Annotated in this window: 392 protein-coding genes, 3 tRNA genes, 8 pseudogenes and 1 riboswitch (2 of these 404 only partly in view); of the genes and pseudogenes, 207 read left to right on the forward strand and 196 right to left on the reverse strand. The window is 67.3% G+C overall.

From position 1 onward, the window contains the following. Nucleotides 1–645: the 5' portion of an alcohol dehydrogenase catalytic domain-containing protein gene (locus G6N34_RS24305; RefSeq protein ID WP_085152062.1), read on the reverse strand. 459 nt of this gene lie to the left of the window's left edge; the window shows 645 of its 1,104 coding nt (coding positions 1–645); the start codon lies at nucleotides 643–645; its stop codon lies beyond the left edge, outside the window. Nucleotides 646–680: 35 nt separating this feature from the next. Between G6N34_RS24305 and G6N34_RS24310 the strand changes: the two genes are divergently transcribed. Next, nucleotides 681–1,145: an acyl-CoA thioesterase gene (locus G6N34_RS24310; RefSeq protein WP_085152063.1), complete on the forward strand. Its 465-nt coding sequence runs from the start codon at nucleotides 681–683 to the stop codon at nucleotides 1,143–1,145. 14 nt (nucleotides 1,146–1,159) lie between these two features. Here G6N34_RS24310 and G6N34_RS24315 read toward each other — a convergent pair whose 3' ends face one another. After that, nucleotides 1,160–1,822 (reverse strand): TetR/AcrR family transcriptional regulator, encoded by a 663-nt coding sequence (locus G6N34_RS24315; RefSeq protein WP_163645494.1) that lies wholly within the window; start codon nucleotides 1,820–1,822, stop codon nucleotides 1,160–1,162. A gap of 143 nt (nucleotides 1,823–1,965) precedes the next feature. Between G6N34_RS24315 and G6N34_RS24320 the strand changes: the two genes are divergently transcribed. Further along, the gene (locus tag G6N34_RS24320) at nucleotides 1,966–3,498 is read left to right on the forward strand and encodes an MFS transporter (RefSeq protein WP_109788488.1); all 1,533 of its coding nucleotides are present in this window, start codon (nucleotides 1,966–1,968) and stop codon (nucleotides 3,496–3,498) included. Nucleotides 3,499–3,549: 51 nt separating this feature from the next. Here G6N34_RS24320 and G6N34_RS24325 read toward each other — a convergent pair whose 3' ends face one another. Both G6N34_RS24325 and htpG read right to left on the reverse strand, forming a co-directional pair. After that, nucleotides 3,550–5,286, reverse strand: a complete 1,737-nt coding sequence (locus tag G6N34_RS24325) for an AMP-binding protein (protein ID WP_085152066.1) — start codon at nucleotides 5,284–5,286, stop codon at nucleotides 3,550–3,552. An 85-nt stretch (nucleotides 5,287–5,371) separates the two neighbouring features. Next, nucleotides 5,372–7,309 carry a molecular chaperone HtpG gene (htpG, locus tag G6N34_RS24330; protein WP_085152067.1) on the reverse strand — a complete coding sequence of 646 codons (1,938 nt, stop codon included), beginning with the start codon at nucleotides 7,307–7,309 and terminating at the stop codon, nucleotides 5,372–5,374. Between the two features lie 825 nt (nucleotides 7,310–8,134). Between htpG and pks2 the strand changes: the two genes are divergently transcribed. Together pks2 and G6N34_RS24340 are read left to right on the forward strand one after the other, a co-directional pair. Beyond that, nucleotides 8,135–14,398: a sulfolipid-1 biosynthesis phthioceranic/hydroxyphthioceranic acid synthase gene (gene pks2 / locus G6N34_RS24335; RefSeq protein ID WP_109788489.1), complete on the forward strand. Its 6,264-nt coding sequence runs from the start codon at nucleotides 8,135–8,137 to the stop codon at nucleotides 14,396–14,398. Beyond that, nucleotides 14,398–15,177 carry a GAP family protein gene (locus G6N34_RS24340; protein WP_085152069.1) on the forward strand — a complete coding sequence of 260 codons (780 nt, stop codon included), beginning with the start codon at nucleotides 14,398–14,400 and terminating at the stop codon, nucleotides 15,175–15,177. The genes pks2 and G6N34_RS24340 overlap by 1 nt, the downstream gene beginning before the upstream one ends. On the opposite strand, the gene G6N34_RS24345 is transcribed toward G6N34_RS24340, so the two are convergent. The 3 genes from G6N34_RS24345 to G6N34_RS24355 all read right to left on the reverse strand — a co-directional run bounded on the left by G6N34_RS24345 (nucleotide 15,174) and on the right by G6N34_RS24355 (nucleotide 18,250). Continuing rightward, nucleotides 15,174–16,460 (reverse strand): glycosyltransferase, encoded by a 1,287-nt coding sequence (locus G6N34_RS24345; protein ID WP_085152222.1) that lies wholly within the window; start codon nucleotides 16,458–16,460, stop codon nucleotides 15,174–15,176. The genes G6N34_RS24340 and G6N34_RS24345 overlap by 4 nt on opposite strands. A gap of 57 nt (nucleotides 16,461–16,517) precedes the next feature. Beyond that, nucleotides 16,518–17,225 (reverse strand): class I SAM-dependent methyltransferase, encoded by a 708-nt coding sequence (locus G6N34_RS24350; RefSeq protein ID WP_085152070.1) that lies wholly within the window; start codon nucleotides 17,223–17,225, stop codon nucleotides 16,518–16,520. Nucleotides 17,226–17,437: 212 nt separating this feature from the next. Further along, nucleotides 17,438–18,250 carry a phthiotriol/phenolphthiotriol dimycocerosates methyltransferase gene (locus tag G6N34_RS24355; RefSeq protein ID WP_085152071.1) on the reverse strand — a complete coding sequence of 271 codons (813 nt, stop codon included), beginning with the start codon at nucleotides 18,248–18,250 and terminating at the stop codon, nucleotides 17,438–17,440. A 551-nt stretch (nucleotides 18,251–18,801) separates the two neighbouring features. Between G6N34_RS24355 and G6N34_RS24360 the strand changes: the two genes are divergently transcribed. Then, nucleotides 18,802–19,566 carry a phthiotriol/phenolphthiotriol dimycocerosates methyltransferase gene (locus G6N34_RS24360; protein ID WP_234812897.1) on the forward strand — a complete coding sequence of 255 codons (765 nt, stop codon included), beginning with the start codon at nucleotides 18,802–18,804 and terminating at the stop codon, nucleotides 19,564–19,566. A gap of 3 nt (nucleotides 19,567–19,569) precedes the next feature. On the opposite strand, the gene G6N34_RS24365 is transcribed toward G6N34_RS24360, so the two are convergent. The 9 genes and pseudogenes from G6N34_RS24365 to G6N34_RS24400 all read right to left on the reverse strand — a co-directional run bounded on the left by G6N34_RS24365 (nucleotide 19,570) and on the right by G6N34_RS24400 (nucleotide 51,131). Beyond that, nucleotides 19,570–20,853 (reverse strand): glycosyltransferase, encoded by a 1,284-nt coding sequence (locus tag G6N34_RS24365; RefSeq protein WP_085152073.1) that lies wholly within the window; start codon nucleotides 20,851–20,853, stop codon nucleotides 19,570–19,572. Between the two features lie 49 nt (nucleotides 20,854–20,902). After that, nucleotides 20,903–21,685: a thioesterase domain-containing protein gene (locus tag G6N34_RS28565; RefSeq protein WP_456320156.1), complete on the reverse strand. Its 783-nt coding sequence runs from the start codon at nucleotides 21,683–21,685 to the stop codon at nucleotides 20,903–20,905. Nucleotides 21,686–21,718: 33 nt separating this feature from the next. After that, a pseudogene (locus G6N34_RS24370) lies at nucleotides 21,719–29,873 on the reverse strand (amino acid adenylation domain-containing protein); the annotation flags it as partial. Then, nucleotides 29,870–43,402 (reverse strand): non-ribosomal peptide synthetase, encoded by a 13,533-nt coding sequence (locus tag G6N34_RS24375; protein WP_109788491.1) that lies wholly within the window; start codon nucleotides 43,400–43,402, stop codon nucleotides 29,870–29,872. The gene G6N34_RS24375 and the pseudogene G6N34_RS24370, both read right to left, overlap by 4 nt. A 79-nt stretch (nucleotides 43,403–43,481) precedes the next feature. Further along, nucleotides 43,482–43,712 (reverse strand): MbtH family protein, encoded by a 231-nt coding sequence (locus G6N34_RS24380; RefSeq protein WP_085152074.1) that lies wholly within the window; start codon nucleotides 43,710–43,712, stop codon nucleotides 43,482–43,484. Nucleotides 43,713–44,343: 631 nt separating this feature from the next. After that, nucleotides 44,344–44,586 carry a hemophore-related protein gene (locus tag G6N34_RS24385; RefSeq protein WP_234812898.1) on the reverse strand — a complete coding sequence of 81 codons (243 nt, stop codon included), beginning with the start codon at nucleotides 44,584–44,586 and terminating at the stop codon, nucleotides 44,344–44,346. Nucleotides 44,587–44,871: 285 nt separating this feature from the next. After that, complete coding sequence (locus G6N34_RS24390; protein ID WP_085152076.1) at nucleotides 44,872–47,817, reverse strand: MMPL/RND family transporter; 2,946 nt, start codon at nucleotides 47,815–47,817, stop codon at nucleotides 44,872–44,874. 9 nt (nucleotides 47,818–47,826) lie between these two features. Continuing rightward, nucleotides 47,827–50,715 (reverse strand): MMPL/RND family transporter, encoded by a 2,889-nt coding sequence (locus tag G6N34_RS24395; RefSeq protein WP_085152077.1) that lies wholly within the window; start codon nucleotides 50,713–50,715, stop codon nucleotides 47,827–47,829. Then, the gene (locus G6N34_RS24400) at nucleotides 50,712–51,131 is read right to left on the reverse strand and encodes an MmpS family transport accessory protein (protein ID WP_085152078.1); all 420 of its coding nucleotides are present in this window, start codon (nucleotides 51,129–51,131) and stop codon (nucleotides 50,712–50,714) included. The genes G6N34_RS24395 and G6N34_RS24400 overlap by 4 nt, the downstream gene beginning before the upstream one ends. Nucleotides 51,132–51,746: 615 nt before the next feature. Between G6N34_RS24400 and G6N34_RS24405 the strand changes: the two genes are divergently transcribed. Beyond that, a complete protein-coding gene (locus G6N34_RS24405; RefSeq protein ID WP_085152079.1) occupies nucleotides 51,747–53,618 on the forward strand; it encodes an FAD-linked oxidase C-terminal domain-containing protein in 1,872 nt (623 codons plus the stop codon). An 18-nt stretch (nucleotides 53,619–53,636) separates the two neighbouring features. Here the strand turns inward: G6N34_RS24405 and G6N34_RS24410 are convergent, their stop codons facing one another. Next, on the reverse strand, nucleotides 53,637–54,662 hold the full coding sequence (locus tag G6N34_RS24410) for an NAD(P)H-dependent amine dehydrogenase family protein (RefSeq protein ID WP_109788500.1): 1,026 nt from the start codon (nucleotides 54,660–54,662) through the stop codon (nucleotides 53,637–53,639). Nucleotides 54,663–54,877: 215 nt separating this feature from the next. Between G6N34_RS24410 and G6N34_RS24415 the strand changes: the two genes are divergently transcribed. The 6 genes from G6N34_RS24415 (at nucleotide 54,878) to G6N34_RS24440 (ending at nucleotide 60,316) form a co-directional block, all read left to right on the forward strand. Beyond that, nucleotides 54,878–55,969 (forward strand): NADH:flavin oxidoreductase, encoded by a 1,092-nt coding sequence (locus G6N34_RS24415; RefSeq protein WP_085152080.1) that lies wholly within the window; start codon nucleotides 54,878–54,880, stop codon nucleotides 55,967–55,969. A 112-nt stretch (nucleotides 55,970–56,081) separates the two neighbouring features. Further along, a complete protein-coding gene (locus G6N34_RS24420; protein ID WP_085152081.1) occupies nucleotides 56,082–56,792 on the forward strand; it encodes an SDR family oxidoreductase in 711 nt (236 codons plus the stop codon). A gap of 359 nt (nucleotides 56,793–57,151) precedes the next feature. Beyond that, nucleotides 57,152–57,943: an ABC transporter ATP-binding protein gene (locus G6N34_RS24425; protein WP_234812906.1), complete on the forward strand. Its 792-nt coding sequence runs from the start codon at nucleotides 57,152–57,154 to the stop codon at nucleotides 57,941–57,943. Nucleotides 57,944–57,990: 47 nt separating this feature from the next. Beyond that, nucleotides 57,991–58,959: an aliphatic sulfonate ABC transporter substrate-binding protein gene (locus G6N34_RS24430; RefSeq protein ID WP_407663282.1), complete on the forward strand. Its 969-nt coding sequence runs from the start codon at nucleotides 57,991–57,993 to the stop codon at nucleotides 58,957–58,959. Between the two features lie 151 nt (nucleotides 58,960–59,110). Next, nucleotides 59,111–59,779 (forward strand): ABC transporter permease, encoded by a 669-nt coding sequence (locus G6N34_RS24435; protein WP_197746711.1) that lies wholly within the window; start codon nucleotides 59,111–59,113, stop codon nucleotides 59,777–59,779. 54 nt (nucleotides 59,780–59,833) lie between these two features. After that, nucleotides 59,834–60,316, forward strand: coding sequence for an SRPBCC family protein (locus G6N34_RS24440; protein WP_085152085.1), 483 nt, complete (start codon nucleotides 59,834–59,836; stop codon nucleotides 60,314–60,316). Between the two features lie 106 nt (nucleotides 60,317–60,422). On the opposite strand, the gene G6N34_RS24445 is transcribed toward G6N34_RS24440, so the two are convergent. The 5 genes from G6N34_RS24445 to G6N34_RS24465 all read right to left on the reverse strand — a co-directional run bounded on the left by G6N34_RS24445 (nucleotide 60,423) and on the right by G6N34_RS24465 (nucleotide 64,771). After that, on the reverse strand, nucleotides 60,423–61,007 hold the full coding sequence (locus G6N34_RS24445) for a hemerythrin domain-containing protein (protein ID WP_085152086.1): 585 nt from the start codon (nucleotides 61,005–61,007) through the stop codon (nucleotides 60,423–60,425). Between the two features lie 14 nt (nucleotides 61,008–61,021). Beyond that, the gene (locus tag G6N34_RS24450; RefSeq protein ID WP_085152087.1) at nucleotides 61,022–61,915 is read right to left on the reverse strand and encodes a manganese catalase family protein; all 894 of its coding nucleotides are present in this window, start codon (nucleotides 61,913–61,915) and stop codon (nucleotides 61,022–61,024) included. Between the two features lie 96 nt (nucleotides 61,916–62,011). Continuing rightward, entirely contained in the window at nucleotides 62,012–62,617 is a 606-nt protein-coding gene (locus tag G6N34_RS24455; protein WP_085152088.1) for a hypothetical protein, read from the reverse strand. A 12-nt stretch (nucleotides 62,618–62,629) separates the two neighbouring features. Then, complete coding sequence (locus G6N34_RS24460; RefSeq protein WP_085152089.1) at nucleotides 62,630–63,778, reverse strand: zinc-dependent alcohol dehydrogenase; 1,149 nt, start codon at nucleotides 63,776–63,778, stop codon at nucleotides 62,630–62,632. Nucleotides 63,779–63,835: 57 nt separating this feature from the next. Continuing rightward, nucleotides 63,836–64,771 carry an NAD(P)/FAD-dependent oxidoreductase gene (locus G6N34_RS24465; RefSeq protein WP_085152090.1) on the reverse strand — a complete coding sequence of 312 codons (936 nt, stop codon included), beginning with the start codon at nucleotides 64,769–64,771 and terminating at the stop codon, nucleotides 63,836–63,838. 136 nt (nucleotides 64,772–64,907) lie between these two features. Here G6N34_RS24465 and G6N34_RS24470 point away from each other — a divergent pair, with 136 nt between their 5' ends. Beyond that, nucleotides 64,908–66,278: an APC family permease gene (locus G6N34_RS24470; protein ID WP_085152091.1), complete on the forward strand. Its 1,371-nt coding sequence runs from the start codon at nucleotides 64,908–64,910 to the stop codon at nucleotides 66,276–66,278. Here the strand turns inward: G6N34_RS24470 and G6N34_RS24475 are convergent. Continuing rightward, nucleotides 66,269–66,708: pseudogene (locus tag G6N34_RS24475) on the reverse strand (hypothetical protein); the annotation flags it as partial. The gene G6N34_RS24470 and the pseudogene G6N34_RS24475 sit on opposite strands and share 10 nt — an antisense overlap. A 191-nt stretch (nucleotides 66,709–66,899) precedes the next feature. Here G6N34_RS24475 and G6N34_RS24480 point away from each other — a divergent pair. From G6N34_RS24480 to G6N34_RS28170, 3 genes are read left to right on the forward strand one after another with little or no spacing between them, the layout of a single operon-like run. Further along, entirely contained in the window at nucleotides 66,900–68,483 is a 1,584-nt protein-coding gene (locus tag G6N34_RS24480; protein ID WP_085152092.1) for a S53 family peptidase, read from the forward strand. Continuing rightward, a complete protein-coding gene (locus tag G6N34_RS28165; RefSeq protein ID WP_085152093.1) occupies nucleotides 68,480–69,688 on the forward strand; it encodes a hypothetical protein in 1,209 nt (402 codons plus the stop codon). Before G6N34_RS24480 ends, G6N34_RS28165 begins: the two co-directional genes overlap by 4 nt. Next, the gene (locus G6N34_RS28170) at nucleotides 69,678–70,397 is read left to right on the forward strand and encodes a hypothetical protein (protein WP_085152094.1); all 720 of its coding nucleotides are present in this window, start codon (nucleotides 69,678–69,680) and stop codon (nucleotides 70,395–70,397) included. The genes G6N34_RS28165 and G6N34_RS28170 overlap by 11 nt, the downstream gene beginning before the upstream one ends. Before the next feature lie 56 nt (nucleotides 70,398–70,453). On the opposite strand, the gene G6N34_RS24490 is transcribed toward G6N34_RS28170, so the two are convergent. Together G6N34_RS24490 and G6N34_RS24495 are read right to left on the reverse strand one after the other, a co-directional pair. Beyond that, nucleotides 70,454–70,699 carry a hypothetical protein gene (locus tag G6N34_RS24490; RefSeq protein ID WP_133057766.1) on the reverse strand — a complete coding sequence of 82 codons (246 nt, stop codon included), beginning with the start codon at nucleotides 70,697–70,699 and terminating at the stop codon, nucleotides 70,454–70,456. A gap of 136 nt (nucleotides 70,700–70,835) precedes the next feature. Then, nucleotides 70,836–71,879: a glycoside hydrolase family 6 protein gene (locus G6N34_RS24495; RefSeq protein ID WP_085152096.1), complete on the reverse strand. Its 1,044-nt coding sequence runs from the start codon at nucleotides 71,877–71,879 to the stop codon at nucleotides 70,836–70,838. A gap of 47 nt (nucleotides 71,880–71,926) precedes the next feature. On the opposite strand from G6N34_RS24495, the gene G6N34_RS24500 reads away from it, so the two are divergent. Further along, complete coding sequence (locus G6N34_RS24500) at nucleotides 71,927–72,676, forward strand: SDR family NAD(P)-dependent oxidoreductase (protein ID WP_085152097.1); 750 nt, start codon at nucleotides 71,927–71,929, stop codon at nucleotides 72,674–72,676. Nucleotides 72,677–72,833: 157 nt separating this feature from the next. Further along, nucleotides 72,834–73,262 carry a cupin domain-containing protein gene (locus G6N34_RS24505; protein ID WP_085152098.1) on the forward strand — a complete coding sequence of 143 codons (429 nt, stop codon included), beginning with the start codon at nucleotides 72,834–72,836 and terminating at the stop codon, nucleotides 73,260–73,262. On the opposite strand, the gene abc-f is transcribed toward G6N34_RS24505, so the two are convergent. The 3 genes from abc-f to G6N34_RS24520 form a co-directional block, all read right to left on the reverse strand. Further along, nucleotides 73,263–74,927 carry a ribosomal protection-like ABC-F family protein gene (abc-f, locus tag G6N34_RS24510; protein WP_085152099.1) on the reverse strand — a complete coding sequence of 555 codons (1,665 nt, stop codon included), beginning with the start codon at nucleotides 74,925–74,927 and terminating at the stop codon, nucleotides 73,263–73,265. It lies immediately after the preceding gene. Between the two features lie 18 nt (nucleotides 74,928–74,945). Then, a complete protein-coding gene (locus G6N34_RS24515) occupies nucleotides 74,946–75,704 on the reverse strand; it encodes an SCO6745 family protein (protein WP_085152100.1) in 759 nt (252 codons plus the stop codon). Between the two features lie 72 nt (nucleotides 75,705–75,776). Then, complete coding sequence (locus tag G6N34_RS24520) at nucleotides 75,777–76,412, reverse strand: dihydrofolate reductase family protein (RefSeq protein WP_085152101.1); 636 nt, start codon at nucleotides 76,410–76,412, stop codon at nucleotides 75,777–75,779. A 163-nt stretch (nucleotides 76,413–76,575) separates the two neighbouring features. Between G6N34_RS24520 and G6N34_RS24525 the strand changes: the two genes are divergently transcribed. Both G6N34_RS24525 and G6N34_RS24530 read left to right on the forward strand, forming a co-directional pair. Continuing rightward, nucleotides 76,576–77,604: a fused (3R)-hydroxyacyl-ACP dehydratase subunits HadA/HadB gene (locus G6N34_RS24525; RefSeq protein ID WP_085152102.1), complete on the forward strand. Its 1,029-nt coding sequence runs from the start codon at nucleotides 76,576–76,578 to the stop codon at nucleotides 77,602–77,604. Nucleotides 77,605–77,661: 57 nt separating this feature from the next. Beyond that, nucleotides 77,662–78,603 carry an NAD(P)-dependent oxidoreductase gene (locus G6N34_RS24530; RefSeq protein ID WP_085152103.1) on the forward strand — a complete coding sequence of 314 codons (942 nt, stop codon included), beginning with the start codon at nucleotides 77,662–77,664 and terminating at the stop codon, nucleotides 78,601–78,603. Between the two features lie 20 nt (nucleotides 78,604–78,623). Here G6N34_RS24530 and G6N34_RS24535 read toward each other — a convergent pair whose 3' ends face one another. From G6N34_RS24535 to G6N34_RS28350, 3 genes are all read right to left on the reverse strand, one after another. Further along, complete coding sequence (locus G6N34_RS24535; protein ID WP_085152104.1) at nucleotides 78,624–79,589, reverse strand: DMT family transporter; 966 nt, start codon at nucleotides 79,587–79,589, stop codon at nucleotides 78,624–78,626. A 404-nt stretch (nucleotides 79,590–79,993) separates the two neighbouring features. Continuing rightward, nucleotides 79,994–80,959, reverse strand: coding sequence for an amidohydrolase family protein (locus tag G6N34_RS24540; protein WP_085152105.1), 966 nt, complete (start codon nucleotides 80,957–80,959; stop codon nucleotides 79,994–79,996). 129 nt (nucleotides 80,960–81,088) lie between these two features. Continuing rightward, nucleotides 81,089–81,223 carry a hypothetical protein gene (locus G6N34_RS28350; protein WP_264017123.1) on the reverse strand — a complete coding sequence of 45 codons (135 nt, stop codon included), beginning with the start codon at nucleotides 81,221–81,223 and terminating at the stop codon, nucleotides 81,089–81,091. A gap of 162 nt (nucleotides 81,224–81,385) precedes the next feature. Between G6N34_RS28350 and G6N34_RS24545 the strand changes: the two genes are divergently transcribed. Together G6N34_RS24545 and G6N34_RS24550 are read left to right on the forward strand one after the other, a co-directional pair. Then, complete coding sequence (locus G6N34_RS24545) at nucleotides 81,386–82,459, forward strand: NAD(P)H-dependent amine dehydrogenase family protein (protein ID WP_085152106.1); 1,074 nt, start codon at nucleotides 81,386–81,388, stop codon at nucleotides 82,457–82,459. A 23-nt stretch (nucleotides 82,460–82,482) separates the two neighbouring features. Next, complete coding sequence (locus G6N34_RS24550; protein WP_085152107.1) at nucleotides 82,483–83,094, forward strand: IMPACT family protein; 612 nt, start codon at nucleotides 82,483–82,485, stop codon at nucleotides 83,092–83,094. Between the two features lie 346 nt (nucleotides 83,095–83,440). Here the strand turns inward: G6N34_RS24550 and alr are convergent, their stop codons facing one another. From alr to G6N34_RS24565, 3 genes are all read right to left on the reverse strand, one after another. Further along, a complete protein-coding gene (alr, locus tag G6N34_RS24555) occupies nucleotides 83,441–84,661 on the reverse strand; it encodes an alanine racemase (protein ID WP_085152108.1) in 1,221 nt (406 codons plus the stop codon). A 66-nt stretch (nucleotides 84,662–84,727) separates the two neighbouring features. Beyond that, nucleotides 84,728–85,117 (reverse strand): RidA family protein, encoded by a 390-nt coding sequence (locus G6N34_RS24560; RefSeq protein WP_085152224.1) that lies wholly within the window; start codon nucleotides 85,115–85,117, stop codon nucleotides 84,728–84,730. A 14-nt stretch (nucleotides 85,118–85,131) separates the two neighbouring features. Further along, on the reverse strand, nucleotides 85,132–86,373 hold the full coding sequence (locus tag G6N34_RS24565; protein ID WP_085152109.1) for an NAD(P)/FAD-dependent oxidoreductase: 1,242 nt from the start codon (nucleotides 86,371–86,373) through the stop codon (nucleotides 85,132–85,134). Between the two features lie 91 nt (nucleotides 86,374–86,464). Here G6N34_RS24565 and G6N34_RS24570 point away from each other — a divergent pair, with 91 nt between their 5' ends. Beyond that, nucleotides 86,465–87,970, forward strand: coding sequence for a PucR family transcriptional regulator (locus G6N34_RS24570; RefSeq protein WP_163645500.1), 1,506 nt, complete (start codon nucleotides 86,465–86,467; stop codon nucleotides 87,968–87,970). A gap of 20 nt (nucleotides 87,971–87,990) precedes the next feature. Here G6N34_RS24570 and G6N34_RS24575 read toward each other — a convergent pair whose 3' ends face one another. Continuing rightward, nucleotides 87,991–89,178 (reverse strand): cytochrome P450, encoded by a 1,188-nt coding sequence (locus tag G6N34_RS24575; RefSeq protein WP_085152110.1) that lies wholly within the window; start codon nucleotides 89,176–89,178, stop codon nucleotides 87,991–87,993. A 253-nt stretch (nucleotides 89,179–89,431) separates the two neighbouring features. Here G6N34_RS24575 and G6N34_RS24580 point away from each other — a divergent pair, with 253 nt between their 5' ends. Then, complete coding sequence (locus G6N34_RS24580) at nucleotides 89,432–89,794, forward strand: nuclear transport factor 2 family protein (RefSeq protein WP_085152111.1); 363 nt, start codon at nucleotides 89,432–89,434, stop codon at nucleotides 89,792–89,794. Nucleotides 89,795–89,889: 95 nt separating this feature from the next. Here the strand turns inward: G6N34_RS24580 and G6N34_RS24585 are convergent, their stop codons facing one another. Both G6N34_RS24585 and G6N34_RS24590 read right to left on the reverse strand, forming a co-directional pair. Next, nucleotides 89,890–90,996, reverse strand: a complete 1,107-nt coding sequence (locus tag G6N34_RS24585; RefSeq protein ID WP_085152112.1) for an acyl-CoA dehydrogenase family protein — start codon at nucleotides 90,994–90,996, stop codon at nucleotides 89,890–89,892. 8 nt (nucleotides 90,997–91,004) lie between these two features. Next, complete coding sequence (locus G6N34_RS24590; protein ID WP_085152113.1) at nucleotides 91,005–92,165, reverse strand: acyl-CoA dehydrogenase family protein; 1,161 nt, start codon at nucleotides 92,163–92,165, stop codon at nucleotides 91,005–91,007. A gap of 164 nt (nucleotides 92,166–92,329) precedes the next feature. On the opposite strand from G6N34_RS24590, the gene wrbA reads away from it, so the two are divergent. Continuing rightward, entirely contained in the window at nucleotides 92,330–92,938 is a 609-nt protein-coding gene (gene wrbA / locus G6N34_RS24595; protein ID WP_085152114.1) for an NAD(P)H:quinone oxidoreductase, read from the forward strand. Here wrbA and G6N34_RS24600 read toward each other — a convergent pair. The 3 genes from G6N34_RS24600 to G6N34_RS24610 all read right to left on the reverse strand — a co-directional run bounded on the left by G6N34_RS24600 (nucleotide 92,935) and on the right by G6N34_RS24610 (nucleotide 96,916). Further along, nucleotides 92,935–93,423, reverse strand: a complete 489-nt coding sequence (locus G6N34_RS24600) for a hypothetical protein (RefSeq protein ID WP_163645502.1) — start codon at nucleotides 93,421–93,423, stop codon at nucleotides 92,935–92,937. The two genes, wrbA and G6N34_RS24600, sit on opposite strands and share 4 nt — an antisense overlap. A gap of 83 nt (nucleotides 93,424–93,506) precedes the next feature. After that, nucleotides 93,507–94,883: an ethanolamine permease gene (gene eat, locus G6N34_RS24605; protein WP_085152226.1), complete on the reverse strand. Its 1,377-nt coding sequence runs from the start codon at nucleotides 94,881–94,883 to the stop codon at nucleotides 93,507–93,509. A 95-nt stretch (nucleotides 94,884–94,978) separates the two neighbouring features. Continuing rightward, complete coding sequence (locus G6N34_RS24610; RefSeq protein WP_085152116.1) at nucleotides 94,979–96,916, reverse strand: primary-amine oxidase; 1,938 nt, start codon at nucleotides 96,914–96,916, stop codon at nucleotides 94,979–94,981. 280 nt (nucleotides 96,917–97,196) lie between these two features. Here G6N34_RS24610 and G6N34_RS24615 point away from each other — a divergent pair, with 280 nt between their 5' ends. Then, on the forward strand, nucleotides 97,197–98,666 hold the full coding sequence (locus G6N34_RS24615; protein ID WP_085152117.1) for an APC family permease: 1,470 nt from the start codon (nucleotides 97,197–97,199) through the stop codon (nucleotides 98,664–98,666). Then, nucleotides 98,663–99,412: an IclR family transcriptional regulator gene (locus G6N34_RS24620; protein ID WP_085152118.1), complete on the forward strand. Its 750-nt coding sequence runs from the start codon at nucleotides 98,663–98,665 to the stop codon at nucleotides 99,410–99,412. The genes G6N34_RS24615 and G6N34_RS24620 overlap by 4 nt, the downstream gene beginning before the upstream one ends. Nucleotides 99,413–99,546: 134 nt before the next feature. On the opposite strand, the gene G6N34_RS24625 is transcribed toward G6N34_RS24620, so the two are convergent. The 12 genes from G6N34_RS24625 to G6N34_RS24680 all read right to left on the reverse strand — a co-directional run bounded on the left by G6N34_RS24625 (nucleotide 99,547) and on the right by G6N34_RS24680 (nucleotide 118,141). After that, entirely contained in the window at nucleotides 99,547–100,854 is a 1,308-nt protein-coding gene (locus G6N34_RS24625; RefSeq protein WP_085152119.1) for an NtaA/DmoA family FMN-dependent monooxygenase, read from the reverse strand. Further along, entirely contained in the window at nucleotides 100,851–102,110 is a 1,260-nt protein-coding gene (locus tag G6N34_RS24630) for an acyl-CoA dehydrogenase family protein (RefSeq protein ID WP_163645504.1), read from the reverse strand. Before G6N34_RS24630 ends, G6N34_RS24625 begins: the two co-directional genes overlap by 4 nt. Nucleotides 102,111–102,193: 83 nt before the next feature. Next, on the reverse strand, nucleotides 102,194–103,096 hold the full coding sequence (locus tag G6N34_RS24635) for an amidohydrolase family protein (protein ID WP_163645506.1): 903 nt from the start codon (nucleotides 103,094–103,096) through the stop codon (nucleotides 102,194–102,196). Nucleotide 103,097: 1 nt separating this feature from the next. Beyond that, nucleotides 103,098–104,039, reverse strand: a complete 942-nt coding sequence (locus G6N34_RS24640) for a MetQ/NlpA family ABC transporter substrate-binding protein (RefSeq protein ID WP_163645508.1) — start codon at nucleotides 104,037–104,039, stop codon at nucleotides 103,098–103,100. 46 nt (nucleotides 104,040–104,085) lie between these two features. Then, on the reverse strand, nucleotides 104,086–104,787 hold the full coding sequence (locus G6N34_RS24645) for a methionine ABC transporter permease (protein ID WP_085152123.1): 702 nt from the start codon (nucleotides 104,785–104,787) through the stop codon (nucleotides 104,086–104,088). Continuing rightward, a complete protein-coding gene (locus tag G6N34_RS24650) occupies nucleotides 104,784–105,776 on the reverse strand; it encodes a methionine ABC transporter ATP-binding protein (protein WP_085152124.1) in 993 nt (330 codons plus the stop codon). Before G6N34_RS24650 ends, G6N34_RS24645 begins: the two co-directional genes overlap by 4 nt. A 435-nt stretch (nucleotides 105,777–106,211) precedes the next feature. Continuing rightward, on the reverse strand, nucleotides 106,212–106,952 hold the full coding sequence (locus tag G6N34_RS24655) for an ABC transporter permease (protein WP_276061919.1): 741 nt from the start codon (nucleotides 106,950–106,952) through the stop codon (nucleotides 106,212–106,214). A gap of 86 nt (nucleotides 106,953–107,038) precedes the next feature. Beyond that, a complete protein-coding gene (locus G6N34_RS24660; RefSeq protein ID WP_109788494.1) occupies nucleotides 107,039–107,920 on the reverse strand; it encodes an ABC transporter ATP-binding protein in 882 nt (293 codons plus the stop codon). Next, complete coding sequence (locus G6N34_RS24665; protein ID WP_085152127.1) at nucleotides 107,917–113,394, reverse strand: type I polyketide synthase; 5,478 nt, start codon at nucleotides 113,392–113,394, stop codon at nucleotides 107,917–107,919. Before G6N34_RS24665 ends, G6N34_RS24660 begins: the two co-directional genes overlap by 4 nt. Nucleotides 113,395–113,501: 107 nt before the next feature. Beyond that, a complete protein-coding gene (locus G6N34_RS24670; RefSeq protein ID WP_235680630.1) occupies nucleotides 113,502–115,265 on the reverse strand; it encodes an NAD(P)/FAD-dependent oxidoreductase in 1,764 nt (587 codons plus the stop codon). Further along, on the reverse strand, nucleotides 115,252–116,562 hold the full coding sequence (locus G6N34_RS24675; protein ID WP_085152128.1) for a cation:proton antiporter domain-containing protein: 1,311 nt from the start codon (nucleotides 116,560–116,562) through the stop codon (nucleotides 115,252–115,254). Before G6N34_RS24675 ends, G6N34_RS24670 begins: the two co-directional genes overlap by 14 nt. A 292-nt stretch (nucleotides 116,563–116,854) precedes the next feature. Further along, entirely contained in the window at nucleotides 116,855–118,141 is a 1,287-nt protein-coding gene (locus tag G6N34_RS24680; RefSeq protein WP_085152129.1) for an MFS transporter, read from the reverse strand. 209 nt (nucleotides 118,142–118,350) lie between these two features. Here G6N34_RS24680 and G6N34_RS24685 point away from each other — a divergent pair, with 209 nt between their 5' ends. Both G6N34_RS24685 and G6N34_RS24690 read left to right on the forward strand, forming a co-directional pair. Then, nucleotides 118,351–118,971 carry a TetR/AcrR family transcriptional regulator gene (locus tag G6N34_RS24685; RefSeq protein WP_163645510.1) on the forward strand — a complete coding sequence of 207 codons (621 nt, stop codon included), beginning with the start codon at nucleotides 118,351–118,353 and terminating at the stop codon, nucleotides 118,969–118,971. 119 nt (nucleotides 118,972–119,090) lie between these two features. Next, nucleotides 119,091–119,948: an alpha/beta fold hydrolase gene (locus G6N34_RS24690; RefSeq protein WP_085152131.1), complete on the forward strand. Its 858-nt coding sequence runs from the start codon at nucleotides 119,091–119,093 to the stop codon at nucleotides 119,946–119,948. 15 nt (nucleotides 119,949–119,963) lie between these two features. Here the strand turns inward: G6N34_RS24690 and G6N34_RS24695 are convergent, their stop codons facing one another. After that, entirely contained in the window at nucleotides 119,964–120,758 is a 795-nt protein-coding gene (locus G6N34_RS24695) for a mycofactocin-coupled SDR family oxidoreductase (RefSeq protein WP_085152132.1), read from the reverse strand. Further along, nucleotides 120,758–122,404, reverse strand: a complete 1,647-nt coding sequence (locus tag G6N34_RS24700) for a flavin-containing monooxygenase (RefSeq protein ID WP_085152133.1) — start codon at nucleotides 122,402–122,404, stop codon at nucleotides 120,758–120,760. The genes G6N34_RS24695 and G6N34_RS24700 overlap by 1 nt, the downstream gene beginning before the upstream one ends. Before the next feature lie 98 nt (nucleotides 122,405–122,502). On the opposite strand from G6N34_RS24700, the gene G6N34_RS24705 reads away from it, so the two are divergent. The 5 genes from G6N34_RS24705 to G6N34_RS24725 all read left to right on the forward strand — a co-directional run bounded on the left by G6N34_RS24705 (nucleotide 122,503) and on the right by G6N34_RS24725 (nucleotide 127,826). After that, nucleotides 122,503–123,555 (forward strand): ferredoxin--NADP reductase, encoded by a 1,053-nt coding sequence (locus G6N34_RS24705; protein WP_085152228.1) that lies wholly within the window; start codon nucleotides 122,503–122,505, stop codon nucleotides 123,553–123,555. A 72-nt stretch (nucleotides 123,556–123,627) separates the two neighbouring features. Continuing rightward, entirely contained in the window at nucleotides 123,628–124,809 is a 1,182-nt protein-coding gene (locus G6N34_RS24710) for an acyl-CoA dehydrogenase family protein (protein ID WP_085152134.1), read from the forward strand. A gap of 14 nt (nucleotides 124,810–124,823) precedes the next feature. After that, nucleotides 124,824–125,741, forward strand: coding sequence for a biphenyl-2,3-diol 1,2-dioxygenase (gene bphC, locus G6N34_RS24715; protein ID WP_085152135.1), 918 nt, complete (start codon nucleotides 124,824–124,826; stop codon nucleotides 125,739–125,741). A gap of 274 nt (nucleotides 125,742–126,015) precedes the next feature. Then, a complete protein-coding gene (locus G6N34_RS24720; protein ID WP_085152136.1) occupies nucleotides 126,016–126,879 on the forward strand; it encodes an IclR family transcriptional regulator in 864 nt (287 codons plus the stop codon). Then, nucleotides 126,876–127,826: a LipP1 family hormone-sensitive lipase gene (locus G6N34_RS24725; protein WP_085152137.1), complete on the forward strand. Its 951-nt coding sequence runs from the start codon at nucleotides 126,876–126,878 to the stop codon at nucleotides 127,824–127,826. Before G6N34_RS24720 ends, G6N34_RS24725 begins: the two co-directional genes overlap by 4 nt. Here the strand turns inward: G6N34_RS24725 and G6N34_RS24730 are convergent. Further along, the gene (locus G6N34_RS24730) at nucleotides 127,772–129,007 is read right to left on the reverse strand and encodes an NADH:flavin oxidoreductase (RefSeq protein WP_085152138.1); all 1,236 of its coding nucleotides are present in this window, start codon (nucleotides 129,005–129,007) and stop codon (nucleotides 127,772–127,774) included. The genes G6N34_RS24725 and G6N34_RS24730 overlap by 55 nt on opposite strands. Before the next feature lie 101 nt (nucleotides 129,008–129,108). On the opposite strand from G6N34_RS24730, the gene G6N34_RS24735 reads away from it, so the two are divergent. Both G6N34_RS24735 and G6N34_RS24740 read left to right on the forward strand, forming a co-directional pair. After that, complete coding sequence (locus G6N34_RS24735) at nucleotides 129,109–129,462, forward strand: hypothetical protein (protein ID WP_085152139.1); 354 nt, start codon at nucleotides 129,109–129,111, stop codon at nucleotides 129,460–129,462. After that, on the forward strand, nucleotides 129,462–130,085 hold the full coding sequence (locus G6N34_RS24740; protein ID WP_085152140.1) for a Dabb family protein: 624 nt from the start codon (nucleotides 129,462–129,464) through the stop codon (nucleotides 130,083–130,085). Before G6N34_RS24735 ends, G6N34_RS24740 begins: the two co-directional genes overlap by 1 nt. A 12-nt stretch (nucleotides 130,086–130,097) precedes the next feature. Here the strand turns inward: G6N34_RS24740 and G6N34_RS24745 are convergent, their stop codons facing one another. Next, the gene (locus G6N34_RS24745; RefSeq protein WP_085152141.1) at nucleotides 130,098–130,985 is read right to left on the reverse strand and encodes an SDR family NAD(P)-dependent oxidoreductase; all 888 of its coding nucleotides are present in this window, start codon (nucleotides 130,983–130,985) and stop codon (nucleotides 130,098–130,100) included. Beyond that, on the reverse strand, nucleotides 130,982–132,904 hold the full coding sequence (locus tag G6N34_RS24750; RefSeq protein WP_085152142.1) for a flavin-containing monooxygenase: 1,923 nt from the start codon (nucleotides 132,902–132,904) through the stop codon (nucleotides 130,982–130,984). Before G6N34_RS24750 ends, G6N34_RS24745 begins: the two co-directional genes overlap by 4 nt. 119 nt (nucleotides 132,905–133,023) lie before the next feature. On the opposite strand from G6N34_RS24750, the gene G6N34_RS24755 reads away from it, so the two are divergent. From G6N34_RS24755 to G6N34_RS24775, 5 genes are all read left to right on the forward strand, one after another. Further along, a complete protein-coding gene (locus G6N34_RS24755; RefSeq protein ID WP_085152143.1) occupies nucleotides 133,024–134,607 on the forward strand; it encodes an acyl-CoA synthetase in 1,584 nt (527 codons plus the stop codon). A gap of 74 nt (nucleotides 134,608–134,681) precedes the next feature. After that, nucleotides 134,682–135,167 carry a polyketide cyclase gene (locus tag G6N34_RS24760; RefSeq protein WP_085152144.1) on the forward strand — a complete coding sequence of 162 codons (486 nt, stop codon included), beginning with the start codon at nucleotides 134,682–134,684 and terminating at the stop codon, nucleotides 135,165–135,167. Continuing rightward, nucleotides 135,164–136,039 (forward strand): SDR family NAD(P)-dependent oxidoreductase, encoded by an 876-nt coding sequence (locus G6N34_RS24765; RefSeq protein ID WP_085152145.1) that lies wholly within the window; start codon nucleotides 135,164–135,166, stop codon nucleotides 136,037–136,039. Before G6N34_RS24760 ends, G6N34_RS24765 begins: the two co-directional genes overlap by 4 nt. A 9-nt stretch (nucleotides 136,040–136,048) precedes the next feature. Further along, on the forward strand, nucleotides 136,049–137,005 hold the full coding sequence (locus G6N34_RS24770; protein WP_085152146.1) for an alpha/beta hydrolase: 957 nt from the start codon (nucleotides 136,049–136,051) through the stop codon (nucleotides 137,003–137,005). A 101-nt stretch (nucleotides 137,006–137,106) separates the two neighbouring features. Further along, on the forward strand, nucleotides 137,107–138,183 hold the full coding sequence (locus tag G6N34_RS24775) for a hypothetical protein (protein WP_085152147.1): 1,077 nt from the start codon (nucleotides 137,107–137,109) through the stop codon (nucleotides 138,181–138,183). A gap of 175 nt (nucleotides 138,184–138,358) precedes the next feature. Here G6N34_RS24775 and G6N34_RS24780 read toward each other — a convergent pair whose 3' ends face one another. The 5 genes from G6N34_RS24780 to G6N34_RS24800 are packed head-to-tail and all read right to left on the reverse strand — an operon-like array spanning nucleotide 138,359 to nucleotide 142,653. Beyond that, on the reverse strand, nucleotides 138,359–139,945 hold the full coding sequence (locus G6N34_RS24780; RefSeq protein WP_085152148.1) for an FAD-binding protein: 1,587 nt from the start codon (nucleotides 139,943–139,945) through the stop codon (nucleotides 138,359–138,361). Between the two features lie 12 nt (nucleotides 139,946–139,957). After that, nucleotides 139,958–140,749: an SDR family NAD(P)-dependent oxidoreductase gene (locus tag G6N34_RS24785; RefSeq protein ID WP_085152149.1), complete on the reverse strand. Its 792-nt coding sequence runs from the start codon at nucleotides 140,747–140,749 to the stop codon at nucleotides 139,958–139,960. Beyond that, nucleotides 140,733–141,212 (reverse strand): nuclear transport factor 2 family protein, encoded by a 480-nt coding sequence (locus tag G6N34_RS24790; protein ID WP_085152150.1) that lies wholly within the window; start codon nucleotides 141,210–141,212, stop codon nucleotides 140,733–140,735. The genes G6N34_RS24785 and G6N34_RS24790 overlap by 17 nt, the downstream gene beginning before the upstream one ends. 2 nt (nucleotides 141,213–141,214) lie before the next feature. After that, nucleotides 141,215–141,496 carry a hypothetical protein gene (locus tag G6N34_RS24795; protein ID WP_179965852.1) on the reverse strand — a complete coding sequence of 94 codons (282 nt, stop codon included), beginning with the start codon at nucleotides 141,494–141,496 and terminating at the stop codon, nucleotides 141,215–141,217. Then, nucleotides 141,496–142,653: a 3-ketosteroid-9-alpha-monooxygenase, oxygenase component gene (locus G6N34_RS24800; protein ID WP_085152229.1), complete on the reverse strand. Its 1,158-nt coding sequence runs from the start codon at nucleotides 142,651–142,653 to the stop codon at nucleotides 141,496–141,498. Before G6N34_RS24800 ends, G6N34_RS24795 begins: the two co-directional genes overlap by 1 nt. A 133-nt stretch (nucleotides 142,654–142,786) precedes the next feature. On the opposite strand from G6N34_RS24800, the gene G6N34_RS24805 reads away from it, so the two are divergent. Then, nucleotides 142,787–144,466, forward strand: a complete 1,680-nt coding sequence (locus G6N34_RS24805) for a 3-ketosteroid-delta-1-dehydrogenase (protein ID WP_085152152.1) — start codon at nucleotides 142,787–142,789, stop codon at nucleotides 144,464–144,466. A gap of 78 nt (nucleotides 144,467–144,544) precedes the next feature. Further along, nucleotides 144,545–144,805, forward strand: a complete 261-nt coding sequence (locus G6N34_RS24810) for a hypothetical protein (protein WP_085152153.1) — start codon at nucleotides 144,545–144,547, stop codon at nucleotides 144,803–144,805. 7 nt (nucleotides 144,806–144,812) lie between these two features. On the opposite strand, the gene G6N34_RS24815 is transcribed toward G6N34_RS24810, so the two are convergent. After that, nucleotides 144,813–145,487 (reverse strand): PadR family transcriptional regulator, encoded by a 675-nt coding sequence (locus G6N34_RS24815; RefSeq protein ID WP_085152154.1) that lies wholly within the window; start codon nucleotides 145,485–145,487, stop codon nucleotides 144,813–144,815. Between the two features lie 166 nt (nucleotides 145,488–145,653). Here G6N34_RS24815 and G6N34_RS24820 point away from each other — a divergent pair, with 166 nt between their 5' ends. Continuing rightward, on the forward strand, nucleotides 145,654–147,198 hold the full coding sequence (locus G6N34_RS24820; RefSeq protein ID WP_207576323.1) for an FAD-binding protein: 1,545 nt from the start codon (nucleotides 145,654–145,656) through the stop codon (nucleotides 147,196–147,198). Beyond that, nucleotides 147,195–147,806 carry a PaaI family thioesterase gene (locus G6N34_RS24825; protein WP_085152156.1) on the forward strand — a complete coding sequence of 204 codons (612 nt, stop codon included), beginning with the start codon at nucleotides 147,195–147,197 and terminating at the stop codon, nucleotides 147,804–147,806. The genes G6N34_RS24820 and G6N34_RS24825 overlap by 4 nt, the downstream gene beginning before the upstream one ends. A gap of 18 nt (nucleotides 147,807–147,824) precedes the next feature. Here the strand turns inward: G6N34_RS24825 and G6N34_RS24830 are convergent, their stop codons facing one another. After that, nucleotides 147,825–148,169, reverse strand: coding sequence for a hypothetical protein (locus G6N34_RS24830; RefSeq protein ID WP_085152230.1), 345 nt, complete (start codon nucleotides 148,167–148,169; stop codon nucleotides 147,825–147,827). 195 nt (nucleotides 148,170–148,364) lie between these two features. On the opposite strand from G6N34_RS24830, the gene G6N34_RS24835 reads away from it, so the two are divergent. Next, a complete protein-coding gene (locus tag G6N34_RS24835; protein ID WP_085152231.1) occupies nucleotides 148,365–148,877 on the forward strand; it encodes an Rv2253/PknI dimerization domain-containing protein in 513 nt (170 codons plus the stop codon). Nucleotides 148,878–148,887: 10 nt separating this feature from the next. Here G6N34_RS24835 and G6N34_RS24840 read toward each other — a convergent pair whose 3' ends face one another. The 8 genes from G6N34_RS24840 to G6N34_RS24875 are packed head-to-tail and all read right to left on the reverse strand — an operon-like array spanning nucleotide 148,888 to nucleotide 158,081. Continuing rightward, a complete protein-coding gene (locus G6N34_RS24840; RefSeq protein WP_085152157.1) occupies nucleotides 148,888–150,417 on the reverse strand; it encodes an MCE family protein in 1,530 nt (509 codons plus the stop codon). Further along, a complete protein-coding gene (locus tag G6N34_RS24845) occupies nucleotides 150,417–151,619 on the reverse strand; it encodes an MCE family protein (protein ID WP_085152158.1) in 1,203 nt (400 codons plus the stop codon). The genes G6N34_RS24840 and G6N34_RS24845 overlap by 1 nt, the downstream gene beginning before the upstream one ends. Beyond that, entirely contained in the window at nucleotides 151,619–153,088 is a 1,470-nt protein-coding gene (locus G6N34_RS24850) for an MCE family protein (protein WP_407663250.1), read from the reverse strand. The genes G6N34_RS24845 and G6N34_RS24850 overlap by 1 nt, the downstream gene beginning before the upstream one ends. Then, nucleotides 153,088–154,170 carry an MCE family protein gene (locus tag G6N34_RS24855; RefSeq protein ID WP_085152160.1) on the reverse strand — a complete coding sequence of 361 codons (1,083 nt, stop codon included), beginning with the start codon at nucleotides 154,168–154,170 and terminating at the stop codon, nucleotides 153,088–153,090. The genes G6N34_RS24850 and G6N34_RS24855 overlap by 1 nt, the downstream gene beginning before the upstream one ends. After that, a complete protein-coding gene (locus tag G6N34_RS24860; protein WP_085152161.1) occupies nucleotides 154,170–155,201 on the reverse strand; it encodes an MCE family protein in 1,032 nt (343 codons plus the stop codon). Before G6N34_RS24860 ends, G6N34_RS24855 begins: the two co-directional genes overlap by 1 nt. Then, a complete protein-coding gene (locus G6N34_RS24865; protein ID WP_085152162.1) occupies nucleotides 155,198–156,358 on the reverse strand; it encodes an MCE family protein in 1,161 nt (386 codons plus the stop codon). Before G6N34_RS24865 ends, G6N34_RS24860 begins: the two co-directional genes overlap by 4 nt. A gap of 47 nt (nucleotides 156,359–156,405) precedes the next feature. Continuing rightward, nucleotides 156,406–157,254 carry an MlaE family ABC transporter permease gene (locus G6N34_RS24870; protein WP_085152163.1) on the reverse strand — a complete coding sequence of 283 codons (849 nt, stop codon included), beginning with the start codon at nucleotides 157,252–157,254 and terminating at the stop codon, nucleotides 156,406–156,408. Nucleotides 157,255–157,268: 14 nt separating this feature from the next. Beyond that, nucleotides 157,269–158,081, reverse strand: a complete 813-nt coding sequence (locus G6N34_RS24875; protein WP_085152164.1) for an MlaE family ABC transporter permease — start codon at nucleotides 158,079–158,081, stop codon at nucleotides 157,269–157,271. A 279-nt stretch (nucleotides 158,082–158,360) separates the two neighbouring features. Here G6N34_RS24875 and G6N34_RS24880 point away from each other — a divergent pair, with 279 nt between their 5' ends. Both G6N34_RS24880 and G6N34_RS24885 read left to right on the forward strand, forming a co-directional pair. After that, entirely contained in the window at nucleotides 158,361–159,134 is a 774-nt protein-coding gene (locus G6N34_RS24880) for an SDR family NAD(P)-dependent oxidoreductase (protein WP_085152232.1), read from the forward strand. Between the two features lie 54 nt (nucleotides 159,135–159,188). Further along, nucleotides 159,189–159,641 carry a hypothetical protein gene (locus tag G6N34_RS24885; protein ID WP_085152165.1) on the forward strand — a complete coding sequence of 151 codons (453 nt, stop codon included), beginning with the start codon at nucleotides 159,189–159,191 and terminating at the stop codon, nucleotides 159,639–159,641. Nucleotides 159,642–159,736: 95 nt separating this feature from the next. Here G6N34_RS24885 and G6N34_RS24890 read toward each other — a convergent pair whose 3' ends face one another. From G6N34_RS24890 to G6N34_RS24905, 4 genes are all read right to left on the reverse strand, one after another. Beyond that, the gene (locus tag G6N34_RS24890) at nucleotides 159,737–160,159 is read right to left on the reverse strand and encodes a cupin domain-containing protein (protein WP_085152166.1); all 423 of its coding nucleotides are present in this window, start codon (nucleotides 160,157–160,159) and stop codon (nucleotides 159,737–159,739) included. Nucleotides 160,160–160,172: 13 nt separating this feature from the next. Continuing rightward, the gene (locus tag G6N34_RS24895; protein ID WP_085152167.1) at nucleotides 160,173–160,787 is read right to left on the reverse strand and encodes a sigma-70 family RNA polymerase sigma factor; all 615 of its coding nucleotides are present in this window, start codon (nucleotides 160,785–160,787) and stop codon (nucleotides 160,173–160,175) included. A 140-nt stretch (nucleotides 160,788–160,927) separates the two neighbouring features. Then, a complete protein-coding gene (locus G6N34_RS24900) occupies nucleotides 160,928–163,723 on the reverse strand; it encodes an ATP-binding protein (RefSeq protein WP_085152168.1) in 2,796 nt (931 codons plus the stop codon). A 116-nt stretch (nucleotides 163,724–163,839) separates the two neighbouring features. Beyond that, nucleotides 163,840–164,598, reverse strand: coding sequence for an SDR family oxidoreductase (locus G6N34_RS24905; protein WP_085152169.1), 759 nt, complete (start codon nucleotides 164,596–164,598; stop codon nucleotides 163,840–163,842). A 160-nt stretch (nucleotides 164,599–164,758) separates the two neighbouring features. Between G6N34_RS24905 and G6N34_RS24910 the strand changes: the two genes are divergently transcribed. Both G6N34_RS24910 and G6N34_RS24915 read left to right on the forward strand, forming a co-directional pair. Continuing rightward, complete coding sequence (locus G6N34_RS24910; protein ID WP_085152170.1) at nucleotides 164,759–165,478, forward strand: SDR family NAD(P)-dependent oxidoreductase; 720 nt, start codon at nucleotides 164,759–164,761, stop codon at nucleotides 165,476–165,478. Nucleotides 165,479–165,586: 108 nt separating this feature from the next. Then, on the forward strand, nucleotides 165,587–166,501 hold the full coding sequence (locus tag G6N34_RS24915) for an MBL fold metallo-hydrolase (protein ID WP_085152171.1): 915 nt from the start codon (nucleotides 165,587–165,589) through the stop codon (nucleotides 166,499–166,501). 75 nt (nucleotides 166,502–166,576) lie between these two features. On the opposite strand, the gene G6N34_RS24920 is transcribed toward G6N34_RS24915, so the two are convergent. Further along, nucleotides 166,577–167,821: an RsbRD N-terminal domain-containing protein gene (locus tag G6N34_RS24920; protein ID WP_085152172.1), complete on the reverse strand. Its 1,245-nt coding sequence runs from the start codon at nucleotides 167,819–167,821 to the stop codon at nucleotides 166,577–166,579. A 141-nt stretch (nucleotides 167,822–167,962) separates the two neighbouring features. On the opposite strand from G6N34_RS24920, the gene G6N34_RS24925 reads away from it, so the two are divergent. Continuing rightward, nucleotides 167,963–169,978, forward strand: coding sequence for a fatty acid desaturase (locus tag G6N34_RS24925; protein ID WP_085152173.1), 2,016 nt, complete (start codon nucleotides 167,963–167,965; stop codon nucleotides 169,976–169,978). A 9-nt stretch (nucleotides 169,979–169,987) separates the two neighbouring features. Here G6N34_RS24925 and G6N34_RS24930 read toward each other — a convergent pair whose 3' ends face one another. Together G6N34_RS24930 and G6N34_RS24935 are read right to left on the reverse strand one after the other, a co-directional pair. Continuing rightward, nucleotides 169,988–170,674: a TetR/AcrR family transcriptional regulator gene (locus G6N34_RS24930; protein ID WP_163645512.1), complete on the reverse strand. Its 687-nt coding sequence runs from the start codon at nucleotides 170,672–170,674 to the stop codon at nucleotides 169,988–169,990. Nucleotides 170,675–170,811: 137 nt separating this feature from the next. Beyond that, nucleotides 170,812–170,973 carry a hypothetical protein gene (locus G6N34_RS24935; RefSeq protein WP_163645514.1) on the reverse strand — a complete coding sequence of 54 codons (162 nt, stop codon included), beginning with the start codon at nucleotides 170,971–170,973 and terminating at the stop codon, nucleotides 170,812–170,814. Between the two features lie 148 nt (nucleotides 170,974–171,121). Here G6N34_RS24935 and G6N34_RS24940 point away from each other — a divergent pair, with 148 nt between their 5' ends. Next, entirely contained in the window at nucleotides 171,122–171,550 is a 429-nt protein-coding gene (locus G6N34_RS24940) for a hypothetical protein (protein ID WP_133057767.1), read from the forward strand. Between the two features lie 422 nt (nucleotides 171,551–171,972). Here G6N34_RS24940 and G6N34_RS24945 read toward each other — a convergent pair whose 3' ends face one another. The 7 genes from G6N34_RS24945 to G6N34_RS24975 all read right to left on the reverse strand — a co-directional run bounded on the left by G6N34_RS24945 (nucleotide 171,973) and on the right by G6N34_RS24975 (nucleotide 179,062). Next, the gene (locus tag G6N34_RS24945; RefSeq protein ID WP_085152176.1) at nucleotides 171,973–172,425 is read right to left on the reverse strand and encodes an ester cyclase; all 453 of its coding nucleotides are present in this window, start codon (nucleotides 172,423–172,425) and stop codon (nucleotides 171,973–171,975) included. A 277-nt stretch (nucleotides 172,426–172,702) separates the two neighbouring features. Then, nucleotides 172,703–173,473, reverse strand: a complete 771-nt coding sequence (locus tag G6N34_RS24950; RefSeq protein WP_163645516.1) for an SDR family NAD(P)-dependent oxidoreductase — start codon at nucleotides 173,471–173,473, stop codon at nucleotides 172,703–172,705. Between the two features lie 120 nt (nucleotides 173,474–173,593). Continuing rightward, nucleotides 173,594–174,472 carry a 5'/3'-nucleotidase SurE gene (gene surE / locus G6N34_RS24955; protein ID WP_085152178.1) on the reverse strand — a complete coding sequence of 293 codons (879 nt, stop codon included), beginning with the start codon at nucleotides 174,470–174,472 and terminating at the stop codon, nucleotides 173,594–173,596. Between the two features lie 37 nt (nucleotides 174,473–174,509). Further along, nucleotides 174,510–175,883: an NADP-dependent succinic semialdehyde dehydrogenase gene (locus tag G6N34_RS24960; protein WP_085152179.1), complete on the reverse strand. Its 1,374-nt coding sequence runs from the start codon at nucleotides 175,881–175,883 to the stop codon at nucleotides 174,510–174,512. A 43-nt stretch (nucleotides 175,884–175,926) separates the two neighbouring features. After that, entirely contained in the window at nucleotides 175,927–177,033 is a 1,107-nt protein-coding gene (locus G6N34_RS24965; RefSeq protein WP_163645518.1) for a biotin/lipoyl-containing protein, read from the reverse strand. After that, entirely contained in the window at nucleotides 177,030–178,007 is a 978-nt protein-coding gene (locus tag G6N34_RS24970) for an alpha-ketoacid dehydrogenase subunit beta (protein ID WP_085152181.1), read from the reverse strand. Before G6N34_RS24970 ends, G6N34_RS24965 begins: the two co-directional genes overlap by 4 nt. Continuing rightward, the gene (locus G6N34_RS24975) at nucleotides 177,995–179,062 is read right to left on the reverse strand and encodes a thiamine pyrophosphate-dependent dehydrogenase E1 component subunit alpha (RefSeq protein WP_165763654.1); all 1,068 of its coding nucleotides are present in this window, start codon (nucleotides 179,060–179,062) and stop codon (nucleotides 177,995–177,997) included. Before G6N34_RS24975 ends, G6N34_RS24970 begins: the two co-directional genes overlap by 13 nt. A gap of 195 nt (nucleotides 179,063–179,257) precedes the next feature. Here G6N34_RS24975 and G6N34_RS24980 point away from each other — a divergent pair, with 195 nt between their 5' ends. After that, a complete protein-coding gene (locus tag G6N34_RS24980; RefSeq protein ID WP_163645520.1) occupies nucleotides 179,258–180,319 on the forward strand; it encodes a choline/ethanolamine kinase family protein in 1,062 nt (353 codons plus the stop codon). Then, the gene (locus G6N34_RS24985; protein ID WP_085152183.1) at nucleotides 180,316–183,219 is read left to right on the forward strand and encodes an FAD-binding and (Fe-S)-binding domain-containing protein; all 2,904 of its coding nucleotides are present in this window, start codon (nucleotides 180,316–180,318) and stop codon (nucleotides 183,217–183,219) included. Before G6N34_RS24980 ends, G6N34_RS24985 begins: the two co-directional genes overlap by 4 nt. Before the next feature lie 88 nt (nucleotides 183,220–183,307). On the opposite strand, the gene G6N34_RS24990 is transcribed toward G6N34_RS24985, so the two are convergent. From G6N34_RS24990 to G6N34_RS25005, 4 genes are read right to left on the reverse strand one after another with little or no spacing between them, the layout of a single operon-like run. Continuing rightward, entirely contained in the window at nucleotides 183,308–183,856 is a 549-nt protein-coding gene (locus G6N34_RS24990; RefSeq protein ID WP_163645522.1) for a VOC family protein, read from the reverse strand. A gap of 50 nt (nucleotides 183,857–183,906) precedes the next feature. Beyond that, nucleotides 183,907–185,073 (reverse strand): NAD(P)/FAD-dependent oxidoreductase, encoded by a 1,167-nt coding sequence (locus tag G6N34_RS24995; protein WP_085152185.1) that lies wholly within the window; start codon nucleotides 185,071–185,073, stop codon nucleotides 183,907–183,909. A gap of 52 nt (nucleotides 185,074–185,125) precedes the next feature. Continuing rightward, the gene (locus G6N34_RS25000) at nucleotides 185,126–186,580 is read right to left on the reverse strand and encodes an aldehyde dehydrogenase family protein (RefSeq protein WP_085152186.1); all 1,455 of its coding nucleotides are present in this window, start codon (nucleotides 186,578–186,580) and stop codon (nucleotides 185,126–185,128) included. Nucleotides 186,581–186,639: 59 nt separating this feature from the next. Further along, nucleotides 186,640–187,950 (reverse strand): aspartate aminotransferase family protein, encoded by a 1,311-nt coding sequence (locus G6N34_RS25005; protein ID WP_085152187.1) that lies wholly within the window; start codon nucleotides 187,948–187,950, stop codon nucleotides 186,640–186,642. Between the two features lie 471 nt (nucleotides 187,951–188,421). Here G6N34_RS25005 and G6N34_RS25010 point away from each other — a divergent pair, with 471 nt between their 5' ends. The 5 genes and pseudogenes from G6N34_RS25010 to whiA all read left to right on the forward strand — a co-directional run. Continuing rightward, complete coding sequence (locus G6N34_RS25010) at nucleotides 188,422–189,189, forward strand: SDR family NAD(P)-dependent oxidoreductase (RefSeq protein ID WP_085152188.1); 768 nt, start codon at nucleotides 188,422–188,424, stop codon at nucleotides 189,187–189,189. An 83-nt stretch (nucleotides 189,190–189,272) separates the two neighbouring features. Next, on the forward strand, nucleotides 189,273–190,175 hold the full coding sequence (gene pdxS / locus G6N34_RS25015) for a pyridoxal 5'-phosphate synthase lyase subunit PdxS (RefSeq protein WP_163645524.1): 903 nt from the start codon (nucleotides 189,273–189,275) through the stop codon (nucleotides 190,173–190,175). A 130-nt stretch (nucleotides 190,176–190,305) separates the two neighbouring features. After that, complete coding sequence (locus G6N34_RS25020; RefSeq protein WP_163645526.1) at nucleotides 190,306–191,064, forward strand: IclR family transcriptional regulator; 759 nt, start codon at nucleotides 190,306–190,308, stop codon at nucleotides 191,062–191,064. Between the two features lie 55 nt (nucleotides 191,065–191,119). Further along, complete coding sequence (locus G6N34_RS25025; RefSeq protein ID WP_085153637.1) at nucleotides 191,120–191,899, forward strand: IclR family transcriptional regulator; 780 nt, start codon at nucleotides 191,120–191,122, stop codon at nucleotides 191,897–191,899. 17 nt (nucleotides 191,900–191,916) lie between these two features. Further along, nucleotides 191,917–192,161: pseudogene (gene whiA, locus G6N34_RS25030) on the forward strand (DNA-binding protein WhiA); the annotation flags it as partial. A 449-nt stretch (nucleotides 192,162–192,610) separates the two neighbouring features. On the opposite strand, the gene G6N34_RS28175 reads toward whiA, so the two are convergent. After that, a complete protein-coding gene (locus tag G6N34_RS28175; protein WP_234812982.1) occupies nucleotides 192,611–193,066 on the reverse strand; it encodes a hypothetical protein in 456 nt (151 codons plus the stop codon). Between the two features lie 398 nt (nucleotides 193,067–193,464). Next, on the reverse strand, nucleotides 193,465–193,854 hold the full coding sequence (locus G6N34_RS25040) for an antitoxin Xre/MbcA/ParS toxin-binding domain-containing protein (RefSeq protein WP_085153642.1): 390 nt from the start codon (nucleotides 193,852–193,854) through the stop codon (nucleotides 193,465–193,467). Nucleotides 193,855–194,197: 343 nt separating this feature from the next. Here G6N34_RS25040 and G6N34_RS25045 point away from each other — a divergent pair. Continuing rightward, nucleotides 194,198–194,431 (forward strand): annotated as a pseudogene (locus G6N34_RS25045) (helix-turn-helix domain-containing protein); the annotation flags it as partial. Nucleotides 194,432–194,618: 187 nt separating this feature from the next. Here the strand turns inward: G6N34_RS25045 and G6N34_RS25050 are convergent. Next, nucleotides 194,619–195,098, reverse strand: coding sequence for a TetR/AcrR family transcriptional regulator (locus tag G6N34_RS25050; protein WP_163645528.1), 480 nt, complete (start codon nucleotides 195,096–195,098; stop codon nucleotides 194,619–194,621). 59 nt (nucleotides 195,099–195,157) lie between these two features. Here G6N34_RS25050 and G6N34_RS25055 point away from each other — a divergent pair, with 59 nt between their 5' ends. Beyond that, the gene (locus G6N34_RS25055; protein WP_085153646.1) at nucleotides 195,158–195,892 is read left to right on the forward strand and encodes a DsbA family protein; all 735 of its coding nucleotides are present in this window, start codon (nucleotides 195,158–195,160) and stop codon (nucleotides 195,890–195,892) included. A gap of 131 nt (nucleotides 195,893–196,023) precedes the next feature. Here the strand turns inward: G6N34_RS25055 and G6N34_RS25060 are convergent, their stop codons facing one another. Next, nucleotides 196,024–196,581 (reverse strand): TetR/AcrR family transcriptional regulator, encoded by a 558-nt coding sequence (locus tag G6N34_RS25060; RefSeq protein WP_085153647.1) that lies wholly within the window; start codon nucleotides 196,579–196,581, stop codon nucleotides 196,024–196,026. A 109-nt stretch (nucleotides 196,582–196,690) separates the two neighbouring features. On the opposite strand from G6N34_RS25060, the gene G6N34_RS25065 reads away from it, so the two are divergent. Continuing rightward, a complete protein-coding gene (locus G6N34_RS25065) occupies nucleotides 196,691–197,437 on the forward strand; it encodes an SDR family oxidoreductase (protein ID WP_085153649.1) in 747 nt (248 codons plus the stop codon). A 77-nt stretch (nucleotides 197,438–197,514) separates the two neighbouring features. Here the strand turns inward: G6N34_RS25065 and G6N34_RS25070 are convergent, their stop codons facing one another. The 4 genes from G6N34_RS25070 to G6N34_RS25085 all read right to left on the reverse strand — a co-directional run bounded on the left by G6N34_RS25070 (nucleotide 197,515) and on the right by G6N34_RS25085 (nucleotide 202,270). Beyond that, nucleotides 197,515–199,020, reverse strand: a complete 1,506-nt coding sequence (locus tag G6N34_RS25070) for a hypothetical protein (protein ID WP_085153758.1) — start codon at nucleotides 199,018–199,020, stop codon at nucleotides 197,515–197,517. A 625-nt stretch (nucleotides 199,021–199,645) separates the two neighbouring features. Beyond that, nucleotides 199,646–200,125 (reverse strand): hypothetical protein, encoded by a 480-nt coding sequence (locus G6N34_RS25075; RefSeq protein WP_085153651.1) that lies wholly within the window; start codon nucleotides 200,123–200,125, stop codon nucleotides 199,646–199,648. Between the two features lie 77 nt (nucleotides 200,126–200,202). Next, nucleotides 200,203–200,637 carry a thioredoxin gene (trxA, locus tag G6N34_RS25080; RefSeq protein ID WP_085153652.1) on the reverse strand — a complete coding sequence of 145 codons (435 nt, stop codon included), beginning with the start codon at nucleotides 200,635–200,637 and terminating at the stop codon, nucleotides 200,203–200,205. A 31-nt stretch (nucleotides 200,638–200,668) separates the two neighbouring features. Next, nucleotides 200,669–202,270, reverse strand: a complete 1,602-nt coding sequence (locus G6N34_RS25085; protein ID WP_085153654.1) for an FMN-binding glutamate synthase family protein — start codon at nucleotides 202,268–202,270, stop codon at nucleotides 200,669–200,671. Nucleotides 202,271–202,463: 193 nt separating this feature from the next. On the opposite strand from G6N34_RS25085, the gene G6N34_RS25090 reads away from it, so the two are divergent. Further along, the gene (locus G6N34_RS25090) at nucleotides 202,464–202,658 is read left to right on the forward strand and encodes a ferredoxin (protein ID WP_085153656.1); all 195 of its coding nucleotides are present in this window, start codon (nucleotides 202,464–202,466) and stop codon (nucleotides 202,656–202,658) included. A gap of 48 nt (nucleotides 202,659–202,706) precedes the next feature. Here G6N34_RS25090 and G6N34_RS25095 read toward each other — a convergent pair whose 3' ends face one another. Next, nucleotides 202,707–203,117: a heme-binding protein gene (locus G6N34_RS25095; protein WP_085153658.1), complete on the reverse strand. Its 411-nt coding sequence runs from the start codon at nucleotides 203,115–203,117 to the stop codon at nucleotides 202,707–202,709. 148 nt (nucleotides 203,118–203,265) lie between these two features. Between G6N34_RS25095 and G6N34_RS25100 the strand changes: the two genes are divergently transcribed. Together G6N34_RS25100 and G6N34_RS25105 are read left to right on the forward strand one after the other, a co-directional pair. After that, complete coding sequence (locus G6N34_RS25100) at nucleotides 203,266–206,094, forward strand: cation-translocating P-type ATPase (RefSeq protein ID WP_234812984.1); 2,829 nt, start codon at nucleotides 203,266–203,268, stop codon at nucleotides 206,092–206,094. Next, nucleotides 206,091–206,996, forward strand: coding sequence for a cation diffusion facilitator family transporter (locus tag G6N34_RS25105; protein WP_085153662.1), 906 nt, complete (start codon nucleotides 206,091–206,093; stop codon nucleotides 206,994–206,996). The genes G6N34_RS25100 and G6N34_RS25105 overlap by 4 nt, the downstream gene beginning before the upstream one ends. 18 nt (nucleotides 206,997–207,014) lie before the next feature. Here G6N34_RS25105 and G6N34_RS25110 read toward each other — a convergent pair whose 3' ends face one another. Continuing rightward, nucleotides 207,015–207,488 carry a hemerythrin domain-containing protein gene (locus G6N34_RS25110; RefSeq protein WP_085153760.1) on the reverse strand — a complete coding sequence of 158 codons (474 nt, stop codon included), beginning with the start codon at nucleotides 207,486–207,488 and terminating at the stop codon, nucleotides 207,015–207,017. A 140-nt stretch (nucleotides 207,489–207,628) separates the two neighbouring features. Here G6N34_RS25110 and G6N34_RS25115 point away from each other — a divergent pair, with 140 nt between their 5' ends. The 4 genes from G6N34_RS25115 (at nucleotide 207,629) to G6N34_RS25130 (ending at nucleotide 212,283) form a co-directional block, all read left to right on the forward strand. Further along, on the forward strand, nucleotides 207,629–209,050 hold the full coding sequence (locus G6N34_RS25115; protein WP_085153664.1) for a cytochrome P450: 1,422 nt from the start codon (nucleotides 207,629–207,631) through the stop codon (nucleotides 209,048–209,050). 10 nt (nucleotides 209,051–209,060) lie between these two features. Further along, entirely contained in the window at nucleotides 209,061–210,407 is a 1,347-nt protein-coding gene (locus G6N34_RS25120; protein ID WP_085153666.1) for an adenylate/guanylate cyclase domain-containing protein, read from the forward strand. Nucleotides 210,408–210,496: 89 nt separating this feature from the next. After that, complete coding sequence (locus tag G6N34_RS25125) at nucleotides 210,497–210,754, forward strand: hypothetical protein (protein ID WP_085153668.1); 258 nt, start codon at nucleotides 210,497–210,499, stop codon at nucleotides 210,752–210,754. Between the two features lie 29 nt (nucleotides 210,755–210,783). Further along, a complete protein-coding gene (locus G6N34_RS25130; RefSeq protein ID WP_085153670.1) occupies nucleotides 210,784–212,283 on the forward strand; it encodes a serine hydrolase domain-containing protein in 1,500 nt (499 codons plus the stop codon). A 52-nt stretch (nucleotides 212,284–212,335) separates the two neighbouring features. Here G6N34_RS25130 and G6N34_RS25135 read toward each other — a convergent pair whose 3' ends face one another. The 3 genes from G6N34_RS25135 to G6N34_RS25145 form a co-directional block, all read right to left on the reverse strand. After that, a complete protein-coding gene (locus G6N34_RS25135) occupies nucleotides 212,336–212,980 on the reverse strand; it encodes a response regulator transcription factor (protein ID WP_085153672.1) in 645 nt (214 codons plus the stop codon). Nucleotides 212,981–212,990: 10 nt separating this feature from the next. Further along, on the reverse strand, nucleotides 212,991–214,268 hold the full coding sequence (locus tag G6N34_RS25140) for a sensor histidine kinase (protein ID WP_109788579.1): 1,278 nt from the start codon (nucleotides 214,266–214,268) through the stop codon (nucleotides 212,991–212,993). Nucleotides 214,269–214,331: 63 nt separating this feature from the next. Further along, a complete protein-coding gene (locus tag G6N34_RS25145; protein WP_085153676.1) occupies nucleotides 214,332–215,072 on the reverse strand; it encodes an IclR family transcriptional regulator in 741 nt (246 codons plus the stop codon). A gap of 81 nt (nucleotides 215,073–215,153) precedes the next feature. On the opposite strand from G6N34_RS25145, the gene G6N34_RS25150 reads away from it, so the two are divergent. The 12 genes from G6N34_RS25150 (at nucleotide 215,154) to G6N34_RS25205 (ending at nucleotide 229,574) form a co-directional block, all read left to right on the forward strand. Then, nucleotides 215,154–216,110 (forward strand): TauD/TfdA dioxygenase family protein, encoded by a 957-nt coding sequence (locus G6N34_RS25150; protein ID WP_085153678.1) that lies wholly within the window; start codon nucleotides 215,154–215,156, stop codon nucleotides 216,108–216,110. A gap of 105 nt (nucleotides 216,111–216,215) precedes the next feature. Continuing rightward, nucleotides 216,216–218,249 (forward strand): toprim domain-containing protein, encoded by a 2,034-nt coding sequence (locus G6N34_RS25155; protein WP_085153680.1) that lies wholly within the window; start codon nucleotides 216,216–216,218, stop codon nucleotides 218,247–218,249. 19 nt (nucleotides 218,250–218,268) lie between these two features. Then, a complete protein-coding gene (locus G6N34_RS25160) occupies nucleotides 218,269–220,413 on the forward strand; it encodes a DNA gyrase subunit A (protein ID WP_085153682.1) in 2,145 nt (714 codons plus the stop codon). Nucleotides 220,414–220,744: 331 nt separating this feature from the next. Beyond that, nucleotides 220,745–222,049 carry an MFS transporter gene (locus G6N34_RS25165; protein WP_085153684.1) on the forward strand — a complete coding sequence of 435 codons (1,305 nt, stop codon included), beginning with the start codon at nucleotides 220,745–220,747 and terminating at the stop codon, nucleotides 222,047–222,049. Nucleotides 222,050–222,127: 78 nt separating this feature from the next. Further along, complete coding sequence (locus tag G6N34_RS25170; RefSeq protein WP_085153685.1) at nucleotides 222,128–222,649, forward strand: MSMEG_0572/Sll0783 family nitrogen starvation response protein; 522 nt, start codon at nucleotides 222,128–222,130, stop codon at nucleotides 222,647–222,649. Nucleotides 222,650–222,682: 33 nt separating this feature from the next. Beyond that, entirely contained in the window at nucleotides 222,683–223,573 is an 891-nt protein-coding gene (locus G6N34_RS25175; protein ID WP_085153687.1) for a carbon-nitrogen hydrolase family protein, read from the forward strand. Continuing rightward, nucleotides 223,566–223,862, forward strand: a complete 297-nt coding sequence (locus tag G6N34_RS25180) for an MSMEG_0570 family nitrogen starvation response protein (protein WP_085153689.1) — start codon at nucleotides 223,566–223,568, stop codon at nucleotides 223,860–223,862. Before G6N34_RS25175 ends, G6N34_RS25180 begins: the two co-directional genes overlap by 8 nt. After that, on the forward strand, nucleotides 223,859–225,136 hold the full coding sequence (locus G6N34_RS25185; protein ID WP_085153690.1) for an MSMEG_0569 family flavin-dependent oxidoreductase: 1,278 nt from the start codon (nucleotides 223,859–223,861) through the stop codon (nucleotides 225,134–225,136). Before G6N34_RS25180 ends, G6N34_RS25185 begins: the two co-directional genes overlap by 4 nt. Nucleotides 225,137–225,151: 15 nt before the next feature. Next, nucleotides 225,152–226,207 (forward strand): MSMEG_0568 family radical SAM protein, encoded by a 1,056-nt coding sequence (locus G6N34_RS25190; protein ID WP_085153692.1) that lies wholly within the window; start codon nucleotides 225,152–225,154, stop codon nucleotides 226,205–226,207. Then, on the forward strand, nucleotides 226,207–227,628 hold the full coding sequence (locus tag G6N34_RS25195; RefSeq protein ID WP_085153694.1) for an MSMEG_0567/sll0787 family protein: 1,422 nt from the start codon (nucleotides 226,207–226,209) through the stop codon (nucleotides 227,626–227,628). The genes G6N34_RS25190 and G6N34_RS25195 overlap by 1 nt, the downstream gene beginning before the upstream one ends. 6 nt (nucleotides 227,629–227,634) lie before the next feature. Continuing rightward, nucleotides 227,635–228,480 (forward strand): carbon-nitrogen hydrolase family protein, encoded by an 846-nt coding sequence (locus G6N34_RS25200; protein WP_085153696.1) that lies wholly within the window; start codon nucleotides 227,635–227,637, stop codon nucleotides 228,478–228,480. A gap of 2 nt (nucleotides 228,481–228,482) precedes the next feature. Continuing rightward, entirely contained in the window at nucleotides 228,483–229,574 is a 1,092-nt protein-coding gene (locus G6N34_RS25205) for an MSMEG_0565 family glycosyltransferase (protein WP_085153762.1), read from the forward strand. A gap of 10 nt (nucleotides 229,575–229,584) precedes the next feature. Here G6N34_RS25205 and G6N34_RS25210 read toward each other — a convergent pair whose 3' ends face one another. Beyond that, on the reverse strand, nucleotides 229,585–231,009 hold the full coding sequence (locus G6N34_RS25210) for an aldehyde dehydrogenase family protein (protein WP_085153698.1): 1,425 nt from the start codon (nucleotides 231,007–231,009) through the stop codon (nucleotides 229,585–229,587). Between the two features lie 230 nt (nucleotides 231,010–231,239). Between G6N34_RS25210 and G6N34_RS25215 the strand changes: the two genes are divergently transcribed. From G6N34_RS25215 to G6N34_RS25235, 5 genes are all read left to right on the forward strand, one after another. Continuing rightward, entirely contained in the window at nucleotides 231,240–232,361 is a 1,122-nt protein-coding gene (locus G6N34_RS25215; protein WP_085153699.1) for a phosphotransferase, read from the forward strand. A gap of 35 nt (nucleotides 232,362–232,396) precedes the next feature. Next, a complete protein-coding gene (locus G6N34_RS25220) occupies nucleotides 232,397–233,704 on the forward strand; it encodes an aspartate aminotransferase family protein (protein ID WP_197746713.1) in 1,308 nt (435 codons plus the stop codon). Nucleotides 233,705–233,711: 7 nt separating this feature from the next. Then, a complete protein-coding gene (locus G6N34_RS25225; RefSeq protein ID WP_163645530.1) occupies nucleotides 233,712–234,209 on the forward strand; it encodes a heme-binding protein in 498 nt (165 codons plus the stop codon). Nucleotides 234,210–234,477: 268 nt separating this feature from the next. Further along, nucleotides 234,478–235,284 (forward strand): DUF1906 domain-containing protein, encoded by an 807-nt coding sequence (locus G6N34_RS25230; RefSeq protein WP_085153704.1) that lies wholly within the window; start codon nucleotides 234,478–234,480, stop codon nucleotides 235,282–235,284. A gap of 229 nt (nucleotides 235,285–235,513) precedes the next feature. After that, nucleotides 235,514–236,425, forward strand: coding sequence for a serine hydrolase (locus tag G6N34_RS25235; RefSeq protein WP_085153705.1), 912 nt, complete (start codon nucleotides 235,514–235,516; stop codon nucleotides 236,423–236,425). On the opposite strand, the gene G6N34_RS25240 is transcribed toward G6N34_RS25235, so the two are convergent. Beyond that, nucleotides 236,422–237,006 carry a TetR/AcrR family transcriptional regulator gene (locus tag G6N34_RS25240; RefSeq protein ID WP_085153707.1) on the reverse strand — a complete coding sequence of 195 codons (585 nt, stop codon included), beginning with the start codon at nucleotides 237,004–237,006 and terminating at the stop codon, nucleotides 236,422–236,424. The two genes, G6N34_RS25235 and G6N34_RS25240, sit on opposite strands and share 4 nt — an antisense overlap. 160 nt (nucleotides 237,007–237,166) lie before the next feature. Here G6N34_RS25240 and G6N34_RS25245 point away from each other — a divergent pair, with 160 nt between their 5' ends. After that, nucleotides 237,167–238,021, forward strand: a complete 855-nt coding sequence (locus tag G6N34_RS25245) for an SDR family NAD(P)-dependent oxidoreductase (protein ID WP_085153708.1) — start codon at nucleotides 237,167–237,169, stop codon at nucleotides 238,019–238,021. Nucleotides 238,022–238,051: 30 nt separating this feature from the next. Here G6N34_RS25245 and G6N34_RS25250 read toward each other — a convergent pair whose 3' ends face one another. The 7 genes from G6N34_RS25250 to G6N34_RS25280 form a co-directional block, all read right to left on the reverse strand. After that, nucleotides 238,052–239,275 carry an oxygenase MpaB family protein gene (locus tag G6N34_RS25250; RefSeq protein ID WP_085153710.1) on the reverse strand — a complete coding sequence of 408 codons (1,224 nt, stop codon included), beginning with the start codon at nucleotides 239,273–239,275 and terminating at the stop codon, nucleotides 238,052–238,054. 125 nt (nucleotides 239,276–239,400) lie between these two features. Next, the gene (locus G6N34_RS25255; RefSeq protein ID WP_085153711.1) at nucleotides 239,401–240,141 is read right to left on the reverse strand and encodes an SDR family NAD(P)-dependent oxidoreductase; all 741 of its coding nucleotides are present in this window, start codon (nucleotides 240,139–240,141) and stop codon (nucleotides 239,401–239,403) included. Between the two features lie 99 nt (nucleotides 240,142–240,240). Beyond that, entirely contained in the window at nucleotides 240,241–240,666 is a 426-nt protein-coding gene (locus tag G6N34_RS25260; RefSeq protein WP_085153713.1) for a MarR family winged helix-turn-helix transcriptional regulator, read from the reverse strand. Between the two features lie 104 nt (nucleotides 240,667–240,770). Then, complete coding sequence (locus tag G6N34_RS25265; protein WP_085153714.1) at nucleotides 240,771–241,871, reverse strand: coiled-coil domain-containing protein; 1,101 nt, start codon at nucleotides 241,869–241,871, stop codon at nucleotides 240,771–240,773. A 179-nt stretch (nucleotides 241,872–242,050) separates the two neighbouring features. Continuing rightward, a complete protein-coding gene (gene thiD, locus G6N34_RS25270) occupies nucleotides 242,051–242,857 on the reverse strand; it encodes a bifunctional hydroxymethylpyrimidine kinase/phosphomethylpyrimidine kinase (protein WP_085153716.1) in 807 nt (268 codons plus the stop codon). Between the two features lie 438 nt (nucleotides 242,858–243,295). Further along, nucleotides 243,296–244,081, reverse strand: coding sequence for an alpha/beta fold hydrolase (locus G6N34_RS25275; RefSeq protein ID WP_085153717.1), 786 nt, complete (start codon nucleotides 244,079–244,081; stop codon nucleotides 243,296–243,298). Then, nucleotides 244,078–244,848 carry a creatininase family protein gene (locus tag G6N34_RS25280; protein ID WP_234812986.1) on the reverse strand — a complete coding sequence of 257 codons (771 nt, stop codon included), beginning with the start codon at nucleotides 244,846–244,848 and terminating at the stop codon, nucleotides 244,078–244,080. Before G6N34_RS25280 ends, G6N34_RS25275 begins: the two co-directional genes overlap by 4 nt. Before the next feature lie 253 nt (nucleotides 244,849–245,101). Here G6N34_RS25280 and G6N34_RS25285 point away from each other — a divergent pair, with 253 nt between their 5' ends. After that, nucleotides 245,102–246,508, forward strand: coding sequence for a glutamine synthetase family protein (locus tag G6N34_RS25285; RefSeq protein ID WP_085153721.1), 1,407 nt, complete (start codon nucleotides 245,102–245,104; stop codon nucleotides 246,506–246,508). Nucleotides 246,509–246,557: 49 nt separating this feature from the next. Beyond that, on the forward strand, nucleotides 246,558–248,378 hold the full coding sequence (locus G6N34_RS25290; protein ID WP_234812987.1) for a helix-turn-helix domain-containing protein: 1,821 nt from the start codon (nucleotides 246,558–246,560) through the stop codon (nucleotides 248,376–248,378). 5 nt (nucleotides 248,379–248,383) lie between these two features. On the opposite strand, the gene G6N34_RS25295 is transcribed toward G6N34_RS25290, so the two are convergent. Continuing rightward, nucleotides 248,384–249,208: a helix-turn-helix domain-containing protein gene (locus tag G6N34_RS25295; RefSeq protein WP_085153725.1), complete on the reverse strand. Its 825-nt coding sequence runs from the start codon at nucleotides 249,206–249,208 to the stop codon at nucleotides 248,384–248,386. A 339-nt stretch (nucleotides 249,209–249,547) separates the two neighbouring features. Here G6N34_RS25295 and G6N34_RS25300 point away from each other — a divergent pair, with 339 nt between their 5' ends. The 6 genes and pseudogenes from G6N34_RS25300 to G6N34_RS25320 all read left to right on the forward strand — a co-directional run bounded on the left by G6N34_RS25300 (nucleotide 249,548) and on the right by G6N34_RS25320 (nucleotide 254,521). Continuing rightward, on the forward strand, nucleotides 249,548–249,775 hold the full coding sequence (locus G6N34_RS25300) for an MDR/zinc-dependent alcohol dehydrogenase-like family protein (RefSeq protein ID WP_085153727.1): 228 nt from the start codon (nucleotides 249,548–249,550) through the stop codon (nucleotides 249,773–249,775). A gap of 102 nt (nucleotides 249,776–249,877) precedes the next feature. Further along, complete coding sequence (locus tag G6N34_RS25305; protein WP_085153729.1) at nucleotides 249,878–251,107, forward strand: cytochrome P450 family protein; 1,230 nt, start codon at nucleotides 249,878–249,880, stop codon at nucleotides 251,105–251,107. 97 nt (nucleotides 251,108–251,204) lie between these two features. Continuing rightward, nucleotides 251,205–252,758 (forward strand): GMC family oxidoreductase, encoded by a 1,554-nt coding sequence (locus tag G6N34_RS25310; protein ID WP_085153731.1) that lies wholly within the window; start codon nucleotides 251,205–251,207, stop codon nucleotides 252,756–252,758. A 244-nt stretch (nucleotides 252,759–253,002) separates the two neighbouring features. Next, nucleotides 253,003–253,089: pseudogene (locus G6N34_RS28570) on the forward strand (Lsr2 family protein); the annotation flags it as partial. Further along, nucleotides 253,081–253,323, forward strand: coding sequence for an Lsr2 family DNA-binding protein (locus tag G6N34_RS25315; RefSeq protein WP_420088822.1), 243 nt, complete (start codon nucleotides 253,081–253,083; stop codon nucleotides 253,321–253,323). The pseudogene G6N34_RS28570 and the gene G6N34_RS25315, both read left to right, overlap by 9 nt. A gap of 187 nt (nucleotides 253,324–253,510) precedes the next feature. Further along, entirely contained in the window at nucleotides 253,511–254,521 is a 1,011-nt protein-coding gene (locus G6N34_RS25320; RefSeq protein ID WP_085153733.1) for a zinc-dependent alcohol dehydrogenase family protein, read from the forward strand. 13 nt (nucleotides 254,522–254,534) lie between these two features. On the opposite strand, the gene G6N34_RS25325 is transcribed toward G6N34_RS25320, so the two are convergent. Together G6N34_RS25325 and G6N34_RS25330 are read right to left on the reverse strand one after the other, a co-directional pair. Then, entirely contained in the window at nucleotides 254,535–255,464 is a 930-nt protein-coding gene (locus G6N34_RS25325; RefSeq protein ID WP_308213204.1) for a GlxA family transcriptional regulator, read from the reverse strand. A gap of 19 nt (nucleotides 255,465–255,483) precedes the next feature. Next, on the reverse strand, nucleotides 255,484–256,536 hold the full coding sequence (locus G6N34_RS25330; RefSeq protein WP_163645532.1) for an extracellular catalytic domain type 1 short-chain-length polyhydroxyalkanoate depolymerase: 1,053 nt from the start codon (nucleotides 256,534–256,536) through the stop codon (nucleotides 255,484–255,486). Between the two features lie 319 nt (nucleotides 256,537–256,855). On the opposite strand from G6N34_RS25330, the gene G6N34_RS25335 reads away from it, so the two are divergent. The 4 genes from G6N34_RS25335 to G6N34_RS25350 all read left to right on the forward strand — a co-directional run bounded on the left by G6N34_RS25335 (nucleotide 256,856) and on the right by G6N34_RS25350 (nucleotide 262,774). Continuing rightward, entirely contained in the window at nucleotides 256,856–257,491 is a 636-nt protein-coding gene (locus G6N34_RS25335) for a sigma-70 family RNA polymerase sigma factor (protein ID WP_085153740.1), read from the forward strand. Between the two features lie 138 nt (nucleotides 257,492–257,629). Then, nucleotides 257,630–259,075, forward strand: coding sequence for an alpha/beta hydrolase (locus tag G6N34_RS25340; protein ID WP_234812988.1), 1,446 nt, complete (start codon nucleotides 257,630–257,632; stop codon nucleotides 259,073–259,075). A 94-nt stretch (nucleotides 259,076–259,169) separates the two neighbouring features. Further along, nucleotides 259,170–260,798 (forward strand): glutamate synthase-related protein, encoded by a 1,629-nt coding sequence (locus G6N34_RS25345; RefSeq protein WP_085153744.1) that lies wholly within the window; start codon nucleotides 259,170–259,172, stop codon nucleotides 260,796–260,798. Then, complete coding sequence (locus G6N34_RS25350; protein WP_234812989.1) at nucleotides 260,795–262,774, forward strand: thiamine pyrophosphate-dependent enzyme; 1,980 nt, start codon at nucleotides 260,795–260,797, stop codon at nucleotides 262,772–262,774. Before G6N34_RS25345 ends, G6N34_RS25350 begins: the two co-directional genes overlap by 4 nt. 16 nt (nucleotides 262,775–262,790) lie before the next feature. Here G6N34_RS25350 and G6N34_RS25355 read toward each other — a convergent pair whose 3' ends face one another. Further along, complete coding sequence (locus tag G6N34_RS25355; RefSeq protein ID WP_085153746.1) at nucleotides 262,791–263,042, reverse strand: hypothetical protein; 252 nt, start codon at nucleotides 263,040–263,042, stop codon at nucleotides 262,791–262,793. A gap of 173 nt (nucleotides 263,043–263,215) precedes the next feature. Continuing rightward, nucleotides 263,216–263,959 carry an SDR family NAD(P)-dependent oxidoreductase gene (locus tag G6N34_RS25360; protein WP_085153748.1) on the reverse strand — a complete coding sequence of 248 codons (744 nt, stop codon included), beginning with the start codon at nucleotides 263,957–263,959 and terminating at the stop codon, nucleotides 263,216–263,218. A 128-nt stretch (nucleotides 263,960–264,087) separates the two neighbouring features. Here G6N34_RS25360 and G6N34_RS25365 point away from each other — a divergent pair, with 128 nt between their 5' ends. The 4 genes from G6N34_RS25365 to G6N34_RS25380 all read left to right on the forward strand — a co-directional run bounded on the left by G6N34_RS25365 (nucleotide 264,088) and on the right by G6N34_RS25380 (nucleotide 267,510). Then, nucleotides 264,088–264,666 (forward strand): TetR/AcrR family transcriptional regulator, encoded by a 579-nt coding sequence (locus G6N34_RS25365; protein WP_085153750.1) that lies wholly within the window; start codon nucleotides 264,088–264,090, stop codon nucleotides 264,664–264,666. 96 nt (nucleotides 264,667–264,762) lie between these two features. Then, nucleotides 264,763–265,587: a helix-turn-helix domain-containing protein gene (locus G6N34_RS25370; protein WP_085153752.1), complete on the forward strand. Its 825-nt coding sequence runs from the start codon at nucleotides 264,763–264,765 to the stop codon at nucleotides 265,585–265,587. Nucleotides 265,588–265,963: 376 nt separating this feature from the next. Next, on the forward strand, nucleotides 265,964–266,839 hold the full coding sequence (locus G6N34_RS25375; protein ID WP_085153754.1) for a dioxygenase family protein: 876 nt from the start codon (nucleotides 265,964–265,966) through the stop codon (nucleotides 266,837–266,839). 23 nt (nucleotides 266,840–266,862) lie between these two features. Then, nucleotides 266,863–267,510 carry an FMN-dependent NADH-azoreductase gene (locus G6N34_RS25380; protein ID WP_085153756.1) on the forward strand — a complete coding sequence of 216 codons (648 nt, stop codon included), beginning with the start codon at nucleotides 266,863–266,865 and terminating at the stop codon, nucleotides 267,508–267,510. A 269-nt stretch (nucleotides 267,511–267,779) separates the two neighbouring features. On the opposite strand, the gene G6N34_RS25385 is transcribed toward G6N34_RS25380, so the two are convergent. The 4 genes and pseudogenes from G6N34_RS25385 to G6N34_RS25400 form a co-directional block, all read right to left on the reverse strand. After that, nucleotides 267,780–268,924 (reverse strand): IS3 family transposase gene (locus G6N34_RS25385; protein ID WP_163645385.1). Its coding sequence is split into 2 segments (ribosomal slippage): nucleotides 267,780–268,657 and nucleotides 268,657–268,924, totalling 1,146 coding nucleotides; the frame shifts between segments, so codons are not numbered across the junction. A gap of 76 nt (nucleotides 268,925–269,000) precedes the next feature. Further along, a pseudogene (locus G6N34_RS28180) lies at nucleotides 269,001–269,146 on the reverse strand (acyl-CoA dehydrogenase family protein); the annotation flags it as partial. A 158-nt stretch (nucleotides 269,147–269,304) separates the two neighbouring features. Beyond that, nucleotides 269,305–270,603 carry a dicarboxylate/amino acid:cation symporter gene (locus tag G6N34_RS25395; protein ID WP_085152235.1) on the reverse strand — a complete coding sequence of 433 codons (1,299 nt, stop codon included), beginning with the start codon at nucleotides 270,601–270,603 and terminating at the stop codon, nucleotides 269,305–269,307. A 186-nt stretch (nucleotides 270,604–270,789) separates the two neighbouring features. Beyond that, on the reverse strand, nucleotides 270,790–271,554 hold the full coding sequence (locus tag G6N34_RS25400; protein WP_085152236.1) for a hypothetical protein: 765 nt from the start codon (nucleotides 271,552–271,554) through the stop codon (nucleotides 270,790–270,792). A 452-nt stretch (nucleotides 271,555–272,006) separates the two neighbouring features. On the opposite strand from G6N34_RS25400, the gene G6N34_RS25405 reads away from it, so the two are divergent. Continuing rightward, the gene (locus tag G6N34_RS25405) at nucleotides 272,007–272,678 is read left to right on the forward strand and encodes a TetR/AcrR family transcriptional regulator (protein ID WP_085152237.1); all 672 of its coding nucleotides are present in this window, start codon (nucleotides 272,007–272,009) and stop codon (nucleotides 272,676–272,678) included. A gap of 245 nt (nucleotides 272,679–272,923) precedes the next feature. On the opposite strand, the gene G6N34_RS25410 is transcribed toward G6N34_RS25405, so the two are convergent. Further along, nucleotides 272,924–273,739 (reverse strand): NAD-dependent epimerase/dehydratase family protein, encoded by an 816-nt coding sequence (locus tag G6N34_RS25410; protein WP_085152238.1) that lies wholly within the window; start codon nucleotides 273,737–273,739, stop codon nucleotides 272,924–272,926. Nucleotides 273,740–273,741: 2 nt separating this feature from the next. Beyond that, nucleotides 273,742–274,194: a MarR family winged helix-turn-helix transcriptional regulator gene (locus G6N34_RS25415; RefSeq protein ID WP_234812908.1), complete on the reverse strand. Its 453-nt coding sequence runs from the start codon at nucleotides 274,192–274,194 to the stop codon at nucleotides 273,742–273,744. Nucleotides 274,195–274,389: 195 nt separating this feature from the next. On the opposite strand from G6N34_RS25415, the gene G6N34_RS25420 reads away from it, so the two are divergent. Continuing rightward, nucleotides 274,390–274,755, forward strand: a complete 366-nt coding sequence (locus G6N34_RS25420) for a hypothetical protein (RefSeq protein WP_085152331.1) — start codon at nucleotides 274,390–274,392, stop codon at nucleotides 274,753–274,755. 242 nt (nucleotides 274,756–274,997) lie between these two features. Here G6N34_RS25420 and G6N34_RS25425 read toward each other — a convergent pair whose 3' ends face one another. The 4 genes from G6N34_RS25425 to G6N34_RS25440 are packed head-to-tail and all read right to left on the reverse strand — an operon-like array spanning nucleotide 274,998 to nucleotide 278,729. After that, the gene (locus tag G6N34_RS25425) at nucleotides 274,998–275,792 is read right to left on the reverse strand and encodes an alpha/beta fold hydrolase (RefSeq protein ID WP_085152240.1); all 795 of its coding nucleotides are present in this window, start codon (nucleotides 275,790–275,792) and stop codon (nucleotides 274,998–275,000) included. Then, on the reverse strand, nucleotides 275,789–276,508 hold the full coding sequence (locus G6N34_RS25430) for a flavin reductase family protein (protein WP_085152241.1): 720 nt from the start codon (nucleotides 276,506–276,508) through the stop codon (nucleotides 275,789–275,791). The genes G6N34_RS25425 and G6N34_RS25430 overlap by 4 nt, the downstream gene beginning before the upstream one ends. 30 nt (nucleotides 276,509–276,538) lie before the next feature. Next, a complete protein-coding gene (locus tag G6N34_RS25435) occupies nucleotides 276,539–277,798 on the reverse strand; it encodes an MBL fold metallo-hydrolase (protein ID WP_085152242.1) in 1,260 nt (419 codons plus the stop codon). 25 nt (nucleotides 277,799–277,823) lie between these two features. Beyond that, nucleotides 277,824–278,729 (reverse strand): alpha/beta hydrolase, encoded by a 906-nt coding sequence (locus G6N34_RS25440; protein ID WP_085152243.1) that lies wholly within the window; start codon nucleotides 278,727–278,729, stop codon nucleotides 277,824–277,826. Between the two features lie 117 nt (nucleotides 278,730–278,846). Here G6N34_RS25440 and G6N34_RS25445 point away from each other — a divergent pair, with 117 nt between their 5' ends. Next, nucleotides 278,847–279,680 (forward strand): helix-turn-helix domain-containing protein, encoded by an 834-nt coding sequence (locus G6N34_RS25445; RefSeq protein ID WP_085152244.1) that lies wholly within the window; start codon nucleotides 278,847–278,849, stop codon nucleotides 279,678–279,680. Nucleotides 279,681–279,856: 176 nt separating this feature from the next. Here G6N34_RS25445 and G6N34_RS28575 read toward each other — a convergent pair. Together G6N34_RS28575 and G6N34_RS25460 are read right to left on the reverse strand one after the other, a co-directional pair. After that, nucleotides 279,857–280,700: pseudogene (locus G6N34_RS28575) on the reverse strand (IS481 family transposase); the annotation flags it as partial. 100 nt (nucleotides 280,701–280,800) lie between these two features. Continuing rightward, nucleotides 280,801–281,514, reverse strand: a complete 714-nt coding sequence (locus G6N34_RS25460) for an RraA family protein (RefSeq protein ID WP_234812910.1) — start codon at nucleotides 281,512–281,514, stop codon at nucleotides 280,801–280,803. Here G6N34_RS25460 and G6N34_RS28535 point away from each other — a divergent pair. Then, entirely contained in the window at nucleotides 281,474–281,680 is a 207-nt protein-coding gene (locus G6N34_RS28535) for an aspartate dehydrogenase domain-containing protein (protein ID WP_407663251.1), read from the forward strand. The two genes, G6N34_RS25460 and G6N34_RS28535, sit on opposite strands and share 41 nt — an antisense overlap. Here G6N34_RS28535 and dnaB read toward each other — a convergent pair. The 12 genes from dnaB to G6N34_RS25525 all read right to left on the reverse strand — a co-directional run bounded on the left by dnaB (nucleotide 281,641) and on the right by G6N34_RS25525 (nucleotide 293,635). Beyond that, nucleotides 281,641–283,020, reverse strand: coding sequence for a replicative DNA helicase (dnaB, locus tag G6N34_RS25470; RefSeq protein WP_085152246.1), 1,380 nt, complete (start codon nucleotides 283,018–283,020; stop codon nucleotides 281,641–281,643). The two genes, G6N34_RS28535 and dnaB, sit on opposite strands and share 40 nt — an antisense overlap. 510 nt (nucleotides 283,021–283,530) lie before the next feature. Continuing rightward, nucleotides 283,531–283,986: a 50S ribosomal protein L9 gene (gene rplI, locus G6N34_RS25475; RefSeq protein WP_085152247.1), complete on the reverse strand. Its 456-nt coding sequence runs from the start codon at nucleotides 283,984–283,986 to the stop codon at nucleotides 283,531–283,533. A 17-nt stretch (nucleotides 283,987–284,003) separates the two neighbouring features. Then, nucleotides 284,004–284,258 (reverse strand): 30S ribosomal protein S18, encoded by a 255-nt coding sequence (gene rpsR / locus G6N34_RS25480; protein WP_068254230.1) that lies wholly within the window; start codon nucleotides 284,256–284,258, stop codon nucleotides 284,004–284,006. Nucleotides 284,259–284,297: 39 nt separating this feature from the next. Continuing rightward, nucleotides 284,298–284,813: a single-stranded DNA-binding protein gene (locus G6N34_RS25485; protein WP_085152248.1), complete on the reverse strand. Its 516-nt coding sequence runs from the start codon at nucleotides 284,811–284,813 to the stop codon at nucleotides 284,298–284,300. An 87-nt stretch (nucleotides 284,814–284,900) separates the two neighbouring features. Beyond that, nucleotides 284,901–285,191, reverse strand: coding sequence for a 30S ribosomal protein S6 (gene rpsF / locus G6N34_RS25490; protein WP_085152333.1), 291 nt, complete (start codon nucleotides 285,189–285,191; stop codon nucleotides 284,901–284,903). 84 nt (nucleotides 285,192–285,275) lie between these two features. Next, a complete protein-coding gene (locus tag G6N34_RS25495) occupies nucleotides 285,276–286,085 on the reverse strand; it encodes an ABC transporter ATP-binding protein (RefSeq protein ID WP_085152334.1) in 810 nt (269 codons plus the stop codon). After that, nucleotides 286,082–287,098 carry a FecCD family ABC transporter permease gene (locus tag G6N34_RS25500; protein WP_407663283.1) on the reverse strand — a complete coding sequence of 339 codons (1,017 nt, stop codon included), beginning with the start codon at nucleotides 287,096–287,098 and terminating at the stop codon, nucleotides 286,082–286,084. Before G6N34_RS25500 ends, G6N34_RS25495 begins: the two co-directional genes overlap by 4 nt. 26 nt (nucleotides 287,099–287,124) lie before the next feature. Then, complete coding sequence (locus G6N34_RS25505; RefSeq protein WP_085152250.1) at nucleotides 287,125–288,102, reverse strand: ABC transporter substrate-binding protein; 978 nt, start codon at nucleotides 288,100–288,102, stop codon at nucleotides 287,125–287,127. 51 nt (nucleotides 288,103–288,153) lie between these two features. Continuing rightward, a riboswitch (cobalamin riboswitch) is annotated at nucleotides 288,154–288,272 on the reverse strand. Between the two features lie 39 nt (nucleotides 288,273–288,311). Then, complete coding sequence (locus G6N34_RS25510) at nucleotides 288,312–288,755, reverse strand: hypothetical protein (protein ID WP_234812911.1); 444 nt, start codon at nucleotides 288,753–288,755, stop codon at nucleotides 288,312–288,314. Between the two features lie 209 nt (nucleotides 288,756–288,964). Next, the gene (locus G6N34_RS25515; RefSeq protein ID WP_234812912.1) at nucleotides 288,965–290,638 is read right to left on the reverse strand and encodes a glycosyltransferase family 87 protein; all 1,674 of its coding nucleotides are present in this window, start codon (nucleotides 290,636–290,638) and stop codon (nucleotides 288,965–288,967) included. Next, nucleotides 290,635–293,157: a transglycosylase domain-containing protein gene (locus tag G6N34_RS25520; protein ID WP_407663252.1), complete on the reverse strand. Its 2,523-nt coding sequence runs from the start codon at nucleotides 293,155–293,157 to the stop codon at nucleotides 290,635–290,637. The genes G6N34_RS25515 and G6N34_RS25520 overlap by 4 nt, the downstream gene beginning before the upstream one ends. A 58-nt stretch (nucleotides 293,158–293,215) precedes the next feature. After that, nucleotides 293,216–293,635, reverse strand: a complete 420-nt coding sequence (locus G6N34_RS25525) for a DUF5318 domain-containing protein (RefSeq protein WP_085152252.1) — start codon at nucleotides 293,633–293,635, stop codon at nucleotides 293,216–293,218. Nucleotides 293,636–293,763: 128 nt separating this feature from the next. Here G6N34_RS25525 and G6N34_RS25530 point away from each other — a divergent pair, with 128 nt between their 5' ends. The 9 genes from G6N34_RS25530 to G6N34_RS25570 all read left to right on the forward strand — a co-directional run bounded on the left by G6N34_RS25530 (nucleotide 293,764) and on the right by G6N34_RS25570 (nucleotide 302,059). Further along, complete coding sequence (locus G6N34_RS25530; RefSeq protein ID WP_085152253.1) at nucleotides 293,764–294,642, forward strand: DUF1707 SHOCT-like domain-containing protein; 879 nt, start codon at nucleotides 293,764–293,766, stop codon at nucleotides 294,640–294,642. A 119-nt stretch (nucleotides 294,643–294,761) separates the two neighbouring features. After that, complete coding sequence (locus G6N34_RS25535) at nucleotides 294,762–295,307, forward strand: PadR family transcriptional regulator (RefSeq protein WP_085152254.1); 546 nt, start codon at nucleotides 294,762–294,764, stop codon at nucleotides 295,305–295,307. Nucleotides 295,308–295,359: 52 nt separating this feature from the next. Continuing rightward, nucleotides 295,360–296,463, forward strand: a complete 1,104-nt coding sequence (locus tag G6N34_RS25540) for an inositol-3-phosphate synthase (RefSeq protein WP_085152255.1) — start codon at nucleotides 295,360–295,362, stop codon at nucleotides 296,461–296,463. A gap of 81 nt (nucleotides 296,464–296,544) precedes the next feature. Next, complete coding sequence (locus tag G6N34_RS25545; protein WP_085152256.1) at nucleotides 296,545–297,432, forward strand: Rv0045c family esterase; 888 nt, start codon at nucleotides 296,545–296,547, stop codon at nucleotides 297,430–297,432. A gap of 38 nt (nucleotides 297,433–297,470) precedes the next feature. Continuing rightward, a complete protein-coding gene (locus tag G6N34_RS25550; RefSeq protein ID WP_085152257.1) occupies nucleotides 297,471–298,277 on the forward strand; it encodes an LLM class F420-dependent oxidoreductase in 807 nt (268 codons plus the stop codon). A 12-nt stretch (nucleotides 298,278–298,289) separates the two neighbouring features. Next, on the forward strand, nucleotides 298,290–298,949 hold the full coding sequence (locus tag G6N34_RS25555) for a GntR family transcriptional regulator (protein WP_085152258.1): 660 nt from the start codon (nucleotides 298,290–298,292) through the stop codon (nucleotides 298,947–298,949). 51 nt (nucleotides 298,950–299,000) lie between these two features. Next, nucleotides 299,001–300,782, forward strand: coding sequence for an ABC transporter substrate-binding protein/permease (locus G6N34_RS25560; RefSeq protein WP_085152259.1), 1,782 nt, complete (start codon nucleotides 299,001–299,003; stop codon nucleotides 300,780–300,782). Next, a complete protein-coding gene (locus G6N34_RS25565; protein WP_085152260.1) occupies nucleotides 300,782–301,516 on the forward strand; it encodes an amino acid ABC transporter ATP-binding protein in 735 nt (244 codons plus the stop codon). Before G6N34_RS25560 ends, G6N34_RS25565 begins: the two co-directional genes overlap by 1 nt. Before the next feature lie 66 nt (nucleotides 301,517–301,582). Further along, entirely contained in the window at nucleotides 301,583–302,059 is a 477-nt protein-coding gene (locus G6N34_RS25570) for a MarR family winged helix-turn-helix transcriptional regulator (protein ID WP_085152261.1), read from the forward strand. Here the strand turns inward: G6N34_RS25570 and ggh are convergent, their stop codons facing one another. Further along, the gene (gene ggh, locus G6N34_RS25575; protein ID WP_085152262.1) at nucleotides 302,060–303,400 is read right to left on the reverse strand and encodes a glucosylglycerate hydrolase; all 1,341 of its coding nucleotides are present in this window, start codon (nucleotides 303,398–303,400) and stop codon (nucleotides 302,060–302,062) included. Between the two features lie 71 nt (nucleotides 303,401–303,471). On the opposite strand from ggh, the gene G6N34_RS25580 reads away from it, so the two are divergent. Next, the gene (locus tag G6N34_RS25580) at nucleotides 303,472–304,140 is read left to right on the forward strand and encodes an SDR family oxidoreductase (protein WP_085152263.1); all 669 of its coding nucleotides are present in this window, start codon (nucleotides 303,472–303,474) and stop codon (nucleotides 304,138–304,140) included. Between the two features lie 73 nt (nucleotides 304,141–304,213). On the opposite strand, the gene leuS is transcribed toward G6N34_RS25580, so the two are convergent. Further along, nucleotides 304,214–307,072, reverse strand: a complete 2,859-nt coding sequence (leuS, locus tag G6N34_RS25585; protein ID WP_085152264.1) for a leucine--tRNA ligase — start codon at nucleotides 307,070–307,072, stop codon at nucleotides 304,214–304,216. Between the two features lie 254 nt (nucleotides 307,073–307,326). Here leuS and G6N34_RS25590 point away from each other — a divergent pair, with 254 nt between their 5' ends. Genes G6N34_RS25590 through purU form a run of 3 tightly spaced genes read left to right on the forward strand, consistent with a single transcriptional unit; the run spans nucleotide 307,327 to nucleotide 309,538 of the window. After that, nucleotides 307,327–308,238 (forward strand): LpqN/LpqT family lipoprotein, encoded by a 912-nt coding sequence (locus tag G6N34_RS25590; protein WP_085152265.1) that lies wholly within the window; start codon nucleotides 307,327–307,329, stop codon nucleotides 308,236–308,238. Between the two features lie 36 nt (nucleotides 308,239–308,274). Continuing rightward, the gene (locus G6N34_RS25595) at nucleotides 308,275–308,631 is read left to right on the forward strand and encodes a hypothetical protein (protein ID WP_085152266.1); all 357 of its coding nucleotides are present in this window, start codon (nucleotides 308,275–308,277) and stop codon (nucleotides 308,629–308,631) included. 13 nt (nucleotides 308,632–308,644) lie between these two features. Then, the gene (purU, locus tag G6N34_RS25600) at nucleotides 308,645–309,538 is read left to right on the forward strand and encodes a formyltetrahydrofolate deformylase (protein ID WP_085152267.1); all 894 of its coding nucleotides are present in this window, start codon (nucleotides 308,645–308,647) and stop codon (nucleotides 309,536–309,538) included. A gap of 4 nt (nucleotides 309,539–309,542) precedes the next feature. On the opposite strand, the gene G6N34_RS25605 is transcribed toward purU, so the two are convergent. Next, the gene (locus tag G6N34_RS25605; RefSeq protein ID WP_085152268.1) at nucleotides 309,543–310,148 is read right to left on the reverse strand and encodes a YqgE/AlgH family protein; all 606 of its coding nucleotides are present in this window, start codon (nucleotides 310,146–310,148) and stop codon (nucleotides 309,543–309,545) included. Between the two features lie 117 nt (nucleotides 310,149–310,265). Here G6N34_RS25605 and G6N34_RS25610 point away from each other — a divergent pair, with 117 nt between their 5' ends. Continuing rightward, the gene (locus tag G6N34_RS25610) at nucleotides 310,266–311,546 is read left to right on the forward strand and encodes an MFS transporter (RefSeq protein ID WP_085152269.1); all 1,281 of its coding nucleotides are present in this window, start codon (nucleotides 310,266–310,268) and stop codon (nucleotides 311,544–311,546) included. Between the two features lie 16 nt (nucleotides 311,547–311,562). After that, complete coding sequence (locus tag G6N34_RS25615) at nucleotides 311,563–312,333, forward strand: TIGR03084 family metal-binding protein (RefSeq protein ID WP_085152270.1); 771 nt, start codon at nucleotides 311,563–311,565, stop codon at nucleotides 312,331–312,333. Nucleotides 312,334–312,408: 75 nt separating this feature from the next. Here the strand turns inward: G6N34_RS25615 and G6N34_RS25620 are convergent, their stop codons facing one another. Continuing rightward, nucleotides 312,409–312,939, reverse strand: coding sequence for a pullulanase (locus G6N34_RS25620; protein WP_085152271.1), 531 nt, complete (start codon nucleotides 312,937–312,939; stop codon nucleotides 312,409–312,411). Nucleotides 312,940–312,944: 5 nt separating this feature from the next. After that, nucleotides 312,945–314,441, reverse strand: coding sequence for a CCA tRNA nucleotidyltransferase (locus tag G6N34_RS25625; RefSeq protein WP_085152272.1), 1,497 nt, complete (start codon nucleotides 314,439–314,441; stop codon nucleotides 312,945–312,947). A 112-nt stretch (nucleotides 314,442–314,553) separates the two neighbouring features. On the opposite strand from G6N34_RS25625, the gene G6N34_RS25630 reads away from it, so the two are divergent. From G6N34_RS25630 to G6N34_RS25665, 8 genes are all read left to right on the forward strand, one after another. Then, the gene (locus tag G6N34_RS25630) at nucleotides 314,554–315,333 is read left to right on the forward strand and encodes an NUDIX hydrolase (RefSeq protein ID WP_179965801.1); all 780 of its coding nucleotides are present in this window, start codon (nucleotides 314,554–314,556) and stop codon (nucleotides 315,331–315,333) included. After that, nucleotides 315,330–317,663, forward strand: coding sequence for a hypothetical protein (locus tag G6N34_RS25635; RefSeq protein ID WP_085152273.1), 2,334 nt, complete (start codon nucleotides 315,330–315,332; stop codon nucleotides 317,661–317,663). Before G6N34_RS25630 ends, G6N34_RS25635 begins: the two co-directional genes overlap by 4 nt. Continuing rightward, nucleotides 317,660–321,241, forward strand: a complete 3,582-nt coding sequence (gene murJ / locus G6N34_RS25640; RefSeq protein ID WP_085152274.1) for a murein biosynthesis integral membrane protein MurJ — start codon at nucleotides 317,660–317,662, stop codon at nucleotides 321,239–321,241. The genes G6N34_RS25635 and murJ overlap by 4 nt, the downstream gene beginning before the upstream one ends. A 69-nt stretch (nucleotides 321,242–321,310) precedes the next feature. Next, nucleotides 321,311–321,886: an RNA polymerase sigma factor SigM gene (gene sigM / locus G6N34_RS25645; RefSeq protein ID WP_085152275.1), complete on the forward strand. Its 576-nt coding sequence runs from the start codon at nucleotides 321,311–321,313 to the stop codon at nucleotides 321,884–321,886. 4 nt (nucleotides 321,887–321,890) lie between these two features. Beyond that, nucleotides 321,891–322,433, forward strand: a complete 543-nt coding sequence (locus G6N34_RS25650; protein ID WP_272937824.1) for an RsmA family anti-sigma factor — start codon at nucleotides 321,891–321,893, stop codon at nucleotides 322,431–322,433. 132 nt (nucleotides 322,434–322,565) lie between these two features. After that, nucleotides 322,566–323,537: a thioredoxin-disulfide reductase gene (trxB, locus tag G6N34_RS25655; protein ID WP_085152276.1), complete on the forward strand. Its 972-nt coding sequence runs from the start codon at nucleotides 322,566–322,568 to the stop codon at nucleotides 323,535–323,537. Continuing rightward, nucleotides 323,534–323,866, forward strand: a complete 333-nt coding sequence (gene trxA, locus G6N34_RS25660) for a thioredoxin (protein WP_085152277.1) — start codon at nucleotides 323,534–323,536, stop codon at nucleotides 323,864–323,866. The genes trxB and trxA (G6N34_RS25660) overlap by 4 nt, the downstream gene beginning before the upstream one ends. A 159-nt stretch (nucleotides 323,867–324,025) precedes the next feature. Beyond that, on the forward strand, nucleotides 324,026–325,237 hold the full coding sequence (locus G6N34_RS25665) for an N-acetylmuramoyl-L-alanine amidase (protein ID WP_085152278.1): 1,212 nt from the start codon (nucleotides 324,026–324,028) through the stop codon (nucleotides 325,235–325,237). Nucleotides 325,238–325,332: 95 nt separating this feature from the next. Here G6N34_RS25665 and G6N34_RS25670 read toward each other — a convergent pair whose 3' ends face one another. The 9 genes from G6N34_RS25670 to rpmH form a co-directional block, all read right to left on the reverse strand. Next, a complete protein-coding gene (locus G6N34_RS25670) occupies nucleotides 325,333–326,058 on the reverse strand; it encodes an acetyltransferase (RefSeq protein WP_085152279.1) in 726 nt (241 codons plus the stop codon). A gap of 207 nt (nucleotides 326,059–326,265) precedes the next feature. Further along, the gene (locus G6N34_RS25675) at nucleotides 326,266–327,252 is read right to left on the reverse strand and encodes a ParB/RepB/Spo0J family partition protein (RefSeq protein ID WP_085152280.1); all 987 of its coding nucleotides are present in this window, start codon (nucleotides 327,250–327,252) and stop codon (nucleotides 326,266–326,268) included. Next, nucleotides 327,249–328,205, reverse strand: a complete 957-nt coding sequence (locus G6N34_RS25680) for a ParA family protein (RefSeq protein WP_085152281.1) — start codon at nucleotides 328,203–328,205, stop codon at nucleotides 327,249–327,251. Before G6N34_RS25680 ends, G6N34_RS25675 begins: the two co-directional genes overlap by 4 nt. Further along, nucleotides 328,202–328,903, reverse strand: a complete 702-nt coding sequence (rsmG, locus tag G6N34_RS25685) for a 16S rRNA (guanine(527)-N(7))-methyltransferase RsmG (RefSeq protein WP_085152282.1) — start codon at nucleotides 328,901–328,903, stop codon at nucleotides 328,202–328,204. The genes G6N34_RS25680 and rsmG overlap by 4 nt, the downstream gene beginning before the upstream one ends. 53 nt (nucleotides 328,904–328,956) lie before the next feature. Further along, complete coding sequence (locus G6N34_RS25690) at nucleotides 328,957–329,502, reverse strand: Jag family protein (RefSeq protein ID WP_085152283.1); 546 nt, start codon at nucleotides 329,500–329,502, stop codon at nucleotides 328,957–328,959. 48 nt (nucleotides 329,503–329,550) lie between these two features. Beyond that, on the reverse strand, nucleotides 329,551–330,630 hold the full coding sequence (yidC, locus tag G6N34_RS25695) for a membrane protein insertase YidC (RefSeq protein ID WP_085152284.1): 1,080 nt from the start codon (nucleotides 330,628–330,630) through the stop codon (nucleotides 329,551–329,553). Next, a complete protein-coding gene (gene yidD / locus G6N34_RS25700) occupies nucleotides 330,623–330,940 on the reverse strand; it encodes a membrane protein insertion efficiency factor YidD (protein ID WP_085152285.1) in 318 nt (105 codons plus the stop codon). The genes yidC and yidD overlap by 8 nt, the downstream gene beginning before the upstream one ends. Then, nucleotides 330,937–331,293, reverse strand: coding sequence for a ribonuclease P protein component (gene rnpA / locus G6N34_RS25705; protein WP_085152286.1), 357 nt, complete (start codon nucleotides 331,291–331,293; stop codon nucleotides 330,937–330,939). The genes yidD and rnpA overlap by 4 nt, the downstream gene beginning before the upstream one ends. Nucleotides 331,294–331,312: 19 nt before the next feature. Then, a complete protein-coding gene (gene rpmH, locus G6N34_RS25710; protein WP_082949722.1) occupies nucleotides 331,313–331,456 on the reverse strand; it encodes a 50S ribosomal protein L34 in 144 nt (47 codons plus the stop codon). A 562-nt stretch (nucleotides 331,457–332,018) separates the two neighbouring features. Here rpmH and dnaA point away from each other — a divergent pair. From dnaA to G6N34_RS25775, 12 genes and pseudogenes are all read left to right on the forward strand, one after another. Then, nucleotides 332,019–333,536 (forward strand): chromosomal replication initiator protein DnaA, encoded by a 1,518-nt coding sequence (gene dnaA / locus G6N34_RS25715; protein ID WP_085152287.1) that lies wholly within the window; start codon nucleotides 332,019–332,021, stop codon nucleotides 333,534–333,536. Between the two features lie 572 nt (nucleotides 333,537–334,108). Further along, nucleotides 334,109–335,311 (forward strand): DNA polymerase III subunit beta, encoded by a 1,203-nt coding sequence (dnaN, locus tag G6N34_RS25720; RefSeq protein WP_109788506.1) that lies wholly within the window; start codon nucleotides 334,109–334,111, stop codon nucleotides 335,309–335,311. 45 nt (nucleotides 335,312–335,356) lie between these two features. Further along, nucleotides 335,357–336,250, forward strand: coding sequence for a phosphogluconate dehydrogenase (NAD(+)-dependent, decarboxylating) (gene gnd, locus G6N34_RS25725; RefSeq protein WP_085152288.1), 894 nt, complete (start codon nucleotides 335,357–335,359; stop codon nucleotides 336,248–336,250). A gap of 9 nt (nucleotides 336,251–336,259) precedes the next feature. Then, a complete protein-coding gene (recF, locus tag G6N34_RS25730; RefSeq protein WP_085152289.1) occupies nucleotides 336,260–337,405 on the forward strand; it encodes a DNA replication/repair protein RecF in 1,146 nt (381 codons plus the stop codon). Continuing rightward, nucleotides 337,402–337,983: a DUF721 family protein gene (locus tag G6N34_RS25735; protein WP_085152290.1), complete on the forward strand. Its 582-nt coding sequence runs from the start codon at nucleotides 337,402–337,404 to the stop codon at nucleotides 337,981–337,983. The genes recF and G6N34_RS25735 overlap by 4 nt, the downstream gene beginning before the upstream one ends. A gap of 200 nt (nucleotides 337,984–338,183) precedes the next feature. After that, nucleotides 338,184–340,205, forward strand: a complete 2,022-nt coding sequence (gyrB, locus tag G6N34_RS25740; protein ID WP_085152291.1) for a DNA topoisomerase (ATP-hydrolyzing) subunit B — start codon at nucleotides 338,184–338,186, stop codon at nucleotides 340,203–340,205. A 43-nt stretch (nucleotides 340,206–340,248) separates the two neighbouring features. Beyond that, nucleotides 340,249–340,601 (forward strand): annotated as a pseudogene (locus tag G6N34_RS28185) (MinD/ParA family ATP-binding protein); the annotation flags it as partial. Nucleotides 340,602–340,676: 75 nt separating this feature from the next. Next, nucleotides 340,677–340,922 (forward strand): hypothetical protein, encoded by a 246-nt coding sequence (locus G6N34_RS25755; RefSeq protein WP_085152293.1) that lies wholly within the window; start codon nucleotides 340,677–340,679, stop codon nucleotides 340,920–340,922. Nucleotides 340,923–341,043: 121 nt separating this feature from the next. Next, nucleotides 341,044–343,578: a DNA gyrase subunit A gene (gene gyrA, locus G6N34_RS25760; protein WP_085152294.1), complete on the forward strand. Its 2,535-nt coding sequence runs from the start codon at nucleotides 341,044–341,046 to the stop codon at nucleotides 343,576–343,578. 22 nt (nucleotides 343,579–343,600) lie between these two features. Then, nucleotides 343,601–344,458, forward strand: coding sequence for a DUF3566 domain-containing protein (locus tag G6N34_RS25765; RefSeq protein ID WP_085152295.1), 858 nt, complete (start codon nucleotides 343,601–343,603; stop codon nucleotides 344,456–344,458). Nucleotides 344,459–344,531: 73 nt separating this feature from the next. Beyond that, a tRNA-Ile gene (locus tag G6N34_RS25770) sits at nucleotides 344,532–344,605 on the forward strand. 135 nt (nucleotides 344,606–344,740) lie between these two features. After that, nucleotides 344,741–344,813: transfer RNA gene (locus tag G6N34_RS25775), tRNA-Ala, on the forward strand. An 8-nt stretch (nucleotides 344,814–344,821) separates the two neighbouring features. Here G6N34_RS25775 and cwsA read toward each other — a convergent pair. Further along, nucleotides 344,822–345,250 (reverse strand): cell wall synthesis protein CwsA, encoded by a 429-nt coding sequence (gene cwsA / locus G6N34_RS25780; RefSeq protein ID WP_085152296.1) that lies wholly within the window; start codon nucleotides 345,248–345,250, stop codon nucleotides 344,822–344,824. A 96-nt stretch (nucleotides 345,251–345,346) separates the two neighbouring features. Here cwsA and G6N34_RS25785 point away from each other — a divergent pair, with 96 nt between their 5' ends. Next, nucleotides 345,347–345,895 carry a peptidylprolyl isomerase gene (locus tag G6N34_RS25785; protein WP_085152340.1) on the forward strand — a complete coding sequence of 183 codons (549 nt, stop codon included), beginning with the start codon at nucleotides 345,347–345,349 and terminating at the stop codon, nucleotides 345,893–345,895. Between the two features lie 90 nt (nucleotides 345,896–345,985). Here the strand turns inward: G6N34_RS25785 and G6N34_RS25790 are convergent, their stop codons facing one another. Next, complete coding sequence (locus tag G6N34_RS25790; RefSeq protein WP_085152297.1) at nucleotides 345,986–346,411, reverse strand: PH domain-containing protein; 426 nt, start codon at nucleotides 346,409–346,411, stop codon at nucleotides 345,986–345,988. A gap of 147 nt (nucleotides 346,412–346,558) precedes the next feature. Next, nucleotides 346,559–346,822 carry a cell division protein CrgA gene (gene crgA / locus G6N34_RS25795; RefSeq protein ID WP_085152298.1) on the reverse strand — a complete coding sequence of 88 codons (264 nt, stop codon included), beginning with the start codon at nucleotides 346,820–346,822 and terminating at the stop codon, nucleotides 346,559–346,561. A gap of 109 nt (nucleotides 346,823–346,931) precedes the next feature. Between crgA and G6N34_RS25800 the strand changes: the two genes are divergently transcribed. Then, nucleotides 346,932–347,702, forward strand: coding sequence for a DUF881 domain-containing protein (locus tag G6N34_RS25800; protein WP_085152299.1), 771 nt, complete (start codon nucleotides 346,932–346,934; stop codon nucleotides 347,700–347,702). Nucleotides 347,703–347,891: 189 nt separating this feature from the next. Next, a complete protein-coding gene (locus G6N34_RS25805) occupies nucleotides 347,892–348,581 on the forward strand; it encodes an aminodeoxychorismate/anthranilate synthase component II (protein ID WP_085152341.1) in 690 nt (229 codons plus the stop codon). On the opposite strand, the gene pknB is transcribed toward G6N34_RS25805, so the two are convergent. From pknB to G6N34_RS25840, 7 genes are all read right to left on the reverse strand, one after another. Then, the gene (pknB, locus tag G6N34_RS25810) at nucleotides 348,547–350,415 is read right to left on the reverse strand and encodes a Stk1 family PASTA domain-containing Ser/Thr kinase (RefSeq protein WP_085152300.1); all 1,869 of its coding nucleotides are present in this window, start codon (nucleotides 350,413–350,415) and stop codon (nucleotides 348,547–348,549) included. The two genes, G6N34_RS25805 and pknB, sit on opposite strands and share 35 nt — an antisense overlap. Then, a complete protein-coding gene (locus G6N34_RS25815; RefSeq protein WP_085152301.1) occupies nucleotides 350,412–351,755 on the reverse strand; it encodes a protein kinase domain-containing protein in 1,344 nt (447 codons plus the stop codon). Before G6N34_RS25815 ends, pknB begins: the two co-directional genes overlap by 4 nt. A gap of 145 nt (nucleotides 351,756–351,900) precedes the next feature. Then, the gene (gene pbpA, locus G6N34_RS25820) at nucleotides 351,901–353,376 is read right to left on the reverse strand and encodes a D,D-transpeptidase PbpA (protein ID WP_085152302.1); all 1,476 of its coding nucleotides are present in this window, start codon (nucleotides 353,374–353,376) and stop codon (nucleotides 351,901–351,903) included. Beyond that, nucleotides 353,373–354,785, reverse strand: coding sequence for a peptidoglycan glycosyltransferase RodA (locus G6N34_RS25825; RefSeq protein ID WP_085152303.1), 1,413 nt, complete (start codon nucleotides 354,783–354,785; stop codon nucleotides 353,373–353,375). The genes pbpA and G6N34_RS25825 overlap by 4 nt, the downstream gene beginning before the upstream one ends. Nucleotides 354,786–354,807: 22 nt before the next feature. Then, nucleotides 354,808–356,331 (reverse strand): PP2C family protein-serine/threonine phosphatase, encoded by a 1,524-nt coding sequence (locus tag G6N34_RS25830; protein ID WP_085152304.1) that lies wholly within the window; start codon nucleotides 356,329–356,331, stop codon nucleotides 354,808–354,810. Beyond that, nucleotides 356,328–356,795, reverse strand: coding sequence for an FHA domain-containing protein FhaB/FipA (locus tag G6N34_RS25835; RefSeq protein WP_085152305.1), 468 nt, complete (start codon nucleotides 356,793–356,795; stop codon nucleotides 356,328–356,330). The genes G6N34_RS25830 and G6N34_RS25835 overlap by 4 nt, the downstream gene beginning before the upstream one ends. A 108-nt stretch (nucleotides 356,796–356,903) precedes the next feature. Further along, on the reverse strand, nucleotides 356,904–358,418 hold the full coding sequence (locus tag G6N34_RS25840) for an FHA domain-containing protein (protein ID WP_085152306.1): 1,515 nt from the start codon (nucleotides 358,416–358,418) through the stop codon (nucleotides 356,904–356,906). Between the two features lie 226 nt (nucleotides 358,419–358,644). On the opposite strand from G6N34_RS25840, the gene G6N34_RS25845 reads away from it, so the two are divergent. From G6N34_RS25845 to G6N34_RS25865, 5 genes are all read left to right on the forward strand, one after another. After that, a tRNA-Leu gene (locus tag G6N34_RS25845) sits at nucleotides 358,645–358,727 on the forward strand. A gap of 220 nt (nucleotides 358,728–358,947) precedes the next feature. Beyond that, nucleotides 358,948–359,721, forward strand: coding sequence for a thioesterase family protein (locus tag G6N34_RS25850; RefSeq protein WP_085152307.1), 774 nt, complete (start codon nucleotides 358,948–358,950; stop codon nucleotides 359,719–359,721). A 166-nt stretch (nucleotides 359,722–359,887) separates the two neighbouring features. Further along, nucleotides 359,888–361,144, forward strand: a complete 1,257-nt coding sequence (locus tag G6N34_RS25855; protein ID WP_234812913.1) for a PP2C family protein-serine/threonine phosphatase — start codon at nucleotides 359,888–359,890, stop codon at nucleotides 361,142–361,144. Then, nucleotides 361,132–362,154, forward strand: coding sequence for a cobalamin B12-binding domain-containing protein (locus G6N34_RS25860; RefSeq protein WP_109788507.1), 1,023 nt, complete (start codon nucleotides 361,132–361,134; stop codon nucleotides 362,152–362,154). Before G6N34_RS25855 ends, G6N34_RS25860 begins: the two co-directional genes overlap by 13 nt. Nucleotides 362,155–362,236: 82 nt before the next feature. Next, a complete protein-coding gene (locus tag G6N34_RS25865; RefSeq protein ID WP_163645543.1) occupies nucleotides 362,237–362,401 on the forward strand; it encodes a hypothetical protein in 165 nt (54 codons plus the stop codon). Here the strand turns inward: G6N34_RS25865 and G6N34_RS28190 are convergent. Further along, on the reverse strand, nucleotides 362,380–362,550 hold the full coding sequence (locus G6N34_RS28190) for a hypothetical protein (RefSeq protein WP_234812914.1): 171 nt from the start codon (nucleotides 362,548–362,550) through the stop codon (nucleotides 362,380–362,382). The two genes, G6N34_RS25865 and G6N34_RS28190, sit on opposite strands and share 22 nt — an antisense overlap. Nucleotides 362,551–362,962: 412 nt before the next feature. Next, on the reverse strand, nucleotides 362,963–364,804 hold the full coding sequence (locus G6N34_RS25875) for a fatty acyl-AMP ligase (RefSeq protein ID WP_085152310.1): 1,842 nt from the start codon (nucleotides 364,802–364,804) through the stop codon (nucleotides 362,963–362,965). Between the two features lie 197 nt (nucleotides 364,805–365,001). Here G6N34_RS25875 and G6N34_RS25880 point away from each other — a divergent pair, with 197 nt between their 5' ends. Next, nucleotides 365,002–366,765 carry a serine/threonine-protein kinase PknH/PknJ gene (locus G6N34_RS25880; protein WP_085152311.1) on the forward strand — a complete coding sequence of 588 codons (1,764 nt, stop codon included), beginning with the start codon at nucleotides 365,002–365,004 and terminating at the stop codon, nucleotides 366,763–366,765. Here the strand turns inward: G6N34_RS25880 and G6N34_RS25885 are convergent. Both G6N34_RS25885 and G6N34_RS25890 read right to left on the reverse strand, forming a co-directional pair. Further along, entirely contained in the window at nucleotides 366,762–367,619 is an 858-nt protein-coding gene (locus G6N34_RS25885; protein ID WP_085152312.1) for a sulfurtransferase, read from the reverse strand. The two genes, G6N34_RS25880 and G6N34_RS25885, sit on opposite strands and share 4 nt — an antisense overlap. 10 nt (nucleotides 367,620–367,629) lie before the next feature. Further along, on the reverse strand, nucleotides 367,630–368,055 hold the full coding sequence (locus tag G6N34_RS25890; protein WP_085152342.1) for an EVE domain-containing protein: 426 nt from the start codon (nucleotides 368,053–368,055) through the stop codon (nucleotides 367,630–367,632). 63 nt (nucleotides 368,056–368,118) lie between these two features. Between G6N34_RS25890 and G6N34_RS25895 the strand changes: the two genes are divergently transcribed. After that, nucleotides 368,119–369,189 (forward strand): phosphotransferase family protein, encoded by a 1,071-nt coding sequence (locus tag G6N34_RS25895; protein ID WP_234812915.1) that lies wholly within the window; start codon nucleotides 368,119–368,121, stop codon nucleotides 369,187–369,189. On the opposite strand, the gene G6N34_RS25900 is transcribed toward G6N34_RS25895, so the two are convergent. Continuing rightward, the gene (locus G6N34_RS25900) at nucleotides 369,178–369,924 is read right to left on the reverse strand and encodes a helix-turn-helix domain-containing protein (RefSeq protein ID WP_085152313.1); all 747 of its coding nucleotides are present in this window, start codon (nucleotides 369,922–369,924) and stop codon (nucleotides 369,178–369,180) included. The genes G6N34_RS25895 and G6N34_RS25900 overlap by 12 nt on opposite strands. Nucleotides 369,925–370,067: 143 nt before the next feature. On the opposite strand from G6N34_RS25900, the gene G6N34_RS25905 reads away from it, so the two are divergent. The 6 genes from G6N34_RS25905 to G6N34_RS25930 all read left to right on the forward strand — a co-directional run bounded on the left by G6N34_RS25905 (nucleotide 370,068) and on the right by G6N34_RS25930 (nucleotide 373,924). Beyond that, nucleotides 370,068–370,478, forward strand: a complete 411-nt coding sequence (locus G6N34_RS25905) for a WhiB family transcriptional regulator (RefSeq protein ID WP_085152314.1) — start codon at nucleotides 370,068–370,070, stop codon at nucleotides 370,476–370,478. 8 nt (nucleotides 370,479–370,486) lie between these two features. Further along, nucleotides 370,487–371,302, forward strand: a complete 816-nt coding sequence (locus tag G6N34_RS25910; RefSeq protein WP_085152315.1) for a C40 family peptidase — start codon at nucleotides 370,487–370,489, stop codon at nucleotides 371,300–371,302. Nucleotides 371,303–371,360: 58 nt separating this feature from the next. Beyond that, entirely contained in the window at nucleotides 371,361–371,726 is a 366-nt protein-coding gene (locus tag G6N34_RS25915) for a DUF4226 domain-containing protein (protein ID WP_085152316.1), read from the forward strand. 90 nt (nucleotides 371,727–371,816) lie between these two features. Further along, a complete protein-coding gene (locus G6N34_RS25920) occupies nucleotides 371,817–373,295 on the forward strand; it encodes a DUF4226 domain-containing protein (protein ID WP_085152317.1) in 1,479 nt (492 codons plus the stop codon). A gap of 11 nt (nucleotides 373,296–373,306) precedes the next feature. Then, nucleotides 373,307–373,618, forward strand: a complete 312-nt coding sequence (locus G6N34_RS25925; RefSeq protein WP_085152318.1) for a type VII secretion target — start codon at nucleotides 373,307–373,309, stop codon at nucleotides 373,616–373,618. 3 nt (nucleotides 373,619–373,621) lie between these two features. After that, nucleotides 373,622–373,924 (forward strand): DUF2694 family protein, encoded by a 303-nt coding sequence (locus G6N34_RS25930; RefSeq protein ID WP_085152319.1) that lies wholly within the window; start codon nucleotides 373,622–373,624, stop codon nucleotides 373,922–373,924. Nucleotides 373,925–373,929: 5 nt separating this feature from the next. Here the strand turns inward: G6N34_RS25930 and G6N34_RS27665 are convergent, their stop codons facing one another. After that, nucleotides 373,930–374,073, reverse strand: a complete 144-nt coding sequence (locus G6N34_RS27665) for a hypothetical protein (protein WP_165763656.1) — start codon at nucleotides 374,071–374,073, stop codon at nucleotides 373,930–373,932. 92 nt (nucleotides 374,074–374,165) lie between these two features. Between G6N34_RS27665 and G6N34_RS25935 the strand changes: the two genes are divergently transcribed. From G6N34_RS25935 to G6N34_RS26005, 15 genes are all read left to right on the forward strand, one after another. Continuing rightward, nucleotides 374,166–375,635, forward strand: coding sequence for a DUF5631 domain-containing protein (locus tag G6N34_RS25935; RefSeq protein WP_085152320.1), 1,470 nt, complete (start codon nucleotides 374,166–374,168; stop codon nucleotides 375,633–375,635). Nucleotides 375,636–375,720: 85 nt separating this feature from the next. Continuing rightward, nucleotides 375,721–376,041, forward strand: coding sequence for a DUF2710 family protein (locus G6N34_RS25940; RefSeq protein WP_109788508.1), 321 nt, complete (start codon nucleotides 375,721–375,723; stop codon nucleotides 376,039–376,041). 136 nt (nucleotides 376,042–376,177) lie between these two features. Further along, nucleotides 376,178–377,659: a type VII secretion protein EccB gene (gene eccB, locus G6N34_RS25945; RefSeq protein ID WP_085152322.1), complete on the forward strand. Its 1,482-nt coding sequence runs from the start codon at nucleotides 376,178–376,180 to the stop codon at nucleotides 377,657–377,659. A gap of 3 nt (nucleotides 377,660–377,662) precedes the next feature. After that, nucleotides 377,663–381,796, forward strand: a complete 4,134-nt coding sequence (gene eccCa, locus G6N34_RS25950; RefSeq protein WP_085152323.1) for a type VII secretion protein EccCa — start codon at nucleotides 377,663–377,665, stop codon at nucleotides 381,794–381,796. A 47-nt stretch (nucleotides 381,797–381,843) separates the two neighbouring features. Then, nucleotides 381,844–382,170, forward strand: a complete 327-nt coding sequence (locus tag G6N34_RS25955; protein WP_085152324.1) for a PE domain-containing protein — start codon at nucleotides 381,844–381,846, stop codon at nucleotides 382,168–382,170. Between the two features lie 24 nt (nucleotides 382,171–382,194). Further along, nucleotides 382,195–383,409: a PPE domain-containing protein gene (locus tag G6N34_RS25960; protein ID WP_085152325.1), complete on the forward strand. Its 1,215-nt coding sequence runs from the start codon at nucleotides 382,195–382,197 to the stop codon at nucleotides 383,407–383,409. A 203-nt stretch (nucleotides 383,410–383,612) separates the two neighbouring features. Next, entirely contained in the window at nucleotides 383,613–383,942 is a 330-nt protein-coding gene (locus G6N34_RS25965) for a hypothetical protein (RefSeq protein WP_085152326.1), read from the forward strand. Nucleotides 383,943–383,982: 40 nt separating this feature from the next. After that, complete coding sequence (locus G6N34_RS25970) at nucleotides 383,983–384,267, forward strand: WXG100 family type VII secretion target (RefSeq protein ID WP_085152327.1); 285 nt, start codon at nucleotides 383,983–383,985, stop codon at nucleotides 384,265–384,267. Between the two features lie 68 nt (nucleotides 384,268–384,335). Then, complete coding sequence (locus G6N34_RS25975) at nucleotides 384,336–385,172, forward strand: ESX secretion-associated protein EspG (protein ID WP_085152328.1); 837 nt, start codon at nucleotides 384,336–384,338, stop codon at nucleotides 385,170–385,172. Nucleotides 385,173–385,207: 35 nt separating this feature from the next. After that, on the forward strand, nucleotides 385,208–386,236 hold the full coding sequence (locus G6N34_RS25980; protein WP_085152329.1) for a MinD/ParA family ATP-binding protein: 1,029 nt from the start codon (nucleotides 385,208–385,210) through the stop codon (nucleotides 386,234–386,236). Continuing rightward, nucleotides 386,233–387,732: a type VII secretion integral membrane protein EccD gene (gene eccD, locus G6N34_RS25985; RefSeq protein WP_109788509.1), complete on the forward strand. Its 1,500-nt coding sequence runs from the start codon at nucleotides 386,233–386,235 to the stop codon at nucleotides 387,730–387,732. The genes G6N34_RS25980 and eccD overlap by 4 nt, the downstream gene beginning before the upstream one ends. Then, nucleotides 387,714–389,390: a type VII secretion-associated serine protease mycosin gene (gene mycP, locus G6N34_RS25990; protein WP_276061212.1), complete on the forward strand. Its 1,677-nt coding sequence runs from the start codon at nucleotides 387,714–387,716 to the stop codon at nucleotides 389,388–389,390. Before eccD ends, mycP begins: the two co-directional genes overlap by 19 nt. Continuing rightward, on the forward strand, nucleotides 389,387–390,925 hold the full coding sequence (gene eccE / locus G6N34_RS25995) for a type VII secretion protein EccE (RefSeq protein WP_085150146.1): 1,539 nt from the start codon (nucleotides 389,387–389,389) through the stop codon (nucleotides 390,923–390,925). The genes mycP and eccE overlap by 4 nt, the downstream gene beginning before the upstream one ends. A gap of 10 nt (nucleotides 390,926–390,935) precedes the next feature. Beyond that, complete coding sequence (gene eccA / locus G6N34_RS26000) at nucleotides 390,936–392,789, forward strand: type VII secretion AAA-ATPase EccA (protein ID WP_085150148.1); 1,854 nt, start codon at nucleotides 390,936–390,938, stop codon at nucleotides 392,787–392,789. Between the two features lie 28 nt (nucleotides 392,790–392,817). After that, nucleotides 392,818–393,510 (forward strand): sensor domain-containing protein, encoded by a 693-nt coding sequence (locus G6N34_RS26005; RefSeq protein WP_163645545.1) that lies wholly within the window; start codon nucleotides 392,818–392,820, stop codon nucleotides 393,508–393,510. 216 nt (nucleotides 393,511–393,726) lie between these two features. Here the strand turns inward: G6N34_RS26005 and G6N34_RS26010 are convergent, their stop codons facing one another. Both G6N34_RS26010 and G6N34_RS26015 read right to left on the reverse strand, forming a co-directional pair. Beyond that, nucleotides 393,727–395,031 (reverse strand): HNH endonuclease signature motif containing protein, encoded by a 1,305-nt coding sequence (locus tag G6N34_RS26010; protein WP_085150153.1) that lies wholly within the window; start codon nucleotides 395,029–395,031, stop codon nucleotides 393,727–393,729. 129 nt (nucleotides 395,032–395,160) lie between these two features. Further along, entirely contained in the window at nucleotides 395,161–396,294 is a 1,134-nt protein-coding gene (locus G6N34_RS26015; RefSeq protein WP_407663253.1) for a MinD/ParA family ATP-binding protein, read from the reverse strand. Nucleotides 396,295–396,691: 397 nt separating this feature from the next. On the opposite strand from G6N34_RS26015, the gene G6N34_RS26020 reads away from it, so the two are divergent. From G6N34_RS26020 to G6N34_RS27670, 4 genes are all read left to right on the forward strand, one after another. Then, nucleotides 396,692–397,057, forward strand: a complete 366-nt coding sequence (locus G6N34_RS26020; protein ID WP_085150158.1) for a WhiB family transcriptional regulator — start codon at nucleotides 396,692–396,694, stop codon at nucleotides 397,055–397,057. A 684-nt stretch (nucleotides 397,058–397,741) separates the two neighbouring features. Next, on the forward strand, nucleotides 397,742–402,352 hold the full coding sequence (gene gltB, locus G6N34_RS26025; RefSeq protein ID WP_264016568.1) for a glutamate synthase large subunit: 4,611 nt from the start codon (nucleotides 397,742–397,744) through the stop codon (nucleotides 402,350–402,352). Beyond that, the gene (locus G6N34_RS26030; protein ID WP_085150160.1) at nucleotides 402,345–403,811 is read left to right on the forward strand and encodes a glutamate synthase subunit beta; all 1,467 of its coding nucleotides are present in this window, start codon (nucleotides 402,345–402,347) and stop codon (nucleotides 403,809–403,811) included. The genes gltB and G6N34_RS26030 overlap by 8 nt, the downstream gene beginning before the upstream one ends. Nucleotides 403,812–403,958: 147 nt before the next feature. Further along, nucleotides 403,959–404,099 carry a hypothetical protein gene (locus tag G6N34_RS27670; RefSeq protein WP_109788348.1) on the forward strand — a complete coding sequence of 47 codons (141 nt, stop codon included), beginning with the start codon at nucleotides 403,959–403,961 and terminating at the stop codon, nucleotides 404,097–404,099. A gap of 74 nt (nucleotides 404,100–404,173) precedes the next feature. On the opposite strand, the gene G6N34_RS26035 is transcribed toward G6N34_RS27670, so the two are convergent. After that, nucleotides 404,174–405,025, reverse strand: coding sequence for an LLM class F420-dependent oxidoreductase (locus G6N34_RS26035; protein WP_085150169.1), 852 nt, complete (start codon nucleotides 405,023–405,025; stop codon nucleotides 404,174–404,176). 76 nt (nucleotides 405,026–405,101) lie between these two features. On the opposite strand from G6N34_RS26035, the gene G6N34_RS26040 reads away from it, so the two are divergent. Further along, nucleotides 405,102–406,109, forward strand: a complete 1,008-nt coding sequence (locus G6N34_RS26040; RefSeq protein WP_085150171.1) for a PHP domain-containing protein — start codon at nucleotides 405,102–405,104, stop codon at nucleotides 406,107–406,109. A gap of 6 nt (nucleotides 406,110–406,115) precedes the next feature. Here the strand turns inward: G6N34_RS26040 and dinB are convergent, their stop codons facing one another. Together dinB and G6N34_RS26050 are read right to left on the reverse strand one after the other, a co-directional pair. After that, entirely contained in the window at nucleotides 406,116–407,336 is a 1,221-nt protein-coding gene (gene dinB / locus G6N34_RS26045; RefSeq protein WP_085150162.1) for a DNA polymerase IV, read from the reverse strand. A gap of 172 nt (nucleotides 407,337–407,508) precedes the next feature. Beyond that, nucleotides 407,509–408,150, reverse strand: a complete 642-nt coding sequence (locus G6N34_RS26050) for a TetR/AcrR family transcriptional regulator (RefSeq protein ID WP_085154103.1) — start codon at nucleotides 408,148–408,150, stop codon at nucleotides 407,509–407,511. Nucleotides 408,151–408,228: 78 nt separating this feature from the next. Between G6N34_RS26050 and G6N34_RS26055 the strand changes: the two genes are divergently transcribed. Beyond that, nucleotides 408,229–409,704: a flavin-containing monooxygenase gene (locus tag G6N34_RS26055; protein WP_085154105.1), complete on the forward strand. Its 1,476-nt coding sequence runs from the start codon at nucleotides 408,229–408,231 to the stop codon at nucleotides 409,702–409,704. Between the two features lie 13 nt (nucleotides 409,705–409,717). Here the strand turns inward: G6N34_RS26055 and rraA are convergent, their stop codons facing one another. The 3 genes from rraA to G6N34_RS26070 all read right to left on the reverse strand — a co-directional run bounded on the left by rraA (nucleotide 409,718) and on the right by G6N34_RS26070 (nucleotide 411,580). Beyond that, nucleotides 409,718–410,197, reverse strand: a complete 480-nt coding sequence (gene rraA, locus G6N34_RS26060) for a ribonuclease E activity regulator RraA (protein WP_085154106.1) — start codon at nucleotides 410,195–410,197, stop codon at nucleotides 409,718–409,720. Between the two features lie 25 nt (nucleotides 410,198–410,222). Beyond that, nucleotides 410,223–410,828 carry a hypothetical protein gene (locus G6N34_RS26065; protein WP_085154108.1) on the reverse strand — a complete coding sequence of 202 codons (606 nt, stop codon included), beginning with the start codon at nucleotides 410,826–410,828 and terminating at the stop codon, nucleotides 410,223–410,225. 95 nt (nucleotides 410,829–410,923) lie between these two features. Next, nucleotides 410,924–411,580 (reverse strand): DUF6474 family protein, encoded by a 657-nt coding sequence (locus G6N34_RS26070; protein ID WP_085154109.1) that lies wholly within the window; start codon nucleotides 411,578–411,580, stop codon nucleotides 410,924–410,926. 141 nt (nucleotides 411,581–411,721) lie between these two features. On the opposite strand from G6N34_RS26070, the gene G6N34_RS26075 reads away from it, so the two are divergent. The 3 genes from G6N34_RS26075 to G6N34_RS26085 are packed head-to-tail and all read left to right on the forward strand — an operon-like array spanning nucleotide 411,722 to nucleotide 414,525. Continuing rightward, on the forward strand, nucleotides 411,722–412,870 hold the full coding sequence (locus tag G6N34_RS26075; RefSeq protein ID WP_163645547.1) for a hypothetical protein: 1,149 nt from the start codon (nucleotides 411,722–411,724) through the stop codon (nucleotides 412,868–412,870). A gap of 36 nt (nucleotides 412,871–412,906) precedes the next feature. Beyond that, nucleotides 412,907–413,398, forward strand: coding sequence for an ImmA/IrrE family metallo-endopeptidase (locus tag G6N34_RS26080; RefSeq protein ID WP_085154112.1), 492 nt, complete (start codon nucleotides 412,907–412,909; stop codon nucleotides 413,396–413,398). Then, nucleotides 413,395–414,525, forward strand: a complete 1,131-nt coding sequence (locus G6N34_RS26085) for a hypothetical protein (RefSeq protein WP_085154114.1) — start codon at nucleotides 413,395–413,397, stop codon at nucleotides 414,523–414,525. Before G6N34_RS26080 ends, G6N34_RS26085 begins: the two co-directional genes overlap by 4 nt. A gap of 15 nt (nucleotides 414,526–414,540) precedes the next feature. Here G6N34_RS26085 and G6N34_RS26090 read toward each other — a convergent pair whose 3' ends face one another. The 3 genes from G6N34_RS26090 to sodN all read right to left on the reverse strand — a co-directional run bounded on the left by G6N34_RS26090 (nucleotide 414,541) and on the right by sodN (nucleotide 416,660). Beyond that, nucleotides 414,541–414,936 carry a transcriptional regulator gene (locus G6N34_RS26090; RefSeq protein WP_085154115.1) on the reverse strand — a complete coding sequence of 132 codons (396 nt, stop codon included), beginning with the start codon at nucleotides 414,934–414,936 and terminating at the stop codon, nucleotides 414,541–414,543. A gap of 603 nt (nucleotides 414,937–415,539) precedes the next feature. Further along, complete coding sequence (locus G6N34_RS26095) at nucleotides 415,540–416,073, reverse strand: peptidase (RefSeq protein ID WP_085154117.1); 534 nt, start codon at nucleotides 416,071–416,073, stop codon at nucleotides 415,540–415,542. Between the two features lie 164 nt (nucleotides 416,074–416,237). Continuing rightward, the gene (gene sodN / locus G6N34_RS26100; RefSeq protein ID WP_085154118.1) at nucleotides 416,238–416,660 is read right to left on the reverse strand and encodes a superoxide dismutase, Ni; all 423 of its coding nucleotides are present in this window, start codon (nucleotides 416,658–416,660) and stop codon (nucleotides 416,238–416,240) included. Nucleotides 416,661–416,715: 55 nt separating this feature from the next. Between sodN and G6N34_RS26105 the strand changes: the two genes are divergently transcribed. Further along, the gene (locus G6N34_RS26105) at nucleotides 416,716–417,021 is read left to right on the forward strand and encodes a S24/S26 family peptidase (RefSeq protein ID WP_085154119.1); all 306 of its coding nucleotides are present in this window, start codon (nucleotides 416,716–416,718) and stop codon (nucleotides 417,019–417,021) included. Between the two features lie 23 nt (nucleotides 417,022–417,044). Here G6N34_RS26105 and G6N34_RS27675 read toward each other — a convergent pair whose 3' ends face one another. Then, nucleotides 417,045–417,194 (reverse strand): hypothetical protein, encoded by a 150-nt coding sequence (locus tag G6N34_RS27675; protein WP_165763668.1) that lies wholly within the window; start codon nucleotides 417,192–417,194, stop codon nucleotides 417,045–417,047. Between the two features lie 359 nt (nucleotides 417,195–417,553). On the opposite strand from G6N34_RS27675, the gene G6N34_RS26110 reads away from it, so the two are divergent. The 3 genes from G6N34_RS26110 (at nucleotide 417,554) to G6N34_RS26120 (ending at nucleotide 419,851) form a co-directional block, all read left to right on the forward strand. Then, on the forward strand, nucleotides 417,554–417,895 hold the full coding sequence (locus G6N34_RS26110; protein WP_085154120.1) for a rhodanese-like domain-containing protein: 342 nt from the start codon (nucleotides 417,554–417,556) through the stop codon (nucleotides 417,893–417,895). Between the two features lie 260 nt (nucleotides 417,896–418,155). Continuing rightward, nucleotides 418,156–419,022 (forward strand): DUF4328 domain-containing protein, encoded by an 867-nt coding sequence (locus G6N34_RS26115; RefSeq protein WP_234813006.1) that lies wholly within the window; start codon nucleotides 418,156–418,158, stop codon nucleotides 419,020–419,022. A 4-nt stretch (nucleotides 419,023–419,026) separates the two neighbouring features. After that, nucleotides 419,027–419,851, forward strand: a complete 825-nt coding sequence (locus G6N34_RS26120) for a glycerophosphodiester phosphodiesterase (protein ID WP_085154122.1) — start codon at nucleotides 419,027–419,029, stop codon at nucleotides 419,849–419,851. 1 nt (nucleotide 419,852) lies between these two features. On the opposite strand, the gene G6N34_RS26125 is transcribed toward G6N34_RS26120, so the two are convergent. From G6N34_RS26125 to G6N34_RS26145, 5 genes are all read right to left on the reverse strand, one after another. Then, on the reverse strand, nucleotides 419,853–420,398 hold the full coding sequence (locus G6N34_RS26125) for a ferritin (protein ID WP_085154472.1): 546 nt from the start codon (nucleotides 420,396–420,398) through the stop codon (nucleotides 419,853–419,855). A gap of 199 nt (nucleotides 420,399–420,597) precedes the next feature. Next, nucleotides 420,598–421,941, reverse strand: coding sequence for an LCP family protein (locus tag G6N34_RS26130; protein WP_165763670.1), 1,344 nt, complete (start codon nucleotides 421,939–421,941; stop codon nucleotides 420,598–420,600). Nucleotides 421,942–421,947: 6 nt separating this feature from the next. Next, nucleotides 421,948–422,769, reverse strand: a complete 822-nt coding sequence (locus G6N34_RS26135; RefSeq protein WP_085154124.1) for a CPBP family intramembrane glutamic endopeptidase — start codon at nucleotides 422,767–422,769, stop codon at nucleotides 421,948–421,950. A 22-nt stretch (nucleotides 422,770–422,791) separates the two neighbouring features. After that, nucleotides 422,792–423,562, reverse strand: coding sequence for a DUF2470 domain-containing protein (locus tag G6N34_RS26140; protein WP_085154125.1), 771 nt, complete (start codon nucleotides 423,560–423,562; stop codon nucleotides 422,792–422,794). Between the two features lie 116 nt (nucleotides 423,563–423,678). Then, nucleotides 423,679–423,969, reverse strand: coding sequence for a cupin domain-containing protein (locus G6N34_RS26145; RefSeq protein ID WP_085154127.1), 291 nt, complete (start codon nucleotides 423,967–423,969; stop codon nucleotides 423,679–423,681). Between the two features lie 109 nt (nucleotides 423,970–424,078). Here G6N34_RS26145 and pheA point away from each other — a divergent pair, with 109 nt between their 5' ends. Continuing rightward, on the forward strand, nucleotides 424,079–424,999 hold the full coding sequence (gene pheA / locus G6N34_RS26150; protein WP_085154129.1) for a prephenate dehydratase: 921 nt from the start codon (nucleotides 424,079–424,081) through the stop codon (nucleotides 424,997–424,999). Next, nucleotides 424,996–425,682 carry a histidine phosphatase family protein gene (locus G6N34_RS26155; protein WP_085154131.1) on the forward strand — a complete coding sequence of 229 codons (687 nt, stop codon included), beginning with the start codon at nucleotides 424,996–424,998 and terminating at the stop codon, nucleotides 425,680–425,682. The genes pheA and G6N34_RS26155 overlap by 4 nt, the downstream gene beginning before the upstream one ends. Nucleotides 425,683–425,898: 216 nt before the next feature. Here the strand turns inward: G6N34_RS26155 and G6N34_RS26160 are convergent, their stop codons facing one another. After that, nucleotides 425,899–426,249 (reverse strand): metallopeptidase family protein, encoded by a 351-nt coding sequence (locus G6N34_RS26160; protein WP_085154134.1) that lies wholly within the window; start codon nucleotides 426,247–426,249, stop codon nucleotides 425,899–425,901. Nucleotides 426,250–426,253: 4 nt separating this feature from the next. Next, nucleotides 426,254–427,828 (reverse strand): septum formation family protein, encoded by a 1,575-nt coding sequence (locus tag G6N34_RS26165; RefSeq protein WP_407663284.1) that lies wholly within the window; start codon nucleotides 427,826–427,828, stop codon nucleotides 426,254–426,256. A 103-nt stretch (nucleotides 427,829–427,931) separates the two neighbouring features. Between G6N34_RS26165 and serS the strand changes: the two genes are divergently transcribed. After that, nucleotides 427,932–429,188, forward strand: coding sequence for a serine--tRNA ligase (gene serS / locus G6N34_RS26170; protein ID WP_085154476.1), 1,257 nt, complete (start codon nucleotides 427,932–427,934; stop codon nucleotides 429,186–429,188). A gap of 22 nt (nucleotides 429,189–429,210) precedes the next feature. Next, nucleotides 429,211–432,525: an ATP-binding protein gene (locus G6N34_RS26175; RefSeq protein ID WP_085154138.1), complete on the forward strand. Its 3,315-nt coding sequence runs from the start codon at nucleotides 429,211–429,213 to the stop codon at nucleotides 432,523–432,525. On the opposite strand, the gene G6N34_RS26180 is transcribed toward G6N34_RS26175, so the two are convergent. Further along, nucleotides 432,515–433,213 (reverse strand): hemerythrin domain-containing protein, encoded by a 699-nt coding sequence (locus tag G6N34_RS26180; protein ID WP_234813007.1) that lies wholly within the window; start codon nucleotides 433,211–433,213, stop codon nucleotides 432,515–432,517. The genes G6N34_RS26175 and G6N34_RS26180 overlap by 11 nt on opposite strands. Before the next feature lie 124 nt (nucleotides 433,214–433,337). Here G6N34_RS26180 and G6N34_RS26185 point away from each other — a divergent pair, with 124 nt between their 5' ends. Beyond that, nucleotides 433,338–434,147 carry a DUF5718 family protein gene (locus G6N34_RS26185; protein WP_085154141.1) on the forward strand — a complete coding sequence of 270 codons (810 nt, stop codon included), beginning with the start codon at nucleotides 433,338–433,340 and terminating at the stop codon, nucleotides 434,145–434,147. Then, complete coding sequence (locus G6N34_RS26190; protein WP_085154143.1) at nucleotides 434,147–435,148, forward strand: MOSC domain-containing protein; 1,002 nt, start codon at nucleotides 434,147–434,149, stop codon at nucleotides 435,146–435,148. The genes G6N34_RS26185 and G6N34_RS26190 overlap by 1 nt, the downstream gene beginning before the upstream one ends. Here G6N34_RS26190 and G6N34_RS26195 read toward each other — a convergent pair. Genes G6N34_RS26195 through G6N34_RS28355 form a run of 3 tightly spaced genes read right to left on the reverse strand, consistent with a single transcriptional unit; the run spans nucleotide 435,145 to nucleotide 437,217 of the window. Next, on the reverse strand, nucleotides 435,145–435,480 hold the full coding sequence (locus tag G6N34_RS26195; RefSeq protein ID WP_085154144.1) for a hypothetical protein: 336 nt from the start codon (nucleotides 435,478–435,480) through the stop codon (nucleotides 435,145–435,147). The two genes, G6N34_RS26190 and G6N34_RS26195, sit on opposite strands and share 4 nt — an antisense overlap. Further along, nucleotides 435,477–437,036 carry a Rieske 2Fe-2S domain-containing protein gene (locus G6N34_RS26200; protein WP_085154146.1) on the reverse strand — a complete coding sequence of 520 codons (1,560 nt, stop codon included), beginning with the start codon at nucleotides 437,034–437,036 and terminating at the stop codon, nucleotides 435,477–435,479. The genes G6N34_RS26195 and G6N34_RS26200 overlap by 4 nt, the downstream gene beginning before the upstream one ends. 49 nt (nucleotides 437,037–437,085) lie before the next feature. Continuing rightward, nucleotides 437,086–437,217 (reverse strand): hypothetical protein, encoded by a 132-nt coding sequence (locus G6N34_RS28355; protein ID WP_264016569.1) that lies wholly within the window; start codon nucleotides 437,215–437,217, stop codon nucleotides 437,086–437,088. 227 nt (nucleotides 437,218–437,444) lie between these two features. On the opposite strand from G6N34_RS28355, the gene G6N34_RS26205 reads away from it, so the two are divergent. The 3 genes from G6N34_RS26205 to G6N34_RS26215 are packed head-to-tail and all read left to right on the forward strand — an operon-like array spanning nucleotide 437,445 to nucleotide 439,765. Further along, on the forward strand, nucleotides 437,445–438,203 hold the full coding sequence (locus tag G6N34_RS26205) for a lysophospholipid acyltransferase family protein (protein WP_085154478.1): 759 nt from the start codon (nucleotides 437,445–437,447) through the stop codon (nucleotides 438,201–438,203). 3 nt (nucleotides 438,204–438,206) lie between these two features. After that, a complete protein-coding gene (locus tag G6N34_RS26210; RefSeq protein WP_085154148.1) occupies nucleotides 438,207–438,950 on the forward strand; it encodes a lysophospholipid acyltransferase family protein in 744 nt (247 codons plus the stop codon). Further along, complete coding sequence (locus tag G6N34_RS26215; RefSeq protein WP_085154150.1) at nucleotides 438,950–439,765, forward strand: HAD family hydrolase; 816 nt, start codon at nucleotides 438,950–438,952, stop codon at nucleotides 439,763–439,765. The genes G6N34_RS26210 and G6N34_RS26215 overlap by 1 nt, the downstream gene beginning before the upstream one ends. Before the next feature lie 47 nt (nucleotides 439,766–439,812). Here the strand turns inward: G6N34_RS26215 and G6N34_RS26220 are convergent, their stop codons facing one another. After that, a complete protein-coding gene (locus G6N34_RS26220; RefSeq protein WP_085154480.1) occupies nucleotides 439,813–441,357 on the reverse strand; it encodes an N-acetylmuramoyl-L-alanine amidase in 1,545 nt (514 codons plus the stop codon). A gap of 230 nt (nucleotides 441,358–441,587) precedes the next feature. Beyond that, a complete protein-coding gene (locus G6N34_RS26225) occupies nucleotides 441,588–442,481 on the reverse strand; it encodes a hypothetical protein (protein ID WP_085154152.1) in 894 nt (297 codons plus the stop codon). Between the two features lie 261 nt (nucleotides 442,482–442,742). Here G6N34_RS26225 and glf point away from each other — a divergent pair, with 261 nt between their 5' ends. The 12 genes from glf to pks13 form a co-directional block, all read left to right on the forward strand. Then, nucleotides 442,743–443,957 carry a UDP-galactopyranose mutase gene (glf, locus tag G6N34_RS26230; RefSeq protein ID WP_085154154.1) on the forward strand — a complete coding sequence of 405 codons (1,215 nt, stop codon included), beginning with the start codon at nucleotides 442,743–442,745 and terminating at the stop codon, nucleotides 443,955–443,957. Next, entirely contained in the window at nucleotides 443,954–445,879 is a 1,926-nt protein-coding gene (locus tag G6N34_RS26235; RefSeq protein ID WP_085154156.1) for a glycosyltransferase, read from the forward strand. Before glf ends, G6N34_RS26235 begins: the two co-directional genes overlap by 4 nt. Then, nucleotides 445,872–446,432 carry a phosphatase PAP2 family protein gene (locus G6N34_RS26240; RefSeq protein WP_085154158.1) on the forward strand — a complete coding sequence of 187 codons (561 nt, stop codon included), beginning with the start codon at nucleotides 445,872–445,874 and terminating at the stop codon, nucleotides 446,430–446,432. The genes G6N34_RS26235 and G6N34_RS26240 overlap by 8 nt, the downstream gene beginning before the upstream one ends. A 20-nt stretch (nucleotides 446,433–446,452) precedes the next feature. Next, nucleotides 446,453–447,355, forward strand: coding sequence for a decaprenyl-phosphate phosphoribosyltransferase (locus G6N34_RS26245; RefSeq protein WP_407663285.1), 903 nt, complete (start codon nucleotides 446,453–446,455; stop codon nucleotides 447,353–447,355). 88 nt (nucleotides 447,356–447,443) lie between these two features. Then, complete coding sequence (zomB, locus tag G6N34_RS26250; RefSeq protein ID WP_085154482.1) at nucleotides 447,444–449,447, forward strand: terminal beta-(1->2)-arabinofuranosyltransferase; 2,004 nt, start codon at nucleotides 447,444–447,446, stop codon at nucleotides 449,445–449,447. Between the two features lie 137 nt (nucleotides 449,448–449,584). Next, nucleotides 449,585–450,559 carry an esterase family protein gene (locus G6N34_RS26255; protein ID WP_109788595.1) on the forward strand — a complete coding sequence of 325 codons (975 nt, stop codon included), beginning with the start codon at nucleotides 449,585–449,587 and terminating at the stop codon, nucleotides 450,557–450,559. Between the two features lie 150 nt (nucleotides 450,560–450,709). Beyond that, the gene (locus G6N34_RS26260) at nucleotides 450,710–451,756 is read left to right on the forward strand and encodes an esterase family protein (protein WP_085154484.1); all 1,047 of its coding nucleotides are present in this window, start codon (nucleotides 450,710–450,712) and stop codon (nucleotides 451,754–451,756) included. Between the two features lie 180 nt (nucleotides 451,757–451,936). Continuing rightward, nucleotides 451,937–452,836: an esterase family protein gene (locus G6N34_RS26265; protein WP_085154162.1), complete on the forward strand. Its 900-nt coding sequence runs from the start codon at nucleotides 451,937–451,939 to the stop codon at nucleotides 452,834–452,836. A gap of 132 nt (nucleotides 452,837–452,968) precedes the next feature. Continuing rightward, the gene (locus tag G6N34_RS26270; RefSeq protein WP_085154164.1) at nucleotides 452,969–453,415 is read left to right on the forward strand and encodes a hypothetical protein; all 447 of its coding nucleotides are present in this window, start codon (nucleotides 452,969–452,971) and stop codon (nucleotides 453,413–453,415) included. Between the two features lie 9 nt (nucleotides 453,416–453,424). After that, nucleotides 453,425–454,441, forward strand: coding sequence for a carboxylesterase Culp6 (culp6, locus tag G6N34_RS26275; RefSeq protein WP_085154165.1), 1,017 nt, complete (start codon nucleotides 453,425–453,427; stop codon nucleotides 454,439–454,441). A 273-nt stretch (nucleotides 454,442–454,714) separates the two neighbouring features. Then, nucleotides 454,715–456,607 (forward strand): long-chain-fatty-acid--AMP ligase FadD32, encoded by a 1,893-nt coding sequence (fadD32, locus tag G6N34_RS26280; RefSeq protein ID WP_085154167.1) that lies wholly within the window; start codon nucleotides 454,715–454,717, stop codon nucleotides 456,605–456,607. Nucleotides 456,608–456,777: 170 nt separating this feature from the next. Further along, a protein-coding gene (pks13, locus tag G6N34_RS26285) for a polyketide synthase Pks13 (protein WP_109788603.1) crosses the window boundary here: on the forward strand, nucleotides 456,778–461,373 show its 5' portion. The gene runs 918 nt beyond the window's last position; only the first 4,596 of its 5,514 coding nucleotides appear in the window; its start codon is at nucleotides 456,778–456,780; the stop codon falls past the right edge of the window.

Here is a 461,373-nt window from a genome sequence, read left to right on the forward strand (position 1 = left end):
GTGGGCGAGGGCCGTCATCAGCGCGGCCATCCCGACCCCGCCGAGGCCCACGACCGCGACTGTCTGCCCGGGAAGTGGCTGACCCGCGTTGAGCACCGCTCCGCCGCCGGTCAGGACGGCGCACCCCAGCAGCGACGCGACGACCGGCGGAACGTCCGCGTCGACGGGCACCACCGAGCGGCGGTCGACGACGGCGTGGCTGGCGAAGCCCGAGACTCCCAGGTGATGGAAGACAGGCGCACCGTCGCGGCTCAGTCGGATGTCGCCGTCCATCAGGGTGCCCGCTCCGTTGGCGGCGCTTCCGGGCAGGCACGGCGCGCGGCCTCCAGTCGCGCACCCAGCGCACTGTCCGCAGCGCGGCAGGAAGGTCAACACCACCCGCTGGCCCACCGTGAGGTCACAATCACGCCCGACCCGTTCGATGATCCCGGCCGCCTCGTGCCCGAGCAACATCGGCACCGGTCGGACGCGGTTGCCGTCGATCACGGAAAGATCCGAGTGGCACAGCCCGGCTGCCTCGATCCGCACCAACACCTCGTCGGGACCGGGCGGCGCGAGGTCGAGTTCGGCGATTGTCAGCGGTTCGGTGATGCCGTACGGACGTGGCAGGCCGATCTGTTCGAGTACGGCCCCACGGATCTTCATGAGGCCAGCTTGCCTCGACTGCCACACTCGACGCCATGACGAATGACGAACGGTCGCTGCGAAGCGGTGATTTCCCGGTGCACTGGCCGGTGCTGACCCGTTGGACCGACAACGACATGTTCGGTCACCTCAACAACGCGGTGTACTACGAGATGTTCGACACCGCGATCAACGCGTGGATCAACACCGTCACGGGGACCGATCCGGTGACCGCGCCGTGGCTGGGCGTCGTGGCTGAGTCCGGATGCCGGTACTACGCCGAGCTGAAGTTCCCCGATCCGCTGGCCGTGGGGTTGGGCGTCGCACGGTTGGGCCGCAGCAGCGTCACCTACCGGCTCGCGGCGTTCCAGACCCCGCACGATCAGATCGGCGTAGGCGATCATCCGGTCGCGGCCGTCGGCCACTGGGTGCATGTGTACGTCGACCGCACGACCCGTAGGCCGGTGCCGATCCCCGACGAGATCCGGTCGCTGCTCGAAAGTGCGCAGACCCCTGGATGATTCGCCGACGCCGGTCACGCCTTGCGCATGCTGACCGCGAGGTCTTCCATCTCCTCCTCGGTGGGGGCGCGCAGCGGCAGCGGTGCTGCCCCGTCCGGGCGCGGTTCCAACGCGTCGAGGACCAATTCCAGGTAGCGCCGCCACAGTTGGGGCTGACCGGGAGTGTGCATGGTGCTGACCACCATCATGAGCGCACCGATGTCCAGGGGTTCGATGTCGGCGCGGACGGCGCGCTCACGTTTCGCGCGATCCAGCAGGCTCTTCACTGCCGGTTCGATCCGGCGGCGCACCCGGACCAGACGCTCGTCGCGGAATGCGGTGCCGGCGACCAACTCCTGCAGTCCGCGATTGTCGACCTGCATCTCGAGGGCCTTCTCGAGAAACCACCGCAGGCCACTCCACCCGTCAGGCTTCTCCAGGGCCTCGTCAGAAAGGGCGACCAGCGTCTCCACCCGAGACTCGAACAACGCGATGACGAGTTCGGCCCGCTCCGGAAACCGGCGGTACACCGTCCCGACGCCGACACCGGCGCGCCGCGCGATCACGTCGTAGCCGACCTCCAACCCCTCCTCGGCGAACGCCTCGCTCGCGGCGTCCAGGACGCGCTGCCGGTTGCGGGCGGCGTCCCGCCGGAGCGCCTTTCCCTCCTGGTCAGCGGGGGATTCGGAGCGGGGCACGCCGTAAGGATACGAAACCGCGCATGTGTGTCCGTCGCTGCGCGCTGTGTCCAACGCCACGTTTTCCCCCACTCACTGAAATGGAATCCGCTTTCCGGATAGCCTACCCTGAAACGGAATTACTTTTCCGTTTGGGAGATCCCGTGACCACATTGCAGAGAACGCCACCCACCGAGACCCGCTCCCCCGAGTCCGGGCGGCATCGGAGGCCCGCGGCCAGTTCGAGCCGTATCTACGGGGGTGGCTCGCGCTGGCTGATCCTGGGCGTCATCGCGCTGGCCCAGCTGGTCGTGGTGCTGGACGCCACGATCGTGAACATCGCGCTTCCGTCGGCCCAGCAGGATCTCGGCTTCTCCGACGACGCCAGGCAGTGGCTCATCACCGCGTACGCGCTGGCCTTCGGCTCACTGCTGCTGCTGGGCGGCCGACTCGGCGACCTCGTCGGCCGCAAACCGATGTTCCTCATCGGCTTGATCGGGTTCGCGTCCGCCTCCGCCCTCGGCGGCGCGGCAGGCAGCTTCGAGGTGCTCGTCACTGCCCGCGCGCTGCAGGGTGTCTTCGGAGCGATGCTGGCACCGGCAGCACTGTCCCTTCTGACCGTCACCTTCACGGAAAAGGACGAGCGGGCGAAGGCCTTCGGCGTCTTCGGGGCCATCTCCGGAGGTGGCGGCGCGATCGGCCTGATCCTCGGCGGCGCGTTGACCGAGTACCTGTCCTGGCGGTGGTGCCTGTACGTGAATGCTCCGCTGGCGCTGGCCGCCGTCGTGGGCACGATTGTCCTGATCCCGTCGTTGGCCAAGTCCGCCACGCGGGCACGCATCGACCTGCCCGGTTCGCTGGTCATCGTCGGCGGCCTGGTCGCGCTGGTGTACGGCCTCGGCAACGCCGAATCCGAGGGCTGGACCAGTATGACCACGCTGACGTGCATCACGCTGGGCATCGCACTGATCGGCATCTTCCTGCTCATCGAGCGCGACGTCGCCAATCCTCTTCTGCCACTGCGGATCCTCGCCGACCGGACGAGGGGCGGCGCCTACGCCGCGCTGGCGGTCTGCGGGGCGGGAATGTTCGCGGTGCTGCTGTTCCTCACCTTCTACATGTCGACGATCAAGCAGTTCAGCCCGCTGCAGACCGGTTTCGCCTTCCTGCCGATGATCGCCGCCCTGGCCGTGACGGCCACCGCGCTTGCCAAGGTGACCGCGCTGGTCGGGCCGAAGCTCTCGGTGTTCACGGGCATGCTGTTCGCGGCCGGCGGCCTGATGTTGTTCACGCTGCTGGACTTCGACAGCTCCTACCTGACGCACGTGGTGCCGGGCCTGGTGATCACCGGCATCGGGTTGGGCCTCGTGATGGCCCCGGCGATGGCGGCCGCCACCTCCGGAGTGCAGGCCGACGATGCCGGGGTCGCCTCAGCGGCCGTCAGCACCTTCCAACAGATTGGCGGGTCGATCGGCACCGCGGTCCTCAGCGCTCTGGCCGCGGCAGCGGCGTCGGACTACCTGCAGGGCAGGGCGCCGAATCCCGCCAACCAGGCGATGGCCGCGATGGAGAGCTACACCACGACGTTCTTTTGGGGCGCAGCGATATTCGCCGCTGGCGCAGTGGTCTGCGGGCTCCTGTTCCCGCCCGGACCCGTGCAGGCGGATCCTGAGGCCGAACCGGTCATGGCGCACTGACGCGACCCCCAGCACCGTGCCGCGGCTGGCCGACCCGCCGCGGTGCGGTGCTCAGGCGTCGAGGCGGGCGAACCGGCGGCCTCGGTACTGCTCAACGCACGCCGAGCGGCGCACCTTGCCGCTGGTGGTGATCGGAATCGAACCAGGCGGAACGAGAACGAGATCCGCGATGGCCAGACCGTGCGAGTTGGAGATCGCCGACGTGACTTCCCGCTTCACTACGGCGAGCTTCTCAGCGGCCTCCTGCGACTCCCCCCGATCCCTGACTTCCGCGATCACCACCAGCTTCTCGGTCTGACTGTCCGGGACGGCGATCGCCACGCACCGCCCATGCGTGACCTCTTGGATGGTTGCCTCCAGGTCGTCGGGCGAATGGTTACGCCCGTACACGATCAGCAGGTCCTTGATACGTGCGACGACGAACAGCTCACCGCCGAAGACGAAACCCGAATCACCTGTGCGCAACCAGGTTCCGTCGGGAGTGTCCGGAGACGACCCGACGATCTCGGAACCGAATGTGGCTGCAGTCTCGTCCGGCTTCTGCCAGTAGCCCTGTGCGACGTTGTCACCGTGCACCCAGATCTCGCCGACCACCCCCTCAGGGCACTCGTGGCGGGTCTCAGGATCGACAATGCGGACGGTCGGCGACTGCGGCATCCCGTAGCTGACCAGCGGTGTGCCACTGCGGCCTTCGGCGCGCTCCGCCGTTCCGGCACTGAGCTTGTCGGCGTCGAACCGCACGATGACCGGCGGTTCGACAGCGGCGCGGGTCGCCACATAGACAGCAGCCTCTGCAAGGCCGTAGGACGGCCGGATCGCAGTGTCGGGCAGGTTGAACTGCGCGAAGTGCTGCGTGAAGCGCTGCAGTGCAGCCGGATTCACCCGTTCGCTGCCGGTCGCGATGGTCTGCACGTCGGACAGATCCAGCCCCGCCATGTCCTCCGCCGACGTTTTACGCACTGCCAGTTCGAACGCGAAATTCGGTGCTGCCGTGTATGTTCGGCTGTTGCTCGCGGCCAGCTGCATCCACCGTGCGGGACGCTGCAGGAAAGCCATCGGACTCGTGAGCACTGCGGGAACTCCGAGCAGAACGGGCGCACAGATTCCCAGGTATAGACCCATGTCGTGGTAGAAGGGCAGCCAGGACACAATCGTGGTGCCCGGCGGCGGAATTCGGCCGTGTACGGAGAAGAAGTCGAATGCCCACTGCTGGTAGTTCGTCATGATGTTCTTGTGCGACATGACAACCCCGGCGGGCGTACGCGTCGATCCCGACGTGTACTGCAGGTACGCGATCTCCGGGACGTCGTCCTCCGACGGACCGGGCCCGGGTTGGGCCTCCAGGTCCACCTTGTCGATCTCGACGACTGAGGGCGCGGGTCCGTCGGCGCCGGCTTTCACATAGTCGCCGATCAGACCGACGACGGACGACGTTGTGAGGACGACCGACGGGGCTGCGTCGGCCATCACCGAACTGACGCGCTCGTCACTGACACCGCCTTGGGGGACCGCGAGCGGCACTGCGACAATTCCCGCGTGCAGCGATGCGAGGAACGCGACGATGTACTCAAACCCCTGCGGCGCCAGGATCACCGCCCGGTCGCCCACCGACACGAGTCTCCCGAGTTCGTTGGCCAGGTTGCGCACGCGCCGATACAGCTGCGCCCAGGTGAGCGTCTCGACGGCGCCGTTCCAGTCCTTGTCGTAGTCGACGAACGTGTACGCGGTGTCATTGGGCTGCATACTCGCCCGCTCGCGCAGCACTGTCGGAACCGACGTCTCAGTCACGCATTTCAAAGTACCGCCGCGAACGTCATCGCAAAGCGAAATGACGTTTGCTAGCTAAACAAACGACTTTGAGGCGGACCTGACGTCACTGGACCGTGCGGGCCAACCGGTCGGCGATCAGACTGGCGAACCTGGCCGGATCCTCCGGCACATCACCCTCCGCGAGAAGGGCCGTGCCGTAAATCAATTCTGCGGTCTCGTCCAGCGCTGAGTCGTCATCTGCCCGCTGGGCGTAGGCCTGCTGTAGGCCCGTGATGAGCGGGTGCTTCGGATTGAGTTCGAGGATGCGTTTCCCGACCGGGACCACCTGCCCCGACGCCCGGTACATGCGCGCGAGCGCAGGCGTGATGCCGAAGTTGTCGGTGATCAGGCAGGCCGGCGACTCGGTCAGTCGCGTGGACAGTCGCACATCTTTGACGTGCTCGGTCAGAGTCTCCTTCAGCCAGGTCAGGAGGTCGGCGAAGTCCTTCTGCTGCTCCTCGCGCTCAGCCTCGTGCTCGGCCTTCTCCGCCTCGGTGTCGAGGTCCACTTCGCCCTTGGCGACCGATTGCAGCGGTTTCCCGTCGAACTCGGTCACCGACCCGGTCCAGACCTCGTCGACCGGGTCGGTCAGCAGCAGGACCTCGTAGCCCTTTGCCTTGAACGCCTCCAGATGCGGCGACTTGAGAAGCTGCTCGCGCGACTGCCCGGTGGCGTAGAAGATCTGCGTCTGGCCCTCCGGCATGCGTTGGACGTAGTCGGCCAGAGTGGTGAGCTCGTCCTCGCCGCGGGTGGAGGCGAACGACGCGATGCGCAGCAGGGTGTCCTGGTTGTCGACGTCCGACATCAGCCCCTCTTTGAGGGCCGCGCCGAACTGAGTCCACAGCGTGCGGTAGTCCTGAGGCCGCTCCGACTGCAGGGTCTTGATCGTCGACAGCACCTTCTTGGTCAGGCGGCGGCGGATCGCGGTGAGCTGCCGGTTCTGCTGCAGAATTTCCCGGGAGACGTTGAGCGACACGTCCTCTGCGTCGACCACACCCTTGACGAAGCGCAGATACCTGGGGATGAGTTGGTCGCAGTCATCAGTGACGAAGACCCGCTTGACGTAGAGGTGCACCCCGGTACCGGCGTCCCTGGTGAACAGATCGAACGGCGCATGCGACGGGATGAACAGCAGCGCCTGGTACTCGAAGGTCCCCTCGGCCTTCATGGAGATGACTTCGAGCGGATCGTCCCACGCGTGCGCGATGTGCTTGTAGAACTCCTTGTACTCGTCCTCGGAGACCTCATCTTTGGACTTCGCCCACAGGGCCTTCATGGAGTTCAGGGTCTGCGTCTCGACACTGACGGTCTCCTCGCCACCCTCATCGGCGGGAGGCGTGCGGCGCTCCACCTGCATCCGGATCGGCCAGGCGATGAAGTCTGAGTACTTCTTCACCAGTTCCCGGAGCTTCCACTCCGAGGTGTAGTCGTGCAGTTCGTCTTCGGCATCCTCGGGCTTCAGGTGCAACGTCACCGAGGTGCCCTGAGGGGCGTCGTCGACGGACTCCACGGTGTACGTGCCGTCGCCGGTGGACACCCACCGAGTCGCTTCGCTCTCGCCGGCCTTGCGGGTGAGGAGTTCAACCCTGTCGGCCACCATGAACGTCGAGTAGAACCCCACACCGAACTGACCGATGAGCTCGTCGGATTCCGAGGCCTGCTTGGCGTCGCGCAAACGTTGCCGCAACTCGGCGGTTCCCGATTTGGCCAGGGTGCCGATCAGGTCCACGACGTCCTCGCGGGTCATCCCGATGCCGTTGTCCCGAACGGCCAAAGTGCGGCCGTCCCTGTTCACCTCCAACTCAATGTGCAGGTCGGAGGTGTCGACATCCAGTTCCTTGTTCCTCAGCGACTCCAGCCGAAGCTTGTCGAGGGCATCGGACGCGTTCGAGATCAGCTCGCGAAGAAACGAGTCCTTGTCGGAGTACACCGAGTGGACCATGAGGTCCAGAAGTTGACGCGCCTCGGCTTGGAATTCGCGCTGTTCGACATGTGCAGTCATGTGATTCCGTTCGACGATCTCAACCGATTACAGACAGCGCGGAAATGATACCGATCCCGGATCTGTGGGTGCGCAGTCTTCCGAAGCGCACCGCATCAGATTCGCCGGTGCTCCCACACCGCACTTGCTGAGGACGGGGCTTGCGCAGGTAATGCCTTGGCCTATCCCCAAAGGGTGGCCGACCATGTTTGCCCGCACGATCTCGCGAGCACACTGCGGCCACTGACCACCGGTCGTCAGGAGCGGTCCTTTCAGCGCGCCGCATCTTGGGCTGGCATGGACATGTCGCCGCATACCGGGCCGCCGATCCCGTCACTCGTGTGCCGCTCTCCCGCCGTCGCCCTGCGAACGTCGAATCCTCAACCAGGGCACCTGATCTTGAAACCGATCCACTCAGCACTCACACCGAAAATCGCACCCTCCGTCCCTGTAGAACAGCAGGTCCTGCGGAGTTTCCTTCGACACCGACGGTGCATGGCGCGCGCGCCGCACGGCCCCGTCGACGACCGTGGCATCCGTAATCGTGAGCAAACCGTAAGAAGACCTATCCACCCCTACCTTGATTAGCCGGATCCCGGGACAACGGCCCCGGACGCAATTACCGTGGCGGAGGGGTCAGCCTGCTGACGCACACCGAGATCCGCGGACGGAAAGTCGTTCGACACCTCCGCGGATTTCAGTCGTCGTCGCGGGCGGGAGGGGATTGAACTTAGCTGGCGTTTGCGCGTCGCTGTGTTTAAAGGGGAGGACATGGTTTCTATCGAAGGCGTGCGGGATTCGCTGTCCGCACCGGATTCATCTGTTCCACCGAGCAGAACCGGCGCAATGCCCGCGGCAGCGGTTGCCGTCATCGGAATGGGCTGTCGCCTTCCCGGCGGGATCGACTCACCCGAACGACTGTGGGAGGCCCTCGTTCGAGGTGACGACCTCGTCACCGAGATTCCACCAGACCGGTGGGACGCCGATGACTTCTACGACCCCGAACCGGGTGTACCCGGTAGGTCCGTCTCGAAGTGGGGCGCGTTCCTCGATGACGTCGCCGGCTTCGACTCCGAGTTCTTCGGGATGGGTGACCGTGAAGCCACCGTGAGTGATCCGCAACACCGGCTGCTGCTCGAGACCTCATGGGAGGCGATGGAACACGCCGGCATGAATCGCGAGATGCTGGTCGACTCCAAAACCGGTGTCTTCCTGGGACTGACGCACAACGACTACCAACTGTTGGCCGCGGATGCGGGTGCGGTGGAGAAGCCCTATGGCTTCATCGCCAACAGCTTCAGCCTGGCGTCCGGACGCATCGCCTATGCGCTGGGGTTGCACGGTCCCGCGCTCACCGTCGACACCGCGTGCTCTTCGGGTCTGGCGGCCATCCACCTGGCATGCCGCAGTCTGTCCGAGCACGAAAGCGACATGGCCCTGGCCGGCGGAGTCGCGCTGGCACTGGACCCCCGGAAATGGGCAGCAGGCTCTGCGGAGGGAATGCTGTCTCCGACCGGGCGCTGCCACGCTTTCGACGCCGACGCGGACGGGTTTGTGGCCGGTGAGGGCTGCGCCGTGGTGATGCTCAAACGGTTACCGGATGCGTTGCGCGACAACGACCGGATTCTGGCGGTCATCCGCGGAACAGCGTCGAACCAGGACGGTCGGACCGTCAACATCGCGACGCCGTCCCAGACGGCACAGGTCGCGGCGTACCGCGATGCCTTGGCTTCGGCAGAGGTGGATCCGAGCAGTGTCGGCATGGTGGAGGCGCACGGCACCGGCACGCCCACCGGTGATCCGATCGAATATGCCGGCCTGGCAGAGGTTTATGGCGTTGACGGCCCCTGCGCACTGGCATCGTCGAAGACCAACTTCGGGCACTTGCAGTCGGCCTCGGGCGCGCTCGGACTCATGAAGGCCGTGCTCGCCCTGCAGCGCGGAGTCGTCCCGCAGAATCTTCACTTCAACCGTCTTCCCGACCAGATGGCACAGATCGACACCAAGCTGTTCGTCCCGCAGGAGACCATCCCCTGGCCGACGAACGGCGGCGCGGCACGACGCGCGGCGGTGTCGGCGTACGGCGTGTCGGGAACCAATGTCCACGCGATCCTGGAGCAGGCCCCTGAGACCTCGACTCCGTCGAACACGGCAACCGGAGACGCGGACCCCTCAGCGCCGCTGCTGTTTTCGCTGTCCTCGACTTCGGCCGACGAGCTGCGCCGCACGGCGCGGCGATTGGCGGATTGGCTGGACACGAAAGACGATGTGTCACTGCCGGATCTGGCCTACACTCTGGCCCGGCGGCGAGCACACCGCCCCGTGCGCACCTCGGTCATCGCGAGCACCAGCGCAGAATTGAGCGCGGCCCTGCGCGATGTGGCTGACGGTGACACGCCGTATGAGCCCACCGTTGGGCACGACGACCGCGGGCCGGTCTGGGTGTTCTCCGGCCAGGGCTCGCAGTGGGCTGCGATGGGCACTCAACTGTTGGCAACGGAACCGGTGTTCGCGGCGACCGTCGCTGCGGCCGAGTCGGTGATCGCGGAGGAGTCGGGCTTCTCGGTCACCGATGCCATCACATCATCGAGCACCGTGACGGGCCAGGACAGGGTGCAGCCGACCCTCTTCACGATGCAGGTCGCCCTGGCCGCCACCCTGCGGTCCTACGGTGTGGTGCCCGCCGCGGTGATCGGGCACTCGCTCGGTGAGGCCGCCGCGGCCGTCGCGTCCGGAGCGCTGTCGCTGGAGGACGGCGCGCGGGTGGTCTGCCGTCGCTCCCGTCTGATGAAGAAGGTCGCCGGCGCCGGCGCCACCGCATCGGTGGAACTCCCTGCGCAGCAGGTGCTCTCCGAGCTGATGGCGCGCGGCATCAGGGACGTCGTCGTGGCCGTGGTGGCCTCCCCCCAGTCCACCGTGGTCGCCGGTGCGGCGCAGACGGTTCACGATCTCGTCGCCGAATGGGAAAAGCGCGACGTGATGGCGCGCGTGGTCCCCACCGATGTCGCGTTCCACTCCCCACAGGTCGATCCGATCCTCGGCGAACTCACTGACGCACTCAAGGACATCACCCCGCTGACTCCTGACATCCCCTTCTATTCGGCGACGCTGTTCGAGCCTCGCGAACAGCCGTCTTTCGACGCGCGGTATTGGGCCGACAACTGCCGCCGCATGGTGCGGTTCGCGACCGCCGTCCAGGCTGCCCTCGAGGATGGGCACCGCGTCTTCGCCGAGCTGTCACCACACCCCCTGCTGGTGCGCGCGCTGCAGCAGACGGGTCAGCACGTCGACGTACCGCTCGCGGCACTGGCCGGTATGCGTCGCGAACAACAACTGCCGCACGGACTTCGGGATTTTGTGGCAGACACGCACGCCGCAGGCGCCTCGGTGGACTTCGCAGTGCTCTACCCGAGCGGCCGACTTGTCGACGCGCCGCTGCCCACCTGGACGCATCGCCACCACTGGCTGAGCGGCGGTGGTCAGGACTCGACGGCACACGGGGCGTGCACGGTCTCGGTTCATCCTCTGCTCGGCGAACACGTCCGTCTGCAGGAGGAACCGGAACGGCACGTGTGGCAGGGCGAAGTCGGCACTAGGGCGCAGCCATGGCTGGGAGACCATCAGGTGCGCAGTGTGGCGGTGCTTCCCGGCGCCGCGTACTGCGAGATGGCGCTGGCCGCCGCGCGGGCCACCCTTGGCGAGGCCGTCGAGGTTCGGGACATCAATTTCGAGCGTGCCCTGCTGTTGGACGAACAGACCACCGTCGGTGCCTCGGCCTCGCTGTCGGCGCGGGGCGTCGCCGAATTCACTGTGGAAACCACACAGGAGGGCGAGCAGACGCGCCAGGCGGTGGCCACTCTTCGCGCGGCGGAGGACGAAACGCCGCCCGCCTATGACATGTCGGCCCTGGTCGCCTCGCACCAGAACCGAGAAGACGGCGACGACGTGCGCAGCCGCATGGATCAGCGCGGGCTTCAGTACGGTCCGGCCTTCGCCGGCCTCGGGGCGGTGTACACCGGTGACGACACTGTGGACTCGGTGCTCGCCGAGGTCGCACTTCCGCGTCAGATCCGCTCGCAACAGGACGCCTACCAAGTGCATCCGGCCCTTCTGGACGCCTGTTTCCAATCTGTCGAATCACATCCCAAGGTCCGGGCGTTGGGCGACGGTGCGCTCGGTCTGCCGCTGGGCATCGCTCGGCTGCGCGCCTACGGACCAACTCGCAACGTGCAGTACAGCCACACCCGGGTGACCAAGGCCGACTCCTCCGGCGTCGAGGCCGACATCGACCTTCTCGATGAGCACGGAACGGTCCTGCTGACGGTGCAGGGACTGCGTCTGGGCACCGGGATCTCCGAGGAGGCCCAGCAGGACCGCGTCCTGGCCGAACGGCTCCTGACGATCGAATGGCGGCGCCGGGACCTGCCCGACGTCGAATACGCCGACGGCGGGAGTTGGCTGCTGATCAGCACCACCCCGACCGGCGATGCGGTGGCCTCGGGACTGACCAACGCACTCAAGTCCCATGGCGCGCACTGCACGACGATGTGCTGGCCGCAACAGAGCGAGGCCGCCCCCCTCGCGCAGGAACTGCAGGACCACCTGCGGTCCGGGGGCCTGAGCACAGTGGTGATCCTCACCGGACCGCAGAACGGCCACAGCGCAGACCAGTCCCCGCTGATCGGGCGCGAGTCTGTGCAGCACCTGGTGCGCATCGCCCGCGAACTGCCCGAGAGCCCTGGTGAACCTCCCCGCCTCTATGTCGTGACCCGGTCCGCGCAGACGGTGTTGCCGGATGACCGGCTGAATCTGGAACAGGCGGGGCTGCGGGGTTTGATGCGGGTGATCGCGATCGAGCATCCCCATCTGCGCGCCACCCAGATCGATCTGGATGACGCCACCGGTGGTGAGCAGCTTGCGCAGCAACTGCTCGTGAGCTCCGACGAAGATGAAACCGCATGGCGTGACGGCCAGTTCTATGTCGCGCGACTGACCCCGACCCCGTTGGGCGCCGAGGAACGTCGAACCGCCACCATCAACAACGATGATGCGGGGATGCGGCTGCACGTCCGCACTCCCGGTGACCTCGAGTCGATGGAATACCTGGCGCGCCAACGCGTTACGCCCGCCGAGGGACAGATCGAGGTCGCAGTCCACGCGTCCAGCATCAACTTTGCCGACGTCCTGGTTGCCTTCGGTCGCTACCCAGCGTTCGACGGGCGACTCCCGCAGCTGGGGATCGATTTCGCCGGGGTGGTCACCGCCGTCGGGCCCGGGGTGACTGAGCACAGAGTCGGCGACCGTGTCGGCGGCCTGACCGCCGACGGCAGTTGGGGGACGTTCATCACCTGCGAGGCCGACTTGGCGGCCACCGTGCCGGACGGGTTGGACTACGCGGAGGCCGCGGCGCTCACCATCGCCACCGCGACCGCCTGGCATGGACTCAACGACATGGCCCGGATCCAGGCCGGGGATAAGGTGCTGATCCACTCCGGAACCGGCGGGGTCGGCCAGGCGGCGATCGCGATCGCCCGCGCCGCCGGCGCAGAGATCTTCGCGACGGCAGGTAACAACAAGCGCCGACAGGTGCTGCGGGACATGGGTATTGAACATGTCTACGATTCCCGCACGCTCGACTTCGCCGATCAGATCCGCCTCGACACCGAGGGGTACGGCGTGGACATCGTGCTCAACTCGGTGCCCGGGGCCGCGCAACGTGCTGGACTCGAACTGCTCGCATTCGGTGGACGGTTCGTGGAGATCGGCAAGCGAGACATCTACGGCGACACCCGACTCGGCCTCTTCCCGTTCCGCCGCAACCTGTCGTTCTACGCGGTGGACCTGGCATTGATGTCGGTGAGCCATCCCCGTCGCATCCGCGAACTGCTGAAGACCGTCTACCAGCGCACCGCGGACGGCCTGCTGCCCATGCCGGAATGCACGCACTATCCGCTCAGCGACGCCGCGAGCGCGATCCGAGTGATGAGCGGCGCGAGGCACACCGGCAAACTCGTCCTCGACATCCCGCGCACCGGTGCAAGCGATGTGGTGGTGCCGCCCGATCAGGTTCCCGTTTTCCGTGCCGACGGCTCCTACCTCGTCACGGGCGGTCTCGGCGGACTTGGACTCTTCCTGGCCGAGAAGATGGCCGCGGCCGGATGCGGCCGGATCGTGTTGTCGTCCCGTTCACTGCCCACCCCGCAGGCAGGCGAGACGATCGATCGCATCCGGGCGACCGGCGCGGACGTCGTAGTGGAGCCTGGCGACATCGTCGAACCCGGCACTGCACAGCGCCTGGTGGAGGCCGCCACCGCCACGGGGCTGCCACTGCGGGGTGTGCTGCACGCCGCGGCCGTGATCGAGGACGCAACGCTGCCCAACATCACCGACGAGCTTGTCAGCCGCGATTGGGGTGCGAAAGTGCAGGGAGCCTGGAACCTGCACGCTGCGACGACAGATCAGCCGCTGGACTGGTTCTGCTCGTTCTCCTCGGCGGCTGCTCTGGTGGGGTCACCTGGTCAGGGTGCGTACGCCGCGGCCAACAGCTGGCTCGACGCGTTCACCCGGTGGCGTCGAGCGCAGGGGCTTCCGGCGACCGCGATCGCCTGGGGTGCCTGGGGTGAGATCGGAGCGGGTACCGCCCTGGCCGACAGCGCCGGCATGGCGATCAGCCCGGAGGAGGGCGCCTACGCATTCGACGCTCTGCTGCGTTTCGACCGGGCCTACACCGGCTATGCGCCCATCATGAACGCCCCTTGGTTGGACGCATTCGCGGCGCACAGCCCCTTCGCTGAGGCGTTCCGTTCCACGGCCCAGAGCGGCGCGGGCACAGCCAAACTGCGCGCCGAGCTGGAGGAGCTGCCGCGGGAGGAGTGGCCGATCCGGTTGCGCCGCCTGATCTCTGACCACGTGAGCCTGATCCTGCGACGCAGCGTCGATCCCGACCGTCCACTCGCCGAGTACGGCATGGACTCATTGGGTGCCCTGGAACTGCGCACCCGCATCGAGGGCGAGACGGGAATCCGCATCAGCCCGAAGGACATGACGACGACGATCCGTGACCTCGCGGGTCAGCTGTGTGACGAGCTGGCGCCGGCGGAAGCCGCCTGATGTGGGGCGCGCTCCTGATCGGAGCCCTCATGACGGCCTTCCAGCCCGTACGCCTTGCCATCGTCGCGTTGGTGATCTCTCGGCCCCGTCCGCTGTCGAACCTTTTCGCCTACTGGCTGGGCGGTCTGGCGCTGGGCATCCCGGCCATGCTGATACCGCTGTTCGTGCTGCATTCCACGCCGGCGATCGAGTCCTTCACCACGAACATGACCACCAGCGGTTCGCTGCGTCATGTGCAGGTGAGTCTCGGGGTGCTGGCGTTGGCGATCGCGGTGGTCCTGATGGCTCGCGCGTCGTCGCGCCGCAGGGAACCCGCGCCGGCCGCGGCCGGGGGATCCTCGGCGGTGCTGGTGCAGGATCCGAGTCCGCCGCCGTTGGCGGGCCTCACCGGTCCGGCCGCCGACGAGGAGCGCGGATCCCGTCGTCGCGGTCTGTGGGCCCGTGCCCGTGCCGCCTGGGAGAGCGGGTCGCTGTGGGTCGCGGCCGTGATCGGCATGGCGACCGGCGGGCCGTCCCTGGACGGCATCGTGTTGGGCACCGCGCTGATCGTCACCTCGGGGGCCTCGGTCGGGACGCAGGTCCTCGCGGCGCTCGCGTTCACCTTCGGCGCGCTCATGGTGGTCGAGGCCATTCTGCTGTGCTCGGTGTTCGCGCCGGTGAAGACCAAGTCGGTGCTAGAGATTGTGCACGACTGGGTGCAGCGGCACCGGCGCGGGATCGTGGTCGTGTCGACGCTGCTGATCGGGGTGGTGCTGTTGACGCAGGGTCTGACGGGCTAGTCGGCTGACCGGCGCCGCTGGGGGCTATCGCGCCGGGCGTACTCCTCCAGGATGTCGGCGGCGCGCCGGCAGCTGACGGCGGCATCTGACATCTGACTGCCCAGCGCGCGGGCGCGTTGCGTGCAGTCGGATTCCAGAACCCGGGTGAGGTCCTTGACCAGGGTCTTGGGTGTGGTCTTGGCGAAGCGCCGCGCGTATCCGGCGCCGAGGCGCTTGAGCTGACCACCGTAGAAGGACTGCTCGGGCAGTAACCACAGCGCGAGGGTGGGCACCCCGGCGCGCAGCCCGATCGGGATGGTTCCGGCGCCGCCGTGATGCACCACTGCCCGGCATTGCGGGAAGACCGCTGCGTAACTCACCGAGGTCACGAGTTTGACGTCGTCGGGGACGCGGAGGCCGGCCATATCGCTCCATCCCGCCACCACCAGTGCCCGCGCACCCAACTCCGCACACGCGGAGGTGATCATGTCCATCATCTCGGCGGGCGACTTGACCGGGATGCTGCCGAACCCGAACAGGATCGGCGCCGAACCGGCGGCGATCCAGCTGAGCACCTCATCGTCCACCTCGGTGGCCATCTCCATGGTGAGCGCCCCGACGAACGGGCGTTGACTCTCCCACTGCGCCCACTCGGTGGCCAGACCCGGGAAACAGATCGGGTCATAGGCCTGGATCTCCAGCGTGCCGCGCGCGATCAACCGGCCCGGCGCAGGTGTTCTCGCCGGCGCCAGGCCGAGTTCGGCGCGCTGGGCGTTCTCGATACCCTTGGTCAGCCGCCAATACAGCCAATCGTTGAGTTCGACCATCCAGCGCACCAGCGGCGCCGGCAATCCGGGAACCAACCGGCCGTTGGGCCGTTGCGGATAGAAGTGCAGGGCGACCAATGAGATGGCGTTGCGCTCTGCGACATTGGCGACGACCTCCGGAAAGCTCGGACCGGTGATCACCACGTCCGCGCTGTCGGTCACCACGAGCAGGGTGCGATTCATCTCGGTCCAGCACTCCCGGACCGGACGAAAGAGGTTTCGGTACAGCCTGATCAGGCCCGTGACGTTCCAGAACCTGTGGGTCAGTGCGTGGAAGAAGTCGCGTGCCGCCTCGACCGGAGCCCGCACGTCCAGACCGTACTCCACCGCCGGCAGTCCCCCAGATTCGACGAACCCCACCTGGTCCGGCGGCACGGCCAGCCGCACCTGATGGCCGCGGCGCACCAACTCCCGGCCGATGACGACGCAGGGCTCGACGTCACCGCGCGTTCCATACGAGGCGAATACGAACTTCACCGGCCGCTCCCGTGCCATTCGCTGCGATCCCCCCAGGCGTTCGCCTGTCGGTGTCGATCAACCCGCCTGTCGCTGTGGGGGCGGGCCCGCCACAAACTCGTCGAGGTGTGCCGCGGGTTTCAGGTTGAGCAGGTGCTCACGGTCGGCGGCCAGATCCTCGTAGCTGAGCGCATCGATCTGCTCTGCGGTGAACGACAGCATCGACTCGGGAACGCCTCGACGCACCAGACCGACACCGAAATCGCAGTCGAGCACCGCCACCTGCAGGTCCGGACGGAAGCTGCACAGGTGGACCACAGCCTTCCAGACGTCACCGCTCCAGTTGACGTTCCACCAGTGGTTCCGCCGGCGAAAGTCGGTGTAGGAGTCCGCCGGTGTGGCGATCGACGCGCGCGCCGGGTTGCAGTCATGGACGACGATCACCCCGTCGTCACGCAGGTGCCGCAGCGTGTTCTCCACGTCGCGCAGGGCCTGTTCGCTGGTGTGGAGTCCGTCGATCAGGGCGACATCGATGCCGGTTCGCTCGAGGAGTGCGCCCTGCTCGGCGAAGAAAGCGTCGCTGGTCGTCTCGAAGTAGTGCGTGACGCGCGCCTTGGCGTCTGCGAGTCGGCGCGTGCGCGGTGACATCGTGAAAGCTGGGTCCACGGCGATCTTCTCGTCCGCCGCGACACGCATGAACGCCACCCCTTGGGCGACGCCGATCTCGAGGTAGACCGCGTTCGGCCTGCTGGCGAGCGCCCGTTGGACAGCCTTGATCCGGTTCATACCTGATTCCTCCCCGCATCAGATTCCGATCCCCGTCCCCCGGAACCAAGGATAGGGCGAATCCACTGCGGGTGTGACATCGAGACATTCGACCGATGGCCTCGACGGGGGGCGAAACATCCTGCGCGCGAACCTTTCCCCGATCAAGGACCGCCTGCGACCCGCACGGTCGACGCGATCGGGCCCGTGGCGCAAACGGCGGCGGCCGGCGATCAGTCCTTCTGGAAGCAGTACACGCGATACGCGAGGTTGCCCTTGGTGAGCGTCTTCTGCCCCCACTCGGCCTGCATGCGTGCCAGTCCACGCAGGTACGCCGGCATGGTGCGGGACAGCACCGCCTCGGTCCCCGCCCGGCCCGCCTTCATACCGCGGGCGATCTGCGGTTCGATGTCTGCGCAGGAGAGCATCCGCAGCGGCGCATTCGCCAGGTCGTCCTCCCATTCGACGACGCTTCGGGTGACGCGGCAGTCGGTGTACAGGAAGTGCCCGCCAGGCCGCAGGACGCGAGCGACCTCGGTCAGGAAGGTGCTGAAGTGTGGATAGCAGTGCGAAGACTCGACATTGAGTACGGCATCAAATGATTCATCCGGGAAGGGCAGGTCCTCCGCATCGCCCTGCACAAAATCCAAACCCTCCACAAGGTGCCGCCGACGGCAGAAGTCGATGCCGGCCGGATTCAGATCCAGGCCGGCGTACGACGCCGGGCGCAGATAGCGCTTGACGTATGACGCACCGCCGCCGTGGCCACACCCGACCTCAAGCACACCCTTGCCCTCCAGATCAACCTGCGCTGCCGTGCGGTGATAGAGATTGATGCACTCGCGATTCGGTTCATCGTCGGCCTCCAAGGGCAGGCCCAGGGGCGGGTCCTCTTCGTAGCCGTAGTTCAGGAACACCACATCCTCGGGAGCGAACCGGCCTGTAACGAACGGATAGAGGTACTTGTTCGTCAGCTTGATTGCCTTCTCGCCGATTTCGTTCCTCAACGTTTTGTCGAAGGGGTTAATTCGCTCTTTGATGGCCATGGCCGCAGTATTCCAAAGTCATCGACCACACGGAGCGGTGTTCACGCCGAACTCCCAGATTCGACACGATGCCAGTGTTTCCGCGGGTGCGCAGCGCTCGTCCGACACCGGATCTGCATAACTCGAGTTACCGCACATGCGTGCTGCTGCAGCAACATTGAGCGAGGTCCGCTCACCGTGCGTCTCGCGAAACGAACCGCTGCTGCCCGGGCAGAACGGTTGTCACACCGATCTGCGAAGCGTCCGGTCAGCTAAACCGACCGCACCCGACGGCGATGGTCCCGGGAGTCGAAATCGGTTGGTTTCGAGCTTTTTTCACATTCATCCGCCCGGTGCGCCGCGCACTCCGACACAACGGTCCACAGGCGTCGGCAACGCCTTCACACCACTGCTCGATGCGCGATCTTGGGGGACATCTTCTAGGCTGACAGCGGGCTCATACCTGGCTGATGCCGAACTCTGTCGATGTGCGGCGTTGCGCAACCGCCTCGTCCGCGCCATTCCAGGCAAAGCCAATGCGTTGCCCGGTCCGCCCCTGGCATAATCGAAAGGTGCAGACAGAAGAGCAGCGTTCCATCTCGTCCGTGGTGAAATCGCTTGCACAGAAGTGGTATCCCTACGTCACCCGAACAGCGGGAGATGATCTGCTGTTCATCAATGCGGGCTACGAGGAAACTCCACCCATGTCGCTGCCGCTGGAACCCGAGGATGAGCCCGATCGGTATTTCATCCAGCTCTACCACCAGACGGCGACGCAGGTCGACCTGACCGGCAAGCGCCTCCTGGAGATCAGCTGCGGTCACGGAGGTGGCGCGTCCTATATCGTCCGGACGCTGGGGACCGCGTCGGTGACGGGTCTGGATCTCAACCCGGTCGGCATCGAGTTCTGCAGGCGCAAGCACCAACTGCCGGGACTGGACTTCATCCATGGCGACGCGGTGGATCTTCCCTTCGCGGACAACACCTTTGACGCCGTGCTCAACATTCAGGCCTCGTTTGCCTATCCGTCGCTGGCACGGTTCATGTCGGAGGTGCACCGGGTGCTTCGCCCCGGCGGACATCTGCTCTACACCGACCGGCGCAAGAGTCGGCAGGTGCCCGAGTGGGAGACCGCGCTGATCGCGGGTCCGTTGCGTCGGGTGTCCGACCGGATCATCAGCGAGGAGGTGGCCACCGGTCTGGAGCGGAACATGCCGCGGATGACGGAACTGACCCGCTATCCGGCCTTCATCGCCAGAAGGCAGTACGCCAACACGGCACGACAGCTGCGCCGCGGCGACATCTGCTACCGGATGTCGACCTACGTCCGCGACTGATCATCACGCTCCGCGCCCGAACGCCTGACAGCTGTGTCCGGCGCTGCGCTCGACGAGGTCGGCGGCATGCGCGGCACTGTCGGGTGCGCGTGTCATCCGGTGGGCGAAGGCACCCGCTCGCTGTGCGCATTCCGGTTCGAGCACGCGACTGAGATCGTCGAACAGGGTTCTGCGCGTCACCGTGGAAAGCCGTCGCGTCGCACCGAGTTTGAGCATCTCCAGCTGAGCCCCCCAGATCCGCTGGCCCAGCAGCGTCCACAGCACCACCGCCGGCACGCCTGCCCGCAGACCCGCCGTGGTGGCGCCGGTGCCGCCGTGCACCACCGCTCGGCACGCTGGGAACACCGTCGCGTGGTTGACCGCACTGACCACTTTGACATCGTCGGCCCCTCGGACATCATCGAAGCTGGTGCCACCCGCGCAGATCAGTGCGCGCTGACCCAGCTGTGCGCACACGTTCGTGATCATGCTGTAGGTGTCGACGGGTGATCCCAGCGGTACGCTGCCGAACCCGAAGTAGATCGGCGGGTCGCCGTCGGCGATCCAGGCCAGCACCTCGTCGTCGGCCTCCGCCGGCAACTCCAGGGTCAGGCCGCCGACGAATGGCCGCCGGTCACCGTGCTGACTCCACTCGTCCGACAGGCCGGGGAAGACGGGTTCGTCGTACGCCTGGATCTCCAGCCAACCACGGTCGGCAATCCGTTGCGAAACCGGGCGATTCGCCATCGGCATGCCGAGTGCGCGTCGTTGCGCGTTGTCCAGGTTCATGGTCTGCAGAAACCACGCCCAGTTGTAGGAGGTCATGGCGCCCAGCACCAGGGCGGGCGGCCGACGCCGCCCCAGGGCGAGCTGGCCGTTCGGCCGCACAGGCGTGTAATGCATTGCCACCAGCGGGATGTCGTAGTGCTCGGCGACATTGGCGGTGATCTGTTCGAAGAACAGTCCGGTGAAGATGACGTCCGCGCCCCGGCACAGCCTGCGCAGGGTGGGACCGGCCTCGGACCAGACCCTGGTGAGGTGTCGTGACGCCTCCCGCCCGGACACCACCGCTTCGGTGACGTTCCGGACCCCGCCCCGCGACGTGTGCATTCTGCGCTGTGCCTCCAGCGGTTTTCGTGAGTCGATCCCATACGGCACAGCCTCGAGTCCCACCGATTCGACCAGCGGTATCAGGTCGGGTGGAACCGCCAACTGCACGTCATGCCCGCGTGCCTGCAGTTCGCGCGCGACGGCGGCGCACGGTTCGATGTCTCCGCGACTCCCGTAGCTCGCCAGCACAGCCCTCATGTGAATCCCCCACCTCAGTCGCCTTCGCTCCCTCCGTTGGAAACGCTGGTCAGAGAACATCCCCCCGCAGCGATGATGCCAGTCGGTCGGCATAGGACCCCAGCGCATCGGGGTTCAGCATGTCGTGATGCGTGCAGTCCACCGTGTGCGCCGTGATGTCACCGCCGACGAACTGGCGCCAGATCTCGCTGTGTGGCCGGTCGAAATCACCCGTGCTGCGCCCAGCCGAGAAGATCACGACGTCTCCGCCGAAGTGTCCCGGAGTGTGTGATCGCATCAGCGTCTGATTATGGTTCACATTTCTGATCATGGCCTCCACCAGTTGTTTCGGGGGAAGCGCGACGTCGATCGCATGGCGATCGCTGATCAACTGCTGTGCAACGTCATAGCTGATGGGTCCGGCTTCGGCCGGTACCTCCACGTGGCCGGCCCGCAGCACGTGTTCGATGATGTGACTTTCGGTCATCACGTCCTGGCTCTGGATGCTGTTGGCGCCGTAGGAGGCGTCGAGCAGTACGAGCCGCTCGACCGTGCACCCACGCCGCTGCAGTTCGACGGCGACCTCATGGGCGACCACGCCGCCGAAGGACCAGCCCAGCAGTCGGTACGCGTCGCCGGGACTGACCGCCTGGATTCGGTCGGCGTAGGCCACAGCCATCTCGTGCACCGACCCGGCGGCGGCAACCCCGTCCGCCTGCACCTGGTTGAATCCGATCATCGGACAGTCGAGGCGGGCCGCCAATGCGCGGTACGGCCAGCTGAGGCCGAACCCGTCGTGGATGCAGCACACCGGGGTCCCGGTGCCGGTGCTGAGGATCTCCACCGGAAGCACCTCCTCGGTGCTCGCGGTGCTGCCCAGCTGGCGGCTCAGTCCGGCTACCGACGGTGTGTCGAACAGCGTCCGCACCGCGAGGTTGGCGCCCAACGTGGTGTTGACCGCCGAGATCAGCCGCATCGCCGAGAGCGAGTCACCGCCGAGGTCGAAGAACGAGTCGTCGACGCCCACCTTCTGCAACCCGAGCACGCGGGCATACATCGAGGCCAGGAGCTGTTCGGTCGGGGTGCTCGGCGCCCGGTAGCGGTCGACATCCAGGTAGTCCGGGGCGGGCAGGGCCCTTACGTCGAGTTTGCCGTTGATGGTCAACGGCAGTTCGTCGACGACGACCACCGCGGCCGGGACCATGTAGGGGGGCAGCTTGGCGCCCAGCAGGGATCGCGCGTCGACGGGGTCCACCTCTCCGGTGACGTAGCCGACCAGTCGTCTGTCACCCGGGTGGTCCTCGCGCGTCACCACGACGGCGTGCCGGACCCCGTCCAGGGCCGCCAGCGCCGCCTGCACCTCACCGAGTTCGATGCGGTAGCCCCGGATCTTGACCTGGTCATCGGCTCGGCCGAGGTACTGCAGCTGACCGTCCGGACCCCAGCGCACCAGGTCACCGGTGCGGTACATCCGGGCGCCGTTGGTGCCGAACGGGCAGGCCACGAACCGCGCCGCGGTCAGCCCGGGGCGACGAAGGTAGCCCTGGGCGACTCCGGTGCCGGCGACATAGAGTTCGCCGATCACGCCCACCGGCACCCGCCGCAACCACTTGTCCAGCACGAACAGCGCCGCGCCGGGCACCGGCAGGCCGATCGGGATGACCGAGACACCCGCGGTGAGCGGGGCGCTGATGGTGGCGTACACCGTGGTCTCGGTGGGCCCGTAGCCGTTGATCATCAGCCGTCCCGGTGCCCAGCGTTCCACCACCTCGGCCGGGCACGCCTCGCCTGCCACGACGGTCGCCACCGACTGCAACCCGGCCGGGGTCAACGCGGCCAGCGCCGACGGGGTCTGGTTCAGCACGGCGACGTGTTCGGTGAGCAGCAGCGTGTGCAGGTCCTGGGGGGAACGGGCCACCTCGTCGGGCGCGACCACCAGGCGCCCGCCGTGCAGCAGGGCGCCCCAGATCTCCCAGGACGAGAAGTCGAAGGCCAGTGAGTGGCACTGCGACCACACCTGCCCCGGCGTCAAGGACAGCCCGATGTCCAGCGACTCGAACAGTCTGACCACGTTGTGGTGCGTCACTGCAACGCCTTTGGGCGTGCCGGTGGTTCCGGAGGTGTAGATGATATGCGCGGTGTCGTCGGCCGCGGGCATCGGCAGGGCCGCGTCGGACTGTGCCTCGATGTCGGCGTCGTCGAGGCGCACCACCGCAACCCCGGAACCGATCAGATGCGCGGCGTAGTCGCCGGTGGTGATGGCGGCGGTGGGTGCGGCGTCGCCGAGCATGAAGCCGATGCGGGCGTCGGGATGGGCCGGGTCCATCGGCAGGTAGGCCGCACCGGTCTTGAGCACTGCCATGATCGCGATGACCGCCTCCACCGATCGCGGAACCAGCAGTGCCACACAATGTCCGGGCCCAGCCCCATGACCGACCAGCAGATGAGCCAACCTGTTCGACGCCGCATCCAACTCCGCATACGTCACCGTCTGCCCGTCACAGGTGACCGCCCCGGCCTGCGGCGTACGAGCCACCTGCGCGGCGAACAACGCCGGAATCGACGCCGGCACCGGCACCGGCGCGCTCAACACCGCCCGATTACCCCACTGATCCAGGCGGGCATGCTCACCGGCATCGACGACATCGATACCCGACACCGGCTGATCAGGATCGACGGTCATCGCCGCCAACACCGCGGCCAACCGATCCACCAACGCCTCGATCGTGGCCGCATCGAAGACATCCGTGCGGAACTCCACCGCCCCACCGATACCCGCAGGCTCCCCCGCAGCAGTCCAGCGCTCCGCCAACGAGAACGTCACATCCACCCGCGCGGTGTGCGTCTCCGCCGTCAACGCCATGGCACTGACATCACCGAGCACCGTCTCGACATCCTGCCCAGCGAAGTTCTGCCACGCCAACATCACCTGCACCAGCGGATGATGAGACAGACTCCGAGTCGGATTGAGCCGATCCACCAACACCTCAAACGGCACATCCTGATGCTCAAAGGCCGCCAGACTGCGCGCCCGCACCTGCGCCACCACCTCGCCGACGGTCGGATCCCCCTCAAGGTCGACCCGCAGCACCAACGTGTTGACGAAGAAACCCACCAGCGCATCCAACGCCGGATCACCACGCCCAGCGATCGGAAACCCCACCGCCACATCACTGCTGGCGCTGATCTTGGCCAACAACACCGCCAACGCGGCCTGCACCACCATGAACGGCGTCGCATTGCGCGCCCGAGCCAACCCGGCGATCTGCTGCTGCACCTCGACCGGCCAACTCACCTCCACACTGGCCCGCGATAATCGGCCACCGGCGGATACGGCCGATCCGTCGGCAACGCCATCTGCTCAGGCATCCCCGCCAACGCATCAAGCCAATACGCCAACTCCTGCGCGATCCGACTGTCCGGATCCTCAAGCTCACCCAACTGCGCCCGCTGCCACACCGTGTAATCGGCGTACTGCACCGGCAACGGCAACCACTCCGGCTCCCCACCCGCCGACGCGCCTCATAGGCCACCCGAAGATCAGCCAACAACGGCGGCACCGACACCCCATCAGCAGCGATGTGGTGCACCACCGCCACCAACACGAACTCCTCATCGGCAACCCGGAAAAGCCGTGCCCGCAACGGAACCTGAGAACTCAGATCAAAACTGGCACCCACCACCGCCGCCACGGCATCAGCCAGCACCTGCTCCGACCAACCACCGGCATCAACGACTCCCCACCCGAAGTCAACCGCACCACCATCGAGCACCACCTGCCGCGGAACCCCATCCACCGCCGGCAACACCGTCCGCAGAATCTCATGCCGCCCAACCACATCGGCCAACGCCGAACCCAACGCCCCCACATCCAGCGGCCCACTCAACCGCAACACCACCGGCATGTTGTACACCGCCGACGGCCCCTGCAACTGCTCCAGAAACCACAACCGATTCTGCGCAAACGACAACGGCACCACCGCAGGCCGCTCACCGGCCACCAACGGCGCAAACCCCCCACCAGAGGCACCGACCCGACCCGCCAACCCCGCCACCGTCGGCGCCTCGAACAACGCCCGCACCGACAGATCAGCATCCAACGCCGCATTGGCCGCAGCCACCACCCGCATCGCCGACAGCGAATCACCACCGAGATCGAAGAACGAATCCCCCACCCCAACCCGATCCAACCCCAACACCTCGGCATAAATGCCGGTCAACAACTCCTCCACCGCCGTCGCAGGCGCCCGATACCGCTCAAAATCCCGATACTCCGGCGCCGGCAACGCCCGCACATCCAACTTCCCATTCACCGTCAACGGCAACTCATCAACCACCACCACCGCCGCCGGCACCATGTAGGCCGGCAGCATGCTGGTCAGCTGTTCTCGCACCACGGCGGGATCGGCGGCGCCGACCAGGTAACCGACCAGGCGCCTGTCGCCGGAACGGTCCTCCCGGGCGATCACAGCGGCCTGCTCCACCCCGGCCACCGCCGCCAACGCCGCCTGCACCTCACCCAACTCGATCCGGTAACCCCGAATCTTCACCTGCTCATCGACACGCCCCAGATACTGCAGTTCCCCCTCGGCGGTCCAACGCACCACGTCGCCGGTGCGATACATCCGCGACCCCACCCCACCGAACGGACACGCCACAAACCGGGTCCCGGTCAGGCCCGGCCGGCCCACGTACCCGGTGGCCAGTGCGGCCCCCGCCACATACAGTTCACCGGCCACACCGACCGGCATCGGGCGCAACCGTCGGTCCAGGACGAAGAATCCCAGGTGGGTCAGCGGCAGGCCGATCGGGCTGGCGCTGCTGTCGGTGTCCCCGTCGTAGATCTCTCGGAACGACGCGTGCACCGTGGTCTCGGTGATGCCGTACATGTTGATCAGCCGCGGAGAGTGCGGGTGGTTGTCCGACCACGGCCGCAGTCGCTGCGGTTCGAGGGCCTCGCCGCCGAACACCACCGCCTGCAGCCGCAACTGCTCGCGAAGTTCGGGAGACAGCGCGGCGTCGGCGGTCTGCAGTGCGTAGAACGCCGACGGCGTGCGACTGAGCATGGTGACCTGTTCGGCGATCAGCAGCGCGTGCAGGTCCTGCGGGGAGCGGGCCGCGGTCTCCGAGACCACCACCACTCGGCCGCCGCGCAGCACCGCGCCGAAGATCTCCCAGACGGAGAAGTCGAAGGCCAGTGAGTGGCACTGCGACCACACCTGCCCCGCCAGATCCAGGTCGGGGTCCAGCGATTCCAGCAGCAGCGCCACATTGCGGTGCGGTATGGCCACGCCCTTGGGTGTTCCGGTGGTGCCCGAGGTGTAGATGATGTAGGCCGTGTCGTCGGGGTCCGGAAGCGGCAGCGCGGTGCTGGGCTGGGTGAGCACCGAGACGTCGTTCACCCCGATCACGCTCAGATCGGAGCCGGTCAGACCGGAGCCGACCAGCCGGGCCGCCAACTCGCCGGTGGTGATGGCGGCGGTGGGTGCGGCGTCGCCGAGCATGAAGCCGATGCGGGCGTCGGGATGGGCCGGGTCCATCGGCAGGTAGGCCGCACCGGTCTTGAGCACTGCCATGATCGCGATGACCGCCTCCACCGATCGCGGAACCAGCAGTGCCACACAATGTCCGGGCCCAGCCCCATGACCGACCAGCAGATGAGCCAACCTGTTCGACGCCGCATCCAACTCCGCATACGTCACCGTCTGCCCGTCACAGGTGACCGCCCCGGCCTGCGGCGTACGAGCCACCTGCGCGGCGAACAACGCCGGAATCGACGCCGGCACCGGCACCGGCGCGCTCAACACCGCCCGATTACCCCACTGATCCAGGCGGGCATGCTCACCGGCATCGACGACATCGATACCCGACACCGGCTGATCAGGATCGACGGTCATCGCCGCCAACACCGCGGCCAACCGATCCACCAACGCCTCGATCGTGGCCGCATCGAAGACATCCGTGCGGAACTCCACCGCCCCACCGATACCCGCAGGCTCCCCCGCAGCAGTCCAGCGCTCCGCCAACGAGAACGTCACATCCACCCGCGCGGTGTGCGTCTCCGCCGTCAACGCCATGGCACTGACATCACCGAGCACCGTCTCGACATCCTGCCCAGCGAAGTTCTGCCACGCCAACATCACCTGCACCAGCGGATGATGAGACAGACTCCGAGTCGGATTGAGCCGATCCACCAACACCTCAAACGGCACATCCTGATGCTCAAAGGCCGCCAGACTGCGCGCCCGCACCTGCGCCACCACCTCGCCGACGGTCGGATCCCCCTCAAGGTCGACCCGCAGCACCAACGTGTTGACGAAGAAACCCACCAGCGCATCCAACGCCGGATCACCACGCCCAGCGATCGGAAACCCCACCGCCACATCACTGCTGGCGCTGATCTTGGCCAACAACACCGCCAACGCGGCCTGCACCACCATGAACGGCGTCGCATTGCGCGCCCGAGCCAACCCGGCGATCTGCTGCTGCACCTCGACCGGCCAACTCACCTCCACACTGGCCCCGCGATAATCGGCCACCGGCGGATACGGCCGATCCGTCGGCAACGCCATCTGCTCAGGCATCCCCGCCAACGCATCAAGCCAATACGCCAACTCCTGCGCGATCCGACTGTCCGGATCCTCAAGCTCACCCAACTGCGCCCGCTGCCACACCGTGTAATCGGCGTACTGCACCGGCAACGGCAACCACTCCGGCTCCCCACCCCGCCGACGCGCCTCATAGGCCACCCGAAGATCAGCCAACAACGGCGGCACCGACACCCCATCAGCAGCGATGTGGTGCACCACCGCCACCAACACGAACTCCTCATCGGCAACCCGGAAAAGCCGTGCCCGCAACGGAACCTGAGAACTCAGATCAAAACTGGCACCCACCACCGCCGCCACGGCATCAGCCAGCACCTGCTCCGACCAACCACCGGCATCAACGACTCCCCACCCGAAGTCAACCGCACCACCATCGAGCACCACCTGCCGCGGAACCCCATCCACCGCCGGCAACACCGTCCGCAGAATCTCATGCCGCCCAACCACATCGGCCAACGCCGAACCCAACGCCCCCACATCCAGCGGCCCACTCAACCGCAACACCACCGGCATGTTGTACACCGCCGACGGCCCCTGCAACTGCTCCAGAAACCACAACCGATTCTGCGCAAACGACAACGGCACCACCGCAGGCCGCTCACCGGCCACCAACGGCGCAAACCCCCCACCAGAGGCACCGACCCGACCCGCCAACCCCGCCACCGTCGGCGCCTCGAACAACGCCCGCACCGACAGATCAGCATCCAACGCCGCATTGGCCGCAGCCACCACCCGCATCGCCGACAGCGAATCACCACCGAGATCGAAGAACGAATCCCCCACCCCAACCCGATCCAACCCCAACACCTCGGCATAAATGCCGGTCAACAACTCCTCCACCGCCGTCGCAGGCGCCCGATACCGCTCAAAATCCCGATACTCCGGCGCCGGCAACGCCCGCACATCCAACTTCCCATTCACCGTCAACGGCAACTCATCAACCACCACCACCGCCGCCGGCACCATGAACTGCGGGAGCCGCTCAGCCACGTCGGCGCGGGCCTGGGCCGCGTCCACCGCGCCGGTGACGTATCCGACCAGACGCTTGTCGCCGGGGCGGTCCTCCCGGGCGATCACAGCGGCCTGCTCCACCCCGGCCACCGCCGCCAACGCCGCCTGCACCTCACCCAACTCGATCCGGTAACCCCGAATCTTCACCTGCTCATCGACACGCCCCAGATACTGCAGCTGGCCGTCGTCACCCCAGCGCACGACGTCGCCGGTGCGATACATCCGCGACCCCACCCCACCGAACGGACACGCCACAAACCGGGTCCCGGTCAGGCCCGGCCGGCCGAGGTAGCCGACTCCCACGCCACGCCCGGCCACATAGAGTTCACCGACCACACCGGGGGACACCGGGCGCAGGAACCGATCCAGCACGAACAGCGCGGCGCCCGGCACCGGTGAACCGATCGGAGGTGCGCCGGCACCGGGCGTCAGCGGTGCGCTGATCGCGACGCACATCGTGGTCTCGGTGGGTCCGTAGGCGTTGATCATCACCCGGTCCGGCGCCCAGCGGTCCACCACATCGGCCGGGCACGCCTCGCCGACCACCACCAACGCCGTGGCGTCCAGGCCCTCCGGGGACAACATGCCCACGGCCGACGGCGTATGGGTCAGCACCGTGACGCCCTCGGCGACCAGCATCGCGTGGAAGTCGTCCGGCGAGCTCGTGACGGTGTCCGGGATGACCACGACCCGCCCGCCGCGCAGCAGCGCACCGAAGATCTCCCAGGCCGACACGTCGAACGACAGCGAATGGCACAGCGGCCACACACCCGGATCCGGCAGGCCCCCATCCAGATTCGCCAGCAGCTGCGTCACGTTGCCGTGCGTGATCGCCACGCCCTTGGGCTTTCCGGTGGTGCCCGAGGTGTAGATCAGGTACGCGATGTCGTCACTGCGGGCTCCGGGCAACGCGCCCTCAACCTGCGCCCCCGTCTCGGTCTCCCCGAGCTCGACGATGGACAGGTTCTGGTCCCGTACCCGCGATCGCAGCTCGGGTGTGGTCACCGCGGCCACCGGTCCGGCGTCCTGCATCACGAACCCGATGCGCACATCGGGGTGCGCCGGGTCGATCGGAAGATGCGCGGCACCGGTCTTGAGCACCGCCATGATCGCGATCACCGCTTCGACGGTCCGCTCCAGCACCACCGCGACGCATTCGCCCGGTCCGGCACCACCGGCAACCAGTCTGTGCGCCAACCGGTCCGACGCCTGGTCGAGTTGCCAGTAGGTCAACGACCCACCCGGGAAGGACACCGCCGTCGCCTCCGGTGACCGCGTGACGTGTTCGGCGAACAGGTCCAGGATCGACGGCGGCGCGCCGGTGTCTTCGAGCGCGGCCCGGTTCCCCCACTCGTCGAGTTGGTCGTGCTCCTCGTCGTCGAAGAGGTCGATGGCGAGCAGGCGCTGGGCGTCGGCGGTCATGAGTCACTCCCCTGGTCAGCCGTCATTGCCGCAAAGACCCGCTGCAGCCGCCGCATCAAGGTCGCAATGCGGGCCGGGGTGAACACGTCGGTGTCGTACTCGACCCGCATGTCGAGTTGATCGCCCGGGTGAACCTGCACGGTCAGCGGGTAGTGGTTGTACTCGCGACTCGAGGTCATCGTGACGGTCAGGCCGTCTGCACTCAACCGGCTCCCCGCTTCGATGGGGTAGTTCTGGTAGACGATCAGGGAGTCGAACAGTTCGTCATGCCCAGTGGCGCGGTGGATCTCGCGCAGCGACAGGTGCTGGTGCTCCAGCGTGTCGCTGTGTCGCCGGGTCAGCTGCCGCAGCAGATCGGCCACCGTGGTGTCTGGTGTGATGGTGGCGCGAACCGGCACGGTGTTGATCACCAGGCCGATGATGGTCTCGGCTCCGGCCACCTCCGCCGGGCGTCCCGACACGGTCACCCCGAACGCCACATCGTGCTGGCCGGTCAGCGAGGTCAACAGCAGCGCCCACGCGGCCTGCAGCACCGTGTTGACGGTGGTGTGGTGGGTGCGGGCGAGCTGTTCGAGTGCGCGGGTGAGGTCCTCGGGGACGGCGAACCGGTCCACCGCGCGCTGTCCGAGGTCGGTGCGCCCGGGTGGGCTGACCAGTGTCGCGGTGTCGAAGCCGCTGAACGCCCGGCGCCAGGCCGAGCGCGCGGCCTCGACGTCCCGGTCGGCCAGCCACGTCACGAATTCCCGGTAGGAGGCCGGGGTCGGCAACCGCTCGCCGAGGTACCCCGCGAAGATCTCGTGCATCAGGAGCGGCAGCGACCACCCGTCGATCAGGATGTGGTGGAACGTGACGACGCACAGGTGCTGCTGTTCGGCGGTGCGGACCAGCGCCACCCGGAATGCGGGATCGTCGGTGAACTCACCCACCGCGGCGCGCTCCTCGGCACACACCTGCTCGATCGGAGGCGAATTCGAAGCATCGTCCCCGACCAGATCCAGCTGGCTCCACACCGGTTCCGGATCGGCGGGGATGACCTGCACGGGTTCTGCGTACTTCCGGCAGAACCGGGCGGCGAGGTGCGGGTGCCGGTGCACCACGCCGTGCACGGCGGCGCGCAGACGATCGACGTCCAGCGGTCCGCTCACGGCGATCTCCACCTGCACCGCGTACAGCTCACCGAGGTGCCCCGTACCCCGCGTGGTGGTGGAGTGGAAGAGCAGTCCCTGCTGCAGCGGGGTGAGCGGCAGGATGTCCGCGACCCGGTGTGCGGCCTGGAGTTCGTCGATCTGCTGCTGGGCCAGGCGGGCCGGGACGATGTCGGACGGCGTCAGACCGCCGCCGCCGTTGCGCACGTGGGCACAGATCCCGGTCAGCGCCTCGAACCACAGCGTGCTCAGCTCGCTGATCTGTCGATCGTCGAAGATTGAACGCGCCCAGGTCCAGTCGGCGCGCAGCACCGGACCGGCGTCGGTGTCGGTGGTCACTGCGTTGAGTTCGATGCTGCGCGCCAACGGCATCGGAAGCTGGGCCGTGACGACCGTCGCGTCCATCCGGTCCTGGCTGATCCGCCACAGCTGCTCGGATCGCTCGGCCGCGGTCGCACCCAACCGGCCCAGGTAGTTGAACCCGACGGTCGGCTCCCGCTCGGGCAGACCCGCGTCAGGGTTCAGGTGCCGCAGCAGGCCGTAGGTGAGCCCGTCCGGATGCCCGCGCAACTGCTCCTTGGCGTTCTTGACCGTCGCACCGACCCCGGCCTCCCCGGCGACGAGTTGCGGCCAGGCCAACCGTGGCACGGTCATCGACACCGGATACTTCGTGGTGAACCAGCCGACGGTTCGGGACAGGTCGACGTCGTCGGCCACCTCCTCGGCGCGCCCGTGCCCCTCGACGTCGACCCCGATGGCGGACTCCAGGCCGAGGAACTTCGCCAACGCCAACCCGTAGGCGATGAGCAGGATGTCCTGCACGCCGGCATGGAACGCCGCGGGCACCTCGCCGAGCAGCAGTCGGGTCGAGTCGGTGTCCAGGCTGGCCGACAGCCGGCCGGCGCTGGCCGCGGTGTCCACGCCTGGCTGCGGAGCCGGTGTTGCCGCGGGGGTGTCGGACACCCGGCGCCACGCATCGGCCTTCTCGACCACCTCATCGGTGGTCGCATGGTCGGCCAACAATGCCGCCCACCTGGCGAACGATGTTCCCGCTGAGGGCAACTCGATGTGCTGCCCGCTGGTGTGCTGGACCCAGGCGATGTTCAGGTCCTCCAGCAGGATTCGCCAGGACACGCCGTCGACGCAGAGGTGATGGATCAGCAGCACCAGTTCCCGCGTGGGGTGCACCCACAACGCGCTGACCATGGCGCCCGCGGCGGGGGTCAGCCGTGATCTCGCCTCGATCAGCGCCTCGTCGGTGAGCGCGTCGACCGAGTGCAGGCAGTCGCGGGCGCGCACCGTCCCGGGTTCGGGAACCGTCAGCACCGGTCCGTCAGGGCCGGCAGCGTCGACCCGAACCCGCAGCATCGCATGCCGATCCAGCAGTGCCTGCAGCACCACCGCGGCGTCCTCCTCGGTCACCCCGTCGGGGGCCTGCACGACGACGGTCTGGTTGAACTCCTTGGTCGGATTTGACTGCGGGGCCTGATCGACCTGCGTGGTCTCGTCGAGACTGTGCAGCCACCGGATGATCGGGGTGGCCGGCACCGCGCCCACCCCGTCGTCGGCGGGGCCCTGCGCGTCGGCGACGTCGACGACTCTGGCCAGTCGCGCGACGGTCTGCTCGACGAAGACGTCGCGCGGCCGGCAGCGCAGCCCCGCTGCCCGCGCCGCGGTCACCACCTGCATCGACAGGATGCTGTCGCCGCCCAGTTCGAAGAACGAGTCGTCGACGCCGATCCGGTCGAGGCCGAGCACCTGGCAGAAGATGCCGCTGAGCACCTCCTCGACCGCGGTGGTCGGAGCCTGGTAGCCGGCCGACTCGCGGTACTCGGGTGCCGGCAGCGCGCGCTTGTCGAGTTTGCCGTTGACCGTCAACGGCAGCGCGTCGAGCACCACCACCGCGCTGGGCACCATGTAGGCCGGCAGCCGCTCGGCCAGTTTCGGCCGCACGACGGCCGGATCGACCGCACCGGTTGACGCCTCGGTGACATAGGCGACCAGGCGCCGGTCACCGGGCCGATCCTCGCGTGCGATCACCACGGCGTGCTCGACGCCGTCGACCGTACCCAGGACGGCCTCGATCTCGCCGAGTTCGATCCGGTAGCCGCGGATCTTGACCTGCTCGTCGGCGCGGCCGAGGTACTCCAACTGACCGTCGGCACCCCAGCGGACCAGGTCGCCCGTGCGGTACATCCGGTCACCCATCCCGCCGAAGGGGCACGCCACGAACCGGGATGCGGTCAGGCCGGGGCGGCGCACGTAGCCGTTGCTCACCCCGCGACCGGCCACATACAGTTCGCCGACGACACCGGCGGGCACCGGGCGCAGCCAGCCGTCCAGCACGAACAGCGCCGCCCCGGGCACCGGCACGCCGATCGGGACCACACCACACCCCGGCGTCAGCGGCGCGCTGATGGTGGCGTAGACCGTGGTCTCGGTCGGCCCGTAGCCGTTGACCATGACGCGTCCGGGCGCCCACCGGTCCACCACCTCGGCCGGGCAGGCCTCCGCCGCGATCATCAACGACGTGGTGTCCAAGCCCTCGTGGGACAGCACCCGCACCGCCGTCGGGGTCTGGCTCAACACGGTGACGCCCTCGGCGATCAGCAGGGCATGGAAGTCCTCCGGTGCCGCGGTGACCGACTCCGGGACCACCACGAGACGTCCGCCGTGCAGCAGCGCGCCCCAGATCTCCCACACTGTGTAGTCGAACGCGTAGGACGCGCACTGTGTCCAGACCTGCTCGGGCGTCAGGTCGATGCCGACGTCCATCGAGTCGAACAACCTGGTGACGTTGCCGTGGGTCACGGCGACGCCCTTGGGTGTGCCGGTGGTGCCGGAGGTGTAGATGATGTGCGCCAGGTCGTCCGGCGCCGGAGCCGGCAGCGGCGTGCTCGGCCGGTGCTGCACCGCGGGATCGTCGGCGACGACGGTGTCGAGAGCGCTGCCGCCGAACCGTTCGGCCAGGTCGGCCGTGGTCACCGCGGCGACGGGGGTCGCGTCGGCAACCATGAAGTCGATCCGGGCGGACGGCACCGCGGGGTCGATCGGCAGGTAGGCGGCACCGCTCTTGAGCACCGCCAGGATCGCCACCACGGCCTCGACGGACCGGGGGAACATCACGGCCACGCTGTGTCCCGGACCGGCGCCGCGGGACACCAGGTGGTGCGCCAGCCGGTTCGACGCCTCATCGAGTTCGCGGTAGGTGAGCGAGGCGGACTGCCCGGTCAACGCCACCGCGTCCGGTGTGCGCGCCACCTGGCCGGCGAAGCGGGCCGGGATCGAGACCGGTGTTGCCCTCTGCCCCAGCACATCCCGGTTGCCCCACCGGTCCAGCTGAGCATGCTCGTCGGGGGCGAGCAGGTCCGCCCGCAGCAGTGGGCGCTGCGGATCGCCGACCATCGCGGCCAACGCCCGCCGGTAGCGTGCGACCACCGCGTCGATGTCGGCCGTGCTGAACACCTCGGTGTCGTATTCGACGCGCAGGGCGAACTCGGATCCGGGTATCGCCTGCACACTCAACGGGTAATGATTCTGTTCCAGCGCAGTGAATTCCGTGATCTGCAGCCCGTCGGCACCCGAGAGCGCCGAGGTGTCGAGGGGGTAGTTCTCGAACACGAACAGGGTGTCGAAGAGCTGGTCGTGACCGGCGACCCGGTGGATGTCGGTCAGCGCCAGATGCTGGTGCTCGAGGGTGTCGTTGCTGAACCGCTGAAGCTGGTCCACCAGGTCGGCCGCGGTGGTGTTCGGGGTCATCCTGGCGCGCACTGGAACGGTGTTGATGAGCAGGCCCACGATCGAATCCGCACCCGCGAGGTCGGCGGGTCGGCCCGACACCGCGGTGCCGAACGCGACGTCGGCGTGCCCGGCCTGGGTGGCCAGCACCTGCGCCCAGGCGGCCTGCAGCACGGTGTTGACCGTGGTGTGCTGCGAACGCGCGAGTTCACCCACCGCGTCGGTGAGTTCGGTGGTCAGCGAATAGCGGCCGATGCCCCGTGGTCCCGGCTCCAACCGCCCGGCCGGGCCGACCAGGGTGGGGTTGTCGAAGCCGGCCAGCGCCTCGCGCCAGGCGGTCTCGGCGGCCGCGACGTCGCGGTCCAGCAGCCACGTCACGAAGCGCCGGTACGGCGTGGGGACGGGCAACCGGTGGCCGTAATAGCTGGCGAAGATCTCCTGCAGCAGAATCGGTGTCGACCACCCGTCAAGCACGATGTGATGGTTGGTCAGCACGAACCGGAACTGGTCGGGACCGGTGCGCAGCAGCGCGGCACGCAGCGGTGCCGGTCCGTGCAGATTGCACACCTGGGCACGTTCGGCCGCGCACAGCCGTTCGATCTGCTCGTCCTGCGGTTGATCACCGCGCAGTTCGGCATACCGCCAGGGCACCACCGGATCAGTCACGATCACCTGCACGGGTTCGCCGAACTCGGTGCGGAACCGGGCCGCCAGCTGCGGATGCCGGCGCACCACCGCGCGCACGGCGTCCCGAAGCCGGTCGGCGACGAGTGGTCCGGACAGCCGGATCTCCAACTGCACCGCGTAGACGTCGGAGCGCTCGGGCGCCGCGGTGGCGTGGAACAACAGGCCACGCTGCAGTGGGGTGACCGGCAGCACGTCGGCGACGCGGGGTCCCAGCGAATCGATCTGCTGCTGGGTGAGCCGGGCCGGTGCGATGTCCGACGGGGTCAGTCCGCCTCCGCCGCGCCGGATGAGCACACAGATTCCGGTCAGCGCCTCGAACCACAGCTGGTTGACCCGCTGCACCTGCTCCTCGTCGAGTACCGAACGCGCCCACGTCCAGCTGGCATGCAGCTGCGGTCCGGAGTCGCCGTACTCGAGGATGCCGGCATTGAGTTCCACACTGTGCGGCAACGGCATTCGGACTGCGGTGGCCGCAGCCGCGAGGACCTCACCCTCGGGATCGAGCCGCCACAGTTCGTCGGACATGTCCGCACCGGCACCGAGGCGGCCAAGATAGTTGAACACGATCGCGGACTCGGAACCGGCGAGGTCCACGCCGGGATTCAGGTACCGCAGCAGACCGTAGCTGAGCCCGTCGGGTTGTGCCCGCAGCTGCTCCTTGCCGGCCTTGACGACGGTGTCCAGCACCGCGTCGCCGGCCTGCACGTGCGACCAGGGCAGTGCGTCCGGATGCAGCGCAACAGGGAATTTCGCGGTGAACCAGCCGATAGTGCGAGACAGATCGGCATCAGCGCCCAACTCCTCGTCGCGGCCGTGCCCCTCCACATCGAAGCGGACGGGTTGGCCTCGGCGGCCCAGGAATTCGGTCCATGCCAACCCGAACGCTGCCACCAGGATGTCCTGCACGCCGGCGTGGAAAGCCGTCGGCACCTCGCCGAGCAGCAGCTGTGTGGTCTCGGGATCCAGGTCCGCCGACAGTCGCCCGGCGGTCGCGTAGGTGTCCCGACTCGGGTCCGGTGCGGCCAGCATCGGTGGGACCGAGCAGATCGCCCGCCAGGCCTCGGCGTGCGCCACAACGGCCGGGTCCAGGGCGCGCCCGGCCAGCACGCTGGACCAGCGGGCGAACGAGGTCCCCGTCGCGGGCACCGTGACCGGTTGTCCACTGCGATGCTGGGCACTGGCGATGTTCCAGTCCTCCAACAGGATTCGCCAGGACACTCCGTCGACCGCGAGATGATGGATGAGCAGCGCGAGCCGGCCGGTGCCGATCTCCCACAGCGCCGCGAGCATCGCCCCGGCCCCGGGGTTGAGCCGGGCCCGTGCCTCGATCAGCGTCGCGGCCGACAACTCTTCGACCGGCTGGACCAGGGTCGCCGCGTCGACGGTTCCGGGTTTCGGGACGCTCAGGACGTGGCCGGCGGCGTCGGGATCCCGCGGGTCCACTCGGTCCACCCGGGCCCGCAGCATGCCGTGCCGATCCAGCAGCGCCTGCAGGATGGTCACCACGTCGTCGTGCGTCACACCATCGGGTGCGCGCAGCACCACGGTCTGGTTGAAGTCGTCGGTCTGATCGGCACCGCCGACGCTCCACAGCCACCGCATGATCGGGGTGGCGATGACCAGTCCCACGCCGTCGTCGCGCGCCGCGGCCTCCTCAATCGCTCCCATCACCCGGGCCAGCCGGGCGGGCGTCTGTTCAACGAAGACGTCGCGCGGGCGGCAGGTCAGTCCGGCGGCCCGGGCACGGGCCACAAGCTGCATCGACAGGATGCTGTCGCCGCCGAGTTCGAAGAAGGAGTCGTCCACCCCGACCTCATCGAGCCCCAGCACCTGCGCGTAGATGTCGCACAGCACCATCTCGACCGGGTTCTCCGGGGCGCGGCGGGAGCCCGCACCGTCCGCGTAGTGCGGTGCCGGCAGCGCCTTGGTGTCGAGTTTGCCGTTGACCGTCAACGGCAGCGCCTCTAGCACCACCACCGCGGCCGGCACCATGTAGGACGGCAGGTGATCACTCAGCGCGGCCCGGGCGGCGGCGGGGTCGGCGGTTCCGGTGATGTAGCCCACCAGTCGGCGGTCCCCCGGACGGTCCTCACGCGCGATGACAGCCGCCTGCTCGACGCCGTCGAGCCCGGCCAACGCGCTCTGGATCTCACCGAGTTCGATGCGGTAGCCGCGAATCTTGACCTGGTCGTCGGCGCGGCCCAGGTATTGCAGCTGACCGTCTGCATCCCACCGGACCAGGTCACCGGTCCGATACATCCGTATCCCGGCGGCCCCGAACGGGCAGGCGACGAAGCGTGCCGCGGTCAACCCGGACCGGCCGAGGTAGCCGACCGCGAGTCCGCCGCCGGTCACATACAGTTCGCCGACCACGCCGACCGGCACGGGGGCGAGGTCGGGTCCGAGGACGAAAAAGCCCAGGTGCGCCAACGGCACTCCGATCGGGCTGCCGCTGCGTGCGGCGTCGGCCGCGACGATCGCCCGGAACGAGGCGTGCACCGTCGTCTCGGTGATGCCGTACATGTTGATGATCCGGGGCAGTCCGGTGTGCCGGTCGAGCCACGAACCGACCCGCTGCGGGTCCAGGGCCTCACCACCGAACACCACGGTCTGCAGTTTCAGCTGGTGGCCCAGTTCGGGCGACAACGCCTCGGCGGTCTGCAGCGCGTAGAACGCCGACGGCGTCTGACTCAGGATGGTGACCTGCTCGGTCACCAGCAGCGCCAGAAGATCCTCCGGCGAACGCGACACCGCCTCGGGCACGATCACCAGTCGGCCGCCGCCGAGCAGCGCGCCCCAGATCTCCCACACCGAATAGTCGAAGGCCAGGGAATGCGCGAGAGTCCAGACCTGACCGGACAACTCGAGGTCACCGCCGATCGAGTCGAGCAGTTCGATCACGTTGCGGTGCGGTATCGCCACACCCTTGGGCACGCCCGTGGTGCCGGACGTGTAGATCAGATAGGCGATGTCGTCCGGCGCCGGATCCACGAGCGCGGTGGGTGAATCGGCGGTCGACTGCTCGTCGGTGCGTGTGTCTACGTCTGTGTCGATGGCGATGACGGGGCCGGAGTGGCCGTCCAGACGGCTGCGCAGCGCCGCGGTGGTGACGACCGCGACGGGGGCGGCGTCGGCGAGGACGAAGCCGATCCTGGCGTCCGGGTGCGCCGGATCGATTGGGACATAGGCAGCACCGGTCTTGAGCACGCCCAGGATCGCCACGATCGCCTCGACGGACCGGCTGAACAGCAGCGCCACCCGCTGCCCCGGCGCGGCGCCGTGGGCGGCCAACTGCCGCGCCAGCCGGTCCGACGCCTCGTCCAACTCCCGGTAGGTCAGCGATCGACTCTGCTGACTCAAGGCCACCGCGTCCGGGCGGCGCAGGACCTGAGCGGCGAACGTCGAGGGGATGGACTCCGTCACCTCCGCGCGGTCGGCCGCCACCGCCCGGTCGCCCCACATCGCCGACCGAGCGTCGTCGAGCAGGTCCACCGAGGAGATGCGCCGGGCCGGATCCTCGGTGATGGCCAGCAGAATCCGCTGGAGTTGGGCGAGCAGCCGCTCGATACTGCTGGGCTCGAACACGTCGGTGCGGAACTCGACGGTCCCGCCGATGCCCGCCGGTTCGCCGTGCTCATCCCAGCGTTCACCGAGCGCGAACGCCAGATCCATCCGTGCGGTCCGGGTGGGAACCGGTATCCGCCGCACCCCGACATCGCCGAACGCCAGCGCGGCCGCCGGGTCCAGGACACCTTCGGCGGCGAAGTTCTGCCACGCCAGCAGCACCTGCACCAGCGGAGGATGCGTCATCGACCGGGTCGGGTTGAGCTGGTTCACCAGCACCTCGAAGGGCACGTCCTGGTGGTCGAAGGCGGCCAGGCTGCGCCGTCGCACCTGCTCCAGCAGTCGGGTGACGGTGGGATCCCCGGCGGTGTCGACCCGCAGGACCAGGGTGTTGACGAAGAACCCGACCAACTGCTCGAGGGCCGGATCGCGCCGCCCGGCGATGGAGAAGCCCACCGCCAGATCGGTGCTGCCGCTGATCTTCGACAGCAGCACCGCGAGCGCGGCCTCGACGACCATGAACGTGGTGATGCCGTGCTCCTGCGCCGTGGCACGGACTCGCCGTTGCAGCTCGGGCGGCCATTCCACGGTCAGCGTGGCGCCCCGGAGGTCGGCCGCCGGCGGATACGGCCGGTCGGTGGGCAGTTCCAGCCAGTCCGGCAGACCGGCGAGGGTGTCGCGCCAGTAGGCCACCTGTCTGCCGAGCCGACTGCCGGTGTCGGCGAGGTCGCCCAACTGCGCACGCTGCCACAGCGTGTAGTCGATGTACTGGACCGGCAGCGGCGCCCAGTCCGGGGCGCACCCCTGGTGGCGGGCCTGATACGCGGCGGCCAGATCCGCGACCAGCGGCCCGATCGACCACCCGTCGGCGGCGATGTGGTGCATCACGCCGACGAGCACATGCTGGTCGGCGTCCCGGCGCAGCAGCGTCACGCTCAGCGGAACCTCATGGGCCAGGTCGAAGGAGTGTCCGGCGGCTTCACCAATGGCCTGCTCGACCTGCTCCGGTGTCCACCCGGACGCCTCGACGACCTGCCATCCGAACTCGGCCTCCTCGGCGGGCAGGACGATCTGCTGCGGCACGCCGTCGGCGGCCCGGTAGAGCGTGCGCAGGCTCTCGTGGCGCGTGACGACGTCGGCCAGCGCGGCCCGCATCGCCTCGACCTCGAGCGGTCCGGACAGGTCCAGCGCCAGCGCCATGTTGTACACCGCCGACGGCCCCTGCAGCTGGTCCAGGATCCAGAGCCGATTCTGCGCGAACGACAGCGGGACCGACTCGGGTCGTTCGGCCGGCAGCAACGGATCCATGACGTCGCCGACCTCGCCCACCCGCGCCGCCAACGTGGCCACCGAGGGGTTCTCGAACAGCGTCCGCACCCCGATTCTGGTGCCCAGCGCGGCGTTGACCGCGGCCACCAGGCGCATCGCCGACAGCGAGTCGCCACCCCGATCGAAGAACGAGTCGGCGATGCCGAACCGTTCGACCCCCAGCACGGCCGCGAAGACCCCGGTCAGGATCTCCTCGACGGCGTCGCGCGGAGCCTGATAGCCGGCGGTGTCCTGGTACTCCGGCGCCGGCAGGGCCCGCCTGTCGAGTTTGCCGTTGACCGTCACCGGCACAACGTCGAGCAGCACGACGGCCGACGGCACCATGTAGGCGGGCAGGCTCTCGGCCAACGCCGAGCGCAGCTTCGCGGGTTCCGCGGTGCCGGTGACGTACCCGACGAGGCGACGGTCACCGGGCTGATCCTCGCGGACGACCACGGCGGCCTGCTCGACGCCGTCCAGTCCGGCCAGGGCGGCCTGAATCTCCCCGAGTTCGACGCGGTAGCCGCGGATCTTGATCTGCTCGTCGGCGCGGCCGAGGTACTGCAGTTGCCCGTCGGCGCCCCAGCGGGTGAGATCGCCGGTCCGATACATCCGGGTGCCCGGCGGCCCGTAGGGGCAGGCCAGGAACCGCGCACCGGTCAGGCCCGGCCGCCCGGCGTAGCCGACGCCGACACCCTGCCCGGCGACGTACAGTTCGCCGGTCACCCCCGGAGGGACGGGGCGCAGCCAGCTGTCGAGGACGAACAGCGCCGAGCCGTCCAGCGGCCTGCCCACCGACGCCGTGGCCGCGCCCGCCGGCAGCGGTCCGGTGGTCGACACCAGCATGGTGGTCTCGGTGGGCCCGTAGTCGTTGATGATCGTCCGCTGGGGGGCCCAGCGATCCACCAGGTCAGCGGGGCAGGCCTCGCCGGCCACCCTCAGCGTGACACCCTCGAGGCCGTCGGGGTTCAGCATCCCGGCCGCCGACGGCGTCATGCTCAGCACCGTGACGTTCTGCTCGATCAGCAGGGCGCGCAGATCCTCCGGTGACCGCGCGACCGATTCGGGCACCACGACCAGGGCGGCGCCGCGCAGCAGCGCCGCGTAGACCTCCCAGCCCGACATGTCGAAGCTGTAGGAATGCCAGTGTGACCACACTTCGGCCGGTCCTGCCGCAGGGTCGGCCGCGGGCAGGGAGGCGATCAGCTGGGTCACGTTGCGGTGGGTGATCGCCACCCCTTTGGGGACGCCGGTGGTGCCGGAGGTGTAGATGACGTACGCCACGTCCTCGGCGGCGGGCCCGGGTCCGGCGGCACCGGATCGACGGGCGCGGGCACCGGCTTCGACGTCGATCACCGTGACGTCACGGCCCATCACCCGGCTCGCCAGCCCGGTGGTGGTCAGCACGGCGATCGGCGTCGCGTCGTCGAGCATGAAATCGATCCGGGCATCGGGATGCGCCGGATCGATCGGGACATATGCCGCGCCGGTTTTCAGCACCGCAAGGATCGACACGACGGCGTCGACGGAGCGGTGCAACAGCAGTCCCACGCGTTGGCCGGGCCCGGCTCCACACTCAAACAGCCGGTGTGCCAAGCGATCCGCGGACTCGTCCAGTTCCCGGTAGGTCAATGACCGGCGCGCAGATCGGATCGCCTCCGCCTCGGGCGATCTGGCCACCTGTGCGGCGAACATCTCGGGGATGCTCAGCCCCGGGGCGGCGGGCCGAAGCAGCGTCGCGGCGTTGGCGAACTGATCCAGCTGCGCGTGGGTCGCCGGTTCGAGCAGGTCGATGGTCGACAGCGCCCGCTCCGGATCGGCGGTCATCGCCGACAGCACCGCGACCAGACGGTGCGCGAGTTCGGCGGCGTCCCACTCGGTGAACGGTTGCCCCGCGCCCGCGGTGCTGAGGCACAGGTCGCCGTCGGCGCTGGAGAAGATCAGCCCGAAACTGCCCACCGGTCCCGCGTTCGTGTACGAGGCCGTCGCTGTCAGTCCGCCGAACGACAGCGTGGTGGTGGACGGCAGGAAGTTGACCCCCACCCGCGCCGCCGAGCGCCCGGCCGTGTGGGTGCTGGCCTGTCGTTCCAGCGCGTGCACCGGGTAACGCTGGTGTTGGACGGCTTCCCGGATCCGGGTGTCGACGTGCCGGCAGAACTGTGTCACCGACGTCGCCGGGGCGAGTCTCAGCGTCAGCGGCACCACGCCGGCGAACATGCCGGGCAGCGTTTTGGAGGCGGGGTGCACTCGCCGGCTCACCGGGAAGTCCAGCACCACCTCGGGGCCGTCGGCGAACCGCCCCCGCAGCAGCAGGCTGCAGGCCGCGGTCAGCACCGAGGACCGCGGGATGCCGAGACGGTGGGAGAAGTCCTCCACCGCGGCGATGACCTCGGCGTCCAGCGGCAGCGGTGCGCTGGGCGGAGCCGGATCCGGGTTGCCGGCGACCGCCGGCGGGAGTCGATCGGTGTCCAGGTCGGGCGGCAGATTCTGGGTCCAGTAGGCCTCGTCGTCGCGGTGATCGTCCGAGCCCTCATACGCGGTCTCCAGGTCGACCAGGTCCTGCAGCGAACCGAACAGCGGCGGTGGCACGGGAGCGCCGGACACCACAGCCGTGTACACCGACGAGATGCGCTGCCCCGCCAGTCCCAGCGCGAACCCGTCGATGACGATGTGGTGGCAGCAGGCGAACAGGTGGAACTCGTCGGCACGGGTCTGCATCAGCGCGAACTTGAACAGCGGACCGGACAGTGGCAGGGGTGTGCGCTGAATCAAGGCCACGACGCGGTCCAGGTCGGCGCCGGCGTCGTCGGAGCCGGTCAGATCGTGGAACTCGAGCGCCACCGCCGGGTCCTCCAGCACGCGCTGCACGACCTGGCCGTCGATGTGCTCGAAGGACGCCCGGCCCGGTTCGATGTCACGGACCACGCGCCGGATGGCCCACTCCAGGGCATAGGTGTCCACCGCGCCGTCGATCTTCACCAGCAGCCCCAGCTGCCAGTCCGTCGCGGCGGTGTCCCCCGTCTCCTGCGACAGCCAGATGTCGAGCTGTCCCCGCGTCAGTGGCAGCGCGCGACTGTCCGACTCCATGCGAGTCCCCCCAAGGCTCCCCCGACCCTCGTGGACGAAAATGTCGTCCCGCTGCGTTCACAGCGGGACGGCGAACGAGCTAGGCGTCGGCGCCGCTGCCGGATGCCAGCCTTTCCCTCAGACTCTTCGGCCTGATGTCAGGCCAGTTCTGCTCGATGTACTCCAGACACGCAGCCCGGTCGGCTTCGCCGAACACCACCCGCCACCCGGCGGGGACGTCGGCGAACGTCGGCCAGAGGCTGTGCTGCTCCTCATCGTTGATGAGAACGAGGAAGGTGCCGCTGTCGTCGTCGAACGGATTGATGCTCAACCGGTTCTCCAGGTGATGTCGATACCAAAATGTGACTTTGTTCGAACCTTACCCAAGTTGGCGGGCTAAGCCAGAACTTTCTGCAGAAACTGGCGAACTGCTGACGCGGCCCAGGGTGCCGCGTGGCTAAGCGACCCGGCACCGGAGGACGATGGCCTCCACCCCCTGGCCGCACTGCGCACGGCCGCCATACAGCCAGTTCTTGGGTTGTGACACAGGGTCACTGACATCCCGGAGGCCGGGACACCAAACTCGGGCAACGTCAGATGTGACATGTCTGTGAACTTACTTGGCAATCCTTGGACGTCGATCGACAGCAAATTACCTGACCGAATCAGATTACTGCCGCAACGATTCGCGGCCACATCGGGAGCCGATCGGAACATTTCAGATTTCTGACTGAATACGTTGTGCCGCAATTGGTTTCGGGTACTTCATCGGCATGCACCGCGGATTCCGCAGGTCCACCGCCCACGCCCAGCGCCGCCTAATGCCCCCCTTAGGACTTACAGCGAAGTGGTACAAACACCGATCATTGTTGCCGCCGAGGAGATTTCGCCCGTTCAGAACACGATCGCACACACCGGTGCGCGGCCCGTCAGCGAACCGGCGGGCCACACCAGGCTGGTCGTCAGAAGGAGTTACAGGTGCTGAACGCCTGCTGAATGATCGGCAGGTACGGCTGGTTTGCCGGCGCACTCCTGATTGCCTCGGCCGTCGTCTGGCGCTCCGCGGGCGGCGCGGCGAGGAACTGCCGCAGGCCATCCTGCTGCTGCGGCGAGGCGTTGAACATCGAGGCGGCCATCGGATTCTGCGCTGACAGAGCCGAAATCACCTGGTCGTAATTGCATGTGGTGTTGACGATCGGGTCCAACTGCGGGTCCGCTGAGGCCACCCCACAGAACGAGACCGCCAGCCCCCCGACTACAGCGGTACACAGCAACAGCTTTTTCATGCTTCCCCTCCAGATTGCCGACAGATAGGTTCCGCTCAGCCGACTCGGTCGAGATTACCCGTTGTGGGCGGGAGTACACCTGAAACGCAAGTCTCGCCCCCGTGGCCCTTCGAGACTCAATTGTGTTATCTGCCCCACCCTCCGCGCCGTTACACCACCACCGGTCGTCGATCCTTCGACGGGAAGGCGGTTTTCGCGACCGAATCAGCCCGGCTGTCGCGGAATCTCCTCAGTCGGCGGATCGTCCTCGGTACGCGACGGTCGATCCGTTCCCAACAGCGCACGCACCAGCGGGCGCGGGCCGTACGGACGCAGCATGCTGCTCGCCGGGCGTGGACGCACACGTTGTGGCCACCAGAACCATCGGCCCAGCAGGGCCGCAATGGCCGGCGTCATGAATGACCTGACAATCATCGCGTCGAAGAGCAGGCCCAAGCCGATGGTCGTGCCGATCTGGCCGATGATCCGAAGATCGCTCACCGCCATCGAGGCCATAGTGGCTGCGAAGACGAGCGCCGCGGTGGTGACGACTTTGCCGGTACCGCCCATCGCCCGAATGATGCCCGTGTTGAGACCGGCGCCGATCTCCTCCTTCATCCGGGACACCAACAGCAGGTTGTAGTCGGAACCCACCGCCAGCAGGATGATCACCGACATGGCCAGCACCATCCAGTGCAGGTGAATGCCGAGGATGTACTGCCACAGCAGCACCGCCAGCCCAAAGGACGCCCCCAACGACAGCACAACCGTTCCGACGATAACCAGCGCTGCAATGAAGCTGCGCGTGATGATCAGCATGATGATGAACACCAGGCAGATGGCGGCGATCCCCGCGATCAACAGATCGTTGGCAGAACCGTCGTGCCAGTCCTTTGCCGTGGTTGCCGCCCCAGCCAGGAAGATCCCCGCATTCGACAGCGGTGTCCCCTTGACCGCCTCCTCGGCCGCGGTTCTGATCTTGTCGACCCTGGCGATTCCCTCGGGTGTCGCCGGGTCACCCTTGTGGGAGATGATGAATCGAGCCGCCTTTCCGTCCGGAGACAGGAAAGACGCCATCGCCCGCTTGAACTCGGTGTTCTCGAACACTTCCGGCGGCAGGTAGAAGGAGTCGTCGTTCTTCGCCTCGTCGTAGGCCTGCCCCATCGCGCTGATGTTCGTCGTCTCGTCCGACTGATCGGCCAGGCCCGACATCGTGCTGTACATCGTGAGCTGCATAGTCCGCATGGTCCGCATGATGTCGATCATCGGAGGGAAGACCTCAAGCAGCTGGGGAAGGATCACCTTGAGCTGGTCCATGTTCTCCACGAGCACGGCCAGCTTGTCGGTGATCGCCTGGGTGCCGTCCATAGTGTCGAACAACGATCTGAAAGCCCAGCAGATGGGGATGTTGTAGCAGTGCGGCTCCCAGTAGAAGTAATTCCGAATCGGCCGGAAGAAGTCGTCGAACACGGTGAGACTGTCCCGCAGCCCCTCGACGATGTCCTGAACGGAGTGCGTGGTGTCGATCAAGTCGTCCGTGATGGAGTTGAGCAGCTTGGTCAACCTGTACTGATCTTCCATCACCCTGATCATGGCGGCCATGTCGTCGGCCTGTTTCAACATGTCCTTATTGCGTTCGTTCTGCAGCTTCTGCACCTGGACCTGGGTGGCGCCCTGGATGCTGATGAGGAACGGGATGGACGTGTTGGCGATCGGCGTGCCTTCGGGCCGAGTGATCCCCTGGACTCGTGAAACCCCGGGAACTTTGAAGATGGCCTTCGCGATCTTGTTGAGGGTCAGGAAGTCCGTCGGATTTCGCATGTCATGGTCCGTCTCAACCATGAGGACGTCCGGCGACAGCCGGGACTGCGAGAAATGACGCTCGGCGGCTTCGAATCCCTGATTCGCGGGGATGCTCGAAGGGATGTAGGCGCGGTCGTTATAGCTGGTCTGATAGCCCGGCAGCGCCAGGAGGCCGATCAATGCCGCTGTGAGCGCTGTGGCCAGGATCGGTGCCGGCCAACGGACGACGGCGGTGCCTATCCCCCGCCAACGGCCAGACCTCAAGGCGCGCTTCGGGTCGAGCAGGCCGAAGCGACCCGCGATCACGATCCCCGCGGGAACCAGGGTCACCGCAGCCGCGACAGCAGTGAGCATGCCGATGGCGCAGGGAATGCCCATCGTGTTGAAGTAGGGCAGATCTGTGACGCTCAGACAAAGAATCGCCCCCGCGATGGTCAGACCGGAGGCCAGCACGACAGGAGCGGTGCTCCGATATGTGGTGTAGTAGGCCGACTCTCGATCCTCGCCCGCCTGCCGTGCCTCCTGATAGCGGCCGAAGAAGAAGATTCCATAGTCGGTTCCGGCGGCGATCGCGAGGAACACCAACATATTGACTGCAAAGGTGGACAGGACGAGGACGTCGTTGGCCCCGAGGAATGCCACCACGCCTCGTGCGGCAGCCACTTCGAAACCGACCATGAGCAGCAGCAGGACCACCGTGACGATCGATCGGTAGACGATCAGGAGCATCGTGAAGATGATCACGACCGTCACGATTGTGATCTTCAGGACCGAATCGTTGCCGCTGTGCTGCATGTCGGACGCGAGCGGCGCCGCCCCCGAAACGTAGACGTGCACATCCTGCGGCGGCGACGATCGGTCGACGATGTCACGGACGGCTTTGACTGACTCGTCGCCCAAGGGCGTGCCCTGATTGCCAGCAAGGTTCAACTGCACATAGGCGGCCTTACCGTCGGGACTCTGCACGCTTGACGACGTGAGCCGATCGCCCCACAGATCCTGGACGTGCTCGACGTGCTTGGTGTCGGCGCGCAGCTCGTCGACCAGCTCGTCATAGTAGGCCCGCGCGGCCTCGCCGAGCGGGATGTCGCCCTCCAGCACGATCATCGCCGAACTGTCCGAGTCGGACTCGCCGAAGGCCTTGCCCATCCTGAGCATGCCCACCGCCGACGGCGAATCCGCGGGCATCAGGGACACCGAATTCTGTTCGGCCACCCGCTCAAGTGCCGGGATCGCTGACCGCCAGTCACCACCGACAGCGGCGAGGGTGGTGAACAGGATGATGGCAAGCCACGCCAGGACGATCAGTGGCGCCAAAGCTCGTATCGTCCGCGCGATGCGGGGCGGACTGGAACGTTGCGTGTCCATACCCGCCGGTCAATCCCTGAGCAGCAGCGAACGCACCAGCGGACGAGGCCCTACCGGGCGAAGCATGGAACTGGCTGGACGGGGGCGAACTCGCAGAGGCCACCAGAACCAGCGACCGAGCAGGGCCGCGATGGACGGCGTCATGAACGCTCGCACCACAAGGGTGTCGAACAGAAGGCCGAGCGCGATGGTCGTCCCCACCTGGCCGATGGTGAGCAGGTCGCTCACGATCATGGACGCCATAGTGGCCGCGAAGACCAGACCCGCTGCAGTGACAACCTTTCCGCTGCCGGCCATCGCGCGGATCAGACCCGTGTTGAGGCCCGCCGAGAGCTCCTCCTTCATCCGCGAAACCAGCAACAGGTTGTAATCCGAGCCGACCGCGAGCAGGACGATGACGGACATCGCCAGAACCACCCAGTGAATCTGCAACCCGAGGAGGTGCTGCCAGACGAGTACTGAGAGTCCGAATGACGCACCCAACGACAGGGCCACCGTCCCCACGATGACCAGGCCTGCAATCAGACTTCGCGTCACGATGACCATGATCAGGAAGATGAGGCACAGCGCCGCGACAGCCGCGATCAGGAGGTCGATCCTTGAGCCGTCGACCAGATCCTTGACTCCAGCGGCGGTGCCGGCGAGGTAGATCTTCGAACTCTCCAGCGGGGTTCCCTTCAGCGACTCCTCGGCCGCGGTCCGGATGGGTTCGACCCGCGCGATGCCCTCAGGCGATGCCGGATCGCCCTTTTGGGCGATCAGCAGTCGTGCGGCTTTGCCGTCCGGGGACATGAAGATGTCCGCGACCCGCTTGAAGTCCTTGTTCTCGAAGATGTCCGGCGGCAGATAGAAGGAATCGTCGTTGTTTGCGGCGTCGAACGCCTTGCCCATCGCTGTCGCGTCCTGGTTCGACTCCTCCATCTGGGAGAAGATGCCCGACATCGTGCTGTGCATCGTCAGCATCATCGTGCGGGTGCTCTGCATGTTCGCGATCATCGGCGGGAACTGCGTGACGATCTGCGGCATGAGCAGATCGAGTTGGTCGAGGTCGGCAACCAGGTCCTGCATTTTGAGCGTGACTTTGTCGACGCCGTCAAGGGCATCGAAGATGCCGCGGATAGACCAGCACAGCGGGATGTTGTAGCAGTGCGGTTCCCAGTAGAGGTAGTTGCGAATCGGCCGGAAGAAGTCATCGAAGTCAGCGATGTGGTCGCGCAGTTCCTCCGTGACGTCCTGAAGTTCGTGCGTCGTCTCGACCATGCTGTGGGTCGTGGCCACCATCTGCTGCATCAACCCGTACATCCGCTGCATCAGGGCGATCATGGTGGACATTTCGTCAGCCTGAGTGACCAGATCCTCCATCCGCTGTTGCTGGAACGGCATGACCAGCTTCTGGCTGGCGCTGCTCATGCTCAACAGGAAGGGTATGGACGCGTGTTTGAGCTGCGTCCCCTCGGGACGGGTGATGGACTGCACGTTCGACACACCGGGGACCGCGAAAACCGCCTTGGCGAGTCTGTTCAGCACCAGCAGATCCGCTGAGTTCCGCATATCGTGATCGGACTCGATCATCAGGAGATCCGGTGACATCAACCGTGATTCGGGGAAGTGCCTCGCCGCAGCTTGATACCCCTTGCTGGACGGGATGTCGGGAGGCAGATATTTCTGATCCGTGTAGCTGGGGGTGTAACCCGGCAGCGTCAGGAGCCCGATCAGTGAGATCGCAATGGTGGCAACGAGAATCGGCGCCGGCCACCGTACGATCGCCGTGCCGATTCGCCGCCACCGACGGGTGACGACTGGCCGTTTCGGATCAAAGATGCGACGGCGAGAGGTCGCTGCAATGCACGCAGGTACCAACGTCAGTGCAACGGCGACCGCCACCATGATGCCGATCGCACCGGGGATACCCAGAGGCTGGAAGAAGGGCAACCGCGTGAAGCTCAGGCACGCGATCGCGCCGGCGATGGTCGCACCGGAGGCGAGAACCACTTTCGCGACGCTTCGATAGGTGGTGTAGAAAGCCTCTTCTCGGGATTCTCCGGCCTGGCGCGCCTCCTGATATCTCCCAGTGAAGAAGATCGCATAGTCGGTCCCCGCCGCGATCCCGACAGACACCAACAGGTTCACGACATAAGTCGTCAACCCGACGTATCCCTGCATCGCGAGAAATGCGACGACACCGCGGGCCACCTGCAGCTCGATGAAGACGGTGAACAACAGGATCAGGACGACAAGGATTGAGCGGTACAGCAGGAGCAGCATCACGAAGATGACGCTGACGGTCACGAGGGTGATGAGGATGACCGTCCGGTTTCCGCTTTCGCCCATGTCGGACACGATCGCGGCGGGACCGGTGAGGTAGGTCTGTACTCCAGGCGGCGGAGGTGTCCCTTCGAGGATGTCCTTAACCGCCGTCACCGACTGGAGCGACTGCGCCTGGCCGATTTCACCGGCAAGGTCCACTTGGACGAAAACGGCTTTGCCGTCGGCACTCTCGGCCGCACCTTCGGTGAGCGGATCGCCCCAGAAGTCGTGCACATGCTGGACGGCCTCAGGCCTCTCCCGCAGTTGGCGAATCAGATCGTTGTAGTACCGGTGCGCATCTGCCCCAAGTTGCTCCTGGCCCTCCAGGACCAGGATCGCCACTCCGCCGCCGGCAGTCTCGTTGAAGGCCTCTCCCATTCGATACGCCGCTCTGACCGAGGGCGCGTCTGCTGGACTCAGCGAGACCGATCGCTCACGTTCGACGACTTCCAGCGGTGGCACCGAAACCACCAACAGCACTGTGACGCCAACCCAACCGATGATGATCAGCGGTGCGAAGCGGCGGATGAAGGAGGCGATTCGGGGGCGTCGGGCGGGAGTCCGCTGCTCCTCGATCGTCGAGGTGCTCATGCCGCCTTCAGCAGGCAGGAGGTGAAGGCATTGACGTTGTTGGAGGTCTTCTCGGCCTTGACCTCACCGTCCACCGTGATACGACAGCCGATGCTGTTGCTGTCTCCCTGGGCCATGAGGCTGCCCATTGCCGTCGCATCACCGATGTCGAACTGCAGCGTCCACGGCAGGGGAACGTCGGTGATGTACCGAGGTTCTGTTTCCTCGTCGAAATAGCTGATGTTCGCCACGGTGCCCGGCGGCCCGAACACCTCGTAGACCAGCTGCTTGGGATCGTAGGGCTTTGTCTCCGCAACTTTGGTGTCCGCATATGAGGGCCGCTTCTCGGACCCGAAGATTCCGTGCAGGCGCGAAACGGTGTAACCGCCGGCGGCCACCACAACCAGCACCAGCAGCGGAATCCACAGCCGCTTCAAGAGCCCAAGAATCGTCGTCCTCCCCTACCTCCGCGCCAAAGCCCCTGGCAGTCGCTCGCGCGACACAGTTGCAGAGATCCCGCCCCGTCGGCCCCTCTTCAACTGATCGATGAAGGGTAACCCATGCTCGTGAGCCACATATGATCTTGTGCCAGACGCGATATGCGATCGGAGCTGACGCTTCATTTACGGACCTGCGTGCAACTTTTCTGCGCAACCTCGCAAAGAAGCTTGACTGTTTAGCAATCACACCGTTACGGCATTCGCCAGCAAATCCGCTTTTGGCGCGCTGTGACGCCTATCACCTGCAATTGAATTGCCCTCGCTATGACCGGAGCGAAATTGACGGGTGAAGATATAAGGTGCGCCGCTCGTCGCATGCCTGCCGCTCCAGCTACGCACCATCAACTGTGGAACTGGCCTCCTCGGCACCGGAACGGCATCGGGCGAGCATCCGGGGCGGGCCATTCCGAACTGCCCGCCCGCCGCCTGCCGGTTGCAGCTGGCCCCCATCCGATCTCCCCGCCAGCACGCCCGCCGGTTGGGGGGCAACGAGGCAGACACCGCCTTCGGAATCCAGGAACGTACTGGCCACAACCCGAAGGAGGCATCGACATGGCCACAGAAACCGCCCCGGCGCACACCGGACTGGACCGTTCGATCATCGACAGGTTCTCCGCGGCCGTCGCAGGCCACGCAGACGTCATCACCGACAATCACGTGCTCACCGACCGCGGCCACGACTTCTGGGGCGTCGGCGGAGTCGCTGAACTGCTGCTTCACCCGCACAGCCGGGCCGAGGTCGCCGCGATCATGCGGATCGCCGCCGAGTATCGGATCCCGGTCGTCCCGCGCGGGGGCGCCTCGAACTGCTCGGGTGGAATGATGCCGGCGAGCGGACGTGTCCTGCTGGATCTGTCGAACCTCAACCAGATCATCGACATCGACGTCGACGGACGGTGCGCACGCGTCGAACCCGGCGTGGTCAACTCCGACCTCCAGGATCGCCTCGCACCTCACGGCCTGTGCTTCTCCCCCGACCCAGTGTCGGCGCACCTGGCGACCGTGGGCGGCAACCTCATCGAAAATGCAGGCGGCCCACACGCTTTGAAGTACGGCGTGACCTACAACCACATTCTGGCCGCCGAAGTCGTCCTGCCGGACGGGGCCACGGTCACACTGCGCGTCGACGACGACGGTCCCGACCTCCTCGGCGTGATCATCGGATCCGAGGGCACGCTGGGCATAGTCACCGAGGTGACGGTCGCGCTACGCCCGATCGCCGAGGTCACCCACAGCCTGATGGGCGCCTTCGCGACCGCTCGGGAGGCGGCCGACACCATCGCCGCGATCATCGCGACCGGCGTCGTGCCCGCCGCGGTGGAATGGCTCGACCGCGACGGGATCGCCGGCCTGCAGCAGTTCTACGACACCGGATACCCCACGGACGCCGACTCCATTGTGCTCATCGACGTCGACGGCAGCGCTGTCGAAGTCTCCCATGACCAGCCGATCGTCGAGAGGGTGCTGCGCGAACGCGCCACCGAGGTCCGGATCGCCGAGACCGAGAAGGACCGCGCCGCACTCTGGTACGGCCGACTCCACGCCCCCGACTCCGTCGTGCAGAGCGGCAAGGGCTTCTTCATCGGCGACGTCACCGTTCCCCGCGACCGGATCCCGGAGATGCAGGCAGCCATCCAGGCCACGGCCGCCCGCCATTCCGACGGCCTGCTGTTCATCGCGGTCTGCGGGCACGCCGGCGACGGCGATCTGCACCCCACCACCTTCTACGACAAGAGCAACCCATCGGCGGCCAGCGCACTCGAGGCCGCGAACAACGAGATCATCGCGGCGGCACTGCGATTGGGCGGAACCATCACTGGAGAACACGGGGTGGGCACCGAGAAGATCCCCTTCATGACCCAACGCTTCACCCCGGTGGAGATCTCGGCCCAGCGCTCGATCAAATCGGCGTTCGACCCCGACGGTCTGCTGAATCCGGGCGTGATGCTGCCCGAGCAGTCCGCCGACGAACCCCCGACCACCGAATTCGGCGACACGGTGCGGGCCGCGGTCTACGGCGATTGGCGCCCGGACCCCGACGCGCCGTTGACGGTCGGCGAGAACACCGACATCACCGTCAACCTCGGCAATCTGAGCCTGGTCGTCGGCGCGGATGCGACCCTCGACCAGATCCGAAGCCACCTCGACGAGCAGGGCGTCACCTGCATCGCGGTGCCGGATTCGGGGGGCGCTCGACGCATCGGCGACCTCGTCGCCACCGCGACCGGCACCGAACGCATCGAGGTTCGTCACGCGCTGCTCGGAGCCGAGGTCACGGTCATCGACGGACAGGTGCCCGCGCGCTTCGGTGCCGAGACCATGAAGGACGTCGCCGGTTACGACACCAAGCGGCTCTACATCGGCGCCCACGGCACGTTCGGGGCACTGAGCCGGCTGATCTTCAAGATCGGCGTGAAGCGTTAGGCCCGTTGGCCACCTCGGTCAGGCGAGGTACTCATGCAGCGGCCGGGCCCGGTACCGAAGGCGAGGAAGCTTGTCGACGGTGACCAGCCCGGCCGGCGCATTGATCACATCCGGGATGCGGTTCACCAGTTGCGTGCAGGTGGTCAGCTGCGTCGGCACCGTCCCGTTGGACAGGACGACGTCAGGTTCGCCGGCGATCGCCCACTCGTTGATGTCGCCGTCGCCCTCGCTGTAGACACGGCCGGACATCTCGAAGACGAATCGCGGCCCCTCGGCGGTGCAGATCTCGTCGACGTCGGTCATCCCGATGACGTGACCGGCGGGGACCTCGGTCTGCAGGGCCTGCGAGAAGGTGGCGGACGAAGCGATGTCGGGACGGGTGGTTGTCTTGATCGAAGTCGGGGTCAGGCCGGTGTCGGCGACCAAGGCGTCCAGCACATTCCGGCCGAACGTCGGCGGACGCTGGGCGTTCTCCAGCCATTCCTGGAACTCGGCCTCGGTGGCGCCCACCTGCTGGTCGCGCGCCAACTCCGGACCGAAGTCGTCCACGTTCCAGCTCGCCCGCCCCGATACCGAGTCGATGCGATGCGCGGTCCCCATGAGAAGCCCAATCATGTTGACCCAGTAGGTGTCCTGGTAACCGGTGCCCGTCAGGGTCGCACCGGATCGCTTCGCCGCGAGGTCAAGCTCCTCGGCCAGTTCCGGGGAGGTCTCCCACGGGTACAGCATCTCCTCGGAGAGCGTCACCACGTTGACGCCTTCAGCGGCGCAGATCCGAAGCTGATCGATCGCGTCCTCGAGGTAGCTGTTGATGGCGACCACCGCCACATCCGGCGAGGTGCGGCGAAAGACTTCGGCGGCGTCGTCGCTGACCACCACGCCGAGCTCGCGACCCAGGCCCGCGACCTCCCCGAGGTCGCGGCCCACCTTGGCCTCGCTGCGGGCCACGGCGCCGACGATCTCGACGCCTTTCTCGAGCATCATCCGGGTCGCGATCGAGTTCATCGCTCCCACTCCGTAGACGACAGCTCTGATCTGGCCCATGGACTCACCCTTCGGTCGGTGCTCGTGAACTCCGTGCGGAGCTGTGATCATCACGTCGATCACCGCTGTTCGCATGTCGAAACGTCGATGTGGCGCCATCGTAGGGACACCGAACACGGCCAGAGAATCGCCGCGGCGGCGAACGGCGGGCTCTGGCCTGTACTGGCGGGACACGACAGGGAATCGCTGCGGGTGCTTGTGCGTTGGAGTCGGTCATGGGAGTCCAGGATCTGTTTCAACCGTTCACCGTCGGTTCGCTGACCGTGCCGAACCGTTTCGCCATGGCACCGATGACTCGCCAGGCGTCACCGGACGGTGTGCCCGGCCCGGACGTCGCGGAGTACTACCGTCGTCGCGCCGCAGGCGGAGTCGGCCTGATCATCACCGAAGGTGTCCGGCTGCCCGACCCCGCGGCCGGTCACCCGTACTCGATTCCCACACTGGCCGGCGACGAGGTGCTTGACGGCTGGCGGCGCGTGGTCGACGCCGTCCACCGTGAGGGCGCGACGATCGCCGCGCAGCTGTGGCATCAGGGTGCGCAGCGCGACGACTCCGACGGGGTGGTGCCGGTCAGCCCCTCGGGTGTCGACGGGTTGGGCAATCCCAAGGGGCGGGCACTGCGGACCGAGGAACTGCCCGGTGTGGCCGACCTGTTCGCCCAGAGTGCCCGCACTGCACGGGAAGTCGGGTTCGACGCGGTCGAGATCCACGGTGCACACGGCTATCTCCTGGACGAATTCCTCTGGACGCGAACGAATCTGCGCACCGATGAGTACGGCGGTTCGCTGGCGGAGCGCACCCGGTTCCCGGCCGAGGTGGTCGCCGCGGTCCGAGCAGCAGTCGGGTCGGATTACCCGATCATCTTCCGCTTTTCGCAGTGGAAGGGCACCGACTACACGGCCTCCATCGCCGACGATCCCACCACACTGCAGGAACTGCTCGCCCCCTTGGCGGCGGCCGGCGTGGACATCTTCCATCCGTCGACGCGCAGGCACTACGTTCCTGCCTTCCCAGACCACGACGAATCGAGCCTGGCGGGATGGACCAAGAAGGTCACCGGAGTACCGGTGATCGCGGTGGGCTCCGTCGGATTGGAGACGCAGTTCCGCAGCGAAAAGCGCGGGCAGGTCATCCAACCCGCCCCGATCGACCAGCTCGTCGCGCAGTTCGACTCCGACGAATTCGACATCGTCGCCATCGGACGCGCACTGCTCGCCGACCCGGCATGGGTGAACCGACTCCGTGACGGAGAGCTTGGACGGTTCGGTGGTTACGACCCCGAGACCGCGTTGGCCTCACTCGCCTGAGACCTCAAGGCGCGCGCCGGCGCCGAAAGTTGTTCTGTTGCAAATTCGGTCGAAGAGCAGGCAATAGATCAGCTGTGGGCGGCACGCGTCACCCCTTCGACAGGAGGACGACATGACACCACGACGAGCGCTCATCACCGGAGCGTCGAAGGGCATCGGGCGAGCAGTCGCAGACCGACTGGCCGCGGCGGGCGTCGTCCCGATCGGATTGGCGCGCACCACCCCAGCGGACTTTCCCGGTGAGTTCTACGAGGTCCACTTCGGCGATCGAGGCGCCACCGCGCAGGCCCTCGAACGGGTCCTGGCCAACGGCCACATCGACGCTGTGGTCAACAACTTCGGGTTCGCGCGATTCGGCCGCGTCGGCGCAATCGAACTCGACGATCTGCTCGACACCTACGACCTGAACGTGCGCACCGCAGTCCAAGTCGTGCAGGCCGCCCTCCCCGGGATGGTGGCGGCGGGGTGGGGACGCATCGTCAACGTCACGAGCCTGACCACACTCGGCACGCCCGAACGCACGCCCTATGCCGCGGCCAAGGCCGCGCTGGAGGCGTGCACCCGCATCTGGGCCAACGAACTGGCCTCGACGGGCGTCACGGTCAACGCGGTGGCACCCGGCCCCACCGAAACCGAGATGTACCGCGAACGCAGCCCCGTCGGATCCGATCGGGAAACCCGGTTCCTGGAGAACATTCCGATGGGCCGCGTCGGCAGGCCGCAGGAGATCGCCCATGCGATCTGCGCTCTGCTCGACGAGGACGCCGGCTACATCACGGGGCAGATCGTCCGGGCCGACGGCGGGGGAAGCATCGCCGGTTAATTCCGGAGCGGGCCGGGTATGAGAGCTCCATGACACCTCGCGATGAGAATGTAACGAACGGCCCGGCCCCCGAAGACGAGGTCCTGGCTCCCGCGACTCCTGGCGCAGAGGCCCTGCCTCTGCCCGACGACGCGGTCGAAAAACCGTCGGACGAATAGCCCCACCCACCCGCTGGGGCGCGACGTTCCGCAATAGTTCGAACCACCGTGAGATAAACCCGTGACGGCCCACGCCCACTCGGAGACCATGGCGGACCAGTAACGAGTCCCCTGGCAACCCCTTCTGGCTGGAGTCCCCGTATGTCCGCGAGCGCCCCGGCCGCGTCGGATCGCGTCGCCGAGCAGGCCTTCGCGGTGTCGATGACGGGGCTGGGCCGCGCCTTCAACGCCGGCGGCGAGTCCCGGACGGTTCTGCACGATCTGCACCTCGACATCGAACCGCGCGAGATTCTCGCGATCCTCGGCACCAGTGGCTGCGGCAAGTCGACCCTGCTGCGCATCGTCGGCGGCCTCGACACCCCCACCTCAGGAACGGTCCGCATCGACGGCACTCCGGTGAGGTCGTATGACCCCCGCTGCGCGGTGGGTTTCCAGGAACCGCGCCTGCTGCCGTGGCGTTCGATCGCCCAGAACGTGGCGCTTGGCCTGCCACGGAACACGGCCACCGCGGTGGGCCGCGACACCGTCGCCAACCTCCTCGACCTCGTCGGCCTGACCGAGTTCGCCGGGCACCGCCCCCGCGAGGTGTCGGGCGGCATGGCGCAGCGCGCCTCGTTGGCGCGTGCGCTGGCCCGCAACCCGGGCGTGCTGCTGCTCGACGAACCGTTCGGAGCGCTCGACGCACTGACCCGCCTGAAGATGCAGGACCTGCTGCTTGACGTGCACGCCGCCGCACCCGCAACGGTGCTGTTGGTGACCCATGACGTCGACGAGGCCCTGCAGTTGGCGGACCGCGTGATCCTGCTCGGCCGCGAGGACGGCAGCACAGGGGCTTCGATCCGCCAGACCGTCGTCGTCCCCGGCGACCGCCCCCGCGACCGCGGGTCCGCCGAACTGGCCGAACTCCGCGGCCAACTGCTCGACGGCCTGGGCGTCGATCGCCACGTACAGACCGGTCACACCTTCCGCACCGACCAGGAGAGCAGGGTATGAAAGCCACACTCAGGACGTCACTCGTTGCGATGTTCGCTTCGGCCGCAATGATTCTCAGCGGCTGCGTCTCGGGCGAGAACAAGGCCCCGGAGGCCGCAGGCGACGGCAGTGCCGCGCTCGAGGGTCAGGTGCTCAACATCGACTTCGCCACCTACAACCCGCTGAGCCTGATCATCAAGGATCAGGGTTGGCTCGAAGACCAGGGTGTCAAGGTCAACTGGGTGCAGTCGGCCGGATCGAACAAGGCCAACGAAGCGCTGCGCGCCGGGGCCATCGACGTGGGTTCCACCGCGGGATCCGCGGCGCTGCTGGCACGCTCCAACGGATCCCCCATTCAGGTCATCGGGATCTACTCGCAGCCGGAGTGGGCCGCGCTCGTCGCGCCTGCGGGCAGTGACATCACGAGTGTCGAGCAGCTGCGGGGCAAGAATGTGGCCGCGACCAAGGGCACCGACCCGTACTTCTTCCTGCTGCAGTCGCTGGAGGCCAACGGCCTGAGCGCAGAAGACATCACGGTGCAGAACCTGCAGCATGCCGACGGTTGGGCCGCGCTTCAGAACGGGTCGGTCGACGCGTGGGCCGGGTTGGACCCCATCATGGCGGGCGCGGAGCAGACCGGCGCGACGCTGTTCTACCGCGATCTCGACCTCAACAGCTTCGGGTTCCTCAACGCCCGCGAGGACTTCCTCGCGAAGAAGCCGGAACTGGCGCAACTCGTCATCGATGCGTATGCGTCCGCCGCCGACTGGGCCGCCGAGAATCCGGACCAGACCGCTCAGATTCTCGCCGACACCGCGGGTCTCGACGCAGCCGTCGCCAAGAAGGTCATCCTGGAGCGCTCCAACCTCGACGTCGACCAGGTGCCGGGCGCGACGCAGATCGCGGTGCTGGAGAAGATCGGGCCGATCTTCGTCGACCTCGGCGATGTGCCCAACCAGCAGCAGGTCGACGATGCCTTGGCCTCGATCGTCAACGACGAGTTCGCCAAGCAGGCCGACGCGAACCGCTTCGGATGAGGACGTGACCGAAAGCACTGCCACCGCCGACGACTCGCGCGCCATTTCGGGCGCAGCCGCCGTCGCACAGAGCCGGCGATTCCGCGTTCTGGGTGGCGCCCTGCTGCCGATCCTGATTCTCGCGGTGTGGCACTGGGTTTCGACGAGCGGCATGGTGTCCGTCTCGGTGCTGCCGTCGCCCACCATGGTGTGGTCGGCCGCCGTCGACCTCACCCAGCGCGGACTCTACGGGCACTACATCGCCATCTCGACGCAGCGCGTGCTGACGGGCTTCGCGATCGGCGCGGCGATCGGCCTGACGCTCGGTGCGATCGTCGGCCTGTCGAAGCTCGCGAACATCCTCCTCGCGCCGACCCTTGGCGGCGTGCGGGCCGTCCCGTCGCTGGCCTGGGTTCCGCTGCTGATCCTGTGGTTCGGGATCGGCGAGGAGTCCAAGGTCATCCTGATCGCGATCGGCGCGTTCTTCCCCGTCTACACGATTGTCGGCGCGGCCCTGCGACACGTCGACGACCATCTGCTGGAGGCCGGTCGCGCGTTCGGCCTGCACGGCCTGCGCCTGTTCGCAGGCGTCCAGCTTCCCGCGGTGGTGCCGTCCACGGTCTCGGCCCTGCGGTTGGCGCTGGCCCAGTCCTGGTTGTTCCTGGTGGCGGCCGAACTGATCGCGAGTTCGATGGGGCTGGGCTTCCTGCTGCTCGACTCGGGTCAGAACGGCCGCATCGACCGGATCTTCCTGGCCATCATCTCGCTGGCACTGCTGGGCAAGCTGACCGATTCGATCCTCGGCCTCTTCGAGAAGTGGGCGATCGCCAAGTGGGCATGATCCACTTCGTCTGACCGGTGCTTACTCCCGGTATCACCGGGGTATGCCGCTCCCATGAGTGAGCAGCCAGAAGAAGCCGAGAGTTCGCTGACCGTCAAGCGGGACACCACGGCGTCCCGGGACCGCGTGTGGGCCGTGATCGCCGACGGGTGGACATATTCGCAGTGGGTGGTGGGCAACAGTCGCATACGCGCCGTGGACCCGAACTGGCCGGAGGTGGGCAGCACGATCCGGCACTCGATCGGGGTGTGGCCTGCCCTTCTCAACGACATCACCGTGGTCGAGGTCTGCCGGCCCAAGGAGCAGTTGGTGCTGTTGGCGAAAGGTCGCCCGTTCGGCAAGGCGCGGATCACGCTCAACCTTTTCGACAATCCCGACGGCGGATGTCGCATCGAGATGGCCGAGGTGCCCGTCGGAGCCCCGATGGGGTGGGTGCCCCAGCGTATGGCGCTGGCCGCGGCATTCCCACGCAACCGGGAGTGCACGTGGCGCCTGGCCTCACTGGCCGAGCGACGCACCCCCGAAGAGATCGACTGACGCCGCGACGGTCAGGGGACTGGTCGACGTCACATCGGTGACGACGACTGTGCGGTGACGCAGGGACTTCGGTCGAATCGCCTGCGACACCCACAGTCGCGGTGCCTCAGTGGATCTGCGGATCCGGCGGGTTGTCCTTGGCCCTGCCGGTGACGGCGTCACGGACGTGGTCCATCGCGGCCGTGGCCATCCCCATGGTCTTGAGAACGGTCGAGTTGGGCGGGGTGTCCGGGTGAGGTCGCGTCGGCGCGACCTTCTTGGCCGCCTCCAACTTCTCACCCAGCATGGCCAACTCCTCTTGGGGTACCGCTTCCTGAAGAAGCGGCCAGACCACGTCCTGCTCGAAGGAGATGTGGTCGCGACCCAACTGGACGAACTGCTGCAGAGCCTCGTGGTAATCGGGGTCTCCGGGCTTCCCGTCCTCAAGCCGTTGCAGCAGGCGCTTGCCCTCCTGCTCCTGCTCAACGGCCGTGTCTGCCAACGAATCCCCCTCATCGAGGTGATCACGCACCATCGGCCAGAAGAACTGCTCCTCGATCGCCTCGTGCTGAGATTCGGCGATCACCAGGTTGGTCACCATCGTGTCGAGACCGCTGCTGGCCGCACCGTCTCCGGTCGGCGCTCCATCGAGCACTTCGAGCATGCCCAGCACGCTCTTATGGTCCTGACGGAGAAAGGTCAAGGCATCCATGACTGCAGCTCCTTTCAGGACGTGGCGACGTGTTGCTCGTGCGTGAAGGGTTTCTCCGCGGCCACGTCGGGCCCGCCGTCGGGGTTGGCCTCCGCACCCTTGTTCTTGCGCAGGGATGTGCCGAGCCACTCCTGCTCGGGCTTCTCGACGTAGTCCCATTCGATGCCCTCAGGCCACGGACCCTGGCCTTCGTTCCACGGGCCTCGCACCGATCCATCGCCGTTGCTCATGTTGAACGCGACGTTCTGGAATCGCGGATCGCCCGCGAGCTGGCCGGGTGGGAAATTCACCGGCATTTCGTTCAGTGCGGCCGTGAACTGCTGGTAGTGCGCGATCTCGCGGGTCATCAGGAAGGTGAGAGTGTCCTGAACCCCCGGATCGTCGGTGAACTGCTTGAGGTACTCGTAGACCACCTTGGCCCTCGACTCGGCGGCCAGGTTGTTCCGCAGATCGACCGTCGGGTCGCCGTTGGCGTCGATGAAGGCTCCGGTCCAGTTGTTGCCTGCCGAGTCCTTGACGTCGGGCCCGCCGCCGCTGAGAACCAGGAACATCGGGTTGACCGCGACCTGGTGGATTGCCTGGTCCCGACCGTCGCGGCTGGCGACCGCGGGCATCCAGTCGCAGCGTTGGTGGGCCAGCTTGAGGTCGTCGTTGAGCCCGTCGAGAAGCATCGTGATCGTGGAACCGACCATTTCCAGGTGGCTGAGTTCTTCGGTCGCGATGTCCATGAACAGGTCGTACATCTTGGGGTTCTTCTCCCGAAGAACGAATGCCTGGGTGAAGTACTGCAGGGCAGCGGTCAATTCCCCGTTGGCACCGCCGAACTGCTCCATGAGCAGCGATGCGAACCTCGGATCGGGTGCATTGACCCGTACCTCGAACTGAAGATCTTTGTTGTGTGTGAACACGACGCCTCCCGGCAGAATGGTGAAAGGGAATGCGATCCAATGGGCTGCAGACCGCGGCTCTCCACCGGTTACCCGGGGTGGGCGTTCACAAACTGATCAGCGCCGCGAGATCCGGTGGCCGGCCCGCCCCCGGGTCTTCGGCAAACGATTCGCCAAGGACCGCGTCGCCTTGGCCAGCACAACTGCGGTCAAAACCCATGGCCCGCCAACGATCAACGGATCCATCCAGGTGTGCGACTTATCCACCCGAGTGGTCCCGACCCGGGACTTCCATCCGTGATGGGTGAACTCGCTTCGGATACCGGTCTGAGTGAAAGGATTATCGGGACGCGTGGTGAGGAACGACTCGAGGTGCCCCTCGACGGCGTTGATGCGATCGGCGCCGAGCAGCAGCAGCCAGTGCGCCGCGCGTCCCTCACTGAAGCCGTAGGCATACCTGCGAATCACTCCCGACAGTCCACGCGGGGGCGTCGATGTCCCGAACACCGGCGTCAACATCGCATGTTCGATGGACCGCTCCCGCGGCCACTTCTCCGGCTGACGTTCGGGCAACTCCCAGTGCGCGCCGGTGCCCGCGGGATCGGGCCGCAGGCGGGGCACCGCCGGGCGGTCGGCGGGATCGAGATCGACCCCCCAGCCCGGAATACGGGCTCGAAGCTCCGCACTGTCCGGAACCGGGGGATGGTCTGCCGTGTACACCATGGCATGCTCCTGTCAGCTGGCCTGCGGAAGAACGATGGGCTTGATGCAGTCGTCGAGCTTGGCTGAGAAGATGTGATATCCGTCGGCGATGTGCTCAAGCGGAATTCGATGGGTGACAATGTCATTCGGCTTCAGATAGCCGTTCTGGATGTGAGAGAACAGGCGTGGCCACTGACGCTTCACAGGACACTGGTTCATGCGCAGCGTCAGGCCCTTGTTCATCGCATCGCCGAACTTGACGGCGCTGAACATCGGACCGTAGGCCCCCATCACCGACACCGTGCCACCCTTGCGGACGGAGTCGATGGCCCAGTTCAGCGCGACCGGAGAGCCGCCCTGCAACTTGAACTTCGCCGCCGTGACGTGTTGGAGGAAGTTGCCGTCGGCCTCGGCCCCGACGCAGTCGATCACCGAGTCTGCACCGAGATGTCCAGTGGCCCTTTTCATCTCAACCACGATGTCGTCGTACTCAGCGAAATTCCGCGTCTCGGCGTGTGCGAACGTGCGCGCCTTGTCCAGACGGTTCTCCAGGTGGTCGATCACGATGACACGGCCCGCACCCATCAGCCAGGCCGACTTTGCGGCGTACAGACCCACCGGACCGGCACCGAAGACCGCGACGGTGTCGCCTTCGACGATGTCGGCGAGTTGCGCGCCGAAATATCCGGTCGCCAGCGCGTCGGTACACAGCAGTGCGTCCTCGTCGTCCATCCAGTCCGGGATGATCGCGGGTCCGACGTCGGCGAACGGCACCCGGACGAACTCGGCCTGACCGCCGTCGTATCCGCCGCAGGTGTGCGAGTAACCGTAGATGCCGCCGACTGCCGTGGCGTTCGGGTTGACGTTGTGGCAGTTCGAGTACAGCCCGCGGGCGCAGAAGTAGCACGATCCGCAGTACACGTTGAACGGGACCATCACCCGGTCACCGGCGTTGAGGTTCTGCACCGAGGGTCCCACCGCCTCAACCACGCCGATGAACTCGTGGCCGAAGGTCATGCCGACCCGGGTGTCGGGCATCATCCCGTGATACAAGTGCAGGTCAGACCCGCAGATCGCCGCCATGGTCACCCGCACGATCGCGTCGTTGGGATGTTCGATCGCCGGCATGTCCTTCTCTTCGACCCGCACCTTGTACGGGCCGCGATAGACCATTGCGCGCATACGCCCTCCTCCATCGGGGTCTCTCGCCGCGCTTACCCCGTCTGACGCCGTCGAAACTCACGTCGGCGGATACGGCAGTCCGAAGTCGTCCGCCAGCAGGCTCTGCACGACGATCATCGCGGCGTTGGACCCGGTGGCGATCGCACCGGCCAAGTGGGGTTGTTCGGCGCAGACGTCCCCCGCCGCGAACACGACGGGCGTGTCCGTGCGGAACAGTTGGTCCACGTTGACCGCGTCCGGTGCCAGCGCACTGGAAGTGCAACGGACCCCGAGCTTTTCGGCCAGGCCCGACCGCTGGCGCAGCGGCGCTTCGACCAGCAGTCCGTCCCGGCGCAGGCGCGTGCCGTCGGCGAAGGCGACATGGGTGAGGTCACGGTCGGCGCCGATCAGTTCAGTGACCCGACGCTCGTCGACGGCGACACCCGCGGCCTCGAGCAGGCGGGCCTGCTCGGCATCGAGGCTGCTGGGACCGTCGGACAACACGACCACATCATCAGACCACCCGCGCAGCATCAGCGCAGCGTGCACCGCCTCCTCCCCCACCGCCATCACGGCAAGCCGCTGATCGCGCATCTCCCAGCCATGACAGAACGGGCACTGGAACACCGACTTTCCCCAGAACTGCGCAAGCCCGGGCAGGTCCGGAGGGCAGTACTGCATCCCCGTTGTGAGCAGAACCCGTCGTGCCCGGATCCGCTGCCCATCCTCGAGGTCCAGTTCCACGCCGTCGTCACTCAGCGTCCCGCCCGTCACCTCCCCCTCGCGGTACTCGACGCTGGGATAGACCGCCAACTCGCGGCGCCCCTGCGTGTAGAGGTCGGCCGGCGGTCGGCGGTCGAAACCGAGCAGCCCACCCATGACTGCCGACGCGCTGTTGCTCTGGGCGCCCGCGTCGACCACCAGCGTCTGTCGGCGCGCCCGCCCCAGCACCAGCGCCGCGCTGAGCCCCGCCGCACCGCCACCAACAACGACGCATTCCCATTCCTGACGCATCCGCAGCAGATGCCCATCGGACGAAAATCAAAACCTCGTCGGTGTTGTGACTGCTTATCCCGCGCTCGATCCGGGTATGTCCATCCGACGCCGCACCCTCGGCGACGTAGTGGTGCCCGGAGCACAGGAGACGTGAATGACGTCATCGGAGGCGACTGCCGCCGCACCGGAGGATGCTGCCCCCGACGGCAAGCTCAAACGCAAGATCACCGGCCCTCTTCTGTTCCTGTTCATCCTGGGCGACGTGCTCGGGGCCGGCATCTACGCGCTGATGGGCGTCCTGGCTGGGAAGGTCGGCGGCGCTTTGTGGGCGCCTCTGGTGGTGGCGCTCGCGCTGGCGCTCCTCACTGCCGGTTCCTACGCCGAACTGGTCACCAAATACCCCAAGGCCGGGGGTGCCGCGGTCTTCGCCGAACGCGCGTTCAAGCGTCCCATCGTGTCGTTCCTGGTGGGCTTCTCCATGCTCGCGGCGGGGGTCACGAGCGCCGCGGGGTTGGCGATCGCGTTCGCGGGCGACTACCTCACCACGTTCATCGACGTCCCCGCCATCCCCGCCGCCGTGGTCTTCCTCGCTCTCGTCGCAGCACTCAACGCACGCGGCATCAGCGAGTCGGTCAAGAGCAATGTGGTGATGACCGTCATCGAACTGACGGGTCTGCTCATCGTGATCATCGCGGGAGCGGTGATGATCGGGGGCGGGCGCGGCGACGTCGGCCGCGTCAGCCAGTTCCCCGACGGATCCACCCCGGCGCTGGCCATCCTCGCCGGGGCGATCATCGCCTACTACTCCTTCGTCGGATTCGAGACGTCGGCGAACGTCGCCGAGGAGATCCGCAACCCGAGCAGGGTCTACCCCACGGCTCTCTTCGGAGCCCTCGTCACGGCCGGGATCGTGTACCTGCTGGTCGGATTGGCCAGTGCCGCCGTTCTCGCCCCGGAGGACCTGGCCGCATCGTCGGGACCGCTGCTCGACGTGGTGTCCGCGTCGGGACTGGGGGTACCGAACTGGCTGTTCAGTGCCATCGCGCTCGTCGCCGTCGCCAACGGTGCGCTGCTGACCATGATCATGTCGAGCCGCCTCGCGTTCGGAATGGCCGAACATGGGCTTCTCCCAGGTGTTCTCGCGCGGGTGCTGCCGCAGCGGCGCACACCGTGGGTGGCGATCGTGTCCACCACCGCGGTGGCGATGCTGCTGACATTGGTCGGCGATCTGTCCACGCTCGCCGAAACCGTGGTCCTGCTCCTGCTGTTGGTGTTCCTCTCCACCAATGTGGCGGTGCTGGTGCTGCGCCGAGACACCGTCGAGCACAGCCACTTCCGGGTCTGGACGGCGATACCCGTGCTCGGCGTCGCCTCGTGCATCCTGCTGCTCACTCAGCAGACCGCCACGGTGTGGCTGTTCGCGGGCATCCTGTTGGTCGTGGGAGTCGTGCTGTACTTCATCGCACGCGCGGCCACCCGGCGTTCAGCCGCCGAGGCCGAACCCACCCCCCAGGGTCAGCTGTAGCAGGGACCACCGCCCGGTGGACTGCAGGACGCAGGCCCCAGCACGATCCAGCTGAGCTCCATCCACGGCGGGGACAGCCCGGTCATCGTGGGTTCGAGCAGAAACCCGGGGGCCCGCGTTGGCAGTAGGTGCGACCCTCTGGCGTGGCCGCGCACGTGGTTCGCTTGTGCGTGATCGAACTGCGGCGCGGCAGCACACGTTGCGCCTGGTTGGCGGGGAATCGGACCGCTATCGACCAGTCGTAGTGGACAGCCCTGTCGCCGTCCACCCAGCCGATGTGCGTGGTTCCTGCGGGCGCACCGGGGATGACACCGGCGCAGCCGAAACTTCCCAGACCCCAGATGGCGCAGTTCTGGCCGGTGGGGGCGATGAACCAGACGCCGCCTGGCAGGGCATAGGCGCCGGCATCCACGCGCTCGTAGTAGCGGATAGCGTCAATCGAGATGCGAGGGGCCGCTGAGACCCGACCGCGGCGCCGCCTGTTCACCCCGGTGGCGGGGCCGACCCGAAACCCGAGGTTGCACGGTGCCCTCGGCAACGTTCTGGAAAAGTGGTGTTGTGATCAACCGAGCGCGGGGGCGGGCGGCGCGGGGCCGATGGGGACTCCCGACCGCCTGGCTGATGGTGTTGGTGGTCTTCACGGCGCTGACGCCGGTCTCCGACCTGCACGTCTCTCCTCACTCAGGACAGCCCGCCGTCACTGGTCCGATGCAACTGCTGCTCGCCGCCTCCACCGACCTCGGCCCCGCGCGCGCGGATCAGATTCAGCTGACCGCCTCGCTCCACGGCCCGCACCCACCGGTCGCGCTGCGCACCTGGGCCCGCGAGCGCGATCTGTCCGTGCGCTGGAGACCGGATGACGATTGGGCGATTCTGGAGGGTGCTCCCTCGGCCGTGTCCCGCGCGCTCGGACTCGAGGTGCACGACTACCGCGGGCGTCGCGGCCAACAGTTCTACGCCTCACCGCAACAGCCCCAGGTCCCGGAGACACTGCGGCACGAAGTCGACGAGTTGGGCCGAATCCTGAGCTACACGCCGCACCACACGTCGGTCCCGGGATCACCGGGCATCTTTCCCCTGGATGTCCCCGACCGGGCGCTGACGCCGGCGGCCGTGCTCACCGCGTACAACGCGGACAGCCTCGCGCGCGACGGCTTCACCGGCAAAGGCACCACGATCGTCATCTTCGCCTTTGACGGCTTCGACCAGGCCGACCTCGACACTTTCTCGTCGATGTTCGACCTGCCGACCTTCACCCCCGAGATTGTCGGCGGACAGCCCGGACCTCCTGCTGCCGAGCTGACGATGGACCTCCAAGTCACGCACGCGATCGCTCCTGACGCACGCAAGGTCGTGGTCAACGCGCGCCCGACAGTCGAGGGACCGGGCGGTTACGAGCGGATCGGTCAGATGCTCGAGGACACCGATCGGCGTTATCCCGGTGCGGTGTGGAGTTTTTCGATTGGCTGGGGTTGCGACCGGTTGATCACCGCAGCCGACCTGGCTCCAGTCCAGTCGGCGCTGCGCCGCGCCCAGTCCCACGGCACGGTCGCCTTCAACGCCAGCGGCGATCTCGCGGGCCTGGAGTGCAGGGGCGGCTCCGACTGGGACTCACCGCCCGGCGAGACCGCCATTGGACTGGATTCGGTGGCCTCGCTGCCCCAGATGACCAGCGTCGGAGGCACCACGTTGTCGACCGATGCCGATGCGAAGTGGATCGCCGAACAGGCGTGGTTCGACGCACCCCTGTCGCAGGGCACCGGCGGCGGGGTGTCCGCGCTGTTCGACACACCCCCATGGCAGCAGCAGGTGGCGACCACCCTCCCGTCCGGGCGTGCGGCGGGCAGGCGGCTCACACCCGACGTCGCTGCGGTCGCCGACTCGTTCACCGGCATGACCATCGTTCTGGGACAACAGGTCTACGTCGGCGGGGGCACGTCGCAGTCGGCTCCGATCTGGGCGGCCTTCACGGCGATGATCACCGAGTATCTGATCGCCAACGGCGGCGACCTGATCGGCGAGATCAACCCCCTGCTCTACCGCATCGCCGAGGGCGCGCCATTCCCGGCGTTCCGCGACGTCACACTCGGCGGCAATGCCGTCGACACCGCGGGTCCCGGATACGACCTCGTGAGCGGACTCGGCACGCCCGATGTCGACAACCTCGCACGCAACCTGCTGATTCTGCAGAGGACGGAACTGTGACCGAAGGCACCGCGGTCGAACGCCCCACCATCGAGTGCGGCGTATGCCAAATCGATGTGCCCGCGGGCGATTTCTGCGGACTCTGCGGTGGACACCTCGCCGACGCCCCCCGCAATAGACCGGAATGGCTGCGTGTCAAGGCTTTTAGCGCATCCCCCGGCGAGCACCTCCTGACGCCGAACGTTCTCAGCACGCTGTTCCCGCATCTGCCGCCCCGGTCAAGACTTCCGTTCCTGGTGGGGCTGGCCCTACTGATCGTCACCCTGGCCGCGGCGACGCTGTTCAAACTCCCGGCGGCACTGATCACCGTGGCGGCACTGGGACTTCCCCTGCTGTTCTTGATCTATCTGCAGGAGGCCGACGTCTACCGCGATATCTCGTCGGCGACGCTGGTGATCACAGCGGCGCTGGGAATCGGCCTCGGGGTGGGATGGGTGCTCCTGACCGGCGCCGCAGTGGCACGCGCATACGGCGTGCCACTCGGGGCGGGCATCACCGGATTCCGGATCCTGCGTGACGGATTCGGCGTCCCCCTCGGGGCCCTGTTGCTCATGTTGGTTCCGGCCGCAGTGATGCGACTTCGACCTCGCGGAACCCAGGAGTCTCTGGACGGTTTCGCCCTCGGCGCGCTCGGGGCGCTGATGTTCACCGCCGCATCCACAGTCACCCGACTGTCACCGCAGTTCTCCGTCGGCATGGTGGCCCGGTCCCGGCCGACCGAAGGTCTGATGGTGGAGGCTGGCATCCGGGGTATTGCGGTGCCGCTCACCGCGGCATGTGTCGGAGGACTGATCGGCACGGCGTTGTGGTTCCGCCGTCCACCCAACAAGAGGCACCAGCACCGCCTCTTCGTGCGTCTTGTGTTGGCACTCATGGGTTTCGCCGTGATCGCGATGTACGCGTCGATCGGACTGATCGACATCGTCCGAGTTCCCCAGATCATGCAGTTGGCCGCACATCTGGCCATCGCTGCGATCGCGCTGCTGGCCCTGCGCGTGGGGATTCACCTCGCACTTCTGCATGAGCAGCACGATGAGCCGGATCAGGATGAACCGCTGATCTGTTGGCAGTGCGGCCATGCAGTGCCCGACATGCCGTTCTGCGCGGTCTGCGGCGCCGCCGCGCAGGCGTCATCGCGGACGTCGAGAAGGAATCGCCGCGAACACCGCCCCGTCCATCAGGACTCGGAGCACCATGACCACTGAGGCACCGGGGTGTCTGTACTTCCCCGGCACCTACGTGGCGCCGGAGATCCCCACGACGTCGTATCGCAGGCTGGTGGTGGTCTGGGTCACCGCCATCGCGGTCGTGGCCGCAGGCCTGGTCAGCCTGTCCGGTGCGCTTGAGGAGCCCCCGGCCCGGTTCGTATGCCCACCGGACTGCGGTGATCCGCCGATGGGCAGGCCGGTGGTGTTCAACCCGCGCTTCACCGCGGCCGACGGATCCTTCTCGGTGTCCTACCCGCCTACCGAGAAGGCGTATCGGGTGACCACCCAGAACGACGGCGTCACAGCCGATCTGCTCGACGGCGACGGTGGGACTCTGCGGTTGTTCAGCGTGCCTGCCGGGGGTCGGACCCCGAAACAGATCGCGGCCGAGTTGGTGCGCACGACGTTCCCCGGCACCAGGACGGCCTACGAGATTCCCAACGCCATGGTCGGCTACCACCCTGGTTACGGTGTGGTGGCCGACTACTGGCCGCAGGCCATGACGGCGAATTACTCGCGTATGCGGATTCTCGTCATGGTCGCGGTCAAGAACGAACTGGCACTGGTCGCCGGCGCCGTCGGCCCGTATCACCGGTTCGGACCTGATTTCGGTCCCGGATTGCCGTCAGCCGCCAACCTTCAAGTCGCGGTGGACATGGGCAGGTACGTCAACAGCTTCCGCTGGCGCGGCGACCCGCCGCGATGAACCGAGGCAGCCCCCATACGGAGGCTGCCTCGGTGTCACGAAAGCGTATGTGCGGCCTAGTCGCCCGGGCCGACGTTGCTCGGGTTGATCTCGCCGGGCTGGATCGGCTTCGGTTCCAGCGAGCCCTTTGTGGTGGGCACCAGGGTCTCCTCGGCGGGAGTGGTCGTGGTGGTGGTCGTGGTCGTCGTGGTGGTCGGCTCGTCCTTCGACTCGCCCTGGCACCCGACCACCGCGAACATCAAACCGGCGCCGACTGCGGCGGTTACCAACGTCCTGGCGGTGAACTTTGAAACGACTGACATCTGCAGCCCCTCACTTGTAATGGAGCCACGCGCAGTATCACGAGCCCCGACGTCGCCGAGATTACCTGAGATCGGGGATCCTGACATCCGAGAAACCCGAAGAACCCCTGCGTGACGGCGGTCCGTCGCGACTGCGCTAGTGACCCGCGTTGCGTGCGAGATCGATCGCGTACTGGTTCACGAAGGTCCCCGCGCCGGGTTCGCCACGGTCACATGATCCGTCGGACTCACCGACGCGCTTGACCCACAGATAGGCGTCGGCATGCGGGCCGGCCGTGGCGGTGGTCGGCGGGGTGCCCAATGCACGTCCCTTGGGATTGCACCAATTCAGCGCGCCATCGTGCTCAGGCCCGGCACCGTTGCGCGAGGTGTCGATCACGTAGTGCGAACCGTTGGTGAGCCCGGAGATCGCTTCGCCATAACCGATCTGCTCTTCGGTCGTGTAGTAGTTCGTGACGTTGAGGCTGAATCCCCGCGCCCGGTCGATACCGACTTCATTCAGCCTGGCGGCCATGTTCTCGGCGCTCAGCCACCGCGAGTGTCCGCCGTCGATGTACACCGCCGCCGCGGGATCCCGAGTCAGGGCGTCGACGGCGTAGCGGATCAGATCGAAGCGTTCCTGACGCTGATCGGCCGACAGGCAGTCGGCCATCGCCAGGGCGTCGGGTTCGAGGATGATCACCGCAGGCGCGCCGCCCAGGCCGGCCGCGACGGCGTCGATCCACTGGCGGTAGCCGTCGGCCGAACCGAACCCGCCCGCCGCGTAGCTGTAGCAGTCGCGATGAGGAAGGGCGTAGATCACCAGCACCGGCGTCGCACCGACCGCGCCCGCCGCGCCGACCAACCCGCTCACCGTGCCGGTGACTGTGGACGCGGGAAATGCCTGGTCCAGCCAGTACGCCTGCGGAGTGTTGGCGACGTAGTCGAGTTGCGGGCTCGGCGGGTTGGCCGCCTTCGCGGCACGCATCGCCTTTGAGATGGGGTCGACGTAGAAGGTCGTGCCGTCGAGCGGGTTGGCCTCGCTGGCCAGCCGAATCTCGGGCGCCAGCCCGGGTTGAGCCGGGGTCGACAGACCCACACCGGCCAGGGCCGTGACGGCGACGAGGGGAGCTATCCAGCGCGCGACTGCACCATCTGAGAACACCACCGCAAGGTAATCGGGCTTATGGCGGAACGCCAATCCACCCCCGCCGGAATATCCGGTCCGCTTGCCGCCTTGAATCCTCCATGAACAATGCACTCCGCGGGAGGACCGCTCTAGTCACTGGTGCGACCGCGGGTATCGGCTACGCCATCGCCAGGCAACTCGCCGCGGCGGGCGCCGCGGTCACGGTCCACGGACGCAACGCGGAACGCGGCGCAAAAGCCGTGCAGGACATCGAGAATGACGGTGGGCGGGCTCTGTTCGTCGCCGCGGATCTGGCCGATGTCGAGGATGTCCGCAGGCTCGCGGAGGAGGTCGGTGACGTCGACATCCTGGTGAACAACGCGGGTGTCTACCGGTTCGCCGGCACCCTGGAGACCACCGACGCCGACTTCGACGAGCAGATCAACACCAACCTGCGCGCACCCTATCTACTGGTGCAGGAACTCGTGCCCGGCATGCTCGAGCGTGGGGACGGGATCGTGATCAACGTGACCACGGTGGCTGCCAGCACGCCCGCGGCCGAAGCCGGCATCTACGGTGCGGGAAAGGCCGGCCTCGAACTGCTGACCAAGCTGTGGGCCGACGAGTTCGGCGCTCGGGGGGTGCGTGTCAACGCTGTCGCACCCGGCCCCACACAGACCGAGGGCACCGCCGCGCTCGGCGACCAGCTCATTGAAGGACTCGGCCGCACAACGGCTTTGGGTCGTACCGCGACGGCCGACGAGATCGCCAACGTGGTGACGTTCCTCGCCTCCCCCGCCGCGAGCTACGTCAACGGCGCGATCCTCGCCATCGGGGGCGGCTCACTCGCCATCCGACCCGCGGCCTGACCACTCGGGGTCACCCGAAAGGTGGCTTGTTCACACACCCAGACGAATGCGGTCACAGGTCGACTCTCGGTGAAACGAAATTCTCGGTGAATTCAACGCCGTTTCCGCGTGCCCATGCGAGGGTGTCGCCGGAGACCGACGACAGGACACCGGCGCCATGAGCCAACTCAATCCCGCCCAGACCATCATTCGCGTGCCCACCGATATCGTCTGGCGCACGCCGCAGGGCGCTCCGCCGGATTCCGTCGAAGAGGCCGTGCTGAGTGGGAGCGAGACGGCGGCCGGGCAGTACCTGGTCCTGATGAAATGGCACCCCGGATACTGGAGTGCGCCGCACTTCTACCGCACCGACCGACTCTGCATGGTGTTGTCCGGTGTCTGGTGGTGCAACAGTGGCCCGGACTTCGACCCAGCCCAGGCCGTAGCGGCTCCGGCCGGTTCGTTCGTGCATCGGGTCGCGGGAACACCCCATTACGACGGCGCCCATAGCGACGCCGCCGAACCGGCCGTCATCGCGGTCACCGGCATCGGGCCAGTCGAGCAGACCTGGGTGCACCCGTCGGAGCCCCCGCTGCGGATCTTCTGACTACAGCTCGGACACCTGGCCGCCGTCGACCAGCCAGGAGCGGTCCAACCGGACGTTCTGCAACATCCGCCGGTCGTGCGTCACCAGCAGCAGTGCCCCGTCGTAGGTGTCCAGCGCCTGCTCAAGCTGCTCGATCGCGGGAAGGTCGAGGTGGTTCGTCGGCTCGTCGAGCACCAGGACGTTGGTGCCGCAGGCCTGCAGCAGCGCCAGTCCGGCTCGGGTCCGTTCCCCCGGGGAGAGCTCGTCGACGGAGCGCTCGACATGGTCGGCGCCGAGCCCGAACTTCGCCAGAAGCGTCCGCACCTCGGCAGTCGGCCAGGTCGGCACGTGCTGCTCGAAGCGATCGACCAGCCGACCGGGACCGGAGAACTCGGCGCGCGCCTGATCGATCTCGCCGATCGCGACGTTCGCGCCCAGGCTCGCTCGTCCCTCGTTCGGCTGCAGACGTCCCAGCAGGAGCCTCAGCAGGGTCGACTTGCCCGCGCCATTGGGGCCGGTGATCCCGATGCGCTCACCGGCATCGACTTGGAGCGAGACTGGCCCAAGCACGAAATCACCTTGTCGCACAACGGCATTGGCGACGGTCGCGACCACCGAACTGGACCGCGGTGCCGACCCGATGGTGAACTGCAGCGACCATTCCTTGCGCGGTTCGACGACCTCCTCGAGGCGCGCGATCCGGCTCTCCATCTGGCGGACCTTCTGCGCCTGCTTCTCGCTGGATTCCGTGGCGGCGCGCCGGCGGATCTTGTCGTTGTCGGGTGACTTGCGCATCGCGTTGCGAACGCCCTGGCTCGACCATTCCCGTTGGGTTCGGGCGCGGGCCACCAGATCAGCCTTCTTGTCGGCGAACTCGTCGTACTGCTCACGCCGGTGCCTGCGCGCGATCTCACGCTCCTCGAGATAGCTCTCGTACCCGCCGCCGAAGACCCTGGTGGTGTTCTGCGCCAGGTCGAGTTCGAGCACCGCGGTGACGCTGCGGTCCAAGAACTCGCGATCGTGGCTCACGAGCACCACGCCGCCGCGGAGGTCTCGAACGAACTGCTCCAGGCGTTCGAGGCCGTCGAGGTCGAGGTCGTTGGTCGGCTCGTCAAGCAGCACGATGTCGAACCGCGACAGCATGAGCGCGGCCAACCCGACCCGGGCGGCCTGCCCGCCGGACAATGCGGTCATGGGCGTCGTCTCGGGCCGCACAGCCTCAGAGTCGAGTCCCAGGTCTGCCAGCACCGCCGGCAGCCTCTCGTCGAGATCGGCCGCGCCGGTGACCAGCCAGTGGTCGAGCGCGGCGGCGTACACCGTCGACGGATCCGTGCCCTCGATGCCCTGGTCCGGATCGGCCAGGGCCGCGGCCGCGGTCTCCATCGCCAGGGTCGCCTCGGCACATCCGGTACGCCGTGCGATGTATGCCGCCACGGTCTCCCCCGGCACACGCTCATGCTCCTGCGGAAGCCACCCGACGAACGCATCGATCGGTGCGACGCTGACGGTGCCGTCGAGCGGTTCGAGGTTTCCGGCGAGGATCCGCAGCAGGGTGCTCTTACCTGCGCCGTTGGCGCCCACCACCCCAATGACATCCCCCGGCGCGACGGTCAGGTCGACGCCCTCGAAGAGGGTGCGGTGGGCGAATCCGCCGGCCACATTCTTGGCGACGAGCGTTGCGGTCATGGCCGCAATGGTCGCAGATCAGCTGGGGACGGCCGCCTTCAGCGACGCCAGCGCCGCAGTGCTCAGCCTGGACAGCTCCTCGGCCTCGGCGGGTTCGAGCGCACCCGCGAAAATCTCGGACATGCGCCGGTTGGTCGCCTGCTCGACCTCGTCGTAGCGGTCCTTCTTGTCGGCTCCGTCGGCGTACGGCTCCGCCCAGCCGAACATCGAGGCGTACTGCGGCCCCTTGTTGAGCATGTGCGCCTCGATCGGGGTGATGCCGGAGATCGTCAGTGCATTGAAGTGCACCGCGGCCCGCAGTTCGCGCAGCACGAACATCACCTGAAGCGCTCGCGCGGGCGCATCGTCGGCCAACGGCATCGCACGCCAGCCGGCATACAGCGGCAGGCCCGCGATGGGCGTAGCGGCGATGAGCTTCTCACCCAACGCCGCGATCCGCTCCAGGCCTTCAGCACCGGACAGGTACTTGCGCCCGAAGTCTGCTGCCTGCGTCCAGTACTGCTCGGCCGCACCCGCAGCGCCGCGCACCGCGACGCCCTCGTCCCACAGCGCCGCCACTCCGACCGGTTCGAAGACCGCGAACACCGCACCGACAGTGTCACCGCTGGCCTCACCCAGCACTCCGCCACGACCCGCCACGTAACCCGCCAGCGGGTTGGCGTAGCCGGCGGCGACGCTGGCGCCGAAGTTCTCCGGGTGCAGCATGAAGACCGCAACGGCCTCCTCCATCGCCGCTCCGGTCTCGGTGGCAGCGTCCAGCATGACGGTGTCGCTCATCGCGATGACTCCTCAGTGAGTAGCAGTGCCTGGGTCGCAGCCGAACCCTACCCACCGCCGGATCCCTCGACGTCAGGAACGCCCACGATCGGGTGCGTCCATGTCGCCGGTCGCGGGAACACCGTCGGCCAGCCCGTACCGCAGTAAGACGACGCCGTGGGGGCTGCCCGAGGGAGGCTCGAGAAGCGTGAGATTGGTGGGTACGGCGCCGCCGCCGAACACCTTCTTTCCGGTGCCCAACACGATCGGATGCACCCAGAGATCGAGGCGGTCGAAGAGTTTCTCGCGAAGCAGGGTCTGCACGAAGTCCAGGCTGCCGACGACCTTCACGTTCTCGTGTCGCTCGCGGACATCGCGCACCGCTGCGGCCAGGTCCGGGCCCAACTGCGAGGATCCGGCCCAGGAGAGGTCGGGGTTGCCGCGGGAGGCCACGTACTTGGGGACGCGGTTGAACAGCGTCGCGATGTCGTCGTCCGCGCCGCCCTCCTGATGCGGCCAGTAGCCAGCGAAGATGTCGTATGTTCGCCGGCCCAGCAGGAGCGCGTCTGTGCCCGCGTAGGCGGCGCCCACCTGGGCCCCCGACACCTCGTCGATCAGGGGCGCCTGCCATCCGCCGAACGTGAACCCCTCGGGGTCCTCGTCGGGACCGCCGGGCGCCTGCCCGACGAGGTCAAGCGTGGCGAACAGTTCGATGTGGATGAGACCCATGCGTGACTCCCGATGACTTGGTTGTATCGGGTAGACCCGCGTGCGGCGGCAGACTCATCGGGACGTCGCCGACCCGGATCGGCTTTTTTGCCCACGGTGCGCGCGCGTTAGGGTGCTGGGGACGCCCTCAGCGAATACGCCGATAGAAGAGTTGAGCAGATTCATGACCGCAGCAGCAGACACGTCGACCCTTGAATCCCGCGTCGGCCACTACTACCAGATGGACGGCACCTACCTCGTGGGCCGCGAGAAGATCCGCGAGTTCGCGCGGGCCGTGCAGTCCTACCACCCCGCACACTGGGATGTCGACGCCGCCAAGGCGCTGGGGTACTCCGGCCTGGTTGCGCCGTTGACGTTCACCTCGGGCCCCGCGATGGCCTGCAACCAGCGCATGTTCGAGTCGGTCGTCGTCGGCTACGACATGTACTTGCAGACCGAGGAGGTCTTCGAGCAGCACCGCCCGATCGTTGAGGGTGACGAACTCAAGATCGACATCGAACTGACGTCGGTGCGCCGAATCGCCGGGCGCGACCTGATCACCGTCACGAACACCTTCACCGACACCGCGGGTGAGATCGTGCACACGCTGCACACCACCGTCGTCGGCGTCGGAGGTCACGAAGTGGATCCCGAGATCCGACCCGCCGTGCAGGGCGTGATGATGCACGGCATCAACATGCTCGGCGCCCAGGACACCGACGCGCCCTACGTCAAGACCCTCCGCCCCGAGGGTGAGCGTCGCATCGCCCAGGGCGGCACGACGCGCACGCCCGCGTCGCCGGCGTTCGACGACGTCAAGGCCGGTGACGGACTGCCGGCGCAGCAGGCCCGACTGTCCCGCGGCGACCTGGTGAACTACGCCGGTGTGTCCGGCGACGCCAACCCGCTGCACTGGGACGAGAACATCGCCAAGCTGGCCGGCCAGGAGGACGTGCTGGCCCACGGCATGCTCACGATGGGGTTGGGCAACAGCTTCGTCACCTCGTGGACGGGTGATCCCGGCGCGGTGACCCGCTACGCGGTGCGCCTGTCGCAGCCCGCGATCGTGCCGGCCACCGGCGCCGAGATCGAGTACAGCGGCAAGATCAAGTCGCTGGACCCCGAGACCCGTTCCGGTGTCCTCCTCGTCGGCGCCAAGTCGAGTGGCCGGAAGATCTTCGGCCTCGCGACGCTCAACGTCCGCTTCCGCTGACAGCGTCGGCGCCGGGCTTCATGATGAGCGGGTGAATCGCTCAGGCCAGGGGGTCGCATGAAAATTCTGGTGCCAGACACCACCTTGATCGAGCTTGAACCGATCGAAGATGTCGTCGTCGTCCAGTACGCGGTGGCAGAGCCGATACCGGAGGAGCACACCGACGCGCAGATGCTGGTCGTGTGGGGCAATCCGCCCGCCCAGCTCGCGCGCGAGGCCACGCGGCTGCACCGGCTCGAGTTCGTGCAGTCACTGTTCGCCGGGCCGGATTCCGCGCTGGCGGCGGGTTTCGCCGAGAACGTGGTCATCGCCGGCGGTCAGGGCCTGCACGATGCGACCGTCAGCGAACACGCGCTGGCGTTGATCTTGGCTGCGGCGCGCCAACTTTCGCGCACCGTCCGGGCGCAGATCGGACACCGCTGGGCGGGCGAACTCGTGGCTCTGCAGGCGTTCGAGAATCAGCGCGCATTCACGACCCTGCAGGACGCCCATGTGGTCATCTGGGGATTCGGCGGCATCGCCCGCAGCCTCGCCCCGCTGGTGCGGATGCTCGGCGCCCGGGTGACGGGCATCGCCCGTTCGGCACGCACCGAGGACGGCGTCGACGTGGTGTCCAGCGATCGGCTGGGTGAGGTGCTGCCGACTGCCGACGTGCTGGTGATGATCCTGCCGTCGACGCCGGAAACCGCTCACGCTCTTGGGGAATCGGAGTTGCATCTGCTGTCGAGTCACGCGTGGCTGGTCAACGTCGGGCGGGGCAGCACTCTCGACGAGGCCGCGCTCGTGCGTGCCCTGCGTGACGGTGAGTTGGGCGGGGCGGCCCTCGACGTCGCCGAAGTCGAGCCTCTGCCGGTCGATTCGGACCTCTGGGATCTGCCCAACGTGATCATCACGCCGCACATCGCCGGCGGTCGGCCCCGCGGTGCCAGCGCGCTGATCGCCGAGAACGCGATTGCGCACATGACAGGCGGTGCCATCCGCAATCTAGTCGCACGTTAGTCGGGCGTCGAGATCCTGCGTCAGTTCTGCGCCGAGACCGACGAAATAGGGGTCTCCTCTCGCACCTTCCCGCCCGTGTGTTGGTGTGAGCGGGTCCGGGAGGAGGCCGCCCAGGGCGCGAGTGCGCACGCGGCGAGGACCACGGCCCCGCCCGCCCACTGAAGCGGCGTCAGGCTTTCGTGCAGAACCAGGGCCGCCAGCACGACACCGACGACGGGTTCGAGTATCCCCAGCAGACCCATCGCCACGGAGCCCATGCCGCGAACCGCGTAGAGCGCGCCGCACACCCCGACGGGCAGCAGCACCAGGCCCTGCAGCAGGGTCACCTGCCACGCCGCCGCGGACAGCGAGAAGCTCCCGCCCTGAAACAGCGCGACGGCGCCGATCGACAGCGTCGAACCCGTCGTCACCAGACCGGTCGCGACGACGGTGTCGATCCGATGCACCCACCGTTCACTGCCCACCAGGTACAGCGCGTAGCTCATGGCGCACACCAGCGCCAGGCCGACGGCGGCCAGCGAAGCGGTGGCACCGCCGGTCAGCGCGACCATGATCAGTCCGCTCAGGGCCGCCAATGCCAGGAGGCACGAGCGCCACGACACGGGTACGCGGTCGCGCAGCGCCACCAGGATGATCACCAGGATCGGATACACGTGCGTGACCACGATGGCCGTCTGGGCACCGCCATGCTGCATCGAGCCGAAGAACGCGAACACCTGAAGCCCGTGCAGCGGACCGCAGACCACGACCAACCAGACCACTGCGGCCAGCGGGATCCGGCGCAGTCGCCCTGTGAGTGCGCAGAGCAGTCCGATTCCGACCATGGCGCAGAGACCGCGAAGCGTCACCAGAACACTGGGGCTCACGCCGTCGGCCAGGCCGAACATCGCCACCACCGGGACGGTTCCGAAGGCCAGCACCGATGCCATGCCGGCCGTCCAGGCGCGGCCCCGCCTCTGCGTGCTGGTCTGGGTCGGCTCATTCATCGTCGGAGATTCCAATGTCGGAGCCACGCCGGGTGAAGTCCTTCATCCGCCGGACGGCGACGGATGGTTCCGCACCGAGACGTGGGAACGTCTCCACCAGACCTCCTCGGTCGACTGCCGTTCCCAGGCCGGCGTAATGATCTTGATCCGCCGGCCTGGGCGTCGGACAGACTAGTCGGCGAGCAGTTCCTTGAGCTCAGGGGACACCTTGCGCGACTGCTCGCGCGCGAACTGCTGGACGGAGACGTTGGCGCAAGCGATGGCCGAGCAGTTGGCGGACGAAGTCACCTTGGTCGACGCCGCGGCGGCCGGAGACGTTGTGGCACACGCTGCGCGATCCGCCCTGCAGCGCGGTGCGGCCACAGTGGTGCCCCACGTCGAGTCGCTGTCGCCCGGCGACCGGGTTACGGAGCGATGTGGAGCAGACGCTCGGCGTTGAGGTGACTGATCTTGGCGCGATCAGCCTCGGTGATCGGCGCTTCGGCCAGGAAGGCGGTCGCGGTGGCGATGTCCTCGTACGGGTAGTCGGTGGCGAAAAGCACGTGCTCAGGCCCCAGCGCCGACAGCGCGCACAGCAGCGGCGGGTTGTCGCACACCCCGCTGGTGGTCACGAAGAGATTGCGGCGCAGATACTGCGAGGGGTGCCCGAGTGCCAGCTCGACGCCGTGGTGGCGGTGCCAGTCCCACCGTGAGTCCAGCCGCCACAGCGAGTAGGGCAGGCTCTCGCCCATGTGCCCGAGCAGCAGTGTGGCGCCGGGAAAGTCATCGAAGACCCCGCCGAAGATCAGCCGCAGCGCATGCGTTGCGGTGTCGGTGCCCCAGCTCCACATCGGCCCGATCAACTCGGGGTGACCGCTGATGACGTGGGGAGTATCGAAACCGTTCGCCGGGTGCAGGTACAGCGGGACGTCCAGGGCTTCGGCGCACTCCCACACCGCCCGCAACGGCGGCGCGTCCAGATAGACGCCCAAGGTGTGGGCGTTGACCAGGGCCCCACACATCCCGAGCTGCTCGACGGAACGCTCAAGTTCCTTGGCGGCAGCATCCGGGTTCTGCAGCGGCAACGCGGCGAAACCTCGATATCGGGTCGGGTTGGCGGCGATCAGCCCAGCCAAGAAGTCGTTGGCCTCGGCCGCACGGGTCACCGCGACCTGTGGATCCGGCTCGGCCTGAATGCCCGGTGCGGTCAACGACAGGACCGCGACGTCGACCCCAGCGGTGTCCATGTCCGCCAGTCGTTGTTCGGCGAGGTCGGTCAGCCGTCTGGAGGCCTCCGCCCAGATTTGGGGCTGGGCCAGTTCGCGGGTGGCATCGCTGTAGTGGGCGAGCTCGCCGGTGAGAAAGTGCTCCTCCAATGCGATGGTGCGCATTATCGCCCCCGCTTCCGCCCCTGATCCTGCCCCTGATCCTGGTGCCGACACTACTCGCCCAGCACGCACCGCCAACGAGCTCCGGGAAGGCCGCCCGGCCCGGATTCACGGCCTGATCGAGGCCCATAACTACGGGCGTTGGTGTGCTGAGTCGTAGCCGCCGTGCAACGGTTGGTTCTCCACGCCGGGATAGAACTGATCGGTGGGGCCGACGATCAGCACGATCAACCCGAACAGGGTTCCGAGCATGATGACTGCGCCCACGTACCCATCTCCTCGCTTATTTGGATAGCGGCCACTCTCTTAAGTAATAAGATAGTGATGACTATCTTGAGCGGAGTCAACAGATCAGCGGAACTCAAGACGCGGGACGTGGGTGTCCGTTCAAGATGTGGGAAACGACCGCTGACAGGACGGATCCGCCGTATGCGCAGAGTTGTGCAGTACTCCACCGGGAATGTCGGCCAGCATTCACTGCGCGCCATCATCGGCCGTCCCGATCTCGAGTTGGTCGGGGTGCACGCCGCCGATCCGGCCAAGGTCGGCCGCGATGCGGCGGAGTTGTGCGGGCTCACCGAGCCGACGGGAATCGTCGCCACCGACGACGTCGACGCGCTGATCGCCCTTGCACCGGACTGCGTGGTGTACACCGCCCTCGGCGAGACCCGACCGATGGAGGCGCTCAGCGAGATGTCGGCTCTGCTCGCCGCCGGAATCAACGTCGTGGGAACGTCGATGGTCTGGTTGGTGACGCCACGCCAGGCCGATGACTGGCTGCGGGTTCCGCTGGAGCAGGCCTGCGCCGCGGGCAACTCCTCGCTGTATGTCAACGGCATCGATCCCGGGTTCTCCGGCGACACCGCCGTACACGCCGCGCTGAGCCTGGTGACGCGGGCGGCGTCGATCACGGTGCAGGAGATCTTCGACTACGGAAACTACGACGACTACGAATACACCGGAACGGCAATGGGTTTTGGGAACACAGCCGATGCCGAACGGCCACTGACCTTCCGGCCCGGCGTGATCGCGACGATCTTCGGCGGCCTCGTCCGCAATCTCGCCGCCCATCTTGACGTGGAGTTGGACGACATCCGTGAGCGCTACGAACCGTGGTACTCCGATCAGCACATCGAATGCCGCATGACGACCATCGAACCCGGGCAGTTGGCCGCGGTGAAGTTCTCCGTCGAGGGTGTACGCGGCGGTGACACCGTCATCACCGTCGAACACGTCAACCGGCTGACCTCGAAGGCAGCGCCGGACTGGGAGTTCCCACCCGACGGCCAGTCCGGCGTCCACAAAGTGGTCGTGGAGGGCGAGCCCCGGATCGAGATGAGCACGAGCCTGTCGCACCCCGCACTCGACGTGACCGAGGCCGGTTGCCTGTCGACGGCCGCGCGTGCCGTCAATGCCATCGACTGGGTCTGCCGGTCCCCCGCGGGACTGGTCGCGCTGGAGGACATCCCGCCGACCGAGCTCATCCGCGGTGTCATGTGGTGAAGGGCGTTTCCTAGACTTCGGCTATGCCGTTCACGCTTCCGCACGGGGCCAGCCCAGCCGCGGAGGAGGTCATCAAACGGTCGCGCTTCACCGCCCGGGTCCGGCACGTCGAGTCCGAGCAGAGCTTCAGCGAGTTCCTCAGCGACGTGCGCGAGTCTGACCGTGCCGCCGGGCATCACTGCTGGGCCTTCATCATCGGCGACGACGCACGGATCGAACGGTCCAACGACGACGGGGAGCCCGGCGGCACCGCGGGAGCACCGATCCTGGCCGCGCTGAGATCACGGGACCTGACGAACGTGGCGGCCGTGGTCTCACGCCAGTACGGCGGGGTCAACCTCGGCACCGGCGGACTCGCACGGGCCTACTCCGGAGTGGTGTTGTCCGCGCTCGAAGGTCAAGCACTGTGCCCACGGGTTCGCGCCGAACTGTTCCTGCTGTCCATCGATCATGCCAAGGCCGGCAGGGTGGAGGCCGAACTGCGCGGACGCGGGTTCGACGTGGTCGACGTCGAGTACAGCGCGCAGGCGGTCTTCACGGTGGCGAGCACGGACGCCAGCGCCCTGTCCGCCGCGGTTGCCGGAATGACCTCGGGAAGCGCGGAGCTCGTCCCCGCCGGACACGTGTGGCGATGACGGCGGAAGTGTCCACCTAGGGTCGCTTTCCGCCGATGATGGTCAGCGCGGAATCGCAGCCCGCATCGTGCCCGAGTTCTCCATCGGTCACCTCAGGGCGCGCTTTTGAAGTTTCTGCAGTCGAGATACTCTGTGGCCAAGACTATTTCATGGATTTTCGCCGACAGATCCGCTCGGCTGACACCGAAACGCGGCAGCAGTTCCTCGTCCGGCGGACCGCCATACACAGCCCACACGCTCACGAATTCGAGGAGTGCGCGATCGAAGCCATCGAGTGAGTCGCCGCGGGGATGAATCCGACAGCGGTGTTGGAGAACCGCAGCAGCCATCCTCTGATCCCATTCCTTCATTGCGCGCAGCTGCACCCACGCGTGCGCCTGCAGTTGAACTCATCGCGCGAACAGCATCCGCCGGCCTGTATGTGGGTGCGGATGACACGTCCGCCGCGCGGACTGGTCACCACCTCGTAGTTGATCGTGTCCATCAGATCAGCCCAGTCCTGCGCGGTCTGCTCACCCGAAGCCCCCGGGCCGAACAGGATCACCTCGTCTCCCACGCAGACATCCGTGATTCCCGGCCCCAGGTCAACGACGAACTGGTCCATGCACACCCGCCCGACGCTGCGGCGCCGCACACCGTTGATCGCCACTTCAAGGCGGCCCCCGAGTCCGCGAAAGACCCCGTCCGCGTAGCCCACCGGCACCAACGCCACCGTCGTATCCCGGTCGGCGACCCAAGCGTGTCCGTAGGACACCCCCTCGCCCGCGCGGACCGGTTTCACCAACGCCACCGGGGCCTTCAATGTCATCGCAGGACTGAGTCCGAAATCACCCCGGCCCGCAATCGGGCTGAGTCCGTACACGGCAAGCCCGGGTCGAACCATGTCGAACGCCAGATCGTGCCGCGCGATGGTCGCCGCTGAATTGGACAGGTGGGCAACCTCGAACTCCAGACCCATCCGGCGTGCTCGCTCACAGAGCCGGGTGAAGGCCTCGTACTGACTGTCATTGGCCGGATGCTCGGGTTCGTCACCACACGCCAGATGGGACATCATCCCGCGGACCCGCACCGCATCAGCGGAAACCGCCCGGCGCAATGCATTCACCAGTTGGTCGAAGTAGGCTTCCGGAACACCGTTGCGGTTCAGGCCCGTATCCACCTTGACGGTGACCATGGCAGTGATCCCGGTTCTGTGGACCGCATCCAACACCTCGTCGAGTTGTGCGAGCGACGACACCGCAAGCTGTACATCGGCGACAAGCGCTGGTCCGAAGTCAGTTCCGGGCGCGTGCAACCACGCCAGGACCGGAACGTCGATACCGTTGCGGCGCAGCGACAGCGCCTCCGGCACGGTGGCCACCCCGAGCTCAGCGGCTCCCGCCTCCAGTGCGGCACGGGCCACCGGCGCCGCACCGTGACCGTAGCCGTCGGCCTTGACCACGGCCATCACCGCGGCCGATCCCGCATGTTCCTTGAGCAGTCGCACGTTATGCGCGATCGCCGAAAGGTCTACCACGGCTTCCGCGGTCGGCTTCACTGTCACCGACTCAGGGCGTATCCCGCTCATCTGTCCGCCGGATTTCGCTGCATCGCACGCCACTACGGCTGTGTCCCAAGGCCTGACACCGAGCGATCAGGCCAAAGCCACGATGGCGTCGATCTCGACGGTGGCACCCATCGGCAACCCCGCCACTTCGATTGTGGTGCGAGCGGGCACCTCGCCGTCGCTGAAGAACTCCGCGTACGCGACGTTGATGGCGGCGAACTCGCTCAGCCTTGTGGTGTAGATGGTGGTGCGCACCGCCCGACTGAGATCGGTGCCCGCCTCCGCGCACACCGCCGTCAGGTTGGTCAGACACTGCCTCACCTCGGCAGCCGGATCTCCCGCGTCGATCGATCCGGTCGCCGGATCAACCGGCAGTGACCCCGAGCAGTAGAGCATCCCAGCATGGGCGACGGCCTGGGCGTACGGTCCGATTGCGGCGGGGGCGGCCGCCGACGCGATCCGGGTCAATGTGGTCAAGGACGTCTCTTTCGTCATCGAAGTGGGCTGACGGCTCGAAGCGCTTCGGGCAGTCGCTCGGTGGTGATCAACTCGCTCACCAGCTTGCCGGTGACCGGACCGAGAGTGATGCCCCACATGCCATGGCCGCCGGCGGCGAACACGCGCGGGCTCGCGGTGCGACCGATGAGGGGCAGCCCGTCGGCGGTGCAGGGCCGAGCGCCCACCCATTCGTCTTCACGGACGTCGAGGTGCGCACCGTTCAACAACTCGCCAGCAGCGTTGCGCAGCACCTGGATACGCCGATAATCCATCGGCGCATCGACATCGCGGAACTCCATCATCCCGGCGATGCGCAGGCGGTCGCCCACCGGCGTACACGCCACGCGCTGAGTGGGGAAGTACACGGGGCCGCGGGGCAGATGGTCCACCTTGACGGTGAAGCTGTAGCCCCGGCCCGCCTGCACCAGGCGTCGGACTCCGAAGGGCTTCAACAGTCGGTTCAGCCGCGCTCCTGTCGCCACCACAACGGCGTCGAACTGCTGGCCGCCCACGACGACGGTGGAACCGGTGTCCCGCACTTCGGCGATGTCGGCGCCGGCCACGATGTTGCCGCCCCGCGCGAGCACCTGGTCGGCGAGGGCATGCACATACGCGGCCGGATTGAGGAAGCGCTCGTCGAGGATGCGGATGGCCGCATTGACCTGCGGGGAGAGGGCAGGTTCCTGCGCGCGGGCCGTCTCACCGTCGAGCACCTCGAAGTTCACGGCCTGCCCGGCCGCCCGAATCTGATCGAACTCCTCGAGCAGCGTTCTGCGATCGGCCTCGCTGCGGTAGGCGGCGATGAATGGTTGTGCTGGCGCGGACTTCTCCGGCATGGCCACTTCCATCTCGTCGAAGGCGGCCAGCGCATCCCGGTTGAGCGGGATGAGTGCCTGCATGGCTTTGTGCCAGCGGGATGCCGTGCTGTTGCGGACAAACTGCAGCAGGAAGCGGATCAATCGGGGATCGACGGTGGGCGGAACGTAGACCGGTGACGCATGACTCAGGAGCGCGCGCACACCGTATTTCAGGACGGCCGGCTCCGGCAGTGGTGTCGCGATGCTGGGGGTCAGCCACCCGGCATTTCCCCAACTCGACCCGGCGGCCACGCCGTCCGAATCGAAAACCGTCACGTCGACGCTGCGCTCCTGGAGGTACCACGCCGTACACAGCCCGACCATGCCCGCTCCGATGATCGCCACGCGTTCCGGACGGCCGCCGTTCAATGCATTCATACGTACATATTCGAGCCCAAGGCTTCGACACCGGTTGTCCCAGATGGACAACAGTTCGGGCCATCGTAGTGCAGCTAATACAATCGCTGTCGTGGCCACGGCGATCGAACTCAGCGAACTTGTGGCAGCTGGGATGCTGTCGGTGGTGGTACAGGGCACCGGAACCTCGGTTTCATCGGTTCACTTCTATGGCGAGACCGAGCGACCCCCACAGGGGTGTCTGATCGCCGCAGCCGGTGCGACGGACTTCGAACAGCAGGAGAACGCGGTTGCGCTCGCGGGCGCCTCAGGCGCCAGTGTTGTGGTGGTACGACAACTTGCGGCGACTGCCACGTCGGACCGGTGCGGCGAACTCGGAGTGACCCTGGCCGAACTCGGTCCGCAGGTGGGATGGTCACATCTGGTGTGGTTGGTGCGCAGCCTGATGGATCGCGCAGAAGTGGTCGTCGGGCCGGAATCGGCGGCACAACAAGGGCTTTTCGCTATGGCCGACGCGTTCGCCGCAATGCTCGGCGCGCCCGTGACCATTGAGGACGCACACAGTCGGGTGGTCGCCTATTCGGCCACCACCGATGGCGCAGACAGTACGCGCACTTCGACAATCATGAGTCGTGCGGTTCCCGCAGAGGTCCTTCGGCGGCTGCGTGCGACCGGGGTCCTCAAACGGTTGGTGCGTGATGTCCGCCCATTCATCGTTCCCGCCATGGAGCCAGGGTTTCTCCAACGCCTGGTGATTCCGCTCCGCGTGGGCGGCCAGACTGTCGGGTCCATTTGGGCCATCTGGGACGGTCGTCTGGATCCTCAACTGGAGGCCCAGTTGACGGCCACTGCATCGGCCGCCGCCATGAGCCTGGTACAGCTGAACGCCAGCATCGACCTGGCTGGCCGCTATTCAATCGAAAGCACCCGCGCGGCGCTGCGCGGCGACTGCGACGCCGCGACCAGCGGTTGGGGGATGCCCTTCCACCGTTGCAGAGTCGTTGCGCTGCAGAGCCTTTCCGCGTCCACCGGCTATGACGACGTGTCGCTCTGGCGTTCCTACTTCCGTAAGAAGTCCTGGCCAGACCCGATCCTCGCCGACGTCGACGGGGTCACCTTCGCAGTGGTCCCCGACCGGCCAGGCCCAGGTGGCTGGGCCTGGCTCGCTGATCTGGCTCGCACCTCGGCTCCGGCCCCGATGGCGGCCAGCAGGCCGATATCAGGCAGTCACGGGCTGCCGTCAGCTCGACAGGAGGCTGCCGAGGCGTTGGGTGCAGTGTGTGCCCTCGGCCACCCCGTCGGCGCCTACGAAGAGGTGTGGGACACCGTCGCACTGCGACGCGCGGCTGCGGCCGTGGCGTCCATCGACCACGACGAACTTCGGCGGCTCTACGATGCCCAGTCCGGGGCCCAACCCCTCGCGAGCACCCTGCGCGTGTGGCTCGAATGCGCCAGCGACATCAGAGAGACCGCTTCGATCCTCCATCTGCATCCGAACACGGTTCGACACCGTATGAAGAAGATCGAGCAGCTGGTGGGAAGCTGTCTACAGTCACGGTCGCAACGACTTGCCACCTTGTTGTTGTTGCGAGGATGGGATGAGGTGCCGCCGACCTGACAGCCGGACCGTCCATATCCTCAGCCGACGACGGCGGGCATCGAGTCCCAGCCCCGCACGGTCGACGTGCGAGAGCGTCGCGCGTTGTCCATGTCGACCGTCCACTCGGGGAACCGTTTGAGCACCTCTTCGAGCGCCACGCGGCCCTCCAGGCGGGCCAGCGGGGCGCCGACGCAGAAGTGGGCACCGCGGCCGAACGTGAGGTGACCACCCGGCCTGCGGCGGATGTCGAACCGGTCGGGATCCTCGAAATGCCGCTCGTCACGGTTGGCCGAGGCCAACATGAGCAGCACCGCACTGTTGGCCGGTATGACCTGGTCCTGGAACGCGACATCGGCCGCGGTCACGTAGCGCGCGACGTGCGGACCCGGAGGTTCGAAGCGCAGCAGCTCGTCGATCGCGCCGGGAACCAAGGAGTGATCCTCGACGAGTTCCTTACGCTGGTCGGGGTTTTCGGACAACACCTTGCCCATCCACCCGAACAGTCGGCCGGTGGTCTCGACACCAGCGCCGGCGACGACGGCCAGGAAGATGATCAGCTCCTGCTTGGTCAGCTTGCGGGTGGTCCCGGTCTCGTCCTCGAACTCGACGTTCAGCAGCTCGGTGATCAGGTCATCGGACGGGTTCTTCTCCCGCCACTCGATGCACTCGCCGAACATCTCTCCGGTGAAGTAGTGGTCCTTGTCGATGTTCATGGGCTTCCCGGCCTCATTGCGCAGCGACGCATGGGCGTGCGCGCGCACCGCGGGCTGTTCGGAGTCCGGGATGCCGGCGAGCATCCCGATGGTCCGCATCGGGAGTTCGGCACCGAGGTCCTGCACGAAGTCGAAACGTTCTCCGCCGACCAGCGGATCGAGGCACGCGGTGCAGAACGCGCGCACCTTGTCCTCGATCGCGCGCATCTTCTTCGGGGTGAACGCACGTGCGACGATCGCGCGGTGAATCGTGTGCAGAGGGGGATCCTCGTTGATGAACACGCCGGGCGGGATGACCGGGTCGGTGAGCACCACTTCGAGGATGTCGCCCTTGGCGGAACTCAGGCGCGCGGTGTCCTTGAGGCCCGCGTCGACGTCGGCGTAGCGGCTGACCCCCCAGAAGTTGTGCTTCTCGTTGTAGAACACCGGGGACTCGTCACGGATCCGGCGATACGTCGGGTAGGGGTCGAGGTCGATCTCGAAGTCCCAGGGGTCGTAGTACAACTCGCTCATGCGTGTCCTCCGCGGTCTGTCCGGGCGACCATACCCGATCTGCTGTACGCACGTACAGCATCCCCTCTCCCCAGCGCAGCATCCCCCGTCCCGCGCGCAGCATCCCTCTCCCCAGCGGGCGGGCGGGTTTGTACGCGACACACCGGGCCGCGTGCGCACGTACCGATGCGACCGCTCGACGTTGCCGTGATGGACAGTCGTCAGGATGAGCAGGGGTTGACTCTCCCGCTGCGGGACACCGCACGCTGACGGCATGACACTGCGACACGAGAACTCCACCGTCACCTGGGATGAGCTGCCCGCCGCGGTCACCACCTGTCTGCGGGCACTCCGGGATCGGGATGCGGCCACCGCCCTCACCACCTTCGCCGCCGACGCCGAGGTGACCGATGAGGGCAGGACGGTGCGCGGACGCTCAGCCATCGCCGACTGGCTCAGCTCAGCGGGCAGCGAATTCACCTACACCACAACGTGCATCAGCGCCACCATGCCCGACGCATCGAACGTCGACGTACTCCAGCGCCTCGACGGTGACTTCCCCGGCGGTGTGGCCGAGCTGCACCACCGGTTCACCCTCGTCGGCGGCCTCATCCGCCGGCTGGTGATCGAACCCTGACCCCGTGAGACGACGAAGACCTCCGGGCGGAAGCGGCCTCACCGGCTCGCGGTCACCCGGAGGTCTTCGACGACGCTCAGCTCAGGAGCGTCTGCTCACAGCATGGCGATCTCGTAGTCGCTGATCTGATCGATCAGGACATGCAGCTGGTCCTGTGCCGAACCCAGCGTGTGGTCGATCGCAGTGAGTCGCGCCGCGTAGTGCGCCACCGGGTACTCGGCGGTGATGCCGATCCCGCCGTGCAACTGGATGGACTCCTGGCTGATGTGCCGTCCCGAGCGCGCGACCTGCAGCTTGGCACGGGCAGCGATCGTCGGGTCCAGGGTGCCATCGGCGATCGACATCGCGGCGTAGAGGTTCATGCTGCGGGCCAACTCGAGCGAGACGTACATGTCCGCGGCACGCTGCGTCAGCGTCTGGAACGTGTTGAGCGTGACGCCGAACTGCTTGCGGCTCTTCAGGTAGTCGCTTGTCAGTCGCAGCGACTCCTCCATCGCGCCCAGCGCCTCAGCGCACAGCGCCGACTGGATGCGGACGAGTGCCCGCTCGATGACGGCCGTGGCGTCCACCGCATCGCCCAGCGGTGTCGCGGGTGCGCTGTCCAGGTCGATCTGCGCGCCGCGCTGACCGTCGAAGGTCTGGAATCCGGTCTTGGTGACCGCGTCACCGTGTACCAGGAACAGTCCCGTGCCGCCGTCGGGCAGCGCTGCGGTGACCACCAGGGTGTCGGCGGTGTCGCCGGCCAGCACCGGGTTCTTCCGGCCGCTGATCACCCAGGCATCGCCGTCGCGCTCGGCGGTGGTCGTGACGCCGGCAGTGGGAAGCCGCATACCGGGTTCGGTGTGCGCGAACGCCAGCAGCAGGCGGCCCTCGGCCACCTCGTCCAGAAGCTGCTTCTGCTCATCAGAACCCTGGTCGACGATCACCGAACCGGGAGCCAACGCGGCGTGCAACAGTGGCTCGGGAGCCAGGCGCCGGCCGAATTCCGTGAGCACCAGCATGATTTCGATCTGGCCGGACTCCTCCGGATCGAAACCGAGGCCGAGGATCCCGGTGTCGGCCAACTGGCTCCACACGTCTCGGCTCCAGCCGAGGTCGCTGGCGATGACCTTGTTGCGGCTCTCCGCGTCGTAGCTGCGGGCCAGCAGGTCTCGGGTGGTGTCGCGCAGCAGTTCCTGCTCATCGCTGAGTTGAAAGTCCATGGTCTACCTCACAGTCCGAGGATGGTCGAAGCGATGATGGTGCGCTGCACCTCATTACTGCCGCCGTAGATCGATGTCTTGCGGTAGTTGAGGTAGTGCGGCGCGCTGCCCTGGGCCCAATCCGGCGAGGCCACGGCGTCACCCGCCTCGAAGGGCAATGCGTCGGGGCCGGCCACCTCCACCAGCAGTTCGGTGGTGATCTGCTGCAGTTGGCTGCCGCGCAGCTTCAGCACCGACGAGGCCGGGTTGGGCTGTCCGTCCTTGGAGCCCGACGCGACCCGCATCTGGGTGAGTTCCAGTGCCAGCAGGTCGTTTTCGGTCTCGGCGATCCGCGCGGCGAACAGCGGGTCCTCGAGCAGTCCGGACGCGGCAGCGCGCTTCTTCACCTCGGCCAGCCGCACCTTGGTGGTGCCGATGTGGGCGATGCCGGTGCGCTCGTTGCCCAGCAGGAACTTGGCGTAAGTCCAGCCCTGGTTCTCCTGCCCGACAAGCTGATCGGCCGGGACGCGGACGTCCTCGAAGAAAACCTCGTTGACTTCGTAGCTGCCGTCGATCAGCTTGATCGGGCGCATGGTGATGCCCGGCGTATTCAGGTCGATGAGCAGGAACGAGATGCCGGCCTGACGCTTGGGTGCGTTCGGGTCGGTGCGCACCAGGCAGAAGATCCAATCGGCGTACTGACCGAGCGTGGTCCAGGTCTTCTGACCGTTGACCACGTAGCTGTCGCCGTCGCGCACCGCGGTGGTCCGCAGAGACGCCAGGTCCGAGCCGGCCTCGGGCTCAGAGAACCCCTGGCACCAGAAGATGTCGAGGGCGGCCGTCGGTGGCAGGAAACGCTCCTTGATCTCCTGCGAGCCGAACTCGGCGATCACCGGTCCGACCATCTTGGCGTTGAACGTCAGAGGCTCGGGGACCGACGCCAGCTGCATCTCGTCCAGCCAGATCTGGTGCTGGGTCGGCGTCCAGTCCTTGCCGCCCCATTCGACCGGCCAGTTCGGTACGGCCAGGCCGTGCTCGTGCAGGAGCTTGTGGCTGGTGACGATGTCCTCGCGGCTGAGGTGACCACCCTTTCGGGTGCGTTCACGCAGATCAGCGGGGAACTTGGTGGTGTAGATGGTGCGGAGTTCGTCGCGGAAGGCGGCTTCCTCCGGAGTCAGTGCCAGCTGCATGTATTCAGGCTAGCCCACCGGTTGGTCGGGAGATCTGAGAGCCGTCTTTTCGCCCGCTCAGCGGGACGCCGCGGCCGGCTCCGCTCCCCCAATCCACGGACCCCGCACCACGGTGGCGGGCACCATGGGGTGACTGCACGCACCATCTCCCCGGAGGTCCAGCGATGACGAAACTGGCAGTGATCTACTACTCGGCGACCGGGCACGGCACCAAGATGGCCGAGCGTCTGGCCGCGGCGGGTGAGCGCGCGGGCGCGGAAGTCCGGGTCCGGCACATCGCCGAGACCCGAGATCCCCAGACCTTCGCGCAGAACCCTGCGTGGGCGGCGAACTACGAGGCGACCAAGGATCTGCCCGCCGCGACCGGTGACGACATCGTCTGGGCCGACGCCGTGATCTTCGGTTCCCCCACGCGCTTCTCCAGCACGGCTGCGCCGTTCCAGACCTTCATGGACAGACTCGGCGGCCTCTGGGCGCAGGGCAAGCTGGCCGACAAGGTGTACGCCTGTTTCACCTCCAGCCAGACGATGCACGGCGGTCAGGAGACCACGCTCATCGGGATGTACACCTCGTTGATGCACTTCGGCGGCGTGCTGGTGCCGCCGGGCTACACCGACGGCCTGAAGTTCGCCGACGGAAATCCCTACGGGGTCAGCCATGTCACCGGCCCGCACAACCAGAACGAACTCGACGACGCCACGCTGGCCGCGCTGGACCATATGGCCACCCGCGTCGTCACCGTGGCCGCACGCCTGGCCGGCGGCAGCCCCTAGCACCGCCTCGCGCGTAGGGCGATCCCGATGCAGAGCAGGATCTGCGCGGCGGCCAAGGCGGTGGGCACGTAGAAGAACCCGTCGAACTGCACACCATGGGCGGGCGCGTGCGACATCTCGGCCAGTTCCATCGCCGATGAGCCGTGGTGGTGTTCGCCGCCGCCTCCCGCGGGCGCGGAACTGCCGGCCATGGCCAGCATGAGGCAGAGGTGGATGCCCAGCATGACGGTGGCCAAGCAGCCGGCCACGAGCACATCCTGCCGACACGGAGCCCGCCACAACTTTCCGACGCATGGCACACACAGTGCAGCCACCACCGCCATCGCCAGCGTCACCTTGGGGTGGTGCTCGAAGTGACCGACGAGCATCGGGATGTGCCCCAGGACGCAGGCGACCGACAGAGCCGCTACGAATCGTCCGGCGCGCCTGCCTATTTGAGGGTTCGTCGGGACATCCGACGGACGTACCGGGTTCGCGATCGCCATATCGTTCGGTCCTTCCAGGATGAGTTCCCCTGTGGGGCAATGCCTGTTCGAAACGCATTGCCCCACAGGGTCAGTGATGTAGGTCAGACCCCGAGTTCCCGCTCGGCCTGTTCCAGTGCGGCAAACTCCTCTTCGGGTGCCCTCGCCACCAGGTGATGACGGCTGTAGAGCGCGAAGTAGGCGATCATCACCGCGTAGGCCAGTGCCGCCCACAGCACCACCGAGGGTTCGACGACGAACCCGGCGGTGAGCGCCGCGACCGCCAGCAGCAACGCGGTACCGGAGGTGACCACACCGCCCGGTGTCCGGTAGGGCCGGTCGAGCTTGGGCTCACGGACCCTGAGAATGATGTGCGACAACATCATCAGGATGTAGGACACCGTTGCGCCGAATACCGAGATGAGGATGAGCAGATCACCGGTGCCGGTCAGCGACAGACCGAAGCCGATCAGACCCGGCACCACCAGGGCCAGGAACGGCGTCTTGCGACCGTTGGTCAACGACAGCACCTTGGGCAGGTAACCGGCCCGCGACAGGGCGAACGTCTGCCGCGAATAGGCGTAGGTGATGGTGAAGAAACTCGACACCAATCCCACCAGGCCGATGACATTGACGAACTGGCTCAGCCAGGTGGTACCGCTACTGGCCTCCATGGCGTCGATCAGCGGGTTGTCGCTGCCACTGATCGTGGACGCACCCGACCCGCCCGGTCCGAGCGTCAGCAGCAATGCGGCCAGGGTGAGTAGCACCAGCACCCCACCGATGAGACCCTTCGGGACGTCGCGCACCGGGTTGCGCGCCTCCTCCGAGGCGAGCGGAACTCCCTCTACGGCAAGGAAAAACCACATCGCATACGGCAGAGCGGCCCAGATCCCGATCACTCCGAACGGCAGAAAGGTGCTGGCGCCGGCGGCGTCGGTCGGAGCGATGTCGAAGAGGTTCGCGGTATCGAAGAACGGTGCCATCCCGATGCAGAACGCCAGCAGGCCGATCACCGACACGATGGCGATGACGAACATCAGCTTGAGCACCTGCGACACCCCGTAGAGGTGCAGTCCGATGAAGGCGATGTAGAACACCGCGTACACCCACGGTCCGCTGATCCCGAATAACGATTCCACGTAGGCGCCGATGAAGGTCACCACCGCGGCCGGTGCCAGCACGAATTCGAGCAGAACCGCTGTCCCGGTGAGGAATCCACCCCATGGACCCATGGCACGACGGGCGAACCCGTATCCGCCGCCGGCGGTGGGGATGATGGATGCCATCTCCGCCAGCGCGAAGCACATCGTGGTGTACATCAGGCCCATCAGGCCGACGGCGATGAGCATGCCGCCCCAGCCGGCTTCCCCGATGCCGAAGTTCCAGCCGGCATAGTCGCCCGCGACGACGTAGCCGACGCCGAGTCCGATCAGCAGCACCGGCCCGGCGGAACCACGCTTGAGCTGGCGGCGACGCATGTACTCGTCGCCGACGTTCTCGTAGTCGACTCCGCCCGCCGCGTGCACGGTGGCGGGCCCGGCCGGGCGCGGCCGTGCCACGCTCTCGTCAGCGGTCACTGGTCGCCCTCGCAGCCGCAGTGTCCACCGACGGTCTTCTTCTCCGGGACAGGCAGATTCAGTGTCGGGTTCTGGTCGAAGAAGCCGTGCGGTTGCAGGATGAACCCGACGTGCTGGCGCGGCATGACCGGCCAGTCTTCGAGACGCACCACGTGGTGCATGCCGAACGTGTACCAGACCACGAGGTCCTCATCGACGATGCTGCGGTTGTCGGCGATGTAGGCGGGCAGCCCATCGCCGCCCCGGGACTGGTTCGGGTCCCCCGCCGGATACCGCTCGGCCTCGTCGAAGGCGGTGACCCAGAAGTTCTTGGTCGCGAAGCCGGCGCGCTTGTGCACCCAGGAATCGGGCGTCGCGCACAAGGTGATCGCATCGGTGGGCTGCAGCCGATAGGCCACCGGTTCATCCACGATGTTGCGGCTGTCGTGGTTGACGATCTTCCAGAACCGGTGCTTGCTCGCGTCGGCCAGGCGGGCGGCGTCCTGTTCGCGTTCCAGCAGTCGGTCCACGGTGTAGAAGCAACTACCGGTCGGATTGTCCTCGGGGATCACGGTGTCGACCTCGTAGGCCGCGTTGCGCGGACCGTCCAACTCGAAGTCCAGGCGCACATTGAAGATGTGCTGGTGGATGGGTGCGTACAGCCCGGAGTTGTTCAGCGTCTGCCCGTACAGCGATTTGGTGCCGGCCTCCTGGCCGGCCGTCGACAGGATGCCGGTCGCCTTGACCAGGAACTCGATGGTGCCGTCGAGGTAGAGATGCCAGTAGAAGCCGTATTCGTAATTGGCGACGGTGGCGATGAACGAGATGACCAGCTTGCGGGAGCGGCGCACCTCGGCGGTGTCCTCGCGGTAGTCGTAGTGCTTCCACTGGATCGAGTCGTCTTCTTCGTGCATGCAGACGGCGTTCTTGATGGTGAACGGGTTGCCGTGGCTGTCGCTGACCACCCCGTCGAAGTACTGGATCTCGCCCAGGCAGTCACAGCCGAGCGTCAGCGAGTTCGCCAGGGCGCCGATGTTGTATTCGCCGGCGTCGAACGCGTTCTTCTTGTACTGCACCGGGGACGGGTCACCGTAGGGCACCACCATCTCGACCAGCGATGCCCGGTTGAGCACCGACCGGTCGCGTCCCTTGTCGTGAAAGGTCATCTGGTGCAGCACCAGTCCTTCGCGCGGGGTGAATCCGACCCGGAACTTCCAGTCACCCCAGGTCACGTGCTGGCCGTCGACCTGGAACGAGCGGCCCTCCGGGGAGCTGATCTCGATCGGCTTGATGTCGGTGCGGGCTGGTCCGACGTACTTGGGCAGATAGTTGCCGGTGGCGTGCGGGACCGGGATGAAGCCGTTGTCCTCGACTTCGATGACCTCGCCGTTGTTCAGGTCATAGACGACGATCAGGCCCTCGGCGGGATGTGCGTAGGGACTGTCGTCCGGTTCCTGGCGCGCGAAAACCAGCGCCCGCATCAGGCGGCGGTCCTGGTCGTCGACGCCGTAATAGCCCGCCGACCACGGTTCGATGCACACCAAGTCGAGGTCGGTGAGGCCGCGGCTGGCCAGGGCTGCCACCACCCGCGGGTCGCGCTTGGAGTTCACCTCGACCTCGTCGAACTCGTCGAGCATGATCGGTGGCTGCGATCCCGCCGGCCGCAACTGCCACTCCGTCACGGATTCCGACGCCAGGTCGACGTGCGCGGTGAACGAGTCGCCGGTTGCGCGGTCGATCAGCACAGCGTAGGCGGTACGGCGAATGGCCGAGGGGTTCTCCCGCACAAGCTGTTTGGCGGGCTCCTCCAGTTCCACCTGGACGAAGCGGAACGACTCGGCGCCGGCCGGGCCGGCTTTGAGGACCGCCACCGCCCGTGAGATCTCCTCTGCGGTCAGGGGGTCGAGGGGGTGGGCGGATCCGGACATGGTCCGCTCGAGTTCTTGGATCGACATGGGGGCTCCTTACGGCCTGGTACGTCGCTGGCGGCCCTCGGCCGCGGGTGACGAAATCAAGGTATGGCGCGTCTGTGATCCGGCACACAGCCCGTGAGCACCTGGAGTGAGAAGTTTCCGGCAAAAAACTTCTCGGGCGCGTTAACGTGCCCGAAACATTTTGGCCATCACCCCGTAATAGTTAGGTCTGAGCCTGACCGAGCAACCCGCCGAGGTGGATCGGCGGTACTCCCGTCGTCAGAGTTGGGCTGCCGAAATGTCGAGAGACGAGCATCACCTCATGCCCGCACCGGTCAGCAAACCTCCCTTGGTCGCAGCCACCACGCCGGTCAGCGGGCTGTCGCGCCGCACGCTGCCGCTGATCGCCGTGTTCACCCAGTCGATCGCCGCGGTCGCGCCGACCGGTGCGGCGGCAGTCATTCCCGCCCTGGTGATCGCGACCGCGGGCGGAGCAGGCGCCATTCTCGCCTTCGGCGCCGCGGCACTGGTCATCGTGCTGGTATCGGCATGCCTTCGGCCGATGGCCGAGCGTATGGCCGCCGTCGGCGGCCTCTACACCTATGTCGCCCGCGGCTTAGGGCCGCTCGTCGCCCTGCCGACCGGCTTCTCCGCCATCATCGGTTACGCCGCGGTGTCCATGGCCGGACTCGTCGCGGTCGGGACTTATCTGTCGCACATTGCCGTCGCTGTCGGATTGACCTCGTCTACAACGACATTCGTCATTGTCGCGGTGGGATCTGCGAGCGCGGGCGCCGCCACCCTGGTGATGTTGCGCGGCATCCAGATGTCTGCACGAATAACCCTGCTCATCGAGTGTGTGTCGCTGACACTGCTGGCGGTGATCCTTGGCCTCATCGCGGCCAGGCTGCGGTCATCGGACTTCGAGAATGCCGCCTCCGACTGGGAACTCGGACCGCACAACCTGGTCATCGGCACCGTGGTGGCGATCAGCGCCTTCGTCGGCTTCGAGAGTTCCACCACGCTCAGCGGCGAAGCCCGCCAACCATTTCTATCGGTGCCGCGGACCCTGCGCTGGACACCGTTCGCCACCGCGGGCATCTACCTGATCGCGGTCACGATACTGGCCGTCGCCCTGCCCAGTACGTCAGAATCAGTGCGCCACAGTTCGACTCCGCTGGTCGCGCTGGTCGCCGCCGAACGGTCCGCCGCACTGTCGGCAATTTTGGATCTGGCCATTGCCGCATCGTTCTTGGCGTGCACCCTCGCTTCGGTCAATGCGCTCGTGCGGGTGCTGTTCAGCATGGGGCGCGAGGGCGTTGCGCCCAGGGTGCTGGGCCGAACCCACCCCCGGCTGAAAACACCGACGCCTGCGATCGCCATCGCAATGACCGTGGTCACCGTGGTCCCGATGGTCACCCTGGCTCTGGGCGCGCCAGCCGATCAGGCGCTGCGCGCCTTCCTGACCCTCAGCGCCTGCGGTTACCTCGGCAGCTATCTCGCCGGCTGTCTCGCAGCGCCCGCCCTGCTGCGAAGGATCGGAGAATCGACGCCCGGCGTCGTAGCCCTGAGTGCCGTGACGTCAACTCTGCTGGTGCTGTTGGCCGGCACCACGGTGTTCGCCGTGCTCCGTGAAGGCGTGCTGGTGCTCACCGTCTACGCAGTCCTGCTGACACTCGCAGTGCTCTACACCGCCACGCTCCGACTGTTCGCCCCCGCCCGCCTCGCAGCAGTCGGCATATACGACGAGACACAGCGCACCGACCTTCTGAACACGGTGACGTTCCGATGACGGCCCGCCGCGATCCCACCCGCCATCATCCGACCACCGTGTCGAACTCCCTGCAGATACTCGAAGCCGTGGCCGGACTCGGCCTCGGCGTGACGGCCAAAGAGATCGCCGGCGCCCTACACATGCCCCCTGCGACGGCGTACCGGCTCTTGAACGCGCTGGTGGCAGACGAGTACCTGGTCAGAACCTCCGATCTACGGGGCTTCGGGCTGGGCGCGCGTCTGGACGGGTTCATCGCAGCGGCAGCGGCGCCCACCCTGGGCACCTCCGCCCGCAACACACTGGCCCAGATCCGCACCGAATTGCGGTTCGCAGTGCACTTGGTGGCGTTCCAGCAATGGTCCCTGCGCATCGTCGACGCGGACCCGGATCATCCGGTCCGCGCCGAACGTGACCTGGTGCGCCACCTCTATGCCTCATCTGCCGGCCGACTGCTGCTCGCGGACCAAAGAACCTGGCAGAGCAGACTTCCCGCCACCCCGCTGCGCCGGATCGCACCGGCGACTGTCACCGATCTCGCCGCACTCGACATCGAACTCGCGGCCGTGCGGGAGCGGCAGTTCGCCGTGCAGGTTGATCAACTCGAAGCGGGACTGGCCTGCGCGGCCGTGCCGATTCACGACTCCGCCGGCGATGCCGCTGCGGCACTGTGCATAGCCGGCCCGTCGAGCCGGGTCGAGGCGCTGTTGGAGCACATCACCGACTTGCGGTCCTGCGCCGCGGTGCTCGCGCCGTTGATCTTCTAGGTGTCGAGCCGCACAACCTGGGGGCGCTCAATCTCCCTGCTGCAGCACAGCCCGGAGCCGTGGCCGACCTGCGGTGGCGGGTGGCCACCTGGCCACCAAGACCAACGCCATCACTGTCGGTGGCGGCCTCCCGGTTAGCCGACGCCGTACCGCTGACGCAGCGTCGGCTCGTCGTACTCGCGCCGGAAGAGGCCGCGACGCTGCAGTTCCGGCACCGCCAACGCGACGAACCGCTCCAGACCGTCGGGGAAGACGTCGATGTTGACGTTGAAACCGTCGGCGCCGCGCTCCTCGAACCACTCCTCGAGTGAGTCCGCGACCTCGGTGGGCGACCCGATCAGCGTCCGATGGCCCGCACCGCCACGACGGATGAGCTCGCCCACCGCTGGACGTTCCTCGACGTTCAAGTCGTTGACCGCCGAGACGAAGCCGAACATGTTCGAACTCGTCAGCAGATCGTCGAACTCGATGGGAACTGGTTCGTCCCACTGCAGTCGCTCGGCCGGTATCCCCACATGGGCGGCGAAGTGCCTGATCCGCACATCCCGTGGGATCAGCTCGTCCAACGCGTTCTTGCGTGCCCACGCTTCGGCCGCGGTCTCGCCGACCGTGATCTCAACGCCCGGAAGCACGGCGATGTCGGCCCCGCGGCGACCGTGTGCTTCGGCGCGCTTCTTGATGTCGCAGTAATAGCGTTGCGCCCCAGCCAGAGTGAGCTGCGCGTTGAACAGCGCGTCGGCGTGCCGGGCCGCGAGATCGCGGCCCTCTGGCGATCCGCCGGCCTGGACTAGCAGCGGTCGCCCCTGCGATGAGCGTGGCAATGCAAGTGCACCCGCCACCGCATAGTGCGCACCGGCGTGGTTCGGGGCCTCGATCCGCCCAGGGTCCGCGAAGACGCCCGACTCGACATCGGCGATGAGAGCGTCCTCCGCCCAGCCATCCCAGAGGGCCTTGACGATCTCGACGTACTCGGCGGCCTGTTCGTACCGCAGCGCTTTCGGTGGCAGCGGATCCGCGCTGAAGTTGAATGCGGACGTCGGATCGCTGCTGGTGACCAGATTCCACCCGGCCCGACCACTGGACGCGTGATCGAGCGACAGGAACGTCCTCGCCAGCGTCCATGGCGGCAGGAACGTCGCGCTGGCGCTGCCGATCAGACCGACGTGCTCGGTGACCGCGGCGATCGACGACAGGATGACCACCGGATCCAACGACCAGGTGGGTCCGTCACAGATCGAATCGACCGGCAGGGCCAGGGTGTCGGCGAGGAAGACTGCGTCGAGCTTGCCGCGCTCGGCTATCCGCCCGATCTCCTGGTACAGGGCGATGTCGATGAACCCGTGCGGTCGACCGGTCGGCGATCTCCATGCCGCCGGGTGTGAACCCGACGGAAGGATGTTGACGTTCAGGTGGAGCTTCTCATCCTCGGATCTCCGGCTCATCGTGCGGTCTCCCGCAGCGTGGGTTGCACCGAAGGCACTGTGACAAGCCCGATCTCAGTCGGACCGAGGCGCCCCAGCGGTGACAGCGTCACGTCGTTGAGCAGATGGTTGCCGACCTGTTGGAGTCGTTGATCCGCCGGATTGTGCGTGCCGATCGTACGAATGTTCCGCCAATGACGGTCCAGTGCCAGTTCCACACTCGTGGCGGAGGCTCCCCCCACGTCGAACAGTCGGGTCGCGCCACGCAGGGCGAGATCGAGAACGAGCGACTGGATCGAGTAGACCCGAACCAGGGAGTGCTGCGCGGCGCGCAACTTCCGCTCGCCGTCCACACCGGAGTCGCGCAGCAATGCCTGCACCGCATCAAGCTGTCGCGCCTCTTCGAGGATGATCGACCGCACCGACAGCGCAATCCCGTGCAGTTCCCCGACGGTCTCCTGGACCAGGGGATTCCGCCTCGGCTCGGCAACCGCCCCGACTCCGAAGGTCCGCTGGCGCGGTTGAACGTAGGCGACGGCGTCGCGCACGACCGAAGCGCTGATGCCCGCGACGGCCGCCAACAGGTACAGCTGCAGGAACGCCGTCTGGAACGCGTGATCCGGCGCCAACTCGCTCTCGTCACCGACATGGTTGCGGAACGCCACGGGAACGTCGGTGAATCGGGTGGTGCCGCTGCCGGTCAGCTTCTGCCCGAACCCATCCCAGTCGTCGATGATGTCCACACCGGGATCGTGGGCGTTGACGATCACATTGAGCTGTTGTCCGGTGTCTCGGTCGCATCCGGCGGTGACGATCCAATCGGCATACAGACTGCCCGTGCTGTAGTACTTGACGCCACTCAGATAGAGCGTGTTGCCGCGCTGCACAACTGATGCCTGTTGCGCCGGAGTGAGCGCGCGCTCGGAGTAGGCCGTGCCCACGAAGTCTCCACTGGCCAGTGCCGCGATGAGTTCAGGATGATGGTGCGGCGCAGCGACTCGGGAATCCTCGATGAAGTTGAAGTGACCGCGGAAGGCATGTGCGATGTGCGGGTCGGCAGCGGCGAGGTCGATGACGGCGCCGAAGGTCCGGGCGAGATCCCACCCTAAGCCACCCCACTCCTGCAGAAGCCGAAGTGTTCCAAACCCGATCCCCAGCAGGTCGCGGATCTGCCGTCGGGGAAGCTCGCGCCGGTTCTCCCGACCCACGGTGTCGACCTGGACCTCACGTAGGTACTCGGCGAACGTCGCTTCGAAGGCGGCGTCTTTGTCAGTCATCTCGTGGAGAGCTTTCCTGGTTGGCGCCGGCCTGACACATCGCATACGCGCGAAATGCCAGGCCGTGCGCGGGTGAATATCTCTCAGCTGGTCAGACCGCTGAGGTTGCCCGAAAGCACCTGCTCCTGTTCGGACTGGGACAGCCCGATCGACTCCAGGGTCGACTCGGCGACCTCACGAGTGCCGTCGGTGTGGAACGGCCAGTCACTGCCCAACACGACGCGGTCCGCTCCGAGCACATCGACCTGATAGCGGACCGACGGCGCGTGGAACGACGTGGTGTCGAAATAGACGTGGGGGCTGAACCCGAGGTCTTCGCGCAGGCGTGCGATGGGCTCGTGCGCGAACCACAGCGATCCCACGGCCAGGCCGGTGACGACGAGCTTCAGCTCTGGGAACGCTTGTGTGACACCTGACTTGATGATGTTCAGCAACGCGAGGCCGTTGCGATACCCACGGCCCCAGGCGGCCGCTTCGTCGCCGATGCGCTCCCGGATGTACTCCACATCCGGCGTCCACACCGGATGTACGAACACCGGTACTCCGCGTTCGGCGGCGGCTTCGAACGTCGCCCACGTCGACCGATCTCCGAGGTACGTGCCCTGATGCTCGGAGTCCACAACGACACCGGCCAGACCGAGGTCGTCGATCGCGTGCGCGACCTGTCCCTGCGCATCCGCGGTGAAGGCGTCGACCGACCCGAACCCGATGAAACCGGTGCGTTCGGCCGCGTTGCTGGCCACCAATTCGTTGTGGTGCCGCAGTTGTCCGTCGGAGGTCGGCACGCCGGTCCCGTACAGGATCTCTGGAGGCGCACTCAGGACGCGGGTCACTGCGGTGTCACCGCCGCCCAGTTCGGCCAGCGCGTCGAGATCCCCGATCAGTTCGTGGTTCTGGGCTTTGGCGGTGCCGTCCTGCCGAAACCACCATGGATCGACGTAGTGTGCGTGGACGTCGAGCAGAAGAGTGTCGACCGCTGTCGTCATCTCAGCCCTCGCTGTCGGTCGCGTTGGGGTCCAGCGGCACATAGAGTTCCGGATTCACCAGCGGCTGGTCGGTCGCCACCGCGGTGATGATGGTCTCGTACTCCTTGCCCCCACCCTGAGTGAACCACTCCTGGACCCGCGGATCCTTGAACGCCTCGTACAGCTTGACGACGTTCGGGTCGGTGCGACGGTCCTGCGCCACAGTGAGCGGCGGCGAATAGGCGCGCGGCAGAGACACGTTGGTGATCAGAGAAGCCGGGTCAACTCCCTCTCCGCCGGAGAACGTCACGTCGAAGTCCTTATACACACGCGGTTGGCTGCTGAGCTCGATCGGCGTCAGCTGCCAATTGCGGGGGTTGGCCGTGATGTCCTTCACCGAGACGAACAGCGGATCGATCGACTGGTCGAGTTCGATGAAGCCCAGGCGCGCCATGACCTGAAGCTGCTGTGCCTGCACCGAAGGCTCCTGCGGGATGCTCACCCTGGCGCCATTCGGGATCTCGTCGAGACTGCGGTATTTCGGCGAGTACACGCTGCCGACCCACGTGAACACCTCGGCATCGGTGGCGAAGTTGTCGGTGCCGAGTCGCTTGTTGACCTCGGCGGTCCAGTATCGGTGCGCTGCGATGTGCGCGGCGGTGGTGTGCTCGTCGACCGAACGGTAGATCGCGTCATAGTCTCCGTATCCGACGGCCTCCACTGTGATTCCGTAGTCGGGAGCGATCTCCTCGTTGACGTATTCGATGAGATCCTTTGCCGCGGGGACGGAGGTCGAGTAGGCGACCTTAAGGTGGGAGTCGAAACCGTTGTCCTCTTTCCCGGCGAGGGTGACGCCGAGGACGACTGCGACGATCGCGACGACGACACCTCCGGCGATCCACGGCCACTTGGACTTCTTCTGGATGGTGAATCCACCCGGGGTCGTCGGTTCGGTGCTGCTCACTTTCGTTCCTTTCGTGATGAATTGGCTTGGGGTCGAGAGAGTCTGGTCATGGCCGGGTCACCCAGCGCGCGAGCCGGTTTCCGATGAACTGAACCAACTGCACGAGTGCGATCAGGGTGATGACGGTGGCCAGCATGATGTGGTCGTCGAACGCCTGATATCCGTACGCGAGCGCTAGGTTGCCCAGGCCACCCGCGCCGATGGCACCGGCGACCGCGGAGAATTCGATGATTCCGATGACCTGGATCGTCCCGGCACCGACCAGCGCCGGCAGCGCTTCGGACAGCTGAGCAGTCGAGACGGCCTGCGCCTTCGACGCGCCCGCGACGACGCTGGCCCGCACGATCTCGTCGGGCAGTCCGCGCAGCGCGTTCTCGACCAGTCGAGCGAAGTACGGGATACCGGCGATGGCCATCGGGACCACTGCCGCCTTGATGCCCACCGAGGTGCCCACGATGATGCGGGTGACCGGGATCATGAATGCCATCAGGATCAGGAACGGCAGGGAACGCCCGATGTTGACGACGAAATCGATTGCGGAATAGACCTTCTCGTTGGTGAACAGGGCCGATTCACGCGCTGAGGTGTTGTGCAGCACCACGCCGACGATCAGGCCCACCACCAGCACGATCACGGAGGTGACGAACACCATGGTCAACGTCTCGAGAAGTGCCGTCCACAGCGTGGCCGGCACTTCGCTCCACGGAGTGTTGAAATCGCGCGACGCAGTCAGCACCGGTTCGGTCATTCGGCACCGTCCCTGATGACCGCGATCCCCTCGGCTGCCAGGTGGGTCTTGATCGCCGGAATCTTCTCGACGTCGCCGATGCGGATGCGTGCGCGCCCGAACTGCTGATCTCGAATCGGTTCCACCAGCGCTTCGATCAGCTCGACGTCGGTGTTGAAGCGGACGGTGAGGTCGCCTACCCAGGTGCGCGGGACACGGTCGGAGACATACAGCACGTCGAGCAGTCCTGCGGAGTCGACATGCGAGGAGAAGCCGTCCGCCCCCTGTCCCCAGTTCAGCAGTTGGGAACCGACGTGCGACAGAGGGTTGCGCAGCAGCGCAGTCGCGGTGTCGTACTCCAGCACCTTGCCCTCCTCGAGGTAGAGCACCTTGTCCGCGACGGCGCGCACGACGTCCATCTCATGGGTGACCAGGACGACGGTGAGTTCGAGTTCGTCGCGAAGATCCTTGATGAGGTCGAGGATCGACGTCGTGGTCGCAGGGTCCAGACCCGAGGTGATCTCATCGGCCAGGAGCACATGGGGATTCAGCGCCAACGCTCGTGCGATCCCGACGCGCTGTTTCTGACCCCCCGAAAGCTGCCCCGGGTAGTAGTCAGCCCGTTCGGCCAGGCCGACCCGCTTGATCAGAGACGCCGCCTGCTCCGCCATCTGCGTCTTCTCGACCCCCAGATACTCCAAGGGGAGCGCGACATTGGCGCTCACCGTGCGGCGCTGGAACAACGCGGCCGATTGGAAGGCGGTGCCGATCTTGCGTCGCGCGTCACGCAGGCGGCGACGACTCAGCGCGGTGAGGTCCTCGCCGTCGAGGTGGATCGTGCCGGTGGTCGGCTGGACGGACAGATTGATCAGGTTCAGCAGCGTGCTCTTACCGGATCCGCTGGGTCCGACGACGGCCAGGATCTCGCCCTTTTCGGCGGTCCACGACAGCGGTTCCAGAACTGTGGTGTCCCCGTAACTCTTGGACACGTTGTCAATGCGCAGGGACATTCGAATCTTTCTCAGGCTCTCCGTCGGCGGGGATCGACGTGAACTGGGTCGTCGGCTTCGTAGGCGGTTTGATCGCCGCGACGGCTTCTCTGGGCATGCCGACAACCGTTCTCCAAACGAATGCCAGCGCAGCCGGCGACTCGGAAAGTGTTGCGACAGAAGCGCATCACGGAAGCAGTCTTGGTCTCAGCCTGATGCTCAGAGACTCACGGCGTACAGCCACCATCTCCTCGAACTGTGACTGGCGCGATCGGGCTCCTGTTCTACTGTCCCCTGAGGCTGACGTTCAGTGCCGGCGTCGGGCCATCGGTTGCCACCGAGGCACGTCGTCTTCTGTACTGGGCCGTCAGCGTAGAACGGGCCACACCCGACGACGACGGTTTTACTTCACATGACTTTTAGTCGAGGCGGTCGGCGCCGGTTCCCAACGCAGCGTCAGTCCCGGTCCGACCAGCGGAAGACCGCCCGGCATCCGATCAACCCCCCGATGCTCCACGCCATCAGCATGAAGAAGATGCGCCAATGTTCCCAACTCCCTGCGGGTTCGATGGCCACCATCTCCGGTGGCAGCAGCACGGACCTGAAGCCCTGAGCCATCCACTTGACCGGGAACAGCGACCCGATCGCGAGCATCCACGTCGGCAACACCATGAGCGGCACGTAGGTTCCCGACAGGAACTGCAGACCCACGGCCGGGCCGTTGGTCAGCGCCGCGGCCGAGACCGCGTTGCTCGCGAGGTTGCTGATCAGCACCCCCAGCAGCGAGCAGCTGACGACACCCAGCACAAAGACCCACGACAGCGTGAACCACCCGAAGGCACTGGCGGGCAGCCGAAGTCCGAACACCAGCACCCCGACCGCCAGCAGGATCACCGCTTCGGCGAGGCTGACGATGGCGACCAGCATGATCTTGCCGATGAAGTATGACGTCGCCGTGGTCGGAGTTCCGCGGAGTCTCCGCAGCGCCCCGGTGTCGCGGTCGGCGGCGATGCTGATGCCGAGATTGATGAACGAGGTCGACAGGATCCCGTAGGCGAGCATGCTGGCCGCGATCACCGCGCCCGTGCTGATTCCGCTGCCGGGCAGCGGTGCCGAGAAGATCGACCCCAGCAGCAGGCAGATCACCGCTGGCATCGAGAACGTCAGCACCACCTGTTCGGGCCTGCGATAGAACATCTTCAGTTCGGGGACGACTCGGGAGAACCCGATCCGTACCGGCGAGGGGAGCACCCCCCCGCCTCTTTCCACGACGCCAGACGACATCACGAGTGCCCGATCAACTGCAGATAGGCGTCTTCGAGAGTGGGCCGGGTGACGGTCAGTTCGGCCAACTCGGCCCCGTCGCTGCTGCGCTGCCGAATCAGTTCAGTGGGTGAGATGGTGTGTTCAATGTGGACCCGGTCGCCCTCCACCCACCGGACCGTCGCGGTCATGTTGACGTGCCGGGTCAGGCTGGCCGGCGAATCCACCGCGACGACCGTGCCTTCGGCGATGACGGCGACGCGATCCGCGAGTGTGGCCGCCTCTTCGAGGTAGTGGGTGGTCAGCAGGATTGTGGTGCCGTCGGACGCCAGAATCCGGATGAGGTCCCAGAATTGGCGCCGCGCCTCGGGGTCGAATCCAGTGGTCGGCTCGTCGAGGAACAGCAGTTCCGGACGGCCGATGATGCCGAGAGCGACGTCGAGGCGGCGGCGTTGCCCACCCGACAGGGCCCTGACCCGCGACCCTGACGCCGCGCTGAGACCGACGAGGTCGAGCACATCGTCGAGGTTCCGCGCGGTCGGATAGCAGCGGGTGAACATCTGCACGGTTTCGGCGACCGTGAGCATTCCGGCGTCACTGACCTCCTGCAGCACGATGCCGATGCGTGCGCGCCACCCCCGACCGGCCTGCCCGGGGTCTACGCCCAGGACCCGCACCACTCCGGCGTCCCGTCTTCTGTTGCCCTCGAGGATCTCGACGATGGTGGTCTTCCCCGCGCCGTTGGGGCCGAGGATCGCGAACACCTCGCCGTAGCTGACGTCGAGATCCAGGTCCCGCACCGCGGGCGTACCGGCGTAGGACTTCGACAGCCCCCGCACGTGCACTGCCGAACCCGCGCCCGTGGGGGTTACCGTCGTCGGCCTGGTCTCGGAGCGTGTCACGGACGAGGCCCACTCGCATCGGGTTCGGCGGATTCGGCCTCGAGTTCGGCCAGCAGGTCACGCAACTCGGCATCGGACAGGTCCTTCATGAGCAGGTCCACCTCGTGGACTTCTGGTGGCGCCTCCTCGGTGGCCCCGGCGGGCGCCTGACCGTGGATCGACTCGAGTTCACCGACGATCCGAGCGGACAGGGAGTTCACGCTGACCCCGCGCAGGATCTCGAGCACCGGCAGGTCGATGGAGAACGCGGTGTTGATCCGCACCCGGAAGTCCATCGCCATCATGGAGTCCAGACCGATGTCGTCCAGCATGTCGCTGGGTTCGATATCGGCTGCGGCGCAGTCGAACACGGCGGCCACGATGCTGCGGACATGATCTGCGACCAGCGTCGGCCTGTCGGTCGGGGCGGCCGCCGCGAGCAGGTCGAGTGTCGAGGCGCCATCGGTGGGGATGTCGACGGTCTGGTCGGACTCGAGCTCGGAGAACATCGGCGGCACCCGCCCACCGAAGCCGGCTTGCCGGGCGCGGCCCCAGTCTGCGCTGATCGCAACGATGTTGGGCAGCCGCTGGTTGATCACGCGGTCGAGGATCCTGGCTCCCACCGCGGGGGTGATCAACTCGATCCCCCGCTGCGCGTAGATCTTCTCGAGTTTGAGTTCTTCGACCATTCCCACCGACCACGGCCCCCACCCGATGGTGAGGGCAGGCAGTCCCTCCGCCCGCCGGTGGTGCGCGAAGGCGTCGAGGAAGGCGTTGCCTGCCGCATAGTTCCCCTGTCCTGGTGCGGCGATGGTGGATCCGGCCGACCCGAACATGACGAAGAAGTCCAGCGCGTGCCCGCGGAATGCGTCGTGCAACACCCGGGTGCCGGTGATCTTCGGGGCGACCACCTCGGCGTAGTCGGTCTCGCTCATCTTGACCAGCAGTTGGTCCCGCACCGCGCCTGCGGCATGGATGACTCCGCGAATTGGCCGGCCACCGCTTCGGGTGTGGTCGGCCAGCCAGGCCGTCACCTGGTCAGCGTCGGTGACATCGACACCGGCCGAGGTGACGTGGGCGCCGTGACGTTCGATCGCCCTGATTGCGGCGACGGTGTCGAAGTGGGGATCATCCTCGGGAAGTGCCGCCCAGCATTCTCTCGGTGGCAGCGGTGTTCTGCCCAGGATGGTGATGTGCCGCGCGCCGCGTTCGGCCAGGAACCCGGTGACCACGCGACCGAGCGCCCCCGCTCCCCCGGTGACGACATAGCTCGCGTCGGCAGTGAGCTTGGTGGGGAAGGGTTTCGTCAGGGCCTCGCAGCGGCGCAGGCGCGGCACGAACGTCTCTGCACCGCGGATCGCGATCTGGTCTTCGGCCTCGTCGCCGAGCACATGCTCGCAGATTCGCGCAGCGGTGTAAGCGTGGTTGTCGGCGGCATCCACGTCGATGAGTCCACCCCAGTGCTCGGCGATCTCCTGGTGGCCGATCACTCGCCCGAGGCCCCAGATCGCAGCCTGGTCGATCCCGGTGAGCGCGGCGCCGGGCGCGGGTTGCGCGTTGGCGGTGACGAGGAACAGGCGCGGCCTGGCGGTGACGTGTCTGGAGAGGGCCTTCACCAGGCGAAGGACGGTGAATGGGCCAATCTCATCCGCATCGCCTCGCCCGCAGGACATGTCCACCGGCCAGCAGTCGATCACGCCGGCCACGCCGCCGTCGGCGGCGATCAGTTCATCCCAGTCGAGGTCGGCAGACTCTCCGTCGGACGGGTGTTCCACCGCGTGCACACGGTGGCCGCGGACGTTCAGTTCCTCGGCGATGGCGGCGCCCATGCCCGACTCGTCGGCGAGGACCAGCCAGGATGTCTGCTCACCGGTGACCTCATGCCTTGGCTCCGTGGGCTTTTCGACCCAGCAGAGTTCGTAGAGTCCCTTGTCGATGTGGTCGGGGGACATCCGCGACGAGGCACTCAGCGACTGCACGGTGAACCCGTCGAATACCGCGAGGGTGTCACCTGCGTGGTCAGAGATTGTGATGTCGCACTCGACCTCGTCCTGGGTGGCCGACAACACGTTGACGTGCACGGTCATGCGTTCGGCTGGGGGTCGGTAGACGGCGCAGTGCCGAATCCTGGTGGGGAGGAAGGGGTCCTCGCTCTCCTTCTGACCGGAGAAGGGTGCACCGAACAGGGTCTGGAAGGCGCCGTCGATCAGGGCGGGATGGAACCGATAGTCGTCGAGCTGGTCACGGACCGCGGCGGGTACGGTGATCTGCGCGACTGCCCAGTCGTGACCGGCCGTCACGGCCGAGACGCAGCGGAAGGCCTCCCCGTAGTCGAACCCGAGGGATTGGGTGCGGCCGTAGAACTCCTCGCCGTCAGTGAACGTGACCGATTCCTGCCGCGCCGATGCTCCGCGGACGGTGCGTGGCACGGTGAGCGTGTTGAGTTCGGCGTTGGCGGTGATGGCCCACTTCAGGTCCCCGTCGCCCGTCGCGGTGAAGGCCGCGAACTCGACGGTGCCGTCGTCCTGGTTCAGCGTTGTGCGGATGACGGGATCGCAGGTGTCGTCGAGGATCACGGCGCGGTGCAGCACGAGGTTGTCGACGCTGTGATCTGACCCGTACGTTTCGCGGCCTGCGGCCAGCGCCATTTCGATGTACACCGCGCCGGGCAGGACCACGCTGCCCTGCACTCTGTGGTCGGCCAGGAATGCCGTGGTGAGGGTGCCCAACTCGGCCTCCCAGGTGGGGTGCACGGCGCGCACCGGCTGGCCCAACAGAGGGTGCACGGGCCTGTAGTACAGCGCCTCCTCAGCTTCGGGGGTTTCGTTCCAGAATCGTTTCGTCTGCCACGGATACGACGGGAGCTTCAGAAGTCGTGCGCCGTCGCGGGAGTGCAGCGCACTCCACGCGATGTCGTGGCCCTGGCAGTGCAGTGCGCCTACGCAGTTCAGCAGTGTGCGGGCGTCATCGGTGTCGCGTCTCTGCGTCGCCAGGACCGACACCCGCTGAGAGCCGGCAGTTTCGAGGATGGACGCGGCAAGAACGGGGTGCGGACCCAGTTCGACGAAGTGGGTGTAGCCGTCGTCGAGCATTCTGCGCAGGGCCGGCTCGAACAGGACGGTGGCGCGGGTGTTCTGCCACCAGTAGGCCGCACCGGCGTCGTAGCGGTCCAGGATTTCGCCGGTGACCGTCGAATACAACGGTAGGGCAGCCGCTTTCGAGGACAACCCGGCGAAGGCCTCCACGAGGTCGTCTTTGATGGCCTCCATGTAGTGGGTGTGATACGGCACCTTCACCGCGAGGTGCCGGTTGAAGATCTGCGCCCGATCCAACTGCCGTGCGAGCCCCTCCAGAACCTCGCCGTCACCTGCGACGGTCACCGCCGACGGACTGTTGATGGCGGCCAATGAGATTCGGCTGCCGAACTCGTCGCGCACCTTCTCATCGACGGTCTGCATCAGGCTGTCGGCGTCGAGACCGACGGCCAGCATGCGACCCTGCCCGCTCGTACGCTGCTGCAGTCGACTTCGGTGATACACGACGTGGACGGCCTGCTCGAAGGTCAACAGACCGGCGAGATGATGGGCGGCCACCTCTCCCGCACTGTGCCCGATCAGTGCATCTGGCGTGATACCGAGATGTGCCAACTGCTCGGCCAATGCGACCTGGACTGCGAAGTTGGCGGGTTGTGCGATCTCCGTTTCCGCAATCCGAGAAGAGGTTTCGTCACGGCGGAGTTCCTCGAGAAGGGACCAGTCGGTGTATCGGGACAGTTCGCGGTCGCTTCGGTGGATGCTTTCGGTGAACACCGGGAGGACGTCCAGCAGATCACGGCACATACCCCACCACTGGGGTCCCATCCCAGTGGACACGAAGGCGATCTTCGGCGTGGCCGGAGCGGCTCGTTCGATCGCGCTGCGACCGGAGTCGGCGACGGCTTGAAGCTGCTGTCGCGCGTCATCGACGCTCTCGACGATCAGGGCATGCCTGTGACTGAGGTGGGCGCGTCGGCGGCTGAGGGTGTAGCCGAGATCCACCAGAGTGGTGTCCGGGTTGTCGCCTAGATGCTCGGCCAACCGACCGGCCGTCGCCGCCAACGCCTCCTCGCTGCGCGCGGATATCGGCAGTAACGTCGGCGCCAGCGGTTTGGACGACTCGGTGTCGGATGGAACGGCAGGCGGTTCAGCAAGCACCGCATGCGCATTGGTGCCGCCGAATCCGAATGAGTTGACGCCGGCCACGCGACGCTCACACTCGGGGAAGGGCCGCCCCGAGGCGGGGATGTCGAGCTTGAGGTCCGGCAGAGACACGTGTCGCGTCGGTGTCTGAAGGTGCAGGTTCGCCGGGATGTACCCGTGTTTGAGCACCAGTGCCGCCTTGATCAATCCGGCGACGCCGGCGCCCGCCTCAAGGTGACCGATGTTGGTCTTCACCGATCCGATCAGGAGCGGGTGCGATGACGCTCGTTCGGAGGTCAGGGCGTGGGCGAGCGCCCGCATCTCGATGGGATCGCCGACGGGCGTGCCGGTGCCGTGGGCCTCCACGTATCCGACCTCGGTCGGATCGACGTCAGCGCGGCTCAACGCGGTCCTGATCGCGGACTCCTGGGCCTCCTCGTTGGGCACGGTGATGCCGTCGGTGTGGCCGTCCTGCGACACGGCCGTGCCGAGGATCTGCGCATAGATGTCGTCGCCGTCGTGCAGCGCCTGGGCGAGCGGTTTGATGACGACCACCGCGCCGCCCTCTCCGCGGGCGTAACCGTCGGCCGAGTCGTCAAATGCTCTGCTGCGCCCCTGCGGACTGAGGAATCCGCTCTTCGATTCGGCGATGGCGGTGTTCGGGCCGATCATGATGTTGACCCCGCCGGCGAGTGCGACGGTGCACTCGCCGTTCCAGATGCTCTGCGCCGCAAGGTGCACCGCGACGAGCGAACTGGAGCATGCGGTGTCGATCGTCATGCTGGGGCCGCGGAAGTCGAAGGCGTGCGAGATGCGGTTGGCCAGCATCGTCATCATCATCCCGGTGGCCGAGTGCGTTTTGAACCTGTAACGACTGGTCCGGCCCTGGTTCTGCAGAAGCTGGTAGTCGAGGGTGAACCCGCCGATGAAGACTCCCACCTCGGTGCCCGCCAACTCATCGGCCGGAAGGCCCCCATCCTCGAGGGCCTCCCACGTGACCTCCAGCAGGAGGCGCTGCTGCGGGTCCAGGGAATGTGCCTCGCGGGGCGAGATCCCGAAGAACTGCGGGTCGAATTGGTCGATCTCGCTGAGGAATCCGCCGCGACGGGTGACGATCTTGCCGATCTTGGCCGGGTTCGGGTCGTGGTAACGCGCGGCGTTCCAACGCGTCTCGGGGACGTCGCAGGTGGCGTCGGTCTCGCTGCACAGCAGATCCCAGAAGCGCTGTGCGGAGTTCGCGCCTCCGGGAAGGCGGCACCCCACTCCGACGATCGCCAAGGGCTCATGACTGCTGGAGGGTCGATCGGTCACAGGCATGGCACTCCCCTCGTCACGTGACACGGCTCATGAGTACTTCGTTGCCGCGTCGACGTTGGATGGGTACCCGCTGACACTCTGCGCAACCTGCGCCACGTCGTGACGGGTCAGGTCGCGGCCAGCACCGTCGACGGGGTGATGATCCAGTCGCTGCTGAGTGGATTGGTCGGATGCTCGTCGCGGTGGATGGCCCGAAGCTCGCGCAGCAGGGGGTCCCGCTGCCATGCCTGCACCTGGCGTACCACGGCGTCGTCGTCGAACCTCACCGATGCGTCCATCAGGACGGTCTCGATGAGTTGACCGGCGAGTTGGCGCAGCAGCCTGGCGTTGGCTTCGAACTGCTCGGTGAAATTCGGACTGGGTCCCATCATCGCCGTGTGCAGGGTGACCATGAAGTTCAACGGCCGGTAAAGATCGACGAAGGGCACTGTGACGGCCGGATCCGCCACGGCGGCCCACTCCCGAAAGAAGCGCTGCAATCGATTGCTGAGCGCAATGAGGCCCTCCAGATGAGGCACGAACTCTGGATCGTCGGCGACGCGGACGAATCGGCCGTTCACGTAGAGCAGGCCGATGAAACCCCAGTAGAACGCGACGTCCCAGATGATCTTCGCCGACATCACCGCCGGTGTGCCCATGAGGCTGTACTGCCCCTGATACACCGCGAGCCACATGTCGGTCAGTGAGCGGTACAGCGAATCGCTGATCGCCGACCGGGCGACGACATCCTCGCCGTCGAGTTCGCGGGTGATCATGTCGGTGATCAGGCCGTTGCCGATCGCGACCAGGTCCAGCCCCGATGAGTACAGCGGATCCAGGAACACCCCGGCATCACCGGTCAGGCACCAGCGCTGCTGGCCGTCGAAGACCTTGGTCGCGCCGTGGCTGTACCGCTTCATGACCCGGAAATCCCTGATCTGGTGGTCATGTTCGGCCAGGACCGCAGCGCACTGCGGTTCGTGCTGACGAAGCCAGGACTTCGCCTTGTCCAGCGTGTTGAACTCCTCGAACGCATGGAATGCGGGATCGGCCACGATGCCGACGCTGGTGGCGCCGGACGCGAGGCGGATCAGCCACACCCAATAGCCTTCGCCCATCAGGTGGTTCGTGGACAGCGCTCGGTCACCCTCGACCAGGCGCTGCTGCCACGTCGGGTCGTCGGTCCATCCGCCGACATCGATCTCCGTCTTGACCCGCAGCCACACCGCGTTGCAGTGGTGCTCGTTGGGCCGCTTGAGATCGAGTTGTCGAGGCAGTACGCGGTTTCGCCCTGACGCGTCGACCACCCACCGTGCCGTCGTCTCCTGAACGTCGGCATCGGTCTGGTAGGCCACGGTGTCGCTGTCGGGCCCGAGTTCCACCGACCGCACCCGCCCGCGCGCGATGACCACGCCTGCGGCCACGCATCGCTGGTACAGCTCGTTCTCGAGCCTCCCGCGGTCGATCTGGTAGGTCACCTGCGGGACGAACGAGGAGCTGCCCAGCTCCATCCGTTCCGCGATGTCGCTGTTCCCTTTGTGGGAGAAGAACATCCGCAGGCCCATCTTACGAATATGTGACGTCGTGAGGTGATCGGCCAACCCGATGCGTTCGCGCAGGTAATGCGCCGACACCTCGACTGTGGACTCGCCGACGGTGTGGGTGATCTCGGGGACCGGACGGGAGGCGGGATCGATGAGCAGGATGCGCGTCTGGGGCCGCTGCCCTCGGATCTCCAATGCCAGCGTGAGGGCCGCGGTCCCGCCGCCGACGATGACCACATCGTGATCGCCTGCAGGCGTTGCAGATTCGGAGACACGATCCCTGATTCTCCGCGCGAGGGCCACCCGCGTCGCCGCGTCCAAGTTCGCCAGCTGACTACTCACGTCCACGCGAATACCCTTGTTCGACCGGCACCAACCCGCCGGTGTCCTCGGCGGTGGCACCACCGTCCGGCGCCCTGCGGTGGCGTCCGTAGACAAACTCGAACACCGGGGAGGCCATCAGAGTGGTGGCGATGGCGACCAGCACCAGGATCGCGAACAGCGTGGGCGTGATGATGCCGGCCTCAAGCCCGATGTTCAGCAGGATGAGTTCGATGAGCCCGCGGGCGTTCATCAGGGAACCGAGGGCGACGGATTCACGCATCGGCACCCTGCTCATTCGCGCCGCCACCGCACACGCGACACCCTTCCCCACAACCGCGACGACCAGCAGACCCAGGGTCACGGCCCACAGCATCGGAGTGTTCACCAGCCCGATCTGCGTGTTCAGACCGGAGTAGACGAAGAACAGCGGCAGCAGGAGCCTCGTGGTCAGCGGTTCCAGCTTGTCGGTGAGTTGTCCCGCGAAGAACCCCGACGGCATGGCCGCGCCCAGGATGAAAGCGCCGAAGATCGCGTAGATGCCGATGGTGTCGGTGAACCAGGCGCACGCCATCAGCAGAATCAGCACAGTGCTGAGGGCCGAGGGGGAGATGGCCTGTCGCTGTTCGGTCGCTCGGCCGAGTGCGCCGAGCGCTCGGCGTCCGAACGTGAGCAGTACCAGGGTGTAGACCAGTCCCCCGACGATCGCGACGATCGCCATGGTCGGACTGCTGCGGTGCACGGCCAGCACGACAGCCAGGACGCACCACGAGATGGCGTCGGCCGTGGCACCACAGGCCAGCGCGAGTGTGCCCAGGGAGGTTCCGGACAGCCCCTTTTCGAAGATGATCCGGGCGAGCATGGGGAATGCGGTGATCGCGATCGATGCACCCAGGAACATCATCGCCATGCCGACGGAGACGCCGTCGCCGAAGAACACCCCACTGCCGAGCAGGGGTACTGCGGCCAGCGCTCCCAGCGCCAGCGGCACCAACGTGCCCGCGATCGACACCGCGGCGGCGGTCCCGGCACGTTGTCTGACGTGGTTGACGTCGAAGTTCAGCCCGATGATGAACATGTAGAGAACCAGGCCGATCTGCGCGGCGGTGTACAGCACGATGTTCGCCGTGCCGGGCGGGAAGAGGTGGTGTTGCAGTTCAGGCGCCACCCGGCCCAGAAGCGACGGCCCCAGCACGACGCCGGCGATCATCTCGCCGACGACCTGCGGCTGACCGATGCGTTGCGCCACCAGACCGGCGACCCGGCAGGCCACGAGGATGACGGCCAACTGCAAAAAGAAGTGGATGGCGGTGTCGGCGGGCACAGGTCAGGACCACCGGTGCGATATGCCGGTCGGCGGAAGTGGCTCTCTCAGCGACGCTGGATGCGGCACTCCGCCAATGTAACTCCGGCAGACAGCGCCACCCCGGCGACGGACATCGGTCCAGCGCCACCGCGGAACGGCATGTCCGGCCGCACCGCACAACGCCACCTCCGGCCGAACTCCCCTGTGTACCAGTGCTTTCAGTTAACCAGCGCCCGGCCGCGCGGAACATCGCCAGTACCGCTCCCGGCACCTGCGAACCCGTCACCAACTCGTAATATCGCAGCGCCCGTCACTCATGCGCCAGATCGCGGCCCCGCGTCTCGTTGACTCGCCAGATCGCCAGGATGGTGACCAGACCGCAGCCGGCGGCAATCACGATCAGTGGCGTGCTCGAGACCTCGTCAGCCAGCATCGCGCTGGCGATCAGCGGGGTGAATCCCGCACCCAACAGCGCAGCGAACTGGTACCCCATCGACGCTCCGGTGTAGCGGGTCGCGGTTCCGAACATCTCGGAGAACAACGCACCCAGGGGCGCGAACATCATCGACTGCAGCACCTGCGCGAACATCATCGCGACCAGAAACAGGGTGTAAGACCCCGTGTCCACCAGCGCGTAGAACGGCCACGCGTAACAGACGATGCCGATGGCGCCGGCGATCACCACGACACGGCGGCCCAGCCGATCCGAGGCCGCCGAGAACGCGGGGATGGTCACCAGGGCGGTCGTCGACGTGACAACAAGTGCGGTCATGACGTCGGTGCGGCTGTATCCGATCTGGGTGGCGTAGCTGATCATGTACGTGCTGATCAGCGCGGTCAGAGCGAAGGGCCCGATGCCGACCGCGCAGGCCAGCAACAGGTTTCGTGGACGACGCAACACCTCGACCAGTGGAGCCCGCGCCGCCGAAGGCGACTCGTGGGCCTGTTCGAACACCGGACTCTCCGTGACCGAGAGCCGGACATAGATCCCCAATGCCAGCAGGACCACACTGAGAAGGAACGGCACTCGCCAGCCCCAAGCCTGAAAGTCTTTGTCCGGCATAAGGGTTATCAACGTCACGACGGCCACCGACAGCAGCGAACCGATCGGCGAGCCCATCTGCATGACGCCGTTCCACATGCCGCGCCGATCGGGGTCGGCGTGCTCGGCCACCATCAGGGTCGCGCCACCCCATTCGCCCCCGATGGCGACGCCCTGGATCACGCGTAACGCAACCAGGAGAACCGGCGCCAGAACGCCGACCGACGCGAACGTCGGCAGCAGCCCGATCAGAAAGCTGGCGCAACCCATCAACACCATCGTGAGAACCAGCATGGACTTCCGGCCCACCCGATCACCGAAGTGCCCGAACAGGATTCCACCGACGGGGCGCGCGACATACCCGGCGGCCAACGTCCCGAACGCGGCGATGGTGGCGACGGCGGGGTCCGAGTCCGGGAAGAAGATCGTGCCGAACACGAGCGCGCTCATCGTGCCGTAGACCAGGAAGTCGTAGTACTCGATGGTGGTCCCGAGCAGGCTCGACAATGCCACGCGCCGGATCGAGGCGGAGTCGGCCGAGACGGACGCGGTCATCCGACGAGCTGGGGCGTTGATCGCGACGGCACGGCCACATCGTGGTTCGACAGTCCCGCTCGGGCAGAAAGGTGTCTCGCTCAGCGGGATGTGGCGTCGACGACACCTGTAACACCGGAAGGTCGGAACTGTTCCGGTGACCGAGAAGTGTTCATCCATCTGGCCATGGCGTGGCTACAGTCCGAGACCATCAGAGCAGCGGAGGGGAATTGACTCAGACTGATCGCGGGCAACGTCGCGACCGAATCCTCAAGGCCGCGTTGGCGCAGGCCGCCGATGGTTACGACGCGGTGCAGATGCGAGCTGTCGCTGACTCGGCGGGAGTGTCCCCGAGCACCGTCTATCACTTCTTCCCGTCGAAGGACGACCTGTTACTGGAGTGCCTGCACCATTGGCTGACCACGTGTGCGGCCAACACTGCACCCGGCTTCGCCGGAGCGGATGATCCGCACGGTCGGCTGATGTCCGTCGTGGGTTCCCTGACCGCGCAGTTGTCCTCGACCCCGCGACTCGCCGACGCCCTGACGCGGGCGTACCTTCACGCCGATGGGCTGGCCGCCGGCACAGCCGAACTCGTGCGGGACGCGCTGGTGAACCTGTTCGCCGAGGCGATGGCACACGCTCAGGCAGCAGGACACGAGTATCACCGACAGGTCGCCGGATTGGTGGCTGACGTGTGGCTCACCAACGTCCGGGCGATCGCACAGGGGCGCACAACGGCGCAGGACCTGCAGCGCAGCCTCGCCCGAACCGTCTCGATCATCGCCCGGAACACCGGTGGCCAGGCCCCGGCACATGGCCTTGCCGACCTGGCGGTGCTCGGGGCCTGACCCGCCCGCTCGATCTCGGCCCAACGGACCAACCTCCCACTCACCCGTCGGCAGGGCTGTGATTCGCTGTCGAGACAGCGTCTGATCGGATTCACACCGCCAACGACAGGAAGGCGACGATGTCGACATTCACCCACCAGGACACCTTGCGTGAGGTCACCACACCCCGTGGTGTGCTCCGCTACCACGAGGCGGGCGACGGACCGCCCCTGGTCCTGCTGCACGGTTCGGGCCCCGGCGTCACCGGCTGGCGCAACTATCGCGGCAACCTCGCGGTCTTCGCCGAGCGCTATCGCTGCCTCGTGCTGGAGTTCCCCGGCTTCGGGGTCAGCGACGACTTCGGCGGGCATCCCGTCATCGACGCGCAGGGCGCAGTTCCCGCGTTCCTCGACGGCCTCGGGCTTGAGCGCGTCGACATCATCGGCAACTCCATGGGCGGTGGGGTCGGGATCAACTTCGCGATCAACCATCCCGAGCGCGTCGGCAGGCTCGTGACGATCGGCGGGATCGGCACCAACATCTTCAGCCCCGGTCCCAGCGAGGGAATCCGCCTGCTGCAGGAGTTCACCGAGGACCCCACGCGGCAACGACTGATCGACTGGCTGCACTCCATGGTCTACGACCCCGCCCTGGTGACGGAGGAGCTGATCGAGGAACGTTGGGCGCTGGCCACTGATCCCGAGACGCTGGAGGCGGCGCGACGCATGTACGGCAAGGCCGCGTACGCCGGGATGATGGAGATGATGCGCCGGGCCGACTTCCCCATGCCGTGGGCCGTCATGCACAAACTCGCCGCGCCGACCCTGCTGACCTGGGGCCGGGATGACCGCGTCAGCCCCTTGGACATGGCGCTGATCCCGATGCGGACCATCCCGAACGCGGAGTTCCATGTGTTCCCGAACTGCGGGCACTGGGTGATGATCGAGGCCAAGGCCGCCTTCGAGCGGACGGTGCTGTCGTTCCTGGCGCAGGCCTGAGGGCCGCCCCAGGGCTCAGGCCTTCTGGGTGAGTCCGGCGTCGACCACGATCTGGGTGCCGGTGATGTAGCGGGCCGCCTCGGAGGCAAGGAACACCACCGCGTTGGCGACGTCGACTGGCTCGACCCACGGCACGGGAAGCAGGTTGCGCGCGGCGAGGACCTTGGCGGCGTCCGCCTCGGTCGGGTTCTCGATGTCGGGGCACAGCCTGCGGTAGGTGGCTTCGTTGCGCACCGTCGGCGTCGCGACCGCCCCGGGGTGAACTGTGTTGACCCTGATGCTGCGCGGACCCAGTTCGTTGGCGAGCGTGCGCGCCAAGCCGACCAACGCATGCTTGCTCGCGGTGTAGTGCGCGGTGTTGGCGGTTCCGCGAAGGCCGTTGGTGGAGCTGATGATCACGATGGCTCCGCCGTCGGGGCCGATATGGGGTATCGACGCTTTCACGGTGTGCCACACCCCCGTGAGGTTGATGTCCAGGGTCTCCTGCCAGGCCTGAGAGGTCAGCTCCCAGGTCGGGGCGCCCGGTGCGTGGATGCCGGCGTTGGCGACGACGGTATGCAGCGAACCCAGTTCGGCCACACCGGATTCCACGGCGACCGTGAGGGCATCGAGGTCGCGGACGTCGGCCACGCCGGTCACACATCGTCGGCCACGGTCCCGGACGGATTCCGCGGTGGCGGCGAGACCGTCCGTGCCCGTGTCAACCGCGATGACGTCGGCGCCGGCCTCCGCGAGTTGTTCGCAGTGCACCCGACCAGAGCCCCGACCGGCGCCCGTCACCACGGCGACCTTCCCGGTCAGGCCCCACATCACGGGGCCTTGAGCAGGTTGAATCCCTTGTATCCGGCGTTGGCCACTTCCGCGCATATGTCAAGGTACGTGGCGAACCCACCGATGAAGAGCATGAACACCCGGGGTTTCCCCGGCACATTGGCGCCCATGTACCAGGAGTTCGCCTTGGGGAACAGGGTGGCCTCGGCGCGCTTGTTGCACTCGGCGATCCAGTCGTCGACGGCGTCAGCCGTGGCCTCGATGGCGGCGTAGCCGTGCTCGTCGAGATGCGCGATCGCCTCGGAGATCCAGTTGATGTGGGCCTCGGCGTGCAACACCATGTTCGCCAGCACCGCGGGGGCACCGGGACCGGAGACCAGGAACAGGTTCGGGAAACCGTCGACACCCAGGCCGAGGTAGGTGCGGGGTCCGTCGGCCCAATCATCCACCAGGCGCTGGCCCCCTCGGCCAACGATGTCGATCTTGGCCAACGTCCCCGTCATCGCGTCGAAACCGGTGGCCAGCACCAACGCATCGACGTCGTAGTGGGCGTCGGTGGTCTGGATGCCCGTCTCGTCGATCCTCTCGATCGGCGTTCTGCGGACGCTGACGAGGTGGACGTTCGGCCGGTTGAACGTCTGGAAGTAGTTGGTGTCGGTGCAGATCCGCTTGGTCCCGATTGGGTGATCGTCCGGGATGAGCAGGTCGGCGACCTCGGGATCGTCGATGACGGCCCGGATCTTCGACTCGTAGAACCTGCGGGCCTCCTCGTTCGCGTCGAGGTTGATCATCTGATCGGAGAACGTCTTCGAGAACAGCACGCCGCCGAGTTCCCAGCGCTTCTCGAAGGCCTCCTGCCGTTCCTCCGGCGACGCCTCCATGGTCAGCTTGGGATGCGCCACGTGCGGCGATCCGCCGCCGCTGCGCCAGGACATCTGACGCCGCTCGGCGTAGGTCGACTTGGCGTGGACGATCTCCTCGGGTGTCAGCGGCCGATTACCAGCGGGGACACTGTAATTCGGCGTGCGCTGGAACACGTGAAGCTCGGTGGCCTGCTCGGCGATGTGCGGAATCGACTGGATTCCCGACGAACCGGTGCCGACCACCGCGACACGCTTGCCCGTGAAGTCGACGCCCTCATGTGGCCAATGCGCGGTGTGGTGGATCTCGCCACCGAAGGTGTCCAGTCCCGGAATGTTGGGGGTCAACGGCGAGGAGAGCGGGCCCGTCGCCATCACCACGAAGCGCGCCGAGACGCGTTCGCCGGTGTCGGTGGCGACAGTCCACCGCAGGGTGTCCTCGTCGAAGACCGTCGATGACACCCTGGTGTTGAAGGTGATACCGGAGCGCAGGTCCAACTTGTCGGCGACCCATTTGATGTAGTCGAGGATCTCGGCCTGGGTGGCGTACTTCTCAGTCCAGGTCCACTCCTGCTGCAGTTCGTCGGAGAACGAATAGCAGTAGTCGAGGCTCTCGACATCGCAGCGCGCGCCCGGGTACCTGTTGAAATACCAGGTGCCGCCCACTTCGGGAGCGGCCTCGAACACGCGCACGGAGAGACCCTGCTCGCGAAACTTGTGCAGGGCGTACAGGCCACCGAATCCGGCGCCCACCACAACGACGTCGACATGGTTGTTGGTCGCAGCAGTCACGAGGCGTACGTTAAGCCGCCCCCCGAGGGGCATTCCGCCACGCTTCCCGGTCAACGGGCATCGGGATATTTCTCCCGGCCACCGGTGACACCCTCCTCCGTCAGGCCCGCATCGCCTCCAGAATGCGTGCCATGCCCGACGCCGAACCTGCAGGCCCCACCCCGCGCGCCGTCTCACTGACAGTCACGGCGGTCATCGACGAGAGCAGTGACGCCAAGTCGCTGGTGTTCGCCGTTCCCGAGGAGCACCGCGCGCGGTTCGCCTACCGCCCCGGCCAGTTCCTCACGTTGCGCATCCCGAGTGATCAGACCGGTTCAGTGGCACGGTGCTATTCGCTGGCCAGTTCGCCCCACACCGACGACGCGCCGAAGGTCACCATCAAGCGCACCGACGGTGGATACGGGTCGAACTGGTTGTGTGACAACGCTTCTGTCGGCGACACCATCGACGTGTTGCCGCCGTCGGGCCTGTTCACGCCTGAGGATCTGGACGCCGACTTCCTGTTGTGGGCGGCCGGCAGCGGGGTCACCCCGGTGATGTCGATCCTCAAGTCGGTGCTCGCCGGCGGCACCGGTCGCGTGGTGCTGTGTTACGCCAATCGTGACGACCGCTCGGTGATCTTCGCCGCGGAGCTGCGCGAGCTGGCGGCCCGCTATGCCGGCCGATTGACGGTTCTGCACTGGCTGGAATCCGTCCAGGGCCTGCCCACCCGCGCACAACTGGGCGGATTCGCCCGCATGTTCACCGGCCACCAGTCCTTCATCTGCGGACCCGAACCGTTCATGGCCGTGGTCAAGGAAGCCCTCACGGAGGCGGGCGTACCGCGCGAGCACATCCATCTCGAGGTCTTCCAATCCCTGACGGGCGACCCGTTCGCCGACGTTCGGGTCGAGGACGTTCCCGACGACGGCGAGGCCGCGACGGCAGAGGTCTCCCTCGACGGACAGGTGCACAGCCTGCGCTGGGCCAAGGGACGCAACCTGGTGGACGTCATGCTGGCCGCGGGCATCGACGTGCCCTTCTCGTGCCGCGAGGGCAACTGCGGCTCCTGTGCGGCCACCGTGGTCGAGGGACAGATCGACCGAGGCAACTCCGCCATCCTCGAGGAGGAGGACATCGCCGACGGGCTGTTCCTGGCCTGCCAGGCCCGCCCGCAGTCAGAAACGGTTCGGGTCGAGTTCTGAACACGGTGAATCCGGCCCGCTCATCGGGAGGGGTCTGGCGGAGAAGCACCGTCGGGATCCACCATGGTTGACATGACAACACGGGTGATCGACAGCGTCGCCGAACTCGCTGATCAGCTCCGCGAGCAGGCCGTTGAAGCCGAGAAGATCGGCAGGCTGACCGACGACACGGTCAAGATCATGAAGAGGATCGGCAGCATCCGACTGCTGCAACCGAAAAGCCATGGCGGCCTTGAGGTTCACCCGCGCGAATTCGCCGAGACCGTGATGGCCACGGCCGCGCTGGATCCCTCCGCCGGATGGATCAACGGCGTGGTCGGTGTGCATCCCTATCAGCTGGCGTACGCCGACCCGCGGGTCGGCGCGGAGATCTGGGCCGACGACGTCGACACCTGGGTGGCCTCGCCATACGCGCCCCAGGGTGTCGCCCGACCCGTCGACGGCGGCTACATCTTCAACGGCCGCTGGCAGTTCAGCTCCGGTACCGACCACTGCGACTGGATCATCCTCGGCGCGATGGTCGGCGATGCCGACGGCGTGCCGCTGATGCCGCCGCAGATGCTCCACATGATCCTGCCGCGCAAGGACTACGAGATCGTCGAGGACTCCTGGGACGTCGTCGGCCTGCGGGGCACCGGGTCCAAGGATGTCATCGTCTCCGACGCGTTCGTGCCGTCCTACCGAACCATGGATGGGATGAAGGTCATGGACGGCACCGCACAGCGGGAAGCCGGCATGACCGAACCGCTGTACCTGATGCCGTGGTCCACGATGTTCCCGTTGGGCATCTCCTCGGCCACGATCGGCATCGCCGAGGGAGCCCTGGCCGCCGCACTCGACTATCAGCGCCAGCGCGTCAACTCCAGCGGCGTCGCGATCAAGGACGACCCCTACGTCATGTACGCGATCGGCGAAGCCGCCGCCGACATCAACGCCGCACGCCAAGAACTCCTCGCCAACGCCGATCGCATCTACGACATGGTGGCCGCAGGCAAGGAGGTGTCCTTCGAGGACCGGGCCGCCGGTCGACGCACGCAGATCCGCGCCGTGTGGCGCGCGGTGTCGGCCGTCGACGAGATCTTCGCGCGCTGCGGCGGCAACGCAGCGCGGATGGACAAGCCGCTGCAACGCTATTGGCGCGATGTCCACGTCGGGCAGGCCCACGCGATCCACGTCCCCGGCACCATTTATCACGCTTCGGCACTGAGTTCACTCGGCGTCGATCCGCAGGGCCCGCTGCGGGCGATGATCTGAGAGGACGACCTTCGATGACGAACACTCCCCTGGTCAAGAGCCTCGGCTATGTGAGCATTCAGGCCAGTGACATCGAGCGCTGGCGCCAATTCGCCTTCGATGTCCTGGGTTTCGCGCAGGGCAGTGGCCCCGACCCGGACTCGCTGTACCTGCGCATGGACGAGCGGGCCGCCCGCATCATCGTCACCCCCGGCGACACCGACAAGATCGTCACGGTGGGCTGGGAGGTCCGCGACCGCGCCGCACTGGGAGACGTCGCCCGTGCGCTGGATTCGGCCGGCGTCGCCTATAAGGAACTCTCCCTCGCCGAAGCCGACGTTCGACGCGTCGAGCAGGTCATCGCCTTCGAGGACCCGGCCGGCAACTCGGTGGAGGTGTTCCACGGCCCCGTGCTCGACCACAGTCCGGTCGTCACCCCGTTCGGTGCGACGTTCGTGACCGGCGGTCTGGGGCTGGGCCACGTGGTGCTGCCCGCCCTGGACGTCAACGGGTTGTTCGAGTTCTACACCGAGGTGCTGGGCTTCATGTCCCGCGGTGCGTTCCGGGTTCCGGTGCCGCCGGAGTTCGGGCCGGTCCGGGTGCGGTTCCTCGGCGTCAACCAGCGACACCACAGCCTGGCGCTGTGCCCGGCCTCGACGCTGCGCGATCCGGGCCTGATCCACCTCATGGTCGAAGTCGACACTCTCGACGCCGTCGGCCAGGCGCTCGACCGGGTCAACCGGGACGGCTACCAACTGTCGTCGACGCTGGGACGACACACCAACGACAAGATGGTGTCGTTCTACGTCCGCGCGCCGGGTGACTGGGACATCGAGTTCGGGACCGAAGGAATGCTGGTCGACGAAACCCACTACACGGCGGAGGAGATCACCGCCGACAGCTATTGGGGTCATCAGTGGGTCGACGATCTTCCGGCGGCCATGCGCCCCTGAGCCTCGGGCGCTGAGCGGCCGGTTTCCGTCCCACGAGCGTCCCCTTTTGTACGCATTTCACGGCGTGTCGGCGTACAGACACGGGCGCTCGCGGGGGGATGCCAGCGCGTTCGCCGTAGGTGAAAAGAGAGCCGGGCAGCACCTTGTGCTGCCCGGCTTTTCTGTGTGCGTGGGCCCGCATCACCAGCATCTATGTGACAGCAGACACATATGTGTGATAGATATATGCGCATTAGGCATATGCCTATTAGGAGCATGCAGCCCTGGAGGACCCATGACCGCGACCATCGCCCCACTCGCGCCCAGCACCAAGCCGGCGACACCAGAGACTCCCAGCGCCGTCATCGACCGCGTCTCCCTCGTTCTCGACGCATTCGACGGCCCGGGCCGACTCACGCTGGCGCAGATCGTGCGCCGGACCGGCCTGCCCCGTTCATCCGCGCACCGGATGCTCGAACGCCTTGTGCAACTGCGCTGGCTGCGCCGCAACGGCCGGGACTACGAACTGGGCATGCGCCTGGTCGAGCTCGGCTCTCTGGCGGTGCACCAGGACCGACTGCACAAGGCCGCCATCCCCACGCTGCACGAACTGCACGCGGCGACCGGCCTCGTCGTCCACCTCGCTGTGCTCGAGGGGTCCGACGTGGTCTACATGGAGAAGGTCGGCAACCGGATGGCCGCGGCCATCCCGACCCGAGTGGGCGGGCGCCAGTCGGCGCACTGCACGGCCGTCGGCAAGGCCATGCTCGCTTTCGCGGACGAGAGCGAGATCGATCTGTGGGACGCCGATGTGCTCCCCCGTCGGACCAAGTACTCGATCTCCACCCACGCCCAACTGCGCAGTGAACTGGCGAAGGTCCGCTCGCATGGCATCGCCTTCGACCGGGAGGAGTCCCTGCCGGGCTTCGGGTGCGTGGCCGCTCCCATCGGCGATCCGGGCGAGGCGGTGGCCGCGGTGTCGGTCTGCGGACCCATGAACCGGATGATGTTCGACCAGCGGATGGTTGCTCCACTCCGCATGGCCGCGATGGGCATCTGGCGCGCCGTGGAAGGCGGTCCGGTCCGCGTGGCGCCGACCCTGCAGCCGATGCGGCCGTTGCGCGGCCGCCCGTCCACCGCGGCGATGCAGCTGGCATGAACCTCGACCCCCAGATCGCGGGCATGATCGAAGCGCTCGACGCCGGGTTTCCACCCGTTCACACGATGACCGGCGAGCAGGCCCGCGCCGCCATCCGAGCCCGTTTCACGCCGTCGCCCTCGCCCGAGCCCGTGGCGGACGTGCAGGATCGCACCATCGCCGGCCCGGATGGGCCGCTTCAGGTCCGGATCTACCGTCCTGACGCCGCCAACTCCGGCCCGGTGCCGACCCTGGTCTACGCCCATGGCGGCGGGTGGGTGTTCTGCGACCTGGACAGCCACGACGGACTGTGCCGCGACTTTGCCAATCGCCTTCCCGCCGTGGTGGTTTCGGTGCACTACCGCCGAGCCTCCGAGGAGGGCCGCTGGCCCGCGGCCGCCGAGGATCTGTACGCGGCGGCCACCTGGGCGGCCGCGCACATCGCCGAACTCGGGGACGACGCCGGCGCGCTGCTGGTGGGCGGTGACAGCGCCGGTGGCAACCTCGCGGCGGTCACGGCGCTCATGGCCCGCGACCGGAGCGGACCCGAACTCGCCGGCCAACTACTGCTCTATCCCGTCCTCGCGGCCGACTTCGAGACCGAGTCCTACCGCCAGTTCGGCCAGGGGTACTACAACCCGCGTCCCGCGTTGCAGTGGTACTGGGACCAGTACGTGCCGACGCCCGCCGACCGGACCGACCCCTATGCGTCACCGCTGCAGGCGAAGGACTTGAGCGGGTTGCCGCCCGTGGTTGTCGTGGTCGCCGGTCACGATCCACTGCGCGACGAGGGGTTCGCCTACGCCGAGGCGCTGCAGCGTTCCGGGGTGCCCGTCGTGCAGCGCTATTTCGAAGGCGGCGTGCACGGATTCATGACTATGCCCTCCCTCGACATCTGCGAGCGGGCCCGCGCTCAGGCGTGCGCGGCGTTGTCGGAGTTGGTGGTCAGCGGCGCAGCCTCGCCGTAGCGCTGATCGGGGTCGAGGACGCAGTGCGTGCGCCCGAAGACCGTCACCATGCACTTGTTGTTGTGGGTGCAGCGGCTGCGCGTGCCCGCGTCGGCGATCATCCTGTTGACCAGGTCCGGTTCACGCAGCAGTGCCCGGCCCATGGCCAGGAGATCGAACCCCTCCCGCATTCCGGTCTCGAGGTGCTGTCGGTTGGTGATGCCGCCCAGCAGAATCAGCTTGGTGTTGCGCACCACCGGCACGAACTGTCGCGCCGCCGGCAGCATGTAGAGATCCTCGTACGGATAGCTGCCCATCACCCGCTTGCCCATCAGGCGCACCCCGGGTCGCAACGCGGGAGGCATCACCTCCGCGAACTCGCGCACAGGCACGTCCCCTCGGAAGAGGTACATCGGCTTGAACACCGATGACCCCTGGGTCAGCTCGATGGCGTCCAACGTCGCGTCAGCGTCCAGCAGTTGCACCGTCCGCAGGGCCTCGTCGATCCAGATGCTTCCCGGCAGGCCGTCGTCCATGTCGAGCTTGGCGATCACCGCGATGCGGTCCCCGACGGTGTCGCGGACTCGCTGGGCGATCTCACGGACGAGGCGGGAGCGGTTGTCGATGTCGCCGCCGTACTCGTCCTTGCGGCGGTTGATCAATGGACTGAGGAACGAGCTGGGCAGGTACAGATGGCCGAAATGCAGTTCCACAGCGTCGAATCCAGAATCAACCGCGATCTGCGCCGCAGCGGCGAACTGGTCGATGACGGCGCGGATCTCGTCGCGGCGGATCTCGCGGCAGTAGGCGAAGGACGTCGGGTTGATGAACCGGCTGGGAGCGACCGCCGTGACGCCGGTCAGGCGCTTCTGCGCCACCACTCCGGCGTGTCCGAGCTGGGCGGAGATCGCGGCCCCGGCACCGTGGACGGCATCGGTCAGCCTGCGCAGTCCGGGCACGGCTCGGGAGTCCATGACGATCTGCCCCGGCGCACTGGCGCCCTGCGGGGACACGCAGCAGTAGGCCACCGTGGTCATCCCCACCCCGCCCTCGGCGAAACGCCGGTGGAAGTCGATCAGGTCGTCGGTGACCAGGCCGTCCGGTGAACGGCCCTCCGATGTCGCAGCCTTGACGACCCGGTTGCGCAACCGCACGGGCCCGAGTTGGAGGGGGGCGAACGGATCGGGGCGCAGATCGGTCATCACACAACCGTTTACCTCGGACGCGCGGTGGTCAACGGCTGTCTCCCAATGGTCGGGATCTCCCATGCCCGGCCGGCGGTGCGATCCCTAGCCTCGCAGACATGGCCGACGGGGAAGTGTTCGTCATCGACCGCGTGCTGACCAGGCCCGGGCAGGCCCGTCTCTTCGTCGACCGGTACCTCGCCGAGTACGCACCGGGGGCGCGGGAACGCGGGATGGCCCTGCAGAGCGTGCTGGTCAGCCCACCGATCTGGTTCGACGACCAGTCGAACACCGTCACGGTCACGTGGTCCCTGCCGAGCCCGCTCGCCTGGTGGCAGATGACGTGGAAGGGCCGTCCCGACCCGGGCCTGGGCCAGTGGTGGTCGGAGATCGAGGAGTTGGTGGTGGAGCGGACCCGGTCGGTCGCCGCTGCGGCCGCCGACGTCGACGCGCTCTGCGTTCCGGGCGCCTGATGTACAACGTCACACGTCTGCTCGACGTCGAAGCTCCCGGCCGCGAACGTGTTCTCGAGGCCGTCCGCACCGCTGTCGCACACAGTGGGGCGCTGCGATGGGTGGCCGAACCCACCGATCCCGGTTCGCGCAATGGTGGCGACGTCCTGGTGCATCTTCGCTTCGCCGATCAATCGCGGTGGCGCAATGCCGAACAGACGCTGGAGACGGCATTCGCCGACCCTGCCATCACGCGAATCAACGGCGCGACCTACGAAGGCGAGCCGATCAGCATCGGCACGCCCGGCACGGTGTACCGGACGCTGCTGCTGCGCGTCCACCCCGACACCCCGCCGGACACCGTGGCGCGTTTTGAGACCGAACTGCAGACCATGCCCCGCTACGTCGACACCATCCGCGCCTGGCAGTTGAGCCGGGTCATCGAAGCCGAAGGCGCCACCGCGTGGACGCATGTCTTCGAGCAGGAGTTCACCGATGTCGACGGGCTGATGGGCCCGTATCTCATGCACCCCATCCACTGGGCTGTGGTGGACCGCTGGTTCGATCCCGAGTGCCCCGACGTCATTGTGCGCGAACGTGTCTCACACAGCTTCTGCCTCAGCGAGACACCGGTTCTGCGGTGAGACCGGCCTGAGTCACATCCCGGCGGGCAGGATGTTCGGATTGGCCGTCGCCGGAGGCTCCAGCGGGGGAAGCAGCGTGCGGCCGTCCAAGCTGTGCACCGGAAGCTGTTGCGACCACGGGTAGTGCAGGCTGAACGCCACCAGTCCGGTCCGCTCGGCGGCAGGCAGGTGACACATCGCCAGCACGGTTTCGGCAAGATACTCCACCGGTTCGGTGGGGAACGTGTCCGGGATCAGGCTGGCGGCCCCGGGCGTGCGGATCGCACTGGACGGACCGACCACGTTGACCGCGATGTTCTCGTCGACCAGTTCGGCCGCGACCCCTTGGGTGAACCTGTGCAGCGCGGCCTTCATCGACGCATACACGACGTCGCCGGAGGACTTGTTGTACTCCCGAAATGGGCGCACCGGCGCCAGTCCCGTCACCGAACCGATGTTGACGATCCAACCGGCCCCCTGGGCCCGCATGTGCGGAACGGCCTTCTGGGTCAGCACAAATGGCGTGCGCACATAGTGTTCGACGGTGCGGTCGAACGTCTCGAGGGGCATGTCCTCGATCACCGAGTAATCGGCGTATCCGGCGTTGTTGACCAGGATGTCGAGTCGGCCGGTCCGCTCGACCACCTGATCGACCAGGCCGGCCCGTTGGTCGGCGTTCTCCAGATCGGCGGCGACGCCGAACGCCGCGCCGCCGGCCGCCTCGATCAGTTCGATGGTCTCGCCGATGGTGCCCGGCAGCGCGGTGGTCTGTCCCGCCCGCGTGGACGGGGACGGCTCATAGGAGCGGGCCGTGACGGCCACCGTCGCCCCTTCGGCGGCCAGGCGTTGCGCCACAGCCCGCCCGATTCCTCGACTGCTGCCGGTCACCAATGCGGTTTTGCCGCAAAGTATTCCGCTCATCGGAGATTCAGATCCTCTTCGATCGGTGTGCGGTGGCTCTGCCAGACGTCGATCAGGCGGAACGGGAACGCGGTGACGATGCGCCCGCCGCCCGAGCGGTAGTAGGTGTGCGCCGTGGGCGTGTGACACCACACGGTGTTCGCCATCGCGTCGTCGATCTGCCGGACATAACCCTCGCAGGCCTCCGGTGTCACTTCGATGGTCGCGGCGTCGCGTTGCGCCATCAACTGAAGGCACTCCATCACGTAGTGCACCATCACCTCGACGCCGAAGTTGTGTCCGGCACCGTGCCCGGGGCTGTAGTTGGGTGCCGACGAGATGAACATGTTCGGGAACCCCGGAACCATGCCGCCACGGTAGGCGCTGGGACTGTTCCCCCAGACTTCGCTGAGCCGCAGTCCCTTTCGGCCTCGAATGTCGATCGTGGACAGGAAGTCGAGGTGGTAACCGGTGGCGTAGATGATGACGTCGAGGTCGATCTGGCGGCCGTCCTGGGTGACGATGCCGCGTTCGTTGACCCGGGCGGGTTCGTCGGCCTCGACGTCGACGTGCGCTTTGGCCAGGGCCGCGTAGTACCCACCGGGATCGCGGATGATGCGTTTGCCGTAGGGCGCGAAGTCCGGGGTGACCTTCTTGGCCAGTTCGGAACCCGCGCCGAAGACACGGTCGATGTAGTCCAGGCACATCTGCAGCAGCACGTCGTTCGCCGGTGAGATCGACAGATGGTCGGCGGCCCACTCCGGATCCCGCAGGATGACCGGGTGGTTGTTGTCGGCGGTGCCCCAGAACGACTTCAACCGGTTCCAGTTGGCGTAGAAGGGGATGTGCGCGTTGAGCCAACGGCGATGGTCCGGCACGTCGTCGCTCAGCCGTTTCCGGGGCGCCACCCAGTGCGGTTGCCGCTGGAAGACCGTCAGGTGCTCGACATCGTCGACGCAGGCGTCCACGATCTGCACGGCGGTGCACCCGGCACCGATGATCGCGACCCTCTTGCCGTTCAGGTCGAGGTCGGGGTCCCACTCCGCGGAGTGGACGCTCACGCCGTCGAAACTGCTCCGTCCCGGCAGGTCCGGCCATCTGGGGCGATTGAGATAGCCCGCCGCCGGGATGACGACGTTGGCGTAGCTGACGTCCCGGGCGCCGTCCGGGCCGACCGCGTGCACCTGCCATTGATTGCGTTCGTCGTCCCACCACAGCGCCTCGACCTCGGTGCCGAACCGGACGTGCTCACGCAGGCCGTTCTTGTGGGCGACGGCCTCCAGATACTTCTGATACTCGGCACCCTGCGGGTAGTAGCTCGACCAGGCCGCGTTGATGTCCCGCGACAACGAGTAGTACGCCGACGGGGTGTCCACGCCGATACCGGGATACACGGCGGTGTACCAGGTGCCGCCCACCTCGTCGTTGCGGTCGAAGATCTCGTAGTCGATGCCCGCAGCAGCGCATTCCAAGGCCGCGGCCATACCGGCCATACCGGCGCCGACGATCACCACCTTGAAATCGGTGGGCAGCGCGGCGGTTCGAGGCAGCACCGGTTGCGATGGGTGGAAGCCGCCCTGCTCGAGCAGCAGTTCCACATACTCGGGCGCCACCGCGGTGCCCAGCGCCAGTGGAGCGATGCGGGCGAACAGGTCCGCGTCGTCGAAGGCCGGGGCATCCTGCGGACGCGGCGCACTGAGCGCGTCGATCACCTCCCCGACCAGGGTTTCGAGCGTCTCGGGGTCGGTGACGCCGGCCTGCTCTGGCGGGTCCGGCACAAACGAGATCCTGTCCGCGAAGCGGTCCACCGCGCTGGCATCGCCCGTCAACTGGACGAGCACCGCCACCAGCACGCCGGCATCGGCTCGGGTCAGGTGTTCCCGCAGTTCCTGGGGATCCAGGGCCGTGAGATCAGCCGTCACGGTCGCATTGGTCGACATCGAACCTCCTTTCTCGCTGTGCCGAGTATCGGATCGCCAGGCCACGTCGGCCTGCGGCGTTTCTACTGAGCGGGACGCAGCGTGATTCGCCCGCGAGCAGCGGGCATACAGTCCAGGGCATGAATGACCTGGATGCCGTGCTCGCCTCTGCGCGCAGCCACGCTCTCGGTGACATCCCCCGCCGGTCTGCCCGCCGGCAACCGGACAAGATCGCGATCATCGACGGCGAGGTGTCGCTGACCTTCGCCGAGTTCGAGCGTCTGGTCGACCGCGCAGCGGCGGCACTGAGCGACAACGGCTTTGAGGTCGGCGATCGCGTCGCGCTGCTGGCCCACAACTGTTGGCAGTACGCGGCCCTGGCGTTCGCCACCGCGCGAGCCGGCGTCGTGCTGGTCCCGATCAACTTCATGCTCACCGCTGAGGAGATCTCCTTCATCCTCGGCCACAGCGGCGCCAGCGGGTTCCTGGTCGAGGCCGACCTGGTGCCGACCGCCGAGAAGGCGATGAGCCTCGGCGGGTCGGTGACGACGAAGGCCGCCGTGGTGATGCCTGGTCAGACCCTGCCGGCCGGATGGGACGACTTCGCGGACTGGCTGCAGACCACGTCGGCCGCTCCCACACCGACCATCGGCGACGACCAGATGATCCGGCTGATGTACACCAGCGGCACCGAGTCGCACCCCAAGGGGGCCATGCACTCCAGTCGCAGCCTGATGGGCAACTACATCAGCACGATCATCGCCGGGTCCATGGAGGGCACCGACGTCGAGATCCACTCGCTGCCGCTGTACCACTGCGCGCAGCTGGACAATTTCCTGATCACCGACATCTACCTCGGCGCTACGAGCATCATTCTTCCGCGACCGGAACCCGAACTGGTGCTGCGCGCCATCGAGAAACAAGGCGTCACCAACTATTTCGCCCCGCCGACGGTGTGGATCTCGCTGCTGCGCTCCCCGGTGTTCGACCAGGTCGATCTGTCCAGCCTGCGCAAGGGCTACTACGGCGCCTCCGCGATGCCCGTCGAGATCCTGGCCGAGATGCGCGAGCGGCTGCCCAACCTGCGGCTGTGGAACTTCTACGGCCAGACCGAGATGGCACCGCTGGCGTCAGCCCTCGGTCCCGCCGAGCAGGACTCCCATGCTGGCTCGGCGGGTCGTCCGGTGATCAACGTCGAGACCGCGATCCTGGACGACGACAACGTCCCGGTCGCCACCGGCGTGGTCGGCGAGATCGCCCATCGCAGCCCCCATCTGATGCTCGGCTATCTCGACGACGCGGCCAAGACAGCGGAGTCGTTCCGTGGTGGGTGGTTCCATTCCGGCGATCTGGGTTACTACGACGAACACGGTCTGCTGTATGTGGTGGACCGCAAGAAGGACATGATCAAGACCGGCGGTGAGAACGTCGCCAGTCGCGAGGTCGAAGAGGCCATCTACCGGCACGCCGCGGTCGAAGAGGTCGCGGTCTTCGGCCTGCCGCATCCGGTGTGGGTTGAGGCCGTGGTGGCCGCGGTCGTGCCGCGTGAGGGTACGGAGGTCACCCAGGACGAACTCCTGGTGCACCTCCGCTCGCATCTGGCGGGTTTCAAGGCCCCTAAGCAGATCTTCTTCGTGGATTCGCTGCCCAAGAACCCCAGCGGCAAGCTGCTCAAGCGGGTGCTGCGGGAACGCTTCAGCGTGGAGGCGAAGCCGGCAGGCTGAGCGCCGCTCAGGTGGTGTTCCGCTGACCGGGCGGAACTGTGTCCGGGCACACAGCGCCGGGGTTGACTCCCAGCATGAGCAACGAGATCACGCTGTCGGAAGCCCAGGAGTTCATCGCGCGATTCTGGTACCACTACGACCAGGGTCAGTTTGATGTGCTCGCCACGTTCGTCGCCGATGAGATGGAGTACCTGAGCCGCTCGGACTCCGGCAACTGCCCGTTCGAGGAACTTCTCGCGGCCGAACTGCACGGTGGCGCCGACACCCTGGCGTGGCTCAAGCAGCACCGCGACGAGAATCCGTATCCGCTGCGGCATCACGCCACCAACATTTTCCGGACCGGATCCGAAGGTGACGTCACCTCGGTCCGGTTCTACCTGTACGTCAACCAGGTCACCAACAACGTGCCGTTCGACGTGTCCTCCGGCGTGGTCACTGCCGGAATCCGCCGTGGCGAGCACGGATTGGTGTTCACGTCCCTGACGGTGCTGCTCGACGCCGAGGACTCGATTCCGTTCGCGGAGCACCGCGCCAAGACCGCCGCCGCGGCAGGCGCGTGAGCGCACTCGAGGTGTTCGGCGGCGGCGTCGCCGTCATCACGGGGGCCGGTGCCGGAATCGGTGCCGGCCTCGCCCGTCACGCCCATCGTCTCGGCATGTCGCTGGTGCTCGCGGATGTCGACGCCGCGGCGGTGGCGTTGCTGCGTGACGAGGTGATCGCCGCCGGGGGCAGCGCCGTCGATGTGGTGTGCGACGTGCGCGACCCGGAGGCGGTGGCCGAACTCGCCGAACGCACCTACCGCGACATCGGTCCCGTCCGGCTTCTGGTCAACAACGCCGGCGTCGAACAGTTCGGGTACCTCTGGGACACACCGGTTTCCAACTGGAACCGGGTGATGGACATCAATGTCAGCGGAGTGTTCCACGGCGTGCGGGCGTTCCTGCCGAAGATGCTGGCCGAGCCCTCGCAGTCCTGGGTGTGGAACCTGTCCTCGATCGGTGGGGTGGCCGCGGTACCGCTGCAGGCGCCCTACATCATCAGCAAGCATGCGGTGCTCGCGCTGACCGAATGCCTTCGACTCGAAGTGCAGTTGGCCGGCCACGACGACCATGTCCATGTCCAGGCCGTTCTGCCGGGGGCAGTGAAGTCCAACATCTTCGAGGCCGCCGGTGGTGTCGACGCCGACAGCGCGGGAACAGCCGTCAGCGCGGCGGAATCCCAGCGTGAGGCCATGCTCGACATCAAGGCCGCCGCCATGGATCCGGTCGAGGCCGCCGAGGTGGTGTTCGAACAGGCCGCGGAAGGCGCCTTCTACCTGCTGACGCAGCCCGAGTACGTGAGTACGGCGATGGCCGATCGTGCCCAGGTGCTGACCACACAGGTGCCGCCGCAACTGCGGACCACACAGCGTTTCGACCCTGACAAGCACTGAGGGCATGCGATGACTGGCGCGCACCGACCCACTCTCGACCCCGATGCGGCCGCGCGGGTGGCCTCCTTCGGGCCCCCGACACCGATACGGGAACGCGGACTTCAGGCCGTGCGGGAGGCGATCGAATCAGCACCACCGCCGGCCGACATGCCGTCGATGGCGGAGATCAGCGACACCACGGTGCCCGGTCCCGGCGGGCCGATCCCGGTGCGGATCTACCGCCCAACACCGGCCGATGGGCCTGCGCCCGTGATCGTCCACCTCCACGGCGGTGGTCTGGTGATGGGTTCCAACCGGTCGTTCGAGCCCCTGGCCCGCGCACTCGCGGCGGCCAGTGGTGCGGTCGTGGTGGCGGTGGACTACCGACTGGCGCCCGAGAACCCCCCGCCGGCACAGTTCGAGGATGCCCTGGCGGTCACCAGATGGGTTGCTGCCGAGTCCGATTCGTACGGGTGGGACGCCGGAAAGCTTGTGCTCTGCGGCGACAGCGCCGGCGGCGGCATCGCCGCGGCGGTCGCGCTCCAGCTGCGTGACCACGGCGGGCCGGCGATCTTCGCGCAGGTGCTGATGTACCCGGGCCTGGACCGCGACATGGCAGCACCATCGGTGCTCGCGCTGCCGGACGCGCCGATGCTCCTCCACGACGACATCGTCTACATGCATGATCTCGCCGACGTCGGCGCGGGTGCGCCCCACGACGTCCGTCGCGTGCCCGCCTATGCCAGAGATCTGACGGGGTTGCCGCAGGCCATCGTGGTGACCGCCGAACTCGATCCGATCCACAGCTGGGGCGAGCGGTACGCCGAGCGTCTGCGCTACGCCGGAGTACAGACCACCATCACCCGCTACCCCGGCATCTACCACGGGTTTCTGATGCGGTCCGAGGCCACCGCACGGGGACGTCTGGCCATGGCGGAGACCGGTGCCCTGCTGCGCGCCAAGTTCGCCAACCCGCTGCCGTTCTGAAACTCGACTGACCTCCCGATGGTTGGACACTTCAGCGCCGTACCCCGGTGCCACCGCACACAATCGGACGAAATGCCTGTCATGAGTGAAGGAGTCCTGTGATGCTCACCGAAGAGCGACGGATGGAGCTGTCCGACATCCTGCGCCCCGCATCGCCACCCCGCGAGATCAACAATGTCTACACCGACGATCAGCGGCAGCGCCTGCTCGACGTCGTCCGCAAGGACGCTCCCTGGTCACTGATCATCGCCCAGCACTTCGCCTCTCCTGAAGAGCTGATGGCGACGATGAGCGGGGCGTTCCCCGAGGGCTTCGAACCCACCCTGGACCTGTTCCTGACCCCGACCTTCCGCGGGCACCTGGCCAACCACGGCACCGTGCTCTACCCCGAACTGCATGACTGCTTCTACAACGCGCAGTTCCTGGAAGAGGCGAAGTCGTACTGGAACGCCGAGTACGCCAAGCCGCAGATGATGCTGTTCAACATCAACGGCCCGTGCTGCAACCGCGATCCCGGCCATCTCGATTCGCCGAGCTTCCGTGGCGTGCGCTACGAGAACGCACCCACGTGGCTGGTCAGCGTGATGGGCAAATCCGGCCTGTTCCAGGATTATCTGATCAAGATGGCTCAGGTCATCACGTGGTTCTCCCACGATGAGGGCAGTGGCTTCACGTACTGGCCCGAAGGCCCGCTCAAGGCACCCCAGCGAGTCCTGCCGCCGGTCTACAACCGCGGTGTCGTGGTGCAGAACGAGATGATGGTGCATCGCGGCGAGGCCAACGGCCCACTGGAGCAGCAGGTCCCGGCCGGACTGTCCTTCGACACCGTGTTCGCCGGCGATCCTGCCTCCCGTGACCACTGGGTGCTGCGCAACGGTGACGACGTGATCGCCCGGCACCACACCGACGAACTGCGGTTCCTGGTGCACTGGTCGGCTGAGGTCTTCTCGGATTACGACGAGCTCAAGAAGAACATGGACCACTCAGACGATCTGACGATCGACAAAGCGATCGACGTCATGGTCGACGACCTGGCCAAGAAGGGCATCAAGCTCGACATCCCGAGTGCGCCGCTGCATGATCCGGCGTTCATCGGTGCGCTGAATGCCGCCTACGACCTGGGCGGCCCGGCGACCTACCCCGAAGAGGCGCCGCTCAGCGCGTTCGTGCTCAGCTGAGCTGACGTTGCACTGTGGCCCCGGGGTTATCCCTGGGGCCACAATGTTTTGTGCGGAATTGCAGTCAAATCCGCTGAAAAGCATGCAATTCCGCACATTTTGACGGCGGAGCGGGCGGGCGGCGGAGGGAGCGGGGGCGGCGCGAGCGGGTCGGCGGCGGAGCGTGTGGGCCCGCTTACCTGGTCACGGCGTCCGCACCCGCACGCCGGCCGCCGAACACGCAGTCCGAGATCGACAGCCCGCTGACGTAGCTGTTGGAGCACACGCCGACGGCGTTGCGGCCCGCGGCATACAGGCCCGGCACCACCCCACCGTCGCGATGGACCACTGCACCGGTGTCCTCGTCGACCACCAGTCCGCCCAGCGTCAGGCCGGGGATGGGATAGAACAACGACGAGTCGGCGGAGATGTTGATCGAGTAGAACGGTCCGCGCTCCAGCGACGGGCACAGTGAGGGATCCTTATGCGCGGGATCGCCTGCTCCACTGTCGATCCCGCGGTTGTACTCGTCGACGGTCTTGCGCAGACCGGTGACATCGATGCCGTTCTTCTCGGCGATCCCCTCGATCGAGGCCGCCTTCTTGTGACCGATGGACCGCAGGTACCAGATCTGAAGTCGCTGGAACACGTGGGTCTGATCCTTGATCTGCGCCTTGATCTTTCGCCACGTGGCGGCGTCGTAGATCGCCCATCCGGTGCCACCGAATTCGCGCATCATGACGTTGCCGTGGGTGGCGCCGTAGAGATCCTCGTTGACGATGCGTCGCCCGTCCGCGCCGACGGTGAGCCCTTCCAGGAAGGCGCTGGGTGGGGAGAGGAAGCGCCAGGCGGTGACGTTGCCCATCTTGTCGGTCACGCCACCCGCATCCAGCCCGAGTCGAATCCCGGTCCCGTCGTCGCCGACGGTGCCCAGCGGTGAGATCTTCAGGAACTCCGGCGCATACCGCTTCACCCAATCGCGGTTGTTGATGAACCCGCCCGCCGCCAGGATCACGGCCCCGGCGCGGGCTTCAGCCCGCACGCTGGCCTCCGCACGCAGCCGTTCACCTCGGTCCACCGCGCCGGCGACGACGCTCGGCATCCACGTCCCCAGCTTCCCGGTGGCCTTGTTGATGCGCCGATGCCGTCGCGCATTCCGATGCTTGGTGTTCAGCACTGTGTATCGAACGCCGGTGACTCGGCCGTCCTCGTCTTGGATCAGGGAGTCCACATGCGCGAGCGGAATGAACTGGACGCCCTTGGCCAGGGCGGAGTCCCGCAGGTGCTCGAACAGGACGCGACCGGAACTCATTCCGGGTGCCAGCACGCGGTGACCGCGAGGGGCCGGTTGCGCGTGATCGGCATACGGATAGGCCTTCTCGTTGCCCGAGTAGTAGAGGTAGTTGTCGTCGGTGGGGTACGAGGTCTTGTACGACGGCACCGTACCGCCCCGGAACTCCACACCCTGGGCTTTGAGCCAGTCGATCAGCCCGGGACTCTGCTCGCAGAACCGCATCAGCGTCTCGGGTTTGACGGCGCCCGTCACCTCCTGCTCGAGGTAGGCGCGCATGTTCTCCACGCTGTCCTCGTAGCCGCCCGCCCGCTGCTCGGCGGTTCCGGCGCCGGCGTAGACGATGCCGCCGGAGTACGCCGTGGCGCCGCCTCCGTAGCCGCGGTCCAGCACCAGCACTCGGGCACCGCGATCCGCGGCTTCGATCGCTGCGGCGGCGCCGGCAGCCCCGAAACCGACGACGATGACGTCATACTCGCGACTTGTTGGCATCGATGCTCCCTGTCAGAGAACGGATTTGATCTGCTTGGCCACCAGTCGGGTGGTGCGCCGCGGTGCGATGCGGGACAGCGTGTAGAGAGCATGGGCATCCGCGCCGATGATCACCCGGTATCGGTTCTTCGCGATTCCCTCGACGATCCTCCTGCCGGCCACCTCGGGAGTGGTGGCCAGGACGCGTCGCCCTCCGGCGTCGAGCATCTCCACCCCGGAGTTCTGCGCCAGATTGGTCGACACATTGCCCGGAAACACCGTCACGACACGGACATTGGTGTCCGCGAGTTCACCGTCCAACCCTTCGCTGAACTGTTTCACTGCGCCCTTGCTTGCGCTGTAGAGCACCTGGCTGGCGAACGGCACCAGGGCCGAGAGGCTCGACATGTTGGTGATGTTGGCTTCGGGTCGCAACACCAGGACCGGCAGGAACGCCCTGCACATCTGCACGGTGCCGGTGTAGTTCACCGCCATCACGCGATCGGCATGGTCTGCCTCAAGATCGGCGAACAGCGCGAACCTCTGGGCGATTCCGGCGATGTTCACCAGGCCGTCGACCTGGCCATGAAAGTCGATGACATGGGCGGGCAACGCTGCCACCGCCTCCGGGTCGGTGATGTTCAGGACGTGAGTCGACATCCGCATGCCGGTGGCGCGGGCTCGCTCGGCCGTGACGGTGAGTCCGTCCTGATCGAGGTCCACGGCGGCGACGTGCGCTCCCCGCCGACTCAGGCCCAACGCGACTTCGCGCCCCATCCCATTGCCTGCGCCGGTGACGACGAAGACCTTATCCGAGATGCGCATGAGCACCTTCCGCCTGCGTGAACGCCATCCGAGTGCGGGTGAGGTGTATGGATTGAATGCGCCACTGTCCCGCGGTCTTGGTGTATGTCTCGTGGTAATGGCCCGCACCCGTGAGGGTGTGACCACCTGGGAAGTCGACGATGTCGGCCATTGCCCAGATGCCCGTTGCCGTCGTCGGGCTTTCCAGGACGATCTCGGGTGTGTGGCCGTGGTGCACGGTTGTGCATCCCTCGAGCACCCCTCGGATCGACGTGACCAGTTCGTCCACGCCCACCCATGTTTGACCCGCCGCATCGGCGCCCTCGGTGGCCACCGCATTGTCGAAGGTGCCGACGACATCGTCGGCGAACAGGTCGCGCCAGGCCTCCCAGTCCTTGGTGTCCAGATGCCGGAAGTATCGCGCCTTCAGCTGCCGAACGGCTTCGATCTCGTCCCACGTTGTGGGTTCCGTTGGGTCTGACATGGCTAACCCCTTCCGTCAGAGTCGAATCCGGTCTCGTCGAGCACTGGCAACGATCCGTGGCGGACCGCGGTCTCAATGGACTCCCGCAACTGAGAACAGAGCGGCGGAACGTCGTCGCGCGACAGCGGATAGCGGCGTTGCGTGCAGCGCGCGGTGGACTCGGCGTTCCACTGCACGCTGGTCTGTTCCCAGCTGCTCTTGCGCACCAGCACGCGTGCCCCGCACGTCCCGCAGTCGACCGGCCGCATCGGCGTGTCCGCCAGCCGGTTGTCGGGGCGGACCATCACTTGTTGACGCCGACCAGCCTCGGCAGGCGGCCGGCAGCGAGGTTGTCCTCGACCTCTTTCATCCACGCCTCGCGAGGACGCGTGGTGTCGATCTCGAACTCGAAGCGGTCCACCATGTCCGGAGTCACGTCGGCGGCGTCGACGTAGAACTGCTCGTACCACCGCCGCAGCTGGTAGACGGGGCCGTCCTCCTCGCACAGCAGCGGGTTGTCGATGCGCGCCTTGCGCTTCCAGATCGCCACGTCCTGTTCGAAGCCCATCTTGACGAAGTCACCCAGTGCGGTGGCGATCTGCATCGCGATGTCCTCGGGCACCGCCTCGGACTTCTCGACCGTGATCCCGTACTGCAGCACAAAGGAATTCGCGTCGATCGGGTAGTGGCAGTTGAGCAGGACCGTGCGCTGGTCACCGTGCTCGTAGTGGTAGGTCAGATCGTCGATCATGAATGACGGCCCGTAGTAGGAGGCCACCGACGTGGTTCCGAGGATTTCCGCACCCTCCCCGGAGCCGAGGTCTGGCCGCGCCTCACTCTTGTAGTACTGCGTGGCGACGTGGCCCTCGAAGATGTTCTTGAATCCCGTCGGGAGGCCACCGTGGATGTAGAAGAAGTGCGCCATGTCCACGACGTTGTCGATGATCTCGCGGCAGTTGGTGTGGACGGTCGTGGTGTACCAGTGCCAGTCGGTCCACTGGTCGGTGCCGACACCCTCGATTCGGGGAATCGTCACGTCGGCCGGCGGAGCCTTCTTCTCGGGGTCGTTCCACACGAACAACATGCCGTCCTGCTCCAGGGTGGGCCAGGTCGCGGTGCGGGCGAGTTTGGGCACCCGACGGCTGTAGGGGATCTGCTTGCACCGGCCGTCACCGCCCCAGCGCCAGTCGTGGAACGGGCAGGCCACCTCGTTGCCCTTGACCTCGCCGTCGGACAGGTCACCGCCCATGTGCCTGCAGTAGGCGTCGAGCACGTTGATCTTGCCGTCCTCGCCGCGGAACACCACGAGCTTCCCGCCGAAAGCACTGATGGCATGCGGTTTTCCGTCGCCCAGATCACGAGTCAGGCCAATGCAGTGCCACCCTCGCGCGTAGCGGGTCGGTGCGGCCTGCGCCTCGATCTGACGAACCTCTTCGACGCCGTCGGGCTGCAACGAAGTCATTTCGGCCATCCTTGGTGTTATTGCTGACAGGAACATCCCCGTTCTAACACCGGAGCACCGGCGTGCCGGGGTCATGTTCCACTGACCGGGCAGGGCCCAGACACCGCGCACCAGCCGTTGTGAGAATCGGCCGGTGAACGATCCGCAGAACCTCACCGTCGATCTGCTCGTTGTCGGTTCCGGCACCGGCATGGCCGCGGCGCTGGCCGCCCATGAACTCGGGCTGTCGACGCTGATTCTCGAGAAGACGGCCTATGTGGGCGGGTCCACCGCACGTTCCGGCGGCGCGTTCTGGATGCCGGCCAACCCCATCCTGGCGGAGTCCGGATCCGACGACACCCTGGCTGCCGGGCACACCTACATGGACGCCGTGGTCGGCGACGCCGCGCCGCTCGACCGCGCCCACGCCTTCGTCGACAACGGGGCGGCGACCATCGAGATGCTTCGCCGCATGACGCCCATGAAGTTCCTGTGGGCCAAGGAGTACTCCGACTACCACCCGGAAGCGCCCGGCGGCAGCGCATTGGGCCGGACCTGCGAATGCCGCCCCTTCAACACCGCTGTCCTGGGGCCGGAATTGGCACGTCTGCGGCCCGGGGTGATGAAGTCCTCGTTCCCCATGCCGGTGACCGGCGCCGACTACCGCTGGCTCAACCTGATGGCCAGGGTGCCGCGAAAGGCGATACCGCGAATCCTGCTGCGGGCCTTCCAGGGCATCGGCGGCCTTGCCCTGCGCCGGCGCTATGCGGCGGGCGGGCAGGCCCTGGCGGCAGGGATGTACGCCGGGGTGCTGCGGGCCGGCATTCCCGTGTGGACCGATTCGCCCGTCACCGACCTGGTCCTCGAGGGCGATCGGGTGACCGGCGCGGTAGTGAAACGGGACAACGCCGAGGTCACCGTGACGGCCCGCCGCGGTGTGGTGCTGGCCGCGGGCGGGTTCGACCACCAGATGAGCTGGCGGCACAAATTCCAGTCCGAATCCCTTGGCGAGCACGCCAGCCTGGGCGCCGAGGGCAACACCGGCGACGGCATCAGGCTTGCACAAGACGCCTGCGGGGCCGACATCGGCCTGATGGACCAGGCCTGGTGGTTCCCCGCCTTCGCCCCACTACCCGGTGGCGACCCGACCGTCATGCTCGCCGAACGATCTCTCCCGGGCTGTCTCCTGGTGGACCAGACCGGCAGTCGCTTCATCAACGAGGCCATGGACTACATGTCCTTCGGTCAGAAGGTGCTCGAACGCGAACGCGCTGCCAACCCGATCGAAGACATGTGGATGATCTTCGATCAGCAGTATCGGAACAGCTATGTCCTTGCCGCGGAACTGTTTCCGCGGATGCCGATTCCGCAGACCTGGTACGACGCCGGAATCGCACACCGCAGTGACGACCTGGCTTCGCTGGCGCGAGGGATGGGTGTGGACCCGCAGAATCTGGTGTCCACCATGGATCGCTTCAACACCCTGGCGCGGTCGGGAGTCGACGCCGACTTCGGCCGTGGCGCCAGCGCGTACGACCGCTACTACGGTGATCCCACCGTCACCCCGAATCCGAACCTGCGACCGCTGGAAGCTGGCCCGTACTACGCCGTCAAGGTCGTGCTCAGCGACCTGGGCACCTGCGGTGGCCTGCGCGCCGATGCGCTGGGACGGGTTCTGCGCGAGGACGCCTCGGTGGTCGAGGGGCTCTACGCGATCGGCAACACCGCCGCCAACACCTTCGGCGCCAGCTATCCCGGCGCAGGTGCCACCATCGGGCAGGGCCTGGTGTTCGGGTACATCGCGGCGCATCACGCCGCGGGCCGCACCGCCTGAAATTCGGACGTACGGGTCGGTGCGTGGGACGAGGACTACCTGGCCGTCGGCAGCCCGCTCGAACGGAAGCGTCAACGCATGGACGAGGCCGTGGCCGCGATGCGCAGGGTGTGGGCCCAAGAACATGTACGCGACTTCTGGGACCAGGAGATCGTCGCCACCGGACCCGCGTCCTCCTACGTGACGGCCCCCTCCGCAGGGACATTGAACTGCGGAGCATCCGCCCTCCGAGCCGCGGTGAACGGCGCGCGCGAAGCCGGTCTCGACGAACTCCGGCTCATCCCGACAACCTCGGACCCCGATGAGATCGATCGAGCGCGCGAGGTGCTCGGCATCTGACCCGGGGTCAGGTTGCGCCGTCTGAGTTCTCGGCGGCGATGCGTCGCTCCACCTCATACCAGTACTCCCGCACCGGGTATTCGATGTTCTGCACACCCGTCTCGGCCAGGTGCTCCTCCACGGCGTCAAGATCCTTGATCATCCGCAGTGCGAGTTCGCGTTCGGACGCGTAATAGCGCTCCGACCATTGCAGGGCCATCCCCGCGTAGGACCAGGCCGGTTGGTCCGCGGTCCATCGGGCCTCGGTGGCGGCGGCCTTATGCATCTTGTCCGCGTAGTCGGCATGCTCAACCAGGACCTCGCGCAGGCGACCCGGTTTCATCAAGTGGCCCAGCATGACCCGCAGCACCGGATTGTGCTTGAGCGTCGGGGGCTCGACGGCCTCTTCGTTGGCCCACCGCGTGACCGCGGTCATTCCCTCGGGAGTGATCTTGTACATCCGCCGACTGCGCGCGCCCGCGTCCACGCGCGAACTCACCAGGCCGAGTCGCTCCAGGCGCTTCAGTTCGGAGTAGATCTGGCTGTACGCCGGGCTCGAATAGAAGAACTGGATGGCCCAGTTGATCCACTTCTTGATGTCGTAGCCGGAGAGTTCATCACCGCCGGAAAGCATGCCCAGCAACGCCCACCCGGTGGGCGACACACTCAGCTCACCATGTGAGGAGTCGGCGGCATCTGTCACTCGCCAAGGCTAGCAACCGATGGCCGAGGGCAGGGCCCTGCAACCGCTGACCGGGAGGTCAGGCTTGCGCGACGGGCCTGTCACCGCCGACAGTGCACAGGAACCTTCGCATCCGTGGACCCGAGGAGTGGTATGTCCGGCACAGCGCAGACCCCCGGTGATCGCCGTGGCTGACTTCGATGCGGTCGTCGACGTCGTTGTCGCCGGGTCAGGTGGTGGCATCGCGGGCGCCTACACCGCGGCCCGAGAGGGGCTTTCGGTGCTGCTGGTGGAGGCCACCGATCAGTTCGGCGGCACCACCGCGTACTCCGGCGGGGGCGGAATGTGGTTCCCGTGCAACCCGGTACTGCAACGCGCGGGAAGCGACGACACCCTGGAGGCGGCCCTCACGTACTTCCACGCCGTCGTCGGCGACCGCACTCCTCGCGACCTGCAGGACACCTACGTTCTGGGTGGCGCGCCGTTCATCGACTATCTGGAGAAGGACTCGGCCTTCGAGTTCATGGTGCTGCCCTGGCCGGACTACTACGGCAGCGCGCCGGGCGCCCGCAACGACGGCTACCGGCACACCATCCCGGTGCCCCTCCCCGACTCCGCACTCGGCCGATACCGCGGCCTGGTGCGGGGGCCACTGGACACCGAGCGACTCGGCGCGCCCGCCCCCGATCTCCTGTCGGGCGGCCGCGCCCTGGTGGGACGATTCCTGGCCGCGCTCGACAAACTCCCCCACGCCGACTGCCGGCGCAACGCCCCGCTCACCGAACTGATCGTCGAGGACGGTGCTGTGGTCGGCGCGGTGATCGAACAGGACGGGAGCCCTGTGCGGGTACAGGCCCGGCGCGGCGTCCTGCTGGCTTCCGGGGGCTTCGAGCAGAACGCCGCGATGCGGGCCCAGTACCGGGTCCCCGGCAGTGCCGAGGACACCATGGGCGCGCCGCAGAACACCGGGATGGCACACCAGGCCGCCATGGCGGTCGGCGCTGACACCGATCTGATGGACCAGGCGTGGTGGTCCCCGGGTATGACCCACCCCGACGGCCGCTCGGCGTTCGCGCTGTGGTTCACCGGCGGCATCTTCGTCAACCAGGACGGTCGCCGCTTCGTCAACGAGTCGGCCCCCTACGACCGCATCGGCCGCGAGGTGATCCGACAGATCGAGGCCGGTCAGACGACGCTGCCGTTCTGGATGGTCTACGACAACCGGGCCGGTGACATTCCTCCCGTCGGTGCCACGAACGTGTCGATGGTCGACGCCGCGCAGTACCGCGAGGCTGGCCTGTGGCACACCGCCGACACCCTCGGTGAACTCGCCGAGGCCATTGGGGTTCCGGCGGCGAACCTGGAAGCGACGATCCAACGGTTCAACACGCTGGCCGCCGACGGTGTCGACACTGACCTGGGCCGCGGCGACGAACCCTACGATCGGGTCTTCACCGATGGTGCTTCACCGCTGGTCCCCATCGACACCCCGCCGTATCACGCTGCGGCTTTCGGCCTTTCGGACCTCGGCACCAAGGGTGGTCTGCGCACCGACACCCATGCCCGGGTGCTCAACCGCGACGGCTCCCCCATCCCGGGGTTGTACGCGGCCGGCAACACCATGGCTGCGGTCAGCGGCACCACCTATCCCGGCGGCGGAAATCCGATCGGCGCCTCAATGTTGTTCAGCCACTTGGCCGCACTCGACATGGCGGCCGGAAACACCCCGTGAGCAGTCCACTCACCCCGGACGAGGTACAGCGCACCGAAGACACCTTCGGTCCGCTGACGCAGTCACTGCGCACGCTCATCGACGCCACGATTCGCAGCCAGGCCGACGACGCCGACGTGCGACGCGCCCATGCGCTGATCGAAGAGGCCACTGCGCTGCTCAGCACTCGCCTGGATCCCGAGCCCTTCGGCGTCCGCACGACGACCGACGGTCGGACGCTCACCTGGGGCAATGTGCTCATCGGGATGCGAAACGCGATCGCCCCGCCGCTGCGGGTGCAACGCGACGAGAATGGCGACGCCGCTGCGGAACTCACTCTCGGTGCCCCCTATGAGGGACCGCCGGGGCTCGTCCATGGCGGAGTGTGCGCGCTGCTGCTCGACCACGTGCTCAGCGCCACCGCACACCGACCCGGCGCACCGGCGTTCACAGGCACCCTCACGGTGCGCTATGTGGCGCCGACCCCGCTGGGCCGACTTCGGGTCGAGGCCTGGACCGACCGCCATGACGGTGGGAAAACCCATGCGAAGGGCCATATCCTGGACGCTGCCGGCGCAGTGACCGTGCAGGCCGACGGGGTCTTCATCCGGCCGAAGGTGAAACCGTGACGGGTGCGGCCGGGGGTGCTATGCGTCCCCGCGTCTCCATCGTGGGGCGCCGTTCTGCGACTGGCAGATGAGGAACAGGCCGTCCGGCGCCTGCGCCACCCATCTTTCGTAGCCCGCGCACTCCGAATCGAATTCCTTGACTCCGGCCATCGACGGCGAGCGGAAATACCGCGGTTCATAGCGACGCGGTGACCCGCAGAACACCAGTCTGCCCGGCAGGATCGACGGACCCGCGACCGCAGTCCCGAACACGAAATACCCTGTGTCAGAGCACGGTGCACCCAGGACCACACCGGGCGTGATGCCCGGTGTGCACGTCGGACCGTCACAGTTCACCGGGTCAGCGTTCGCGGGCGCTGCCATGACCACGGCGGCCGACAACGACACCGCCGCCGCAACCACATTCACTCGCACAACGAGGCACTCTGGCAGGCGCACGGTCCATCCAGAGGCCAACGGCCCACTCAGCGGACACGCACAGCCGCCGCCGAGCCCCTCCGGTGGTTGACTTCGATCACCGCTGTGTCCGTGCCACCAGGCGAGTTCGAGGAGCAGGCAATGCCGCGTGTGACCGCAATCGTGACCGCCGCCGCCGTCGTGACCCTCGGCGGTGTCTCCACCAGCGCCGTCGCGACGGCGGACAATCCGGCGTGGGGCCTCAACGGCACCTACACCGCCACCTCCAACGGCGAGTGGGCACGGAAGAACGAGGTCTTCTACGACCAGGCCAGCCTGCGCAGCACGTGGACGGTCACGAGCACCTGCAGCTACCCGGGCGAGTGCACCGGCACCGTCGTCAGCGACTGGGGTTGGACTGCGCCGATCTACCAGAAGAGCGGCACCTGGTGGGTCAAGCACACCGTCGAGAACTGGGTTCCCTGCCCGGACGGCAGCACCGCCCCCGGTCTGCAGACCTTCCGCTTCAAACCGATGACCCCCGAGGGCGCGTACGTCGATCCGACCTCGACGACGCTGGTCGGCGAGGACATCACCACCGGCCCCAGCGGGGCCTGCGGGGTGAGCAAGCCGGTGTACATCAACATGCCGTTCAAGCTCGTCAAGGTCGGCTGAGACCTCCTCCTCACTGAGGCAGCATGTCCTGGAAACTCTGCGGAGCGGGCTGCACCAGGTCGGACTGCCGATACACGTTGCCGTCGGGCGTCGCATACTGCCCGGTCCCCGGGTTGTAGGTCGCGAACGCCACCGGGGGCCCGGCCGCGTCCGAGGGCTGCGTGGCCGAGGCGGGCGCAGCGGGGTCTGCGGACGGAGGAGGCGGCACGGAGCCTTCGACGCCGGCCGGCGGCATCGGAGTGCCCTCGGCTGGGCCGAAGATGTTCTCCTCGAACGTGATCCGGTCATCCGGCGGAACACCCTGCGCGATCAGGCTGGGGTCGATCGGGTACGGGCCCAGCGCGTGCTGCCGCATCGCAAGCGGCTCGAAAGGCTTGTCACTCTCACAGATTTCGACCGTCGGTGCACGCTTGCCCGGCTGCGCCATGCACGGGAAGTTTCGCGCGCCACGAACTCCCATGGGCGAGTCCTGGGGCAGCTTGCAGTACAGCCCCTCCGGAGTGTCCACGTCAGTGAGGTCAGCGGGCGGCCGCCACGACGACGGCGGCAGGAACCCCACCGTGCAGGCCGGCGGGTCACCGAGTGTCAGGCTGAACTCCGACAGTGCCATGCCGGTCGGGTTGTTCAGTGAGGACCCGTACGACTGGGTCGCCGCAAGGTACGGCGGCAACAGCACCAACAGCTGTTCGATCGACGAGTGGTAGGTGACTCCGATCTGGCCCACTGTGGTCAGATTCGCCAGCAGCACCGGCAGCGTCGGCTTGACCTGGTTGAGCAGGCGCGACGCCTCATCCGCAGCGCCGGAACCGGTGCGCAGAATCGTCCGGACCTCCGGATCCCGCGTCGCGACCTGTCCGGTGATCCCCGCCATGCTGCGCGCCCAGGTTCGGATCGACTCCACGCTCTGCGCCTGCCCGTCGAGCAGCGGACGACTGTCGTCGATCAGGGTGCGAGCGTTGTCGGCCGCGCCGTTGAGATCGGCGGCAAGTCGGCTCGACGAGTCGAACAGCGAGCCCAGGTCGTCACCCGTTCCATTGAGCGCCTTGAACGATTCGTCGAGCAGGTCTGTGAGCTTGCTGGTGGGGATGCTGTCGACCAGTGAACTCATCTGGTCAAGCATCGGCCCGACGGGTTCCGGCAGCGAGGCGTTCTCTGCGGTGATCACCGAACCGTCCTGCAGGTGGGGTCCACCGTCGGCGCGGGGAACCAGGTCGACGTACTGCTCGCCGACCGCTGACACACTGCGCACATTCGCCTGCAGGTCCGCGGGGATCTTCGGTGACTTCTGCAGTGACATGGTGACCACGGCGCCCCCGCGGGTGGGACGGATGTCGGTGACCTTGCCCACCTCCACGCCCCGGTAGGTGACGTTCGAGAAGCGGTACAGGCCCCCGGTGTTCGGCACCTCCATTTTGACCGTGATCCGTCCGATCCCCAGGAGCACCGGGGCCTGCATGTAGACGAAGACCATCGCGCCGACGCCGATCACCGATGCGATCGAGAAGATGATCAGCTGGTTGCGGACGAAGCGAGTCAACATCAGTTGCCTCCTTCGGTGGGCGCCTCGACGCCGCCTGCCGGTGTCGCGGAATCACTCGGTGGGTCGAAGGGGATGGTGGCGACCTCCGTGGGCAGTGGGGTCAGCGGGGCCTGGAGCGGGTCCCGGGTGTAGGTGGAGTACCAGGGGTCACCCGGCGCCGGCACCATGGAGGCGCCTGGTTCGCCCCACCGGGTGCCGAGCAGGATTCCGCTCTTGAGTCGCGGAATCGTGAAGTCGAAGACGATGAACTGGTTCATATAGTCACCGCGGATGCCGCGATCGATGAAGTCCTGGGTGTAGGGATAGGTCGGCAGGTACGACAGTGCCGTGACCAGATCCGGCCCGACGTCGGCCAGCGCTTTGACAGTGGGCTCGAGGTTCTTGAGGTTTCCGACGATGTCTGCGTGCGAGTCGTTGATCAGTTGCGTCGCGGTGTCACTGAACCCGCCCAACTTCTCGAGCGCGGTGGTGATCCGCGGCCGTTGCGCATTGAGCACCTCCAGGGCCTGCGGGATGCGGTCCAGCGCCGACGTGAGCACCGGTCGCTGATCGGCGAAGGTCTCGGCGAGCCGATTCAGCGACGAGATGGAGGCGATGATGTTGTCGTGCTGGTTGTCCAGCAGGCCGACCACGTTGTTCATCCGGGTGAGCAGGTCACGGACCTGAACCTGGCGCCCGTCGAGCGCCGCGTTGAAGTTGTGGATGATGTCGCCGATGTGGGTGAGTCCACCGCCGTTGACCACCACCGAGAGCGACGACAGGGTCTGCTCGGTGGACGGGTACGTCGACGTCTTGGTCAGCGGGATGGTGGACCCCGCGGGCAGTTGGCCTGTCGGCTCCTGGCCCACCGGCGGGTCGAGTGCGAGATGCATCGACCCCAGCAGGCTGGTCTGACCCACTGTCGCGACGGCGTTCGCCGGCACCACCGCGTCAGGTTGCACCGACACTTCGACGGCGGCCCGCCAGTTGTCGACGGCCATCGTGCGGACGGCTCCGACCACCACGTCGCCCACCATGACGGGCGAATTGGATTCCAGCGTGCCCACATTGGCGATCTCGACGTGGTAGGTGATGGCGTCGGCTCCGGTTCCCACCGTGCCGGGCAACGGCAACGAGTTGAGCCCGTCGAACGCGCAGCCTGACGTCACCAGGGTTGTGCAGCACGCGACCGCCGCCAGTCGGCGCGCCGCCAAACGAGTCATCACGGGGTGCCTCCCGTAGGTGTCGTCGCCGCACCGGCTTCGGCCGGCAGCAGCATCTCAGTGAGCGTCGAGGCCGCTGGAGCCGCAGGCGGCGGTGCCGGGACCCCAGGCGGGATGGGCGCACCCGGATACAGCGCGGGGTGCGGATCGGCGGGCAGACCGTTGGGGGCGTACGCGCCGGGCGGGTGCGGCGGATCCGTCCACCCCGGTGGGGGTGGCACGTCCCCGGCCCCGGTGTAGGCCGAGACCGCGGGCGGGATCTCGGCGGGAGCCGGACCGGTGCCGCCACCGCCGGGAGCCAACCGGGGATCGGAGTAGATCACGTTCTTCGGCGCGGGACCGAGATAGGCGTTGAACGGGAAGGGCAGGTGGTTGAAGTTCATCAGTCTCAGTGCGGGCCCGAGGTATTCGGCGCAGGCCTTGCCCGAGGCCTCGGCGGTGACGTTCTCGACCGCCGCGATCGCCGAACAGATGGTGGCGACGGGGTTGGCGAAGTTGTTCATCGCGAACGATCCGCGTGGGCCGCCGGTGTCGGGGTTGTAGATGTTGTAGCCGTTGACCAGGGCGTTGGGCGCAGCGTGCAGCACGTTCTTGACCACCATGCTGTTGTCGGACAGCACCTGGGTGACATTGGCCAACCGCTCGATCTGCTCGGCCGTCTGATCACGCGAACCCTCGATGAACCGCTGCACCTTTCCCAGAGCCGACGACAGTTCGGTGATGGCCGAGTCCAGGTCGGAACGGCTGCCGTCGACGACGCTCGTGACGTCGGCGAGCCGATCCTGGAACTGCACGATCTGCGTGTTGCTGTCGCGCAGTGCCGACACGAACACCTGCAGGTTCTTGATGACGTCGACGATGTTGCCGCTGCCCTCGCCGAGGATCCGGCCGACATCCGACAACTGGGTGATGGTCTCCCGCAGCCTGTCACCGTTGCCCGCCATCGCGTCGGCCGTGCTGTCGATGAAGCGACCGAGCGAGGTCTCCGAAACCCCGCTGGACGGGCCCAGTTCCGCGGCCAGGCGGGTGAGCTGCTCTTTGATCTCATCCCATTCGACGGGGATGGCGGTGCGCTCCAACCCGATCTCGCCGCCGTCGGGCATGGTTTCGCCGCTGGCCTCCGGGCCCGACCCGTATGCGGGCGTGAGTTGGACGTACCGGGCCGACACCAGGTTGGGCGCCACGATGATGGCCTTGGCATCGGCGGGCACGGGCACGTCGCGGTCGATCTTGAGAGTGACTCGAGTGCTCGTCGGCAGCGGTTCGATGGACTCGATCGTGCCGACCCGCACGCCGACCACGCGCACTTCGTCGCCGGGATAGATCGCAGTCGCCGACGTGAAGTGGGCGGTGAGGGTCTTGGGGCTCAGGAACTGTTGGTAGGCAAGGAACCCGGCGCCCACGAGCACCAGGCCAGCCAGGGTGACGGCCAGAATCCTCTTGGCGTGTGGCCCCACGCGTCGGCTCATCATGGGTGTCCTCCCGGAATTCCGTTGTAGGGGAACGGGAATTCGGCGCGAGGCCCGGCATTGTCCGGTGGCTGCCCAGCGTTCACGCCGCGGCGGAAGCCCAGCGCGTAGTCGAGGAAGGGCTGGATCGCCGGACCGGGAAGCAGGTTCGAGGCGAATCCGTAGTAGTAGAAGCCGTTGTTGACCGCTTCGCCCTGCGTCAATTGATATTTGGCGAGCCCGCGAAGGGACTTCTCCAGGTTGTCACGGTTGCGCTCGAGCATCTCCGAGACTCGGTTCAGCTGCTCAAGCGCCGGGGCGAGTTCCTTCTCGTTGTCGTCGATCAGCCCGGACAGCTCCCGCGTCACGGCCGTGGTGTTCGCGAGCAGGTTGACGATCGCATACCGACGGTCCTGCAGCACTCCGAGCAGATCATCGGCGTTGAGGATCAGGCGGTTCACCTGTTCGCTTCGCTCCGAAAGGATTCCGGTGACGTCGGCCGCAGTCGACAGCAGGCTGCTCAACGACTCGTTGCGCTTGTTCAGCGACTTCGACAGCCGGCTCATACCGTCGAAGGTGGGGGCGAGTTGCGGGGCGAGGCGTTCGATGGTCTCCGACAGGGTGTCCAGCGAGAGGTTGATGGCCGCGGTGTCGGTCTGTGCGGTGTTGGAGGTGAACTCGCCGATGGCATCGGTCAGCGAGTACGGCGAGGAGGTGCGGGTCAGCGGGATGAGACCGAGGGCGCCGATGCTGCCGTTGCCGCGCGGTTCGACGACCAGGACCCGCTCGCCGAGCAGCGTGCCGATGCTGATCTGTGCTGTGGTGTCCCGGCCGAGTCGCACCCTGCTGTTGACCGCGAAGGTCACCAGCGCCTTGCCCTGATCGAGTTCGACGTCGGACACCGTGCCCACGGTCACGCCGGACACCTTCACGTTGTTGCCGGCGGTCAGCCCGCCGGCCTCGGCGAACTGCGCCTGGTACCTGACCGAGGTCGCCATCGACATCAACTGCTGAGGCCGCAGGCCGACGGCGATGATCAGCACGATCAGCACCAAACCGATGAATCCGGTGCGAACGAGCGAGGACTGGCGATATTTCAGCATCAGGGCTCCCCACACCGGCCGGTGTTCTGGATGACCCAGGGGAAGTGCGCCGTGCGCCCCTGCAGGTCTGTGACCCGAAGGGAGACACCGCAGATGTAGAGGTTCAGCCAGCTCCCATAGGACCCGAGCCGTACCAGCTTGCGATAGTTCTGCGGGGTCTTCTGCATCAGGAGGTCCAGCCGGGCCAGGTCGGTCTCGTTGGACAGCAGCGGAGCCAATCGGGTCAGCTGGTCGACGGTGCCCGACAGCGGCGGCCGCGCATCCGTCAGCAGACTCGCCATTGACGCGGTGCCGTTGTCCAGCGCGGTGATCGCCTCGCCGATCGGATCGCGTTCCTCGGCCAGGCCGCTGACCAGGCGCTCGAGCCCGTCCACCGCGCCGGAGAACTTCTGCCCGTCCTTGGCGAGGACGGACAGGGTGTCGTTGAGGTTGTCGATCAGGCTCTCCACGGTCTGCCCGTTGTCGGCCAGCGCATTGGTGAACGACGACGTCCGCGCGAACAACGATTCGAGATCCCCACCCTGGCCCTGCAGGATCTGGATCAGCGAGTTGGTCAACGAGTTGACGTCGTCGGGGTTGAGACCCTGGATGACGGGTTTGAGGCCGCCGAGAAGCAGATCGAGGTTGAGTGCCGGCTCGGTGTGGTCGATCCCGATGAGAGACCCCGGCGGGCGGACCCTGACTGAGCCGGGCTCGTCGATGAGTTCGAGATAGCGATCACCGACGAGGTTCAGGTAGCGCACCGCGACCGTCGTCCCCTCGGTGAGCCGAACCTTGTCGTCGGCGTCGAAGGCCACCAGGACGGTGTTGTCGGGTTGCAGTTCCACGTCGCGCACCGTGCCGACACGAATGCCGGCCACCCGCACTGAGTCGCCCGATTTGAGGCTGGACGCGTCCCGGAACAGCGCGGAGTAGCCGTGGGTGGATCCCGAGCGGTACTGGCTGAAGATTGCGAACAGGCCTGCCGTCAGCACCACCATCGTCAGCGCGAAGGCGCCGAACTTGGCTGCTGTCGTGCCCAGCCCGTTCACCCTGGCTGTCCGATCTGTGCGGAGTTGCGCGGCGGACCGTCGATCGGGCCGTAGAGCATCTGCTTGAGGCCGTCGGAGTTCAACAGGATTCCTTCATTGCCGTACTGCGCAGGGTTCGCGTTGACGTCGGTGACGACGAACGGCGGATGCTTCTGGAAACCGACCTTGGGCAGATCGGTGCACTGCGGCCCGCCGGTGGCCCCCACCTTCGGCAGGTTCTGCGGGTAGCGGTAACGCTCCTGGCCGAAGACCACGGTCTGCAGCAGCAGGCCACCGGGAAGCGGTGTCCCCGGGGCGTTGGCCAACTGCACGGCACCGCCGAGTCCACAGGTCAGTGCCTCGTTGTACTGGTTGGTCAGGTCCGTCGTCGGGACCAGCAGGCGCGCGACGTCGGTGATGGCCTGCCGGTTGGTGCCCACGACATCGCTGCCGGTGTCTGCGAGTCCGATGACGCTGATGAGCAGGGCATCGAGATTCTGCTGCTCGTCTACGAGGGTCTGGCTCATCGTCGTCGCGGCCTCGACGGTGGTGACGAGGTCCGGTGCCGCGTCGGCGTAGGCGTTGATCACCTCGGGGGCGACGGTGAGTTCATGCTCCATATTCGGCAGGCTCGGGTCGATCTTCGTCAGGAACTCGTCCAGGTCGGTCATCATCTGGCCGATCTGATCGCCGCGCCCGTCCAGCGCCGTCGCCAACGCACCGAGCGTCTCGTTGAGTTTGGTGGGTTCGATCTTCGAGAGCACCGAGGACAACTGCTCGAACACGGTGTTGATCTCGACCGTGACATGGTCGGCGTCGAGCACCTGCCCGGGTTGCAGCGGCTCGGCGGTTGAATCGGCCGGTGGCACCAGTTCGACGAACTTCGCGCCGAACACCGTCGAGGACGAGATGTCGACCCGCACATTGGATGGGATGAGTTCCAGGTACGACGGATCCATCGCCAGATGCAGCGCGGCGCGTCCGTCCGGCAGGGATTCAACCTTTCGCACCGAACCGACCTGTGCACCATGCAGTTTCACTTTGGCGTCCGCGTTCATGACGAGACCGGCGCGTTCGGCCAGCACCGTGACACCGACCGTGTCGGTGAAGCTGCCCCGGAACAGGCCCACCGCGAGTGCCACCACGGCCACGGCCGCGGCGATCGTCGCGCCACCCATCAGGGGCCGCTTGACCTCGGGACTCAATGCCACAGCAGAACTCCCCTCTAACCCGACAGGTTGAAGTTGCCGTTGGCGCCGTAGACCGACAGCGACACCAGCAGGGTCACCGCGATCACGACGATGAGGGACGTGCGCACCGCGTTCCCGACCGCGACACCCACGCCCGACGGACCGCCGCGGGCGAAGTAGCCGAAGTAGGTGTGCACCAGCAGCACCGCGATCGCCATCAGAATCGCCTGCAGGAACGACCACAGCAGGTCCGTCGGATTGAGGAAGGTCGCGAAGTAGTGGTTGTACAGGCCCGCCGACTGCCCGAACATCACCACGGTGGTGAGCTTGCTCGCGGTGAACGACAGGATCACGGCGATGGCGTAAAGCGGTGTGATCGCGATCATTCCGGCGACGATGCGGGTGCTGACGAGGTACTCCACCGACCGGATGCCCATGGTCTCGAGGGCATCGATCTCCTCGCTGATCCGCATCGCGCCCAACTGCGCGGTCACCCCCGCGCCGAACGTGGCGGCCAGTCCGATGCCGGCGACCACGGGCGCCGAGATCCGGACGTTGATGAAAGCGGCCAGGAACCCGGTGAGGGCTTCGATGCCGATGTCACCCAGCGAGCTGTATCCCTGCACCGCCAGCGTGCCGCCTGCCGCGAGAGTGAGGAAGCCGACGATGACGACGGTTCCTCCGATCATCGCCAATGTCCCCGCACCCATGCTGATTTCGGCGATCAGGCGGATGATCTCCCGGCGGTAGTGCACGGCGGCGTGGGGCACACCGGCCAGCGCGCGCCCGTAGAACGCGGTGTGCTCACCGATGCGGCTGAGGGTGCCGATCGGTCTGCTGAGTTCCCGCGCCAGTTGCGGGTGGAGTACGCGTATCCCTGCCATCGTCTGGTCCCTGCTCAGTTCGACGTCATCTGGATGCCGATGGCCGTGACCACCACGTTGACGACGAACAGCGACATGAAGGCGTACACCACGGTTTCGTTGACGGCGTTGCCGACGGCCTTGGCGCCGCCACCGCTGATGGTCAGCCCGCGATAGCAGGCGACCATCCCGGCGATCAGTCCGAACAGGGCCGCCTTGACGCACGAGATGATCACCTCGGGCACCCCGGTGAGCAGCGTGATGCCTGCGGCGAAAGCTCCGGGGTTGACCCCCTGGACGAAGACCGAGAAGGCGTAGCCGCCGAGGATTCCGATGATGACCACGAGGCTGTTGAGCAGCATCGCCACCAGGGCCGACGCAAGCATCCGAGGCGTCACCAACCGCTGGACCGGATTGATGCCCAGCACCTCCATCGCGTCGATCTCCTCGCGGATGGTGCGCGACCCCAGGTCCGCGCACATCGCGGTGGCGCCGGCGCCGGCCACGATCAGCACTGTGACCATGGGGCCGACCTGAGTCACCGCGCCGAAAGCCGCACCGGCGCCCGACAGGTCCGCCGCGCCCAACTCGCGCAGGAGGATGTTGAGGGTGAAGCTCACGAGCACCGTGAAGGGGATCGCGACGAGGACCGTGGGCATCAGCGACACGCGCGCCACGAACCACGACTGCTCCAGGAATTCCCGGCCCTGAAACGGTCCGCGGAAGAGGAACTTCACGGCGTCGGCCGACATCGCGAGCAGCCCGCCGACGGCTTGGACGGGTCCGAATCCGCGTTCACGCAGGCCCGACAGCCCCAAGGCCCGGCGGTCTTGGGTCTGACTCACCATGTGCCGCAGAACCCTTCCAACTCACTGGTTCGGACGAACCACACACCGGCGCACCGGCTCACTGACCACAGAGACGGTGACAGTCGCCGTTGATCGGCGGCACACTGTGTCCCATCCACCGGGAAGGGACGCACCGGTGGGAGGTGGTTGGGCTGGACGGTAAGACGCGAACCCAGCCTGCGGTCGCCATTGCGCGAGCGTCCCCGAACTGACAGGAGCTGCGACTTGTCTGTGCTTCCCCCACCGCCCGCGAATCTCGCGCGCTACACCGAACGCCGGGTGTTGATCACCGGCGGCGGTTCAGGCATCGGCCAGGCGTGCGTGCTGCGGATCCTCGCCGAGGGCGGCCACGTGGTCGCGGCGGACATCAGTCCCGAAGGTTTGGCCGACACCGTCACGAAGGCTGGCGACGCAGGCGAACGCCTGCAGACGGTCGTGATGGACGTCGGCGATGAGGAGTCCGTTCGCCACGGCGTGGCCGAGGCGGTGGGACTGCTGGGCGGCCTCGACACCCTGGTGAACGCGGCCGGCATCCTGCGGTCGTCACACCTGACGCAGACCACGCTCGCCGACTTCGAGTTGGTGCTTCGCATCAACCTCGTCGGGATCTTCCTGGTCACCCGGGAAGCCATCGGCGCACTGCAGGACGGGAAGGGCCCGGCGGTGGTCAACTTCAGCTCAACCTCCGCCCACTTCGCGCATCCCTACATGGCCGCCTACGCGGCCTCCAAGGGCGGTGTGCTGTCGATGACGCATGCGTTGGCGCTGGAGTTCGCCAAGGCCGGGATTCGGTTCAACTGCGTTCAGCCCGGGTCGATTTCGTCGGGTATGACGGACGGCACCGGAGAGTCCCGACAGAGTGTCGGCCCCGGCCTGCCCGAAGACGCCGACTACAGCCTGTTCGGCAAGGTGGCCCCGATGCTGCCGTTGGACGGCGGTGCGATCTTCGCGGCACCGGATGCGGTGGCGGGTGTGGTGGCGATGCTGGGCAGCGACGACGCGTACTTCATCACCGGCACCGAGGTGCGCATCGACGGCGGCTCCCACATGTAGCGAGTCCACATCCTGCTGCGTCGGACCGAGACCACCACCGAAAGAGGTTTGGACATGTTGACCGCGAGGCTCCTGTGCGTGCTGGCAGCGGTGGTGACCGCAGGCCTGTGGCACTCTCCCGCAAGCCATGCGGAACCATTCTTCGCCAACTACCAGTTGGTGATCCCGGACCGGTACGACTTCCACACCTGGACGTGGGCCGTGACGCACTGCCTGCCCGTCACCGAAGGCTGCGTGTCGATCAATGCGATCCCGATGCCGGTGGCCAAGGCCTTCGAGTACGTCGGCGAGGCACGTCTCGTCGACGGCCGGTACACACTGACAGTCGACGTGCCGGACGGATTGCGCTGCGGCAACGTCTATTACGGGCCCGTGATCCCCACCCGCGATGTGTACTCGTGGGATTCCGGGACGCTGCAGGGCACGCTGACGTCGTCATTCGACGCCGGTTGCGACGGGACGCCCGCCGGAGCCTTCACGTATCCGTTCTCGCTGGTGCGCTTGTAGCACTGCCCCGAAGGAGCACGGCCCCGCCGCGTCCCTCCCGCGAGCGGCCGGGTTGGTACGCAATCCCCCGGCGTGCCGCGTACCGACGCGGCCGCTCACCGGGCCCGGTGCCCCCTGGGAATCCGCAGGTGCTCGCGCGCGGCCAGTTCGTCGTCGTCGACGAGCACCAGCATCTGTTGACCCGGAACGCAGAACATCGTGACCAGGAAGCGGCTTGGGAGGTCCTCGCGGTTGTTGGCATCCGAATAGTGGATGACGTCACCGCCCGGTTCCCAGAAGGCCTCGCCCGCCCGGATGACGCGCGGTGGCTCCCCCTCGAGTTCGAAGAGCATCTCGCCCTCGAGCATGTAGCCGAACGCAGGACCGCCCGGGTGACGGTGCGGTGGGGCGCCCCGACTGCCGGGCGGATACTCGACCACCACGGTCATCGCCTCGGCGTTCGCCGCGATGGCCGGCGGGTGGACGCCCTGCACGACGGTGATCGCCGTCTTCCATTCTTCTCCGTACTGGGTGGACATCGGTCTCTCCTTCTCACGCGGCGAGCGTGGACATGGATTCGGAACGACGCCGCGCGTGGGTCGAGTCGGCCAGTGAACGACGCAGTTGGACACGCGCCCGCGAGGCCCGAGACATCACGGTGCCCATCGGAATCCCCATGAGCGCAGCGGTTTCGGCGTACGTGTAACCCTCCACATCGGCGTAGTACAGCACCGTCCGGAATCCGGCGGAGAGCTGAGCCATCGCCTCGCGAATCTCGTTGTCGGGCAGCCAGTCAAGGGCCTCGTCCTCCGCCGATCGCAGCCCTCCCGCAAGATGGGCACCGTACTCGGCCAGACCCCGGTCGGTGAGCTCGTCGGTGAGCACCTCCGCGGGGCGCCGCTCCTTCCACCGGTACGCGTTGATCCACTGGTTGTGCTGGATCCGGAACAGCCACGCCTTGAGGTTGGTGCCCTCTTTGAAGGTCCGGAAGCCCGCGTAGGCGTGGACGAGGGTCTCCTGCAGCAGATCCTCGGCATCGGCGTTGCTGCGGGTGAGCCGGCGGGCTCCCCGTGCCAGGCTGTCGACCAGCGGCCACACTTCGGCGGCGAAGCGTGCCTTGAGTTCGCTGTCGGACTCAACGGCGGGGGGAACGGCGTTGACGGTCATGAGGACTTCCTCCGGTCTGAATTCAGTGTGTGGCTGTGTGAAATTCAGACTCGTCGCCAACGGCCCCAGGGGGACCCTTGGTCATCCGTGGTCAACAGTCCGTAGTCCCGTAGTCGCGCCGCCGCGACCCTGGGCCGACGTCAATCAGACCAGGTCAGCGTGCGCAGCGAGCGGCGCGATGTGATGCCGAGCTTGACGAAGACCTTCCGCAGGTGCCATTCGACGGTGTGCACGCTGATGAACAGTTGGGCCCCGATCTCCTGGTTGGTCAGTCCGTCTGCGGCCAGACGCGCGATCTGCGCCTCCTGCGCCGTCAACTGGTCACCGGAGGCCACCGGCTGTTTGCGGACCTTGTCGCCGACCGCGATCAACTCCCTGCGGGTCCGCTCGGCAAACGCCTGTGCGCCCATGCGGGTGAACATCTCGTGGGCCACGTTCAGATGTCGACGGGCATCACCGCGCCGGTTCACTCGGCGCAGCCATTCGCCATAGGCCAGGTGTGTTCGCGCCTGATGGACCATCACACGAGACCGGCACAGATGGTCGAGAGCCTCGGTGAACAACTGATCGGCGTCGTCGTTGTCGGCCAGCAGCGCGCGTGCGCTGGCCATCGCGCCCAGCCCCCACGGTGTCCCGCTGGCCCCTGCGCGTTCCTCGATGTGGCTGATGGCGCGTTGCGCCGCAGCCAGCTCACCAATGTGCGCGGCGGCGTCGACCAGTTCGTGCAGCGCCCAACTGTAGAAACCGAGATCCTCGTACTCACAGACCTCACGCGCGGCGGAGAAGGCTTCCTCGTAGCGGCTCAGTCCGTTGTACAACACTGCGGTCGCATAGCCGGTCAGACCGAGAAGCCTGCCCTCTCCGCGTGCCTCAGCGTCACTGGAGGCCGCGTCGATGAGCCGCATCGCCGCCACGGGATCCCCCCGCCACGCGGTGATCACCAGCGAGTAGTAGCGCACGGGTCCGTTCGGGGCAGTTGCCGCGGTGATCGAGTCAGCCTCGGCGATCAGCGTTGTCGCCGTGGACAATTCGCCAAGCAGCACATGTAGTCCGGCCCGGTACACCAGCGCCTGTGGGAGTCCGGCCAACGCGCCGGCGGTCCGGGCCTGCCTCACGATCGCCGCCGACAGCCTGTCGACAACGTCTTCATCCCAGAGTTCATGGGCCGCCGACTCCTGCAGGATCGGAAACGCCGGAACCAGCCACCGGAGGATTTCGCCGGGACTTGCCTCGGCAAGCTGACACATCGCGTCCAGGGCGGTCCGGAGGTGCTCGACTCCTGCCCGGGCGCCACCGGTGACCCGCTCGATAACGCCCCGGAAGAACAGGTCCACGGCCCGGGGAAGGTCCGAGGTGCGGGTCAACGCCGTGCGGGCGGTGTCAGCGGCATCGACAAGGGCTCCGGGCTGCCCCAGACGACCGGCATACATCAACGCCGCGAATGCTTCGAGATAGCTCTCGCGGGAGGCGAATTCGTCGATGTCCTCCATCCGCTTCGCGGCCTCCAGCAATCCGGCCGCGGTCTCCCCCACCCGGGGAGCACCACTGTCCCCCGCTCGGCTGCTGACGAACTCCATCTGAGCTCGCAGGCGCACCGCACGGGCACGCTGAAGTTCCGGCAGCGGTGCCAACTCAGCGATGGTCAGCAGTTCATAGGCCGACGCCGAGTCCGCCGAGTCCCGTTTGGCCTCAGCGGCAGCCAAGGCGCGGCTCCCACGAAGATCCGGATCCGACGTGAGCACTGCGGCACGCTCGAGGAAGTTCGCGGCCGCGGCGATGCCTCCTCTGCTCTGGGCCCGGCTTGCCGAGTCCTCCAGTTCTGCGGCCACCGAATCATCGGTGCCGGCGACGGAATTGGCTGCGTGCCATGCACGCCGATCTGGATCGGAGTCGGCGTCGGTGGCCGCAGCGAGCGCGGCGTGGATCTTTCGGCGGTCGGCCAGGTCGGCGGCCCGGTAGGCGGCCGCACGAATCAGTGGGTGGTGGAAGCGCATCCGGGGGCCGAACTCGATGACACCCGCGGACTCGGCCGGCGACAACGCGTCCACGGCGATGCCCAACCGTGCGGCGGCACGCAGAAACAGCGCGGAGTCGCCGACCGGTTCGGCCGCGGCCAGCAGCAGCAGTTGGCGCGTCGCATCCGGCAGCGCCTGGATGCGACGGACGTAGCTCTCCTCGATGCGGTTGGGTGATCCCGTCGCGCTCAGCGGCCCGAATCCGCCCGCGAGTTCTGCAGCCGAGTACGTGCGGGGAGCTTCCAGAAGTGCCAACGGGTTGCCACGTGTCTCGGCGACGACGCGATCGCGGACATTGGGATCGACTACGCCGATCATCGCCTGGTCCAACAGTGTTCGTGCGTCGGCATCGGATAGACCGTGCACACGCAGTTCCGGCAGCCCGGCCAGCGTCTCGGCGCCCTCGGTGCGCGCGGCGAACACCATGGCCACGGGTTCCGCCACAAGCCGGCGCGCAACGAAACCCAATGTCTGCAGCGAAACCTGGTCCAGCCATTGGGCGTCGTCGACAACACACAGCAGTGGCTGGTCGTGCACCGCCGCCGCGAGCAGGCTCAGCACCGCCAAGCCGACCAGGAAGCGCTCCGGCGGTGGCCCGACGCCACGCCCGAACGCAACGTCCAGCGCGTCACGCTGTGGTGGCGCCAGGTCCTCGAGGTGGTCCATCAAGGGCGCACACAACTGCTGCAGTCCGGCGTACGCCAACTCCATATCGGACTCGACTCCGGAGACCTGGACACAGCGCAGGCCGTCGCCCTCGCCCCGGAGCAGGTTCAGCAGCGCGGTCTTCCCGACTCCCGCCTCGCCGCGCAACACCAGGACGTGGGACGTGCCGGATCGAATTGACTTGGTGACTTGGCGCAGCGCTGCGGTCTCGGCGGTGCGCCCGTGCAGGTGCTGTGCCCGGCCGTGACTCGCCATAGCGCACCCCTCTGGAGACGGCCGTGATCATGAGGGCAGGGCCGACCCAATGGATGGTAACGACAGCTCGCGGCCGGGGTCCAGCGCTCGCGGCCTGCCTCCGTGTCAAGTGCTGATCAGCTCGTGGCGGCGGTCTCGAGAATCCAGTCCTCGAAGCGGATGTCGAAGAGCGATGCGCCGTCGCCGGGTACCAGTGTGTGCTCATCGATGTCGACTCCCCAGTACCGCGCCGTCGGGTCAACCACCACCTCGCGGTGGTCACCGTGAGCGGTCAGGGCGGTGCGAATCAGATCTGGCAGCCGGAACTGCTCGGGCCCACCCACTTCGGCGATGCCGTTCACCGGTTGGTTGACCGCGGCGATGGCGACGGCTTCGGCGACATCTGTCGTGGCCATGGGCTGAATCAGGGCATCGGGCAGTCGCACCTGGCCGTCGACCGTCGCGGAATCGGCGATCGTGCCCAGGAATTCGAAGAACTGCGTCGCCCGCACGATCGTGTACGGCACCGGTCCCTCTGAGATGAGCTTCTCCTGCGCCAACTTCGCCTTGAAGTAGCCGCTCTCGCGGGCCAACTGTTCGGTTCCGACCACGGAGAGGGCCACATGGTGTGAAACGCCCGCCTGTGCCTCCGCGGCCAGCAGATTCCGGGTGGATGCGTTGAAGAACTCCTGGGCCGCAACCTCCTCGAAGGTCGGTGAGTTGGTCACATCCACCACCGCGTCGGCACCGCTCAACACGTCGGCCAACCCCTCGCCGGTGACGGTGTTCACGCCCGTGGACGGTGCGGCGGCCACGACGTCGTGGCCGTGTTCGTTCAGTTGGTGGACCACCTTGGATCCGATTCGGCCAGTGCCGCCGATGACGACGATTCTCATGGTGGGCCTTTCTGTTCGCCGGGTTGGGAGGCGTCGATGTCGCCTTCGACCACCAGAACCACTGACCCCTCGCCGATTCATCCGCGTGGCAGTCCTCACTGCGGGACAACCAGACCCGTGCGACGCGGTTTCCACAGGTGAACTCAACGAAAGGACTGTCATGAACCTGCAGGGACACCGCGCGCTCGTCACCGGGAGCACCGCGGGCATCGGCCTGGCCTGTGCCCGACTGTTGGCGGGGGCCGGCGCCGAGGTGATCATCACGGGACGCGACTCCGCCCGCGGCGAGAGCGCTGTCGCCACCCACGACCGGATGCGCTTCATCAGGGCCGATGTCGCCGACCTGGCCTCCGTGGACGCACTGCTTGAACAGGCCGGGGACATTGACGTTCTGGTGAACAACGCCGCGACCTTTCCCGGGGCGTTGACCGTCGACCAGGACGTCGCGTCGTTCGCGCGGACATTCGACACCAACGTCCGCGGCGCTTACTTCCTGACCGCCGCGGTGGCGGCAGGGATGGTGCGGCGCGGTCGGGGGAGCATCGTCAATGTCACGTCGATGGTGGCCGCCAAGGGTGTCCCGGGCGCGTCTGTGTACAGCGCTTCGAAGGCTGCGGTGGAGTCCTTGACGCGCACGTGGGCGGCCGAATTCGCAGGCGAGGGCGTCCGCGTCAACGCCGTGGCCCCAGGACCGACGAACACCGAAGGTGTGTACGCCGAATGGGGCGACACCAACGAAGAACTCGGCCGCGCACTGCCTTTGGGCCGCACCGCCGAACCCGACGAGATCGCGCAGGCCGTGCTCTTCCTGGCGTCTCCGCGCGCCAGCTTCATCACCGGCGTGGTCCTGCCCGTCGACGGGGGCGGCAGAGCCGTGTGAATGCCGGGTCCTTCTCGGCGCTGGATGACTTCCGCGACGCGGGGACGTTCTGGGGACAGACGGGTGATCGCGCCTGGTCGGAGTCAGAGTCCTCAGGAGGAGAACACCATGAGCACAGCCAACCTCGCCACGTCGGCCGGACTCGTGCACGACGAGTTGGTTCCGTCCCGATACGCCCTACAGGTCGGGGATCTCGACGTACTGGTGATCAGCGACGGGGTGCTGCCAATCCCGGCGGAGACGCTGGCCACCAATGCCGGTGCGGCCGATCTGGCGGCCTGGCTCAAGGAGATGTTCCTACCGCCGGATCTGATCGACTGGCCGCTGAATGTCGCGGTGGTGCGCAGTGGTGAACGGACCATCCTCATCGATTCCGGTCTGGGACTGGAGTTTCCGGACTTTCCGCGGGCCGGACGGCTGGCCCTGCGGCTTGAGGCCGCCGGCATCGATCCGGAATCCGTCACCGATGTCGTGCTCACCCACCTGCACATGGACCACGTCGGAGGTCTGCTCAGCGACGCGCTGCGGGGACGGATGCGTCAAGATCTGCGGATTCACCTGGCGACGGCCGAGGCCGACTTCTGGGCGGCGCCCGACTTCTCCCGTACGGCCATGCCCGCACCGGTGCCCGAGGTGCTGCGTTCGGTCGCCTCACGATTCCTGGACGTCTACCGCCACCAGTTGCGGCCATTCGAAAGGGAATACGAAGTGGCCCCCGGCGTCGTGGTCTCCCGCACCGGTGGTCACACGCCCGGCCACAGCATCGTCCGCCTCGAGTCGAGTGGTGATCGATTGACGTTCGCCGGTGACGCGGTGTTCCAGGTGGGTGCTGATCAACCCGACTGGCACAACGGTTTCGAGCACGACCCGGAGGAGGCGGCACGAGTCCGAGTCCGACTCCTGCGGGAACTCGCGGCCACGGGTGAGTCGTTGGTGGCAACCCATCTGCCGTTCCCCTCCGTGTGCAAGGTGGCAGTCGCCGGGGACGCCTTCCGGTTTGTGCCGACGGTGTGGGACTACTGAGAACTTTCCGCCACGATGAGTTCCACGCGTGTCGGCATCCTCGCGATCAGTGTGTGGGGGCCCGGTTCATCCCGCTCATTCCGTGAGGATCGCGGGACCGAACCAATGGCACAGGAGCAGCGCGACTTCCACGTCGAGGCGGTCATCGGTGATGGGTCGACCGCGGCGTTCGGCGGCACGCTGCACCCGGTATTTGACCGAGTTGAAGTGCAGGTGAAGCTCGCCGGCGGCGGCCTTGAAACTGGAACCGGCGCGCAGGAACACCCGGAGCGTTTCGCGCAGGCGTTCGTCGCCTGGACTCGCCGTGGCCAACGGTCCGAGGACGGCGGCCACCCACGCGCGCGCCTCATCCAGATCAGTTCCCGCCAGGCCCGCCAACATCAGTCCGGGCTCAGCCGCGCTGACCGGCCGATCACCAGGCGATCCCGCTGCGAGCATCACGCGACGGGCAAGCTGTGCCTGCCGGTGCGACCGCCGAAACCCCGCCACTCCCGGCAGGGCGCGGCCCGCGACAACGTGCAGGGTCGAGTCCTCGGGAATGGGCGCCAACGTGATGTTCTCGGATCTGACGGGTAACCAGGCCCACGCAGTGAGCCGGTCAGCCGAAACGAACAGCGCGCGCTCGCGGGCTCCCACCGAGGCGGCGCACTCGTGTACGTACCGCTCCATAGCGCTCAGTTCATCCTGATCGCCGGAGGCGTCGCACCACAGCACCAACCCCACATGGGTCGCCCGCAGCGGATACCGCAATGTGGTCGAGACCGCATCGACGTCGACATCGTCGTCGGATTCCAACACGCCACGGATCTCAGCTGCCTGCAGTCGGTTTCGACTCTGCTGCCACCTGTCGTACTCGTCCTGGTAGACGCCGAGCACCTGCTGGGTGATCCAGTCGATGTAGCGGAACGTCACCGCGAGGATCTCGTCGAAGACGTCGAGGCGACGTTGCGGATCCAGGTCGGAGGCGCGGATCTCCTCAAGCAGGATCTTAAGCACCGCCTGGTGACCGATCCGGTAGGCACGCACCAGCGCATTGGCCGACACGTCCCGTTGCGCGAGGCGCCGCGCGTACTCCAGGGCGGCCGTCGGCGCCTCCACATGCCCCACCGGGATGCCGTGACGAATCGCCGATAAGACGGTGTCGATGTTCGCGGCCACGTTGTCCCGGAGCAGCTGCACCAGCTGAGCGTCGCCGCCGAGGTCGGCCACCTCCTCCATCAACACACGCTGGGTGCGGGCGGTGACCTCGTCGAGATTGTCGACCAGCCTTCCGACGACGTCCGCCGCGGCCGAACCCTCGCCACTGGGCGGGATCTCCATGCTGCGGACCTTACTGCACAAATTTTGTCTCCAGAAGACAAGCGCGATCCGCGGGTTGGTTCCCTGACGATATGGCCATACACCGACGACGTTCGTAGCGTTTGTACTTATCGGTTCTACTCCGGATCTCGGGAGGCACGCATGGCGCTCAGAGAAGCGCTCGACGACACGGCGGCGACACCCCGCCACGCGTTGCCGGATCCGGGTGCCCCGGCGCCCAGGCTCGCGGTGCCGACCGTGGCGATCCTCGTGGGTGGGTGGATTGCGTTCGTGACGTCCACGATCGGCTACGTCCAGGGCTGGATGCCGGCCGGCGTGACGATCGCGGTCAACGCGGTGGTCACGTTCCTGATGTTCACCGTGGGGCATGAGGCGATCCACTACGCGGTCAGCACCACCCGATGGGTCAACGGTCTGGTCGGCCGGTTGGCGTGGCTGTTGGTCGTACCGATCATCTCGTTCCCCACGTACGCCTTCGTCCACATCGAGCACCACCGGCACTCCAATGACGACGAGAACGATCCCGATGCCTGGGCCTCACACTCCCGGTGGTGGCAGATGCCGTTGCGCTGGCCATTCCCCGAGGTGCTCTACGGCCGGTTCATCCTGCGCACCCTGCGGAGTCGGCCGAAGGCCGAAGTCGTCGAAACCCTGGGGCTTCTCACGCTGAGCACGATCGGGTTGATCGCCGCCGTCGCCACCGGCAACCTGTGGACGCTTGCGGTGGTGTTCCTGATTCCCCAACGGATCGGCCTGGTGGTCCTGGTGTGGTGGTTCGACTGGCTCCCCCACCACGGGTTGGCCGACACCCAACGCAGCAACCGCTACGGCGCGACGCGTCTTCGGGTCGGCATGGAGTGGCTGTACACCCCGCTGATGCTGTCGCAGAACTACCACCTGGTGCATCACCTGCATCCGTCGGTGCCGTTCTACCGGTACCGAAAGACGTGGCGCCGCAACGAGGATGCCTACCTGCAGCGCGAGGCCGCGATCTCCACGGTGTTCGGCCAACAGCTGAACCCCACGGAGTACCGGGAGTGGAAGCGACTCAACGGAAGGCTGAGTCGCGTGGTGCCGGTGCACATGCCACCGCGGTCGAGCGCCACCCACGCTGTGCTGCACCGCATCCCGGTGGCATCGGTGGACCCGATCACCGACGACAGCACACTGGTGACCTTCGCCGTGCCCGAGTCGCTGCGGGAGGAGTTCCGGTTCGAGCCTGGCCAGCACGTCACCATTCGCACCAGTCTGCGCGGCGAGGAGACCCGCCGCAGCTACTCGATCTGCGCCCCCGCGACCCGGGCCCAACTGCGCATCGCCGTCAAACACATTCCCGGGGGCGTGTTCTCAGAGTTCGTCGCCCACCATCTGCGACCCGGCGACGTGTTGGACGTGATGACTCCCGCTGGGCGCTTCGGCACACCCCTGGATCCGCTGGCACGGCGGCACTACGTCGGTTTGGTCGCCGGCAGCGGAATCACCCCGGTGCTGTCGATCCTTGAAACGGTGCTGGAGATCGAGACCGACAGCCGGTTCACGCTGATCTACGGCAACCGGACCAGGGAGTCGACGATGTTCCGGCACGCCCTGGCCCGGTTGGAGTCCCGCTACTCCGACCGCCTCGAGATCCGACACGTGCTGTCCGGGGCGCAGCAGCACACCCCGGAGTTGCGCGGTCGGATCGACACCGACAAGCTGCGCCGGTGGCTGACCACCAGCCTGCACCCCGACACCGTCGACGAGTGGTTCATCTGCGGTCCGCCCGACATGAGCACCGCGGCCCGCGACACCCTCGCCGCGCACGGCGTCGATGTGGACCGCATCCATCTGGAGCTCTTCACCGGCTACCCCACCCCGGCGGTCCCCCGTCGTGACTATTCCAGTGCCGCAGTCACGTTCACTCTGGCCGGACAGCAGACCGCGTTCGACCTCGAGGCCGGCGACACCATTCTCGAAGGCGCCCTGCAGCGCCGGCCCGATGCGCCCTACTCGTGCATGGGTGGGGCCTGCGGCACCTGCCGAGCCAAACTCGTGGACGGCACGGTGGAGATGGATCAGAACTTCGCACTCGGGCCCGCAGAACTGGACGCAGGTTATGTGCTGACCTGCCAGGCACATCCGACGAGCGCGAGCGTGTCGGTCGACTACGACGCCTGACTCGGGCGGCTACCGCTTCGCGACGAGGACCAGTTCACGCACAAGTTCCCAAACGAATTCCGCCACTTCTTCGGTGGAGTCGTATCGCCCTCCACCACTCACGTGCCAACGCTTCGCTTGGTCGCACAATGCAAGAACGGCGCGTGACCGCTCAACAGCAGTCTCACTGACGCACAGTTCGCCGACCAGATTCTCGACGTAGCCGTGGTACATCGCGCGCAGTGCGTGAATTTCTTTGAGATTTGCCGAGGACAAGACGTCGGCGACACCAACCCCGTCTGCCGCGGCATCCCATGCCGACGCCTTTTCTTCCGACTCCAGCTGCCAGCGGGTGTGCTGGGCGACCACACTGCGCAGCTGCTCTTCGGCACTCATGTCCACGTCGATTCCCGCCAGCACGAAAGCAAGAAACTGCTCGAAGATCTCTCGCAGACCGTCGACCAGCATCTGCTCTTTGCCGTCCGGAAAGTGCGCGTACAGGCTCGCCGCCTTGATTCCCACCACAGCCGCGATATCACGCATCGATGTGCCGGCATATCCCCGCCGAGCGAAAAGGGAGATTGCAGTCTCCATAATCCCTTGACGCGTGTCACTTCCAGACGTGACACGGCGCCGCAGATGCATCAGGATCCGCGCGAGGTCGGCCGCAGCCGCACCAGATGGAGCGCGCCCAGACGCTGAGGCAGATTCGACCACGCCGACGAGTTTAGAGGACATCTGCGGCGACGAACCGAACGGCCATTAGCCATGGTGCTCCGGGATGCAGAGACCTATCGGCACTTGTTATCGGGCGGCCCTGAGAGCAGCCCACCGGATCCACGCTCTGACGAGAGCTAGAGGTTGACCATCAGCCTAACGATCGTTAGGCTGATGGTCGTCGCCGTGCGGAGGTCGGGGCGAGCATCCATCGCGACCCACCGGACTGTGACCATGCCCGTACCAGTGTTGAGCACCGAACCTCCGATCACCGGGATCGTCGAGTCGGCGGCCTTCATTTCGTGACTCTGAAGGGAAGATCATGAACACATTCGCAGCGAGCGCTCCTACACGAGCTTCGTCGCGACGCCCGCGCCACCGCTGGTGACGATCCTTGAGAACTTTGTAATACGTTGTGCACGAGTGACTTCGAGGAGACGGGCCCCGATGCCGCAATCACCTCCGCGTACTTCACCAGCAGAAGGACCCGCGTGCCTGGACAAGTTCGATCGCGAAATCCTCTTGTTCGCCCTCGAATGGGCTCCGTTCGGCGGTCCTGAGGAAGAGGATGTCTTCCCGCGCTTCGGGCTGACCACCGCACAGCTGCGCGAGCGCGTCCTGGCGATCATCAACCGCGCGACCACACCGGTGAGCAGTTCATCCGACCGGTCACTGATCAATCGGGTCAAGCGTGCCGACTGCTGGAAGGCAACCCCCGTGTCCGCGGACGAGACGGCTCCGCAGGCGGCTGACCAGTCCCCGTCCACAACTGCCGCCAACGCGTCCGAAGACCCCTTGGCGGTGCCGTCGAACTTCGTCTGGCGCCATCACCGCGGGGTGTGGCGCCTCATGGAACACGATGGGCCCCAGTCTTAGCCGGTCACACACTGCGACAACACAGGGATCACAGCTCAACGGGTAAGACCGTGTCGAGCTGTGATCCCCTGATGCAGCGCTGTAGAAACGGTCCCGACTCGGGTCCAGTTTGAGCTGGCGGGCTATGAACGGCGACTGCGGTCCTGCCTGCGTACCACGGCTCTCCAGCGTGATCGCCACGACGGAATGGCCGCAGGCGACGGCTCTCCGCGGAACAGTGCGGCCAGTTGAAAGATGTTGCTGCCGCCGCAGAGCGGGCAACCGCAGGCGTCCTCGCACTGGTCGTGGTGGCTATCCCCCCGACCCGAAGCGGGCCCGTGTCCCATCTGCTGTGCACCGTTCATCGTCAGTCGTGTCAATCGAAGAACTGGTCTCGGCCGACGGCGGCGCCGACCGAGACCTCGCCCGTCGGCATCGGTCGGCTACGTGCCGCTGCTTGCCGCTTTGACCTGATCGATGATGACACCTGTGTCATAGGCCAGAGTCTCGTGGGCGACCATGGTCATCTCGTCGTTGCACTTATAGATGGCAATCGCCGGAAAGCTCACCCGAATTCCGGTGGGCGCCAACCCGTACAGCTCGCCCGTGTGGTCACCGGAGATGATCAATCGCATAATCGAGGTGGTACCCGTGTCGATGATCTCGGTCGGTTCGATCCGGACGTTCGAGTACGGGCCGAAGAGTTCCTTGCAATAGGGATGCAGTTCGGCGCGACCACGGACGACTTCGGTACTCGACAGATCCTCCAGAACGCAGTCTTCGGTGAAGAGCGCGCAGATCTTGTCTGCGACATCGTCGAGATCCTCGTCGGACCGGATGTCGGTCTCGGCGAAGATGCGGAACTCCTCGAGCATCGGGGCGCTCGGCTTGGGCATCTGTCTTCTCCTTGGGTGAGGGGTGGTGAGGAGGACGCTTGGGTGCCAGACCTGGCGTACTGATCGACACTCGCCTGGCGCATCCGCTTGGTCAGGGTCATCGGGTGAATCCCGAATCACGATGATCGGGGATAAGGCCTGCGCACAATGGCATCCCTCGCACCCGCCCGCATGGGGCAGACCACGAGAGGTGGCCCATTGATGGCGGACCTCATCACCCGAAGACCGCGATCCTCATTGACTGCCGTGCAGGATCGGGCCCGCCGGCCGAGGAGTTCTAGGCCGGAGCGGCCTCAGTCCACTCTGCCCAGCTGACACCCGCCGTCATACCGCAGTCGATGTGCAGAGCTTGTCCCGTGATGACCGGGCAGTCGTCAGCGGACAGGAAGTGCACGAGGGCAGCGACGTGCTCGGGTTCGATGATGCTGCTGATCGCCGAGGTCTTGGAGAAGGCGTTGACCTCCTGCTGTCCGTCGGCGAACTCGGCCAGCATCGGCGTGTTCACTGCCGTCGGACAGATGCAGTTGACCCTGATGCCGTCGCGCCCGTACTCGACCGCGGCGGTCTTGGTCAGGCCCACCACGGCGAACTTCGAGGCGTTGTAGGAGCCGTATCCGGGCGCCACGTACTGACCGAGGATCGACGATGTGTTGATGATCGCACCGCCCTCCTTCATGAACGGGCGCGCGTACTGCATGCCGTACAGAACACCGAGGCTGTTGACCTCGATGTGCCTCATGAACCGATCCGTGGAGATCTCGTCGATGTTCTGCCGAGTCAGCGAGATACCAGCGTTATTGACCACGATGTCCAGCGTGCCGGTGCGCTCACCCGCCTGCTTCATTGCGTTGGCGACACTGCTCTCGTCGGCGACGTCAGTCTGGATGAAGGTGCCGCCGCAGGCCTCCGCCACCGCCTGACCGGCCTCCGCATCCAAGTCGAGCACGTAGACGTAGGCACCCGCACCGGAAAGCCTTTCAGCACAGCACTTTCCAATCCCCATTGCGGCTCCGGTGATGACCGCGGTCTTTCCCGTCAAATCGAACACGATGGTCTTCCTTTCCTTCTGCGGTTTCCATTCCACCAGCGGTGGAACTGAAGAATTGGTCAGCAGCAGCCGGGCTCTCCGCTCGGCCATCGAGGTGTCGAACCCGGCCGCTGCTGTGGATCAGAGGCCCGGCGCCCCCAGGCGGGCGACGAAGGCGTCGAGCCACGCGTTCACGCCCGTGGGAGCGTCTGACAGCCCGTCCCAGTCAGCCCTCACGGCGGAGACACTCGCTGCACCGCCGATGACGGCGGCGTAATCTGTGCCGGCGCTGGTGTTCACCTCAGGGTCCGGGTGGCCCGGTTTCGCGTAGGCCCATACGTTCCAGGAGTCCTCGCTCAGCATCTCAGCGGGCGTCCAGTTCCGTTGATAGCTGAACGGACTCAGCTGTGCCTTCTGCACCGCGGGTTCTTTGACTCCATGCGGGAAGTTGACACTGGCGATGACCCTGGGCGGGGGCGGGTTCTCGACGAGAGTTCTGGTGGCCCGCACCGCGAGGTCTGTCGCCAGGAAATGGTGGGCCCCGCGCGACACCATCGAGATGTCACCCGCGTCGTCCTGCTGCGAGAACGCGATGGACGGGATTCGCAGAAGCGCGCCCTCCAGGGCCGCGCCGATCGTGCCGGAGAAGGTCGAATCGTCGCCCATGTTGACGCCGTGGTTGATTCCTGAGGCGACGACGTCGACTGGGTCGATCACGTCCGAAAGGACCGCAACTCGAACACAGTCGGCCGGTGTCCCCGCGCACGAATAGACCCGATTGCCATGGCCATCATCGTCATGCAGGCGCACCACCACGGGTCCATGGCACGTGACGCCACGACCGACACCACTCTTGTTGGCCGCCGGTGCCATCACGGTCACACGGAATCCCGCCGCGATCAACGCCGCGCGGAGCGCCTGCAGCCCCTCCTTGTCGTATCCGTCGTCGTTGGTGAGGAGCACGTGCGTCGGTGCACCCGATTCGTTCGACGCGGTGGCCACCTGGGCGCTCGTTGTCATGTGCGGATCTCTCAATCTTGTTGAAGTGCAGCGGTTCTCAGCGTACCCAGACGGTTTTGGCGTTGCAGAACTCGCGGAGTCCGTACAGCGACAGTTCGCGTCCGTAGCCGCTCAACTTGACGCCGCCGAAGGGAAGTTCGGGGAATGAGGCGGTCATCCCGTTCACGAACACCGCGCCAGACTCGATCGACTCCACACAGTGCGCCACCTCATCGTCATCGTCGGTCCACACGCTGGATCCGAGACCGAACCGGGTGGCATTGGCCAGACAGATGGCCTCATCGAGGCTCGCCACGCGGTACAGGGACGCCAGGGGGCCGAACGCCTCTTCATGGAACAACCGCATTTCGGCGCTGATATCGGCGACAACGGTTGGGGGATAGAACCATCCATCACCCTCGAGCGCAGCACCGCCGCAGAGGACCCGCGCGCCCTTGGACCTGGCGTCCTCCACCAGTTCGGTCATCTCAGTGACACCGGACCGGCTCGCGAGTGGGCCCACCTCCGTCTCGGGGTCGGTGGGGTCGCCGACACGCAGTGCCGCCATCCGCGACACGAACGCGTCCGTGAACGCCTCGTACACGTCCTGGTGCACGATGAAACGCTTTGCCGCGATACAGGACTGACCGTTGTTCTGCGTTCGGGCGGTGACAGCGACTTCGGCGGCACGTTCGACGTCTGCCGACGGCAGGACGATGAAAGGGTCCGATCCCCCGAGCTCCAACACCATCTTCTTCAACTGCTCGCCCGCCAAGGACGCCACCGCGCGTCCCGCGTTCTCGCTTCCCGTCAGCGTGGCGGCCGCCACCCGCTCGTCGCGGAGCACCGATGCGACCTGGTCGCTCGTGATGAGCAGGGTCTGCATCGCGCCTTCAGGAAAGCCGGCCCTGGCGACGAGTTCCTCGATGAGCAGCGCACTCTGCGGAACATTCGATGCGTGCTTGAGCAGCACAGCGTTACCGGCCGCAAGTGCTGGGGCAATGAATCGAATGGCCTGCCATGCGGGGAAGTTCCAGGGCATCACGGCAAGAACGACGCCCAAGGGTTGATACCGGACCTCAGCGCGGGCTGCTCCCACTGCGGTGGCGTCGGCGGGCTCCGCCGCGAGCATGGCTGCGGCGTTCTTCGCGTAGTACCGACACCCGAGCGCACACTTACGAACCTCGGCCTTGGCCGAAGCGAGGGTCTTGCCCATCTCGGTGGTCATGATCGCGGCCATCCGATCGACCTCGTCGTCCAGGATGTCGGCCAGCCGATCGAGCAGGACAGTCCGCTCTTCGAGGCTGGTGTTGCGGAGCTTCGTCAACCCGGTCGACGCACGCGCCAACCGCGTCTCGAGTTCTTCGGATGTCAGCGGCTCGAAGCTGCATTCGGTCACCCCGGTGGTGGGGTTGACGGTTGCGATTGCCATTCGATCTCCAAGTGCAGTCAGGCGTGAAACAGGAACAAAGGGGCTACGACTCGCGCAGTTCGGCGACCCATCTGGGGTCGGATATCCGGGTGCGGATGTCGTCGATGAGTTGGCCGATCTGTGTGGTGGTGATCGACGGGTCTGCGGCGACGGAAACTGTGGCCGCGCTGATGAACTCGATCACTGGTCGGCCGGATGCCGCGGTGGTGACGACCGCTCGTTCGACGGTGGCACCGACGCAGACCTGGAGGCGGTACCCATCGTCAAGCGGGCTGGTCACGCTGGACAGTCCCAGTTTGCCCACATCCTCCACGCCGATCCATGCGGCGGCTCCTGTCGGCGCCGCGCCCTTGCCATCCGCGATGCGCGCCCGGATCGCCGCCGGTGTCAGGTCCCGCGCCCGCGGGATGTGGCGTCCGTCCACGGCGAGCTCGACCGCATCACCATCGGTCAGGCGGCGGCGATGCACACTCGTGAAGAGGCTCGCCGCGACAGCGGCAGTGATCAGCGTGGTGTCGATGGGCGTTCCACTCAGGGGTGTCACGTCCAGTTCGGCGACCGCAAACCTGGGCAACGTCGGCGCGGACAACGGTTGCACTGCTGTGCCCGTGACCTCGCGCGGACTGTCCTGCGCCAGCGTCGGCGGCGTCGTTGGCGCCGACGCTGGCGCGGACATGACTGTGCGGGGTGCAGCAGTCGCGGTCACCACCGTCTGTTCAACCTCTGGAGCGCGCTCTGCCGCTTCCAGAGCAGCCGACCGTCGCTGCCGCGGGCTCAGCTGGTGCCGGCGTGGTGACACCTCCGTTGCCGCAGTCGATCTGCGTTTCCGAGGACTCTGGGTGTGCCGCCACACGACAGTCTTCGGCGAGTCCGGGGTGTCTGCCGACGGGAGGTCCTCCTCTACGGCCAACACGGTGTCGATTCGCGCGAGGGGGGTTCCGACGGGAACGGTGTCGCCCTCTGCCACCAGCAGTTCCGTGACACGCCCAGTCACCGGCGCCGGAACTTCGGTGTCCACCTTGTCGGTGGCGATCTCCAGAACGGGCGTGAACGCCGTCACCGTGTCGCCGACCTTGCACAACCACTGCAGGACGGTCGCTTCGGTGACGGTCTCACCGAACTGCGGCATCGTGATCAGGGACCCGGTCACTTCTGAACTGATTTCTCCACAGTCGCGACGATCCGCTCGACCGACGGAAGAACGAAGTCCTCCAACGAATCCGCCGAGGGCAGTGGGATGTACGGCGTGGTGATGCGCTCGATCGGAGCATCGAGGTTCCAGAACCCCTCCTCGGCCACGATCGACACGACCTCCGCGCCCCAACCCAGTACGCGCGGGTTCTCCTCCACGGTGAACAGTCGTCCCGTCTTGGCCAGCGATGCCAGGACGGTGGCGGTGTCGAGTGGCACGAGGCAGCGCAGGTCGATCACCTCGACGCTGATGCCCTTCTGCGCCAGTTCCTCGGCGGCCTGGACCGCACGCGGAACCATCAGACCGAGGGCGACCATGGTGACGTCGCTGCCCGGACGGACGATCTTGGCGGTGCCGAGCGTGTCGATGATCTCGCCGTCGGGCACTTCGCCCTTGGTGGCGTAGAGCCCCTTGGCCTCTAGGAAGATCACCGGGTCGTCGGATCGGACAGCCGCGGCCATCAACCCGATGAGATCGGTGGGGTTGGACGGCGCGACGACCTTCAGGCCGGGCACGGCCATGGCCCAGTTGTCGATGGTCTGGGAGTGCTGCGCACCGAAGCGGAGTCCGCCACCGTTCCCACTCTTGATCACCAGCGGCATGCTCACCTGCCCGTCGGTCATGTAGCGGGTCTTGGCGATCTGGTTGGCCACGATGTCCCAACACACGCCGAAGAAATCGGCGAACATGATTTCGGCGATGGGCCGCAGACCGGTCATCGCCGCTCCCATGGCCGCACCGAGGATCGCCTGTTCCGCGATCGGGCAGTCGATGACGCGCTTGGGCCCGAACTGATCGAGCAGGCCCTCGGTGGTCTTGAACACACCTCCGGCGCCGGCGATGTCCTCGCCGAACAGCACGACACGCTCATCGCGTGCCATCTCCTGTGCGATCGCCCGCGCAACTGCACTGCGATAGGTCAGTTCCGCCATGATGATCCTCCGTCGGCCCAAAGTTCGGTGAGTGCGGTCTCAGGAGCGGGCAGGGCGCCTGCGATGGCCTCCTCGGTGGCCAGCTCCACGGCCGCCGAAGTCTCTTTCTCAATGGCGTCGAGCTTGGCTGCGTCGACGCCCAGGCGCAGCAGTCGCTCGCGGTAGATCCTGAGCGGGTCGTAGGCCTTCCAGGCCTCGACCTCCTCCTGCGGCCGGTACTTGCCCGGATCGGCACGTGAGTGGCCACCGTGGCGATAGGTCACCGCCTCGATCAGGGACGGTCCTTCGCCGGCCCGGGCCCGGTTCAGGGCACGGATCGCGGTCAGGTGCACCTCGTCGGCGTCGTTGCCGTCGATGCACGTGGACTCCAGCGCATACGCCGACGCACGATCGGCCGCGGGCCGCTCGACTGCGGTGATGCTGGCAGTGGAGGTGTACTCCATGTAGAGGTTGTTCTCGCACACGAACACCACGGGCAGCTTGTACACGGCCGCGAAGTTGATCGCTTCGTGGAAGGCCCCGATGTTGGTTGTACCGTCTCCGAAGAAGCACACCGCCACCTGGTCGGTGCCGCGGTACTGCGCCGAGAAGGCCGCCCCGTTCGCGATGGTGAGGTGCGCACCGATGATGGCGTAGGAGCCCATCATCCCGTGATCCACGCTGGTGAGATGCATGGATCCGCCCTTGCCGCCCATCAGCCCGTTGGCCCGGCCGAGAAGCTCCGCGAGGACCGACGTCATCGACACGCCTCGGGCGAGGGTGTGTGCGTGGCCGCGATAGGTGGCGAAGGTGTAGTCATCGGGCCGGAGCGCAGTACCGAAACCTGCGGCGATCGCCTCCATGCCCATTGACAGATGGGTCGTGCCCTTCACCAGCTGCTTCATGAAGAGGTCGTAGGCCCGCTTCCCGAACTGCCGCATGTCCTGCATCTGCCGGTAGATGGCCAGCCGCGTCGGCAGATCGATCGGAGCCGCGTCATGGTCCGCCGGTTGCGGCGGCATCACGCTCGGATGCGCCCCATACGGGTGGGCGTCAAGTGGTACCCGGATGCTCATTGAAACCCTTGTCTCTAATTGCGATTCAGCAGAAATTATCATCACACGGACGTTGTGTCTATAGAATGGCGTCGAGGTTCTCCTCGGCACCGGCGCCGGGACAGCGGCGCTCTATTTTCACACCGCTCCTGCGACACCGAGTCCGAACAGTGATAAGAATTCCCTAGCTTCATGCAGATCGAAAGGGACCCCACCATGCGCGCTAACCAGGCCAGTGACGCGAACGTGCAGTCTGCGGGGATCCGGCAAGAATCGGACGATCCCGCTCTGCCCCGCATGCCGCGGCCGGCCAACATCGACATCAGCGCCGTCGACGCCCAGTTCCACGACCGCCTGCTCGCAGCGATCGATTCACTCACCGACCCGACCCGGATCGGCGAGCCCTGGGTCGTCACCCCCATGTCAGGTGGCGCGACCAACCTCAACTTCCGCGTGCAGACGGGCGATCTGCGGCTGGCGATGAGGGTGTGTGGGGGTGACATCGAGCGACGAGTGGCCTGCGGCAGCCGCGCCCACGGCGCTGAGATCCAGACCGCGGTCGCCGCCGGGGGCGTCGGCGTTCCACTGCACGCATACGCACTGCCTGAGGGCCATCTGCTCGCTGAGTTCATCGACAATGCCATCGCCCTCAACCTCGAGGAGATGCGCAGTCGAGACCTGGTCGAGAGCATGGCCCGCCTGGTGCGCAGGCTCCACAATCTGCCGGCGATCAGCTGCACATGGTCGGCAGTCGCGGACATCGAGCACTACCGACAGATCGCCGACCGGGAAGGACTGCCCCTCCCCGCCGACATCGATGAACTTCAAGCCGCAGCAGCAGACATCGACCGCCTCACCGGCAGCGTCCCCGGTGCGTACGGCATGTGCCACAACGACCTGCAGATCCAGAACTTCCTCTTCGACGGCCAACGACTGTGGCTGGTGGACTGGGAGTGGGGCGGAATGGGCAACCGGTACTTCGACCTCGGCGCCGTCCTGGTCAACAGCAACTGCACTCGGGAAGAGTCGGAACTGTTCTGCCGCACTTATTTTGGTGAATCGGCGGATATCGAAGCGGAGTTGGCCAGGGCACACCTCATGACCGTGACCTCGGCCATCCGGGAAGGCCTGTGGTCCGTGGCGGCCGCTCCCGTGCTCCCCAACGACTGGGACTACGACGCATGGGCCGACACCTACTTCGGCCGCGCGCGGGCGATCGTTCATTCCGATCAGTACCGCGAACTCACGGCACTGGCGGCTCCGCGCCCCGTCCGATGACGTCACCCTCCCCCGCAGTTCTGGACCTGGTCACATCCCTGAGCCGGTCGCGGCCCGGGCTCGAGATCGATGTGTCGTCATTGACGCGAGCTCAATTCGCCTATGACGCTTCGAATTACCGGCTGACCCCACAAGCGGTCGCCCATCCCCGCGATGTCGACGACGTCGTCGCCATCGTCCGCCAGGCGCACCGGCTGAAGCTGCCGATCACCACCCGGGGCTCGGGCACCTCAATGGCTGGCAATGCGGTGGGCACCGGGTTGGTGCTCAACCTTGCCCGCCACATGAACAGAGTGCTCCGCGTCGATGACGATGCCCGCACAGCCACCGTGGAAGCCGGTGTGGTGTTGGACTCGCTGCAGGAGGTCGTGCGGCCGTACGGGCTGATGTTCGGGCCCGATCCGTCCTCACACAGCCGCGCCACGCTCGGCGGGATGATCGGCAACGACGCCTGCGGCAATCATTCGGTGGCCTACGGTCGCACCGGCGATCACGTCCTCGAGCTGGATCTCGTGCTGGCCGACGGCGTTCGGGTCCGCGCCGACAGCACGGGCATCACCGCGGTGGACCCCGCCGACGAGCAGCGCGTGCGCGTGCTCGAGCGGGGTCTGCGCGAGCTGATCCAGAGCCACCTCGCCGTTCTGCGCACCGAACTCGACCGGGTGCCCCGCCAGGTGTCCGGCTACCACCTCCATCAACTCCTCCCCGAGCGCGGATTCGACGTGGCCCGCAGCCTGGTGGGCAGCGAGGGCACCCTCGCGATCGTCGTCGCCGCCACGGTGCAACTCGTGTCCCGTCCGTCCTTGAACGGGCTGACAGTGATCGGATACGACGACATCGCTGCGGCCGCCGAGGATGTCCCCACCATCCTCGAACTGAAGCCGGCGGCTGTCGAGGGGATGGATCAGGCCATCGTCGAGACGATGCGAGCCCGGCGCGGCGAAGCCGCCGTGGGCCAGATGCCTGAAGGCAACGCCTGGCTGTATGTGGAATTCCTCGAAGACGATCCAGACCTGATCGCGCACAAGGTCGCTCAACTGAAGGACCGGGTGCGCGCCGAAGGTCGCGCCCGTGAGGTGCGCTGGGTGACCTCGGGCCCGGAGCGGGCCGCCATCTGGCGCGTCCGCGAGGACGGCGCCGGCCTGTCGGCAATCGGTCCCGGCGGGATTCGGACCTGGCCGGGATGGGAGGACGCCGCGGTCGCTCCGGATCGCCTGGCAAGCTACCTGCGCGACTTCCGTAACCTGTTGCAGGCGCACGGGTTCGACGGTGTGCTCTACGGACACTTCGGGGCCGGCTGCATTCATGTGCGGATCAACTTCACCACCGACACGGCCGCCGGACGTGACGCGATGCGCTCCTTCGTCGTGGCGGCGGCGGAACTTGTGACCAGCCACGGCGGCACCTTGTCCGGCGAACACGGCGACGGCCGCTCCCGCAGCGAGCTGCTTCCCCTGATGTACACCCCAACCGTGATGTCGGCATTCGCCCAGCTGAAGACGATCTGGGATCCAGACGGCATGCTCAACCCGGGCGTGCTGATCAACCCGGACGCCCTGAGCGCGAACATCCCGAGCGCACCCCCTGCACTTCCTGCGACCTTCGCCCTTGTCGACGACGACGGAGACCTGGCCAAGGCCGCGGGCCGTTGCATCGGAATCGGACGCTGCATCGCGGACACCGGCGGGGTGATGTGCCCGTCGTATCGAGCCACACATGACGAGAAGGACTCCACCCGCGGAAGGGCCAGGGCTCTGCAGAGTTGGGCCGCCCGGGCAGATACCCCGGACACCGCCGACGGCGCGGACATTCTGCGCACACTCGATCTGTGTCTGTCCTGTAAGGCCTGTTCGACGGACTGCCCGACGGGCACCGACATGGCCACCTACAAGTCCGAATTCCTTCATCAGCACTACCGGGGGCAGATGCGCCCGCTGACGCACTACACGCTGGGTTGGCTCCCGACGGCTCTGCGTGCGACGCGGTGGATCGCACCGGTGGTCAACGCGATGCTGTCATCGCGGTGGGTGGTTCGGGCGCTGCCTCGACTCGCTGGGATCACGAGCGAGCGCCGGATGCCCAGATTCGCGTCCTCCCGGTCGATTTCCCGCGAACTGGCGCAGGTCCCGCGCTCGGGTGGCCGAGCCCTGCTGTTCGTGGACTCGTTCACCCGAGGGTTCCGGCCGGAACTTGTCGGATCCGCACAGCGGGTGCTGGCCGCCGCCGGCGTGCAGGTCGAACTCGCACCGGACGTGTGCTGCGGCCTGACCTGGATCACCACCGGTCAGCTCGGTGTCGCGCGTCGAGTCCTGCGCCGCACGGTCCGACTCCTCAATCGGCCTGCAGCAAGCAGTCTTCCGATCATCGTGCTGGAGCCCAGCTGCGCCTCGGCGCTCGCTCACGACCTGCCTGCTCTGCTGCAGCACGACGACGCTCGGGCGGTGGCCGGGCGGGTGCTGACATTCGACCAGGCGCTGCACACCTTGGCAGATCCCGAGTGGGAGTATCCGGAGCTGCCCGAGAACGGAACTCTGCAGACTCACTGCCACGAGTACGCGACGTTCCGTTCTCACAAGCAGTCCGACTCGCTTCGCGGACACGGGATGACGAATCTGCAGGAGGCCACCGGCTGCTGTGGACTGGCCGGCAATTTCGGTTTCGAGGCGGACCACTACTCGACGTCAGTGGCGGTTGCCGGGCAGGCGTTGCTGCCCGCCTTGGACCGGTCCTCGGAGTCCGACGTCGTACTCGCGGACGGGTTCAGCTGTGCGACACAGATCTCCCAACTGCGCCCGGACCGCAAACCTCTGCACCTCGCGCAACTGCTGGACGCGCTGCTGGCCGAGAGATCCGCCGCACCGGACCAGCAGCCCGAGAGTCAAGGCCGTCCGGTCTCCTGACCGCGGACACCGAAAAGGCGCCTGTCCCGATGTTCATCGGGCCAGGCGCCTTTTTCGAAGTGCTGACGAGCCTTGAGGTTTCGCCGGACTAACGGGCCGGTGGCCACACACTGTCGGGTTCGCGCCGCACCGCCGGAACCGTGATGGCCTCCAAGTAGTAGCCGAATCGGTCGAGGGTGTCGAAGTACGCGAAACCTCCCGATCCGTCCGCACCGTTACCGAAACCAGCTTGGACAAGCGGGAATCCGGCCTGCTCCATCCGTTCGATCGAGCCTCTGAGATCCGGCACGTACCAGCCGATGTGGTGCAGGCCCTGGCCGCGATCTTCGAGCCACTCGTTGTAGATGCTGGGACCGGCACCCGGTTCGATGAGCTCCACCTGGGGGTTTTCGCCGCACAGGGCAATGGTCATGGACCACTGCCCGGGACCGCCCCGATAGAGCCTCTCGCCGAGCGTTTCACCGTTGTACTCCCAGATTCGCCAACCGGCCTGCGAGAAACCGATCGCTCCCCAGTCGCGGAGGCCGGCCTCGAGTTCCGGAACGACGATGCCGATCTGGCCGGGTCGGCCCCCGGCGTCGTTGATCAGGGGCACCTCGGCGAGGACGTCGGCTGACATCGCCGATTCAGGCAGCATTCTCATCTACTCTCTGTTGCGGGCGAGCCTTCGACATCGTCCGAATCTTGTTATGCGTCAGCGGCAATGGCGCTGGGACGGTCGGGAAGCAGTGTGTCCGCGAACGCGAAGGTGCGCGCCTCCCCGTGGACCGCCCACTCGGCGCCGAGTCGGCCCACCGCTGCGGAGACGGTCAAGCCCATGCCGCCGAGGCCTCCCACGACGACGACCCGCGGGTCGCTGCGCTGGGGACCGACCAGGAAGTCCCCGTCCAGGCTGTTGGGATACAGCCCGCTCCAGCCACCGTTGAGACTGGCGTCCTCCCAGCCCGGGAATCGGTCCATCAATCCCTCGGCGAGCGACTCGAGGAAGGCATCGTCCACACCTCGGCGGTACCGATCGGCGTCCACCGACTCCTCCAGGAGTTCATAGGTGTGCGCTCCGGCGATGAAGTTGCCGGGCTCGCCTTCGGGACGGATGTAGACACCCGCGTCGCCCGAACCCGGGAAGTACATCTGGATCATCGGGACGTCTCGACCGGCCAGCGACGGCACCTGCACCTGAGCGATCTGGTGCCGCTGGTTGTGCGTCGTGGCGTTGGTGCCGAGCAGGCTCGACACGTGACCCAGCCACGATCCCGCAGCATTGACCACCACGTCGGCTTCGATGTCACCCTGCGTGGTCTTCAGCGTGATCGCCGCGCCGCTCGTATCGGCTTCGAGCACCTCGCAGCGAGGCCGGTAGACGACGCCACGTTCCTTGCCGGCCGCGAGATACGCCGCGCACAGGCCGGGACCGTCGAGATGACCGTCGAAGGGACCGTACATTCCGCCGGTGATGTCATCGGTGCGGATCCCGGGCATCATTTCCGCGATCTGCTCCGCGGTCACCGAGACGCTGGTCCCGTCGCTGATGCGCGCGACCGTCGACTGGATCCGCTCGAACTGCTCCGGTGTCCGGGCCACCCGGATGTAGCCGGTGCGGTAGAGCGTGAGGAGACCAGCCGACTCCATCTCGTCGAAGACGTTCAGGCTGAAGCGGCGCATCTCGAGGTCTATTCCGTCGAAGGTCTGACGGTTGAAAACCCCTGCAGAAAGCCCACTCGAGCCTTCACCGGCGTAGGACTTGTCGATGACGGTGACCGACCCGGCACCGAGTTGTGCCGCACAGAGCGCGGTGCTCAGGCCCGCCGCTCCGGCACCGATCACCACGACGCGTGCAGATCCTGCCGTCGTCATCGCATCACGCCAGCGCGTCGACCCGCCACCCTGTACGTCCGCCGTTGCATGATCATCGCCGGGTGGTGTCGATCGCGATGTGCTTGGACTCGGTGTGCTCAAGGATCGCCTCGGTCGACAGCTCGCGACCCACACCCGAGTGCTTCCAGCCGCCGAACGGCATCTCGGTCACCGTCTTGCTGTGATCGTTGACCCACACGGTCCCGGCCTCGAGTTCCTCCGCAACCCGCAGACCCCGGTCGAGGCTGCGAGTCCACACACCGCCGGACAGACCATGCTCCTGCTCGTTGACCCAGCCCAGAACCTCCTCCTCGGTCTGGAAGGACGTGACCGTGATGACGGGGCCGAAGATCTCGGTCTGCTTGATCGGATCATCATGGCGCACACCGTCGAGCACCGTGGCCGGGTAGAAGTAGCCCGGCCGGTCGGGCACCTTCCCACCGGTGACCACCGTGACGTGCGGAAGCGCCGCGGCCTCGTCGACCAGGCGGGCCACCCGCTCCTGCTGCTGCTTGGAGACCAGAGGACCGATCACGGTCTCCTCGTCGAACGCCCCGCCCAGCGTCTGCTTCTCCGCGACGCGGACGCACGCCTCGACGACGCGGTCCTTGATGCTCTCGTGCGCGAAGATTCGCGAAAGGGCATGGCAGTCCTGCCCGGAGTTGCGGAAGGTGCCCTGCGGCAGCGTCGCCTCGAACAAGTCGAGATCGGCGTCGTCGAACACGAGGATCGCCGAAGGCCCACCGAGTTCGAGGTGCAGCTTCTTCATCTCGGGAGCGGCGTTGGCGTAGATGATCTTTCCGGTCGAGGTCTCACCGGTCATCGAGATCATCGGCACCTTGGGATGGGTCACCAGTGCGTTGCCGACCGTCGGGCCATTGCCCATCACCAGGTTGAAGACACCCGGCGGGAGGAACTCCTGCGCGATCTCAGCCACCAGGGAGGTGACGATGGGAGTCTCTTCGGCGGGCTTGACCACCACGGCATTTCCAGCCGCGAGCGCCGGGCCGATCTTCCACACCAGCAGGGCCAGCGGGTAGTTCCACGGCACGATGCAACCGACCACTCCGAGCGGACTGCGGCGGGCAAAGCTCGTCAGACCGTCCCGGAAGTTGCCCGAGTTCGGCACCGACATGTGCCGCGCACCGTAGGCGAAGAACTTGATGCGGTCGGCCGATCCGAAGACTTCGGCGACACCGGCGGAGACGGGCTTGCCCACCTCAAGCGCCTCGAGCGCGCCAAGCTCTTCCCGCCGTGCAACCAGTGCCTCTGCGAATGCCGAGAGGGCATCGGCCCGCTCGCGGAACGTCTTCCGCCGCCAGACTTTGAAGCCCTCCAGACTCGAGGCCACCGCCTGGTCGACGCCTTCGGCGCCCACGTCGGTGATCTGTGCGATCACTTCGCCCGTCGACGGATCGAACACGTCGATCTGAGGACCTTCAAAGGCAACCCTTTTGCCGCCGATGATCGGGTCCAGCGAAGGGATCACGCCCTCAAATCTCGCCATTGCACTTGCCTTTCCATTGATTGGTCAATTCGGGGATGGGACCGCGCGTCCCTGTTCAGCTAAGCCAGGAGTGCGGGAAGCGAGTCGTCGATCGCAGCGATGGTGCGATCGATGTGCTCCTCGGTGTGTGCCGCGCACAACAGGATCAGCCCACGTTCGGCAATGTGGATGCCGCGGTCCAGCAGCAGAGCCGTCAACCGCGCGACGGACTTACGGTCGTCCTTGATGGCCTCGGCGTAGGTGTTGGGGAGGTCGATGCCCCAGAACAGCTGCAGCACAGCACCACAGTTGTTCACTGTCAGCGGGGCCGAGTGCTTGGCTGCCACGGAGCGAATCCCCTCGGCGAGACGTTCGCTGAGTCGGTTCAGATGCGGGTAGATCTCGTCCTTGCGGGCGTGCAGCTCGTCGAGCGTGGCGATACCGGCTGCCAACGACACCGGAGAGCCGTTGAATGTCCCGCCGGGCCGGATCGGGCCGGACGTGACGGGCTCCATCGCCGAACGTGTGCCCCCAAGGAGCGCGATCGGGAAGCCAGAGGCCATCGCCTTGGACATCACCGTCAGGTCGGGACTGGCGCCAAGTCGTTCCTGGGCGCCACCCAATGCCACGCGGAATCCGGTGAGGACCTCATCGAAGACGAGCAGTGCGCCGTACCGATCACACAGCTCACGGACGCCGTCGAGGTATTCCCTGGTGGGGGTGAAGGTTCCGAAGTTGCACGGTATGGGTTCCATGAACACCGCTGCGACTGGCGGACCATCCCTCAGCGCCTGCTCCAGCGACTCCAAGTCATGCCAGCGCGCGACCGTGACCTGGTCACTGGCCACCATCCCGTCCACATAATGGGTTGGTGCACAGGGTGATTCAGATACCGCGGGCATCCATGGGGTGTTCACGCACAGCGGCTCCGCCCACCCGTGGTAATGGCCCTCGAACTTCACGATCTGCCGGCGGCCTGTCTTGGCCCGCGCCACGCGGACTGCGAGGTGGATGGCCTCGGTGCCGGTGGCTGAGAACGCGATCACGTCGACGGACGGAACTGCCGCGGCGATCCGTTCGGCCAGTTCGGCTTCGTTGGGACTGACCGCACCCAGAATGATGGACTCGCTCAGGGCCTTCTCGACAGCCGCCACAACCGACGGGGGCCTGTGCTCCAGAAGCACTGGCCCCAAACCGAGTACGAAGTCGAGATACTCCCGACCCGTGACGTCCGTCACAGACGCCCCCGATGTCGACGCCACGGCGAGGGTTTCCGCGGCGGTGCGCAGGCGGGCAGCCGAAGCAGCGCCTCGTGCGACCACCTGCACGGCCCGATCGAGCACCTCGCGATTGGACTGGGTGGAGGGAGTTGAGTCCGGCTTCACCGGCATGAAATTACCATCCTTCGAACGAATCGTCTATCTAATGATAGGAGTGGGCGGGGGTGCTGTTCATTCGGTCGGCGCCTCCCAATACCCCACGTGACATGGGGGTTCACCAGCCTTTGGGAAGTGATGCCAACGGCCGACCGGGTTCATGGCGCGAGTGCGCGCCTGACCTCACCGCCGATTGACCGCCGTCGACCCCGCGCGAAGCCGCGCAACAGCCTAACGATCGTTAGGAACGATAGCGCCGGCTGTCCACCGGCGCAACCAAACGCGCTGCTCCGACCCAAAAACTCTCGTGGCCTGGAGATTTCCAATTCATGGGTTGCCCGCATACCTAACGCACGTTAGTGTCTGGAGTCTGAATCGCCCACCCGCCGGGCTGGCGGAGAACAGTTGTGTTGATGCAGCATTTCGCCCGCTGACAGCGGGCCCGCAGACTTGAGCATCGAACATCCTTCGAGAAAGGCGCCAACAATGACGGCTGATGAAACCCGCGTTGCCCTGGTTACCGGCGGCAACAGTGGTATCGGACTCGCAACTGCCCAACTCCTCAACGAGCGGGGTTACGCGGTCGCCATCTGCGGCCGGGATGCGGGCCGTCTCGAAACGGCGGTCAACGAAACCGGCGCCAAGCTGGCGGTGCAGGCCGATGTCTCCGATCGGGACGCGGCGTACGCGGCGGTCGAGGAGGTCGTCGGCACGCTCGGTCGTCTGGATGCACTGGTGAACGCGCACGGCATCCTCGGTGCGCCAACTCCTCTGGCCGACCTCACACCCGAGCAGTGGCACACCATGTTGAACATCAACCTGCTCGGACCGATCTGGACCACCACGGCAGCCACCGCCGAACTCAGCAAGACCCAGGGCGCCGTGGTGAACGTAGCGTCGATCAACGCCATCCAAGCTGAGCAGCAGATGGCACCCTACGGCGTGTCCAAGGCAGGGCTGGTGGGCTTCACCAAGTACGCCGCGGCCGACCTCGCGCCCATGGGAATTCGGGTCAACGCCGTACTTCCCGGCTGGGTGCACACACCGATGGCCGCCCCCCACTTCGAGGAGGCCGGGGTTACCGACGGGCGGATGTCGACCAACTACATGGGCCGTGCCGCGAGCCCGCGCGAACTGGCCCAAGTGATCGCGTTCCTCTTGTCCAAGGAAGCGAGTTTCGTGACCGGCGCAGAAATCGTCGCCGACGGCGGGCACTGGATCAAGATGCAGGATCTGGCCCCCCTCACGGACTGACGTCGGCGAAAAACGTTCGCTGTCAACCGAAATCAACGTCCGCTGGCGTCACAACCAGTGGCTGTGAGCCTGAAAGAACGCTGATGAGCAACGACGTCCTCACACCCGTCGTAGGTACTGCGGGCGTGAAGCGCGGTATGGCGGAGATGCTCAAGGGTGGCGTCATCATGGACGTCGTCACGCCGGAGCAGGCCCGGATCGCCGAAGGTGCCGGAGCAGTGGCCGTCATGGCCCTGGAGCGAGTGCCCGCCGACATCCGCGCCCAGGGCGGGGTGTCGCGGATGAGCGACCCCGACATGATCGAGGGAATCATCTCCGCGGTGACCATCCCGGTGATGGCCAAGGTCCGCATCGGACACTTCGTCGAGGCGCAGATCCTCACACGCCTTGGCGTGGACTACATCGACGAGTCCGAGGTGCTCACCCCCGCCGACTACACCCACCACATCGACAAGTGGCGCTTCACCGTGCCGTTCGTGTGCGGCGCGACCAATCTCGGTGAGGCGCTTCGCCGGATCACCGAGGGCGCGGCGATGATCCGCTCCAAGGGCGAGGCCGGCACCGGTGATGTGTCCAACGCGACCACCCACATGCGCCAGATCGGCGGCGAGATCCGCCGGCTGACGTCGCTGTCCGAGGATGAGCTGTTCGTAGCGGCCAAGGAACTGCAGGCCCCCTACGAGCTGGTCGCCGAGGTGGCCCGGGCCGGGAAGCTGCCGGTGACGCTGTTCACCGCGGGCGGCATCGCGACGCCTGCCGATGCGGCGATGATGATGCAGCTCGGTGCCGAGGGCGTGTTCGTCGGCTCGGGCATCTTCAAGTCCGGCGATCCGGCCGCGCGTGCGGCGGCGATCGTCAAGGCCACCACCTTCTACGACGATCCCGATGTGCTGGCCAAGGTCTCCCGTGGACTCGGTGAGGCGATGGTCGGCATCAACGTCGAGGACATCGCGGCACCGCACCGCCTCGCCGAACGCGGCTGGTAACCCGGTCAGTTGCGGGCTGGCACCGAACCCGTCGAGTTATCGTCATACTGTGTCCACAACCAATAGCGAGTCGATACCAAAGGCCGCATCGGCCGGATCCGCTGCACCGACTATCAAGGTGCTGGTGAAGATGAGCGACACACTGACCGCACTGGCGGAGCATGAGTCCCTCAGTGCGACCCAGATTTCCGAAATCATCCAGGAGCCTCGCAGCAGCGTCTACCGGTTGTTGCGCACGATGCGCGAGTACGGCTACGTAGACCGGGCACACCGCGGGGAGTTCGTGCTCGGCACACGCCTCCTTCAGCTCGGTGCCGGCGTGGCCGCACGATTCAACCTCCGCGAAGCTGCGCTTCCACGCATGTGGGAGCTGCGGGATGAGACCGACGCGACCGTGCTGCTCTTCGTCAAGCGTGGCGACCATGCCATCTGTGTCGAACGGTTCGACGGACGCTACGTGCGTTGGGAGATCACCGATGTCGGTGACCTCCTTCCTCTGTACGCGGGCGCGGCCCCCCGTTTGATGCTCGCACTGTCATCGGACGAGGAGATCGATCGATATCTGGACGAGGCCACCCTCGAGGCGCCGACCAAGCACTCCCCCACGTCTCCCCGCAGGGTCCGCGAAATGCTGGCCGAGATCAGAACCACCGGCGTTGCGGTGAGTGATCAAGATCTGGTGATCGGGGTGGCGTCCATCGCCGCACCGATCAGGAACCATTCGGGCGAGGTGGTGGGAGCAATGTCCTACTCCGGCCTGGCGGCAACCCTTCTGGGCAATGGCAATCGTGACAAGTCCATCGCATTGATCAAGGCTGCCGCCCTGGCCACTTCCCTGGATCTGGGATGGAATCCCGACCGGAACACCCCAGTGGATCACTCGACGTGACTCTCCCCAACTCGACGTCGGTCTCTCCACATCAAGCCTCGGTTAGGGTCCGATCGTGACTTCACGCGCAGATTCCTCCAAACGCGCCGCGCCCGACCACTCGGTCGAACTCATCGCCAAGGCCGATGAAGTGCTCGAACTGCTGCTGTCGACTCCGTCCCTGACCGTCGCACAGATCGCCGAGGGCGTCGGCATGCCCCGGCCAAGCGTGTATCGGCTTCTTTCCACCCTGGAGACAGTGGGATTCGTCAGGCCGACAGCTGCCGGCAATCGTTATCACCTTGGGCTGCGACTCTTCGAGTTGGGGCAGATCGCCAGCGCCCGAAACCCTCTCGTCAATCAGGCGCGTCCCGCCATGGAGGACCTCGCCCGCGTCACCGGGGAGTCGGTGTTCCTGACCGTGCGGAGAGGGGACGAAGCACTGTGTCTCGCCCGTATCGCGGGTGCACGAACGGCGCTGATGGTGCTCGAAGCGGGTACGAAGTTGCCGCTGCATGTGGGGGCAGGTCCACGCATGCTCCTGGCGAGCTCCGACGATGCGGATATCGAGGACTACCTCGAACGCTGTGCGCTGACAGCGGAGCCGCCCTACCAGCTGCAGGACGTTGACCATCTGCGTGAGCAGCTTCGCACCGCCCGAGAGAACGGGTACTCGCTCAGTGAAGAGGACGTCGTTCCCGGTGTCGCGACGATCGCCGCGCCGCTCCGCAATCGCCAGGGGGCAACCATCGCGGCCCTCTCGGTTGGGGGCGCCCACGACGTGGTGATCGGTGGTGACCCCACGCGACTCGCGCGCACCATCGTGGAAGCCGCCGAGAGCATCCAGCTGGAGTGACAGGGTGTGCGGTCAAACGCGTTGCCGTGGCCGCGTTCTCGAGATTCCTCGGTGACTCCTGCCCGAACACCTGCGCAAGGCTGAGGCGTTGCGCCTCGAACATCCCGACGCCTCACTGGAGGAGCTGGGACGCCTCGCCCAGCCACCCATGACCAAAGACGCCATCGCCGGGCAACTGCGACGCCTGATGCGCAAAGACGGACTGGCAGAAGAGAAGGCCAAAGCACAGGCCGTTCAATGCCCGATGGCCACCCGGGGCTGAACCGGTGCCTACGGCAGTCTTCACCGAGTCGAACAGGGCACTTCACGTGCTGACGGCAACCGCGTTGTCGGCAGCACTCGCAGCACTGGTCTACGGCCACCGGTGGCTGACCACACCCGTGGTGTGCAACGACTTCTGCGATCCAGACAGCATCCCGTCCGTCCTGATCGTCCTTGCGGCACTGGCAGTCACAGCTGGGTGGACCAGTATCGCGCTGCGTGCGGCACGCCAACTGGGTGACGGAGCGATCCGCAGCACAGCCCTTCTCCTCGGCGCGACCACGTCAGCCACCGCCCAGCCCGGAAGTGCTCGGCGCAGGGGAGCCACTGCTGCTGGCGACAACAGGGCGGCTCGCCACCGTCATCGACGAACTGGTGGTAAGCGGCAAGGCGCGGCTGGCGGCCCGTCCGCCATGAATGCGGGGGCAGCGCCCCGCGTGCGCCAGCAGGTTAGAAGATTTTCATGCCGCGAAGTCTCGCCGCTTCCACCAGCGGCTCGGTGTGCCTTCCGAGGGTTGAGGCCTCCAGCACGCCGACTTCATCATCACCGGTGCCGTCGTCGGTGCGCCGCAGCCACATCGCGTAGTTGTCGCCCAGGGAGGTGCCCCACTTTGACGGATAGACGACGCCGTGGGGGAGTTGACCATCGAACAGGACCACGTTGTCTCGAATCCATGTGGCAATTCCCGTAGTGAGCCTCTTCATGTCCGGCGCAGAGCTGGTCAGCTCGCTGATCGTGAGTTGGTCGATATTGCACTCGGCCAAGAGGGTTGCGCCTAACTCCTCGGTCAGCGTTGCGATTGACTGCGCGCCAGTGATGTTCACGAACCAGCCGTCGACGGGAAGCCAGAGCTCGTAGAGCGCGCGTGCTTCACGCCACCCCTGGGAGATGGACCGGTAAGGCATGGCGCCGTGTGCGGGTAGCTCTCGCGCGACCTGCTCGGCCAGCGTGAACTCGTCATCATCAGAGACGTCATCGAACAGCTCGGCCAGCCGAATCTCAGGTGGATCTGGCCGGATGTAATCCAGGACCTCGACCAGTGCGCCGGTCGGAGTGGTGCACCCGTAGATGGTTCGCCCGGGTGTGTCCCATCATCGGGACCAGTCCTTGGGGTCCTCGGTCGGCAAGCGAGCTGGCGGGTTGATCGGCCCGTACCGCGTCTGGGCCACCCGAAAGATACTGCGAACCGAGCTTGGTGTGATGTTGAATCCGGTGGCGGTGCAGACAGTCGCAGTCGTGAACGACGACACCTGCACCCAGCCCTTCTCACATCCGCAATGGTCGGGCTGAGTATAGGGCTGGGTCAGGCGTAGTAGGTGTCGGAGACGAAAGCGTCTGCCGCCCGAAACACTTCCGGCGCTTGGTCGTTGCGTAGCAGTTCAGCGGGGGTCGAGCCGTCCAGGCGAGGGTTGGCCGAAATGAGCCAGCTCCGCGCCACCTGGTCGTTCTCCGCCTTCTCGATCAGGACGAACACGGTGTGGGCGGCCTTCAGGCGCCGTGTCTTGTCGATCGACGGTGTCGCGTGGGTGCTGTCACCGGGCGGGGCTGCCCAGCGTGCGGGCATAGCGCGGCTCTTGGAGCCGGCGATGTAGGCGGTCAAGGTCGGTCCCAGACGCTGCAGCAGGTAGGCGACGACCTCGTGGGTGTCCATCCGCGCAGTGTCGTCACCAGCCTTGACTAGCAGGTCAGACATATCATTCACCTCCCTTGTCAACCCGAGATTACCCATGACAACAGCAGACTACACATCAATCATCCACAGAATGACCGCATAATGCACGTCCAAATATACGCAGAGTGACCTGAGGTGGAGGTTCATGTCAGTCTGGGACATGCCATCGCGCCAGCTCAGAGGCCCGATATGTGACGTGCCACGGCTCGACCTGAAACAGGCAGCGATCTTCCTCACCAACCCACGCGGCAGGAATGACACCAAGCGGCCAACCCGCTAGATCACCGCGGACCTGCGCCGATGGCACGTTTCGCCTCGACGGCCGCTGGCAGGCACTCGACGTCGGCGCCCACATCACGATGTTCGACAGCTGACCCGGTTGTTCCAGGCGGAACTGGGCATCACTCCCGCACGCTATGTCGAACGGGTGCGCGTCGACATCGCCCGCGCCGCACTGGATGCCGGCCACTGCGTCGGCGACAGTGCCCGACGTGCCGGGTTCGGCAGCGCCGAGACGTTCCGACGGGTCTTCTCCAGCCAGCTTGGGGTTTCGCCGAAGGCGCATCGGGATCGGTTCCGCACCGTGGCAAGTCACTGAGCGCGACACCTGATCGACGCGGCCCTAGACGGGGAGACCCTCCACGGTTCCACCGAACGGTTTCGGCTTGAGCGTGGGATCAGCCGCCACCGCGGCGAGCGGCACGGCGGGAGCGATCGACATCACCAAGCGGTGCAACGCATCTCGGCTGATGCTGCGGTGTGCGAGCCAGTCCAGCGTCGCACCTTCAAGTAAACTCAGGGAATCCCTCGAACCCGACCCGAAGGGCCGGAGGCTCCACCTCTCCCGGCAGCACCATCTGCGTGAAAAGCGCGCGGTGCCGGGCACGCTGCTCGGCGACGAAGGCGCGCACCTCCGGGTCAGCGCCCAGTCCCCCGCTCATGATCGGGCGGTACGCAGGCTCTGCGTTGACGGCAAAGTCCAGGTAGCGGTCGAGCAGGTCCGACAACAACTCATGCGTCGGGACGCCGTCGCTGGACTGGGCACGATCGAGCAGTTGTTGGTGGAAGTCGGCGATGACGGCGAGATAGCACTGCCGCTTCGTGCCGAAGTAGTAGAACAACAGTCCCTTGGTGACGCCCGCGCGTGCCGCGATGTCATCCATCGACACCTCATCGAATGCGCGGTCTGCAAAACACTGCGCGGCCGCGGCCAGCAGGGCCGCCCGACGGCCCGAGTCGCGGTGCTGGCGAGAACTGCTGTTCACCAAGCGCCTCTCACTGGCGCCTGAGCACTCACCGGGCCGATACGTCTTAGGCTGGCGAGATGCACGAACCGATTCGCGGTGGCGGTCCGAGCTCGGCCGGTGGCGCTCGTAAGCTGGCCATCCAGATCGGCGTCACCGTGTCCGTGGTCGTCATCGCGGTCGTGCTGGTTCTCTACCTCCTGATATCAGGGCGCGAGAAGCTCTCGGCGGGTAACGCAGTCGCCAGTCCCACCGCAGGCCAATCCGAATCGATCCGGGTGTCGTCAGACGCTCTGGTCACGAAGCCGGGCAGCACCGAACCCAAGGTTGTGCTGTCGCTCTACGAGGACCTGCTCTGTCCACACTGCGCTCGCTTTGAGCAGGCGTATGGACCGACAATCGATGAGCTCATCGCTTCCGGGACGGTCGCGGTCGACTATTACCTGATCGCGATCCTGGATTCCCCCCGGAACCAGAACTACTCGTCGCGCGCTGCCGCCGCGGCGTACTGCGTCGCCGACTATTCGGTGGAGGCATTCCGCGGTTTCCACGCGGCACTTCTTGCAGCCCAGCCCGACGAGTTCGCCAGAGACTTCCCCACCGACGACGACCTGGCCGAGACCGCCGAAGAGGCCGGCGCGGGCGGAGACGTCGCAGACTGCATTCTCAGCGGGCGGTACGTGGAGATGACGAAGGGACTGGCCGCCGACACCGACGTCCAGAGCACTCCGACCGTGCGCATCAACGGCGAGGACTATGACCTGTCCACGCCTGAGGACTTGGTGCGGAAGGTCACCAGGTTGGCCAACCGCTGAAGGGGCACCTCCGCTGACCTCCATCCACAGCCTCACGTAGTGCCTGACCTGCATTGACGGTAAATTACACACATGTTATTCACACCCCGCGCAGTGACCGCCCCGACGTTCGACAAGCCCCTTTCAGGCTGTCACTCCACAGGTGTTCCCGGCCAGCCGGCCAGCGCCAGTTCCGCGACGGCATGCAGATCTGCCCGACTCGCTCCGCTGCGTGCCTGAACCGCGATCCCCTGACACACGGCGGCGATCCAGCGGGCCAGCACCTCGGTGTCCACGCCCGGCAACTCGCCGTCGGCCACCGCAGCATCGAATCGCTCGGCCAGCTGTTGCACTGTCGCGTCGCGGAATTCGGCCAGCCCTGGGGCCGCTCCGACCGTCAGGCACCCGCGGATGTCGCCGCTGACCGTGTCAGCCGCACCGTGCACCATCGCCTCGGCGACCTCCCGCGCCGTCGGTCGCGTGAGCGCCTCGGCGGTGTAGGCGCTCGGACCGGCGAGGTACCTACGCAGGGCGCGATCGAACAGGTTCTCCTTGGACCCGAACTCGGCGTAGATGCTGCGACGGTTCACTCCCGTCGCGGCGGTGACGTCTGAAATCGACACGCCATCAAAGCCGCGATCCCAGAACAGCTTCATCGCCGCGTCCTCGACTTGGTCCGGGTCGAACTCTCGAGGTCGCCCAACCGTCATGAGATCACCTCCGTGATGCCAGTCACACTGGGAATTCCACCCGCATAAGTACGCTTGACCTGAGCATACTAAGTAACACTTCGGTTCGGAATCACTTGGAGACGCGCACATGAGCACAGCACATCTGACCGGACGGCGGGCACTGGTGACGGGAGGTTCACGCGGAATCGGCGCGGAGATCGTCCGGCGACTGTCCTCGGACGGCGCCGCGGTGGCGTTCACCTACTCAGCCTCGGCGTCCAACGCGGACGCACTTGTCGCCGAACTCACCGCAGCGGGCGCCACGGTGGTGGCCATCCAGGCCGACGCCGCCGTCCCAGCGCAGGCTGCCGACGCCGTCGAGCAGGCCGTCGCCGCGCTCGGCGGCCTGGACATCGTCGTGAACAATGCGGCCGTCGGGCATATGGCGCCGATCGACGAGTTCCCGGGCGACGAGTTCGACCGCCTGGTGGCGATCAATATCGGCAGCACGTACTGGACAACCCGAACCGCGATCAAGCACCTCGGTGAAGGGGCCCGGATCATCAACATCGGCAGCATCAACGCCGACCGCATTCCGGGAGCCGGGTTGTCGGTGTACGGGATGACCAAGGGGGCGGTGGCTTCGTTCACCCGCGGCTTGGCCCGCGATCTCGGCGCCCGCGGCATCACGGTCAACAACGTGCAGCCCGGCCCCATCGACACCGACGCGAATCCCGACGAGGGTGACTTCGCCGAGAGCCTCAAGCAGGTGACGACACAGGGCCGCTACGGGCACACCACCGACGTCGCCTCCTTCGTGAGCTTCCTCGCCGGCCCCGAGTCCGGATACATCACCGGCGCGAACCTGAACGTCGACGGCGGCTTCACGGTGTGACGAGCGCGGCGGCGCCTCAGGATCGCCTGAGGCACAACCGCCGTCGACCGATTCCGCTCCGGCTCACCGCCGCGCCCCTACGGCGCGAACAGGATGCCGTCGTCGGACGCCGTCGCCAACAACTCGGGGATCGTCAACTTCCCGTAACCGGCGTGGACGGGTCCGCGGGCGGTGCCCAGGAAGGGCACCACACCGGGATCGGGCGTGACGTCCAGGTGGTAGGCCTGGATGCCGGGCAGGTGGTACTGGAAGAAGTTCATCAGGTAGTCGACCATGAAGATGACGCTGCCGGTCAGGCTCTTTCCCCACAGTGCCGACGCGTTGTACAGCGGCGTCATGGCGGCCGGATCCCCGACCATCACGATCGGACCGTAGTGCGGCTTGCTGCCACCGTCGCCGGGGTTGGGGCCGCCGGGCACAAAGGGCGGCATGAACGGTTGCAGCCCAGGCAGATCGGTGGCCATGTACGGCGCGGAGCTTCCGTAGGTGCCGATGTTGACGAACATCGAGTCGGCGCCGTTGCCGTCGACGGTGGTGTTGATGCCGGGGGCTTCGAAGCCGATGCCGGCCAGGCCGGTCTGCTGCGCGACGTACTGGGCCTCCCACCCGCCGAGTGAGTGGCCGGTGACGAAGACGTCGTCCTCGCTGTAACCCTGCAGGGCCGCCTCAGCCAGCACCTCCTCCGCGAAGTCGTGCGCGTCGTAGAACGCCCACGGCGTCGTACCGGTGAAGACCACCTGCAGATCCGCGATCAGCTGGGGAATCGCGATGAGCGGGTTGAACAGCAGATGCGTCCCGCCGGTCGTGCCCTGGTACGCGATGATCACCTGACCCTCGGGGGTCACCCAGGCCTTGCCCACCATGCCCGTGAGGATGTTGGTCCTCGACATCTGGCGGCCGTTCACGACGAACGGCTTCAGGTCGCCGGGCGTGGACCCGAGGACGTACGCGGCCGTGGACGCGTTGAGGAACTGCGCCACCGTCGGGGTCAATCTGTCCGTCGGGCCGTCGTAGACCATGGTGGGGACCGCGGGTTGCGGCGGCGGGGTCTCCCACAGCCCCAGCAGTCGCTCGATCTCGCGGAACGCGCCGAAGATCAGGTCGTTGATCGGCCCCAGGCCGATCGGAAGGGTCGGGCTGTTCGCCGAGGAGGTGAAGTCCAGCGCCTCCAGCACCGCATTGACGATGCGGCCGGGCAACTCCAGCAGCTTGGCGACCGGCGAGAGCGGTTGCGGCGGGGTGGGAGTCGTGTCGACCGTGGTCGTGCTGACGAGGGCGGCGAGCGGCGCGAGGGCCTCAGTGGGCACCGTGCCCGAGGGCCGGACCGGCGGTGTCTGCGCGTTCGGGGCTGCGTCGGCCGGTAGGCCGGACGGCGGGGTCAGCGTCGCCACCACCGCGCTGAGCTCCTGGCGTGCCGTTCGGACGAACGGGGCCAGCGGGTGTTTGAGCGCCAGCTTGTCGCGGACCGTCAACGTCTCCGGCGCGGAACCCTGCTTCGCAGCCGGATCCGGCTCCACGACAACAGGTTCAGGAATGACGGGCACTTCGGGAGCAGGGTCGATGGGCGGCGCCTGCTCCGGCATCTGGCCGTCGGCAGTCTGTGGTGACAGCGCTGCGGTCTGCCCGATCCTGTCTGCTTTGGAGTCGCTGATGTCGGTGTCCCGGACCGGACGCATCCAGCGGTCCTTGGCTCTGTCAAGGGCGCCCTTCACACTGGCCGACAGGTCGGCCGGGCGCTCGTCGACCTTCTCGGCCCTGCGGGTGGTGAAACGCTTGGGGAAGTCGAGTGGACCCACCACGCGGCCGGCCCGATCGGTCGGCCCCGCCGAACCGTTGTCGGCCGAACCCGCACCACTGCCGGATGCGCCCGGTGTCGCCACGGAGGTGGTGGACTCGGTGGAGTCCGCCCAGGCGACACCCGGTGCCGGCGCCCCCAGAATCCCGATCGACACCGCCACCGCCGCAACGCCGACGTGAAACATCCTGCCCTTCGGGCGGATTCCCGCACCACCAACGCGCTTCACGCGGAGACTCTCCCTTGAATCGGCACTGCACCGGCAATGTGACAACACACAATGTCACATGGAGGGCATCACGGGAGGACGTTTCGTGTCATTGGGGATGCCCGTGCCGAAACGGCGGTAGACATGACGGACTTCCCCGTCCGCAAACCAGGCTCCCGGCGGGATCGGTGCGGACGAGGGGGCGTCAGCGCAGCGCCGGGGAGGTGAGGTCCACGCGCAGCGCCCAATGCTCATCGAGGATTCGGCGCAGCGCGGCGTCCATCGGGCGCGCGGCGGCGAGGTCACGACCGAAACGGCTGTCCACCACGGCCACCGCGCTCTCACGCAGTTCGGCCGTCTCGACCTGATCGACGAACGGATCGAACAGCGCGGGCGGCACGGCCAGGTAGTACAGCGCCCGACGTGGACTGTTCAACTCGGCTGCGTAGATCAGCCCCTGCTGGGTGATGACGAACAGTTCGGTGGCGAACCGGGAGTCACGCGCCTCGGTGCGCCCCCACGCGGTCGCTTGCCGCCGGCTCTGCTCCAGCGGATCCTGGACGGCGTCGGTCAGCCGAAACATTCTCTCGACGGGTCCCCCGCCCAACGTCGGATAGGCGTCGGCCGCGGGTCGGAAGTACCGCTGAAAGACCTCACCGAAGAAGTCGTACAGTTTCTTGGTCATCGCGGCCCCCTTGGTTCGCCGACACCTCAAGTGTGCGCGCCGAACCACCGGCTGGCCAGATGTCCGCCGAATCGGCGCTACGTCGGAGGCGCGAGTGCCTGGTCCAGCCAGGTGCGCAACGCAGCCACCGGCGCGGCGCCCGCCCGACGGGCGAGAACGGTCCCACCGGCGATGACGAGCAGGGTCGGAACAGCCTGAACTGAGAATCGCGCGGCAGTCTGCCGTGCGGCGTCCACATCGACTTTCACCAGCTTGAGCCCGCCCGCGCGCTCGGCGGCGAGCTGTTCGAGGGCCGGACTCACCATCCGGCAAGGACCGCACCAGGTCGCCCACAGGTCCACCAGCACAGGCACTTTGGAGCGCTCGGCAACCTCGGCGAAGTCGTCGTCACCGGCCACGGCAATCCACGGCAGCGGCTCTTTGCACTTGGCGCAGCGGGGCGTCCCGTTGGCGGCCGCGGGCAGCCGATTGACCGTTGCACACTGCCGGCACTTCACGTTGGTGGTTGTCATCTGAGCTCCACGGTCCTGGTAGCCGGAACGGCTATTCCGTCGTCTCGTTCGGTTCGGTCACCTTGAGCGGTTCATGCTCGACGACCTCGTTGGTGCCGGGCAGATCGTCGTAACGGCGCATGTACGTGTCGATCTCGGCGATGATCTCCGGACCGGGGGTGCCCCATATCTCCTGGTAGCCGTACACCTCTGCGAGCGGCCGGTGCCCGCGGTCTCCGTCGAGGATCTCCACATGCTTCGGGCTCAGCATGGCCGGGTGGCGCACGCCAGCCGCCTCCGACACCTTCAACAGGTCGCGCCGCAACGTCAGCACGTAGTTGGCCAGCCGATGCGACTTCAGTTCCGGGTCCAGCCCGCCTGCCAGCCATGGGTTCTGCGTGGCGACGCCGGTCGGACAGCGGTCGGTGTGGCACTTCTGCGCCTGGATGCAGCCGATCGCCAGCATCGCCTCCCGTGCCACGTTGATCAGGTCGACGCCCAGGGCGAAGGCCACGATCGCGTTGGCAGGCAGGCCGAGCTTGCCGGAGCCGATCCACGTGACCCGGTCGGTGAGACCCCGCTGGGCGAACATGCCGTAAACCCCGGCGAATCCCGTCCGGAACGGGAACGACACGTGGTCGGCGAAGACCAGCGGCGCGGCACCTGTCCCGCCCTCCCCGCCGTCGATCGTGATGAAGTCCACGCCGCGCTGCCCGTCATCCATCCGGTCCGCCAGTGACTCCCAGAAACCCGACTCCCCCACCGCGGACTTGATACCGACTGGCAGGCCGGTGGCATCCGCGATCCGCTCCACGACGTCGAGCATCTCGTCGACGTTGCGGAACGCGGTGTGCCGCGAGGGGCTCGCGATGTCCTTGCCCTGCTCGACACCCCGGATGCGGGCGATCTCCGCATTCACCTTGGCGCCCGGAAGATGTCCACCCAGGCCCGGTTTGGCGCCCTGGCTCAGCTTGATCTCGATGGCACGCACCGGGCCGGAGCCGACGATGTCGACCAACCGGTCCAGATCGAGATTGCCGTGCTCGTCACGGCAGCCGAAGTAGCCGGTGCCGATCTGGAACACCAGGTCGCCGCCCTGGCGGTGATGGTCCGACAGGCCGCCCTCGCCGGTGTTGTGCCAAAAGCCACCGATCTTGGCGCCTTTGTTGATCGCCTCGATCGCCTGCGGGCTGAGCGAGCCGAACGACATCGCCGACACGTTGACGACAGACGCCGGACGGAAGGCGTGCCGACGCCCCCGGTGACCTCCGAGCACCTTGGCGCCCGGCACCTCGATATCGCGTCCGTGGATCGGGGACGCGGGTACGACGTCGGAGAATGTCGCCTGCTTGATGATCGGATACGCGGCGTTCTCGGTGTCGTTGTCGGTGCCGAACGCGAAGTAGTTGTTCTCCTTTTTCGCCGACGTGTACACCCAACGCCGCTGGTCGCGGCTGAACGGCCGCTCGGCGTCGTTGCTGGTGATGATGTACTGGCGCAACTCGGGGCCGACCGACTCCAGCAGGTACCTGGCCCGCGCGACGACCGGGAAGTTGCGGCGCAGCGCATGCTCCTTCTGCAGCAGGTCCTGCAACGCGACGCCGGCGAGTGCGGCCACAGGAGCGGCCAGCGCGGCGAACGTCCGCTTCTTCATGTGGCCCACCCTGCCATATTCGACCAGGCCCAATGCCCGATCGCCGAGACGATATACAGTCTGCCGACAAGCGCAGCGTGCCAATCACTTTCGCACTCGCCACGCTGGTCAACGCGCCTTCGACCGTCTACGGTTCACCCGAGTGCGATCTTGTGATTCAGCCCTGCGATCGCACAGAGCAGAGGAGAGATCCTTGCGGGTACGAGTCGACCGTGATCGCTGCGAGGGCAACGCCTTCTGCGTGAAGATCGCACCAGAGGTGTTCGAACTCGACGACGACGAATATGCCGTCGTCATCGCCGATCCGGTCCCCGCCGGGCAGGAGAAGCTCGCCGTACAGGCCGTCGCCGACTGCCCTCGCGCGGCCCTGTCGCCATCCGATCAGTGAGGGGGCCCGGCGATCACGGTGGACAGCGTGCGTCGCAACTGGGCCGGCTCACTGTCCGGGGCTCATCATCGGGCCGGGCCCCATATCATCGTCCATACCCGGCTTGGTCAGGCCGCACTGTGTGCGCAGATCCTGAACCGGCTGGTGAATGTTCTTCATGGCGGTCGCCACGTCCGGATGAGTGTCGTTGTAGCTCTCGATCACCTCGCGGCGCGCCTCCGGCGTGGATTGGCTCCGGGCGTTGGTGAACACCTGCTGGACGTCGGGATGTGCGTCCAGATAGTCCGCCATCTGGGTCATCGCGCCGGCGTGGGCTCGCATCATCGCCGCCGGTGAACACTGCTCCGCGGACGGGGCGGCATTCACCGTGCCCGCCGACGCCAGGGCCATCAGGCCTGCCGCACCGACAGCGGCCAGCATGCGCGGGACCCTGCCCCCCTCAACTCGTCGACCTGTCATCGCTCCTCCTTCATTACGACGGCTCAACCAGCACTGGTTTTCCGCTGAACCCAGATTCGAAACGTCGAAAGTGCTCCCCGAAGGATGCCGGTGACACCCAGTGGCGAAGTCACTGCGCCGGGGGATGGGGCAGGAGCATCATCGGTGGGTGGGAGTCGTGGTGGAACCGCCCCGGGATCCATCGGTGCGGGAGGGCCCCGAGGTCGCCCGCGACCTCGGGGTCGATCCCGCGACGGGTCTGGCGCCAGCGGAGGCCGCACGCCGCCTGCACGGCGACGGCCCCAACGAACTCCGGGCCGCACCGCCGGTGCCGACATGGCGACGAGTTCTCCGCCAGTTCCAGGACCCGCTGGTCTACCTGCTTCTCGTCGCGGTCGTCATCTCGACGGCAGCCTGGCTGGCCGAGGGCGGGGCCGGCGCACCGGTCGACGCCCTGGTCATCTCCGCGATCGTCGTGCTCAACGGCATCCTGGGATTCGTCCAGGAGAACCGTGCCGAAGCCGCCGTCAAGGCGCTGCAGTCGATGACCGACGCGACCTCGACGGTGCTGCGTGAGGGCGAACTGCGCACGGTGCCCTCGCGGGAGCTGGTGCGCGGCGACATCCTCGTCCTCAACGAGGGCGACGCTGTGGGCGCCGATGCGCGGGTGTTGACCGCAGCGGCGCTGCGCGTTTCCGAGGCGTCCCTGACCGGGGAAAGCGAACCCGTGACGAAGTCCGCTGCCACGTTGACCGAGCACCTGCCACTCGGCGACCGCAGGGACATGGTGTTCCGCGGCACGTCCGTGGTCCAGGGTGTGGGCCGTGCCGTGGTCACCGCCACCGGCATGGGCACCGAGGTCGGTTCCATCGCCGAGATGCTTGAGGACACCCGGGAGGAACCCAGCCCGCTGCAGAAGGAGATCACGCGGGTCAGCAGGCTGCTGGGCATCACCGTCGTCGTTATCGCCGTGGTGGTCATGGTCGTCACGGCGCTGGTCAACGAGATCTCCACCTTCGGTCATCTGGTCACCGTCCTGCTGCTCGGGGTGTCACTCGCGGTCGCGGCCGTCCCCGAGGGACTGCCCGCCATCCTGTCGGTGGTCCTGGCCATCGGAGTCCAGCAGTTGGCCCGGCACAAGGCCATCGTCAAGAAGTTGCACTCGGTGGAGACACTGGGCTCGGCCACCGTCATCGCCTCGGACAAGACCGGCACCCTGACCAAGAACGAGATGACGATCCAGCGCATCCGGACCTTCTCGGGTGAGGTCGAGTTGACCGGCGTCGGGTACCGCCCGGAGGGCACCGCGCTGGTCGACGGTGCGCCGCTGTCCAACCCCGCACTGCAGCGCGAGGCGCGGATGGTGCTGGCCGGCGGTTCACTGGCCAACGACGCCCAGCTCACCCACCGTGACGGCCAGTGGCAGATCCAGGGCGACCCGACCGAGGCGGCGTTCCTGGTGGCTTCGCACAAGCTCGCGGGTGCCGTCGACCGGGTGCGGCAGTTCCGCCGGCGGGACGAGATCCCGTTCACCTCCGAACGGAAGATGATGTCCGCGCTGGTGACCGGCGGCGCCGAAGGCACCGCGGTGGTTTCCAAGGGCGCGCCCGACGTGCTGCTGCAGCGCTGCGTCGCGGTACAAGTCGGCGATCAGACACTGCCGCTGGACGCCGACCGGCGCGCCGCCGCGTTGGCCGCCGTCGAGGAACTCTCGGCGCAGTCCTTCCGCACCCTCGGCGTCGCCTACCGCTGGGTCGACGATCCGGACACCGTCGGCCCGCTCGACGTCGCCGACGAACGGAACCTCGTCTACCTGGGCGTCGTCGGCATCATCGACCCGCCCCGGCCCGAGGTGGCCGGGGCCATCGCCGAGGCGCACCGGGCCGGTGTCCGGGTCATGATGATCACCGGAGATCACCCCACCACGGCCGCGCGCATCGCCGCGGACCTCGGCATCGTCGAACCCGGGGCCACCGCGCTCACCGGCACCGAACTCGACGCGCTGCCCCCTGATCAGCTCGAAGAGGTGACGGCCACGACGTCGGTCTACGCCCGCGTCGCTCCGCGCAACAAACTCCAGATCGTCGACGCGCTGCAGGCCCGCGGCGAGGTCGTGGCGATGACCGGCGACGGCGTCAACGACGCCCCGGCACTGAAGTCGGCCGACATCGGTGTCGCGATGGGGATCACCGGGACACCCGTGACCAGAGAAGCCGCGAAGATGATCCTGGCCGACGACAACTTCGCGACCATCGTCGCCGCGGTCCGCCAGGGCCGAGCCATCTTCGACGACATCAAGAAGTTCCTGCGCTACCTGCTCTCGTCGAACATGGGTGAGGTCTTCACGGTGTTCTTCGGCGTCGTGTTGGCCGGATTCATCGGGATCGGCGCCGGCTCGGGTCAGGAGATCGTGGTTCCGCTGCTGGCCACCCAGATCCTGTGGATCAATCTCGTCACCGATTCCGGACCCGCGCTGGCGATGGGCGTCGACCCCGAGATCGACGACGTGATGAAACGGCCCCCGCGGCGGTCGACCGACCGCCTCATCGATGGCGAGATGTGGCGCGGCATCATGTCCGTCGGCCTGGTCATGGGCATCGCCACGCTGCTGACAATGGACATCTTCCTACCGGGTGGTCTGGTCGAGGGCTCGGACTCGCTGGAGATGGCGCGCACCGCCGGGTTCACCACACTGGTGTTCGCCCAGTTCTTCAACGCCTTCAACTCCCGCTCGGAGACCACCAGCGCGTTCCGGCACCTGTTCAGCAACCGATGGCTGTGGGCGTCGGTCGGTCTGGGTGTGGTGCTGCAGGTCGCGGTGGTCGAAATGCCGCTGCTGCAGCGTGCTTTCGGCACGGTGCCGCTGGACGCGGCGCACTGGGCGGTGGCAGTCGCGATGGCCTCGACGGTGCTGTGGTTCGATGAACTCCGCAAGCTGGTGCTGCGGGCAGGGCGGCGCAAAGCCGCCTCCACAACAGATCGGACGAGCCGGGGATGACCGCGACTGCGTTGTCCAAGCAGCAGGAGCACCGCCTGCTGTCGCGGTTCATGCTGTTGAGCCTGGCCGCCGCCATCGTCACCATGGCGCTCAAAGCGGGCGCCGCCCTGATCACCGGTTCCGTCGGATTCCTTTCCGATGCACTGGAATCCGGCGTCAACCTGGTCGCGGCCGTGGTGGCACTGTGGGCGCTGCGGGTGGCGGCCCGCCCACGCGACGCCGACCACCACTTCGGGCACGGCAAGGCCGAATACCTGTCGGCGTTGGTCGAGGGCGCGATGATCTTCGTGGCTGCCACGGCGATCATCTGGAGCGCGGTCGAACGCCTGCTGAGCCCGACCCCGCTGGAGCAGCCCGGCCTGGGCCTGGCGCTGTCGGGCGTCGCGGCGGTGGTCAACCTCGTCGTCGGTGTCACCCTGCAGCGGGTGGGCCGGCGACACAGATCGATCACCCTGGTCGCCGACGGCAAGCATCTGATGACCGACGTGTGGACCTCGGCCGGGGTGATCGTCGGCATCGCCCTGGTCGCCCTGACGAATTGGCAGCCGCTCGACCCGATCGTGGCGCTGGCGGTCGGGGTCAACATTCTCCTGACCGGATACCGGTTGTTGCGCGGTTCGATGAGCAGTCTGCTCAGCGCTGCCCTGCCCGAGGAGGACCACGCCGCGGTGGAGGCGGTGCTGTCCCGGTACCGCAGCGAGTACCCGGTCGAGTTCGCACCGCTGCGCACCGTGGAGTCCGGCCGGCAGCGGCTGGTGTTCGTGGTGGTCACCGTTCCCGGCGAATGGACCGTACAGGCCGCGCACGACCTGGCCGACCGTCTCGAAACCGACATCGACGCCGCGCTGCCCCACACCGAAACGTTCATCCACGTCGAACCTGCTGGCGCAGCGGCCCGATAGCCCGCGACCCTGCGCGGGTCACCGCCCGATCAGGTGCTGACCTGGATGTGCCGCCTGCCAGCCGGAGATCGCCGCGTCCCACTGCTCACCGTCGAGGGCGGTGAGCGAGGCCGGGAACAATCCGTCCTCCTCCTTGGCGATGTGCTCATACAGCTCGTCCATCGCGGCACGGATCCGCGCCTGGTCATCCGGGTCCGACAGGTCGACGGATTCCAGCAGCGCATCGAGGTCTCGGTGTTCGCGCACCAGCGGGGCGATGTAGTCGCCGTATAGATCGTCGGCGGCGGCCATCACCACGAACAGGCCCTCCTCCTCTCCGCGCCAGTGCGATCGCAGCTCCTCGGCCATCTCGGCCAGCAGGCTGCGGGCCTGCCCGTATTCGCCTCGATCCAGCGCGCGCACGGCCTCGCCGCCGCAGTTGATCACCCGCTCGTGCTCCGCGATGTAATCACGCAGCAGCGGTATGTCGCGGCATCCGCAGTATTGGCACATCATCCGCCCCCAGAAGTCCGTCCTCTTCGACAGTAGGCGCGGTGGCCATGCGGGTCTCGGATGGCTCGGGGCCGCCTCGGCATGGGTGTGGTTTTGCCGAGTACCGACTCCACCCTGTACTCCGCTCGTAGGGTGGGGCAATGAGCGAGTCCGCCACGACCGCACTCCCCCCGGGGCCACGATTGCCGGCCGCCGTCCAGACCTGGATGTGGCTTCGGCACGGCCTGCGCTTCGTCGAGTTCTGCCAGCGCCGCTACGGGCCGGTGTCCACGCAGCGCATCTCGTCGGTGGGCACGGTCGTGTATCTGACCGACCCCGCCGACATCAAGGCCGTCTTCGCCGGTGACCCGCACGTTTTCCACGCCGGGGAAGCCAACTCGATGCTCAAGGGCGTTCTCGGGGACACCTCGGTGCTGGTGATCGACGATGACGTGCACCGCGACCGGCGTCGGTTGATGTTGCCCCCGTTTCAGCGGGACGCGGTCACCAAGCAGGCAGCCGTGATGGCCGAGGTCGCCGCGGCCGACATCGCCGGATGGCCGACCGGAGTCTCGTTCCCGGTGGCGCCGAGGATGGCGGCGATCACGCTCGAGGTCATCCTGCGGACCGTCATCGGGGCCAGTGACCCGACCCGACTGGCCGCCCTGCGGACGGGGATGCCGCGGCTGCTCCGGATCAGCCCGTGGGAGACCCTTGCGGTGGCCAACCCCAAGCTGCAAAGACGATGGCCGTGGCGGCGCCTGCGACGTGCCCTCGCCGAGGCCGACCAACTGCTGTACGCCGAGATCGCCGATCGCCGTGCCGATCCCGAATTGGCAAGCCGGACAGACACGTTGGCGATGTTGGTGCGTGCCTCCGATGACGGCGACCGCACCATGACCGACCGTGAACTGCGCGATCAACTGATGACGCTGCTGGTCGCCGGGCACGAGACCACCGCCAACGGATTGTCGTGGGCACTGGAGCGGCTGACCCGCCACCCCGCAGTGCTCGCCAAGGCGGTGGCAGCCGCGGAGGCCAGCGCCGCGGGCGACCCCGCCGGGGACGAATACCTCGACGCGGTGTGCAAGGAGACGCTGCGGGCACGCACCGTGGTGTTCGACGTCGGCCGCGTGCTCACCGAACCCGTGGAGATCGCCGGATATCGGCTGCCTGCCGGGACCATGGTGGTGCCGGGAATGGTGCGGGTGCACGCGGACGCCGAGCTGTATCCGGATCCGGAACGCTTCGACCCCGATCGCATGTTGGGCGCGACGCTGAGCCCCAGCACGTGGTTCCCGTTCGGCGGCGGAAACCGACGCTGCCTGGGCGCCACCTTCGCAATGGTCGAGATGCGGGTGGTCCTGCGCGAAGTCCTGCGCCGCGTCGAGTTGGCCACCACCTCGGCGCCCGGCGAACGCCCCACCCTCAAGCAGGTCGTCTTCGTCCCGCACCGCGGCGCACGGGTCCGGGTCCGGAGCGTGCGGAACGTTCTGCCGAGCGGGGTCCCCGCGTCGGTCGACCAGGAGCCCGCGCCGGGATGCCCGGCGACCAGAACCGGACCATCCCCGGCCCACAACTAGGCCCACACGGATGGTCAACGTTCCCGAGACCAGATACGCGCGAGACGGCGACGTCCACCTGGCGTATCAGGTCGTCGGGGACAGCGGACCCGACCTGCTGTTCGTGCCCACCGCGACCTTTCCCATCGACCTGCTGTGGGACGACCCGACCGTGGCCAGACTGCTGCGCAGGCTGGCGTCCTTCGGTCGGCTGATCCTGTCCGACCTGCTGGGGGTCGGCAGTTCCGACGCGGTGCCCATCAACCGGCGTGCCGCGATGCAGGCCTGGACCGACGGGATGACCGCCGTGCTGGATGACGTCGGCAGCGACTGCGTGGCGATCGTAGCGATGTCGGAATCCGCGCTGCCCGCAATGCTTTTGAGTGCGACTCACCCGCAGCGCGTGCGGGCACTGGTGTTGTGGAGCCCCTTCGCGCGCTACGTTCGCGGCCCCGACCGGACGTTCGGAATGCCCGAACCTGTGCTCACCAGGTACCTCCAGGGTTACCGAGACACCGTCGGCCGGGGTGCTGTCGTCGACCACCTCGCACCGAGCTGGGCCGGCGACGCCGCCAAACGGCGGTGGTGGGCCCGTAACGAGCGGTTATCCGGCGGCCCCGGGTATTTCGAGAAGATTCTGGACGTCTTCCTGCACACCGATGTCGGCCCCGCACTCGAGAGCATCCAGGCACCGACGCTGGTGCTGCACCGCCGAGGGGACCGTCACGTCATCGGCGCGCACGCACGCGAGGTCGCGGCGAGGATTCCGCACGCGCACCTGGTCCAACTCGACGGCGAGGACAACGCGTTGTTCGCCGGCGATGCCGACCGGGTCCTCGACGAGATCGAGTCGTTCGTCACCGGCACCCGCCGGAGCGGCCCGACCAGCCGAGTGCTGTCGACCGTGCTGTTCACCGACGTCGTCGGGTCCACCGAACGCGCCGCTGAAGTGGGTGACGAGGCCTGGTCGTCCATCCTCGAGGCGCACGACCAGATCGTGGCGCAGCATGTGAACGCCGCGCGGGGTGCCGTCGTCAAGTTCACCGGCGACGGTGCCATGGCCACCTTCGACGGTCCGGCACGGGCGATCGACTGCGCGTGCGCGATTCGTGACGCCGTGGATGACCTGGGACTGAAGATCCGCGCCGGCCTGCACACCGGCGAGGTGGAGATGGTCGACGGCGACGTCCACGGCATCGCCGTGCACATCGCAGCGCGGATCATGGCGCTCGCCGGTCCCGGGGAGGTGCTGGTGTCGGGTGGTATCCCGCCCCTGGTTCTCGGATCGAGGATCGTGTTCGAGAGTCGTGGCAGCCACGAACTCAGGGGCGTGCCGCACCGCTGGCCTGTGCACGCGGTCGTCGTGAGCCAGGGCTGAACCCAGACCGGTCCCGATTCCACCGATTGTGGACTCCCCCAGCCGGGTTGCGCTGCACACTTGTCCCACACAACGGCGAAGGAGTCTGGATGAGAAAAGCGGTTGCACCGATAGTGATGGCTGTCGGCATGGCCCTGGCGCCGTTGCCGTTCGCCCCGGTGGTTCAGGCCGACGTGTGCGCGGCGGCGGGCGGGCGCCACGTCTCGGTGGGTGGCTGTACGAATGTGGCCGGTGACGCCGCGGCCGCGACGATCGTGTCCCAAGATCATCCCTACGTACCCAACGAGATTCCGTGCTACACCGTGCAGGGCACGCCGTACTACACCCCTCCCGGCCAGCCCTGCTGAAGCTCGCCGCACAGCCGACCGCCCGACGGGTGACGCGCGTCGCGGGGCTGGTTGTCCTCACCTTCGCGACGGCGCTGTCCTGCGGACATCAGGCATCTGTCCCGTCGCCGAGTGCCACGCGACCGGCGCCGACCGTCGACGTCCCCACGACCGCGTCAGCCGTCCCCCCGACCGTCACCCCGACCGCTGACTTCTCCGCGGTGGCCCGCCTGATGGACGACGCGATCGCCGCACACCGGTTGCCCGGCTCGGTCGTTCAGATCGGGCACGCCGGCGACATCGTCTACCGGCAGGCGTTCGGAGCACGCAAGCTCGCCGGCGAACCCGGATTGAACGGCGCGCCCGCCCCCGCCGAGCCGATGACCGAGGACACCCTCTTCGACCTCGCGTCGTTGACCAAAAGCCTCACCACCGCAACAGCTTTCCTGCAGCTCTACGAACAGGGCCTCGTTCACATCGACGCCCCAGTGGAGACCCTCTTGCCCGATTTCAACCCGACAGGCGACCCGCGACGCGCGCAGGTGACGCTGCGCATGCTGCTCACCCATTTCTCCGGCATCGCGGGCGATCTGAGCCTGGACGGCCCCTGGGGACTGGACGGGCCCGCCAAGGAGGAGGGCATCCGCCGGGCCCTTGGGGCATGGGTGGTGTTCGAGCCCGGGTCGGTCTTCCACTACTCCGACATCAACTTCATCCTGCTCGGCGCGATCATCGAGAACATCACCGGTGAACCGTTGGACGACTACATGCAGGAGCACGTGTTCGACCCGCTCGGCATGGTGGACACGCATTACCTGCCCATCGCGAAAGTGTGTGGTCCCCACCAGGTCCGGGGAACCGCCGTCGCGCTGGACGGGTACTCGCCCTGGGCGGGCAGGTGCCCGGCGGGCACCTGGAGCACGGAATTGTTGGCGCGTGTCGCACCGACCGCACTGGACGAGGACACCCCGGGCCTCAACGCGGACTACGGCCACCCCCTGCGCGGCACCGTGCACGACCCGACCGCGCGCCGGATGGGTGGAGTGACCGGCAACGCCGGAGTGTTCTCGACGGTCGACGATCTCGGCAGGTTCGCCCAGGCGCTGCTCGATCGGCTCGCCGGCCGGCCAAGTGCGTTCCCGCTCAGCCGAGACAGCGTGGCGCTGATGACCTCTCCGCAGCAACCCGGACACCACCCCGGCCAACTGGACGCCGCGAATCGGGCTGTCCTGGAAGCCGTCGGAGCGCCACCCGGTGACAGCGATGCCCTTCTCGCTCCGAACTATCCGGCGATTGCGGGACAGGACCTGCGCGGTTTCGGCTGGGATATCGACACACCCCATTCCCGGCCGCGCGGAATCGTCTTCCCGGTGGGAAGTTTCGGGCACACCGGCTTCACCGGCGTGACGCTGTGGATCGACCCGGGGTCAAACACGTACGTGGTGGTGTTGGCCAACGTGATCCATCAGCGCGGTGGTCCGCCGATCGCCGGGTTGAGCGGCGCCATCGCCACGGTGACCGCCCGGGCTTTGGGCCTGTACGGGAGTTAGCGGTGGGGCCACGGTGGATGTGGGGATCGTTGCGTCCGGAGCGCCCTTTCCGTCAACTGCGCAGGTAGGTCAGCACCGCGAGGACCCGGCGGTGCTGTTCACTGTCGGGCGGCAGCGCGAGCTTGGTGAAGATGCTGCGGATGTGCTTCTCCACCGCGCCGTCACTCACGACCAGAGTGCGCGCGATGTTGGTGTTGGACCGGCCCTCGGCCATCAACGTCAGCACCTCCTGTTCGCGCAGCGTCAACTGCCGCAGAGGGTCGTCGCGACGACGCCGGACCACCAGTTGGGCAACCACATCCGGGTCGAGCACAGTGCCGCCGGAGGCCACTCGCTGCACCGCGTCGAGGAACTCGGTGACGGCCACGACGCGGTCCTTGAGCAGGTAGCCGATGGCGCCGGTGCCGTCGGCCAACAGGTCGTCGGCGTAGGACGCCTCGACGTATTGGGACAGCACGAGAATCGGCGACCGCGGCACGCGGTGTCGGGCTTCGACCGCCGCGCGCAGACCCTCGTCGGTGTGCGACGGCGGCATCCGGACGTCCACCACGGAGACATCGGGTCGGTGGGTTTCGACCGCCTGCACCAGGGACGGTCCGTCGCCGACGGCCGCGACCACCTCATGACCGCCCTCGGTGAGCAGCCGAATCAGGCCCTCCCGCAGCAACACCGAGTCATCGGCCACGACGACTTTCATACGGCCCCTCTCATACCGGAAGCTCCACCGAGATCGTCGACGGGCCGCCCGCAGGGCTCGTCACCTCCAGGATGCCCCCGTGGGCGCGGACGCGGTCCGCGAGTCCGGCCAGACCGTGTCCCTTGGCCAGATGTGCGCCGCCGTCCCCATTGTCGACGATCTCGACGCTGATCCGGTCGGGACCGTGCGCGTTCTGTGTCACGGTCGCGACGGTGACCCAGCAGTTCATCGCTGCGCTGTGCTTGGCGACGTTGGTCAGCGCCTCGGCGACCGCGAAGTACACGGTGCTCTCCACCGCCGGATCGAGCCTGCCCGCCGGGGTGCCCAGGTCCGGATCGACGACGAGTTCCACCGGCACCGTGCACCGAATGGCGAGCGCGGCAAGTGCACTGGGCAAGCCGCGGTCGGTGAGCACCGGCGGTGCGATCCCCCGTGACAGCGCACGCAGTTCGTCGAGAGTCTCCTGGGTCTGCACCACCGCCTCGTCGAGGATGTCCTGCAGGGCGCCGGGCTGACTGTGTTGGCGGGCGCGGCCCAGGTCCATGGCCAGGCGGATGAGCCGCTGCTGCGGGCCGTCGTGGATGTCGCGTTCCAGCCTGCGCAACGCGTGTGCCTCGGCGGACGTCGCCGCGGATTTCTGTTCGGTCAGCACGGTGATCGTCTGACGCATCTCCGAAACCCCGCAGAGCAGCATGTGGGCCAGAGCGGCGTCGAGCAGCGCGCAACCGCGGACCACCCACGGCAGGCTGACCAGGCAGACCAGGCCTATGGCGGTCTGGAGTCCGACCCGGGCGGCATCGCTGTCACCCAGACCGATCAGCTGCGCCAGCGAGGTGTTGTCCGGGCCGCGCGGAATGGCCCAATCCCACGCGATGGTCAGGGTGCCGGCCACCGCCGTGGCCCACCAGCTGACCACCACGCTGAAGGTGGCCACCGCGAACGGGAATCGCACCAGGGCATACACCACATCGAGCCAGGACTGACCGTCGGAGAGCACCGCGCCGAGCCGACGCCATACCGTCGACCCTGGGGCGGCGCTGCGGTAGGCCGGCCGGGTGCGTGCACGCCGAAGGACGGCGGGAAGGCGCAGCCGTTCGATGTCGGCGAGCACGCGGGCCACCAGGAGCGTTCCGACGATGATCGGCAGTCCGATGACCACCACGAGCGTGCCGATCCCGGCCGCCAGCATGGTCACGATGACGCTGAAACTGATTGTGGCGAGCGGGAATCCGAGAAGGATGTAGGCGGTGTCGATGCCCAGCTGACGAATTCGTCCGGTGCGCTGCATGTGTGCCACGTCCCTCAGACTAGGCATCTGCCGGCTTCACCCCCATCCCGTGCGCCTGCGTTTTCAGGGTAGGGCTGTCCCCACCTTCGGGACACCCCGCGACAGGAGCGTGGCGGCCTTGCACACCGATTCGGCCAGGCGGGGCAGGTTTTCGGGAGACATTCGCTCGGCGGGTCCCGTGATCGCCACCGCGCCGATCGGGCGGCCGTCGATCTCGAACACCGGCGCGGCAATCGTCATGCTGGGGGCGTCCACTTCGCGGCTGGCCGCGTACCCGTGGACCCGGCACTCCTCGAACAGCGCCAGCAACGCCTCGTCGGGCGGGCCGCCCAACAGTTCGGCCTGGCGTTGCGGACTGAGGTAGGGCAGCAGAATGCGGCCGGTGGCGCTCTCGCGGGCGGGGACGATCGCGCCGACGCGCGGCACCATCCGCAGCGGGTGTCGACTCTCCGCCACCTGGGACACCACCAGGTGTGCGCCATCCGGTTCGTTGAAGATCGCGGTCTCGCCGGTCTGTGCGGCCAGTTGTTCGAGCACCTGCTGAATGTTCTGGCGCAGGTCCGCCTTGCCGTGCGAGCTGAGCGCGATGTTCAGGACGCGCGGCGTGGTCTCCCATCGGGTCATCTGATCTTCGCGCGCCTGGATCCAGCCCTGATCGGCCAACGTCACAAGCGCCCGTTGAACAGCGCTCTTGTCGATGTCGAGCATCCGGGACAGCGCGGCCACACCCACCGGTTGATGCGCGGCGACCGCCTCGAACACCACCAGGACGCGCGCAGCGGTGGAACTGCCCTTGACGGCCATTCCGCATCCTCACTAATGTTAGATAGTGATTTACCGTATCAATTATTGATATAGGAAGCAAGGTCAGCGAGGAGCGCCGTCATGTCATCCATCACCGTCAGCCCCCTGCGCGCGGGCCTCTCGTTCGGCGCCCGGGTCAGCGGCGTCACCCTCACCACGCTGGCGGATGAGCAGGTCCGCGCCCAGCTCCGGGAGGTTTTCGAGGACCGCGGCATGATCCTGTTCGAGGACGTCGAGCCCGGCGGCCGACTCCAAGTCGAGATCAGCACGGTGTTCGGCCCGCTCAAGGACCATCCGGTGCCTACGGTGCCGCGCGTGGGGCAAGCCCTGCATCCCGGCATCATCGAGATCGGCCAGGCTCCGCGCGAGGGCAACATCGTCGAGATCGACGGCAGGGAGGTCACCTCCTGGCTGCCCTGGCATTTCGACCACTGCTACAACAACGAACTCAACCGGGCCGGTGTGCTGCGCTGCATCACCGGCGTCACCGAAGGCGGCGAGACCGGATTCGCCGACGGCATCGAGCTTTACCGGCAGCTGTCGCCCGAACTGCGACAGCGGATCGAGACCCGCAACGTGCTCTACAGCCTGAACCTGCGCTTCCGCGACATGCGGTTCGGCCTGGCCGATGGATTCCGCGAGGTGCAGCCCCACGCGGCCCTGCAGAAGACCATCGACTACGGCAAGCAGCTCCCGCGTGCCGTGCACCCCGCGGTGTGGACCCGCACCACCGGGGAGAAGGTGCTGCACGTCTCACCGTGGATGGCCGAAGGCATCGAGGGCGACGAGACACCCGACGGCGACCAACTGCTCGAGGCGGTGTGCCGGGACGTCCTGACCAAGATCACCCCCTACTTCCACAGGTGGCGCCCCACCGACATGGTGATCTGGGACAACTGGCGGATGCTGCACGCTGTCAGCGGCCACGATCCCGACGAGGCCCGCGTCATGCACCGCACCACCATCGAGGGCGACTATGGCCTTGGTTACTTCGAAGGCCACGCGGTCGGGGACGAGATCCTGGAAATGACCGTCTGAGACGTCCGCCACCGGCGGCAGGTCGCGCCCGGTTGCGCGGCGATGTCATATTGGCCAACTACCATTCCTCTCCGACCCTGGCCGCCCCGACGGAGAGAACGAGTAGTGAGTTACACCGCCGCCGACATCACCGAGCTCGACGATGTCCAGCACACCCGCCTGCGGCCGGCGGTGAATCTCGGCCTGGACGTCCTCAACACCGCCCTGCGCGAGATCGTCGACAACGCGATCGAAGAGGTCGCTGAACCCAGCCACGGCGGTTCGACCGTCACGATCACCCTGCACGCCGACGGATCGGTCAGTGTCGCCGACGACGGTCGCGGTCTTCCCGTCGACACCGACCCCGTGACCGGCAAGAACGGCATCGTCAAGACGCTCGGCACCGCCCGGGCGGGTGGCAAGTTCTCCGCACACGCCGACGCCGCAAGCACGGGCGCCGGCCTCAACGGCATCGGCGCCGCAGCCGCCGTGTTCATCTCGGCCCGCACCGACGTGACGGTCCGCCGAGCCGGAAAGACCTACCTGCAGAGCTTCGGGGCCGGCTACCCCGGTGTCTTCGAGGGCGACGACTTCGATCCGAACGCCCCGTTCACCCGCGCAGACGCGCAGAAACTGCGCGGCGTCGGCAACCGCAAGCCCAACGCACACGGCACAGAAGTTCGCATCCTGTTCGACCCGGCCGTGGTCCCGGATTCGACCGTCGACATCGGCGAAGTGCTGCTGCGCGCGCACGCCGCGGCACGGATGTCTCCCGGCGTGCACCTGACCGTCGTCGACGAGGGCTGGCCTGGCGAGGAGGTTCCGCCGGCGCTGCTCGAGCCCTTCAGCGGACCGTGGGGCACCGACACCCTGCTGGACCTCATGTGCACGGCGGCCGGCACTCCCCTGCCCGAGATCCGCGCCGTCGTGGAGGGTCGTGGCGAGTACACGACTGGTCGGGGACCGACGCCGTTCCGGTGGTCGCTGACCGCGGGTCCGGCCGAACCGGTGACCATCGCCGCGTTCTGCAACACCGTGCGCACCCCCGGCGGCGGATCGCACCTGACCGCCGCGATCAAGGGACTGTCCGAGGCGTTGGCCGACCGCGCCTCCCGGATCCGCGATCTCGGCCTGGCCAAGGGTGAAGAAGGCCCGGAGCCACAGGATTTCGCGGCCGTCACCGCTTTGGCCGTGGATACCCGCGCGCCCGACGTGGCATGGGACTCCCAGGCCAAGACCGCGGTGTCGTCGCGGTCGCTGAACATGGCGATGGCCCCGGATGTGGCCCGCAGCGTCACCATCTGGGCGGCCAACCCCGCCAACACCGACACCGTCACGTTGTGGACGAAGCTGGCGCTCGAGTCCGCGCGGGCCCGCCGCAGTGCCGAGGGTGCGAAGGCCCGATCCCGCGCGGCATCGAAGGCCAAGGGCCTGGGGACCAACCTGTCGCTGCCACCGAAACTGTTGCCCAGCAGGGAAACCGGACGCGGATCCGGCGCTGAGCTGTTCCTCTGCGAGGGCGATTCGGCGCTGGGCACCATCAAGGCCGCGCGTGACGCCACCTTCCAGGCGGCCTTCCCCCTGAAAGGGAAGCCGCCGAATGTGTACGGATTCGCGCTGAGCAAGGCCCGAGTCAAGGACGAGTTCGACGCGATCGAACGCATCCTGGGCTGCGGGGTGCGCGACAGCTGCGATCCGGAACTGTGCCGGTACGACCGGATCCTGTTCGCCTCCGACGCCGACCCCGACGGTGGCAACATCAACTCGAGCCTGATCTCGATGTTCCTGGACTTCTACCGCCCGCTCGTCGAGGCCGGCATGGTCTATGTGACGCTGCCGCCACTGTTCGTGGTCAAGGCCGCCGATCAGCGGATCTACTGCCAGGACGAGTCCGAGCGCGATGCCGCGGTGGCCCAGTTGAAGGCCACCTCGAACCGCCGGGTCGAGGTGCAGCGCAACAAGGGTCTCGGTGAGATGGACGCCGACGACTTCTGGACCACCGTGCTGGACCCACAGCGCCGCACGGTGATTCGGGTCCACCTCGATGACAGCGAGAAGAAGCTGCATCACACACTGTTCGGCGGGCCGCCGGAGGGCCGGCGCACGTGGATGGCGGATGTCGCCTCCCGTGTCGACACCTCCGCGCTGGACCTGACGTAGGCGACGTAGGAGAACCACTGTGACCGCCACCCTGGATGTTCCTGAGCAGAACCCCGATATGGTGCTCGACCAGAGCGCCGACGACTACTGGAACCATTACCAGCTGACCTTCGCGCTCTACAGCGTCAGCGACCGCGCCATCCCGTCCGCGTATGACGGGCTCAAGCCGGGCCAGCGTCGTCTGCTCTACCAGATGCACGACTCCAAACTGCTGCCCGGCAACAAGCCGCAGAAGTCCTCGAAGGTGTGCTCGGCCGTCACCGGCAACCTGCACCCCCACGGCGGCGCGTCGATGTATGGCGCCGCGGCGCTGATGGCCGCCGACTTCCAGCGCGTGAAAGTCATTGACGGACAAGGCGCTTTCCCGCGCATCCAGGGCGACATCCCCGCAGCCGACCGCTACACCGAGATGCGGTTGTCGGCCCCCGGCGCGGCGCTGACCGCCGAACTCGACAGTCATGCGGTGCCGATGGTGCCGACCTTCGACGGTGAGTGGGTCGAACCGACGTGGCTCCCAGCCCAGTGGCCGGTTCTGCTGTGCAACGGTGCCGTCGGCATCGCCGAGGGGTGGGCCACCAAGGTGCCCGCGCACAATCCCCGCGAGGTCATGGCCGCCTGCCGGGCACTGCTGAAGACCCCCAACATGACCGACGACCGGTTGGTGAAGCTCATTCCGGGTCCCGACTGGGGTTCCGGAGCCTCGGTGATCGGCACCGCCGGACTGCGGGAGTACATCACCACGGGCAGGGGCCACTTCACGGTGCGCGGCACGGTGTCGGTCGAGGGCAAGAACTGCATCATCACCGAACTGCCGCCCGGTGTCGCGAGTAACACTGTGCAGGACCGTATTCGGGCCCTGGTCGAGTCCGGTGAGATGTCCGGCGTGGCGGACATGTCGGACCTGACGGACCGCCGCAACGGACTGCGCATCGTCGTCACCGCCAAGCGCGGCCACAACGCCGAGCAGATCCGTGACCAACTGCTGGCCCTGACCCCGCTGGAGTCGACGTTCGCGGCCAGCCTGGTGGCACTCGACGAGAACCGCGTGCCGCGGTGGTGGTCGGTGCGCGAACTGATCGCCGCGTTCCTGCATCTGCGGGATTCGGTGGTGCTGCACCGCAGCGAGTACCGACTGGAGAAGGTCACCGCACGCCGCCACCTGGTGGCCGGCCTGATGAAGATCCACCTGGACATCGACGCCGCGGTCGCGGTCATCCGGGGATCCGAGACCGTCGACGAGGCCCGTCAGGGTCTTCAGAAGCGGTTCTCGATCGATGCTGAACAGGCCGATTACGTTCTGGGACTGCAGCTTCGGCGGCTCACCAAGCTCGACGTCATCGAACTGCAGGCCGAAGCGGAGAAGCTGGACGCCGAGTTCGCCGCACTGTCCGAACTGGTGGCCAACCCCGATGCGCGCCGGAAGGTGATCGACCAGGAACTGGTCGAGACCGCGAAGCTGTTCAAGGGTCCCGAGTACGACCGCCGCACCGTGCTGGACTTCGACGCCACCCCGGTGTCGTCCAGCGCCGACGACGACGGTCCGCGCGAGCGTAAGGTCAACGCGGCCTGGCGGCTTGATGACCGGGGTGTGTTCTCCGACAGCCACGGCGAACTGCTCACCTCGGGTCTGGGCTGGGCCGTGTGGACCGACGGGCGGGTGAAGTTCACCAACGGCAATGGTCTGCCGTTCAAGATCCGCGACATCCCGGTGGCACCGGACATCACCGGACTGCTGCGCTCGGGGGTGTTGCCGGACGGGTATCACCTGGCGCTGGTGACCCGGCGCGGCAAGATTCTGCGCATCGACCCCGCGGCGGTGAACCCTCAGGGCGCGGCGGGCAACGGCGTGGCCGGGGTGAAGCTGGCCGCCGACGGTGACGAGGTCATCGCCGCGCTTCCCGTCTCCTGCGGCAACGGCGAGGCCATCCTGTCGGTGGCCGAAAAGAGTTGGAAGGTCACCGAAGTCGCCGACATCCCCGTCAAGGGTCGCGGTGGCGCCGGGGTCGGGTTCCACCCGTTCGTCAAGGGTGAGGACGCGCTGCTGGGGGCCGCGATCTCCCCGACCGGCTATGTCCGGGGCAAGAGGGCCGTGCGCGCCGAGAACCGAGCGAAGGCGTCCATCAAGGGCACCGGCGCCGACGTCGCACCCGCACCTGCGGAGTAGGTCAGCGCAGGTCTTTCACCGGTGAGTTCGTCCCACCGGTGCCTTGGCGGTGACCCATGGAAACGCCCGCAGGCTCTGCCGAAACACCGCTGGGTCCACCTTCACCGAGGGTGCCGGTTCAGTGGCCTGTGACCTGGTCCTGTCGTCCATGCAGACATGATCACGCACTCAAGGCCGTTCGCAATGCGCCATATTGGCGCACAGCGGCCGTCGTAATGTACGAGATGTCCAATGACTTTGGGGCTCTTCGAACTTTGGGGCTCTTCGATCAGTAGGGTCAAGCGCCGACGATTTCGGGCTGAAATCCCGTATCGTCACTGGTCATGGGGGTTTGATCGGACATCGCAGTACTCGCTGGATACTGACGGCGACCGCCGTCGCACTGTTCTGCGTCCAGATCGACTTCTTCGCAGTCAATCTGGCGCTGCCGCGGATCGCCGCGGATCTGAACAGCAGCATCACCGACATGCGGTGGGTGGTCAGCATCTACATGTTGACGTTGGGCGCCTTCATGGTGCCCGCGGGCCGCGTCGCGGACATCTTCGGCCGGCGACGCGTGCTGCTCTCCGGTATCGCGCTTTTCGCGGTGGCGTCGGTGCTGTGCGCGGTGGCCCCGACCGCGGCCGCGCTGGTGGGGTCCCGTGCACTGCAGGGTGTCGGGGCGGCGATGATCTTTCCGGTCTCCGTCAGCGTCTTGACCAACGCTTACCCAGCTGAGCGTTCGGGCCGTGCCATCGGTGTGGCCTACGGCATCGCCGGGCTCGGGAATGCGGCCGGGCCGTTGGTGGGCGGTGTGCTGACCGAGACCGTGGGATGGCGCGCGGTGTTCTGGCTGCTGGTGCCTTTCACGGTGATCTCACTGCTGATCGGCGCGCGCGCGATACCCGAAACGTTCGATGAAAGTGCGCCGCGCCGAATCGATGTGGGCGGTTTGGCGTTGATCATCACGGGGATCGGTCTGTTCACCCTGGTCTTCGATCGCGCACCCACATGGGGCTGGCTGTCGGCGACGACCCTCGCCGCCGGCGTCGCCTCGGTCGGCCTGCTGGCCGCGTTCGTGAGCGTCGAGCGACGGACGCGCCACCCGCTGGTCGATGTGCGCCTGTTCGCCAACCGTGGCTTCGCAGTGCTCGTGATCGCCGGGACGGTCGCCAACGTCGCCTATGTGGTCACGGTCTTTCTCTCCACGCTGAACCTGCAGGACGTCCGTGGCCTCGATCCACTGACCGCGGGCCTGGTGTTCCTGGGGCCGTCGGTGGGTGCCGCTGCGGGAGGCACCCTCTCCGGCCGACTGCCGTCACGGCTCTCGCCCGTCACGGTCATGGGTGCAGGGTGCGTGGTTGCGGCGATATCCCTTGCCGCACTGTCTCTTTCCACCTCCTGGCCGCGGTACGTGATGGCACTGACCGCGTGCGGCTTCACCATGGGATTCGTGTACGCCTACACCACGGTCGCCACTCAAGCTGTGGTCGATCCGGCTCGGGCGGGCGAGGCGGCGGGGGTGACCCTCGCCCTGGCGTTGTTGGTGTCCGGGCTGGGAGTGCTCACCCGGTCCGCCACGGATCGAGATGACCTGCTTCAGGTGACGCGCAACATCACGCACACACGCGGCAACGGAGTCGTATTCCAGCGATAACCAACACGAAATGGGCCGGGCCTGTACTGGGATCAGTTCAGTCAGCCAGCCGAGTCACCCTGAAACCCGGAGCCCGCCATGCCATTTGATGCGACCATTGCCGAGAATATCGCCACCTCGCTCGCCGAGATCCCGCACCCCTCGCTGCCCAAGGGCTCGAACCTCTACGGCGGCACCAAGGTGTTTCCCGATTACCAGGCCGAGGAGGGCGAGAGCTACTTCACCCTGGTCCACGGCATCGCGCACGAGTCTTCGGTGAGCTTCGTAGCGGTGCTGCAGGCCACCCGGGCGTTGCGCAAAGGTTTCGAATCGGCCATCTACTTCTACGGCCCCGGCGCCATCAACTGCCTGGCCACCCGCGGATTCCCCAAGACCGGCGACTCCGGCTTCCCCGGCGAACAGAACATCAACGATGCCCTGGCCACCTTCATCGGTGAAGGGGGCACCGTCTTCGCCTGCCGCTTCGGTCTCGCCCTGCACGGCGGTCGCGAGGAGGACCTCATCGCGGGCGTCATCCCCTGCCACCCGCTCGATGTCCAGGACGCGTTGATCTACTACGCGCGCAAGGGTGCGATCATCAACTCCACCTACATGGTGTGAGTTTGGTTCTGGTGTGAGACAGAGGATTCCGCCATGACGACTCTCGCCGCCGCGTCCGCGAACTTCACCAGGGAGCTCGACCAGAACTATGCAGTCATCGCCGCGCTGACCGATGAGGCCCGGGATCGCGGCGTGGACTTCCTCGCGCTGCCCGAGGCCGCCATCGGCGGCTACCTGTCATCGTTGGGCAATCACGGCGACACCGTGCGGGCCACCACCCGCTCACTGCCGCCCGCCATCCGCATCGATGGACCCGAGATCGCGCGGGTGCAGCAACTCGCCGGAGACCTCGTCGTGGCGATCGGGTTCTGCGAACTCGCCGACGACGGCGAAACACGCTACAACGCCGCCGCACTGCTCGACGGCGGCCATGTCTACGGCGTGTACCGCAAGGTGCATCAGCCGTTGGGTGAGGGCATGTCGTATTCCGCGGGATCGCGCTACGACGTTCACGACACCCCGGCCGGCCGCATCGGGCTGCAGATCTGTTACGACAAAGCGTTTCCGGAAGCCGCTCGAATCATGGCGCTCGGCGGCGCTCAGATCATCGCCAGTCTGTCGGCCTGGCCCGCGGCTCGCACCGCCACCGCAGAGAATCTGCAGGACGACCGATGGACGTACCGGTTCAACCAGTTCGACATCGCCCGCGCTCTGGACAATCAGGTGTTCTGGTTGGCGGCAAACCAGTCCGGCACCTTCGGGTCGTTGCGCTACGTCGGCAACGCCAAGGTGGTCGATCCCGGCGGCAACATCCTGGCCACGACCCTGCTGGGCAGCGGTATGGCGGTGGCCGACGTCGACATCGACGAGACATTCCGCACCATGCGGGCCGGCATGTTCCACCTGCGCGACCGGCGACCGGACGTCTACGGACCCCTGGTCGAGACCGACGCCACCCCGTGGGCGGATCTGGCCCATGCCTGAGATGACGTTCGACGTGCGCTGGCCCGACGGCAGTGTCCAGTCCTGCTACTCCCCCAGCCTGGTCATGCACGACTACCTGACCACCGGAGGCCGCTACACCGTCGCCGAGTTCCTCACCCGCTCCGGTCAGGCACTGCAGCAGGCCAGTGAGCGGGTACGGGCCAAGTACGGCTTCGTCTGTACCTCGGCCGCGGCCACCGCCGACCGGATCCGCCGGACCGCCAACCGCTTTCCGGGCGATGCGGAGGTCGAGATCACCGCCATGCAACCCGAACCGGAGCGAACATGACGTCCGCACATCACGTACCGGTCGCGATCGTCGGCGGCGGGCAGGCCGGTCTGTCCGTCAGCTGGTATCTCGGCCGCGCCGGCATCGAACACGTCGTCCTGGAGTCCCACACCCCGGTGCACGCATGGGCCGACAACCGTTGGGACAACTTCACCCTGGTGACGCCGAACTGGCACTGTCAGCTGCCCGGTTACCCCTACGCAGGTTCCGACCCCGACGGATTCATGACCCGCGACGAAGTCGTCGCGTGGTTGGCCGACTGGCTGGACACCTTCACCCCGCCGGTGCGGGCCCACACCCGGGTGACCAGGCTGCAGAACCGCCCCGAGGGCGGGTTCGAGCTCACATTGCAGACGTCCGCGGGCAGCGAAACTCTCACCTGCGAGAGTGCGGTGATCGCGACCGGGGGCTACCCGCTTCCGGTGATTCCGTCGTTCGCCGGCTCGCTGGACCCTGCAGTCGTCCAAATCCACTCCGAGCAGTACCGCAACCCCAGCCAGCTGCCAGACGGCGCCGTGCTGGTGGTCGGGACAGGGCAGTCCGGCACCCAGATCGCCGAGGATCTGCATCTGGCCGGTCGCCAAGTTCACCTCGCGGTCGGCAGCGCGCCCCGCGTGGCGCGCTTCTACCGCGGTCGGGACTGCATGACCTGGCTCGCCGAGATGGGCGTGTATGACCGCCCGGCCCAGCAGTATCCGGGCGGAAAGGCGGCGATCGAGAAGACCAATCACTATGTGACCGGGCGTGACGGTGGCCGGGATGTGGATCTGCGGCAGTTCGCGCTCGACGGGATGAAGCTCTACGGAACGCTGGCCGACGGCAGGGACTCCACGCTGCACTTTGACCCGAATCTGCGCGCGGCCCTGAATGCGGCCGATTCGGTGTACAACTCGATCTGCTCGGACATCGACGCCCACATCGAGCGCGAGCAGATCAGTGCGCCGCCGGCCACCCGGTACGCGCCGGTGTGGGAACCCGAAGCGGAGCCCATCAATGTGGACTTGGCGGCCGAGAACGTCACCAGCATCGTGTGGGCGATCGGCTACCGGCCCGACTATCGGTGGATCGAGGCCAGTGCGTTCGACGGCGGTGGTCGTCCCATGCAGACCCGCGGCATCACCGCGGTACCCGGCCTGAGCTTCATCGGCCTGCCCTGGATGCACACCTGGGGTTCAGGCCGATTCCTGGGGATCGACCGCGACGCCTCCCACATCGCCGCGACCCTCATCAGCGGTCACCACGAGTCGGTGCTGCGGCTCGCCGTCGGGCACTGAAAAGGAGACCGCGAGATGTCTGCATCCACCCGAGTTGATCTGGCACTGCTGGGAATCCGCGGCCGGCCACCGGTCAGCCGGACCGCAGGCGCAGGACCGAGCGCCGACGGGCACCTGGTCATCGACGGCCTCAACGCCGCGATCCCGCGAAACCCCAACAGCCCCTTCGTCTTCGACGGCACCCGGGTGATTCTCGACGGCGAGGACACCGGGCTCGATGTCGAAGTCGTCGCTCGGCCGCACTTCTATGACCTGGTGACCCCCGATGGCGTGCCCTACGAGAAGCTGGCCCGCCTGCACGGCCGCAACGTCCTGGCCACCACCGTCGTTCAGACCTGCATCCGATACAGCGCCGACCAACGCTGCCGGTTCTGCACCATCGAGGAGTCGCTGCGCTCGGGCGCCACCACCGCCGTCAAACGTCCCGCCGAGCTCGCCGAGGTCGCCGCCGCTGCCGTTCGCCTCGACGGCGTGACCCAGATGGTCATGACCACTGGAACCTCGGCGGGCAGTGACCGCGGCGCCCGCCACCTCGCCCGGTGCGTGCGCGCCGTCAAGGCGGCGGTGCCGACGCTGCCGATCCAGGTGCAGTGCGAACCACCCGCCGATCCTGCGGTGCTGACCGAACTGCGGGAGGCCGGCGCCGACGCCATCGGCATCCACATCGAATCCCTCGAAGAGGACGTCCGGCGTCGCTGGATGCCCGGAAAGGCCACCGTGTCGGTGGAGCGCTACCGAGACGCCTGGCGAGAGGCCGTCCGAGTGTTCGGCCGCAACCAGGTCTCGACCTACCTGCTCGTCGGACTCGGCGAGGACGCCGAGCAGATGATCAGCGGGGCCGCCGATCTCATCGAGATGGGCGTGTACCCATTCGTCGTCCCGTTCCGCCCGCAGCCGGGGTCGTTGGCGGTCGACGTCGATGGCGCGGCGGCGCCCGATGCCGCCGTTGTCGAGAAGGTCAGCCGCGAGGTCGCGCTGTTGCTGCGCGCTGCCGGGATGACCGGTGCCGACCAACGTGCGGGCTGCGCAGCCTGCGGCGCGTGCGGCGTGCTGCAGAACCTGGGCGCCTGATGATCCCGTTCACGGCCAGCGGTCACAGCGCCCCCGTCAGTTCGTCCATCCTCTGCGGGACACCGCGCCCGTCGGCGTCGTACCTGGTGATCCGGGCCGAGAGCGCCTCGCAGATCGCCGGCTATCGGCAACTGCGCCATGACTCTTTCGTCACCGAGCAGGGGCTGTTCACCCGCACCGACCGCGACGACATCGACGACGACCCGCGCACCGTGGTGCTGGTGGCGAGCAGCCCCGAGGGCCGCCTCCTCGGCGGCGTCCGTCTGGCACCGGCCACAGCGACCGATCTCGGCTGGTGGACGGGCAGTCGGTTGGTGACCGACCCGGCGGTTCGCGCGAGCGGCGTCGGCCCGGCACTGGTCCGGGCGGCGTGCGCCTTCGCCGAGGCGTCGGGCGTGCTGCGCTTCGAGGCGACGGTGCAGCAGCGTTATGCCGCCCTATTCGACACGCTCGGCTGGCAGCGGGTGGGATCGCGCCGGGTGGCCGGCGTCGAACACGCCTGGATGCGCTGGCCGCTGGACCCGGTGCAGCGTGCCGCCGCTGCCACCAAGTCATTTCTGGGCTCGACCCTGGCGCCGCTGCGGCGGACTCCCGGTGGCCTGGGGCCGGCGGGTTTCGTCGGGGACGACGGCGTCCCGGTCGGCGGGACCGACCTGATCGCCGCCTGTGATGCCATCATCCCGTCGATGGTCGAACGGGATCCTGAATGGGCGGGCTGGTGTTCGGTGCTGGTCAACGTCAACGATCTGACCGCGATGGGCGCTGCGCCGGTGGGGCTGCTCGACGCTGTGGGTGCCCCCACCCGCGGCATCCTCGACCGGGTGATCTCCGGTGTCGCGGCGGCCTCGGCCGCCTGGCAGGTGCCCGTCCTGGGCGGACACACCCAACTCGGTGTCCCCGCCGCGCTGTCGGTGACCGCGCTGGGCCGCACCCGCGCACCGGTCCGTGCCGGCGGCGGCATCGTCGGCGACCCGATCCGGTTGACCGTCGACACCACCGGTCGGTGGCGGCCGGGTTACCACGGGCGGCAATGGGATTCGACGAGTACGCGCAGCAGCGCGGACCTGGCGGCGATGACCACCCTGGTGGCACGCTCGGCACCCCGGGCGGCCAAGGATGTCAGCATGGCCGGCATCGTCGGAACACTGGGGATGATGGCCGAAGCCTGCGGCACCGGTGCCGAACTGGAGGTGTCCACCGTGCCCCGCCCGGCGGACGCCGCAGTGGGTGACTGGCTGACCTGTTTTCCCGGCTACGCCATGTTGACCGCCGGCCCGCAGGCGCCCGCGGCGGCCCCACATAGTGTTGTCAACACCGAGTGTGGCTTTCTCACAAGAGATCTGGGTGTCCGGCTGCGCTGGCCCGACGGCGTGGTCACGTCAGCGCTCACACCGGCGGTGACCGGTCTCGGATCGAGCTGAGCCACCATGGCACCGGTGGTCCTGGCGGCGGTGGCGGCACACTTCGGCCGCGACGTGCCGCGCTGCGTGGACAAGGCCGTCGGCATCATCGACACCGCCCGCCATGAGGGCGTTGACCTCCTGGTCCTTCCCGACGCCTGCCTGGGCGGGTATATCGGGGACTTCCAGGCGCCCGATCCCGACGACCCACCACCGGCGCTGGACCACGACGGACCGGAGATCGCCGCGATCGTCGCTGCGGCTGGACCGGCGACGGTGTGCCTGGGATACGCCGAGGCCGCACCCGGCGGAGGCCGCTACAACACCGCTGTCTGCGTCACCGGCGACGGAGTGCTGGGCAGCTACCGCAAGGTGCATCAACCCGCCGGTGAAGCCCTGACCTACCTCGCCGGTGACCGGTTCTCCACCTTCGACACCCCGGTGGGCCGGCTCGGCATGCTCATCGACTACGACAAGACCTTCCCCGAAGCTGCCCGCACCCTGGCCGCTGCCGACGCCGGCATCATCGCCGCGCTGTCGGCGTGGCCGGCCAGCATCACCGACCGTGCCTCACGCCTGCCGGCCGACCGGCAGTCGCGACTGTTCGACCTCTACGACTGCGCGCGGGCCGCCGAGAACCAGGTGGTTTTGGTGTCGTCGAACCAAACCGGAGTGACGGGCAACCTGCGCTTCCTGGGCCAGGCCAAGATCGTCGGCCCCGGTGGGGACATCCTGGCCACCACCCGCGCCAAAGGTGGGCTGGCCAGAATCGAGATCGATGTCGATGGCGAGATCGCTCGTGCCCGAAAGGTGTTGAATCACTTGGCCGAACTGCGTCCCGACACCTACCAGAGCCGCGGTGAGTGCCGATGAGCCTGCGCGTTGCGCTTCTCACCTACTCCACGAAGCCACGCGGCGGTGTGGTTCACACCCTCAACCTTGCCGAGGCGCTGGCCGCCCAGGGTGCCGATGTCACCGTGTGGTCATTGGCCCGCGCCGGGGACCGCGGGTTCTTCCGTCCGGTTTCTCCCGCTGTCTCGGTTCGACTCGTCGAGTTCACCGACGTCGCCGGGGACACCGTCACCGACCGCATTGTCCGCTCCATCGAACTGCTCCGGCAGGCGTTCACGCCGCAGGACTACGACATCGTGCACGCGCAGGACTGCATCAGCGCCAACGCCGTCGGCAGCTGCATCCGCACCATCCACCACCTCGACGAGTTCACCACGCCGGTGCTCGCGCAGTGCCACGAGCGGGCGATCATCGAGCCCTACGCGCGGATCTGCGTCTCCGAGGCGGTGGCCGCCGAGGTGCGCGCGGGGTGGGCGCTGTCGCCCACGGTCATCCCCAACGGTGTTCAAGCGCAGCGGTTCACCGACGCAGCCGGTGACTCACCGGAGGCCGTCGCCGCACGACGCCGCTGGCAGTCGCAACTGGGCCGCTACGTGCTGGCCGTCGGCGGCATCGAACCGCGCAAAGGCACGATCGATCTGGTCGACGCGATGGCGCTTCTGCGACGCCGAGATCCGCGGCTGACGCTGGTGATCGCCGGCGGTGAAACGTTGTTCGATTACCGCGACTACCGCACGGCCTTCGACCAACGGTGTCTCGAACACGGTGTCAGCCCGGTGATCCTCGGCGCCATCGAGGATTCCGACCTGCCTGCCCTGGTCGCCGGCTGCGCGGCGTTCGCGTTCCCTTCGACCAAGGAGGGATTCGGTCTCGCCGCGATGGAGGCGCTTGCCGCGGGCCGCCCCGTCGTCGGACGAGACTTACCGGTGCTGCGCGAAGTGTTCGGTGCCACCATCGGTTTCGCGACCGACGCTGCCGGCTTCGCCGAGGCGCTGACCGCAGCGCTCACACATTCCCAGGATCCGGCGGCCGGACGCGCGCTGGCGGCATCCAGGACCTGGGCCAGCGCCGCGCGAGCGCACCTCGACTTCTACCTGCGCCACTCTCGGCGCTGACGACAGGCGCCTACTGCGGCGCGTATCCCAACGCGGCTTTGGTCTCCAGGAACTCATCGAAGGCGAAGTGTCCCCACTCGCGGCCGTTGCCACTGCGCTTGTACCCGCCGAACGGCGCGCTGATGTCGAAATTGTGGTTGATGGCCACCGAACCCGCCCGGATCCGGCGGACCACCGCGCGGGCTGTCTCCAGATCCGCGCCCGACACGTAACCGGCGAGCCCGTACTCGGTGTCGTTGGCGATCTCGACGGCCTGGTCGAGATCGTCGTAGCCGAGGATGCACAGCACGGGGCCGAAGATCTCCTCCCGCGCGATCGTCATGTCGTTGGTGACGTTGGCGAACACGGTCGGTTTGACGTAGTAGCCGACGCCGAGTCCGTCGGGACGGCCGACTCCGCCGACGACGACGTCGGCGCCCTCGTCGACACCCTTCTGCAGCAGTCCCTGGATCTTGTCGAACTGCACCTTCGAGGCCACCGGCCCGATCGCTGACTTCTCCGACGGGTCACCAACCTTGACCGCGGCGGCGGTCTCGCGGGCGATGGCGGCGGCCTCGTCCATCCGGGACTTCGGCACCAGCATCCGCGACGGGGCGTTGCAGCTCTGCCCGCTGTTCACCATCATCACCGACACTCCAGAAGCCACACTCTTGGCGAAGTCGGCGTCGTCGAGCACGATGTTGGGGCTCTTGCCGCCGAGTTCCTGCGTGACCCGCTTGACCGTCGGGGCGGCATTCTTGGCCACCTCGATGCCCGCGCGGGTGGACCCCGTGAAGGAAACCATGTCGATGTCGGGATGGCTGGCCAGCGCGGTGCCGACGCCGGGGCCGTCGCCGTAGACCAGGTTGTACACCCCGGCCGGGACGCCGGCGGCGTCGATGATCTCGGTGAAGATCTGCGCGGAGTAGGGCGCCACCTCGGACGGCTTGAGCACCATGGTGTTGCCGGTGGCCAGCGCGGGAAAGACCTTGCAGGCGATCTGGTTGATCGGCCAGTTCCACGGCGTGATCAGGCCGCACACCCCGATCGGCTCCTTCACCACCAGGGTGCTGCCGTGCTGTTCCTCGAACTGGAACTTCTTCAGCGCCTCGATCGCGGTCGCCAAGTGCCCCATGCCCATCCCGACCTGCGAACCCGCGGCCAGGCTCGGGGGCGCGCCCATCTCCTCGCTGACCGCGTCGGCCAGGTCGGACGACCGTTTCTGGTACTCGGCCAGGATCGCTCCCAGCAGGGCCAGACGTTCGTCACGGGTGGTCAGTGACCAGGTGGTGAACACCTTGCGGGCCGCTTCGACCGCGGCGTCGACGTCGGCCGCACCGCCGAGGGCGATCCGACCGGAAACCTGTTCGGTGGTCGGGTTGTCGACGTCGAGGCTCTTCGGCTCGATCGGATCCACCCACTGGCCATTGATGTAGAACTTCAGATATTCGCGCACGGTCCCACTCTTCCTCAGCGTCGACGGATTCGGGAGAGTTCTGAGCGCATCATTTTCCGACCAAACCCTCCATTCAACGGGAAGGGGCGGGCGGTGGCCTCTGCCCGGCCACTCAGAAGTCTTGCGGGGGCACTCACGGCGCGTTTAAGATCGTTCCGTATTTGAACGAATGTTCACATTTCGGAGGGACGCACGCCGAGACCGTCCGCGACGACAACCGGAAGAGGGACATGACGCCGCACCGGACGGAGGCATCAGCCCCCCGTACGACCGACCACCTGGACAGCTTCTTCGACCGCGTGGTCGCGGACACCGGACTGAACGGAAACGGTGCGCCGATCAGCACCGGCGTGGTCGATGACCACCTGCGTCGCCACTTCAACCTCTCCGGTGAGCTCAAGCGGATTCCCACCGAGAAGGACGACACGTTCAAGCTCACGACCGACACCCGCCCCTACCTGGTGAAGGTCGCCGCGGCGGATGAGGATCCGGCGATAGTTGATCTGCAGAGTTCGGTGATGCGGTTCCTCGGCCAGAGTGCACCTGAACTTCCCGTTCCCGGACTTCTCAGCACCGCAGACGGCGCTGTTCACGTGGAGATCCCCTGCGGGACAGGTGAATCACCACGCCTGCTGCGGGTCATGGAGTTCATTGAGGGAAGCACGCTGAGCGAGGCCACGCCGTCGCACTCCCAGTTGGAGGATGTCGGAGCGGCCTTGGCGAAGCTGTCGATCGCGCTGCGCCCCTTCAGCCACCCCCGCGAGGATCGACTGGTCCTGTGGGATCTGGCCAACTTCCACCGACTGGGCGAGTTGCGCCAGTACGTCAGGGAGGCCGAGCACCAGAGGCTGGCCGATCTGGTGTTCGCCCGCTACGAGGACATGGTCGTGCCGGTGCTGCCGGATCTCGAAACCCAGTTCGTCCACAACGATTTCAGCCCGTACAACACCATCGTCGACGACGCGTCCCCCGAGTACGTCACCGGCATCCTGGACTTCGGCGACTCCGGACGGTCGGCGGTCATCTTCGACGTGACCGTCGCGGTGGCCAATCAGATCGACAGCAGGCTGACCGACCCGTGGGCCCGGGCATTGTCGGTGTTGTCGGGATACCGACGCGTGCGCGACCTTCCCGATGACCACGTCGATCTGCTGGCCGCGACGGTGCCCGCCCGACTGGTATTGCGGGTGCTCATCGCCGGGTGGCGGGCTCAGCAGAACCCAGAACGACACGAGTACCTGATGAGCCATGCGGGGCGGGACTGGGTCGACCTCGACGCGATCATGAGCGTCCCGGTCAGCGACGTCGTCACCAAACTGCGCTCCACTGCAACGTCAGGAAGGTCCGCATGACTCCCCCTCCCTCGGTCAACTCCTCCCGCGCGCCGATGGTCAACGGCTTCGACCCGGCCGACGTCGACCGTCTCGATCCTCAAGTGGCGGAGCTGATTCAGCGCAGGTCGAAGGTGTTCGGTCCCGGCTACCGGCTCTTCTACCGGGAACCGCCCGAGTTCGTCCGCGGCGAGGCGGCACACCTGTTCGACGCCGACGGCAACGACTACCTGGACGTCTACAACAACGTCCCCTGCGTCGGCCACTGCCATCCGCACGTCGTGGAGGCAGTACATCGCCAGATGCAGACGTTGAACACCAACACCCGCTACGTCCAGCGCGCCGTCGTCGAGTACGCCGAACGCCTCGTCGCGAAGTTCCCAAGCGAGCTGACCCGGGCGACGTTCACCTGCACCGGATCCGAGGCCAACGACCTGGCGCTGCGACTGGCGAAGTACGTCACGGGTAACGAAGGCGTCATCGTCACCGAGGGCGCCTACCACGGTCTGACCACCGAGGTCGCCGCCATCTCCCCGTCACTCGGGACCGGCACACCGCTGGGCCGCCATGTCCGCGTCGTCGCCGCACCCGACCGACGGACCGCGCCGGACGGCGACCTCGCTGCCGAGATGCGCCGCAGGGTCCGCGCCGCGATCGCGGACCTGCACCGGCACGGATACCGCCTGGCGGCATTCGTCGCCGACAGCATCTTCTCCAGCGACGGCGTGTTCGCCGATCCCGTCGGGTTCCTGCAGCCCATCGTCGAGGAGGTCCACGCCGCTGGCGGGTTGTACATCGCCGACGAGGTGCAACCCGGCTTCTGCCGCACCGGCCAGTCCTGGTGGGGCTTCCAGCGCCACCGCATCGTTCCCGACATCGTCACCATCGGCAAGCCGATGGGCAACGGCATCCCGATCGCCGCGGCAATCTTCCGTCCCGAACTCATCGAAGAGTTCGACCGCAATGTCCGCTACTTCAACACCTTTGGCGGCAACACGGTGTCGATCGCCGCGGCCGGTGCGGTGCTCGACGTTCTCGAGTCCGAGGGGCTGCTGTCCCATGCGGATGAGGTCGGACAGGTGCTTCGCGGGTCTCTCGAGGGGCTGATCGACGGCCATTCCACCCTCGCCGAGGTTCGCGGCGCCGGGCTGTTCATCGGGGTCGACGTGGTCGACGGTGCCGGTGAACCGGACCCCGTCGGGGCCGCCGACATCGTCAACAGCCTGCGTGATCGGCGAATCCTGATCTCGGCCAGCGGATTACACGGCAACGTCCTCAAGATCCGGCCGCCGCTGGTCTTCAACGACGCCGATGCCGACCGGTTCCTCACCGAGTTCGCCGCGGTCATCGACGGGCGGGACTGAGATGCGCATGCCCTCCCGCCCAGCCGACTCTGCGATGTGGAAGCAGCGCCACCTCGACGCCCTCGCTGACGAGGAGGGCCTCGACTTTCCCTTCTTCGACCATGCGCGGGCATGGAAGCTCGGCTCGGCGATGGTGTCGACCGCTGTGGATGCCGCACTCCCGGTGACGATCGCGATCGCCTTCGGGGAGCAGCGGGTGTTCCATGCCGCGCTCGCCGGTTCGGCTGCCACCAATGACGACTGGATGGCACGCAAGTTCCGTGCCGTCGCCAAACACAACTGCTCATCCTGGGCCGTGGCGTGTGAGGCCCGTACCGAACCGGAGGACTACTACATCTATGGCGGCTACCGCACGGAGGACATCGCGTTGGCCGGCGGCGCGGTGCCCCTGCGGGTCTGCGGTTCGCTGATCGGTGCCGTCGGCGTGTCGGGCTTGTCCGAATACGACGACCACCGCTTTGCTGTCGACGCCATTCGCGCCTTTCGTGCTTCAGTGACGCCCTGACTGGCCTGCGCGCGCTGTTGGTGGCCATGGAGGTCGCCGCATGTGCAGGTTATCGGTGGGCTCTGCGCCATTCCGCACCGACAAGCTGCACAGTCGGCGTGGGTGCGCGGTGGGCGACAACCTCGTAGAGGTAGAGAGGGTCGAGGAGCAGGACGTCGCCAAGTCGGCCTGACTCGGACCACAGGCGGGCGCCGTGGACACCGCAGGAGCCGGACACCCTCCGGCGAGTCGCAGCAGTTAACAGCAGCCTCATTGTTAACATCCCGCCGTGCAGAACTCGGCGGAGACGTCCAGCCGGCGGCGGGACCGGGTCTCGCGTCGCGACGCGCTGCGCTACGCCGGTGCCGCATCGGTGCTGGCCGGTCTGGGTGCGGCGTCAGCCATCCCCACGGCTCCCCCTGCAGCGGCCGCCGGCTCGCAACTGATCGACTTCGCCGCGGCTCAGATTCCCGCCGAACACATTCGGGCTGCAGGCTACGCCGGGGTGATCAACTACGTCTCCACGTCGCGTCCCGGCTCGAACTTCGGGGCCAAGCCGATCACCCGCCCGTATGCCGAGTCACTGGTCAGGGCCGGGCTGGTGATCGTCAGCAACTTCCAGTACGGAAAACCGGGCGGCACCGCACCATCGGACTTCCTGCGTGGGGGACCCGGCGGTGTCGCCGATGCCAAGACCGCCTGGCACCTGCACACCGCGGCAGGCGGCGGGCAGAGCGCACCAATCTACTTCTCCGTCGACGACGACATCGACCGGGAGACGTGGAACAACCGGGCACTTCCGTGGTTTCGTGGAATCAACTCGGTGATCGGCGTGCTGCGCACCGGTGTCTACGGTGGCGTCAAGGTGTGCGAATGGGCCATCGCCGACGGTGTCATCGGGCAGTCCCGCACACCCGGGAAACGGTGGGCGTGGCAGACCCGGTCGTGGTCGAACGGAAAGATCCACCCCGCCGCGGTCCTCTACCAACGCGTCATCGACACCGCGTCGAGTCCGGGACCGCTGGTCGGCGGCATCCGCGTCGACGTCAACGACGTCCTGGCTCAGGATGTCGGCCAGTGGAACCTGCATCCCTGAGGGGTTGATCACGGGCGCGAGCGCCGGGGGATCGTCGCCGCGCGACCCCGAGCCTGTAGTTGTCGAGGACTTTGTCGAGAGGGGGCCTCGATAACCACAGGCTCGCGGAGAAGCGTCAAGTCGGACGAACGTGGGTAGTCAGACGGCGTCGGTCCGGCCGCCGAATTAGGCTGTCGGCACCGATGGGTGCAGTGTTGCCCCTGGCGACGGATCTACTCGGAGGACACTCATGCGTCGGCTCCAGCCGAAATCGGCGATGACGGGTGCGGCCCTCGCCTGCGTGGCGCTGCTCGTGGGCGGGTGTGCGCAGGGATGGGGTGCACCGCCGACTGAACCAGCCCCCGAGGCGACGGTCGTCGTCCCGCAGGCCCCGATGCCCGAACTGCCCGCTGTCCCACCGGCATCGTTCGCCGGACTCGACGGCCGCCTCCAGGAGGCCACCGTCGACGCCGCGGCGTCCGGTGCGAACATCGCGGTCGTTGTCCTGGACCGCACCACCGGTCAGCGCGTCTCCAACGGCAACAACAGCCCCTTCCCGATCGCGTCGGTGGTGAAGCTGTTCATCGCCGACGACCTCCTGCTGCAGGAGGCAGAGGGCAAGACGAAGCTGTCCCCCGCCGACCGCCAGTCGCTCGACATCATGCTGCGGTCTTCGGATGACAGTGCGGCACAGATGTTTTGGGACCGCAACGGCGGGAACGCCATCATCGGGCGCATCAAGGCCCGCTACGGGCTGGGCGCTACGACCGCGCCCTACAACGGGCACTGGGACGTCACCCAGAGCACCGCTGCCGATCTGGTCCGCTACTACGAGATGCTGTTGAACGGCTCCGGCGGACTGCCCCGTGAACAGGCCGACGTCATCATCAACAACCTCGCGGCCTTCACACCGACGGGGAACGACGGCTACCCACAGCGATTCGGCATCCCCGACGGGCTCCCCGGCGAGAAGGTCGCCGTCAAGCAGGGGTGGTTCTGCTGCTGGAATCCCGGCAAGCAGCTGCATGTGTCCACCGGCGTCATCGGGCCCGACCGCCGCTACGTGATGGCGATCGGCGCCCTGGACCCCACCAGTGACGCCGCCGCCCGCGCCAACATCACGCAGGCCGTCAAGGCGATGTTCCCCGGCGGCAGGATCTAGACACCGGTTCGTCCCTGGGGCGCTCGGAGGCCGAGGGTGCGACGGCCGGCCGCGATCAGTTCGTCACGCAGGGCCGCCTCGTCCACGTCGCCGAAGTCGACGCCTGCGGCCGACGCGATCCCCGACATCACCAGCGCCGCCTTCACCTGCCCGCCCAAGCCGGGTTCGACATCAGCGAACAGCGCCATCTGGCGTTCGACGACGGCGGCCCACTCGGTGCGAGTGCGCAACAGGGCGACCACGCCGGGATCGCCGGAGAGCAGCGACAGGACCTCGCGCTGCGATGCGGCCAGCGAGGCGTAGCCGACGAGCATGTGGTCGGCGCGGGCGCGCGCGCCGCGGTGTACCTCTGCGGCGGCGACCAGTGCGGCGACCTCGGTGATCAGCGGCTCCATCACGGCGGTCAGAAGCTCATCGCGGGTGCGGAAGTGGTGGTAGATCGCGGACTTGGTCAGCCCCAGTTCATCGGAGATCATCTGCAGTGACGTGCCGGCGACGCTGTTCTGCTTGAACAGTTCGATCGCGACGTCGATCAGGCGCTGCCGGGTGGGTCCGCTGGACTCCGATGAGTGACCGCTCACACAGGTGCCTTTCTGGAGTCACTGACATCACACACTCTAGCTGACCAGGCGTACAGGAACCTGCTGTACGTTTGGTCAGGAGAAACTTTACGTTTGGTCAGTTGGTTACGCATGACGGCCACCTGTCGTGGCGCCTGTTACACACGGAAAGAGGACCATCGTGTCGATTGACTTCCACCAGAGGGGACGCACCGCGTTCGACCTGTCCGACAAGGTCGTCGTCGTGGTGGGCGCCGGACAGAGCGACGGTCCCGGCATGGGCAACGGGCGGGCGATCTCGCTCCTGGCCGCACGCCACGGTGCCGAAGTGGTCGCGGTGGACCTGAACCCGGCGTCTGTGAAGGAGACGGTCGAGATGATCGTTGCCGAGGGCGGCCGTGCGTACGCCATCGAGGCCAACGTCGCCCACGAGGACGACTGCCGGCGCATCTTCGACACGGCCATGGCGACCAGCGGCCGCGTGGACGGCATGGTCTACAGCGTCGCGACGAATCCGCCGTTCGACTTCGAGACGAACTCGATGACGGTCGAGAACTTCAACTACGGCCTCAACGTCAACATGCTCGGCTGTTATCACTGCAATCTCTTTGCCGCGCAGTGCATGGAGAAGAACGACGGCGACACCGCGGGCAGCATCGTGAACATCTCATCGATCGCCAGTGTCAAGAACGAGATCGGCCTGAACGTCGGCATCATGCCGTACGCGTTGGGGAAGTGCGGGCTTAACCAGATCACCGAGATCGCCGCCGTGCAGTACGCCGGGGCCGGCATCCGCGTCAACACGTTGATGTTGGGTCCCATCAACTCCGTGCTGGCCCAGCAGGCGTCGCAGTCACTGTTCGGGGTCGATGCCGACGAGGCGGCTCAGCGACACAGCGAGGTCGTCAAGCTCAAGATGGGACGCGGCACCGTCTGGGAATCCGCTTATGCCGCACTGTATCTGCTTGCCGACGAGTCACGGTTCATGACCGGACAGCAGATCCGTCTCGACGGCGGCGCGACTCTGGTGCGCTGACCGCGCTGACCGCGCGGACGGCGTCGGGGCTCAGGCGACGTGGCTGACGTGTGCGGCAGACTCACCGATGGTGGCCGAGGCGTCGTCACCGATCATGGTGCGCAACAACTTCCGATGCTCGCGGCGGCCCCTGTGGTCGGCACGCTCCATGCCGCCCGGCACGGTGAGCGCTGTGAGGCTGCGCGACAGGTTCAGCGGCAGTCGCAGCAGCGGATACCACGGCAACGAGTAGGACGGCAGGCCCAGGGACCGTACCGCGCGCCGGCCCAGGAAGGCGCTGGTGATCGACAGGTGCTGAGCGCGCGCGAGCCTGCGGCGCAGACCCGGAAGGGCGTCGTAGTGCCAGGCCAGTGGGTCCTCGATCATGGGGACGGCCAGTTGCCTGGTGGATTCGTCGGGCGCGGCCAGCGCGGACAGCGTGTGCGCGAGGACTCGGACGCTGTCGCGGAAATCCCTTGGCAGCCATTGGTCTTCGACGCCGATCAGCCAGCCGACGTAGCGGGTCAGGTGGGCGACCGCCCTGTATTCTGACGGTGACAGCACCACACCCATGCCGAGCGCGCCCACGGCCGGTGCGACGAGGGCGCCGACCAGCGTCGCGGCCATGTCGGTCTGATTGACCGGCAGCCCCCACTCGTCGGCGCGCCAGTCCGGCATGGCCGACACATGGCGCCGGACGAAGGAATGGATCAGCCGCACCCGGATGGTGGACCGGTATCCGACACCTCGCGGCCCGAGTCCGTCTTCGGCGATGACGTCCATGGCCCACTGCATGGTCTCGGCGAACCGCTTGTTGGAGCCCTTCTCCAGAGCACCGGTGCGAATCAGCGTCTTGTTGAATCCGGAGAACTGGTAGCCGCCCAGCAGGGACACATCCCGGGCGACGTACATGCCGTCGGCCCCACCGCGCCGCAGTGCGCGCTGCCCCCTGCGGACGGTGTCCATGTCCACCCAGTCCGGCAGCGCCTCATAGGTGTCGAAGAAGTCGCGCAGCGGTCCTGGGGCGTCTTCGAGGCTCGCGATGCCGTCGTGGAGCGCTCGCTCGAACAACGGCCGCGTGTCTTCCATCCCCGCTTCGGCCATCCACTCGACCAGGCGGTCCATCGGTTCGTCGCCGACGGTGAGCCGTTCCCCGAGGACCTGCCACTGCTGGGGCGTCGGGTCCTTGATCGCCAGCGCCGTAGCGATGGTGCGAACGCCGGCCGGAATCGGCCGTGGACGGTCCGGGTGGCGCGTCGGGATCGGCCCGCTCATGGCAGGAGGCCCTCCTCCTCTGACAACAGGTGTAGTCAGAATGCTACGACGGAGGGTTCGGCACTGTCAACGAGGGCGGGTCGCGCCGGGACCCCCTACGGAGGCCCCGGACGGTTCGGGCCTCGTCAGATCTGGATCTGCCCACCATCGACGACCAGCTCTGCTCCGGTCATGAAGCTGCTCTGGTCCGAGGCCAGGAACAGCACCGCGGCGGCGATCTCGTCAGGATGGCCCACCCGCTTCATCGGCACCTGCTCCGCCCAGCTGTCGAGCAGGGCCTGCTGTTCACCCTCTGGTGCCAGGCCGGTGAGTCCGGGGGTTTCGATCGGACCGGGAATGATGGTGTTCACCCGGATCTTGCGGTCGGCCAACTCGGCGGCCCAGGTGCGGCCCAGGGATCGGATGGCGGCCTTGGACGCGGCGTAGAGGCCGAACGCCGGGATGCCCTTGGAGGGGGCGGTGGATCCGGCCAGCACGACCGAGGCGCCCGCATTGAGCAGCGGCAGCGCCTTCTGCACGGTGAACACCGTGCCTGCGACATTGCGGTCGAAGTTGTCCCGGTAGTGCTGCGGTGTCACCTCGGCGAGCGTGGCGAAATCGCCGCCGCCGGCGTTGGCGAAGAGGACATCGAGGCCCTTTCCGCGCTCGGCGATCTCGGCGGCCAGGGCGTCCAGTTCCTCCGGCTTGCTGATGTCGCTCTGCACGCCGTGCGCGCCGATCTTGGCGGCGGCCTCGTCGAGGCGTTTGCGGTCGCGTCCGGTGATGAAGACATACGCGCCCTCATCGGCCAGGCGCTTGGCCGTCGCCAGGCCGATGCCCGAGTTTCCGCCGGTGACCAGTGCTGTCCTGCCGTCGAGCTGTCCCATTGTCGGGCTCCGTTCGTGTGGTTGGTGCGCTTCGCCCGCTACAACATCGGTGATATATCACCTATTCCCGGCGGCCCCGGTTCCGTCCAGGTGCACCGGTTACTTGGGAGCGGGCGGCAGCGAACTGTTGTGGTTGAGGTTCACGTGAATGTGCTCCAGCGCGGCGGTGAACGGGCCGAGCAGGTTCTCGGGCAGAGGATCGAAGAACATGGTGCGCACGAGGTCGACGTGTCCTGGCGCGGCCTCGACGATCGCCCGCCGACCAGTCGCCGTGAGCACGACGTTGGTGGTGCGACGGTCCTCGGCGTTCGGGCGACGCTCGGTGAGTCCGCGTTCCTCCATGCGCCGCAATTGATGTGACAGCCTGCTGCGTTCCCAGCCGATCTGCGCGGCCAGGTCACTGACGCGCATGCCCTGGTCCTCGTCGCTGAGCGCCACCAGCACGTCATAGTCGGCCAGTGACAATCCCGAGTCGGCCTGCAACTGGCGGTTCATCTCGTAACTCAGCCGCAGTTGCACCCGCATATAGGCGACCCAGGCGCGCTGCTGGTTCGGCGACAGCCATCCCCGCTTAGGTGATGTGTCCCGCTTCTTCGTCACGGTTGCAGTATGACGGGCGGGGGCGACGGCTAACGGCGAGGTGTGGTCGTGACGTGCACGTGGTCGTAGTGGCCGTAACCCGTCGCCTGCGGACCGGCCGGGGTGTAGTAGGTGCCGCGCCAGATGGCATCCTGCAACCCGAATCGGCCAGCGTTACTCAGCGCGTACGCGAGGATCGCATCGCCGAGCGCGATGCCCTCTGGGCTGGTGGGATTGGGAATCATCACGTCGATCGCCAAGCCGCTCGGATGCCAGGGCTTCGAGTCCGGCCGGACTCCGCCGATCTCGGCGATCTGCGGAAACTGCGCGCTGATCGCCCGAGCCGCCAGGATTGTGTTGCGCTGCAGGCCCATCTCGGAGGCGACGCCGACCGGCAGCGCCTCGGGGATGTCGGCGAGCAGCGGTTCCGGGGCCGCGGGGGGTGGCGCAACGTCACCGGGCATCGCGGCGATCGCCGGATCCTCCGGAGCGGGTGCAATCGGGGGTGGCGGCATGCTGTCGACCACTGCCTGCTGCTGCGGTGTCAATGCCGCGTACTGCGCCTCGGCGGCGGCGATCTGTTTCAGCAGTTCACTCCACTTGGCCTGAAGTTCTGCGCGCGTCGCGGCGGCCTGCTCCGCCTTGGCGCGGGCGTCGGCGGCCGATTTCTCGGAGGCCTGCGCGGCGCCGGCCGCGAGCTCACGTGCCGCGTGGAAGGCCTTCATCTGGTTGGCGGCCTCGATGGACACCGTCCGCTGCACCGACAGTCCGTCGATCAGCTGCTGCGGCGAGGTCGCGGTGAGCACCGCCGCCATCTGCCCGGTGCGGCCGCTCATGTAGGTCATCGCCGCGATCCGGTCGTATGCGGCCTGGTGGGGCTCAAGCTGGGCGTTGGCGGCCGCGAGGGCGTCCAGGTCAGCGCGGTGGCGGTCTTCTGCTGCGGTCTGCTCAGCCAGCTTGGCGTCGGCGTCGTGCTGGGCGTTGGTGACGGACTCGCGGGTCTGCACCGCCTGACTGGACAGCTCCTTGAGTTTGGTCAGTGCGTCATCGGCGGGATCGGCCTTCACATCGCCCATCGATATGCCCAGCACCAGGCACGCGGCGGCAGCACCGCACGCCGCTCGACGAAGGGTATGGCGAAGCCCGGTCACTCGATTTGTCTCTATCCCTCGATGCACGGACCTGACCCCTGGTCCGCCTGTAGCCCCCGGGACAGGCTACGAACTGGTCACGGTGATGTCCACCCGCGCGTGCATGTGTGTGCCGATCGACGCGCTCCGGTGCTCGCGGCATCATGGGTGGCGCACCGCCACGGCCGTGGGGCGAGCCGTTACGCCTGTGCGCCGGATGCACCCTGCCAGACGGCGTCGAACGGTGCGTTGCCGCCGATCCGCTGGACGATTCCGGCCGTGGTGAACTCCTTGGCCCGCCGTACCGCGGCAGGGACCTCGGCCCCCTTGGCGAGCTCGGCGGTGATCGCCGCGGCGAGCGTGCATCCTGCTCCGGCGACGCGGGCATTGCCGACCTTCGGTGCCCGCAGCACGCTGGCGTCGTCGCCGTCGAAGAGGACGTCGACCGCGTCGTCACCGGGAAACTCGACGCCGCCTTTCACTACGACATACTTCGGTCCCAGATCGGCGATACGCCGGGCCGCCTCGATGAGATCCTCAATCGAGGAGATGTCATCCATTCCGGCGAGTGTGCGGGCTTCGAACAGGTTGGGCGTGACGACGGTCGCCAGCGGCAGGATCTGGCGGCGCAGAGCGGTGTCGGTGTCGAGGGCGGCTCCGGGCTCCTGGCCCTTGCAGATCAGAACCGGGTCGACGACGATGTGTCGCCAGGTCTGGGAGGCCAGGGCCTCTGCGACGACGTCGATCGTCGCAGGGGTGCCCAGCATGCCGATCTTGACGACATCGAGGTCATAGGCCGATGTCGCCGCTTCGATCTGGTCCGCGACGACCTGCTGCTCAACGGGAACGAATCGGTGCGCCCAGTTCGCCTTCGGGTCGAAGGACACGATGCACGTGACGGTGCCCACGCCGTACGTGCCGAGCTGTTGAAAGGTGCGCAGATCTGCCTGCAGGCCGGCGCCGCCGGTTGCTTCGGATCCGGCGATGACATAGGCGAGGTCGACCACGCTATGAGCCTACGACACGGTTGAACACCGCCGGTCACGGCGCCTTCGCCGACAGCATCCGTCACCGCAGTGGCGCGCGACGAGGTCATGGCGAGTCCGAGAACTGCGGCGCGAGAACGAGTTCCGATGCCTCGACGTGGAGCCCGAGCGAACGCCTCCGTGGGGAGCGGCGCCGGGGTCCGGCGGCGAAACTCGGCGTGCTGCAGCCCGAAGTGGGACGTCAGGCGTCACAGTCGCGGCCTCCTGGCGATCAACCACCCGCCGGCCGGGCCGCTCGATCTGCATTTCCAGCGCCTGAGCATGCGCGGCAGCGCGTACAATGGAAAACACTGTCCGCCTGAAGAATTCACCGGTGCGATCCGGATCGACGGCCATACGACCATCGTGGCGCTGTGCGCAACGGTGATCCAGGCAGCGTTGTCACCACCATGGCGCGCATCAAACCTGAGCCGATTCCTTCGCGGCCCTGTCGATCACGTCGGCGACGACGCGGGGATGGGTCAGGAACGCGACGTGACTGCCGTCGACCTCGGTGATCTGCGCGCCGATCCGCTCGGCGGTCTGCCGCAGCATCCGCGGATCGATCGCCTCGTCCTGAGTGGCAACCACAGCCCAGCTGGGCTTGGTTCGCCACGCCGCATCGGTGAAGGTGTCGCCGAAGATGGACATGTTGATCGGCACCTGGGCATCGCGGAGGAACGCGGCGACCTCGTCGGTGGTGTCCCCGGCGAAGCCGGCTTTTAACTTCTCCTCATTCAAGAACCCGAAACCGTCGGGCCCGGTCTCGATCACGAAACTGGGAGGGGCGGGGAAATCGGCGTACTGCTGGCCGATCGTCTCCCCGACATCCGGCGCCAGTCCGGAGACGTAGACCAGCCCGGTGACCTTCGGGTCCACTCCGACCGCGGTGATCACGGCGCCGCCATAGGAGTGTCCGACGAGCAGGGTGGGGCCGTCCTGTCGGGCGACGACCCGCTGGGTCGCGGCGATGTCGTCGCTCAGCGCGGTGAGCGGATTCTGCACGATCGTGACCCGATACCCGCGGGCCACCAGCTCGTCGTAGACGCCGCGCCAGCCGGACCCGTCGGCGAAGGCGCCGTGCACAAGCACGACGTTCTTCACCTCCGCGGGTTGAGCGTGTGCGGGCCCGCCGGGGGCGATGGCGGCGAGGAACGCCGCGGTTGCGGCGGCGGTGGTGACGAGGCTGCGGAAGGGGATGTTCATGACGGTCCTTTCGTTGGGCTGTGCTGGTCGCCCGACGGCAGCTTCGCCGCGGGGTCGGACATCGGTTCGGTCTCGGCGCGGACCTGCTCCAGCAACCGAGTGACTCCGTCGACGACCGCGGCGAAGAGGGCCGTGCCGGAGTCCACGGTGGCCGCTGTGGGCTGGCCGACGACGCCGCTGCGTGTCACATCGGGCATCGGATAGGTCAGCACGCGGCTGAAGGTGCGGTCTTCCTCGTCGACCGCCCGGTCGAGCATGACCAGTTCCGGGTCGAGATGCAGCACCATCGAGGTCTCGGCCACGTTCGCGTGCGGATCGTCGGCGTCGCTGAAGTACCCCGCGCGAGCCTCCGGGCTGATGTCGTACAGCGACGCGAAACACGTTCGCAGCGAGGGGTTCTCATGGCGCAGAGTGAGCAGAGCGCTCTGCGCGGAGGGTCCGTTGGTGGCGTGGGAGTTGATCACCACGAGCTTTCGGAATCCGGACGTGACCACCCAGCGTCCGATGTCGGTGACGATCGCGGTCAACGTCGCCACCGACAGCGACAACGTGCCTGGCCAGTGCGCGGTGTGCCCGAGCGAACAGCCGTACGCCAACGCAGGGAGCACGACATCGCCCGTGCGCGCGACGGCGGCGTCAGCGGCGGCGACAGCCAGGAGGACGTCGGTGCCGGTGGGCAGGTGGGCGCCGTGCTGCTCAATCGCGCCCAGCGGCAACACCGCGACGGCTCCTGACCGGGCGGCCGCCGCCACCTCATCGCGATTCATGTCGCACCACTTGGGCATTCCGCGTCATCCTCCGCTCGCGGTGCCGACGACCGATCGTCGCTCCGGCTGTGAGCAGAAGCTATGTCGCCGCAGGAGGTCCCATCCCCGCTCGCCATGAAACTATGGACACATTGCACGCAGACCGCGTTGACGCAGCCGGGTTAGGTTGGCCATGCACCCGAACCACCGCCGGTGGGGGGCGACGACGCAGTCGATGTCAGGTGACTCCGTCGCTTCGAAAAGGAGTTCGGCAATGACCAACACATCGATCGGAACCGCGCAAACCGGCGCGATGAACGGACAGGCGGTCCACACCGTGGACGCAGCCCGTGCGCTGTTCGAACGCCATCAGATCACCACGGTGCAGTTCGGAATGACCGATCTCGACGGACAGATGCGCGGCAAGTTCGTGCCCGCCGACTTCTTCCTCGACTCGATCGCCAGTCGAGGATCGTCGATCCCCAACATCGTCTTCGGCTGGGACATCGCAGACACGCTGATGGACTGTTTCACGCTATCCGGTTGGCACACCGGCTATTCCGATGTGGTGCTGATGCCGGACCTGACCACCCTGCGGCCGGTGCCCTGGGAGCCAGGACATGCCTTCGTGCTGTGCGACGTCGTGCATACCGACGGGTCCGAGGTGCCGGTCGTTCCGCGCACCGTCCTGGCCCGACAGGTGGCCCGCGCCGCGGCACTCGGCTACCAGCTCACGGCCGGCTACGAACTGGAGTTCTACCTGTATCGCGAGACGCCGGAAACGGCAGCGGAAAAGGGCTACCGGAACCTCACACCGGCCGCACCGGGCATCGCAACCTTCAGCCTGCACCGGCACAGCGCGCTCGAACACGTCATCGGCGCCATCCGGGAGGGCATGCGCGCCTGCGACATCCCCATCCTGGCGTCCAACACCGAGTACGGCGCCGGCCAGATCGAGATCAACATCGAACACGCCGACGTGCTCACCACCGCCGACCGGGTGGCGATCTACAAGAACGGTGTCCGCCGGATCGCCGAGCAGCACGGTTATCTCGCCACCTTCATGGCGAAAGTGGCCACCGATGCGGCCGGTTCGAGCGCCCATATCCACCAGAGCATGCAGTCGCTGGCGACACCGACCCGCAACGCGATGTGGGACGGTGACGGCCCGTCGACGCTGATGCGCCAGGCGGTGGCCGGCCAATTGGCCACGATGAGCGACTTCACCGCGCTGTACTGTCCGACGATCAACTCCTACAAGCGACGGGTCCCCGGATCGTGGTCTCCGGTATCGGCGGCGTGGGGCACCGACAACCGCACCGCCGCCCTGCGGGCCATCGCCCATGACGAAGCGGCCTGCCGGATGGAGAACCGGGTGCCCGGCGCCGACGCCAACCCCTATCTTGCGTTGGCGGCGTGTGTGGCCGGGGTGCTGCACGGGGTGGAGAATCAGTTGGAGCCGCCGGAGCCGGTCCACGGCAACGCCTACGAGGGCGATGCCGCACCGCTTCCGCACTCACTGGCCGAGGCCGTCGACGCACTCGCGCAAAGCACCACCGCCCGTACCGCATTCGGCGACGCTTTCGTCGACCACTATCTGGCATCGCGGATCTGGGAACGCGACCGCCACCGCGAGGCGGTCAGCGATTGGGAGACCGGACGCTATCTGACCCGCATCTGAGTTGCCCGCAATGCCTCCCGGTCACGGAGTCGGCGAACTACGATGGGCCATGGCCGATGAGTCGCTGCCGCAGGTGGAGCTGCGCGCCGTCGAGCACATGGCGCGGATCCTCGCCGCCTCCGACGACGTTTCGGTGGTCGCCCAGGGCCTCGCCGAAGCGATCCAGGCGGGACGGGGCAATCGCGATGCCTACGCCTACGTCTACGACACCGCGACCAAGGAACTCGTCCTGACAGGTGCCACCGAAAGCCCCGCCGCCGAGCATGTGGGCGCGCTGCGGTTGGCCTACGGAGAGGGCGTCACCGGCTGGGTCGCCGCCACCAAGCAGAGCTACCTGGTGCCCGATGAGCCTGCCGAGGACCCGCGATTTCAGCCCTACCCGGGAATCGGCGAGGAGCGCTACGGTGCGATCTTCTCGGTGCCGATCGTCTCGTCCCGCGCCGAGCCACTGGGCTGCATCACGGTGTGGGCGACCGCCGGTAACCGTTTCGATCCCGGTGAGGTGGCGTTCGTCGAGCGGATGGCCGCGTTGGTCGCGCCGGTGTTCGACACGGCCCGAGAGCGTCAGGCGGGCAGTCGACTGACCGCGGTGGCCGACGGGCTCACCGAGTTGGCGTCGATGGTCGCCTCGGGGACGTCGACCGGCTCGACGATCGACTACGCGGTCGGGTTCCTCACCGAAGCCGCGGAGGTCGACGTCGCGGTCGCCCTCGTGACCGACCCATCGGGCGCGGACCGAATGCACACGAAGGTGCGCACCGACGCGCCGGGAGCCGAAGTCGAAACGCTGCACGCCGAGTTGCTCACCGTCGACATGGACGTCCGCAACGGGATCGCCGACTGGCGCAGCGCCGCGCAATCGGTGAACCGCGCATTCGACGGCATCGCCGGCGCGGTGACAAGCTGCCCGGTACGCGTCGGTGCCGAGGAGTTCGGCCTGCTGGCCTGCTATCGGCTGACCGCCACGCGTTTCACCACCGCCGAGACCGCGTTGGCCGGGGCGGTGGCGCATCAGGCCGCTGTGGCGATCCGATTGGCGATGCTGACCGATGAACTGTCCTCCCGCAACAGGCTGAACTGGTTCCTGCGCGACCTCACCCAGGGCCGGCTCAGCGCCGAGGAGTTGCGGCGCCGCGCCGCAGCGCTCGGGTTGGACACCGCCGCCAGCCATGTGTTCGTGGTGGCCAGCGCATCCACGTTGGCGCTGCGCCGGGGCGAGACGCGGCCGATCACCCCCGCGCTCGGAGAGCTCCTGGCCGACGGCGCGGTACTACCGTCGGGCAGCCTGTTCGCATCGACTCCGAATCAGACGGTGGCGGTGGTGCCGTGGCAGGGCGACGACGCGTCGATCGACACGTTGCGGATGCCACTGCTGGAGGTGTGTTCGCGGCTGCGGGCCGCTGGACACGCCGTCACGTTCGGTGTATCCAAACCTGTTTCGGCGCTGGCGGAGCTCGGGAGCGCTCTGGCCGAGGCGCGGGAGGCGATGGCGATCGGCAGCCGGCTCGACAACCCGAACGGGGTCTTCACCCTCGACGACGTCGGGCAGCACCTGCTGCTGATGCGGGTCTCCGGCGTCGACTCGATTCGTGATCGCTATGCCACGGCGATCTCTCGCATCGCCGAGTACGACCGGGTCAAGGGCACCGAACTCCTCGATACGTTGGCGGTGTTCCTGCACTATCGCAGCCAGAGTGTCGCCAGCCGTGAGCTTTTCGTGCACCGCAACACCTTGTCCCAGCGTCTGGCGCGGGCCGCCGACCTCAGCGGCGTCGACGTGATGGAGCCGTCGGAGTGGTTCCCGCTGCAACTCGCGTTGAAGGTGCACCAGTCGCGGGCGCGGACACCGTCCGGGACTGGCGACGACTGACGCCGTCAGCGCCTGTCTGACAACCGGCACTCGCTCAACGCCCGCAACGCCGCCTCCGACGGCGAGCCGGGGTCCGCCCAGTAGACCACCATGACGTACTCGCTACCGCGCAGCGCCAGGTGCTGAAAATGCAGATCGAGCGGTCCAACCTGCTGGTGGTTGATCAACAGCAGGCCGCGACCGTGACGCTTGACGTCGTAGCCAGCCCACAACGTGCGGAAGCGTGGACTCTGCGTGCGCAGTTCTTCGATCAACGCGGCCAGCTCCGGCTCTGGGTGGTGGCCGGCGAAGTCACGAAGCCAGCGCACCGCCCACGCCGTGAGACCGTCCCAGTCGCGGTAGAACTCGCGCAAGTGCTCGTCGAGGAACAGGCTGCGCAGTGGATTCCCGCCAACCCCGAAGCTCTCCGACAACGCGGCAGCACATCCGTTGGCCATCACCACGTTCACGGAGCCGTCGTGGATGCTCGCCGGAGAGAGGTGCCAAGTGTCGATCAGGACCTGCAGCGCAGGATTGATCGACCGCTTCGGTTTAACGACTGCCCGCCGGGATGCACAGTCCGCCACCAGGCTCCGCAGGTACCTCACGGCGTCAGGATTGAGCCGCAGCGTACGGCCAATCGCATCGATCACCTGGTCGGACGGCCGTTCCCGTCCTTGTTCGATGCGGTGGTAGTAGTCGACACTGATGCCGGCCAGGCTCGCCACCTCTTCCCTACGCAGCCCCGTCACGCGCCGGCGGCGTCCCGCCGGCAGCCCGACGTCGGTCGGCTGAATCTTGGCCCGGTGTTGCCGAAGAAACTCCGCGAGCGGCGTGTTCTTGCTTGCCACTCGATCAGGGTAAGTCGCGCACCAACGGTCCGTCAGCAGCAGAATTCACAGAGTCTGGTGTGCGAGTAGCACCGTTCTGCTGGGCCGCCGGGCTGCACGTGTTCCGATCCGCAACGCGGCACCGGCGCGTACACGCTCTCACAAGAACGCTGGTGGACACCGCAATTGGGGTCGCCTTCTCATCTGGCGGTGGCTCCTCAGAGTATGTGCGGATCGCATACAAAGTGCCCACACGATGTCTACCCGGCCACCATTGCGCGAGCTCCGGGGGTATCGGAGTCACTTGGTCTGGCCGCGTCGATCCTCGCGATCGAGGGCGCCCTCTCGCAGGTCGGCTTGATGGGGACGACGGTGGAACTGCCGCTGTTTCCCTTCGTCAGCGGCGAGCGGTCCTACTTCGGGTCGTTCTGGGGGAACCGCGCCGACCTGCAGGAGGTGCTGGCTCTCGCCAGCGAGGGGAAGCTCAAACACAATGTGGTGACAACGAAGTTCGATGACATCAACGACAGTCTCGAAGCCCTCGGTCGCGGCGATATCGTCGGGCGCGCGGTGGTCATGTTCGACTGATCTCGTTGGCAGCGCTCCGCGTGCCGGCGCTCCGGGTAGCTCTCCTGGTGCTAGGAAAAACGCTGCCTGGGCAGGTCGTTACGGCGTGGCCAGGATGGCACTATGAACGTGCAGCAGATCAGCGATCGACGCGGACAAACCCCATTCACGCTGGATGATTCGTTCTTCCAAGACCCTCACGCGGTGTATGCAGAGCTACGGCGCCGCGGCGCGGTGCACCGGGTGCGGATGTGGAGCGGTGCGGACGTCTGGATGGTCACGGGCTACGCCGAGGCACGAAAGCTGCTCGCCGATCCCCGGTTGAAGAAACACGGCCCGACCGCCAGCAGTCTCTTCCCCCCGAGCCACCCCACCACCATCGGCACGGTACTGGGCGACAACATGTTGTTTCGAGATCCGCCGGACCACACGCGGTTACGCCGCCTCGTCACCGCGGCGTTCACGGCACGTACAGTGCGCGGATTGCGTCCGGCCGTCGTCGGCATCGCCGACGATCTGCTCGCCGCGATGAGCCGTCGGGCACCCGGACGCGTCGACCTCGTGCAGTCGTTCGCTCAGCCGCTGCCGCTGCGGGTGATCAGCGAATTGCTCGGTGTCCCACCGGAATCACGCGAGCGGTTCTCTTCGCTCGTGATGCCGATCTTCAACACCAGCGTTCCGGCAGAGGTGGACGCCGCACAGCAGGAGCTGACGCAGCTCCTGCAATCGATCGTTGCCGCCAAGCGGAAGGAGCCGGCCAAAGATGTGCTCGGCCATCTCGTCCATCTGCGCGACGACGGTGATCGCCTGACCGAGGACGAGCTGCTGGGGACGGCGTTTCTGCTGATCGTCGCCGGCTTCGAGACGACGGTGAACCTGATCGCCAGCGGTGTACTGGCGCTGCTGCGCAACCCGGCGCAGATGACGGCGGTGCGCGCCGACAGAACCCTGCTTCCCTCCGCAATCGAGGAGATGCTGCGTTGCGAAAGCCCACTCAGTACCGCGACCGCCCGCTTCACCGGTGAGCCGGTCCGCGTCGGCGATATCGAGATCCCGGCCGGCGAGCTGGTCATCATCGCCCTTCTGGGTGCCAATCGCGACGAACTTCAGTTCCACGACCCCGACGCTTTCAATGTTTCCCGCACGGACAACCGTCATCTCGCGTTCGGTCACGGCATTCACCACTGCATCGGGGCTCCGCTGGCCCGGATGGAAGCCGAGATCGCGCTCGACGGACTGCTGACGCGCTTCAGCCACATCGAACTGGCCGCCGATGAGCCGCTGACTTATCGCCCGAGCGCGCTGATGCGCGGGCTGGTGAGCCTGCCGGTCGAGCTCGGCGGCCCGCGCTGAGCGCGCTGTCCGGGCGCACTCCAGTTCTTCGAATATCCACCACATCAACGGGTTCGGCCTGCGGCCGCCCCCCACCTCAAAGAAAAGTGCGACACCTGTGAACACCGACAAAACCCACGCAGATGGGCCGCTGCACCACGACTACATCGTCATCGGCGCCGGATCCGCCGGATGCGTACTGGCGGCACGGTTGTCCGAGAACCCAGACACCACGGTGTTGTTGTTGGAATCCGGTCCCGAGGACACCAGGCCGGAGATCGACGCGCCGCTCGCGTGGCCGGCACTGTGGGGTACCGAGGTCGACTACGCCTACAGCACGGTTCCGCAACCGGGCACCGCCGGGCTCCGACACGACTGGCCGAGGGGCCACACGCTCGGGGGAAGCAGCAGCATCAACGCGATGGTGTTCCTGCGTGGGCACCCGAACGATTTCAACAGCTGGAACTGTGCCGGCTGGGACTACGAGTCGGTTCTTCCGTATTTCAAGCGCATGGAGACGGTGCAGGGCGGCGATCCGCAGTTCCGTGGCGCAGACGGTCCGATGCGGCCGGCGCCGGCCGCTCCCGACATCGCCAACCCGCTGTCCGAGGTATTTCTGCGCGGAGCCGTCGCAGCAGGGTTTCCGCTCACCGACGATTTCAACGGCTCGTGCGCCGAGGGTGCGGGTTGGCACGATCTGTCGATCACCGGTGGCGCACGACAGAGCACCGCACGGGCGTATCTGCACCCGGTGCGCGGCGACCGACCCAATCTGACGGTGGTCACCAGCGCCCGTGCCCGCAGGCTGATCATCGACGGCAACCGCTGTACCGGAGTTGAGTTCGAACAGATGGGGCGGACCGTCTCGGCATACGCCCATGCCGAGGTGATCGTCAGCGCAGGGGCGGTCGACTCTCCGAGACTGCTCCTGTTGTCCGGAGTGGGTCCGGCGGCCGAACTCGAAGCCGTCGGCGTCGAGGTCGTCCACAACCTGCCGGGGGTCGGCCGAAACCTGCACGACCACCCAGCGTGTGGAGTGGTCTACGAAGCCGCGCAGCCGTTACCGGTCGGACAGACCAACCACGCCGAGACGTCGATGACGTGGCGCAGCGACGCGTCCATGGCAGGCCCCGACATGCAGATGATGTTCATCCACGTGCCGTTCAACCCGCCGCACCTGTCCGCCCCCGCGAACAGCTTCACGTTCGGAGTAGCCGTGATGGTGCCGGAAGCGCGCGGGTCGATTCGGCTCGCAGGGCCGCATCCGCAGACCCCACCGCTCATCGACCCGAACTACCTCGGAGCGGAGTCCGACCTGCGGCGGATGGTCGAGGGCATCGGGGTGGCGCGCGAGATCGCAGCCAGTGAACCGTTCGCCCCATGGCGTGCACGCGAGGTGCTGCCCGGCCCCGACGCCTCCGACCCGAAAGCGTTGCGTTCCTTCCTGTCTACCGCCGCCGTCACCTACTTCCACCCGGTGGGCACCTGCAGGATGGGTTCCGGCGCGGAGTCGGTGGTGGATCCCCAACTGCGGGTGCACGGTCTCGACGGCCTACGGGTGGCGGACGCCTCGGTGATGCCGAGAGTCGTGTCGGTCAACACCAATGCCGCCGCGATCATGATCGGAGAGAAGGCCGCCGACCTGATCCGCGACGGCGCCATCGAAGGCTGAAATTCAACGCCGTTTCGGGTCGCGCGGGACAGCACTGCCGTTCGGTGCTGTCCCGCGCAGTCGTGGCCCACCGGCCAATGCTCCCCTTCCCATAGCGTTCGCGGTTCGCCCCGCACGCTCGGCTTCACTGGACGATTTGTTTGCATTGGGAAGGACAACCGTGGGCAAGATAGTGACCATCGAATACGTCGACGACCTCGAAGGCACATCGATCTCCGCATAATCGGTTGATACCGTCGAGTTTTCGTACCGGGGCCAGGACTACACCCTGGTCCTGACCAAGAAGAACGGCGCCCAGTTCGACAAGGACATCGCGCGCTACATCACCGCCGCCAAGAAGGCGCAATCCCGCGAGGCCCGGGCGGCACGCGCGTCGACCAAGACCACCGCGCGAAAGGCCAAGGCCACGAAACCGGCCGGTGCGCGCCGCAAGTCCGCCGGCAAGACCACCGCCCCGGCGCGCACGAGTGCGATCCGGCAATGGGCCACGGAGAACGGGCACACCGTATCGACCCGCGGGCGGATACCGGCGGCGGTCCTGCAGGCCTACACCGCAGCGCACTGATTCCGGACGACGAATCCGGTGATCCGACGCTGTAGTCCCGATTCGAGTGCCGGGTCGCGACAGCCGTGTCATTTTCCTCGCGATTATTGGCGAAACCGCCACTAGCTGACGGTGCTCCCACCCGCAAGACTGAGTTCACCGCCCCCTTGGGCGAATCACACTCAGGACAACGGTGAGGAACACCGATATGACCGATCCGATGAAGGCCGTCGTACTCGCCCGTTTTGGAGGACCCGAGGCTTTCGAGCTTCGTGACGTCTCGGTTCCACAGGTCGGGCCCCGCCAGGTACGGGTCAATGTGCATGCGACTGCGGTCAATCCGCTGGACTACCAGATCCGGCGCGGCGACTACGCGGATCACGTGCCGCTGCCGGCGATCATCGGACACGACGTCTCCGGCGTGATCGAGGAAGTCGGATCCGACGTGACCGAGTTCGCACCCGGCGACGCGGTCTACTACACGCCCCGGATCTTCGGCGGGCCAGGCTCCTACGCCGAGCAGCACGTCGCCGACGTCGACCTCGTCGGTCGCAAGCCGGAGAACATCAATCATCTGGAAGCGGCCAGCCTCACGCTGGTCGGCGGCACCGTCTGGGAGTCCCTGGTCACGCGCGCGCAACTCAGCGTCGGGGAGACCATCCTCATCCACGGCGGCACCGGCGGGGTCGGGACAATTGCCATCCAGACCGCGAAAGCAATTGGTGCACAGGTGATCACCACCGCCAAAGCGGCCGCCCACGAGTTCGTCCGCTCGCTCGGGGCGGATGCGGCCATCGACTTCACCTCGACCGACTACGTCGAAGCGGTGGCCGATCTGACCCGCGGCAAGGGTGTTGATGTCGTCTTCGACACGATCGGAGGCGACACGCTGACCAAGAGCCCGCTCACGCTCACCGATGGTGGGCGCGTGATCAGCATCGTCGACATCGCGCAGCCACAGAATCTCATCGAAGCCTGGGGCCGCAACGCCGCCTATCACTTCGTCTTCACCCGGCAGAACCAGGGAAAGCTCAACGCGCTCACCACCCTGGTCGAACGGGGCCTCGTCAAACCCGTCATCGGCGCAACGCTTCCGCTCGCCCGCGTGGGTGAGGCGCACGAACTCCTGGAGAACCGGCAGCGGTATACCCTGCGCGGCAAGGTCGCGATCGACGTAGCGGGTGACACCGTTGAGCTCCCTCCGCTGCGCGCCGCATAGCGTGCGGGCGGTATCAACTCCGCCCGGCGAAGGTGGCGCGGTACTCGGTGGGCGACACATCGAGCAGCCGGCGGAAATGCAGCCGCAGGTTCGATCCGGTCCCCAGGCCGACCTCTTCGGCGATCCGATCGACCGGCAGGCGGGTGCTCTCCAAGAGTTCCCGGGCGGTGTCCACCCGCGCCCGCAGAACCCACTGCAGCGGGGTGCTGCCCGTCTCTTCGGTGAAACGACGCAGGAACGTCCGTGGCGACATCCGCGCATGCGCGGCGAGTCCGGCGACGGTGATCTGCTCATCGAGCCGCGTCATGGCCCATTCCCGGGTCGCCGCAAGGGATTCGCCTTGGCCGGCCGAGGTGCTCTTGGGCAGGTACTGAGCCTGTCCCCCAGCCCTGTACGGCGCGGTGACCAGCCCGCGGGCGATCTCGTTCGCGGCGCTCACGCCGAGGTCACGCCGGACCATGTGCAGGCACAGGTCCAGACCGGCGGCGGCCCCGGCCGAGGTGAGGACGGATCCCTCGTCGACGAAGAGCACGTTCGGTTCGACCGTGATCTGGGGATGACGCTGCGCGAGCTTGTCGGCCGCGTCCCAGTGCGTCGTCGCGCTGAGACCGTCGAGCAGGCCCGCCTCCGCGAGGGCGAATGCGCCGTAGCAGATCGACGCGATGCGGGCCCCGCGGGACGCCGCGCTGCGCAGCGCCTCCAGGACCTGTGCCGGTACCGGCCGGCCCGCCGGCGCATATCCGGGAACGATGATCGTGTCCGCCTCGGCCAGTGCGTCGAGTCCCCGTGGGACGGTGAAACCGAATCCTCCGTGGGACGGCACGGTACCGGCGCTCACCCCGCACGCCGATACCTCATATCCGAACCCCGTCTCCGGATGGAACACCTCCGCCGGGATCCCGACGTCCATCGGGAGTGCCCCCTCGAGGACGAGGACCACCACCTGATGCGGTCCTTGACAGCTAGGAGAGTGCATGTTGCCTCGCGAATTCCCAAGTGAGAACACTTGCATCGGGTCCTGCGTGGTCGGTGAACAGTCCGGCACCGGACGGTCCGGGCCAGGAGTGCCCCATGCCCTCGACGAGATACGACTCGACGAGCGTGGCACCATCTGCCGCGGTCCGGGTGCTGCGGGTGTAGGCGTGGCGGTCGGGTCCAGCCGGCGTTCTGTGGACTTGCTCGACCACGCCGAGACTGTCGTTGAGCATGCCGTCGTCGACCAGATCCTGCACCGCGGTCCAATGCGCAACGAGGCGATCGGCGACCAGCGGCGGCACCACCTCGTCCTGCGCACCCTGGATGACGAGCATCGGCACATGCCTGGCCCGCTGTCCCATCTGGGCCCACGCCTGACGCGCGGTGTACTCCGGCGGAGTGGCGTCCGGATCGTCGGGGCGCACCTGATTGAGCCCGTACTCGCCGCCCGCTACGGAGGTGACCGTCGCGAACAGATCGGGATAGGTTGCCGCGAGGATCACAGCGGTGCCGGCGCCGGAGGAGGCGCCCACGACATGGACCCGGTGCGGATCGGCCCCGTAGTCCGCGACAACCTGTCGAGCGGCGCCGGCCAACAGCGCGGGTTCTCCACTGCCGCGGTGTTGTTCGCGCGGGTCACCCGAATCCCAACAGTTGACCGTGCCGCGGAGCAGTCGCTGGGTCGGATAGACCACGATGAATCCTTCGCGGTCGGCCAGGCCGTTGAGCTGAGTGGTCGCCTTCATCGAGTTCCACCCGAATCCGGTCATCGCGCACCCGTGGATCGCCATGACCACCGGCAGCCCGGAGCCCCACTCGTGATGTGGCGGGACGTGCACCTGGTATCGCTGACGGCCACCGTCTCCGACGTACACGTGGTTGCGGTCGCCTGCGCCCATCGCCCATGGCATTCCGAATTGGGCGGCGGCGGTGAGCCCGGTCGCCGCCATGGTCAACGCCAAGGCCAGGGCCAAGGCGGGGCGCCTACGACGAACGATTGCGTTGGTGCTGGTGGTACCCATCGAGTCGGTAAACGCCATCGCGCACCGATTCCATACCGCGCCGTGGCCTCGACACCGCCCCCGCAAGACGGGACGACCCGTCTTGACACGAGACGACCCGTTCCGTATCGTACTGGCCACCAGTTCGGCGACACGACCTCCACCCGATAAACCGTCTGACGCTCGCGTCCGACGCACCCGCCAACAGAACAACCGCGTACCCGACCGGTCTCGGTGTGATGCTCTCGCCCCGCAGATCGACTCCCTCACCGCGACTCTCGTACCCCTTTGAAAGACAAGGGTTCTCCACAGTCCGGGCCGAGGACGATGCTGCCCGACGAACCTAGGAATCACCCCCATGAGCCATCCCGCTCAACCCGACGACGACGAACTGACCGCCCGTTTCGAGCGCGAGGTGATCCCGCTCCTGGACAGACTCTTCAACGCGGCAATGCGACTGACCCAACAACGGGCCGACGCGGAAGACCTGGTCCAGGAGACGATGATCCGGGCGTACGCAGGGTTCCGGAGCTACCAGCCCGGCACCAATCTCGCCGGCTGGCTGCTGCGCATCCAGGCGAACGCGCACATCAGCGGCTATCGCAAGCGGATGCGCCGTCCCACCGAAACCATGATGAGCACGATCCACGAATGGCAACTGACCGACCACGCCGCGCGGTTGCCGCGATCGCTCCGCTCGGCGGAACTGGTCGTCCTGGAATCCCTACCCGACGACGACATCAGGGCCGCCTTGGACAAATTGCCGGAGATATTCCGGATGGCGGTGTACTACGCCGACGTCGAAGGTCTGTCCCACAAGGAGATCTGCGCCATCACCGGAACGCCGCCGGGCACCGTCATGTCCCGCATCCATCGCGGCAGATCACGGTTGCGGGTGCTGCTCGCCGACCTCGCCGCCGACCGCGGGTACGTCCCGCCCCCTACTTCTCGCGGCGGCAAGCAGCCCGCCGCCTCAGCACCGGCCGCGCACTGACCCACCATTTGGTCAATGCATTACGGCCACTTCCCTTTTGGAGAACACGTGAAATCCCAAGCCATACTTCCTGCCCTGAGTCTGGCGGTCTTGCTCACGGCGTGTACGTCGGCGCCGGCAAGTACTCTGCCCAACGCCTTGGACCGCTTCTATGAGCAGCGGATCGCCTGGGAAACCTGTGATGATTACGCCAGCACAGCCATCGAGACCGCGGTGTTCGCCGCCGCGCCCACGGCCGAATGTGGGCGTCTGATGGTGCCGTTGAATTATCAACAGCCGTCGGGCAAGACGGCGCGACTCGCGGTCATGCGGGTGCCCGCCCGGGGCGAGGCGATCGGCTCGCTGGTCATCAATCCCGGCGGGCCGGGCGGCTCGGGCCTGTTCGCCGCCGCGGCCACCTCGCTGGGGCTTGCCGAGAACCCCGTCACCGAGAGCTTCGACCTGGTCGGTCTGGATCCCCGCGGAGTGGGCCGATCGGAGCCGAGCATCGACTGCTTCACCGACACCGACACCGAAGCCGACGAGGGCGACGTACCGCTGACCACCCAGGGCACGACTGTCCAATGGACGGAGGCGGATACCCGGGCAATCGTCGACCGCTGTGCCGCAGGTTCGGGTGGCGCCGACGTGCTGGCCAGTGTCGGCACCCGCGACGCAGCCCGGGACATCGACGTGTTGCGGGCCGTTCTCGGGGACGAGAAGCTGACCTTCCTGGGCCAGAGCTACGGGACCCGGCTGGGTGCCGTGTACGCCGAGCAATTCCCGCAGAACATACGGGCCATGCTGCTCGACGGGGCGATCGACCCGCACCTGGGCACCGCGCAGCGTCGGATCGGCGCCTTCGCCGGGTTTCAGCGCTCCTTCGAACAGATGGCCGCGTATTGCGCCACGCAGGCCATCTGTCCGCTGGGCCACGACCCGGCAGGTGCCACCAAGACATTCGCTCAGATTGTGCGTCCGCTCTACGACACCCCTGTTCCCGCGCTGGGATCCGAGTTGAGTTACAACGAGGCGATCGGCGGCGTGATCTCCGGCCTGTACACCGAGACGGCCTGGCCGCGCGTCATCGCCGGCATCGCACAGCTGCAGCAGGGCCGCGGCGATGAGCTGCTGCAGCTGACCTACGACTTCGCGCTCCGGGACGCCGAGGGCCGGTGGACCAATTTCACCGAAGCGCTCTACGCGATCAACTGCATGGACGAGGAGCGTCTCAGCGAGACCGAGGGCGACGAATTACGGGCGGCCATTTTCGGGGTGGCACCGTTCATGGATCCCGGGGTGCAGCTGACGGGAGCGCGCGACGGCTGCGAACACTGGCCCGCCGAACCCACCCTCGGTTGCCCCTACGCCACCGAGATCGCCGGTCTTCCAACGACATTGGTCGTGTCCATCACCGGAGATCCCACCACGCCCCATGCCAGCGGCATCAGCCTGGCAAGCGCCCTGGGCAGCGCATTGCTCACCGTCGAGGGCGAAGGGCACACCATCGTGACAGCGGGTACCAACGACTGCGTCAACGCAATCGCCGCCGATTACCTGATCCACCTCGAACTGCCGCCCGCGGGCACGTCATGTCGGCTATGAAAGGCCAACCATGCGCCAACACAGGGCATTTCGTGAATAGCCCGATGTGTCCGTGCGGGCGTGACAGCATCGAATACAACGGAAGGGCGTGCCGATGAGCGCAGCAACGGAGAAAGTTGCCCACGTGGGCCGGCTGGCGGACATCCCCGAGAGGACGCCCCACGACGTGCAGATCGCCGGTGTGGATCTGGTCCTCATCCGTGTCGGCAAGGACATCTCTGCGCTGTACGGTCGCTGCGCACATCGGGGCGCCCGCATGGCCGAGGGCCAGATCAAAGGTGACACAGTGGTATGCGGTCTGCACGGATGGCGGTACGACATCACCACCGGTATCGCACCGGTCAACCCGTCCGTGGCGCTGACGAAGTTTCCCGCCTGGGTCACCGACGGCGAAGTCTATGTCGACGAGTCCGCGGTGTCCGCATTCGCTGCGGCGAACCCGCAGCCGTATGGCGACGACGGTTACCAGGGCACCTGGATCAAGCCCTCCGATACGCCCGAGGAGCCGTTCGTCACGCAGATTCACGAGCTCGCCGCGCATGGACTCGACCGGGTGGGCCCCGACGGCCCGGTGGACGCGATGGGGGTGCCGCGGGACCGACTGCCCTCGTGGGATTCGATCCAGTTGTTGCCCGCCCAGCTGCACCGGTTGCCGCTGTTGGAGGACGAGCCGGTCAATACCGAGACCGTGATCGGCCCCGGTGCCGCCCGGCCGCTCACGCTCGAGATCCCGTTGTTCGTCAGTGATATGAGCTTCGGCGCGCTGTCTCAGGAAGCCAAGACCGCCCTGGCTGCCGGAGCGGACCTGGCCGGCACCGGGATCTGTTCGGGTGAGGGCGGCATGCTCCCCGAGGAACAGCAGGCCAATTCGAGGTACTTCTACGAACTGGCGTCCGGCCGCTTCGGCTGGAGCTTCGAGCATCTGGACAAGGTGCAGGCATTCCACTTCAAGGGCGGGCAGGGCGCCAAGACCGGCACCGGCGGTCACCTGCCCGGGACCAAGGTGGTCGACCGCATCGCCGAGGTCCGGGGATTGGCCCCGGGGACCTCGGCGATCTCGCCGGCCCGGTTCCCGGAGTGGGACTCACTGCAACACTTCAAGGACTTCGCCGCCCGGGTGCGCGAGGAGTCCGGCGGAATCCCGGTGGGCTACAAGATGAGCGCGCAACACGTCGAGCGGGACATCGACGCCGTGCTGGAAATCGGCGTGGACTATCTGATCCTCGACGGCCGTGGCGGCGGTACCGGGGCCGCGCCGACGATCTTCCGCGACCACATCTCCGTACCCACCATCCCGGCGCTGGCGCGGGCGCGCCGACACCTGGACTCCTCCGGGGCCGACGACGTCACGCTGGTGATCACCGGTGGCATCCGCACCCCGGCCGACATGGTCAAGGCGCTGGCGCTGGGCGCCGACGCCATCGCCGTCTCCAACGCGGCACTGCAGGCCATTGGGTGCGTGGGCATGCGCGCCTGCCACACCAATGCCTGCCCTGCGGGCATCGCCACCCAGGACCCACTGTTGCGCGCGCGGCTCCCGGTGCCGGCGGCCGCCCAACGACTGAATCGCTACCTGCGCTCCGCGGTGGAGCTGATGGTGGTGCTGGCCCGGGCGTGTGGACATCGCCGCCTGGCCGACTTCAACCTCGACGATCTGACGACATTCGACCGGGACTTCGCCTATCTGTCCGGAGTTCCCTATGCAGGGGCGGTGCCATTGTGACCAGTACAGACCACACTCGCGACGAGATCGATGACCAGCAGCGAAAGTCGTTCTGGCACAGGGTCGCCGATGCGCACGACTTCGCCGACGGCGAGGTCCGGGTCTGCCCGGTCGGAGTCAAGACCGTTGCGGTGACCAAACTGCACGGCCGTTACGGGGCCATCGACAACCGCTGCCCGCATCAGGGTGGGCCCCTCGGGCAGGGAACGGTGGAGAACGACAAGATCCGCTGTCCCTGGCATGGGTTCGACTTCGACCCCTTCACCGGTGCGGCCGCCGGTGGGCCCGATTACGACGTTCCCACGTATGCGGTGGAGGCCCGCGACGACGGCATCTACGTCGCTGCCGATACGCCGCTCCCGCACACCCGGACCGTCAGCGACGTCCTGGTGGAAACGATGACCGAGTGGGGCGTGGACACCGTCTTCGGCATGGTCGGACACTCCAATCTGGGCGTTGCCGAGGCGCTCCGCCGTGCGGAAACTGCCGGGAAGATCCGGTATTTCGGCGTTCGGCACGAGGGCGCCGCGGCCTTCGCCGCCGCTGCCTACGGGAAGCTCACCGGGCGTCCCGCGGCCTGCTTCGGGATCGCCGGGCCGGGTTCGACGAACCTGCTCACCGGACTCTACGACGCCAAGTCCGACCGCGTGCCGGTGCTGGCACTGTCGGGGAACGTCAACTCATCGGTGGCGGGCAAGGGCGCCTTCCAGGACATCGACCTGCTCGCCGCCTTCGACGATGTGGCGGTCTACTCCACCATGGTGCGGGCCGGATCCGAGCACGGCGAGCTCATGACGCTGGCACTCAAGCACGCGATCCTGGAACGCGGGGTCGGCCACCTGGTCATCCCGGACGACGTTCAGGTGCTGGAAGCACCCGATCAACCGGCATCCGGTCCGCACGGCCGGATGCCGGATCTGCGGACCGGGCCGCCCACCGCGCCGTTGCAACAAGCCCTGGAACAGATCGCCGCGGCCACCCGTCCGGTGGTGATCGTCGGCGCCGGCGCGCGATACGACATGGACGCCGTCATCGCCCTCGCCGAGGCTTTGAACGCCCCGGTCCTGACCACCTTCAAGGCCAAGGGGCAGATCTCCGACACCCATCCGCTGGCCTGCGGTGTGCTCGGCCGCTCGGGTACCCCGGTCGCGTCCTGGATGATGAACAAGGCCGACCTGCTGCTCGTTTTCGGGGCCTCATTCTCCGACCACACCGGCATCTCGCCCTATAAGCCGACCGTCCAGGTCGACACCGATCCGCTGGCGCTGGGCCGTTTCCGGCCGGTGACGGTGCCAGTGCTCGGGGATGTCGGAATGTGTTGTGCTGCGTTGCATGCCGGGTTGCGTATGCATCCGGAGGTGGTCGACCAGCGTGCCGAGGTGGCGGAGCGGTGGGCCGTCTGGCGGGGTGAGAAGACGCGGCGGGCGGCGGCGCGCACCGGTCGCGGCGTTCCCGCGGCAGCGGTCATCGAGGCACTCAGCGATGTGGTGCCCGCCGACGCCGTCGTCGCGGTCGACGTCGGCGACCACGCCTACTCGTTCGGGCGGTACTTCGAGACCGAACAGCAGTTGGTGCTGATGTCGGGTTATCTGGGGTCCATCGGCTTCGGCTTCCCCGCCGCCATGGGCGCCTGGGCCGCCGCCCCGGACCGGCCCATCGTGGCGGTCACCGGTGACGGAGGGTTCGGCCAGTACCTGGCCGAGATCACCACTGCGGTCAAGTACGGGATGAACATCACCCACATCCTGCTCAACAACGGTGAACTGGCGAAGATCAGTGACGAACAGCGGGCCGCCGAGTACGCGGTGTGGCAGACCTCGCTGCACAACCCGGATTTCGCGGCCTTCGCCCGTAACTGTGGTGCGTACGGTGTCCGGGTGGAGGATCCGGCCGACCTCGCCGCGGCCATCACCGAGGCGCTGGACCATCCCGGGCCGGCACTCGTGGAGATCGTCACCGATCCGCAGTCCCGTTAGGAGATAAGCATTTCGGTCAGTCGTGGAACACCGGCGCGTTCGGCGCCCGGACCGTCTGCTGCGGCGCCTTCACCGGCGGGGTGAAGTCCTCCTCGTCGGTGTTGATCGACTTCTCGGTCGGGGTCAGGGTGGGCTCGGTGCTGGTGACGGGTGCTTGTTCAGGGGTATCGCCGTCGGTGCCGCAGGCGGCGGAGAAGCCGATCATCGCGAGGATGGCGGCACCGCCTACCGCTGCCGAGAGCCGTCGGGTCAGGGTATTCGGTGCCATTTCGGTCCCTTGCTCTCTCTGGGTGCGATGAAACGTGTTGCGGCAGTCCTGGTTCAGATCCCGACGTCTACTGTCCTAGTGCTCAACGCTGCGCCGGTACAGGCACATTCCCGTTCCTGATTGCTGCGATATGTGCCGCCGGCAGTCACGGCCACTGGACTATCGTCCCGTGATCAGAATTGACTGGCCCCGCCGTCGACATAGATCTCCGCACCGGTGATGTAGGTGCTGGCGGGCGAAGCCAGGAACGCGACGACCCCGCCTATTTCCTCCGGACGTGCACGTCGCTTCATTGGCACGGTGGCGGTCAGGTCCTCCAGTGCTGCACCGGCTCCCTCGAAGAGCCCGGCCAGCCCGGGTGTCTCGGTGAGGCCCGGGGCGACGACATTGACGCGGATTCTGCGCTCGACGAGTTCGGCCGCCCAGCTTCGGGCCAGGGAGCGGATGGCGGTCTTGGATGCGGCGTAGACGCTGGTGCCTGGGGAAGCCTTCACATCCCCGGCGGATCCACACAGGATCACCGATGCGCCGTCATTCAGCAGCGGAAGGGTGGCCTGGATGGTGAAGATGATCCCGCCGACGTTGGTGTTGAATGTGCGCGCGTAATGGTCCCGCGTGATCTCCCCCAGCGGCGCGACCTCGGCGATACCCGCATTGGCGAAGATGATATCGACGCCGCCTCCCCTGGTATCGATGGTGGCCGCGACGCGGGCGAGGTCGACCGGGTCCGTCACGTCAGCGGCGATGGCGCTGGCGTTCTGGTTACCGATGCCGGCGACAGCGTCGTCGAGAGCGTCCTGGCGGCGCCCGACGAGGACCACATGCGCGCCCTCCTCGGCCAGTGCCCGCGCCGCGGCGAGGCCGATGCCCGATGTCGCCCCGGTGATGAGGGCTGTCCTGCCTGCCAGTGCTGACATTGGATCTCCGCTCTGGTGATGGCCTGCCGCGCTGGGCAGATCAGATAACGATACGATACGTATCGTCTCGGATCAAGACGGTACGTCTCGTGTTGTTTCTGGGGCCAGTGCGGCGTTAGTGTTCTGCCATGCCACCGCTTCCACCCGATCCCAGCCGACGCAACGAGCACTCACGGCGGGCGATTCTCGAGGCGGCGCTGGAACTGGTGGGCGAGCTCGGCTATGACAACGTCTCTGTCGAGGCGATCGCCAAACGGGCGGGCTGCGGCAAGCAGACCATCTACCGCTGGTGGCCGTCCAAGGGCGCGGTGGTCCTCGAGGCCGCCACCCAGAGTCTGAATCCCGTCGTCGTATTCCCCGACTCCGGCGACATGGTCACCGATCTGCGCGAGCAGCTGGTCGGAATCATCGAGCTGATCGCGACCACGAGTTTCGGAGCGGCGTACCGGGGTGTCATCGCCGCCGGTCAGTCCGACCCCGACCTGTTGCAGGCCGTCTTCGAGCAGGTCATCGAACCCAATATCAAAGGGTTCACTGCGCGGGCGGCCCTGGCGCAACAACGCGGCGAGATGCGTCCCGACGCCGACGTGGCAACGCTGCGCGACGTGCTCTACGGGGTCATCGAGTACCGGCTGTTCCACGACATGCCGATCGAGTCCCAACACATCGACGCACTGCTGACGCTCACCTTCGACGGGGTGCGCTGAACGCACGCGCGGCCGCCGACCACAGTGCGTTTCGCACATCAGATTCTGTGAATTCTGCTGCTACTGACCGGATGATTCACCACCTACCCTGAGGAAGTGCCCAGCAGGAACACGCCTCTCGCGGAATTTCTCCGACAGCATCGCGCCAAGGTCCAACCACGCGATGTCGGGCTACCGACGGGAAGCCGGCGCCGGGTGACCGGACTGCGCCGGGAAGAGGTGGCAAACCTGGCCGGTATCAGCGTCGACTACTACCACCGCATCGAACAAGGACGCGAGCGGCCATCCGACCAGGTGCTCGATGCCATCGCCGGCACCTTACGGCTCACACCCGACGCGACCGCATATCTGCGGCATCTGTTGGCGCACTCCACATCCCGGCGCCCGGTCGTCAAGCCGCGACAGCCGGTCAATCCCGCACTGCAGGCCCTGATCGACAGCTGGCAGGTGTCTCCGGCGTGTATTCATGACGGTTCCGCAACCGTGGTGATGGCCAACGCGTGTGCCGCCGCGTTGTCGGCGAGCTTCGCGGTCGGGGGAAACCCGGTGCGCAGCCTGTTCCTCGACGAGGACATGCGTGAGTTCTGCCGGGACTGGGAGGGCCTGACCGCGTGGGCGGTGCGCTGGCTCCGTGACTTCGCGAGCCACCAACCCGATCCCGGGATGGACGCGTTGATCGAGGAGTTGCGCAGTCATAGCGCGCACTTCCGCGCGCTATGGGCCACCTATGACGTCAGGCGTCACGGCCGCGGCCTGCTGTTGATCAACCACCCCCTGGTCGGGCCGCTCGATGTGCACTTCCAACAGCTGGCCCTGCGCGGCAGCGAGTACATCATGGTGGTCTACTGGGCCGACCCTGGCTCGCCGTCGGAAGCTGGGTTGCACGAGTTGAGCGGGTGCGAAGTGCCCGAGGTGGTCTGACACGTCGGTCGGCGTCACATCACATACACCACCACGACGAGCAGCACGGTGGCGAAAAGCACTGTCCGCGCGATGAAAAGCACGGTCTGCTTGAAGAAGTCGCGGTAGCGATCCGGTTCAGCGGGCATACAACGATCGTTGCGGCGCGGGGTACGGGTATCCAGGCAGTGTCAGCACCACCTTTGGCACCCAAATGTTCTGTAAGTTGCGCTTTTCCGCCACACAGAGTGGCCCCTCCGGTACTAGGAAAACTGCTGCCTGGGCCCGGGGTGCGCGACCCCGCCAGGATGATCGGTGAAGTCGCTGACACACACCGCATTCCCACCACCCACGTCATCTTGACGACGGTCGACCACAAGCACACCGAGGAATCACAATGGCTTTCGTCACCGAGGACAACATCACCGATCTGGCCGTCAAGCGTTGGGCGACTGCGCACTCGCCGCGTACGGCCGAACTCATGAGCGTCCTTGTCCGCCACATCCACGACTACTCCCGCGAGGTCGCGCTGACCACCGAGGAGTGGATGGCCGCGGTCGACTGGCTCACGGAGGTGGGCAAGATCAGCACCGACAAGCGCCAGGAATTCATCCTTGCCTCCGACGTGTTCGGCTTGAGCACGCTGGTCGTGCAGATGAACAACCGGTTCCCGGCGCCCGCGACCCCGGCCACCGTGCTGGGCCCGTTCTACATCGACGGCTCCCCGCCGGTCCCGTTCGGATTCGACATGTCCGACGGCGTCGACGGGACACCGCTGTTCATCACCGGCACTCTCACCGACACCGTAGGCACCCCGATCGCCGGTGCGACCCTCGACGTGTGGCAGGCCGACGCCACCGGGACCTACGAAGCGCAGTACGCCGATCTCGACGAAGCCCGACTACGGGCCAAGTACTCCACCCGCTCCGATGGCACCTACTGCGTGCGCACGATCGCCCCGATCGGATACACGATCCCGATGGACGGGCCGGTCGGGCGGCTGATCAGCGCCACGGATATCAGTGCATACCGGCCCGCCCATGTCCACTGTCTGTTCGAGGCACCCGGCTACCACCGGCTGATCACTCATCTCTTCCGGTACGGCACCGACTACCTCGACACCGACGTCGTCTTCGGTGTCAAGGATGAACTCGTCGTCAGCTTCGTCGAGCACCCCGCGGGTATGGGCCCCGACGGCCGGCACGTGGACGAACCCTTCCTGGTGGCCCGCTATGACTTCGTTCTGCAAGCGCTGCGCACCGACCGGTTGTGACCCCGAGATCTAAAGGACAGATCATGAGCACACTCCTGCACCTCGACTCCTCGGTCCGCGCCGAGGGGTCGGTCAGCCGCGCGCTGACAGCTCGCGCGGTTGCCCGTTGGTGTGCAGCCAATCCCGCCGGGAAGGTGACCTACCGCGACCTGGCGGCCGACCCGATACCGCATCTGGATGCCTCGAACGGTCTGGCGTTGATGACCCCGGCTGAGCACCACAATCCCGCCGAAGCCCGGACCTACGCGTTGAGCAGGAAGCTCATCGACGAGATCAGGGCCGCCGACACCGTGGTGTTGGGCATGGCCTTGTACAACTACGCCGCGCCCAGCCTGGTGAAGACCTGGGTCGACCATATCGTCGCCGCCGGGCTGTCGTTCGCCCCTGACGGCACCGGACTACTCACCGGGACGGAGTTCGTCGTGATCGAAAGCCGCGGCGGAAGCTACCGGGAAGGCACTCCCAAGCATGGCTGGGATCACGCGGAATCCTGGATCGCCCAGGCGGTTTCGCTGACCGGATTGGAGCCGCAGATCATCGTGGCCGAGCTGACCATGGCCGCCGCCGACGCGCGTATGGCGCACCTTCGACACCTGGCTCGGGTGAGCCTGGAACGCGCGCACGCGCAGATCGACGCCCTCTGGGCTGTCGAGAGCGAGAGCGTCGCCTGAGGGGCTGATCACCACGTTCGCTACGTGCGCGTGTGCTCAGCCGCGGTCGATGGGCTCGTTCGGGGCCCGGACCGTCTGCTGCGGCGCCGTCACCGGCGGAGTGAAAGGTCCTGGGGCGGGTTTGATCGACTTCTCGGTCGGTGTCAGCGAGGCATCGGCGGTAGCCAACTCGCCCTCTGCTCTTCGGTGCCGTATTCCAGGATGTAATGCTGGCGAGTCCCCGTTTCTGAGTCCACCCGTTTCTAGAGTCGGGTTGGTGTGATCCAGATTCAGTTGATGCTGCAGGCCATCGGGGTGTGGCTACACCTGCAGACCGCAGCGTACTCGGCCGGTGTGCGGTAGCCCAGGGCCGAGTGCCGGTGGCGGTGGTTGTGGTCGGCCTTGAAGTCGCCGATGACCACGCGGGCCTCGAGCAGGGTGTTCCAGTGGTTGCGGTTGAGGCACTCCTTGCGTAGCCGGTTGTTGAACGATTCGATGTGTCCGTTGTTCCACGGCGTGCCCGGTGGGATATACGACATGCCGAATCTCCCGTCGCAGAACTGTTGCAGTGCTTGAGAAATGAACTCCGGACCGTTGTCCATCCGCAGCACCTTCGGTGGCCCGCCCGCCGCGGCGAACACTTTCTTGAGCTCGTCGACGAGCCGCTCGGCAGTGATCGAGCGTTCGACGATGTTGAGCAGCGACACCCTCGTGTGTTCGTCGATCATCGACGCGATCTTGATCGCCTTGCCGTCGATAGTGGAGTCGAACTGGAAGTCGATCGCCCACACCACGTTCGGCGCGTCGGCCACGATCGGCGGTATCGAGGAGATCCCGGCCCGCTTACGCGGACTACGGACCCGCACCTGCAGTCCCTCCTCGCGCCACAGACGGTGGATCTTCTTCTTGTTGACCTCACGGCGCTCGTCGTAGCGCAACGCCGCCCAGGCACGTCGGAACCCATGGCACGGGTGCTTGACCGCGTAGGAGCGCAGCCAGGCCCGCATCTCGGCGTCAGGATCGGCGGGGGTCTGCGACAACGGCAGACGTCGGCAGGTGGAACGGGCCAGCCCAACAGCTTTGCACGCCAACCGTTCCGACATGCCCAACGCGGTGGTGAGCATGTCGACGGCGCGGCGCTTGGCAGCTGGGCTCAGAATTTTCCCTTCGCGACCTCCCGCAAAGCGTCCTTGACCAGCTCGGCCTCGGCGAGCAGGCGCTTGAGGCGCGCGTTCTGCTCACGCAACTCCTTGAGCTCTTTGGCGGCGTCAGTGTCCATGCCACCGTAGGAGCGGCGCCAGTTGTACAACGTCGCCGGCGACACCTCCAGCTCCGCGGCGATCTGCTCGCCGGTCTTGCCTTCGGCAGCCAACTCATCGGCGCGGCGCAACTTGCGCACGATGTCCTCCGCGGAATTCCGCTTCCGACCAGCCATACGTTCATCGTCCCTTCTCGCCCTACATCGGGCTACAGGACTCTAAAACTGGTTGGACTCAGTCAGTGGGAACACGCCAATGCGCCACGATGCCGCTGTGCACCGAGATTCCCAGGCTTAGATCACCCGAATAGCCCTGAGCCTCCAGCACTGCCAGGTCGTGGGCGAAGTGCCACCACCGCCGCCATATTGTTCGGGGATCGAGCAGAGACGTAGTCCGATGATGTCGTCATCGGTTCGTCGGCGGGCGGCCAATGCTGCAGCGGATGACTCCAACGCCCAACGGAGGTCTAGAGCATCATTCAGGTCCTCACCCATCGCGGCGGCGAGCTTCTTGATATCGGTCGAGATCTCGCCCCGGGCGAAACCGTCGCGCTTCCTCAGTCGGCTTGATCGGCAGCTGCCATGGCGGCGCTGTACTCCGTGATGTCGATCTCCTCGGCCTGAACGACCTTGGTGCCGTTGTAGACATCGCGATCGATCTCGTCGTCGGCGTTGGCGACAAGCATCGCCACGAAGGTGTCGCCGTTGACGTTGAGGAACGTGCGGAAGATGCCGGTGAACCAGTCCACGGCGATCAACAGCCCCACCGCCTCGAACGGCAGGCCCAGCGACGTGGCGAGGAACATCGCCACCACCGGGAAGCCGCCGGGGACGGTGATGGTCCCCATGTTGAGCAGGATCGCCAACCCCATCCCTAGTGCGATCTGGCCGAAGCTCAGCTGGATGTCGCCGGCCTGCGCCAGGAACATCACGACGATCATGTAGTTGAGCACGGCCCCGTAGGAGCCCATGGTCAAACCGAGCGACAGCGTGAAGTTCGCGACCTTCTGACTCACCCCCACCTTCTCCACGGTGTTCTTGAGCACCGTCGGGAAGGTGACCGCCGAACTCGTCGTCGTCACCGCAATCACCGTCTGTTCGGCCAGCTTGCTGGGCAGCTTCCACGGGTTCAACCGGGTGCGCACGGCCACGACCACCACGAACAGGGCGAAGAGGATCAGCACACCGAGCAGGGTGGTGCCCAGGTACTTCAGCGCGGTCGTCACCACCGAGAAACCCACGTCGCCCGCCATGTTGGCCAAGAGGCAAAAGACGCCGATCGGCGCGATGTACATCACCAGTCGGATCATCGTCAGCACGATCTGCTGGATCTGGTCGATGAACGAAAGCACGGTGGTGTCACCGGTTTTGGCGACATGGGTTCGCAACGCGATGCCGAACAGCAGCGAGAAGACGATGATCGGGACCATCGTGGCCGTCGACATTGCGTCAAAGATGTTGGTGGAGACGAAGTTCAGCAGGGTCTCCTGCCAGCCCAGCGCCTTGCTCGCCGACTCCTCGAGGCTCGGATCGACCTGTTCGGTGTACACCATGCCGGCGCCGGGGCGGAACACACTGCTGAGCAGCCAGGCCAGCAGGGCGGCGACGAGCGAGAACCCGAGCATCCATTTGACGGTGCGCAGGGCGATCCTGCCGGTGCCCGCACCGGTCATCGACCCGGTGGCCACGATCACCGAGGCCATGACCAGCGGCACAATCGACATCTGGATCAGGCGGATGAACATGTCGCCGATGAACTTCAGATTGGCCGCCCACTCGCCAACGGCCAAGCCGAAGAGGATTCCGGCGATCGCGGCGACGCCGATCTGCAGGGCAGGGTGTCTGAGCGCCTTCATGCAACAGGAACTTAGATCGGTGCCACTACGGCGGTATGCCGCTCAGGTGAAAGCCCCGTTACCGCAGTCTCTAATTTGGGACTGCTTCGGTGTTTCCGAAGCAGGGTGGCCCCACAGCCCACGTTTCGCGGCCCGCGCCACCCCCGGGCCCGGTGGATCTGCTCAGTGTTTCGCTTCGGCAGCGCCTCAGAACCGCACGTGAAGGTCGTTGCTGACGAGTCTGCGCACTCCCCAGAAGTAGGTGAGCAGCGGCATGGTGCACCAGAGCACGTTGATGAGGACGAACTTCACCCACATCTCCACCGGCGACGACATGCTCTCCAGATTGTTCGCGATCTCGGTGCCGAAATAGACGGCAGGCAGGGTCACTTCGACGATCATGCCGGCCATGATCAGCGACAACTGGTTGCTGGTGAAACGCCTGCCGTTTCGGAAGAACTGGAAAAGCGCGTAGGCCTCGAAGATCCCGACGAACAGTGCGATCCATTCCATGCAGATGATGAGGGGGTCGCCGGTCAGGTAACGCGCGTCGCCACCGAGCAGGATGGGCGCCCACATGTACGTCCACAGCGCGCCGTTCTCGACGCCCTCGACGATCTGATCGAAGAACAGCAGCCACGGAAGTTCCCAGATGAAGCGCGGGATCAGTGCGATGAAGACCCACACGATCACCATCGCGCCCAAACTGTCGCCCCGCGTCCAATCCCGGCGGTCTCCGACCCGGAGCCAGGGCAGTGCGAGCGCGGTCACGAAGCAGCCGACCACGACGACCACCATCACCGTCGAGGCGACGGGCTGCGGGACCCCCGCATGAGTTTCGAGATACCAGAACACCGGGTGGATCGCGAAGAAGAAGGCAAGCACTCCGAAGAGCGACTTCTGCAGTGAGGAGAATCCGCGGCGTTCGGGCGCCTCCCCTGCGTCGCCGTGTTTGATCGACGTCTCTGTCATGAGCGCTGGCCTCCGCGTCGAGGTTCTCGCCGACCGGACCGTCCGGCCCGGAGACGGATGGAACTGCGTCTGCGTCGCAGTAGCACCGAACTCTCGTTTTATATCACGTGTGATGTTATAACGGTCGGTAGTTTTTCGGACCAAAAGGACGCGCGACGCCTGAGCCACCGGCAACGCGCTCAGCATGTCGGCGGAGAGGTGCTGTCTGCCAGCACTGTTGAGACACCACTCGTTTACAGGAAACGTCATCCTCACTTGTCAGCCCCCCGACGGATCGTGACCATGCGCAACCCATTCCGGCCTTTCCACGCCGGGCACGAATAGGATCGACGCGTGCGGCTCCTGTTCACCACCCCATTGACAGCGCACCGATGGCCGCTTCCCGGCGGGCATTCGGAGCGCCCCAGCCGCCACATCGACATACCGCTGACGCCGGCCCGAGCCGCGAACCGATGACGGCCGATCAACCTCGCGGTTCCACGCCACGACGCAGCCGGCACAGAGGTCAGGAACGCGCCGACCGCACACGCGAACTGGTCATCGAGGAAACCATCAGATGTATCCGCGAGGAAGGCTTCTCCGCGGCCAGCACCCGACACATCATCGAACGCGCCGGCGTCAGCACCGGCGTCGTTCAATACCACTTCGGCGACCGCGATGGTCTGCTCACCGCTGTCATCGACCACGCCGTCACCACGCTGATCACCTCGATCAACGATCTCGCCGACGAAGTCGAAGGCATCAAGGACACCGAGGAGCGCATGCGCGCACTCACCGATGCCGCCTGGAGGGTCTTCCTCAACCCTGCCAGCCTCACCGCGATGGAGATATTGATCGCGACCAGATCACTGCGCTCCACGCTCGGCATGGAGCAACTCGCCAGCCTGCAACCAGGACTGGAACGCATCGCTTCACTCATCGGCACACCCTCACCCCACGCCGCCGCGATCACCGACCTTCTCTGGGCAGCACCCCTGGGTCTCATGGTCGGCCAAATGGTCAGTGACGCTCCCCTGCCAACGGACCCCCAACGTCACGCCATGGCACAGCTGATGATCGACCACCTGAGGGTCAACGCGACCGACGCCGCGAAGCGCCGCCGAAAGGCTCCCGGCCAACGCTGATCTGGGCTGTGGGCGGTGGCCTGAATTCCGCCACTTGTTGAGCGCTCCAAACCGCCACGGATCTGCCCGAAGGCGATCCCTCACTGCCGCAAACGTGGTGGTCCCCGATTTCATCGCCAACGCCCGCCAGCTCGGTGAAGAGGCTTCCACCCACACCAGTCGACCTCTTCGGGGGTCCCGGTGAGATGGCTGCGCATCGATGGACGATCTCGCCACTGCGGCTGGCTCATGGGCTGGCGGGACGGTTACATCGCCTGCTGTTCGAACGCGTGGTGGACGGTGCGCAGGGTCGCGTGGAAACCGAGCCGGCGTGCCAGCGCACCGTCCATCTGCAGATGCCAGGGATGTTCCAGCGGCTGCGACGACGGGTCCATGTCACCGCCGGCAATCGCGACCAGTTCGTAAAGCGACGTCGGCGCCTCGTCGGTGATGTTGACGATATGACCGTCGAATGCTCCGATGAGCGCGAGGCGGGCCGCGGCCGCGACGTCGCGGTGATGGATGAGGCTCATCCGCTGCGCTGGATGCAATCCGGCGTTCGCGGCGTGCCCCTGTAACGCTTCCAAGTGTCCATCCCCGTCGCCGTAGACGAAGCCGTAACGCTGGATCGCCCAGGTCAAACCACCGCTGCGCAAAGCATTCTCGGCAGCGAGCTTGCTCGCCGGGTACGCCTGCGTCGGGTCGACAGTGTCGTCCTCGCGGCCCGGACGCGGGCCATCAACGTCGTAGACATGCGCGGTGCTCGCCATGATGAAGCGCGCATCGGCTGCGTGCTCCTGCACCGCGGCAATGAGATTGGCGGTGCCATCGCGGTTCGCCTTCCAGATCAGGTCAGTGTCAGTTGTGCGAAACACCGCGGCAAGATGGATGACTGCGTCGACACCGCTGACTGCCGGTGCGAGCGATTCGACATCGGAGAGGTCTCCGATCACCTCCGTCACACCGTGAGACACCGCCCCGGGTCGACGCACCAGAGCACGGCAGTCGTGGCCGTCTGCAACAAGCTGTGGCAGCAGGCGGGCACCTACCAGACCGGTCGCACCGGTCACCAAGATCTTCATGACTACTCCATTCCTTCACGTTGTTCGAGTCGCTCGGTCGCGGTTCGCAGCACCCGTATCGCGGTCTCGATGTCATCGGCGTCGATGCCGTCGAAGGCGACCGCATGTATCTGGGTCAGGTCTGGCAGGTCGCGCCACAACGCTTCCCCAACATCGGTGATGCGCAACATCTTCTGTCGCTGATCAACGCTGTCGGGGATCTGCTCGACGAGCCGCTTGCGCACCAGGGCGATGACGACTGCGCTCAGCGTCGCCCGTTCGACCTGCAGGATGCGCTGCAGATCCCGTTGCCGGGTGGGTCCGGCGTTCACGAGTTGATACAGCACGTACCACTGAGTCGCCCCCAGACCGAAGGGCCGCAGCGCGTCCTCCATAGCGGTACGCCCTGCGAGGTAGCACCGTTTGGTCCACGCACCGATCGTGTCGTGCCGAGCGGAGCCAATTTTGTCAGCCACCTGACAAATAATGTCTGCCACCAGACAAAATGTCAACCCCGGGCGCTCACCCCCGGGTGACACCGTTGACCTTCCCCACGCGCCCCACCGTCGTGGCCGGCTGGGTCAAAACCCCTTCCACCCCCGCTGAGCCCCGACCTCGGCCTCTCTGCGACTTCAGTGCCGCTTCGCTCGCCTAGGTCTAGCGTGAGCGGAATGGGTTTGTTCAGTCACGAGGAGTTCCGGGACCCCGCCGACGGTGCGGGTGGTGGCGCCAGTGGGGTCGTTGAAAGAGTCCGGGCCGCTGAGGTGAGCGAGTACGGGGTGGATGAACCCGCGGTCGTGGGTCCGGGGTTGCCGCCTGAGGATGGTTCGTGCGGTCAGTACGCGGTGCAGTTTCACGTGTCTACGTCAATGCTGGTCGGGCTGAACCGTATTGCGCGAATGCGTGGGGTGAGCGTGCCGGAGGTATGCCGGCAGGTGATCGGTGTGTTCGTTGCCCAGCAGGAGGGTGAGCTGGGCGCATTGCTGGCTGCCGAGGCCGAGGCGGCTGACTACCGGCCGAGTTTGGGTCAGGCGTAGTCGCGCCCGCCCTGCGTTGGCGCTGTCCGCGCCTCGCTCTTTTCCGCAGTCGAAAATTACGCTGCGCCACAACACAGCCCAGTGGTCTGTCCGCGTCGGCGAACGCACGATGCGTCATGCGGTTCTCCATGGGCCGTTTCCTCACTTGGTCCCACACCTCGCGGGGCACCGTGACATCCGCGTGGTCGATCGTGAGTTCTGCGCCCGGGAACGTGGGGGCATAGCCCATGTCCGACAGCGACTCAGGACATTGCCCCGATGACCACGTCAGTGAAGTCGAGGATCATGGCCGCAACCAACCCGGGGTATTCGACGTGCAGCCAGTGGCCGCCCCTGTCGATGACCTTGACGTTGGGATCTGAGAAGCGCGGGCTGATCGTGTCGACGAGTTGCTCGGTGACGATCGCGTCGGCGTTGCCGGCGACAATGAGGACCGGCCCACGGTACGCGCTCGGGGCGGACCCATCGGGCACCCCGGTGTTCCACAGATCGGCGTAGTGGGCGGTGGCGCGGGGTGTGGCGGCGGCGCCGACGTCGGTGAGCCGGTCGAGCTGTTCCTCGCTCAGATCCGGTGACATCTCCGCCCGCAGGCGGCGCTGGGCGACGCGGTCACCGCCGAGCGCGGCGAAAGGCGCGACCGCCTCATCGGGCAACCGAGTGCCGCCGAGGGGCACGGGCGTGAGCAGCACCAGCCCGCGAACGCGGTCCTGCTGCCTCGCGGCGAGCAGTTCGGCGACCTGCGCGCCGAAGCTCTGCCCGACCACGATCACCGGCCCATCGATCTCGGCCAGGACCTGGGCCGCCTCGGCGGCAAGGGCGGGCAACGTCGGACCGCCGGCTGCGGCAATCGAATCGCCGCGGCCACCGAATCCGGGCAGGTCGTAGCGGACTGCGCCCACCTCGCCCGACACGGCGTCGACTACGTCGTCCCACACCGACGCATCGTCGAGGAAACCGTGAATCAAGAGCACTGTGGGTGAGCCGGCCGTGGTCGCCGGCGTGTGGGTGACACGGAACCCGTTGCGCGACTGCGTCATTTCGTGAGCGCTTTCGTGGCTCCCGACGGTGACCACTCGCCGGTGTCGATCGGTGAGTAACCGGTGTCGTGCCCGTCCAGTCGGACCGCGCGCTGGGTGCCGGCCCGTTCCAGCACCTCGTCCGGCAGCGGTGTGGTGAAGATGTTGTCCACCAGGGTGTACTCGCCAGCGAGGCGGCCGAAAACGCCGAGGGCGCCGACGTCGATCCGGCCGTTGGGCAGGTACAGGTCGTCGCGCACATGGATCCGCACGACCCGCCCCCACACCACGTGGTCTTCCGGGGGCACCGGGATGATCCGGTCGACGACGCACTCGAAGGAGATCGGCGCACCGGCGATGCGCGGAGCGGAAATGACATCCGATGCGGCCCGGTCCAGGCCCAGCGCCTGGAACTCGTCTACGTCGGAGTCGAATTCGTAGGCCGAGCGGTGCACGGCGTCGGCCTGCCCGATGGACGCGAGGTTGACGACGAACTCACCGGTGTCACGGATGTTGACGAAGGTGTCCTTGAGGGTCACTCCGTCCGAGCGCGGCTGCAGGCTGATCGACAGCACCGGCGGGAATCTGCCGACGACGGTGAAGAATGAGATCGGCGCGATGTTGCCGACGCCGGAGGTCGAGGCGGTGCTGACCCAGGCGATGGCGCGGGGCAAGACGCTGCCGATGAGGAGTTTGTAACTCGATGTCGGATCCAGGTCGGCGGGATCGATGATCATGGTGGTTTCCTCTCGTGTGGTCTCGGCCGGCTAGCGTGCCGACTGTTGGATGCCGATGATGCGCCAGCCGTGCGGTCCCCGTACGAGCTCGAAATGTACGGCGACCCTTTTGATCTCCGTGTCGTCAGCCCGTCGTCGCGACCAGATGACGTCGATGGCCGCGCCGCTGTCGTTGTAGACGGTGACCTTTCGTTCGGGCACCACGGTGTGGGTGTAGCCGGCGGCTCGCAGTCGGCCGTGCAGCTCGTGGATGAGCGCCACGACGTCCGCCTTGTCCTGGAACCACCAGGCACCCTCATCGGTGGTCCAGCTCAGCGGTGCCGACCAGTAGTCGAGGATGAACTCGGGCCCGTTCACGGTGGTCCCGGCGCACGCACGGACCCAGGTGGGCAGGTAGTCGTCGAAGAACCAGTGCGTCACCTCGTCCGTCACCGAGGAGTCACCCACCGCCTCCGTCAGCAGCGCGACGGCGGTGTACCAGACGGGACCGACGTTGAGCCGATCCGGGTAGAGCGCGATCATCTGGTCGAAATACTGGCGCGGAGTGGGGTTCTCGGAGATGAGTCGTTGCGCGTCAAGCAGGTAGGCGCGGGTCTGCTCGAGGATGGCCGGATCGTCGGGCAGATCCCTGTTCTTGTGGCCGGCCACCACGGCACGGGGTTGCAGCGCGGCGACCTTGTCCAGTGCGGTCAGCCACGACTCGATTCCACCGTCGCCGCTTTCGAGCAGGTATTGATGAACACCGTTGTAGGCGACGTCACCAGCGACGACCAGGCCGATCGACGGGACATGCAGCACTGTGGTGTCGTCGGTGTCGGTGTGGCCGACCTCTACGGCGAGCAGACGGTGACCCTCCAGCTCGATTCCGTCGTCCGGAATGGGTTGATACACCACCGGGCTGGGCGGGATCAGACCGGGGAAGTCGACGTCCCACGTCGCAGCGCGCCCTTCTGTGCCCTGCTCGTGCATCATCGCGATCGTGCCCTCGGTCGCGTAACCGACTGCGTCCGGAAAGCGTTGCAGTAGAGGCTCGGTGCCGAACCAGTGGTCACCGTGGCCGTGGGTGGCGTAGACGGCCGTCAGATGTTTACCGGAGCGTTCGATCCAGTCGCCGACGCGGGCCACCTGCTCGTAGGTGAACGGTGGGTCCACCAGGACGGCGTCGCGCTCGCCGTAGATCAGCGTGGAGGCGACCGGTGAGGAGACGATGGGGCTGCCGTCGGGCAGCGTCTGCTCGCGGTGGCGTCGCACGCCATCGTTGACCAGTACCTCGTAATGCAGCTCAGACATGTCTATTCCTTTCGGGATTCAGGGTTCAGGGGTTGAGAGGTGCGAGATGTTCGGTGAACCAGGCCAGCGCGGCGCCGCTCGCTTCGGCGAAGCGCGTCAGGTACGGGTCGAAGTGACCGCCGTCGATGGTCACCAGTTTCTTGGGTTGGAGAGCGGCTTCATAGGCGGCCAGGGCCAGATCGGTGACGGTGATGGTGTCGTGGAGGCCGACAACCATGAGCAGGGGTGTCGGGGAGACCCGCGCGATCCAGGCGCCCGGTTCATACATGCGCGCCGCTCGGGTGGAGCGCAGGGTGACGACGTTGTCCCAAACCCCTTCGGCGACGGGCTGCGTGTAGAACGACACCGCGTCCGGCGCATAGTAGGCGGCGGGCACCGACGGGTCCGGACTGACGACGGCCCGGGTGGCCGGTGGGGCGCCCTGAAACTGGCGACGATCGTCATCGGTGAAGGCCGTCTCCAACGCGGCCACCTGGTCAGGAGCGACGCGTCGCAGGCTCTGCTGATAGCCGCTGATGGTGGGCACCTGCGCGACCACAGCCCGCAGCCGTCGGTCGGTGGCGCCCAGCACGATCGCGTGACCGCCCGCGTAACTGGTGCCCCACAACCCAATTCGATCGGGATCCACCCCGGGTTGGCTCTCCAGGAGGGAGATCGCCCGGCGCCAGTCGGCGATCTGAACCCACGGGTCGACGTCGGAGCGCGGCGATCCGTCACTGGCGCCGAAACCGCGATGGTCGTGCACCAGCACGACGAAGCCGGCGGCGGCGAACGCCCTGGCGAAGCGCTCCAGGCCGTGTTCCTTCACCCCGGCGAAACCGTGGGCCATCGTGATGGCCGGATGTGGCCCGGAACCGTCGGGCACGAACAACCAGCCGCGAAGAGTCACCCCGCTCTCGCCGGCGAATTCGACGTCCTGTTTCTGAACCATCACCGCGCCTTCCGTAGGTCTGTCAATGGGTACAACCTCGACCCTGCGCGAACGGCGTCCGCGGAAGTAGTACCGCGTCAACCCTGGGGTTGGGAGGGACAGCCTTACGCTCATGGCATGGTGGCTAGCGGCAACACCCTTGGTGACTACCTCCGGGCGCGGCGCGGCCAGGTCAAACCCGAAGATGTCGGGCTGGCAGCGGGTGTCCGGCGCCGTGTCCAGGGTCTGCGGCGCGAGGAGTTGGCCACGCTCGCGGGTATCAGCGCGGATTACTACCTGCGGCTCGAACAGGGTCGTGACAAGAACCCCTCGGCTCAGGTCCTCGACGCGCTCGCGCGGGCATTGCGCCTCGACGCCAAGGCGGTGGAGTATCTGCACCAACTGGCGAGTTCGAGCGGCGGACACCGTGATCTTGCCGATGACGAGGTCGCTGCCGACGACAGCGCGGAACTCATCGAACAGTTCGCGATGCCGGCGATCGTGGCCAGCAGATGTCTCGACGTGCTGGCCGCGAATCCACTTGCCCGCGCACTGTCGCCCGGTTTTGCCCCCGGCCAGAACTTCCTGCGCTGGCGGCTGTTGGATCCGGCGGCGCGCGAACTCTACATCGACTGGGATGAGATGACCGATATCGCCGTGAGCGGCTTACGCGAGGTGGCGGCCAGCGATCCAGAAGATCCGCGACTGCGGTCCCTGATTGCCGAACTGTCCGCGACGAGTGACAGATTCCGCGAACTGTGGGCTCGGGCGGACGTCGGATATCGGTCGAGCCTCATCCATCTGCGCCACCCGATCGTCGGCGAGCTGTATCTGCGCAGCCACCGGCTTGGCATCACCCACTCCGGAGGACAGCACCTGCTGATCTATCGAGTAGAGCCCGGTACCGCATCGGCCGCGGCGCTGGCCGCGCTCTCCCCTGGGCGTCAGGGTCCACGGCCGCGACCCAATTGATCGACGAACCCTGCTGGAAGCGACGAGGATGAACCGCGAGACTTCAGCTGCAAGGCTTCGTTGTCTGGTTCAGGCCAGGCGTCAGAAGACGCACGGCTGCCACGGGTGTCCGATTGGGCGCGAATGACTTACTGGTAGCCCATCTGAGACGACAGCACCGAACTACGCGTCCGCTAGGCCCATTCGGTCAGTAGCGTCCGGTTGAAGCGTTCGGCTTTGCCGTTGGTCCAGGGACAACCTGGCCGGATGAATCGGCGTTTGAGCTGCCACGCTGAACACACCCAGCCCCAATTGGAGCCGCGCCGGTAGACCAGGGCGTTGTCGGTCAGCGGACGCCGCACGCGCACGCCGTGGGTAGCGAACCAGGCCAGGGCCCGATGCAGGAATCCAGCGCAGGTCAAGTCCTTCTCATCAGGCAGCACTTCGCTGTAGGCCATCCGGGTGTGGTCATCGATGGCGGTGTGGATGTAGTCGTAGCCGATCCGGATCTTCTTGTGCCGGTTGGCCACTGACACAGCGGCGTCTCGGCCGTGCAGGCGCCACCCGCCACCTTTGGGGGATCCGGCCGAGCTTTTTGACATCGACATGGACCAGCGAGCCTGGGGTGCGGTGTTCGTAGCGGTTGGGGCTGCGCCGCGAGGAGCGCACCGACTGCCCGGTGATGGGGTCGATGGCAGCCAGGTGTGGCACCTGGTGGCGTGACAGGATGCGCCCGACTGTGGAGGCATTGAGCCCGAGCTCGGCGGCCAGCACCACCGCACCCCGCTTGCGTCGGCGCCGAGCAGCAAGCACTTTCTGCTCGACCTTCGTGCTGGTGCGCTGCGGCATCCGGTGCGGACGCGACGACCGGTCGGCTAACGCCGCGTCGCCGCCCTCGGCGTAGCGGCGCAGCCACTTGTAGACCGTTGACCGTGAAATACCCAGCTGTTCCGCCACATGCGCAGGTGGCCACCCTGCAGCGACACGCTCAACGATCAGCCGACGAGCGAACAGGTTGGTACGGGCGTTAGCGTGGGACACCAAGACCTCCTACGGGTTGATGCCAGACACATCCACTCCGTCAGGAGGTCCTCCCCATTTCAAGCAGGCACGCCGTCAACAACCTCCCGGGTCACGACAGTTAAACGTGGCCGAATTGTTTGAGCGCATCGGCGAGTGAAAGACCGTTGCCGATCGCCTCGCGGATGGCGACCTCTCGGGCGGTCATCTCCTCGGCTTTGGCCAACACGTCCTCGACGATGCTGTTAGGGATGACGATCGCGCCGTCCTCGTCGGCGAGGATGAAGTCGCCCGGGTAGACGACCACGCGTGCGGTCGTGGCTCCGGGTAAGTAGACCGGAGCCTGGAAGCCTGTGACCCGCCACCGGCCGATCGATTGGATCGCCGAGCGGAAGGCAGCCACCACGGGGAAGTCCAGTTGGCGAAGCCACCGGACGTCGCGGATGCCGCCGTCGACCAGTGCTCCCGCCGATCCGCGTTGCATCATGCCCAGCGCGATGAGCTCACCGAAGTAGCACACGCCCTCGCCGCCACCGCTCCACACCGAGACCTCATCGGGGCTGATGCCGTTGCAGGCCTGCATCTTCAGTGCGTCGCCGGTGCCCGGGTAGGGGGCCATCTCACCTTGGATTGTGTACGCCCAGCCCGCGAGCCGACTGCCGGTGTGCAGGGTCAGCCGCGGCGATAGCCCGTAGTTGCCATGTCCCATGTCGTCGAGGACGTCGGCGACATTGGCGGTGTCCACCGCGAGAAACCGCTGCCGGATCTCGCTCGATTGTGCTGGCGTGCGCTGGATGTCAGTGCCCTTCTGTTCTGGTGCTGTCGTCGCGGGCATCGGTCCGGACCGGACCACCGCCTGCGTCTACGCCGACCCGTCGTTGGACCGTAACATCCACGATGTCCACGTCAGGTCCGACTCGGTAGCTTTGTCGATGCACAACAGCAGCCGCCGATGGGCCCCTCAGTGCGCCATATTCGTAAACCGCGACAGGTGCAGCTGATGTGCCACCGTCACCGTCTTCGTCGGGCCGGCACGGTGTTTGGCCACAATGAGGTCCGCCTCGCCACCACGCGGATCGTCACGTTCGAACGCATCCGGACGGTGCAGCAGGATCACCATGTCGGCGTCCTGCTCGATGGCGCCGGATTCACGAAGGTCCGACAGCATCGGCCGTTTGTCGGTGCGCTGTTCGGGACCGCGGTTCAGCTGGCTCATCGCCACCACGGGCACGTCGAGTTCCTTGGCGAGCAGCTTCATGTTTCGGGAGAACTCCGAAACCTCCTGCTGCCGGGACTCGACCTTCTTGCCTGAGGTCATCAGCTGCAGGTAGTCGATGACCACCAGGCGCAGATCGGACTTCTGCTTCAAACGCCGTGCCTTGGCCCGGATCTCCATCATCGTCAGGTTCGGCGAATCGTCGATGTACAGCGGGGCTTCGCTGATCTCGCTCATGCGGCGGGCCAGGCGCGTCCAGTCGTCGTCGGTCATGCGACCGGAGCGCATGTCGGCCAGCTTGATCTTGGCCTCCGCCGAGAGCAGACGCATCACGATCTCGGTCTTGCTCATCTCCAGCGAGAAGATGATGCTCGGCAGCCGGTGCTTGATGGAGCACGACCGCAGGAAATCCATTCCGAGCGTCGACTTCCCGACACCAGGCCTGGCCGCCACCACGATCATCTGACCGCCGTGCAGGCCGTTGGTGAGCTCATCGAGTTCGGTGAACCCGGTCGGCACACCCTTGGCGACACCGCCGTTGGACGCGATCGCGTCGATCTCGTCCATCGTCGGCTGCAGCATGTCCTCGAGCGGCACGAAGTCCTCGGACGTGCGCCCGTCGGTGACCTCGTAGAGCTCGGCCTGGGCCCGGTCCACCACCTCGGCCACATCGGCGCCCTCAGCGCCGGCGTAGCCGTACTGCACGACGCGGGTGCCGGCCTCGACCAGACGGCGCAGCAGTGCCTTCTCGGCCACGATTCCGGCGTAGTACCCGGCGTTGGCCGCGGTGGGCACCGTGGAGATCAGGGTGTGCAGATAGGGCGCGCCGCCGACGCGGCGCAGCAGACCCTTGCGGTCGAGTTCCGCGGCGACCGTGACGGCGTCGGCGGGCTCACCGCGCCCGTAGAGGTCCAGGATCGCGTCGTAGACGTTCTGGTGCGCGGGGCGGTAGAAGTCGGTGGGACGCAGGCGCTCGAGCACGTCGGCGATGGCGTCCTTGCTCAGCAGCATGCCGCCCAGCACAGACTGCTCCGCAGCCATGTCCTGCGGGGGTTGGCGACCAAAATCTTCACTGGGCGGAGGTGTGTCCATCCCCGGCTGCCCGAGATCGTCAACGACGGCCATACGGCTTACGTGCCTCCTACCTCACTAAGTCGAACACACATTCGACCGAACTCTCTCGAAATGTATGCCCGACCCCCGACAAGTGGGCTGTCGTCCCCCGGCGCCGCATTGCGCCGGGTAGACGTTAGGCGGTTGCTGGGGCCAGTGGAACCAACCCTGTTGATGAACCTGTGCATCGTATGTGGATATCTGTGCACCGCCATGTTGGCTGGTTGGGGAGAACCTGTGGAGTAATGATCAATTTTTCGGTGTTACCGCAGATAAGCGCACCACAACCGGCCTGTGATTCTGTGGATGGCAATCGCCACGGCGTGTCGAGCCAGGTTGCGTTCTCGGGCGTGTTGTATTGCCAGCGATGAAGCGCCGGGTTAACGGCGGGTTATGTTCGCTGCTACCCGACTCCTGCGTCAGTTCGCCAGCAGAGACAGCTACTCCCCGGCCTTCGCCCGTTAAGGCGATGACCGGGGAGTATTTACGCTGACGCTAAATTGTGGCGACTGCTGCGGAACCTTATTCCGCGGCGACGTCCAGCGACACGGTCGCGTGCAGACCCGAATGCAGGTGCACCTCGACCGGATGCGTGCCGATGGCCTTGATGTGCGCCTTGGGCAACTGCACCGAACGCTTGTCCAGGCTCGGGCCGCCGGCCTTCTTGATGGCCGCGACGACGTCGGCCGCGGTGATCGAGCCGAACAGCTTGCCCGAATCGCCAGCGGTCTTCGCGGTCAGCGTGACGCTGCCCAGAGCCTCGATGGCGGCCTTCAGTTCCTTGGCGTGATCGAGATCGCGGACCTGCTTGGTGTCGCGGGCGCGACGGATCTCGTCGGCCTGACGCTGCGCACCACGGGTGGCGACGATCGCCAGGCCACGGGGCAGCAGGTAGTTACGGCCGTAGCCGTCCTTGACCTCAACGGTGTCGCCGGCCGAACCCAAGTGGTCGACCTCAGCGGTGAGAATGAGTTTCATCGTGTGTCTCCCGTCCCTCAGCGCGTGCTCGACGTGAAGGGCAGCAGCGCCACTTCGCGGGCGTTCTTGACCGCGACGGCGATGTCACGCTGGTGCTGGACGCAGTTGCCGGTCACCCGGCGGGCACGGATCTTGCCGCGCTCGCTGATGTAGGTGCGCAGCAGCGCGGTGTCCTTGTAGTCGATGTTCTGGCCCTTCTTGGAGCAGAACACGCACTTCCGAGTCTTGACGGGCTTTTCCGGCGCAGGACGCCGCTTATTGGCCTTGGCCATGTTCGTTCTCTTTCTAAATATCTCTGTGAATCAAAGTTGTCAGAAGGGGGGCTCGTCGTCGGCGCCGCCGAAGGAACCCGATGCCGGGGCACTGCCCCACGGGTCCTCGGCCGGAGCGCCGCCGCCACCACCGCCGGCAGGACGGGAGTTCCCGCCACCGCCGCCGAAGCCGCCACCACCGCCGCCTCCGCGGCTGGCCTTGTTGACCTTCGCAGTCGCGTAGCGCAGCGACGGGCCGATCTCGTCGACCTCGACCTCTACCACCGTGCGCTTCTCACCCTCGCGGGTTTCGAAGGAGCGCTGCTTGAGCCGACCGGTCACGATGACACGCGACCCCCGGGTCAGGCTCTCGGCGACGTTCTCGGCCGCCTCGCGCCAAATGTTGCACCGGAGGAACAGCGCCTCGCCGTCCTTCCACTCCCCGCTCTGCCGGTCGTAGATACGCGGCGTGGACGCCACCGTGAAATTGGCCACGGCAGCACCCGACGGGGTGAAGCGAAGTTCGGGGTCGGCGGTCAGGTTTCCGACGACGGTGATCGTGGTGTCACCAGCCACGGGATCCTCCTCAAGTCCTGGTGGAGCGACGGGCGTCTAGGGCGTTCGCAGGCGAGCCTACGGAAGCACCCCGACGAGCACCTGGCTTCAGTGCTTGTCGGTCCTCATCACCTTGGTGCGCAGCACCGACTCGTTCAGCCCAAGCTGACGGTCGAGCTCCGACACCGTGGCGGGTTCGGCCTTCACATCGATGACCGCGTAGATGCCCTCGGCATGCTTCGCGATCTCGTACGCCAGCCGGCGACGGCCCCAGATGTCGACCTTGTCGACACTGCCGCCGTCCTTCCGGATGACATTCAAGAACGTCTCCAGAGACGGAGCTACGGTGCGTTCGTCAAGAGTGGGGTCAAGGATGACCATGATTTCGTATGGACGCATGGGAACCTCATCACCTCCTATGGTCTTCTCGGCCGTGGCGTGTTCCACGGCAGGAGGGTCGCCTGCGTCGGCAACCGGCTCAGGTTACATGAGGTAGCCCTCACCTGCGAAATCGATGCGTCCGTCCGGGTCATAGCTGACCTCGGGGCGCCCGGTGCCCGGGTGCGGGCGCACTCGGGCGGCCACGTCGTAGACCTCGTCGAGCAGCCGCGGGGTCAGGACCTCCGCGGGCGGCCCGGACCCCACCAGCCGACCCCCGTGCATCACGCAGATCCGATCGCAGTAGTGCGCGGCCAGGTTGAGGTCATGCAGCGCGATCACCGCGGTCACCCCCAACCTCCGGGGCAGGGCCAAGGCGTCGAACTGGTGCCGGATGTCGAGGTGGTTGGTCGGTTCGTCCAACACGAGAAGCCGCGGCTGCTGCGCCAGCGCGCGGGCGATCATCACCCGCTGTCGTTCCCCGCCGGACATCGACGCGATGGGCACCGACGCCAGGTGCCGGCCGTCGACCAAGGCCAGCGCCTCGTCGATCAGTCGCGCATCGGTGCCGTCGTCGCGCTCGAACATGCGCTTGAACGGTGCCCTGCCCATCGCCACGACGTCGCGGGCACAGAGGTCGAAGTCGCTCGGTGTCTCCTGCAGCACTGTGGCCACCGACTGCGCCCGCCTGCGGGCCGACATCTGCGTGATGTCGACGTCGTCGAGTCGCACGCACCCGCTCGTCGGCCGCAGCACCCCCACCAGGGTCTTCAGCAGTGTCGACTTGCCGCACCCGTTGGGGCCGACGACGCCCACCACCTCACCGGGACCGGCATGGATCGACACGTCCTGCAGCACGACCGCGCCGCCAAGGCGCACCGACAGCGCGTGCGCCTCGATCCGCGCGGCGTTCACCGCGCGCCCGCCGAGGCCCGGCGCGCGTCGCGCCGAATCAACCACAGGAAGAACGGGCCGCCGCACAGCGCCGTCAGCACCCCGACCGGAATCTCCTGCGGGGAGGCCAACGTGCGCGCCGCGGTGTCGGCCAGCACCAGGAACGACGCGCCGGCCAGCGCGGTCGCCGGCAGGGCTCGGCGGTGGTCACTGCCGACGATCAACCGCATCGCGTGCGGAAGGATCAGCCCGACGAACCCGATCGGGCCGCTGACCGCGACCAGCACCCCGGTCACCAGCGAGGTCAGCACGAACATCCGAGCCCGGAACCGGGCGGCGTCGACACCCATCGTGGTGGCCGAATCATCTCCGGCGAGAAGCACATTGAGGGTGCGCGACTGTGCCAGCAGGATCGCCATGCCCACCGACACCGCCGCCAGGGGCAACCACAGGGCGTCCCAGCGTGCGCCGCCGAGGCCGCCGAGCATCCAGGTCAACACCTGGCGCGCGCGGTCTCCGTTGCCGGACAGCATGATCATCAGGCTCGTCACCGCCGACAGCACGTAGGCCACCGCGACCCCGGCCAACACCAACCGCGTGGTCGTGATCTGTCCCCCCGCCCGAGACAGCGAATACACCAGCGCCAGAGCGCCCAGCGCCCCGACGAAGGCCGCCACCGACGTCGACATCAGACCGAACACCGCGACACCGGAGAGGATCACCGCGACGGCACCGACCGAGGCGCCCGAGGACACCCCCAGCAGGAAGGGGTCGGCCAGCGCATTGCGGACCAGCGCCTGCAGCGTCATCCCCACCACGGCCAGGCCCGCCCCGACCACCGCGGCCAGCAGCACCCGCGGCGCGCGCACCTGCATCACCACCGTCTCGTGATGCGGGGCACCGAAGCTACCCGCCGTGCCGGGAAGAAGCTGGTGCGCAAGGATTCTCACCACATCGCCCGGCGCGATACCAATGGAGCCGATGGCCAGGCCCACCAACATCGACAACGCCAGCAGTCCGATCAACGCCGTCATGACGGTCCGATACTGCCGCGCGGACTTCATGGGTGCAGCGTCGGATGAAGCTGAGCCGCCAGTGCCTCCACCGCGTAAGGGGCGCGCACGCCCAGCACAGCGTCCTGCAGCGTCAGCACCGCGAACCTGTCCTCGCGAATCGCCGTGACACCCGCCAGATCCGGGCGGCTGCGCAGGAACTGCTTCTTGGCCTCCACCGACGGCGTCCCGAAGTAGTCGTAGATGACGATCGCGTCGGGGTTGCGGTCGAGCACCTGCTCCCAGGACACATCGGCGAAGGTCTCGTCGATGTCGGCGAAGATGTTTGTCCCACCTGCCAACTCGATGACCTGGTTGCCGATCCCCTGCCCGCCCGCGGTGAACGCCGTCGCCTCCCCGCTGTCGTAGACGAAGACCTTCAGCGGCTGGACATCCGCCACCCGGTCCGCGGCGGCCGAGACTCCGGCGCGCATGTCGTCGATCAGCTCCCCCGCACGCTCGGACACGCCGAACACGCGGGCGATGGTCTCCACCTCGCGGTAGACGTCGTCCATCACGATCGGCGCAGTCGCGCAGTACTCCGGGTTGAGATACGTGGCGATGCCGGCGTCGGCGAAGGCCTGCCGGGATCGACCTGCGGTCTCGTCGAAGGTGCTCTTGTATCCCCCGTAGACGAAATCCGGTGCCACCGCGAGCAACTGCTCAAACGAGGCATCCTGCGCCGAGATCTGGGGGATGTTCTCGTAGGCCTCGGCGTAGCGGGGCAGCGGTGGGTTGTCCGGATACGCCGTCCCCACCATCGAATCCTGCAGTCCCAGCGCAAGAAGCAGTTCGGCAGAGTGCTGGTAGTAGCCGACCGCCCTGGATGGGGGTCGCGCCACGGTCACCTGCTCGCCGCAGTTGTCGAGTGTGATCGGGAAGCCGTCGGGCGCGGCATGCGCCCCGTCGGGGTCGGTGTCTGTGGCACAGCCTGAGCTGGTCAGAACGGTCAGCAGGGCAAGAGCAACGGGTATGACAGATCGCACGTCTCAGCTCCATCCGGGATCCGCGTCCCAGAGTTGGTGGTCCGTTGAGCGCAGTATCCTGGCTCCTGGATCGACGCTCACCCGACCTTCCAGCCTCGCGGCCGTGGTCTGCGCGGGTTCGCTCCCCAGTCACAGTGGCGGGACCGCACCGGATTCACACCGGTTTCCTGCCCACCCAACGGAGTCGGCCGGTGGCCGACACGCCGACCCTAGGTCACCGGCAGGTCATAGTCCATCGGCGGCCCGTCCTGGCCGACGAGGTCCCGGTCGGCGATCGTCGTCGCCACCTGGGTTCCGTTCTGCTCGGTGGCCTGTACGACGATCACGTCGTTGACCGCGAACTGGGCACCGGATTCGAGGATCTGCGCCGTCTGCGGCGTGATGCGGAACGTGATGATCTGCCCGTCGCTGGCCTTGGTGGTGATCGAGTCGGCCGAGGTGGCGATCACCTGGCCGATGCGCTCGGTCGGCGTGACCGCCGCACTCACCGCAGAGCGCTGGGCGGGGGCCGACGCCTGCGGTGCGGGGTCGGGACTGGCCAACAGCGATGGCAACAGCCACCCGGCAGCGGCGGCCGCGGCGACCGCTGTCACCTCCGCGGCGCGTCGGCGTCCTCGGTGCTGGTCAGGCTGTCGGTGTGTGTTCACTGTCATCTTCAAGGCTCCTGCGCGCCGGTTTGTTCCAGGGCTGCTGGTCAGCGGCGAGCAAACTCCGCTGCGGGCGCTGTACGGCAACGGCGCGCTCTGGGGTTAATACCCAATGTGGGCGCTGTCCAAAAACGGAACACGTAGGCACCCCTCGGCTCGGCCAGGACTCTCCGCGGTGGAGTCTTGATCAGCGGCGCATCCAGAACGCCAACGACTCAGCGCGGTAGCGGTTCGGCAACCGGGTCCGCCGAGTCCACAGGTCCTGCCGGAACGCCGGCGCCCACCTGTGCCCGCGGACGCAGCCGATTCGGCAGCCAACGGGGCGGAGCATCGGGCGCGCGGTCGAACACCCCACCCACCGGATCGTCGAGGCGACCGTTCCACCGCACCAGGTCCTCCTGCGGGCGGTAGATCTGCCGGATCACCAACGCGCACAGCACAACCACCGCGATGTCACGCAGCAGCACCGTCAACGTGAACCACTGCTCGGGCAGGCCGCGGTTGGCCTCGCCGTAGAGGAACAGCATCCGGGGCACCCAGACCAGCGCATCAATCGTCATCCAGGCCAACAGGATTCGCCGGTGTGGCAGCGCCAGCACGGCCAACGGTACGAGCCACAGCGAGAACTGCGGACTCCACACCTTGTTGGTCAGCAGGAAGGCCGCCACCACCAGGAACGCCAACTGCGCCACCCGGGGACGCTGCGGCGCGGTCAGCGCGATGTACGCAATACCCACACAACACAGCACGAACAGCAGCGCCACGACAGCGTTGAGGATCGTGGGCGGTTCCCAGAAGCCGAGGTCGCGGTCGAAACCCGGCCAGCCCGTGAAGGATCGCACGACGTTGTAGAGCGAATCCATGTCATCGCCGCGACGGGTGTTGAGCCGGAAGAACTCCGACCATCCGCGCGGGAACATCAGCATGATCGGCAGGTTCACCACCAGCCAGGCCGTGATGGCGGCGAAGGCTGCCTTGCCCACGTCGACCAGTCGGCCGGTCCGGAGGCCCAGCAGCACCAGCGGAACGAACAGCAGCAGCGGATACAGCTTGGCGGCGACCCCGAGGCCGATCAGCGCACCGGCCAACACGGGGCGCCGGCGCGCCCAGGCCAGCAGGCCACCCATCGCGAAAGCCGTTGCCAGCGCGTCGAAATTGGTGAAGATCTGGAAGATGATCAGCGGTGACGCGGCGACCAGAACGGCATCCCAGACGCGTCGGCCCGCCAGCATCGCGGTCGCCCACACCGTGACAAGCCAGGCCAGCGCCAAGCCCAGCGCCGCGAAGTTGAAGAACATCACCACCTCGGCGACCACCGGGATGGCGACCGTCTTGGTCACTGCCGTATAGGTTTTCGCCAGCGCCATCGACACGTACTGGTAGACCCCGGTGAGCACCGGATACTCCATGTAGCGCACGGCCGGCGTGCCGTCGTACTGCAGACGCTGGGTGCCGGTGTCGTCAGTCTCGAGCCAACTGGACTTGTACGGAAAGAGCCCCTTGCTCAACAACTCCGCGCCGTAGAGCGGCACGGTGTCGGAGTAGCACAGCTGGTAATAGGCGCGCTGCTGCGACCAGTTGGCCACCCGCTGATCCGCGGTGCCCTCGCCGACGGTCTGCAGGCACGGAGACTTGGTCGCCCAGCCCAGGCCGAGGAACACCAGCGCCACGATGAAGATCACGCGCAGCGGGGTCATGAACCTCGTGCGGCCGATCAGCGCGTGGCGTCCGACGGGACCTCCGCCCACCTCGGCCAGCGCCGCCCCGAGAGTGTCGTTGCGGCTGGGCAGGTCCCGGTCGTCGGCCGAACGCCGATCGGCGGCCAGCGGCAGCGGCGACACCGTCGGGCGCGGGTCCTCATCAGTGTCGGCCCGGTGGTCGGGCGTCACGGCGGCGGAGGCGGCGGCGGAATCGGTGCGTTGGGATCAACCGGACCCGGCGGCGGAGGCGCGTCCGGTGGCGGCGGCATGACCGTCGTCGGCGGACCGATCGGAATCGTGATGCCCGGGGCGATCTCGATGGTCGGCTGGATGACCGTTCCGACCGGCGGGGGCGGCGGCTCGGTCGGGCTCGGCGGCGGAGGAGGCGGTGCGGCGGGAACGCCGGCGTAGCCGCCGATCTCGGTCGGCTTGGGGAAGGTCTCGTTGTCGGTGCCCTTGAGCGCACCATCCATCGTGGCCTTCCAGATATCGGCCGGCAGACCCGAGCCGTATACCGGTCCACCCCACTTGTTCACCAGCGGCTTGTCTCCGCCGGTGGTGCCGACCCAGACGGCGGTGGACAGCGACGGGGTGTACCCGACCATCCAGGCGTCGCGGTTCGCGCCGGTGTCGCCCAGCTGGTTGGTTCCGGTCTTGGCCGCCGAAGCGCGGCCGCCCGCGAGGTTATGACCCTTGGACCAGCCCGCGATCGGCTGCATCGCCGAGGTCACGTTGTCGGCCACGTCCTTCTCGATGCGCTGCTCGCCCGAGTTGTCCTGCGAGGCGGCGTCGAAGAGCACCTCACCCTCGCGGTTGACGACCTTCTCCACGAAGTGCGGCGCGCGGTACACACCCGAGGCGGCCAGCGTCGCGTACGCCGACGCCATGTCGATGACGCGGGACTGGTACTGACCCAGCACCACACCGTTGTTCGGCGGGCCACCCTCGCCGTCCTCACTCAGCGTGTGGCTGACGCCGGGGAAGCTGGTCGCGATGCCCGCGCGGTGGGCGGCGTCGGCGACGTCGGCGGGCCCGTTCTCGAGCTTGAGCATCAGGCGGTAGTAGCTGGTGTTCAGCGACCGCTTGAGGGCCTCGGCGATGTTGCAGGTGCCGCACCCGTCGCCCTCGACGTTGCCGATCTCGATGCCGTTGACCGTCAGCGGAGAGCTGTCGATCTGGTAGCCCAGCCCCATGCCCTGTTCGAGCGCGGCCACGAGCGCGAACACCTTGAACGACGATCCGGTGGGCAACCCGGCCTGCGCGAAGTCGAAGCCGTTGGCGTCGGAACCGCCGTAGTAGGCCTTCACTCCCCCGGTCCTGGGGTCGATCGACACCACCGCGGCGCGCATGTCGGGGTCTTGGCCGTCTATGTAGTCGGCGACCGCCTCCTCGGCGGCCGCCTGCGCCTGCGGGTCGATGGTCGTGGTGATCTGCAGACCCTCGGTGTTCAACTGCTGCTCACTGACGTTGAACAGATCCAGCAGTTCCCGGATCACCTGCCGCTCGATCAGGCCGTTGGGCCCGGTGGTCTGGTCGGCGTTGCGCGCGGCGTCCGGGGACACCGTGGGCGGGAACACCTGCGCCAGGCGGTCCGCCTCGGTCAGCACCCCCATGTCGACCATGCCGTCGAGCACCCAGTTCCACCGGTCGGCGGCCCCCTCGGGGTCGATGGCCGGGTCCAGTGTCGAGGGACGCTGGATCAGCGCGGCCAGCAGCGCACCCTCGGCGACCGTCAACTGGTCGACGGGCTTGTCGAAGTACGCCTTGGACGCCGCGCCGATGCCGTAGGCGCCGCGGCCGAAATAGATGATGTTCAAATACGATTCGAGCACCTGGTCTTTGGGCCATTCGCGCGACATCTTGGTCGAGATGACCAGTTCCTTGGCCTTGCGCACCAGGCCGCCCAGGCCGCTGCGGGCGTCACCGACGAGCGCGTTCTTGACGTACTGCTGGGTGATCGTCGAACCACCCTGCATATCGCCGCCGAAGATGTTGTTCTTGAACGCCCGCGCGAAGCCCGTGATGGAGAAGCCCGGATTGCTGTAGAAGTCACGGTCTTCGGCGGCCATCACCGCTTCGCGGACGTGGACTGGGATCTGGTCGATCTTGACGTCGACCCGGTTGCCCTCGGGCGGAACGATCTTGGCGATCTGAGAGCCATCGCTGGCCAGGATCGTCGACACCTGCGGTGTGCGGATGTCGCCGGGCTTGGGCACCTCGACGATGGTGTAGGCCATCGCGAAGGTGATGATCGGCAGCAGCAGGAACGCCACCACGCAGGCCACGGCGCCGCGCCGGACCCAGCGCCAGTTGATGTTCGGAAGCTGCCAGCCCGGACCCTTCGGGCCGCCGCCGCCTCCGCCGCGTGGGGGTGGCGGCGGTTCGACCGGCGGCTTGGGCGGCGGAGTGCCGTCCAACGCGGCCTTGACGACGTCGATCGGATCGCGCAGACGCGGATCGGCGCCGCGCACGGGTTCGATGATCGCGGTGGGGCGCAGGTCCGGCGCGCCGGACGGATTTCCCGGGCGGGGCGCGTGCCGACCGGGCGCCGGGCGGGACGGGACCGTCGGCTTGGCCGACGGGTTGTTGTCACGCGGTGTCGGCCTGGCTGCGGGGGTGTCACGCCGTGTCGTCGGCCCAGCGGCCGGATTGTTGTCGCGCGGCGGGACCTGGGTTCTGGGCGCTCTCAGCGCCTCCGTCGCGCGCACGTCGTCGCCCGATGCACCCCGCGGGGCATCAGAGGCGGACCGGTCGTGGCGCCCTTCGCTATTCACTGGCCGTGCGCGCGCCCTTGCGCGCCGGTCGGGTACGGGCCTTGGGTGACTTGGGTGCACCCAGCACGTACGACTTCACCAGGTGATTCCAGCTGCAGGTTCGGCATACCTCCACCACATGTACCGCGAATTCCTCATATCGAGTTGCGAGCAGCACCAGTTCCTCGGCGGTGCGCGCCGAACCCGACACCGGCCCCAAGTGTTCACCGAACACCCAGGACACCAGTGTGAGCTGCTCTTTTCGGCAGATCGGGCACATCACTGAACTGGGCTTGCCATGGAACTTCGCGGCCCGCAGCAGGTAGGGGTTGGCGTCGCACACCTCGGTGACGCCCGTCCGGCCGGAATAGACCTCGGCCAGCAGTGAGCGCCGCCGGAGGGCGTAGTCCACCACCTGTCGCTGCAACCGCACGAGGACCAGAGTACGTCGGCGCTTTCGGGGCCGAGGAGCGACGGGCCAGCAGCGGGCGACTTCGATGGCCGAGCGGACGTCGTCTCGCTCACCCCCTACAAGGGCTGTTCACCTCTTACGATCATCGCGTGGCAGCAGCAGGTTCTGTGCGACGTACCCCCAACACCCGGGCCAAGGACAGTGATCGGGACGACACCTGCCAGGTGCTCGACAGTGCTCTGGCCGACGGTCAACTGTCCGGCGAGGAGCACCGTCAGCGGGTGGCGGCGGCGACCAGCGCCCCGACGCTCGGCGATCTGCAGGCGCTCGTGAGCGATCTGCAGACCGAGAACGCCCCCGTCCAACTGCCCGACCTCAAGAGGCCATCGCCATTGGCCGGCCGGGACGGCGGCGGCTGGGGCATCAGGGCCGCGGTCGCCGCGGTGCTGGTGCTGCTGGGCGTCGGCATCGGCTGGGGGTTGTACGGCAACACCTCGTCACCGCTGAGCTTCCAGTCCGACCCGGGCGCCAAGGCCGACGGGATCCCGGCCAAGGTGCTGACCCCGCCACGGCAACTGCACTCGTTGGGCGGGCTGACCGGCCTGTTCGAGCAGATGCGGGTCAAATTCGGCGACGCTAAAGGCTACGACCTGACGATCTTCGAGGACTACGCGTCGCTGGAGCGCCCCGATCCGACCGAACCGCGGCGCGTGCTGCGCTACTCCTACCGCGGGGGTTGGGACGACCCGTCGGAGACGAGCGCCAGTTCGGATGCCCGACTGGTCGACCTCGGGGCGTTCGACATCCCGGCCCTGGTCGCATTGGTCCGCGGCGCCCCCGAGACCTTGGGAATCAACCCCACCGAGGTCAAGAGCACCCACATCAGCATCGAGCCCAACAGCGACATCACCGCCCCGGCCGACAGCATCGAGATCGCCGTGTACGTCACGCCGAAGTTCGGCAACAGCGGATACATCGAGTTCAACGGTGATCTGACCACCAAACGGGTGAATTACCCCAGCCCCTGAGCGCCTCCGGCTCGATGGCACCCATCGGGCTGATGTAGCGCCGTATATATCGGCGCGATACTATTTCGCGAGGTGTCGAACCGCCGTAACGGCGCGCAACTATTGGGGGAGGTGATCGGGTGCTGGAGCTTGCCGTCCTCGGTCTACTGCTTGAATCCCCCATGCACGGCTATGAACTGCGCAAGCGGCTCACCGGCCTGCTCGGCGCATTCCGCGCGTTCTCCTACGGCTCGCTCTATCCGGCGCTGCGCCGGATGCAGACCGACGGCCTCATCGTCGAGGACGCCGCACCCGAAGGCACCCTCAAGGTCCGCCGCGCGCGTCGGGTCTACCAACTGACCGATGCCGGACGCCAGCGCTTCACCGAGTTGGTGGCCGACACCGGCCCTGCCAATTACACCGACGACGGGTTCGGTGTGCATCTGGCGTTCTTCAACCGCACACCTGCCGAGGCCAGGATGCGGATCCTCGAAGGCCGCCGCCGTCAGGTGGAGGAACGCCGAGAAGGACTGCGCGAGGCCATCGCGCGGGCCAGCAACTCGTTCGACCGCTACACCAAGCAGCTGCACCAGCTGGGCCTGGAGTCCAGTGAGCGCGAGGTGAAGTGGCTCAACGAACTCATTGCCGCCGAACGGGTGGCACAGGGTCACAACGACCAGCAGTGAGCAGCTCACAGCCACCACGAGTACAGAAGTACAGGATGAAGAGGGAGAACCCATGAGTGAGAACAACGCGACTGCGTCGACGGATGTGCGGGTCGCCATTGTCGGCGTCGGTAACTGCGCGTCCTCGCTCGTGCAGGGCGTGCAGTACTACAAGGACGCGGACGAGAACAACAACGTCCCCGGCCTGATGCACGTCAAGCTCGGCCCCTACCACGTGCGCGACGTGAAATTCGTCGCCGCGTTCGACGTCGACGCCAAGAAGGTCGGCTTCGATCTGTCCGAGGCCATCTTCGCCTCCGAGAACAACACCATCAAGATCGCCGACGTGCCCCCGACCGACGTGCACGTGCTGCGCGGCCCGACCCTGGACGGCATCGGCAAGTACTACGCCGAGACCATCGAGATCTCCGACGCCGAGGCCGTCGACGTCGTGCAGGCGCTCAAGGACGCCAAGGTCGACGTGCTGGTGTCCTACCTGCCGGTGGGCTCCGAGGAGGCCGACAAGTTCTACGCCCAGTGCGCGATCGACGCCGGCGTGGCCTTCGTCAACGCCCTTCCCGTCTTCATCGCCTCGGACCCCGTGTGGGCCAAGAAGTTCGAGGACGCCGGCGTCCCGATCGTCGGTGACGACATCAAGAGCCAGGTCGGCGCGACCATCACCCACCGCGTGATGGCCAAGCTGTTCGAGGACCGCGGCGTCACGCTGGACCGCACCTACCAGCTGAACGTCGGCGGCAACATGGACTTCAAGAACATGCTGGAGCGCACCCGTCTCGAGTCCAAGAAGGTCTCCAAGACCCAGGCCGTCACCTCGAACCTCACCGGTTCGCTGGCCAACAAGATCGAGGACAAGAACGTGCACATCGGCCCGTCGGACCACGTCGCGTGGCTCGATGACCGCAAGTGGGCGTACGTGCGCCTCGAGGGTCGCGCCTTCGGTGACGTGCCGCTGAACCTGGAGTACAAGCTCGAGGTCTGGGACTCGCCGAACTCGGCCGGCATCATCATCGACGCCGTGCGCGCCGCGAAGATCGCCAAGGACCGCGGCATCGGCGGCCCCGTCGAGGCGGCCTCGGCCTACCTCATGAAGAGCCCGCCGAAGCAGATCGCCGACGACATCGCGCGCGTCGAACTCGAGAAGTTCATCGAGGGCTAGTTTCCCGTTGAGACCGCATTGAGGGCGGCGTGCACTCGCACTTTGCCGCCCTCAGTGCGGTCTCAACGTATATATAGAGGCGTGATCTCCGACGAAGAACTCTTGCGCCTCGATGAGTTCGGCCTGCTGCCCGAGAACGCCGCACAGGCCGGTGTGGCTGACATCCCTGCGGTGCAGCGCATCGACGCCGGGCCCATCAGCGCCCTCAAGTTCGGTGTCTCCGACCCGCGCGTGGTGTTTTTGCACGGCGGCGGACAGAACGCGCACACCTGGGACACCGTGATCCTCGGCTTGGGCGTGCCCGCATTGGCGATCGACCTGCCAGGCCACGGCCGCTCCGCCTGGCGGGAGGACGGCGACTACGGCCCGCGCCTGAATGCCGAGACACTGCGGCCTGTGCTGCGTGACCTCGCTCCTGCACCCGATCTCGTCGTCGGCATGTCGCTGGGCGGGCTCACCGCGCTGCGCCTCGCCGCCACCGAACCCGCCCTGGTGCCTGAGTTGGTGCTGGTCGACGTCACGCCGTCGGCGCCCGAGCGCCACGAGCAGATGACCAAGGCGCAGATGGGGACCGTCGCGCTGGTGCAGGGCAACCGTACGTTCGGCTCGTTCCAGGACATGCTCGACGTCACCGTCGCCGCTGCGCCGCACCGCGACCGGAACTCGCTGCGGCGCGGCGTCTTCCACAACTCCAAGCAACTCGACGACGGGTCCTGGACCTGGCGCTACGACTCATTCCGCAAGGGCGACGGATTCGCGAACCTGTGGGACGACGTCCCCGCCATCACGATGCCGACGACGCTGGTCCGCGGTGCCAACTCACATTTCGTCAACGACGAGGACGCGGCGGCGTTCGCCGAGGGCGCGCCCGGCTTCCAGCGCACCATCGTCGTGGCCGACTCCGGGCACTCCGTGCAGGGCGATCAACCGTTGCGGCTCATCGAAATTCTGCGGGGCGTCCTCGACTGAGGGTCCCCCATCGGGGTTCGGATCGCTAACGTGAAGGGATGACCACCCCCATTCGCATCGGCGTCCAACTGCAGCCACAGCACGCACCGAACTACGGCGACATCCGTGACGCGGTACGACGCTGCGAGGACGCCGGGGTGGACGTCGTGTTCAACTGGGACCACTTCTTCCCGCTGTACGGCGACCCCGACGGCGCGCACTTTGAGTGCTGGACCATGTTGGGCGCCTGGGCCGAGCAGACCTCCCGCGTCGAGATCGGCGCACTGGTCACCTGCAACTCCTACCGCAACCCCGAACTCCTGGCCGATATGGCCCGCACGGTCGACCACATCTCCGGCGGACGGCTGATTCTGGGCATCGGCTCGGGGTGGAAGGAGAAGGACTACGACGAGTACGGCTACGAGTTCGGCACCGCGGGAAGCCGCCTCGACGACCTGGCCGCAGCCCTGCCGCGCATCAAGTCACGGTTGGCCAAGCTGAACCCCGCCCCCACCCGCGAGATCCCGATCCTGATCGGCGGCCAGGGTGAGAAGAAGACACTGCGCCTGGTCGCCGAGTACGGCGACATCTGGCACGGCTTCACCACGCCGGAGACCTACCCCGGCAAGGCCCGCGTCCTCGACGCACACTGCGCCGACGTGGGGCGTGACCCGTCGGCCATCCAGCGCTCGGCCGGTGTCGAGAGCCGGTCCGGGGTGAGCACCGGCGAAGGCACGAAAGAACTGCTGGCCAACGCCGAGGCGCTCGTCGGACTGGGGGTGACCCTGCTGACCGTGGGAAGCAACGGGCCCGACTACGACCTGTCCGCGGCCGAAGCGCTGTGTCGATGGCGGGACGCCGGCTGAGCCCGCGCCGGTATGCCGAAGAAGTACGGGGTCAAAGAGAAGGACCTGGTGGTCTCCCATGTGGTGACCCTGATCCTCACCGGCAAGCTGCGTTCCGGTGACCGCATCGACCGCAACGAGATCGCCGACGAGTTGGGATTGAGCCGAGTTCCCGTCCAGGAGGCCATGGTTCAACTCGAACACGACGGCATCGTGTCCACCCGTTACCACCGCGGCGCGTTCGTGGAACGTTTCGACGAGTCCACCGTGACCGAACACCACCAGATCTACGGCATCCTCAACGGGATCGCGGCGACCCGCGCCGCCCGTGCCGCCGACCCCGAGCTTCTGGAGCGCCTCGAGGTGATGCTGCGTCAACTGCGCACGCTGTCCGACCCCATGGCGTTCCAGATGCTGACCTGGGAGTACCGCACCGCGATCAACGACGCCTACGCCGGCCCCCGATTGCAGGCGCTGATCCGGTCGTCGTACTCGTTTGTGCCCCGCATGCTGTGGAGCGCCTACGGCGAGGTGCGCGACGACGTTCTGGCCTTCTACGAGGCCGAAACCGAGGCGATCCGCGCCGGCGACGCGGATGCGGTCCGGATCATCAACGAGCAGAGCGCCCGACGCCTGGCCGAGATCATGGTCACCGAACTGCGCCGCCGCGGCGTCTTCGGAAATTTGCGCTAGCACTGAGCACAAGCGATGACGAGGCACCCTGGGTGCCGCTACGTTCGACCAATGAGATTCTCCGCTCGCCGACTTCTCACGTTCGTCACGGCGGCACTACTCGCATTGGGGTTGATGCTGGCACCGCCCGCATCGGCCGACCAGTGCGCGCCGCCCGGCATCGACAGCGCGAGTGCACTGCCCACCAATCTCGCGGCCGCCGCGAAGGGGCCCGACGAGGACAAATACACCACCGCCTCAGTGGTGCCCCTGGAGTCCATCGACATCTCCAGGCTGGGGCTGAGCCGACCCGGCACGCTGACCGTCGGCACGCTGTCGGACGCGCCGCCGAGCATCTGCATCGACTCCACGGGACAGTTCACCGGATTCGACAACGAACTGCTGCGCGCGATCGCCGACAAGCTCAGGTTGAAGGTCGAGTTCGTCGGCACCGACTTCTCGGGCCTGCTCGCGCAGGTCGCGTCCCGGCGATTCGACGTCGGCTCGTCGTCGATCACCACGACCGACGCCCGTCGTGAAACGGTCGGATTCACGAATGGCTATGACTTCGGCTACTTTTCGCTGGTCGTGCCCAGCGGTTCGCCGATCAGAAGTTTCTCGGAGTTGAAACCGGGCCTGCGGATCGGCGTCGTGCAGGGCACGGTGCAGGAGGCCTACCTCGTCGACACCCTGGGATTGGACCCGGTGAAGTTCCCGGACTACAACACCGTCTACGGCAGCCTCAAGACCCGGCAGATCGACGCGTGGGTGGCGCCGTCGCAGCAGGCGGTCGGCACGGTCCAGGCCGGTGATCCCGCCGAGATCGTCGAAAACACGTTCAGCCTGGACAATTTCGTCGCCTACGCCGTCGCCAAGGAGAACCGGCCACTGATCGACGCGCTGAACTCGGGCCTCGACGCGGTCATCGCCGACGGAACCTGGTCCCGGCTGTACTCGGACTGGGTCCCGCGAGCACTGCCCCCGGGCTGGAAGCCGGGCTCCAAGGCCGCTCCAGTTCCACAGCTCCCGGACTTCGCCGCGATCGCGGCCGGCAAGGAGCCGCCCACACCCGGTGAATCGGCGGCGCCCAAATCCACGCTGGCCCAACTGGGCACGGCCTTCTTCAGTTGGGACCTGTACCGACAGGCCATCCCCGACCTGTTCAAGACCGGGCTGCCCAACACTCTGATCCTCACGGTGTGCGCCGGCGTGATCGGACTGGTGTTGGGTATGGGCCTGGCGGTGGCCGGCATCTCGCGATCGCGGCTGCTCCGTTGGCCGGCAAGGGTTTACACCGACGTGTTCCGCGGACTGCCCGAGGTGGTGATCATCCTGCTGATCGGCCTGGGCTTCGGGCCGATCGTCGGCGGCCTCACCGGCAACAACCCCTATCCGCTGGGCATTGCGGCTTTGGGCCTGATGGCCGCGGCCTACATCGGCGAGATCCTGCGGTCCGGCATCCAGAGCGTGGAGGCCGGGCAGATGGAGGCCTCCCGTGCGCTGGGGTTCAGCTACACGTCGTCCATGCGCCTCGTGGTGGTGCCGCAGGGTGTGCGCCGGGTGCTGCCCGCCCTGGTCAACCAGTTCATCTCGCTGCTCAAAGCCTCGTCGCTGGTGTACTTCCTCGGGCTGATCGCCAGCCAGCGGGAGCTGTTCCAGGTGGGCCGAGACCTCAACGCGCAGACCGGAAACCTGTCCCCCCTGGTGGCCGCGGGCCTGTTCTACCTGGCCCTGACCATCCCGTTGACCCATCTGGTGAACTGGATCGATGCCCGCCTCCGGCGCGGACGCACCACCTCTGCCGAGGACCCCCTGGCGCCGACCAGCGGAGCCGCACACCAGGAGATGATCTGATGGCATTCGAACCAGTCTCCCTGGCCGCCAACGACATCCACCTCGCCTTCGGTCCGAACAAGGTGCTCAAGGGGGTGGACATCGACGTGCCCGCCGGCACCACGGCCGCCGTGATCGGGCCGTCCGGGTCCGGAAAGTCCACGCTGCTGCGGACTTTGAACCGGCTGTACGAACCCGACAAGGGCGACATCCTGCTCGATGGCCGGTCGGTGCTACAGGACAACCCGGATCAGCTGCGACAGCGGATCGGCATGGTGTTCCAGCAGTTCAACCTGTTCCCGCACCGCAGCGTGCTCGACAACGTCAGCCTGGCGCCACGCAAGCTCAAGGGGCTGTCCAAGGAGGCGGCGACCGAATTGGCCCTGCAGCAGTTGGAACGGGTGGGCCTGCGCCACAAGGCCGATGTCCGCCCCGGCACACTGTCCGGTGGCCAGCAGCAACGGGTGGCGATCGCACGGGCGCTGGCGATGTCGCCGCAGGTGATGTTCTTCGACGAGGCCACCTCGGCGCTGGATCCCGAACTGGTCAAGGGCATCCTTACGCTGATCGCCGAGTTGGGTGCCGACGGCATGACCATCGTGATGGTGACCCATGAGATGGGCTTCGCCCGGTCAGCGGCCGACGCGGTGGTGTTCATGGATCACGGCCAAGTGGTCGAGTCCGGACCGCCCGAGCGGATCTTCGATGCCGCCGAGACCGACCGGTTGCAGCGCTTCCTGTCCCAGGTGCTCTGACCAGCGCGCTTCTGAATTGACGTGGACCAACTCGTGACAGGCACAGACAGGTTAGACTGCCAAACTATGGCAGAAAGCGAAGCCACCGTTCCTGAGGTGACCGAGCTTGCGGAGGGTCTGCACCGTACGCTGGCAAAACTGTTCGGCATCCTGCGGCGGGGGGATGCCCACCGTGAGGCGGCCGACGAACTGACCCTCGCGCAACTCTCGATCCTGGTCACCCTGCTCAATCAGGGACCGATCAGGATGACGGAACTGGCCGCCCACGAGCGCGTGCGCACGCCCACGACCACGGTGGCGATCCGTCGCCTCGAGAAGCTGGGCCTGGTCAAACGGAGCAAGGATCCGTCGGACCTGCGTGCGGTGCTGGTCGAGATCACTCCCGAGGGCCGCGCCCAACACGTCGAGGCACTCGCGCATCGGCACGCCGCCCTCGCCACGATGCTCCGCGAACTCAGCCCCGAGGATCTGACGGTGCTCGAGGCCGCCCTTGGGCCGCTGTCGCGCCTGGCCGGTGAGCCGGCGCCCACCCCAGCAAACTGATCAGCCCAGCCAGTCCAACACCGCGGCCGCGGTCCACGACTGCTGCATGCTGCCCAGTGGCTCGCCGGTGAAGGGCTCGTAGTACTCGGCGAACGTGCCATCGCTGGCCTGCCGCAGGCCTTCTCGGCGCAGCATCGATGAGCGCTCGGCCCATCCGCGGCGCGCGAAGCACCACGAGAACAACCACGTGACGACCGGCCACACCGGGCCGCGCCAGTACTCCCGCGGCCGGAAGTCGCGCGACACCGGAGACGTCGACGGGATCAGGGAGTACTTCAGATCCGGATGGCCGCTGAACCGCGGACCCTCCATCAACCGCAGCAGCGCGCGCTCCTTGTCGTGCGGCAGCCCCCCGCACAGCAGCGGCGCGAACTGCGCCACCGTCTCGGTCGCGACAAAGCGCTCCGTGCGCAGGTCGTAATCCCTTGCCGCACCCGTTCTCTCGTCGGTGGTCTCGACGACACCGGCACGGAAGCGGTCGGCCCAGCCGTACAGTTCGCGGACATCGGCGAGCGGGCGCTTGTGCTCCTCACCGATCTCGGCCAGCACCGAGCAGGCCACCGAGAAGATGGCCGACACGAATACGTCCTCGACCGCGAAACTCATGACCTTGGGCAGGAGTTCGTCGTCGTACCTCGCGGCCTTCATCTCCTCCAGCAGCCACAGATAGCGGTCGTACTCGTTGTCCGACGGTCGCTGGCTGGCGTCGGTGACGATGTTGTTGTCCTCGCGCTGATACTCCGGCACAGCTCCGGGAATCACGTTGGCGTAGGCGGCATCCCACCGTGGTGAGTTGTCCATGCCGGACTCCCACCCGTGGTACAGCGTGATCCGGCCCCGCGAACCCTGGTCGCGCTGCTCGGCGAGCCAGCGGTGCCAGCGCACCAGGTCATCCCAACGGCGATCCAGGAACGCCTCGGCGACCGCGCGGGTGGACCGGCCCCGCCGGCGAGCATGGTCGAGGATGCGCTGCACCGCGATCGCGTGCACGGGCGGCTGCGTGATTCCGGACGTGTGGCGGTTGCGCGGGGCGGTCGCCGCGAGCGCCGAACACGCCCACCGCGCGGGTCCGGGAAAGTAGCCGTCGACGCCATTGGCGAACACGATGTGCGGGATCATGCCGTTGGTCCACTGCGCTGAGAGCAGCGTGTCGAGTTCGACGACCGCGCGCTCAACACTGAGCGGCGCCAACCCCACCGCGACGAATGCCGCGTCCCAACTCCACATGTGCGGGTACAGCAGCGGCGCCGCCGTCGTCATGGTGCCCAGATCATTGCCCCGCAGCAGGTAAGCGGCGCGCGCCGAGAGCTGGGTCGGGGTGAAACTGGGATCCGGGGCCACGCTCTCATTGTGCTTCGGCGCGCTGCCGACCGCGCGCCGAGGGCACCGACGCCACGATTAGGCTGGCCGCTATGCCGACAGCTCTGATCACGGGTGCCTCGCGCGGACTGGGGGCTGCCATCGCCACCGCGCTGGAACCGACCCACACGTTGCTGCTGGCCGGGCGTCCGTCGGCCGAACTGGACGCCGTCGCCGAACGCCTCGGCGCACCGACGTGGCCGTTGGAGCTCACCGATCCGGCCAGCATCGAGGCCAGCACCGAGGTGCTCGCCGAACTCGACGTGCTCGTGCACTGTGCCGGGGTGGCCTTTCCGGGCCGGGTCGGCGAGAGCTCGGCCGAGGAGTGGCGCGCGACGTTCGAGGTCAACGTCGTCGGGGCCGTGGCGCTGACACTGGCCCTGTTGCCGGCCCTGCGCGCGGCACGCGGCCATGTCGTGTTCATCAACTCCGGGGCCGGGCGCAACCCCTCCCCCGGTCTGGCGTCATATGCGGCGAGCAAGTTCGCGCTGCGGGCCTTCGCCGACTCGCTGCGCGTCGACGAACCCGCGCTGCGCGTCACGACCGTCTACCCCGGCCGCATCGACACCGACATGCAGCGCGATCTGGTGGCCTACGAGGGCGGCGAGTATGACCCCGCGCGGTTCCTGTCACCCGAGACCGTCGCGCAGGTGGTGGCCAATGTGATCGCCACGCCCCCCGACGCCGACGTGCACGAGGTGGTCGTCAGACCCCGCGGGTGACCGCGGGCCCTGTCGCTCCCGCCGGGCTGTGTCGCTTACGCCGGGCTCTGTCGCTTACGCCGGGCTCTGTCGCTTACGCGACGATATTCACCAACTTGCCCGGCACCACAATGACCTTCTTGGGCGTGGCACCGGCCAGGAACGCCTGCACCTTCTCGTCGGCCAGCGCCGCGGCCTCAAGCACCGACTTGTCGGCGTCGGCGGACACCGTGATCCGGCCACGAACCTTGCCGTTGACCTGCACGGGATACTCGACGGTGTCCTCCACCAGGTACGACTCGTCGGCGATCGGGAACGGCCCATGAGCCAGCGAGCCATCGTGGCCCAATCGACGCCACAACTCCTCGGCGACGTGCGGGGCCAACGGCGCCAGCATCAACACCAGCGGTTCGATCGCCGCGCGCGCCGTCACCCCCTCCTTGGTGAGGTGGTTGGTGTACTCGATCAGCTTGGCCGCCGCGGTGTTGTTGCGCAGGTTCGCGTAGTCCTCCGCGACACCGGCGATCGTGCGGTGCAGCGCCTTGAGAGTGGCCTCGTCGAGCGCCTCGTGCTCACTGACCCGCTCGGCGCCGGTCAACTCGTCGACCACCAGTCGCCAGACGCGCTGCAGGAAGCGGTGCGCGCCGACGACATCCTTGGTGGCCCACGGCCGAGACGCCTCCAGCGGTCCCATCGACATCTCGTAGATGCGCAGGGTGTCGGCGCCGTAGTCCTCGCAGATCTCGTCCGGTGAGATCGAGTTCTTCAGGCTCTTGCCGATCTTGCCGAACTCCTGGTTGACCTCGATCTCGCCGTCGGGGCTCGCCCAGAAGAACGTGCCGTCGCGCTCGACGACCTCGGCGGCCGGCACGTAGGCGCCGCGCGAGTCGGTGTAGGCGAAGGCCTGGATGTAGCCCTGGTTGATCAGGCGACGGTACGGCTCGCTGGAGCTGACATGCCCGAGGTCGAAGAGCACCTTGTGCCAGAACCGCGAGTACAGCAGGTGCAGCACCGCATGCTCGACACCGCCGACGTAGAGGTCCACGCCACCGGGATCGGCCGGACCGTGCTCGGCCGGCCGCGGCCCCATCCAGTACCGCTCATTCTCCTTGTCGCACAGTGCATCCGGATTGTGCGGATCGCAGTAGCGCAGCTCGTACCAGGAACTGCCGGCCCACTGGGGCATGACGTTGGTGTCACGGCTGTACGGCTTGAGACCGTCGCCGAGATCCAGCTCGACATTCACCCATTCGGTGGCCTTGTTCAACGGAGGCGACGGCTCGCTGTCGGCGTCCTCAGCGTCGAACAGCACCGGCGAATAATCTTCGATGTCCGGGAGTTCCACCGGCAGAGCCGATTCGGGCAGACCGTGGGCCCGGCCGTCGGCGTCGTAGACGATGGGGAACGGCTCACCCCAGTACCGCTGCCGCGCGAAGAGCCAGTCCCGCAGCTTGTACTCGACGCGCTGCTGACCACGTCCGTCGGCGACCAGGCGCTCAGTCACGGCCTTCTTGCCGTCGGTGACGTTGAGGCCGTTGAGGTAGTCGGAGTTCACCAGCAGGCCGTCACCGGTGTACGCGCCCTGCGAGACGTCACCGCCCGCAACCACTTCCACGATCGGCAGGCCGAACTCTCCTGCGAACTCCCAGTCACGCTGATCACCGCTGGGCACGGCCATGATGGCGCCCGTGCCGTAGCCGGCCAGCACGTAGTCGGCGATGAAGATCGGCACCTGCGCGCCGTTGACCGGGTTGGTGGCATAGGCGCCCAGGAACACACCGGTCTTGGTCTTGTTCTCCTGGCGCTCCAGCTCCGACTTGGTGGACACGGTCCTGCGGTAGGCCGCGACCGCCTCAGCCGGGGTCGATGCGCCGTAGGTCCAGCGCTCATCGACACCGTCGGGCCACTGCGCGCTCACCAGGGTGTCGACCAGGTCGTGCTCGGGCGCGAGCACCAGATAGGTGGCCCCGAACAGCGTGTCGGGCCGCGTGGTGAACACCTCGATGTCACCGGCCTCCGACGCGAAGAGCACGTTGGCGCCGACGGAGCGGCCGATCCAGTTGCGCTGCATGGACTTGACCTTGTCCGGCCAGTCCAGTACGTCGAGATCGTCCAGAAGCCGATCGGAGTAGGCGGTGATCCGCATCATCCACTGCCGCAACCGCTTCCGGAACACCGGGAAGTTGCCGCGCTCGCTTCGGCCCTCGGAGGTGACCTCTTCATTGGCCAGCACCGTGCCCAGTCCGGGGCACCAGTTCACCATCGAATCGGACCGATAGACCAGGCGGTATCCGTCGATCACATCGGCGCGCGCACCAGCGTCCAACTCAGACCAGGCTCGACCGTCGTCGAGAGTCCGTGCGCCGGACTCGAATTCGGCGACCAGCTCGGAGATGGGCCGCGCACGCTTGGCCTCAGTGTCGAACCAGGCGTTGAAGATCTGCAGGAAGATCCACTGCGTCCACTTGTAGTAGTCGACGTCGGTCGTCGAGAAGCTGCGGCGGGCATCGTGACCCAGGCCCAGGCGACCCAGCTGCCTGCGGAAGTTGACGATGTTGGCTTCAGTCCGCGTCCGCGGATGCGTGCCGGTCTGGATGGCGTACTGCTCGGCGGGCAGACCGAAGGCGTCGAAGCCCAGGGCGTGCAGCACATTGCGCCCGGTCATCCGGAAGTAACGGGCGTACACATCGGTGGCGATGTAGCCGAGCGGGTGACCGACGTGCAGGCCGTCGCCCGACGGGTACGGGAACATGTCCTGCACGAACATCTTGTCCTGCGGCACCGGCGCACCGTCCGCCGGCGCCAGTTCGCCCACCGGGTTGGGGACGTGGAACGTTCCGAGCCTGGCCCAGGTCTCCTGCCAGTCCTGCTCGATCCGACCCGCCAACTCTGCGTTGTAGCGGAACTGTGGTGCGTCGGATTCGGCTCCTCCGGCGGTCTGGGGTTCGGTCACCCAGACAGGGTATAAGGCCAGCGCCGCGGGCCAAAAAGCCGCCGAACGGCCCGTGGACGGCAACGGGACGGTCTCGGTTGAGTTGCGGACCTGTCAGCAGTTGATTCCAGGTCTGTTCCAACCCGCCCGCGGGGCTGGTTGGGGTGCCCAGGCGTGGTTAGTGTCGGCCCGTGACCTGGGGTGGCGTATGCGCCACAGTCGTCGACGGCAGGCGGCTTCGGCCTCGCCTGCAAGACAGGGAAGGACCGAGAAAAATGTTCTCCATGACCCGTGGCTGGCGGGTTCTCGCAGGTGGAGCCGCTGCCGGCATCGCCGGTGTGATGGGGTTCGCCGGCGCCACCGCCGCTGCCGAACCGATCGTGCCCGGACCACCCGCGCCGGTTCCCACCCCGGTGACCGTCAGCATCGATCCAGCGGCCACGTCCGTCGGTGTGACTCCGGCCCCCAGCACGCTGCCGCTGACGCCAAGCTCACAGCTGACCCAGACCGCGCTGACGCCCCAGACGGCGCTGCAACCGGTCCAGGCCGTGCCGACCCCGGCGCTGATTCCCGCCACCTCCGGCACCCTGCGGGACTACTTCGCCGACAAGGGTGTCGCTCTGGAGGCGCAGGATCCGCGAGAGTTCCGCGCGCTGATGATCACCCTGCCGATGCCCACGGGCTGGACCCAGGTGCCCGACCCCAACGTCCCCGACGCCTACGCCGTGATCGCCGACCGCGTCGGCGGCGACGGCCTGTACACGTCGAATGCCCAAGTGGTGATCTACAAGCTGGTCGGGTCGTTCGAACCCACCGAGGCCATCACGCACGGGTACGTCGACAGTCAGCAGTTGGACAACTGGCAGACCACCGGCGCGTCGCTGGTCCCGTTCGGGGGCTTCCCGTCGGCATTGATCGAGGGCACCTACCGCGAGAACGATATGGCGTTGAACACATCCCGACGCCACGTCATCGCCACCTCGGGCGCGGATCGCTACCTGGTCAGCCTGTCGGTCACGACCGCGGTCAATCAGGCCGTGGCCACCGCAGATGCCACGGATGCCATCGTGAACGGCTTCCGGGTCACCGATCCGGCGGCCGCGCCGGCCACCCCCGCACCAGTGGCCGCGCCGCCCGCGCCCGACGTGCTGCCCGCCCTGCCGGCACCCGTCGTGCCCACCGGCTAGCACAGGCACCCAGGCACCTTCGATAAGGTGGCCCCCATGTTGATCGCCGGTGTGCTGTGCCTGTGCGCGGCGGTGGCGTCGGCCGGATCCGGGCTGTGGACGTTGACCCGCCCCGCGAGTGCCGATGTCGCCGTGCAGGTGCGTCGCGCTGTCGCGCCGACCCAGTTGGCGGCCGCCGCGATGCTGGCCGCGGGAGGCGCGGTGGCGCTCGCCGACAACCAGCGAACGGGTCTGCTGGTACTGATCGTCTGCGTGCTGGGCGCTATCGGCACAATTGCCGCCGGTTCCTGGCAGGGCGCTCGGTTCGCCGTGGAGCGCGAGCAGGCCGCCGCGGCGGCGCCCGCCGACGACTGCGCGGGAAGCTGCGCAGCCTGCACCCTGTCGTGCCACTGAGGAGTCACAGTCGATGACCACGGGCGGTTTCCCCTCGACGACGTCCCTGCCCGTCAAAGACATCGGTCGGCTGCTGCTGCGCTGTGACGACCGACCCGGACTGGTCGCGTCGATCAGTTCGTTCCTGTCCGAGGCCGGCGCGAACATCATCTCGCTGGATCAGCACTCCACCGCCCAGACCGGCGGAACCTTCATGCAGCGCACCATCTTTCACATGCCCGGGTTGTCTGCGGCCCGCGACGAGATGGAGCGCGCGTTCAGCGACCGGGTGGCCGGAAAGTTCGGGATGGACTTCCAGCTGACCGAGGCGGCCAAACCCAAGCGCGTGGCGATCCTGGCCTCCCGCGAGGACCACTGCCTGCTGGACCTGCTGTGGCGCAACCGGCGGGGCGAGTTGGACATGTCGGTCGTCATGGTGATCTCCAACCACCCCGACCTGGCCGATCAGGTCCGCCCGTTCGGCGTGCCGTTCCTACATGTGCCCGCCCACAAGGACATTCGCGCCGAAGCTGAGACCCGCAAACTGGAACTGCTCCGCGGCAACGTCGACCTCGTCGTGCTGGCGCGCTACATGCAGGTGCTGACACCGCGGTTCCTCGGCGAGATCGGCTGCCCGCTGATCAACATCCACCACTCGTTCCTGCCGGCGTTCGTCGGCGAGGCGCCGTACCGCAAGGCCAAGGAGCGCGGCGTCAAACTCGTCGGCGCCACGGCGCATTACGTCACCGAGGAACTCGACGAGGGCCCGATCATCGAACAGGACGTCGTGCGGGTGGATCACCGCCACGGCGTGGATGACCTGCGCCGACTCGGCGCCGACGTCGAGCGTGTGGTGCTGTCCCGCGCCGTGTTGTGGCACTGCGAGGACCGCGTCGTGCGACACGGCAATCAGACGATCGTCTTCTAGTCGGTCAGTTGCGGCTGGTGTCGATGGGGTGGGTCGCCAGCATCGACAGCGGCAACGGCTGACGGCGCAGCACCCTGGACCACAGATCCACCTTGGGTTCGACGAGCACATCAGAGGGCAACGCCGACAACACAATCCAGTCTTCGCGCTCGATCTCACCCTCGAGCTGACCGATGGTCCACCCCGAGTAGCCCGCGAAGATCCGGACGCCTTCGAGCAGTGGAGCCAGCACGTCGGGGTCGGCGTCGAGGTCGACCATCACGATGCGGCCCGAGACGTGCCGCAGACCGGGCACGCCTTGGGCGTTCGCCCCGACCCGTAGCGTCGCCAGGCACAGCGCAGAGTCCCGCTTGACCGGACCGCCGACGAACATCGTCTTGGGCTTGGCGGTCAGCTTCGCCCACTGCGGCAGCACGTTGTAGACCGCCATCTCGCTGGGCCGGTTGAGCACGACACCCAGAGTGCCGCCGTCGTTGTGCTCGACGACATAGATCACGCTGCGCCGGAACGTCGGCTCAAGCAGGTCGGTGTTGGCCAGCAGCAGTGTTCCCGCACGCACCCGGTGCGCCGCAGGTGCGACGTAGTCCTCAGGGTCTTCTGGCCCAGGCATGGCTCCATCATGGCACCCGAAGCCCCCACTGTGGCCAACAAGCGCCGCGCGCAAGGATATTTGTACGCTGGGATCTGGGGCGTCGATCGATGGATCCCGTGAACAAGGAGTGTGGGAGTGGTTGACGCGCGCGGCACGCTCGCCGTCTGGCGATCAGTGCGCGGCCTGCGCGACTTCCGCCGCCTGCTCGAACTCCGCGTCGTCAGCCAGTTCGCCGACGGCCTGTTCTCGGCCGGACTGGCCGGGGCCCTGCTGTTCAACCCCGAACGCGCGGCCACGCCGTGGGAGATCGCCGGGGCGTTCGCGGTGCTGTTCCTGCCGTACTCGGCGCTCGGCCCGTTCGCGGGCGCTCTGCTGGATCGATGGGATCGCCGACTGGTGCTGGTGGGCGCCAACACCGGGCGCCTGCTGCTCGCACTGGGAGTGGGAGTACTGCTGGCCACCCGGTCGAGCGAGATCGCCATCCTGTGCGGCGCGCTGATCGTCAACGGCTTCACCCGCTTCGTCGCCTCCGGGTTGTCCGCGGCCCTGCCGCATGTGGTGCCGCGCGACCAGGTGGTGTCGATGAACTCGGTCGCCACCGCGACGGGCGCGCTCGCGACCTTCGCCGGCGCGATGTTCATGCTGTTGCCGCGTTGGCTGCTCGGGGCGGGTGACACTGGGTCGTCGGCGATCATCTTCATGGTCGCCGTGCCGATCAGCATCGCGCTGGCGCTGTCGCTGCGGTTCCCGTCGCACGTACTCGGTCCCGACGACACCGCGCGCGCCATCCACGGGTCGGTGTTCTATGCCGTCGCCACCGGTTGGGTCCACGGTGCGCGCACGGCCCTGGCCGTGCCCTCGGTGACCGCGACCCTGTCCGGCCTGGCCGCCCATCGCATCGCCTTCGGCATCAACTCACTGCTGGTTCTCGTGATCGTTCGGCACACCGACATCCCGGCGGTGTCCGTCCCCGGCCTGGGCTCCGCGGTGATCTTCACGGCCGCTGCGGGCACCGGATCCTTTCTGGCCACGGTGATCACCCCTGCGCTTGTCCATCGGTGGGGTCGCTACGCGACGGCCAACCTCGCGTTGGGGGCCGCGGCCGTCGTGCAACTCGCCGCGATCGGCATTCAGGTCGCGGTGATGGTCGCCTGCGGGTTCGTGCTCGGCGCGCTCGGGCAGGTGGTCAAACTGTGCGCCGACAGCGCCATGCAGATCGACGTCGACGATGCGCTGCGCGGGCACGTGTTCGCGGTGCAGGACTCGCTGTTCTGGATGTCGTTCATCGCTGCCGTCGCCGCGACCGCGGCGGTGGTGCCCGCCGACGGCCACGCCCCGCTGCTCGTCGTGGCCGGGTCGGTGGTCTACCTCCTGGGCCTGGCCGTCCACGCGTTCGTCGGTCGCCGCGCCACCTGAGGTCTAGCGTGGGCCCATGGCCGACGCTGGACCGATCGTCGACGATCTCGCCGCCGAGAGCGCTGAACTGGACTCTCTGGTCGCTCCCCTTCCACCGGAACTGTGGGCCTCCCCCACACCGGCGCCCGGATGGAGCATCGCCCACCAGATCGGGCACCTGCTGTGGACCGACCGGGTCGCCCTGATCTCGATCACCGACGAGGCACGGTTTGCCAACGTGCTCGCCGACGCTGAGTCGGAACCCGACTTCGTCGACTCGGCTGCTGCGGAGTTGGCCGCGTGTCCGCCGGATGCTCTGCTGGCGGATTGGCGCGCGACGCGGGGGCGCCTGCACGACGCACTGCGCACGGTCGCAGACGGACGCAAGCTGTTGTGGTTCGGCCCGCCGATGAGTGCGGCGTCGATGGCCACCGCGCGACTCATGGAGACGTGGGCGCACGGCCTCGACGTCGCCGACGCGCTGGGTGTTTCGCGGCCCGCGACGAACCGGCTGAAGTCCATTGCGCACCTGGGTGTTCGGACCCGCGACTTCGCATACACGGTGCACGACGAGGCTCCACCGACGTCAACGTTTCACGTGGAACTACGCGCGCCCGACGGTCAGACCTGGTCGTGGGGGCCCGTCGACGCCGCGCAACGGGTCACCGGTTCGGCCGAGGACTTCTGCGCGCTGGTCACGCAGCGTCGGCCGCGGTCCGAGTTGGACGTCGTCGCCGAAGGAGTCGATGCCGAGCACTGGCTGACGATCGCGCAGGCGTTCGCGGGCCCGCCCGGGGAGGGGCGGTAGGTGCTTGGCGCTGGGCTCGCCGAGAGTTGACTTGTTCACACCCCCACCTGGCGGCTTGCGGGCGCGCGCCCAGCCTCACAGCTGGCCGGCGTCATCGGCCAAGCCGTCCCCGTCCGAGTCGACCAGCCTGACGTCCATCCGCCCGTCACCGTCGGTGTCGACGTACCCGCTGCTGCGGTCCTCGGCGATCACGCGGTCGGCCAGGCCGTCACCGTCACTGTCGAGAAGGCGGTCATCGACCTCGCCGTCGGCGTCGAAGTCCACCAACGGCCCGCCGGTCAGCTCGACGCCGTCCAGCGACTGCCAGCGCAGCGCCGATCCGGTGCTCGACGGCGTCGCGGCGCCAGACCCCGCCGCCGTCGCGGCCACCGCCCACGTCCCCGACCCGTCGTCGGTGAACCATTCGGCGTCCGGCGCGGCGTGGTCCAGCACCGCATGATCGGCAATACCGTCGGCGTCCAGATCCGCGAGCACGTCGTCGTGCAGTCCGTCCCCGTCGAAGTCCAGCGCGACCGCGTCCAGCACCCCGTCACCGTCGAGGTCCACATCGGGGGCACCACTGAACATCGACGCCGTGCCGTCACCGGCTCCCAGGCAGTAATCCATACGGATCAGACGGAGGCGGAGCCCTCTTCGTTCCACCATCGCAGAAGTTCGGCGACGGCCTCGTCGTGGTCGAGGGGGCCGCGGTCCAGTCGAAGTTCCTTGAGGTAATTCCAGGCACGTCCCACCTCGGGACCGGCCGGGATGTCGAGCAGCTTCATGATCTCGTTGCCGTCGAGGTCCGGCCGCACCCGCGCCAGATCCTCCTTGGCCTCGAGCACCGCGATCCGCTCTTCGAGATCGTCATAGTTGGCCTGCAGACGTGCGGCGCGGCGCTTGTTGCGCGTCGTGCAGTCGGCGCGCACCAGCTTGTGCAGGCGGTTCAGCAGCGGACCGGCATCGGTCACATAGCGGCGCACCGCCGAATCGGTCCACCTGCCGTCGCCGTAGCCGTGGAAGCGCAGATGCAGATACACCAGCTGCGAGACGTCGTCGACCATCTGCTTGGAGTACTTCAGCACGCGCATGCGCTTGCGGGTCATCTTGGCCCCCACCACCTCGTGGTGGTGGAAACTCACACCGCCGTCGGCTTCGTGACGACGGGTCGCGGGCTTGCCGATGTCGTGCAGCAGCGCGGCCCACCGCAGCACCAGATCGGGGGCCTCGGCCGGCTCCTCCAGATCGATGGCCTGCCGAAGCACCGTCAGCGAGTGCTGGTAGACGTCCTTGTGCTGATGATGCTCGTCGATCGCCATCCGCATGCCGCCGACCTCGGGCAGCACCTGATCACCCATGCCGGTCTGCACCATCAGGTCGATCCCCGCGACGGGGTCCGCGCCCACGAGCAGCTTGTCCAGTTCCGCGGCCACCCGTTCCGCGGTGATACGGGACAGTTCGGGCGCCATCTCCTCGATCGCCTTGCGCACCCGGGGCGCCACCGCGAACTGCAGTTGAGAGACGAAGCGCGCGGCACGCAGCATGCGCAGCGGATCGTCGCCGAACGACACCTCGGGGGCCGACGGGGTGTCGAGCACGCCGGCGCGCAGCGCGGACAGCCCGTCCAGCGGATCGAGGAACTCCCCGATGCCACCTGGCCGGTCCGGATCGAGGCGTACGGCCATGGCGTTGACCGTGAAGTCCCGCCGCACCAGATCGTCCTCGAGGCGGTCACCGAAGCGCACCTGCGGATTGCGGGACACCTGGTCATAGGTGTCGGCGCGGAACGTGGTGATCTCGACTCGATGCCCGCGGCGCGCCACACCCACGGTGCCGAACTCGATGCCCGCTTCCCACATGCCGTCGGCCCAGGGGCGAACGATCCGCTGCACCTCGTCGGGCCGGGCCGGGGTGGTGAAGTCCAAGTCGGCGCCCAGGCGGCCCAGCAGCGCGTCACGCACACTGCCGCCCACCAGATACAACGGCTGCCCCGCCTCGGTGAACAGGGCCCCGAGCTCACGCAACGGCTCAGCGTGCTTGTTCAGCGCCACCGCGGCGCGGGCCAGGAGCGTGGCGTCGTCAACGGCCGCGGGTTCATCAGCGGCTGCGGGCGGACGGGGGTCGGACACGTTCGATGAGCCTAATGCGCAGGAGGACAGCGGCCTAATGCCGCCGCAGGCGCCCCGCGAACACCGGCGAGTGCGCACGTTGGCCCCCAACGTGCCAGCTACTATCGCTTGGGTGTCCGACGGCGAACAGGCCAAACCGCGACGGCGCCGAGGCCGGCGCCGTGGCCGTCGTGCCGCCGGACCAGCCCAGTCGGCCTCCAACGGCGCCGCGGACACCGCCGCCGAACCCGCCCCCGCCGTCCCCAAGCCGGAACGGCCCAGCCGTCCCGCGGCCAAGGACTCCAACAAGGGCAACCGCAGGCAGCGGCCCCGCCTGCGGACCGTGCATGAGACGTCGGCCGGTGGATTGGTCATCGACGGTATCGACGGCCCCCAGGAAGAGCAGACCGCGGCGCTGATCGGCCGGATCGATCGCCGCGGACGGATGCTGTGGTCACTGCCCAAGGGACACATCGAACAGGGCGAGACCGCCGAGCAGACCGCGATCCGCGAGGTGGCCGAGGAGACCGGCATTCAGGGCACCGTGCTGGCCGCGCTGGGCAGCATCGACTACTGGTTCGTCACCGAGGGCCGGCGAGTGCACAAGACCGTGCATCACTATCTGCTGCGGTTCTCCGGCGGCGAGCTGTCCGACGAGGACGTCGAGGTCGCCGAAGTGGCCTGGGTCCCGCTGCACGAACTGCCGTCCCGGCTCGCCTACGCCGACGAGCGCCGCCTGGCCGAAGTCGCGGGTGAGCTGATCAACAAACTGCAGAGCGACGGCCCGTCGGCGTTGCCGCCGCTGCCGCCGAGCGCGCCGCGCCGCCGCCCCCAGACCCACTCGCGCACCCGCAACCACCGACCGGACGGTTCCGCGGCCGGCCGAGCGGGCGGTCGCGGACCACAGCAATGACGACGTCTCGGCACCGATCTCTCGCGGTGTCACGCTGCGCGACACTGCTCCTCGTTGTTCTGCTGGCACTGCTTCCGGCCCTCGTGCCGAAGGCGGCCGCGGGTGAGCCCGGCGAGGCACCGTTCGTCATCGTGCGCATCGACAGCGTGACGCCCGACGTGGTGACCACCGCCAGCGAGCCGACCGTCACCGTCACCGGCACCGTGACCAACGTCGGCGATCGCCCGGTCCGCGACGTGGTCGCCCGCCTTGAGCACGCGCCCGGCGTCGCCATGTCGTCCACGCTGCGCACCGCCCTGACCGGCACCACCGACCAGTACGGGGCGGTCGGCGAATTCGTCGCAGTCTCGGGGCAACTCGACCGTGGGAAAGAGGCGACGTTCCGCTTCATCTATCCCCTGCGCTCGGCCGACCAGCCCACGCTGGGCATCGACGGGCCGGGGGTGTACCCCCTGCTGGTCAACATCAACGGCACCCCCGACTACGGCGCCCCGGCGCGCCTCGACGACGCCCGCTTCCTTCTTCCGGTCCTCGGGCTGCCCCGCGAGGCCGGTGCCGAGGCTCCCGTGCCCAGCGGCGTCGACGGAGTGGTGCCGCCCGACACCACCCGGCCCGTGCAGCTGACCATGATCTGGCCGCTGGCCGACCGGCCGCGGCTGGCCCCCGGCGTGCCGGGCGGCACCACTCCCGTCCGCCTCATGGACGACGAATTGGCCACGTCGCTGGCCGAGGGCGGCCGCCTGGACACCCTGCTCGGTGCCGCCGAGTTCGCGACGAACCCCGCGGTCGATCCCGAGAACGAGGTCGGGCGCGCACTGTGCCTCGCGGTGGACCCCGACCTGCTGGTCACCGTGAATGCGATGACCGCCGGTTACACGGTCGCCGACAGCGACGACGGGCTGAGCACTGCAAGCCATCCCGGCACCGGCAGCGAGGCCGCCTCGGCGTGGCTGGAACGACTGCGCGCACTCGCGGCCCGCATGTGCGTCATCGCGACGCCCTACGCGCAGGCCGACCTGGACGCGCTGCAGCGCGTCAACGATCCCAGGCTCAGCGGCTTCGCCACCACCGGCGCGGCCGATCTCGTCGACCAACTGCTCGGGGTGCGTTCGGTGCGCGGCGCGACGCTGCTCGGTGACGAACCGCTGACCGAGCGGACGACGGAACTGCTCGACGTCCAGGGCCCGACCGTGGCCCTGGCCGCGGCCCACAACTCCACCGAGGACGGCACCGACGCCGATCTCGCGGTCCGGCGAGCCTCACGGAATGTCGTGCTCGCACCGTTCGATCCCGCGGTCGGTGCCGCGCTCGCGGCGGTGGGGTCCGAGCCCGTCGAGCCGAACTACCTCGACGCGGCGCTCAAAGTCCCCACCCGTGATGCGTCCCGCACCGCGAGGCGGCAGGACGCGCTGGCCGCGATGCTCTGGCGCAGCCTGCAGCCCGACGCAGACCCGCGGGCGCAGTTCCTGATGCCGCCGCTGAAGTGGAACCTCGAGCCCACCGACGCCCAGGCGATCCTGACGACCTTGGGGACCATGATCCGGTCCGGGTTGGCCGTCCCACGACCGCTGCCCGACGTCGTGGCCGGCGCCGCGGCGCTGTCCGCGCCACCGGACCCCGCGGCCGTGTCCGGCACGCCCCCAGGGACGCGGTTCGACGACGAGGTCACCGACCTCATCAGCTGGCAGGTCGAACGCCTATGGGGGCTGACGGCCGCGCTGACCACCAACCCGCAGACCGGGCTGACCGGGATCCAGTACACCGCGCCGCTGCGCGAGGACATGCTGCGCGCTCTGAGTCAGGCCGAGCGGCCCGCGATGCGCAATGAACTGGCGGCCGCGCGACTCGGGGTCGTCGGAGCCACGATCAATGACCTGTTCAATGCCGTGACGATCGTCAATCCCGGCGGCTCCTACACGCTGGCCACCGAGCGCAGCCCCCTGCCGCTGGCCCTGCGCAACGACCTCGCGGTGCCGATCCGGGTGCGGCTGTCGGTCGATGCGCCGCCGGGTATGGCGGTGACCGACATCGGTGAGCAGGAGCTGCCGCCGGGATACCTGCCGATCCGCGTCCCGATCGAGGTGCACTTCACGCAGCGCGTCGCGGTCGACGTGTCCCTGCAGACCCCGGCCGGCCTGTCCCTGGGTGAACCGGTGCGGCTGTCGGTGCACTCCAACGCCTACGGCAAGGTGCTGTTCTTCATCACCCTGGCCGCCGCGGCCGTCCTGGTGACACTCACCGCGCGACGGCTGTGGCATCGTTTCCGCGGTCAACCCGACCGCGCCGACCTAGACCGGCCTGACGACCGGACCGCACCAACCTCATCATGAACGCTCCCCACGACGCCCGCCGCCGACCCGCTCCACGCGCCCGGCGCGGGCCGACCGCGCCGCCGCCGACCGCGCGGCGTCCCGCGGCACGACCCGAGCTTTCCGACTCGGCCGTGGTGTCGCGGTCATGGGGCATGGCGTTCGCGACCCTGATCAGCCGCATCACGGGCTTTATCCGCATCGTGCTGCTGGCCGCGATCCTGGGCGCCGCACTGTCGAGTTCGTTCACCGTGGCCAACCAGTTGCCCAACCTGGTCGCGGCCCTGGTCCTCGAGGCGACCTTCACCGCGATCTTTGTGCCGGTGCTGGCCCGGGCCGAACTCGACGACCCCGACGGCGGTGCGGCCTTCGTCCGCCGCCTGGTCACGCTGGCCACCACCCTGCTGCTGGTCACGACGGTGCTGTCGGTGCTGGGCGCGCCGGTGCTGGTGCGACTGATGCTGGGTAGCGACCCCCAGGTGAACGAGCCGCTGACCACGGCGTTCGCGTATCTGCTTCTGCCGCAGGTGATCTTCTACGGGTTGTCGTCGGTGTTCATGGCGATCTTGAACAACCGCAACGAGTTTCGGGCCCCGGCGTGGGCGCCGGTGGTCAACAACGTGGTCGCGATCGCGACGCTGGGCCTGTATCTGGCCGTGCCGGGCGAACTCTCGGTGGATCCGGTCGAGATGGGCAACGCCAAACTGCTGGTGCTGGGCATCGGCACCACGCTGGGTGTGGTGGCACAGACCGCCGTGCTGTTCATCGCGATCCGGCGCGAGCGCATCAGCCTGCGACCGCTGTGGGGTGTGGACGACCGCCTCAAACGCTTCGGAACGATGGCCGCGGCCATGGTTCTCTACGTCCTGATCAGCCAGATCGGCCTGGTGGTCGGCAACCAGATCGCCAGCACAGCAGCGGCTTCAGGACCGGCGATCTACAACTACACCTGGCTCGTGCTCATGCTGCCCTTCGGCATGATCGGCGTGACGGTGCTGACCGTCGTCATGCCGCGGCTGAGTCGCAACGCGGCGGCCAACGACACCCCCGCGGTGCTGGCCGACCTGTCGCTGGCCACGCGGCTGACCATGATCACGTTGATCCCGATCGTGGCGTTCATGACCGTCGCCGGGCCTGCGATCGGCAGCGCGCTGTTCGCCTACGGCAAGTTCGGCGATGTCGACGCCCACTACCTCGGTGTCTCGATCGCGCTGTCGTCGTTCACCCTGATCCCGTACGCGCTCGTGCTGCTGCAACTGCGCGTCTTCTACGCCCGCGAGCAGCCGTGGATCCCCATCGCGATCATCGTCGTGATCACCATCGTCAAGATCGCGGCCTCGCTGCTCGCCCCGCACATGACCGACAACCCGGAGCTGGTGGCCGGGTTCCTCGGGCTGGCCAACGGGCTGGGCTTCCTTGTCGGCGCGATCGCCGGTCACATCCTGCTGCGGCGCACGCTGCGGCCACCCCGCGGACAACTGCTGGGCCTTCCCGTGGTTCGCACCATCCTGGTGACCCTGGCGGCGTCGCTGGCCTCGGGTCTGCTCGGATACCTCGCCGACCGGCTGCTGAGCCTCGCGTCGCTCACCGAGGCCGCGGGTGGTGCCGGCTCCCTGCTCAGGCTGGTGGTGCTCGGCGTGATCATGCTGCCGATCGTGATCGGCGTGATGCTGGCCGCCCGCGTCCCAGAGGCCGTCGCGGCGCGCGACGCCGTCCTGCGCCGGCTACGACCAGGTCACGGGGTAGCCGCAACTCGTTCCGTGGAGGCCGACTCGCATCCGGTGAATAGTGCGGTCAAGTACCCTGAGCAGAGGAATTCGGCGGGAACGGGACAGGAACGTACCTCCGAGCCATTCCCACTGGGGACCCCGGCAACGGTTGCCGGTGTTGGAGTCGCAGGAGGAGCGGTGGCAGGCGAGACACCTTCGGTCGACCCGACCCCGGACGCCACCGCGAAGCTCCCTCGGACCTCCCCCGAGGACTTCCAGCCCGATGCCGCGCCGTCGTCGTCCAGCCAGCAGCCCACCGATGTGGTGCCGCCGGCCCGGCCACGCGGAGACTTCGCGGGTGATCCCAGCCGGGAACCGCTGGCCTTCGACGCGCCGCGCGAGCGTTCCGTCGATCCCGCAGCCGACGAGGACGTCTACCTCATCGCTGGGGCCAGCATCGCCGACGGCCGCTACCGCCTGCTGGTGTTCCACGGTGGGCCTGAGCATCTGCAGTTCTGGCAGGCCCTCGACACGGCATTGGACCGCCAGGTCGCGCTGACCTTCGTCGACCCCGAAGGTGCGCTGCCCGACAGTGTCGTACAGCAGATCCTCTCGCGCACAATGAAACTGAGCCGCGTCGAGGCCAACGGTGTGGCCCGGATCCTGGATGTCGCCGACACCGGGGCCGGCGGGCTGATCGTGTCCGAGTGGATTCGCGGTGGGTCGCTGGAGGAGGTCGCCGCGACGTCGCCCTCCCCCATCGGCGGGGCGCGCGCCGTGCAGTCGCTGGCGGCGGCGGCCGAGGCCGCCCATCAGGCCGGTGTCGCGCTGTCGCTGGACCATCCCGGTCGCATCCGCGTCAGCGTGGAAGGCGATGTGGTGCTGGCGTTCCCAGGTACCCTGCCCGACGCGACGCCCGAGGACGACATCCGCGGCGCTGGCGCGGCGTTGTATGCGCTCCTGGTCAACCGGTGGCCGCTGCCCGTGCGCGGCACTCCCAGCGGCCTCGAACCCGCCGACCTCGACCCGGCGGGTCAACCGGTCGAACCGCGCTCGATCGACCGGGCGATTCCGTTCCAGATTTCGGCGGCCGCTGCACGCTCGGTGCAGGAGGGCGGCGGGATCCGCACCGCCCCAACACTGTTGAACCTGCTTCAGCAGGCGACCGCTGTCGCCGACCGCACCGAGTTGATCGAACCCGTCAAGGAGGACAACGCCCGCCCCACGGTCGCCGACTCGGACGAAGCGGCGCAGGCGAGGCGGCGGAAGGTGCTCATGATCGGTGGCGGCATCGCCGGCGCCATCGTGTTGGTGGCGCTGATCGTGCTGGCGTCCGTGCTGGGTCGGATCTTCGGTGATGTCGGCGGCGGCCTGGACGGCGATCAGCTGGGCCTGAATCCCCAGAGCTCGGCCACCGACACTGCCACGAGTGCCACCGGTTCGTCCGTGAAACCCGTTCGCGCCACGGTGTTTTCACCCGAGGGCGAGGCCGACGAACCCGGCAAGGCCGGATTGGCCATCGACGGCGACCCCTCGACCGCGTGGCCCACCGACACCTACTCCGACCCGTCGCCGTTCCCTGGGTTCAAGAACGGGGTGGGCCTGATGCTGACCCTGCCCGAACCGATCACGCTGGGCTCGGTGACCGTCGACGTCACCAGCACCGGCACCGCGATCCAGATCCGGTCGTCGTCGACGTCGAGCCCCAGCAGCCTCGAGGACACTACCGCGCTCACCGACCCGAAGACGCTGCAGCGCGGCAAGAACACCATCGAGGTCAACGCCTCCGAACCCACCTCCAATGTGCTGGTGTGGATTTCGACGCTGGGCTCCGTCGATGGCAAGAGCCGCACCGACATCTCCGAGATCACCCTCAACGCCGCCGAGTGACATCGGCTGTACACAGCCCGCACCCGCGGTGAAGTGCCGTGACCGCGTGACCGGCCTACCGTCCGGCGCGTGGTCACCACCCCGATCTCGGCACCCCGCAGCGACGCCGAACTCCTCGCGGCGCATGCCGCCGGAGACGGCCGGGCGTTCGCCGAGTTGTACCTGCGCCATGTGGACCGGTTGAGCCGGTTCGCGGCACTGCGCTGCGCCAATCCCGAAGATGCCGCCGACGCGCTTCAGGAGGCCATGCTGGCGGCACACCGTGGGGCAGCCCTGTTCCGTCATCAGGCCGCCGTCACCAGTTGGCTGTACCGGATCGTCAGCAATGCGTGCGTCGACCGCCATCGCAGCAACGCCACCCAGCCCCGCTCGTCCGGCACCGACGACTGGGAGCACGCCGCCGTCGACGGCCGCGAACAGATCGACACCGCGATCCTCGTCAACTCCGCGCTGCTGCGCCTGCCGCTGGGCCAGCGCGCCGCCATCCTGGCGGTCGATCTGCACGGACACTCGATCTCGGAGGCCGCGCACCTGCTCGGCGTCCCAGAGGGCACCGTGAAGAGTCGCCGGGCGCGAGCGCGGGCCGCGCTGTCGAGGATGCTCGGCCCCTCGATGGAATCCGCGTGCGCCCCTGCTGGACACTGATCGGGTGCTGCCCGCGCCACACGAGCCTGAACCGCCCACCCACCAGGTGACCGGCGCCGGACGCGTGCCCTCTCACGCTGGGACGCCCCGCACGCGGACCAGCAGGCTGCGCTTGGCCGCGGCGCTCATGGGTGCAGCCGCTGCGGTCGCCGCGGTCGGCTTCGGGACTGTCGCCCTACTTCGGCACCCGCAGGACACCCCGTCGGCGCCCACGTCGCTGCAGCACATCACCGTCACACCTGCGGTCCCGCTCAACGACACCGAGGTGCTGGCCCTGCTGCGGCAGCCTCCCGACTACGGCGCGCTCGGTGACCCCGGCAGGCGCGCGTCATGTCTGACCGGCCTCGGCTACCCCGCAGGCACCGTCGCGTTGGGCGCACGTCCCGTCGTGGTCGACGGCCGGCCCGGTCTGCTGCTGGTGCTGCCCGGCGACACCGAGGACACCGTCGCAGCCGTCGCGGTGGCGCCGTACTGCAGTGCCGCCGACACGGGTCTGCTGGCCGACAGGACCGTCCCGCGCACCCCATCGACCGGTGGCGCGGGCTGACGAGACGCCGCGCCGCGCCGCAGCGTGGGACGATCGTCGAGGCCCCGCTCACAGCGGGAACACCCCGCCTTACGCTGGTGTTAGAACACGTGCAGCCGCCGGCACCATCGGCGGCTTGGTAGAAAGGCCCGAATGACCGACAACCCGACCATCCATGAGGTCATCATCATCGGTTCCGGACCGGCTGGTTACACCGCTGCGGTCTATACGGCACGCGCCCAGCTGGCTCCCCTGGTCTTCGAGGGCACGTCCTTCGGCGGCGCCCTGATGACCACCACCGAGGTCGAGAACTACCCGGGCTTCAAGGACGGCATCACCGGTCCGGAGTTGATGGACCAGATGCGCGAGCAGGCCCTCCGCTTCGGCGCCGACCTGCAGATGGAGGACGTCGAGGACGTCCAGCTCCAGGGCCCCGTCAAGACCGTGACCACCGCGGGTGGTGAGACCTATCACGCCCGTGCCGTGATCCTGGCGATGGGCGCCGCCCCGCGCTACCTCGGTGTCCCCGGCGAGCAGGAGCTTCTCGGCCGCGGCGTCAGCTCGTGCGCCACGTGTGACGGATTCTTCTTCAAGGACCAGGACATCGCCGTGATCGGCGGCGGCGACTCGGCCATGGAGGAGGCGACCTTCCTCACCCGCTTCGCGCGCAGTGTGACCCTCGTCCACCGCCGCGACGAGTTCCGCGCGTCCAAGATCATGCTCGAGCGGGCGCGCACCAACGACAAGATCCGGTTCCTCACCAACACGCAGGTGCTCGCCGTCGAGGGCACCGACACGGTGTCGGGCCTGCGGGTGCGGGACAGCCTGACCGGCGAGGAGTCGACACTCGCCGTGACCGGTGTCTTCGTGGCGATCGGCCATGACCCCCGCTCCGGCCTGGTCCGCGACGTCATCGACGTGGACTCGGACGGCTACGTGCAGGTCCAGGGCCGCACCACCGCCACCTCTGTCGAGGGGGTGTTCGCCGCCGGCGACCTGGTGGACCGGACCTACCGCCAGGCCATCACCGCAGCGGGAAGCGGATGTTCTGCCGCGATTGACGCCGAGCGCTGGCTCGCCGAGGCCAGCGATGAGAACATCGATCTGATTGGAGCCCAGCAATGACCGACAAGGCGACCATCGAAGTCTCCGACGACTCGTTCTCCGACGACGTCCTGAGCAGCAACACCCCTGTGCTGGTGGACTTCTGGGCAACCTGGTGCGGTCCGTGCCGGATGGTCGCACCGGTCCTCGAAGAGATCGCGGCCGAGAAGTCCGGCCAGCTGACGGTGGCCAAGCTCGACGTCGACGCGAATCCCAACACGGCCCGCGACTTTCAGGTGGTGTCGATCCCGACCCTGATCCTGTTCAAGGACGGCGAACCCGTGAAGCGGATCGTCGGCGCCAAGGGCAAGGCCGCCCTGCTTCGCGAACTGTCTGACGTCGTGTCCTGACGGTCGGCGGCATCCGCCTGGGTGCCGTTCGACGCGCTGCATTGGCCTGGGGTTTTCCCGATTCGGGCGGCGGTCTGAGACAATACTTGGCAAGTCTGCCCTGCCATGGACGGCGTTCGAATGTGATCGCCGACCGCCGCGACCGAAGGGTCATATCCGATGTCGAGTCCCCGCAACGGAGACACGCCAGACGTGCTTCGCCTCGGTGACCGCGGTCTTGCCGTGACCGAGATCCGAGCTGCCCTGGCAGCCCTGGGTCTGATCGACAGCCCCGACTCCGACCTGACGACGGGCAGACACGTGGCGGTGGATCTGTTCGACGCCGAACTCGACGACGCCGTGCGCGCATTCCAACAGCGCCGTGGCCTCCTCGTCGACGGCATCGTGGGCGAGGCCACCTACCGCTCAATCAAAGAGGCGTCCTACCGCCTCGGCGCGCGAACCCTGAACCACCAATTCGGCGCCCCCATGTACGGCGACGACGTCGCGACGCTGCAGTCCCGCCTGCAGGACCTCGGCTTCTACACCGGCCTGGTCGACGGGTACTTCGGCCTTCAGACCCACAACGCTCTGATGTCGTACCAGCGCGAGTACGGGCTGTCCGCGGATGGCATCTGCGGCCCAGAGACGTTGCGCTCGCTGTATTTCCTGGGCTCACGGGTCACCGGCGGTTCACCGCACGCGATCCGCGAGGAGGAGCTGGTGCGCCGGTCCGGGCCGAAACTGTCCGGTAAGCGCATCATCATCGATCCGGGTCTCGGCGGTGCCGACCACGGTCTGATCACCCAGGGCCCCGACGGTCCGATCAGTGAGTCAGACATCCTGTGGGACTTGGCCAGTCGCCTCGAAGGCCGGATGACGGCGATCGGCATGGAGACATTCCTGTCCCGGCCGGCCAACCACAGTCCCACCGATGCCCAGCGCGCGGCCACCGCGAACGCCGTGGGCGCGGACCTGATGATCAGCCTGCGCTGCGCCACACAGGCCAGCCCCGCCGCCAACGGCGTCGCCTCGTTCCACTTCGGCAATTCCCACGGGTCGGTGTCCACCATCGGACGCAACCTCGCGGACTTCATCCAGCGTGAAGTTGTGGCCCGCACCGGATTGCGTGACTGCCGTACACACGGCCGGACCTGGGACCTGCTGCGTCTGACCCGGATGCCCACCGTGCAGGTCGACGTTGGCTACATCACCAATCCGCGGGACCGGTCGATGCTGGTGTCGACACAGACCCGCGATGCCATCGCCGAAGGTGTGCTGGCGGCGGTCAAGCGGCTGTACCTGCTGGGCAAGAACGACCGTCCCACAGGGACTTTCACGTTCGCCGAGCTGTTGGCCCACGAACTGTCCGTGGAGCAGGCCGGGCGCTAGCCCCTTCCCTCTGCCAACAGCAGGCTCGGCGCCAAGGCCCATCCCCTTTCGATGACAGACCGGGCTCGTGAGCCCATCCCTTGCACGCAGCGCGGTCAGAAGCTGCCTGCGGTGACCGCTCCGATCGGCTGCTGCAGCTCCGCACTGTCCAAGAGGCGTTCGAGCGCGGCCTCGACTTCGGCCTTCCAGCCCAGTCCCTTGTCGAGTTCGAGACGCAGGCGCGGGAAGAACCGGTGCGGCGTCACCACCACGAAGCCGACGTCCTGAAGAAAGTCCGCATCGATCATGCACTGGTCGAACGAGCACTCCCCCAGCGCAGCGACGGCCGCCTCGTCCTCGGGTCCGACTGAGCCGTCGAGAAGCTCCGCGGTCTCGGCGGTACGGCCGAACGCTTCAAGAGCGCGAACTCCTCGGCGTATCAGTTCGGCCACCACCTGCGCGATCAGCGTGTGCGGGAGGCCGTCGGACTCGTGACCCGGTTCGGTCCCCATCGACGTCAGCAGAACAGCGTCCGCGCTGACCGGTCCGGTTGGAAGTCGCTGTGCCCGCGGTACGGCATTCGGTGGAGCGTAGAGCGCGTACCCCACACACGGGGCGTCGTCCACACTCTGGCCGGGGGCCGCCGTCGTCGCGACCTGTCCACACGACCCCCACTCGAGCATGACCATCGACAGCCATGCTTCCTTCTCAAACTCGGGATCGGTGAGGTGATCATCGCCGGATACCGTGTCGGGGTCGACCTCCCAGAACACGCACCGCCGGGCATGCTTGGGCAGCTGCTCGAAGGCTTCGAGCCGAAGCGGCGATATGCGAGCAGACACTAGGGTTTCAGACCTTCCTGCCGTCCAGCGGGGCCCGACGGCATCTCCAGAATAGGAGAGGAACGCCAACGCTGACCAGTTTGGCCCGCAATTGACCAAACAGGTTGGCCGCCAATGGCATTGGAGGACGTGGCGCCCCCAACCCCGATGCCGGCACTGCCCTGCGTCACAGTGACGTAATTACCCGGTGTCGCTGGATGCACGTTTTCACGGCTTGTTTTGGTCCATCAACTCGACAATGCGCTGCAGGTCGTCGACCGAGCCGAACTCGACCACAATCTTGCCCTTGCGTTTGCCAAGGCTCACCGTGACGCGGGTGTCGAAGGCTCCGGACAGCCTCTCAGCAACGTCCTGCAGGCCCGGCATCTGAATCGGCTTGCGCCGTGGCGCCGCCGGCGTCGGACCATCGGCCCGGTTGGCCAACGTGACGGCCTCCTCCGTCGCGCGGACGGACAGGCCCTCGGCGACGATGCGGGCGGCGAGTTCCTCCTGCGCCTCCGGGCCTGCCTCGAGTGCCAGCAGGGCCCGCGCGTGGCCGGCGGAGAGCACCCCGGCCGCGACCCTGCGCTGCACCGCGATGGGCAGGCGCAACAGACGGATCATGTTCGTGATGAGAGGCCGTGACCGTCCGATCCGCGACGCAAGTTCGTCGTGGGTGACCCCGAATTCGTCGAGCAGCTGCTGATACGCCGACGCCTCTTCCAGGGGGTTCAGCTGCACACGGTGGATGTTCTCCAGAAGGGCGTCGCGGAGCAGGTTGTCGTCCGCGGTCTCCCGGACGATTGCCGGCACCGCGGTCAGGCCGGCCTTCTGCGCGGCCCGCCAGCGCCGCTCCCCCATCACCAGCTGGTACTTGCCCGGCTGTCCCGGAAGTTCCCGGACGACGATGGGCTGCATCAGGCCGAACTCGCGGATGGAGTGCACCAGTTCCGCGAGCGCCTCGTCGTCGAAGACCTGGCGCGGCTGACGCGGGTTCGGCTCGACGGACGCGGGGTCGACCTCGCGGTACACCGCGCCGATGTCCTCGGTGATCTCGGGCGCGGCAGGCGGCGGCGGGGCTCCCCCACCCAGCACGACATCGGCCGCCGCGGAACCCATCCGCAGAGACGATCCGTCGCCCTCGGCAGGTCCCGTCGGAATCAATGAGGCCAGACCTCGTCCGAGTCCGCCTTTACGACGTGACGGCTGTGTCATGACTGCTGTTCCTTCCCAATGACTCCGCGCTCGGCGATCTCCCGACTGGCATCCAAATAGCTCATGGCCCCTCGGGATCCGGGGTCGTAATCGATGATCGTCATGCTGTATCCAGGAGCTTCGGACACCTTCACGCTGCGGGGAATCACGGTGCGCAGCACCTTGTCTCCGAAGTAGCGTCGCACCTCCTCGGCAACCTGATCGGCGAGCTTGGTCCGTCCGTCGTACATCGTCAGGAGCACAGTGGTCACGTTGAGGTGGGGGTTGAGGTGCGCCCGCACCATCTCGATGTTGTTCATCAGCTGCGACACACCCTCCAGGGCGTAGTACTCGCACTGGATCGGGATGAGGACCTCGGGTGCGGCCACAAGCGCGTTGATGGTCAGCAGGCCCAGCGACGGCGGGCAGTCGATGAAGACGTAGTCGAAGTCAGAGTCCTCGAGTTCGGCCAGTGCCGACCGGAGGCGGTTCTCGCGCGCGACCATGCTGACCAATTCGATCTCGGCGCCGGCCAGATCGATCGTCGCCGGCACGCAGTACAGAAGCTTGTTGTGGGGGCTTTGACGCAGCGCGGCACGCAGAGGGATCTCGCCGATCAGCACCTCATACGACGACGGAGTGCCCGACTGGCGCCGGTCGATCCCCAGTGCGGTGCTGGCGTTCCCCTGCGGATCCAGATCGATCACCAGAGTCTTGAGGCCCTGAACCGCCAGCGCTGCGGCGAGATTGACCGCGGACGTGGTCTTGCCGACGCCGCCCTTCTGGTTGGCGATGGTGAAGACCCGGCGCCGAGTCGGGCGGGGCAGCCGTCTGTTGGTGTGCAGCACCTGGGTGGCCCGTTCGGCAGCGGCGCCGATCGGGGTGTCGAACTCCGTCAGATCGGGCCATGTTTCACGTGAAACATCGGCGCGCTTCGGGCTGACCCGGCTCGGTGGCTGCTGCGGCGTGGTCATCGTGCCCTCCTGGTGGCCGGGCGCTGCGGACGCCCTGGCTTCGTGTCCGACCGGCGGGCGACGACGACGGTCACCGCCGGATCCAAGTACGTCCCGCCGCATTTCATCACCCTCACATCAGTGGCACCCAACGATGCCATCACACGCCGGTGCTCGGCGACTTCACTGTCAGCCCGGTCGCCCTTCAGTGCCAGCATCCGGCCGCCGGGACGGACCAGCGGCAGGCACCATCGGCTCAACTTATCCAGCGCGGCGACCGCACGAGAGGTGACGACGTCTGCCCCGCCGTGTTCGGCGAGCACCGCACGGTCCTCGGCCCGGCCCCGGATGACGGTGACGTTGGGCAGGTCGAGTTCGGCCACGACTTCACTGAGGAAGTTGGCGCGGCGCAGAAGAGGTTCGATCAGTCCGACGCTGACGTCGGGGCGTGCGATCGCGAGTGGGATCCCAGGGAGGCCGGCGCCGCTGCCCACATCGAGAACGCGTTCATTCGGCTCCACAAGCTCGGCGATCGCCGCACTGTTGAGAAGGTGTCGGTCCCACACCCGTTCCGATTCACGGGGACCCAGCAGGCCACGCTCGACGCCCGCTGTACACAACAGCTGGGCGTAGCGGACCGCGGTGTCGAAGTGGGAGCCGAACACCTCGTGCGCTGCCGAGGGAGGAGCGGTCTCGCCGTCATGTTTCACGTGAAACATCCTCCGGAGGTCGAGCCATCTCGGCAGAACTACATCTATGTAACTCTAGGGATTCAGTCAGCAAGAACGACGACGCGGCGCGACGGCTCCACGCCTTCGCTCTCGCTGTGCACGCCCTGGACCGCAGCCACGGCGTCGTGGACGATCTTGCGCTCGAACGGAGTCATGGGAGCCAACTGCTCGCGCTCACCGCTCTCCAGCACGCGACGGGCGACTTTGTCCCCCAGCGCGGCGAGCTCGTCACGACGACGCTTACGCCAGCCCGCGACATCCAACATCAGGCGGCTGCGCTCGCCGGTCTTCTGGTGGACTGCCAGCCGGGTCAGTTCCTGCAGTGCGTCGAGCACCTCGCCCTTGCGGCCGACGAGCTTCTCCAGATCGTTGCCGCCGTCGATGCTGACGATCGCGCGGTTGCCCTCGACGTCCAGGTCGATGTCGCCATCGAAGTCCAACAGGTCCAACAACTCTTCGAGGTAGTCGCCGGCGATCTCGCCCTCGGCAACCAATCGCTCCTCGAGGTCGTCCAGCTTCTCGTCGGCTTCGAATGCTTCGGTGGCCTGGTCCACGTTCTCGGCGGCGGTGTCGGTGGTGTCAGTCATGTTCTTTCGGTCCCTCTCAGATCACTGTGGGGCGGTTGACGCGTCGGGTCAGCGTCGACGTTTTTTGGGTTTGGTGCCGGGGCGGGGAGTGCGGTCAGGGGTCGCTGCGTCGGGGGCCGACGTTTCGCCGCCCTCCGAAGAGTCCTCCACGACCGTGCTCTCCTCGGCGTCGGTGCTGTCAGTGAGTTCAGGCGTGGCCGCCGCAGTCGACGACCTCTTCGGGCGCTTCGGTTTCGCACCGGGTGCCGGCGCGTTCGCGGAGCGACGCTCGATCGCCTCCTGCTTCTTCTCTTCCTCTTCCTTCTCAATCTTGCTGAACACGTAGTGCTGCTGGCCGAAGGTCCAGATGTTGTTCGCCAGCCAGTAGAGGATGACGGCGAGCGGAAGGAACGGTCCGCCGACGACGACGCCCAGCGGGAAGACATAGAGCGCGAGCTTGTTCATCAAGGCCGTCTGCGGGTTGGCCGCGGCCTCGGGGCTCTGCCGCGCGACCGAGGCGCGGCTGTTGAAGTACGTCGCGACGCCGGCGAGGATCATGATCGGCACACCGACCCCGATCACCGCGAGGCGGTCAAACTCTTTGAAGGCGTCCAGACCCGTGGTCTGGATCATGGTCGCGCCAAGGGGCGCACCGAACAGGTGCGCATCCAGGAAGTTGCCGACGTCGGTCGCACTGAAGAAGTAGTTGCCGGTGGCCCGGTTCTCTGCCACCGACAGGTGCACCTGCCCGAAGCCGCCCTGCGTCCGGTTGAAGGACCGCAGCACATGGAACAGCCCGAGAAACACCGGAATCTGGGCGAGCATCGGCAGACAGCCGAGGATCGGGTTGAACCCGTGCTCGCGCTGCAGCTTCTGCATCTCGAGCGCCATCCGCTGGCGGTCCTTGCCGTACTTCTTCTGCAGGGCCTTGATCTGCGGCTGCAGTTCCTGCATCTGGCGCGTGGTCCGGATCTGGCGAACGAACGGCTTGTACAGCAGCGCACGCAGCGTGAACACCAGGAACATCACCGACAGCGCCCATGCGAAGAAGTTGGTCGGCCCAAGCAGGAAGGCGAACGCCTTGTACCAGACCCACATGATCGCGGAGACCGGGTAATAGATGATGTCGAGGCTGAACCAATTAAACATGCGACTCGTTCCTGCCGTCGGCTTCGATGGCGTCGGTGTCTGGCGACTCGTGATGTGAGGGGTGTCGCTCGGGTATTGGGTCCCATCCTCCCCGATGCCATGGCCCACATTTCAGGAGGCGGACCATCGCCAGCCAACTGCCACGGATCAGCCCGTACTCGGACAGGGCCTCCACGGCGTACTGACTGCAGGTGGGCATGAATCGACAGGTCGGCAGCCGCAGGGGCGAGACCATGTGCCGATAGAGCTGGATGGTGTAGATGACGGCTCGAACCGGGGCTCGACGGATGCCGTCGCGGAGCGTTGTCATCGACGGGAGTTCAATACTTTGTGGGACCGCTGCAACCCAGCGCGCAGTTCCTGTTCCAACCGCGCGGAGGCGGCGTCACGACTGCCGGGAAGAGCCCGGATCACCACACGCTCATCGGGCGAGAGATCGTTGAGGACGGCCTTCGCAACATGCCGGAGGCGCCGAGCGACCTGATGTCGCTGTACAGCCGATCCCACCGACTTGCTGACGACCAATCCAATGAGGGGTCCGTCGACTCCATCCGGACTGCGGCGCACATGCACCACCAGATCCGGTTGAGCCGCCCGCACCCCCTGTTTGACCGTGGCACCGAACTCGGTGGACCGGGTCATCCGGTACTGGGCCGGGAGCACCGTCAGCGACTGCCAGAGATCAGGCAGTCAGCGAGCGGCGTCCCTTGGCGCGCCGGTTCGACACAATGGCGCGACCCGCACGGGTCCGCATCCGCAGGCGAAAGCCATGCACACGTGCACGACGCCGATTGTTCGGCTGGAATGTCCGCTTGCCCTTGGCCACGGCTGTCTCTCCTCATCACGTGTGGGCGCCGCGTCCGCCTTCAGGGCGCACGCGACACCCGTTGCTAAGTTCGGGTCTCGCTCGTATCCGGCGCGCCCGCCGGGATCCTGAGGGATCGTCGGGTTCGCAGCCGTATCGCCAACGTCCGGGCGACTGTTCGAGGGTACTGACCTGCGTTGCCTGGGTCAAACTTGCCATCACGGTCCTGGTGGCCCCAGCACCGCAAGACTTCCAGATCGGCCGGGTTTTTGGTGTCGTCCAGACCACACAAACCCTGTTCGTGGCAAGAGCCCACAAGAACGTTTACTGCAATGTTGCAGAACGGTTGGCACCCCGAGACAAACCTGTTAGCTTCTGCGAGTGCCGTCTCCGTGGACGGCCCCGAAACCATCAAACGAAAAACCGGGCTGACCACCAACCGGACGGCCCGAACAGACACCGCCGGTAGGCTGCCAACGAGGACAGGCATACTGTCCACATCTGTGGATAACTATGTGGACAGACTGGTCTCGTTCAGATATCCATTGGTTGTGTGCAGCATCCGAAACAGGGGGATCCGTCTTTGACCGATCATCCCAGTTCCGACTTTGCCTCCATGTGGGCGCAGGTGGTCGCGGAACTCAATGGTGAACTCGACGCCGGATCACACGGCACCAATGGCGAAACTCTCAGCCGGCCGCTGACTCCTCAGCAAAGAGCCTGGCTCAAGCTCGTCAAACCGCTGACCATCGTCGAGGGCTTTGCCCTGTTGTCCGTTCCAAGCAGTTTCGTGCAGAACGAGATCGAACGTCACCTGCGCATTCAGATCACCGACGCCCTCACCCGCCGCCTCGGGCAGCGGGTGGAACTGGGCGTCCGGATCGCGCCGCCGTCCGCCGACGACGATGAGGACACCGCGGATCCGTCCCTCGATGGAGCCGCCGTCGCGGCCCTGCCCCTCGACGAGGACGACGAAGACGAAGACAGCCAGGCGTTGGCCAACGCTGCCGCATCCTGGCCGTCGCATTTCACCGAACGCCGAGCCGCCAGCGGTGACACCTCGACACCGAGCACGAGCCTCAACCGGCGCTACACCTTCGAGACCTTCGTCATCGGTGCCTCGAACCGGTTCGCCCACGCTGCCGCGCTCGCGATCGCCGAAGCGCCGGCGCGGGCGTACAACCCGCTGTTCATCTGGGGTGAGTCCGGTCTGGGCAAGACCCACCTGCTGCATGCGGCGGGTAACTATGCGCAACGACTGTTCCCCGGCATGCGGGTGAAGTACGTCTCGACCGAAGAGTTCACCAACGACTTCATCAACTCGTTGCGCGACGACCGCAAGGTCGCCTTCAAGCGCAGCTACCGCGACATCGACGTCCTGCTGGTCGACGACATTCAGTTCATTGAAGGCAAGGAAGGCATCCAGGAGGAGTTCTTCCACACCTTCAACACGCTGCACAACGCCAACAAGCAGATCGTGATCTCCTCAGACCGGCCTCCCAAACAGCTGGCGACCCTCGAGGATCGCCTCCGCACCCGTTTCGAGTGGGGTCTGATCACCGACGTCCAGCCGCCCGAGCTGGAGACGCGCATCGCGATCCTTCGCAAGAAGGCGCAGATGGAGCGCCTGGACGTGCCCGATGACGTGCTCGAGCTGATCGCCAGCAGCATCGAACGCAACATCCGGGAACTCGAAGGTGCCCTGATCCGGGTCACGGCATTCGCTTCTCTCAACAAGGCGCAGATCGACACCGCACTGGCTGAGATCGTGCTGCGGGACCTCATCGCCGACGCCGGCACCATGCAGATCAGCGCGGCGACGATCATGGCGGCCACCGCGGAGTACTTCGACACCACCCTCGAGGAGCTGCGGGGCCCAGGCAAGACCAGGGCGTTGGCCCAGTCCCGGCAGATCGCCATGTATCTGTGCCGTGAACTGACTGACCTGTCGCTGCCCAAGATCGGGCAGGCGTTCGGCCGTGACCACACCACTGTCATGTACGCGCAGAAGAAGATTCTCAACGAAATGGCCTACCGCCGAGAGATCTTCGATCACGTCAAGGAACTCACCACACGGATCCGTCAGCGCTCCAAGCGCTGACGCCATCCCTGTTCTTCCTCAGTTTCGTCACTCCGGACCTCGTGCCGGCGCTGTCTGCTGCCAGAAAATCCGAAAAAACTTCCGTCCCTGTCGCACCATCCGTCACAGCGATGGCCTGTGCACACAGCTGTGGACAACCTGCCGACTGTTCAGCCGCGGCTGCGCACACACGTGGAGAACTACCAGACTCTGCACAGCAGCCGCCGTCCGTCCGCAACGTCATCCACCGACACTGCACAACCCCGCGAGCCCTCTGGTCAGCGCCGACCCGCACTCATCCACAGCTTGCACAGCCCCTATTACTGTTACTCCGTTATATCCCTATAGAGCTCTTTAGAAACAGGCCGTTGGGGAAAGCCGATGCACAGGGCCCCTTCGCGGTGATGACCTCCGTGTCAATGCGCACATGTCACCCCGATCGAATAGCTTTCAAGTTGAGGGTGAAAGCTCTACGGTTGTTCTTCGACTGCGGTTACGGTCTTCGGGTCGGGGGCACCCCTTGGGGGTTCTTCCTGGACAATGACTGGATGCTCCGCAGTCGGAGCTTGTGTGTGGAATGACGAAGGGACGTTATGGCCGTGGATGGGCCGACTACGACGGTCGGCGCCGACTTGAAGTGCCGTCTGGTTCGAGACGACTTCGCTGACGCAGTGGCATGGGTGGCAAGGAACCTTCCGTCGAGGCCGACAGTGCCGGTGTTGGCTGGCGTGCTGCTCACCGGCACTGAAGACGGTCTGACGGTTTCCGGATTCGACTACGAGGTGTCCGCCGAAGTGCAGGTCGCCGCCGAAATTGCTTCCACCGGAAGCGTTTTGGTGTCAGGACGGCTGCTGTCGGACATCACCAGGGCATTGCCGGCGAAGCCCGTCGATGTCAGCGTCGAGGGCACCAGGGTGTCGTTGACCTGCGGAAGTGCGCGATTCTCGCTGCCGACCATGGCCGTCGAGGACTACCCGACGCTTCCGGCCCTGCCGGAGGAGACGGGCGTGGTGCCCTCAGACCTGTTCTCCGAGGCCATCGGCCAGGTCGCTGTCGCGGCGGGCAAGGATGACACGCTGCCGATGCTCACCGGCATCCGAATGGAAATCTCCGGCGAGACAGTCGTTTTGGCCGCCACGGACCGTTTTCGTCTGGCCGTTCGCGAGTTGACCTGGTCGGCTTCGCGTGCGGACACCGAGGTCGCGGTGCTGGTGCCGGCGAAAACGCTGGCCGAAGCCGCCAAGACCGGCGCTGCCGGTACCGAGGTGCACCTGTCGCTGGGGGCTGGCGCCACCGTCGGCAAGGAGGGACTGCTCGGCATCCACAGCGCCGGCAAGCGCAGCACCACCCGCCTGCTGGACGCCGAGTTCCCGAAATTCCGCCAGCTGTTGCCCGCCGAGCACACCGCGATCGCCACGGTGAGCGTGTCGGAACTGACCGAGGCCATCAAGCGTGTGGCCCTGGTGGCCGACCGCGGCGCCCAGGTTCGGATGGAGTTCAGCGACGGTGTGCTGCACCTGTCCGCGGGTGCCGATGATGTCGGTCGCGCTGAAGAGGACCTGCCGGTCGATTTCGCGGGCGAGCCCCTGACCATCGCGTTCAATCCGACCTACCTCACGGACGGACTGGGATCGCTGCATTCCGATCGGGTGTCGTTCGGGTTCACCACACCGAGCAAGCCCGCGGTTCTGCGGCCTGCCAGCTCGGAGGAGGAATCGATCAGCGGCAGCGGTCCGTTCCCGGCCGTCCAGACGGACTACGTGTACCTGCTCATGCCGGTCCGGCTGCCGGGCTGATGTCGTGACCCGCACCTGCCAGAACTGACTGGAAAGGGGTCCTCGATGCAGCTGGGTCTTGTCGGACTCGGAAAAATGGGCTTCAACATGCGCGAGCGTCTGCGTCGCGGCGGCCACACCGTGATCGGGTACGACCCTCGACCGGAGGTCACCGACGTGGCCACGCTCGCCGACCTGGCCGGGCAGTTGGCCGCGCCGCGGGTGGTCTGGGTGATGGTGCCCTCGGGTCCCGTCACCGATGAGACGATTCGGTCGTTGGCTGATGTCCTCGAGGCCGGAGACCTGGTGATCGACGGTGGCAACTCGCGCTACACCGAAGACGGTCCGCACGCGAAGTTGTTGGCGGACAAGGGGATCAGCTTCATCGATGCCGGCGTGTCCGGTGGTATCTGGGGTCTGGAGGAGGGCTACGGCCTGATGGTCGGCGGCTCGGAGGCCGACGTCGCACGGGTCATGCCGATCTTCGACACGCTGCGTCCCGAGGGTCCGGTCGCCGACGGATTCGTCCACGCCGGACCAGTCGGCGCCGGTCATTACGCCAAGATGGTGCACAACGGCATCGAGTACGGCCTGATGATGGCCTACGCGGAGGGCTACGAACTCCTGGCCGCCGAGGATCTCATCGCCGATCCGCAGGCCGTGATCCAGGCCTGGACCAACGGCACCGTCGTCCGGTCGTGGCTGCAGCAGTTGCTCGCCAAGGCCCTGGCCGAGGATCCGGACTTAGCGGCCATCTCCGGTTACACCGAGGATTCCGGTGAGGGTCGGTGGACGGTCGAGGAGGCCATCAGCCACCGCGTTCCCACCCCAGTGATCGCAGCCTCGTTGTTCGCGAGATTCGCGTCACGGCAAGAGGATTCACCAACTATGAAGGCTGTCTCGGCATTGCGTAACCAGTTCGGTGGTCACGCGGTGAAACGGGTCGGCCTGTCCGGATAGGTTGAGCCGGTGTACGTGCGGCACGTGGCTCTGCGAGACTTCCGCTCGTGGCCCTCAGTCGACCTCGAACTGAGCCCGGGGCGCACGGTATTCGTCGGCCAGAACGGCTTCGGCAAGACGAATATCATTGAGGCACTGTGGTATTCGTCGACACTGGGATCACACCGGGTCGCCTCGGACGCACCGCTGATCCGGACCGGAGCGGACCGCGCGGTGGTGTCGACGATCGTCGTCAACGAGGGTCGGGAGATGGCCGTCGACCTGGAGATCACCTCCGGCCGGGCGAACAAGGCCCGGCTCAACCGGTCGCCGGTCCGCAGCACCCGTGAGGTGCTCGGTGTGCTGCGCGCGGTGCTGTTCGCGCCCGAGGACCTGACCCTGGTGCGTGGGGATCCCAGCGATCGGCGACGCTATCTGGATGAGCTGGCGATCATCCGCAGACCGAGAATCGCTGCGGTGCGTGCGGATTACGACAAAGTGGTCAAACAGCGCACCGCGCTGCTGAAGTCCGCGGTCGGTGCACGGTACGGGTCACGTGGTGATGCCGGCGTCGAGCAGACCCTCGAGGTCTGGGACGGTCACCTCGCCGCGCACGGGGCGGAGTTGATGGCCGCGCGGTTGGAACTGGTGAGCGAACTCGCTCCCGAGGTGGAGAAGGCCTACCAGTTGTTGGCGCCGGGATCGCGTCCCGCGAGCATCTCGTATCGGGCCAGCATCGACTGCCCGGCCGGGGCGACGGTTGACATGCTGCGGGAGGCGCTGTTGGAGGGCCTGGCTGCACGACGGCGCGCCGAACTCGACCGCGGCGTGTGCCTTGTCGGTCCACACCGTGACGACCTGGACCTGATGCTCGGTGAGCAACCCGCGAAGGGCTTCGCCAGTCACGGCGAATCGTGGTCGATGGCGCTCGCGCTGCGACTGGGCTCCTACGAACTGCTGCGCGCCGAGGGCGCGGAACCAGTCCTGCTGCTCGACGACGTGTTCGCGGAACTGGACTCGGCACGTCGGCAGGCGTTGGCCGGCGTGGCGGCAGCGGCCGAACAGGTGCTCGTCACGGCGGCCGTGGCCGAGGACATCCCGTTGGACTGGGATGCCCAACGTATCGGAATCACTATGAAAGAAACTGATCAGGGCAGGATTTCGGAGCTGCTATGAGTTCGGACGAGTCAGAGCGCAAGGATGCCGACGAGGGCGGGTTCGAACCGCCCGCGCATCTTGCCGGTCTCAAAGGCATGGATCTGGTCCGCCGCGCATTGGAGGAAGCGCGAGGCGCGGCGCGGGATCAGGGCAAGGATGTCGGACGCGGCGGGAACTCCCCCGCTCCGCGCCGGATGGTCAACCGACGGCGGCGCAGCTGGTCTGGCCCCGGCCCGGACAGCCGCGACCCACAACCGCTCGGGGCGGCCACGTCTGATCTGGCCAAGAACCGGGGATGGAAGACCAAAGTCGCCGAGGGTGCGGTGTTCGGACAGTGGGAGTCCGTCGTAGGAGAGCAGATCGCCGAGCACGCGACGCCGACCGTCCTGCGTGATGGGGTGCTCAGTGTGTCCGCGGAGAGCACCGCGTGGGCGACTCAGTTGCGCATGGTGCAGGCCCAGCTGTTGGCCAAGATCGCGGCCGCGGTCGGCGACGGCGTGGTGACGTCGCTCAAAATCACCGGACCGACCGCGCCGTCCTGGCGGAAGGGACCGCGGCACATCTCGGGTCGCGGCCCCCGCGACACGTATGGCTGAGAGCGTTCAGAACGTCGCCGCAGAGCGTTGGGGCCGGGATCTAATGCGGTCAGTCGAGAAAATCTGCGGACGGCGAAATGAGATGGTCGGAAACGTCGCCAGAGCGGGGGTCCTGTCGGCCTGTACAGGTAGACTGACCTCAACACCTGCCGCGGCGCCTAGGCCGTGCGCATGCGACCCCCGAGGAGAACGCGCTAATCGTGGCTGCCCAAAAGCAACAGGATCAGTATGGTGCCGAATCGATCAAGGTTCTCGAGGGGCTCGAGGCGGTCCGGAAACGCCCCGGCATGTACATCGGTTCCACTGGTGAGCGGGGCCTGCACCACCTGATCTGGGAGGTCGTCGACAACGCAGTCGACGAGGCGATGGCGGGCTACGCCTCCGAGGTCAGCGTCCGGATCCTCGAGGACGGCGGCGTCGAGGTCACCGACGACGGCCGTGGCATCCCGGTGGCGATGCACTCGACCGGCATGCCGACCATCGACGTCGTCATGACCGTGCTGCACGCAGGCGGCAAGTTCGAAGAGGGCGCCTACACCGTCTCCGGCGGTCTGCACGGCGTGGGCGTCTCGGTGGTCAACGCGCTCTCGACGCGCCTGGAAGCCGACGTCTGCAAAGACGGCTACGAGTGGTTCCAGACGTACGACCGTTCGGTTCCCGGCACTCTGCGCCAGGGCGAGGCGACGAAGAAGACCGGCACCACCATCCGGTTCTGGGCCGACCCGGACATCTTCGAAACCACCACCTACGACTTCGAGACCATCGCCCGGCGCCTGCAGGAGATGGCATTCCTCAACAAGGGACTGACCATCCATCTGTCCGATGAGCGCGCCACGGTGGCCGAGGTCGTCGACGAGGTGGTCAGCGACACGGCCGAGGCCCCGAAGACCGCCGAGGAGAAGGCCGCCGAGGCCACCGCAACGCACAAGGTCAAGCGGCGCACCTTCCACTACCCCGGCGGCCTGGTCGACTTCATCAAGCACATCAACCGGACCAAGCAGGCGATTCACCCAAGCATCATCGGGTTCGAGGGCAAGGGCAGCGGCCACGAAGTCGAGATCGCGATGCAGTGGAACGCCGGCTACTCGGAGTCCGTGCACACCTTCGCCAACACCATCAACACTCACGAGGGCGGCACCCATGAAGAGGGCTTCCGCGCCGCTCTGACCTCTGTGGTGAACAGGTACGCCAAAGACAAGAAGCTGCTCAAGGACAAGGACCCCAACCTCACCGGTGACGACATCCGCGAGGGCCTGGCCGCAGTCATCTCGGTCAAGGTCAGCGATCCGCAGTTCGAGGGTCAGACCAAGACCAAACTCGGCAACACCGAGGTCAAGTCGTTTGTGCAGAAGGTGTGCAACGAGCAGCTGAACCACTGGTTCGAGGCCAACCCGGCCGAGGCCAAAACCGTGATCAACAAAGCGGTTTCGTCGGCGCAGGCCCGGATGGCCGCACGCAAGGCCCGCGAGCTGGTGCGCCGCAAGAGCGCCACCGACATCGGTGGGCTGCCCGGCAAGCTGGCCGACTGCCGCTCGACGGATCCGAGCAAGTCGGAACTGTATGTGGTGGAGGGTGACTCGGCCGGCGGTTCCGCCAAGAGCGGCCGCGACTCGATGTTCCAGGCGATCCTGCCGTTGCGTGGCAAGATCATCAACGTCGAGAAGGCGCGCATCGACCGCGTGCTGAAGAACACCGAAGTCCAGGCGATCATCACCGCACTCGGCACGGGCATCCACGATGAGTTCGACCTCAGCAAGCTGCGTTACCACAAGATCGTGCTGATGGCCGACGCAGACGTTGACGGACAACACATCTCGACGCTGCTGTTGACGCTGCTGTTCCGTTTCATGCGGCCGTTGATTGAGAACGGTCACGTGTTCCTCGCGCAGCCGCCGCTGTACAAGCTGAAGTGGCAGCGGACCGAGCCCGAGTTCGCCTACTCCGACCGGGAACGCGACGGGCTGCTCGAGGCCGGCAAGGCCGCCGGCAAGCGGATCAACGTCGACGACGGCATCCAGCGCTACAAGGGTCTCGGCGAGATGGACGCCAAGGAACTGTGGGAGACCACCATGGATCCGTCCGTGCGAGTGCTCCGCCAGGTGACCCTCGACGATGCCGCGGCCGCCGACGAACTGTTCTCGATCCTGATGGGCGAGGATGTCGAGGCGCGCCGCAGTTTCATCACCCGCAACGCCAAGGATGTTCGCTTCCTCGACGTCTGACGTCGATGCCAGCGTGGGCGGCAACCGGGTGCCCAACCCCACCGCCGGGGTGCTGGACCTCGCGCACGCCGTCGTCGTGGTGTCGGCGCCGTCGCTGGACTCCATGAAAGTGCGGCGGCGACTCTGAAATGGCTTACGCTGCACGGATATTCCGGTCTCTCCCGGAAATCCCATCTGGTGCTCAGCGCATCCCATCCCGGATCGTCCGGCCTGCAGTTGGACAAGGTGAAGGAGCACTTCGCGGCCCGGTGCCGCTCGATCCATCTGATCCCCTTCGACCCCCACCTCGCCGAGGGCGGTGAGGTGGACATCGAACTGCGCAAGCCGGCCACCCACAGCGCTTACGTCGATCTGGCCGCGGGGTGCTCGGGGAGGCCAACGCCCTGGTGCTGGTGACCTCGCCCGCAGTCGACAGCGTGCGCAGCACCGCGGCCACGCTGGACTGGCTGGCCTTCCACGGCTACCAGCCAGTTGGCCGCCACGGCGAGCGTCGTCGTCAGCGGCGCCCAGCCCGGCGTCTCGGGCAAAGAGGTCGCGCCGGTGCTGGCGTATTTTGCACAGCGGGCGCGCTCAGTGCACCACGTCCCGTTCGATGAACATCTGGCCGAGGGGGCCGAAGTCGTGCGTGCGCGGATGAGCCGCGCCGCCCAGGATGGGTTCCTCGGCATCGCCGCGGCGCTCGCAGACGGCTTCGGTAGGAGAGAACTGCGCCGTTGAAGTGTGGCGGGTCACCAGCGCCGACGAACTCAACCACTAGACTGGAGGGGTTGGCAAGACCGGCGTGTGCCGGGGTGCCGGCGGTCCCCCTGACTGGTGACCGCCTGGGAACGAGGAGCGAATGACAGACACGACGCTGCCGCCTGGAGACGATTCGACGACCGATCGCATCGAACCTGTCGACATTCAGCAGGAGATGCAGCGCAGCTACATCGACTACGCCATGAGCGTGATCGTGGGCCGCGCCCTGCCAGAAGTCCGCGACGGACTCAAGCCGGTGCACCGCCGCGTGCTCTACGCCATGTACGACTCGGGCTTCCGGCCGGACCGCAGCCACGCCAAGTCGGCGCGTTCGGTGGCCGAGACCATGGGCAACTACCACCCGCACGGTGACTCCTCGATCTACGACACCCTGGTCCGCATGGCCCAGCCGTGGTCGCTGCGCTACCCCCTGGTGGACGGGCAGGGCAACTTCGGCTCGCCGGGCAACGACCCGCCAGCCGCCATGCGATACACCGAGGCCCGGCTCACGCCGCTGGCCATGGAGATGCTGCGTGAAATCGACGAGGAGACAGTCGATTTCATCCCGAACTACGACGGTCGGGTGCAGGAGCCGACGGTCCTGCCGAGCCGGTTCCCGAACCTGCTCGCCAACGGTTCGGGCGGCATCGCGGTCGGTATGGCGACCAACATCCCGCCGCACAACCTCGGTGAACTGGCCGAGGCCGTGTACTGGTGCCTGGAGAACTTCGACGCCGACGAGGAAGCCACGCTCGAAGCGGTGATGGAGCGGGTCAAGGGCCCGGACTTCCCCACCCACGGGCTGATCGTCGGTTCGCAGGGCATCCAGGACGCCTACCGGACCGGGCGCGGTTCGATCCGCATGCGCGGTGTGGTGGAGATCGAAGAGGACAGCAAGGGCCGCACCTCGCTGGTCATCACCGAGCTGCCGTACCAGGTCAACCACGACAACTTCATCACCTCGGTGGCCGAGCAGGTCCGCGACGCGAAACTTGCCGGCATCTCCAACATCGAGGATCAGTCCAGCGACCGGGTGGGCCTGCGGATCGTCATCGAGCTCAAGCGTGACGCCGTGGCCAAGGTGGTGCTCAACAACCTCTACAAGCACACCCAGCTGCAGACCAGCTTCGGCGCCAACATGCTGTCGATCGTCGACGGGGTGCCGCGCACACTGCGCATCGACCAGATGATCCGGCTCTACGTCGACCATCAACTCGAAGTCATCGTGCGCCGCACCACCTACCGGCTGCGCAAGGCCAACGAACGGGCCCACATCCTGCGCGGTCTGGTCAAGGCCCTCGACGCGCTCGACGAGGTCATCGCGTTGATCCGGGCCTCGGCGAACGTCGACGTCGCGCGCGCCGGCCTGATCGAGCTGCTCGATGTCGATGAGATTCAGGCTCAGGCCATCCTGGACATGCAGCTGCGCCGCCTCGCGGCCCTGGAACGTCAGCGCATCGTCGACGACCTGGCCAAGATCGAGGCGGAGATCGCCGACCTCGAGGACATCCTGGCCAAGCCTGAGCGGCAGCGCGCAATCGTGCGCGACGAGCTCAAGGAGATCGTCGAGAAGCACGGCGACGACCGTCGGACCCGCATCATCGCGGCCGACGGCGATGTGACCGACGAGGACCTGATCCAGCGCGAGGACGTCGTCGTCACGATCACCGAGACCGGCTACGCCAAGCGCACCAAGACCGACCTGTACCGCAGCCAGAAGCGCGGCGGCAAGGGCGTGCAGGGTGCCGGGCTCAAGCAGGACGACATCGTCGCGCACTTCTTCGTGTGCTCGACGCACGACTGGATCCTGTTCTTCACCACGCAGGGCCGGGTGTACCGGGCCAAGGCCTACGACCTGCCGGAGATGACCCGCACCGCGCGCGGTCAGCACGTGGCCAACCTGCTGGCGTTCCAACCCGAGGAGCGCATCGCCCAGGTCATCCAGCTGAAGACCTACGAGGACGCGCCCTACCTGGTGCTGGCCACCCGCAACGGGCTGGTCAAGAAGTCCAGGCTGGTCGACTTCGACTCCAACCGCTCCGGCGGGATCGTCGCGATCAACCTGCGCGAAGGCGATGAGTTGGTGGGCGCCGTGCTGTGCTCGGCGGAGGACGACCTGCTGCTGGTCAGCGCGCTCGGGCAGTCGATCCGGTTCTCGGCGACCGACGAGGCGCTGCGGCCCATGGGCCGGGCCACCTCCGGTGTCCAGGGCATGCGGTTCAACGAGGACGACAGCCTCTTGTCCCTCAATGTCGTGCAGGACGACACCTACCTGTTGGTGGCGACCGCCGGCGGTTACGCCAAGCGGACCGCGATCGACGAGTACACCGTGCAGGGCCGTGGCGGCAAGGGCATCCTGACGATCCAATACGACCGCAAGCGTGGCAGGCTGGTCGGAGCGTTGATCGTCGACGATGACAGCGAGTTGTACGCCATCACCTCCAGCGGCGGTGTGATCCGCACGGCGGCGCGGCAGGTCCGCAAGGCCGGTCGGCAGACCAAGGGCGTTCGGTTGATGAACCTTGGAGACGGCGACACACTGTTAGCCATCGCGCGCAACGCCGAGGAGAGCGAAGAGTCGGCGGATGCCGAGGTCGACGTCGAGACCGGCGACATCGCCGAGACCGACGAGTAGCGGGCAGACGGACGGAGCAGGTGTGAGTTCACCGAACGAACTGGGCCACCCGGGACCCGGCGACAGTGCCGGCAACGGTGAGGGTCTGGTCGAGCGGACGGGGGCGCGACCGGCGGCCCCGACGGGCCGGCTGTCGGAGTCCGGGGAGGCCCCGCCGTGGCAGCGGGGCGCCAGCCGCACTCAGCACTCCGGGCCGCAGCGGGCGCCCAAGTCGGACCCTCCGACCCGGGAGATCAAGCCCGATCCGCGCCCCGCGCAGCCTGAGCCGGAGAACCGGATCAGCCGCTACGTCACCGGCACGGCGGCGCCCTCGGCCCTGCAGCAGCAGAACGCCGTGTCCGCCACGACCCAGACCGACCCGAACCGCAACAAGGAGTACGCGAGCGAGCTGCCCGACCTGTCGGGACCCATGCCCCGGCCGCCGCAGCGTCGCGAGCCGGCCGATCGCAGCGAGCCGTCGGGTGCTGCCCGTCCGCCGTCGGGTGGCCGGGTCCAGGTCGGCACCCGGGCCAAGGCCGGCCCGGTGCGCGCGAGCATGCAGATCCGGCGGATCGACCCGTGGAGCACCCTGAAGGTGTCCCTGCTGCTGTCGGTCGCGCTGTTCTTCGTGTGGATGATCGCCGTGGCGTTCCTGTATCTGGTCCTCGGCGGCATGGGTGTGTGGAGCAAGCTCAACAGCAACGTCGGAGACCTGCTGACGAGCACGAGCGGCAGCGGCGGAGAACTCGTGTCCAGCGGCACGATCTTCGGCGGCGCGCTGTTGATCGGGCTTCTCAACATCGTCCTGTTGACCGCGATGGCCACGATCGGTGCGTTCATCTACAACCTGACGACCGACATCGTCGGTGGCGTGGAGGTTACGCTCGCGGACCGCGAGTAGGGGGCCGGCCGAGGCCCGGAGCACGCGTTTTGTTCGCAGGGCAGCTCGTACGGTAATCTCGTCGCTCGGATACGGGCCTATAGCTCAGGCGGTTAGAGCGCTTCGCTGATAACGAAGAGGTCGGAGGTTCGAGTCCTCCTAGGCCCACTATGAAACGGTTGGTGTTTCTCGCGGTCGCGGTCGCGGCGGTCGCCGCAGTGCTACGGTCACGGCAGCGCGCAGATGTCTGGCACGCTGTGGACGGGACGACAGCGGACCAGCCACCCGCCTGAATTCAGGCAAGGGGCCTTAGCTCAGTTGGTAGAGCGCTGCCTTTGCAAGGCAGATGTCAGGAGTTCGAATCTCCTAGGCTCCACACTTATTTCACGGCTTCGGGTCGACCTGCACGCTCGGCGGCAGCGTAGACGGCTCCGGACGCGAGGTACGGCGTCGCACCACCGCGAAGGCGGCCCCACCAAGAACCAGCGTGGCGCCCACGGCGCCGGCGATCACCCAGGGGCGTCGGCTCGAGTGCCGGTTGGCCCGCGCCTCGCGGAACGCTTCGGGCAGATCGGCGATGACCTCGCCAGCGGCGGACAGTTCCCGCGCGACGGCCTCCTGAGCCGCCTCAAGCTCCTTGCGCAGCTGGCCGTCCTGGTAGCGCCTGCGCAGCCCTGAGACGGCCGCAGCGACGGCCTGGGCGCCAAGGCCGACCGATCCCCGGGCCACGTCGACCGGACCGGACGCGGTGCGTGCGAGTCCCTGCCCGAGGCGGCGGGCCGGGGTGAGCCTGTTCTCTGTGCTGGCGGTCATAACGCACCTCTCTGATGTGTGAATGCCATGCTGGCATATCAGCCTGTGGCGTCGTGCCCGATCTCAGGTGGGCCGGTCGAGCCGGCGGGACTGAGAGTGGCAGACTGTGAAACCGTGACTACGAGCCCCATTCAGACTGCCACCGCCACGCTGCACACCAACCGCGGCGACATCAAGATCGCGCTCTTTGGAAACCACGCCCCCAAGACCGTGGCCAACTTCGTCGGACTGGCCCAGGGCACGAAGGAGTACTCGACCGAGAACGCGTCGGGCAGCACCTCCGGCCCGTTCTACGACGGTGCTGTGTTCCACCGCGTCATCGACGGTTTCATGATCCAGGGCGGCGACCCCACGGGCACGGGCCGCGGCGGCCCGGGCTACAAGTTCGCCGACGAGTTCCACGGCGAGCTGCAGTTCGACAAGCCGTACCTGCTGGCCATGGCCAACGCTGGGCCGGGAACCAACGGTTCGCAGTTCTTCATCACCGTGGTGCCGACGCCGCACCTGAATCGCCGACACACCATCTTCGGTGAGATCGTCGATCCGGAGTCGCAGAAGGTTGTCGACGCCATCGCCACCACCGCGACCGATCGCGCCGACCGGCCCACCGAGCCTGTCGTGATCGAGTCGATCACCATCGCCTAGTTCAACTCGTCGCGAGCGTGCGCGTTCCCGGCACACCAATCGGTGTCCCGGCCGGGGATGCGCACGCTCGCGGTGTGTTTGTGGGGTGAGTCAGGGCCTGGCGTAGCCCGCTGCGGTCAACGCGTCGAGCACCTCAAGAGGGTCGGTGCCGAGGTCCCAGCGGGTGAACACACGCAGGCGGTCGTCGTGCGTGTCGATCTCCAGCATCCGCACGCGGCGGCCGACGCGGCGGAACTCCGTGATCCTGATCAGCCTGATGTCCTCGCGCCGCAACGTCACCGGTCCCCGCACACCGCGGACCACTATCCCGTCGTCGCCGATTGCTAGCTTCGGCCGGGCCAGCCACGAACTCGTTGCAAACAGCAATAGACCGGCTGAGGCAACCCCGATGAGGATGCGTCCGGGAACGTCTGTGACCAGTGTCACACAGGCGACAGCCATCACAAGGCCGCCAAAACCGAGGGCCGCGACACCTGCTGGCTTCGGGCCCCAACTTGTTTGCTGAGACTGATTCATAGGCACTCTTACCACTGCATATGCAGTTATCCACAAGCGCTATCAACAATGGGGATGAATAACACGCGTGTGATTGTGTCCGCGGCGGGCTGAAGCTTAGAGAGGCGAACGATCACCGAATGAATTCATCTTGCGGGAACGCTTGGCTCAGCGCCACCGCATCGTGAGCAACAGACCGGCGATCATGAAAGCAAACGCGATCGCGTAGTTCCACGGGCCGAGATCCGCCATCCATGGCAGGTACGACGAGGCGAGCTGGAACACCAGAAGCCAGACCAGGCCGATCAGCATCAACCCGACGAACAACACGACGAACCAGGTGCTCGACGGGCCGGCCTTGACCTTGACCGGGGTCCGGCTCACAGGGTTGATCGTGAAGTCGTTCTTCTTGCGGACCTTGGACTTGGGCATGGCTACCTTCGCTGAGGGATGAGCTGGTGCGACGATGGACATCGCGGCAGGATCGCCTAGAGCCTAACGCAGCGGCACACGCACTTCCGACACTCCAGGAGTCCAGGCCATGACCCAGAGCGCGGCCCCCGCGGATCGGCCGACTTCGGCGCGCTCGCGCTGGCGGTACGGCGTCCCCGTGGTGTGCCTTCTGGCCGGACTTCTGCTGGCCGCCACGCACGGTGTGTCGGGCGGCGACGAGATCCGGCGCAGTGACGCCCCCCGACTGGTCGACCTGGTGCGTGAGACCCAGTCGTCCATGGACCGCCTCGCCGCCGAGCGCGATGCGCTGACCGAGCAGATCGACTCCACCCACGGGAAGTTCTCCGATGCGGCGTTGGCAGCCATGCAGGCCAGGTCGCAGCAGTTGGCTGCCGAGGCCGGCTTCGAACCGGTGCGCGGCCCGGGCCTGGTCGTCACGTTGACCGACGCGCAGCGCGACGCCAACGGCCGATTCCCCCGCGACGCCTCCCCCGATGACCTCGTGGTCCACCAGCAGGACATCTTGGCCGTCGTCAACGCGCTGTGGAGTGCGGGGGCCGAGGCGATCCAGATGCAGGACCAGCGGCTGCTCACCACCTCGGCGCCACGCTGTGTGGGTAACACCCTGCTCCTCAACGGCCGCACCTACAGCCCGCCGTACCGCATCACGGCCATCGGCGACGCCGCGGCCATGCAGAGCGCGTTGGCGGCGGCCCCGCTGGTGACTCTGTACAAGCAGTACGTGGTTCGGTTCGGCCTGGGCTACACCGAGGAGGCCGACGACGACCTGCAGGTCGTCGGGCACTCCGCGCCGCAGCGCTTGCGCTACGCGACCCCGACGGGCCCGATCGGCTACTGACTTCCCCTCCCCCGCCGACCCTCTCCCCGGCCGACCCTCTCCCCCACCGAGAGGCCGTGTTGGTACGCGTGACCCCGGCGTGTCGGGTACCAACACGGCCGGTCGCCGAAGAGGTAAGGGGCTCTCACCGGAATGAAGAGGGCTCTCGCCGACGTGAAGGTGCCTGGTGGGGACGGGTAACCTGTGCCGATGCAGGTTTTGGTCGTCGACAACTACGACAGCTTCGTGTTCAACCTGGTCCAATACCTGGGCCAGCTTGGTGTGCACGCGCAGGTCTGGCGCAACGACGACGACCGGTTGGCCGACGTGGACCTCGTCGCGCAGGAGTTCGACGGGCTTCTGCTGAGCCCCGGACCGGGCACCCCGGAGCGCGCCGGCGCGACCATCGACCTGGTGCACGCGAGCGCCCGCCACAAGACCCCGGTGCTCGGAGTGTGCCTGGGCCATCAGGCGATCGGCGTAGCCTTCGGCGGGACGGTCGACCGGGCCCCGGAACTGCTGCACGGAAAGACCAGCACCGTATTCCATCGCAATACCAGTGTGCTGCAGGGACTTCCGGATCCGTTCACGGCGACCCGGTATCACTCACTGACGATTCTTCCTGAGACGCTGCCCGATGAACTCGAGGTCACCGCGCAGACCCGCAGCGGCATCATCATGGGGGTTCGGCACCGGGAACTGCCCATCCACGGCGTGCAGTTCCACCCGGAGTCCATCCTCACCGAGGGCGGCCACCGGATGCTCGCCAACTGGCTGGGTTTCTGCGGCGAGGCGCCGCCCGAGACGCTGGTGCGCCGGTTGGAGACCGAGGTGGCCGACGCGGTCGCGGCGGCCACCGATCGGCCTACGACGCGAAGCTCAGCGAAATCGGCGAGTTGAAGTTGACCCCGGCGCCCGGCGACGGGCTCTGGGTCACCACCGCATTGCTGCGCTGACCGCTGTTGTCGACGTTGTTGCCCTTGATCAACACTCCGGTCCACCCCAGCGCGCGCAGCGTCGGGTACACGTCGTCCCAGAACTGGCCGATCAGGTTGGGCATCACGAACTGATTGCCGCGCGACACCTGCAGTTCAACCACCGAATCCAGCGAGACGGTCTCCCCCGTCCGCGGATTGGTGCCGATCACCGTGCCCGCGGGGGCCGTGCTGTCGACCTCGACCTGAGCGATCCGGGTGAACCCGTAGACCGACAGGTTCTGCGTCGCGACGTCGATGCTCTGCCCGCTCACGTCGGGGATGCCCTTGGTCTCCGGGCCCGATCCGACGATGACGGTGATCTCGTTGGTTATGGCCGACGTCTGGTTGGCCGGCGGATTGGTGCCGAGCACCTTGTCCTTGAGTTCGGGCGTCGACGGCGAGTTGGCCTGCTTGAACACCGTGAACCCGGCGGCCTTGAGCTTCCGCACCGCGTCGCCGTACGACAGCTGCGCCACCTCAGGGACTTCGCGTTGCTCGGGTCCGGTCGAGACGTTGATGGTGATCTCGTCGCCCGCCCCCGCCGAGGTGTTGGCCGGCGGGTCGGTGCTGATCACATGGTCGGGCGGAACCTCGGAGTCCGGCTTCTGCGCCGTACGGGTCTTGAAGCCGCGGTTCTGCAGCGTCGCGATCGCGTCGGCTGACACCACGCCACTGACGTCGGGCACCTGCACATCGCGCGTCGACCCGCCGAACACGTTGATCGCGATGGTCACGACGACGGTGAGCACCGCGAGCACCGCGACCGCGGACAGCCAGCGGGCCACCGAGCGACGGGACCCATCGGCGTAGTCCGCCTGCCGCGGCATCTGTTCGGTGTGGTCGCCGCGGTAGGCCGGCGGGGACGACAGCATCGACGAGCGCTCGTCGTCGGTGAGCACCTTCGGCGCCTCCGGCGCCTCCCCGTTGTGCACGCGCACCAGATCGGCGCGCATCTCGGCGGCCGACTGATAGCGGTTGTCGGGGTTCTTCGCCAGCGCTTTGAGCACCACCGCGTCGAGTTCCGGACCGATGCCGGGATGCCGCTGCGACGGCGGCACCGGATCCTCCCGGACATGCTGGTAGGCCACCGCGACGGGTGAGTCACCGACGAAAGGTGGTTCCCCGGTGAGCATTTCGTACAACACGCAGCCCAACGAGTAGACGTCGGAGCGAGCGTCGACGGCCTCACCTCGGGCCTGCTCGGGTGAGAGGTACTGCGCGGTGCCGATCACCGCGGCGGTCTGCGTCACGCGGTGCTGCGCGTCGGCGAGCGCACGGGCGATGCCGAAGTCCATCACCTTCACCGCGCCGGCCTTGCTGATCATGATGTTGGCCGGTTTGACGTCGCGGTGGATGATGCCGTGCGTGTGGCTGAAGTTCAGCGCCTGGCACGCGTCGGCGATCACCTCGATGGCGCGCTTCGGCGGCATCGGGCCGTCGTTGTGCACGATGTCGCGCAGCGTCACACCGTCGACGTACTCCATCACGATGTAGGGCAGCGGACCGGTGGCCGTCTCGGCCTCGCCGGTGTCGTAGACCGCGACGATCGCGGGATGGTTCAGCGCGGCAGCGTTCTGGGCCTCACGCCGGAACCGCAGGTAGAAGCTGGGGTCGCGGGCCAAGTCGGCGCGCAGCACCTTGACCGCGACATCGCGGTGCAGGCGGGTGTCTCGAGCCAGGTGGACCTCCGACATGCCGCCGAACCCGAGAATTTCACCGAGTTCGTATCGGCCGGAGAGCAGCTCGGGCGTGGTCATTGCACAGTCTCGTCGTCAGAGGGCACGACAAGTCGTGCGGAGTCGGGTTGGGCGTCGCTCACCTCGACGGTGACCGGGCTGATGTGCTGTCCAGCATCCTCGGTGTGCGCTCCCGGAGTCCAATCCGGTGACCAGTTGGACGGCTCGATCGGCGCCTCACCGGCCGGAGAGTCCGAGGGTGGCTCGGTGCCCGTCTCCTGCCCGGGGGTGATCGTGTTGGTCACCGTCGGCGGAGGCTGCTGCTGGTTGAGGCGTCCGTCGCGGGCGTTGACCACGATGAGGACCGCGATGACGATCGCCAGCGCACCCAGGACGCCGGCGGCCCAGAGCAGCGCGCGCTGGCCCGAGGAGAACGTGCGCCGCGGCGGCGGCGTGCGGTGACTGCCGGACGCCGGACGGGGACGCGCGGTGGTGGCCGGGGCGACCGCGCGGGTGGCGGTTGTCGAGGGGATGGCGGCCGGTGCCGCGCGCCCAATGGTCGGCGCGGCGTTGGGCCGCGGTGGGCGCCGACCCGACCGCACTGCTGCGACGGCGTCGGCGAAGGGACCGCCGGACTTGTACCGCACGCCAGGGTTCTTGGCCAGCGTGATCTCGATCAGTTCGCGGACATTGGGCGGCAGGTCCGCAGGCAGCGGCGCCGGCGTCTCCTTGATGTGCTTCATCGCGACCGTCAGCGCGCCGTCACCGGTGAAGGGGCGCTTGCCCGACACCGCCTCATAGCCCACGACGCCGAGTGAATACACGTCACTGGCCGCGGTGGCATCGTGCCCCAGGGCCTGCTCGGGCGCGATGTACTGCGCGGTGCCCATGACCATGCCGGTCTGTGTGACCGGTGCGGCGTCGACGGCCTTGGCGATGCCGAAGTCGGTGAGCTTCACCTGGCCCGTCGGGGTGATCAGGATGTTGCCGGGCTTGACGTCGCGGTGCACCAGGCCGGCCGAATGGGCCACCTGCAGCGCGCGCCCAGTCTGCTCGAGCATGTCCAGGGAGTGCCGCAGCGACAGTCGGCCCGTGCGCTTGAGGACGGAGTTCAGCGGTTCACCGTTGACCAGTTCCATGACGAGGTAGGCCGTGCGGCCCTCGCCGTCGATCTCGGTCTCGCCGTAGTCGTGCACGCTGGCGATGCCGGGATGGTTGAGCATGGCGACGGTGCGGGCCTCGGCGCGGAACCGCTCGACGAACTCGGGGTCGGACGAGTACTCGGCCTTGAGCACCTTGACTGCGACGCGACGGCCCAGTCGGCTGTCGACCGCTTCCCAGACCTGGCCCATTCCGCCGGTGGCGATGAGGCGCTGGAGCCGGTAGCGGCCGGACAGCGTGACACCTACACGGGGACTCATGGCTGGGCTCCCATTCGCTCGTCCCTCGCTCGCCTGCTGGGGCTCAAGGGCTGGGCTCCCATTCGCTCGTCCCTCGCTCGCCTGCTGGGGCTCAAGGGCTTGGCTCCCACTCGCTCGTTCCTCGCTCGCGGTCGCCTGCGCGGACTCATGATCCTCCCTGAAGTGCCGCCGAGATCACGGCACGGCCAATGGGCGCCGCGACTGCACCGCCGGTTGCGGACAGTCGGTTGCCGCCGTTCTCCACCAGCACCGCGAGGGCGACCTTCGGGTCCTGTGCGGGCGCGAAAGCGATGTACCACGCGTGCGGCGGAGTGTTGCGCGGATCGGTTCCGTGTTCGGCGGTGCCGGTCTTGGACGCGATCTGCACCCCGGGGATGGCCCCGGTCTGTTGAGTGAACTGCTCGGCACCGATCATCAAATCCGTAAGTTTAGCTGCGACCTGCGGCGACACGGCACGGCGCTGCTCGACGGGCTCCGTGGTGGCGATGTTCGCCAAGTCGGGCCCCTTGAGACTGTCGATCAGATACGGCTGCATCATCACCCCCTTGTTGGCGATCGCGGCAGCGACCAGTGCGTTCTGCAGCGGCGTCATGGCGACGTCGCGCTGCCCGATCGAGGACATCGCGAGCGCGGCCCGGTCCTGGATCGGCCCGACCGTCGACTCCGCGACCTGCAGCGGGATCGGCTCCTGCGGGTTGTCGAGCCCGAACGACGACGCCGCGTTGCGCAGCGAGTCTGCGCCAAGACGCAGCCCCAACTGGACGAACGCGGTGTTGCAGGACCGCGCGAACGCCTCCTGCAGCGATGCGGTCTGGCCGGATCCGCAGGGCGCGCCGCCGTAGTTCTCCAGCGTCGCGCTGCTGTCGGGCAGCGGCACCGACGGCAGCGCGGTGAGTCGCTCGTCCTCAGTGACCCCGGACTGCAACGCCGCCGCGGTGGTGATCACCTTGAACGTCGAACCCGGTGGGTAGCGCTCGGAGATGGCCCGGTTGCTCAGCGGGTCAGAGGGGTCGTCACGCAGTTCCTGCCAGGCCTCCGACTGTGCGGCGGAGTCGTGTGTGGCCAGGCGATTGGGGTCGTACGACGGCGACGACACCAGCGACAGGATCTTGCCGGTCTTGGGATCGAGGGCGACGACGGCTCCCCGGCACCCGCCGTCGCAGCCCTGCTGCATGGCGTCGTACGCGGCCTGCTGGACGCGCGGCACGATCGTCGTGTCGACGCTGCCGCCGCGGGGATCGCGGCCCGTGAAGAAATCGGCCAGCCGGCGGCCGAACAGGCGCTGATCGGAGCCGTTGAGGATGGAGTCCTCGGCGCGCTCGAGGCCGGTGCTCGAGTAGCTCAACGAGTAGAACCCGGTGATCGGCGCGTACATGTTCGGGTTCGGATACACGCGCAGGTAGCGGTAGCGGCCCGTCGTCGACACCGAGTAGGCCATCAGTTGGCCGCCCGCCGAGATCTGGCCACGTTGACGGGAGTACTCGTCGAGCAGCACCCGCTGGTTGCGGGGGTCGGCGCGCAGGCCGTCGGCCGTGAACACCTGGGTCAGGGTCGCGTTCAGCAGCAGCAGCACGACCAGGGCCATCAAGGTCATGGACACGCGGCGCAGTGAGGTGTTCATACCTTCTCGATCACCTCGGTGCTGGCGGCCGCGATGGGCGGTTGCGTCGCGGGCAGCGGTGCGGTGACGATCGGGCGGCGCGCCCCGTGCGAGATGCGGATCAGGATCGCCAGCAGCACATAGTTGGCCACCAGCGACGAGCCGCCGTAGGACATCCACGGCGTGGTCAGGCCGGTCAGCGGGATCAGATTCGTCACGCCGCCGACGACGATGAAGAGCTGGATGCCCAGCGTGGCGGCCAGGCCGGCGGCCAGCAGCTTGCCGAAGCTGTCGCGCACGGCGATCGCGGTGCGCAGGCCGCGGATGATGACGATCGTGTAGAGCATCAGCACGCCCGCCAAGCCGACCAGGCCCAGTTCCTCACCGACCGCGGCGATGATGAAGTCCGTCGACGCCGCCGGGACCGTGCCGGGCTGGCCGTTGCCCAGACCGGTGCCGAACACTCCTCCGGTGGCGAAGCTGAACAGGGCCTGCACGGTCTGGTGGCCGGCGCCGTCGGGGTCGGCGAACGGGTCGAGCCAGTTCTTCACACGCACCTGGACGTGACCGAACAGGAAGTAGGCCGCCACACTGCCCGCGGCGAACAGCGCCAGGCCGATGGCCACCCAGCTGAACCGCTCGGTGGCGACGTAGACCATCGCCAGGAACGACGCGTACAGCAGCAGCGAGGTGCCGAGGTCCTTCTCGAAGACCATCACGCCCACCGACACGACCCACACCACGAGCATCGGCGCGAGGTCGCGGGGCCGCGGCAGGTCCATGCCCAGCACGTGCTTGCCGGCGCTGGTGAACAGGTTGCGCTTGGACACCAGCACCGATGCGAAGAAGATCAGCAGCAGGATCTTGGAGAACTCGGCGGGCTGAATCGAGAAGCCCTCGAACCGAATCCAGATCTTGGCGCCGTACTCCTCGGAGTACTTCGCGGGCAGCACCGCGGGGATCGCGAGCAGCACCAGGGCGACGAGGCCGAGGACATACCCGTAGCGCGCCAACTGCCGATGGTCCTTGAGCAGCACCATGACCAGGACGAAACCGATGACGCCGACGAGCGTCCACAACAGCTGCTGATGGGCGCTCGGTGTCGAATCGTCCACGCCGACCTGCACCAGGTCCAACCGGTGGATCATCACCAGGCCGAGCCCGTTGAGCAGCGCGACCACGGGCAGCAGCAGCGGATCGGCGTAGGGCGCAAAGCGCCGGATCGCCAGGTGCGCAACGCCGAACAGCACCAGGAAGCCCCCGGTGAACGCCAGCAGGTCCAGTGAGACGCCCTGCTCCTGATTCACCTCGACGAGCAGCAGTGCCACGGTGGTGATCGCGGCCGCGAAGCACAGCAGCAGGAGTTCGGCGTTACGCCGATTGGGCAGAGGCGGCACCACCGTGACCGGGGACTGAGGCGCGGTGGTCATACGCGGTCCGCTCTGTCGGCGCTCATGCCGCCGCCCGGCAATCCGTCCCCGGTTTCTGTGGCGCCGGAGGCAGGGTCGTCACGGTGGTGGGCGGGGGCGTCGGGGTCGCGGTGGGCGTCGGGGGCTTGTCGGAACCCGGTGTTGGGTTCGGTGTTTCAGTGGGAGCTTCGGTGGGGGTCGGTCCGGGTGTGGGAGCCGGAGCGGAGCGGTTCGTGGGGCCCGGCGCGGGACCGCGCGGCGGCGCAGGCGCGGGACTCGGCTTCGGGGTCGGCGGGGTGGGCGGCAGGCAGACCGGCAGCAGGGAGGTCTCGGCCAACTGGCGCAGTTGGGCGATCGCGTCGTCCAGCGAGCCGCCGGGCAGTCCGGCCGCAACCTGGGCGCGCTCGGACGGGCGCAGATCCTGCAGTTGCATCAGGCGGCAGTTGTACTGCTGCTGGCCGAAGCTGATCTGCGACAGCTCATTGCGGTCGTTGAGGCAGCCCAGCAGGAACGGCTCCGACATCGAGATGCCCAGCAGCGAACCCTGGATGCCGCGCATGATCGACACCGTGCCGTCGTGCTCGGTGACGAAGTAGTTGTTGCGGATGATCTGGCGGCCGACTGCCAGGCCAGCCAACACCAGCAGCGCCATGAGCGTCGCCGCGATGATCATCCGGCGCCGGCTCCGGGGCTTCTTTGCCGGCGGGTCAGGCTGCGGTACAACACGTTTGGCGGCCGGTTTGCGCGGGTTGATCGCCGAGGCGCGGCCCGCGGAGGTATTGGGCGGGGCGGACGAACTGCCGTCGTCCCCGGACACCGCACCGGCCAGGATGGGCTGGGTTTGGCCGTGGTCGTAGTCCACCACGTCGGCGACGACAACGGTCACGTTGTCCGGGCCGCCGCCGCGCAGTGCGAGTTCGATGAGCCGGTCGGCACTCTCGACGACGTCGGGCAACTGCAGCGCCTCGAGGATCGTGTCGTGGCTGACGGGATCGGACAGGCCATCGGAGCACAGCAGGTAGCGGTCGCCGACCCGGGCCTCGCGCATGATCAGCGTGGGTTCGACTTCGTGTCCGGTGAGCGCGCGCATGATGAGCGAGCGCTGCGGGTGGCTGTGCGCCTCCTCGGCCGTGATGCGGCCCTCGTCGACCAGGGTCTGGACGAAGGTGTCGTCCTTGGTGATCTGGTTGAGTTCGCCGTCGCGCAGGAGATATCCGCGCGAGTCGCCGATGTGCACCAGGCCGAGGCGGTGGCCGTCGAACAGGATCGCGGTGAGCGTCGTGCCCATGCCCTCGAGTTCGGGCTCGGCCTCGACGTGTGCGGCGATGGCCGAGTTGCCCTGGTGCACGGCGTCGTTGAGCTTGCTGAGAAGGTCGCCGCCGGGCTCGTCGTCGTCGAGGTGGGCCAGCGCCGCGATCACCAGTTGGGAGGCGACCTCACCGGCCGCGTGACCGCCCATGCCGTCGGCGAGGGCGAGCAGCCTGGCCCCGGCGTATACCGAGTCCTCGTTATTGGCGCGGACGAGACCGCGGTCGCTGCGCGCTGCATAGCGCAATCCGAGGGTCACGGGCGCAGCTCAATTGCCGTTTTGCCGATTCGCACCGGCGTGCCTATGGGAACGCGTACAGCCGTCGTCACCTTCGCCCTGTCGAGGTATGTGCCGTTGGTCGATCCTAGATCCTCCACATACCATTCCGAACCCCGTGGGGACAGCCGGGCATGGCGGGTGGAGGCGTAGTCGTCGGTCAACACCAGAGTGGAATCGTCTGCGCGGCCGATCAGCACGGGTTGGTTGCCCAGCGTGATCTTGGTGCCGGCCAGTGCACCGGCCGTGACCACCAGTTGGCGCGGCGTCGAGCGGTGCTGGCGGGCCGGAAGCAGGTTGCCGCGCAGCACCAGGCCGCGCCGAACCATGACCGCTCCGGTCGGTGCGTAGATGTCGGTGCGCAGGATGCGCAGCACGGACCAGATGAACAGCCACAGCAGCAGCAGGAAACCGGCACGCGTCAGCTGCAGAACTAATCCCTGCATCTGGCGTCCTTCCCGAAATCGCGCGGCAACGTCACGATACTGGGCCGGTCACCGGGGCGGGCGCGAAGCCGCCGCGCGTCGCCCGTGTCTGGTGTGGATCGTCTGACGTCAGTGGACGCGAACGACGATCTCGGAGTGGCCGAGCCGGATGACGTCGCCGTCAGCAAGCTGCCATTCCTGCACCGGCGCGTTGTTCACCGTGGTGCCGTTGGTCGAGTTCAGGTCGGACAGCAGCGCGACCTGTCCGTCCCACCGGATCTCCAGGTGGCGGCGCGAGACCCCGGTGTCGGGGAGGCGGAACTGTGCGTCCTGGCCGCGGCCGACGACGTTGGCGCCCTCACGCAGCTGGTAGGTGCGGCCGCTGCCGTCGTCGAGCTGCAGAGTGACCATCGCGCCGGCGGCGGCGCCGTAGCCGCCCGGCGCGGGGGGCTGGCCGTAGCCGTAGCCGCCCTGGGCCGGCGGCTGGCCATAGCCCTGGTCGTAGCCGCCCTGGTCGCCGTAGCCGCCGGGGGCGTCGTAGCCGCGGCCGTAGTCGGGCTGGCCGTAGTCACCCTGGGGCTGCGCGTAGTCCTGGCGACCATAGCCCTGCGGCTGGCCGTAGCCCTGGTCGTAGCCGCCCTGGTCGCCGTAACCGCCGCGCGGATCTGGACGGCCGTAGTCGGGCCCCGGCTGGCGCGGGGGCTCGGGGCGGCCCTCGGGACCGCGGCCGTAGTCGTAGTCGCCGCGCGGGGGCTCGCCGTAGCCGCCACCCTGCGGGTAGCCGCCCTGCGGGCCGGGGCCGGGGTAGCCGCCGCCCTGGCGGGGGCCCTGGTCGTAGCCGCCCTGGTCGCCGTAGCCGCCGGGGGCGTCGTAGCCGCCGGGGGCGTCGTAGCCACCCGAGGGCGGGCCGCCGTAGCCGCCGGCGGGCGGACGCTGCTCATAGTTGGGGGCGTAGCCACCCTGGTCGGGGTAGCCGCCCGGGCGCGGGGGCTCGCCGTAGCCGCCCTGCGGGGGCTGGCCGTAGCCACCCGGCTCCTGACCGGGCGCGTAACCGCCGCGCGGCTCCTGGGCCTGCGGATCCTCCGGCCGGCCGTAGCGCTCGTCGTAGTACTCATCACCGGGGCGTCCCTGTCCCTGGCTGCCGCGGTAGCTCGGATTGTCGCTCATCGGTGGTACTCCTGGTTCTGCGTTCGACGCACGGTCTGATTGTGGCGCGGCGGGTGGTGCTGCGCTCGGGGTGGGCTCGGGTGTGGGGGCTGGTCCGACAACGGCGTCAGGGTTGACGACACCTTTTGCCCGGACCTGGCCGGTGTGCAGATTCGGCGATGCTTCGAATCGGACAACCACATCACCATACGTTTGCCACCCCTGTTCACCGATGTATCCCCCAAGGTGTCGGGCAAAAGTATCCGACGTGAGATCTGGATCGGCGAGCACCTTTTTGTGGTCGGCGGGGCTGAGCCGGATGACGTACTCATTGGGTGCCAACAGCACCCCGCCTTGCAGCGAGCGGACGCCGTCGGCGGCCTCGCGGCGCAACATGCCCTCGACTTCCTGCGGGACGATCGACCCGCCGAACACCCGAGCGAACGCGTCGCCGACGGTGGACTCGAGCTTGCGGTCAAACCGCTGCACCAGCCCCATTCTCACCGCCTGCCTCAGGTGTCTTTTGTGCCGACCAGGTCAGTGCCGCGGTCAGCCGTGTCGCGCCACTGTGATATTTCCCGTCCATGGTATCGGCCTTCGGTGTCACATAGTCACCATAAGAACTCTGAGAATTGCGTCGGTGCAGGTCAGCGCCCTGTAGATTTGGCTGACCTCGCGATTCGGGAACCGGCCGCCGACCGTGATACGGTGTCGCAGTTCGTTTGGGCGAGTGGCGGAATGGCAGACGCGCTGGCTTCAGGTGCCAGTGTCCTTCGGGACGTGGGGGTTCAAGTCCCCCTTCGCCCACACTGAGTGGGTCCAGAACCCGCGAACACAGAGGTCACGAACCAGAAATGGTTCGTGACCTTTTTGTTTGGTGGGGTTTTCAGGGACCTGCTCCGGGCTGGCCGACGCCGCCGATTGTCCAGGCCGTGGTTGCGGCCACACCGACTCCTCACTGCGTCGTCTCCCACTCGATGCGGTGCGCGGTTCGTGATTGGCGCGGGTCGGCGGGCATCATCGCCGGGTGCATTACTTCGAGCGTCTCGGCGAGTCTCGCTTCGCCGCCACCGAGCACACTCAGGGGGCGTGGAACCGCGCCGAGCAGCACATCGCGCCCTCGCTCGGCCTGCTTGCACACGCCGTCGAACAGGACCGCGACCGTCGCCGCGACGACCGCCTGCCGCTGACCCGACTGTCCTACGACATCCTCGGCACGGTGCCCATCGCGGCGGTGGAGGTGGACGTGCAGGTGCGCCGCCCGGGCCGCAGCATCGAGCTGGTCGAGGCGACCATGAGCCATGCTGGCCGCGCGGTGCTGGTGCTGCGGGTGTGGCTGATGCAGCGCTTCGGCACCGAACAGCTCGCCGGGTCGAGCTTCGCGCCGATCCCCAGCCCAGAGGACACGCCGGCCTGGGACATGTCCGCGCTGTGGCGGGGCGGGTTCATCGCCTCCGCCGATGTCCGGCGGAGGGAGGTCGGCCCTGGCCGGGCGACGGCCTGGGTGCGCACCAATGTCGGGCTGCTCGCCGGAGAGACGGTGAGCCCGGCCGCCGCCGCGATCGGGCTGCTCGACATCGGTAACGGGCTGGCCGTGCGGGCCGACCCGGCCCAGGTGGCGTTCCCGAACATCGACCTGACCGCGCATCTGTTCTCCGAGCCGCGCGGCGGCTGGCTGGGGTTCGACACCACGGTGTCCTTCGGCGCGGACGGTCTGGGCCTGACGCACAGCGTCATCCACGACGAGACCGGGCCGATCGGGTCGTCGTCGCAGATGCTGACGGTGCGCCCGGTCGCGTAGGCCTCGAGCGGTGCCTTCTTTATCCCGTTCAGAAGTCGCTGTCCTCGGGTAACGTCGAGGCAGAGGTTGAGTTCGCAGCTTCGTCATCGAGGAAAGCCCGCGGGGGGCAGTCGCTGGTGTGCATCGCCGGAAGATGTCTTCCCCCGCTGATCTGATGAGGACTTGTGTGACCATCCACCCTGAAGTCGAGAACGTCGCAGGGATTCGGTCTATTGATCAGTTGGCCGAGGACGTGGCCGTGACGCTGAGCGGATCGCTGAATCTACGGCGCACCGCACTGCAATTGGTCGATCTCATTCAACCCACGCTCGCCGACTGGGCCATGGTCGTGATCCCCGACGGGCGGCCCGGCGCGCTGACGCTGCTGGGCGACGCCGCCCCGGGCGGGGTCGGCATCGCCCGCGCCGAGTTGGCCGGACTGCCCCTCGACCGTGTCCTGCGCACCGGTCACCCCGAACGCATCCAGGGCTGTGACCTTTCGGGGCTGGTGCCCGCCGAACCGTTCATCGAGTCCGCCCACGCGCTGGCTCCCGCCGAGGTGCTCGGGGTGGGGCTCACGGCCCGCGGCGCAACCTTCGGCGCGCTGGTGCTGCTGCGCCGGGCGGACGGCGGGTTCAGCGCTGACGAGGTCGCCTTCGCGCAGCACGTCGCCGCGAGGGCCGCACTGGCCCTGGACTCGGCCCGGCTGTATCGGGAGCAGACCCGTGTCGCGTCGGTGCTGCAGCAGAGCCTGCGGCCGCCGTCGCTGCCCAACATCCCCGGTCTGCGGTTGGCCGCGTGCTATCGGCCTGCGGCCGAACACCTCGACATCGGTGGTGACTTCTACGACGTCGTCGGGAGTGACGGTGACTGGCTGGTCGCGCTCGGCGACGTGTGCGGCAAGGGCGTCGAGGCAGCGGCGCTGACCGGGCAGGCTCGCCAAAGTATCCGCACCGCAGCCCATTTCGATCGCGATCCCGCGGCGGTTCTGGGTGTGACGAACACCGTGCTCTACAACCCGTCGTCGACGCAGTTCGTGACGGTGCTGTGTGCGAGGCTGCGGCCACGACCCGACGGCACCGGTGTCGACGTCGATCTGGCCACCGCTGGCCATCCGCCGCCTTTGGTGCTGCGCGCCGACGGGCGCGTCGAGCAGATCGTGGTGTACGGCACGGCCGCCGCCCTCGTCGCCGAAGTCCAATACGGCGCAACGTCTTTCCGCCTCGAACCCGGTGACACGATGCTGATGTTCACCGACGGGGTCGATGAGGCGTGGGGAAACGCGGGCCAGTACGGGCTGGAGAGACTGCGCGCCATGCTGCCCGCCTACGCCGGTGCCTCTCCCGAGGTCGTCTGCGAAGCGGTGGAGCAGGACGTCATGGAGTATCTCGACGGCCACGCCCACGACGACATCGCTCTGCTGGCCGTCACATGCAGCGTCTAGATCCCGCGCCGGAGGTGCTGGAAGAGTACGAGGCCGCCGTCGCCGCATCTGACAGGCCCAGAGTCGTTGCGCTGGTGGACAAGATGCTCGATGACGGGATGGCCCCGTTGTCGGTCCTCACCGACGTCGTGGCGACCTCCCAACGCGTCATCGGCCAACGATGGCAGCGCGGCGAATGGTCGGTGGCGCAGGAGCATGCGGCCACCGCGATGGCGATGGCCGCCACCGAAGTCGTCGCCCGACGGGCCGCAGAAGTTCCCGTCACCTGCGGGCATGTGATCGTGACCTGCGCTGAGCGGGAATGGCATTGGCTGCCCGCAGCCATCATCGGGTGCGTCCTCCGGACTGCCGGGTGGCAGACCACTCCGCTGGGACCGGCGACATCACCGCTGCGCCTGAGCCAGTACATCCAGGACGTCGGCCCCGAGGCGGTCGCCATCAGTTGTTCGGTGTTGGGTTCGATCCCGACCACCCGCCGCTTCATCGAGGCGAGCACATCGGCCGGTGTGCCGGTGGTGGTCGGCGGTCCCGCCCTCGGTGGGGACGCGGTCAGGGCCGCGGCGCTCGGTGCGACGGCGTGGGCCGCGGATGCGGTCGGCGCACTCGAGGCGATGGACGCCCTCCCTGTCGTGGTGTCGCCGGTGTCTCCACTGCCCGAGGCGCCCGCGCAGGAGCAGGGCGCCCTGGAATTGGCGCATGCTGACCTCGTGGATCGCGTGATCCGCCAGTGGAGCGTGACCGCCGACGAAGCATCCGGCCCCGAGCAGACCGCGTTGCGTGCCGTGGCCCGAGACGCCGTACCGCAGACGCTGCACGCGGTCTCGGCGGCACTGTTGACAGGTGACCCACGCCCGGTTTCGGAGACCGCGTTGTGGACGGGAGAACTGCTGGCCCACCGCGGTGTCGAGGTTGGGCCGGCGATCGAGGAGATGGGCCGGGTGCTGGGCGCGACGCTGTTGGACTATCCGCTGAGCACCGGTCTGATCAGCGAGCACTTTCGCCTCGGCTGAGGATTCTGGATTCGAAAGGCCGCACGCTGGATACTCGATATCGCGTCAACGCACGACCGCAACCGAGTCGGAGGGACACAGCATGACCGCAGATCCTGGAGATCTCGCAGAGCAGGCGACCCCCCTGGAGTCGCCCGAAGAGGAGGACCTCGGCGAGCTGCCGATCGAGGCGGACCCCGCCGACTACGTCGAGCAGCATGAGGCGGTCGACGTGTCTGACGAGGACTATCCCAACGACCGCGAGTGAGCGGGTGACCCTGGCCGACGTGCGGTCAGCTCGGCCCGTTCCTTGATTCCCAGCAGCATCCTGCGGTACATCGGGAAGTCCGCGAGTTCGAGGATCGGCGCGAACGCCAGGGTGCCGGGCTTTGTGTAGGAGGTGCGCAGCCGGGTCACCAGACGGGTGCCACCGTCCGGCAGCGGTCGCAGTACCCAGGCCCAGCTGCACAATCCACGGCCACACCAGCGCGGGAGCGGCGTCGATCGTCAGCGCCCGGGTTGCGTGCATCCCGAATCGGGACACCGGGTGTTCGTCGCCGGGCAGCGTCTGCGCCCGCTCGCCGGCGGTGGCTCCCCACCCCGTGTGCCAGTGGCGTACTGCCGTGAGCGTGAGCGTCACGGCGAACAGCGCTGGAATCCGGCGGGGTATCGACACCGCGATATCGTCGCACCGCTCGAGGCGTCTCCGGGTGCCGAAGGTGCGTCCAGGGCTGTGGCCGGCGATCCGAAACAGCCCTGAGCGCACTCTCGCGAGTGGCGGGCCGCAGACCGCGGGGCCCCGCTCAGCGGGGTCGTTGGCGGGAAAGAGTCAGTTGAACGCGCCGGCCAGGTATTCCGTGCGGCACGCGTTGCGGGCCAACTTGCCGCTGGTGGTGCGCGGAATCGCCCCGGCGGGCACCAGGCGCACATCGGCGACGGGCAGGCCGTGCTGACGTGACACGGCCGCGCGGATCGCCGCCGCGACGGGCTCAGGCTCGGCCTTGCCCGCACCGGTGGCGCGCTCGGCGATGATCACCAACTGCTCCCCGGATCCACCGGAGTCATTGGCGGACAACGCAAATGCCGTCACATAGCCGGAACGCACGGCCGGTGAGGCAGCCGACACCGTGGCCTCGATGTCCTGGGGGTAGTGGTTGCGGCCGTCGACGATGATGACGTCCTTGATGCGGCCGATGATGTAGAGCTCATCCTCGATGTACACGCCGAGATCGCCGGTGCGCAGCCACAGACCGGAGTCCGGGGCGCCCTCGGCGTGGCTGTTCTCGGGCTGCCGGGACTGCAGCTTGTTACCGAAGACCGTCTGGGTCTCCTCTTCGCGGCCCCAGTAGCCGCGGCCGATGTTGTCGCCGTGCAGCCAGATCTCGCCGACGTGGCGCGCGGGCAGTTCAGCAGCGATCTCGGAGTCGACGACGACGCCCCACTGGCTGGGGATCATCTGTCCGCACGAAACGTAGGGGACACCCTCGGAGTGGTCCGGGCTGACGGGCACCGCGAGGCCCTTGCTGAGTTCGCCGCGGTGCAGGTACAGCGCGCTGGGTACCGCGGCCGGCGGCACGGAGGCCACCGACAGCGTCGCCTCGGCCATGCCGTAGGACGGCTTGACCGCCGAGGGCGGCAGACCGTAGGGGCCGAAGGTCGCGTTGAACGCTTCGATCGCGGCCAGGCTGACCGGTTCGGAGCCGTTGAGCAGACCGACGACGTTGCTGAGGTCGAAACCCTCGGTGTCCTGCGGGACGCCACGCTGCGCGGCCAGTTCGAAGGCGAAGTTCGGGGCGGCCGCGAACACCCGGCCCTGGGCCGACTCGCGGGCCAACTGCACCATCCAGCGGTGCGGCCGGCGCACAAACGCCATGGGGTTCATGAGCGTGATGTGTCCGCCGCACAACGCCGGGAACATGATCATGATCAGGCCCATGTCGTGGTACAGCGGGAGCCAGCTGACGCTGCGGATGTCGGTGTCCAGTTCACCGGCCAGGATCATCTGCAGGACGTTGGTGCACACCCCGCGGTGGGTGATCTCCACGCCAGCCGGAGTCCGGGTGGACCCCGAGGTGTACTGCAGGTAGGCGAGGTCGTCGGTGCCATGCACGGCGGGCACGAACGTCGCGCCGACAGAGTCCGGGACGGCGTCGACGGCGATCACCCGGGGTCGCTGCGACGCCGGGTGTCGGCGCAGGAAGCCGCGCACCGACTCCGCGGCGGCGGTGGTGGTCAGCACGACCGTGGGGGAGGCATCGGCGAGCACCGCGTCGAGGCGTTCGGCGTGACCTGGGAGTTCGGGGGCGAACAGCGGCACCGAGATCATGCCGGCGTGGATGGCCGCGAAGAAGCCCACGACGTAGTCGTTGCCCTGGGGCGCCAGGATCGCCACGCGGTCGCCGGGGGAGCAGACCTGCTGCAGGCGGGCGCCGACGGCACGCAGGCGCGCGCCGAGTTGGGTCCAGGTGAGTTCGTGGACGACGGGGTCGTCGCCGCGGGTGTAGTCGAGGTAGCGGTAGGCCAGTTCGTCGCCGAGGCCTGCGACGTTGCGATCCAGATACGAGGTCAGCGTCACGCCGTCCGGCAACGCGATGGCACCGTCGGCGTCCAGGTAGTCAGCGACCTTGATTCCGGTGAAGCTGACTCCGTCAGCGAAGTCATCTCGACACACCGCAGAGACTCTAATAGTTGTACTAACAATCCCGTCAATTGGCCCGCCATGATCCCGGTCACGGTGTGGGACATCAGCCGACCATGTCTCACATCTGCGGCGTGCGGGTGCGGCGGGCTCGCCGTCCGGCCGCTATGTTTGCCCATGTGATGCTCGCCGACCACGTGGTGCCTGGCGCGGCACCGGGGAGGTAGCCGATGTTGCCGCCCGGTGCGCTCGTCGCGGGATACCGCGTCGAAGGGGTCCTCGGCATGGGCGGCATGGGCGTGGTGTACCTCGTCGCCAATCCGGAACTGCCGCGGCGCGACGCGCTGAAGGTGCTGTCTGCCGAACTGTCCCGCGACCCGGACTTCCGGGCCCGCTTCACCCGCGAGGCCGACGTGGCCTCGATGCTCGACCATCCCAACATCACCTCGATCTACCGCCGCGGCACCACCGAGGACGGCCAGCTGTGGATCGCGATGCAGTTCGTCGACGGCACCGATGCGGACGCCGCCCTGAGGACCGGCACGATCACTCCCAACCGCGCCGTGCACATCGTCACCGAGGTGGGTAAGGCGCTCGACTACGCCCACGAGCACCACGTCGTGCACCGCGACGTGAAACCCGCCAACTTCCTGCTGTCCGGTCCGCCCGGCCCGCGCGAACGCGTGCTGCTGGGCGATTTCGGCATCGCCCGCGCGCTCGACGATGTGAGCCTGACGGTCACGGGGTCGGTCACCGCGACGCTGGCCTACGCCGCACCCGAGGTGCTCTCGGGGGAACCGGTGGACGGCCGCTCGGACATCTACTCGCTGGGCTGCTCGCTGTTCCGGATGCTGACGGGGAAGGCGCCCTTCCACGACTCACCGAGCGCCGCCGCGGTGATGACCGCACACCTGCAGCAGCCCCCGCCGCGCGTGACCGCGGTGGTGCACAACCTGCCCGCGGCGCTCGATGCGGTGATCGCGACCGCCATGGCCAAAGACCCGGCACGCCGCTATCAGACCGCGGCGGAGTTCGCCGCCGCCGCGGCTTCCGCCCTCAACGACGACCGCACCATCCCGGCGCCGAGGGGGCGTATCGCGCCACCGCCGATGCCCGCGCCGTCAGCCACGACCGGTCCGCCGCCCAACGCCGCGCCGCCGTCCAACGGGTGGATGGCTCCGCCGTCGTACCCGCACTACGCGCCGCCGCCGATGAACTTGACACCGCCGCGGACTCGCCGCCGCGGGCCGATGGTCGCGGCCGTCGCGGGCGCAGTGGTCCTGGTGGCCGCGGGAGTCGCCGGGGCGACCATGCTCACCAACAGCCGAGACGACGATGCTCCGGCCGATCCGTCGGCCACCACGGCGGCGACGACCTCGGCGACGACCAGCCGCACTGGGTCGCCCGTGGCGCCGGTGGCGGCGTCGGGACTGCCCGGACTGCTCAGTCGCACAAGTGAATTGGCCAATCTTGCGGGGGCGACCGGCATTGTGGTCACGGGCGAGGCGCCGGTGCTCTCCGACGACGCCGCTTCTGTCGACAACAAGGAATGTGTCGGGGCATGGCTGCCCGGGCAGCGTGTGGTCTACGGAGACTCCGGTTGGAGCGCGACACAGCAGCAGATGTCCCGCAACACCGGCGACGGTCCGCCGAGCCACACCGTGACCCAGGTGGTGGTGTCGTTCCCCACCGCGGAGGCCGCGACCCGCAACGTCGACCAGCAGGAACAGACATGGCGGACGTGCGAGGGCCAGATGATCATGGCGACGTATCCGCAGTCCACCGACACGGTCCGATACACCTTCGGCGCGCCCACCACGGAGGACGGAGTGGTCTCGATGCGGGAGATCCGCGAGGGCGGCAACGGCTGGGGCTGCGAACGCGCCGTCGGCGCCCGCAACAACGTCGTGGCCGACACCATGGTGTGCCGGTACGACCCCACGGGTCAGGCCGCGGCGATCGCCCGCGCGATCCTGGACCGGGTCCCGAACTAACCCGGTTCGGGACCCGTCGCTACCGGACGCCCCGGCGTGCTCGACCACTCCGACCACGAGCCCGGATACAGTGCGGCGTCGATGCCGGCGATGGCCAGGGCGGCGATCTGATGCGTGGCGGTCACACCGGAACCGCAGTACACCGCGACCTGCCCGGTGTCGGCGCCGAGGCTGGCGAACCGCTCCTGCAGTTCCGTGGCTGGGCGGAAACCACCTGCAGCCGTGAGGTTCTCGGCCGTCGGGGCGGACACCGCACCGGGGACGTGACCGGCCACCGGATCCAGCGGCTCCTCCTCCCCGCGGTAGCGCGCGCCAGCTCGGGCGTCGAGGACATGCCCATCGCCGGCGTGGGCCAAAGCCGCAATCGCATCGCCGTCCAGCGTCGGCATGCCTTCGAGCGAGCTGATCTCCACCGATCCCAGATCGGGTTGACGCGCCGCGGTCTCCACCGGAAGCCCGGCCGCCACCCACGCAGGCCAGCCCCCGTCGAGCAGGCGGACATCCTCGATGCCTGCGGCCCGCAGCAGCCACCACGCCCTGGCTGCGGCCTGTCCGCCCCAGGCGTCGTAGACCACGACCGGGTCACCGTCGTCGAGACCCCACGAGCGGGCATGGGCCTGCAGTTGCGCCGCGGTGGGCAGCGGATGCCGGCCCCGCCCGGTGATCGAATGGTCGGACAGTTCGGCGTCGAGATCGACGTACGTCGCACCCGGCACGTGCCCGGCAAGGTAGTCGGCTCGGCCGTCGGGTGCCGCCACAGTCCAGCGCACATCGAGAATGCGCAGACGCGGATCGGACAACCGCGCGGCAAGGTCGCTGGGGGAGATGAGGACCGGTGACGACGACGTGCTCACCGGACTCACCCTACGACGGTGGCACAGCCGTCATCGCCGAACGGATCAGGGCGAAGTCGGCATCCGGGATCCGGAACAGCCCGAACCGAAACCGGTAGCCCCAGCGCTTCTTGTCCTCGATGAACCCGAGGCCGTCGAGGAGGGGACGGATCGGTGTCTCGGTGCAGTCGAGAAACTCCATCCGACGCCTGAAGGGGTGGAAGCCTTCGGTCATCTGCACCTGAAACGGTTCGTCGTCGACGATCCGGCCCAGAGCGGTGAACGCCTGCAACGGCGCACCGTCGGGGTGATCGGTCCTGGGCGAATAGAAGGCCACCCAATCGTCGCGAACGAGTCTGCGCAGCCGATCCGGTGTGCCGTGGTCGGATTGGGTGAAGCCGCCTGCCACGCCGCGCAGGACATGGTCGCGGCCGACGGTGTTGATCCATGCGGTCATGACCGGACGTTAGGCGTCGGGTCGGACATCGCGTGTGCTCTAATCCACAGGCAGGAGGTGCCCGTGCCCGCAACCGCAGCGATACCCGCAAGTCCCGCCGACGTCACCGCGACATGGCTGACCGACATCTTGGCCGCCGACGTCGTCGATGCGACCGTGGTCCCCGTCGGCACCGGTCAGACCGGCGCCACGTACCGCGTGACTCCCGTCTACCGAGACCCGCGCCCAGACCTTCCCGCGACCGTCATTGTCAAACTGCCGTCGCAGGAGGAGGCGGTGAGGGAACGCGTGGCGCTGGGTTACCGCTCCGAGCACGCGTTCTACACCGAAGTGGCGGCCACCGTCGCGGTCCCGTTGCCGAGGGTGTATCACTGCGAGATGGACCGCGACGGTGCGGATTTCGTCCTGGTGCTCGCGGACTTGGCCCCCGCCGAACAGGGAGACCAGATCGCGGGCTGCACTCCGGCCGAAGCCGCGCTGGCCGTGACCGCGCTGGCCGGACTGCACGGACCCCGGTGGTGCGATCCGACGTGGGACAGCTTCACCGGTGCGACGATGCCACGCCCCACGGCGGACTTCGCGCAGGGGATGGGCGCCTTGGCGACAATGGCCGCCGAGACGACGATCTCCCGACTGGGACCGCGGATGAGCGCCGCCGACCGGGGCACCCTGGCCGCCGCCGCGGACGCGGTGACCGACTGGCTGCTGCTCGAACCGGATCGGTTCGCGCTGCTGCACGGCGACTTTCGGGCTGACAACCTGCTGTTCGATCCGGATCGCACGACGGTGACCGTGGTGGACTGGCAGACACTGACCGTCGGCCTGCCGACCCGCGACCTGGCCTACTTCACCGCCACCAGCCTGCTGCCCAAGGTTCGCGCCGAGATCGAACGGGATCTGGTGGCCGAGTACCACCGCGAACTGCAGCGCCTGGGTGTCGACGGCTTCGACGCCGAGACATGTTGGCGCGATTACCGATTGGGCACGTTGCAGGCGCCGCTCATTACGACGTTCGGCTTCGCGTTCGCCGCGTCCACCGAACGTGGCGACGACATGGTGCTCGCGATGCTCGAACGAGGGTGCCGCGCGATCCGCGAACTCGAGAGCCTGGAGCTGATCAGCTCACTGACCTGAGCCTGGTGCCGCGTCGACGAAAGCGCGCACTCGCCGCAGGACGTTGGGCGCGATGGCGCCGCCGTTGCGGATCTCCCACAGCTGCGCAGGCACGACACCCAATAGCGCACACACCATCACCTCGGGCAGATTCGACTCACGGCAGGCGCGGTCGAGTTGGGCACCCACGCTGCCGGCCAGGCGAGTCAGCAGCGACTGCCGGGTGGCCTCCAGCGCGCGAAGGTGACTGAGCAGGGCCGATGCGGATTCCCCACCGGTGTTGACCGCCACCCGCCACGAGTTGGCGGTCAGCTGCTCCGCCTTGACGCACTGGGCGAGCACCGAGGTGACGACGTTTTCGTATTCGTTTGACGACGGCGCGGGAAGCCGGGCGATCACCGAGTTGAGCGTCTCCAGCTGAGCTTCGGCGTACCCCACCAGTACCGCGATGTCGGTGCCGGGATCGGCGGTGACAGCGGCCGCGACATGGGTCCCGGGCGGCGAACCACTGGCCGTCAACTGGCTGGCCTCGGACTGGGCATCGGCGGCAGCGAGGAGTCGGGCGTAGCTTCCGGGAGGCAGGCCGAGGCCATTCTCAACCTTTTGTACTGTGCTTTTGTGCGGTTTTCGGGCACCGCGCTCCAGGAAGCTCAGCCCCATCACGCTGACGCCGGACGCCTCGGCGAGATCGGCCAGGGACCAGTCGCGGGCCTCGCGCAACTGGCGGATCGCAGCGCCTGCGGATTCGCGGCTCAACGGGACTCTCCAGCCATGCAGAGGATCGTACACAGACCCAGTTCTATCGGTATGCATATACGTTATTGAATACGTTTTATTGCGAGATGCCGCGTTCGCATATACGCTTCCGACACAGTTTTCCGCTGAGAGGAGTCGGACGCATGTTCACCCACCCCTGCGCTTCAGATCCTGACCTTTGGTTCGGCTATCCCGACGACGACGGGGGCCATGGTCCGGCCAAGAACCGGTCCTACGAGACAGCGGCGGTCCAGGCCCGAACCCTCTGCCTGCGCCGATGCCCGCTCGCACAACAGCGGCGATGCGCCCAGCATGCGGTGGACCACGAGGTGGAGTTCGGCGTGTGGGCGGGAGTGAAACTGCCCGGCAACCAGTACCGCAAGCGCGGCGAACTCGAGCACGCACACGAGGTCCTGCGCAGGATCGCCACCGGCGAGATCAGCGCCCGCGAACTGCCCGAGAACGCCGCGCTGCTCGAGCGCCGCGAACGGGACGTGCTGCCGGCGGTGGCCGCGGTCTTCCACCGCATCCCGGCCGACGACGCCGCCGCCTGAGTGCGGCCATGACCGAACTGGAGGTCCTGCTGCGGGCGCACCGATTGTTCACGACGGCCGTGCTGCCTTCGGCCCCGTTGACTGCCGGACACGTGCAGATGCCAGCGGTCGATGGCGGCAGCCGGGCGCTCGACGCCTACCGGGCCCGTCGACAGGCCGCGGTGCTGGCCCAGCGGACGGCGGCCCAGACGGACTCCGCGCTCGGCGGCGTCCTCTCGGGGGCGCAGCAGGACCATGCGCGTGCGCTGTCGTTGACCCGGCAGGTCCTCGACGAGGCCCGCCGCGACACCGGCGGTGCCGCGGATTCACCGGTGGCACAACGTGAAGCGATCCGTCGTGCGGCGGCGCGACTGCGTACTCAGCACGGCCATGTCGTCACCGCTCGTCGGCGCGCGGCGCTGCGGTTGGCGATTCTGCGCGCCCTGCGTTACCGGGTGCTGCAGCGGTTCAGGCAGTCCGGGGGAGCGCCCCTGGCCCCCGGTGACACCAGGGCCGCGGTCGCCGTGCGCGCAGCCCTGTCGCGGCTGGGCCGACCCTATGTCTGGGGGGCCACCGGTCCCGACCGATTCGACTGCTCCGGCTTGGTGCAGTGGGCCTACCGTCAGGCGGGCGTCCAGATCGACAGGACCACCTATGACCAGATCGATGACGGAATCGCGGTGCCACGCTCTCAGGTTCGGCCCGGCGATCTGGTCTTCCCGCACTCGGGCCATGTGCAGATGGCGATCGGCAACGGGATGGTCGTCGAGGCCCCGTACACGGGCGCGAATGTGCGAGTGAGTCCACTCGGCGACAACGTGGTGATCCGGCGGCCACTGGCCTAGGCAGACCGGCTCATTCGTGAATTGTCGACCCCCAAGGATCGGGAGTAGCTTCACAGCCATGACCGAGCAGGCGGGTGACGCGGCCGCGGTGCTCGATGCGCGGCAGTCGGCCGTACTCGCCCGGCGCAACAACCTCGCCACCGCCGACCGCGTTCTGGCGGCTGTGGTGGCGGATGCGCACACCGCGACACTGGCGGCGCGGCGCCGTCTCGACGACATCGAAGACGAAGTCGAGGCACTGGTGACCCACCAGGATGAGCTTGGTCTGGACACTGCCGCCGGAGTGCTTGCGGTGCAACGCTTCCTGGTCGAGAAGCTGCGGGAGATTCACTCCGTCGTGGCCGATGCGGCATCCGATGCGGCGGCGAAGACGGCTGTCCTGCAGGGACTCTCGGCGCAATACGGCACACGGCAGTCCGAGTAGTCCACAAGCAGTCCACAGGCGCGGTCGCGGTGAATTGTCACCTCCGCGCCTGCTCCGTAAGGTCCGGCGCATGGAGGCACCACGTTGAGCGTGCAGGACGACCTTCTGGCCGCGATGCGACACCTGAGCGCGGTCACGGGCGACTCCCAGGCATGGCAGCGCGGCCTCAATGAGGTCGAGATCGCCACGGCTACCATGCCCGTGTCGCCGCCTGCCGCCCTGGCGGCCGTCGTCGCCAAGATCCGCGCCAATCACCCGGCCCTCTTCGAAGCGAAGACGGGTGCCCCGATCACGCCCGGCGCTCCAAAGGCCCCCGCGCCCGGCCCACAGCAGGGCGAGGAAGCGACGGCGATCAAGAAGGCCGAAAGCGATCTCGCGCGCCAGAATTCGTCGACCGCGACGCTCGACCTGCTGGTGATCTCGGCCATCCTCAACGCCCACGCGACCAGCGCCGACGGGGCCGAGAAGCTCAGCGCCCTGCAGGAGGAGATCGAACACGCCGTGCAGTCGCGGACCGATCTGGACACCCCGGCGGGCGCCCGCGACTTCCAACGGTTCCTCGCCGACAGACTGCGCCAGATCGGCGCCATCGTCGAGAACGCTCACCTCGACGACCGGTCCAAGGCCGCGATGGCCACCGCATGGACCGCGCTGTACGAGTCCACCAAACGCGTAGCCGCGCCGGCTGATGCCGAGACCGCGCCGCCGGCACCACCACCGCCGCGAAGCGGGACTTCGCCATCGGAACCGTTGCTGCCCTATGGCGCCGATGTGCCCGCCGATCTGCTGGCCGATCCATGGGCAGACCTCGGATTCGCGCCCACACCGGCACCTGCGGCACCTGCTGTCCCGCCCGGACCGCTGAACCCAGCATCGCCGGCACCGGCAGTGTCGATGCCGGCGCTGCCGTCGATGCCCGCGACGTCGCCAGCGTCGGGCGGCCTGCCCGCGAGCCTGCCGAGTCTGCCGGGGCTGATGCCGTCGGGCCTCACCCGATCCGGAGCAGGAGCCGACGGCGGTGTGCTTCGAGATCCGCTCGACGGGCTCACCCTTGAAGAGCTGTTGGCCGAGGATCAGGCACCCGCGGCCGACACCGCGGAGGACGACGAGGACGACGCCGCCACGGGCCCAGATGAGCCGTCCGCACCCGAAGCGCCCTCGACCGCAGTCCGCCTGCCCGACGGCAGCCACGTCAACGCGCCGACACCCGCGGTGGCTGAAGCACTCCGTGCGGTCCTCGCGGGTACGTCGGTGGCGGAGGCGTATCACCGTCACGGCCTCTCGATCCCACCGCCGGGCAGCGCGGTCCCGCATCCGGTCGATCCCAGCCGGGTCTCGACCGGCGACGTGGCGATGTTCTCCGACCGCCAGGCCGTGGCCCTCGACCGTCAGCGCGCCTTCGTCGACGGGCAGGTGCAGCCGATCACCACCGTCAGTGGCCCGAGTTTTCTAGGCTGGCTGCATCCGCCGGAGAGCGGCACCGCGCCGTCCTCGGGACCGGCCAATGCGCCCAGTGACACCGCGAAGCCCGCTCCGACGCGCCCGGCCGTCGCCGGTCGCGCAGGATAGAAAGGTTCCTGATGGACATCAACATCGACACCGAACACCTGCGTGAGGCCGCGCGCCAACACGGTGCCGCCGCCGAGCAGCTGTCCGCGGTTCCGCAGAGCCACGACGCCATCCAGCAGAGCCTTGATTCCCTGGGACCGATCTTCGCCGAACTGCGAGAAGCTGGCCGAACGCTGCTGGACCAGCGTCGGGCCAGCTACGAGCAACAGGCCAGCGACCACGCTGACATGGCCCGGCACCTCGAGCACGCGGCAGTGACGTGGGAGGCCGACGAGGATGAACGGGCCCGGCGAATCCAGGCCGTGCACGACGATCCGGCCTGACGCGTGAACGAGCCCAACCCCGAGTTCGACGCCATCCACCCCAGCGGGCACATCCTGTTCCGCAGCTGTCGCGGTGGTTACCTGCACAGCGTGGTCCTCGCCGAGGCCGCGCTGAGCGCCGAAGCGGGCACCCTGGCTGAGGCGATCAAACGCACCGCTGAGGTGTCGTATCACAAGGCCCTGATGGAGGTGCGGGACGAGATCATCGCCGCGGGTCACACGCCATCAGACGATGTGCCCGGGCCACGTGATCTGGGGCGGGCGATCGAGCGTCTCCGGGAGCACCGACTCGAAGCGGAGGACTGACCTCCTCAGCGCACCCATCGCTGCGCGGTGTCGGCTGGCGGAGCGATGTCGGACGGCGGTGCGATGGGGTTGGCGCCGAACAGTTCCCGAGCCTTGGCCAGCATCGCGCGAACCTCGTCCAACTGCTGCTGCAGCACCGAATCGGCCATGTCACGACGCTACTGAAGCCTCCGTGACCGCACAATTCATTCCGACGAATCTGTGAACTGACAGGCTCGCACACCCCGGTACTCTTGCTCAGGTGGCGAGGTTCGGCAGGAGAGCGGCGCGGCAGCGCATGCGCAAGGCGACGCAGCAGGCGTTGTCGATTCCGGCCTTCCGGACCCCGGTGGACTGCACGCCATGGGTGTTGGGCGGGCTGTGGCCTGCGGAACTCAACCAGGTGACGGCCGAAACAGCCACCGTGGCAACCTATCTCAAGAACGATCTGAACCGGATTGCGGACTCTGCCAACGACAGGCTGCGCGAACTCGCCGAAGCCGGACTGCCCGAACCGATTCGCCAGGCCGAGGAGGCCAGAGTCGTCAACGTGGCCCGCGCATTCGCTGTGCTCCGCGTCGAGTCGACCATCAGGCACCTTCGCAGGGAACCGGTGGGCTTCGTGCCGCCCCACTTGGGCCTGGGATCCGGGACGGAGGAACCGACCCTCGTGGTCACGGGCCAGCCGACCGGGGCGCCGAAACCCAGGCCGGTGCCTGAGGAACCGCCCACGGTCGTCACGGTGCCGAAATCCAGGCCGGTGCCTGAGGAACCCACCGTTGTTGAGATGACAGCACCCGTTCCTCGGCCGGTGTTCGAGGAACCCACCGTTGTGGATGCGGCGACAATGCCCCATCCCCGGCCCGCCCCGCCAGTGCTCGAAGACATCACCGACAGTGTCGTGATCGAGTCGACCATTGACGACCCGGACACCACCGGGTCCGTGGGCGTCCCCGAGATGCCGATAACGACACAGACACCGCCGTCGCCGCAGCCGTCACCACCGGCGCCGACGGCGGCGACTGCGCCGCCACCGATCTCGGTGAACGGCCACGAACCCACCTCGGTGGAATCGGCCGACCAGCGCCTGCGGCGACTCCTGCAGTTCGTGGCCCGTCAGGAACCCGGACTGGGGTGGGTGGTGGCGGACCGCGCCGATGGCACCACGGTGCTGGCCACCGACCTCGCCTACGGGTGGGTGCCGTCCGGCATCGACCTGCCGGCGGGCGTCGAGGTGCTGCCGCCCGAACGGCGACGCGGCGGTCTGGCGAACATGGTGGGATCGGCAGAACGGATCGTGACCTACCGGCCTGGTGATGCGTTCCCCAGGAACGCAGAGGAGGACGTCACGGCGCCGTCGAAGGACGCCCGCACTCTCATCGAGGTGGCCGATCTCGGCTGGCGATTGATCGAGGCCACTCAGTGGCGAGACGGTCTGCCCCGGATGACGCACACCATGGCCAAGGCCGGGGCCAGTGGCACCGGCGTGGTCGACGCCGAGGTGGACGTTCTGCGGGTGCATGTGGACACCGCGCGTTACCAGGTGTTCGCCCAATACCCGGACGTCAACGACCGACTCCTGACCACCTGCCTGCTGCTTGCGGCCACCGAAGCGCTCGTCACCGGCGATCGGATCGCCGCGAACTATCACTTCGCCTGGTTCCTCGAACTCACGTCGTCGGGCGGGTCCGGTTGGCAGGTCACGGAGGGGACGTCGCGGACCTCCGGGTGAGGTCGCCGGAATTTTGCTGATACCCGGCACAGCGGTAACCCGCGTCCTGAATTGACGTTGCTGGTTTTGGCTGCACATAATCACGATCGTGTCGGGGCCAGGGGGCGCGGAGGGACCAACCGACGACAAGGCCCTGGTTGAGGCGGTGCTGCGGGAACTCAGCGAAGCTGCCGACATGTGGGAAGCGCTGGTCGCCGAGGCTGAGCGGATCACTTTCACGGTGGACATGGGGGATATACATGCCGTTGCCAATGTGGACGGAAAGCTCGTGGAGCTGACGTTGCACCCGAAGATCACCGAGTACTCGCACGACGAGTTGGCCCAGCGGTTGAACGTCGCGTTCGCGGCCCTGCGCGACGAGGCTGTGGCGGACAACGCCACCCGCTATGGCGGCGGCCTGCGCTGATGGGCGCCCCGCGCAGGACAGTTGCGACCGGGAAATTGGTGTCATTGGCCGGTATTCGGCGCCCTTATGGTGAAAAAGCGGACCGACCGCATGTGAGCACAGCGTCTTTCGCCAGTCCGCCGAAAGGATCTCGACCGTGCCGCTGAACCTGTCCAATCGAGATCAGAACTCGGGGCACCTGTTCTACAACCGCAGACTCAAGGCCGCCATCACACGATTCTCCGTGCGGATGAAGCACGACGACCGCAAACAGAGTGCAGCGGTGGCACTTTCGATCGTCTTCGTCCTGATCGGTGTCGGCTGGATGGCGCTGCTGCACGTGATCAAACCCGCCGGCCTGGTGGGTGACTCGAACATCGTCGGCGACCGCGACACGGGCGCGGTGTACGCCAAGATCGACGGGCGTCTGTACCCGGCGCTGAACCTGACCTCAGCCCGACTCGCCACCGGCAGCAACGCCAAGCCCGTCTGGGTCAAATCCAGCGAGATCCTGAAGTTCCCCACGGGACCACGAATCGGAATCCCCGGTGCCCCCGAGGATCTCGCGGTGACTACCGGAGCCGTCTCGGCGTGGTCGGTGTGCGACACCGCCCCGGCCCGGCGCACGGGGACGCCGCCGATCGTGACGGCCATCGCCGGACAGCTGTCGCGGGTGGGCCGCGCCGCGCCGATGGCGCCCGAGCAGGCGGTTCTCGCGACCCACGGCGACCAGACCTACGTGATCTGGGATGGACGGCGTTCGCGCATCGATCCGGCGGACCGGACGCTGACCTTCAACCTCGGACTCGACCCCGGCGAGACCTTCCCGATCAGGATGTCCAACGCGCTGTTCGATGCCCTGCCCGCAACGGAACCGCTGGTTGTTCCGGCGATCCCGGAACTCGGTTCCCGATCGCGATGGCTGCCGGACGCCGCGGTGGGGACAGTCCTGCAGAGTCAGGACGCCGCGGGCACCGTCAGCGGCTTCTATGTCCTGCTGCCGTCGGGAGTGCAGAAGGTCAGCGCGTTCGTCGCCGACCTGTTGCGCACCGCCGTCTCACAGTCCTCGGTCGCTCCGGTGCTGGTGTCGCCGAACAAACTCGTCGACATCCCCGACGTGGACGTGCTCAACGTGGGCTTCTACCCGAGCAGCAAGTTCCAGTTCGTCGACACCGAAGCCAATCCGACCACATGCGTCGTCTGGGAGAAGATGGCCACCGATCGTCAGGCCGCCGTCTCGGTGTTCAACGGGAGGGGTCTGCCCGTCTCGCCGAGCCAGGACAGCCGCCTGGTCCGACTGGTCCGCAACGACCGCCACCCAGATTCGGTGGAAGCCGACCAGACGTTGATCCTGCCCGGTGCGGCGAACTTCGTCGCGACCACAAGCGGTGTGGTCACCGCCGACACCCGCGAGAGCCTGTACTGGATCTCACCGCAGGGTGTCCGTTACGGAATCAGTTGGGATGATTCGACTTTGAATGCGGTCGGGCTCAATCCGGGGTTGGCGGTGCAGGCGCCGTGGCCCATCGTCCGGACGTTCGCCGCGGGACCACCGATCAGCCGATCGGATGCGCTGTTGGCCAGGGACACACTGCCGGGCGGCGGGACTGCGGCCCTGATTCCGGGCGCGGGAGGGTAGCCGATGTCCAAGAGAGGCTTTGTTCGCGGACCGCGCAAGACGGTCCAGGTCGTGCCTCCGGCGCGCGTCGCCGTTGCGCCGCCGTTGGCGCTGCCCGAGCGCGAACCGCGGAACATCCTGCTGATGATCGCGATTCCGGCGCTGTTGGTGGGCATTCTCGGCACACTCGTGGTGATGTACGCGTCGGGCGCCCGGTCGATGCAGTCCGGGTTCTTCCCGATGATCGGCCTGATCGGCTTCGCGGCGATGATGTTCAGCGGGCGATTCGGCCGGTCCCGCAAGATGTCGTGGGGCGAGCAGGAGAAGCAGCGCAGGGTGTACCTGCGCCAGTTGGACGAGGATCGCGACGAGATCCAGCGCGCGGCGCAGGAGCACCGACGCAGTCAACTGTTCGTGCATGGTGATCCGCAGTGTCTGGACACCGTGATCGGTGGTCCCCGGATGTGGGAGCGGCGCCCCAGTGACGTCGCCTTCCTCGACGTCCGACTCGGCATCGGAATCCAACAGACCAGCGAATCCGCGGTCTCACTGCAGTGGCCCGAGGTCCCCATCGGCGAGGAACTGGAACCCGTGACGGGACGCGCTCTGCGCGACTTCATCCTGGAGCAGAGCCGAATCCGCGGTATCGGCAAGGTCGTCAGCCTGCGCTCGCGGCCCGGATTCAGTTTCGCCGGCGACGATATGACGGAACTGCGCAGCCTGATGCGGTCGGTGTTGTGTTCACTGGCCGTCTATCACAGTCCCAGCGACGTCAAACTCATGGTGGTGACCCGCCATCCGGAGGACTGGGAGTGGTTGGTGTGGTTGCCCCACAACCAGCACGACGAGATGTTCGACGCCTGCGGCATGCGCCGCCTGGTGTTCTCCTCACCCACCGAACTCGAAACTGCACTGGACGCCGAACTGCACCGGAAGGGCCGGGGCCCGTGGGCCCCGCCGTCCGGCAGCAGTCCGCTGTCGATGCCTTCGCCCATCGAAGCCTCGTCCCCCAACGCCCTTGGTCCGCACTGGGTGATCGTCGACGACAACGTCGGCACGCCCGAACAGTGGGAGGGCGTCACGGGACAGAAGGGCATGGCCGGGATCACGGTGCTGCGGTTGGCCACTCGGCCCGGGGTCGGTGTCGGGTTCGCCGATGCCGACGAACGGTTCGAACTGCGCGAGGGCCGACTGAGGCACCGCGACGCCTTCTATGCGGTGGCCGACATGCTCGCCGTGAGCACCGCGGACCGGTACGGACGGGCCCTGGCCCGATGGTCACCGAGCACCGTGGGCGAGATGTCGGCGATGGACAGCCAGGGCGGCCAACTGCTGCGTCTGCTCGGCATCACGGATCCGCGCAGCCTGGACGTGGATCGACTGTGGGCGGAGCGCCGCGGGCGCGGCGACCCCAAGTGGGGGATGGTCCCGGTGGGTGTCCGCGCCGACGGCGAGCTTGAACACATCATCCTGCGCGCCAAGGACTTCGGCGGATACGGGTTCCACTCCGTGGTGATCGGCACCTCGGGTGCAGGCAAGTCGGAGTACTTCCTGTCGCTGTGCAACGGCATCGCGCTGACGCACTCACCCGAGACCTTCGTCGTGATCTTCGTCGACATGAAGTTCGAGTCCGCGGCCCAGGACCTCGAGGGTCTGCCGCACGTGGCCGGATCGCTGTCCAACCTCGGCAAGGATGATCGCCACCTCGCCGAACGCATGCGCAAGGCCATCAACGGTGAGATCGCCCGCCGCTACCGCCTGTTCAAGGACGCCGGTGCGCGTGACGCCAACGAGTACGAGGAGATGCGTCTGGCGGGCCGCGACCTCGAACCCGTTCCGGTGCTGCTGGTCATCATCGACGAGTACCTCGAACTGTTCCACCACCACAGCGACTGGATCGACCTCGTCATCCACATCGGTCAGGAGGGTCGCGGCTGCAACGTCTTCTTCACGCTCGGTGGCCAGCGCCTCGACCTCTCGTCATTGAGCAAGGTCAAGAGCAACATCGCATTCCGGGTGGCACTGCGTGCCGAGACGGCCGAGGACTCTCGCGACGTGATCGGCAGCGACGCGGCCCTGCACCTGCCGTCGCAGGAGAACGGCTACGCGTTGTTGAAGGTGGGTCCGCGCGAACTCGAACAATTCCGCTGCTTCTATGTCTCGGCACCGTTCGTGCTGCCCAAGAAGGTCGCGGTCGACCGTACGGTCGACTTGAGCTTCGGCCAGCCCAAGTCGCTGACATGGGAGTACCAACCGCTCTCGGACGAGGACAGCGCCGCGCTCGCGGTCGCCGACGAACCCGACGAACCGGACGAGTTCCTCTACCACGCTGATGGTTTCAAGAAAAAGAAGCTGCTCGAGGTGATCCGGGACTCGCTGACCGCGCATCCGGCCCGACCGCCACACCAGATCTGGCTGCCGCCGCTGGAGGTCTCGGAGGGAGCCGACGCGCTGGTGCAGCGCCACCGCGGCAAGCCGTGGCACATCGACTACGGCCAGAATCCCGGCCTGGTCATCCCCGTCGGCGTCGTCGACATCCCCGAAGACCATGTGCAGACGGTGCATGTCCTGGACGTGGAGATGGACAACGTCATGGTGGTCGGCACCGCACAGCGCGGGAAATCGACGACGCTCATGACGCTGATGACGTCGGCCGCCTTGATGTACCGACCCGAGCGCGTGACGTTCTTCTGCATCGGAGCCACGCTGTACGCGATCGAGGACCTGCCGCATGTCGCCGGCGTCGTGAGTGTCACTGACACCGAGGGTGTCTCGCGCACCATCGCGACGCTGGAGGGTCTGATCCGCGCCCGCGAGGCCGCCTTCAAGCGGTACCAGATCGACATCTCCGAGTTCAGGGAGCGCCGATTCGGCCCCGCCGGCGGCGCAGGCACCGATCCCGGCGACAAGTTCGGTGACGTGTTCCTGGTGGTCGACAACTTCGGTGACCTCTACGAAAAGGACATGACCGCCGGCGACCGGGTGATCACCCTGGCGCGCCAGGGCCTGTCCTACGGCATCCACGTCATGTCCAGCTCAAACGGATGGTTGGTCGGTCAGCGACAGGCCCTGGTCATGGTGTCCAACTCGCGAATTGAGTTGCGGCTGAGCAACCCTGATGAGACTGCGATGGGCACCGGCATCGAACACCGCAAGGCCGCCCGGCGAGTCCTCGACCGACCGGGCTTCGGGATCACCCGAACCAGCCACGAACTGCTGGTCGGTCTGCCGGAGATCACGGGGCCGCAGGGCGAGCGGATCACGACCCGTCAGGTGGGCCGGGTGATCGCCGGTGTCACGGGTGCTGGTCGGGTCGACACGCTGGTCCGCCTGCCGGACCGGATCGCGCTGCGCGACCTCGTCGCCGTGCACCGCGCTGGTCCGACTGGGGCCGACCCCTGGGACATCCCGTTCGCGATGGGCGAGACCGCGCTGCAGCCCGTGTGCCTGAGTGCCCGATCGACACCGAACCTGTTGGTGATGGGGCGCCAGGGCTGCGGGAAGACCTCGGCGCTGGCCGCGTTCGGACAGTCCGTCATGGCAGCGCTGCCCCCGGAACAGGCCCAGATCGTCATCATCGACCCGAAGACGAGCCTCATCGGAAAGGTGCAGGGCCCCCATGTGCGCGCCTACGCCTACACGGCCGAGGACATCGACGGCGTGCTCGAATCGGTGGCACAGGAGCTCACCCTGCGGCTGCCGCCGTCTGGTCTGAGTCAGGAGGAGTTGCTGAATCGCTCGACCTGGGACGGGCCGCACATCTTCGTGCTGATCGACGACGAGCAGGAACTGCGGCCCAACGGGGCGGTGCTGGGCAAGCCCGCCGCGATCGCGCCGCTGGTGCCGTTGATCGAACGCAGTCGCGAAATCGGCCTGCACGTGATCGCGTCGCGGTTGCCGGGAAACTGGGCCGGAGTGTCGGCAATGAATCCGCTGCTGCAGCGCCTGACCAGTTCACGCGCGCCGACGCTGTACATGGACAACGATCCGTCGGCGGTGAAGGTGTTCGGCCGCGTCAGCGCACAGCAGTTGCCGCCGGGTCGCGCGCTGATGGTTACCACGGAGGGTCACATCGAGGGTGTGCTTGTTGGGCAACCTGAGACGGATGAGTCCACAGAGTCGAAATTTGTGTCTGCACCCACGCTGGACACACCTTAGTATCGAACAATGCCGCAGCTGACTGGGGCGCGGGGGAGGAGATGGCAATGAGCGCGGGGAATCCGATCGTCGACGTGACACCGCCCATGGTGGGCCTGTCGGCAGCCACAGAGGCGGGCATCGCCGCCTCGCAGGGCGGCAGCGCGGCCGCTGCCGCAGCGGCGCTGCTCGGTGTGCTTCCGATGGGTGCCGATCCCACGTCGGAAGTCTTCGCCGACGCGTTGCGGGCCGCCGGCGCCGCCTATGTCGGCGCCATCACCGAACACGCCGTACAGCGAGGCATGTTTGCGGGAGCGCAGGGCCTCGCAGGCGCGGTGTTCGAGACGACGGAGTCGATTCGGGCCACCACCGCGGCGATCAGCACCGCGCTCTGAGCGCATCACAGCGGACTGACACCCATGCTCGATCCGGGTTGGGCAATTCGAACGCCCGACGCCAATGATTTGCTGCTAAAAGGCGGCACTGGTCCGGCCACCATGCTCACGGCCCTGGCGGCCTACACCGCCGAGATGGCCGGCACCGAGGTCGCCGCAGGCGTCTCGGCGGCCAACATGGGGGCGCTGAACGCGGAGTTCCAGGGTGCCACCAACATTTCGTCGACCACTACGGTGACGGGACTGAACACCGCCGCGCACCTGCTGTTCGGGTGGCTGGCCGAGAAGCCCCCGATCATCACGACGGCCGTAAACGCTTACACCACAGCGTATTCGGCGATGATTCCGGCGGCGCTGTGTGTGGCCAACCGCGAGGAGTGGGTGGTGTTCAACAACCTCAACCTCGCGTTACCCGGGATGTTCACGCCCCAGCTGATCGCCCTGGATCTCGAGTACTTCGGGCATTTCTGGCCCAACAACACCAGCACGGGTGCCACCTACTCGGCGACCCTGGTGTCGCTGATCCCGGCGCTCGCGCTGCCGCCGCCGATCACGCCACCGGGGGCCTCTCCGGCGGCGCCCGCCACCGCGGCTGCCGCGGTCGCGGAGTCCGCAGCCACGGGTGCAGCGGGGGACGCGATGCGCGCCTCAAGCCAGGCGGCGTCGCAGGCCGCGTCGGGAAGTCAGGGGGGCCTCGGGTCGTTCACCGACATCGCGGGCAAGGCCCTGCAACCGCTGCAGCAGGGATTCGAGGCCGTGCCCAAGGCATTTGAGTCGGTCTTGAGCTTGCCGGAGAAGGCGATGCAGCCCGTGATGGGGATGATGCAGAACTTCACCGGGATGTTCGGGGGCGCCCTCAACGGCCCGCAGTCTGGCGCGTTCTCCGCCGAGGCGCTCCGCGCGGGCGGTGTCGGCGCACCGGGTGTGGCGGGTCTGGGTCCGACCGCGGGAGGTGGTGGCGGCATCGGCGGAGTCGGTGCGGCACAGGGCCTTACGAGTTACACCCGACCGGTGAGCAGCTTCGGTCAGGACAGCGGTGGCCGGCCAGCGGGCCTGCGAGGACCGGGACTGCTCAGCAGCGCCGAGCTTCGTGGCCCCACCGCGGTTGGCCACGGCGGCGGCGCAATGCCGATGGCGCCTGCCGGAATGCTGGCTCGCGGGCAGGGCGGGGAAGGCGATCAGCAGGCGGTGACCCGAGCCCGCATCGTGGTGGAGGGGGACCGCCCCGACAGGGAATAGCTGTGGATAACAACTAGGTGTGGCGACAACGGCAGTTGTCGCCTATATTGCCTGTGCAGATGTACTTGTAGGGGGTTCTGCGGACGTCGAGTGGGATACTCACACCTTTGCTAATTGGTGAAGTGACAGCCGCTCAGATGCCCATAGACTCGAATTCACGTCCCCGCGACGGGGGGGAATCGATCAGCAAGGGAGACACGAATATGGCAGAGGCACAAGGCATCATCGACGTCCCACCGGAGCAGCTGCGCGACACCATGACGTCGGTGTTGTCGGCGATGATGCAGAGCAGTCACCTGTCGAAGGACTGCACCAACCTGATCGAGGAACTCGTCGGCTCGGGCGCTTTCAAGGGACCGGCGGCGGTGATGGCGATGCAGACGATGGCCGAGATCAACACCGATATGCAGAAGATCCTCCAGCACGGCACCGCGCTGGCCGAGCACCTCGGCACCACCGCGGACCGAATGGACAACAGCGAGGTCGACTCCGTGGCGCAGCTGCAGTCGGTCCTGGGCTCGATCGGCCGCTGAGCCACCCCGCCACCCCGGACATACAAGGAGCCGACCACCAATGACACAGATCACCTACAACAAGGCCGCCATCGCCGACAGCGCCGACCGCGTCGCGAACAACGCCGCGGGCATGGGCGACGACTACGCCGACGTCCACAACCGGACCAATGCCCTGCTGGGCGAGTTCGGCGGTGCCAACGCCACGACCTACGCCTACAACCAGGCGGAGTTCATGAAGAGTTTCGAGCACCTCATCGACACCGTGACGAAGTTCGCGCACACCGTCCACACGGTGCTCGGGAACGCCACCGACACGGACAACTCGCTCGCAACCTTGATGTGAACTGACATCACACCAGCGGACGGGGTGCACGCCTGGCGTGCACCCCGCCCCATGTCGGGGGAGAGAACATGCTGACGACGACGATCGACGGCCTCTGGGTGCTGCAGGTGCTGTCGGGCATCGAAGTGCTGGCACCTGAACTGGCACTGCGACCGCACATTCCCAGTGTGGAGCCCAAGCAGGCCGCGCTCGACCATCCCATGGCGACTGAACTGCGCGACCAGGGTGTCATCGACGCCGACGGGGTGGTCGACGGTCCAGTTCTCGAGTGGCTCACCGTGATAGCCAAACGTGATGTCGCGCTGGTCATCAACATCATCACACCCGCCGACGAGGGACCACCACGCCGCGTGCTGCTGGCACGTTTCGCGCAATGGTGGGTGGCTCTCGAGCGGTCCGATGAGCTGGTCCGGATCAGCGGAGCCGGCACCGCCACCGTGCAGGGCGCGGCAAGTGCCCTGATCGGTGACCAGATCGAAAGGTTGTGCGGCAGTCAGGATCCCGCCCCGCTGCGGCCTGTGACCGTCGACGCTGACAAGATCGTCGCCGCGACGCATGACCGCGGCGCCATGCGCCGCTGGTTGACGGCCCACGGCCTGGACGCTGATCAGGTGCGCCTGTTGATGTTGGCCTCCGATCCGGAGCGCTCAGCGCAGGCCTCGATGGTGGCGGTGCAGTCCGGGGTCGAAGATGGATCGGCGACGCGCACACTGGTCGGACAGACCTCCGTCACGATTGTCGACACCCCGGAGGGCCGCCTGGTGTACGAGATCTTCCATCGCGACAACCGGAGATGGATGATGGTCAGCCCGGGATCGCCAAAATCGATCGTCGACGCCGTGAATCAACTGCTGCAAGGGCTTCCGTCCAGCAGCGAGTGGTATTCGTACCGAAAGGTTGTGTAAGTGGGTACATCTGCGCCGGCGTTAGCATCGATGTCATGACCATTCCGTGGAACGAGCCGACGAGTTCGCCGGAACAGGCTCAGACGCGGCATCGCGAGTCGTCGGGTGGCCAACACCGACATGCGGATTCCGTGTCGGGAACGCTGCGGATCTCGGATATGGTTGCGCCACGCAAGATCCCACCAGGCTCGGGATGGCGTCTGTTTCTCTACCGCCTGACATTCAAGACGCTGAACCTGGGGGAGTCACCAGGCGAACGTCATTACCGTGAACTGCGCGAGCGGATACGCAGGCACATCCGAAAGCAGTACGTGATCGGTGTGGTGTCCGGCAAGGGTGGCGTGGGAAAGACCACCATGACGGCCTCCCTCGGTGCGGTGTTCCGTGAGTGCCGACCCGAGAACGTGGTCGCGATCGACGCGGCACCGGGATTCGGTACCCTGGCGGGCCGGATCGACGAGACGCCACCGGGCGACTACTCCGCGGTGCTCAACGACACCGATGTGCAGGGCTATGCCGACATCCGAGAGCATTTGGGGCAGAACGCAGTCGGGCTCGACGTGCTGGCGGGCAACCGTGCCTCGGACCAACCGCGTCCGCTGGTGCCGTCGATGTTCACCGGCGTCCTGTCCCGGCTCCGTCGCACCCACAACGTGATCCTGGTCGACACCGCCGACGATCTCGAGCATCCGGTCATGAAGGCGGTCTTCGACGCGTGCGACACCCTGGTGTTCGTCTCGGGGCTGACCGCAGACACGTCGTTGCCCGTCACCAGGGGTATCGACCTGCTGCGCTCACTCGGCTACCACGAACTGGTGTCGCGCAGCATGGTCATCCTCAACGACAGCCGCAACAGGTATGACGAGGACGCCCGCAAGTATCTGGTGGAGCGGTTCTCGCAGTCCGGGGCGACGGTGGAATTCATGCCCTACGATCCGCATTTCGCCAAGGGCGGCATCATCGACGTCCAGAACGAGTTGGACAAGAAGACTCGTCTGCGACTGTTCGAGATCGCAGCGGTCTTGGCCGACAAGTACACCCCGGACGCTGATCGGCCGCACTGATGGCAATGGCGAAGGTTTCTTTTCCCGCCCGGTGCGCCGTCGCGGTGGTGTGCGGTGAGCACCTGGTGTCGCAGGTGTATCCGGCGTCGGTGCCGATCGAGGTTTTCCTCGACGACGTCGTCGAACTCCTGAACGACGAACTGAAGCGCCGCGGGCTTCCCGGCCTTGAGCCCGGACTGGGCTACGAACTGCAGCGCGCCAACGGGACACGACTCGAGGTCACGAAGTCGCTCGACGATCTGGGTGTCGAGGACGGCACCACCCTGGTCCTCGCCCCTGCCGGCGAGGGCGAATCGTTTGAGCCGCAGTATGAATCGTTGTCCACTGGTTTGGCCCGGGTGGGGAAGCGGCTGTTCGAACCGGTGACGGCGGCCACCGCGGCGCACACCGCGATCGCGATTCTCGCGATGGTCGGCGCGGTCATCGCCGCCACGGCGGTGCGCACCCGCCTCGTGCACGACTCACTGATTCCCGCCGTCGTCACCGGCGTATTCGGTGCGCTCGCCGCTGCTGGCGCGATTGCCGTCGCACGGGGGTGGCCACAGCGCGCGGACCTGCTCTCGGGTTTCGCCTGGCCCGCGATCCCACTGGTCGCGATCAGCGCGGGCGCGGCAGCACCCGGGGCGCTGGGAGCGGCGCACCTGTTCATCGGGGCGCTGACGACCGTAGTCCTGATCTGCGCCCTGGTGTCGGTCACCGGTCGCCATGTCACCGTCGCGGCCACGGTGATCACGTTGTGCGCACTGGGCGGAGCCGTCGCGTTGGCCAGGATGTGGCGTCCCGTCCCCGCGCAGTGGCTGGGGATGTGCGCGTTGGTGGCGCTGCTTCTGCTGCTGACCTTGGCGCCGACAATTGCCCTCTGGACGGCGCGGATCCGACCACCGCACTTCGGTTCCATCACCGGACGAGACCTGTTCCGGCGCAGCGACGGCCTTCCCGTCGACGCCGTGGCGCCGGTCGAGGACGCCGACGAGGACGAGCGGGCTGAGACCAATGCCGACACCACGCCCCGCGGCGCGGATATCGCGGCGGCGGCGCGCCGTGCGAACGGGGTGCTCACCGGACTGTGCGTCGGCGCTGCAGCCACGTTGCCGGTCGCGGTCTGGGCCACGTTGATGCCGGGCCAGGCCAAGGGCAACGCCGCGGCAGTCCTGTCGGGGCTGTACGTGCTCATCTTCATCAGCCGAGGCCGCAGCTTCACCGACAAGCGCCAAGCCGTGGCGCTGGTGTGCGGCGCGGCCGCGGCGGTGTGCGTCGGGGTGGCGAAGTACGTGCTGGCCCAGCCCGCGGACTCCGGCGCCGCGGTGCTGTGGGGTGCGGTGGTGCTGGCGGCGTTCGCCGGCGCAGGCCTTGTGGTCGCACTGCTGGTGCCCGTCACACGGTTCACGCCGCTGGTGCGGATGCTGGCCGAGTGGCTCGAGATCATCGCGATCGTGGCGGCGCTGCCGTTGGCGGCGTGGATCGGGGGGTTGTTCACATGGGTGCGGATGAGATGACGGCAACCCGCCGCGGAAGGCGGTGGGGCTCGGCGGTGGGCGCTCTGATGCTGGTCGCCCTGAGTGCCAATGTCCCTGCTGCGCAGGCAATCACGCCGCCCACGGTGGACCCTGCGATGGTGCCCGCCGACGGCAAGCCCGGACCGGACCAGCCGATGCGGCAGAGCAACATGTGCGCCCAGGCGATCACGATCGAGGACCCGAATGTCGCGGTCACTGCGCCCGGCTTCACGATGCTCAACATCAGCAGGGCATGGGAGTTCTCGACCGGCAACGGCGTGCCCGTGGCCGTCATCGACACCGGGGTGAACCCGAACCCGCGGCTTCCGGTGGTCGCCGGCGGGGACTACATCATGGGTGGCGACGGCCTGATGGACTGCGACGCCCACGGCACGATCGTCGCGTCGCTGATCGGCGCCGCACCCCAGGGCACACCGATGCCGCCGCGGATGCCGGCGCGTCCCGCATTCCCGCCGCCCGCCGGCCCCGCGCCCGTGACCCAGGGCCCGCCGCCACCGGCAGGCCAACCGGCACCGCCCGCCCCACCACCGCCGCCGGCACCCGTGACGGTCACCGAGGTCAGGCCCGCCCCACCCCCGGAACCGCCGCCACCCGACGCGCCACCGCCGGCCCAACCGGCCAACGCCCCAGGCGATCCCGTGCCGGGTGCACCGGAGATTCCGGCCGTCCCCGGGCCTCCGCCGGGTGAGCCCGACGGCGTCGCGGGTGTGGCGCCGCACGCGGTGATCATCGCGATCCGGCAGTCCTCCCGGGCCTACGAGTTCGTCGACCCGCAGCCCGGGGACCACGAGGCCCGCCGCAAGGCCGGCACCATCTCCTCGCTCGCCGAGGCGATCGTGCACGCGGCGAACATGGGCGCCAAGGTCATCAACATCAGCGTGACCTCGTGCGTGTCGGCGGCGGACCCACTGGACCAGCGGGCCCTCGGGGCCGCAGTCTGGTACGCCGCGACGGTCAAGGACGCCGTGATCGTCGCCGCCGCAGGCAACGAGGGTGAGGACAACTGCGCACAAAACCCGCTGTTCGACCCCCTCAACGCCGACGACCCGCGGGACTGGCGACAGGTGAAGACTGTGTCGTCGCCGTCGTGGTTCTCCGACTACGTCCTGTCGGTGGGCGCCGTCGACAACACCGGGGCGCCGCTGGCCAAGAGTCTGGCCGGACCCTGGGTCGCCGCGGCGGCACCCGGCGTCGGCATCATGGGCCTGTCGCCGCAGAACGGGACCGCGGTCAACGCCTATCCACCCACCAAGCCCGGTGAACCCAACACCCCGTTCTGGGGATCGAGTTTCTCGGCCGCCTACGTCAGCGGCGTTGCGGCCCTGGTCCGGGCCAAGTATCCGGACCTGACGGCGCATCAGGTGGTCAACCGCATCCTGCAGACGGCGCACAATCCGCCCCGAGGGGTGGACAACCAGGTCGGCTACGGCGTGGTGGATCCCGTTGCGGCGCTGACGTTCAACGTGCCACCCGGTGCGCCCCGGGCACCCGGATCGGAGTTCCGCGTCGTGGTGCCGCCACCCCCGCCGCCTGCACCCGACCATCGCGCGCGCAACGCCGCGTTGGGCTTCGCGGGCGCGGTCGCCGGAATCGTGTTGATCGCCGCGTTGGTCGGCCGGGCACGGCGGGCGCGATGACCGCGGGAACGCGGCTGGCGGTGATCTTCGGCGTGCTGTTTGCCGGATTGGTCGGTTGGATAGTCGCGGGATACCCGGGCGCCGCCGGGGGACTGGCGCTCGGCGTGGTGTTCGGCGTGGTCCGATGGTGGCGCCTGCCCCTGTGGTCGTGGCTGGGACTGGTGCGCCGGCGCAACCACCCGATCGAGTTGCCCGAACCCGTCACGGTGGCCAACGACCGGTCCGGTGGCGGCGTGCGCTACCTCGGCGATGTCGCCGTCGTCGCCGTGCAGGTGCTCGGAAGGGCCCACACGCCAACGCTTTTCATGGGATCGACCGCCACCTCGACGGACAACGTGCTGGACCTCGACGATCTGCACGGCCTGCTGCGCCAGAGTCTGGGGCTGACCGTGGAGTCGATGAGCGTCGTGAGCTTCGGCGCGCGACGGCGCGCGACGGGGGACTATCCGCGGGTGTACGACACCCTGATCGGAACGCCGCCGTACGCCGGGCAACGCGAAACGTGGGTGATCGCACGGGTGCCGAGCTACCCGAATGCCGATGCGCTGCAGTGGAGGCTGTCCGCGGGCACGGCCGCATTGGCCGTCGCACAACGCATCAGCGCGCACCTGCGCTGCCGCGGGGTGCGCGCCAGGGTCGCGACCGCCACCGACATGGTCGAGATGGAACGGCGCGTGGGCCGAGCGGCTCTGCAACCCGGCAGGCAGGCCTGGAGGTCGGTGCGTGGTGACAACGGTTGGCTGAGCACGTACTGGTACCGGCCGCGGGACATCAATTCCGAGACCCTGGGCCAGGCCTGGTCACTGCGTGCGGATGGGGTGATTCAGAACCTGACCCTGTTCGCCGACGGCACCGCGACCGCCACGGTCACGGTCCGCACAACACAACCGCTTGCCACCCCGCCGAGCGTCATCATGCGCACGCTGCCTGGGCAGCAGGCCGCCGCGCTGGCGGCCAGTATGTGCGGTCTGACCCCGACGTTGCGCGGTGTGCGGCGGGCCCCCGCTCCAGCCGGGCTGATCATGCCGGTCGGCGCCTCCGGTGTGCTGATCGGAAAGGTTGGCGCCGGGGATCGAATGATGTTGCCGTTCAGCGATCCCGGCGAGTTCAGCCGGGTGCATATCGCCGCGGACGACGTTGTCGCCAAACGTCTCGTGGTCCGGACCGCTGGGGCCGGAGACCGAATCACGGTGCACACCAGGGATCCGCAGCGGTGGGCCACGGTGCGCATGCCGGACATCGCGGTGACGGACGGCGCACGTCCTGCGGGCGGCACCACGGTGTGTGTGACCGATGGCCCGCTCGCGCCCGTGCCGCGGCCCAACACCGTGATCACGGTCGGCGAGCCCGGCGGGCAGGTGCGTGGTTCGGTCGACGTGCTGATCACCCAGATCGGACCGGCGTTGGTGGAGGTGCGCGCGGCGGGACAGGTCAACACCGTTGAGGTGGAGTTGTTCCGCGCCGAGAACCGCTACGTGTCGGCAGAGCCCCTGCACCTGAGCAGCGACCGCGAACTCGTCGAAGAAAGGCGTTGACGCTCCCGCCATGACCACCAGCAATATGACGGCAGTCGCCCGCAGACAGTTCGACCAGGCTATGGCGCTGCTGCAGGCGGACCCCGACGCGGCGCTCGCACGGTTCCGTGAGGCCACCGAAACCGACCCGGCGATGGCCGATGCGTGGTTGGGGCGGATCGCCGCCGGCGACGAGGCGCTGTCGACCCTGCAGGAACTGCACGCCTACGGCGCTCGACTCCATCGAGAGACCAACCGCATCGGGGCGTCGTTGGGCGCGCACATCAAGGCAGGCCCGTACCTGGCGATCAACGTGACAGAGGCGTCGCACGTCGGCCTTGCGCTCGCCTCGGCGCTGGTCGACGACCGCCAGTTCGAGAAGGCCGAATCCCTGTTGAATGACCCGGCGCTACTGGACAGCTGGGAGAACCACCAGTGGCAGCAGTACCTGCGGGCGTACTTGATGTTCGTCACGCAGCGGTGGCCCGACGTCATCGCGGTCGCGGCGACCGTGCTTCCCCCGCAGGCCATCATCATGTCGGCGGTGACCGCCGCGACGAACACGTTGGCCGCTCATGCCGCCGCGCATCTGGGGCAGGCGCGGGTCGCTCTGGACTGGGTGGATCGGGTTGATCTCCGCGCGCGTCATGAGGCGGCGGGTGAGGCGCGGCGGCGCGATCTGGTCGACGGCATGGTCGCCGCGATCGACCCAGCCGAGTTCCCGCTGATCGCCGCTGACGCCGCCTACATCCGGGGCATGGCGCATCGTCAGTTGGGCGAGGAGGACAAGGCCCAGGTGGCGTTGTCCAAGGCGACCATCAACGGTGCGCTGATCGCAGTCGCGCAGGAGGCGCTCGCCGATCCGAGTCTGCGGTTGGTGGTTACCGACGAGGAGACGATCAACAGCCGGACCAATCGGTGGGACGTCACCACCGAACAGTCGTCGGAGGACCGGGCGCAGGAGGAGAACGACGAGCGGCGTGCCGAACTCCTCGCGGAGGGGCGCGCGCTGCTGGACAACCAGGTCGGGCTGGCCGAGGTCAAGCGCGCCGTCGCCGAACTCGAAGACCAGATCGAGGTGCGCGCACTGCGTTTGGCGCACGGCCTTCCGGTGAACAACCAGACCAACCACATGTTGTTGGTCGGCCCGCCCGGCACCGGCAAGACCACCACGGCCGAGGCGCTCGGCAAGATCTATGCCGGGTTCGGGATCGTCCGGCATCCGGAGATCATTGAGGTCAAGCGCGCGGACTTCTGCGGCGAGCACATCGGCTCGTCGGGCCCGAAGACCAACGAGCTGATCAACCGTTCGTTGGGGCGGATCCTGTTCATGGACGAGTTTTACAGCCTCGTGGAGCGTCACCACGACGGCCGTCCGGACATGATCGGGATGGAGGCCGTCAACCAGCTGCTGGTGGCACTCGAGGTGCACCGGTTCGACTTCTGTTTCATCGGCGCGGGCTACGAGAAGGAGGTCGACGAGTTCCTCACCGTCAACCCGGGTTTGGCCGGCCGATTCAACCGCAAACTGCGTTTCGAGTCCTACAGCGCCGACGAGTTGGTGCAGATCGCGACTCGGTACGGCCAGCCTCGAGCGACGGTGATCGACCCCGCCGCGGCCGATGCGTTCGCCACGGCCTGCCGGGCCCTGCGCGCGTATCGCGCCCCGGACGGAACCCACGGCGTGGACGTCATGCAGAACGGGCGTTTCGCCCGCAATGTCGTGGAACGCGCTGAGCGCCTGCGTGATTCGCGTGTCGCGGCACAGCATCGAACGGACCGGGGCTCGGTGACCGTGACAGATCTCGAGACCATCCGGCCCCAGGACGTGCTGACGGCGATCCGCGATGCATGCGCCGAGAAACACGTCCCGATCGACATCTGACATGGTCGGCGCGTTACCGTCATCAATTGTGACGCCACGACACGGCACTGCAGCGGTGCTGTCCCTCGCGGTGCTGCTCACGGGCTGCGCCTCGGTGGTGTCCGGCGGCCCGGTCAAGGACCCGACGGCGCCGCCGCTGGTTGCGATCGCCAACCTGAAGACGCTGCTGGTGCCATTGCCGGAGGTGAAGTCCACGTTGGACGCACCGAATCTGAAGGTGCTGCAGACCGGCGACACGGTTTCGGAAGCCACCCTCACGGACGGTGGAGTGCCGTCGCTGCCGGAGTGTCTGGGCGTGATGTACCCGGCCCGAGCAAGCGCTTACGCAGGATCGGGATACTCCGGACTGCAGGGGCAACGCCTGGGTGAGGACCCCCCGACCAGTGAGCATGTGGCGATCCAGGTCGTCGTGGCGTTTCCCACCGTGGGTCAGGCCGAAGACGCGTTCGACACGATGCACGAGGCGTGGGATGGGTGCGCGGACAGGTCACTGACGACGACGTTCGACGCTGGGGTGGAAACCTTCGTCATCGGCGAACCCGTCGCCACGGACACCACGTTGACGTCGGTCAGCACCCAGGTCGGCGGCGGCGGATGGGCGTGCTCACGCGCGCTCGGCCAGAAGGCCAACGTGATTGTCGACGTGAACGCCTGCCAGTTGGGCGCGACCGATCAGGGTGAGCGCATCATGGACGAGATCCTGCGGAGAATTCCGAGCTGATCGTCGGGTGCTTGTCGGGAGTGCCTGAACTGGTGGTGCGACAGGGGCCCGTGAGCTGCTTGAGTGCGACAGCGACAGCCCTGCGTCCACCATGCGGGAACCATTGCCATCGAACGCCACTACGCCCCAACCGGTTTGAGCATGGTTTCCGGGAAGCGCCACAGGGATGCGGGTGGCGCGACACCATTGCGTACCCACCCTTCTGAGGCGGACCGGTTACAGGTACTCGTCCTTGGGTTGGACGGTGTCGATCGCGTCCTGCATCTGGTTCTGCGATGGGGGTTGGTACGCGGTGTACCACCACCAGTCGCAGCGTTCCCCGGAGGTTCCGGGGTAGGGCCGCGCCTGCGGTGGGGGGCCGTGCGGTCGCCGCGCCAGGGTGCCGTGACTGAGTTCGTCACCGTCGCAGTCGAGCACCCGCAACCGGCTGGCCGGGCCCAGGACAGTGATCTCACCCTTGTGGTGCATCCGGTGGTGATACGGGCACAGCAGCACCAGGTTCTCCAGCTCGGTTTCGCCGCCGTCCTCCCAATGCCGGATGTGATGGGCATGCAGACCCCGCGTGGCCCCGCATCCGGGGACCGCGCACGTGGGGTGGCGATGCTCCAGGGCGCGGCGCAACCGCCGGCTGATCGAGCGGGTGGTGCGCCCAGACCCGATGACCTGACCGTCACGTTCGAACCACACCTCACACGTGGCATCACACGTCAGGAACTGCCGATCAGCATCCGACAAGGCTGGTCCCAGGTGCAGATTGGCCAGCTTCTCCTTGGCATCGACGTGCAGCACCACGGTGGTGCGATGCCCCTGCGGGCGCGCGGTGGCCTCGGCATCCCAACCGGCCTCCACCAACCGCATGAAACCGTCTGACAACGTCGGAAACGGTGGACGACGCAACTCATCACGATTGTGCCCGGTATCGGATTCATCAGCGTCGTGATCACGCTTCCACTCACCGATCAAGGCCTCATGGTGCGACTGCAGTCCGGCCTCGAACTTCGCCGACTCGATCGCAGGCAGGGTGATGCGCCACGTGACGGTGTCCTCACCCACACTCTTCGACACCGAAGCTTGGGGTTCGGGCTTGGGAGCCTTGTCCGGGCGCGGCTCCAGCTTGATCGCCTTCTTGAGCTGGCTGACCGAGGCGTGGGTGGCGAACGCCCTGTAGTGCTCGTCGGAACCCTCACCCGCGCGGCGGGCGATCACCCCGACCTGATCCAGCGACAACTGCCCCTCACGCAGCGCACCCACACATTGGGGGAACTCCTCGATCCGCTCGGCGATCGCCGCGATGGACTTCGCATGCTCCGACGAGGCGCCCAGCCGCCAGGCCAACAACCCCGCCAACGACCGACACCCGGTGTGGCCCCACAACCCGTCCATCCGCGCCGCGATCTCCACGATCCGTCCATCGATCGCGTTGCGCTGCCCCGCCAACTCGGCCAACTCGTCGAACAACACCCCGAGACGGTCACCGCACGGCGGCTCAACCGCCTCGTCGGGAAACGCCGTGATCGACATGACCCCAGTCAACCAGCAGGCACCGACAAAAAACGCCCGCGCGCGAGCACACCCGCACGCCTCTCGTTGACACCGCACTGCGGGCGGGAAACTCGCGAAATCACCGCCCCCAGAGCGGTTTCAACGCAACTAGGCGGTGCCGCCGGCAGCGGGCCGTGGTGGCGCAGTGTTGAAGTGGCCGGCGACGGTCGCGGCGATCTGCAGGAACCGCTGCCGGGTGACGGGAGCCATCTCGCGGGAGACGTCGATGACGCCACCGGGCCGCAGGTGCGGATCGAACGGCACCTCCACCACTACCTGACCGCGGCTGGTGAACTGTTGCGCCAGAGCGGCTTTGGTCCGCTTGTCGGCGTGGCCGTCGGAGTCATTGAGCACCACGATGGTGCGGCGAAGCAGGTCAGCCATGCCATGGTTGGCCAGCCACTCCATGGTCTGGGCGGCCGCGCCGGCGCCGTCGGCCCACGGTGACGAGACGACGATCAACGCGTCGAGATCGCGCAGCGCCTCCTGGGTCACGGGGGCGTCCATGGTGGACCCGCAGTCCACGATCGAGATGGTGAAGTGCCGGTCGAGGCGCAGGGCGGCCTCACGGTAGATCGCAGGATCGAGGACGCGCTTGCGGGTGCTGGCGGGTTCGCCCGCCAGCACGTACAGGCCAGAGGAGTTGTTCCCGACCCGGGTGCGCAGGTCCGCGAAGCTCTCCAGGTTCACATCGCCGGCCAGTTCCCAGTAAGAACCGCGGGCGTTCGGATCGATGCGGCTGCCGAGCCTGCCGAAGGCCGTGTCGGCGTCGATGGCGACCACGCGGTCAGACGGGCGCAGTTCGGCGAAGATCGACCCCACGCTGGCGGCCACCGACGTCTTGCCGACGCCGCCCTTCCCCAGGACGCCGACCTTGTAGTAGTTGCGCAACGGCGCCCGGATGATCGCCTCGAGTTCTGCGCTGTGCCGTTCGGAGCGGGACGGCCCGAGGTTCACCAGACCGAACGTCGCCATCCGGACGGCGCGGCGCCATCCGTGCGTCGCCTGCGGCCTGCGCTTCGGGGCGGGGGGTTGTCCGAAGTCGGGCCAGGCGGTCTGGCCGGGGATCGCTGCACCCGAGACGGGGGCACGCGGAATCGCTGCGCCCGGCGGCGGAGGCGCGGGCGGCGGAGGTGCGGGCGGCGGAGGTGCGGCACCCCAACCGCCTGCCGGCGGGGGCGGCGGCGCGTACTGCTGAGGGGCCACCTGACGATCACGGAGAAAGTCTTCGCGCTCGACCACTGCTCGGGGACCTCCTGGGGTGAATTGCGGCGCGGGACGAGGCCGGGTTGCCTGTGCGCCATGGCGACCGGACGTGTCCAGTATCGACTATCGACGCCTGCCACATGGTGCCGTACGGGGACCCGCGCCGCAGCGCGCATCGAAAAGTCGGACCACTGCTACGTCTTCGAGCTCGATATTTCGACGCGATGCTGCGTCCTCTCACTCGCCGACGGCGGAACCCGCACGGTCGGCCGTGTCCCCCACATGCCGTTTAGCCAGCGTCGACGGCGCCGGACCGCCCACTCAAGGCGGCGCGATGGCCCATCGACGCACTGCTACGCAAAATGTTGCATCGCTACGGAAATTAGTGCTACGGTTCTGCCATCGAGAACGTTCCCCTTCGAGAGGAAGCCTCATGACCAGCGCACTCAACCCGGGCCACCACGCACCCGACGGCGTCACCCCCTACGAGGTTGTCGGCGCCTGTGTCTCCGACCCCGACCGGTGGATGACGGCAACCGACGAGGCCACCAAGGCCATCTGCCGGACCTGCCCGCGGCGCTGGCTCTGCGCGCGCGACGCGGTCGAGATCCCCGGCGCCGAGGGCGTCTGGGCCGGCATCGTCGTCCCTGAGAGCGGGCGAGGCCGCACGTTTGCGTTGCGGCAGTTGAGGTCCCTGGCCGAGCGCGGCGGGTATCCCGTCCGCAAGGCCACCAGGCGCCGATTCGTCGAAATCGGGGACAGCGAGGCCCCGGAATCGGCCGAACAGGTGGACGAGTAGTGCACTACGCATGTCTGCGTGGCCCGTCGGCGGGATGCTGATTGGGCTGCAGGGCAGGCCAATTCGGGGGAGGCCTGCGCAGTGTGAATCGAGACCGCGGCCGTCGGGCCGGCCCGTCGGGTGGCCCGATGAGGGGGTGGCCGCGGTCTCGACTCCGCTCTGGGCGAGACCAGGGCCTGTCTAAAATTTGGATTTACCTTTCCGCAAACTTTTGTCCACGCCGATGCCGCGTGTCGCATGCAGTTCGACGTGCCATCTGCCCAGGTGGACGCCAGATCGCCGCGAAACCTCAGCAAATTCCCTAAGGCGGAGCTTCGAAAAGCGCCGCTTCGGGGGCCTGTGCAACTGCACCCGGGGGCCAGTGAATTCTGTTGCGGCGCAGCGAGATCGGGGCGACGAACTGCGGCCCCGTAGATGCCCGGCCATATGTCACGACAATCTTACTTAGGCATGACTAAGTTGGCATGGCGGGCAATGTGTGGATTATCGTTTTACAACTTGTCGTGACCTGACTCAAACGGGTCGCCGTTCAGCGCTGCACGGGCCCGCCCCAGACACATGGGGGTCATGACAAACAGACCGAGGGGCCCCGCCCGCTACCTCCGGGACGGCGGCGTAGGCCCTGATCAGACATGTGAAGAAGCGAAGAGAAGCCCCCAAAGCTCTCTTCACGAAGGGGTCCAGGTGGGTTTTCCGGACGGCAGAGCGCCCCGCAGCGCCGGGCTTTACAACCCTGCATATGAGCACGACTCGTGTGGCGTTGCCATGGTCGTCGATATGCATGGCCGACGCAGCCGCGACATCGTCGACAAGGCCATCACGGCGCTGGTGAACCTGGAGCACCGCGGTGCGCAGGGCGCCGAGCCCAACACCGGCGACGGCGCGGGAATCCTGCTGCAGGTTCCGGACAGGTTCCTCCGCGAGGTCTGCGGCGAGCAGGGGATCAATCTGCCCGCGCCCGGCAGCTACGCCACCGGCATCGCATTCCTGCCGCAGTCCGCGAAGGACGCCGCCGCCGCGTGCGCAGCGCTGGAGAAGATCGTCGAGGCCGAGGGCCTGGACCTGCTCGGCTGGCGCGACGTTCCCACCGACGAGTCCTCGCTGGGCGCGCTCGCCCGCGACGCCATGCCGACGTTCCGGCAGATCTTCATCGCCGGCGCCGACGGCATGGACCTCGAACGTCGCGCCTACGTGATCCGCAAGCGCGCCGAGCACGAACTCGGCACCAAGGGCCCCGGCCAGGACGGCCCCGGACGCGAGACCGTGTACTTCCCGAGCCTGTCGGGACAGACGTTCGTCTACAAGGGCATGCTGACCACGCCGCAGCTCAAGGCGTTCTACCTCGATCTGCAGGACGACCGCCTTGAGAGTTCGCTGGGCATCGTGCACTCGCGCTTCTCGACCAACACGTTCCCCTCGTGGCCGCTGGCCCACCCGTTCCGCCGGGTCGCCCACAACGGTGAGATCAACACCGTCACCGGCAACGAGAACTGGATGCGGGCCCGCGAGGCGCTGATCCACACTGACGTCTTCGGCTATCACAACGACCTGAACAAGATCTTCCCGGTCTGTACGCCGGGCGCCTCCGACACCGCACGGTTCGACGAGGTCCTCGAACTGCTGCACCTCGGTGGGCGCAGCCTGGCGCATGCCGTGCTGATGATGATCCCCGAGGCGTGGGAGCGCAACGAGGACATGGACCCGGCCCGCCGGGCCTTCTACCGCTACCACGCCTCGCTCATGGAGCCGTGGGACGGACCGGCGTCGGTGTGCTTCACCGACGGCACCGTCGTCGGCGCGGTGCTCGACCGCAACGGACTGCGTCCGTCGCGCGTCTGGGTCACCGACGACGGCCTGGTGGTCATGGCGTCCGAGGCCGGCGTGCTCGACATCGATCCCAGCAGGGTGGTCAAGCGCCTGCGCCTGCAGCCGGGCCGCATGTTCCTGGTGGACACCGCGCAGGGCCGCATCGTCGAAGACGAGGAGATCAAGGCCCAGCTTGCCGCCGAGCACCCCTACGAGGAGTGGCTCGAGGACGGCCGGTTCCACCTCAGCGAGCTGCCCGAGGGCAACTACGTCAAGATGCCGCACCACCGCGTGGTGCTGCGCCAGCAGACCTTCGGCTACACCTACGAGGAGCTGAACCTCCTGGTGGCCCCGATGGCCCGCACGGGCGCCGAGGCCCTGGGCTCGATGGGCACCGACACTCCGATCGCGGTGCTCTCGCAGCGCCCGCGGATGCTCTTCGACTACTTCCAGCAGTTGTTCGCGCAGGTGACCAACCCGCCTCTGGACGCCATCCGCGAAGAGGTGGTGACCAGCCTGCAGGGTGTGATCGGCCCCGAGGGCGACCTGCTCAACCCCGACGAGAGCTCCTGTCGCCAGATCGTGGTGCCGCAGCCCATCCTGCGCAACATCGAACTGGCCAAGCTGATCAACGTCGACCCCGACCATGAGATCCGCGGTCGCAAGCACGGCCTGCGGGCCGCCGTGGTGCAGTGCCTCTACCCCGTCGCCGACGGCGGCCCGGGTCTGCGCCGCGCGCTCGAGGACGTGCGCAAGCGGGTTTCGCAGGCCATCCGCAACGGCGCGCGCATCATCGTGCTGTCCGACCGGGAGTCCAACGAGTGGCTGGCGCCGATCCCGTCGCTGCTGTCGGTGGCCGCGGTGCACCATCACCTGGTGCGTGAACGCACCCGCACCCAGGTGGGCCTGGTCGTCGAGGCCGGCGATGCCCGCGAGGTGCACCACATGGCGATGCTGTGTGGATTCGGTGCCGCCGCGATCAACCCGTACATGGCGTTCGAGTCGATCGAGGACATGGTTGACCGCGGCGTCATCACCGGGTTGTCCAGTGACGAGGCCAAGAACAACTACGTCAAGGCCGCGGGCAAGGGTGTGCTGAAGGTGATGTCCAAGATGGGCATCTCGACCCTGGCCTCCTACACCGGCGCGCAGTTGTTCCAGGCGATCGGCATCAGCCAGCGTGTGCTCGACGAGTACTTCACCGGGTTGCACTGCGCCACCGGCGGAATCGACCTCGACGACATCGCGGCCGAAGTCGCGACCCGGCACGAACTGGCCTACCTGGAGCGTCCCGACGAGCGGGCGCACCGTGAACTCGAGGTGGGCGGCGAATACCAGTGGCGCCGCGAGGGTGAATACCACCTGTTCAACCCCGACACGGTGTTCAAGCTGCAGCATTCGACGCGCACCGGCCAGTACTCCGTGTTCAAGGAGTACACCAAGCTGGTCGACGACCAGAGCGAGCGGATGGCATCGCTGCGCGGCCTGCTGAAGTTCAAAGAGGGTGTCCGCCAGCCGGTTCCGATTGACGAGGTCGAGCCCGCCAGCGAGATCGTCAAGCGCTTCTCCACGGGCGCGATGAGCTACGGGTCGATCTCGGCCGAGGCACACGAGACGCTGGCCATCGCGATGAACCGCCTCGGCGGCCGGTCGAACTCCGGTGAGGGCGGCGAGTCCGTCGACCGCTTCGAACCCGACGCCAACGGCGACTGGCGCCGCAGTGCGATCAAGCAGGTGGCCTCGGCGCGCTTCGGCGTCACGAGCCACTACCTGACCAACTGCACCGACATCCAGATCAAGATGGCCCAGGGTGCGAAACCCGGTGAGGGCGGTCAGCTTCCGGGACACAAGGTGTACCCGTGGGTGGCCGAGGTGCGGCACTCCACGCCCGGCGTCGGCCTGATCTCGCCGCCGCCGCACCACGACATCTACTCGATCGAGGATCTGGCCCAGCTGATCCACGATCTGAAGAACGCCAACCCGGCCGCGCGTATCCACGTAAAGCTGGTCAGCGAGAACGGTGTCGGCACGGTCGCCGCGGGCGTCTCCAAGGCACACGCCGACGTCGTGCTGATCTCGGGTCACGACGGTGGCACCGGTGCCACGCCGCTGACGTCGCAGAAGCACGCCGGCGCGCCGTGGGAACTCGGCCTGGCCGAAACGCAGCAGACCCTGCTGCTCAACGGACTCCGCGATCGCATCGTGGTGCAGGTCGACGGTCAGCTCAAGACCGGCCGCGACGTGGTGGTCGCGGCGCTGCTCGGTGCCGAGGAGTTCGGCTTCGCGACCGCGCCGCTGGTGGTCTCCGGCTGCATCATGATGCGGGTGTGCCACCTGGACACCTGCCCCGTGGGTGTGGCCACGCAGAACCCGGTGCTGCGCGAGCGCTTCAACGGCAAGCCCGAGTTCGTCGAGAACTTCTTCCTCTTCATCGCCGAAGAGGTCCGGGAGCTTATGGCGCAGTTGGGCTTCCGGACGATCAACGAGATGGTCGGTCAGGTCAGCGCACTCGACACCGCGCGGGCCGCCGAGCACTGGAAGGCTTACAAGCTGGACCTGACGCCGGTGCTGCACGAGCCCGAGTCGGCCTTCATGAACCAGGACCTGTACTGCAGTTCGCGCCAAGACCACGGCCTCGACAAGGCGCTGGACCAGCAGCTGATCACGCAGTGCCGCGAGGCGCTGGACAGCGGCACCCCGGTGCGCTTCACGACCAAGATCGCCAACGTCAACCGCACGGTCGGCACGATGCTGGGCCATGAGGTGACCAAGGTCTACGGCGGCCAGGGCCTGCCCGACGGGACCATCGACATCACGTTCGAGGGCTCGGCGGGCAACAGCTTCGGCGCCTTCGTGCCCAAGGGCATCACGCTGCGGGTCTATGGCGATGCCAATGACTATGTGGGCAAGGGCCTTTCGGGTGGACGGATCGTCGTCAGGCCGTCCGACGGCGCGCCCGAGGGCTACGTCGCCGAGGAGAACATCATCGGCGGCAACGTGATCCTGTTCGGCGCCACCAGCGGATCCGCGTTCCTGCGCGGCGTCGTGGGTGAGCGCTTCGCCGTCCGCAACTCGGGCGCCCACGCGGTGGTCGAGGGTGTGGGCGATCACGGATGTGAGTACATGACGGGTGGCCGGGTCGTGATCCTGGGCGCCACCGGGCGCAACTTCGCCGCGGGTATGTCGGGCGGCATCGCCTTCGTCTACGACCCGAACCGCGCCCTGCCCGACAATCTGAACGGAGAGATGGTCGCTCTTGAAGCTCTGGACGACGCCGACCTCGAATGGTTGCACGAAATGATCACTGCGCACGTTGATGCCACTGACTCTGCTGTCGGACAACGGATCCTGGCCGACTGGCCAGCCCAGCAGCAGCATTTCGTCAAGGTGATGCCGCGCGACTACCGGCGGGTCCTCGAGGCCATCGCCGATGCCGAAGCCGCGGGCGCATGCGTCGACGACGCGATCATGGCGGCCGCTCGTGGGTGATCCAAGCGGCTTCCTGAAGCACACCCACCGTGAGACGCCGGCCCGTCGCCCCGTGCCACTGCGGCTCAAGGACTGGCGCGAGGTCTACGAGGAGTTCAGCCACGACACCCTGCAGGCGCAGGCGTCGCGGTGCATGGACTGCGGTATCCCGTTCTGCCACAACGGATGCCCGCTGGGCAACCTGATCCCGGAGTGGAACGACCTGGTGTTCCGCGGCCGGTGGCGCGATGCCATCGAGCGGTTGCACGCGACCAACAACTTCCCGGAGTTCACCGGCCGGCTGTGCCCCGCGCCGTGCGAGGCGTCATGCGTTCTGGGCATCAACCAGGATCCGGTGACCATCAAGCAGGTCGAGGTCGAGATCATCGACAACGCCTTCGACGAGGGCTGGGTTGTGCCGCTGCCGCCGGAGGTGTTGACCGGAAAGAAGGTCGCCGTCGTCGGCTCCGGACCGGCCGGCCTGGCCGCCGCCCAGCAGTTGACCCGGGCTGGGCACCACGTCACGGTCTTCGAGCGTGCCGACCGGATCGGCGGCCTGCTGCGCTACGGCATCCCCGAGTTCAAGATGGAGAAGCGGCACATCGACCGCCGTCTCGAGCAGATGGAGGCCGAGGGCACGGTCTTCCGTGCGGGCGTCAACGTCGGCGTCGACATCACCGTCGAGCAGCTGCGTGAGGACTTCGACGCCGTGGTGCTGGCGGGCGGCGCCACCGCGTGGCGTGACCTGCCGGTCCCCGGGCGTGAACTCGAGGGCATCTATCAGGCGATGGAGTTCCTGCCGTGGGCCAACCGGGTCCAACTCGGCGACCCCGTCACCGACGACGACGGCCAGCCGCCCATCACGGCCAAGGGCAAGAAGGTCGTCATCATCGGCGGCGGCGACACCGGTGCCGACTGCCTCGGCACGTCGCACCGCCAGGGCGCGGCCAGCGTGCACCAGTTCGAGATCATGCCGCGGCCCCCGGAGACCCGGGCCGAATCGACGCCGTGGCCGACCTACCCACTGATGTTCCGGGTGTCCTCGGCGCACGAGGAGGGCGGGGAGCGCGTGTTCTCCGTCAACACCGAGGCGTTCGTGGGCGAGAACGGCCACGTCAAGGCGCTCAAGGTGCACGAGGTCGTGATGAAGGCCGGCAAGTTCGAGAAGGTCGAGGGCACGGACTTCGAGCTGGAGGCCGACCTGGTGCTCTTGGCGATGGGTTTTGTGGGCCCGGAGAAGCCCGGCCTGCTGACCGACCTTGGCGTCGAGTTCACCGATCGCGGCAACGTCGCGCGCGATGACGACTTCCAGACCACGGTTCCCGGCGTCTTCGTTGCCGGCGACATGGGCCGCGGACAGTCGCTGATCGTGTGGGCGATCGCCGAGGGGCGGGCTGCGGCGGCCGGCGTCGATCGGTTCCTCACCGGTGAGACGGCACTTCCGGTGCCGATCAAGCCGACGGCCGCTCCCCAACGGTAGTCACACTAGTCACACCAGAATCATCCGACTTTAACTCGGCGTGCCTCGTCGGGTTTGCCGGTTTACCGGGTTTTAATGTGTGACAGCGGGCACTGCGGTAGTGTGGGGCCCCGGTCCAGCTATTTCGACCGCAGGGAAGTGATAGCAGTGCACGTCAACCCATTGTCCCGCTCGCGGGTGGGGCGAATCGCCTGGTCATTGTTCCGGCATCCCGTCAAGAGCCGGGAGTTCCCGGCCAAACACGAGCGGTTGGTGACCCCCGCCGAGATCCTTCGCTACGGCGTCTAGCACACCGCGGCACGCCGGCGTGGGCCACACGAGCCCTCACGCCGGCGCCAATTTGCCAGGTCTGCACGCTGCGGTCACTGGCTGAGCAGGCCCGAGTCCCGGATCGTCTGCGCCAACGGTTCGAGCACCGCGGGATCATAGGGCGACGGCAGGTAGACGATCGCGAGATCCAGTCCCTCGGCGCCCAGGGCGGCGGCCTCGTCGACCACCTTCTGATAGTCGTGCTCGGGGCTCAATCGGACATGGGAGGACAGCATGATCTCCTTCGGGTCGCGGCCGATGTCAGCGCAGTGCGCGGCCAACACGTCCCGCTTACGCGCGAACTCCTCCGGCGGGCCGCCCACGTAATTCCAGTGGTCGGCGTACTGCGCCGTGATCCGCAGGGTGCGCTTCTCGCCGCTGCCGCCGATGCAGATCGGCGGGTTGGGCTGCTGCGGGCCCTTGGGCTCGTTGCGGGCGTCGGTGAGTTGGTAGAACGTGCCGTCGAAGGTCGTCGTCTCCTGACTGAGCAGTCCCTTGAGCACCTGACATGCCTCCTCGAACCGGTCGAAGCGCTCCTTGATGCTGCCCAACTCGATGCCGTAGGCCCCGGACTCCTCCTCGTTCCAGCCCGCGCCGATGCCCAGTTCGAGGCGCCCGTTCGAAACGATGTCCAGCGCTGAGGCCATGTTGGCCAGCACCGCAGGATGGCGGTAGTGGATGCCGGTGACCAGGACGCCGACCCGCAACCGCTCCGTGGCCTGCGCGAGCGCCGTCAGCGTCACCCATCCCTCAAGGCACGGCCCGGTGGGGTCTGAGAAGATCGGATAGAAGTGGTCGAAGGTCCAACCCGACTCGAAGACGTCGATCTGGTCAGCGGCCTTCCAGACCGCGAGCATGTCGGACCATGTGGTGTTCTGCGGTGAGGTTTTGAACGCGAATCGCATGACACCGAGGCTAATCGCGACCCGCAGACGGCGCTTCACGTCAACGAAGTCCGGGCACACTGGAGACATGGCAACCCTGGACCCGGCGGCCGTCCTGCGCGAGATCGCCTACTACAAGGACCGGGCGCGTGAGGACAGCCGCCGCGTGATGGCCTACCGCAACGCCGCCGACGTGGTGGACGCGCTGACCGACGAGCAGCGTGCCAAGCACGGTCGGGCCAACTCATGGCAGTCCCTGCCGCGCATCGGTCCCAAGACGGCCGCGGTGATCGCGCAGGCCTGGTCGGGCCGGGAACCTGACGTGTTGGTTGAGTTGCGTTCTGCGGCAGAGGATCTGGGCGGCGGAGAACTGCGGGCCGCGCTGAAGGGAGATCTGCACCTGCATTCGAACTGGTCCGACGGTTCGGCGCCGATTCCGGAGATGATGGCCGCCGCGCACGCCCTGGGGCACGAGTACTGCGCGCTCACCGATCATTCGCCGCGACTGCGGGTGGCCAACGGCCTCTCCCCAGATCGGCTGCGCGAGCAGTTGGACGTCATCGACGAACTGCGGGAACGGTTCGCGCCCATGCGCATCCTCACCGGCATCGAGGTCGACATCCTTGAGGACGGCACGCTGGACCAGGAACCCGACCTGCTCGACCGCCTGGACGTGGTGGTGGCCAGCGTGCACTCGAAACTCGCGATGGACGCCCCCGCGATGACGCGGCGGATGGTGCGCGCGGTCCAACACCAGCGGGTGTCGGTGCTCGGGCACTGCACGGGCCGCCTGGTCGCGGGCGGTCGTGGTCTGCGTGCCGAGTCGAAGTTCGACGCGGAGAAGGTGTTCACGGCCTGCCGGGATCATGGCACCGCGGTGGAGATCAACTCGCGTCCGGAGCGCCGGGACCCGCCGTCGCGGCTCATGACCCTGGCCCGCGACATCGGATGCCTGTTCTCGATCGACACCGATGCGCACGCGCCCGGCCAACTCGACTTCCTCGGGTACGGCGCGCAGCGCGCACTGGACAACGAGGTGCCGGCCGAACGCATCATCAACACCTGGTCGGCGGCGGAACTGGCGGAGTTCACGTCGGCGCGCTGACGCGGCTCAGTCCGGCAGCACCGGCACCTCGACGCCGTGGTCGCGGCCGACGAGCACCCCACGGGTGAGTGCGGCGTTGCCGAACCGACGACGAACGTCGTCGACCGCGCGGTCCACGGTCTCGCGCTCGACGTGCGGACCGAAGGGCAACTCCAGCTGCGCAGCACCCGAACGGTCGATGTGCGACACCGCGAAACCCACCAGCGTCAGGCCCCGCTCGGCGGTCAGCGGTGCGGCGGCCGCGACGAGGTCGCGGGCCGCGGCCAGGATCGGTTCGGTCGCAGACGTGGCATGGGGCAGCGTGTGAGATCGGGTCGCCCGGCCGAAGTCGGCGAATCGCAGGCGCAGCGTCACCGTCCGCCCGGTGCGTCCGGCCGACCGCATGCGCCTGGTGATGCGGTCGATCAGGTTGAGCACCACGGCGTCGATTTCAGCGGCCGACATCGTGCTGCCGCGCCGGCCCAACGCACGCTGCGCGCCGACCGACCGGCGCCGCACGCCCGTGACGACGCGCCGGCGGTCGATGTTGCGGGACAGGCAGTACAGCTGCCGGCCCATCGCCCCGCCGACCATCGCGGACAGCGTGCTCTCACCCAGTTCGGCCACCTGCGCGACCGTTTCGATGCCGTGGGCCCGCAGCTTCTCCTCGGTCTTGGCGCCCACACCCCACAACCGGCGGATCGGCAGCGGATGGAGAAAGGCCAACTCCTCGTGTGGCGGAACCAGCAGCAGCCCATCGGGTTTGGCCACCTGGCTGGCGACCTTGGCCAGGAACTTAGTGCGCGCGATACCGACGGTGATGGGCAGCCCCACCTCGTCGAGGACCCGTTCGCGCAGGCGTGCCGCGATCACGACGGGCGCGCCTGCGGTGCGCCGCAATCCGCTGACGTCGAGGAATGCCTCGTCGACCGAGAGCGGTTCGACGACGGGCGTGGTGTCGCGGAACACCTCGAAAACCGCCTCGCTGGCGCGCGAGTAGGCCGACATGCGGGGCGGCACGATGATCGCGGCCGGGCACAGCTGCAGCGCCTGGCGACCGCCCATCGCGGTGCGCACGCCGTAGGCCTTGGCCTCGTAGCTGGCCGCGAGCACGACACCGCCGCCGACGATGACGGGACGCCCGCGCAGCGTCGGATCGTCGCGCTGCTCGACTGAGGCGTAGAAGGAGTCCAGGTCGGCGTGCAGGATGCTGGCCGAGGTGTGAGCGGACTCGTCGAACACGAACATATGTTCGCATTGAGGTCCGACATTTCCGAGATCGAGCGCCCCAGTTTGTACGGAGATGACGGCGTGTCACCGTACAGACGCCCCGCAAGCGGGGACCCCAGCACGCTCGCGGGGGTGGGGAGTTGCGGGGTGGGGGAGGTTGCGGGGGTGGGAGCTCGCGGGGGTGGGGCTGCTAGAGCAGGCGGTCGCCGTAGATGCTGGACATCCAAATGTGGGCCAGGGTCTCCACCATCTGGTTGGCGGGAACCGATGCGGACTCCCCGGTCAGCGCCGCCACCATCGCCCGCTCGTTCATCTGGTTGAGCGCGATGGCCAGTTCGCGGGCAGGGATGGTCTCGGGTGCCGCGCCGCGCTCCCGCTCAGAGTTGATCAGCGCCTCCGTCTGGTCGATCCAGCGCTGCATGAACTGCGTCCAGAGCGCCCGGACCTCGGGACTGGTCGACAGAGCCTGCGCACCGACCCGACCCATGACGGGCTGCGAGGCGAACGCGTCGAAGAACGTGTGGATGCCAGCCCGAAACGCCTTGGGGGGATCGGAGCGAAGTTCGCTCACCCGGGCGAAGCCGGTGTCGGCGCGCGTGATCAGCGGGTCCAACAGGGACAGCAGCACGGCCTCTTTGGACGGGAAGTAGAAGTAGAACGTGGGCCGCGACAGCCCCGCGCCCTTAGCGAGGTCGTCGACCGAGATTTCGGTGAAGGGCTTCTCCTCCAGCAGACGCCGTGCGGTCTCGAGAATCGCCTGCTCACGGTCGTCTCCGGAGGGGCGCGCCGAACGGCGTCCGCGATTCGCTCGGGCGGCACTGGGGGCTGACACCCTCGCCACCTTAACAGGGTGTTGAAATGTTCAACACTCTGTTGACTCACTCAACACCCTGTTGATAGCTTTGGCGCCATGACTGAGTTTGTCGATGTCGTCATCGTCGGGGCGGGGATCTCCGGTATCAGTGCCGCCTGGCACCTGCAGGACCGCTGCCCGGACAAGAGCTATGTCGTCCTCGAACGCCGCGCCGATCTGGGCGGTACGTGGGACCTGTTCAAGTACCCGGGCATCCGCTCGGACTCCGACATGTTCACGCTCGGGTTCCGGTTCAAGCCGTGGGAGTCGGCCAAGTCGATCGCCGACGGCGCCTCGATCAAGGCATACATCAAGGACGCGGCTGTCGAGAACGGGATCGACAAGCACATCCGGTACAACACCACCGTCACGTCGGCCGACTGGTCCGACGCCGACCAGCGGTGGACCGTCACCGTCGAACGGGACGGCGAGACCACCCAACTGCAGGCCGGCTTCGTGTTCGCGTGCAGCGGTTACTACAACTACGACGAGGGTTACACGCCGGAGTTCGCGGGCACCGAGGACTTCCGCGGCACCATCGTGCATCCGCAGCATTGGCCCGAGGATCTCGATTACGCCGACAAGAGGATCGTCGTCATCGGTAGCGGCGCCACCGCCGTCACTCTCATTCCGGCCCTGGCGAATTCGGGTGCCGGCCACGTGACGATGCTGCAGCGTTCGCCAACCTTCATCGGGTCGCTGCCGGACGTCGACCCCATCGCCGAGCGGGCCAACAAGTACCTGCCCGCCAAGGCCGCCCACTTCGTGAACCGGTGGAAGGCCGTCACGTTCAGCACCGCGCAGTACCAGCTGTCCCGACGCTTCCCGGACTACATGCGCAAGACCCTGCTGACCATGGCCAAGCGTCGTCTGCCCGAGGGCTTCGACGTGGACAAGCACTTCAACCCCAGCTACAACCCGTGGGATGAGCGACTCTGCTTGGCGCCCAACGGCGATCTGTTCAAGACGATCCGCAGGGGCAAGGCCGACGTCGTCACCGACACCATCGACCGCTTCACCGAGACTGGCATCAAGCTCACCTCCGGTGCCGAGCTCGAGGCCGACATCATCATCACCGCAACGGGTTTGAATATGCGTCTGTTCGGCGGCGCGCAAGTGACGCGCAATGGCGAGCCCGTGGACATCTCCAAGTCGATGGCCTACAAGGCGATGATGCTCTCCGGCATCCCGAATATGGCCTTCACCATCGGTTACACCAACGCCTCCTGGACGCTGAAGGCCGATCTGGTGTCGGAGTACGTGTGCCGTCTGCTCAACTACATGGACGAGCACGGCTACGACGCGGTCGAACCCAAGCATCCCGGCCCGGAGGTCGAGGTGCTGCCGTTCACCGACTTCTCACCGGGCTACTTCCAGCGCGCCCTGGACCATCTGCCGAAGTCGGGATCGCACGGGCCGTGGAAGGCCAAGCAGAACTACTTCTTCGACATCCGAGCGATTCGGCAGGGCAAGGTCGACGACGACGCCCTGCACTTCACCAGGCACCGGGCGGCCAAGGCGGTTTCGGCCTAGCCGAGCACGCGGCCTACGCGGCGACGACGACGATTCCGTCGTCGTCGCTGTAGGCGATGTCGCCGGGGGTGAACGTCACCCCGCCGAGCGAGACCGTGACGTCCCGGTCGCCGGCGCCGGTCTTGGTGCTCTTGCGCGGGTTGGTGCCCAGGGCCTTGATGCCGATGTCGAGGGTCCGCAACGTCGACGCGTCCCGCACCGCACCGTTGATGATCAGCCCGGCCCAGCCGTTGGACCTGCCCAACTCGGCGATGACGTCGCCGACGAGCGCGGTGTGCAGTGACGCATCGCCGTCGATCACGAGAACCCGACCGTCGCCCGGCTCCGAGAGGATCGACTTCAGCAGGGCGTTGTCCTGGAAACAGCGCACCGTGCTGATCGGTCCGGCGAACTCGCTGCGACCGCCGAACTGCCGAAACTGGATGTCGCAGCTGCGGACGTCGGGGCCGATCTCATCGACCAGGTCTGCGGTGGCGCGGGGTTCTACGGTCACGGGCGAAATAGTAGCGAGCGCGCTGTCAGGCCCCCTCGTCGTGCTGGCGCAGGCGACGGACGAGCAGGACGGCAAGCAGGCTGACCACGATGGCCACGACGAACGGAACGGGTGAGCGTCCGCCGGCGTCAGGGGTGAACGGAGCGGGCCGGTTCACCGCGTCGGCCGCCTTCTCGACGGCGGACTTGGCCTGCGCGGCGGCCTCGCGGGCCGCATCGGGCCGGCCTGCGCCGTTGCTCGAGACGGGCACTGCGGCGGCGGGGACAGGAGCGGCTGGTGCGGGAGCTGGAGGGGGTGGTGCGGGAGCCGCAGCGGGTGGAGCTGCTGGTGCGGCAGCGGGCGGGGCGGCCTGTGCCGGTGCCGACTTGGACGGCGGCGCCGCGTTGGCGGGAGGTGCCTTCTTGGCCGCAGCCTTCTTGGCCGCGGCTTTCTTGGCGGGTGCTTTCTTGGCCGCAGCCTTCTTAGCCGGGGCTTTCTTCGCGGGTGCCTTTTTGGCGGGCACCTCGCTCGCAGCCTTCGGGGCGGTCACCTCATTGGCGGGAGGTGCGGGCGCTGGCGGTGGCGCCGGTGTGTCGGAAGGCTGCGCAGCCGCCTCCGGACGCTCCTCGGGCTGATCCTGCTGCTCGGCCATCGGGTTGCTCCTTTGCACCTCGTCGTCTCACGTCACCCGGTGTGGACCATCATGCCAGGTGGGTGTTTGCCGATCGGCCGTGCTCGCGGACCACGTCAGAGCACGCCGAGTCGCGCCATCAGGTCGGCGTCGATCCCATCGAGTTGGTTTGAAATGGCCGTATGCGCGGCTCGGCGCTGGTTGGCCGGCATGTTCTCGGCGGCCGTGACGGCGGCCGACAGGTCCGTGAGCCGCGACGTGATGGCGGCAACGAACTGCTTGGTCTCGGCGTCCTTCGGGCTCTTCTCGGCCACCGCGCGCAACGACCGCTCGGCCCCCGCGATGCGCGCCGACAGTGCCCCACCCTGGCCTGAGAACTGCCCCAGCTGGGCCAGCGGAACTCCGAGCTGATCCGCCCGCCGCTCGTCGAGCAGGCCGCGCACGGCGGTGGTGGCGCGGTAGACGATCGGCACCAGCACGGGGGCGAGCAGCCTGACGACGGTCAACCCACGCCGCACGCGTCCCGGTGACAGGAACTTGCCCTCGCGAACAGCCTTGAGCTGAGTCTCGGCGACCTTGACGGCCGCCCGGTCGCTCTCACGCTGAGCTCTGACCTGTGCTTTGAGAGCTTTGGCGGCGGAACGTTGTTCGGCCTTGATGCGGCGCATCTCGTTCTTAGCCCCGAGCTTGGCCTCCATCTTCGCTTTGGCCTTGAGAGCTCTGGCCTCAGCACGACGAGTCGCACGGCTCTTCCGCTTTGTGAACAGGGCCATTCCCGGCTGCCTCCCGGTGGTGTGTCCGCGCATGTCGCGGGGCCGTCGCTGGTTCGCTGCACGGCCCTGCGCCAACCCTAGCGTCTGGCTCCGGAACGGAAATCGCCACCTGGGAATATGCGACAATGAGCGGAATTGTTCATGGGGCGGGCACGGGGGCTCGCCGAACGGCGAAACAGGTCAGAGGTGGACGGGTCGCGGTTGCGCGTCGCGGCGATCGGGGGGGCGATCGCCTGTGGTTTGCTGCTCGGCGGAGTCGGCGGGCTTGGCCTGGGAGTGGCCGCTGCCAGCACCGGCGATGAGAGCGGCGCTGGTCAAGACGGTGGCACCCGTGACACCACCGGGGAGTCAGGATTCAAGCGCGGAGCGCAGGAGAAGTCCGGACCCTATGGCGGACCCCCGCGCGGAGGTTCCCCCGGATCCGAGTCCCCGGCAGGCCCGCGCAGTGAGCGCGCCTCGCGCGACGACCGGGACGATGGGTCGTCGGGACCGCGGCGCGGCGACGACGTCAAAGAGTGGGGCGGGCAGCGACCGCCGACCAAGTCAGGCGAGGGCAACGGACCCAAACCTGGCCAGGGCAACGGACCCAAACCTGGCGAGGGCCATTGGCCCAAGCCAGGCGAGGGCACTGGGCCGAAGCCGGGTCACGGACATTGGCCGCCGCGTGATCCCGATGATCCCCGAGATCCCAAAGACCCCTGTGGCCCAAGGGAACCCGGCGAACCGGGTGAGCCAGGCGAACCAGGTCAGCCGGGTGAGCCGCCGATCGAGGGCGGGTTCCCCGAGCAGGGCGGCGACGGCGAAGGCCCCGCACGCTGGCCGGGCAGTCCCTACGGTCAGCCATCCGACAACGCGCCGGCCGAACCCGAGCTTCCCGAGGGCCTGACGCCCGGGGCGCCTCTTGCACCCGCGGTTCCGCCGCCGCCGGCCGTGGTTCCGCCGGCGGTTGTCGTGCCTGTGGTGCCGCCGCCCGTCGGCACCGTCACCGCGCCCAGCCAGGTCGACGCCGCACCGCCAGCAGTGCCACCGCCGCCCGCGGCGGCGTCGGTCACGATCCTCCCGGTCCATCAGGCGGGCCCGGGCGTCGGACTCGACGTCGTCCCCACCGCATTCCGCGCCGGGTACCCCGAGTACCTGCGCGACGCGGCCCTGGCCGAAATCGCGGGAATGGCGCTGCCGGGTGTCGCGGGGTTGATGGTGCTCACCGGGGTCGGGGGACTGATGGGATACCGACAGGCGAAGGCGGGACATGCGGTCCGTGCGGCAGGCACGGCGCGGTTCCTGGAGTGACAGTCAGACCATGAAGGGCGTGGTTAAAGGAGGGACATGCCGGCCAGTCGCCGTGTGACGCGGGCGGTGGCGGAGGTGCTCGATCTGGCGCCCCGCAAGGGTGAGGTGACCCTGCAACGTCTCGTCGACGCCGTCAGTACCGACCGCGGCCGGGACATCGAAGTCAAGATGGCCGAACTGCCCGAGGGCGTGTGCGGTCAATGGCGCCAGTACAACGACCACGATGAGTTCCTCATCCAGCGGGGGCTGCCCACGTGGGACCGGACCCTGGCGCACGAACTCGGCCACCTGGTGCTCGGGCATGACGGCATCGCGGTCGCCGAAGTGGCCCGCCGCGCCACGGAGATCGCCAGCGACGACCTGATCAGCTACATGCTCAACCAGCGCACGGGTTGCATGGGGCCGGGCGGCGAGGACATCGAGCAGGACGCCGAGGATTTCGCGGCGCTGCTGCTGTACCGGTTGGGACGGATGCCCTCCGACCGGTCCTCGATCGTGCAGGTGCGACTCGGGGAGGCATTTGGTTGACGGTCTGGGTGATCGCGGGCCTGCTCGGAATGGCCACCGGTGTGCGCATCGGCTGGGCTCTGGTCAACAAGCAGTCGTTGGTCAGTACGGCCATGATCGTGGCCCTCGGCAGTCTCGCCGTCGTCGCAGCCCTCAACTGGGCGCCGCTGACGCTCCTGATCGACACCTGGCTGCGCTGGCCCAACGTCGCGGTGGGCATCAGCCAGATCGCCCTGATCGCCTGCGCCGCGGGCAGCTGCGTCATGATCACCAGTGTCGCCTCACACCGCAGTCCTGTGACAGTCCGCCGAATTGCCTTTGTGCAGTACAGCTTTGCGGCTGCGGTGGCGGTCGTGACGGCGACGCTGTTCTTCGCCGGCGGCCAACAGGAGGAGATGGCTCCGGCCGAATACCTGACCCGCAACATGGGCTCGTCCAACCTGGCGCTGCCGTGGTTGGTGCCGCTTCTCTATGTGATGTTTGCGCTGACGCTGGTGGCGTGGGCAGGCGTTCGGCATTCCAACAGCAGCCGTCGCGGCCGCGCGCTGTTCGTCTTCACCCTCGGCATCGTCCTGATCCTGCTGGCGGCGGCGTTCTTCTTGATCCGCGCCGTCAGCGACGCCGGGTTGATCGGCGTCGGCAGCGCGGTGGTGCTGCTGGGCTGCGCCATGGCCGTCGTCGGCGCGGGCTCACTGCTGCCCACGGTGGAGGACTGGTTCAGCGGTCGACGCGAACTGTCGCTCATTCAGCCGCTGCTGACCGAACTCGAGCGCCGTCAGCCTGACATCGGAATCGGTGTGCGACCGCGCGGTCCGATGGTCTTCCGGGTCGCAGAACGGCTTTCACTGATTTCGGACGCGCTGTTCCTGGAGGCCACGGCGGCGCTGCGGCGGCAGGTGCCCGACGGCGACGAACGCCCAGCCGAGAACATCGACGGCTACGCGGCGACCCGCGGAAACTGGGAGGTGCCCGACGTGACCCCCGTGGAACAGGCGCGCGCGATTGCCGAGTGGATTCACACCGGGCGCCACGGGGGCGGCCACGCCCGGTTCCCCGGGCCCGTGTGGCTGCGTCAACCCGAGAGTTATTCGGACCGAGAGTGGATCATCGAGATCGCCCGCCAGTACCGGAATCTGTCGGTGGTCTGACGGGGCCCGAAAGGCCTAGTCCAGGTGTTCCTTGCGCCGAAGCTCTTCGGCCTTCTGCACAAGATCCTGCTGGGACTCGGCCGACAACCCGACGGTGCGGGCGGCCACGCGACGGACACCCTCATCGCGCATGTTGGCCAGCCAGGTGAGTTCCTTGTCGAGCTTCTCGTAGTACTCGTCGTCGGTGAAGTACGCGGGCTTGATCCGGAAGAAGTTGGCCAGTGCGGCCATGGTGGCCGACGACGGGTTGGTCCGATTGCCGGACCGCAGTTGGGACAGGTAGGGGGCGGACATGGTGACGCCCTCAGACTTCAGCGCTGCGATCACCTCGGCCGACGTATGCGGCCCGCGTCCCGGCGGGTACACCGTGTCGAACAGGCGATTCAATCGCGCAGCGAACGTTGTACTCATCCTTTTGACCTCCACATACCGCGCCGCACCCCGACTGTTTCGTCTATTTGCTGATCATCGTAGCGACTGATGCGCTGTTAACCAAGTGCAAACGAGGGGAAAATTGACGGCTCAACCAAGTTCTTGCATGAAATGACACTTACGCTGCGACTTCTGCCACATTTTCAGCGCTACGCGCGGTGTGCAGCAGGGGAAATGGGTTCATGCGGGGGCTTAGCTTCCTCGGCGCCGATGGTCGCGCGACCATATTTATGTCATGACTTCTGTCTGCGGGCAACCGCTGCAGATATCGGCCCTCTTTCGAAGGTTCTTTGCTGTTGCGTTGACCAGTTCATCTCCCCCAGTCCGCGGAGCACCTGGCGCCGCCGGTCCATGGGCCGAGGCTGGTCGCGGTCCAGCGACATAGAAAGTGGCAGTGGGGGGACGCATCTGCGACTCGCCTGCTGATCCGCCGGCCCCGCCGCAGGACTTACCGAGGGATCCATCGGAGGATCAGCAGACATCCCTTGAGGACCTTACTGTGGGACTGACAGTCGGCGCATCTCAGACGTCGTCAGCCCTGCCGCGGTCGCACGGAGGTGGCGCTGTCTCAGGTGGGGTGGCTCAAGCGGCGAGAAGCATCGCGAGGATCGCGGTGTCCGGGTGGCTTATCGGATCGATTCCGACCCGGCTGACCATTGAGGTGACCGTGCCGTCGGACTCCGCCTCCACCCACGCGGCCCGATGTTCAAGGCCCAGATGGGGCAGTCCAGGCAGCAGGACGCAGCCCGACGCCGCCCCGGAGCACTCGGGTAACGACGGCATGGTTTCCGACGGCGGGTGCAGCATCAGCAGTGCCGGTGGTTGACGAGCGGCGAAATGGCCGGGCGGGATGGCGGATTCACCGACCACGGTCCCCTCGGCGAGTACCAGGCCGACGGTGTCGGGCTGGGGGGAGTCGGGAAGCTCTTCACGGACGCCGAAAATCGTTGTCGTCGATAACAATCCGGGCAGTGATGCGACGCGCACCGCGGCCATCAGCAGCTGGGCCCATTCCTTCGTCGAGTCGGGCCACCGCCCGGACACCACGAAACCCTTCAGAGCACCACGGGAATGGAAGGGGGCGAGCCCGATCGCTCGCCCGGAGCCGGTGTCCATCTCTGCCTCCGCGCAACTCAAGACTGACTGCATGGCGCGACACGACTGTGGGTCGGTGCGCTCAGGATGAGGCACACAGGCGTTGGCAGGCAAGAGGACCCGAGTGCTAATCGGGGCGCCGTGCCATCAGGCACGGCGCCCCGAGGAGGGTGTGAGGGGTCAGCTCAGGCAGGCGGGTAGACGCCCATCTGCTTGCCCTTGTCGGTCTGCCAGAAGATGTCGGCGATCTCGTCGATCGTCTTGAGCAGCTTCTCGGCCACGGCCACGTCCAGCGACTTCTTGACATCGCCTGCGCCGTGGACGCCGTCCCAGAACAGCTGGTGCAGGTTCGGGAACTGCTCGAAGTGGTCTTTGGCGAAGAAGTCGGCCCACAGCACCATCAGGTGATGCTTGACCTCTTCGGCCTGGCGCTCCTTGATGATGATGGCCCGAGTCTTGAAGTGCTCGTCATCCGAGTCGTGGTACTTCTGCAGGGTCTTGAGGCAGGACAGCGCTTCGATCTTGGCCTGCGCAGGGTCGTAGACACCGCAGTACAGGTCGCAGTGTGCGTGGGCGGGGGTCGCATTGGAAAAAAGTCGATGCAGCATAGGTCCAACCTACACTTTCGGCGTGCCGCGAAATCGATCAACCCGGGCCTGGCCAATGCGCAGATTCGTGGTGGTCGAGGACTCGATGCGACCGACGTTGCGCCCGGGTGACGGACTGTTGGCGATCCGGTGGGGCCGGGTGAAACCGGGGCAGTTACGGGTGTTCCCGGACCCGACGTCGTCGTCGCGATGGCTGATCAAGCGAGCGGGCGAAGTACAGGGGACTGGGGGAGGGGCGACCTTCGAGGCGCGGTCGGACAATCCGGACGCGCCGGGAGTCGTCGACTCGCGACGGTTCGGTTGGGTGCCGGCCGCGGGTACTTACCGGGTGGTGTGGACAGTCCGCGCCGGGAGCGGCTGAATCAGCGAGCGGGACGCGACAGGTCAGAAGAGGACGATGAGCGCGAGCACGCCCATCAGCACCAGTGCGACGACGCCGGCGCGCAGCAGTGCCAGAACGTACGACCTGTTACATGTCGACGAGGACCAGTGCGAGGATTGGGCCGACTGCGGCCCGAGAGGTTGAGTCGTCATCGGCTGGTCCTGACCTGCATGTTCAAAATCCTGCCCCCAAGTGAGATGCGTCACAGACATTCTCTTGTGACGGCGATCATAACCCCTCCTGTATCCAGGCAGAAATTGGGCCAAAACAGTTAGCCAGTCAACCAATTTCGCTCGCTGGCCCGGGGGATTGTTGATGGTTGCGACGCCGAGAACAGGGTTATCCACAATTTGTCGTCCGCTGACGGCATAACGCCAGGAAAGGTGCAGTCGACACCTAGGAACATCTGTGGATAAGGCTGTGGAAACTGTGGATAGGTGCGCACTTGCTGCGCGGCGGAATCACCCGGACCGGCAGCGCCTGCGCCGGACGACATGACAGGATCGCAGTCATGGACGACTCGGCCGTACCGCAGATCCAGATCGACGGCTTGCCCACGGTGTTCGGCGACGACGCCGTGCTGCTCGACGTCCGCGAGGACGACGAGTGGCAGCGCGGGCATGCCCCCGACGCTCAGCACATCCCGATGGGTGACGTTCCGGCGAGGATGGCCGAGATCGACGCCGAGAAACAGCTCTACGTCATCTGCCATGCCGGCGGACGGTCGCAGCGCGTGGCGCAGTACCTGCAGCGCAACGGCTATGAGCCCGTCAACGTCGACGGCGGGATGCTGGCCTGGTCGCAGTCCGGTCGCGCCGTGGTGACCGATTCCGGCGCGGCGGGCACCGTCTGAACGCCCGGTCACGCAAGCCCCGTCGTTAGGCTGGTGCGGTGATCCAGGTCTGTGCGTCGTGTGGCACGCGTTGGAACGTGCGCGACAAGCAGCGCGCGTGGTGCCCCCGTTGTCAGGGGTCGTTGCTTCCGCCCAGCGCGGAGACCGCTGCTGCACCTGCCCCGCACCCGGGGTGGAACCGGCCCGCGCCGGGTCAGCCGCCCACCGCCGCTGCGCCGTCGAGGAATGGTCAGCTCCCCCCGGGTTTCCGCTGGATCGCGGTGCGCCCAGGCTCGCCACCCGCCCCGAAGCCCCGCCGACGCCCGCTGGGGCCGCCGCCGCGATATGACGTCATCCCGCGCTGGAGCCTGCAGGACGCGGTTCCCCTCGACGTCGACTCCGTGGCGCCGCCGCCCAGCGGTCCCCCCGCGGTTGTGGTCGACCGGGTGCTGAGGATCACCGCCGTCCTGCTGGGTGTGGCCGCCGGCGTGTACCTGCTGCGCTACATCCTGTTGGTGATCAACAGGTCCGTGCTGCTCAACTCCGTGCTGGCGGCGACGGCCGTGCTGCTGGGCCTGATCATCAGCGTCGCGGCCCTGGCCGCCGTGATCACCTGCTGGGTGGTGATGGCGCGGTGGCTCATCGCGCGACGGGCCGCGGTCTTCGCGCACCAGGGCACCGCAGATCCGCGCCCGACGTCGGCGCTGTGGTTCGGGTGCGTGGTGCCGCTGGTGAATCTGTTCTGGGCGCCGGTCTATGTCATCGAGACCGCGACCGCTGAGGGCCACTACACGCGGATGCGCAAACCGATCCTCGTCTGGTGGGTGCTGTGGGGGCTCAGCGCGCTGGTCGCGACGTTCTCGGTCGCGACACTGTTCAGCTATCGCTGGTTCGGTGTGAGCGTCAACCACTCGGCGCAGGCCGTCGCGGACAACACCATCGCCATGATCTGCGGGTATCTGATCGCGATGGCCGCGGTGCTGGCCACCACGCGGGTCTGGCGCGGGTTCGAGGCCAAGCCCGTCGAGCGTTCCGCGCACCGCTGGGTGGTGGTCGCCGCCGAGGGCGCAGCGCCTGAGACCGCGACGCCGACCGACACCGAAGTCGCGCCACCGGTTGAGACAAGCGGACGCGAACCGGCAGCATAGGACCATGGACTCGGCGGGGGAAGTGTTGGACGGGCACCCGTTCGTCGTCGCCCATCGGGGCGCCTCGGCCGACCGGCCCGAGCACACTCTCGCCGCCTATGAGTTGGCCCTCCGGGAGGGTGCCGACGGCGTCGAGTGCGACGTCAGGCTCACCCGCGACGGTCACCTGGTGTGCGTGCACGACCGCCGGATCGACCGCACCGCCAACGGGACTGGCCTGGTCAGCGAACTCACCCTGAACGAGCTTCGGCAGTACGACTACGGGAAGTGGCACGGCAGCTGGCGGGCCGACGGCACCCACGGCGACACCGGACTGCTCACGCTGGAGAAGCTCGTCGAGCTGGTGCTGGACTTCCGCCGCCCAGTGAAGCTGTTCATCGAGACCAAGCATCCGGTGCGCTACGGCGCGCTGGTCGAGAACAAGGTGCTGGCCCTGCTGCACCGGTTCGGCATCGCCGCGCCGCCGTCGGCGGATCTGTCGCGCGCCGTGGTGATGTCATTCAGCGCCGCGGCGGTGTGGCGGATCCGGCGCGCCGCCCCGCTGCTGCCGACTGTGCTGCTGGGGGAGACGTCGCGATATCTCGCAGGCAGCGCCGCGACAACCGTCGGAGCCACGGCCGTCGGTCCGTCGATCACCACGCTGCGGGACCACCCGGAACTCGTGGACCGCGCCGCGGCCCAGGGGCGGGCACTGTACTGCTGGACCGTCGACCACTACGAGGACGTGCAGTTCTGCCGCGAGCAGGGCGTGGCGTGGTTGGCCACCAACCACCCAGGGCGCACCAAGGACTGGCTGCAGAACGGTCTGACCGAAGCCGGCCGGGACTAGATCAGAGGCTGCCGCCGGCAGCGGCAGGCGCCGTCGGGTCAGTGGCGCCTGCGGTGAATTCCCGCGCGACGAAGTTCTCCAGGTCGAACAGGTTGTCTCCGGCGCGCTCGGCGACGCGCAGCAGGGTGGTCATCGAGGCCACCTCTTCGACCTGCTCCTTGAGGAACCACTGCATGAACTGTTCGCCCAGGTAATCGTGCTCGTCACGGGCCGCGGCGGCCAGCGCGACGATCTGATCGGTGACGGTGCGCTCGAGGTCGAGAGCCAGCGCGATCGCCTCGCGGGGCGACGCGAACTCGTTGCGGACCGCGTCGACGCCGGGGATCTCGACCTCGACATCGCGGTCCAGCAGATGACGAACCAGCATCATGGCGTGGTTGCGCTCCTCGACGGACTGCTTGTAGAAGTGCCCCGCGAGTTGGGGCAGGTCGGCACCGTCGAAGTGGACGGCGATGGCGATGTATTGCTGCGACGCCGTGAACTCTTCGCGGATCTGGTCGAGGAGAAGTCCGTGAAACTTGGTGTTGGTGGCGTCGGCGTGGTTCATGATCTCCAAAATAGTGCAGGTCAGGGGACTTGTCATCGAAGGTGAGGCTTACTTCGGACAGTCTTGCCTAACTTGACTGACTCCAGATTGGGGTCAGCGGAGGGTGTCGACGGTAGTTAGCTGGCTCACAGTGACACGCTGCCGCCGGCGACCGCAGGCGCTGTCGGGTCGGCCGGGCTCGCGGCATTGAGGTACGGAATCAGGGTTGCGCGTCGAGCACGGCCTGCGGGACGGGCGAGTCGGACTCCAGCGCGTCGAACAGTTGCGTCGCCGTGTCGTCGTCCCACACCACGACGTCGCCCGATCCGCCGCTGGTGTATGCACCGATGGGCACGGTGACCGTGACCGGCGACCCGCGCAGGGCCCATCCGAGCCGCGCCAGGTCCCAGAGGTGATCGTCGTCGTCGACCGCGACCGAGTCGGCCGCCGCGGTCGGCACCGAGTACCAGCGCCACGGGTTGAGCCAGACGGCCGGGCTCGCGGCGCGGTGCAGCAACGCGGACATGAACTGACGCTGGTTGACCATGCGGTCCAGGTCGGCGCGCGGGGTGGCCCGGGAGCGCACGAAGCCCAGCGCCGCGCGGCCGTCGAGCTTCTGGCACCCGGCGGCCAGGTCTATACCGGCCAGCGGGTCGCTGATGGGTTCGGCCGGACACATCGTGACGCCGCCGAGCGCGTCGACCACGTCGGCGAAACCGCCGAAGCCGATCTCGGCGTAATGGTCGAGGCGCAGGCCGGTCGCCTGTTCGACGGTCTGCGCCAGGAGCGGCGCCCCGCCGAGTGCGAACGCAGCGTTGATCTTGTCGCTGCCGTAGCCCGGGATCTCGACGTAGGAGTCCCGCGGGATCGAGACCATCGTCGCGTCCGTACTCGAGCCCAAGCGTGGGATATGCACCAGCAGAATCGTGTCAGTCCGGCCCGAGCCCAGGTCGCCGCCCGTGGCCAGGTCAGACTGCTGTACCTCGGACAGGCCCGCCCGACTGTCGGACCCCACGAGCAGCCAGGTGGTGCCCCGGCCCGCGGCGGGGCGATCGGGATAGTCGGGCAGGGCGTCGATGCGCTGCAGCGAGCGGTCGAGCCAGGCCCCGCCGCCGACCACCGCGACCACGACGAGGAGCAGGACTGTGAGCAGCAGACCACCCCACGGCACCCGCCGACGCTTGCGGGGCGGGCGCGCTGCCGGAGGTGGTGCCGCCGCGATGCGCTGGGCGGGTCGCCGCGGTGGTGCCGGCGGGGGCGCCGCGCGGCGCGCGGACGGAGGCAGAGGCGGTGCTGGCTGACGCCGAATGGGCTGGTGCGGCGCGGGCGCCTGCCGTGGTGGGGGTGCCTGGCGCGGCGATGCCGGGGGAGGTTGGCGCGGCGGTGCCGGGCGTGGCGGTGGGGGAGGGCCCTGCGCGGGGAAGCCCCCCGGATGCGGGCGGTACGACGGGTCCCGGCGGATCACCTGCGACGGTTCATCGGGCTGCGGGCGGCGGGGTGCACCCCGCCGTTCGTCCGGACCGGGCGGCGGCTGGCCGTACCGGGGCCGATCGTCGTTCACCAGCCCAATTTACGTGCTCGACGGCGGATCGATGCCCAGCCAGCCCAGGTGTGGGGCAAGCAGTGCGTACCCCACGAAGGCGACCGAGTCGATGATTCCGTGTGCGATCACCAGCGGCCACAGCCGTCCCGTCCGGTGCCAGACCCACCCGAACACGAGGCCCATCGCCAGGTTTCCCAGCCCTGCGCCGAAACCCTGGTAGAGGTGATAGGCGCCGCGCAGCACGCTGGACGCCACGATCGCGGTCGTCGGGCTGACGTCGAGTTGGCGCAACCGGGTGAGCAGGAAGCCGACCACCACGACCTCCTCGGCCCAGCCGTTGGCGAAGGACACCAGCAGCAGCACGGGAATGCGCCACCAGGTGTCGTCGAGTTCACTGGGGACCACCGCGACGCTGAACCCCAGCGCCCGCGACGCGACGTACAGGGCCAGGCCGGGAATCCCGATCAGTGCCGCCAGGCCGAGACCGCCGAGCAGGTCGGGGCGCCAGCGGAGTCGGCCGAGGCCGATGCGGGCCGGGGTGAAGCCGCTGCGCCACAGCAGGTAGACCGCCAGCGCGCCCCACGCGAGGAGCTGGGTGATGTAGGCCAGGTTCAGTCCGAGGTCGATCAGGTCGAAGTAGGACCTCTTGGGGTTGAGCGCGACCCGTTGGCCGGCCAGCCCGCGCAGTACGAAGTCAATCAGCTGGAGCGACGCGGTGACGGCGCTGAGCCCGAAGGTGACCGCGAGGACCAGGCCGATCTCGAGGCGCAACGCGCGGCGCTCGAACGCGCTGAGGGGCTCCGTCTCGCCGGGTCGGTCGGGGGCGTCGGGTGCGCCGGGTGCGCTCACCCCGACACCGTAACCGGGTGGGTCAGGAGCGGCGTGCCCGCAGGCCGTTGACGAAGGGGCAGCCCATGAGGATGCGGATGGCCTGGCTCAGGCCGGTGACGTCGTCGACAGGGTTGGGGAACGGGAGACGGACATCGTGATCGCCGTCGTCGCCCTCGACGCGGAGGCGGAAGCCGTACCGGTCCAGGCCCAGCGGGCGCACATGTCCGCCGCGCAGCGGTCGCGGCAGCTTGGCCGCGAGCCGGGCGACGACGTCACGATGCGCGGAGTCGATATGCCGCAGCCACGGAGTCTCCATGCCGCAGAACGGGTCTGGCCGGGCGTCGAGCAGCGCGCCGACCCCCACCGACTCGGCGCCCGTCGAATCCGCGACGACGACCGACTCGATCTCGAGGCGCAGAAGCGTGAACTCGGAGCCGACCTGCAGCAGAGCGGGGTTGGGATCCTCGGCGGCGATGACGTCGAGCGTCGCGCGCAGCATCGGGTCGGGCACGCGGTGCATCCGGCCGCGGATCCAGACCAGCGAGCGCACCGGTTCGCGCAGCGGCAGCGGCGCGTAGTCGGTCAGTTCGAGCATCGCCTGTACTCCGGCGGCACCCGCGGTGATGACGTTGGCGGCCGCCACTCCGTTGACGGGGACCGTGATGCCGAACGAGCCGTCGGCCAGCAGGTGGTGCACCGCGACCGACTCGGGCTCGGACCCGTCGAGTGCGATGAGGGCGCTCTGAGCGCGGACACACGCGCTGCGGATGCGCTCGGCAGTCGTCGGTGCTGGGATCGTCGCCAGGGTCATCGAAGGCCTTCCACGTGCGGTCAGTGCTGGTCAAGCTCGGTGCCTCGTAGTGAGGTAAGCCTAACTTAATAACAGATCCGCGGCGGTTCAACACCTTCCTGTCCGGCGGGCCCGGGCTAGGAGAGCCTCTCGACCTCGACGAAGACCACGGCCTCGGTGCTGCCGCGGTTCTCCACCTGGTGCTCGACGCCGGCCGTCCTGGTGTAGCTGTCGCCGATCCGGAGCTCGGCGGCGGTGGCGGTGCCGTCCGGGGTGACGACGTGCATGGTGCCGTTGACCAGCGGAACCACGACGTAGTCGTATTCGTGGCGGTGCATGGGGATCGACCCGCCCGGTTCGATGGTCCACCGCGTGACCCGGAATCGGCCGTCGTCCTGCTGCACCTCGCCGTGCGATCCTGCGCTCATCTGACCCTCCGCTTCTCTGCCGCCGGTTGGCCGCGACGGGGAAGCCTAACGCCACTCGATCCGCAGATAGTCGGCCGGGCGCGCGGGGCTTTCCCGATAGGGTTTGGGGGTGACTGCCATCGCCTATCTCGGACCCCGAGGGACGTTTTCGGAGGCGGCACTGGGCGGCATGGCCGCGGCGGGTCTGCTGCCCCACGGACCGGATGTCGACCAACTCCCGACCGACAGCACGCCCGCGGCATTGGAGGCGGTCCGGTCCGGCGCCGCCGACTACGCCTGCGTGCCCATCGAGAACTCCATCGACGGCTCGGTGATCCCCACGCTCGACAACCTCGCCGCGGGTACGCCGCTGCAGGTGTTCGCCGAACTCACGCTCGACGTGGCGTTCAGCATCGTCATCCGACCCGGCGTCGCCGCCGCTGACGTGCGGACGGTGGCGGCGTTCCCGGTCGCCGCCGCGCAGGTGCGTCGCTGGCTCGCCGAGAACCTGCCCGACGCCGAGGTGGTGCCCGCGATATCGAACGCGGGGGCCGCCGACGACGTCAGCCACGGCCGCGCCGACGCCGGGGTCAGCACCGCGCTGGCCGCCCACCGCTACGGACTCGACACGCTTGCCGACGGGGTGGTCGACGAGGCCAACGCCCGCACCCGGTTCGTGCTCGTCGGCCGGCCCGGCCCCCCGCCGCCCCGCACGGGTGCCGACCGCACCTCGGTGGTTCTCAAGCTCGACAACGAGCCCGGGGCCCTGGTGAGCGCCCTCACCGAGTTCGGTATCCGCGACATCGACCTGACCCGCATCGAATCTCGGCCCACGCGCGTCGAACTCGGCACCTACGTGTTCTTCCTGGACTGTGTCGGCCACATCGATGACATCGCGGTGGCTGAGGCACTCAAAGCGCTGCACCGTCGTTGTGCAGATGTGCGATATCTAGGTTCTTGGCCCACAGGTGCGGCGACGGGCAGTGTGCCGCCACAACTCGACGACGCCACGCAGTGGCTGAACCGGCTGCGAAGCGGGGAGCAGCCATGAGCGGGCGGCTGATCCTGGTCCGGCACGGACAGACCTACGGCAATGTCGAGAAGCGCCTCGACACTCGGCCGCCGGGCGCCGAACTCACGCCGTTGGGCCGAGATCAGGCCCGGGCGTTCGCGCAGAACGCCCCGGGACAGCCGGTGCTTCTGGGGCACTCGGTCGCCACCCGAGCCCGCCAGACCGCGGCCGAGATCGCCGGCGTGCTCAGCCTGCACACCCATGAGTTCGACGGCCTGCACGAGGTGCAGGTCGGCGACCTGGAGAACCGCAACGACGAGGAGGCGGTCGACGAGTTCAACCGCATCTACCAGCGCTGGCATGAGGGTGAACTGAACCTCGCGATGCCCGGTGGTGAGACCGGCGCCGATGTTCTGGACCGGTACCTGCCCGTCGTCAAGGATCTGCGGCTGCGCCATCTCGACGACAACGAGTGGAACGGTGACATCGTCCTGGTCAGCCACGGCGCGGCGATCCGCCTGGTCGCGGCCACGCTGGCCGGAGTCGAGGCCACCTTCGCGCTTGAGCACCACCTGGCCAACACCGACGCCGTGACGCTCGCGCCCATCACCGACGGGCGCTGGAGTTGCGTGCACTGGGGTGCGGCGAGCCCGCCGTTCTACCCGGAGCTCGACGCCAATCCGGTGGAGGATGCGAAGCGGGCGCCCGACCCGATCGGCTGACCGCACTCACACGCCACCACGTCACAGTCGACGACGAAGGTGTGCATGGTGAGTTCGGGAGTGCCGCAGCCGTCCTCGGTGCACTCGGGGCGACCCGCCCCGTGCACGATCAGCGTGCCGTGGCAGTGCGCCTCGTCTGCGTCACACGCTCGGCATCTCGCACCCATGGCCCGTTCCTATCACTGCGTGGTGACAAAGCGATGATGCCGCGCCCGGTCAAGCCCAACCGAGTTCGTGCAGGCGCTCGTCGTCGATGCCGAAGTGGTGGGCGATCTCATGCACGACGGTGATCGTGACCTCGTCGACGACTTCGGCCTCCGACTCGCACATCTGCAGCAGCGCACCCCGGTAGATGGTGATGACGTCGGGCAGCGAACCCGCATAGAAGCTGTCCCGCTCGGTCAGCGCGACTCCCTCGTAGAGGCCGAGCAGGTCGGGCTCTTCGGCGTTGTGCTCCTCGACGAGCACCACGACGTTGTCGAGAGCCGCGGCCAGCTTGGGTGGAATCCGGTCGAGCGCGTCGGAGACCAACTCCTCGAAACGCTCCGGACTCATCGACACCGGCATCGGATCAGGCCGGCGGCGGCGGAACCTCAGGACCCGGCGGGGGTCCGGGGGCGGGCTCCGGTGCGGGGGCGTCGGCCGGGGGTGGCGGCGCGGCGGCCTCGGGCGGCGGTGCCGGTGCGCCGGGCGCCGGCGGGTTGAACGTGTTGCCCTGTGTCGCAGGAGGTTCGGTCGCGGCCGCGGTGGACGTCGGGGCCGAGGTCTGCCGCGGCAGGTGCTGACTCGAGTCGCTCTGCGAACCCGAACTATGCGATCCCGAGTTCGACGACGAACCGGAGTTCGACGAGTCGTCCGGCTGATAGGTGGACTGCGCGCCGCCACCGGGCATGGGGATCGGCGGCAGGTTCAGACGCTCGGCCGGGATGTCCGGCGGCGGGATGGGCGGCTGCCCGTTGATCAACAGCGGCCCCTTGGCGCTGTTGATCAGGGTGGCCCAGCCGCCATTGCCCAGGGTGGCGCCGATGCTGCACGCCACCTGGTGGCTGCCCGCCGACCAGCTGGGCAGCGAGATCGTGCTGTAGATCAGGGTCAGCGTCGTGGTCCGAAGCTGCAGAGGCGCGAGGTACTCGTCCGTCATCCGGGTACACGAGTCCTTGATGAACCCGTCCTGCTCAGGCTCGGGTGGCAACCCGCCGGGGAAGCGCTCGGCCAGGTTCACCGACCCGGTGACCTCCATCGCGTGCGGTGAGGCGCAGTCGACGGGGATGTCGGTCGGCTGGTTGCTCGCCGGGTCGATGCCCAGGCACGTGCCCGCGGGCCAGACCTTGGACTGGTCGACATCGGCGACCTTGCCCTTGAACGCCAACTGCTGGCCGTCGGGACCGGGAAGCTGCAGGCCGCACAGCATCCGGCGCTCGCCGTGCTGACGCCAGGCCTTGTCTCCGGACCAGAGCATGCTGATCGTGAAACGGCTGTTCGGGTCGAACCGCGGGCCGAGGTATTGCCGCACCGCAACCTGGCACTGCTCCTGGCTGATCTGCTGGATGCGTGCCGGTGACGGCGGCGCGGCGTCGGGTCCGTACTCCGAACCCGGGAAGGTCCGCATGTCGACCGACTCGGCCACCTCGAAGCGGTGGTCCTCCTGGCAGTCAACGATGGTCGCGTCGTCCGGGGTGCGCTCAGGCCAGTTCAGGCAGTCGCCGGCCTGGGCGTCGTTGAACGCCTTGTTGCCGCGGGAACCGGTGCTCGGCACCGGATCGGAGTGCAGGTAGGCGGCGAGCCCGGTCTGGTTGCGGTTGACCGGCAGTGCGGTGATCAGGCCCGCGATCAACAGCGCCCCGAGTGCCGTCAGCAGCAGGGCGCGACGGGTGGACCGGGCATGGAATGTGCTCAGCCAGCTGAACCGCTCACGAGGCGCGTCGTCCTCGGTGTCGTCCTCGGTGTTGTCGGCCTCCAGAGCAGTCGACTCGACGTCGAACGCGCTCGACGCCGGCTCCGCGACATACGCGGCATCGGGGGTGTCGTCTGGGGAGCCGACGGGGTCGTTCTCTTCGGCCACGTCGTCGCGATCTTCCTGCTGGGGTCCATCAACCATCGGCTCCCATTGTGACAGGCGCGCCGACCGCTGTGACAACTGTTGCAGTTGTAGTGTTATGGGGTTGTGCTCATGAGGCGTCGGGCGACACAAGCCGGCAACTGACCCTCAAGAGCGCGGACCGCCGACGGCAAAAGTAGTGTTGACGGGCGTGATCGACCTCAAGCTGCTCCGCGAAGACCCCGACCTCGTGCGCCGTTCCCAACGCAGCCGCGGCGAAGACCCCGAGTTGGTGGACGCACTGCTGGCCGCCGACGCCGCGCGTCGGGCCGCGGTGTCGAAGGCGGACACCCTGCGCGCCGACCAGAAATCGGTGAGCAAGCAGGTCGGCGCCGCCAGCAAGGAAGACCGTCCCGCAGTGCTGGCGCGCGCCAAGGACCTTGCCGCCGAGGTCAAGGCGGCCGAGGGCGCTCAGGCCGCCGCGGAGGAGGCGTTCACCGCGGCGCACATGGCCGTCTCCAACGTCATCATCGACGGAGTCCCCGCAGGCGGCGAGGACGACTTCGTGGTGCTCGACACGGTCGGGGAGCCCGCCCAACTGTCCGATCCCAAGGACCACCTGGAACTCGGCGAGGCGCTGGGCCTGATCGACATGGAGCGCGGCGCGAAGGTCTCCGGGTCGCGGTTCTACTTCCTGACTGGGCGAGGCGCGCTGCTGCAGCTGGGTCTGCTGCAGCTGGCCGTGCGCGTCGCCACTCAGAACGGGTTCACGCTGATGATCCCGCCGGTGCTGGTGCGCCCCGAGGTTATGGCGGGCACCGGCTTCCTGGGCGCGCACTCCGACGAGATCTATCACCTCGAGGCCGACGACATGTATCTCGTCGGCACCTCGGAGGTGCCGTTGGCCGGGTACCACTCGGGCGAGATCCTCGACCTCTCCGATGGGCCGCTGCGCTACGCGGGCTGGTCATCGTGCTTCCGCCGGGAGGCCGGCAGCTACGGCAAGGACACCCGCGGCATCATCCGCGTGCACCAGTTCGACAAGGTCGAGGGCTTCGTCTACTGCAAGCCCGAGGACGCCGAGGCCGAGCACCAGCGACTGCTCGGCTGGCAGCGGGAGATGTTGGCGCACATCGAGGTTCCCTACCGCGTCATCGACGTCGCGGCGGGCGACCTCGGCTCGTCGGCCGCGCGGAAGTACGACTGCGAGGCCTGGGTGCCCACTCAGCAGGCCTACCGCGAGCTCACCTCGACGTCGAACTGCACGACGTTCCAGGCTCGCCGGCTCTCGACGCGCTACCGCGACGAGAACGGCAAGCCGCAGACCGCCGCGACGCTGAACGGCACACTGGCCACCACGCGCTGGCTGGTGGCGATTCTGGAGAACCACCAGCAGCCCGACGGCAGCGTGCGGGTCCCCGACGCGCTCGTGCCGTACGTCGGCGCCTCGGTGCTGGAACCCCGGTAAGCGCAACACCGCGGCCTTGGGGATGACTGCGGAGAACCCGGTACGGGTGAGGGTGCTGGGACCGGTCCAGGCGTGGGTCGGTGACGATCCGGTGGACCTGGGTGCACGCCTGCAACGGGCGCTGCTGGCCAGATTGGTGGCCGCACACGGCCATACGGTGTCGGTCGATCGGCTCATCGAGGACCTCTGGGAGGGGGAACCGCCGCCCAAGGCGCTGTCGGCGCTGCAGGTCTACGTCTCGCATCTTCGGCGTGCGCTCGAGCCGGGCCGACAGCGTCGGGCCCCCGCCCGCATCCTGGTGAGCGCCGCGCCCGGGTACTGCCTGCGGCTGCCGGTCGACGCCGTCGACTCCTGGCGGTTCGAATCCGATGTCACTGCGGCACATGAGGAATCGGATCCGCAGAAGCGGGTACGCCGCCTAGACGAGGCGCTGGCCGGCTGGTCGGGTGACCCGTTGGCCGGATTCGGCGACGCACTGTGGGCCGTTCCCGAGGTGGCCCGGCTGACGGAACTCCGGCTGGCGGCGGTGGAGGCCCAGGCCGCCGCGCAGGTCGAACTCGGCCGGTACCACGCCGCGATCGCCGCGCTGGAGCGTCATGTCGGTGAGCGTCCCGGCCGGGAGGGCGCGGCCGCCGTGCTGGCGACGGCGCTGTACCGCAGCGGGCGCCAGACCGACGCTCTGCAGGTGTTGCGGCGCACCCGAAGTCACCTCGTCGACGAACTGGGTCTGGAACCCGGCCGGGCGCTGCGCGATCTCGAACGCGACATCCTGCGTCAGGCCGACCATTTGGAGCCGTCCCGGCCGAATCTTCAACCCGCCGCACCGGCCATCGTGTCGCCCGGCCCCGTCGAGGCCGCCGCGTACGGGCGGGCCGAGGAGCTCGCCGAAATCGACAACGTGGCGCGCGCCGTAGTCGCGGGCCGCAGCGCGGTGGTCTGGATCGGGGGCGAGGCGGGGTCCGGCAAGACGACGCTGGCCGACGCCGCGACGGCCCGGTTGCGTGCCGTGGGCTGGCGTACGGTGCACGGCCGCTCCCCGGAGGTGCACGGCGCGCCCGCCGGATGGGCGTGGACCGAGGTGCTGCGGGACCTGCTCGAAGACGGGATGGACGACGGCAGGGCAGCACTGGCGCCGCTGCTGCACGACGGTGCCGCGGCCGAACCGGGGACATTCTGGTTGGGCCAGGCCGTGGCCGATGTGTTGACCGCGGTCGCCGAGGCGCGGCCGCTCGCGGTGGTGCTGGATGACCTGCACCGCACTGACGGCCTGACGCTGGAACTGCTGCGCCTGGTGGCCGACCGGATCAAGGACAGCCGCGTGCTGGTGATCGCGACCTATCGCCCGACGGAGGACCACGGCGAACTGGAGGTGGCCCGGGCGGCGCTGACGGTCCACACCGCGGCGCATCTGATTATCGGCGGGTTGGACGCCGCGGCCACCGCCGCGCTGGCCGCCGACTGCGGACTGACCGCGGCCAGCGGGGAGGCCCTGCGGCTGCTGCGCGAGCGCACCGGAGGCAACCCGCTGTTCATTCGCGAGCTGGCTCGCCTGATGGACGCCGAGGGCCCGGACGCGGTGTGGGCGTCGGTGCCGGTCGGCGTCCGGGATGTGCTGCGCCGCAGGCTGGCCCGGCTGCCCGGCCAGACCGTCACCGCGCTGCGCCAGGCCGCGGTGCTGGGCCGCGACATCGACGTGGACCTGCTCGCCGAACTGGGCCGCAGCGATCCCGACGATCTTCTCGACGCGCTGGAGCCGGCTGTCCTGCTGGGACTTCTCGACGAGCCGGAGCCCGGACGCCTGCGGTTCGCCCACGCCCTGGTCCGCGACACCCTCTACGAGGACACCTCCAAGCTGCGGCGGTCCCGGCTGCACGGCGCGGCACTGGAACTGCTCCGCGAACCCGGACGGTCCGTAGATCCGGCCGCGCTGGCACACCATGCCGTTGCCGCGGCGAGGGCCGAAACCGCTTTGACCGCTGCCGCTTTCGCAACGGAGGCGGCGCGTGAGGCCAGTACGCTCGGAGCCCACGCCGAAGCGGCCCGCCAGTGGCGTGCGGTGGTGCAGATGCTGGAACTGGCGGCCAGCCGCCGGCTGCGGCCCAGCCTCGACGGGCTGCGGGACGAGATCGACGCACGCTGCGGTCTGATCGCCGCGCTGGCTCAGTCTGGTGATGCGGTCGCCGCGCGCCTCGAGACGAAGGCCGCCCTGCAACTGCTCACCGGGACGGCACAGGACGACCTGACGGTCCGCGTTCTGACCGCCTGGGACACCCCGTTGGTGTGGCGGGACCGCGAGTACGACGGGTCCGACGCCCAGATGATCGCGCTGCTGCGGCAGAGGCTGGCCGGCGAAGGGGTCACACTGGCCGACCGGATCAGGCTGCTCAAGGCGCTGTACGTGGAACTGGAGGGCGCCGACCCGGACGCGGCGCTCGCCGTCAGCACCGAGATGCTGGACCTGGCGCGCCGCGCCTACGCCGAAGATCCGGGATCGGCGGGACGTCTGCTGTGCACCGCGCTCAACGTGCGGGCCTACTGCGCGTTGGGTCCGGACATCGATGCCGAGCGCGATTCGACGGCGGCCGAACTGCTGGCGACCGCGGAGGCCACCGAGCAGGCCGACTATCAAGCGGTGGCGCACTGGCTGCTGTCGCTGGCGGCCGGTCATCGGTCCGACCTGGCCGAGGCGAAGCGGCACGTCGACCTCGCGGTGGCCCGGGCGGGCACCGGCCAACTCGTGCACCTGCTCGGGGTGCTGGGCCTGTTCGAGGCCCGGATGCACCTGCTGGTGGGCCGCCTCGACGAGGCCGTCAGCGCCTACACCGATCTGGCGGCACGCATGGTGGAGAACGGCGCCGCCAACGGGGCCAAGCTGGCGATGGTCGGTCGAGTGACGGGTGAGTTCTGCCTCGGAGATCTGGGTGTCCTGGCCGACGAACTGCTGTTCTTCTATCGCGAGGTGTCGGTCGCGGCGCTGGACGCCGCGGTGCTGGCGCTGATGGCGGCTGGCCGCGAGGCGGAAGCCCGCGCGCTGTGGCCCGACCGCCAGCCCATCGAGCGGGCGTACTTCTGGCTCCCGTTCACCGTGCTGCGGGTCAACGCGGCGGTGGCGCTCGGCGACCTCGACGAGGCGCGGGCACGCGCGAAGGACCTGCGCCCCTACTCCGGCCGGATCGCCGGACTCGGCGTGGACGGGCTGATGGTCGGCCCGGTCGACGACGCGCTGGCCGCCGCGGCCGACGCAGTGGGCAGGCCGGACGACGCTCGCCGCTACCGCGCAGCGGCCTCGGAGCTGCGCGAGCACTTGGCTGCCGAAGCCCGGCGGTTCATCGACTGACGCCGTGGCGGCCGAAGACTGCCCGCTCCCGCCGTCGATGCGCAAGCCGCAGCACCGCGAGCAGGATGCGTGGCCCGATCCCGGTCTGCTGGGTGAACGCCGCCCGCTCGTCGTCGGTCATCACCGCCAGCGAACGCGGACCGTCGAACGACATCCGGGCACCGGCTCGGGCCGCGGCCTCCACCGACGCCCAGTCCTCCACCGAGACGTGCGCGGTGATGAGGGGGAACAGCTCGATCTCCTCGTCGTTGATGTGGTCGGTCAGCAGCGCCGCCATTTCGCCGAGCTCGAGGGCCATCAGGCCTGCGATCTGGCGATCGCCCATCGACAGCCGGAAGGCCGCCGCCCGGGCCCGCAGCTGGGCCAACCGGGGTTCCAATGCCGCGTGGTCCTCGGTCAGTTCGCTCAGATCGAGGTGATCGCCGACGCTGGACCGGATCACCGGCCACATCACGGTGTCCTCGCATTCGTGGTGATGATGGATGGAATCGCACAACAGCTCGATGTAGTGCGAGACGGCGCGCGCGTGGCCAGGCGTGCAGATCACATCGCGGTCGCGCACCGCCTCCGCCAGGTCGGTGAGGCGCAGCAGGTCGGTGATCATCGCGCGGTGGGCCAGGGTGATTCCCAGCAGATCGGGTGTGGAGTCGTCCGCGCGCTCGGGTGCGGTGGTGCCGGCGGTCGTCACGATGGTGCTCCTCAAGCTCGGCGGATCCGAGATGTCGCGGATCGCAGGTTCGAAGCACAGCCTGGCGTCGGCGACTTAAGTGCGACTTGTCACCGGCTTGTTCGGCCCACAGTAGGGTGCAGCCATGATCGATATCGACCTCGCTGAGCTGCGCACCTGGTTCGGGTTCGGAGTCGCCGGTAACTTCGCAGGCCACCTCGAACAGGCGGGGGAGGCGGTCGACTTCGTCAACGTGGCGTCTGAGGGCGCCGCACCGAAGGGGATATTCCCCTGGTATGCACCGGGTTACGAAAGCTTCCTGGGTGAGTTCCCGCTGTCGCACGACCAGATCCTGCTGCCGGATTCGACGGACGGTCCGCTGAACCTGCAGATCGAACCCGAGGTGGGGTTGGCCTGCCACGTGAAGTGGAACGGTGACACCGTCGCCGCGCTGGAACCGTTCGCACTGGGCGCGTTCAACGACTGTTCGATCCGACGCCCCGGCGCACCCAAGATCAGCCACAAGAAGAACTGGGGTCCGGCGTCCAAGGGCGTGGCGAAGAAGTTCTTCGACATCAGCGACCTCACCCCGGACGGTCCAACGGCGACCCTGCGCCTGGTGTCCTTCCTGCACGACGCCGAAGGGCAGATTCACGAGTACGGCGTCGACAGCCCACTCCTGGGTTACTCCTACTACGGCGAGGTGCTGCTGGACTGGATCGTCGAACGCCTCGCCCATCAGAAGGGGGCGCCGGACACGCCCCTGGAGGACGTCGGCGCGCTGATGGTGGCCTCGGGTCGTCCGGAGAAGGTGCTGATCGGCATCGGCGCCACGCGCTACACCGACTTGGGCGAGTCCACCTATCTCAAGCCGGGCGATGACGCCATCGTGCGGGTGTACGACACCGCATCGGATGCGGTTTCCGAACTGCGCCAGACGGTTTCGCACCGCTGATGTCCGCATCCGGGACGGTTCACCAGCTGTGGCGCTTCCCAGTGAAGTCCATGGGCGGCGCGCAGGTCGAGCAGGTGCGCATCGACCGCCGCGGCGTGCACGCCGACCGACTGTGGGCCGTGCGCGATCTGGAGAACGACGTGACCGCCTCAGCGCGGCGGCTGCCCGCGCTGCTGGGCTGCACAGCCCGGTACGCACGCGATCCCGGGCCCGACGCGGGGCCCGGCAGGGTGCCGCCGGTGATCGTGACGTTCCCGGACGGTTCCGAACTGGACAGCGACGACCCGGCGATCCATGACCGGATCAGCGAGGTCGTTGGGCGTGAGGTCCGGCTCACCGCACTGCCGCCCGCCAAAGACACCAGCGCGCACAGGCTTTCGCTCAAGCAGAGCCTCGCCAACTACGCACCCAAGGAGATCCGTGAGGACTTCGGTCTGTCGGCCACCGAGTCCCTGCCCGACACCTCGGTGTTCACCACCAAACAGGTCCTGACGCTGGCGCGGTACTCCACGCCGCCGGGAACATTCGTCGATCTGAGCCCGGTGCACCTGATGAGCACGGCCAGCCTGGCGGCCCTGTCGCCCGACGGCGTGCCCTACGACGTGCGGCGGTTCCGGCCCAACGTCCTCGTCGAGTCTTCTGGTGACGGCAGCGGGGTGGAGGCCGAGTTCCCCGAAACCCAGTGGGTGGGTTCGCAGCTCCGTCTCGGATCGGCGTCGCTGCACGTCGATATCCCGACGATCCGGTGCGTGGTCCCCACCAGGGCGCAACCGGGTCTGGAGACCGACCGTGGGCTGACCCGACAACTGGCCCAGCGCACCGACCGCTTCCTCGGGGTGTACGCCGACGTGACGAAGGCGGGCGTGGTCCGAGTGGGCGATGAGGTGACCGTGCACGCGGTGGCCGAACCCGGGGTTGTGCGCCGGGCCGCTTCGGCGGCGGGCAAGACCGCCATGCGTGGCCTGCAGCGCATCCTGGAGTCCACCGTCCTGCGCGGTTAGCGGTCCAGCACCTCGTCGAGCATCTCGAGGAATTCCTCGGGCCGCAAGGGGGTGAACGCCGGCTTGGTCCGCCCGGGCACGTCGAGCGTGACGAGCGTGGACTTGATCGGGCGCCACACGTCCAGCGGCAGCCAGCGACGCAGGTCGGAACTGCCCCAGATGCGGAACCGCTGGGTGAACAGGCCCAGCGGCTCGGCCTGGTAGCCACGCACCGTGCTGACCGGGATCACCTTCGAGGTGCCGGATGGGAAATGGTAGCGGCGCAACGTGATCGCGTGCTGATCCAGCTGGACCAGCCCGTCGTCGTAGTACTGCTTCGGGGGCGCGCTCACAACTTGGAACTCCGCAGTTCGTGCCCTCGGCTGGTCAGGCACCGGCCGTTGTCGAGGTTCCACTGCCAGCCGTGCAGGTTGCATGTCAGCGTGGAGCCCTCGATGACCCCGAACTTCGACAGGTCGGCCTTGAGGTGCGGGCAGCGGCGCTGAATCTCCCAGCCGTCCAGCGTGATCGAGGCGCTGTCGTCGTGGGCCTCGGCGAACCAGCCGTCGGCGTAGGCGATGCGTTCGTCGGTCAGGCACTTGAAGAAGGTGTAGAGGTACTCGTTGTACCCGCCGACTCGCCACGCCTTGAACCGGGTGGACAGGAAGATCGTGTTGACCCAGTCCGGCTCGCGGTCGCGGACCACGGTGCGCACCAACTCGGGTGCGATCTCGAACCCGTAGCGGAACTTCTCGTCGGGAATCGGCTCTCGCACAATCCGTTTCGGGAAGTCGAGGACCACCGTCTCCTTGTACTCGGAGGAGTGCAGCCGCAGTTCCACGGGATACCCGATACCGTCGCAGATCTGGTCGGTCGCCGCCATGATCGGCTCGAACAGGGCGCGCAGCGGTTCCAGCAGCGGTTCCCCGGCGGCGGGCGCCCAGCGGGCCTTCTCCGCGGCCAGCACCGGCGCCATCCGCTCGGCGTAGGCCGCGATGTAGTCGGCCTTGCCGGTGGTGAAGATCGCCTCGACCTCGTCGATGGGCAGTGGGTGGGTCAGTGAGTTCAACGTCGGCCCGGTGAAGTCCGCGGCCGACCCCGGGATCATCAGCAGGCCGCCGTCGTGCCCGTTCTGCCGCATCTGGTCGAGGAAGACCATCTGGTCCGGAAAGATGTTGGCCGGATCGCCGTGGTCGTCGTTGAGGTCGCGAAGTTCGGCGTCCAGGAAGCACGGCGGACCCGCCGACGGCACCACCCACGTGGCGCCGACCTGGGCGATGTACTGCCGGCAGCGATCCATCTGCCGCTGGCGCTTCTGTGTGCCGAACGCCTCCTTGGCCCGGGCCGGCATGTCGTAGACCATCGGGTACCAGATCGCCCCCGAGTACTGCAGCATGTGCACGTCGATGTGACCGAATTGGTCCAGGACGTCCAATTCCACGGGGCGCGCGTCGTTCATGTTGAACGCCGTGGTCTCGCCGTCGGAGACCACCAGGCCGGAGTCGCCGATCGGCCCGTCGGCCGGGGCCCGCAGCGCGATGATCATCACGTCCAGGTCGCCCTTGGGGCCGCTGATCCGGTGCTTCACCGAATTCGTGGTCTCCACGAAGTCGTGGAATCCCAGCTTCTCCAGTTCGCGACGCAGGTCGGGCACCGGGTAGTCCGGAAGCAGCACCACGGCGTCCTTGTTGACGTGATCCCGCAGGGTCTCCGGGTCGAAGTGATCCTTGTGCAGGTGCGACACGTACAGGTAGTCGCAGTTGCCCAGGGCGTCCCAGTCCAGCCCGGAGTTGTCCGGGAAGACGAACCACGAGCCGAAATAAGCCGGGTTGACCCAGGGGTCGCAGAGGATGCTTCCCGCGTTGGTCTCAATCAGGAAGCCGGCGTGACCGACGCTCGTGACCTGCACAAATACTCTCCGAATGGTTGTTCTGCCCCCGAAACCTGCAGTGTCGAGCTTAACCGCCGCCGATCTCGAGGGAGTCCCACAGGCGCCGGTAGTGGGCGATTCGTTCGGCATCGCCTTCGATGCCATAAGCCTCTAGAAGCTCGACCAGCCAGGATCCGGCGGAGTCCCAGTCGAGTGACATCGCGGCGTCCGGCGGTGTGCAGGCGGTCCGGTGAGTTCGTTGAGCCGGACGGCTTCGACCGGTCGGCCGACGGCGATGTCGGCTACCACGGCGGGAACGGCGATCGGACCGGACGGGAAGGTCACGCGACCAGCTTGGCATCTGTTCCGGCGAACACCTGGCTCAGCGGAGCGGGGGTCCTCGCACACACGGATCACGACAGGAAAGAACGGCTAGGCTGGCTAATTGTGGAACCCGTATACGGCACCGTCATCCAGTTGGCTCGCGCGGTCTGGCGGGCCCAGGGCCTGAAGTTCACCGTGACCGGCGTCGAGAACCTCCCGCGGCAGGGCGGTGCCGTCATCGCGATCAACCACACCAGCTACTTCGACTTCACCTTCGCCGGCCTGCCCGCCTACCGGCAGGGGCTGGGTCGCAAGGTGCGCTTCATGGCCAAGCAGGAGGTCTTCGACCACAGCGTCGGCGGCCCGCTCATGCGCAAGCTCGGCCACATCCCGGTGGACCGACTGGCCGGCGCCGAGTCGTTCGACGAGGCCTGCCGTCGGCTCAAGGCCGGCGAATTCGTCGGGGTCTACCCCGAGGCCACGATCAGCCGCAGCTTCGAGATCAAGGAGTTCAAGTCGGGGGCGGCCCGGATGGCAATCGCCGCTGACGTCCCGATCGTGCCGCACATCATCTGGGGCGCCCAACGGATCTGGACCAAGGGCCAACCCAAAAACATGTGGCGGCCGAAGGTACCCATCTCGATCACGGTCGGAGAGCCGATCCAGCCGACGCTGCCGGCCCCCGAGTTGACCGCGCTCCTGCACTCGCGCATGCAGCATCTGCTCGAGCAGGCCCAGGAGGCGTACGGGCCGCACCCTGCGGGCGAGTTCTGGGTGCCCAAACGCCTGGGCGGGGGAGCCCCCTCGCTGGCCGAGGCGTCGCAGATGGACGCCGAGGAGGCCGCCGAACGCGCTGCTCGACGGGCGCAGCGACCGGAGTAGCCGATGGAACCCGTTTTCCGCAGCCTCGAGATCGCGGCCGGTGTCGCCAGGCGCGTCACCGGAACCAAGATCACGTTCCTGGGCCTGGAGAACATTCCTGCCACCGGCGGCGCCGTGATCACGATCAACCACACCAGCTACATCGACTTCCTGCCCGCAGCACTGGCCGCCACGCAGCGCAGGCGCCGGTTGCGGTTCCTGATCAAGGCCGAGATGAAGGACGTCAAAGTCGTCAACTTCCTGATCACGCACTCCAAGACCATCCCGGTGGACCGCAGTGCGGGGGCCGGCGCCTACGCCGTGGCCGTCGAGCGTCTGCGCGACGGGGAACTGGTCGCGGTGTATCCGGAGGCGACGATCAGCCGGTCCTTCGAGTTGAAGGAGTTCAAGTCCGGGGCCCCACGGATGGCGCTGGAGGCCCAGGTGCCGCTGATCCCCCTGATCGTGTGGGGCGCCCAGCGGATGTGGACCAAGGACCACCCAAGAAACTTGGGCCGCAACAAGATTCCCATCACCGTCGCGGTGGGGGATCCGATCCGGCCAGAGGGCACCGCCGACCTCCTTGAGGCGGCGATGCGCAACGCGATGACGACGATCCTGCATCGCGTGCAGGAGGAGTATCCGCATCCCGCGGGTGCGTACTGGGTGCCGCGCCGACTCGGCGGCGGCGCCCCCACCATGGACGAGGCCAAAGCGCTCGACGAAGCGGAATTGGCCGAACGCGCACGAAGGCGGACCCAGCACTGATGACACTGCCCACTCTGATCGCCACCGACGTCGACGGCACGCTGCTGGACGACGACGAGCAGATCACGCCCAGGACCCGGGCCGCCGTGGCGGCCGCCGTCGCCGCAGGCACCCAGTTCGTGCTCGCCACGGGCCGTCCGCCCCGCTGGGTGGCGCCTGTTGTCGACGCGCTGGGATTCGCGCCGCTGGCAGTGTGCGCGAACGGTGCGGTGATCTACGACCCCGCTCAGGACCGGATCCTGTCGGCACGCACGCTGTCGACCGAGGCGCTGGCCCGGTGGGCCGAGATCGCCAACCGCGCGATCCCCGGCGTGGGTCTGGCCGTCGAGCGGATCGGGCAGAGCGCCCACGATGCCGCCACGCCGCAGTTCGTCAGCTCACCCGGGTACGAGCACGCCTGGCTGAACCCGGACAACACCGAGGTGTCGCTGGTGGACCTGCTGTCCGAACCGGCCGTCAAACTGCTTATCCGCAGGGCCGGGGCGCAGAGCGCCGACATGGCCACCGCGTTGGCCAAGTTCGTCGGTGACGATGGTGACATCACCTACAGCACCAACAACGGCCTGATCGAGATCGTGCCGCGCGGCGTCAGCAAGGCCACCGGAGTGGCCGAAATCGCCACCCCGCAGGGCATCACGGCCGCCGACATCATCGCGTTCGGCGACATGCCCAACGATGTGCCGATGCTGGGCTGGGCCGGCCACGGCGTGGCGATGGGCAATGCGCATCCGGAGGCGGTCGCTGCGGCCGATGAGGTGACGACGCGCAACTCCGAGGACGGTCTGGCGCGCGTGCTCGAACGCTGGTGGCTCTGACCGACGCTCCGCAGGGCGGCGCGGGATGCTGAGCTCGGGGGCTCGGCTCAGCCGACGCTGATCGGTGTGAACCGCTCGAGCTGCACCGGCTGACTGTCGACCAAGGGCGGCGGAAGCTGCTGTGCGACACCGTCGACGACGCGCGTCACCAGGCCGGTCTCCCGGTCGAAGTTGAGCGTGCCGTGCTGGAAGTTCTGCTTGATCCAGAGCGGCTCATGGATCTCCCCGCTGGTGGGCAGCCCCAGCCGTCCGCGCTCGTAGCCCAGCGAGCCCCAGGCGGCGTAGATCGCGCCCGTGACCGGTGCGGCGCCGCTGCTGGGCGACCAGTACATCGCGCCCCGCTCGAACGTCGCATACCGGATGTCGCCCTCCGCGGACGCCTCCGGCGACGTCGGTGCGCCCAGGATCGAGTCAGGGCCACCGAGCTTCTGCCACTTGGCGAAGATCGCACCCCCGCGCAATCGGTCCTCGAGCGTGACGGGACCGGCGGGCTGACTGAAGCGCGCGGCCAGGTCCCGGATCGTGTCCATGGCCGCAAGGGCCGCGGCGCCGGGACATTCGGTGTTGCCGACGTCGCGGTGCGTGAAGATCGTCGGCAGGGTGGGCATCGAGCCCCGGCCGAAGTGGGTGAACTCGCCACCGGCCGAGGTCAGCACGACGGTGCCGCGCGGGTCGACGTGGTCGAGGCCGAGGCGCCAGCCGAGGAGCCGGCCCACCGCGCCCAGCTGTGCGTCGGTGGGGCGGTCGACGCTGAACTCGCCGAGCATGGCGACGCCGAACGTGTTGCGGTTGAAGCCGCCGGTGTGCGAGCCCTCGACGGGCCGGTCCAGGCCGCCCGCACGCCCCTCGAACACCTGGCCGTACTTGTCGACCATCGCGTTGTACGCGATGTCGCACCAGCCCAGGGTCTCGGTGTGATACGCCCAGACCGCGCGCACGATGGCCGCGGAATCCTCTGGGGCGTAGTCATTGCTGCCCGCGGTGTGGTGCACGATCCCGGCGCGCACGCCGTCGTCGTACACCGGGTTGCCGCAGCGGCCGGTGGGGGCCGCACCCCACTGGGCACGGCTGATGATCGGAGGCGGCTGTCCGGGTGTCATGGCGGCGGTCGGCGGCGTCCACTGCACGTCGACGGGCGCCTGGGGCGGGCTGATCAGGATGGCCGACAGGTTCTGGCCCAGGGAGCGTTCGGTGCTGGCCGGGCGGTAGCCGAGGTCCTCGTGCTTCGGTGGGGCCGTGGTGACCGGTGCGTCCTTGGGGCGCGTCACCGCGATCTGGACGGCGGTGGTGTTGCCGACGAACACGGGATCGGTGCCGGGGGACGCGCCCGGGGCGTCGTCGCTCTCGGTGGTCCGCAGGGCCTCGGCTGAGTACCAGGGGCCCCAACTGCCGTCACCGCGCTTGGCGCGGATCCGGGCTGAGGTGCCGGCCAGGTTGTCGCCGGTGATGGCGACCATGGAGAACGGGGTGGCCTGAGACACCTCGCGAATGCTCTCGCCGCCGCCGAGGCCGTCGAGAGGTTGTTCGGCAAGGCGGGTGTCCGCGGCGCTGGGGCCGTTCTGAGCGGGGGTGTCGTCCAGGGCCCAGGGCATGATCACCGCAGTCGCCGCGATGGCGGTGAGCAGCAGGGCCGGCGGTGGCCGGCGACCGAAGCGACGAGGCACGGATCGATGTTACGTATGCGTCGATTGTTACTGATGTTTCGACACGGTACGAAAGTGAAAGAAGTGAAAACGTGCAACGGCACCGCAGGGTTGTCCGGGCTCTTGATGGGGGTCGAGGGTTAGAGCCCACCCTGCGGTGCCGTCTGTAGGGAGGTGTGTCAGCCCGCCGGTGCTGCCGCGGCGGCGGCCTCAGCCGCCGGAGCCGCCGCGGCCTGAGCCGCCGGAGCCGCCGACTGCACGGCACTCATGATCGAAGGCATCACGACACCCTTGAGCAGGTCGATGGCCTGTCCGGCGCCCAACTGCTGCGCCGCGCTGCTCAGATCGCTGATCAGGCCGCCACCGCCGGTCGGGGCCATGGGCACGCCCATGCCCAGTGACGGGTCACCGAGGATCGGGTAGGTGCCCGCCATCGGATCGAGGCCGATGGGTGCGCTGATCGGCATCTCGGTGCCCAGGCCCAGGCCGGGTGTGGCACCCGGGATCGGCGCGAGCGGGTCCGTCGCGGTCAGCGCGGGGGTGAGACCCGTGGTCGGCAGCGACGGCGTCAGTCCGGTCGGGCTGAGCGCGGGGGTCAGCGCTGGGTTGGTCAGCGACGCGTCACCCAGGCCCAGGCCCGGCGTCACCGGGGGCGTGGTCAGGCCCGGAGTGATCGGCGCCGCCGGGATGCCCGGGGTCAGTCCGGGTGCGGCCAGGCTGGGGGTCAGTCCGGGCGCGGCGAGGCTCGGGGTCAGCCCGGGCGCGGCGAGGCTCGGGGTCAGCCCGGTGCCTGCCAACGCGGGGTTGGTCAGCGCGGTGGCCGGCATGGCGCCAGCGGGGCTCAGCCCCGTGGGCATCGGCGGCAGGTTGATGCCGAACTGGGACAGGCCCTGCTGCAGCGCGGACATCAACTCGTTGGGCAGGTCGGTCACGACGGCGGCCTGCTCGAACTCATGCTGCTGCGGGACGGGGTAGAGCTCGGAAACTGCGATGACGGCAAATGGACTCGCGACGGCCATGGCGGCGACTGCGCTCATAGCTGTCGAGAGCCTGCGTCGACGTCGGTTTGGCACGGAAGTCTCCTCAATATCTGGACTACGTGTTGTGTCACAGGAACAACGTGATCGACGGTACCGGTGTGACTACTGTGACTGGAGTGACGATGCGGAATCGTGAGCTAATCGCGACATCGCTGCGTCGCCCCCGAGACGTCCCCGGGACCGGGATCCGCAACCGGCGGCGACCTGGCTGACTCAGCAGCGCGCTGAGCAGTGCCGAAGCGGCGCAGCCCGTCGAATCGGCCGAAGTGGCCCCGTCAGATACCCTTGCTGCCGATGACTTCTCCTGATCGAGGTCGCTACGACCTCTTTGTCGTCGGATCCGGTTTCTTCGGTTTGACGATCGCCGAGCGCGTGGCCACCCAGCTGGGCAAGCGCGTCCTCGTCGTCGAACGGCGGCCCCATATCGGCGGCAACGCCTACTCGGAAGCCGAACCGCAGACCGGCATCGAGGTGCACAAATACGGCGCCCACCTCTTCCACACCTCCAACAAGCGGGTGTGGGACTACGTGCGGCAGTTCACCGACTTCACGGGCTACCAGCACCGCGTCTTCGCGCTGCACAAGGGCCAGGCCTACCAGTTCCCGATGGGGCTGGGCCTGGTGTCGCAGTTCTTCGGCCGCTACTTCAGCCCGGACGAGGCGCGGCAGCTGATCAGGGAACAGGCCGCCGAGATCGCCACCGAGGACGCGGCGAACTTCGAGGAGAAGGCCATCAGCCTGGTCGGCCGACCACTCTACGAGGCCTTCATCAAGGCCTACACCGCCAAGCAGTGGCAGACCGACCCCACCGAACTGCCGGCGTCCAACATCACTCGCCTTCCGGTCCGGTACACGTTCGACAACCGCTACTTCAACGACACCTACGAGGGTCTGCCGGTCGACGGCTACACGGCCTGGCTGCAGAACATGGCCGCCGACGAGCGCATCGAGGTCCGCCTGGACACCGACTGGTTCGACGTCCGTGACCAACTGCGCAGCGAGTCCCCGTCGGCGCCGGTCGTCTACACCGGCCCGCTGGACCGGTACTTCGACTATGCGGAGGGCCGCCTGGGCTGGCGCACGCTCGACTTCGAACTCGAGGTGCTGCCGACCGGAGACTTCCAGGGCACCCCGGTGATGAACTACAACGACGCCGACGTCCCCTTCACCCGGATCCACGAGTTCCGGCACTTCCACCCGGAGCGCACCTACCCGGCCGACAAGACCGTCATCATGCGGGAGTACTCGCGGTTCGCCGACAACGACGACGAGCCCTACTATCCGATCAACACCGACGCCGACCGTGCGCTGCTGGCGGAGTATCGGTCCCGCGCCAAGGCCGAGACCGCGTCGGCCAAGGTGCTGTTCGGGGGCAGACTCGGCACCTACCAGTACCTCGACATGCACATGGCCATCGCCAGCGCGCTGAACATGTACGACAACACCCTGGCGCCGCACCTGGTCGACGGTGCGCCGCTGACCGACAGTGAAGAGAGCAGTACAGCATGAGTGACATTCCCTCAGGGCCGCTCGGTACAGCGGAGTCCCGGGCGGTCAGCCTGCTGTCCCGGGTGATCCTGCCCCGTCCCGGTGAACCGCTCGATGTGCGCAAGCTCTACATCGAGGAGTCCGAGACCAACGCCCGCCGGGCGCACGCCCCGACCCGCACCACCCTGGAGATCGGGACCGAGTCCGAGGTGTCGTTCGCGACGTACTTCAACGCCTTCCCCGCCAGCTACTGGCGGCGTTGGTCGACGCTGAAGTCGGTCGTGCTGCGCGTCGAACTGACCGGAAGCGCGCGGGTCGACGTGTACCGCACCAAGGCCACCGGAGCGCGCATCACGGTCGGTGGCGCGCCGGTGTCCAGCCCGGACCCGTCGACGCCGGCCTGGACCGAGTTCGAGATCGGCCTGGACCCGTTCGAGGACGGCGGCTGGATCTGGTTCGACATCACCACCGACAGTGCGGTGACGCTGCACAGCGCAGGCTGGTACGCGCCGGTCGAGGCCCCGGGCCGGGCCGACATCGCCGTCGGCATCCCGACCTTCAACCGCCCGTCCGACTGTGTGAGCGCACTGGCCGCGCTGACGTCGGATGAGTTGGTGGACAACGTCATCGGTGCGGTGATCGTCTCCGATCAGGGCAACCGGAAGGCCGTCGACCACCCGGACTTCGCCGCCGCGGCCGAGAAACTGGGCGATCGCCTGTCGATCCACAACCAGCCCAACCTCGGTGGTTCGGGCGGCTACAGCCGCGTGATGTATGAGGCGCTGAAGAACACCGACTGTGAGCAGATCCTGTTCATGGACGACGACATCCGCATCGAGCCCGACTCGATCCTGCGGGCACTCGCGCTCAACCGGTTCGCCAAGACGCCGACGCTGATCGGCGGACAGATGCTCAACCTGCAGGAGCCCTCGCACCTGCACGTCATGGGCGAGGTCGTCGACCGGGCCAACTTCATGTGGACCAACGCCCCGTTCACCGAGTACGACCACGACTTCGCGAAGTACCCGCTGGACGACGAGTCCGACAAGAGCCTGCAGCTGCACCGGCGCATCGACGTCGACTACAACGGCTGGTGGATGTGCATGATCCCGCGGCAGGTCGCCGAGGAGCTTGGTCAGCCGCTGCCGCTGTTCATCAAGTGGGACGACGCCGACTACGGTCTGCGCGCGGCCGAGCACGGCTACGGCACGGTCACCATGCCGGGCACCGCGATCTGGCACATGGCCTGGAGCGACAAGGACGACGCGATCGACTGGCAGGCCTACTTCCACCTGCGCAACCGGTTGGTGGTCTCTGCGCTGCACTGGGACGGCGAGGTCAAGGGCCTGATCAAGAGCTCGATCAAGGCCACGCTCAAGCACCTTCTCTGCCTTGAGTATTCGACGGTCGCGATTCAGAATCGGGCCATCGAGGACTTCCTCGCCGGACCGGAGCACATCTTCTCGATCCTGGAGTCCGCCCTGCCCGAGGTGCATCGGATGCGCAAGGAGTACCCCGACGCCGTGGTGCTGCCGGGCGCGACGTCGCTGCCTGCCCCGTCCGGTCGTCGTGCGGTGCACAGGCCGCCGACGTCCCTGCCGACCATCGGGATTCGGCTCGCCCGCGGGCTGACCCATCAGTTGCGCAAGGAGAACCGGGCCCACCACGTGCGCCCCGAACTCAACATCGCCACCCAGGACGCCCGCTGGTTCCTGCTGTGCAGGGTGGACGGCGTGACGGTGACGACGGCCGACGGCCGAGGCGTGGTGTTCCGGCAGCGCGACCGGGCCAAGATGTTCGAGCTGCTGCGCGCCTCGTTGCGCCAGCACGTGAAACTGGCGCGCAAGTACAACACCATGCGCCGGGTCTACCGGGAGGCGCTGCCCGAACTGACCAGCAAGCAGAGGTGGGAATCGGTGCTGCTGGAATCCAGCGATGCGTGACAACGGGGCGGCCAGCGTGGACAAGTCGGACGCGCTCCCGCCGAGTGGCGAGGACGCCGTGCTGGTGGCGGTGCAGTCCGCGTTGGCGACGCGACCCGGCGTGCTTCCACTGGCCCGCGGGATGTCGCACTTCGGTGAGCACAGCCTGGGCTGGATGGCGTTGGCCGCACTCGGCGCGATGTTCTCGCGGCGCCGCCGCAGGGAGTGGATCGCCGCGGGTGTCGGGGCGTTCGCCGCGCACGCGGCGGCCGTGGTCATCAAGCGAGTGGTCCGCCGGACTCGGCCCGACCACCCCGCGATCGCCGTCAACGTCGGAACGCCGAGTCGCCTGAGCTTCCCGTCCGCGCACGCCACGTCGACCACTGCGGCGGCCATCCTGATGGGCCGCGCGACCGGGTTGCCGCTGCCCGCCCTTCTGGTGCCGCCCATGGCGTTGTCACGGATGGTCCTGGGCGTGCACTATCCCAGCGACGTGGCGACCGGCGTCCTGGTGGGCGCGGTGGTGGCCAAAGCGACTGAGGCGATTGCCGATCGGATCGAAGGAGCCCAGTGAGCGAGCAGGGGACTCAGAAGGTGGCCGGCGAACCCGGCCCGCCCAGCAATCTGTTCAGCGGTGTCATCAAGGCACTGCGCCCGCGGCAGTGGGTGAAGAACCTGCTGGTCCTGGTGGCGCCGCTGGCGGCATTGGGCACCGACGTCCAATACGACTACGGGTTCCTGATCACCCACGTCGCCATGGCGTTCGTCGTGTTCTGCATGGCCGCCTCATGCATCTACCTGATCAACGACGCGCGCGACGTCGAGGCCGACCGGCAGCACCCGACCAAGCGCTTCCGCCCGATCGCGGCAGGCGTGGTGTCGGAGTCCCTGGCCTACACGCTGGCCGTGGTGCTGGGCGTGGCGTCGCTGGTGATCGCCTACTTCACCACCCCCAGCCTCGCCGTGGTGATCGGCGTCTACATCGCCATCCAGTTGGCCTACTGCTTCGGTCTCAAACACCAGGCGGTGCTCGACATCTGCATCGTCTCCTCGGCGTACCTGATCCGCGCGATCGCGGGCGGCGCGGCCACCAACATCCAGCTCTCCCAATGGTTCCTGCTGGTCATGGCGTTCGGTTCGCTGTTCATGGCGGCCGGTAAGCGCTACGCCGAACTGCAGTTGGCCGAGCGCACCGGCGCCAAGATCCGCAAGTCGCTGGAGAGTTACACGAGCAGCTATCTGCGGTTCGTGTGGACGCTCTCGGCCACCGCGGTGGTGCTGTGTTACGGCCTGTTCGCCTTCGAGCGCGACGGCGGCACGGCCTCGTGGTGGGCGGTCTCGATCATCCCCTTCACCGTGGCGATCCTGCGCTACGCGGTCGACATCGACGGCGGCATCGCCGGCGAACCAGAGGACATCGCGCTGCGCGACCGGGTCCTGCAACTCCTGGCCCTGGCGTTGATCGGAACAGTCGGTGCCGCAATCTACTTCGGGTGACTCCGCAGTGCTGGCCTCCCGTCAGCCGGCACCACCCACGCTGAGACGGGCACCCACGTCGACGCCTGCTGCCTCGGCGACCGAGCCGATCCAGCCCGCTGGCCGGGGCCGGCAGACCCCGCCGCCCGCGCCCCCACTCAAACCCGTGTTCCCGCTGCCCCTGTCGGCCCGAATCAGCCTGTGGTGCAGCATCCTCGTCGTCACGACCCTGTTCGGCTGGGGCGCCTGGCAGCGCCGCTGGATCGCCGACGACGGACTGATCGTGCTGCGCACGGTCCGAAACCTGATGGCCGGCAACGGACCCGTCTTCAACGCGGGTGAACGCGTCGAGGCCAACACCTCCACGCTGTGGACCTACGTCATGTACCTCGGCGGCGTGGTCGGCGGTCCCATGCGCCTGGAGTACATCGCGTTGGCCATCGCGCTGACGCTGTCGCTGCTCGGCGTCGTGCTGCTGATGCTCGGTGCGGCCCGCCTCTTCGCCCCCAGCCTGCAGGGCCGCAGCGCCCTGCTGCTGCCCGCGGGCGTCCTGGTGTACATCGCGATTCCGCCCGCGCGCGATTTCGCCACGTCCGGCCTGGAGAACGGGCTGGTGCTGACCTATATCGGCCTGCTGTGGTGGATGTCGGTCTGCTGGTCGCAGGGTCTGCGCGCCGAGGCCGTGCGCGCGCCGTCACGGTTCAGCGCCACCGGGCCGGGATTCCTCGCGGCACTGGCCTTCGTGGCCGGGTTGAGCGTGCTGGTCCGCCCCGAACTCGCTCTCGTCGGCGGCGGCGTGCTCGTCCTGCTGCTGCTCACCACGCGCGGGTGGCGGCACCGCCTGATGATCGTCGTCGCGGGTGGCCTGCTGCCGGTGGGCTACCAGATCTTCCGGATGGGCTACTACGCGCTGATCGTGCCCGGAACCGCGGTGGCCAAGGACGCCTCGGGATCGAAGTGGGAGCAGGGCTTCACGTACCTGGCCAACTTCAACAAGCCCTATTCGCTGTGGATCCCGGCCATCCTGCTGGTGGCGCTGGCCCTGCTGCTGGCGGCCACGCACAGTCGGCCGTGGTGGATCGACCAGAACATCTCACGGGAGCATCCGCGGTGGGCGCGGACCCTGCAGCGGCCGCCCGTGGTGGCCGCGTTCTTCGTCGTCAGCGGGTTCATCCAGGGCGTTTACTGGATTCGGCAGGGCGGCGACTTCATGCACGGCCGGGTGCTGCTGACCCCGATCTTCCTGATGCTCGCGCCCGTCGCGGTGATTCCCGTGGTGAAGCCCGACGGTGCCCGGTTCTCCCGGGAGGCCGGATATCTGCTCGCCGGTGCCACCACGGTGCTGTGGGGCAGCGTGGTCGGTTGGTCGCTGTGGGCGGCCAACTCACCCGGTCTAGGGCCCGACGCCACCCGCGTCACGCACTCCGGAATCGTCGACGAACGCCGGTTCTACTCGCAGGCCACCGGGCATGCGCATCCGCTGACCGCGGCCGACTACCTCGACTACCCACGGATGCGCGCCGCCCTGGTGGCCATCAACAACACCCCCGACGGTGCCCTGCTGCTGCCGGCGGGTAATTACGACCAGTGGGACGTCGTGCCGGCGATCCCGCCGCCGCCGCGACCGCCGGGCGCACCGCCACGGACTGAAAGAGGCCCGCACACAGTCTTTTTCACCAACCTCGGGATGACCGGGATGAACCTTGGCCTCAATGTCCGGGTGATCGACCAGATCGGGCTGGCCAACCCGTTGGCCGCGCACACCGCGCGCCTCGAGGACGGTCGGATCGGGCACGACAAGAATCTGTTCCCGGACTGGGCGGTCGCCGAGGGCCCGTTCCTCAAGGAACCGCCCTACATTCCGACCTATCTCGACGAGGGCTGGATCCGCGAGGCCGAAGCGGCACTGCAGTGCCCCGCGACCGATGCGGTGCTGACCTCGATTCGGGCGCCGTTGGGTCCGCGCCGGTTCCTGTCGAACGTGCTGCATGCCTACGACTACACCAAGTACCGCATCGATCGGGTGCCGCAGTACGAACTGCTGCGCTGCGGACTGGATGAGCCCGAACTGCCCAACCCCCCTTACACTGGGCTACCGGCTACCGGTCCCTGACCGCCGGCTCAGTCACAGCCGGCCGCCACGGGCGCCCCGGTAACGCTGCGGTACTGCCCGGGCGATACGGATGCAGGAGATGCGCTTCGAGCGCACCGGCCGCGAGTGTGAACGAATGGATGGAACACGTCTTGAGAATGAGGACGACTGGTGTGCTGCCTGCTGCGCGCCGCCTGATCGCCCTGGTCGCGGCTGCGCTGACCGTCCCCGCGGTGTCGCTGGTCGCATGCGCGCCCACCGCGTCGGCGTTCTCCCGGGAGGGCCTGCCCGTCGAGTACCTCGACGTGTATTCGGCAGCCATGGGCCGCAACATCCGGGTGCAGTTCCAGGGTGGCGGACCGCACGCGGTCTACCTGCTTGACGGTCTGCGGGCCCAGGACGACTACAGCGGGTGGGACATCAACACCCCGGCGTTCGAGTGGTTCCACGAGTCCGGCATCTCCACGGTCATGCCGGTCGGCGGGCAGTCCAGCTTCTACAGCGACTGGTACTCGCCGTCGAGCTTCAACAAGCAGGGCTACACCTATAAGTGGGAGACATTCCTCACTCGTGAGCTGCCCGCCTACCTTTCGGCCAACAAATCGGTGTCGCCCAGCGGCAACGCCGTGGTCGGCCTGTCGATGTCCGGTGGCGCGGCGCTGATCCTGTCCGCCTACCACCCCGGGCAGTTCCGCTTCGCGGCGTCGCTGTCGGGCTTCCTCAACCCGTCGACCGCGTTCATGAAGCAGGCCATCCGAGTGGCGATGCTCGACGCGGGCGGCTACAACGTCGACAACATGTGGGGACCTCCGTGGGACCCGGCCTGGAAGCGCAACGACCCTGTGGTCCAAGTGCAGACCATCGTCAACAACGGCACCCGGCTGTGGATCTACTGCGCACCCGGCGGACAGACCGAGATCGACGAAAGCGCGGACCCCAACCAGGCGCTCAGCGCCACGAGCCTGGAGACGCTCGCGATCGCGAGCAACAAGCGATTCCAGGAGAAATACCTCGCTGCAGGCGGCACCAATGCCACCTTCAATTTCCCGCCCGCGGGCAACCACTCGTGGGGGTATTGGGGGCAACAACTGCAGGCCATGAAGCCCGATCTGATCGCAACGGTGGCCGGTTAGCTGGAGATGACGAGAAGAGATCGAACCAAGAACCTGTGGTTGACTACAGGAACACGTGGACTTGGTCGGCGGCGGAACGAGGGCCGCTGCGAGGAGTCAGTTGAAGCCGGATCGTGCGGCGTACACGAAAAAGATGGGATGGGAAGCTGTATGAAACTTGTCGAGAAGATGCGCGGTGCGTGGGGGCGCCGCCTCGCTGCCGGAGTCGCTGCTGCGGCACTGCTGCCCGGTCTGATCGGCGTCGTCGGCAGCACCGCAACGGCGAGCGCGTTCTCCCGTCCGGGTCTGCCCGTGGAGTACCTGGATGTGCCGTCGGCCAGCATGGGTCGCGACATCCGGGTGCAGTTCCAAAGCGGTGGCCCGAACTCGCCGGCTGTCTACATGCTTGACGGTCTGCGCGCCCAGGACGACTTCAACGGGTGGGACATCAACACGCAGGCGTTCGAGTGGTATTACGGCTCGGGCGTGTCGATGGTGATGCCGGTCGGTGGCCAGTCCAGCTTCTACGCCGACTGGTACAAGCCCGCCTGCGGCAAGGCCGGCTGCCAGACCTATAAGTGGGAGACGTTCCTGACCCAGGAGCTTCCTGCCTTCCTGGCGGGCAAGGGCGTCGACAACACCCGGACCGCCGCGGTGGGTCTGTCGATGGCCGGTTCGGCCGCGCTGACGCTGGCCATCTGGCACCCGAACCAGTTCCAGTACGCAGCGTCGCTGTCGGGCTACCTGAACCCGTCCGAGGGCTGGTGGCCGTTCCTGATCAACATCTCGATGGGTGATGCGGGCGGCTACAAGGCCGACGATATGTGGGGCAAGACTGAAGACCCCAACAGCGCGTGGAAGCGCAACGACCCGATGGTCAACATGGACCGTCTCGTTGCCAACAACACCCGCATCTGGATCTTCTGCGGTAACGGCAAGCCTGCCGAGGTCAACGGCAACGTCGCGGGCGACAACCTGCCCGCGAAGTTCCTCGAGAGCTTGACGCTGCGCACCAACAAGACGTTCAAGGACGAGTACATCGCCGCCGGCGGCACCAACGGTGTCTTCAACTTCCCGGCAGGCGGAACGCACGACTGGCCCTACTGGGGACAGCAGCTGCAGCAGATGAAGCCGGACATCCAGCGCGTGCTGGGTGCCACCCCGCAGGACCCGGCCGCCTTGGCGGCCGCTGCGGAGCCGGCCGGCGACGGCAGCTAGCACCAGCGGTCAACAGACCAGCGACAGAAGGCGGCGGACCCCTCGGGTTCGCCGCCTTCTCGCATGTGCTGGCACCGCAGAAAGCCCCGACCCCGCGACCGGTGTTGCGGTGATGTGATTCACTACGTTGCGGATGGGGGCAAGTCCGAATCGGTGAGGGGCGCACGAGGTGGGTACAGGATGCTGAGAATCGTTGTCCGGGCAGTCTGTGCCCTCGCGTTGACCGCCTCGCTGTGGAGCGCGGGTGCGGTGCATGGCGAGGCGGGCGTCGCGCACGCCGACGGCGTGGAGTACCTGCAGGTGCCCTCGGCGGCCATGGGCCGCGACATCCCGGTGGCGTTCCAGGGCGGCGGCCCGCATGCCGTGGTCCTGCTCGACGCCTTCAACGCAGGCCCTGACGTGAGCAACTGGGTGACGGCGGGCAACGCCATGAACACCCTCGGCGGCAAGGGCGTCTCGGTCGTGGCTCCCGCCAGCGGTGCCTTCAGCCTGTACACCAACTGGGAGCAGGACGGCAGCAAGCAGTGGGAGACGTTCCTGAGCAGTGAGCTGCCTGACTGGCTGGCCGCCAACAAGGGCTTGGCGCCGGGTGGGCACGCGATCGTCGGCGCATCGCAGGGCGGCACCGCGGCCGTCACGCTGGCCGCGTTCTACCCGAACCGGTACCGCTACGCCGGGTCGATGTCGGGCTTCATGAACCCGTCCAACACATTCCTCAACGGCGCGATCCAGGCCGGCATGATGCAGTTCGGCGGGGCCGACGCGAACCGGATGTGGGGCCCGGCCCAGCTCGGTCGCTGGAAGTGGCACGACCCCACGGTGCACTCGCAGCTGCTGATCGACAACAACACCCGCCTGTGGGTCTTCAGCCCTCAGACCCTGACGGCCAGCGATCCGGCCGCGATGATCGGCTATGCCGACCAGGCGCAGGGCAGCAACCGTTCGTTCTACGCGCAGTACCGGTCCAACGGCGGTTCGAATGGCCACTTCGACTTCCCGACCAGTGGGGACCACGGCTGGGGCTCGTGGGCGCCACAGCTCGGTGCGATGTCGGGCGACCTCGTCGCCGCAATCCGCTAGGGGTTAGCCGGGCGGTTCGGACACAGTTGGGTATCGCCCTGCCGCGGGCATAACCCTGCATATGTTTTCAGCCGGTACCGTGGAGTCGTGCAGAACCGGGCCAGTCTCAGAGCCGGGGGGCGGACCGCCCTCATGGCAGGGCTGTCGTTGCTGATCGCCGTCGCAGGCGTGGCCCTGGTGTGCGGTTGTACGCCCGGAGAACACGTGATGAAGACCGCTGGCGTACCGCACCATCCGGGCGGGGCGCCGGGGCCCGGCACTCTCCCGGCGCTGGCGGTGCCCGACCCGGCGATCGCCAGCAACTTCTCGATCTCGGCCGAGCAGCGCGCCTACCTCGATGCGCTCAAGGACGAGGGCGTGTACCCGTCGAGTGATCTGCTGGGGTTGTCGATAGGCTCGTACATCTGTCAGGCACACGCCGCGGGCCAGAACGATCAGGCGGTGCGCGATTTCGTGCTCCCCCTGGTTCGTGGTGACATCCGCGGTGCGCAACCCGGAGTCGCGGTGACCTCGTTGGCCAGCCAGGTCGACGATGTGACCTCGACGTACATGCGCGTCGCAACCGACCGACTCTGCTAGCAGGAGAAGATGGCTCGCACCTCTAAGACCTCGCGGGGCCGTCGGCACCGCATCCTGGGCATCATCGCGGCCGCGGCTGTCGCCGTTGTCATCGCTCTCGTGGTGGCGATCATCGTCGTCATCGTGCGCCGTCCCGACGCGCCGCCCACCGCGGTCCCGCCGACGGCCGTGCCGCCGACGCAGACCACGCCGGGCAAGAAACCGCGTCCGGAGTTCCAGGATGCGAGCTGCGCCGACGTGCAGGCGCTGGTCATTCCCGGCACCTGGGAGTCATGGCCGACGGATGACCCGTTCAACCCGACGCAGTTCCCGATGTCGCTGATGCTCAAGGTCAGCGCACCGCTGCAACAGCAGTTCGGCGCCGAGCGAGTCCAGGTGTACACGGTTCCCTACACCGCGCAGTTCCACAATCCGTTCTCCGCGGACAAGCAGATGTCCTATAACGACAGCCGTGCCGAGGGCACCCGCGCCGCGGTCAAGGCGCTGACCGAGATGAACGAGCGCTGCCCGTTGAGCAGCTATGTGCTGATGGGCTTCTCGCAGGGCGCGGTCATCGCCGGCGACATCGCGAGCGACATCGGCAACGGCCGGGGTCCGGTCGACGAAGACCTGGTGCTCGGTGTGACGTTGATCGCGGACGGGCGGCGCCAGACGGGCGTGGGGCAGGACATCGGCCCGACCCCGCCGGGGCAGGGTGCGGAGATCACGCTGCAGGACGTGCCGATGCTCAAGACGCTGGGACTGGAGATGACCGGCCCGCGGCCCGGTGGCTTCGGCCTGCTCAACAACCGGACCAACCAGATCTGCGCTGCGGGCGATCTGATCTGCGCGGCTCCGGAGAGCGCGTTCAACATCACCAACCTGCCTCGCACGCTGGAGACGCTGGCCGGGGGTGCGGGACAGCCCGTGCACGCGATGTACGCCACTCCGCAGTTCTGGCAGATCGACGGCCTACCGGCCACGGACTGGACTGCCAACTGGGCGCGGGGCCTCATCGACAATGCGCCCCATCCCAGACACGGGTAGGCCGGGCTCCTGGGTTTTTGTCTCGGTCCGGTCACAGACCCGTGTGATGTTGGCGGCAGAGATTTGTCGACGGTGCTACCGGCCCGTAACATTAAGAACTGACTAAGAGCAGCGTCGCTGCTGCCTGCGTGCCCGGACGAACCGGAACAGCGCCCCACCGCGTCTGTACCATCTGTGGGGTTTGGGATCAGCGGCAGTGTGACGTGGCGTCCGACGCCGCATCGCAGGCTCGCGACGGCTGAGCAACACAGGCGTTTTCGACAGGAGAGATGTATGGCGTTCCACAACCCTTTCGTCAAGGACGGGCGGATCGTCTTCCCCGAAAATGCGAGCATCGTCAAACACGTCGAGACGTGGGCCAAGGTGCGCGGCGACAGCCTCGCCTACCGATTCCTGGACTTCTCCACCGAGCGTGATGGCGTCGCCCGCGACCTGACCTGGGCCGAGTTCAGCGCTCGTAACAAGGCGGTGGCCGCCCGCCTGCAGCAGGTCACCGAGCCCGGTGACCGCGTGGCGATCCTGTGCCCGCAGAACCTCGACTACCTGGTGGCCTTCTTCGGGGCGCTCTACGGCGGCCGCATCGCAGTGCCGCTGTTCGACCCGTCGGAGCCCGGCCACGTCGGCCGCCTGCACGCCGTCATCGACGACTGCGAGCCCTCGGCCATCCTGACGACCACCGACGCCGCCGAGGGTGTGCGCAAATTCTTCCGCAGCCGCCCCGCCAAGCAGCGCCCCCGCGTCATCGCGGTCGACGCCATCCCCAACGAGGTCGCCGCGACGTGGGTCCAGCCGGAGGAGCCGGACGAGACCACGATCGCCTACCTGCAGTACACCTCGGGTTCCACCCGCATCCCGACCGGCGTGCAGATCACCCACCTGAACCTGGCCACCAACGTGCTGCAGGTGGTTGAGGGACTCGACGGCGACGACGGCGACCGCGGACTGTCCTGGCTGCCGTTCTTCCACGACATGGGCCTGATCACCGCCCTGATCGCGCCGATGATCGGCTACCGGTTCACCTTCATGACCCCGGCCGCCTTCGTCCGTCGCCCCGAGCGTTGGATCCGCGAGATGGCCCGCAAGCCTGACGACACCGGCGGCACCATCTCGGTGGCCCCGAACTTCGCGTTCGACCATGCGGCCGCGCGCGGTGTGCCCAAGGAGGGCCCAGGCGCGGTGGACATGTCCAACGTGAAGGCCATCCTCAACGGCAGCGAGCCGATCTCGGCCGCCACCGTGCGCCGGTTCAACGAGGCCTTCGGTCCGTTCGGCTTCAACCCCAAGGCCATCAAGCCGTCCTACGGCCTGGCCGAGGCGACGCTGTTCGTCTCGACCACCCCGAGCACCAACGAACCGAAGATCGTCTCGGTGGATCGTGACGAGCTCAACTCGGGTCGGTTCGTCGAAGTCTCCGAGGACTCGCCCAAGGCGGTCGCCCAGGCCGGCGCAGGCAAGGTCGGCCTCGACGAGTGGGCCGTCATCGTGGACGCCGAGTCGGCCACCGAACTGCCCGACGGCCAGATCGGCGAGATCTGGATCAGCGGCCAGAACATGGGCACCGGGTACTGGGGCAAGGAACGCGAGACCATCGAGACGTTCCAGAACATCCTGAAGTCTCGCACCAGCCCGTCGCACGCCGAGGGCGCCACCGACGACGCCTTCTGGGTGCGCACCGGCGACTACGGCGCCTATTACGACGGCGAACTGTTCATCACCGGCCGCGTCAAGGATCTGGTGATCATCGACGGTCGCAACCACTACCCGCAGGACCTCGAGTACTCCGCGCAGGAGGCCAGCAAGGCGCTGCGCACCGGGTACGTCGCGGCCTTCTCGGTGCCGGCCAACCAGCTGCCCGACGAGGTCTTCGAGAACGCGCACTCCGGTATCAAGCGCGATGCCGACGACACCTCGGAGCAGTTGGTGATCGTGGCCGAGCGTGCCCCGGGCGCCCACAAGCTCGAGGTCGGACCCATCACCGACGACATCCGCGCCGCGATCGCCGTGCGCCACGGGGTCACGGTGCGCGACGTGCTGCTGACCCCCGCGGGTGCCATCCCGCGCACCTCCAGCGGCAAGATCGGTCGCCGGGCCTGCCGCGCCGCCTACCTGGACGGCACGCTGCGCTCGGGCAAGGTCGCCAACGCCTTCCCCGACGCATTGGACTGACAACACGAGGCGAACCCGAGAGCGAGCCGAGGACGGGCTCTCGACGCCCTCAAGACTCCGCCGAAGAGAAGTGAGTGAGGCCTTCGATGTCTGAAGAAAACGCAAATCCCGACACCGCAGCGGCCGACTCGAAGGCGGAGAATTCCGCCACGCCGCCAGCGCGCACCGAGATGTCCGTGCCGGAGATGCGCGAGTGGCTGCGCAATTGGGTGGCCAACGCCACCGGGCAGTCGGCGGACACCATCAACGAGTCCGCCCCGATGGTCGAACTCGGACTGTCCTCGCGTGACGCCGTGGCGATGGCCTCGGACATCGAGGACCTGACGGGCACCACGCTGACCGCCACGGTCGCGTTCAAGCACCCCACGATCGAGGCGCTGGCCCAGGTCATCGTCGAGGGTGAGCCCGAAGAGGACCTTTCGGGTCTGGATGACGAGGACTGGTCACGGGCCGTTGTCGGCGACGCCGGCGAATGGGATGTGGCGATCGTTGGCCTGGCCACCCGCTTCCCGGGCGACATGAACACGCCCGACGAGACGTGGGCCGCGCTCATGGAGGGCCGCGACGCCATCACCGACCTGCCCGAGGGCCGGTGGGAGGAGTTCCTGGCCGAACCGCGGATCGCCGAACGAGTCGCCAGGGCCCGCACCCGCGGCGGCTACCTCTCGGACATCAAGGGCTTTGACGCCGAGTTCTTCGCGCTGTCGAAGATGGAGGCCGACAACATCGATCCGCAGCAGCGGATGGCCCTCGAGCTGACCTGGGAAGCGTTGGAGCACGCCCGGATTCCAGCCTCGAGCCTGCGCGGCACGCCTGTCGGCGTGTTCGTCGGATCCTCGACCAATGACTATCAGTTCCTGGGTGTCGCCGACCCGACCACGGCCCATCCATACGCCATCACCGGCACCGCGAGTTCGATCATCGCCAACCGGGTGTCCTACTTCTACGACTTCCGCGGTCCGTCGATGGCCATCGACACCGCGTGCTCGTCCTCGCTGGTCGCGATCCACGAAGGTGTGAAGGCGTTGCGCGCCAAGGAGGCCGACGTCGTCGTGGCCGGCGGCGTGAACGCGCTCGTCACGCCCCTGGTGACCATCGGCTTCGACGAGGTCGGCGGCGTGCTGGCCCCCGACGGTCGGATCAAGTCGTTCTCCTCCGACGCCGACGGTTACGCCCGGTCCGAGGGCGGCGGCATGATCGTGCTCAAGCGGGTCGCCGACGCGCGTCGTGACGGTGACGAGATCCTGGCCGTGATCGCGGGTTCGGCGGTCAACCACGACGGTCGCTCCAACGGCATGCTGGCGCCCAACCCGGAGGCGCAGGCCGAGGTGCTGCGCAAGGCCTACAAGGACGCCGGTATCGACCCGCGCTCCGTCGACTACATCGAGGCGCACGGCACCGGCACCATCCTGGGTGACCCGATCGAGGCCGACGCGCTGGGACGCGTCGTCGGCAAGGGCCGTGCCGCCGATCAGCCCGCGTTGCTGGGTGCGGTGAAATCCAATGTCGGACACCTGGAGTCGGCTGCGGGTGCGGCCAGCATCGCCAAGGTCGCCCTGGCCATCAAGAACGACAAGATCCCGCCGTCGATCAACTACGCGGGCCCCAACCCCTACATCGACTTCGACAAGGAACACCTCAAGGTCACCAGCGAGGTGACCGAGTGGCCGCGCTACAGCGGGCACAAGATCGCGGGTGTCTCCGGATTCGGCTTCGGCGGCGCCAACGCCCACCTCGTGGTGCGTGAGGTCCTGCCCAGCGATCTCGTTGAGCCCGAACCGGTTTCGGAATCCAAGACCGACACGGCGGCCGACAGTGAGGCGAACGCCGTCTACGTCGGCGGCGTGAAGATGGACGAGTACGGCGAGTTCATCGAGGACGACGCGGATGACGTTCGCGGTGATGACGAGTTCTACGGTCGCACCGTCGACACGGAGCCGGAACTGCCCGGCCTGACCGACGAGGCACTGCGTCTGCTTGAGGTGGCCCGTGAGGAACTGGCCGCCACCGAAGACGAGATCAAGCCGATTGTGCCGCTGGCGGTTTCGGCGTTCCTGACGTCGCGCAAGCGGACCGCGGCGGCCGAGTTGGCCGACTGGATCGACAGTGAGGCCGGCCGTGCCACCTCGCTGGAGGCCATCGGACGTTCACTCTCGCGCCGCAACCACGGCCGCTCCCGTGCGGTGGTCCTGGCCCACGACCACGACGAGGCCGTCAAGGGTCTGCGCGCGCTCGCCGAGGGCAAGCAGAGCCCCCTGGTCCTGGCGGCCGACGGCCCGGTGACCAACGGCCCGGTCTGGGTGCTCGCCGGTTTCGGTGCGCAGCACCGCAAGATGGGCAAGAGCCTGTACCTGCGCAACGACGTGTTCGCGGAGTGGATCAACAAGGTCGATGCGCTGATCCAGGATGAGCGTGGCTACTCGATCGTCGAGATGATCCTCGACGACTCCGTCGACTACACCGACGAGACCTGCGAATACCCCATCGAAGTGGTCCAGCTGGTGATCTTCGCCATCCAGATCGCGCTCGGTGAGGTGCTCCGCCATCACGGCGCAAAGCCCGCGGCCGTCGTGGGGCAGTCGCTGGGCGAGGCGGCCGCCGCGTACTTCTCCGGAGGCCTGAGCCTGGCCGACGCCACCCGCACCATCTGCTCGCGCAGCCACCTGATGGGTGAGGGCGAGGCGATGCTGTTCGGTGAGTACATCCGCCTGATGGCGCTGGTCGAGTACTCCGCCGACGAGATCAAGACCGTGTTCTCCGACTACCCGGACCTCGAGGTCTGTGTGTACGCGGCCCCGACGCAGACCGTCATCGGCGGTCCGCCGGATCAGGTCGACGCGATCATCGCGCGCGCCGAGTCCGAGGGGAAGTTCGCCCGCAAGTTCCAGACCAAGGGCGCCAGCCACACCCAGCAGATGGATCCGCTGCTCGGCGAACTCACCGCCGAACTGCAGGGCATCGAACCGCTGCCGCTGGTCACCGGCTACTTCTCCACGGTGCACGAGGGCGGCTACATTCGCCCGGGCGGCGAGCCCATTCACGATGTCGAGTACTGGAAGAAGGGCCTGCGCCACAGCGTGTACTTCACGCACGGCATCCGCAACGCCGTCGACTCCGGGCACACGACGTTCCTCGAACTGGCCCCCAACCCGGTCGCGCTCATGCAGGTGGGCCTGACCACCGCGGCCGCCGGTCTGCACGACGCGCAGTTGATCGCGACGCTGGCGCGCAAGCAGGACGAGGTCGACTCGATGACGACGGCGCTGGCCACCCTCTACGTGCACGGCCACGACCTGGACTTCCGCACGCTGTTCCCGAACCCGGCGGATCGGCCGATCGACCCGGCGACCGACTACGCCGACGTCCCGCCCACCAAGTTCCGGCGCAAGCCGTACTGGCTGGACGTGCGGTTCACCGGTGACGCGTCGGCGCTGATGCCGGGCAACCATGTCGCCACGCCGGACGGCAGGCACATCTGGGAGTTCGCGCCCAAGGCCGCGGTCACCGCGACGGATCTGTCGAGTCTCGTGAAAGCCGCTGCGGCCCAGGTCCTTCCGGACGCCGCACTGACGGCGTTCGAGCAGCGCGCGATCCCGGGTGAGGGGTCGCGTCTGGTCACCACCCTGACCCGGCACCCCGGTGGCGCCACGGTGCAGGTGCACGCCCGCATCGAGGAGTCCTTCACGCTGGTGTTCGACGCGGTCGTGACTCGGGCCGGGCAGGCCTCGGCGCTGCCCACCGCGTCCGCCGCGGGTGCTGCCGTCGCACTGCCTGCGGCCGGCACCGACGTGGCGTCGGTCGCGACGCTCGAACCCGAGGTCGTCGAGGACGCCGCGATCCTGTCCGACAACCTCGCGCAGGGCGCCAACCTCGGTGCCGGATTCGCCAAGTGGTCGCCGGACTCCGGGGAGACCGTGGGTGACCGGTTGGCGGCGATCGTCGGCGGCGCCATGGGTTACGAGCCCGAGGACCTGCCGCGTGAGGTGCCGCTGATCGAGCTGGGTCTGGACTCGCTGATGGCGGTGCGGATCAAGAACCGCGTCGAGTACGACTTCGACCTGCCGCCGATCCAGCTGCAGGCCGTGCGTGATGCCAACCTCTACAACGTCGAGCAGCTGATCATCTACGCCGTCGAGCACCGCGACGAGGTGTCCGACCTGCATCAGTTCCAGCAGACCGCCAGCCCCGAGGAGTTCGCCAAGGCGCAGGCCGAACTGCTGGGTGGTGCGAGCACGGCCGCCGAGATCGAGCAGCGTCTGGCTGAGGTGGCCGGGCAGGGCGACGGTGGGGTCGCTCCCGCCGACGAGGCCGACGGCCCGGCCGCGGAGCCCGCGGTGGCCGCCGAGGCCGCAGGACTGAACGCGCAGGCCATCGGCATGGACAGCGAGACCGCGGCGACCATTCCGCCGCCGCCGACGAATCCGGCTGGGCCGGGGGCCATTCCGCCGCCGCCCAGCAACCCCGCGGGCCCCGTCGCGGCTGCGCCCGTGGCTCCGGCCGTCGATGAGGAGAAGCCGGGTCCGGACCTGGCCGCCGCCGCGGCCGCGCTGAACCAGCAGGCCGTCGCCGCAGCGCTGAACTCCGACGTCCCTCCGCGTGACGCGGCGGAGCGTCTGACGTTCGCGACGTGGGCGATCGTCACCGGCAAGTCGCCGGGCGGCATCTTCAACTCGCTGCCCGCACTCGACGACGACACCGCGGCCAAGATGGCGCAGCGACTGTCGGAGCGGGCCGAGGGCACCATCACGGCCGAGGACGTGAAGTTC

The organism is Mycolicibacterium confluentis (assembly GCF_010729895.1).
In the GTDB taxonomy this organism is placed as follows: domain Bacteria; phylum Actinomycetota; class Actinomycetes; order Mycobacteriales; family Mycobacteriaceae; genus Mycobacterium; species Mycobacterium confluentis.

Excerpts from the sequence above, each read along its gene's own strand:
- G6N34_RS24310 (WP_085152063.1), top strand. The coding sequence starts at position 681 with ATGACGAATGACGAACGGTCGCTGCGAAGCGGTGATTTCCCGGTGCAC.
- htpG (WP_085152067.1), bottom strand. The coding sequence starts at position 7,309 with ATGACTGCACATGTCGAACAGCGCGAATTCCAAGCCGAGGCGCGTCAA.
- pks2 (WP_109788489.1), top strand. The coding sequence starts at position 8,135 with ATGCCCGCGGCAGCGGTTGCCGTCATCGGAATGGGCTGTCGCCTTCCC.
- G6N34_RS24340 (WP_085152069.1), top strand. The coding sequence starts at position 14,398 with ATGTGGGGCGCGCTCCTGATCGGAGCCCTCATGACGGCCTTCCAGCCC.
- G6N34_RS24350 (WP_085152070.1), bottom strand. The coding sequence starts at position 17,225 with ATGAACCGGATCAAGGCTGTCCAACGGGCGCTCGCCAGCAGGCCGAAC.
- G6N34_RS24355 (WP_085152071.1), bottom strand. The coding sequence starts at position 18,250 with ATGGCCATCAAAGAGCGAATTAACCCCTTCGACAAAACGTTGAGGAAC.
- G6N34_RS24365 (WP_085152073.1), bottom strand. The coding sequence starts at position 20,853 with ATGAGGGCTGTGCTGGCGAGCTACGGGAGTCGCGGAGACATCGAACCG.
- G6N34_RS24375 (WP_109788491.1), bottom strand. The coding sequence starts at position 43,402 with ATGGAGTCGGACAGTCGCGCGCTGCCACTGACGCGGGGACAGCTCGAC.
- G6N34_RS24390 (WP_085152076.1), bottom strand. The coding sequence starts at position 47,817 with ATGGACACGCAACGTTCCAGTCCGCCCCGCATCGCGCGGACGATACGA.
- G6N34_RS24395 (WP_085152077.1), bottom strand. The coding sequence starts at position 50,715 with ATGAGCACCTCGACGATCGAGGAGCAGCGGACTCCCGCCCGACGCCCC.
- G6N34_RS24405 (WP_085152079.1), top strand. The coding sequence starts at position 51,747 with ATGGCCACAGAAACCGCCCCGGCGCACACCGGACTGGACCGTTCGATC.
- G6N34_RS24410 (WP_109788500.1), bottom strand. The coding sequence starts at position 54,662 with ATGGGCCAGATCAGAGCTGTCGTCTACGGAGTGGGAGCGATGAACTCG.
- G6N34_RS24415 (WP_085152080.1), top strand. The coding sequence starts at position 54,878 with ATGGGAGTCCAGGATCTGTTTCAACCGTTCACCGTCGGTTCGCTGACC.
- G6N34_RS24420 (WP_085152081.1), top strand. The coding sequence starts at position 56,082 with ATGACACCACGACGAGCGCTCATCACCGGAGCGTCGAAGGGCATCGGG.
- G6N34_RS24425 (WP_234812906.1), top strand. The coding sequence starts at position 57,152 with ATGACGGGGCTGGGCCGCGCCTTCAACGCCGGCGGCGAGTCCCGGACG.
- G6N34_RS24430 (WP_407663282.1), top strand. The coding sequence starts at position 57,991 with ATGATTCTCAGCGGCTGCGTCTCGGGCGAGAACAAGGCCCCGGAGGCC.
- G6N34_RS24435 (WP_197746711.1), top strand. The coding sequence starts at position 59,111 with ATGGTGTCCGTCTCGGTGCTGCCGTCGCCCACCATGGTGTGGTCGGCC.
- G6N34_RS24440 (WP_085152085.1), top strand. The coding sequence starts at position 59,834 with ATGAGTGAGCAGCCAGAAGAAGCCGAGAGTTCGCTGACCGTCAAGCGG.
- G6N34_RS24445 (WP_085152086.1), bottom strand. The coding sequence starts at position 61,007 with ATGGATGCCTTGACCTTTCTCCGTCAGGACCATAAGAGCGTGCTGGGC.
- G6N34_RS24455 (WP_085152088.1), bottom strand. The coding sequence starts at position 62,617 with ATGGTGTACACGGCAGACCATCCCCCGGTTCCGGACAGTGCGGAGCTT.
- G6N34_RS24460 (WP_085152089.1), bottom strand. The coding sequence starts at position 63,778 with ATGCGCGCAATGGTCTATCGCGGCCCGTACAAGGTGCGGGTCGAAGAG.
- G6N34_RS24465 (WP_085152090.1), bottom strand. The coding sequence starts at position 64,771 with ATGCGTCAGGAATGGGAATGCGTCGTTGTTGGTGGCGGTGCGGCGGGG.
- G6N34_RS24470 (WP_085152091.1), top strand. The coding sequence starts at position 64,908 with ATGACGTCATCGGAGGCGACTGCCGCCGCACCGGAGGATGCTGCCCCC.
- G6N34_RS24480 (WP_085152092.1), top strand. The coding sequence starts at position 66,900 with ATGGTGTTGGTGGTCTTCACGGCGCTGACGCCGGTCTCCGACCTGCAC.
- G6N34_RS28170 (WP_085152094.1), top strand. The coding sequence starts at position 69,678 with ATGACCACTGAGGCACCGGGGTGTCTGTACTTCCCCGGCACCTACGTG.
- G6N34_RS24490 (WP_133057766.1), bottom strand. The coding sequence starts at position 70,699 with ATGTCAGTCGTTTCAAAGTTCACCGCCAGGACGTTGGTAACCGCCGCA.
- G6N34_RS24500 (WP_085152097.1), top strand. The coding sequence starts at position 71,927 with ATGAACAATGCACTCCGCGGGAGGACCGCTCTAGTCACTGGTGCGACC.
- G6N34_RS24505 (WP_085152098.1), top strand. The coding sequence starts at position 72,834 with ATGAGCCAACTCAATCCCGCCCAGACCATCATTCGCGTGCCCACCGAT.
- abc-f (WP_085152099.1), bottom strand. The coding sequence starts at position 74,927 with ATGACCGCAACGCTCGTCGCCAAGAATGTGGCCGGCGGATTCGCCCAC.
- G6N34_RS24515 (WP_085152100.1), bottom strand. The coding sequence starts at position 75,704 with ATGAGCGACACCGTCATGCTGGACGCTGCCACCGAGACCGGAGCGGCG.
- G6N34_RS24520 (WP_085152101.1), bottom strand. The coding sequence starts at position 76,412 with ATGGGTCTCATCCACATCGAACTGTTCGCCACGCTTGACCTCGTCGGG.
- G6N34_RS24525 (WP_085152102.1), top strand. The coding sequence starts at position 76,576 with ATGACCGCAGCAGCAGACACGTCGACCCTTGAATCCCGCGTCGGCCAC.
- G6N34_RS24530 (WP_085152103.1), top strand. The coding sequence starts at position 77,662 with ATGAAAATTCTGGTGCCAGACACCACCTTGATCGAGCTTGAACCGATC.
- G6N34_RS24535 (WP_085152104.1), bottom strand. The coding sequence starts at position 79,589 with ATGAATGAGCCGACCCAGACCAGCACGCAGAGGCGGGGCCGCGCCTGG.
- G6N34_RS24540 (WP_085152105.1), bottom strand. The coding sequence starts at position 80,959 with ATGCGCACCATCGCATTGGAGGAGCACTTTCTCACCGGCGAGCTCGCC.
- G6N34_RS24545 (WP_085152106.1), top strand. The coding sequence starts at position 81,386 with ATGCGCAGAGTTGTGCAGTACTCCACCGGGAATGTCGGCCAGCATTCA.
- G6N34_RS24550 (WP_085152107.1), top strand. The coding sequence starts at position 82,483 with ATGCCGTTCACGCTTCCGCACGGGGCCAGCCCAGCCGCGGAGGAGGTC.
- alr (WP_085152108.1), bottom strand. The coding sequence starts at position 84,661 with ATGAGCGGGATACGCCCTGAGTCGGTGACAGTGAAGCCGACCGCGGAA.
- G6N34_RS24565 (WP_085152109.1), bottom strand. The coding sequence starts at position 86,373 with ATGAATGCATTGAACGGCGGCCGTCCGGAACGCGTGGCGATCATCGGA.
- G6N34_RS24575 (WP_085152110.1), bottom strand. The coding sequence starts at position 89,178 with ATGAGCGAGTTGTACTACGACCCCTGGGACTTCGAGATCGACCTCGAC.
- G6N34_RS24580 (WP_085152111.1), top strand. The coding sequence starts at position 89,432 with ATGACACTGCGACACGAGAACTCCACCGTCACCTGGGATGAGCTGCCC.
- G6N34_RS24585 (WP_085152112.1), bottom strand. The coding sequence starts at position 90,996 with ATGGACTTTCAACTCAGCGATGAGCAGGAACTGCTGCGCGACACCACC.
- G6N34_RS24590 (WP_085152113.1), bottom strand. The coding sequence starts at position 92,165 with ATGCAGCTGGCACTGACTCCGGAGGAAGCCGCCTTCCGCGACGAACTC.
- wrbA (WP_085152114.1), top strand. The coding sequence starts at position 92,330 with ATGACGAAACTGGCAGTGATCTACTACTCGGCGACCGGGCACGGCACC.
- G6N34_RS24600 (WP_163645502.1), bottom strand. The coding sequence starts at position 93,423 with ATGGCGATCGCGAACCCGGTACGTCCGTCGGATGTCCCGACGAACCCT.
- eat (WP_085152226.1), bottom strand. The coding sequence starts at position 94,883 with ATGCGTCGCCGCCAGCTCAAGCGTGGTTCCGCCGGGCCGGTGCTGCTG.
- G6N34_RS24610 (WP_085152116.1), bottom strand. The coding sequence starts at position 96,916 with ATGTCGATCCAAGAACTCGAGCGGACCATGTCCGGATCCGCCCACCCC.
- G6N34_RS24615 (WP_085152117.1), top strand. The coding sequence starts at position 97,197 with ATGCCCGCACCGGTCAGCAAACCTCCCTTGGTCGCAGCCACCACGCCG.
- G6N34_RS24620 (WP_085152118.1), top strand. The coding sequence starts at position 98,663 with ATGACGGCCCGCCGCGATCCCACCCGCCATCATCCGACCACCGTGTCG.
- G6N34_RS24625 (WP_085152119.1), bottom strand. The coding sequence starts at position 100,854 with ATGAGCCGGAGATCCGAGGATGAGAAGCTCCACCTGAACGTCAACATC.
- G6N34_RS24630 (WP_163645504.1), bottom strand. The coding sequence starts at position 102,110 with ATGACTGACAAAGACGCCGCCTTCGAAGCGACGTTCGCCGAGTACCTA.
- G6N34_RS24635 (WP_163645506.1), bottom strand. The coding sequence starts at position 103,096 with ATGACGACAGCGGTCGACACTCTTCTGCTCGACGTCCACGCACACTAC.
- G6N34_RS24645 (WP_085152123.1), bottom strand. The coding sequence starts at position 104,787 with ATGACCGAACCGGTGCTGACTGCGTCGCGCGATTTCAACACTCCGTGG.
- G6N34_RS24650 (WP_085152124.1), bottom strand. The coding sequence starts at position 105,776 with ATGTCCCTGCGCATTGACAACGTGTCCAAGAGTTACGGGGACACCACA.
- G6N34_RS24655 (WP_276061919.1), bottom strand. The coding sequence starts at position 106,952 with ATGTTCTATCGCAGGCCCGAACAGGTGGTGCTGACGTTCTCGATGCCA.
- G6N34_RS24665 (WP_085152127.1), bottom strand. The coding sequence starts at position 113,394 with ATGCCTGTGACCGATCGACCCTCCAGCAGTCATGAGCCCTTGGCGATC.
- G6N34_RS24680 (WP_085152129.1), bottom strand. The coding sequence starts at position 118,141 with ATGACCGCGTCCGTCTCGGCCGACTCCGCCTCGATCCGGCGCGTGGCA.
- G6N34_RS24690 (WP_085152131.1), top strand. The coding sequence starts at position 119,091 with ATGTCGACATTCACCCACCAGGACACCTTGCGTGAGGTCACCACACCC.
- G6N34_RS24695 (WP_085152132.1), bottom strand. The coding sequence starts at position 120,758 with ATGTGGGGCCTGACCGGGAAGGTCGCCGTGGTGACGGGCGCCGGTCGG.
- G6N34_RS24700 (WP_085152133.1), bottom strand. The coding sequence starts at position 122,404 with ATGCCCCTCGGGGGGCGGCTTAACGTACGCCTCGTGACTGCTGCGACC.
- G6N34_RS24705 (WP_085152228.1), top strand. The coding sequence starts at position 122,503 with ATGCCCGACGCCGAACCTGCAGGCCCCACCCCGCGCGCCGTCTCACTG.
- G6N34_RS24710 (WP_085152134.1), top strand. The coding sequence starts at position 123,628 with ATGACAACACGGGTGATCGACAGCGTCGCCGAACTCGCTGATCAGCTC.
- bphC (WP_085152135.1), top strand. The coding sequence starts at position 124,824 with ATGACGAACACTCCCCTGGTCAAGAGCCTCGGCTATGTGAGCATTCAG.
- G6N34_RS24720 (WP_085152136.1), top strand. The coding sequence starts at position 126,016 with ATGACCGCGACCATCGCCCCACTCGCGCCCAGCACCAAGCCGGCGACA.
- G6N34_RS24725 (WP_085152137.1), top strand. The coding sequence starts at position 126,876 with ATGAACCTCGACCCCCAGATCGCGGGCATGATCGAAGCGCTCGACGCC.
- G6N34_RS24730 (WP_085152138.1), bottom strand. The coding sequence starts at position 129,007 with ATGACCGATCTGCGCCCCGATCCGTTCGCCCCCCTCCAACTCGGGCCC.
- G6N34_RS24735 (WP_085152139.1), top strand. The coding sequence starts at position 129,109 with ATGGCCGACGGGGAAGTGTTCGTCATCGACCGCGTGCTGACCAGGCCC.
- G6N34_RS24740 (WP_085152140.1), top strand. The coding sequence starts at position 129,462 with ATGTACAACGTCACACGTCTGCTCGACGTCGAAGCTCCCGGCCGCGAA.
- G6N34_RS24745 (WP_085152141.1), bottom strand. The coding sequence starts at position 130,985 with ATGAGCGGAATACTTTGCGGCAAAACCGCATTGGTGACCGGCAGCAGT.
- G6N34_RS24750 (WP_085152142.1), bottom strand. The coding sequence starts at position 132,904 with ATGTCGACCAATGCGACCGTGACGGCTGATCTCACGGCCCTGGATCCC.
- G6N34_RS24755 (WP_085152143.1), top strand. The coding sequence starts at position 133,024 with ATGAATGACCTGGATGCCGTGCTCGCCTCTGCGCGCAGCCACGCTCTC.
- G6N34_RS24760 (WP_085152144.1), top strand. The coding sequence starts at position 134,682 with ATGAGCAACGAGATCACGCTGTCGGAAGCCCAGGAGTTCATCGCGCGA.
- G6N34_RS24770 (WP_085152146.1), top strand. The coding sequence starts at position 136,049 with ATGACTGGCGCGCACCGACCCACTCTCGACCCCGATGCGGCCGCGCGG.
- G6N34_RS24775 (WP_085152147.1), top strand. The coding sequence starts at position 137,107 with ATGCTCACCGAAGAGCGACGGATGGAGCTGTCCGACATCCTGCGCCCC.
- G6N34_RS24780 (WP_085152148.1), bottom strand. The coding sequence starts at position 139,945 with ATGCCAACAAGTCGCGAGTATGACGTCATCGTCGTCGGTTTCGGGGCT.
- G6N34_RS24785 (WP_085152149.1), bottom strand. The coding sequence starts at position 140,749 with ATGCGCATCTCGGATAAGGTCTTCGTCGTCACCGGCGCAGGCAATGGG.
- G6N34_RS24790 (WP_085152150.1), bottom strand. The coding sequence starts at position 141,212 with ATGTCAGACCCAACGGAACCCACAACGTGGGACGAGATCGAAGCCGTT.
- G6N34_RS24795 (WP_179965852.1), bottom strand. The coding sequence starts at position 141,496 with ATGGTCCGCCCCGACAACCGGCTGGCGGACACGCCGATGCGGCCGGTC.
- G6N34_RS24800 (WP_085152229.1), bottom strand. The coding sequence starts at position 142,653 with ATGACTTCGTTGCAGCCCGACGGCGTCGAAGAGGTTCGTCAGATCGAG.
- G6N34_RS24810 (WP_085152153.1), top strand. The coding sequence starts at position 144,545 with ATGGACGAGGCCGTGGCCGCGATGCGCAGGGTGTGGGCCCAAGAACAT.
- G6N34_RS24830 (WP_085152230.1), bottom strand. The coding sequence starts at position 148,169 with ATGGCAGCGCCCGCGAACGCTGACCCGGTGAACTGTGACGGTCCGACG.
- G6N34_RS24835 (WP_085152231.1), top strand. The coding sequence starts at position 148,365 with ATGCCGCGTGTGACCGCAATCGTGACCGCCGCCGCCGTCGTGACCCTC.
- G6N34_RS24840 (WP_085152157.1), bottom strand. The coding sequence starts at position 150,417 with ATGTTGACTCGCTTCGTCCGCAACCAGCTGATCATCTTCTCGATCGCA.
- G6N34_RS24845 (WP_085152158.1), bottom strand. The coding sequence starts at position 151,619 with ATGACTCGTTTGGCGGCGCGCCGACTGGCGGCGGTCGCGTGCTGCACA.
- G6N34_RS24850 (WP_407663250.1), bottom strand. The coding sequence starts at position 153,088 with ATGAGCCGACGCGTGGGGCCACACGCCAAGAGGATTCTGGCCGTCACC.
- G6N34_RS24855 (WP_085152160.1), bottom strand. The coding sequence starts at position 154,170 with ATGCTGAAATATCGCCAGTCCTCGCTCGTTCGCACCGGATTCATCGGT.
- G6N34_RS24865 (WP_085152162.1), bottom strand. The coding sequence starts at position 156,358 with ATGGGTGGCGCGACGATCGCCGCGGCCGTGGCCGTGGTGGCACTCGCG.
- G6N34_RS24870 (WP_085152163.1), bottom strand. The coding sequence starts at position 157,254 with ATGGCAGGGATACGCGTACTCCACCCGCAACTGGCGCGGGAACTCAGC.
- G6N34_RS24875 (WP_085152164.1), bottom strand. The coding sequence starts at position 158,081 with ATGGTGAGTCAGACCCAAGACCGCCGGGCCTTGGGGCTGTCGGGCCTG.
- G6N34_RS24885 (WP_085152165.1), top strand. The coding sequence starts at position 159,189 with ATGTTGACCGCGAGGCTCCTGTGCGTGCTGGCAGCGGTGGTGACCGCA.
- G6N34_RS24890 (WP_085152166.1), bottom strand. The coding sequence starts at position 160,159 with ATGTCCACCCAGTACGGAGAAGAATGGAAGACGGCGATCACCGTCGTG.
- G6N34_RS24895 (WP_085152167.1), bottom strand. The coding sequence starts at position 160,787 with ATGACCGTCAACGCCGTTCCCCCCGCCGTTGAGTCCGACAGCGAACTC.
- G6N34_RS24900 (WP_085152168.1), bottom strand. The coding sequence starts at position 163,723 with ATGGCGAGTCACGGCCGGGCACAGCACCTGCACGGGCGCACCGCCGAG.
- G6N34_RS24905 (WP_085152169.1), bottom strand. The coding sequence starts at position 164,598 with ATGAGAATCGTCGTCATCGGCGGCACTGGCCGAATCGGATCCAAGGTG.
- G6N34_RS24910 (WP_085152170.1), top strand. The coding sequence starts at position 164,759 with ATGAACCTGCAGGGACACCGCGCGCTCGTCACCGGGAGCACCGCGGGC.
- G6N34_RS24915 (WP_085152171.1), top strand. The coding sequence starts at position 165,587 with ATGAGCACAGCCAACCTCGCCACGTCGGCCGGACTCGTGCACGACGAG.
- G6N34_RS24920 (WP_085152172.1), bottom strand. The coding sequence starts at position 167,821 with ATGGAGATCCCGCCCAGTGGCGAGGGTTCGGCCGCGGCGGACGTCGTC.
- G6N34_RS24925 (WP_085152173.1), top strand. The coding sequence starts at position 167,963 with ATGGCGCTCAGAGAAGCGCTCGACGACACGGCGGCGACACCCCGCCAC.
- G6N34_RS24935 (WP_163645514.1), bottom strand. The coding sequence starts at position 170,973 with ATGAAGGCCGCCGACTCGACGATCCCGGTGATCGGAGGTTCGGTGCTC.
- G6N34_RS24940 (WP_133057767.1), top strand. The coding sequence starts at position 171,122 with ATGCCGCAATCACCTCCGCGTACTTCACCAGCAGAAGGACCCGCGTGC.
- G6N34_RS24945 (WP_085152176.1), bottom strand. The coding sequence starts at position 172,425 with ATGCCCAAGCCGAGCGCCCCGATGCTCGAGGAGTTCCGCATCTTCGCC.
- surE (WP_085152178.1), bottom strand. The coding sequence starts at position 174,472 with ATGACAACGAGCGCCCAGGTGGCCACCGCGTCGAACGAATCGGGTGCA.
- G6N34_RS24960 (WP_085152179.1), bottom strand. The coding sequence starts at position 175,883 with ATGGCAATCGCAACCGTCAACCCCACCACCGGGGTGACCGAATGCAGC.
- G6N34_RS24970 (WP_085152181.1), bottom strand. The coding sequence starts at position 178,007 with ATGGCGGAACTGACCTATCGCAGTGCAGTTGCGCGGGCGATCGCACAG.
- G6N34_RS24975 (WP_165763654.1), bottom strand. The coding sequence starts at position 179,062 with ATGAGCATCCGGGTACCACTTGACGCCCACCCGTATGGGGCGCATCCG.
- G6N34_RS24980 (WP_163645520.1), top strand. The coding sequence starts at position 179,258 with ATGCGCGCTAACCAGGCCAGTGACGCGAACGTGCAGTCTGCGGGGATC.
- G6N34_RS24985 (WP_085152183.1), top strand. The coding sequence starts at position 180,316 with ATGACGTCACCCTCCCCCGCAGTTCTGGACCTGGTCACATCCCTGAGC.
- G6N34_RS24990 (WP_163645522.1), bottom strand. The coding sequence starts at position 183,856 with ATGCTGCCTGAATCGGCGATGTCAGCCGACGTCCTCGCCGAGGTGCCC.
- G6N34_RS24995 (WP_085152185.1), bottom strand. The coding sequence starts at position 185,073 with ATGACGACGGCAGGATCTGCACGCGTCGTGGTGATCGGTGCCGGAGCG.
- G6N34_RS25000 (WP_085152186.1), bottom strand. The coding sequence starts at position 186,580 with ATGGCGAGATTTGAGGGCGTGATCCCTTCGCTGGACCCGATCATCGGC.
- G6N34_RS25005 (WP_085152187.1), bottom strand. The coding sequence starts at position 187,950 with ATGCCGGTGAAGCCGGACTCAACTCCCTCCACCCAGTCCAATCGCGAG.
- G6N34_RS25010 (WP_085152188.1), top strand. The coding sequence starts at position 188,422 with ATGACGGCTGATGAAACCCGCGTTGCCCTGGTTACCGGCGGCAACAGT.
- pdxS (WP_163645524.1), top strand. The coding sequence starts at position 189,273 with ATGAGCAACGACGTCCTCACACCCGTCGTAGGTACTGCGGGCGTGAAG.
- G6N34_RS25020 (WP_163645526.1), top strand. The coding sequence starts at position 190,306 with ATGAGCGACACACTGACCGCACTGGCGGAGCATGAGTCCCTCAGTGCG.
- G6N34_RS28175 (WP_234812982.1), bottom strand. The coding sequence starts at position 193,066 with ATGCCTTACCGGTCCATCTCCCAGGGGTGGCGTGAAGCACGCGCGCTC.
- G6N34_RS25040 (WP_085153642.1), bottom strand. The coding sequence starts at position 193,854 with ATGTCTGACCTGCTAGTCAAGGCTGGTGACGACACTGCGCGGATGGAC.
- G6N34_RS25055 (WP_085153646.1), top strand. The coding sequence starts at position 195,158 with ATGCACGAACCGATTCGCGGTGGCGGTCCGAGCTCGGCCGGTGGCGCT.
- G6N34_RS25060 (WP_085153647.1), bottom strand. The coding sequence starts at position 196,581 with ATGACGGTTGGGCGACCTCGAGAGTTCGACCCGGACCAAGTCGAGGAC.
- G6N34_RS25065 (WP_085153649.1), top strand. The coding sequence starts at position 196,691 with ATGAGCACAGCACATCTGACCGGACGGCGGGCACTGGTGACGGGAGGT.
- G6N34_RS25070 (WP_085153758.1), bottom strand. The coding sequence starts at position 199,020 with ATGCCGGAGCAGGCGCCGCCCATCGACCCTGCTCCCGAAGTGCCCGTC.
- G6N34_RS25075 (WP_085153651.1), bottom strand. The coding sequence starts at position 200,125 with ATGACCAAGAAACTGTACGACTTCTTCGGTGAGGTCTTTCAGCGGTAC.
- trxA (WP_085153652.1), bottom strand. The coding sequence starts at position 200,637 with ATGACAACCACCAACGTGAAGTGCCGGCAGTGTGCAACGGTCAATCGG.
- G6N34_RS25085 (WP_085153654.1), bottom strand. The coding sequence starts at position 202,270 with ATGAAGAAGCGGACGTTCGCCGCGCTGGCCGCTCCTGTGGCCGCACTC.
- G6N34_RS25095 (WP_085153658.1), bottom strand. The coding sequence starts at position 203,117 with ATGACAGGTCGACGAGTTGAGGGGGGCAGGGTCCCGCGCATGCTGGCC.
- G6N34_RS25105 (WP_085153662.1), top strand. The coding sequence starts at position 206,091 with ATGACCGCGACTGCGTTGTCCAAGCAGCAGGAGCACCGCCTGCTGTCG.
- G6N34_RS25110 (WP_085153760.1), bottom strand. The coding sequence starts at position 207,488 with ATGTGCCAATACTGCGGATGCCGCGACATACCGCTGCTGCGTGATTAC.
- G6N34_RS25115 (WP_085153664.1), top strand. The coding sequence starts at position 207,629 with ATGAGCGAGTCCGCCACGACCGCACTCCCCCCGGGGCCACGATTGCCG.
- G6N34_RS25120 (WP_085153666.1), top strand. The coding sequence starts at position 209,061 with ATGGTCAACGTTCCCGAGACCAGATACGCGCGAGACGGCGACGTCCAC.
- G6N34_RS25125 (WP_085153668.1), top strand. The coding sequence starts at position 210,497 with ATGAGAAAAGCGGTTGCACCGATAGTGATGGCTGTCGGCATGGCCCTG.
- G6N34_RS25135 (WP_085153672.1), bottom strand. The coding sequence starts at position 212,980 with ATGAAAGTCGTCGTGGCCGATGACTCGGTGTTGCTGCGGGAGGGCCTG.
- G6N34_RS25140 (WP_109788579.1), bottom strand. The coding sequence starts at position 214,268 with ATGCAGCGCACCGGACGAATTCGTCAGCTGGGCATCGACACCGCCTAC.
- G6N34_RS25145 (WP_085153676.1), bottom strand. The coding sequence starts at position 215,072 with ATGGCCGTCAAGGGCAGTTCCACCGCTGCGCGCGTCCTGGTGGTGTTC.
- G6N34_RS25150 (WP_085153678.1), top strand. The coding sequence starts at position 215,154 with ATGTCATCCATCACCGTCAGCCCCCTGCGCGCGGGCCTCTCGTTCGGC.
- G6N34_RS25170 (WP_085153685.1), top strand. The coding sequence starts at position 222,128 with ATGCCATTTGATGCGACCATTGCCGAGAATATCGCCACCTCGCTCGCC.
- G6N34_RS25175 (WP_085153687.1), top strand. The coding sequence starts at position 222,683 with ATGACGACTCTCGCCGCCGCGTCCGCGAACTTCACCAGGGAGCTCGAC.
- G6N34_RS25180 (WP_085153689.1), top strand. The coding sequence starts at position 223,566 with ATGCCTGAGATGACGTTCGACGTGCGCTGGCCCGACGGCAGTGTCCAG.
- G6N34_RS25185 (WP_085153690.1), top strand. The coding sequence starts at position 223,859 with ATGACGTCCGCACATCACGTACCGGTCGCGATCGTCGGCGGCGGGCAG.
- G6N34_RS25190 (WP_085153692.1), top strand. The coding sequence starts at position 225,152 with ATGTCTGCATCCACCCGAGTTGATCTGGCACTGCTGGGAATCCGCGGC.
- G6N34_RS25195 (WP_085153694.1), top strand. The coding sequence starts at position 226,207 with ATGATCCCGTTCACGGCCAGCGGTCACAGCGCCCCCGTCAGTTCGTCC.
- G6N34_RS25200 (WP_085153696.1), top strand. The coding sequence starts at position 227,635 with ATGGCACCGGTGGTCCTGGCGGCGGTGGCGGCACACTTCGGCCGCGAC.
- G6N34_RS25215 (WP_085153699.1), top strand. The coding sequence starts at position 231,240 with ATGACGCCGCACCGGACGGAGGCATCAGCCCCCCGTACGACCGACCAC.
- G6N34_RS25220 (WP_197746713.1), top strand. The coding sequence starts at position 232,397 with ATGGTCAACGGCTTCGACCCGGCCGACGTCGACCGTCTCGATCCTCAA.
- G6N34_RS25225 (WP_163645530.1), top strand. The coding sequence starts at position 233,712 with ATGCCCTCCCGCCCAGCCGACTCTGCGATGTGGAAGCAGCGCCACCTC.
- G6N34_RS25235 (WP_085153705.1), top strand. The coding sequence starts at position 235,514 with ATGCGTCGGCTCCAGCCGAAATCGGCGATGACGGGTGCGGCCCTCGCC.
- G6N34_RS25250 (WP_085153710.1), bottom strand. The coding sequence starts at position 239,275 with ATGAGCGGGCCGATCCCGACGCGCCACCCGGACCGTCCACGGCCGATT.
- G6N34_RS25255 (WP_085153711.1), bottom strand. The coding sequence starts at position 240,141 with ATGGGACAGCTCGACGGCAGGACAGCACTGGTCACCGGCGGAAACTCG.
- G6N34_RS25260 (WP_085153713.1), bottom strand. The coding sequence starts at position 240,666 with ATGCGGGTGCAACTGCGGCTGAGTTACGAGATGAACCGCCAGTTGCAG.
- G6N34_RS25275 (WP_085153717.1), bottom strand. The coding sequence starts at position 244,081 with ATGAACATCCCCTTCCGCAGCCTCGTCACCACCGCCGCCGCAACCGCG.
- G6N34_RS25280 (WP_234812986.1), bottom strand. The coding sequence starts at position 244,848 with ATGAATCGCGATGAGGTGGCGGCGGCCGCCCGGTCAGGAGCCGTCGCG.
- G6N34_RS25285 (WP_085153721.1), top strand. The coding sequence starts at position 245,102 with ATGACCAACACATCGATCGGAACCGCGCAAACCGGCGCGATGAACGGA.
- G6N34_RS25290 (WP_234812987.1), top strand. The coding sequence starts at position 246,558 with ATGGCCGATGAGTCGCTGCCGCAGGTGGAGCTGCGCGCCGTCGAGCAC.
- G6N34_RS25300 (WP_085153727.1), top strand. The coding sequence starts at position 249,548 with ATGGGGACGACGGTGGAACTGCCGCTGTTTCCCTTCGTCAGCGGCGAG.
- G6N34_RS25305 (WP_085153729.1), top strand. The coding sequence starts at position 249,878 with ATGAACGTGCAGCAGATCAGCGATCGACGCGGACAAACCCCATTCACG.
- G6N34_RS25320 (WP_085153733.1), top strand. The coding sequence starts at position 253,511 with ATGACCGATCCGATGAAGGCCGTCGTACTCGCCCGTTTTGGAGGACCC.
- G6N34_RS25330 (WP_163645532.1), bottom strand. The coding sequence starts at position 256,536 with ATGGCGTTTACCGACTCGATGGGTACCACCAGCACCAACGCAATCGTT.
- G6N34_RS25335 (WP_085153740.1), top strand. The coding sequence starts at position 256,856 with ATGAGCCATCCCGCTCAACCCGACGACGACGAACTGACCGCCCGTTTC.
- G6N34_RS25345 (WP_085153744.1), top strand. The coding sequence starts at position 259,170 with ATGAGCGCAGCAACGGAGAAAGTTGCCCACGTGGGCCGGCTGGCGGAC.
- G6N34_RS25355 (WP_085153746.1), bottom strand. The coding sequence starts at position 263,042 with ATGGCACCGAATACCCTGACCCGACGGCTCTCGGCAGCGGTAGGCGGT.
- G6N34_RS25360 (WP_085153748.1), bottom strand. The coding sequence starts at position 263,959 with ATGTCAGCACTGGCAGGCAGGACAGCCCTCATCACCGGGGCGACATCG.
- G6N34_RS25365 (WP_085153750.1), top strand. The coding sequence starts at position 264,088 with ATGCCACCGCTTCCACCCGATCCCAGCCGACGCAACGAGCACTCACGG.
- G6N34_RS25375 (WP_085153754.1), top strand. The coding sequence starts at position 265,964 with ATGGCTTTCGTCACCGAGGACAACATCACCGATCTGGCCGTCAAGCGT.
- G6N34_RS25380 (WP_085153756.1), top strand. The coding sequence starts at position 266,863 with ATGAGCACACTCCTGCACCTCGACTCCTCGGTCCGCGCCGAGGGGTCG.
- G6N34_RS25395 (WP_085152235.1), bottom strand. The coding sequence starts at position 270,603 with ATGAAGGCGCTCAGACACCCTGCCCTGCAGATCGGCGTCGCCGCGATC.
- G6N34_RS25400 (WP_085152236.1), bottom strand. The coding sequence starts at position 271,554 with ATGACAGAGACGTCGATCAAACACGGCGACGCAGGGGAGGCGCCCGAA.
- G6N34_RS25405 (WP_085152237.1), top strand. The coding sequence starts at position 272,007 with ATGACGGCCGATCAACCTCGCGGTTCCACGCCACGACGCAGCCGGCAC.
- G6N34_RS25410 (WP_085152238.1), bottom strand. The coding sequence starts at position 273,739 with ATGAAGATCTTGGTGACCGGTGCGACCGGTCTGGTAGGTGCCCGCCTG.
- G6N34_RS25420 (WP_085152331.1), top strand. The coding sequence starts at position 274,390 with ATGGGTTTGTTCAGTCACGAGGAGTTCCGGGACCCCGCCGACGGTGCG.
- G6N34_RS25425 (WP_085152240.1), bottom strand. The coding sequence starts at position 275,792 with ATGACGCAGTCGCGCAACGGGTTCCGTGTCACCCACACGCCGGCGACC.
- G6N34_RS25430 (WP_085152241.1), bottom strand. The coding sequence starts at position 276,508 with ATGATCATCGATCCCGCCGACCTGGATCCGACATCGAGTTACAAACTC.
- G6N34_RS25435 (WP_085152242.1), bottom strand. The coding sequence starts at position 277,798 with ATGTCTGAGCTGCATTACGAGGTACTGGTCAACGATGGCGTGCGACGC.
- G6N34_RS25440 (WP_085152243.1), bottom strand. The coding sequence starts at position 278,729 with ATGGTTCAGAAACAGGACGTCGAATTCGCCGGCGAGAGCGGGGTGACT.
- G6N34_RS25445 (WP_085152244.1), top strand. The coding sequence starts at position 278,847 with ATGGTGGCTAGCGGCAACACCCTTGGTGACTACCTCCGGGCGCGGCGC.
- G6N34_RS28535 (WP_407663251.1), top strand. The coding sequence starts at position 281,474 with ATGTCAGTGCCCTTCTGTTCTGGTGCTGTCGTCGCGGGCATCGGTCCG.
- G6N34_RS25460 (WP_234812910.1), bottom strand. The coding sequence starts at position 281,514 with ATGCCCGCGACGACAGCACCAGAACAGAAGGGCACTGACATCCAGCGC.
- dnaB (WP_085152246.1), bottom strand. The coding sequence starts at position 283,020 with ATGGCCGTCGTTGACGATCTCGGGCAGCCGGGGATGGACACACCTCCG.
- rplI (WP_085152247.1), bottom strand. The coding sequence starts at position 283,986 with ATGAAACTCATTCTCACCGCTGAGGTCGACCACTTGGGTTCGGCCGGC.
- rpsR (WP_068254230.1), bottom strand. The coding sequence starts at position 284,258 with ATGGCCAAGGCCAATAAGCGGCGTCCTGCGCCGGAAAAGCCCGTCAAG.
- rpsF (WP_085152333.1), bottom strand. The coding sequence starts at position 285,191 with ATGCGTCCATACGAAATCATGGTCATCCTTGACCCCACTCTTGACGAA.
- G6N34_RS25500 (WP_407663283.1), bottom strand. The coding sequence starts at position 287,098 with ATGACGGCGTTGATCGGACTGCTGGCGTTGTCGATGTTGGTGGGCCTG.
- G6N34_RS25510 (WP_234812911.1), bottom strand. The coding sequence starts at position 288,755 with ATGACAGTGAACACACACCGACAGCCTGACCAGCACCGAGGACGCCGA.
- G6N34_RS25540 (WP_085152255.1), top strand. The coding sequence starts at position 295,360 with ATGAGTGAGAACAACGCGACTGCGTCGACGGATGTGCGGGTCGCCATT.
- G6N34_RS25550 (WP_085152257.1), top strand. The coding sequence starts at position 297,471 with ATGACCACCCCCATTCGCATCGGCGTCCAACTGCAGCCACAGCACGCA.
- G6N34_RS25555 (WP_085152258.1), top strand. The coding sequence starts at position 298,290 with ATGCCGAAGAAGTACGGGGTCAAAGAGAAGGACCTGGTGGTCTCCCAT.
- G6N34_RS25560 (WP_085152259.1), top strand. The coding sequence starts at position 299,001 with ATGAGATTCTCCGCTCGCCGACTTCTCACGTTCGTCACGGCGGCACTA.
- G6N34_RS25565 (WP_085152260.1), top strand. The coding sequence starts at position 300,782 with ATGGCATTCGAACCAGTCTCCCTGGCCGCCAACGACATCCACCTCGCC.
- G6N34_RS25570 (WP_085152261.1), top strand. The coding sequence starts at position 301,583 with ATGGCAGAAAGCGAAGCCACCGTTCCTGAGGTGACCGAGCTTGCGGAG.
- G6N34_RS25580 (WP_085152263.1), top strand. The coding sequence starts at position 303,472 with ATGCCGACAGCTCTGATCACGGGTGCCTCGCGCGGACTGGGGGCTGCC.
- G6N34_RS25590 (WP_085152265.1), top strand. The coding sequence starts at position 307,327 with ATGTTCTCCATGACCCGTGGCTGGCGGGTTCTCGCAGGTGGAGCCGCT.
- G6N34_RS25595 (WP_085152266.1), top strand. The coding sequence starts at position 308,275 with ATGTTGATCGCCGGTGTGCTGTGCCTGTGCGCGGCGGTGGCGTCGGCC.
- purU (WP_085152267.1), top strand. The coding sequence starts at position 308,645 with ATGACCACGGGCGGTTTCCCCTCGACGACGTCCCTGCCCGTCAAAGAC.
- G6N34_RS25605 (WP_085152268.1), bottom strand. The coding sequence starts at position 310,148 with ATGCCTGGGCCAGAAGACCCTGAGGACTACGTCGCACCTGCGGCGCAC.
- G6N34_RS25615 (WP_085152270.1), top strand. The coding sequence starts at position 311,563 with ATGGCCGACGCTGGACCGATCGTCGACGATCTCGCCGCCGAGAGCGCT.
- G6N34_RS25620 (WP_085152271.1), bottom strand. The coding sequence starts at position 312,939 with ATGGATTACTGCCTGGGAGCCGGTGACGGCACGGCGTCGATGTTCAGT.
- G6N34_RS25635 (WP_085152273.1), top strand. The coding sequence starts at position 315,330 with ATGACGACGTCTCGGCACCGATCTCTCGCGGTGTCACGCTGCGCGACA.
- murJ (WP_085152274.1), top strand. The coding sequence starts at position 317,660 with ATGAACGCTCCCCACGACGCCCGCCGCCGACCCGCTCCACGCGCCCGG.
- trxB (WP_085152276.1), top strand. The coding sequence starts at position 322,566 with ATGACCGACAACCCGACCATCCATGAGGTCATCATCATCGGTTCCGGA.
- trxA (WP_085152277.1), top strand. The coding sequence starts at position 323,534 with ATGACCGACAAGGCGACCATCGAAGTCTCCGACGACTCGTTCTCCGAC.
- G6N34_RS25665 (WP_085152278.1), top strand. The coding sequence starts at position 324,026 with ATGTCGAGTCCCCGCAACGGAGACACGCCAGACGTGCTTCGCCTCGGT.
- G6N34_RS25675 (WP_085152280.1), bottom strand. The coding sequence starts at position 327,252 with ATGACACAGCCGTCACGTCGTAAAGGCGGACTCGGACGAGGTCTGGCC.
- G6N34_RS25680 (WP_085152281.1), bottom strand. The coding sequence starts at position 328,205 with ATGACCACGCCGCAGCAGCCACCGAGCCGGGTCAGCCCGAAGCGCGCC.
- rsmG (WP_085152282.1), bottom strand. The coding sequence starts at position 328,903 with ATGTTTCACGTGAAACATGACGGCGAGACCGCTCCTCCCTCGGCAGCG.
- G6N34_RS25690 (WP_085152283.1), bottom strand. The coding sequence starts at position 329,502 with ATGACTGACACCACCGACACCGCCGCCGAGAACGTGGACCAGGCCACC.
- yidC (WP_085152284.1), bottom strand. The coding sequence starts at position 330,630 with ATGTTTAATTGGTTCAGCCTCGACATCATCTATTACCCGGTCTCCGCG.
- yidD (WP_085152285.1), bottom strand. The coding sequence starts at position 330,940 with ATGACAACGCTCCGCGACGGCATCCGTCGAGCCCCGGTTCGAGCCGTC.
- dnaN (WP_109788506.1), top strand. The coding sequence starts at position 334,109 with ATGGCCGTGGATGGGCCGACTACGACGGTCGGCGCCGACTTGAAGTGC.
- gnd (WP_085152288.1), top strand. The coding sequence starts at position 335,357 with ATGCAGCTGGGTCTTGTCGGACTCGGAAAAATGGGCTTCAACATGCGC.
- G6N34_RS25735 (WP_085152290.1), top strand. The coding sequence starts at position 337,402 with ATGAGTTCGGACGAGTCAGAGCGCAAGGATGCCGACGAGGGCGGGTTC.
- gyrA (WP_085152294.1), top strand. The coding sequence starts at position 341,044 with ATGACAGACACGACGCTGCCGCCTGGAGACGATTCGACGACCGATCGC.
- cwsA (WP_085152296.1), bottom strand. The coding sequence starts at position 345,250 with ATGACCGCCAGCACAGAGAACAGGCTCACCCCGGCCCGCCGCCTCGGG.
- G6N34_RS25790 (WP_085152297.1), bottom strand. The coding sequence starts at position 346,411 with ATGAATCAGTCTCAGCAAACAAGTTGGGGCCCGAAGCCAGCAGGTGTC.
- crgA (WP_085152298.1), bottom strand. The coding sequence starts at position 346,822 with ATGCCCAAGTCCAAGGTCCGCAAGAAGAACGACTTCACGATCAACCCT.
- G6N34_RS25800 (WP_085152299.1), top strand. The coding sequence starts at position 346,932 with ATGACCCAGAGCGCGGCCCCCGCGGATCGGCCGACTTCGGCGCGCTCG.
- G6N34_RS25805 (WP_085152341.1), top strand. The coding sequence starts at position 347,892 with ATGCAGGTTTTGGTCGTCGACAACTACGACAGCTTCGTGTTCAACCTG.
- pknB (WP_085152300.1), bottom strand. The coding sequence starts at position 350,415 with ATGACCACGCCCGAGCTGCTCTCCGGCCGATACGAACTCGGTGAAATT.
- G6N34_RS25815 (WP_085152301.1), bottom strand. The coding sequence starts at position 351,755 with ATGAGTCCCCGTGTAGGTGTCACGCTGTCCGGCCGCTACCGGCTCCAG.
- pbpA (WP_085152302.1), bottom strand. The coding sequence starts at position 353,376 with ATGAACACCTCACTGCGCCGCGTGTCCATGACCTTGATGGCCCTGGTC.
- G6N34_RS25825 (WP_085152303.1), bottom strand. The coding sequence starts at position 354,785 with ATGACCACCGCGCCTCAGTCCCCGGTCACGGTGGTGCCGCCTCTGCCC.
- G6N34_RS25835 (WP_085152305.1), bottom strand. The coding sequence starts at position 356,795 with ATGCAGGGATTAGTTCTGCAGCTGACGCGTGCCGGTTTCCTGCTGCTG.
- G6N34_RS25840 (WP_085152306.1), bottom strand. The coding sequence starts at position 358,418 with ATGGGGCTGGTGCAGCGGTTTGACCGCAAGCTCGAGTCCACCGTCGGC.
- G6N34_RS25860 (WP_109788507.1), top strand. The coding sequence starts at position 361,132 with ATGCAGCGTCTAGATCCCGCGCCGGAGGTGCTGGAAGAGTACGAGGCC.
- G6N34_RS25865 (WP_163645543.1), top strand. The coding sequence starts at position 362,237 with ATGACCGCAGATCCTGGAGATCTCGCAGAGCAGGCGACCCCCCTGGAG.
- G6N34_RS25880 (WP_085152311.1), top strand. The coding sequence starts at position 365,002 with ATGTTGCCGCCCGGTGCGCTCGTCGCGGGATACCGCGTCGAAGGGGTC.
- G6N34_RS25890 (WP_085152342.1), bottom strand. The coding sequence starts at position 368,055 with ATGACCGCATGGATCAACACCGTCGGCCGCGACCATGTCCTGCGCGGC.
- G6N34_RS25905 (WP_085152314.1), top strand. The coding sequence starts at position 370,068 with ATGTTCACCCACCCCTGCGCTTCAGATCCTGACCTTTGGTTCGGCTAT.
- G6N34_RS25910 (WP_085152315.1), top strand. The coding sequence starts at position 370,487 with ATGACCGAACTGGAGGTCCTGCTGCGGGCGCACCGATTGTTCACGACG.
- G6N34_RS25915 (WP_085152316.1), top strand. The coding sequence starts at position 371,361 with ATGACCGAGCAGGCGGGTGACGCGGCCGCGGTGCTCGATGCGCGGCAG.
- G6N34_RS25925 (WP_085152318.1), top strand. The coding sequence starts at position 373,307 with ATGGACATCAACATCGACACCGAACACCTGCGTGAGGCCGCGCGCCAA.
- G6N34_RS27665 (WP_165763656.1), bottom strand. The coding sequence starts at position 374,073 with ATGGCCGATTCGGTGCTGCAGCAGCAGTTGGACGAGGTTCGCGCGATG.
- eccCa (WP_085152323.1), top strand. The coding sequence starts at position 377,663 with ATGTCCAAGAGAGGCTTTGTTCGCGGACCGCGCAAGACGGTCCAGGTC.
- G6N34_RS25955 (WP_085152324.1), top strand. The coding sequence starts at position 381,844 with ATGAGCGCGGGGAATCCGATCGTCGACGTGACACCGCCCATGGTGGGC.
- G6N34_RS25960 (WP_085152325.1), top strand. The coding sequence starts at position 382,195 with ATGCTCGATCCGGGTTGGGCAATTCGAACGCCCGACGCCAATGATTTG.
- G6N34_RS25965 (WP_085152326.1), top strand. The coding sequence starts at position 383,613 with ATGGCAGAGGCACAAGGCATCATCGACGTCCCACCGGAGCAGCTGCGC.
- G6N34_RS25970 (WP_085152327.1), top strand. The coding sequence starts at position 383,983 with ATGACACAGATCACCTACAACAAGGCCGCCATCGCCGACAGCGCCGAC.
- G6N34_RS25975 (WP_085152328.1), top strand. The coding sequence starts at position 384,336 with ATGCTGACGACGACGATCGACGGCCTCTGGGTGCTGCAGGTGCTGTCG.
- G6N34_RS25980 (WP_085152329.1), top strand. The coding sequence starts at position 385,208 with ATGACCATTCCGTGGAACGAGCCGACGAGTTCGCCGGAACAGGCTCAG.
- mycP (WP_276061212.1), top strand. The coding sequence starts at position 387,714 with ATGGGTGCGGATGAGATGACGGCAACCCGCCGCGGAAGGCGGTGGGGC.
- eccE (WP_085150146.1), top strand. The coding sequence starts at position 389,387 with ATGACCGCGGGAACGCGGCTGGCGGTGATCTTCGGCGTGCTGTTTGCC.
- eccA (WP_085150148.1), top strand. The coding sequence starts at position 390,936 with ATGACCACCAGCAATATGACGGCAGTCGCCCGCAGACAGTTCGACCAG.
- G6N34_RS26010 (WP_085150153.1), bottom strand. The coding sequence starts at position 395,031 with ATGTCGATCACGGCGTTTCCCGACGAGGCGGTTGAGCCGCCGTGCGGT.
- G6N34_RS26020 (WP_085150158.1), top strand. The coding sequence starts at position 396,692 with ATGACCAGCGCACTCAACCCGGGCCACCACGCACCCGACGGCGTCACC.
- G6N34_RS26035 (WP_085150169.1), bottom strand. The coding sequence starts at position 405,025 with ATGCGATTCGCGTTCAAAACCTCACCGCAGAACACCACATGGTCCGAC.
- dinB (WP_085150162.1), bottom strand. The coding sequence starts at position 407,336 with ATGTTCGTGTTCGACGAGTCCGCTCACACCTCGGCCAGCATCCTGCAC.
- G6N34_RS26055 (WP_085154105.1), top strand. The coding sequence starts at position 408,229 with ATGACTGAGTTTGTCGATGTCGTCATCGTCGGGGCGGGGATCTCCGGT.
- G6N34_RS26065 (WP_085154108.1), bottom strand. The coding sequence starts at position 410,828 with ATGGCCGAGCAGCAGGATCAGCCCGAGGAGCGTCCGGAGGCGGCTGCG.
- G6N34_RS26070 (WP_085154109.1), bottom strand. The coding sequence starts at position 411,580 with ATGGCCCTGTTCACAAAGCGGAAGAGCCGTGCGACTCGTCGTGCTGAG.
- G6N34_RS26075 (WP_163645547.1), top strand. The coding sequence starts at position 411,722 with ATGGGGCGGGCACGGGGGCTCGCCGAACGGCGAAACAGGTCAGAGGTG.
- G6N34_RS26080 (WP_085154112.1), top strand. The coding sequence starts at position 412,907 with ATGCCGGCCAGTCGCCGTGTGACGCGGGCGGTGGCGGAGGTGCTCGAT.
- G6N34_RS26090 (WP_085154115.1), bottom strand. The coding sequence starts at position 414,936 with ATGAGTACAACGTTCGCTGCGCGATTGAATCGCCTGTTCGACACGGTG.
- G6N34_RS26095 (WP_085154117.1), bottom strand. The coding sequence starts at position 416,073 with ATGGACACCGGCTCCGGGCGAGCGATCGGGCTCGCCCCCTTCCATTCC.
- sodN (WP_085154118.1), bottom strand. The coding sequence starts at position 416,660 with ATGCTGCATCGACTTTTTTCCAATGCGACCCCCGCCCACGCACACTGC.
- G6N34_RS26105 (WP_085154119.1), top strand. The coding sequence starts at position 416,716 with ATGCGCAGATTCGTGGTGGTCGAGGACTCGATGCGACCGACGTTGCGC.
- G6N34_RS27675 (WP_165763668.1), bottom strand. The coding sequence starts at position 417,194 with ATGACGACTCAACCTCTCGGGCCGCAGTCGGCCCAATCCTCGCACTGG.
- G6N34_RS26110 (WP_085154120.1), top strand. The coding sequence starts at position 417,554 with ATGGACGACTCGGCCGTACCGCAGATCCAGATCGACGGCTTGCCCACG.
- G6N34_RS26120 (WP_085154122.1), top strand. The coding sequence starts at position 419,027 with ATGGACTCGGCGGGGGAAGTGTTGGACGGGCACCCGTTCGTCGTCGCC.
- G6N34_RS26125 (WP_085154472.1), bottom strand. The coding sequence starts at position 420,398 with ATGAACCACGCCGACGCCACCAACACCAAGTTTCACGGACTTCTCCTC.
- G6N34_RS26140 (WP_085154125.1), bottom strand. The coding sequence starts at position 423,562 with ATGACCCTGGCGACGATCCCAGCACCGACGACTGCCGAGCGCATCCGC.
- G6N34_RS26145 (WP_085154127.1), bottom strand. The coding sequence starts at position 423,969 with ATGAGCGCAGGATCGCACGGCGAGGTGCAGCAGGACGACGGCCGATTC.
- G6N34_RS26155 (WP_085154131.1), top strand. The coding sequence starts at position 424,996 with ATGAGCGGGCGGCTGATCCTGGTCCGGCACGGACAGACCTACGGCAAT.
- G6N34_RS26160 (WP_085154134.1), bottom strand. The coding sequence starts at position 426,249 with ATGCCGGTGTCGATGAGTCCGGAGCGTTTCGAGGAGTTGGTCTCCGAC.
- G6N34_RS26175 (WP_085154138.1), top strand. The coding sequence starts at position 429,211 with ATGACTGCGGAGAACCCGGTACGGGTGAGGGTGCTGGGACCGGTCCAG.
- G6N34_RS26185 (WP_085154141.1), top strand. The coding sequence starts at position 433,338 with ATGATCGATATCGACCTCGCTGAGCTGCGCACCTGGTTCGGGTTCGGA.
- G6N34_RS26190 (WP_085154143.1), top strand. The coding sequence starts at position 434,147 with ATGTCCGCATCCGGGACGGTTCACCAGCTGTGGCGCTTCCCAGTGAAG.
- G6N34_RS28355 (WP_264016569.1), bottom strand. The coding sequence starts at position 437,217 with ATGTCACTCGACTGGGACTCCGCCGGATCCTGGCTGGTCGAGCTTCTA.
- G6N34_RS26210 (WP_085154148.1), top strand. The coding sequence starts at position 438,207 with ATGGAACCCGTTTTCCGCAGCCTCGAGATCGCGGCCGGTGTCGCCAGG.
- G6N34_RS26215 (WP_085154150.1), top strand. The coding sequence starts at position 438,950 with ATGACACTGCCCACTCTGATCGCCACCGACGTCGACGGCACGCTGCTG.
- G6N34_RS26220 (WP_085154480.1), bottom strand. The coding sequence starts at position 441,357 with ATGCCCTGGGCCCTGGACGACACCCCCGCTCAGAACGGCCCCAGCGCC.
- glf (WP_085154154.1), top strand. The coding sequence starts at position 442,743 with ATGACTTCTCCTGATCGAGGTCGCTACGACCTCTTTGTCGTCGGATCC.
- G6N34_RS26235 (WP_085154156.1), top strand. The coding sequence starts at position 443,954 with ATGAGTGACATTCCCTCAGGGCCGCTCGGTACAGCGGAGTCCCGGGCG.
- G6N34_RS26240 (WP_085154158.1), top strand. The coding sequence starts at position 445,872 with ATGCGTGACAACGGGGCGGCCAGCGTGGACAAGTCGGACGCGCTCCCG.
- G6N34_RS26255 (WP_109788595.1), top strand. The coding sequence starts at position 449,585 with ATGAGGACGACTGGTGTGCTGCCTGCTGCGCGCCGCCTGATCGCCCTG.
- G6N34_RS26260 (WP_085154484.1), top strand. The coding sequence starts at position 450,710 with ATGAAACTTGTCGAGAAGATGCGCGGTGCGTGGGGGCGCCGCCTCGCT.
- G6N34_RS26265 (WP_085154162.1), top strand. The coding sequence starts at position 451,937 with ATGCTGAGAATCGTTGTCCGGGCAGTCTGTGCCCTCGCGTTGACCGCC.
- G6N34_RS26270 (WP_085154164.1), top strand. The coding sequence starts at position 452,969 with ATGGCAGGGCTGTCGTTGCTGATCGCCGTCGCAGGCGTGGCCCTGGTG.
- culp6 (WP_085154165.1), top strand. The coding sequence starts at position 453,425 with ATGGCTCGCACCTCTAAGACCTCGCGGGGCCGTCGGCACCGCATCCTG.
- fadD32 (WP_085154167.1), top strand. The coding sequence starts at position 454,715 with ATGGCGTTCCACAACCCTTTCGTCAAGGACGGGCGGATCGTCTTCCCC.